Here is a 461,373-nt window from a genome sequence, read left to right as displayed (position 1 = left end):
TGGGGCAAGGATGATCCTGCCCGCGCTCACGCGCTGCTCGAATATTACGAGATCACCCAGACGGCGTTTGTCGACGACCTGAAAAAACAAGGTTACAGCAGCGCCGAAATCGGCCTGCACGCAGGATTGAGCGACGCCTCGCTGATGCTTGCCACCGCGCCGTCGATGGTACGCGTCGAGGCGATGTCTCACGGCCCGAAGCCCGGGGTGGCTGATGGCGTGCGCGGTGACGCCACGCGCGCCAGCGCTGAACTGGGGCGCCTGGGCGTTCAACGCCAGGTCGACGCCTCGGTAAGCGCGATCAAAACCATCCTTCACGAACGTCATCACTAAGCGGCCAGCCACGCTGGCGCTGCATCGTAAAGAGAGACTGCACTATATGAAAACTAGCAAGCATGTTATCGAGCCGGCACGCGCCGGGGCCCGCACCCAGCGCCTGGCTTTCGCCGGCCTGGGCATACTCACGTTGGCGGTTGTCGGCCTGTGCGGCCAGCAGGCCGGCGCCAAGGGGGCGGCTGCGGCCAGTGCTCCGGTCGCGGCGGGCGCCAATTCCCTCTTGGTCGGCATGCCGCCGTTGAGCGATCCCAGAAACGTCTACGGCGACACCGGGCCTGGCCGCATGAGCGCGACCGTCAAGGATCACCTGGCGCGGGTCTATGTGCCCAACCTGCGGTCGAACGATGTGTATGTCATCGATCCGGAGACGCTCAAGGTGGTCGACAAGTTCAAGGTGGGCATCGGCCCGCAGCACGTCGTACCCGCTTACGACCTGCGGACGCTCTGGGTGGCGAACAACGCCGAGCGCACCAAACTGGGCAGCCTGACGCCGATCGACCCGCTCAGCGGCAAGCCGGGAGCGTCGGTGCCGGTGGAAGATCCATACAATATGTACTTCACACCGGACGGCAAATCCGCCATCGTGGTCGCCGAGGCCGTGCATCGCCTCGACTTCCGCGATCCCAAGACCATGGCGCTGCAGTATTCGATCGAAGCGCCGTCTTGCGGCGGCATCAACCACGCCGATTTCTCCAACGACGGCCGTTACGCCATGTTCACCTGCGAATTCGACGGCACCATCGCCAGGATCGACCTGGAAGCGCGCAAGGTGGCCGGCTACCTGAAGCTCAAGATGCCGTCGTCGCGGTATTCCGAGGCGGCGTCCGCGGGGCCGCTGGCGGCTGAAATCTGCACCAGCACCAAGGGCATGCCGCAAGACATACGCATCTCGCCCGACGGCAGCAAGTTCTACATCGCCGACATGGAGGCCGATGGCCTGCATGTGGTCGATGCGGCCTCGTTCAAGGAAGTCGGCTTCATTCCGACGGGCGTGGGCGCGCATGGCATCTACCCCAGCCGGGATGGCAAGCGCCTGTATGTGGCCAACCGCGGCACCCACCGTATCCACGGCAAGCGCAAGGGCAAGGGCAGCGTGAGCGTCGTCGATTTCGCCACCGACAAAGTGGTCGCCAACTGGGCCGTCCCTGGTGGCGGCAGTCCCGACATGGGCAATGTCAGCGCCGACGGCAAATATCTCTGGCTGTCCGGCCGTTTCGATGACGTTGTGTATCGGTTCGACACCGCCAACGGCGATGTGCGCCAGGTCAAGGTCGGCCAGGAACCGCATGGCCTGACCGTGTGGCCACAACCAGGCAGGTACTCGCTGGGCCACACCGGCAACCTGCGTTAAGCGGCGTGGACGATCAGGCGGCCGCTTGTACGGCGCCTGCCAGCACGTAGCGGTTCTTGCCGTGCCGCTTGGCGTGATACAGCGCCTCGTCGGCACGCTTGTAGCTGACCGACAGGTCGCTGTCCCTGTCGAATTCGGCGATGCCGATGCTGACCGTGCGCGGCGGATGCGCCGCTGCCCGCACGCCGTCCAGCAGCGCGACGGCAAAGTCCAGCGCGTCTGCGGCTACGCCGTGGAACAGCACGCCGAATTCCTCGCCGCCCAGGCGGCCGCACAGGTGGCCCGTTCCCAGACTGGCGATCACCTCCGCCGTGTGGATCAGCACTTCATCGCCGGCGTCGTGGCCCAGCGTGTCGTTGATCTTCTTGAAGTCGTCGATGTCTATCATCAGGAAGAACAACGGCAGGTGCGACGGCCGCATCTGCGCGTGACGCACTTCCAGTGTGAACTTGCGGCGGTTGTTCAGGCCGGTGACGAGGTCTTTGTAGGCCATCTCCGCCAGTTCGCGCCGCGCGCGGTGGCTGCGCACCCGCAGGTTGAGGAAGTAGGCGTGCAGGTAGATCGCCATGGCGAAGCTGCTGCCCATGACCAGCAAGGACAGATTGAAGGCAAGCTGTCCCGGTTGTCCTGGGAAATTGCCCACGGTGAGTATCAGCCACACGGCAACGGCGGCGCCGATGTAGTTCAGCATGCCGCCGAAGATGGGCGCGGCCGACAGCGTCAGCACGGTGCCGACCGGCAGCACCCAGAATGTCGGGTCGGGGCAGTACGCCACCAGCAGGCGAAACGCGAACGCGGTGGCGGTGGTGCCGATGATGCCGGAGTAGACCAGCGCCTTGACGGATCGGGCGCGCAGCGAGATGCCCAGGCTGAGCAACATGCCGGGCACGCCGAACAGCAGGCTGGCCTGCAGCGTCTGGCCGCCGGAGAGGGCCAGTATCATGGCGGCCGTGATCCAGCTCAGCAACCCTACGCTCTGCGAGATGATGGCGACCGGGCGCAACTCGGAATAGAACAGCTGCTGTTCGTCGGTATCGCCGCCGTAATAGGAGTAGGGAAGGAGTGTACGCATGCGGTTTCAAGGGCCGGCCCATCGGGAGGGCCCTAAGTATACGTGTTCGTTTGCCCACATCCCAGCAAATTTCTGAAGTGTGGGCATATTTTTAAGATTTACATGCGCGGCTCGCCGGTGCGGGCGTTGACGGCGATGGTCGAGCCTGGCGCCACATTCATTTGCACGCGATGCTGCATGCCGCGATAGTTGTACGTCACGTCCCAGTATTCCGGCTGCGGATTGCTGACGTTTTCGCAGCGGCGCACGTCGCGCGCATAGCTCTGCGAGTTGCTGTTGTTGGCCATGTTGTTGCCGATGGCCGCGCCGGCGATCGCGCCGCCTGCCGTGGCCACGTCACGCCCGGTGCCGCCGCCCACCTGGTGGCCCAGGATGCCGCCGATCAGCGCGCCGGCGATGACGCCGCCGACGTTGTTGCCGCTGCGGGCCGGTTCGCTCACCTGCTGGCGTTCGACCCAGCAGCGCTGCTCCGGCGTGCCGACCACGGCGCGCACCGAGCTGATCGGCACGTCGACCACGCGTTCGCTGGGCCGGCGGCGGTACTCATAAGTCGGCTGCGGCAGCGGCGCCGGGGCTTCGTTGTCGTAGCGGGCACGGCGGCCCACCGGGCGCACCGATGAGATGCGGTCGTTCATGCCCATGCCGCTGAGCGATTCGTAGCTGCCGCGCCGCAGCACCATGCAGTGGCCGCCAAAGTTGGCGTCGTCGCACACTTCCCACTGGCCGCGGTCGACCACCGCCGAGGAGGCGCGGTCGTTGAAGCCTGTGCGCGAGAAGTCGTTGACGGGGCGGTTGGCGGTGAAGGTGCGCCCGCGCCAGCCGTCATGTTCGTAAAACGTGATTTGCGCCATGGCTTGCGAGGCCAGCGTCAGGGTGGCGAGCGCGATTGCGATCTGGATAGGCTTGTTCATATTGGTCCTCTTATAGTTATTCGAGCACCTGCACAATGCGCCGGTTGCGGCGCGCTATCTGTGCGGTTGACAACATAAGCGGATCAGGGCTCGACCGAGTGCGCCCGCTTCAGGCAGCGCAGCACGAAGGTGGAACGGCTGTGGCGCAGGCCGGGCAGCTTGTACAGTTTGCGCCGCAGGAATTCCTCGTAGCCCGCCGTGCCGGCCACCGCCACCTTGATCAGGTAGTCGTACTCGCCGGTCAGCAGATAGGCTTCCATCACTTCCGGCAGGTCGGCCAGGGCCTGGCCGAATTTTTCGAAGATGTCGTCGTCGTGGCGGTCCAGCGTGACCTCGATGATCACCGTGTCCGGGTAGCCCAGCGCCTTTTGGCTCAGCAGCGCCGTGTAGCCTTCGATCATGCCGCCTTCCTCCAGCGCCCGCACGCGGTTCCAGCACGGCGTGGTGGACAGGCCGACTTTTTCCGCCAGCTTGGTGTTGCTCAGGCGGCCGTCGCGGCGCAGTTCGCGCAAGATGCTGCGGTCGAGCTCGTCAATTTCCATGTTGTTTTTCCGTGAAAGATGATTATTCCTTGAATTTTATATCAAGCAGGATGATCTTCTTCAATCGGCTGATAATGAAGCAAAACAAGGAAGCCTATTTTGCGGCTTCCCGGATATTCTGGTTGCATGAATACCACACAAAAAAGCTACCGATTTTGCATCGAGCCGGACGACGCCATCGCCACGCTGGAGGCCGTGCTGGCGATTGTGCGCCGCCTGGGATTGGAGTTGCGCAGCCTGCGCACGACCACGCACCCGCAGGGTGTGGACGTGCAGATACGGCTGGCGGCGCAGGAAGAAGACCCGCTGACGCTGTGCCGCATGCGGCTCAACAATGTGGTTGGCATCCTGGCGGTGCGGGAGATGCCGGCACTGGTGGCATCCCCGGCGCGGATGGCGGCTAGCCGCTGATGTAGGCGTACTTGAACAGGAACAGCGCGGCGATCGCCCAGACCACGGGCTTGACCTGGCGTGCCTGGCCGGTCAGCAGTTTCAGACCGGCGTAGGTGATGAAGCCGAAGGCGATGCCGTGGGCGATGGAGTAGGTGAACGGGATCACCAGCGCGGTGATCGCGGCCGGCACGCTTTCGGTGGTGTCGCTCCAGTCCACGTCGACCAGGTCGCGCAGCATCAGGCAGGCGACGAACAGCAGCGCCGGCGCGGTGGCGTAGGCCGGCACCACGCCGGCGATCGGCGCGAAGAACAGCGCCGCCAGGAACAGCGCGGCCACCACCAGCGCCGTCAGGCCGGTGCGCCCGCCCGCCTGCACGCCGGCCGCGCTTTCCAGATAGGCTGTGGTGCTGGAGGTGCCCAGCATGGAGCCGGCCACGATGGCGCAGCTGTCGGCCAGCAGCGCCTTGTTCAGGCGTTTCATCTTGCCGTCGACCAGCAAGCCGCCGCGGCTCGCCACGCCCATCAGCGTGCCGGTGGCGTCGAACAGTTCAACCAGGAAGAACACCAGCACCACGTTGAACAATCCCAGCGAGGCCGCGCCTTTCAGGTCGAACTTGAACAGCGTCGGCGCCAGCGACGGCGGCAGCGACATGAAGCCGTGGAAGGTGTTCCCGCCGAAGAAAAAGCTCATCACCGTCACCACCACGATGCCGATCAACAGCGCGCCCGGCACCCGCAGGCGGTCCAGCGTGACGATCAGCAGAAAGCCGAAAACAGCCATGATGGTTTGCGGCTTGTGCATATCGCCCACGCGCACCAGCGTCTCGGGGCTGGCGACCACCAGGCCGGCGCTCTTCATCGCAATCAGCGCCAGGAACAGGCCCAGGCCCACGGTGATGGCCACCCGCAGCGAGTGCGGTATGCCGTTGACGATCAACTCGCGCACCTTGAACACGCTCACCAGGATGAACAGGCAGCCGGAGATGAACACCGCGCCCAGCGCCGATTGCCAGGGCACGCCCATGCCCAGCACCACGGCGTAGGCGAAATAGGCGTTCAGGCCCATGCCCGGCGCCATGCCGATCGGGTAGTTGGCGTACAGGCCCATGATGACGGTGCCCAGCGCCGCGGCCAGACAGGTGGCGACGAACACCGCGTCCTTGGGCACGCCGGCGTCGCCCAGGATGGCCGGGTTGACGAAGATGATGTAGGCCATGGTCAGGAAGGTGGTGATGCCCGCGACCACCTCGGTCCTGACGTTGCTGCCATGCTCGGTGAGCCTGAAAAATTTGTCGAGCGGCGACATGTGCGTTCTCCCTGATTGCGTCGAGGCCGAAGAATATCACGTACAGGCGATTCTCCTCGGAATTGCTTATTGCACTGAAAGATGTAAAAATGAAAAAACTCAGAACAAAATGCTATCTCCATCCGTACAGGGCGTCATTATGGAACTTCAGCCGCAGCAAGCCGGCAGCACCTTGGTGCTCAGCCCCGCCGGCCGCATCGATCATACCCATGCCGATGCCTTTAAACTCGCACTGGACCCGCACCTGAGCGACTGTACCAAGGATGGCGCGGTGCTGGTGCTTGATTTAAGCGGTGTCAGTTACATCAGCAGCATCGGCCTGCGCGCGCTGATGGTGGCGGTCAAGCAGGTCAAGGGGCAGGGCGGACGCATGGTGCTGGCCTCCCTGCAGCCGCTGGTGCTCGAGGTGTTCACCATCAGTCGGTTCGACATGCTGTTCGAGATATTCCCCGACCGCGTCGCCGCGCTGGCGGTAGTCGGCGGCGGCTCATGAAAGCGCGCATCTGGGGCGCGCGCGGTTCGCTGCCCGTGGCGCTGAACCACAAGCAGATCCGCGCCAAGCTGGTGACGGCGCTCGAAGGCGCCATCGGCCGCAACCTCGATACGCCGGCGAAGGTGGCCTCGTATATCGACAACGACCTGGGTTTCGATGTGCGCGGCACCTACGGCGGCAACTCCAGCTGTGTGGAGGTGGAGGTGTGGGACCCGGACGCCACCCACGAGCACATCATCCTCGACCTGGGCTCGGGCGTGCGCGCGCTGGCCGGCGCCAAGCTGGCGCGCTACGGGCCGGGCCAGCCGCAGACTTATCACGTGTTCATGTCCCATCTCCATTGGGACCACATCATGGGCTTCCCGTTCTTCACACCGGCCTACATACCGGGCAACCGCATCGTCATCTACGGCTGCCACCAGGAGCTGGAGACGGCCTTCCGCCGCCAGCAGGAGCCGATCAGCTTCCCGGTCGGCTTCCATCAGCTGGGCGCGACCATCGAGTTCGTGCAGATGGAGCCTGGCGTTCCGCTGCGGCTGCACGACCTGACAGTGACCGCCAAGCTGCAGCTGCATGCGGGCGACTCCTACGGCTACCGGCTGGAGCAGGGCGGCAAGGCCATGGTCTACAGCACCGATTCCGAACACAAGCTGGATAACGCCGCCGAGCGCCTGGCCTTCGTCGAGTTCTTCCGGGACGCCGACCTGGTGATTTTCGACGCCATGTATTCGCTGGCCGATTCGATTTCGGTGAAGGCCGATTGGGGCCACTCCAGCAACGTGGTGGGGGTCGAGTTGTGCCAGCTGGCCGGCGTCCACCAGCTTTGCCTGTTCCATCACGAACCGATTTACGACGACGCGCAGATCGCCCGCGTGCTGGCCGAGACTCGGCGCTATGCCGAGATCACCGGTGAGGCGCCGCTGGAAATCGTCTCCGCCTACGACGGCATGGAAATCGAACTGTAAGCCCGGCCATGCTGCTCCGCATGAGAACCAAAGCCCTGGGCGGCATCCGCGCCGGCCAGGGCCGGCCGCTGGCGCTGGTGCTGGCGTGCCTGCTGGCCGTGGCGCTGGCGGCGGGCGGCGACGGTCTTCTGCCGCAGCTGCGGCTTGCCTTGTTCAACGCCTATCAGGTCCACCTGCCGCGCCAGCGCGCATCCGGGCCGGTTCAAATTATCGCCATCGACGAAGCTGCGCTGAAGGAGTTCGGCCAGTGGCCTTGGCCGCGCACGCGCCTGACCGAGCTGATAGAGCACATCAACGCCCAGCAGCCGCTGGCCATCGGGCTCGATATCCTGATGCCGGAGCCGGACACCACCTCGCCCGAGGCGCTCGCTGGGCGCTTGCCGCCAGGCCCTCTGCGCGATAGCCTGGCGGTGCTGCCCGCGTATGACGATGTGCTGGCGGCCGCCATGCGGCGCGCGCCTGTCGTGCTGGGCGCGGCGGGATTCGCGCATCCCGAAGCCGGCACCAGCGACGCCCTGCGCGTGTGGCCGGTGCATGTCAACCGGCCGGCATCATCGCTGCGGGTGATGCGCTTCCCGCAGGCGATGTCCAGTTTGCCCTTGCTGCAAGCGGCCGCCAAGGGGCAGGGTCTGTTGTCGGTGGATCTGGAGCGTGGCCTCGTGCGCCGCGCACCCTTGGTCGGCGCGATCGGCGATACGCTGGTGCCGGCGTTTTCGATGGAACTGCTGCGCGTTGCCACAGGCAGTTCGGCGCTGGAGATCGAGGCGGGCGAGGACGGCATCCACAGCGTGTCCGTCGGCGACTTGCATGTGCCGGCCACGCCGGACGGCGTGGTGTGGGTGAATTTTTCCGCGCCGGCGATGGATCGCTACGTTTCGGCGCTGGACGTGATGCGCAACCGGCTCGCTCCGGGCGCGCTGCAAAACAAGATCGTCATCGTCGCCATGACGGGGTTGGGCCTGACGGACTACAAGACCAACGCCCGTGGCGATTTCATGCCCGGCGTGGACACGCACGCGCAAATGATCGAAAGCTTCTTCGACGGCGCTTTCCTGCGCCGGCCCGCCTGGATGCGCTGGGCGGAGGTGGCAATGTTTGGCGTATGCAGCCTGCTGCTGGTGTGGTGGCTGCCCAGACTGCGCCTGCTGGTGTCGGCGCCCTTGTGCGGCGTGCTGGCGCTGGGCTTGTTCGGCGGCGGCGCGCTGTTGTTCGCGCGCGCCGGCTTGCTGTTCGACGCGGCGGGCGTGGTGTGCGCAATCGGCGTGGTGGGATTGAGCCTGTTGGCCAGCATGCTGACGGCGGCCGTGCGCGGCCGCAAGCAAAGTGAGCGCGCCTTGCAGGTGGCCCGCGTCTCCGCTGCCAAGGTGGCCGGTGAACTGGGCGCGGCGCGCCGCATCCAGATGGCGACGCTGCCGCAAGCCGCGCAGGCATTCCCCGGCGAGCGGCGCTTTTCGCTGGACGCCTTGCTGGAGCCGGCGCGTGAAGTGGGCGGCGATCTGTACGACTTTTTCAAGCTGGACCGCGACCGCGTGTTCTTCATGGTCGGCGATGTGTCGGGCAAGGGTTTGCCCGCGAGCCTGTTCATGGTGGTGGCGAAGGCGCTGTCCAAGAGCATCGCGCTGCGCGGCCCGTGGGAGATGGCGGCCATCATGAACGGCGCCAACCGCGAGTTGACCCGCGAGAATCCCGAGATGCTGTTCGTGACCTGCGTGGCCGGCATACTGGACGCATCCAACGGCCAGGTCTTCCTGTGCAACGCCGGCCATGACGCGCCGCGCCGCCTGACCGTGGACCGCCGTGTCGATCACCTGCAGCCGGCGGACGGCCCGCCGTTGTGCGTGATGGAGGACTTCGAATATCCGGTGCAGCACTACCAGCTGCAAGCCGGCGAGTGTCTGTGCCTGACCACCGACGGCATCACCGAAGCGATGGACGAAGCGGGGAATTTATACGGCAACGCGCGGCTGGACCGCTTGCTGGGCGGGCTGTCCGCGACCATGCCGGCGGTGGTGGTGCAGGCAGTGCGCGATGACGTGCGCCTGCACGTGGGCCAGGCCGAACCCTCCGACGACCTGACTTTGCTGGTGCTGCGCTGGGACGGCGTGGACTGATCAGCGCACGCGGATTTCCACGCGGCGGTTGCGCGGCTCGTCGACGCCATCGGCGGTGGGGACCAGCAGTTCACGCTCGCCGCGTCCCTGCACGGCGATGCGCTCGGCATCGATCCCCACGTCCACCAGCATGCGTTTGACGGTGGCGGCGCGCCGCAGCGACAGCTCGTCGTTGTAGGCCTGCTTGGCGACGGTGTCGGTATGGCCGATGACGATGATCTCGGGCGCGGGGCGCGACGCCAGCTGCGCCTTGATGTCCACCAGCCGCGCTGCCGATTCCGGCACCAGCGTATCGGTATCGGTGACGAAGTACAGCGTGAACACGGCGGCCCGCTGCGGCATGGCGGTCAGCGTGCTGGCGTAGCGGTTGCCGATATCGGCGCCGTCGCCCGCGCTGACGGTGGCGCCCTTGCTATCGATGGCGGCGGTCTGGTAGGGTTTGTCTAGCACCGTATCGACACCTGCGGTGGTGATGACGACCGCGCTGGCCTTGCCGTCCTGGCTGGGCAGCAGGGTGATTTGTTCGGTCGGTGTGCGTTGCTGCGAGACGGCGGCCAACAGGCAGGCGATCCAGATCAGCATGCCCATGGCTTACTCCCCGTCTTTGACGTCGATGACGAATTCGGTGCCGCGCACGCCCAGGATGGAGGTCGGTGTCCGGAACTGCACCGCGCCGGGCGACTGCTTGGACAGCTTGCCGGAGATGACGCCGAGCGTCCCGCGCTTGACCGTGGCATTCAGCACGCCGTCGTGCGAGGTCGGATCGAAAGCGTATTTTTCAAGCCACACATTGCTGTTCGGCCCCACTGCCAGCAGTGTTTCGTCGCGCAGCGTGATGCCCACGCTGCCGTCGGCGCCCGTGACCACGCGGTCGCTGGCCATCAGCGCGGCGCCGGGGGCGGCCGGGGTCTGTTTGCCGGCGCGCTCTATGGCGGCGGCGCCCTTGGCGGTCTTGATCATGCCGGCCGGCTGCTCGGCGGCGCAGGAGCCGGCCATGGCCAGCATGGCCGCCGCAGTGGCTACGGCGGCAACGGCGACTTTTAAGTTTCGCATGTTTCTTCTCCTGAGATGAGCATTCCGATAATATGCTCGAATGGACAGAAAAGAAACCGGTATTGCGCACCTGTTGCGGTTTCCGGCGCGGCTGGATGCGGTCTCCGGCGCGATGTCGTTTGCTGCGATGGCGTTGCAACAGGCTGGCCTGGGGCCGGGCGTGGTCGCGCGCGCCGAACTGATTCTGGAGGAGCTGCTGCGCAACAGCATCCTGCACGGCCATGGCGGGGACAGCGCCCATTCGGTGTGGGTGGGCGTCGTCGGCGCGCGGCTGGTGTACGAAGACGAAGCGCCGGCCTTCAATCCGATCACGCAAGGCCCGCCGCCGTCCGATCCGGGACTGCCCATCGAGGCGCAGGCCGTGGGCGGCGTCGGGCTGCTGCTGATACGGCAGCTGGGAAGCGCGGTGGCCTATCAATATTCCGGGGGGCGCAATCGGATCGAGATCACCTTACAATAGAGGCTATCATCAACCAACAGGATTATGCATGAGCGAGTTTTCCAGCGATATCTACACCGAGCCATCCACTATCGACGTCAACACCCTGAACAACCTTGGCCCGCTGGCGCCGATGGCAGGCATCTGGAAGGGCGAGCGTGGCCTCGATATCAAGCCGAAGGCGGACGGTCCACGCAAGCAGGCCTATGTCGAGCGCATCGAGCTGCATCCGATCGATCCCGTCACCAATGGCCCGCAGCTGTTCTACGGCCTGCGCTACCTGATCATCATCAACAAGCCTGGTCAGGCCAAGACCTATCACGAGCAGGTAGGCTACTGGCTTTGGGAGCCGGCCACCAGCACCGTGATCCAGACGCTGGGCATTCCGCGCGGGCAGATCGCCATGGCGTCCGCGGTGGTGGCGCCGGATGCGAAGGAGTTCGAACTGGTGGCGCGGCTGGAATCCGATACCTACGGCATCCGTTCCAATCCCTTCCTGGAGTACGGCTTCAAGACCGTCGAGTACCGCATCAAGGTCACCATCAACGACGATGGCAGCTGGGGCTACGAGGAAGACACAGTGATGATGATACGCGGCCAGGATGAACCGTTCCACCACGTCGACCGCAATCTGCTGTTCAAGGTCGCCGAGCCGGTGGCCAATCCGATGGCGAGCGGCATTCCAGCCTAATCGGCCAGCGCGTAACCGTCGCGGCCATTGCGTTTGGCCGCGTACAGCGCACCGTCGGCGCGGGCCACCAGTTCGGCCGGCGTTTCAGCCTCGTGCCGCTGCAGCGCGATGCCGATGCTGGTGGTGATGCGCATCGTCCTGCCGGCGATGTGGAAGGGCCTGCGCACCGCTTCGATGATCTTGGCCGCGAGCCGTTCGGCTTCGCCGTGGCCGTTCACCTGTTCTAGCACGATCACGAACTCGTCGCCCGCCAGCCGCGCCACCGTGTCCGACGCGCGCACATTGCCCACCAGCCGCGAGGCGAACTCCTTCAGCACGACGTCGCCCGCTCCATGGCCCAGCGTGTCGTTGATGTTCTTGAAGTGGTCGACGTCCAGATAGGCCAATGCGAGCGACCTGCGATTGCGCTTGGCCCGCACCAGCGCCAGCTGCAGTATCTCTTCGAACATCAGGCGGTTGGCGATGCCGGTGAGCGTGTCCACGCGGGCCAGCTGCGTCAGGCGTTCCTCGATTTCCTTCATGCGCGTGGTGTCGTGCGTCAGCGAATAGATGCCGACCACGGTGCCGTCGGCGCCGATCTCCGGCACGAAGGTGGTCTCCAGCGTGTGCAGGCTGCCGTCGATTTGCGCCTTCAGTTCATAAGTGGCGTTCTCGCCGCGATAGGCTTGCTCCAGATGGATCTCGGCCAGCTCGTAGTGATCGCGGCCGATGCCATCGACCAGGTGCCGGCCTATCAGTTTGTCCGGCGCCACGCCGAACCACTGGAAGAAGGTGGCGTTGACGAACTGGAAGCGGCGCTTGTGGTCCAGATAGGAGATCAGCACCGGCAGGTTGTCGGTCAACAGCTTCAAACGCTTTTCGCTGGCGGCCTGGCGCAGCTCCGCGCTTTTGCGCTCGGTGATATCGACCGCCATCAGGTAGACCCCGGCGACGCTGCCGTCGGCGGCGAAGTCCGGTATCAGGTCGCCCATCACCTGCTGCGGCTCGCCGTTCTTGCGGCCTTCGCGCTCGTAGTGCACGCGCTCGCCGCGCAGCGCAGCTTCGTGATACGGCGCCAGCGACCCTGCGAAATCCTTGCCCAGCACTTCGTCCATGGTCCGGCCTATCATCGCCTGCGGATCGAGGCCCAGCATGGTGCGGAAGTATTCGTTGGTGAAGTGGTAGCGGTTGTCCCGGTCGATATAGGCGACGATGGCCGGGATGCTGTCGGCGATCATGCGCAGGCGCTTCTCGCTGTCGGCGATCTTCTGTTCGTACAGCACGCGCTCGGTGATGTCGTGCAGGAAGGCGGTCGCGTAGTACGCGCCGCCGTGGCGCAAGGCGCTGATCGACAGTTCAACCGGGACCTCGTGGCCGTCGCGGTGCAGCGCCGCGATGCGCACCCGCGAGTTGACCATCGGCCCGATGCCGCCGCCGGCGAAATGCGCCATGCCGGCGATGTGCGCGGCGCGCTGGCCGGGCGGAATAATCAGGTCGGCGATGTCGCGGCCTATGGCCTCTTCGCGGCTCCAGCCAAAGGTGCGTTCCGCGGCGGCGTTCCATTTGGTGATGATGCCGTTGTTCTCGCAGCTGACGAAGGCGTCCGGCGCTTGTTCGAGGATGTTGCTGATCAGGGACTCGCTCTCGCGTATGGCTTCCTGCGCCTGTTCGCGTTCAGCCATCAGCTCGTGGAAGGCGCCGCTCAATTCGCCGATTTCGTCGGCCCGGCGTCGCTGCAGCACGCCGATGCTGACGTCACCGTTGCGGATGTCGTTGACGTTGCGGCGCAGCCGTCCCAGTGGCTTGAGCAGGGCCTGGATCGCCAGCCACGCCATCAGGCCGGCCAGGGCGGCGAAGGCGCCCGCCGCCAGCATGGCATGGCGGCGCATCTCGATCATCGGCGCGAACGCTTCGTCCACCGGGAAGCGGGCGCCGATGATCCAGTTGGTGGTGGACAGGTGCTTGTACGAGTAGATGCCTTCGCTGCCGTCCTTGTTGGCCGCCTCGGTCCAGCCCTCGAATCCCTTCAGCGCCATCTCGGTGGCGCGGTTGTAGCCGGGGCGGGCGTTGATGTGCTCCAGCAGCCGCTTGGGATTCGGGTGGTGCAGCAGGATGCCCTGCGTGGTCATGATGAACATGTAGCCGGTCTTGCCCGGCTTTTGCGCCGCGATCTGCGCCAGGAAGTCGGAGTCGATCAAGTCGATGCTGCCGCCCAACAGCATCACCGCCTTGCCCTGGGCATTGAGCACCGGCTGGATGATCATGATCGCGGGCCGTCCGGACAGGATGCTCTTGAACGGCGGCGACACCACGGCGCGCCCTTGCGCCAGCACCTTCTGCATGAACGCGAGCGGACGCTCGTCCAGCGCCAGCACGGCCGCGCCTTCGCCTTCGGTGTGTATCAGCACGCCGTTCTGGTTGAAGATGTGCAGGTTGAGGAATTCCTTGCGCACGGCCGGATGGCGGGCCACGAAGGCGCTCATGCGCTGCGGGTCCTGGCCGGCGTCGGGCGGCACGGCGTCGGCCAGGCTGGCCAGCAGGGCCTTCTTCGCGGTGATCTGGGCGTCCACCTGGGCTGCGGCCGAGGAGAGCAGGGCGAACTGCTGGTTGCCGATCACACCCTTCATGTCGCGCTCCGCCAGCACCAGCGCGACCCAGGTGACGATCACGGTCGCAACCAGCACCAGCATGACCACGACGGCTGTCATGCGGAATTTGAGGCTGCGCGGCAGCAGTGCTAAAACGGCCATGTTGCTCTGTTTTAAGTATATTGGACGGAGTATTACATACCCGGTCTTGCAAGGCCAGCAGGTACAATGCCCGCTGCAACGATGCCACACTTTGCCAGCCAACCGGCGGTGGGCGCTTTACACGGGACAGGGACTATGCTGCGGGCGATTTTGTGGGATAACGATGGCGTGCTGGTGGACACCGAGCGCCTGTTTTACGAGGCGAACCGGGAGCTGTTTCGGCCGCTGGGGCTGGAACTGAGCGAACAGCACTTCTTCGACTGGTACCTGGCCGACAACTGCGGCGCGTGGCATCTGCTCGAACCCCGGCTAAGCGAGACCGAGATCGACGCATGGCGCGATGAACGCAACCGCCAGTACGCGGCCACGCTGGCTTCCGAAACCATCCCCGCCATCGACGGCGTGGGCGCGGTGCTGGCCAGCCTGTCGCCGCGTCTGCGCATGGGCGTGGTGACCAGCTCCAACCGCGACCACTTCGAGATCATCCACGACCGGCTGGACCTGCTGCCGCATTTCGAGTTCGTGCTGACACATGAAACCTACGCGCGCAGCAAGCCGTCGCCCGACCCCTACCTGCTGGGCCTTGAGCGGCTGGGCGTGCGCGCCGACGAATGCCTGGTGGTGGAGGACTCGCCGCGCGGACTGCAGGCCGCCACCGCCGCCGGCATCCGCTGCATCGTGCTGCGCAATGAGCTCACGCGCGGGCATGACTTCCCTGGCGCCTGGCGCGTGGTCGACAGCATGCCGCAGCTGCTGGCCGAGATCGAGCAGTTGATCGCGGCTTAACGGGCCGACGACGCGCGCCGCGCCGGCGGTGCGGCAAGCGCGGCGAATTGTTCGCCAGGCTGGCCGCCGCCATGGCGCGCCGATTTGATCGGTTTGACGCTGGCGTTCCTGCGCGCGCCCGCGTCCCCCACCAGCTTGAACACGCCGACCGCGCTTTGCAGATGCGCCGCCTGGTCGCGCAGCGTGGCCGCAGCCGCCGAGGCCTGTTCCACCAACGCCGCGTTCTGCTGCGTGCTCTGGTCCATTTCGGCGATGGCGCCGTTGATGTGCTCAATGCCGGACAGCTGCTCCTGGCTGGCGGCGGCGATGTCGCTCATGATGTCGGTGACGCGGCGCACGCTGGCGACGATCTCCGTCATCGTCACGCCGGCCTGGTCGACCAGTCTGGCGCCGGCATCGACCTGGCCGACCGAGTCGCCGATCAAGCCCTTGATTTCGCGCGCCGCCGACGCCGAGCGTTGCGCCAGGTTGCGCACCTCGTTGGCCACCACGGCGAATCCGCGTCCCTGTTCGCCGGCGCGGGCCGCTTCCACGGCGGCGTTGAGCGCCAGGATGTTGGTCTGGAAGGCGATGCCGTCGATGACGGCGATGATATCGACGATTTTGCGCGCCGAGGCGTTGATTGAGGCCATGGTGTCGACCACCTGCGCCACCACCGCGCCGCCCTGGCCGGCGACGGCAGAAGCGGACACCGCCAGCTGGTTGGCTTGCAGCGCGTTGGCCGCGTTCTGCTTGACGGTGGAGGTGAGCTCCTCCATCGACGACGCGGTCTCTTCCAGCGAACCGGCCTGGCGCTCGGTGCGCTCCGACAGGTCCATATTGCCGGCGGCGATTTCCGACGAGGCGGTGCCGATGGCTTCCGTGCCGCCGCGCACTTCGGAGACGATCCCGATCAGGCTGGCGTTCATGTCCTTGAGCGCGGCCGACAGCTGGCCGATCTCGTCGCGCGAGCGGATCTCGATGTTGGAGCTGAGGTCGCCGCCGGCCACGGTGCGCGCCACCCGCACCGCGTGCCGGATCGGGCTGACGATGCCGCGCGTGATGTACCACGCGGTGAAGAGGCTCAGCGCACCGCCGGCCACGCCGAGCGCGATCATCAGCGTGCTGTAGAAGGAGGCGATTTGCTGCGCATTGCCCGATGCGTGCTCGACGCTGGTGGCACGCAGGCCCGCCGTGCCCACCGCCACCACCACGGCGAGCATCAATGTTGTTAGTGAGAAGGCTATGGTCAGGCGCTGACCTATCTTGATGTCGGCAATCTTCATGTCTCGTCTTTTATTGTGTTTGTGAGAACCGGTATTTGCTCCGGGGAACAGAAAGTGTATCAGCGAACGGTCGTGCGGATCTATAACTTTTAGCAATATTTCGCAGCCGTGCGACGACAGTGTTGCGCTTTCGGTAGCATGGTCCGGGCAAACAGAGTAAGGAGGTCATCATGCCCAAAGGAGCGAGTCCCAAGCGCGAGCGCGAATACAAGGAGTTGGAGCATAAATTCGAGAAGGAAGGGCGCTATCCGGGCCGGGAGGAAGAGGTGGCGGCCCGCATCGTCAACAAGCAGCGCGCCGAGGCCGGGGAGACCAAGGACGCCAAGGCGCCCCGCGGCGGCACCGGACACCGGCGCGCCAACACCACGCGGGCTACGCGCCGCAGCAAGCCGTCCTGATGATGGCGAGGCGGCCGTTTTTTCACCTATTTGCGGCAAAACGATGTAAAATAGTAAGCAGTGTTATCGCATTTGAAATAAAAACTCAGCCTCTGGTAGGGCGGACGTTTGGAAGGGCTGGAACCGTCGCGGTTCCAGCCCTTTTTGTTTTTACGGCGTGATCCAGACCTGGCTGGCGCTCAGCACGGCCGTCAGCATCAGCAGCGCGCCCATGACGCGGGCGGCGACTGTGGCGGCTGCCGGATGGGCGGCAAACCAGCCGCTGGCGCCGCTCGCGGCGTAGGCCAGCGCGCCGTAGACCCCCAGCTGCGTCAGCGCGGTGATGCCGCCCAGCACGCCCGATTGCACCCACAGCGGTCCCTGGCCCGGCTTGAGGAACTGGGGAAAGATCGCCAGCATAAAGATATAGGCCTTGGGGTTGAGCAGGCTGGTGGTCAGCGCGCGGCGGAAGATGACGGCGTCCGCCATCGCCTCGGCGCCCGGCGTCGGGTGGAAGATGCTGTCGCTGCGCACCAGGCTGTAGCCCATCCAGGCGATGTAGGCCGCGCCGGCCAGCAGCATGATCCGGAACAGCGGCGGCCAGCATTGCAGCACCACCGCCACGCCCAGCGCGCCCATGCACAGGTGGCAGAAGCCGCCGGCGATGATGCCGCCCACCGCCGCCATCCCCGAGCGGCGCCCGCCCAGCATCGAACTGCCCATGACGAAGGCCATGTCCAGGCCGGGCAGGGCGACCACCCCGAATACGACGACGAAATACAGCCACAGATTGGCGGTTTGACTCATGTTTTGCTCCCAGCTTGTTGTGTTTTGGCTAGCCTAGCGATTAAACAGGACAGATTTGGCCCTATAAACCTGCTATCTTTGCGGCATGTACCATCCAACCACCCGCGTGCTGGCAGTGCTGGAGCTGCTGCAAACCCATGGCCGCATGAGCGGTGCCGAAATGGCCCGCCGGCTTGCCGTCGACGGCCGCACCTTGCGCCGCTACATCGTCATGCTGGAACAGATCGGCATTCCGATTACTGCCGAACGCGGCCGCTACGGCGGCTATGCGTTGATGCCCGGTTTTAAGTTGCCGCCGATGATGTTCACCGACGACGAGGCGCTGGCCTTGTCGCTGGGCTTGCTGGCGGCGCGCGGCCTGGGGCTGGCCGAGGCGGCGCCGGCGGTGGCGAGCGCGCAGGCCAAGCTGGGGCGCATCATGCCGGACGGCTTGCGCCAGCGCGTGGACGCCATCGACGCGACGGTGCGGCTGGATCTGCGCTCGATTGCTCAGCCGGCGGCCGGGCCGCAGGACAATGCCGCGTTGACGGCGCTCAGCCTGGCCGCCAAGTCGCGCCGGCGCGTGCATCTGCGCTACCGCTCCGGCGGCGCCGAGACCGAGCGCGTTATCGATACCTACGGCCTGGCTTATTACGGCGGTTACTGGTACGCGGTCGGCCACTGCTATCTGCGCGCCGATATCCGCACCTTCCGCCTGGACCGTGTGGTGCAGGTGGCGCCGGCGCCGGGCGGCTTCCAATTGCCGGCCGGCTTCGATGCGCTGGAGCATTTGCGGCTGTCGGTCGCTGCGCTGCCGCGCAGGTTTTCCGCCACCATCCTGCTGGAGACCGACCTGGCTTCCGCGCGCCGCGCCTTCATCGACACCATCGGCCTGTTCGAGCAGACGGCCGACGGCGTGCTGCTGCACAACCAGTCGGACGAGCTGGGCTGGCTGGCGCGCCAGCTGGCCGCCGTACCGTTCGCCTTCACGGTGCTGGCGCCGGACGCGCTGCGCGAAGAGTTGCGCACGGTTGCCGCGCGCTTGTTGCGGGCGGCCGAGCTCCGCTAGAATGCCGCCACGCTAAATTTACTCGAAGGAATTATGTTTCTGATTCAACGATCTGTCGCAGCGGCTGCGCTCGCTTGCGGCCTGCTGGGTGCCGGGCTGGCCTGGGCTGGCAACTGCCCGGCCCATTATGTCGACGGCCGCCTGCCTGAAATCCGCAATGCCAAGATGAGCGCCGCCACGACCGAGCTGTGCTACGGCGTGTTCGGCGTCATGCACTCGGGGATCACCCGTACGCCGCTTTGGTCGGCGGAGCATTTGACGGCCGATCATATCGAGGCGGCCAAGAATTTATCGCGCGAGAATACCTTCCATACCGAAACGCAACTGCCGGCCAGTGTGCGCGCCGAGCTGTCCGACTACGCCCGCAGCGGTTACGACCGCGGCCACATGGCGCCGAACGGCGACATGCCGGATCGCGAAACCCAGCATGAGAGCTTCACGCTGGCCAATATGGTGCCGCAGGATGCGGACAACAACCGCCACGTGTGGGCCGGCATCGAGGGCGCCGTGCGCAAGCTGGCGCAGAAGGAAGGCGATCTGTATGTGATCACCGGCCCGGCATTTATCGGCGGCAATCTGCAGAAGGCCGGCAACGTGCTGGTCCCCACCCATTTGTACAAGCTGGTGTACAGCCCGCGCCAGCGCGCCGGAGCCGCCTTCTTTATCGAAAACCGCGCCGACGCGGAATATGAAACACTGAGCGTGGCGCAACTGGAGGCGCGGGTAGGCATCAATCTGCTGCCGTCGCTGTCGGCCGATCAAAAGGAGGCGATGTTGCGTCTGCCGAAGGTCAAACCACGTAAATCCCGGAGCTAATCATGAGTAAATTCCTACCCTATGCCAACGAGTCGGACGTGCTGAACATCGGCAAGCTGTCGATAGAAAACCGCCTGGACCGCGTCACCCTCAGCGGCGATGTCGACCTGACCGCCGACCAGGCTGGCCTGGCCGATGCGCGCGTGCTGTATCAGTTGCTGGGAGAGGTGGTGGCGCGGCTGGAAGCGCAACAACTGCCCGCGCGACTGCCGCCGCCCGTGAACCAGACGGTGGCTAATCCATTCGACTAACGGAATTCTGATGTTACTATGACGCAATCAATGTGACCCGCCCTTGGCTTTATCATGACTTTTTTCACGACCGGTAACAATTCAATCGATGCGCTGGTGTATAGCAGCTGGGCCGGCAGGCCGCAGACTCCGGTGTCGCTGAGCTATAGTTTCATGGACAGCGCCCCCGGCGATGGCAGCGCGGACGATGTCCGCGGCTTTGCGCCGATGTCGGCGGCGCAGCAGCAAGCGGCGCGCGTTGCGCTGGCGACATGGTCGGCTGTGGCGAATATTACATTGACCGAGGTGTCGTCGAATGGCAATATCCAGCTCGGCACCAACGACCAGGGGTCACAAAGTAGCGGCTACGCCTATTTGCCCAACGGCACCGATGCTACCTATTTGTTTACCAATAATACCGATAGCTTCAACAGCGTTTTCACGCCTGGCACCTTCGGGCCGGCAGTGCTTATCCATGAATTGGGACACACGCTCGGCTTAAAACACCCCGGCAATTACAATTCGACCGGCGGCGACATTGATGGCCCCTTCCTGCCGTCGGCGACCGACAACATCGACTACAGCCAGATGTCCTACAACACGGGGGCGGGCTATGGCCTCACTCACCAGTATGGTATCACGCCCATGTTGTATGACATCCAGGCGATGCAGTATTTGTATGGCGCAAACATGTCGTACCATGCAGGCGGCGACCTGTATCGATTTGCGCAGGATGCGCCGCCGCAATGCATCTGGGACGCGGGCGGCAACGATACCTTCGATTTCAGCGCTTGCACCGCGCAAACGGTCATCAATCTCAACGCAGGAACATTCAGTTCGACTGCGCCTGGATATAACAATGTGTCGATCGCCTACAACGTCATGATCGAGGGCGCCATCGCCGGCAGCGGTGGCTCGACCATCTATGCCAACGGCGGCGGCAACACCATCACTGGTGGCAGCGGCAACGATACCGTGTATGAAGGCGCCGGCAATGACGTTATCACTGGCGGCGGCGGTAGCGATGTCGTGGTGTTTGGCAAACCCATTTCCAATTACACGTTTAGCGGCAGCGCCGATGCGCTCACCGTCAACGGCGATGGGGTGGACACGCTGATTGGTATCGGTGCATTGCAATTCAGCGATGTGACGCTACAACTGGCAAATACCACGCTGCACGCCGGCACCGCCGGACGTGACGTGCTGATTGGCGGCGCCGGCAAGGACTTGTTCATCGGCGGCGCCGGTGTGGATGTGCTGAAGTTGTCCGGTACGGCGGCCGATTACCAGCTGGCTGTCAACGGCCCAACCGTCACCGTGGCGAATTTGGCGAGTACTGGCGGCGCCGACGTGTTGCTCGGAGTTGAGCGTATCGAATTTTCCGGCGGCGGCGGCCTGGCGCTCGACACCAATGGGGCCGCCGGCCAGATCTATCGCCTGTTCGGGGCGATGTTCAACCGGGCGCCCGGCCTGTCCGGCATGGGTTTTTGGATGGACGGCCTGGACCGGGGTATCGATCTCGTGACGATTGCTTCCGGCTTCACCGGCAGCGCCGAGTTCACCCGGTTGTATGGGGTGGATGCCAGCGACGATACTTTCGTCATGGCGCTGTATCACAATGTGCTGCACCGCGATCCGCTCGCCACAGGTTTCAAGTTCTGGACCGATGCACTGCATAACGGCGTGTCGCGCGCGCAAGTGCTGGTCGGTTTCTCCGAATCGCCCGAATACATAGCCAACGTCAGCCACATCATTCCAGTCGGCATACCTTACACGCCTGTGGGCTGATCGTTTGGCAGGCTGATCCGGTTTCGGCCCATGTGCTTGGCGCGGTACAACGCCGAATCGGCTGTGGCCACCAGCTGGCTCGGGTCGCTGCCCGGCGCCGCCAGCGCAGTGGCCGCGCCTATGCTCACCGTCACCACGTGCTGGGCGCTGCCCAGATTGGGCAAGCGCAACTGTTCGACGCGGCAGCGGATGCGTTCGGCCACGATGGCCGCGCCTTTCAGCGACTGGTTGGGCAGGATCACGGCGAACTCCTCGCCGCCGTAGCGCGCCACCAGGTCGTTGGCGCGCATCTCGCTCGACACCGCGCAAGCTATCCTTTGCAGGCATTCGTCGCCGCCCAGGTGGCCGTAGGCGTCGTTGTATTGCTTGAAGTTGTCGACGTCGACCATCAGCAGCGACAGCGGCTGTTCATGGCGCAGTGCGCGCTGCCATTCGGCCAGCAGGGTATCGTCAAAGCAGCGGCGGTTGGCCAGGCCGGTCAGGCCGTCGCGGGTGGCCAGCTGTTCCAGCGCCACCTGGGCGCGTTTCTCGTCGGTGACGTCGCGCAGGGTTTCGGCCACCGCCACCAGCTTGCCGTCGGCGTCGAAGATGGGGCTGGCGTCGGCCGCCAGGTAGCGGCGCCGGCCCACGCGCGGCATGTCGCACCAGTTTTCCGCGCGCAGGCCGCTGTCGTTGTCGTTGCGCCGGACGTGCTGGTGATACAAGGCCTGGGCGTCGGCGTCGCGCCCCTGCATGACCAGGTCGGCCAGCGTCGGGCGCTGTTCGTGGTAGAAACTTTTCCAGTGGTCGGCCGTGCCCAGCACTTCCCAGGCATCGACCCCGGTCAGGCGCTCGCAGGCCCGGTTCCAGATGATGACCTTGCCATGGATATCGATCACGAAGGTCGGAATGACCAGCAACTCCATCAGTTTCAACGCGAAGCCGTGCTGCATATCGGCTTGCGAGAATTCCATCAGATGCTGGATTTTTTGAGTGGACATGGGTGGTCCCTGCTGTAAGTATGTTTATTGAATCGGGAAGGACATGGTCAGCGCGGTGCCGTGGCCGGGCTGGCTGGAAATGTCGAAACGCCCGCCGGCTTCGGCCACGCGCTGGGCGATGCCGCGCAGGCCGCAACCGCGCCGCGCCGGCGGGTCGGGCAGGCCGATGCCGTTGTCGCGCACGGTCAGGCTCAGACTGCCGGCCACGCTGCACAGGCCGATGCACACTTCGGATGCCTGCGCGTGCCGGGCGATGTTGCTCAGCGATTCTTGCAGGATGCGGAACACCACGGCGTCCATGCGCTCGTCGGTCGGGGCGCTGAAGGCCGCCACTTCCGCTTCCAGCCGGCACGGGATGCCGCTGAGGCGTGAGAATTGCTCCACTTGTTGCTGGACCGCTCCTTGCAGTCCGCTTTCCAGCTGCTCCGGTCGTAAATCGCGCACAATGGTGCGCAGGGAGCGGGTGGCGGCCTGCAGGCGCGCCTCCACCTGGGCCAGCGGCTGGGCCAGGGCTTCGTGCTGTTGCGCCAGCTTGGCGACGTCGAAGGTCATGGCCAGCAGGTGCTGGCCCATGTCGTCGTGCAAGTCGCGGGCGATGCGGCGGCGCTCGGCGTCGCGCAGCGATTGCTGGCTGGTGCTCAGGCGGCATACTTGCGCGCGGGTGTCGGCCAGCGCCTGGTCGGCCAGCTCGCGTCGGCTGCGTTCGCGGGCCAGTGCGGCGTCCATGGCCGCCAGCGCGGCCCGCAGCCGGCGTTGGCGCCACAGCAGCAATAGGGCTATGCCGGCAAGCAACACTGCACCGGCGACGATGACATCGATTTCCAGGAGCGGCTGAGCGTAGCGCATGATTTATCTTCCCCGAGTAGCGTCCACCAGACCAACATATCGTGGTTGCCGGGCAGTAGCATTGTGAAATGTCAACTTTCCTCGGCATTAGACTGGAAAGTGTGGCGTCGGATATAATTGAGGGTTGTCCTATCAGGAACTGCCGTGACTTACAGCATCAAAGAGATTTTTTACACGCTGCAAGGCGAGGGCGCCCACGCCGGGCGGCCCGCCGTGTTCTGCCGCTTTTCCGGCTGCAATCTGTGGACCGGACGTGAAAGCGACCGCGCCAGCGCCGTCTGCCAGTTTTGCGACACCGACTTTGTCGGCACCGACGGCGAAGGCGGCGGCAAGTTCACCACGCCCGAGGCGCTGGCCGCCACCATCAACGCGCTGTGGCCGGAAACGTACACCGCCAGCAAATATGTGGTGTTCACCGGCGGCGAGCCGCTGTTGCAACTGGATACCGCGCTGATCGACGCAATGCACGCGGTCGGCATTACGATCGCGATTGAAACCAATGGCACCTTGCCGGTACCCGAGGGCGTGGACTGGATCTGCGTCAGCCCGAAGATGGGTTCCAAGCTGGTGGTGACCAAGGGCAGCGAAATCAAGGTGGTGATCCCGCAGACCGGCCAGGATCTTTCGGCCTACGAACAACTGGACTTCGACCATTTCTTCGTGCAGGCGATGGATGGCCCGCTGGCCGAGTTCAACATCAAACTGGCGATCGAAACTTGCAAGCGCAATCCGAAATGGAAGCTGAGCTTGCAAACCCATAAACTTTTACAGATACCCTAATCATGCTGACCATAACCCGCAAGCTGGAATTCGACGCCGGCCACCGCATCCCCGACCACAAGAGCCAGTGCCGCAACCTGCATGGCCACCGCTACACGCTGGAAATCACGCTGACCGGCAACATCATCACGGCCGAGGGCAATTCCGACAACGGCATGATCATGGACTTTTCCGACATCAAGGCCTTGGCCAAGGAACACCTGGTCGATGTCTGGGACCACTCTTTCATCGTCTACGAGAAGGACGCCGCGGTGCGCGACTTCCTCGCCACGCTGCCGGGCCACAAGACGGTGGTGATCGACCGCATCCCGACCGTGGAAAACCTGGCCCACGTGGCCTTCGAGATATTAAAGGCCGCCTACAAGGATCGCTACGGCACCGGCCTGCACCTGCACAAGCTGGTCCTGCATGAGACCCCTAACTGCTGGGCAGAAATCACCGATGCCTGACGACGATTTTATGCGGCAGGCGCTCGAACAGGCCCGGCACGCGTGGGATCTGGGCGAGGTGCCGGTGGGCGCGGTCGTGGTCAAGGACGGCGTGGTGATCGCGCGCGGCTACAACCAGCCGATCGGCCGGCATGATCCGACCGCGCACGCGGAAATCGTCGCGCTGCGGGCGGCGGCCGAGGCGCTGGGCAACTACCGCCTGCCGGGCTGTGAACTGTACGTGACGCTGGAGCCGTGCGTGATGTGCTCGGGCGCGATGATGCATGCGCGCCTGGCCAAGGTGGTGTACGGCGCCACCGATCCCAAGACCGGGGCCTGCGGCTCGGTCGTGAACCTGTTCGAACAGGAGCAGCTCAATCACCACACCGCCATCGCCGGCGGCGTCATGGCCGACGAGTGCGGCGCGATGCTGAAATCCTTCTTTGCCGCCCGGCGCGCTGCGGCCGCTGCGGCCAAGCGCGGCACCTCAGAATAGCGGCGGTTTTCCCCGGTTCGGTAAAAATGGTATGCTCAAGCTACTGTTATCCGCACCGTCCTGGGGAGACCGCCTTGGCTACCGCACAAGCAAACGGCATCACGATCGCTTACGAGGCCAGCGGCAATCCGCTGGACCCGGCGGTATTGCTGATCATGGGCCTGGGCATGCAGCTGGTCGCCTGGCCGCAGGATCTGGTCGACGGCCTGGTGGAGCAGGGCTACTACGTGATCCGCTACGATAACCGCGACAGCGGCCTGTCCAGCAAGTTCGAACACTGCAAGCAACCCAATCTGATGCTGGCCTACCTGAAATCGCTGGTGGGCTGGAAGCAGGCGCCTGCCTACACGCTCAACGACATGGCCGACGACGCGCTTGGCCTGCTCGACGCGCTGGGCATCGCCGGCGCGCATCTGGTGGGCGTATCGATGGGCGGGATGATCGCGCAGATTTTTGCTGCGCGCTTTGCCAGGCGCACCTTGAGCCTGACCTCCATCATGTCCAGCAGCGGCCGGCGCGGCCTGCCTGGTCCGACTGCTGCCGCGCGCAACGCACTGATGCGCACACCGGCTGCTCCGCACAACCGGCGCGACGTGGTCGATCGCATGGTGCAGGTTTATCGCATCATCGGCAGCCCCTCGTTTCCGACGCCGGAGCGGCAGCTGCGCGAGAACATCGAACGCGCGCTGGACCGCAACATCTGCCCGGCCGGCATGGCGCGGCAGATGGTGGCCGTGGTCGCCTCGGGCGATCGCACGGCTTTGCTGCGCAAGATCGGCTGCCCGTCGATGGTGATCCACGGCGCCGCCGATCCGCTGGTGCCGCTCGCTTGCGGCGCCGACACGGCGGCCTCGATCGCCAACGCCAGGCTGCACGTGATCGAAGGGATGGGGCACGACCTGCCGCCGCAATTGATCGAACGGCTGCTTGCCTTGCTTGAGCAGCACCTGCGCGGCAGCGTGCTGCCGGACCTTCCTCCGCTGGCGCCGCACCGGGCGGGCAGCGGCACCCATCATTAAATCATCCCGCGCTGTGACGCTGACGGCGGCGGGCGGTAGCACCGATCAAGGCCAAGCCAGCCAGCAACATGGCGCCAGTCTCGGGCTCCGGAACCGGATTGACGGTAAATTGCATCCGCTCGTTCCAGGCGGTAAAGGAAGCCCGCTGAGCCCCATAGGTATCGAAGGCAAACACGCCTGCCGTTCCCGCGGATTCCGGTGCCGATAGCGAAATCTCCGCTTGGGTGAACTCCAGACTTGGGACAAATCGCTCATCATTGTTATAGTCGAAGTAGAGCGAGACTGCAGAATCTCGAGAAAAATTACCTTGCGTCCAAATTGCAACTTCATCCTCGGGATGGCCGAGGTCATAATTCCAATAGGGAGGAGCAACCGTGTGCATCAAAAACAAAGAGCCGTTAGTTGACGGCCCGTCGAACGAGTAGTTTTTGTCGTTGATGGTTATTCTCTCCGTAAACCATGGTCCGTTGCCGGATAACTCATGCGCAGCCGAGGTCAGGCCGGGGATGCGCTCCAGGCTTCGATAGGTGTTGGCAGACCACTTGTCGGGATTGATGCCGATGGTGTAGGTATTCGTGTAATGCAGTCCGGTCAGATCTTGACCGGGCGTGCCGAACACGCCGGTATAGTCATGACCTTCTGCTATGGTGCCGCTGGCGGTCACAATCCACAGTTGCGCGTGGCTTGACAGCGATGTGAATGCGAAAATAGTCGCGACGATTAGGGATTTGATAGACATGGGCCTTCCTTGCAAGATTAGTTATATGGGATTTGCGGCAATGGGAATGCGAATAAACTGTATCATAATTACTAAATTGAAATTATAAATATGATATTTTTATTTCGCTTGGCCCAACTTGCTAGAGCAACCCCTGCGCGGTAAGATGGCGATCGACACTTCTCCACTGGTGCCGCATCGGGCGGGCAGCGGCGCCATCACTGACAGAGACATTTTGAGTACATCCACTATCGGCATCGCGATTGCCGCCACGGGCGGTTACGCGCCCGACCATGCAGCACTGCAAAACGGTATCGAACGCCTGCGTCAGCAAGGCCATCTCGTTCACAACTATTACGACGACGATAAGAAATTCCAGCGTTTCGCCGGCACCGACGCCGGCCGGCTGGCGCAGCTGAACGCGGCGGCAGCCGATCCCGAGGTGCAGGTGGTGATCGCGCTGCGGGGCTCTTACGGCATGAGCCGCCTGCTGCCAATGATCGACTTTCATGCGATGGCCGACAGCGGCAAGCTGTTCGTCGGCTACAGCGACTTCACGGCGTTCCAGATGGCGCTGATGAAGCAGACCGGCCGCATCAGCTTTGCCGGCCCGATGATGTGCGACGATTTCATCCGCGAGACGCCGGTCGATTACACGATGCGGCAGTTCTGGGATTGCCTGCGTGGCCCGGTGCACACGGTGCGCGGGGCGGTGGCGGAGGGCGGCTCGGACAATCCGCTGGTCGACGTCAGCGGCAAGCTGTGGGGCGGCAATCTGGCGATGATGGTCAGCCTGCTGGGCACGCCGTATTTCGCGGCCCAGCCGAACGGCATCCTGTTCCTGGAGGATATCAGCGAGCATCCTTACCGGGTGGAGCGCATGGTGCTGCAGCTGCTGTACGCCGGCGCGCTGGAAGGCCAGCGCGCGCTGGTGCTGGGCGATTTCTCCGGTTACAAGCTCAGCGCCTTCGACAACGGTTACGATTTCGAGACCATGCTGGCCTATTTGCGCGAGCGGCTGCCGATTCCGGTGCTGACTGGCCTGCCATTCGGCCACATCAGAGAGCGCGCCACGCTGCCATACGGCGGCATGGCGCATCTGGTGTCGGGCGCGCGTGGATTCGATCTGCGGATCAGCGACTATCCCACCTTGTCGTCACGATGAGATTTCTGCTGGCGATCTTGGCCTTTACCTGCGGCGCGGCCCTGGCCGGCGCCGCCAAGCCGACCCGCGACCCGACCAAGGAGATGGTCGAACAGCGCGCCGCCATCGCCGAACTGCTGAAGCGCGGCGAAAAGCGGGAACGCGTATGCGCCATCGTCGCGGAACGTTTCTCGGTGCGCTGCGTCGTCAACGGCAATGACTTTATTTTAAGCCGCGGCGTGGGCACCAGCATCACCTACCTCGCCACGCTGCGCATGCCGTCCAAATAGCGGCGGCTCGACCGTTGCCCGGCAACGGTCCATCAATGGTAAAATGCCCGGTTATCCAGCATCACTGCTAAATTCAACGCTTTAAGGGCTTTATTCGTGCTATCTACAGCTAACATCACCATGCAATTCGGCGCCAAGCCGCTGTTCGAAAACATTTCCGTCAAATTCGGCGATGGCAACCGCTATGGCCTGATCGGCGCCAACGGTTGCGGCAAGTCCACCTTCATGAAAATCCTGGGCGGCGATCTGGAACCGTCGGGCGGCAACGTGATGCTGGATACGAACGAGCGCCTGGGTAAGCTGCGCCAGGATCAGTTCGCCTACGAAGAAATGCGCGTGCTGGACGTGGTGATGATGGGCCACACCGAGATGTGGGCGGCGATGCAGGAACGCGACGCGATCTACGCCAATCCCGAAGCCACCGACGACGACTACATGAAGGCTGCCGAGCTGGAAGGCAAAGTCTCCGAGTACGACGGCTACACCGCCGAGTCGCGCGCCGGCGAGCTGCTGCTGGGCGCCGGCGTCAGCATTGACCTGCACCAGGGACCGATGAGCAATGTGTCGCCGGGCTGGAAGCTGCGCGTGCTGCTGGCGCAGGCGCTGTTCTCGAATCCGGACATCCTGCTGCTCGACGAGCCGACCAACAACCTGGACATCAACACCATCCGCTGGCTGGAAGACGTGCTCAACGAGCGCAACTCCACCATGATCATCATTTCCCACGATCGCCACTTCCTGAACCAGGTCTGCACCCACGTGGCCGACATGGACTACGGCACGCTGAAGATCTACCCGGGCAACTACGACGAGTACATGTTCGCGTCGACCCAGGCCCGCAACCAGCAGCTGGCCAACAACGCCAAGGCCAAGGAAAAGGTCGCCGAGCTGCAGGACTTCGTGCGCCGTTTCGCCGCCAACAAGTCCAAGGCCCGCCAGGCGACTTCGCGCGCCAAGCAGATCGAGAAGATCAAGGTCGATGACATCAAGCCGTCGTCGCGCGCCTATCCGTTCGTGCGCTTCGACGGCGAGAAGAAGCTGCACCGCCTGGCCGTCGAGGTGGACAGCATCTCCAAGAAATACGACCGCCAGCTGTTCAATAACTTCAGCATCATGGTCGAAGCGGGCGAGCGCATCGCCATCATCGGCGCCAACGGTGCCGGCAAGACCACGCTGCTGCGCTGCATCGGCGGCGACGAGATCGCCGGCCTGCACGCCGACCACGGCATGGTCAAGTGGGCCGAGAACGCCAACGTCGGCTACATGCCGCAGGATCCGACCGAGGAGTTCGCGGCCGGCGAGACGCTGACCGACTGGATGGGCCACTGGACCAAGGAAGGCGACGACGACCAGGCCGTGCGCTCCATCCTGGGCCGCCTGCTGTTCGGCGGCGACGAGGTCAAGAAGTCGGTCAAGGTGCTGTCCGGCGGCGAGAAGGGCCGCATGATGTACGGTAAGCTGATGCTGGGCCGCCACAACGTGCTGCTGCTCGATGAACCGACCAACCACATGGACATGGAATCGATCGAGTCGCTCAACATCGCGCTGGAAAAATACGCCGGCACGCTGATCTTCGTTTCCCACGACCGCGAATTCGTGTCGTCGCTGGCGAACCGCATCATCGAGATCAAGGAAAATGAAGTGGTCGATTTCCGCGGCAATTATGAAGACTACCTGACCAGCCAGGGCATCGACTAAACATTGAACGCTTTCGTGTCCGGGGCCGGGCTCCGGCACGAATTTCCGCAATGTGCGATAGTGTAGTTTCTCGCATCACGTCACCGAACACCATGCAAACCATAGAGATCAAATCCGTCGAGTACGAGCATCCACAAGACGGAGCCAGCTGCACCGCCCACGCCTGGGCGCGTACGCCAGCGACACCGTCCCCCGAGCAACGCATCGCCCTCAAGGAGCGCATCAAGCGCCTGTTGAAGGAAAAGCAAGCAGTGCTCGTTTCCCACTACTACGTCGACGCCGACCTGCAAGACCTAGCCGAGGAAACCGGCGGCTGCGTGTCCGATTCGCTGGAGATGGCGCGCTTCGGCCGCGACCATCCGGCCAAGACGCTGGTGGTGGCCGGCGTGCGCTTCATGGGCGAGACCGCCAAGATACTCAGCCCGGAAAAACGCATCCTGATGCCGGACCTGGATGCGACCTGTTCGCTGGACCTGGGTTGCCCGGCCGATGAATTCACCGCCTTCTGCGACGCCCATCCCGACCGCACGGTGGTGGTGTACGCCAACACCAGCGCCGCCGTCAAGGCGCGCGCCGACTGGATGGTGACCTCGTCGATCGGCCTGGACATCGTCAAGCACCTGCACGAGCAGGGCAAGAAGATCCTGTGGGCGCCGGACAAGCACCTCGGCTCCTACATCCAGAAGCAGACCGGCGCCGACATGCTGCTGTGGCAAGGTTCCTGCCTGGTGCACGACGAGTTCAAGGGCATCGAACTCGATCTGTTGAAGGCCGAATATCCGAACGCCAAGGTGCTGGTGCATCCCGAATCGCCGGCCAATGTGGTGGCGCTGGCGGACGTGGTCGGCTCGACCACGCAGATCATCAACGCTGCCGTGGAGTCGGACGCTGATACCTTCATCGTCGCCACCGACAACGGCATCCTGCACAAGATGCGCGCCGCCGCGCCGGGCAAGCGTTTCATCGAGGCGCCGACCGCCGGCAACAGCGCCAGCTGCAAGAGCTGCGCGCACTGCCCGTGGATGGCGATGAACGGCCTGCAGAACCTGGCCGACGTGCTGGAGAATATGGATAACAGCAGCGCAAACGAGATCCACGTCGATCCGGCAATCGGCCAGCAGGCGGTGACGTCCATCAACCGCATGCTGGACTTCGCGGCCGCCAGGAAGGCCAAGGTCCAGCCCGGCGCTGACCTGGCAAAAGAAGCTAAACTGTTTTCGGGAATCGGGCCGGCATGAGTACCTTAATCAACACCTTTGCGCCTTTCGACGACGCGCTGAAGTCGGCCTTTGAAGGCAACCTGCTGGCGGCGCTGCTGGAGGACGTGGGCAGCGGCGACCTGACCGGCCTGCTGGTGCCGGACGGCGGCCGCGCCACCGCGCGCGTGATCGTGCGCGAGGACGCGGTGCTGTGCGGCGCGCCCTGGTTCGAAGGCATCATGAACTGCATGCAGGCCGGCATCGAGATCGACTGGCAGTATGCCGAGGGCGATCTGATGAAGGCCGACAGTCTGGTCTGCACGATCCAGGGGCCGGCGCGCGCGCTGCTGACGGCGGAACGCGCTGCGCTCAATTTCCTGCAATTGCTGTCGGGCGTGGCGAGCGCGACGCGCAAGTATGTCGATGTGATCGCCGGCACCCGCGCCGCCATCCTCGATACGCGCAAGACCATGCCTGGCCTGCGCCTGGCGCAGAAGTACGCGGTGCGCGTGGGCGGCGGACAGAATCAGCGGCTGGCGCTGTACGACGGCATCCTGATCAAGGAAAACCATATCGCGGCGGCCGGCGGCATCACCGCCGCGGTGCTGGCGGCCAAGCGTCTGGAAAAGGGCGTGACGATCCAGGTTGAGGTGGAAAGCATCGCCGAGCTGGAAGAGGCGCTGGCGGCCGACGCGGCGTCCATCCTGCTCGATAATTTCAGCCTCGACATGATGCGCGAGGCGGTGCGCCTCAACGCCGGCCGCGCCTTGCTGGAAGCGTCCGGCGGCATCAACTTCGACACCGTGCGCGCGATCGCCGAAACCGGTGTGGACCGCATCTCCATCGGCAGCCTTACCAAGGACGTGCGCGCAACGGATTATTCCTTGCGCATTGTCGGCTAGGGATTCCTGCGCCGGTTGCGACAGAAAAATTCATATAATTCCATTAAAATTATTAATTAGAAATGACTTAAATACAATATAATTCGCCTTGTAATTTTTACACCATTAACTACAGGAGCGAATTAGATGAAAGTGAAATTTTTGGCGGGTGTTGTAGCGATGTTGGGGCTCACCGGCCTGGCGCATGCGGATGGCTTCGTCAACGGCAATTTTGAAAGCGGCACCACCGCAGGCTGGACCACTGGTGGCGGCGATCGTTCCAATATCTATAACTCGAGTATATTGCCTTCGCAGTTCCTGCCAGGCGGCAGCCTGAATCAGGATGATGGCGTCCGTGGCGCCGTGATCGACACCCACTACGTCGATCCGCGCCTGGGTTCGCGCCTGGGTTCGACTGTGTACGACGGCAATTATTCGTATCGCGCAGAAGATACCGTCTTGGGCGGCCGGGCGACCGTCATCAGCCAGAAGGTCACCAACTATACCGACGAAAACATCTATTTTGCCTGGAAGGCCGTGCTGGAAAACGGCGGCCACGTGGAAAACGAATCGGCATTGATGCAGCTGACCCTGACCGACGACACCACGGGTGCTCTGTTGATCAGCCGTAGCTATAACGCGGGCGCCACCGGCGGCGGCGTCGATAGCCGTTTCGCGATCCAGGGCGACCTGTTCTACACCCCGGTCTGGCAAATTGAGAAGTTGACCATCGACCAGTCCTTGTCCGGCCACAGCTTCACGCTGTCGCTGCTGGCGGCTGACTGCCAACCTACCGGCCACGCCGGCTACGCCTACCTGGATGGTTTTGGTTCGGCAACCCTGCCTGTGCCAGAGCCGACCACCTACGGCATGATGCTGGCCGGCCTGGGCCTGCTGGGCTTTATGGCTCGCCGCAAGAAATCGGTTTAAGCTGCGTCTGGACGCCGGCGGCCGATGGCGGCCGGCGCTATGCGGCTAGGTTCTTGCGCATTTTTGCCAGCGGCACCTTGATCTCGCCGGGCAGTGTGATTTCAAACCGCTCCACCACCGTAAAGCCGCATGCCAGATACAAGGGCACGCCGGGCATGGTGGCGGCCAGTTCCAGCGTATGAAAGCCGCCGGCCGCCGCCGCATCGCTGCAGTGCGTCAGTAGCAGCCGGCCCAGTCCCTGGCGGGCCGCCGACGGATCGACGAAGAAGGCGCGGATGCGCGCCGCTTCCGTGGCCGGATCGAGCAGCGGATCGGCGCCTTGTTTGGCGCGGTCGGCGCCGAACAGCGTGCTGCGCTTGCTCCAGCCGCCGCAGGCCACCAGTTCTCCGTGCTTTTCAATCAGAAAATAAGTCTGGTCCGCGACCAGCTGGCTATCCACGCCGAACACGTGGCGGGTGACCGCCTCGGCCTGCGCCTTGGAATAGAAACCGTCGCTGAGCTCGATACCCGAGCGCGCGATCAGCGCCTCCATCGCGGGGATGTCGGCTGGCAGAGCGGCGCGCACGGTGATCAAGCGGACTCCTTATTTGCGGCGGGACGGCGTCAGGATGCTCGGCAGCGCTTTCGGCAGCGTCGCGGGATAGTCGCGGCTGAAGTGCAGGCCGCGGCTCTCGTGGCGCTGCAGGGCGCTGTTGACGATCAGGTTGGCCACATCGACCAGGTTGCGCAGCTCCAGCAGGTCGTGGGTGATGCGGAAGTTCTGGTAGTACTCGTCGATTTCTTCCTTTAGCAGCGCGATGCGGTGCTGGGCCCGCTCCAGCCGCTTGGTGGTGCGCACAATGCCGACGTAATTCCACATGAAGCGGCGCAGCTCGTCCCAGTTGTGGGCGATGACCACTTCCTCGTCGGCGTCGGTGACGCGGCTTTCGTCCCAGTCCGGCAGGTAGGGCACTTCGCCGGGGTCCTTGGACGCGATGTCGGTGGCGCAGGCGCGGCCGATGACCACGCATTCGAGCAGCGAGTTGCTGGCCAGCCGGTTGGCGCCGTGCAGGCCGGTGCAGGCGGTTTCGCCCACCGCGTACAGGCCGGGCAGGTCGGTACGCCCTTGCAGGTCGGTGACCACGCCGCCGCAGGTGTAGTGCGCGGCCGGCACGATGGGAATCGGCTGCTTGGTGATGTCGATGCCCAGCTCCAGGCAGCGCGCGTAGATGGTCGGGAAGTGCTCGATCAGGAATTCGGCCGGCTTGTGGCTGATGTCCAGGTGCACGTAGTCCAGGCCGCGTTTCTTGATCTCGAAGTCGATGGCGCGCGCCACCACGTCGCGTGGCGCCAGCTCGGCGCGCTCGTCGTGGGCCAGCATGAAGCGGGTGCCGGCGGCGGCGCCCGCTTCCGGCGGCAGCTTGAGCAGGCCGCCTTCGCCGCGGATCGCCTCGGTGATCAGGAAGGACTTGGCGTACGGATGGTACAGGCAGGTCGGGTGGAACTGGATGAATTCCATGTTCGACACGCGGCAGCCGGCGCGCCAGGCCATGGCGATGCCGTCGCCGCTGGCGGTGTCGGGATTGGTGGTGTACAGGTAGACCTTGCCGGCGCCGCCGGTGGCCATCACGGTGTGCTCGGCGGCGAAGGTCAGCACCTGGCCGGTCTTCTCGTCCTGCACGTAGAGGCCGTAGCACTTGGGCTGGGCGTTGCCTTTTTTGACAGGATGCAGCTTGTCGGAGGTGATCAGGTCGATCGCGCAATGGTGTTCGAACAGGCTGATGTTCGGATGGGCGCGGACTTTTTCCTCCAGCGTCACCTGCACGGCGTGGCCGGTGGCGTCGGCCGCGTGGATGATGCGGCGTTGGCTGTGGCCGCCTTCGCGGGTCAGGTGGAAGCCCAGTTCGGCCGTATCGTCGCGCGTGAAGGGCACGCCTTGTTCGATCAGCCATTCGATCGCCTCGCGGCCGTGCTCGACGATGAAGCGCGTCGCGCCCTCGTCGCACAGGCCGCCGCCGGCGACCAGGGTGTCGTCGATGTGCTGGGTGTGGCTGTCGCCGGAATCGAGCACGGCGGCGATGCCGCCCTGGGCCCAGTTGCTGGCGCCATCCTTCAGCGCACGCTTGGAAATGATCGCGACTGTGCGCGTTTCGGCCAGGTGGAGGGCGACCGACAGGCCGGCCAGTCCGCTGCCGACAATTGCAACATCAAATTTCATGATTACGTTTGGATGCAGTAAAGAACCATGACTATAGACCATTTGTCATGAACGCGTCATATCCGGCTGATTTTCTGCGATTCGAGGCCGGAACCGACGAGCCGATTGTGGCCGCTCAAGACGCAGCTGCCGGGTGTTGGCGATGATCGGAACTACACCGCCGTTTGGTGTCGGGGAGCGGATCGTGATCAGGATATTCCACCACTACGTGTCGAAGATGGGCTTCATGCTGTTGCTGCTGGAGCTGTTGGTGCTGTTGACGGCGGCCGTGGCCAGCGCGCCGTTGTGGCTCAAGGGCCGGCATGGCGGCGCCGACCAGCTGTACCTGCCGGCGCTGGCGTTCGCGCTGGTGATGGTGCTGAGCATGGGCACGCTGGGCATGTACCAGCATAATCAATCCAGGGAAGACATCAAGAGCACCTTGCTGCGCATCCTGCCGTCGTTCGTGCTGGGATTTGGCCTGATGAATTTGTTGTCGAATATGCTACCCGGCGCGCCTTTCGGCCACGTGGGCAGCGTGGTGTTCGTGCTGGGCGGGGCGGCGGTGCTGCTGGCGCGGCTGGTGGTGTTCACGTCGGCGCAGTCGAGCATGCTGGAGCAACGCTTGATCGTCATCGGCGACGGCGCCACCGCGCGCGAGTGCCTGGAGCTGGGCGCCAGCAGCGTCGGCTTCCACGCGTTCAAGGTGGTGGGCTTTGTGCCGGTGGCGGGCGAGGTCTCTTGCGTGCCGGCCACGATGCTGCTGCCGGCCGATTTGTCGCTGCTGGCGCTGGCGCGGCGCTACGCGGTCGACGAGATCGTCGTCTCGGTCGGCGACCGGCGCAATGGCGCGTTTCCCGTGCGCCAGCTTCTGGAATGCGCGCTCGGCGGCGTGCCGGTGACCGACGCGGCGACATTCTTCGAGCGGGAGGCGTGCCAGATCCGCGTCGATTCGCTGCAGCCGAGTTATTTGATCTTCGGCGGCGGCTTCGACCAGAGCCTGCTGCGCGCGGCCGTCAAGCGGGCGTTCGACCTGGTGGCCAGCGGGGCCATTTGCGTGGCGGCGTTGCCGGTGATGCTGTTGACGGCGCTGGCTATCCGCATCGAGGATGGCGGCCCGGTGTTTTATCAGCAGGAGCGGGTCGGGCGCGACAACCGCCGCTTCAAGGTGTTGAAGTTCCGCAGCATGCGGCGCGATGCCGAGCAGGACGGCAAGCCGAAGTGGGCCGCGCTGAACGACCCGCGCGTGACCGCGGTCGGCCACTGGATACGCAAGCTGCGCATCGATGAGTTGCCGCAGATGCTGAACGTGTTCAAGGGCGAGATGAGCTTTGTCGGCCCGCGCCCGGAGCGCGCCTATTTTGTCGACCAGCTGTGCGGCCAGATCGCCTATTACAACGTGCGGCACAGCATCAAGCCGGGCATCACCGGCCTGGCGCAAGTGCGCTACAGCTATGGGGCTTCGGTAGACGACGCCCAGCGCAAACTGCAATACGACTTGTACTACGTGAAGAACAACAGCCTGTTCCTCGATCTGCTGATCTTGATCGACACGGTGCAAGTGGTACTGTTTGGCAAAGGCGGGCGTTGATGGCCTGGACGCTGGTGGCCGGTATCAGCTACGGGCTGGCGGCGCTGGCGTATGCGGCGCTGGCGGCCCTGTTGCTGCGCGGCGGCTGGCGCGGGCGCGGACACGCGGGGGCGTTCGGGGCTGCATGTGTGGCGACAACCTTGTGGGCTGCGTTGGCCGCTGCGGGTTCGGCCTGGCGGCCCGGCCTGCTGATGGCCGTGGATGCGCTGGAGGCGTTGCGCACAGGCGCCTGGCTGGCGCTGCTGGTGGTGCTGGCCAGCGGCGGCGCGCGCCGCCTTGGCTGGCTGGTTGCTGCCGGCGGTCTGGCCTTGCTGAGCTGGTTGGCTGCGGCGGAACTGCGGCCGCCTGCGGCCATCGTTGTGCGGCTGGGGTTGTCGGTGCTGGGGATGCTGCTGGTCGAGCATCTGTACCGCGGTACGCCGCCGGCCTCCCGCTGGGGCATCAAGTTTGCCTGCCTGGGTATCGGCGCCTTGTTCGCCTATGACTTCTACCTGTACAGCGAAGCTTTGCTGTTTCGCCGCATCAACGAGGAAATCTGGGCCGCGCGCGGTGTCGTCAACGCGCTGAGCGTGCCCTTGTTGGCGCTGGCGGTGGCGCGCAACCCGGTGTGGACCGCCGGCCTGGCGCTGTCGCGGCAGATCATGTTTCGTTCGGCGGCGTTGCTGGGATCGGCCTCGTACCTGCTGGCGATGGCCGCCAGCGCCTGGTATCTGCGCTACATCGGCGGCGTGTGGGGGACGCTGATGCAGCTGGCCTGCCTGTTCGGCGCGGCGTTGTTGCTGTCGGGCGTGCTGTTTTCCGGCACCGCGCGCTCGCGGCTGAAAGTCTTCATCAGCAAGCATTTTTATCAGGGGCGCTACGACTACCGCCAGGAGTGGCAGCGCTTCACGCACGCGTTGGCCGAGGACGGCGCGACGCTGCCGCAGCGGGCGATACAGGCCTTGGCGGAGCTGGTGGAGAGCCCGGCCGGGCTGCTGTGGCTGCGCCGCGACGGCGCCGACTTTGAGGCGGTGGCACGCTGGAATATGCCGCTGAGCACAGAGATCGCAGCCGCCGACGGCGCGCTGTGCGCGTTCCTGACGCAGCGCGGGTGGGTGATCGATTTGCCGGAATGGCGCGCCGAGCCGCAGCGTTATGGGCGGCTGGAGCTGCCGGCATGGCTGGCCGCCGGCGAGGGTGTGCGGCTGGTGGTGCCGCTGATGTTGGAGCGCAGCCTGTTCGGCTTCATCTGCCTGGCGCCTCCGCGCGCCAAGCTGGTGCTGAACTGGGAGGTGCGCGACGTGCTCAAGATCGCGGGGCGGCAAGCCGCCAGCTATCTGGCACATCAGGAGTCCGCGCGTAGTCTGGCGGTGGCGCGGCAGTTCGAATCGTTCAACCGGATGTCGACGTTTGTCGTGCATGACCTGAAAAACTTGATCTCGCAGCTGTCGCTGCTGCTGGCGAACGCGGAACGGCACAAGGCCAACCCGGCCTTTCAGGACGACATGCTGGAGACGCTGAACCATACATTGGGGAAGATGAGGTCGTTGCTGCTCAAACTACGTCGCGACGAGGTGGCGGAACTGTCCGCGCCGCTGCAGCTGGAGCCCTTGCTGGCGCAGCTGGTCCAGGCGTGCGCGCAACTCGAACCCCGGCCGGTGCTGGAGGCTTGCGAGCCAGGGTTGGCGGTGCTGGCGAACCGCCAGCGGCTGGAACGGGTGATCGGCCATTTGATACAGAACGCGGTGGAGGCAACGCCGCGCAGCGGGCGGGTCACGATGCGTTTGTGGCGCCGCGATGCCGCCGCGGTGATCGAGCTGAGCGACACGGGCCATGGCATGAGTGAACAATTCATCCGTGAGCGCTTGTTTCAGCCGTTTGAATCGACCAAGAGCGCCGGCATGGGCATAGGCGTGTTCGAAAGCCGCGAGTATGCGCGGGAGATCGGCGGCCGGCTGGAGGTGAGCAGCGCCCCGTCGCGCGGGACTACGTTCCGGTTGATCTTGCCGTTGCACGCGGATGCGGCGGCGGCCTGAGCTCGGGAGGACAGCTATGGCAAAGAACAAACTGCTGGTGGTGGAGGACGATCAAGGCTTGCAAAAGCAGCTGCGCTGGAGCCTGGACGCCTACGAGGTGGTGGTGGCGGACGACCGCGAATCCGCGCTGGCGCAGTTGCGTCGTCATCAGCCGGCGGTGGCCACCATGGACCTGGGTCTGCCGCCCGATCCCGACGGCGCCAGCGAAGGGCTGGCTCTGCTTCAGCAGATACTGGCGGCGGCGCCGGACACCAAGGTCATCGTTTTATCCGGCAACCAGGCGCGCGAGCATGCGCTCAAGGCCATCGCGATGGGCGCCTACGATTTCCACCAAAAGCCGCTCGACGCCGACACGCTGGCGCTGGTGGTGGCGCGCGCCTTCTATCTGCACGCGATGCAGCAGGAAAACCGGCGTATGCTGCAAATCCAGTCGGATTCGCCGCTGGCCGGCATCATCAGCCGCGATCCCGGCATGCTGAAGCTATGCCGCAGCGTGGAACGGGTGGCGCCGTCGTCGGCGTCGGTGATGCTGCTGGGGGATTCGGGCAGTGGCAAGGAGCTGGTGGCGCGCGGCCTGCATCGCCTGAGTACGCGGCAGGACAAGCGCTTTGTCGCCGTCAATTGCGCGGCCATTCCCGAGCATCTGCTGGAGAGCGAACTGTTCGGCTACGAGAAGGGCGCGTTTACCGGCGCCCAGCGGCAGACGCTCGGCAAGCTGGAGTTGGCACATGGCGGCACCTTTTTTCTGGACGAGATCGGCGACATGGCGATGCCCTTGCAGGCCAAGCTGCTGCGCTTTCTGCAGGAACGGGTGATCGAACGGGTGGGCGGCCGCAGCGAGATCAGCATCGATGTGCGCATCGTCTGCGCGACGCATCAGAACCTGAGAGCCTTGTCCGAGAGTGGGCGCTTTCGTGAAGATCTGTTCTATCGCCTCAGTGAAATCGTGTTGACCATTCCGCCGTTGCGCGAGCGCGTGGGTGACTGCGCTTTGCTTGCCCATCATTTCAAGAATAAGTTTTGTGCCAGCGAGTCGCGCTCGGCGCTGCACTTCAGTCCCGAGGCGCTGGCGGCGATTGATGCCTATCCCTGGCCGGGCAATGTGCGTGAATTGGAAAACTGCATACGCCGGGCGGTCATCATGGCCGACGGTCCGCAGATCACGCCGCAGGATCTGGGCTTGCAGGACAGTTCAGCCATGGAACCCAGCGTCAACCTGCGCCAGGCGCGCGAGGCGGCCGAGTACAGAGTCATGGTGCAGGCCCTGGCGCGGGTCGACGGCAATATCGTCAAGGCGGCCGAACTGCTGGGCGTGAGCCGGCCGACGCTGTACGATCTGATGAACCACCACGGCTTGAAGTGAGCCCTGGTCCCTGCCGGGCCTAGTCTCCTTCGCGCCACTGGCCGGCGGCGGTCAGCTGGTTTTTCAGTCCCGGCAACGGGAAACCCAGGCCGTAAGCGGTGTGGGCGCTGGCGCGGGCCTGTTCGTAATCTTTACGCTTGAGGTAGAGCAGGCCGAGGTTGTAATGGGTGGTGGCGTTGCCCGGCTCAAGCCGGACTGCTTCCTTCAATTGTTCCAGCGCGGCGTCGGACTGGCCCAGGCCCAGCAGATAGCTGCCGAACAAGGCGTGGACGCGGGCGTCGTCCGGCCGGAAGCGCAGCGCGCGGTCGAAGTAGCAGTCGATCGAGTAGTGGGCGCCATAGGGCTTGCGATTCTTGTCGCGCAGCGCCAGTTTGATCATCGCGGCCAGGGCACGGTGGTGGTTGGGGAAATGTTCCAGCGTGTAGCCGATGTCGCTGCCCAGCGAGCCGGAGGAGCCGCGCACCAGACGTTCCACCTCGGGCGTGAAGTGGTACTGCTCGACCACGGTCAAGCCTTCGCGGTCGGCCGGGTTGGTGTAGTCGCCGCCGGGGTCGTGCCGGACGTAGGTGCCGCAATCTTCTCCGGTCGCCAGCGGCGGCGCCGCGACGGCGGCGCAGGAGGCGATCATCAATAACGCCGGATAGACCAGGCGGAGCTTGGGTGTCATGTGTTTTCCTTTTGGACAGCGCGGTCCAGCAGCTCGGCCAGTTGCTGGGTGCGGGCGGCGCGCGAGTGGCTGGCGATGATTTTTTGCGACGCCAGTGGTGCCTGCCAGGCGCGGCACAGATGCAGGAAGCGCAGCAAGGCCGCGGCGATGTCGGCTGGACTGTCGAGCTGGCCGATGGTGTCGATGCCGGCGGCGCGCAGGGCGGCTGCCGTGTCGCCGGCGGCATCGGTCAGTGCCAGCAACGGGCGGCGGGCGCGCAGGTACTCGTAGAGCTTGGCCGGAATCTGGCTGTTGCAGTTGGCGGCCTGGAGCAGCAACAAGCCGTCGGCGTTCAGCATCTCGGCCAGCGCCTGGCGGTGGGGAAGCGGCGGCGCCAATTCGATCACTTGCTCCACGCCGGGATGGCGGTGCATCAAGCTGCGCAGGTGGTTGTCGTGGGCGCTGGCGCGCAGCAGCAGCCGGAAATTTTTTTTGGCGATGCGCTGTTCGGAGAGCAGCTTGGACAGCGCGCCGAACAAGGGGGCCGGGTCGCGCTCCGACGGGTAGATGACGCCGCTGTGCAGCAGCGTGAATGGCCCGGGTGTGGACGCCCGCTCGGTGGACTCGGCGGCGGCGAACGCGGACTCGTCGTAGCCGTTGGGGATCAGCGTCAGGCGCCGGTCATCCGCCTGCGGGTGGCGTTGGCCCAAGCTGAGCAATGCGCCGGGCGTGGTGCAGACCACGGCGGCGGCGCGCCTGACGGACTGCCGCTCGATCCAGCCGTGGATGCGGCGACGGCGCGGATCCGGCGGATAGTCGGCATCGACCATGGGGTCGCGCTGGTCGGCGATCCAGGGAATGCCGGTGAGGCGGTGCAGGCTGAGTGCGATCAGGTGGGCGGTGGCGATCGGATAGCTGGACCAAATGGCGTCCGGCCGGTGCTTTCGGATCAGGCGCAAGCCTGCCGGAACGGCACCCAGCCACCAGGATATCCAGCGATCCGGCTGGGCCAGCACCTCGGGGTAGCGGCCGCGCAGCGCAAGATGGCGCGAACTGTCGAGCGCGAAACTGCGGTGGACCAGCGCATCGGAGCCGCTGTCGTCGGCTCCGATGTCTTCGTAGGCGCGCGGGTGAACCGTCAATATCAGTGGCTGCCAGCCGTGCTGGGGCAAGTGCCGCGCGAAAGCCAGCGTACGGTGTATGCCGCTGCCGCCGCTGAGTGGCGGGTAGTGATAGGCGATCATCAGGACGCGCTTCACCATGATGCGATCCAGGAGGTGCAGGCGGAGGCAACGTCGGCGCGCCAGGCCCGGCTGGAAAAAGTGTGGTTGGCCCGCGGAACGTGGACCAGTTGAAAGCGCGGGTCGTCCAGCAGCCGGCGCCAGTGCGCGTGGTGGGCGGGCAGGGCCGAGAATTCCCTTGCGCCCAGGTCGGCGCCGCCGAGCACGATCAGCGTGCGTCCGGGGAACTGGTGCAGGGCCCGGTAGAGGCGTTCGGGCAGGGACGGGCCGGCCGCTTCCGTGGCAGGCCTTCTCGCAGCGGAGGCCAGTGCGATGAAGGAGCGCAGGGTGCCGCCGACCTTGACGGCACCGCCGCCAAGTTTGCGCCAGAAGCCGCGCTCGAACAGGCGCTGCACATAATAGTGGCGCAACGTTGCATAGGCGTGACCTTGTTCCGTGCGCACCCAGGGATTGAGCATGACGAGACCGGCGACCCGCGGATCGCGCGCCGCCTGCCAGGCGGCGGCCGTGGCGCCGTCGCACAGGCCCCACAGCACCAGCTCCTTCATCGCCGGCAGAGCGTGGAAGAATTCGGTGATGGCGGCGTCCAGGTCGTCGTCGAGTTGCTCGAAGTTGCGCGCGGCGCCCTCGCTGTCGCCCATGCCCCGGTAATCGAAGCGCATGACCGGGTAGCCTGCGGCGGCCAGTTCCTGGGCCAGCAATACGAAGTGCCGATGGCTGCCGACGCGATACTGCGGCCCGCCGGTGACGATCAGCACGCCTCGCGCCTGCGGTAGCTCCGGCACGTTCAGGATGCCGATCAAGCGGCAGTCGCGGCAGGCGAAACACAGGGCGCGGCGTTGTCCGTTCATGATGGCCCCTGCGGCATGGCGGCCAGCGTGGCTGCGATCAGGGTGGGCACTTCGGCGATTTCGGATGTGGACCAAAAGGGTTCGCCTTCCAGCGGATAGGCGTCGACATGCGCGCCGGCGCGTTCCCAGCGTTCCAGCAGCAGGGCGGAAGCCGGCTGCAATGAAGCTGGCTGATGCGCGCCAGCCAACTCCAGCCACTGTACCGGGCAGTGGGGACGGCGGCCGGCTTCCGCACCCTTGATCGCCTCCACCAGCTCGGGCGCCAGCGCGTAGCCGCCCGCCTCGTTGTCGGCGGCCGCTTGTTCCGCGCCCAATATGCGGGCCGCCGATTGCAGCCGCATGAATTGGTGCAGATGGGGGCGTCCACTGATGACAGGCTGCCACAGTACCAAGCCGGTAGGCGCGGGCTGCGCTTGCTCGGCGAACTGCAAGGCCAGCAAGGCACCCAGGCGCAAGCCCCACAGGTAGGCTGGTCCCGGGGAGTGCTGGGCCAGCCACCTCCAGCCCAGCGCAAGGTCGGCCAGCCACAGATCCCAGCGGGCGTCGGCGAAATCGCCGCTGCTGTCGCCACAGCCGTAGAGGTCCAGCTGCAGCACGCCGTAGCCTGCGCCTGCGTAGGCGCGCGACTGGAGCGCGGCCATGCGGCGGCTCTTGTTGAGCTCTTCGGCGAACGGGTGCACATACAGGACAGAGCCCCGCGCCCGAACGCCGGGATGCGGCGGGTAGAACAGGCAGAACCGATCGCCGGCTTCGGCCGGCAGGAAGAACGGCAGCGCCTGGCTGCGTTGGACATAGCCGCTCATGCCAGTTTTCCTTGTACGAAGGAGGTCAGCGTAGCGACCGTGGCGAAATGGCTGGCGCTGATTTCGTCATCCTCTACAGTGATGGAGAACTGCTGCTCCAGGGCCATGATCAGGTTGACGACAGCCATAGAGTCGAGCTCGGGCACGCTGCCCAACAAGGCGGTTTCCGGCTTGAGTTGAAGCTTTCCCAGCCCGAGGGTGTTGCGCAGGGTCTGGCAGACTTGATCTAGTATGGGCATGGTGGCTCCTGGGGACCGAGGTCGGGTAAGGCGCTGGTGTCGAACGTTAGCTGCGGAAGGCTGGCGGGGTGGCGCGACAGATGAAAGTAGGGCGCCAGTGTGGCGCACATCCATTGCCAGCGGCCGCAGCGCAAGAAGATGGCGCTGCCCAGGACCACCGCGCCGATGCGTGAGTGGGCCCGCATCGATGCGGGATTAAAGGCCGAGATGCGGCTGCAGGTCCAGCGCACGCCGTGCAGGCGCAAGTGCTGCCGCGCGGCTTCCCATAACCTGGGAAAGACCCAGCCGAGGCGTTCGTCCGGCCTGACCCAGACGTCGAAATCCCATGAGGCGTGCGAGCTGGCCAGGCGATAGCGGACCCGCACTTCGTCTTCGAGATAGGTATCCGGTATCAGCCACAGAAAGCCGGCCAGCCGGTCCTTGCGCCAGGCCGTCAGGCTGGAGGCGCCTTGGACAAAGCGCTGCCTGACCACGCGTGCCGGGCGCGGATAGTCGTTCGGCATGGCGTCCGCAAGGGCTTGTTCGCGTATCTGGATGTCTTGTCCGCGCGCGTGGCACAACGGTGTGTCGCCGACATACTGGGCCACGAACTGGTAGCGGTACAGCGCCCACGCGCCGGCGCTGGCGGCCGCCAATAGGTGGCCGAGCCAATACAGGATGGCATTGAACCAACCCAGTTGCAGGTAGGTATGACGCAGGCCAGTGGTCATCGCGGCGGGCCAAGAGGTGAGCGGAACCCAAATTAGACGCCGTCCATGGCGGGCCGGGTTTGCGCCAGCACAAGCGGACACCATGCTTGAGGCACATCAAGAACGGGATGACGATTTATCTCAATCATAGAGGCAGCCTTTCTATGGGAATTCGCTATGACGCAGCTTGTCCACCAATTTATTTTTCAGTCCGCGCAGCGCGAGCCGCAGCGGCAGGCACTGTCATACCAGGGCGTCGGACTGAATTACGTTGCGTTGGCGCAGATGGTGCAATTGGCCGCTGCCGCCTGGGTGCATCACGGCCTGGGGCGCAGCGAACGGCTGGCGGTATTCATGGAGAAGCGGGAAGAAGCGGTGGTGGCCATGTTTGGCGCGGCCGCCGCGGGCGCGGTGTTTGTGCCGGTGAATCCGGTGCTGAAACCGGAACAGGTGGCGCACATCCTGGGCGACTGCGAAGTCCGAATACTGGTCACCACCCGCGAGCGATACAATCTGCTGTCGGCGGTGTTGCCGGGCTGCCCGGGGCTGCGCAAAGTGATCGTGGTCGGTTCCATGGAGGGCTTGCCGGCGCTGGATGGAATGCAATTGCTCTCGTGGCGCGAATGCATGCGTGATGCACCGCAAACCCCGCTTCATGCCTGCATCGATAGCGATATCGCCGCCATCCTGTACACCTCGGGCAGCACCGGCAGGCCCAAAGGTGTGGTGCTGTCCCACCGCAATCTGGTGGCGGGCGCGCTCAGCGTTTCCTCCTACCTTGGCAATACGCCCGAAGACCGCATCTTATGCGTGTTACCGTTGAGTTTCGACTATGGCCTCAGCCAGTTGACCACGGCGTTTGCCGTTGGCGCCTGCGCGGTGCTGCTCAATCATCTCCTGCAGCGGGACATCCTCGATGCCGTTCAGCGCGAACGCATCACCGGCCTGGCCGCGGTGCCGCCGCTGTGGATGCAGCTCGCGGACCTGGACTGGCGCCATGCGCAGCGGCTGCGCTACATCACCAATTCGGGCGGGGCCATGCAGCGCCACACCCTGGCGACCCTGCGCAAGGCCTTGCCGTACACGCAGATCTACCTGATGTATGGCCTGACCGAGGCGTTCCGCTCGACTTTCCTGGCGCCCGAGCAGCTGGACCGCAGGCCGGATTCAATCGGCAAGGCGATACCGAATGCGGAAATCCTGGTGCTGCGCGGCGACGGCTCCCCCTGCGGCCCCAACGAGCCGGGCGAGCTGGTGCATCGGGGAGCGCTGGTTGCCATGGGTTACTGGAACGATGCGCAACGCACTTCCGAACGTTTCCGTCCGCTGCCTGGCCGGGCGGGCGGGCTGCCGGTACCCGAGCTGGCCGTGTGGTCGGGCGATACCGTGCGTTGCGACGACGAGGGTTATCTGTACTTCATCGGCCGCAGCGACGATATGATCAAGACCTCCGGCTATCGCGTCAGTCCGACCGAAGTCGAGGAGGTTGTGTACGCCACCGGCCTGGTGGCCGAAGCCGCAGCCATAGGCGTGCCGCATGCGACGCTGGGGCAGTCCATTACGCTGGTCGCCGCCGCCGCTCCGCAGGGCGCCATTGACGCTGCGGCGCTGCTCGCGGCTTGCCGCGAAGCGTTGCCCGCGTATATGGTGCCTTCGGCACTTGATATCCGTGCCACGCCTTTGCCCCGCAACCCCAACGGCAAGATCGACCGCAAGCTGCTGGCCGATCAACTGGCTGCCCCACGGTGCGTATCGTGATGGCCGTGGTCGAGCTGCCGGGCCATGCTCAGCCTAATCAGTTTCCGGCGCTGGACGATGAGCTCCAGTTCGGTGGCATCAAGCTGACCCGCCTGGCGGAACGGATCGGGCGCACGCCGTTCTACGCCTACGAGCGCAGCCATATCGTCTCGCGCGTTGGGCAACTCCGGCAGGCGCTGCCGACGGGGGTGCATCTGCACTATGCGCTCAAGGCAAATCCGATGCCGGCGCTGGTGCAGATGATGGCGGGGCTGGTGGACGGCTTTGACGTGGCTTCGGGCGGCGAGATGAAGGTGGCCCTGGATGCGGGCATGGCGCCCGGCGCCATCAGCTTTGCCGGGCCCGGCAAGCGCGACGGGGAGCTGCGGTGCGCGGTGGCCGCCGGGGTGTTGCTGCACCTGGAATCCGAGCTGGAAATGGAGCGCGCCGCTCGCATCGGCGGCGAACTGGGCATGACGCCGCGCGTGGCGCTGCGGGTCAATCCCGATTTCGAACTGAAGCTGGCGGGAATGAAGATGGGGGGCGGCCCGCGCCCGTTCGGTGTCGATGCGGAGCGGGTGCCGGCGATGCTGCGGCGACTGCGGACGCTGGGTCTGGACTTTCATGGCTTTCACGTGTTCTGCGGTTCGCAGAATCTGTCTGCCCCGGCCATCTGCGAAGCCCAGCGGCTCAGCGTGGAACTGGGACTGCGCCTGGCCACCCATGCGCACATGCCGATGCGGATGTTGAATATCGGCGGCGGCTTCGGCGTGCCGTACTTTCCGGGCGAGCGCGCCTTGGATTTGCCGGCGGTAGCCGACGGGCTGGAGCGCTCGTTGCGCTTGCTGCGGCAGGGCTCGCCGGACACCGACCTGGTCCTGGAGCTGGGCCGCTATCTGGTGGCCGAAGGTGGGGTCTACGTTTGCCGCGTGTTGGAACGCAAGCGTTCGCACGGCCAAACCTTCCTGGTCACCGACGGCGGCCTGCATCACCACTTGGCCGCTTCCGGCAATTTTGGGCAGGTCATCCGCAAGAACTATCCTGTGGCCATCGGCAATCGCATGCACGCGGTCGCCCGCGAGACGGTTTCCGTGGTCGGGCCTTTGTGCACGCCGCTCGATCTGTTGGCCGACCGCATGGAATTGCCGCGCGCCGAAGCCGGCGACCTGGTGGTCGTATTCCAGTCCGGCGCCTACGGCCTGACGGCCAGTCCGACCGCCTTTCTTGGCCACCCCCGGCCCGTGGAGGTATTGGTATGAGCGGTCTGTGCGGCTATGTTGCCGATGAAGCGGCGGCCGACTGCGGCGGCGTGCGGCAACTGCTGGCCGGCATGGGGCGCACGCTGGCGCGCTTTGACGACAGTCCCGTTCGCATTGCCGCGGCGCGGAGGGGGGGCGTCGCGGTTGCCGCCGCCGCCGACAGCATCAGCTTCCATGGCGCGGACGGGGTGCTGGTCGCGGTATGGGGGCGGCCCTTGCTCGACGGCTGTGCCGAGAATCTGGCCGCGCGGTTTGCGGCATTGTGGTTGGTCAAAGGTGCTCAGGCGTGTTCAGCGCTGTCTGGACCGTTCGCGCTATGCCTCATGGCCGACGCAGGCGAACAACTTTTGCTGGCCATCGACCGCAGCGGCGTCCATACGATGCATTTTCAGCAGGTCAGGCAGGGGATGTTGTTTGGCTCATCGGCGGCGGCGGTGCAGGCACATCCGCATGCGCTGAGGGCCCTGGATCACCAAGCCATCTACAACTATCTGTATTTCCATACCGTGCCGGCGCCGCGCACCGTGTATCGCGGGCAACGCCGCCTGCAGCCCGGCGAATTTCTCCAGTACCGCCACGGCCATGTGGAGACTGGCAGCTATTGGAAGATCGAATACCAGGAACAGTCGGACACGCCGTTTGGCGAACTTAAACGACAGTTCCTGACTACGCTGGAGAGTTCGGTACGGCACTCGGCCGGAAGCGCCAATACCGGCGCCTTCCTGAGCGGCGGCACGGACAGTTCGACGCTGGCCGGGATGTTGGCCAGCGTCAGCGGCAGCGCGCCACGCACGTATTCGATAGGCTTCGACGTGCCCGGTTATGACGAGATGCGCTATGCCCGCATCGCGGCCCGTCATTTTGGCGCGGATCATCACGAGCTGTATGTGACGGCGGGCGATGTGGCAGCGGCCATACCGCGTATCGCGGCAGCGTCCGATCAGCCGTTCGGCAATTCATCTGCCGTTCCGGCTTACTATTGCGCCAACATGGCGCGCGCCGACGGCGTGACCCGGCTGCTTGGCGGCGACGGCGGCGATGAATTGTTCGGTGGGAACGAGCGCTATGCGCATCAGGCAGTCCTGTCCCGGTATGAGCAGTTGCCATCGGCGTTGCGCCAGGTGGCGCTGGAACCCTTGTTGTTTGGTTTGGCCGGCAATCTGAACCTGGGGATGCTGCGCAAGGCGCGCAGCTATATCGAACAGGCGGTAGTGCCCATGCCGGCCCGGATGGAAGCTTATAATCTGCTGGAACGCTACGGCCCATCGGAAGTGCTGCATGACAATTTCCTTGCGAGCGTGGACGAAAACGGCCCTATCGGGCTGCTCAACGACTGCTATTGGCAGGACAGCGGCTTGAGCCAGATCAATCGCATGCAGACGCTTGATCTGCGCTACACACTGGCCGACAATGACTTGCGCAAGGTGCGCCTGGCGTGCGAACTGAGCGGCGTGGACGTGGCGTTTCCCTTCCTGAGCGACGAAATGCTGGCGTTTTCAGCGCGGCTCCCGCCGAAGGACAAGCTGAACGGAACACGGCTGCGCTATTTCTTTAAGCGGGCGCTGCAAGGTTATCTGCCGAATGCGATCTTGCGCAAGAAGAAGCACGGTTTTGGTTTGCCGTTCGGCCACTGGTTGCAGCGGGATGCGGGCCTGCAGGGGCTGGCATTGGACAGTTTGAGCGACCTCAAGAAGCGGCAGATCGTGCGTGCCGACTTCATAGAGCGTCTGATGCGCACGCTGCTGGCCGAACATCCGGCCTATCATGGCACCATGGTGTGGGTGTTGATGATGTTGGAGCAATGGCTGGCGCGGTCAAACGCGCCGGCTCGCAAGTAGCCTGAGCAGAAAACGCGGGCGGTCTTGCTCCCAAGGCGTGTAGCGCGGCAACTGCAGCAGATCGCCGCCGCATCGCGCAGCCCCGGCCGCCGTGGTGACGGCCGCCTGGAATCCCAGCCGGCGCGCCATCTCGACGTGGCGCTGGTCGAAGTCGATGCCAGGCTTGCCGTTCGGATAGGCGAACAGGCGAACCGGGGCTTGCGTGATGTCCTCAAGAGCCGCCTTGCCGCGCTGCATGTCGGCGATGGCAGCGGCGTCCGCCAGGTTCGCGAGGATGGGGTGGGAGGCGGTGTGGGCACCGATGTCCATGCCCGCCGCTTGCAGCGCCCGCACGTGGTCGCTGCACATCATCAGGCCTCCGCGGTTTGTTGGCGCCAGACTGCGGGCTAGCGCCTGGCGCTTTGCTGCGGGTAGGTACTTGAGCGATTGAATTAGCTGTTCAATTGCTAGCCGCTGTTGGTCGACGGTGCGCAGCGGGAGCTTGCCGCAGCCTGGCGCATCCAACTGCAGCACGTCTTGCCGGGCATGCCGCACGCCCGCGATCACGTCGTCGTTCCACATCTGGCCGCCATTCAGGTAATCGCTGGCGATGAAAAAGGTTGCGCTCAAGCCGTGCCGTTGCAAGACCGGCAGCGCGCAGGTGGCGTTGTCGGCATAGCCGTCGTCGAAGGTGATGCTGGCGGCGCGCGCGGGCAGGGTGCCCTGGCCCAAATGTTCGACGGCGAGACTCAGTGGCAGCACGCGAAAGCAGCGCTTCAGCAATGCCATGTGGCGGTCGAATTGCCGGGTGTCCGGTAATTCCGGCTGCAACGGATCAGGCCGCTCCAGGACGCGGTGATAAACCAGTATCGACAGGCATTGGTTCATGGCTGGCCGATCGCTGTGCGGCCGTTGTCCAAGTCGGCTGCTACCACTTCCCTGACGGCGCCCTGATGTTCTGCGACCAGTGCACGGGTGGCGATAATGACGCCCATCAAATAATAAGGGACGTCGAAATACAACAGGCTCAGAAAGGCGCCGCCGACCGCGAAACCGACAAAGCTCGCCTGTATCATGGTGGCCAATTGCCGGGCCCATTCCAATTCGGGCCGGGCCACGCTGTGGCGCGCGATCCAGGATGCTGAACGCCAAGTCAGTCCAAGCAGCAGAAGGTAGAGCGCCAGGCCGACAAAACCATGCTCGCCCAGTGCCTGGAAATAGATGCTGTGCGCGGCATGGATATCGTGCGGATCAGGGGCGTAGAGGAAGAACGCGCGAGCTTCGGCGATCTCGAAGCCTCCACCGAAAAAGCGGTCGGTCGCTAAATTCCATGCCATGTGCCAGGCGTTGATGCGGCCCATCGCCGACTCGTCTTCCTGATAGGCGCCGATGCTGTCCATCCGTTCGCTCCAACGCTCCGGCATGAACAGCAGGGCCATGGGCACCAGCACTGCGATCAGGACGGCGCCGGCCATCTTGTGGCGGCTCTTCAACCACATCATGACGATCATGGCGCCTATCGCCAGCAGCGCACCGCGCGAATACGATCCGAGCGCCGCTAGTGCGCAGAGCAACATCGTGGCGCTCAAGCCGTGCCGCAGCCAGCGGTTGGCGCTACGCAATTGCAGATAGCGTAGCAGCGGGATGGTCATGATCAGGGCCAGTGCGATCTCGTTGTTGTCGCCGATAAAAGTACCTTCCGGTCCCCATACGCGGTCGACGCCGCCGCTGCGGATTGTGAACAGGCCGCCCTTGACGCCGTAGTAGCCCACCGACATGGTCAGCACCCACATCAGGCGATGCAGGTCGTGACGGGTGCGTATCACCATCATGGTGACCAGACTCATCAGCATGATTTTCATCACCTTGCTCCATTGCGCATAAGCAGGCTCGGGGAACATGGCGAACAAGGTGGTGACGTTCATCCACAGTATCAGGACGATCAGCACATACGTGATGGGGGACACCGGTAGCGTCTTGGGCAGGCGCGAGACGGCCAGGCTGAACAGCGTGGCTATGGCGACGATGAAAGCGAACGGAAAAGTCGTGGCAAAGCCCCATCCCTGCGTGTGTGGATTCATCACGCTGACCCACACCCACATCAGCACGCCATTGACGGGATTGCGCAGGATCAGGGGCAGGCTGCCGAAGATGATTAGGGTGATCAATATGTCGCGCATGGCCGGGGAAACTCGTTGATGCGGCTCAACGTTGTATCTGAGCCTGTCACTACACTGGATTGTCACGTTCCGCAATCATAGGATATGGGGGAGGCGCCCTTGTTGACCGTTCTCATGGCGACCTGCGATGGCGCGCAGACGCTGCCCAAGGTATTGGACGGCTATTGCCGCCTTCAAACGCCGCAGCAGGCCTGGCAGTTGATCATCGTCGAGAACGGCAGTCGCGACGGAACCGGTGCGCTGGTCGCCCGGTATCAGGACCGCTTGCCGCTGCACTTGCTGCGTAGTCCGCGCAAGGGCAAGAACGCGGCCCTGAATCTGGCACTGGAATGGGCACTACGCCACACCGCCGACGACGGCCTGTTCATTTTCACCGACGACGACGCGACACCGGCACCGGATTGGCTGCTGCAATGGGAACGCTGTGCCGGGGACCATGTGGATTACGCGGTGTTCGGCGGGGCGATAGAAGCGGACTGGGCAGAGCCCCCGCCCGAGTGGCTGCCCCGGCTGGTGCCGATCGGCCTGACGTTCGGCCTGACCGCTTCCAATTTGCCCGATGGCCCGGTATTCCCTGGCCTGGTGTGGGGGGCGAATATGGCGATACGGCGGTCGGTGTTTGCTAATGGCTATCGTTACGATGCATCCATCGGGCCCAATGGTCCAGCCTATGCCATGGGCAGCGAAACCGAACTGACCCTGCGGCTTGCACTGGCGGGCTATGGGGCGTGGTTTTGTCCCGGCGCGCGCGTCTTCCATTTCGTCCGCAAGCGGCAACTGACGCTGAACTACGTGCTGGATAAAGCCTGGCGTTTCGGACGTGGAAAGTACCGGCAAGACCTTCCCGGCACCTATCCCGAATGGCTGGGTGTGCCCCGCTGGATGCTGGCGCGGTTTGCGCGGGAGTGCGCCGGCTATCTGCGGGCCTGCCTGTCGCGCGATGCCGACGGCCGCTTCAGGCAGCGTTGGGAACTGGCCTATTTGCGCGGATATTTTTTCGAGGCGAGGCAAGGGCGCCGCCCCTTGGGCAAACGAGTGCTGATCACCAGCTATTCTGGCGAACTTGGCGGAATGGAAATGCGCATGGCGCAGGAAGTGCGGTATCTGCGCCAGGCCGGCGCAGATGGCAGTCTGGCTCTGCGTCGATTTGCCGGCATCGATGCCTGGGCAGGGCGACTGGCGCGTGAGCAAATAGTGGTGGCGGAATTCGATCCGCCGCGCTTTTTCGAACAATGGAGCTGGCGGCGCTGGAACCTGCTGCGGGCCAGGCTGTGGGCGGCACGGCGCCTGCATGCTTTCCGCGCGGATCTGGTGCATGTGGCTTGGTGTTGGAGTAATTACGGCGCTTCCGTGCTGTGGTTGGCTGGCCATTGCAGATTGCCCGCGGTGATCAGTGTGCACAACGCGTTCCCCCCGATGGAGATTAGCGCCTGGCACCAGCCTTTGCTGCGCCAGGCGTTTTCCGCGGTGCGCGGCGTGTATGCCGTATCGCGGTCGTCGATGGCGCATTTCATGGCCATCTACCAGCCATATTTGCCTGTTTCCACGCGGATGGCGGTCATTCCGAATTGCGTCGATACCGAGAGATTTCGGCCAGGCGCAGATTTACGCCTTGCTGCGCGCCGGGCCCTCCAGTTACCGGAAGATGCATTGGTGATCGGTGCGGCAGCGCGTATCTCCGAGCAAAAGCGGCCGGCGGTATTGCTGGATATGTTCATGTTGCTGCGCCGTCGATTTCCGCAGTTGTACCTGGTCATGATGGGGAGCGGGCCGCTGGAGCAGGCGCTGCGGGACCGGGTGCGGTCTGCGGGCCTGGGTTCGTGCGTGGTGTTCACCGGATTCGTCCCGGAAGTGGAGACCTTGCTGCCGGCGCTGGATATGCACATATTGATGAGCCGCAGCGAGGGTTTCGGTATCGCGACCATCGAAGCGATGGCATGCGGCATCCCGGTAGTGGCTACCGATGTGCCCGGTAGCGCGGATGTCCTGCGCGACAGCGGCGGGGGCGTGCTGGTCCCTTCGAATGATCTGGATGCGGCGGCGGCCATCGTATCCGGGCTGCTGGCCGATCCGGGCCGGCGCGAGGCCATGGGCAGGCAAGCACGCGCCGAAGCGGTCGAGCGGTATAGCCGTGCGGTGGTGGGCAAGCAGGTGCTTGCCTTTTACGACCAGCTGATCTGAGGCGTGCGCCATGCAGCCGCGCCTGTCCTTCCTGGTCTCCTTTGCCGAAAAATATATCCTGCTGTTGCTGAACACGGTGGGCACGATGGTGTTGGCGCGGCTGCTGACGCCAGCCGAGATCGGCGTCTATGCGGTGGGCGCTGTGCTGGCTGGGCTGGCGCAGGCAGTCAGGGACTTCGGCGTCGGGCCGTATGTGATCCAGGAAAAGCACTTGACCGAAGAAAAGCTGCGAGCCGCGCTGGGCACCAGCATACTGGTCGCCTGGGCGCTGGCGGCCGTGGTGCTGTTCAGCGGCGGAGTCGCGGCGCGCTTCTATCGCGATCCCCGTCTGAGCACAGTATTGCAACTGCTGTCGATCAACTTTCTGCTGATTCCCTTCAGTTCGCTGGCGCTGCCTTACTTGAGGCGCCAAATGCGTTTCTCCGCCATCTTCGCGATCAATACCTTCAGTACCGCCACGCAATTGCTGGTATCGGTGACGCTGGCCTGGTTGGGACATAGCTATCTGAGCCTGGTCTGGGGAGCGGTGTCCGGCACCGCCGCGGCGCTGCTGGCGAGTATCTGTTTCTGGCCGAAAGGCTTGCCCAGCGTGCCCGCGCGGCGCGGCATGTCAGCGATCCTGTCGTTTGGGGCGATTTCCACCGCAAGCAGCGTTATCGATGAATTAGGCGTTGCCGCCCCGGACCTGATCGTCGGGAAGATGATAGGGGTCGCGGAGGTCGGCATCTTCGGCAAGGCACAGGGTGTGCTGAATGTGTTCAACCAATTGGTGACCGGCGCCATCTCGCCGGTGGTGTTTCCGCTGTTCTCGGCGCAGGCGCGGGCCGGCGGCGATCTCCGGCAGGCATACCTGACCACCGCCAGTTATATGACCGTGCTGGCTTGGCCATTCTTCGGCTTCGTGGCCATCATGGCGCCTGCTCTGGTGCGTGTTCTGTACGGCGAACAGTGGGATGCATGCGTCCCATTGATACGCATCATATGCCTGTCGAGCGCGTTGTATAGCATCTTCAGCATGGCACGTTACCTGTTCGTGGCGATGGGCGCCGTACGCACGCAAGCCAAGCTGGACGCCTTGTCGGTGCCGGTGCGCGTGCTTGCCGTGCTGTTGGCGGCGCCGCTGGGATTGGATTGGGTTGCGTGGGGCGTTGTGCTTGGTGGAGTCTTCCGCAGCGTCTGGACATTCCGCTACCTGCGGCAATTGGCCGGCCTGGATCTGGTCGGCTTGCTGGGTGCGCTCAGGCGCAGCGGACTGGTGGCCCTGCTGAGTTTGAGCGGCCCGCTGTTGCTGTTTGCGTGGCGTCCCCAACTGCCTGGTCATGCGCTGTATCAGTTGTCGATCGCGGCTTTGCTTGCGTTGCCGTTGTGGCTGGTGGCGATATTGCTGTTTCGGCATGAGCTTGCTGCGGAGTGCACGCTGGCAGGGCGCAAAGTCAGGGCAAGATTTAGCAAATAGAGGTCACATTATGCGCATAGGAATCCTGTCTTATCCCATGTTGTTCCAGCGCGAAGGGGGCCTGCAGGTACAGGTGCGCTCGACCGTGCGCGCACTGCAGGAACAGTCGGCGCCGGGCCTGGAGGTCGTTCTGGTGGACGCCAACCGCCAGCGTCTGGACCAGTTCGATCTGATCCATGTGTTCTCGGCGATCAATGGCAATCATCGGCTGGTGGAATTGGCGGCCGATGCCGGTGTGCCTGTCGTACTGTCGCCGGTGCTGTCGCCGGGCTGGGGGCGGTTGGACGGCGTGCGCGCCAGACTGGCCGACCGCCTGACCGGCCGCTTGACGGGATGGAATGTACAGACCAGCTATGCGCAGACCAAGCGCGCCCTGCAACTGGCGCAATTGGTGATCGCCTTGGGGACGGCAGAGCGCGATGCCATCGTCAGCGCCTTTCAAATCCCGGACGGGAAAATACGCATGCTGCCGAATGGCATCAGTCCCCAGTTCTTTGGCGCGCGGCAGGAGGAGTTTCGCCGTTGCACGGGGCTGAACGGGCCGTTTGTCCTGATGGTGGGGGCCATCTCGCCCTACAAAAACCAGCTGGGCCTGATACAGGCGCTGGCGCAAACAGAGCTGCCGGTGGTGCTGATCGGACGCGCGCAACGCCAGCACCAACACTATCTGCAACAATTGCTGGCCTTGCCCCGAGTGCGCTGGCTGGGGCAACTTGAACATGACGACCCGTTGTTGGCGAGCGCCTATGCAAGCGCGTCGGTGTTGGCGCTGCCCAGTCATGGCGAAGTGTTTCCCTTGTCGGTGTTGGAAGCGCTGGCGGCCGGAACGCCCGTGGTAATGACGGATGAGAGCGCATTGAGCCTGCCCGACAGCAATTTCGCTCTGAGGCAGTTGCATTGGGACGACGCGTCAGGTTTGCGCCGGGCCATCGTGGAGTTAATTGCCAATCCACCGGAACGGGCGCTGGTGCGCGCCCTGGTTGAACGCTATAGCTGGCAGCGGGTCGCTGAGCAGATGGTGGCTTGCTACACCGAGCTCTTCCACCGGTCGCGCCGCACCTCAGAGGCTTGCCGTGCTGTTTAATTCGTTCGGCTTCCTGTTCATTTATCTGCCGATCGTCCTGGCTGGGTATTTTGTGCTCGCGAGGGTGAGGCCCAAGTGGGCGATCGGATGGTTGGCACTGGCTTCGCTGTGCTTTTACGGTTACTGGAACTGGCGCTACCTGCCGTTGTTGATGGCTTCGATCTGCGTCAATTACTGGTGCGCGGGACGGATGCTGGGGTCCGGCAACCGGCGCAAGCACTGGCTGCTGTTCGCATTGGCGGCAAACCTGGGTTTGCTTAGCTATTACAAGTACGCCAATTTTTTCATTGCCGGAGTCAACACCTTGACGGGGGCCCATTGGCACGCGTGGGAGATCGTGCTGCCGGTCGGTATCTCTTTTTTTACCTTTACGCAAATCGCCTTTCTGGTGGATTGCTATCGCGGTGTGGCGGGTGAATACCGTTTCGTCCATTACGCTTTGTTCGTCAGCTATTTTCCGCACCTGATCGCCGGGCCGGTGCTGCATCACAAGGAGATGATGCCGCAATTCGAACGCCCGCCCGGACTGATGGTTGCAGATGTTGCCGTGGGACTGTCCATCTTTGTCGTAGGGCTGGCCAAGAAAGTGCTCCTCGCTGATCCCTTGTCAACGCTGGTTGGGCCTGTGTTTGCCGTTGGGGCCCACCCGCAGCTGATCGAGGCATGGATCGGCGCACTGGCCTATACCTTTCAGCTCTACTTCGATTTCTCGGGCTATTCCGACATGGCGATCGGCCTGTCGCGCTTGTTCGGGGTGCAATTGCCGTTGAATTTCAATTCGCCATATCAGGCTGGGGACATCGCTGAATTCTGGCGGCGTTGGCACATGACGTTGTCGCGTTTCTTGCGCGACTATCTCTATGTGCCGCTCGGAGGGAAGCGCCACCACCGGTATCGCAACCTGATGCTGACTATGTTGCTCGGCGGCCTGTGGCACGGCGCCGGCTGGTCGTTTGTGGTGTGGGGCGGTTTGCATGGCGTCTACCTGGTGTTGCATCATGGTTGGCTTGCCTGGGTGGGGCAAGGGCGTCCGCGGTGGTGGGGACGGTGCTTGACCTTTCTGGCGGTGGTGGCCGCATGGGTGGTATTCAGGGCACCGGACCTGGCCACGGCAGCTGACATCTTGCGCGCGATGGCTGGCGGCAACGGTGTGGCCTTGCCGCACGGGTGGGTTGCTTACGCGCCACATTTTCGCGGGGCGGTGCAATTTTCAGGCATACGCTGGGTCGATTTCAGTGGCATCGCGCTACCGGTGCTGGCGCTGGCTGCGGCGCTTGCCTTTTATGCGCCGAATACGCACGACATCTTCCGCCAATACGGCCGTTGCAACGAGGCTTCGCGCCCAATGGGATGGGCTTGGCGGCCGCACAAGACGTGGAGTCTGGCATTCTCCCTGCTGTTTCTCGGGTGCCTGTTCAGCATGAATCGTGTCAGCGAATTTCTCTATTTTCAATTTTAACCATGAACCACGGTGATAACGCCGAATGGCGCAATTACGTCAGTATCTTTTGCGCTTGCAGCGCGCTGGTGATGGGCGCTGTGACGATGCTGAACTATCACGTCGATCCCTATTTGACGCATCAATGGCGAACGCCTCAAGTCGAGCGCCTGCGGCCGGGAAGGGAGAAGCTCAGCGCCTGGGGCAAGACTTACGCGCTGGCCAAATTCAAGCCGTCGGTGCTGTATGTCGGCAACTCACGCACGGAGTTGGGCTTGCCCACGGGCGCGCCAGCGTTTGCCGGACTGGACGTGTTTAATGGCGCGCTGTCCGGCGCTTCGCTGGCGGACGCGATGGCGATGGCGAGTCACGCCGCACAGTTCGGCAAGCTGAAGACGCTGGTATGGGGCATCGATGCGCCGTCATTCTCCATGGAACTCGGCAACACCGATTTCAGTCGCGAATTGGTGGCGGATGGTCCGCTTTATTTGTGGCGGCGAAGTTTGTTGGACGTCCAACGCGCTTTGGCCTTCGACATGACAGCCGATTCGATACGCCTGCTGCGAGGAACCATGGGGCGCGATTGCCATTCCAGCCTGGCCTTTAACGGACAGCGTGACGCGCTCTGCGTACAGGACCGCATCGAAAGCCTGGGGGGAACCGGGGCTGTAATTGTGCCCCGGGTGCGGGAGTATATCCGTGGCGCGGGACCCACGGCCGAAGCGATGGCGGCGCTGCATCAAGGTTTGAGCGGCTTGTGCCGCGCCGGCACCAGCATACGTTTGTATCTCAATCCAACCCACGCCATGACCGCCGATGCCTTGTATTGGGCGGGCAAGTGGCCCGCGTTGGAGGCCTGGCAACGTGCGCTGGCGGACATGGGGCACAGCTTTCGCACCGCAGGCTGCGATTTGCGTATCTTCGACTTTTCCGGCTTCAACAGTGTGACGACGGAGGCGATACCGCAAGTGAGCCACAGGTCCGCGATGGTGTATTACTGGGAGCCTTCCCATTACCGCAGCAACGTGGGAGCGATGATATTGGGCCGCATGTATGGATATGGCGATGTGCCGCAGGACTTCGGTGTCGAACTGCAGACGGAAAGCATGGATCGTCATCTGGCGGCGATGCGTCTTGCGCGCGAGCGCTATCACCGCGACCATCCCGAGGAGACTCGCATGGCGCGGGCGGTGGCGGCGGAGCGCTAGTCCTTGCGCAGCAGCGCGCAGCCCTTTTCACAGCCCTGCGAAAAATGCAATATCGTCGGAAAGTCCCGTCGCCAGCGTTGCAGGATGGCTTGCTCGTCGAGGCGCGCGGCGTCGTCAAGATACACGGCGGCGCCGGAATTCAAGCGGGGAAAGAGCAAGGGACCTGCCGGGTAGCGCGCCTGCAAGCGCGTCGCTTGCGGTGGACCGTCGATGACCAGCAAGTCGATGGTCAACAGCGCTGGCAATTGCGCCAAATCGTACCAGGGCCATGATTGGCCGTCGAGGTCGTATGGCGTCAAAGGCGCGTCGATGACGGTGGCCCAGTCCTGCAGGCCGTGGCGGAGCAATTGTTCCCGTGTCTGCTCGGCGAAATGGGCGTCGTGCTCCAGGCTGTAGACCTTTCCGCCGCCGTTCAGTTGCATGCAGCGTGCCAGGACCACGGTCGAGATGCCGCTGCTGCATTCCAGCACCGTCGCGTGCTTCAGGCTGCGCGCGTGGCGCGCCACTTCCAGCAAAAAGTCCGGCGAGGCCGCCCAGCCGCGCGTCGGTGGCAGGCTGCGTTTGAGATCCAGTTCGATGTAGAGTCCTTGCAAGGCTTCCAGTTGGCGGAATAGCCCGGCTTGATCGTTGTGTGCCTGGTCGCGGGCGTCGTACAGCAGGATATGCACGCGGCGCAATTTATGCAGCGTGTAGAAGGAAACCGCCAGCAGCAGGATGATCGTGGAGTAGGCGAAGATGGGCATGGCGGCTCCTGGTTTAGTTGCTTACTACCTTGCTGATGACGTAACGGTGTTTGCCGGAAGCTTCCGCCGGTATCTCCGCGACTTCCTCTATCACTATTTCCACCGACGCTCCGAGGCGCGCCCGAAACTGGCTGATGATGTCGATCCGCAATGCGGGCGCCAAGCCGCTGACGCTCACCAGTAGCACGCGCGTGACGTCCAGGCTTTCCTGGATGATCTTGAAAGCGCGGATTTGCGGCAGGTCGCGCAGCACGTATATCAGCGCCAGTCCATGCATGACCGTGCCGTCGCGCGCCACGACGAAATCGGTGACCCGGCCTTCCACACGTTTCAGCAGCGGTAGTCCGCGGCCGCAAGGGCATGGCCGGTTGTCGAGCGCGCCGACGTCGCCGGTGGCATAACGGATGAAGGGGAAGTCGCCGCTGGCGAGGTGGGTGACGACAATGGCGCCATTGTCCCCGGGCGCGACGGGCGCGCCTTGCGGATCGACGATCTCGATGATGACGTCCTCTGCGGTGATGTGCAGGCCGCCTTCCGGGCATTCGTGGGCGAGGAAGCCGGCATCCCGGCCGCCGTAGCCGTTGGCGACCGGGGCGGCAAAAGTCTGCTCCAGCAATGCCCGTTGTTCGTCATAGAGCCGTTCGGCGGTGACGAACACCACTTTGACGCCCAGTCCATCCAGCGCAATCTGCCTGCCTTGCGCGTGCCGCGCCAGCAAGCACATGGCGGAAGGGTAGCCGAACAACATGGCGGGACGCAGCCGTCGTAGTTTCCGCAGATAGTCGTCGAGCCGGGCAGCAGATAAGTCGAACGCCGGCAACAGCATGCTGCGCATCAAGCGGTCGCGCCGCATGCGCCAGCGGTCCTGCGCCTTGAGTTCGATCGGCGAGCCCCACATCAATGCTTCGGGATCGCCGATATCGACTCCCCACCAGCGCGTGGCGCGCCATTTGGCGGCGACATCGTGGCTGACGCGGTCCTTGCCCTGGAAGAAGATCAATGGTTCTCCGCTGGAGCCACCGGTGTTGAAGCGCTGGAGGGGGCCCGCGTTGTCGGCGATAAAGTCGTTGCGATGCCGATTGATCTCGGCCTTGTGCAGGATGGGAAGGCGGCGCAGGTCGCGCAGTTCCTGCATGCGGGCGGCATCGAAGTCGAGTCTGGCAAAGAGCTGGCGGTAATATGGCACATGCTCGGAAGCATGCAGCAATAGCGTGCGCAATCGCGTCAGTTGCAGCGTTTCCAGGCGCGCCGGTGGCCACCACTGTGACTGCTCCATGCGCCTCCGTAAAGCGAGGCTGCTATGTCTTTTGAGGAGCTCATGCAGCGGAAACAGTAGTCCGGAAACCAGGCCTGTGTAGCCTAACCTCGGCGGGCGCTTGAGTAGACGGCGGTATTGCGCCATCAGCAAGGGCGCCACCTGTGGCCAGGCATAGCGTTGGGCCTCGGTAACTCCCGCTTGGATCAGTGCCGCGGCCCGGGCCGGCGTCTGCAGCACGGCCAACATGGCTTGAGCCATTGCCTCCGGGTTGTGCGGAGGCACAAGCATGGCGTTGACGCCGTCGCGGACCAGGTGCGGTATCCCACCGACGTCCGTGCTGACTACCGGCACGCCGCTGGCCCATGCTTCCAGGATGGAGTTCGGCATATTGTCGGCCAGGCTGGAGTTGAGTGCGAGATCGCTCTGGTGGTATAGCGCGGGCATTGCTGCGTTATCCATTTTGCCGGTGAAGCGCAGGGAATCGCCCAGCTGCAGTGCCAGCGCCAGTTGCTGCAGCCGCGCCGATTCCGGGCCTTCGCCGCAGAGGGTCAGGCGGGCATGCGGCAGGCTGTGGCGGACTATGGCGAAGGCGCGCAAGGCGGTGGCCTGGTCGTATAGCGGCTCCAGGTGGCGCGCGACCAGGATGGATGCGTGGGGCGGCGCGGCAGCCGGCGGATGGAAGCGCTTCAGATCGACGATGTTGGGTACGATTTGCGCGCTCATGCCGTGCAAGGCGAAGACTTCGGCGAGGAAAGTGGATGGTACGATGAGTGCATGCGCCCGGCGCATGCTGCAACGGACCAGTGTCGCGCTGCGGTTGAGAAAGTCCATGGCTTCGCCGCCGCGATAGTTGACCAGCACGCCTCTTCCGCGCAAGCGGCCGATCCAGATCGCCGGCGTGGCGTGCAAATGCCATGACCAACCTGAATTGGCCATGATGTGCAGCACCTGCGCGCGGCCGGCGGCGCGCCACAAACGCCAAAGGTACGACGGCAGGCGTGTAGCGGCCCGAACCCCGCGCAGCGAGGCCACCCACGCCGGCCAGACCGGCGCGTTGACTTGCACCAGCTCGACCAGGGCGCCGGATTCGCGTAACAACTGCGCCAGTTGCGCGGTCTGATTGGCAATGCCGCCGGCGGGCGGGGGCTGGGGGCCCACCAAAGCAATGCGCAGCCCGGGGATATGCACCGGGCGCGCAGCCAGGGGGGGCGACTTCGGGCCGTTCATGGCGCCGGCGCAGCGAGGCGCTGGTAGATGGGAATGTAGCGGGCGACGCTGGCCCCCCAGTTGCGCTCACTTTCCACATAGGCGCGGGCTTGCCTGCGCAGGGCGGGCCAGGTGTCTGCATGGCGGATCAGGTGCAAGATTTGCTTGGCCAGAGCCTCGACGTCACCGGCATGGAAGAGCAGGCCGGTCTTGCCGTGCTCGATCAACTCGCGATGGCCGCCTACATCCGATGCCACCACCAGGCGTCCCTGCGCCATGGCTTCCAACGGCTTGAGTGGAGTGACCAGCTCGGTTAGACGCATCGGCAGACGCGGATATACCAGGATGTCGGTGAGCTGGTAGTAGTCGCCTATCAGATCGTGGTGGACGCGGCCGGCAAACTTGACGCTGGCGCCCAAGTCCATTTGGCTCACCAGTGCGCGCAACTCGCTTTCCTGGGGGCCACCGCCGACCAGCAGCAGTTGTATCGACGGTGCTGCGGCCAGCAGGCGCGGCATGGCGGCGATCAGCAGCTCCAGGCCTTCGTAGGCGTAGAAGGAACCGATGAAGCCGAGCACCAGGTTGCCCTTCAGCCCCAGGCTGAGGGCGAGTTTGTCGGTCGATGGCGTGGCCGACGGGAACTGCTTGCTGTTCACTGCGTTGGGGATGACGGTAATCTTGGCGGCGGGAATGCCGCGCGCGACGATATCGTTCCGCAAACCCTCGCAGATGGTGGTAATGGCGTCGGCCCGGCGCAAGACGTGGGTTTCCAGCGCCCGTGTCAACCGGTAGCGGAGGCCGCCGGAGCGACTGGTGCCGTGGTCGGCGGCGGCATCCTCCCAGAACGCGCGGATTTCGTAGACGACGGGTATGCCCAGCGACCGTCCCACGTGCAAGGCGGCGACGCCGTTCAGCGCGGGCGAGTGGGCGTGCAAGATGTGCGGGCGTATCTTGGACGCTATCGGCAGCAGGCGCCGGCGCAAGCCCACCACCACCGCCCACTGCCGCAGTAGCGGTAGCCGCGTCCACCAGCGCCGCAGCGGTGGCGTGCGGAAGAAGTGCCAGCCGTCGATTTCCTGCTGGTCGTTTCCGCCGCCTTGTTTGGCGCTGGTCAGGTGGAGGGTGTGCCAGCCCAGTTTGCGCTGCTGGCGCAGGATCTCCAGCGTGCGGAAGGTATATCCGCTGTGCAGTGGCAGCGAATGGTCGAGGATGTGGAGCACGCGCATGGTCAGGCCGCCTGCCGGACCAAGCCGCGTGGCGCCGCCGCCGGCAGCTGGCGCAGGAAGGATTCGAACATCAACAGCGACCACAATGGCGCGCTATGGTCGCTTCTGCCGGACAGGTGTTGCGCGAGCAGAGTTTGCACATGGTCCAGATTGAACATGCCGCAGTCGGCCAGGACTTGGCTGCTCAGACAGCTTTCAAGATGGGCGCGCAGCGGGCCGCGGAACCAGTCGGCCAGCGGGACTGAGAAACCCATCTTGTTGCGGTACAGTAGTTCGTTTGGCAGATGGCCTTCGAGCGCGCGTTTGAACAGGTATTTCCCCGTTCCGGCGCGTAATTTAAGCTCTGGCGGCAGGCTGGACATCCACTCGACCAGCTGGTGGTCGAGCAGCGGCACCCGCACCTCCAGGCCATGCGCCATGCTCGCGCGGTCGACCTTGGTGAGGATGTCGCCGGGCAGGTAGGTTTTCAGGTCCAGGTATTGGATGCGCGAGAGCGCATCCTCGGCCGGACAAGCAGCGGCGTGGCGCTGCAGCACCTCGCGCGCGTGATAACCGGACAGTTCGCGCTTGAGTCCTGGGCTGAACAAGGCGTCGCGCATCTTGTCGCCCATGATGCTGACGCTGTGGAAGTATGCCGTTACGGAATCGCGGGCCAGCGCTTCGAAAGTGGTCTTGGCGCGCAGCGGGCGCGGCGCCCAGTCTGCCTTGGGATAGAGCCGGCCCAGCGCGCCAAACAGCGGCCGGCGCAGGCCGAACGGTAACATGGTGCGCCAGCGCTCTTCGTGCAGATGCCAGCGGTAGCGCCGGTAACCGGCCAGATTTTCGTCGCCGCCATCGCCGGACAGGGCCACGGTCACGCGCTGGCGCGCCAGTTGGCAGACCCGGTAGGTTGGCAGGGCCGAGCTGTCGGCATACGGCTCGTCGTACAGGCCGGCCAGGCGGTCGACCAGACTGATGTCGTGCTGCTCGACACGCTGCGTCTGGTGGCGGGTGCGGTAGCGTTCGGATACCATGCGTGCATATGCCGACTCGTCGAATTGTGGATTGCCGAAGGAAATCGAGCAGGTGTTGACCGGGGCCGGCGACTCCTGCGCCATCATTGCCACCACGGCGCCGGAATCCACGCCGCCGGAAAGGAAGGCGCCCAGCGGCACTTCGGCCACCAGACGGATGCGTACCGCTTCGCGCAGGCGCGCCAACAGCTCATCGGCGGCCTGTGCCTCGCTGACGGGAGACTGGACGGCGAAGGGAATGTCCCAGTACTGGCGCGGCGGCGGCAGCGCCTGGCCTTTGCGCAGCAGCAGGGTGTGTCCCGGCGGTAGTTTGCGGACCTGGCGGAAGATGGTGCGCGGCTCGGGAATGTAGCCATAGGCGAAGTAGTCTTCGACGGCCAGCGGGTCCATCTCGCGCTTTAAGCCCTCATGCGACAGCAGCGCCTTCAGCTCGGAGGCGAACAACAGCTGGCCGTCGTCGAGCAGGGCGTAGTGCAGCGGTTTGACGCCCAGGCGGTCGCGCGCCAGCAGCAGCGACTGGTGGCGCCGGTCCCACAGCGCGAAGGCGAACATCCCGCGTAAGCGTTCGACGCAGCGCTCGCCCCATTGTTCCCATGCGTGGACGATGACTTCGGTATCGCAGTGGGTGCGGAAGGTGTGGCCGAATTGCTGCAATTCGCGCATCAGCGCCTGATAGTTGTAGATCTCGCCGTTGTAGACCACGACCACACTATGGTCTTCGTTGAACAAGGGTTGCTGCCCGCCGCCCAGGTCGATGATGGACAGGCGGCGGTGGCCCAGCGCCAGGCCCGATTCGAGATGGGTCCCACCCTGGTCGGGGCCGCGATGGCGTTGGCTGTCGGTCATGGCTTGCAACAGGCCGGCGTCGATGTCGACATGACGGTGAAGGTCGAAGATTCCTGCGATGGCGCACATGGCTATTCTTTCATCGATCGTGTTGCGGTGGGGCGGCGAGGGCGTCGTAGACGGCCAGATAGGCGTCGGCCATCGCGTGCAGGCTGTATTCGGTCAGTACGCGGCGGCGGCCGCGCTGGCCATGGCTGACGGCCAGCGCGGGCAAGCGGTAATAATCGTTGAGGGCGTCAGCCAGCATGGCCGGTGAACGTGCGGGGACGAGGGTGCCGGTCCAGCCGCTGTGGACCAGGTCGGGATTGCCTCCCACCGTAGTGGCCACGACCGGCAGGCCGGTGGCCATCGCTTCCAGTATGGTGTTGGACATGCCCTCGGCCAGTGACGGCTGAACAAACACGTCCATTGCGCGCATGAGCTGTGGGATGTCGTCGCGGTTGCCGGGCAGCCATGCCAGGTCTTCCATGCCGGCCTGGCGCAGCAGGTCCAGGCAGGCTTGGCGGCACGGTCCATCGCCGACGATCAGCAGGCGCAGGCGGTCGCGCGGCAACGCGTGTTCGGCAATCAGCAGGATGAACGCTTGGACCAGCGTAAGGTGATCCTTGACTTCGGCCATGCGTCCGACGCTGCCGACCACGAAAGCGTCTTCGCACAAAAAGCCTGCGGGGCCGATGGCGGCCGGCGGGCCGAGGCGCGGATGGAATTGCAGGCTGTCGACGCCGTTGCAGATGTGGGTGACGCGCTGCGGGCGCGCGCCGATGGTGCCGATCAGCCAGGCCTCCAGGTCTTTGCTGACGGCGATGAAATGGCCGATCAGCGGCCGCAGCAGCTTGCGCAACCAGCGGTATTTGCGGCTCAAGCCGTGCAAGTCATCCATGTCGCGGCCGTGTTCGCCATGGACGCGCAGGCGCACGCCGGCCACGGCCGCCAGCAGTTGGCCTTCGATGCCGGACAAATTGCGTGTATGGATCATGAGCGGGCGCAAGCGCTTGAGGGTTTGGAACAGCCGCAGGTAGTGGCCCCAATCCTTGCCCTCCCGTTTGTTGATGCTGATGATCTCGACGCCGGGGCGCTGGATGCGCAGGTGGTAGTCGCTGTAGTCGCGCAGGCAGACGATGGCGTGGCGATAACGATCGGGCGGCAAGTGGTTGATCAGGTTGATTAGTCCGTTTTCCAGACCGCCCACGTCGAGGCGATGGATCAGGTGCACGATCAACGGTGCGGCGACCAGTTCAGCGTCCGGCGACATGGGCAAGTCCTTGTTCAATGGCGGGCAACATGGCCGACAGCAGGCTTTGCATGGCCTCGGTGGCCTGTTCCGGCTGCTCGTCGTAGCGGGAGGCCAAGACGATCTCGGCGCCGCTGTCAGGCGTGCCCATTAGCTTGCTGCGCGCGAGCAGCAATTTGAGCAGCAGTGGATTGCTGGTGTCGTGGCCCGCCTGCCGGTACCAGCGCCATACCAGTAGTTTGATGTCGCCGGTCTGGACGATCGTCTGCTTAATCTCGATGCTGTGCTGCCCGAAGTGGATGTGCCGGCCGGAGTCGGTTGTCTCCTTCCATGTCTGGCCGGTGGAGGCTGGGCTCCATACCGGTGCGAGCAATTCGCTGCCTTTGGATTGGTGACGGTACCAGGTCAGTTGCAGCGAAACCTGGCGGTGGCCGTCGTGGTAGTTGGCTGCCCAGCGCCCGGCCTGGCCTGCGTGCCGTACCTGCCAGTCGCTGTCGAGCAGCTCGCTCGCATGCCACGGCCCGGGCGGCGGCGCCAGACGCAGAGCGGTCTCGGGGCGCGTATCGGTCGGCGGTGGACGCAGCACAAGATAGGCGAGCGAGGGCCAGATGGCGATCGTGATCAAGCCGGCCAGCGCAGCGCGCGTGAACACCGCGATGGACGCCGCCGGCGCGCCGGCAACAGGCAGGCTTTGTTTCGATGGGGGGGTGTCGCGCCATCGGCTGCCGATCCAGAACATCATGGTCGCTACCAGGCCGAAGAACAGCCAGCCGTAGATCAGATGGTCGATGCCGACCGCCAGGGTCATGTTGCTGTAGTGCCCAATCAGAACGATCATGAATGCGCGCAGACCGTTGGCGATGACGGGTAGGACCAGCGCGACGGCGATGAATGCCGTCTGGCGCATGCGACTGTGGTAGGTCAGATGTGCGTACAGCGTGCCCAAAGCGAATGAAGCGATCAAGTAGCGCAGGCCGCTGCATGCCTCCTCCACCGACCAGTTGCCGCTTGGTAGCGACAGGAAATTGCTGTCTCGAAATACAGGTATTCCGGCCAACTGTAAGGCGTCCACCGTGAAGCTCGATGTAAATTCGATCAAGGGCGAGATCAACACTTCGCCGAAGGGGACGGCAAGCAGCAGGTACGCCAGCGCGAACGCGTTGGCGCGCGCATACGGCCAGCCGAGTACCAGTGCGACCAACGCCCCCACCATCAAGACCAGGCTGTACTGCTGCAGCACGGTCACATTGGCGGCGGTAGCCAGCAGCCACGTAGCGCCCAACGCTGTCAGCGGCAGCAGAAGGAGAGGCGAAGGCTGGAGCGGACAGCGCATTAGTTGAGCGCGTCGCCGCCACACCAGCCAGAGGCAGACCGGCGGAACCACGAGGCCGTGCGCGAAGGTTTGCGAATGCCACCACAGATCGGCCATGTCCGCCACCGTTTTCCAGTGCAGCGCAAGCAGGCCGGCCAGCGCCATCAGCAGGCAGACGTATGGCCAGCGGCGCGACGGGGTGACTTGGGCGGCAGCCTCCTGCGGCGACACCGGCGGCAGGGGCGACAGCGCGGCGTTCATGGCGTGGGCTCCGGCTGAGGGCAGGTGGCCGGGCAGACGTAGAGCACGTCACCCAGCCGCTCCAGGTTACGCTCCCATTGATAGTCGCACAGGACGCGCTGGCGCGCCGCCGCGCCGAAATTCCCGGGTGCGCGCAGCTGTTCACTTATGGAGTGGATGAATTCCGTCGCGCTGGTGGCACAGAGCAAATCCCGGCCCGGCAGCGCGGAAAGTCCCTCGAGCGCCTGCGGTGTCGCCACCACGGTCTTTGCCATCGCCATGGCTTCCAGCACCTTGTTCTGGATGCCTCGCGCAATTTGCAACGGTGCCACCGTTAGTGCCGCGTGTTGCAGATAGGGACGGATGTCGGGTACCGTGCCGCTGACGTGGATGCCCGGCAGGCGCGCCAAGGCTTTCACTTCCGCGTTGGGGCGCGAGCCGACGACGTGAAACTGAAGTTCGGGAAACGCCAGCCGCAACGCCGGCATGATCCGCGCGGCCATCCAGGCGGCTGCTTCGATATTGGGTGGATAGTCCATGGCGCCGGTGAATACCAGCGCGCGGGCGCCGTGATAGGGATCCGGCATCCCGGGTTGCGGCGCAAAGTAGGCGGTGTCGACGCCGTTGCTGAAGTATCCGGTCTTGTGGCCGGATTCCGGCGCGCGCTGCCGGAACAGCGCGGCTTCGGCGCTGGACACCAGCTGCACCTGGTCGTAACTGCGGGCTGCGGCGCGCTCGAACTCCAGCAAGGTGCGGCCTTCGCGGCGGTACAGGGACGACAGCGGCCAACCGTGCTGGTCGGCGTAGTTCTGCCATTTTTCAGAATCGACATCGACCAGGTCCAGCACGCGGTGCAAGGGGCCGCGCTCGGTATGGGCCGGAAGATATTGCGCCATGGGGCCGGAAAAGGCCAGGGCGGTGTCGATGCGGTGTTGTGCCAGCGTGTGGCGCACCCAGCTGCGCATCGCGGCGTGGCGATAATAGGCGACGCTAAGCGCCTCGCCCCGCCACAGCGCGGGAATGCTGGCGAGCCGGGCCAGGCGCGGATGAAGGCGGACAAAACAGGTGCTGGCGCAGTCGCCAGCCAGGTGTGCCGCGTATTGTTGATCGCCCGGATCGTCGATGAAGCTGCCCAGGTGCACCCGGAAGTGGCGTTGCAAGTAGCGCAGCACGTTGTAGGCGCGTATTTTGTCGCCCTTATTCGGCGGGAAGGGGATGCGATGCGTCAAATACAGCAGCTCACGCATGGCGCTACCCCAGTTGCCGCACGATGTGCGGCCCGAGCGCGTTCGCCAGCGGCAGCGGCAGCAAGCGCCAGGCTCGTATCAGCAGCTGCAGGCGCGGGTTCAGCGGCTGCAAGTCCTTTAGCCGCTTGCCGCGGTGGAGCTGGTAGTCGTAGCGCAGCGGATACGGCTCGAAACCCCAGTTCTTTTTGAACGCGTATGCGCCCGTGCCATACTTGCTCCGTCCGAAGTCGAACAATTTGCGGCCGCGCTCGGCGGCGCGCCGCATCACTTCCCAGTACATGAAGTCGTTTCCGGCGTAGACGCGGGCGGCATCCCCTCCGCCGCCGTAGTATGGCAGGATCTCGTCGCGAAAATGGAAACTCATCACGGAGCAAATCGCCCGCTTGCCATGTTGCACGCTGAGGATTTCGCAATCGTCGCCGAAGGCTTGCTGCAGCGCGCGGAAGTAGCGCCGGCTGAAGACCGGCGTGCCCAGGCGGTGTACGCTGGTGGCGTAGTTGTCGAAGAGGCGCTCGCTATCGGCGTCGATCACACTATGCAGGCCGGCCGCCATCCCTTTGCGGATCATGGCGCGCTGCTTGCGAGGAATGGCCAACAGATTTTTTTCGTTGTCGGCGGAGATAGGCTTGCGGAAGGTGGCGTACAACTCCTTATGCAGCCAGTCCTGGTGCAGGGGCTGAAGGTGCCGATATTCGAGGTGATCGACCCGCAGGCGGACGGCGAGTTGTTGCGCGGCCCGATCAACGGCGGCCGCCGCGCCTTCTTCCTGTGCCGCGATGCCGCCGTAGACGCAGAATGGCAGCGAGCACAGAGTGTTGCCGAACAGTCGGCTGTTGACCTGGGCGAGCGGCAATACCGCCTGGATCTGGCCGGCCGCTTCGGCATACAGATACCAGGTGGGATGGCCAAAGACGTTTTCCATGATCTGCTGCCAGCCGGCACGGTGGAAAAACGTGGCGCCGGGGCAGCGCTGCACAAAAGCGTCCCAGCGCGCGTGCTGATGCGACCCCAGTTGTCCGACGCTCCACTGCATTATGCATTCCCAAGAAAGATGTGGTCGATCCGGCCCCATTCAAAATCGCGCAGCAGGCGAACGATGCGCCCCTCCGTCTTGTGCAGGTTGAGGTAGTGGCGAAACCTGGTCTTGAACGCCACGCCGCGTTGCCTGGGCTGGCCGGGATCGAGTTCCCATGGATGAAAATAGAATATGCCAGCTTGGCCATCGACCGAATTGATGCGCCGCAAGGCCCAGCGTGACGCGGCATACGGCAGCAGGCGGAAGTAGCCGCCACCGCCGGCCGGCCAGTTGCAGCCCCCGACGCGGACTGTGCTGATAGGGAGTTCCAGCACGCCGTTGTCGCCGCGTGGATGCCAGGCGAAGCGGGCGCCGTTGGGCATGCCGTAATGGTCGTGGTGGATGGGATAGATGCTGGAGCTGTAGCGGTAGCCGGCGGCCCTCAAGGTGTCCAGCGCCTGCAAATTATGGGCACCTATGGAGAAGCTGGGCGCCCGGTAACCGAGCACCATCTTCCCGCTGAGTTGCTCAAGCAGATGTTTGCTGCGCCGTATGTCGTCGCTGAATGCTTCGGGCGTCTGTTCGTTGACGCGTAAGTGGGCGTAGCCGTGGCTGGCTAGTTCGTGGCCGCTGTCGGCGATCCGGCGCACCAGCGCCGGGTAGCGCTCGGCGATCCAGCCCAGCGTGAAGAAGGTCGCTTGCGTGCGCTGCTGGTCCAGCAGGCCGAGGATCAGGTCGACGTTGCGTTCGACCCGGCAGGGCAGCGAGGTCCAGTGCGTGCGGTCGATATGGGGGGCGAAGGCGGAGACCTGGAAGTAGTCCTCGACGTCGATCGACAGGGCGTTGCGCATCAGCCGGGCTCCCCGCTGTTGCTCAGCCAGCGTCCGATGTGGCCGGCGATGCGTTCGGCGGCATGGCCGTCCCAGCAGGCGGGGATGCGTCCGGCTTTGCCGCCGTAGCGCAGGATGTCGCGGCTTAGCGCAAGGATGACTGAGGGATCGCGGCCGGCGATGGCGTTGCTGCCCTCGGTGACGGTGACGGGCCGCTCGGTGCTGTCGCGCAAAGTCAGGCAGGGGATGCCGAGCGCGGTGGTTTCTTCCTGCACGCCGCCGGAATCGGTCAGCACCAGGCTGGCTTGCTTCATCAGTCCCAGCATGTCGCGATAGGACTGCGGCGACAGGCAGGCGATGCGTGGCGTATCGAGCAATTTTCCCAGTTCGTAACGCTGCAACATCGCACGAGTGCGGGGATGGAGCGGGAACAGTACCGGTACGTCGTTGCTGAGCTTGACGATGGTTTCCATCAACAAGCGCAGCCGGCGCGGGTCATCGACGTTGGAGGGGCGGTGCAGCGTCAGCAGTGCGTAGCGGGTGTCGTGCTGCAGGAAGCCGGCGAGGTGGATGCGCCGCAACACGTCCAACACCGGCGTGGCCCGCGCCAGTTCGCGCTGCAGCGTGTCGATCATGACATTGCCGACGAAATGGATGCGCGCCGCCGGTATGCCTTCGCGCAGCAGGTTGTTCATGCCGCTGGCTTCGCTGGTGAACAGCAGTGTCGACAGTTGGTCGGTGAGCAGGCGGTTGATCTCTTCCGGCATTGTGCGGTCGTAGCTGCGCAGGCCGGCCTCGACGTGCAGTACCGGAATTTGCCTTTTGGCCGCTGTCAGCGCACAGGCGAGCGTGGAGTTGACGTCCCCGACCACCAGCACGGCGGCCGGCGCAGTGGACTCCAGCACCGGCTCGAAGCGCTGCATGACCAGTGCGGTCTGCGTCGCGTGGCTGCCGGAGCCGACCTGTAACTGGATGTCCGGCGCGCGCATTTCGAGGGCGGCGAAGAAATCGCCGTCCATGTCAGCGTCGTAGTGCTGGCCTGTGTGGACCAGCACCGATTCAAGCGGTGTGGCGGAGGCGGCCAGTGCGCGCAAGATGGGGGCCATCTTCATCAGGTTCGGGCGGGCGGCGACGACGCAGAGGATGCGATAGGCCATGGGCATGGGGGGCTCCGTTCAGAACGCGACCGTCAGGGCGGCGCCAACGCCGTTTTCGCGGTAATTGCCGCCCGCGTTGCTGGTATGGCGGACATGGCGCAGATCGACGCTGGCGCTGACCTTGGGTTGCAGTTGATGGGTCAAGGTCAGCGTTAGCACGCTGTTGCGGTCGCTACGGCCGGTGCTCAGCGATTCGGCCCGGCTGTGGCTGGCGCCAATGGTGACGTTGCTGCGCGGCGACATGCGCCAGTTCCACCCCGCCTGGGCCGCTGTCTGGCTGGTGCGGTCTTCCAGCGCCAGTTCGTCCGGTTTCAGCAGGGGGCTGTCGATGGCGCTGCTGGTTTGTGCGGTGCGCCGGCTGGTCGTCAAGCTGAGCGCAAGGGCGCTGCGGGGGCTGGTGTAGACGGTGGCCAGCTTCCAGTCCTTTTGCAGATAGTAGCGATGGCTGAAGAAGTTGACGTTGCCGTCCGGCCCCAGCATCTGCGAGACCAGCAGAAAGACCTTGATGGTTTGCAGGCGGGTCTGTGGGTCCGGGATGCGGGTGGCCCACAGCTGGTAGAGGAAATCGCTGAGGCCGGTTGGTGCAATGCGGAGGAACTCGCCGTGCGTGGTGGTGATGTCTTCGTTGTAATTGAGCGACCAGAACATGCTGCGCATCCTGTATTCGGCATCCAGGCTGTAGGTGTTGCCGAAGTAGCGCCGGCCCAGGCTGGCCGCGATCCTGGTGCGCGGCGACGGCGTCCAGTTGCCGCCGGCCGACCAGTAGCGGCCCTGCGGCTGCGCGCCGCTGGTGTGGTAATCGCTCTTTTCGTAACCACCGGTGGCTGAAAGCGACAGGCGGCTATTGAGTGGATAGCTCAGCGTTAGCGCGGTGTCGCTCATGGTGACGGGCGGCAGCGCGCTGTCGTCGATGTGCTTGCGGTCTGCGCGCATGTCCCAGTTCCAGCCTTGCCCGCCGTTGTCGCCGGTCAGGCGCAGATTGGTGTCGTCGCTGCGCACGCTAAGCAGTCCGGCGCTGCTGACGTGCTGGTAGTCGTAGCGCAGCTGCGCGGTGGCCAACCCATGGAAGTCGTGCTGCAGGTAAGGGCTGATGCTGGTCGCGCGCACGGTGCTGTTGTTACCCGTGACCTGGGCCGGTTCCAGCAACTGCGGGCCGAAGGCCGAGATGTTTTGTTGGCTGATGCTGGAACGGGCGTCCAGGTACAGCCAGTCGCGTTTCAAGTCGGCGTGACCGTTGGCGTCCAACTGCTGTGTGCTGCGATCCGCGCGGTGGGTGTAGCGGATCTTTTGCAGGGAATAGTCAAGCGCCAGCTTGAGGTGGGGGCTGTTGGTGTTGACGGCGATGCCAGGCGAGACTTCGGTGGTGAATTCGCTTTGGGCCTGGCCTGCCGGCGCCAGGTTCATATTGTCGGTATAGGATTCCCGCATGCGCAGCGAGGGCAGGACCGTCCATTCGGCCGGAATGGCGCAAGCGGGCAGCGACAGCAATACCAGTATGCTCAGCTGATAGGGGGCGCCGCGTGGTGCCAGGTTAATCATAATAACCATAGTATTCGCCGCCGGGAAAGGCCTTGCTTTTGTTGTAGATCAGGCTTACGTGCGGACACTGTTCGATGTGGCGCAGCGCCTCTTTGACGGCATGCTGGCTGGTCGTCTCCGACTCGACCACCATGACAATCTGGCCCATTTGCGCAGCCAGCACGCTGGCTTCCGTGGTCATCAGCAGGGGCGGCGAGTCGAAGATGACGATGCGGTCGGCGTAGCGCTCGGCGATCTCGGTCAGCAACCGGCTCATGCTGCGGCTGGCCAGCAGTTCGGTGGCATGCCGGTTAGCGCGGCCGGCAGGCAGGATGCTGAGGGTGGCGACATTGGTTTTGAGGATGACGTCGGACAGTTCGGTGCGTTCCCGCAGCAGGATGTCCATCAGGCCGGGTTCCGCCGGCAGGCCCAGTACCTTGAGCACCGACGGCCGTGCCACGTCGGCATCGACCAGCAGTACCGTGATATCCATTTCCATCGCGATGCTCATCGCCAAGTTGACGGCGCAAAAGGTCTTGCCTTCGCCGGGCAGGGCGCTGGTGACGACGATCAGGTTGCCGTGGCGAAGCGCGGCGACATCGTGATCGCCGCGCGCGTTACGCAACAGGGGGCGCTTGATGATGCGAAAGTCCTCGGCCACGGCGGTGCGGCCGCCGTCATGGGTCACCATGCCCAATTGGCTCAGCCGCTCAAGGTTGATCTCGATGTGGCGCGGGGCGCTGCCGGAGGGCGGCGCTTGCTCAGTGACTTGCTCCATGCGCAACTCCTAGTATCGAAAGGCCGTCATCGCCAGCACGGCGCCGTAGGCTACAAACAGACAGGACAGTGCTGTGCCAAAGGCGTAGCGGCCGCGCTTGCGTTTGATTTTCTGGCTGTCAGTCCAGTTCATCGATACCGTGCCCAACACTGGCAGGCCGGTGCGCTCGCGCAACTCGCTGGGGCTGAGGAAGGTGGGGCGCACCTGGCTGATCAGCAAGGCCGCAGCCAGTCCGGTGAGCAGGGCCCCGCCCAGCACCAGGCTGGCCAGCAGCTTGCGGTTGGGGCCCACCGGCGTCAGCGGAATTATCGGCGCGTCGATGATCTTGAAGGTCATCATGTCGGTGTTGGAACTGAGCTCGCCGGACAGCTTGGCCGCTTCGCGCCGGCCGATCAGCTTTTCGTAGTTGTCCTTGTTGATCAGGTAGTCCCGGTTCAACTGTGCCAGTTCGGATTCGATTTCCGGCACCGCGTTGGCCTGGGCCAGCAGGCGCTGATGGCGCGCGGCGTATTCCTGCACGCGGGCGCTGATGGCGGCCACCTTCGCATCGGCCTCGGTCTGCGCGACTTTGAGTTGTTGCAGCATCGGGCTGTAGTTCTTGCCGGGATCGCCAACCGACTTGAGTTTGCTTTCCTCCACCTTGCGCGCCTCCAACTGGGCAACCAGGCGCTTGGCGGCGATGATGTCGGGATGGAGTTCGGTGTACTGCATGCGCAATGCGTCGAGGTTCTTGTTCAGGGCGGCGATGCGGCCGTCGAGCTCCGGGCTGTCGATGCTGGACGGATTCAGGTCGGCGCCCAACACCGGTTCGTCGCCGCTGATCTGGCTGCGGATGGCGTTGCGCGCCTGTTCGGCTTCCACCAGTTCCAGGCGGGCAGTGTTGAGTGTGTCGGCCGACTGCGTCAACTGGCTGCTGTAGTCGACACCCTGGCGCGGCAACAGGCCATTGTTCTTGAGCTTGAACTCCTTGACGGCGTTTTCCGCGGCGATCAGCTTTTCTTCGTATGCCTTGATCTGGTCGTCGATGAATTGCACCGCCTTTTTGGTTTCGCCGTTCTTGCCCTTGAAACTACCTTCGACAAAGATGGTCAGCAGCGACTGCACGACGTCATGCACCAGCTTGGGATTGGGGTTGTTATAGGTGATGGTGTAGATGTCGTAGGTGCCTGTGCTGCCGATCTTGATTTTGCTCATCAGTTCTTCCAGCTGCTGCTCGTGGTCGCGCGGGGTCTTGGCATTCAGGTCCAGGTCCACCATGCGCATCACGCGCTCGACGTTCGGACGGCTCAGCAGCGTGCGGCTCATGATGGAGACCTGCTGTTCGACATTGGGTACGCTGGTCATCCCCGCCAGCAGCGGCTTCAGTATGCTTTGGGTATCGACAAAAACCCGCGCGGAGGTCTGATAGTCGTCGGGCAGCAGCGCCACCTTGGTCCAGCCCGCCAGTGCCACCAGCCACATGACCGCAATCGCATACCAACGGTATTTCCATATCCCCTGCAAACTGATTAACAGCTGGCTAATCATCTGCTCCATGGTGTGATTGCTCCGGTTGCCTGGGGAAGGTGAAGTTAAATTATATGGCCCGCAATTCTGCATATTTTTCTAACTGGGCGGTGATTGAGACAGATCAAGCGGCGGCGGGCGGCTTTTCTGAATCATGGAAGCTGGTCTATTCAAGCGAGATTCGTCATGCATCCACTATTGCGTATTGCTGCCACCGCCTGGATGGCGCTGCTGTTGCTGGCGGGTTGCGCGCACCGTGCCGTACTGCCGCAGGAAGAAACGGTCGCGCCGCAAGGAGACTATCTGATCGGCGCCGGCGACGTGGTCAACATCAACGTCTGGCGCAATCCCGAGGTGTCGGTCAGTGTGCCGGTCAGGCCGGACGGAAAAATCACCACGCCTCTGGTCGAAGACTTGCAGGCGGCCGGCAAAACGTCGACCCAGTTGGCGCGCGATATCGAGAAGGCATTGGAGAAATATATACAACAGCCGATGGCGACCGTGATTGTGACCAGTTTTGTCGGCCCGTATAACCAGCAGATACGGGTGATCGGCCAGGCGGCCAAGCCGCAGGCGCTCGCTTACCGCCAAGGCATGTCCCTGATGGATGTACTGATTGCGGTGGGCGGCATTACGGATTTTGCAGCCGGCAACAAGGCGAATATCATCCGCACGGTGAACGGCACACGGCAGAGCCTGCCAGTCCGCCTGCAGGACTTGTTGCGGGATGGGGATATTTCTGCCAATGTGGCGGTGCTTCCCGGCGACGTATTGGTGATTCCAGAGAGCTGGTTCTGAAACGTAAAAAAATATTTTGATAGTTGGGGAACTTTCCAACAAAAAGGCAGGTCTGAAGAGCATGAGCCCCAGTTTGTCCGATTTCGGCAACTGGCCGACAGACCTGACAGGATCCCCACCGTGCAATATGACGACGCGATAGTTTCATTTGAAGCCGGTCCAGGCCTGCGCGACCTCGTGGTCGGCGAAGGCACAGCCCACAAGGAATTGGACCATACAATAGATCAGCAGATATTCCATATCCGTATGGCAAACTCGCAGGGCCGCAGGGAAGCGGCCAGCTTGTTGCTCAAAAAAATGTACGGGTGGCGAGGTTATTCGGTCGATCCCAATGCGCCCCATGCGCTCAACAAAATCACGCTGTTTGCGGAGACGGGCGGCCAGACGGTAGGCACCATGTCGCTGTGCCTGGACAGCGATGAGATTGGCCTGCCTGCCGACGAAAATTTCCAGGACAAGCTCGACGAATTGCGCGCCCAGCACCGGCGCCTGTGTGAGCCGTCGAGGCTGGCGATCGACAAAGGTGTGTCCAAGCGGGTATTCGCCGCGCTGATCCACATTTCCTATATCTATGCGCGCAATATCCACGGCTATACCGATTACGTGATCGAGGTCAATCCGCGCCACGTCATGTTCTACAAGCGTATGCTGGGTTTCCGGGACTTCGGCGGAGAGCGGCCATGCACCAGGGTCGGCGCACCCGCCGTGTTGTTGCGGCTGGAGCTGGACTACATGGGCGAACAGATCCGGAAGTTCGGCGGCATGATGGAGCGACAGACCACCGAGCGGTCGTTTTACCCCTACTTCTTCCCGACTTGGGACGAACCGGGTATCACTGGTCGCCTGATTGCCGGCCGAAGTTAGCTATTTCTGCGGCGCTTCAAGATAACTGGTCGGTATCGCGTAGGCGATGCCGCTGGGCGTGCTGATTGCCGTTTCCTTGACGCCTTTGACGAACACCATGTTGACGACCCCGACCACTTCCCCGGTGTCGGGGTCGAACAGCGGACTGCCGCTGTTGCCCGGATAAGCTGTGCCGTCCAACTGGAACACCAGATAGGGGGGCTTTTGCAACTGGTTCAGCAGCTTGCCGTCGAGCCTGCTCGAACTGAGCGACGGCATCGCCACCGGGGTGATGGCCGATACGGTGCAGCGATGCGTAACGTGGCGCAAACCTAGGACCATGCCTAGGGGAAAACCCATGAAGGCCAGTGACTTCCCCTCCTGTACTTTGGTTGAATCACCCAGCTTGAGCGTGGGGATGGGGGCGCCCTGCACCCGCAGGCGGGCGAGGTCGTGTTCCCTGTCGATCATCGTTACCGCGGCCGCGCGAAATTGCGACGTTTCGCCCTGGCGTACCAGAATGCCCAACATATCGCCCTGGTCGGTTCGAAGTAGCTCATTGACCACATGGGCAGCAGTCACGACGGTCAGTCCATCGTCGATCGCAAAGCCCGAACCGATAAAGGACAAAGCGGGGCTGCGGGTTTTTTGGAAGCTGCCTATGCCCACCACCGAAGGTTTGACCAGTTCAATGGTATGGCTGAGCTCGTCAGCGGCGGCGGGCATCGCCAGGCCGAACGCGAACAACGCGCAGCGATAGAGGCGGTTCAGCATGTAGGACTCCCGGAAATTGGCGCGGACGGTATAGGCCTTAGAGCGGAGGCACACAGCAGCAGCATGAAAAGCAGCGTGATGCGTGGAACGTCGAACAAACTGTCGAACAGGCCCACCACTTGAAACGCGGCAAGAGCAGCAAGCAGGGCGAGTGGCAGCGCCTGATCGTCGTCGTCGAATGCACGGCGCAGCAATTCCGCGCTGGCGCTGCCGAGCAGTCCTGCGTAGGCCATCAGGCCGGGCCAGCCCATATCAAAATACAGGTTGAGGCCCAGGTTTTTGATATGCCAGGGAAGGTGGTAACGATCACTGCTAAAAAACCAGTAGTTGTTTGCCTCCGAAAATGAACCGTTGTGCACAAGCTCGTGTTGTTCGGGTTGGCTGCGCAGGCTGACATTGTCTATGTCCAGAGTGGCGCGTTCACCTTCGACGGCGATATCCAGTTGCACCCGCCGGCCAGAACGGCCAAGAACGCCCGACGACAGCGGAAATTGATACCGTTGCCAATTCGGCGCCTTAGAAATCTGACGTAATGGCAGGGCGATACAGCCTTGTGGATAGAGCAGCTGGCGCTCGCATAAATTCACGTGAAGAAAAGCCGGTGCGCCGCCGTTCCAGATGTCCAGCGCCAACAGATAGGGCGTCGCGGGTTGTACGTTTACCACTTGCAGCATATGCAGCATCTCGCCGTAGCCTGCCGGGTATTCGCCGGCGGTCAGACGCAGATAGCGGTTCCCACCCTGATCAAGGTAGTGATAGGTGGGCGGAATCTCGTGTTGTTGGTTGCGCCAAAAGTACAGCACCGGAAACTTCCCCAAACCCGTTCCCAATAGCGTGGTGCCCCAATCGTTATTCATCAGGTCGAGTGCCTGATTCCAGTGCCGCAGCCGTGCGGACAGATCGCTGCCCGTCGTGGAAAATCGTTCAGAGACGAAGTAGCTGTTATGTATGGGTATGACTGCTGCCAGCACCATCATGGCTGTCATCAGTGCGCTCAGGCTACGCCGGTTTGACCGCCACAGGGGACGCCGGCGCAGGAGCGTGAACGCAGGCGGCGTCAGGGCGATCAACACCAGGCCGGCACTTGGGCCCAAGGCTGAAGGCCCGGCATGATGATGGGCTATCCAGATCGTGTTGACCGATAGTCCCGCCAACGCCAGCACGGATAACGGCAACAGTCTGTCCGGGTGGCGGATGGTCCATCCGAAAGTCAATGAGGAGCAAAGGAAGAGCAGATATGGCGCTTTCAATAGGACTGGCGACGGCTGCCCCACCGGCAGCAGCCAAGCAAAAACGCCTGCAACAAGCAGGCCGCAGATCAGGCTGCTTATAGTGGCAAGCGGCTTCATGGACTGCGACGACAGCAGCAACGCCGCCGTTAGTAAGACCAATGCTGCGGCAAAGCCCCGGTAGCCGCTGCTTTCAAATACCGCGTCGAGTAGATAGACGAGTACGGTGACGGCGACCGCAATCATCAGTGCGGCACGCCAGCGCTGGCGTATCAGGTCCGCGTTCAGCATCTCCATCAAGGGAATGCCTGCGAGTATGAGTGCAGCCGCCGCATAGGCCAGGTATAAACCGCGTGAAAAAGTAGTCAGACCGGCATAGAGGGCCAGCGGCAATAGAAACAGCGCAATCCCTTGGCGTACCAGGGACTGCTTGCCGAACAACCATGCCGCCAACAGCGGACAGCTCATTGCCAGATAGCCGTCTAGCGCTGCGCCGCCGGTGTGCATGGCGGAAAAGGGCGCGGTAATCCTATAGTCACTGGAAAAATTGAGGAGTCCGGGAAACTGCCAGCGCTCAATTGTGGCCGCGCTGGCCGCCAAGCCCAATCCGATCAACATGCCAGGTAGGAGGAAACGGCGCAGTCCTGCGAGGTCGGGGCCGAGCGCCTGTTTCAATGGCGGCAGCAAGACTAAGCTCCAGAACCAGGCTTTGCCGATGCGTAGTGCGTTGTAGGGGCTGAGATAGCTGTTGAACGAATTGGCGTCAATGGGGGGAAGCGGTTGCAAGCCACGCCAGAGTGCTATGCCGCAGGCGCTGGCCAGGAGCAATAAACTGAGCCGGAACAGCGGTGGGAAAAACGGGCGTGGGTGGCGGGCATCGAGGTGCCAGTAACATAAGCCTGCCGTCAGCAATAAGAGCAGATCGATTTCCTCAACAAAGAACCACCCGGTGTGCGGCGCCAGATCCAGCACCGGCAGCAGCGCGGGCAAAGCCACTAGCCACAGCACGGGTCGCCACCACAGCAGTGCACCGTACGCCAGCAGGATCGCTGGGAGCCAGCTGTCGTAAAGCGGGTAAGCCGCGAACGCCAGCAGAAAGCCGCCGAAAAATGCCCACGAGAGCAGGCGAGCGCACCACATGAGATTCTCCCTGGCGAATGGTAGGGATAGAGTAGGAACTCTCGCCGCCTCCCCCCTTGATCGGCCGCAAACGTGCACGCCTTGCGGCGCATTCGGCGCTGGTTTGCGCCATCTCAACAGGGCACTGGTCGCGCTCCGTAGAATCGGCCCAGACGTGTGTTTAACGCTGTGACGCGAGGTGCGCTATGGAAGTGGTCGCCGTGGTGGGACTGGGTTATGTAGGCTTGTCGCTTGCGGTGGCGTTTGGGTCGCGCCGTCGCACCATCGGCGTCGACCTGTCCGCGCGCAAGGTCGCCAGTTACCGGCGCGGCGTCGATCCGGGGGGCGAAGTCACAGCCGAGCAATTTTCGGCGGCGCGCTGGTTGGAAATGGGGTGCGATCCCGCGGTCCTCAGCGAGGCGGACTATATCGTGGTCGCCGTGCCCACGCCGGTCGACAGCGCCCACAACCCCGACTTTTCAGCGTTGCTCGGCGCCAGCCAATCGGTAGGGCGCTACATGAAAGCGGGCGCGGTTGTTGTTTTCGAATCGACCGTCTACCCTGGTGCCACTGAGGAGATTTGCATTCCCGTCCTGGAACAATGTTCGGGCTTGAAATGGCAACGCGACTTCCATGTCGGCTTCTCACCGGAACGCATCAACCCTGGCGACAGCGAACACACGTTGGCTACCGTCCGCAAGATCGTTGCTGCGGACGACGACGTGACATTGCAGCGCGTGGCGGCCTTGTATGAAGAAGTAGTGGTCGCCGGCGTGCATCGCGCCTCCACCATCATGGTCGCCGAGGCCGCCAAAGTGATTGAAAATACCCAGCGCGATCTCAACATCGCCTTGATGAACGAACTGGCAATCATCTTCGACCGGCTCGACATCGACACGCTGGAAGTCCTGCAGGCGGCCGGCACCAAATGGAATTTCCTGCCTTTCCGTCCGGGACTGGTCGGCGGCCACTGCATCGGCGTCGATCCGTACTATCTCACGCACAAGGCCGAAATGCTGGGCTACCATCCACATGTGATCCTTGCCGGACGGCGCATCAACGACGGCATGGCCAAATTCGTTGCCGAGAAAACGGTGAAGGAAATGGTGCGCGCCGGTTTCAAGCTCAAGGGATGCCGGGTGAATGTGCTGGGCTTGACATTCAAGGAAAATTGTCCCGACCTGCGCAACTCCAAGGTGGCCGACCTGATCGGCGAGCTGGAGTCCTATGGCTTGCAGGTCCACGTTCATGACCCGGTGGCCGATCCGGACGAAGCCCATCTCGAGTACGGCGTGAAGCTGGAGTCCTGGGATGATCTGCCTTGTGCGGAAGCGCTGATCAGCGCGGTGGCCCATAGTGAACTGGCCGAACGTCCATTGCAGCAGATACGCGCCAAGATCGTGCAGGACGGCTGCTTTATCGACCTCAAGTCCCAGTTCGACGAACAGGCCCTGCGCCAAAGCGGGCTCAACGTATGGAGGCTGTAATGGCCGACTATGAAGATGGTACGCCTGCCACTACCAACTATCAGGATGTGCGTGAACATCTGTTGCAGCAGCAGTACCGGTGGGTCATTACGGGCGTGGCGGGGTTTATCGGTTCCAACCTGCTGCAATCCCTGTTGGAGTTGGGGCAGCGCGTCGTCGGCCTGGACAATTTCCTCACAGGCTATCGCCACAACCTGGAACAGGTCCGCGACATTGTGGGGCAGGATGCCTGGCGCCGATTCGAACTGATCGAGGGCGACATACGCGATGCGGCCACTTGCAACGGGGCCTGCCCGGGCGCCGACTTCATATTACATCAAGCCGCGCTGGGTTCCGTAACGCGCTCGTTTCGCGAGCCGCTCCTGTGTAATGACATCAATGTCGGCGGTTTTCTCAACGTGCTGGAGGCAGCTCGGCTGGCAGGTGTGCGGCGCGTGGTTTATGCGGCGTCCAGCGCCAGCTATGGCGACCATCCCTCACTACCCAAGCAGGAGGCCCTGGTCGGCAGGGCTTTGTCGCCGTATGCGCTGACCAAGTATGTGAACGAACTGTATGCGGATGTATACGCACGATGTTATGGTTCGGAAAGCATCGGCTTGCGTTATTTCAACGTATTCGGGCCGCGCCAAGACCCAACCGGCGCATACGCCGCTGTAATTCCGCTGTGGATCGGGGCAATGATAGGAAAGCGGCAGCTGGTGATTAATGGCGATGGGGAGAGCAGCCGGGATTTCTGTTATGTCGCCAACGCGGTGCAGGCGAACCTGCTTGCCGCATTGTGTGATCGCAAGGACGCAGTCAACCAGGTCTATAACGTCGCGCTCAACACACGCACCAGCTTGAATGAGTTGTATCTGATGCTGCATGACCTGTTGGTGGAGCGTTATCCCCACCTGCGCGACTACCAGCCTCAGTACGGTGAGTTCCGCGCCGGCGACATTCGCCATTCGCAGGCCGATATCTCCAAGGCGCGGGAGTTGCTGGGTTACGTGCCCACCCACGATTTGCGGCGTGGCCTCAAGCAGGCTTTGCGTTGGTATGTGCAGTACCTGGAGCGCTGATTGTCATCGCCCGTGGCACGCCGCGGAAATCTACGGTGTGCAAAGTGACAGGCTTGCGCCAGATACGCGCCACATAGTTAAGCACTTGTTCTGCGGCAGTCAGGTCCAGGCCGCGTCCATCGCTGGCGTGATCATGCCGCAAGACCAGAGAATGATCGTCCAGCACGCGTTCGGCAGCGATGCGGGGCGTCCCGTAATTGTATTTCGGCCCTAGAATCGCCTCGTGCACCGCTTGCAGATCGCGGCTGAGTATTCGGGTTTCGCCATCCTTGCGCATTTGATAGCTGAACAGGCCTAGTTCTGCGGCCAGGTCCGCGTCCAGATAGTTGCGGATAAATCCAAAGTCGTCTTCCTCGCTGCAAATACGGCGCGCCTCAGCGACGCCATCCCGCTCGATGATGCGCTCCCACATGCTATATCCCAGATGGTAGGGGTTGACTGCCAGCGCCAATTGGTGTTCGCCTGCGTAGGGCCGCACTACGTCGGAATGTGCCTTGGCCGCTTGCAAGTAGAGCGGCTGAGGCAGGAAGTCCGCCTCGCGCAGCAGGCGGGCGTGCCAGTAAGAGGCCCAGCCTTCGTTCATGATCTGGCAAGCATGCACCGGGTAAAAGTAGAACGATTCCTCGCGCACCGCGAGAAAAATATCGCGTTCCCACTCGTCCAGCTCCGGCGCGTGCCGGGCGATAAACCACAGCAGATCATATTCAGGATAGGGGGGAGTAGTGCCGCAGGCAGGGGGCGGTGGAGGAGGCGGCGTCTCGCCAGGCAGAGACTGGTAGCGCCGTTGAAACACTCCCGGTGCCCCGGCAGGCTGCGGCTTGCTGTCCGGGTAGGGAGCGCGGTACAGCTCCTTTTGGATATCGATATGCGGCTCCAGGGCCAGTGCGGCGTCCAGCACGGCTTCCACCTTCTGTTGGCCGTGGCGGTTCAATGCCAGATCCAGGCGGTGGGCGCGGGCTGCGCTTTGCTCCAGGATATGGCCGCCTGCCATTTTCAGGAAGCGTTCGAACAGCGCGTTACGCCGGATGAAATCCGCATGGCCGATCACATGGGCTGCCACCAGCGTGTTTTCTGCCAGACTATTTTGATTCATCATGTAGGCCCGGCATGGATCGCCGGGGAACATCACTTCGAAGATGCGCGAGTGGCCCATGTTCTGGTGCAAGAGCTGGTGGATGTAGCGCAGCCCGAACGACCAGTGATGCATGCGCACGGGCACGCCGTAGACGGCGATTTCCAGCATGAAGTTCTGCGGCACCAGTTCGAAGTCGACAGGGTAGTGCTCCATTCCCAACTCGTTGGCAAGCTGCTCGATACGGGCGGTGTAGTCCTCAAGCGTCGTCATGCGTTTTACTCCGCTGCGGCCTGCCGTACCAGGAATTGTTTCAACGCCCCGATGACGTCCTCGCTGTGGGTCAGCACCACGCTGGATAGCGGCAGGCCCTGTCGCTCCCGCTCTTTCCACAAGCGCCCCATTTCTGTCTCCAGCATGCGCGGCATGCCGGGCAGGGTTTCGATGTAGGCCAGATAATTCATGCGGCCGGCCAGTTGCCCCAGCAGCTTGCCGGCCGCCGTCCGATCCTCGGAGAAATTATCGCCGTCCGAGGCGTAGAAAAGATAGCTGTTGTAGCTGGCCGCGTTATAGCGTTTATCCAGCATCGATAGCACCAGTTGAAAGCCGGTGGAGGCCATGGTGCCGCCCATGCCGCTGACTTCGAAGAAGTCCCGTTCGTTGAACTCCCAGGCCCGGGCCGCGTGCGCGAGGAAACGCAGCTCCACTTGCCGGTAGCTGCGCCGCAAGCCTTGCAGTGCCAGGAAAAAAAAGGTTTTGGCCAGGCGCCGCTCGGCCTGCGTCATGCTGGTCGACACGTCAAGAACCAGGAACACTACCGCATTGCTGCTGGGGCGGGGCCGCTCCACCAATTGGCGGAAACGCAGATCGTCGTTGGTGAACGGTGCCGGTGAACTCTGCACAGCGCGCCGCTTGATGGCCTCTTTAATGGTGCGGCGGCGATCCAGCCTTGAACGGGCGCCGCGCTTATCCCAACCGCGATGCAGGACTTCAGGCTGTTCCAGCGTGGTGTTGCCGCGCGGCTGCAGTAGCGGCAGCTGAAATTCTTCCCAAAGCCAGTCCAGGATATCGTTCACCGCAAATTCCATCATCAGTGTGACTTTGCCCGGCGCATCGCCGGCGCCATCTTCATCGGCGCTGTCGTTGGGCGGCATCAGGAGATCTCCAGGTTGTCCCGGCCCTTGCCCCGCACCGGTGGTGCGGTTGTTTTCTGCAAGGCGGAAGCGCGCGTGTTCCAGCAGGTGCAGCGGTACATGCACGCTGCCCTGGCCGGATTCGCTGATCAGCTCGGATGATGAGATGATTTCCGGCAGATGGTCGCGCACCGCTTTGCGGACCTTGTCGTTATGCCGCAACCAGTCGCGCGCGCCGCGGGAGAATAACTCATACCAGTCACGTTCGCCTGTTTGCATGATTGGTCCTCACTCCTGCGCCAGTAGCGTGGTGACGTAGTTCAAGGCTTCGCGTGCGCAATGGCTGTCGTAGCCGTACTCGTCGACCAGGCGGCGCTCGACCGCGGATATCTTGGCGCGCACATCGTCATCGGGGCGCTTGCTGGAGCTGACCAGGCGCAGCACGTCGCGGCGCTGTTCGAACAAGTATTGCTGCAGGGCGTCGCGCAATTGCACGTGGCTGCCCAGACCGAATCGCTGGCCGCGCTTGTAGGCGCTCATCGCCTTGCGCACCACCTCCTGGCGGAACGATTGTTTGCCGGAGTCCGAGATGGAAATCTTCTCCTCCACCGCGCGCAGGAAACGTTCGTCGGGGCGCCGTTCTTCGCTGGTGATGGGATCCTTGACCTGACGGTTATCCAGCATGGCCTCGACTTCGTCCAGATATTTGCCCAACAATTCCTCGACCTCCTGTTCGAACGACACGAACAGCGCCTTGTGCACGTCTTCCTTGACCCAGCGGTTATAGAAATCCTTGCGCGTCAAGACCAGGTAGTCGACCCACTTGCGCTTGCGTGCCGGGTCGATGCGTGCATCGCTTTCGATGCCGTCCTTCAGCGCCAGCAACAGATCCATCGTGGTGAGGCTGCTTTTGGACGACTGGATGATAGCGTTCGACAGCGCATTGATCACGAAGCGCGGTGAAACGCCGGACAAGCCTTCGTCCGGCGCCTTGTCGCGATTGCGCAGCCGTTGCGCTTCCGCCGGATGGATGCCGTCGACGTCCTCGCCCGCATGGATGCGCACCTTCTTGGCGAGTTCACCGTCGCGTTCCTCGGCTTCGTGCAGCCGGGTCAGCACAGCAAACACGGCTGCAGCGTGCAGCACGTGCGGGTCCAGGTGCACGCTGCGGAAGGCCGCCGCGGCCGCCAGGATCAGCTTGTGATAAATGCGCGCCTCCTCACGATAGTTCAGTGTGTAAGGCACTTGCACGATCACCATGCGGTCGAGCAAGCCTTCGTTCTCGCTCTCCTGCAGGAATTTGCGGAATTCGGCCAGATTGGTATGGGCCAGAATGGTTTCATCGAGATATATCAAGGGAAAGCGCGCCACCTTGACATTTTTTTCCTGGGTGAGCGTCAGCAACAGATAAAGGAATTCCCGTTTGACCTTGAGGATTTCTATCATCTCCAGCATGCCGCGGCTGGCTGCATAGACCGCGCCGGACCACGACCAGGCGCGCGGATCGCCCTCGTCGCCGAATTCAGCCACCTTGGACAGGTCGACCGAACCCACCAGATCGGCAATGTCGGCCGTATTGGGATCGTGTGGCGCATAAGTGCCAATGCCGCTGCGCCCGGCTTCGGAGATGAAAATACGTTCGACTGGCATGCGCAGAAAGTCGCTGTTCAGTTCGTGCTCCAGCCGCGCCCGGCAATGCGGACATAGTTCGCCCGTCACCTCCACGCCGTATGTTTCCCGGAAGCCCGAACGCATGGTGTGCGGCACCAGGTGCAGCGGCGATTCGTGCACAGGGCAGCCGGCGATGCCGAACAGCGCGCCGGCGTCGGTATAGCTGTATTCCTCCAGGCCTCGTTTGAGCCGTATCACCATTGTGGACTTGCCGCCGGACGGCGGCCCGAGCAACAGTAACAGCCGTCGGCCCACCTCCGAGCCGGCGGCGGCGGCCTTGAAATAGTCGGCGACCCGCGCCAGCGCATCGTCGATGCCGAACAGTTCGTCGGCAAATAATTTACAGCGCAGCTTGCCGTTCTCGTCCTGCTGGCCGCTCCAGCCGAGCATGTCCCAGATGTATTGATGCGAACTGCGCGCGAACTGGCAAGGCGCCACCGGCAACACCTGTTCCATGAATTGCCCGAAGTTGCCGCTCCAATGCCCCGCCCGGTGCTGGCGGGTGAAAGCTTGCAATTGCTCCCGATATAGTTCGCGTTGATCCATCGTCGCATCCCCTCATGTGCGGTCAGCCCATTGAGTATCTGCGCTAGAGCCGCAGGCCATATGACCTGCGTCAAATGGATTCAGGGATTTATCTGGCTGAAAACTAGTCGACGCGGTCCCATGGCGGGGTGCCGGAAAATTGCTCGACCAGGAAGTCGATCATCACCCGCACTTTGGCGCTGAGGTGGCGACGGCTGGGATACACGGCGAGCACGTCGATGTCCGGCATGTGATAGTCGGGTAGCACACGTACCAGCTTGCCAGCGCGCAGATCTGCGCCGACCAGGAAGCTGGGTTGCCAGATCACGCCCAGGCCACCCAATGCCGCGCTGCGGGCGGTGTCGCCATTGTTGGTATGCATCGCGCACTGTACTTTGATCGTGTGCGTTTGTTGATTCGCATCCAGTATCTGCCATTCGTCCGCTGTGGCGGCATAGCTGTAGCCGATGCAGCTGTGTTGCAGCAACTCGGCGGGATGCAGCGGCATGCCGCGTTGCCTGATGTAGTCCGGCGAAGCGCACAGGATGTTGTGCGAAGTGGCCAATTTACGGGCCACATTGGAGGCCGAACCGGCCCGCGAAATGCGGATCGCCATGTCGTAGCCTTCCTCGACGATATCGACTACGCGGTCGATCAGCGCCACATCCAGCTGTACGTCGGGATATTTCTGCATGAACCTGGGCCATAGCGGCGCCAGGTGCAGCACGCCGAAGCTGAGGGGGGCGTTGATGCGCAACACACCGTGCGGCTGCAAGGTGGCGGAGGAGACGACCGCTTCCGCTTCCGCCACGTCGTCAAGGATGGACTTGGCGCGTTCGAATAGTGCTTCGCCGCTGGATGTGAGCGACATTTTGCGCGAGCTGCGGTTCAGCAAGCGAGTCTGCAGATGCGCTTCCAGGTCGCTGATGTAGCGGGTCACGTTGGCCGGAGATGTATCGAGCGCGTCCGCAGCGCGGGCAAAGCCTTCCCTGCGCACCACCTCCACAAACACCTCCAGCGCGCGCAATCTGTCCATATGCCACTCCCATGTACGTTTTGTTAAGTATAAACCGGCAAGCCAATAAAAAAGCCGCAGCACCCAGGGGCGTTGCGGCTCGATGGCAAGCGAAAAGGGCGGTCAGCGTGGGATGTAATTCACGTTGGCGGCTTCTTTAATGACGCGGCTGGCGGTGGTGGCCGAACTGCCTGCCGCGTTGGCACCCTGCATGGCTGCCGTGTTGCCGTGATACATGCCAACCAGTCCCTCCGCAGCCTGTGCGTCACCGGCATTGGCTGCGCGCTCGAACAGTTGCATGGCTTCGCGGCGCTTGGCGGGGTTGGACAAATAGCGCAACGCCAATTCGCGCTGGGCTACCGGCGATCCTTGATCGGCCCATTCCTGCAGGCGGCGTTCGCCGGCGGTTTGGCCTTGCGGTCCCAATTGCATCGCAGCAGCTTCAATCACGGTCGGCGAGGGGATCGCGTCTTCCTGCGCTTGACAGGCAATCAATGCGCCCACCAGCACCAGTACCGACGATACCAGTATGCCCGACTTGTTGAATAATTCCATATTTTAGTTACCCTTGGTTAAAGCAGTACCACTGTCGGTGAGGAAAGCCTTCCTACTATTCTGTCCAAGGCTAAAACCCGAGGCCGTCTGCTGCGGTCCTTCAAGTCCATCGAGTACCGTGCCACCGGCTCGACGCATTGCACCATTATACTTGCACTGAAACAAATTATCAATTGCGCAAGATGCCTTAGTGCAATATATTCAGCTTTCCATTCTACAAAACTATCAAAAAGCGCGGCGCACACTAGCTTTTGCCTTGCTAGCCCGGCATGTTTTGCGAATCTGGAGCGGATATTATCACGAAGCTTTTCAGCCTCTTGTACGCTAGCCTATATTCAGGGTAACAATTGTAACCATTCGTTAAGGGGGGCAGGAAAGCTGCCGGGCGAGGCTCTGGTTGCGATGCAGCATAAGTGAAAATTCACAATTACTGAACAATACACCTGCGATTATTTGATTTCAATGTCGCAATTACTGGTTATTATTGAGGCATTGAGGGGGTAAGCCCATCACTTTATCGCGCGTTGCGTTGCAGCCAACCTTCGGCCGACTGCAATACCAGCTTGTATTCGGATTCCAGGGCGGTGAACAGGGAAGGGATTTGATCCAGATGACGTTCCGCGATGGCCTGCTCCAGTTTGAGCGAGGAAGTGACGAGGCGTTTGGCGCCCAGCGTGCCGATCGAACCGCGCAGGCTATGCAGGGTTTTACCAGCTTCGGGATAACGCTGGTCGCGCAGTGCATCTGCGGTCTGCTGCATCGGCGCCATGCCGGGCGAGCAGGCATCACGCACTATCTTTGAGACAACGGCCAGCGCCTTATCGTCGTTGCCCATGTATTTGAGCAAGGTGTCGACCGAAAAGATATGTTCCTCGGATACCGGCGGTGTGGCATCGGACATGCAGCGCTCCGTGAGAGTTGAATTTATATTGCATCATACTCTCTCCCGATGGCCGAAGCCGACGGTTACTGTTGTCCGTCGTGAAACTGTTGCGTCAGCGTCTGCAGCGGGGTATTCGACACCGGCGGGGCGGCCACGCCGGCCGGCGGCATCACCCGTACCGGTTGGCTGCCGATCTGGGTTGAGTGCAACACGTTGCTGGTGGTTTCAGGCGCGGCGTTCCAGACCGGATTGTCCAGTCCTTCAAACACACGCTTCAACTGGTGGCCCCAGGTGTTGCGTATCATCTGAAAGTACTGGTTGCGCTCGTCGATGGTGACGAAGTGGGTCACCGCCAGCTTGTCGCTTTCATACACCAGCAGATCCAGCGGCAGCCCGACCGACACATTGGAGCGCAGCGTCGAATCCATGGAGATCAACGCGCATTTGGCGGCGTCGTCCAGGCTGGTGGCCGGCGTCACCACGCGGTCGATGATGGGCTTGCCGTATTTGGCCTCGCCGATCTGGAAATAGGTATTTTCGTCGTGCGACTCGATGAAATTGCCAGCCGAATAGATCTGGAACAGACGGCAGCGCTCGCCCTTGATCTGGCCGCCGAAGATGATGCTGACGTTGAACTCGATGCCGAACTCGGCCAGCGCCTTGGCTTCCCGCTCGTGTACCTGGCGCACGGCATCGCCCAGCAGGCGGGCGGCCTCGTGCATGCTGGTGGCGGTCCAGATGCTGTGGCCGTCGGCGTTCTGCTGTTCGGAGACCAGCTGGCGTATCGATTGCGAGATCGAGAGATTGCCGGCGGTCATCAGCACCATCATGCGGTCGCCGGGAACTTCAAACACGCTCATCTTGCGGAATGTGCCGACCTGGTCTACGCCAGCATTGGTACGCGAATCGGATAGAAACACCAGCCCGGCATTCAGGCGCATGCCCACACAGTAAGTCATCGTTGCAAGTTATTGATTAGAATAATTATTATTGTACACCCCGCACCGGTGCGGCTACTGAGGCACGATCTGCACATCCACGCTCATCGATTCGGTGCCGCCGCCGCGCCGCACGCCGCGCACAGGCGCCGCCGCGTCGTAATCGCGCCCGATGGCCAAGCGGCAATAGGCGTCCGTCATCAGCCGCGCATGGGTCACGTCGATGCTGACCCAGCCGGTGTAATCCTTGTCTTCGGCCCAGGCGTCGACCCAGGCGTGGCTGGCCGCGTGGTCGCTGGTTTCCGGGTCGATATATCCGGACACATAGCGGGCCGGTATCCCGTGCGCATGGCAGCAGGCCAGGAACAGGTGCGCATGGTCCTGGCACACGCCTTCGCCCAGGGCCAGCGCATCGCTGGCGGTGGTGGTGACGGCGGTCGCACCGCTTTGATACCGAACCGCACCAAAGATGTGCTCGGCCAGGCGTATCAAGTCCTTGGTCTGCGCCTTGCCATCCGGCAGGCAGGACGCCGCCAGTTCCAGGATGCCGGGCGTGGGCTCGGTCAGGCGCGTGGACACCGTATAGATCAAGGGCGACAGGCTGTCGCCGTTGGGAATGCGGCCCTGTTTCGGACAGGTGGTTTCCACCACGCCGCCCGCGACGATGCTCAGTCCCTGATGCGGCACGTCCATCGTCATCATGTGCGACCGGTTGCCGTAGGCGTCGGTGTAGGCGTGCACGTGGCCCGGCATCGCTATATTCCAGGACAACACGTGCTGCTGCGCCTCGGCGCGGGGCGTCAGGTGCAGCTGCTGGATGGTGTAGGCCAGCGGCGTGGTGTAGGTGTAGCGCGTTTCGTGACGTATCGTCAGTTGCATAGAGTGCCTCGTTTCAAGCCGCCAGCGGCACCAGGAAATCGCGGCTGACGCGGTTGCCCAGTTGGTAGATGTCGGCCAGGAAGCCGGTCAGGGTGTCGTGCAGGCCGGCGGCCAGGATGTCGTCGATCTTGCCGAATTGCAGTTCCGCATGCAGCTTGCCGGCGAAGCGCTCCGTGTCGGCGGACACGTCGTTGCGCACTTCGCGCAGGTTCTGGACCACTTCATCCATGCACGCCAGCAGGGAGCGCGGCATATCGCCACGCAACATCAGCAGTTCGGCGATGCGCGCCGGCGTGATGACGTCGCGGTACACCTTGCGGTAGATCTCGAAACCCGACACCGAACGCAACAGCGCGCCCCAGTAGTAGAAATCGCGCTGGGTCATGGTCTCGCCGGTGCTTTCCGCACCGCCGCCGTGGAACTTGACGTCCAGGATGCGCGCCGTGTTGTCGGCCCGCTCCAGGAAGGTGCCCAGGCGGATGAAATGCACGGCCTCGTCGCGCAACATGGTGCCCACGGTCACGCCGCGCGACAGGTGCGAGCGGAACTTGACCCACTCGAAGAACTTGCTGGGATCGTTTTCCAGCAGATCGCTGTCCAGCCGCTTCTGCATGTCCAGCCAGGTCTGGTTCTGGATTTCCCACACCTCCGTGGTCAGCGTGCCGCGCACGGCGCGGGCGTTTTCGCGCGCCTCGGTCAGGCAGGCCACGATCGAGGACGGATTGTCGGGATCGCGCACCATGAAGTCGATGACGGCGCGCGCCTCCAGCGAGTCGTATTTGCGGTCGAAGGCCGACTGCAGCTCTGAGATGCCGAGCATGGCGCGCCAGCCGTGCGCGTTTTCCTCGTCGGACTGCGGCAGCATCGATGTCTGCACGTTGACGTCGAGCATGCGGGCGGTGTTTTCTGCGCGCTCGGTGTAGCGCGCCATCCAGAACAGGTGGTCGGCGGTGCGGCTCAACATAGTGTCTCCTTATCGTTCCAGTATCCAGGTATCCTTGGTGCCGCCGCCCTGCGACGAGTTCACCACCAGCGAGCCTTCCTGCAGGGCCACGCGGGTCAGCCCGCCCGGCACCATGGAAATGGTCTTGCCCGACAGCACGAAGGGGCGCAGGTCGATGTGGCGCGGCGCGATGCCGTTTTCCACATAGGTGGGGCAGGCCGACAGCGCCAGCGTCGGCTGGGCGATGTAGCCGTCCGGCCTGGCCAGCAGGCGCTGGCGGAAGTCCTCGATCTGCTGTTTGGTCGAGGCCGGGCCCACCAGCATGCCGTAGCCGCCGGCGCCGTGCACTTCCTTGACCACCAGCTCAGGCAGCTTGGCCAGCGTGTACGCCAGGTCTTCCTTCTTGCGGCACTGGTAGGTCGGCACGTTGTTGAGCACCGGCTCCTCCGACAGGTAGAACTTGATCATGTCGGGAACAAAGGGATAGATCGACTTGTCGTCCGCCACGCCGGTACCGATGGCGTTGGCCAGCGTGACCCGCCCGGCGCGGTACACCGACAGCAGCCCCGGCACGCCGAGCGAGGAATCCGGGCGGAATGCCAGCGGATCGAGGAAATCGTCGTCGAGGCGACGGTAGATCACGTCCACCCGCTTGGGGCCGCGCGTGGTGCGCATGAATACGGTGTTATCGCTGACAAACAAGTCCTTGCCCTCGACCAGTTCCACACCCATTTGCTGGGCCAGGAAGGCGTGTTCGAAGTAGGCCGAGTTGTACATGCCCGGCGTCATCACCACCACCGTGGGATCGTTGATGCCCATCGGCGCGACGGAGCGCAGGTTGTCGAGCAGCAGGTCGGGATAGTGGTCGACCGGCGCGATTTTGTTGCGGGCGAACAGTTCGGGGAACAGCCGCATCATCATCTTGCGGTCTTCCAGCATGTAGGACACGCCGGACGGCACCCGCAAGTTATCCTCCAGCACATAGAACTCGCCCTGGCCGGCCCGCACGATATCGACGCCGGCGATGTGGGCGTAGATGTCCGAGGCCACCTTGATGCCCTGCATCTCCGGCCGGTACTGGGCGTTCTTGTAGATTTGCTCGGCGGGGATGATGCCTGCCTTGATGATGTTCTGGTCATGATAGATGTCATGGATGAACATATTGAGGGCCTGGACCCGCTGCACCAGCCCGGCCTGCAGTTGTTTCCATTCGCCCGCCGGGATGATGCGCGGAATGGTGTCGAAGGGGATCAGCCGCTCGGTGCCGGCGTCATCGCCATAGACGGCGAAGGTGATGCCGACCCGGCGGAAGGTCAGGTCGGCCTCGGCCCGCTTGCGCTCGATGGTTTCCGACGACTGGCGCTGCAGCCAGCCGCAGAACTCGCGGTAGTGTTCACGTACCTCGGCGCTGGCGTGATGGGCCAGCCCGTCGGCGGTCATTTCGTTAAAGAATTTAGCCATATCGAACATTCCCTGATGAGTACGTTTCTGATATATCAAGAAACGTGCCAGAGGAAATGCCCGGTTTTGGTGCGGCTACTCTTTCAGCGCCTGCTGGCGCAGCTGTTCGATCTGGCCGTTTTCGCGCATTTTTTTGATGACGGCCGCCAGGCGCAGAGCCAGCTTTTCATGCTTCTTGTTCAGATAGGCATGGATCGGCATGCGTTCCATCACGCCGGCCTGATGTATGCCTGCATGCATGAATTCCGGACTGGCCAGCATGGGGTCGATGACCTCGGCGGTGTCGATGTAGAGGTCGGTGCGCCCGACGGCCAGCTTGCGCAAGCCCAGTTCCGCGTTCAGCACGCCGTTAAAACTGCCTGGCGGCAGCACGGCCGCCAGCCGCTGCTGGACCACCGGGTAGCCGAAACGGAAATCCACACGGTAGTTGGTGCCGCGCAAGGAGTCCCAGCCGTTGGTCAGATGTATGTCGGGATTGCGGGTATAGGCCGCGTTGCTTGCCGAAAAGGGCGCTTCCGGCACCCGCATCAGGGCCGTCTGCAAGGCGGCGTAGTCATAGCCGCGCGCCAGCTCGCCATCGACGTTGCCGGCGATCGCCTCCGCACTGGCGCGGGCGGCGGGATAGCTGCGTATTTCCACTGCCACGCCCAGCTGCTGGAAAGCATCGGTGTAGATCAGCCTCAGCCACCGGCCGGCGAAGGTGCTTTGCTGCTCCAGCATGGTGGCCATGACGACGTGCCTGGCATCGTCGCCGGCATGGCCGGGCGCAGCAGCCAGGCCCAGCACTAACATCAAGGCAAGGACTGGCCTGCGCAGCATATGCGATCCCAAAGTTGTCAACCGATGGGACGAGTATAGCAACAACTTACTTGGCGAGGTCGATCTGCCAGAAGCCGCTGGTGGTGACGGTTTTGCGGGCCGCCATTGCCGGCGGCAGCGTCACCTCCAGTGCCGCCATGCGCGCCGGATCGACCATCACCGTCGGGGTTTCCTGGCGCAGGATGGGCAACACGTCCGGTTTGGTGTGGCGCTGCAGGATCTTGGCCGCCTGGTTGCCGGCCAGGCGGCCCACCTGGGTGAAATCGGCGCCCACGTACAGCGCCGCGCCAGGCACTCGCACCATCGCCAGCGTCACCACCGGCACCTTGTTCTCGATGCCGAAATCGCCCAGGTCGATGGCCGCTTCGTAGCGGTGCAAGCCGTAGTACGTGTCCAGCGGCACGGCGAACATCTGCACGCCGCGGCCGGCGGAGTACAGCTCCTTCAGCGACGGCGCGATATGGTCGGTCTTGTTCACCAGCCTGGAGCTGACGTCCAGGCCCAGCGGCTTGCCGCTGCGGGTGGCCGCGGCGACGTTGGCGACGCCGTTCTCGTCGTCGGTATAGACCATGCCGATCCGCCGCACGTTCGGGAACACGTCCTGCACCAGCTTCAGCGAGTCGGCCATGTCGGTGTACAGCGTCGAGCCGGTCGCGCCTTCGCCACCGTCCACCAGCGACACGCAGCCGGCGTCCTCGGGATTGGCGATCGCCGTGAACACCAGCGGGATATGGGCATCGGCCAGCATGCCGCGCGCATACTTGGTGGCCGGCGTGCCGATGGTCAGCACCAGGTCGGGCTTGGCCTCGACGATGCGGCCGGTCTCCTGGCGGATGCGCAGCAGCACCCCCAGCCGGCTCCAGAAGCCGCCTTTTTCGATGTCGAAGTCAATCGCCACGCGGTTGATGCTCAGGTTCTTGCCGGCCACCAGCCCGCTCGATTGCAGCGATTTGATGAAGCCGTTGTAGGCCTCCTGGTAGGGCTCGATATCGGTCACCTGCAAAACCTCCACCTTGAAGACGCGGGCGTCGTCCATGGTTTCCGGCGGCAGGGGCTCAAAGGCAAGGGCGGGGAGGTTGCCGGCGCACAGCGCCAGCGCGATGAGGGGAAGTGCGAGTGATTTTTGCATGGTTGGTCTAATTGCTGTCGATACAACAATTAGACCAGAGATGCCCGCCAGGCATGCCCGCTATCGCATGCCTTGACGAGCCAATGTGCGCGTTCTGTGGGCCAGCCGCTACAGCGAACCGCTGCTGCTGCCGGGTGTGCTCCGGCTGGCGCTGCCGGGCTGGTCGCTTTGCAGGCTGCCGGTGCTGCTGCCCATCACGCTGCCGCTGGCGGTGCGGGCGCCCGGCACGTTCTGCTGGGTGCCGTAGAAGTTGTGGATCTGGGTGCTGAACTCGGTGCTGGCCATGTCCGGCCAGTGATCCTTGTCAAAGCCCGGCGCATTCTTCAGGTGTTCCTTGGACACATCCAGCAGGAAACGCTTGTTGGCGCTGTCCAGTTGCAAAGCCTGCCAGGGGACGGCAAACAGCTTGTCGCCCATGCCCAGCCAGCCGCCGAACGACAGCACGGCATAGGCCACTTGGCCCTGGCGCATGTCCAGCATGATTTCCTTGATGTCGCCCAGGTCTTCGTCCTGGCGGTTGTAGACGTCTTCGCCGATCAGCGTATCGGCGCCCATCAGCCGAGGGCCGGGGCCGTCGGAGGTTTCGCTGTATATGCCATAGGTATCACGGTCGAGGTAGCTCATGGTGGTCTCCAGATAGTTGGTGCGGTCCCGCGTTAAATAACGCGGTGACAACACTCATCATGCTTGGAGCGCGACCGCACAGGTATAGGTGCGCGTGCAGTGTGGATGTAGGACGGGGATGAGTTCCTGGCGAACCCAATTAAGCGGACACGGGCGATTCAGACACCACCCGGTTGCGTCCGTCGCGCTTGGCCCGGTACAAGGCGCTGTCGCTGCGCTCTATCCACGCCTCGTGGCTGACATCCTCGGCATTGAACAGTGCGATGCCGACACTGACCGTGAAGTGGAAGGCGCCATGTTCGCTCGCCACCGGCATCGCCGCCACGCGCGTGCGCAGCCGTTCGGCGAACACATACGCCCCTTCGGCGTCGGCTTGCGGCAGCAGGATGACGAACTCCTCGCCGCCGTAGCGGCAGGCGCAGTCGATCTCGCGCGACAGGGCGCGGATCTCCGCCGCCAGGATGCGGATCGCTTCGTCGCCGACCGGGTGGCCGTGGCGGTCGTTGATCTGCTTGAAATGGTCGATATCGATCATCACCAGCGCAGCGCCCAGGCCCAGCCGCTGGGAACGCTGCCACTCGGCGGCGATGCGTTCGTCGGCGACGCGGCGGTTGTGCAGGCCGGTCAGGCTGTCGGTGCCGGCCAGCAAGTACAGCCGTTGGTTGGCGTGGCGCAGATCGGTGACCAGCTGATTGGTCAGCGTCTGCCAGTGGATGAACATGTGGTAACCGAAAACGGCGATGAACACCACGATCAGCGCGAACACCCAGTAGAACGCCCAGGTCGTATCGCGCGCCACTTCCAGCGCCCGCGCCAGCGCCGCGGGGATGCCGGCCGCCTGCACGCGGAGCAGATTGTCGGCCAACTGCAACGTCACGAAGCCGTAGACCAGCACGCCTATCGCCACGCAACCGAGCAGACGCAGCACCGAACCGCGCGGGTCCGTGCCGGCGTCCACCAGCAATTGTGGCCGGGCCTGCTGCCAGCGTTCGAGGTGCGGCCACAACACCGCCATCACCGGCGCGCATAAGAACACGCTTTGCAGGAAGGCGCCCAGCCACCAGCCCTGCCAGATCGGCAGCAGGGCGGTCGAATCGATCCGATTGGTGTAGCACCAGACCAGTGCGCCGCTGGAGCTGAATATGGCGGCCACAAACGATAGCTGCACATAAAACAGCATTGCGCCGAGACTGGTCAATTGCCGGCTGATGGCGATGGCTCGATAACCCAGCCCCATGACGGCGAAGCCGAGCGGGTTGGCGGCGCTGAACAGCAGCGCCCAGGACAGCGGCATGCCGCCGTAGAGGGCCAATGTCAAGGTGGCCAGATAGGCGGGAATGGCGCCCCACCACCAGCCGCAGGTCAGCGTCCACAACAGGCAGATCACCAGCGGCGGGTAGACGGTGATATACAACTCGACCCCGCCCAACTGCACCGGCAGGCCGGACCATTTGCCGATCACCACGGCCAGCCCCAGTCCTATGCTGGCGGCCAGCGACAACAGCCACAGAATCGAGATGAACAACCGTTCGCGCCGGCTGCCGTCGCGGAATAGCCGCCGCACGGACACGGCGCGTGCCATTTGGGGAAGGTCCGCGAACGGCTGGCTATGTCTCATGGAGTAATCCTAGTTGCATACAGGATTGTACCGCGAGCTGATGTCGATTTGCTATGCCGGCCTGGCGGCCCCGGCTTTTTGTCGCAAAATGGAGGGAAACGCCCGTTGCAGGCAATCGTTGCGCTCGCACACCTTGCAGCCGTTGCCGATCGGCGTGGCGACGTCGGGATTGGCCAGATCCAGGCCCTTGGCATACACCATGCGATGGGCCTGGCTGACATCGCAACCCAGCGCGACGGCAAACGAACGCCCAGGCGCCATGAAGCCGGCCGGGCCGCTGCTGACCTGGCGCGCGACCCACAGATGGGTACTGCCGTCCGGCATGCGCGCCACCTGCCGCAGCACCTGGCCGGGCAGGCTGAACGCCTCGTACACCACCCACAGCGGACAGGTTCCGCCGGCGCGGGAAAAGTGAAAGGCCGCCGCCGACTGCCGCTTGGAGATGTTGCCGGCCCGGTCCACGCGCACGAAAAACACGGGCAAGCCGGCGTAGCCCGGCCGCTGCAGAGTGCTGAGCCGGTGGCAAACCGCCTCGAAACCGACGCCGAACTGGCCCGCCAGCAGCTCGATATCGTAGGCGCAGGCCTCGGCCGCCTGCAGGAAGCGGCGATAGGGCAGGCGCAGCGCTCCGGCAAAATAGTTCGACAGGGCCAGGCGGGCGCCATCGCGCGTGGCATCGCTGGAAAAGCCGGCAGCCTGCACCAGAGACCCGATCACCTCCGCCTGTTCCAGCAAACCCAGCTGTGCAGCCATCTGGAAGGCGCGCTGGCCTTCGCTGATGGTGTCAGGCAGCCACAGCAACTTCTGCGCGGGATCGTAGCGGCGCCGTTCCATCGGCAGGCCGGGCATCTGCGAGGCCAGCACGGTCACGCCATGGCGCTCCGCCAACCGGCGCTGCAGCGAAGCCGCGCTGGCATCGCCGACCAGCTCGGCGGCCTGGTCCAGCTCGTCGATGTAGTTCTGGCGCAGGTTCAGGTAATCGCGCACCTCCTCGTCGACCGAGGGCGGGGCTATGCTGATGCCGCGGTTGCCGTCGTCGAACTGCGATTCCAGCGCCGCCGCGCGCCCGGCCGCCATGCGGTAGCGGCTCTGCATCTGCACGATGGCGCGCGCCACGCCGGGCATGTTCTCCACCAGCGTCTTCAATTCCGCCAGCGAGGTGTCGGCGTCCGGCAACTCGCTGAAGGCGTCGCGCAGGTCGGCCACCAGCCCGGCGCTGTCGTGTTCGGAAAAAATCTGCGGATCGACGCCCAGCACCGCGCCCACCCGCAGCAGGATGAACACGGTCAACGGCCGCTGGTTGCGCTCGATCTGGTTCAGATAGCTGGGCGAGATGTCCAGCATCTTGGCCAGCGCCGCCTGGGTCAGCTTTCGCTCCTCGCGCAGGCGCTGCAAACGCACGCCCATGAAAACTTTAGACATCTTCGCAACCTTCGCAATTTCGGGCTGATAACTTCGCAATTCCTCGCATTTTTACGTCTTTACGCACGTTTCGGATAAGCGAATAATGCAAACAATTAGCAAAAACCGCAAGCCTTTCGATACACCACCAGGAGACCGACGATGACCGCAGCTATTCCCACCGTACCCTTGCTGATCAATGGCGAATGGGTTGAATCCCGCACCACCGTCTGGCGCGACGTGGTCAACCCGGCCACGCAGGAAGTGCTGGCCCGCGTGCCGTTCGCCACGGCGGACGAGGTGGCGCAGGCGGTCTCCGCCGGCCTGCGCGCCTTCAAGACCTGGCGCAAGACGCCCATCGGCGCGCGCGCCCGCATCTTCCTCAAGTACCAGCAGCTGATCCGCGAAAACATGGCCGACCTGGCCGCCACGCTGACCGCCGAGCAAGGCAAGACCCTGCTCGACGCCGAAGGCGACGTGTTCCGCGGCCTGGAAGTGGTCGAGCACGCGGCCAACATCGGCACGCTGCAAATGGGCGAGTTCGCGCAGAACGTGGCCGGCGGCGTCGACACCTACAGCGTGCTGCAGCCACTGGGCGTGTGCGCCGGCATCACCCCGTTCAACTTCCCTGCCATGATTCCGCTGTGGATGTTCCCGATGGCCATCGGCTGCGGCAACACCTTCGTGCTCAAACCATCCGAGCAGGATCCGCTGGTCACCGTCAAGCTGGTCAGGCTGGCGCTGGAGGCCGGCGTTCCGGCGGGCGTGCTGAACGTGGTGCATGGCGGCGAGGAGGTGGTGAACGCATTGTGCGACCATCCCGACATCCGCGCCGTGTCCTTCGTCGGCTCCAGCCACGTCGGCAAGTACGTCTACCAGCGCGCCACGCTGGCCGGCAAGCGCGCCCAGTGCATGATGGGCGCCAAGAACCACGCGGTCGTGCTGCCGGACGCGAACAAGGAACAAACGCTGAACCAGCTGCTGGGCGCGGGCTTCGGCGCCGCCGGCCAGCGCTGCATGGCGGCCTCGGTCGCGGTGCTGGTGGGCGAGGCGCGCGAGTGGCTGCCCGAGTTGGTGCGGAAGGCCGCCGCGCTGACAGTCGGCGCAGGCAAGGACAATCCCGATCTCGGCCCGGTCATCTCCTGCGCCGCCAGGGAGCGCGTGCTGGCGCTGGTCGCCAAGGGCTTGGAGCAGGGCGCGCATCTGGCGCTGGACGGCCGCTTGGTCAAGGTCGACGGCTACCCGAACGGCAATTTCATCGCGCCGACCATCCTGTCCGGCGTCAAGCCCGGCATGGCCGTGTACGACCAGGAGATATTCGGGCCGGTGCTGATCGTCGTCGAGGCCGACACGCTGGACGACGCCATCGCCCTGGTCAACGCCAACCCGAACGGCAACGGCACGGCCCTGTTCACGCAGAGCGGCGCGGCCGCGCGCAAATTCCAGGAAGACATCGACGTCGGCCAGGTCGGCATCAACGTGCCGATTCCGGTGCCGGTGCCGCTGTTCAGCTTTACCGGCTCACGCGGTTCCAAGCTGGGCGACCTGGGTCCGTATGGCAAGCAGGTGGTGCTGTTCTACACGCAGACCCAGACCATCACCCAACGCTGGTTCGCAGATGCGGCCTCGGTCGGCCAGGTCAACACCACCATCAGCCTGAAGTAACGGTCATGGACTTCGCGCTCAACGAAGAGCAGCAGGCGTTCCAGCAGGCGGCGCGCGAATTTGCCGCAGGCGAGCTCACACCCAACGCCGCCCACTGGGACGCCGACAGCTACTTCAGCCGCGACGCCCTGGCCAAGGCCGGCGAGCTTGGGTTCTGCGGGATGTACACGCCGCAGCATCTGGGCGGGCTGGGCCTGTCGCGGCTGGACGCCGCCACCATCTTCGAGGAACTGGCCGCCGGCTGCACCTCCACCACCGCCTACCTGTCGATCCACAACATGGCGACCTGGATGGTGGCGCGCTGGGGCAGCCAGTCCGTGTGCCAGCAATGGGTGCCGCGCCTCGCCGGCGGCCAGGCGCTGGCCAGCTACTGCCTGACCGAAGCGCAGGCCGGCTCGGACGCGGCCTCGCTGCGCACCCGCGCCGTACGCCAGGGCGAGGCTTATCTGCTCAATGGCAGCAAAGCCTTCATCTCCGGCGCCGGCAGCACCGACCTGCTGGTGGTGATGGCCCGCACCGGCGACGACGGTGCGGCAGGCATCTCGGCCTTCGCGGTGCCGGCCGACACGCCCGGCATCAGCTTCGGCAAGAACGAAGAGAAGATGGGCTGGAAAAGCCAACCGACCTGCGCCATCCACTTCGACAACGTCGCCATCCCGGCCGCCAACATGCTGGGCGAACCGGGCCAGGGCTTCGCGATCGCCATGAAGGGGCTGGACGGAGGGCGCATCAACATCGCCGCCTGCTCGGTCGGCACGGCGCAGGCGGCGCTGGCGCGGGCCGGCGCCTATTTGAAGGAGCGCTTCCAGTTCGGCCGCGAGCTGGCGCAGTTCCAGGCGCTGCAATTCAAGCTGGCCGACATGGTGACGGAACTGGTCGCCGCCCGCCAGATGGTGCGGCTGGCCGCCTGGAAGCTGGACCAGGAGAGCCCTGACGCCAGCGTCTACTGCGCCATGGCCAAGCGCTTCGCCACCGATGCCGGCTTTACCGTCGCCAACGAGGCGCTGCAACTGCACGGCGGCTACGGCTACATCCGCGAGTATCCGCTGGAGCGCCATGTGCGCGACACGCGGGTGCATCAAATCCTTGAAGGTACCAACGAAATCATGCGCCTCATCGTCGGCAGGGCCATCCTGCGCGAGGGCGCCACGGAGACGATCAAATGAACAAAACCTACGCAAACCTGCAAGTGGAACGGCGCCAGCACACGGCCGTCATCACGCTCGACAACCCGCCGGCCCACACGTGGACGCTGGAGAGCCTGGCGGCGCTGGCCGAACTGGTGGCCGACCTGAACGCCGAGCGCGACATTTATGCGCTGGTCATTACCGGCGGCGGCGCCAAGTTCTTCTCGGCCGGCGCCGACCTGAAGCTGTTCGCCGACGGCGACAAGGCCGTGGCGCGCGCGATGGCGCAACGCTTCGGCCGGGCGTTCGAGGCGCTGTCCGGCTTCCGCGGCGTCAGCATCGCCGCCATCAACGGCTACGCGATGGGCGGCGGGCTGGAGTGCGCGCTGGCCTGCGACATCCGCATCGCCGAGGAACATGCGCAGATGGCCTTGCCGGAAGCGGCGGTCGGCCTGCTGCCTTGCGCGGGCGGCACGCAGCAGCTGTCGTGGCTGGTGGGCGAAGGCTGGGCCAAGCGCATGATCTTGTGCGGCGAGCGCATCGATGCGCAGCGCGCGCTGTCCATCGGCCTGGTGGAGGAAGTGGTCGCCACCGGCGCCGCGCTGGAGGCGGCGCTGGCGTTGGCGGAAAAATCCTGGCGCCAAAGTCCGAGCAGCATCACCGCCTGCAAATCGCTGATCCAGGGCGCGCGCAGCCTGCCGCCGCAACACATGCTGCCGCAGGAGCGCGAACGCTTCGTCGATCTGTTCGACACGCAGGATCAGAAAGAGGGCGTGCTGGCCTTCCTGGAAAAACGTGCCGCACGGTGGCGCAATGCGTGAGGCCGCCAACCTGGAGCAAGCTCCGGCCGTGCTGCTGGAAACCCGCGCGGCCAGCAACGGCAAGCGCATCGGCGTCGCCACGCTGAACGTCCCGTCGACGCTGCACGCGCTCACGCTGGACATGATACGTGCCCTCTACCTCGCCGTACAGGACTGGGCGCGGGACGACGGCGTCGCCTGCGTGGTGCTGCAATCGAGCACCGACAAAGCCTTCTGCGCCGGCGGCGACGTGCGCACGCTGCGCAGCGCGATCCTGGCCGAGCCCACCGCCATGCCGAACAGGCAGGCGGAAGCGTTCTTCAGCGAAGAGTACCGGCTCGACCATCTGCTGCACACCTATCCGAAGCCGCTGGTGGTGTGGGGCGGCGGCATCGTCATGGGCGGCGGACTGGGTTTGCTGGCGGGCGCCAGCCACCGCGTGCTGACGCCCACCACGCGCATCGCCATGCCGGAAATCACCATCGGCCTGTTCCCGGATGTGGGCGGCAGCTGGTTCCTGCCGCGCATGCCGGGCCGCAGCGGCCTGTTCCTCGGCCTGACCGGCGCCTCCATGAATGCGCATGATGGGCTGTTCACCGGCCTCGGCGACTACTTCCTGCCGCAGGAACAACGCGCCGCCGTCGTCGAAGCGCTGTGCGCCGCCGACTGGAGCGACGCCGATGGCGCCGTGGTGGTGGATCGACTGCTGCGTGCGCTGAGCCTGCCGCAGGATTCGCTGCCCGTATCGGAACTGCGGCAGAACTGGGATACCATCAACACCATGACCGCCAGCCGCGAGTTGGGCGAGGTCGTGGCCGCCATCACCGGCTACCACGGGGAATCGGCGTGGTTGCAGCGCGCAGCGGCGGCGTTGTCGAAAGGCGCGCCATCGTCGGTGGCGCTGGTGTGGGAACTGCAGCGTCGCAGCCGGCACCTCAGCCTGGCCGAAGTATTCCGGCTGGAGCTGATCGTCGCCCTGCAATGCTGTGCCCATCCCGACTTTGCAGAGGGCGTGCGCGCGTTGCTGGTCGAGAAAGACAACGCGCCGCAATGGTCGCCGTCCACGCTGGCTGCGGCACAAGCCAGCGTTGGCGAGTTCTTCCGGGCGCCGTGGCAGCGGCATCCGCTGGCGGATCTGAACTAATCAAAAACAGGAGACAACATGCATATCGCTTTTATCGGACTGGGTAACATGGGCGCGCCGATGGCGCACAACCTGCTGCGGGCGGGCCGCAAGGTGTCGGTATTCGACCTGTCGGCGGCGGCAGTGGAGGGCCTGCGCAATGCGGGCGCGCAGGCCGCCACGTCGGCGCTGGTGGCGGTGCGCGAGGCGGACGTGGTCATCACCATGCTGCCTGCGGATCGCCATGTGCGCGAGTTGTATCTGGGCGGGCAGGGTATCCTGGCGCACGCCATGCCCAATGCCTTGTTCATCGATTGCAGCACTATCGCCGCCGACGCCGCGCGTGAGGTGGCCGCAGCTGCCGCGGAGCGAGGGCTGGCGATGATCGACGCGCCGGTGTCGGGCGGCACCGCCGGCGCGGCGGCCGGCACGCTGACCTTCATCGTCGGTGGCGCATCGGCGGCGCTGGAGCGCGCCCGTCCCGTGCTGGAGCAGATGGGCAAGAACATCTTCCACGCAGGCGGTCCCGGCGCGGGCCAGGTCGCCAAGATATGCAACAACATGCTGCTCGGGATACTGATGGCGGGCACCTCGGAAGCGCTGAACCTGGGCGTCGCGCACGGTCTCGATCCGAAGGTGCTGTCCGATATCATGGCCAAGAGCTCCGGCCGCAACTGGGCGCTCGAAGTGTACAACCCCTGGCCCGGCGTGATGGACAACGTGCCGGCCTCGCGCGACTACGCCGGCGGCTTCGGCACCTCGCTGATGCTCAAGGACCTGGGCCTGGCGCAGCAGGCTGCGCAATCAGCCGAAGCGGCCACGCCATTGGGCAGCCTGGCGCGCCAGCTGTATCAACTGCATCAGCAGCAGGGGCATGGACAGCGGGACTTTTCCAGTATCCTGCGCCTGTTCCAGAAACAGTCCTGACCATCAACGACGCAGCGTCAACCCGTCCAGCGCGATGGGCGTCGCTGCGCCGCGCAGCATTTGCGCGAGCAGGCTCGCGGTGCCGCAGGCGAAGGTGAATCCCAGCGGCCCGTGGCCGACGTTCAGCCACAGATTGCTGTAGCGGGTGGCGCCGATGATGGGCGCGCTGTTGGGCGTGGCCGGACGCAGGCCAGCCCACGCCTCGGCCCGCGCGTAGTCGGCGGCGTCCGGCATGGCTTCCTTGGCCAGGCGCACCAGGCCCTGTATGCGGCGCTGATCGATGCGGTTGTCCGCGCCCACCATGTCCACCATGGCCGCCACGCGCAGCTGCGTGCCGATGCGTGCGTACAGCACCTTGCGCTCAAAGTCGGTCACGCTGATCTGCGGCGCCACGTCCGCCGCGCGGATGGGGGCGGACAGGCTGTAGCCTTTGAGCGGATACAGCGGCAGATAGATGCCAGCGCTGGCCGCCAGGTCGCGGCTGGCGATGCCGGCTGCCAGCACGAAATGGTCGGCGCGCAGCGGGCCGGACGCGGTGTCCAGTCGGGTCACTTCGCCATGGTCGGTTCGAATGGCGGTGACGTCGCGGTGCTGCACGCCGTTGAAGTTGGGATGCTCTCGCAAGCGCCGGGCCAACGCCAGGCAGAAGGCGTGACAGTCCGCCACCGCCTCGCCAGGATTGTAGATGCCGCCGGCCAGATCGCCTTGCAGCGCGGCCAGCGCCGGCTCGCGCATTGCAGTGGCGGCCGGGGTCAGCACCTCGGCATCGGCGGCGGCCACGCCGGCGGCGCGTTCGAACAGGCGCGGGCTGCGGTACACCACCAGCTTGCCGGCGTCGCGCCAGGCGAACTCAGACAGCGGCACGTGCAGCGACAATTCGCTCATCGCCTTGCGGCTCAACTCGCCCAATTGCAGCAGCGTCGCGGTGGTGCGGCGGTTGGATGCGGCGTTGCAGTTGCCGAGAAATTGCAGCAGCCAGCGCCATTGCCGCAGATCCGCCTCGGGCCGGAAGCGCAGCGGACCATCGGGCTGCAACAACCACTGCAAGGCCTTGAGCGGCACGCCGGCATCGGCCAGCGGCGCTACGTAGCGATAGCTCAGTTGTCCGCCGTTGCGATAGCTGGCCATGCTGCCGACTTCGGCCTCGCGCTCGACCAGCGTCACGCGATAGCCGGACTCGAGCAGCCACCAGGCCGAGCTCAAACCCACCACGCCGCCGCCGATGACGATCACCTCGCTCATCACGTCACCGTCCGAGTATCGCGTGGCGATACAGCGCGGTCAGGATGCGCTCTTCGCTGCGGGTCATCGCGGAATAGCGTCCTGGATTGGCTTCCGGGTCGGTGCCGGTGCCGCCGATCAGCGAAATCATGCCGTTGCCGCGCCGCAGATCAACCACGAAGGTCGAGATCAGGCCATATGCATCGCCCAGATGCCCGGCGCCGCCGAAGCCGCCGCCCTCGACCAGCCGCTTGTCTTCGAAGCGCTGGTTGCCCAGGCCCCAGCTGTGGTACAGGCCACGGTAGGTATCGCCGTTGCTGCCGTTGTGCTGCCACTGCTGGCTGAACATCAGCGCCACCGATTCCGGCTGCAGGATCTGCCGCTCCTGATAGCGCCCGTGCTGGATCAGCATCAGCATGACCTTGCCCATGTCGGCGGCCGAGATGCGCAGTCCGCCCGTCGGGCTGAACAAGGTGCCGTTGCTGCCGATGACGTAGGCCTCGATATGGGCCGGCGCCGCCGGCGGGCGTGCGCTGTAGTCGTCCACCTGCGCGATCCACGGGCCGTCGGGATTCCACAGCTCGGTATCGACGGTGCGCTTGCGGTACAGCGTCGCCACGTTGTCGATTTCCTCGGCGCCGAATTCGGCCGGATTGTAGCCGCCGCGCAGCCCCATCGGATCGAGCAGCAGGCGTTTCATCAGGCGGTCGAAGCGTTCGCCGCTGACTTTTTCCATGATGGTGCCGATCACGCCCCAGTTCAGGTTGGTGTACATGAAGTAGGCGCCGGGTGCGGCCTCGCTGGCCCACATGCCGGGCGCGCCGCTGGTCAGCTTGTCGCGGATGGCGACGTCGGCGCCCCAGAAGTAGCCCGCCTCGTCGCGCAGGGACGAGGTATGCGTCAGCAGCATGCGCAAGGTGATGGGCCGGTCGGGGAAGTGCGGGTTGCGCAGCGCGTAGCCGAGGTACTGGCCGACGTCCGCATCCAGCTCCAGCAGGTGCTGCTCGATCAGGCGCATCACGCCGAAGGTGGTCATCATCTTGGAGATGGAGGCGATGCGATACATGGTGTCCGCGTTGGCCGGCGCGGCCGCCGGGCCTATGCGCCGCTGACCGGTTTGGAATTGGTACTGCACCTTGCCGCCGCGAACGGCCAGCACAGACAGGCTGGCCAGCGGCATCGCCCGGTCGGCGGCCACGGCGGCCAGTTCCTGGTCCAGCGTGGCGGACAGGGCGCCGCCGCCGGCTCCTGCCATTAGCAACATGCCCATCAAGGCCTGCATTTCTCGTTTCATTGGGGGCCTGAAAATGTACTCGATGGTAGCGAGAATACTGTGAGCGGGTGCTGGTCGCCAATGAAAACCGGCTGTTGCCTCATAACTTTTCGGAATGCCTTCCCGGCAAGCTTTCATGGGCGTAGGCCGTTGTTCAAGATTACACTTTCTGCATGCTCAACACTGAACTCCCCAGTCAGCAACATGCGGGCCTGGACGAATATCCGGTCGCCAAGCTGGTCGGCACCCTGATCGCCGACCAGTTCCAGGCCGTCGCCGCCGTGCAGGCCGCGTCCGGCGCGATCGCCGATGCGGTCGAGGCCGCCGTGCCGCGCATCGCCGCCGGCGGACGGCTGGTCTACGTCGGCGCCGGCACCTCAGGGCGGCTGGGCGTGCTCGACAGCGTCGAGCTGCATCCGACGTTCTCGTGGCCGCACGAACGCGCGCTGTCGCTGCTGGCCGGCGGCAAGCGCGCCATGTTCGCGGCGGTGGAGGGCGCGGAGGACGACGCCAAGCAAGGCTTTCTGGACCTGGCCGCCTTGCTGCCGCAGCGCGACGACGTGGTGCTGTTGCTGGCCGCGTCCGGCAGCACGCCGTACGTGCTGGGCGCGCTGGACGCGGCGCGGACCTCCGGCGCGCTGACCATCGGCATCGCCAACAACGCGGACGCGCCGGTCGCCACGCGGGCCGAGCTGGGTATCACGCTCGACACCGGTCCCGAAGTCATCTCCGGCAGCACCCGCCTGAAGGCCGGCACCTCGCAGAAGATCGCGCTCAACACCATCTCCAGCGCCATCATGGTCAGGCTGAATAAAGTCTATGGCAACCTGATGGTCGACATGAAGGCCACCAACGCCAAGCTGCTGCGGCGCGCCGTGGCGCTGACCATGCACGCCACCGGCGCCGACGAAGCCAGCGCCCGCTTCGTACTGGAACAGTGCGACCACCATGTCAAGGTGGCCATCGTGGTGCTGCTGCGGCGGGTCCCGGTGGAGCGGGCGCGCCTGCTGTTGGCCCAGGCTCAGGGCAGCGTCCGCTCGGCACTCCTGCTACAGTAGCGCATCGTCATAGCGAAAGAGGAAGATGCGGCTGCGTCACATAGAAGTTTTTCACGCCATCATGCAGGTCGGCACCATCAGCGGCGCGGCGCAAGTGCTGCACATCTCGCAGCCGGCCGTGACCAAGGTGCTGCAGCATTGCGAACTGCAACTGGGCATGCCGCTGTTCGAGCGCGTGCGCGGCAAGCTCTACCCCAAGCCGGAGGCGCACCGCCTGTTCGCCGAAACCGAAAAACTGAACCGCGACCTGCAAGGCATACGCCGCCTGGCCGCCAGCCTCAAGGGCCGCGCGGTGGAGACCATCCGCTTGGTGGCGACGCCGACCCTGGCCGCCAGCGTGCTGCCGCAGGCGATGAGCAACTGGCGCCGCGCCTTCGCCGACACCCGCTGCGAACTGGCGACCCACCACACCAGCGAGATCGTCAACACGCTGCGCCTGGGCGAGGCCGATCTCGGCCTGTCGCTGCAGGACCCGCGCCATCCCGGCATCGTCGCCGAGCCGATCGCGCAGGGCGTGATGACGGTGATCGCGCCGCCTGGCCGCTGGTCCGCCGCGCAGCAGGCGCAGCCGTTCTCCGCGCCGGAGTTGGAAGGCGAACTGATAGGCTACGCCGACAACGATCCGCTCGGCGACCTGGTGCTGGCGGCCTGCGAGGCGCAAGGCATGCAGCCGCACTTCCACACCGTGGTGCAGACCTACCAGATCGCCCGTTCGCTGGTGGAGACCGGCGGCGGCATGGCGGTGGTCGATCCGTTCACCGCTGCGTCCGGCCGGGGCCGGCTGCAAAGCCGTCCATGGGCGCCGGAAATCCCGATCCAGCTGTATCTGCTGACGCCTGCCCACGCGCCGCTGTCGCACGGCGCCGGCCGGCTGGCGCGCAGCATCGCCGAGGCCGCCCGCGTCCTGTTAACTTCAGGAAATGTGGTTTAAAAGATACAAATACCTTTCCTGAAAGTTCCTCCCGCTGGCATGCTGCTGGGCAGAGAGCCACTACATGACTAAAAGTTATACCGACAAAAGCTATTTTCATTGGCTGGTCAATGTTGCAAGGCGCTAATCTGGAAAAATAAGTATTCAGATTCACCAAAGGGAGAGACCGTGAAGGTTAAAAAACTGGCGCATGCGATTGCGCTGATGGGTGTGTTCGTCCCGGCCGCGGGTCCGGTGTTGGCGCAGGAAGTCATGCAGCGGGTGGAAATCACCGGCAGCAGCATCAAGCGCCTGGCGAAAGAGGGCGCCTTGCCGGTGCAGGTGATCGGTTACGACACCATCGAAAAGTCAGGCATCACCAGCACCGAGCAGCTGGTCCGCAGCCTGTCGGCCAACGGCACGGGCGCCGACAACATGACTTCGGGGAACAACGTCTTCGGCGCCGATGCCGACCGCGTCAGCGGCGGCGCCTCGTATGCGTCGCTGCGCGGGCTGGGGCCCAACAGCACGCTGGTGCTGCTCAATGGACGCCGCATCGCCACCTTCGGCGCCAGCGGCAAGGCGGTCGACCTGAACGCGATCCCGCTGGGCGCGATCCAGCGCGTGGAGATCCTGAAGGACGGCGCCTCGGCCATCTACGGCACCGACGCCATCGGCGGCGTCATCAACTTCATCCTGCGCACCGACTACCACGGCGCGGAAGCCACGCTCAACGACAACTTCACCCAGCATGGCGGCGGCGCCAACCGCAGGCTGTCGCTGCTGGGCGGGGTAGGCTCCTTGCAGAAGGAAGGCTTTAACGTCATGGGCAGCATCACCTATGACAACAACGAAAAGCTCAGCTCGCGCGACCGCGCTTTCGCCAACGGCTTCCAGCCCGAGCGTGGCCTGTCGCCGGACACCACCGGCACGCCTTACGCCAACCAGCTGAGCGGCGCCGGCACTGCGCTGGGCGCGGGGTTCAAGCGGCCGGGCGACAACACCACCTATCTGCAGGCCAATCCGCTGAGCTTCCAGGGCAAGTGCGATTCCATTCCCGGCATGTCGCAGTACCAGACCGCGCTGTGGAAGGACGTCACCGCCCCAACGCGCAGCACCTATTCCTGCGCCTACGACTACGGTGCCGACTACATCATCAACTTCCCGGTCGAGCGTTTGAACGCGGTCTCGCGCGGCACGCTGCAGCTCAGCCCCGAGCACAAGCTGTTTGTCGAGGCGCTGTATGGCCACACCAAGGCCACGGCCGAGTTTACGCCGCTGCAGATCCAGACCTCGCTGGCCAACGGCAATGCCTACCCGGTCGGCGGCGCCTACTACCAGGATCTGTCGGCCTTCATTCCGACCTTCGACAAGACCAAGCCCATCATCTACAAGTGGCGCGCCAATCCGTGGGGTAACCGGAAACAGGAAAACGTGACAGACAACCTGCGCCTGCTGGTCGGCGCGGAAGGTGTGCTGTTCGGCAAATGGGACTACCGTACCGGCTTCTCGCACGGGGAGAGCACGACCAAGACCGCGCTGCTGGACGGCTATGGCTACACCAGCCAGATCTACGCGGCGCTGGGCGGCGGCAAGATCAACCCGTGGCTGATCGCCGGCCAGACCCAGACGCCGGAAGCGATGCAGCTGGTCGAATCGACCAAGTTCCGTGGCGCCTTCCAGCATGGCAAAACCACGTTGACGCAATTGGACGGCAACCTGTCCGGCGAAGTCTGGCAGCTGCCGGCCGGCCCGATGTCGATGGCGGTCGGCTTCGACCTGCGCCGCGAGGGCTACAACTTCGCGCAGGATGTGGACGCCACACAGATCCTGCTATCGCCGGGCAACGCCGCGCTAAACGAGGCCAGCCGCGACATCAAGGCCGTCTACACCGAGCTGATCGTGCCGATCACCAAGGAGCTGGAAACGCAGCTGGCCCTGCGCCGCGACCACTACAGCGTGTTCGGTTCGACCACCAATCCGAAGATCTCGTTCCGCTACCAGCCGAGCAGCATGCTGGTGTTCCGCGGCTCGGCCAACAAGGGCTTCCTGGCGCCGAGCTTCACGCAGCTGTATTCCGGCCGCTTGTCCCAGGAGCTGCCGAACGGGATTATCGATCCGGTCTACTGCCCGACCCATCCCGGCGATCCGGCTTTCTGCGCCATTCCGCGCCTGCCTTACTTCAGCGGCGGCAATCCCAAGCTGAAGCCGGAGACGTCGAAGCAGGGCAGTCTGGGCGTGGTGATCGAGCCGGCGCGCGGCTACTCGGCGTCGCTCGACTACTGGGCGATCAACTCGCAGGACCGCATCCTGAACCGCACGCCGCAGATCGTGCTGGCCAATGCGGCGCTGCTGTCCCAGAACATCGTCCGCAACCCGGACAACACCATCCAGTACGTGGATGCGGGCTGGATCAACGCGGCCGGCACCAAGACGCGCGGCGCCGACCTGAACCTGCGTGGCGAAGGCAAGCTCAACGCCTACAAGTGGTCCTTCAACCTGGACGGCACTTACACGCAGAGCTTCAAGTTCGCCGAGATCGAAGGCCAGCCGTACAAGGAATACGTCGGCAACTTCTACACGCGCGACCTGTACCTGCGCTGGAAGCACAACGCCAGCATCACGCTGTCGCGCGGCGACTGGAGCGGCATGCTGATCCAGAACTACTGCTCCGGCTACAAGGACCAGTTGCCGGACGGCGGCAAGGCGGCGCCGCCACCGGGCTTCAACCCGGACGTGAAGGCCTACACCAAGTACGACCTGTCGGCCACCTACACCGGCTTCAAGAACGTGACGGTCACGCTCGGCATCCAGAACCTGCTGGACACCGATCCGCCATTCACCGCCCACAATGTGGACGAAGTGGTGGGCGCAGGCTGGGATCCACGGGTGGCCGATCCGCGCGGACGCTCGGTCAGCGTACTGCTCAAGTACAAATTCCTGTAATGTCCGAATCAAACGGACGGCGGCGGTTCGGGCAGTTGCTGGCCGCCGCCGCGCTGGGGACGGGCGCCTTGCCGGCGTCCGCCGCGCCTGTCAGGAGGAGAGCGATGCGACTGATCAAACCAGCGCGCTTGCAGCCGGGCGATCTGGTGGGCCTGATCGCGCCGGGCGGCCACACCAACGATGCGGCGCTGGCCCAGGCCGTCAGCAATATCGAATCGCTGGGTTTGCGTGTGCGCTTGGGCGACAACATCCACTACGTCTACGGCAATTACGCCGGCACGGTCGAACAGCGGCTGGCGGATTTACACGCCATGTTCCTCGATCCCGAGATCAAGGCGGTGTGGGCGGTGCGTGGCGGCTCCGGCTGCATCTCGCTGCTGGAGCACATCGACTACCGGCTGATCCGCGCGCATCCCAAGGTGCTGATCGGATATTCCGACATCACCTGCCTGCACCTGGCCGTGCTCAAGCAGACCGGGCTGGTGACGTTTCACGGGCCGGTGGCCACTTCCACTTTTTCGGACTACTCCGTGGAGCAGATGCGCAATGTGCTGATGTCGCCGCAGGACAGCTACACGATTGCCATGTCGGCCGACAATCCACCGCCGCGCACCGTGCATGGCGGCGTGGCCACCGGACGGCTCATCGGCGGCAACCTGTCGCTGGTCAGCGCGCTGGCGGGTACGCCGTACGCGGCCGATTTCAAGGACGCCATACTCTACCTGGAAGAAGTCAACGAAGAACCCTACCGCATCGACCGCATGATGACGCAGCTTCAACTGAGCCAGGGCTACCGCAACGCGGCCGCCGTGGTGCTGGGCATCTTTGAAAACTGCGAAGGCTTGGACGGCGAGAGCGCGCTGTCGCTGGACGATACGGTCGACCAGCACCTGCTGCCGCTGACCCGGCCCGCCGTGGCCGGCTATTCCTTCGGCCACATCCGCCACCAGGTCACCATGCCTGTCGGCCTGCGCGCGCGGCTGGACACGGAGCAGCAAACCTTGACTTTACTGGAGCCGGCGGTCAGCTAGGCCGCCGCATTTGTTACACTGCGTCCTTTTCAAAGCTTCAAGGAACACCATGTCGAGCCCAACCGAGTTACGCGCCTACGCGCTGCATTGCCTGCTGGAGAACGATCCCGGCGCCAAGGTGGAGGCGGTCGCGGCGATGGCGGCGGCTTCGCGCGCGGGCGCCTGCGGGCTGGAGCCGGCCAGCGTCATCGTGCCGGCCGGCGCCATTCCAGGCCGCCCGGCCAAGCCCGACCTGGTGCCGCCGCTGACGGTGGGACGGCGCTCGATGGCCACGGTGGAGGGCAGGGCCATGCTGATCCACGCGCTGGCGCACATCGAATTCAACGCCGTCAACCTGGCGCTCGATGCGCTGTGGCGCTTCGCCGATTTGCCGCTGGAGTACTACATCGACTGGCTGCGCGTGGCCGCCGAGGAAGCCACCCATTTCGCGATGCTGGCCGCGCACCTGCGCACGCTGCGCTATCAATACGGCGACTTCCCGGCGCACGACAGCCTGTGGGAAATGGTCGGCAAGACCACCGAGGACGTGCTGGCCCGCATGGCGCTGGTGCCGCGCACGCTCGAAGCGCGCGGGCTGGACGCGATCCCGCCGCTGCGCGCCAAGCTGGCCCAGGCGGGCGACCGCGATGCGGCGGCCATCCTCGACATCATCCTGCGCGACGAGATCGGCCACGTGGAGATCGGCAACCGCTGGTACAACTACCTGTGCCAGCAACGCGGCCTGGAGCCGCGCGTCACGTATGCCGAGCTGGCGATGCGCTACAAGGCGCCGACGCCGCGCGGCCCGTTCAACATCCAGGCGCGCCAGCTAGCGGGCTTTACGGAAGCCGAGCTGCGTGCCTTGCAGGGTGAAATAATTTAACTTTTACAAGATTTTCCGACTATGTATTTGCTTATTGGTACAAGGTGCGCCCGCCGATGCTCGGTGTTTTCAGCCGAGAACCTGTTAGCCGTAGCGAAGCAAGTCCCTCCTGCACAATACGATGGACAAGTGCTAACGGTGCGGGATGCGGTCGATTTTGTTGCGCAACTGGACTTGCTAAAAGTGCCGCACACTCTACCGACAGAGAAAAAGCCGGATGAAGCTTGACGCAACACTTTCCATAGATCCGTTTGGAAAGGTATCAAACGCAAGTCGATTGGAGGTAGTATCAGCTTCAGAACTATTGATGCGCCGCAAATTAAAATAGTTCATCACCATCAATCGGGAGGCAGAAATGTTATCCAATTTGAAAATTGGTGTTCGGTTGGGGCTGGCGTTCTTTCTTTTGACTCTGCTCGCCGTAGCGCTGGGCTGGATCGCTGTTCATGAGACTTCGGCCATGAACGAGCAATGGAAGACCATCAAGGAAGACGCGCTGGCCAAGCGCAGTGCGATCAACAACGGCTCCAACGCCCTCGGCGCCGGCATCCACCACTTCAAGAACTACATCCTGCGCGGCGGCGACTACGACAAGAAATTCGAAGCCGACATGGCCGATGTCGACCGCACCATGAGCGATTACAAGGCTACCGGCTTCGTCACGCCGGACGAGGACAAGCTGCTGAGCCAATTGCGCGACGGCGCCACCGCCTACCGCAAGGACATGGCGATATTGGTCGCCATGCGCGCCAAGACCGACAATCCGAACGAACTCGACAAAGCCGTGGCCGGCGCCGACAAGCCGATCAACGCTGCCCTTGCCAGCCTGCGCGAGAAGACCGAGGCCACCCTCAAGCACGCCGATCAGGTGATGAGCGAGGTCAGCGCAGCCGCGCAGGTCAAGGTGATCGAGACGCTGGCGGTGATCGTGGTGCTGACCATCGCGGCCGGCATCTACATCACGTTGAGCATCACGCGGCCGATCAGCCAGGCGGTGGTGGTGGCCGAGACGCTGGCGCGCGGCGACCTGAACTTGAGCATCGAGGTTAGAGCGACCGACGAAACAGGCCAATTGCTGGCCGCAATGAAACACATGATCGCGAAACTGCGCGAGATGATCGACAGCCAGCGCGGCATGGTCGAGGCCGCGAATCGCGGCAATTTCGCCATGCGCATCAGCACCACGGAACTGCAAGGCTTCCAGAAGGAGATGGCCGACGGCCTGAACACGCTGATGCAAACCACCGGCGCCAGCATCGACGACGTGGTGCGGGTGATGGGCGCCATGTCCGAGGGCGACCTGTCGAAGAACATCGAGAAGCCCTACGAGGGCGCGTTCGGCGAGCTGAAAGATTATGCGAACCACATGATCGCCAAGCTCAAGCAGGTGATAGAAGGGCAGCGCCGCGTGGTCGAGGCCGCCAACCAGGGCGATTTCAACAACCGCATCGACCTGGCCGGGCTGCAGGGCTATCAGAAGGAAATGGGCGAGGGCTTGAACAACCTCGTCGTCACCACCGGCGCCAGCATCGACGACGTGGTGCGGGTGATGGGCGCCATGTCCGAGGGCGACCTGCGCGTGAGCATCGAGAAGAACTACGCGGGCTCGTTCGGCGAACTCAAGGAGTTCTGCAACAACACCGTCTACAAGCTGGCCCAGGTGGTTACCGAGGTCAACGGCAGCGCCGAGGCGCTGGCCAGCGCCTCCGAGCAAATCAGCGCGACGGCGCAGACGCTGTCGCAGGCCGCCAGCGAACAGGCCGCAGGCACCGAAGAAACCAGCGCCTCGATCGAGCAGATGACGGCGTCGATCTCGGCCAACACCGAGAACGCCAAGATCACCGACGGCATGGCCAGCCAGGCCGCCAAGGAAGCGGTCGAAGGCGGCGACGCCGTGCGCGCCACGGTGGCGGCGATGCAGCAGATCGCCAAGAAAATCCAGATCATCGACGACATCGCCTACCAGACCAATCTGCTGGCGCTGAACGCGGCCATCGAAGCGGCGCGCGCGGGCGACCATGGCAAGGGCTTCGCGGTGGTCGCGGCGGAAGTGCGCAAGCTGGCCGAGCGCAGCCAGTTGGCCGCGCAGGAGATCGAGCACGTCGCCACCAGCAGCGTCGACCTGGCGGAAAAGGCCGGCCGCCTGCTCGACCAGATGGTACCGAACATCCGCAAGACCTCGGATCTGGTGCAGGAGATCACCGCCGCATCGGAAGAACAATCGGCCGGCGTGGGACAGATCAACAGCGCGGTGGGCCAACTGAGCCAGACCACGCAGCAGAACGCCTCCAGTTCGGAAGAGCTGGCTGCCACGGCCGAGGAAATGAGCGGCCAGGCTGAGCAGCTGCAAACGGCGATGGCCTTCTTTAAGCTGGAAAACGCCGGCCGGACAGCCCCGCCCGCGAAAGGCAGGCCGGCCGCGCCGCGCGAGAGCCGCCGGCATGGCGGCGCACAGGGCTATAACCCGATGAACAGCGCCGTACGCGAGGTCGACGAAAGCCGCTTCACCAAGTTCTAGAACCGCCATCCTCCGTGCCGCATTGACGCCCTTTGCCGGGCGCAATGCGGCGCAGCCATTTTCGGGCCGCCTGAGTCCGCATGTCCCTTCGCCCAGCAGTGCCTTTCCAAAATACCCTTGCAAATCGAAATGATAGTCATTATCATTTGCAGCGATTGGTTTATTGTTAATTTTGTCTGCTTGACACCGGAGGAATGCCGGCGTCCAGTGGATCGGGAGCGGGCATGCGGCAAGAACGTCTTTACGAGGTGGTGGTCAACGCGGAGGGGCAATATTCGGTCTGGCCGGCGCAATGGGCTGTGCCGAACGGCTGGATGGCGGCGGGATGCCGCGATACGCGCGAGCAGTGTTTGAGGCATATCGATTCTGTCTGGTTGGATCAGCGGGAGTACAACCTGCGGTTGGCGCTGTCCGGCAAGGAGCCGCGGCATGGGTGACAAGCTGCCCGTCATCGATCTGGTATCGCCAGCCCAGCGCAGCTTGTGGTTCCTGAGCCAGTTGAGCCAGACCACGCAGCGCCTGCACATCAGCGTCGAGCTGCGGTGGCCCAAAGCCGTCGACCGCGCGCTGATCGCACATGGCCTGAGCGCCCTGCAAGCGCGCCATGCGATTCTTCGGACCACCTTTCGCCGCCTTGCCTGGGGCGATATCGAGCAGCGGCCGGCAAGCGCGCCGCCGCTGCAGCTGGAATGCGGAGACAGTTACGCCCTCTGGTCCAAGCGCCAGGACTTCGACCTGGAAAAACAGGCCGGCGTGAAGGCATGGCTGGATGGTTCGACGCTGACGCTGGCCGTCCACCGCATCGTGGCCGATGTGGGTTCGATCGAAATACTGATCGATGAACTGGTGCGCAGCATCGCGGGCGAAGTACTGCCGCCGGTGGAGCCGCGGGAGCGCTTGCGCGGCATTGCACTGGCTTCGGATTACGATTACTGGATGTCGAAGTTGGCCGGCGGATCGGCGTCGCTGGCGTTGCCCCCGGATCGTCCGCGCACTGCGGCACGCACCTATGCCGACGCACAAGTCGGCGCCGAACTCGATGCTTCCCTTTCTGCCGCGCTGGAGGCCTATTGCGGCGCGCACGGCGTGCAAGCGGCGCAGGTTCTGCGCGCGGCGTTTGCCATCCTGTTGTATCGCCATACCATGCAGGCAGAAATTCGCATGGCGACCTTTGACGATGGCCGCGCGGCCGCGAGGGACGGCGTTGTTGGTCCGTTTGAAAACATACTGGTCTCCTGCCTTGCGCTCGACGGCGGCATGAGCTTCGGTAATTTGCTCGACGCGGTGCGTGCGGAAGACGCGGCCAACCTGACGCACGCCGCGCTGCCGTTCGATAAAGTTTTGGAGCAGCTCAACGCCGACGGCTTCCAAAAACACGAGCTGCCGTTCCAGGTTGGATACGCGTGGCGCCGACAGCTCGATCAGATCGGGGAGGTCTCGATACAGTTGGACGAGGACCAGGCCCTGTGCCTGGACCTGCTGCTGCGCGTGAGCGAGCGCGCCGGCGGACATCTCGCGCTGTCGCTGTCGTACGCCGCTGCGTTGTTCGATGCGTCGACCGCAGAGGCTTTGATGGAACGGTTGCTGTCGCTGCTGAGGCAAGCACTGGCCGCACCACAGGCCCGGATTGACCGGCTGCAGCTGGTTGACCCGCTAACGCTGGCCCGGTTGAGCGCTCCCTGGCCCGCAGCCATTTATGCACCGGTGCCTGTCCATCAGCTGATGGAACAGCAGCTGGCCCGGAACGGACAGGTCGAGGCGCTGGTATGCGGCAGCGACTCGCTGAGCCATGCGGCCATGCACGCCGCAGCCAATCGTCTGGCGCACTACCTGATCTCGATAGGCGTTGGAGCGGAAACCCGCGTCGGCGTGGCCTTGGAGCGCGGCGTCGATATGATCGTCACCTTGCTTGCCGTGTTCAAGTCCGGCGGCGCTTTGGTTCCCATCGATCCAAGCTATCCGCAGGAGCGCATCGAATACATCCTTGACGATGCCGATGTCTTTTGCCTGCTGACGCAACGCTCTCTTCAGGAGCAGCTGCCGGCGCCTGCCATTGCTGTCGATGCGCTCGATCTGTCGCAATGGCCCGCCAGCGCGCCGGACCTTCATGTCTCGGCGATGCAGATGGCCTACATCATCTACACCTCCGGCTCCACCGGGCGGCCGAAAGGCGTGGCGGTGGCGCATGGGCCGTTGTCGCTGCATTGCCAGGCCACAGCGGAACTGTACGAGATGAACTCCGAATCGCGGGAACTGCACTTCCTGTCGATCAGTTTCGACGGCGCCCATGAACGCTGGATCGTGCCGCTGATCGCCGGCGGCTGTGTGGTATTGCGCGGCGCCGCGCTTTGGAGCGCCGCCGAAACCCATGCCGCGATGCGCGAGCACCGCGTCAACAACGCCGGCTTCCCGACCAGCTATGTGCAGCAACTGGCCGAATGGGCGGAAGGGCGCGAAGATGCAGCGTCCCTGCGCTTGTTGTCGTTCGGCGGCGAGGGCATGCCGCGCGCCACTTTCGAACGGCTTAATCGCGCATTGTCGCCGGAATGCCTGATCAACGGCTATGGTCCGACCGAAACGGTTATCTCGCCACTGGCGTGGAAGACTACGGCCGGCGCAAGCTTCGACGAGGCGTATGCGCCGATAGGCCGCGCGGTCGGCCCGCGCAGGGCGTATGTGCTCGATGCGGACCTCAATCCCGTGCCACCCGGTGTGGCGGGAGAACTGCATATCGGCGGCGCGTGCCTGGCTCGCGGCTACCACGGCCAGGCCGCCGCCACGGCCGACCGCTTCATACCAGATCCGTTCGCGGCGGACGGTGGCCGCATGTACCGCACGGGCGACCAAGTGCGCTGGCGCGCCGATGGCATTATCGAATACCTGGGCCGCCTCGATCAGCAGGTCAAGGTGCGCGGCTTCCGCATCGAACTGGGCGAGATTGAAGCGGCGTTGGGTAAGCTTGCTTCAGTGCGCGAAGCGGTGGTCGTGCTGCACCAGACGCCGCAAGGTGCCAAGCTGACTGGCTACGCGGTGGCCGACGCGGAGGCGAAAATCGACGGCGCCACGTTGCGCCACCAATTGGCGGCGCAACTGCCGGACTACATGGTGCCCGCCGCCATCGTCATGCTCGACAGCCTGCCGCTGACCCCAAACGGCAAGATAGACCGCAAGGCTTTACCGCTACCGACGCAGGAGCGGCGCGCGGTGGTGGCGCCGTCCTCGGACATCGAACGCCAGCTGGTGGCGATCTGGCAGGAGGTACTGCAGCTGCAGCAGATCGGCGCCACCGACAACTTCTTTGACCTGGGCGGCGACTCACTCAGCGCGCTGCGCGTGCTGACGATGCTGGACAATCTGCTGCCGGACCACGGCCTGGGCATCGTTGACCTGTTCAATTACCCGGACATCGGCAGTCTGGCCCGTGCGCTCGGCAACCGCGAACTGGCCGGCAGCGAGGTGGTTTGCCTCCAGCGGGGCGGCAGCAAGCCTATGCTGTACTGCTTTCCCGGCCTGCTGGTCAGCACACTGGAGTACACGGCGCTGGTGAAGCATCTCGGCCCGGACCAACCGGCCACCGGCTTTATCTGTCACTCGCTGTCCGGCGGGGATGGCGAGCCGCTGCCGGTGGCTGCGCTGGCCGCGCGCTACGCCGATCATATCCGCGGCCAAAGCGCCGGGCAGCCCGTGATCTTGCTGGGGTGGTCATGGGGCGGCATCCTGGCCTACGAAGCGGCGCGCCTGCTGGGCGACAGCGTCGACGTGCGCTTTGTCGGCATGCTGGATGTCTGCGCGCTCGATGCGGAGTTCGCGGTCGGCGGCGAGAAGCCGCTGGAGCCGGGGCTGCGCCAACGCCTGAAATGCGATATCGACACCTGGCTTGCAGCCAGCACCATGCGCGAACGGTGGCTGCAACTGCTGGGCCGCATGGACGCCACGGTCTACACCCAGTTCCTGCACTACGTGAACAATAGCCCGGACACGCTGCCGCTGGACGGCCCGGAAATCGGCAGCCGTGAGCACATCTTCTGGACGCTGATGGAAAACGCGCTGGTCTTCCGCGACTACGCGCTGGAGCCGCTCGATTGCCGCATCCACGCCTGGATCGCAGAAGACTCGCTGCTGCGCGGGATGAATGTGATCGACTGGCGCAAGCAATCGAGGCGGGTCGAGCGCGTCCACGCCATCCCCGGCAGCACGCACCTCAGCATCATCGCCGACCCGCAGTTCCACCTGAGCTTTGCGCAAAGCGTCAACGAATCATTCACACATTGAGAAAAAGGCTACACCTGATGCGACACCAGTTGAACAAGCAGGGCCTGAAACCATTGGCTCGCGCCGTCACCGGCGCCATGCTGCTGATGGGCGGCTATCACATGGGCGCAGCCGCGAGCGACGCCGCGCCGGCCGAGACAACCATGTCCACCGTGGTCGTGCAAGGCGAAGCTGAACGCATCGCAAAAAACAGCGGCGTAGGCAGCAAGGGCGACACGCCCATGGTCGAAGTTCCGCAATCGATTTCGGTATTGAACCGTGAGCGGCTGGATGCGCAAAAGGCTCCCGGCATTCCGCAGGCTTTGCGCTACACCGCCGGCATGCAGACGGAGAGCTTCGGCGTGGACCCGCGCTTCGATCAGTACATGATCCGTGGCTTCGAGGTGGGATCGAACGGCGTATTTCGCGACGGTCTGAATTTGCCGACGCGTGGTTTCACCGGCTTTACGATGGAACCGTATGGACTCGAAAGCATCGAAGTGCTGCGCGGCCCGAGCTCCGTGCTGTATGGACAGGCCGAGGTGGGCGGCATGGTCAACGCAGTCAGCAAGCGTCCCACCGCTTCCCGATTGCGTGAGGTGGAAGTCAGCTACGGCAGCTTCGACCGCAAGCAGGTCGCCGCCGATATCGGCGGGCCGCTGGACGAGCAGGGCGTGTGGCTGTATCGCGCGACCGTGATGGCGCGGGAAGCCAAGGGCGCCGTCGACCATACCAAGGACAATCGGCAGTACTTCGCACCATCGCTGACCTGGCGCCCCGACGCGGATACGTCTCTGACGCTGCTCGCCTATCTGCAAAACGATAACGTGCCGCCGAATTTCTACCTGCCGGCGACGGGCACCCAGAAGCCTGGATTGTTCGGACAGATTCCGGTCAACAGATTTGTCGGTGAGCCGGGGCTGGATCACTTCAAGACGGAGCAGCGCAGCATCGGCTATGTGTTCGAGAAGCGCTTCTCTCCGGCGTGGAAGGTGCGCCAGAACCTGCGCTATGCAACCGAAAAAGTCGACTATCACAGCCTGTACATGACCGGCTTGCACGACGATGAACGCACCATCGACCGCGCCAATTTCTCGTCACAGCAGAAGGCCCGCGTGTTTGCGGTGGACCAGAACGTGGAGTGGAACAGCCGTTTCGGCGGCATCGAGAACACCTTCGTGACGGGCATCGACTACAGCCGCGCCGTGCAGGAAGGCCAGAACTACTTGGGTGAAGCGCCGACGTTGGATGTGATCGCGCCGGTCTATGGCCAGCCAGTCGGCAAGGCGGCCATGTATGAGGACAAGCGTAGCACCCTGAGCCAGACCGGCATCTACGCGCAGAACCAGACGAAATTCGGCGGCCAGTATGTGCTGACAGCGGGACTGCGCCATGACCGCAGCCGCATCGATAACGATGACTACTTCAACGCCGCACAAAACAGCCAAAAGGACAACGCGACCACTGGACGCCTGGGCTTCACCTGGCTGGCACCCTACGGCGTATCGCCTTACCTGAGCTACGCGACCTCGTTCCGTCCCGTGATGGGGCAGACCTTCGACGGCCGCAACTTCGAGCCGGAGAAAGGCAAGCAGGTGGAGTTTGGCGTCAAGTGGGCGCCGCTGGAACGTCAGGCATTGCTGACGGCCGCGCTGTTCGATCTGCGCAAGAGCAATGTGTTGACGGCAGACCCGGACCATGTAGGTGTCGGCGCCCAGATCCAGCGCGGCGAGGTGCGCGTGCGCGGCCTGGAGCTGGAAGCCGAAGCAAAGCTGGACCGGAACTGGAAGGTCAACGGATCTTTGACTGGACTCGATGCCAAGATCACCCGCAACAACGACGGCAACGAAGGCAAGCGTCCCTCGCTGGTGCCGCGCGTGAACGTGGCCGCGTGGGCCGAACGCACCATCGGCGAAGGCTGGCGCGCGGGCGCAGGCGTGCGCCGAATCGGCAAGACCTTCGGCGACGATGCCAATACTTTTGAAAACCCTGGCGTAACGCTGGCCGACGCGATGCTCGGCTACCGCCACGGCCAGTGGGACTTTGCACTCAACGTCAGCAACCTGACCGACAAGATCTACCTGGGCAACTGCTCGACCGACGGCACCTGCAATTATGCGGCCCGCCGCCAGGCCCAACTCACAGCCCGCTACGTGTGGTAACACGGTGCCAGCCATTCCTCCTAACGGTAAATACGAAGGAAAAAGCATGAACGACACTGTAAAAGCCGCGCCATTTCGCAGCGCGATCCTGTCCGGCCACGCGCTGGAGGTAGTACACAACGGCGCCGCGTTGGGCGTCACCCGCAACGGGCAGCCGGTGCTGGAATTGAACATCGATGCGGGCAATGAATGCTGGTTGGCCCGCAAGCCGGGCGCGCCGCAACCACCGGCACTGCTGCAACTGGCCTTGCTGGCGGCGCTGGAATCGCTCAGCGCCAGCCGCGCCGACTTGAGCGCGGTGCGCCTGCATGCAGGTGAATGGCCAGAGATCAAGGCCGAACTGCTGCGCGCCGGCGTCGGCCGCGAAGCCGGGCCGTCGCTGACCGTTTCGCCGGCGATGTTTTGGCAGCTGCCGCAACTCTGGTTGCCGCAGGCGCCTGCCATCTATCCGCAAGATCATGTGCGCACCGGCGAGCGCTGGCACCCGCAACGTCCCGCAAAGCCGCAGGGCTATGTGTACGAGCGCTTCATACCGTGGCTGGGCCAGAGCATCGCATTCCGCGCCGCCAGCGTCGAGCAGGACCTGCACACCATGCACAAGTGGATGAACGATCCGCGCGTGGCGCAGTTCTTCCAGGAGGAGGGCGACCTCGATTACCAGCGCGCCTATCTGGAAGGCCGCCTGGCCGATCCGCACATGCTGCCGCTGATCGCGGAGTTCGACCGCGTGCCGTTCGGTTACATGGAAGTGTATTGGGCGCAGGAGAACCGTCTCGGGCCTTACTACGCCGCCGATGACTATGACCGCGGCTGGCATGTTCTGGTGGGCGAGGCCGCGTACTCTGGCGGACAGTTCATCAGCGCCTGGCTGCCGTCGCTGATGCACTACATGTTCCTGGACGAGCCGCGTACCCAGCGCATCGTCGGCGAGCCCGCGGCCAGCCACCAGCGGCAGGTGCGCAATCTGGAACGCTCGGGCTTTGCCGCCATCAAGGACTTCGACTTCCCGCACAAGCGCGCCACGCTGGTGATGCTGATGCGCGAGAAATTCTTCGGCAACCGTCTGTGGCATCCAAGCCCAAAAGCCTGAGGAGCGGATATGTACACTGAACCCAATACTTACGATATCGTTGGCGTGGGCTTCGGCCCGTCCAATCTGGCGCTGGCGATTGCGCTCGACGAGATCCTGCTGGAGCGCGGCCGGGAGCTGTCGCATTGCTTCATCGAGCGGCAGGCGCAGTTCACCTGGCACGGCGACATGCTCTTGCCCGGCACTGACATGCAGATATCCTTCCTCAAGGACCTGGTGTCGTTGCGCGATCCGACCAGCCCCTATTCGTTCGTGAACTACCTGCGCCAGCATAACCGACTCGAAGCGTTCATCAACCAGAAGACCTTCTTCCCGAGCCGGATCGAATTCAACGACTACCTGCGCTGGACCGCAGGCCACTTCGACGCCCATTGCCGCTATGGCGAAAGTGTTACCCGCGTGGTGCCCGAATACAAAGGCCGCGACGTAGTTGCGCTGAACGTGCACTCCGCCGATGCGGCGGGCCGCGAACGCCAGCGCCGTACCCGCAGCCTGGTGCTCGCGCCCGGCGGCAGGCCGTTTGTGCCGACATGCCTGGCGGAGCGGAACGATGAGCGCATCATTCACTCGTCGCGCTATCTGAGCGAGATTGAACGCATGCCGTTCGACACCGATGGCGAGTATGCGCTGGCGGTGCTAGGCGGAGGCCAGAGCGCGGCGGAGATTTTCCTCGACCTGGTGGCGCGCTATCCTAACGCCAAGGTGGACCTGATCCTGCGCGGCTCGACGCTCAAGCCGTCTGAGGATGGCCCGTCGATCAACCACATTTTCGATCCGGACTACACCGACTTCTTCTTCGGCCAGCCACAGAAAGTACGCCAGTCGCTGCTGGCGGAATTCCGTCACACGAACTACGCGGTGGTGGACGGCGATCTGATTGAACGCATCAGCGCGATGCTGTACGCCCAGCGCGTCGAGGGAAGGGAGCGGGTGAGGGTGCTCAGTTCCTGCGCCATCGAGCAGGTGCAATGCGACGAACGTGGCGTGAACCTGAGCCTTGTGCAAGCCGGCGCCGCGCAGCCGCTCCAGCAGCGCTACCGGCGCGTGATCAGCGCCACAGGCTATCTGCGCGATACCAGCCGTTCGTTGCTGGCCGAACTTGAGCATGAACTGGACGGCTTCAACATCGGCCGCCATTATCAGCTAGCCATGCCGGCACATGTGCAGGTGCCGGTCTTCGTGCAAGGTTCGTCCGAGACCACGCACGGCCTGGCGGATACGCTGCTGTCGGTGCTGGCGATACGCTCGCACGAAATCGCGCTGTCGCTGGTGAACAAGTTGACGTCCAAGCCGCAGCGGCCTGTCCACGTCAGCGACGTCGCGGCGGAGGCGGTTGAATGAGCTTCGTCAGCGCCGCCTTGCCGGACATGGAGTCCCCACACCTCAAGCGCCTGTTGTTCACGTTGGCGCTGCCGGCTGTGATCGGGTTGTCGGCGAACGCGATGCACCAGCTGGCGAACGCCTTCTTCGTCAGCCAGCTGGGCGTACACGCCATCGCCGCGATCAGCATCTGCTTCCCCTTGCTGATCGTGTTCGGCGCGATCGGCGAAGGTGCGGGCGTGGGCGTGGCCAGCTGCGTGGCGCGCATGCTGGGCGCGGGCGACGAACGGCAGGCCAACAGCACCGCCAGCACGGTGATGGTGTTGTTGGCCACTGCCGGATGCGTGCTGGCGGCGGTGCTGATCCCGCTGCTGCCCGCGCTGCTGGCCGCGATGGGCACCACGGCCGACGCGATGCCGGCATCGACCGTCTATGCCACCATTTTCTGCTACAGCGCGCCGTTGATACTGCTGCAGATGCTGTGCGACTTCATCGCCATCTCGGAGGGCAATACGCGCTTCAGCATGTGGACCTTGATCGGCTCCTTCGCGCTGAACGTGATTCTCGATCCCGTCCTGATCTTCCACTTCGGGATGGGCGTAGCCGGCGCTGCGTGGGCGACGCTGATTTCCGCTGCCGCTGCGTTGCTGGCGTACGCCGTCTACTTCTACAAACGAGTCGGCAAGGTACATGTCTCGCTGTGCCATGTGAAGGTCGATTGGCAGGGCTTGTGGCAGGTCGTGTCGGTAGGTGTGCCGGCCGCCCTGTCGACCGGGTTGGCGGCGGTGGCGTTTGCGCTGATCTACCGGAACGCCGCCACTTACGGCGACACTGCCGTCGCGGCGGTCGCCATCGGTTTGCGCATCTTGACCGGCGGCAGCCTGCCGCTGGTGGGCTTCTGCCTTGGCGCGCAAGCCTTGCTCGGGTTTAGCTGGGGCGGCGGACAACACCTCCGCTTCCTGCAAGCGACGCGCTTGATGCTCGCCATCTGCAGCGGATTCGCCATCGCATATTCGGCGCTGGTGATTGCGTTCGCGCCGTGGATCGTCAGCTGGTTCACCGACGATCCGGCCGTGCAGCAGTTGGCGGTGACGGCTTGCCGTGCATTCCACTTGGGCTTTTGCCTGTTCGGCTTCCATATGGTCGCGGTGGTGGCGTTGCAGGCGGCCGGGCGTAGCCGCAAGGCCGCCTGGCTGGTACTGGCGCCGCACGGCTACCTGTTGATACCGTTGTTGTTCCTGCTGCCGCCGGTATGGGGACTGGATGGGCTGATCGCCAGCCTGGCGATTTCGGCTAGCTTGAGCGCCGCGCTGGGCGCGACCATGCTGCTGGGCGAAATGGGGGCCTTGCGCCGCATGACCAGGCAGGATAACCCTCCCTTGATTGAACCTATACAGGCTACGAACTAATGCGTCGAATCGCCACATTGCTGCATCGCTGGGCCGGGCTGACAATCGCCGGTTTCCTCTTCATCAGCGGCATCACCGGCGCCGTGATCTCCTGGGACCACGAGCTGGATGAACTGCTTAATCCGCACCTGACCGATGCCGCCGGCACCGGTCCCACGCAGCCCGCGCTGCAGCTGGCGCGCGCGTTGGAGGCGCGTCATCCGCAGATGGAGGTGCTGTCGGTGCCGATGGCTGCGGAACCAGGCCACTCGCTGGCCTTCTACGTGGAGCCTCGCGTGAATCCGGCCACCGGCGGCCTGTATCCGGCGCCGTACAACCAGGTGTTTGTCGACCCCGTCACCGGTGCGGAGCTGGGCGTGCGCAAGTGGGGCGCCGCGTGGCCGATCACGCGCGAGACCTTCGTATCGTTCCTGTATCAGCTGCACTACACGCTGCATATTCCGCAGATGTGGGGCATCGATCAATGGGGCTTGTGGCTGATGGGCGGCATCGCGATGATCTGGACGGTGGACAGCTTTGTCGGCTTCTATCTCACGCTGCCAGCCCGGCGGCGCGCGGTGGTGGCGGTGGGGCCGCAATCCAGGAGCTGGTGGCAGCGCTGGCGGCCGGCGTGGCTGATCCGTTTTGGCGCCGGCAGCACCAAGCTCAATTTCGATCTGCATCGCGCGTTCAGTTTGTGGACTTGGCTGCTGCTCATCACCATCGCGTTCACGGCGTTTTCGCTGAACCTGTACCGGGAGGTGTTTTTCCCGGTGATGTCGCTGGTGTCGGACGTGACGCCGTCGCCATTCGATGTGCGCACGCCGGCCGCGCCGGACAAGCCGCTGACGCCCGTGCTGGCCTATGCCGATGTGCTGGCGAAGGCGGAACCGGAAGCGGCGCGGCGCGGCTGGCGCGAGCCGGTGGGTAGTCTGTCGTACTCGCGCGAGTACGGCATCTACTCCGTGGCCTTCTTCCAGCCGCAGGACGAGCAGGGCGCCGGCGGCGTGGGCCATCGCCAGCTTTACTACGACAGCCGCAGCGGAGCGCTGCTGGGCGACCGTCAGCCGTGGAAAGGCACGGCGGCCGACATCTTCGTGCAGGCCCAGTTCCCGCTGCATTCGGGCCGCATCCTCGGCATACCTGGGCGCGTGCTGATCTCGTTGATGGGGCTGGTCGTAGCCACGCTGTCCGTGACCGGCGTGCTGGTTTGGTGGCGCAAGCGCAGTGCGCGCGTCACGTCGGCCGCGAGGCTCCCAGGTCGCCTCGACCAGCGCTATCCACTGCGGAAGTAGCGGCCGGGAGACGCGCCGAAGTGGCGCTTGAACATGGCGATGAAGTTGCTTGTTGTCGCGTAGCCGAGCGCGTCGGACACCGCGTTCACCGCCTCGCCTTGCGCCAGCCGCTCCAGCGCGACCGACAGCAGGAATTGCTGGCGCCACTGTCCGAAGCTGCATCCGGTCTCGCTGCGGAACAGGCGGCTCATGCTGCGCGAGGATAGCCCGGCCCATGCCGCCCACTCGGCCAGGCTGCGGTCCTCTGCGGGCGCGGCGGCAAGCGCGGACGTGATGCGCAGCAGGCGGCGATCCTGCGGCATCGGCAGGTGCAGCGCGGCCTGCGGCTGCTGCAGCAATTCGTCCAGGAGCACCGACAGGATGCGCTCTTGCTGCGGCTTCAGCGCGGGCTGTTCCGCCCAGGTGGCCGCCTGCCGCACCAATGCGCGCATGATTTCTGTCACGCCGATGACGGTAGGATGGGGCGGCAACTGCCTACTGGCGTCGGGCGTGAGCAGCACGGTCCATCCACTCATCGCGCCGGTGATGCTGACCTTGTGCAGCTCGCCTGGCGGCAGCCAGCCCGCCCGCTGCGGCGGCAGCAGCCACGAGCCGGAAGCCGTCCGCACGTGCACCAAGCCGCTCTCCACGCAAAAAACCTGGCCGCGCTGGTGCCGGTGCCAGTCGTATTCCCGCGTCCCCAGCTGGAATTCGCGCTGCTGGCCGGCGTCGCCCCACAACACGATCAGGTCCGGGCCATCGAGCCGTTCGCTGTGATTTTCCGCCATGGCTCAAATTCATTATTTTTAGACTAGACAACGTTATCACTGCGTGCGGGAATTGTCCAATACTGTGGCTCTTCGCAACCGGAAAGGAACTTTCATGCAAGAGAACACATTTCAAGTCGCCATCATCGGCGCGGGTCTTGGCGGCTTGTGCCTGGCGCAGGCGCTGAAACAGCACGGCATCGCGTTCGCCGTGTTCGAGCGCGATGCGGCGCTGGACAGTCGCTCGCAAGGCTATCGTATCCGTATCAACGGCGATGGGCAGGCGGCGTTGCGGCGCTGTCTGCCGCCACAGCTGTTCGCCCTGTTTGAGGCCAGCTGTGCGGCCGAGCTCAACCCGCCTCAAGCGCTGGATGTGCAGCTGAACGGCGTGGCGAAGTGGAACGATGCCTGGCGTTCGGCCGAACCGGGGCCGGCGGACCTCAAGGCGAACCGCCATAGCTTGCGCGAGGTGCTGATGCGCGGCATTGCCGGCCACGTGCATTTCAACAAGGAATTGTGCGGCGTGGAGCGCCGCGGCGACCGCACCGTGTCGTTTGCCTTCGCCGACGGCACGGAGTATCGGGCCGATCTGCTGGTCGGCGCGGACGGCAGCAACTCCCGCGTTGCGGCGCAGTGCTTTCCCGCCATGCGGGGGCTGGACGCCGGCGTCGTCTGCATCTACGGCAAAGCCGTTGGTGCCGGCCAGTCGGTCGCGCCGGCGCTGCGTGCGGGAACCTCGGTGGTCTTCGATACGCAGCTGGCCATGGTCATCGACGCCATGCGGTTTTCCCCAAGCGCCGACGGCGTCCTCAGCCCGGTGGAGGACTACCTGTACTGGGCGCTCATCGGGCGCCGTCGGCGCCTGGGCTTAGTCGACGGCATGCAGTCGCGCGAGGCCGATGCGCGGCGCTGCATCGCCGAGGTCAGCGCGGGTTGGGCGCCGGGCTTGCGTGCCATCTTTGCCGCAACGCCGCCGGGCATGCTGACCATGCTGCCGGTGCGGCAGTCGCCGCCGCCGCAAGCCTGGCCTCAGGGCAGGGTGACGGTACTGGGCGATGCGGTGCATACCATGAGTCCGGCGAGCGGCCTGGGTTGCAATACGGCTTTCCAGGACGCGGCTTTGCTGGCCACGGGGCTGGCTGCGGCAGCCGCAGGCTCGACCACGTTGGACCAGGCCGTCGCCGCCTACGAGAACGAGATGCGGGAGCACGCCAGCGCCGCTTTGCAAGCATCGGAACGCGGCGGCGCTCAGCTGTACGGAGGCGACATCTGTTGATTTTGATCTGAATCAAGGATTTTGCTGCTTCACATCAATAGACTGAATCACGTCGCTTAACGACTTTTCGTTCAGCAACGCCGGATGCCAGGGGCATCGGTGTTTGCTGTCACATTCACTCTACCGGAGCATCAAATGTCATTCAATCATGTCGTAGCGTGGATCGACCACGTGCAAGCGCACGTTATTCATTTCAATGCCGAAGCGGCCGATCACGAGGTCATCAAGACGGTGTCGACGCATCCGCATCTGCACAGCAAGGCGGGCGTTGTCGGCGCGGGCCGGGCTGCGGAAAGCAAGCCGTATTTCGACGACGTCGCGCGCGCTTTGAGCGGCGCCACGGAAGTGCTGATCGTCGGCCCGGCCCAAGAAAAGCTGGAGCTGATGAAGCACCTGATCACGCATCATCCCGACGTGGCCAAGTGCGTGATGGCCGTCGAGAGCTCCGACCATCCGAGCGACGGTCAGCTGCTGAAGTATGCACGCAAGTATTTTCTGAAGGCCGATATGCTGCGTTGAGGACGGCAGGGCGCTGCGGCGCCCTGAGCATCCAACCCAGGTGAACACTATGAAAATACAATTCCTTGGAGCGACCGGCACTGTCACCGGCTCCAAATATCTCCTCACGTCGGGCGGTTCGCGCATGCTGCTCGACTGTGGCCTGTTCCAGGGCTACAAGCAACTGCGCTTGCGCAACTGGGCCGATCTGCCTGTGGCCCCTTCTGAAATCCAGGCCGTGGTGCTGACCCACGCCCACCTCGATCACAGCGGCTATCTGCCGTTGCTGGTCAAGAACGGCTTCCGCGGCAAGATCCTGTGCAGCGAGGCCACGTATGACCTGTGCAAGATCCTGCTGCCCGACAGCGGACGTCTGCTGGAAGAGGAGGCGAACCACGCGAACCGCCACAGCTACTCCAAGCACACGCCAGCGCTGCCTTTGTACACCGAGGACGATGCGGAGCGCGCGCTGAAATTGTTCTCGCCGGTCCCGTTCGGTAAGCCGTTCGATATCTGCGGCAAGCTGCGCGGCCAGCTTGCGCTGGGCGGCCATATTTTGGGCGCGGCCATCGTCACCATCAGCGACGGCAACCGCAACGTGACCTTCTCCGGCGACCTGGGCCGTCTGCACGACGCCATCATGGTCGAACCCAGCCACGTGGCCCGCACCGATTACCTGGTGCTGGAATCGACCTACGGCGACCGCCTGCATAATCCGGCCGATCCTGCCATCCTGCTGGGCCAGACCATCCGCGAGACCGCCGCGCGCGGCGGCGTGACGGTCATTCCGGCGTTTGCGGTGGGCCGCGCGCAGTCCATCCTGTACGCCATCCATCAGCTCAAACAACGGGGCGAGCTGCCGTCGGCGCTGCCGGTGTACCTGAACAGCCCGATGGCCACCGATGCCACCGCCCTGTACCAGAAGCACCGTCATCTGCACCGCCTGGACCACAAGCAGTGCGAGGCGATGTGCCACGCCGCGCACATCGTCAACAGCGTCGAGGAATCGATCGAGCTCAATCTGCGCCGCTTGCCGATGGTGATCATCGCCGCCAGTGGCATGGCGACCGGCGGCCGCGTGCTGCATCACCTGAAGGCCTTCGCCGGCGATCCGCGCAACACGATTTTGTTTGCGGGCTTCCAGGCCGGCGGCACGCGGGGCGCGGCTATGCTGGACGGAGCGCCCGAGATCAAGATCTACGGCGAGTATGTGCCGCTGCGGGCCAGCGTGGCGCAGATCGACAATCTGTCCGCGCACGCCGACGCCGGGGAAATCCTCAGCTGGCTTGGCCACTTCGAGCAGGCGCCCAAGCGCACCTTCATCACGCACGGCGAACCGGCTGCGGCCGATGCGCTGCGCCACCGCATCGAAGAACAGCTGCACTGGAACTGCTGCGTGCCCGACTACCTGGAACAGCAGGAGCTGGCATGAACCGCATGGCGACACCGGACGCCGGGCCGCTCTGCGCAGGCCCGGTGGCTGGCCTGAGCTTGCGCCGTTTGTATGTCGACACCTACCAGGAGCCGATCGCCTACCTGCGCAGCGATTGCCCGGTCTGCAAATCGGAAGGCTTCGAATCGCGCTCGCGCATTGAGATCTGGCGCGGCGAGCAGCACATCGTGGCCACGCTCAACGTGGTGCACGGCGACTGGATCGAGACCTGTGAACTCGGTTTGTCGGAAGTGGCCTGGCGGGCGCTGGGCGGCAACGATGGCGAGCCTTTGCGCGTGGCGCATGCGCAGCCGGTGGCGTCGATGTCGGCGGTGCGGGCCAAGATATACGGCCGGCCGATCGGCAGCGACGCCGCCAACGCCATCGTGCGCGATGTGGTGGATGGCCGCTACTCGGAGATCGAACTGGCGTCCCTGATCACTTCCTGTTCCGGCGACCGCATGGACGTGGCCGAAACCATCGCGCTGACCCGCGCCATGGTGGCGGTGGGCCAGCGGCTGCACTGGAGCAGCGAGATGGTGGTGGACAAGCATTGCGTCGGCGGCCTGCCGGGCAATCGCACCACCTTGCTGGTGGTGCCCATCGTGGCCGCGTGCGGCCTGACCATACCCAAGACCTCGTCGCGGGCGATCACGTCGCCGGCCGGCACCGCCGATACCATGGAGACGCTGGCCCCGGTGGCGCTGGATCTGCCGACCATGCGGCGCGTGGTGGAGCGCGAAGGCGGCTGCATCGCCTGGGGCGGGGCGGTTTCGCTCAGCCCTGCCGACGATGTGCTGATCCGCGTCGAGCGCCCGCTGGGGCTCGATAGCGACGGCTTGATGGTGGCGTCGGTGCTGTCGAAAAAAGTCGCGGCCGGCTCCACCCATGTGGTGATCGACGTGCCGGTCGGACGTACCGCCAAGGTGCGTTCGCAGCAGGCCGCGCATTCGCTGGCGCACCGGTTGGACGCGGTCGGCAAGGCGCTGGGCATCAGCGTCAGCGTGATGCTGAGCGACGGCAGCCAGCCGGTCGGCCGTGGCATCGGTCCCGCGCTGGAGGCATGGGATGTGCTGGCGGTCCTGCAGAACCAGGCGAACGCTCCGGCCGACCTGCGTCAGCGCGCCTTGCTTCTGGCAGGGCGGGTGCTGGAACTGGGCGGCAAGGCGGCGCCCGGCGAAGGCCTGGCGCTGGCGTGCGGTGTGCTCGACAGCGGTGCGGCGTGGGCCAAGCTGCAAGCGATCTGCGAGGCGCAGGGCGGCATGCGCACGCCGCCGCGCGCCGCGTACACACATGTACTCACGGCCTTGCATCAGGGCCGGCTGGTCGCCATCGACAACCGCCGTCTGGCGCGTCTGGCCAAGCTGGCCGGTGCGCCGAAGTCTCCGGCGGCGGGGCTGGAGCTGCACGCGCCGCTGGGCACCTTGCTCAGCGCGGGCCAGCCCTTGCTGACGCTGCATGCGGAATCGCCCGGTGAGCTGGCTTATGCGTTGGCCTACGCCGAGGCGGAGGACGATATCTTTTCGATTCAGGAGGCGTAATGAATGCGATGTTGATGGCGCTGCCCGGCGCCGAACAATTCGCCAGCCATCTGCGTGGACACCTGGGCTGCGAGGCGGGCGAACTGTTGCTGCATCAGTTCCCCGATGGCGAAACCTGTCCGCAGATGACGCCCGCCGTCGAGGGGCGCGACCTGATACTGGTCGGTGCGCTGGACAGGCCGGACCACAAGATCATGGCCTTATATCTGAGCGCCTGCGTGGCGCGCGAGCTCGGAGCGCTCAGCGTGGGCCTGGTGGCGCCGTATCTCCCGTATATGCGGCAGGACGCCACGTTCGCGCCGGGACAGGGCGTGACGGCGAGGCATTTCGCGCGGCTGTTGTCGGGCTGCTGCGATTGGATGGTGACGGTCGATCCGCATCTGCACCGGTTTCACAGCCTGTCCGAAATCTATACGATGCGCACCGAGGTGGTGCCGGCAGCGCCGGACATCGCCCGCTGGATCGCGGCCAATGTGGCGCGGCCCGTGCTCGTCGGTCCCGATGAGGAGAGCGAGCAGTGGGTGGCGCAGGTCGCTGCCGGCGTGGGTTGCCCATACACGGTGCTGCGCAAGGTGCGCACCGGCGATCGCGAGGTCGCCGTGTCGCTGCCGCCCGCCGCCGTGCTGGCCGACAGGACGCCGGTGTTGGTGGACGATATCGTCTCGACGGCGCATACCATGATCGCCGCTGTGCAGCAGTTGAAGGCGGCGGGCTGCCCGCCACCGGTCTGCATCGGCGTACACGCGCTGTTCGCGGGCGAGGCCTATGCCGAACTTAAGGCCGCCGGCGCGGGTGCCATCGTCACCTGCGATACGGTTTGCCATGTCAGCAACGATATCGGCATGAGCGCGACGCTGGCGGAAGCCGTCGCGCGCATGTTGGCTTAGCGCGGCTTAAAAGGCGACTGTCAGGCCAAGATCGAGCGACCGGCCGTAGCCGGGCAGCGCTTGCAGCGCGCCGCCGTTGGCCCGCAATCCCGACAGGTAGACGCCGCCGAGAGGATCGGCGTAGGCCTTGTTCAGCAGATTGCTCACGCCCGCCGTCAGCTGCACGTTCTTGCGGAACTGATAGCTGGTGCGGGCGTTGAGCAGCGCATAGCCTGCGGTGACAGGCTCCAGGCGCCGGTCATCGACCGTCTTCTTGCGGGCCACCAGCTTGGCCTCCGCCTGATTGGTCCACGCACCGCTGCTGTGTTCCAGCGTCAGCGTGGTGTTGGCAGGCATCATGTGGTACAAGTCGCCGCCGTCTGTGCGCTTGCCGCGCGTGTAGGCCGCGGTGCCGGTGAATTTGAGTGTGCCGGCCACCGGCATGCTCCATGACAGATTGGCGCCATACAGTTTTGCGTCGTGGTTGGCGAAGCGCAGCAAGGCAGCGCGCGTGCTCTTGTTGTACGGCTTGAACTGGCCCAGCACGTCGACGTCGATGTAATCCTGCACCCGGTTGAAATAGGGATTGAGCTCGACGAACCAGGCCGTCGCGCCGCTGCCGCCGTGCCAATGCGCGGTGAAGGCCAGGGTGTAGGCCGTCTCGGGCTTCAGGTCGATACTGCCGACATAACCGTTGCCGTCGCCGAACCAGTTGGTCATCGTCATCGCCATTGTGCCGCGTCCCCAGGTGTAGCGTTCGTACAGGTTGGGGGAGCGGGTCTTGCGGGCGGCCGCCAGCTCGTATGTGGTGGCGGCATTGCCGTCGAAGCGGGCCAGCGCCGTCAGGTCCAGGTTGCCGTCGCGCCGGCGATGTTCGCGGGCGTTGAAAGCGGCTGCCGCTGCGGCGTCCGCCGCGTTCATCATGTTGTTGGAATAGGGCTGGACGTCGCCGGCATCCATCCGCACCTGTTCCCAGCGGGCGCCGAGCAGCGTGGTCCATTGGGCGTTGTGTTCGGTCTCGGCTTCGGCGTAGAGGGCGACGCGGTCGCGCTGGCCGTCGTTGATGTTCACGTAGGTGTTTGGCCCCATCATCATCGAACGCGGCACGGCCGGCCAGAAGTCGTCCAGGCGGAAGGTGTGGTACTCGTGGCCCAGGCGTAGGCGGGTCGCCTCGCCGGTCGGCAGCGTCAGCTTGAGCGCGTAGCCGGCGTTGCGGCCTTGCGTGACCATCGGCATGTTGCCGGCTCGTTCGGGCGAGAAGAAGCCCATCTCGTGTTGCGTCCTTTGCCAGTAGGCGCTGGCGTCCAGATCGCCCCAGGCGAATTTGCTGACATAGCCGAGGTTGGCGAACTTGCCGTCGTTGTCGGTCATGTCCATGTACTGGTTGGGGAAGCCCTGATACGGGATGTGCTGTATGCCGGCGCGCAGCGTCAGCTGCTGTTGCTGGCCGCGGAAAGCCAGCATAGCCGACTGGTTGATGCTTTCGTACAGGCTGTCGAGCACGCGCTGGCCGTTGCCGTCCTCGTAGCTGTGGCTGCGCGCGTAGCTGGCGTTGTAGCCCAGGCTCATCTTGTCGTTGGCGATGTTGGCGGCGACGCCGCTGTTCACGGCGTCGCCGTTGCTGCGGCCGCTGAGCGTGAGCTTGCCGCTGGTGTGCAGGCCATCGGCCTGGTCGGCGAACACGGGCGGTGCGGACTTGACGGTGATGGTGCCGCCAATGCTGTCGCCGCCGGCGCTGACCGGCGTCACGCCGGCCAGCACGTCGATGCGGCCGATCTGCGAGGGCGCGATGTACGACAGGGGCGCGTTCATGTGGTTGGCGCAGGCCGAGGTGATTTCCATGCCGTCGATGCGGATCTTGAGGCGGTCGTCGCCCAGGCCGTTGAGGTAGGGCAGCGCGGAGACGCCGCCTGCCTGCGCCGCGCTGTAGCCCGGTATGGCGCTCAGCAGCAGCGCGGTGTCGCTGGCGCCGTTCGGGCGCGGGTGCAGACCCTCGCCGATGGCGGAGACGATCACCCTGTGGTCGGCATCGATGGTCTGGACGGCGGGCTCCGCGGCCCAGGCGGCGTGCAGCGCCAGCGACATGGTGGAGAACATCAAAACACGTGGGAAGTTAATTGCTTGCATAAGCTACTCTTTAAGTTGAATTTGTTTAGGCTGCGGGACGGCGCACCGCCCCCATCAGCGTGTCCAGCAGCAGGACGGCCAGCATCGACACGCCCAGCAAGGGGAAGCAGCAGCCCAGCGTGACTGCGATGAGCAACACGCCCTTGGCCAGGCGGTCGCCGGCTTTCAGGGGTGGCGCGGCCAGTCTTCCGGCGGGCCGGCGCTTCCACCACACGACGAAGCCGCTGATGCACAAGGCCATCAGTGCGAGGCAACCAGCGAGCATCACGAGCAGGTTTGGCGTGCCGTATTCCAGGCCCTGGTGGACCGCCACGCCCCATTCGGTGACGCGGCCGATGGCGCCAATGCGGTCGGCGCCGATGTCCATCAAGACCTTGCCGCTGTACTGGTCGAGGTGGATCACGCGTTGGGCCGCCGTTTGGCCCGGCATGTAGATCGCGCTGTAGACGCCGCGCGGGTCGCGTGGCAGCGCAAGGCGATAGCCGCGATCCAGGCCCATGGCCGTCAGTTGGCGGACGATGGCGTCCGGGCCGGCGATGGTTGAATTGTTCAGCAGCGGGTAGACGGCGCCCGGGCGAACTTGATGTGGCGCAGCTTTGTGCGCCGCATGCGGATCGTCGGATGCCGGTACGGCTTGCTGCTGCTGGATCCACGGCAGCTCGCCCAAGGCGCTGGCGGGCAGCGTGGATTTGGGCACGCCGCGCCACATGCCATCGGGTACGCCGAGGTCGTGCGCGCTCAGCCAGGCATTCACGTTCTTGCCCCAGAACACAGACCACGGCATGCCGGTCAACGCCAGGAACAATACGATGCCGCCGCCGAAAGCGCCGGTGACGGCGTGCAGGTCGCGCCACCAGATGCGGCCCTGCGCCTGGGGCCGTATCGAGAGCACGCCCACCCGCCGGCCGCGCGGCCACCACAGGTAGGCGCCGCTGGCCATCAGCATGATGATCCAGCCGGCCACGATTTCAATCACCGCCTTGCCGCCATCGCCGGCGATCGCCAGCGAATGGATGTGCTTGACGATGGTCATGAGCCGCTGCTCCTCGTCGATGGCGCCCGCCACGGCGCCGGTGGCGGGATCGACGAATACCTGCAGCGTCGCGCCGTCGGGACGGATGACGTCCAGCTGGGCGTTGTGGCGCTTGTCCGCAGGCAGAGTCAGGGCCTTGGGCTGGCCGGGATAGGCCCGCAGGGCACTGGCCATCAGCGTGGACGCTTGCATGGCCGGCGCATTGCTCGCCGGTGCCGGGCGCAGCAACTGCGGGGCATAGACCAGGTCGTCGATCTGGCGGTGGAACAGATACATGGCGCCGGTGGCGGCCAGTGAAAAAATGAATGGAACGCATACCAGGCCGGCAAAGAAGTGCCAGCGCCAGATGCGGCGATACAGGCCGGAAGTTCCGGCCGTGGGTGAGCCCGCGATCATGAAGACGCCTCGTAAGTTCGTGACAGGTCACCGCCGGCAAGGGCGGCGCGGTATCAGCGCACGGATGTGCGGCTGTGGGAACTCAGGCGAGGAAGGGCGGCGCGCGCGGGTTGGCCGCGGACCAGACGTGCAACGATTGCGGCGCGGTGTAGAACAGCGGTGGATAGGCGTCGCGGCCGGTGTCGAGCGCGAGCGGGACGCTCGGTGCGCCGGGCAGCGGATGGGCGTCGGCATGGATGGTGCAGAACGCGCAGTGCTGCATGGCGTGCTTTGCCGAGGCTGGCGCTTTGCCTTTGTCGCCGTTGGCAAGCTTGACCACCTTGTAGCCGTTCACGGTGCAGACTTCGACCGTATCGGCGGCGGCCAAGGCGTTGGAGACGGCGGGCGCGAAGGCAGCAAACAGGATGGCCAGCAGGGCTATCCAGATGTGCAATGTTTGTCGCTTCGCCATTTTTACCATGACGAAATTATAGCCGAAGATGCCGCTCAGGGATGGCTGGAATCGCCCAGATATTTTTGATAGATCGCGTTGAAGCGTCCGCTGTCCTTCAAGTTCTTGAGGCCGGCGTTGAAGTCGTCGCGGACTTTTTTATCGCGGAAGATCGCGCGGTAGTCCATGGGGTTGAACTTGACGAAGCTTTGCTCGACCACCGGTTTCGGCTGAAACGATTTATTCAGTTTCAGCTGCAGCGTGAAGTACCTGAAGATATTGCGGTCGCTGAGGACGACGTCGTAGCGGCCGCGATCCAGCGTCAGCACTTGCAGGGCCTGGTCGTTCTGTTCGTAGTAGTGGCCGGCTTTCCGGACGGCGTCTAGCCACTCGGGGTAGCGCTTGGCCGCGCCGGCAAATGAGATCACGGTCAGCCCGCGCAGGTCGTCCGGGGTCTTGATGACCAGGTGGCGCTCCTTGAGGCTGATGAAGACGTTGTCGTAGAAGACGGCGGGGTCACCGTAGAAAGCGCCCCATTTTTCCATGTCCTCGCCGAGGTCGGTCATCGCCGCGTCGACGTCGCCGGCCTTGAAGGCGATCGGGATGCGGGCGAAGGGATAGTAGTGCGACTTCATCACGTGTCCGCGATAGGCCAGCGCCTCGCGCAGGATTTCCACTTCGATCCCGGAATCGGTCTCGGGAAAACAGAAGGGCGGTATCTTTTCGCCGAACGCCATGGTGACGGTGTCCGCAACGGCCAGCGGGCTCCATGCGCACAGGGCGCCAAACAGCAGCGGAACGAGGCGGTGACGTGCAAGCATGGCGCGCTCCGCTCAGAATTGATGCCGCATGCCGGCTGCCACCAGGCGCCGCGTGCCGCCGGGCAGAGCCGCCTGGTAGCTTGCCGCGCTGCCGTTGCGCAGGTTGGAGCTGACCAGGTAGAGATTGGTCCGCTTGGACAGCGTGTAGTAGTAGCCGAGCGCGAGCTGGGTGGCGTTGGTGCGCGGCAGGAGGCGGTCGTTCTTGTGGACGACGTCGGCGGCCAGCAGGCTGCGCCCGAACGGGATGCTCACACCCAGCAGCATGTCCCGTGTGTCGAGGGTGGCGGCGTTGCGGCTGCGCGCCAGCACGAACCAGCCGCGCAGCGGGCCAAAATCATAGTTGCCGGCGACCAGGCTGCTGCGGGCGAGCCTGACTCCGGCCATGTCGTTGCTGTCGTGATAGGCCAGCTCGATGTTGAGCGGCCCCTTCGCGTAGCCGGCGTCTGCGCTGATCTGGCGGTTGGCCGCCGCGTTGCCGGCCTGTTCGCCGGCGCCGTAGGCCAGGTCGGCATAGAAGCCGTGCAGGTCGGGCAGGGAATATTTGACGGTGTTGTCCATGCGGACGCCGGAATCCTGGAACACCCGCGTCGATTCGCCGGGCCCTTTGGCGTCGAACGGATCGTTGGTGGCGATGGCGCCGAAGTAGGGCGTGAACATCCGTCCCAGCTTGACGCTGCCGAAGGCGCCGGAAAGTCCGACCCAGCTCTGGCTGCCGAAAGGGCGTCCCGCAAATGAAGGGTTGCCGGTGTCGGCTTCGATCTGGGATTCGACCACGAAGCTGGCGCGCAGGCCGCCGCCCAGGTCTTCGTTGCCCTTGATGCCGAGGCGGGAGGCCGTCTGTTGTCCGCTGTTGATCGCGGTGGTCGACTTGCCGGAGTCCCGATCCGAGACCACGGCCAGGTCGAGCACGCCGTACAAACTGACTCCGCTTTGTGCTGCGGCCTGCGCCATGACGCAGGCTAGCAACAACGGCACGACGCGCGATGGTTTCACGTTCAGTCTCCTGCTGGATGGCGGGGCGACTTTGGTGGCGATCGTCGCTCTGCGTTATGCACTCTTTACCTTTTACACCTGGTAGTGATTGCGATCAAGTATTCGTCAAAATATTTGACGGAACGATGACGTCAATCCAACGGTCGGTGCAATGCAGACATTGAGGAAAAAGCACAGTTGCGCGGAGTTGGCCCGGGTTGTTATGGACAGAGTGGCAGCATCGAACAGCCGCAGCGGCCAAAGTCCCAGCCGCCGGCGGCGTTCTTCTTGAAATAGGCCAGCGCCGCGCGGTGCCGTTGCACGCCGTGCGGCGGAATAGCGCCAGGGACGCCGGCCACCTGCGGCCAGTCGACATCGCGGCTGGCCACCCGCGCCGGCACCAGCCAGTAGTCGCCGGTGCGATAGTAGCCACCGACCTGGAACTGCACCTCGACGCCGCGCTCCAGCGCAAGCCAGACCGAGGTGTTGTGTTCCTCGACCACCAGCACGCCGGCCGTATTCACGCCGTCATGCTGGTCCCAGCGCTTGAGCAGCGTGCAATGCGCGTAATCTACGGTGGTTTTCTGCTGCAGCTGGATGGTCACGGTTAGCCGCGTGCGGTCTATCTCCGAAATCTGGCCCAGCGGCGGCGCCACCGGCGTGAATTCGAAGGCGTCGCCGCTCAGCTCGACCCATTGGCCTTCGCACAGGCCGGTGCGGTGGTCGTGGCCCAGGCTTTCCAGCCCGACCGAGACGGTGTTGCTCTGCGCGTCCAGCTTGGGCGTGCCGCGGATGGCAAACACCACCGAGGCGTTTTCCCGCGACCATTTGATGGTGGCGTGGCCGTCCGCCAGGCCGCCGTCGTGCACTTCGATGCGGTACAGCTGGTTCTCGCGGCTGCGGAAGGCGGCGTCGGCCGACAGCGAGCAGGGATCGTCCTCGCCGGCGTCGTGGACGGCGCGGGCACGCATCAGGGGCCGCGCGGCGTCGAGCGCGTCGAGCAGGTCGGCGCCGATGGCGCAGTCGGCGGCGGCGCCGGGAAAGTCCGTCAGCGTCCGGGTAAATGCGTCCTCGGTTGCCTGTACCTGGTCGATGGCGTGCTGGATGGGCGGCTGGTCGGCCGGCTTGGCGACGGCCAGTCGCAGACGGAGCGCGGCCAGCACCAGCGCCAGGTGCGCATCGACCCAGGGCTGGCTGGCGATGCGCACCTGCCAGACGATTTGCGCGCGCGAGGCGGTGTCGATGCCGCCCAGCGCGACTTCGCGCAGGCGGGGAAATTGCAGGGCATTGACGTGGCGTTCCCAGCATTCCAGGTAGGCGAGGCCGCCCGCGGCCGGCGGTTCGCGCTCGGCGTCCGGGAAGTAGGGCCAGGGCTGGGTGGAATAGCTGCACACGCCGAAGTTTTCGCACAGGATGCCGTCGACGTAGAAGTGGCCGCCGCTGATGGTGAAATCTGCCGTGCCGTGCGGATCGGCGGCCAGCGTGAAGCTGTCGCCGGCGCGCCAGTGGCGACCGATCAGGTCGACGATCAGCGAGCGCAGGAAGTGATGCTGGATCGCGCTCTGCTCGTTGAAATCGGCTTCCAGCAGGACACGGCCTTGCTGCAGCAGCACGCGGCTGAAGCGGGCGGCGGAATCGAAGGTGACGCGGGCGAAATCTCCATTCATGGCTGGGCCTCTTGGGTCGATGCGGATGGATAGTGGGCATACAAGGTGGCGGCGTCGAAGGTGCAGGGCACGTATTCGGCCAGCCGGGCGTTGAGCAGCGCCAGGCGCTGCGGCTCGAACAAGTCGTGATAGACGCCCATCTCGGCCCCATCGTGCGCGCCGGCGGCGATTTCGGTGGCGGTCGACGGATGCAGGCGCGCGTACAGCTCGCTGCCGTAGTGCAGCGATTCGAAGTGCGGACGCACCCGCAGCACGGCTTCGGCGGAGGCGATGGCTTTGCGCGCCGCGCGCTGGGCCGGCGTCAGCGAGGTGTCGGCATCGACCTTGGCCTGAGCGGCGGCGACGGCGTCTTCCGGCTGGCAGCGGTGGCGGCGCGGGGTGCGCGAGCCGGGCGGCACATAGCAGTAGCGCACGCAGCCGGTCTGCTTGCGCGCGACTTCGACCTTGCCGACGAACAGGCTGTCGTCGGCGCGCGCTATCGCGTGTATCGCCAGTTGGCCGATGATGGTGCTGCGTTCGATGGTCAGCAAGGCCAGCGCTGTCTCGCCCTGGGCGCCGGCGATGGCCGGTTGGCCGGCGTCGGTGGCGTCGACCACGCTGTCGCTGACGACGACGGATGCGGCTTCGTCGGCGCCGCCCACCTGCACCGGGCCGACGATGCTGTGATCGATACGCAGGCAGGCGCCGCTGCCGTCGAGCACGATGCTGGGCTGGCCGGGATGGGTGGGGCGGCAGTCGCACGACAGGCCCCAGCCGGGCACCAGGGTGCTGTGGCGTATCCACACCTGGCACAGGTCGCCGGAGTCGCCGCTGCCGTTGCCCTCGCCGTCGTCGGGCAGGCGCGGTGAAATATCGATGCCGTGGCCGGCCACCAGCAGGCCGTCCAGCGCCAGGCGGCTGCCCGCCGCGCCCTGCACCGAGATGCGGTCGGCCGCGCCGTCGCGCTCATCGGTCAACAGCAGGACCGGGCGCGTGCCCTGGGCGGCGACTATCCATACCGACTCTGCCTTGCCCAGCGTGATGTGGATGGCGCCGTGGTAGCTGCCGCTGTCGGCCAGTTCCACCACCAGGGCCGCTTCCGGCCGCGTTTCCGGCGGGCCGGCGCGGCCGGTTTGCCAATCGTCGATGGCCAGGCCGATGGTGCGGAAGGTGCCCGGGTCCGGCTTGCCGTGTTCGGCGGCCCTCACGCGCGCGCGCGTGACCCGCGCGGGCAGGGGCAGCGGCGGACGGTTGTATTCTCCTCCGCCCAGGTCCATCGCGTAGCCGTAGCCGTAGCTGACCAGCACGCCCTTTTGCGGCCGTTGCTTGTGGGGGAACATGATGCGTCCCAGTTGCGGATCGACCGCGACGTGGTTCTTCGGCACGTGATACGACCAGTTGGATAAATCGGCCGGGATGACGGCCGACGCCGGAACCTGGCCCTGGTCGCCTTTCTTCGGCCAGTCGGCGACGGTGATCGAGATGCTGCGTCCCTCCCCGAACAGCGCGGGATCGGCGCTGGCGGAGCTGGCGTCGGCCGCCGGCTGGTCTTCGAGCTCGCCGCGCAGTATGGGCAGCGGCAAGTGGCCGGGCGGTTCCGGTTTGCGGTACAGCGCGACGTCATTGCCCAGGATGGAAAAGGCGTAGCAGTGCTGGCCGGCCTCGCGCTCACAGCTGGCGTAGGTCTGCGTGACGCTGTAGCGGCGTTGACGGAATGCGAACAGGCCAACGCTGCCTGGGTTGTACCAGCCTGGCGATTGCGCGTTGCCGATGCGGCGTACGTCGGCGGTTCTGCACAGCGTATCGAAGAGGGAGCCTGTGTGTTGCAGCTGTGCGGCGTTGTGCAGGTCGGCGGTGGCCGGCCGCTCCGGATGGAGATGGTCCAGATGCTGGGCTTGCACCAGGCGGCGGTAGAATTCCACCGCCACCGCAGGCCAGCCCGCCACGTCGCGCGCCAGTTCTTCCAGCACCAGCAGGGTGCCTTTCCTGCGTTCGAAGGCGATGCTGTTGGCAACCTCGCGGCGCGGCGTCAGGAAGGCGTTGGCGGCGGTGCCTGGCTGGTAGCCCAGCAGTTCGGCGATGTAGGGCACCACCCACGGCTCGCAGGTCTCGATGAAGCAGTTGTCGTACATGCGCAGCAGGTCGCGGTCTATTATCTGCGCCTGCGTGCCGATGATGGCCATCAGCTGCTGCAAGGCGCCGCCGCTTTGCGCGTCGCGCTGGCGGATGTAGGCCGGCAGCAGCTGGAACAGGGCGTCCGGGGAGTTCAGCATGATTTGCCCTCAGTCGTGACCAGGTTGAACACCAGGGTGCCGGGGACGTCGGGCACCAGTATGGCCAGTTGCGCCGGCAGGAAGCGCGGCAGCTGGCCGTCGCGCTGGGCGATCTGGTCCTGGCGCGACTGGGGCGCGTCGGCTGCCGCCATGGCCGGCGCGCAAGCCACCAGGTCCGGCACGGCGCCGCCGCTGGCCTGGTCCGTCAGCAGCTTCACCGCTGCCGCCAGCGCCTCCTTGTCGCGCAGGGCCAGCTCGGAGATGCCGCCGAAGACGTCGACGTCCACCCAGGCCACGCCCGGTACCGACTGCATCGCCGCCACCGCCGCCGACAGGTAGACCGAGCGGCCCAGTTGCGCGCGTTCGAACGAGAACACGTCGAGCAGCCTGGCGCGCAGCGTGGGTTCGACCACGTTCCAGTCGGCGTCCGCGTCGATCGCAACCTTGGCCTGCAACACCAGTGCGATCAGCTCGCGCACGCCGAGCTGCACCAGCAGGGCGGGATCGCCGTAGGTGTGGAAGGCCAGGTACAGGCTTTCCAGCAGCGTTCCCTTGGGATCGAGCGGAATGTCGCCGACGCCGGCCAGCGTGACATAGACCACGCTGGCGCCGCCGTCGGCCAGCTTGGCGGCCTGTGCGTGGCCGATGGCGGCGAAGCGTTGGGCGAAGTAGGCGTGATCCTGCACCGACACCAGGCGCGAGCGGGGCGACAGCGCCAGCACCGCCTGCGGCAGGTTGCGGCGGATCTGCTCGATGCCGTCGCGGTCGGCGCCGCCGGCGGCGCGCAGCGGGTTGATCACGCCTTGCACGCCCAGCGGGCGGGTGGACAGCAGCGTGATCTGGCCCGGCTGGACGTTGCCGGCGCGGCCGATGCCGACCCGGAATTGTGCGCGCAGGTTGTCCTGTCCGGTAGGCAGGCGCGCGCCGTGCACGCCGTCGCCGAAGACGACGGTGGCGGCGCCGCCGGCGTCGGTGGACAGCTCGTAGGCGCGTTGTTCGGGGCCGGCGTCGAGCAGGGAGTCGGCCTCGCTCCAGCGCACGTCGTTGACGCGGACGATCTGCGTTCCGCGCACGCCGCTGGCCGTGGGGGCGGCCACGTAGGTGAGCGGCGCGCGCTTGAGCGCGTAGGCGGCCAGGCGCGCCCGCGCGTCGCCGGAGCCCATGACCTCGGACACGGTCTCGCCGTGCGAGGCCGGCGCCACGTTGCCGTACACGACGACGCTGGCGCGCCGGTAGGTGAAGGCCAGCTTGCTCCGCAGGTAGATCACGGTGTGGCGGCTGTCGGCCGGGGAGGCCGGATCGGCCACCTGCTTGACGGCGTCGATCATGGCCAGCTCGCCGTCGCGGATGCCGGGCAGCGCGGCGCCGTTCGCCGTGATGTCGGTGCGCTCGCCGGCCACGATGATCCACCGGCCCACGTCCAGGCCGTCGTACAGGCCGTTGAGGACCACGCTGTCGCCGCCGACATCGTCGGCAATCGGCTCTGAGGCCAGGGCCACCGGTTCGCTCTGGACGGCGTACACGGTGTTGCGCAGGTAGCCGAGCGAGGTCGCCAGATCGCCGAGATTTTCTTCGACGTCGTGCAGCACGTCGAGCATTTTTCCCGTCACGGGATCGACCAGCTCCAGCCGTGTGACTTTACTGTTGAGGCTGTAGTCGCCGCGGTTGGCGGTGCCGGCGCCGATCACGCGGGCGTAGCGCACCGTGTGGCTGCTGGCGTTCTGCACGCGCGGCGTCTGGATCAGCGCGTGGCTGCCCGGGTGCACCGCGTCGTTGACGCCGTCCAGGAAGGCGTAGCGGCGGTCGATTTGCGCCGTGGTCCAATCGACGTCATTGGAGCCGCGGACGATGGAAGCGAGCAGCGGCGCATTGGCGCCGTAGGGACTGTGCACGGAGCGGAGCAGGTACAGGTCCGGCGCGATGTCTGGCGTGGCGGCGTTGCCGGGCAGCTGGCTCCAGGCCGCGTACAGGTGCGCGCCCAGTCCGGGCGTGAGCGATTGCAACAGCGCGCCGCGCATGGCGCCGCTGGCCTCCAGCCCGGCCGACGCCTGGCGGTCGAGGTAGCGGGAAGCGCGCAGCTGCGCCTCGGGCGCAGTACCCAGCGCGGGCAGGCTGGCGTCGATGTCGGCGGCCTCGATGTGGATCGGCGTGCTGTGCGTCGGCGCCAGCAGCTCGGCGAGGATCTCGGCTGCCGGATCGTCGCCGGCGGCCTCGGGGGACTGCTCGCTGATGCTGGAAAACGCATCGACCGCGCTGGCGCCGAGCAGGTAGGACACCAGCATTTCAAGCAGCTCCACCATCGTCGGGTCGGCATGGTCGCCGTCATGCTCGACTTTTTTCGCCAGCTCGTCGGTCAACGCCAGTATCTTGCGGGCGATATCGGGTGTCAGGCCGGGGCGGGGCTTCAATGTCAGCACCACGGTGCCGCTCAGTACATCGTTGCGGGCGCCGGCGATTTCACGGCCCACCTGTTCTCCCTGCCGGTCGCCGAACCGGAACAGCAGGCGCTCGCCGGGCCGTACCAGCAGGCCGGCGTCGTTGAGCCGGAATTCGAGGCGGGTCAGCGCGTCCACACGGTTGACCGAGGGCACGCGGGTCAGGCGCGGCGTCATCGTGCTCCACTCGGCGCGCGCCTGCACGGCTTCGTCGGTTTCGAAGGTCTGCATCTGTTCGCCGGGCTGGGGCACGGTCTGTGTCTTGGCGCCGGCCGGGATTTCCACCGGCGCGGCGTTGGCGTCCAGCAGAAACGCCAGATGCACGGTGGCGGCCACGCCGGGACGCGGCTTGAAGCCGACCTGCGCCGCCAGTTCGCGCAGGGAGCGCTCGCTGCGCGCGGTGCGCAAATAGGTTTCGTTGGTGAGGCGCTCGCGGTAGAAGGTCAGCACGTCGGCGGCGACGGCCCAGGCGTCCAGCAGCGCGATGGCGGGGTCTGTCAGGTCGCGCGTGCCCAGGTCGCGCAGCGCCGGCGCGTCGGCGGAGCTGAGGCGGCGCAGCGCGTCGGCGAAAAAGTCGCCATGGTTGCCGATGCGCGCGCGCAGCAGGTCGCGGCCGGCGCGGTTGGCGGGCGGCGCCAGCGTGGCAGGGATGCCGCAGGCGGCGGCGCAATCGCAGTCGCATCCGGCGCTTGCGCAGGGATCGCAGTGTTGGTCGCAACTCATCGTCCACCTCTCATATGCAACACCAGCGCGCCGCGCTCGGGGAAATCGGGATTGCCGTCCAGCTGGGCGATTTCGTCGGCCGCGATGGGCAACAGGCCGTCCGCCAGGGTGCGCTGCGCGTCGGCCGGCGCGGCGTCGGCGCGGGCGAATTTCAGCAGCGTGACGTGGGCCACACCGTCGGTCTGCTGTGCCAATGCCACCAGCACCGAGGCCCGCACGTCCTGGCCGAATTGCAGGCGGTCCTCGTGGAACAGCCCAAGCTTGCCGTCCGTCAGCCGGCGATTCGACAGCGCATCGGACAGCGCCCGCTGCACCTCGGCGCGCACGTAGCCTGGCGCGACGCAGATCGCCATTTCGATCTGCAGCGGCACGCGGCGGGCGGGCAGCAGGCGCAGGTCGTGGCCGATGCGCCTGACGGCCTGCAGGCGTTCCAGCGTCTGCGCCTCCAGCAACGGGTCGTCGTCGGCCGAGGCGTAGCGGTCGAGGGCGACGTCGGCTTCGTACCAGCTGCCGGTCCACACCAGTTCCGCGTACGCACCCTGGATGCGCACATCGTTGGCGGCGATTTCGGCGTAGTCGGCGGCGGCGACGGCGCGCTCCAGCACGCGGCCGTAGGCGCGCGGCGCGTATTGCTTGACGTCGGCCACCGGCTCGGGTTCGCGGCCGCCGCAGGCCGCCATCGGGTTGCGCGGATGAAGCTCGATGCCGGACAGCAGTCCATTGCGCACGGCGACCCAGACGATGGTGTCGTGGCCGACATTGCCGGCGGCGCCGTTGCCGATCCGGTAGCGCGCCCGGAAGCGGCTGCCGGCTGACGGCACCAGACCGTCGTCGCCGGTGCCGAAGCGCAAGTGGGCGTAGCCTTCGTCGTCGACTTCGGCGACGAACACCCGGTCGTCGCGCTCGCTGGCGAGCAGGTCGGGCACGGGGCTCCAGCTGTAACGGTCTTCCCACACGATCTGGCTGGACTCGGGGGAAGCGGCCCAGCCCTGGTCCAGCCGCAGTTGCGGCAAGGCCAGGCGCGGGTCCTGTTTCAGCATGGCGCTGGCTGGCGCCGATCCGGCCGGCAGCGCGCCGGCCCAAGTCAGGCCGTCACGCGCCAGCGTCGGCGTGAAAGGCGCGGGCGTGCTCTCGAGGTCGGCCGCCGTTCCGTCGCAGGCGCAGCAGCCTTGGGTGCTTTGTTCGCCGACGACCCAGCTGTCGTCGATGCGCACGATGTCGATGCCGTGGTCGACCAGTACCACGTTGCCGCGCACGACCGCGCATTCGACCCAGCGGCAATCGGGAGCGGCCGTGCGCGCCGACAGGCACAGGGTCCACGGCAGCGCATCGCTGCGGTCCCATTCGATATCGAGCAACAGCGTGCCGTCCAGCGGGTCGTGCAGCTCGGTGACGCCGGTCAGGCGCACGGCGTGGCGGCGCGCGGGATCGGCGTCGGCGCCCGAACCGGTGACGCCGCTGCGGATTTCCTCGAAGATCAAAACGTCGCCGCGGGCCAGGTGCAGCTTGCGGTACAGCTCCACGTGGGGCGCTGCCAGGTCCGAGTCGCGCAGCGTGGCGTTGGTGGCGCCGGCCGGCAGGCAGCAGCCCTGGTTGTGCCAGGTGTAGAAGTGGATCTCGTTGTGGGCGGTGTTCAGGCGCAGCTTGCCGTCCCGGCCCAGGTCCATCGCCTGGTACAGCGTGGCCTGGTCGACGCGCTGCAGCTCCTGCCACGATTGCAGTCCCGGCACCACCACCTGCTGCCGGGGCGGCGGCGCGGCGAACACCAGGTCGGCCAAGGCCAGCGTGATGTCGGCCGAGGTGTCGATGGTGAGCCAGGCGCGCGCGTTGCAGCCTTCGTGCATGCGGTAGTCGAGCAGGCGCGCGTGGCGCCGCACCGAGATGCGCCGGCGCGCGGTGCCCAGATAGGCTTCGGTGGCCACCGCGTCCAGCGTGTAGCTGAATTTGTCGGCGACGTAGGCCAGCACTTCCACCACGGTCACGCCCAGGTCGGGCAGATGGCGCTCGTTCCAGTCCGGCATGACAGAGCTCATGCGGTCCAGCAGCAGGCGGCGGAAGCCGTTGAAATCGCGCACCAGGTAGTCGATGGCCGGCGCCGGGGCGGCCGCCGGCGCGGCGCACGGTGGCGTCAGGCAATCGAGGTCGGACGGGCAATCGATGCGGAACCAGAACGCGGCGCAGGCGTAGCGCGGATCTATGCCGTCCGGGACTTTACGCAGGCGCGGCACCTGCGCCGGCAATGGATCGTCGCTGCAATGGCTGGTGCGCCGTTCCGGCTCGACCAGGCACAGGCAGTAGCGGGAGAAGTCGCCGCTGCGGTCCACGCTGACGCGCAGGCAGACATCGCCGTCCTCATGCTCTTCGAATTCGGCGGCGGTCACCTGGATGCCGGTGATGCGCTCGCCGCCTTCGATGAGGACGTTTTCGCGCCCCAGGCCCGCGGGCAGCTGCCCGAAGAAGCGCACGCAAAGGGTGAGTCGATCCGGGTAGACTTCGACGTAATCGATGCCGCCCAGGTGGCCGCCGGACTTCAGCTCGGCGCGGCGGCGGTCGTCGCTGCACTGCGCGCCGGATTGCGATGTGCAGGGTAGGCTGTTCATGTCAGGCTCCGGCTGAAGTTTTCGGTGACGATTTCGCCCGTGGGGCGCAACATATACCGGACGGTGACGCGCAGCGTGGCTTCGTCGCTCAGCACCTCCACGCCGCGCAACTCGATCAGATCGCCCAGCCATTGAGTGAGCGCCGCCTGCACGGTCAGTTGCAGGGTCGCCGCCAGTTCCACGCTGTTGGGCGCGAAGATCGATTGCAGCAGGCCGCTGCCGAATTCCGGACGCATCACCCGCTCGCCCGGATTGGTGAACAACAGCATTTCCATCATGTCGCGCACATGGTCGGCGTCGGTGGCGGACAGGCTGCGGCCGTCGGCGCCGATCTGGTAGGGGAAGGCGATGTTCATGGTGGTCTCCGCTCAGATGGCCTTGACCCGCGCCTGGCCCGGCGCCAGGATCAGCGGGGTGGCGTTGGGCGCGCAGGTCGAGGTGGCCGGCACGATGGCCACCGGCAGGCCCATCGACTTGACGCGCGCCGCGCCCATGGTCAGCTTGCCGGTGACGCAAGGCGGCGCACCGGACGAGGCGGCGGGAAAGCCGCAGCCGGTGATGGTGTAGGTGTGCGCCAGCGTGACCACGGCCATGCCCATTACGCTCAGGCGGCTGGTCGGCGGCAGCGGCGTGGCCGGGCCGGCGTGGGTGCAGGTGACGACGGCGTTCACGGTGAGCAGTGGTCCGGGCATGGTCAGGTCACGTAGAGCGCTGCGGTGAGTGGATTGCCGTCCGGTGTGCCGTTGATCTGCACGCCGGGGGCGCCGAAGATGCGCACGCCGGTGGGCTCGACGGCGATGAACGAGGCGCCGCTCTTGAGCAGCACGCCGCCCTGCGGCAGCAGCGGCGGCAAGGGCGTGTCGCTGATCACCAGCGCGTGCTTGAGCAGCGATTCGATGGTCAGGATAGGCACGCCGGGCGCGCCGGTGGCCTGGGTCTTGGGCGTGAACGCGGTCGAACCCCACCAGAAGCCGGTCCAGATCGGGTAGTCCGGATGGCCGTGCAGGAATTCGACCCAGACGTTGGCGCCGACCGGCGGCACCACGTACATGCCCAGCGACAGCCCGCCGTATGGCAGGCAGGGCAGCGCCCAGGAGGACACGTTCGGTCCCCACACGTCCTCGACCGCGACCATCAGGCGGCCGCGCAGTTCGGGGTCGAGCGGCACGCGCACCACGCCGCGGTACTTGCCCCAGTAGCGCTTGGCGCCGCCGACGCTGTCCGGTGGGCCGTCGCCGCCGTCGTCGTCGGCGTTGAACTGGTCGGTGAAGCCCAGGTCCTTCATGGTGGGATGGTCGGCCATCTGTTGGTTCCTTCGGTCGGTTGTGCTAGCCCAGCAAGGGCAGGGTGGTGCCGCGCGTGTCGAGGCCGGGAATGGACAGCGGCACGAAGGCGTTGCGCGACAGGTTGAAGTTTTGCTTGAATTCGCCTGGCTTGATCTGGCTGGTCACGCTGCGCACGAAATACAGGCCGTCGTGCGGCAGGCCGGCGCCGCGCACCTCGACCAGGCGGCGCGGCTTGAGCACGCGGCCGTAGCGCACCACGTTGAGCGCGCCCGAACCGCTGATCACCTCGGCCGAGCGGGCCGCGTGCGCCAGTCCGACCATGATGGCCTGCGCCGGGTTGTAGTGGGCCACGCCGCTCAGCGGCTCCACCCGCAGCGGGATCGGCGCGCGCCGGCCCAGCGGCGGCGACAGCGGATTGACGTCCGGGATGGGAATCGGGATGGGCACCGGCAATTCCTCCGGGCGGATCAGCAGCAGGTGCAGCGTCTTGGCAAAGCCGTCGAAGCTGAAGGTGAGGCCGTCGACGTTGCTGGCGGCGTCGCTGTTGGCGATCAGCGCGGCCTGCGGCTTGCCGGTCTTGATCTCCGGCCCCCAGTAGGCGATGGACTGGCCCGGCTGCGGTCCCGGCTCGATGTAGAACACGTAGCCGACGCTCTTGGCCACGTGGTTCAGGTATTGCAGGTCGGTGCCGATGTGGCTGGGGATGCGCGAGGTCGGGATCGGGATGTCGATGTTCACGCTGGGGACGATCAGCGGGATCATGCCCAGCGGGATGTATTTGGCCAGGATCAGCGCGACACGGCCCTCGATCGGCATGGCGGGGTACTTGATCAGCCAGCTCAGATCGACGGTGTCGAGCATGCGCGACAGATCCTCGCCGGTGACGTTCAGGCGCGACTGGCCGGCGTCGTTGGAGACCGCCACTTCATGGCGGGTGATGACGCCGTCCATCAACACCTGCGGCACGCCGTTGATGGTGGCGTACAGCACTATGCGGCGCGGCGGATCGAAGAAGCCGTCCTCGAAGCGGCGCCGTATCGGCGAGCCTTTGCCGAAGGCAAAGCTGAGCGAGAAGCCGCTGCGCCCTTCGGTCACCTGGGTGACCTGGGCCGACAGCAGGCTCTGGGCCACGTCCAGCGGCACCAGCTCCGGATTGATCATGCCGGCCATCAGCGAGAACTGTATTCCCCGTAACATGCATCCTCCTGTCAGCGGCGCGGCGCCGGCGTGCCTTCGGCAAAGGTGATCAGCAGGCGCCGGCCGAGGCGCTGCGTGAGCTCGTCGGGCTGCAGCGCGCGGTTGGCGTCAGCGATGCGCCACCACAGCGTGGGCTCGCCGAACTGCACGGCGGCGATGTTGTCGAGCCGGTCCTGGTCGTTGACGGCGACCACGCCGGCGGCCGACAGCCTTTCCGGTCCCGGCACGAAGCGGCGGTCGACGTAGGTGTGCTCGACGCCGTCGTCGTCGGTCCAGGTGAGCAGCGGCAGCCCGCGGTAGCGGCTCAGTTCGTCGAACACTTCGGTGCGCAGGTCTTGCAGCGACGGCACCATGGTGCGCGGATCTATCATCACAGCCCCTTCACGCCGAGTTGATCGAGCGAGCCGGCCACCGCCCGCAGGGCCAGCGCTTCCTTGTTTTTCAGATAGCTCATGTACAGCGCCGCCCCCGGATGGTCGATGCCGAAATCGTTGACGGACAGCACGCGCAACGCCAGCGTGACGCGCGCGCGGGTGGGGTTCAGGCTGATGTCGAAGGCTTCCTCGGTGACGGAAAACTCGCTCACCCGCACCGGCACCACGCGCTGTGCGCTCCACACGAACAGCGCCAGCGGCGATTCCATCGGCGCGATCTCGATGGCGCCCTGGGTCATCATGGCGTCCGACGCGTCGACCTGGGCGCTGGTGGGCGTGACCAGCGCCTCCAGCGCGGCCAGTTGCGGGAAGATGCCGACCTCGACGGCGGTCTGGTTCGAGTCGGGGAACTCCAGCTGGTCGGTGGCGTCGATCTCCGCTTCCAGGCGGAAGGTTTCCACCGGCGGGCCCTTGAAGCGCAGCGGTTCGGTGCGGTCGCCGGTGTCGCCGGTGACCGATTGCACCTGCAGGGTGCGGCTCAGGTGGTCCGGCGTGTATTGCAGCACGATCACGCGGCCCGCGTGGCGGGTCAGCGGATTGATCATGACGATGCCGCATTTGAGCGTGTACGGGGTGCGCGGATAGGTGCTCATAGGAAGCCCTTGAAGGTGGCGCCGACGTTCTTGGGCAGGATGAAGGGACGCTTGCCGGGCGGCGCGATGTCCCAGCGGGCGTCGTTGCTGCCCTCCAGCTTGAAGGTGACGGCCTTGCGGGTGACGTTCTTGCCGTGTTCCTTGCTGGTTTCATTGGCGACGTTGCGTTCCTTGATGATGAATTTCAGCTTGAAGGTGTAGATGCCCTTGTCCTCGGCAAAGAAGGCCAGCGTCATCATCACGGACTCGCCGACGGTGGCCTTGTGCACGTCGAAGTTGCCGAAGTTGACGAACCAGAAGTCGCGGGCGGTGTTGGTTTCGTCGGTCGAGACGCGGTATTGGGTGACCTCGCCGCCCTTGCCGCCGGGCTGGCCCGTGCCTTTGCCGCCCGCGCCCTCGGTGCTTTTGCCGGACGTGCCGGGCTTGCCTTCGCCCTTGCCCTCGGCCTCGCTTTTGCCGCCGCCCTGGTCCGTGCCTTGCTGCTTGGGAGGAGTCTTGGGCTTTTTCGCCAGCGCCGCCAGCACGCTCTTGCGCAGCTCTTCCGGCGTGACCTTGGCCGGCTTCCAGTTGAGCGTTTTCAGGTAGGCGATGTCTTCCTCGCTGATGCCCTGGGTGGCGGTGAGCATTTTCTGTATCCAGGTGGAGGCCGGCACCGTGTACTGGCCGTCGGGAGAACTGTCGGCGATGGCGCGCAGCAGCGCTTGCTGCGCGGGGCTGGATTTGTCGATCAATTCGCGGATGAGGCGTGCCTGCTCCAGCGCGGCGTCCAGCTGGTCGTGGGTGATGGGCTTGCCTTTGAGGCCGAAGACCGCCATCTCCTTTTCGGTCAACAAATCGGAGCCCTTGGGCTGCGTGCCCTGGCCGCTGGCTCCGCCGGGCTGGCCGGTGGCGGTTCCCCCCTTGACGTCGCCCGGCTTGCCGCCGGTCTGGCCCGGGCCTTGGCCGCCGCCGGGGCCGCCGGCCTTGGGAGCGTTGCCCGGCCCGTCAGCCTTGGTGCCCGTGCCGCTGCCGGAACCGCTGCCGGTGCCCGCGCCGGACTTGTCGCCGGTCGCGCTGGTGCCGCCGGGCGCGCCGCTGGTGCCGGGCGCGCCGCTTGCCGTGCCGCTGCTGCCGCTCGCGGCTTTGCCTTCGGCCGAGCCACTGTCGGCGGGCGGCGTGGCCTGCTTGCCGCCGGCGGTTCCGCTGGCGTCCTCCACCTTGCCCGTGCCGGCCGTGCCGGTCGCGGTGATGTCGCTGTCCTTCACCGAGCCGGCGCCGGCCACGCCGGCAGCCTTGACGTCGGTGCCGGTGGAGGTGCCGGCGCCGGCCGCGCCGGCCGCTTTCGAGGTCGTATCGTTGCTGTAGCCGGCCCCGGCAGTGCCGGCGCCGGTGCTGGTGGTGTCGACCGAGGCGCCGGCGCCCACCGTGCCCACCGACTGCCCCGAACTGCTGACCGCGGCACCCGCCGATGCATTGCCGGCGCCGATGGAGCTTGACGCGATACTGACGCCGACCCCGGCATTCCCGGCGCCGAGGCCGGACGAATAGACCGACACGCCGATGCCGGCGCTGTATATGCTGGTGCTGGTGCTGCCGATCGAGATCCCGAAGCCCTTGTTGGTGGTCTTGGTGGCCTTGTCCTCTCCCTCTTTCGCGTCGCCGACGCAGCGGCATTTCCTCCTGAGCTCGTTGCTGAACGGTGGCGTGCAGAGATACATGTACAAGCCGTTGGCGGACGGCAGGACGCCCAGCCACTGCCGGCAGGTGATGGCCAGCGGATCGAGGAAGGGCAGCGGTGGCGGCGGCGCCAGCTTCATGCGGGTGATGGTCAGACCGGGATTGACGCCCAGATAGCGTTCTTTGAGGAAGTGCTCGTACAGCTGAAGCTTGGCTTCGCCCTCGATGAGACCTTCCGAGTTGAACGGTTTGATTTCGCCGAGGGCGAAACCGGTGGGCGTGGCCATGATCAGATCCGGCACCAGCTTCTTGAACACGCCCTTGGCCTTCTTCAGCGCCTTGCTCAGGCCCTTGAGTTTCTTGGGATCGAGCGCCAGGAAGGGCGCCTTTTTCTTCGGCTGGATGACGAAATTGGGCAGCAGGAAGCGGTACATGGCCTGCATCGCGGTCTGGATCTGGGCATGGGCATCGGTGCCGACCTGCCGCACATTGCCCCGGTAGCAAATGCCGCAACCGCCGGCCGCGTCGCCGTACGTCAGGGGCGCCTTGGCCACCCCGGTGGCCGACTGCCTGACCGGCACGTTCACCTTCCAGCCAAAGGACAGCGCCTCGGCCGCGGCATCGGCCTCGTCCTCGTCGGCCGCGTCATCGTGCATCGTGACGGCGCCGTCGGGAGAGCGCTGCAGCGGCCCCCTGGTGCCCCCTTGCTGGACCACGTGGGTCAATTCGTGCGCCAGCAGCATCTGGCCTTGCGGATCGTCGGGCTGGTAGCGGCCGCCGGCGAAGGCGACGTGGTTGCCGACCGTGTAGGCCGATGCGTGGATCGCGCTGGCGGAGGCGTTGGCCTCGCGGTCGGCGTGTATGCGCACGTGCGAAAAGTCGCGGCCGAAGCGCGATTCCATCAGGCCCTTGGTGGACGTGTCGAGGCGCTGGCCGGGGCTGTCCAGCACGCGGCCGACGCTGGATGGCATGCCGCCGGGCGCGGCCGCGTTGCTCGACGCGCGCGCCAGCTTGCCCGACGCATTGCAGCGTTCGCAGCTGCCGCCCTTGTCGGCGCACGAGCATTTGCGTTGCAGCAGCGCCGGCTGGGCGGGGCTGGCGGCGCTGCGGGATGCTTGCTGGGTGGCGAACATCAGCGACTCCTCGCTGCGCCGGGTGCGCCGCCGGGCGACAGAGCTGCGCCCAGCGACTGCCCCAGCGCCTGGCCGAGCGGCGCGGCGCTGCTTGGCAGCTCGATCCGCAGATGGTGCGTCGGCGATAGCCGCTGCATGCCGGCGGCGGCCGTCCCGGTCCAGCCGGCGCGCAAGGCGCTGGCCAGCTGCGCCTGCAGCACGCGTTCCAGTTGCAGGCGTTCGGCCGGGGACAGCGCCAGGCCGTGCAGCGTCACGCCGTCGATCACGCAGCGGATCTTCATGCCGGCACCTCCGCTGGCGCTTGGGCCGGGATGGCCGCGTGCGCCGGCGTCCAGGCAAATTCGCTCTCGGCCACGGGACGGCCGATCTTCAGCAATTCCCAGCGGATGGCGTCGAGGATGTGCGGCATGCCGATATTCGCGTGGGCGGCGGCCGCGTTGTGGGCCGCCGCCAGCGCCGCGTTGAAGATGGCGCCGCCGGTCAGCGCGAAGCGGGCCAGGCGGTCCAGGTCCAGTTGCGTGCTGTCGAGCCGGCTGCGGTCGGGGAATACCTTGGACCAGATCTCCTTGCGCTCGGCAACGCCGGGGAAGGGGAAGCCGATGATGAACCGCAGCCGCCGCACGAAGGCATGGTCGAGCGCGTGCTTCATATTGGTGGCCAGCAGCGTCACGCCGGGGAATTGCTCCATGCGCGTCAGCAGGTAGTTGATGTCGATGTTGGCGTAGCGGTCGTGGCTGTCCTTGACCTCGCTGCGCTTGCCGAACACCGCGTCGGCCTCGTCGAACAGCAGCACGGCGCCGCCGCCTTCGGCCGCGTCGAACACCCGGCGCAGGTTTTTCGAGGTCTCGCCGATGTACTTGCTGACCACCGCCGACAGGTCGACCCGGAACAGCGCCAGCGACAGCGCCTGCGCCACGGCCTCGGCGGCCATGGTCTTGCCGGTGCCGCTTTCGCCGTGCAGCAGGGCCGCCATGCCGACGCCGCGATTGGCGCGGGCGGCGAAACCGTAGTCGTTCAGCACCGCGAGACGCTGGCCGGCGTGGTCGACCAGCCGTTGCAGTTGCTGTTTTTCGTGGGGCGGCAACGCCACGTCGCCGAGGGTGGCGCGCACGGCGATCCGTTGCGCCAAGCCGTCCAGCGCACCGGCCGTGTGCTCGACACAGGCGTTCCAGGCGGCGCGCACGGGATGCTCCTGGCCGGCAGCCGGGACCACGCCCGCCGCCAGAGCGGCGACGCGCGAGGCAGACAGTTGGAATTCGTTGGCCAGCTTGGTCAGCGCCGCGTCGTCCGGGATGGCGATGCCGCGCGCCATCAACGCCTGATGCCATAAGGCGACTCGTTCGGACGCCAGCGGAGCTTCGACCGGGATGACGGCGGCGCTGTCCCAGGCGGCGTCGGCAAAGCGGGTGTCGACAAACACGGTGCCGGGCAGGCGTTGCAGAAGCCGCGTGGGGAGAGTGTGGGGCGCGGCGCCGTCGTCGTGGGCCGGGTGGCTGTCGGCGCCTTCGATCAGCAGCGTCAGCGGCAGCAACCTGGATTCCCGCTGCCAAAGGTGCAGGAAGCGCTCCAGGTCCTGCGGCTGGACCGGCAGGGCGGATACCGGCAACGCCATCAGTTCGCGGCCCGCCGCTGCCGCCGCGGTGGCCAGCACGTCGCGCTTGGAGCCGGCGTCCGTTCCAAGCAGTTGAACGATGCCGGCGCCGCCCCCCGGCGCCAGCCAGTACGACAGCTGCTGCGCCGCCTGTTGCTGATGCGGCGGCAGCTGGGCAGGCGCGGCGACTGGCGCCACCAGCGCTTCAATGCGCTCGTCCAGATAGTTGAGACCCTTGATGTAGGCGGCGATCCGTTCGTCGATGCGCAGTGGCGCCGCCAGCAGGGAGTCGGCGCCGGCCTGGTGGACTTCCAGCAGTTGCAGGGCGCGCAGCGGACGCTCGGGGGCCATCGCGTCCCAGCCGGCGCTGTGGAACAGGCTCATGCCGAGCGCGAAGGTGGGGGCGCGCTGGTAGGGATCGCCCTGGGCGGACGCGATCAAGGCCGGCATGTCCGGGTCCAGTTCCGGGGCGGCGGCCAGCAGCAGCATGTCGCGTTCGAAGTCATTCAGACCCATGCCGGCGGCCAGCGCGACCAGCGCGGGTTGGGGCTGTGCGGCGGCGGCGGCGTCGAAGGCCGCGCGCGCTTCGCCGACGTTGCCGGCCGCCTCCGCCGGGGCGGGCGCGGCGGCGGTGGGCAGCTCCCGCCGGGCTTGCGGTTGCCGCTGCCACGGCCAGCGAGGCTCCTGCTGCACCGCGACCGGCTTCTGCGCCAATGGCGGCAAGCCGGGCGCCAGGCGTTGGCCTTCTGCCACCAGGCAGGCCCGCAGCCATGCCAGGCCGGCCTGGATGTAGGCCTGGTTGTTGCGGGCGAAATCGGCGTCGACGGCTGGCATGGCGCTACCCCGGTACAGTGATGGCTTGCTGTGGATCGAAGCTGGGCGGCTGCGCGCCGAGGTCGCGCACCAGGATGCTGTCGACACCGTCCACGCGCAGCGCCACCGGCAACGGAGTTTCCGAAGGCGCGAGGCCGGTGAGCGTGACGGCAAGCTGGCCGGACTTGGCACCCACCGGCGCCGGCCTGAACGGCTGGCCGCCGACGAAGATATCGATCCGCTGGCCGGGCCAGATTTGCGGGAACAGCTGCAGTGTCAAGTCGAACGGCGCGGGCGGCGCGCTCAATGCGGGCGGCGCCGCCAGCCGTGGCGCCAGGCTGAAACCGATTTCGTTGGTGCGGCGGGTCGGCTTGCCCGCGCTTTCGATGCGCAACGCAAGCGTGTACTGTCCGGCCGGCCAATCGCTGTCGGCGCTGCCGCTGCCGGACGCGGGCAGCGCGACCAGCGCCTTCCGGGATGTGGAGCCGGCCGCCAGCGGCAGTTCCAGCGGTATCGGCAGCAGTGCGTGGTTGAATTCGGCGGTCACGGTGTCGCCGCCCAGTTGCGCGCCCGTCAACGCGAGGGTGTCGCCCAGTTCGGCGCTGAGGTGCAGGCCGTCGGCGCTCTCGACGGAGATCGCCGTCAGCAGGGGTATGCTGGAGGGCGGCACTTGCAGGTCGGGCTGGCTGTGCACGCCACGGTCGTCGGGGCCACGCTGCAGCACGGGCAGCGGTGAACGCACCGGGCGATTGTGCTGGATCAGGACGGTCGAGACCTGGTACACGACGGTCGGGCGGTAGCGCGCCTGCATCGCGGTCCACAAGCGCGACAGTTCCTCTGCGCTCAGGTAGTTCGGGGTGATCTTGACCAATTCCAGTTGATCGGCCAGATCGATGGCGGTGCGGCCGTCGGTGTCCGGCGGTATCAGGTTGACGTTGATCGGACTGTTCGGGCTGAGCGAGCGCCGGATGGCGGCGCGCGGCAGCACCGGCATGTCGTTCAGGATTTCCATCGCGTAGCCAAGCAGGATTTCCGCGTTGAGATCGCCGCTGCCGTAGGCGGTGAGCATGTAATGCAGATTGAGCGCCAGCGGGGCGTTGCTGAACCGCTCGCCGCCCGGCCCCTGCGACGGCAGGCCGACGTTGCGCCAACCCTGGTTCGGTGTGATCTGGTACAGGAACAAATTGAGGCGGTTCTCCTCGATTTCGCCGACCGGAATGCGGTCAGGCGGCAAGGCGGTCACGAGCAGAGAGCCGACTTGCGCCAGGTCGTTATCGATCAGACCGTTGTTGAGGATGTCCTTGAGGATGGCGGTCACGGCCGCCAGTGCCAGCGGGCTGCTCATGAGCGTGCTCCCCGCGCGCGGCGCGCCAGATAGGCGTTCAGCGCATCGCCGCCACGTTGCGCCGGGGCCGGCACCGCCGGTGGCGCCGGCGCTGCGCCGGCCGGAGCGCGCACGTCGATACGGCCGATATGGATATCGATCGTGATCTCGGGAGCGGCCTCGACCGATGGTCGGGCCGCAAGCGGGGCGTTGATCGGCGGGGCGCCACGTAAAGCGGGCTGCGCAGCCTTGGCGGCCGCTGGCTGCGCCGGGCCAGCGAACGGCGCGTCCGCCTTGCGCAGCGACGCGCTGCCAGCCTGCGGCGAAGGCTGGCGCGGCGTTGCTTGCTCGGAGCCATGATCGGCCAGCCTGGCCTTCATCGGCACGGTGGCGCTTGCAGTGGGCGGTGCTAACCCAAGCCGCTGGCCGGCAAGCGCCGATGGCGCCAGCCGGGCGGGATGGGCCGGAAGAGGTGGCTCGGATGCACGCGATCGGGGCATCGTAGGGCTGCGGACGTCCTTGTCCATTGGCGCAGGTTCGTGCTCCGGCGAAGGAAGCTCGCGTTCGCCCGCCGATCGTGGCGAGGCAAGGTGACGCTGTTCTTGTCGCAGCGCCGGCCGTTCGTGCTTCGGTGAAACGGATACTGGCACATCGGACCTGATGTGCACGGGCGCAGGCGCGGCGGCAACCCGCGGCGCTGGCGGATCGGTCATCGCCGGCATGGCAAGGCCAGCGGCGCTGTCGGCGGACACCGTCGTGGCGGAGGCGTCCGCCGGACTGGCCGGTAATCCGGCGGCGTGGGGCAGTTGTGGGCCGGCATCTGCGGTGGCGAACCGCATGGCCTCGAAAGGATAGGGCAGCCGTGGCCTGAGCGTGCCCTCGGACGCCAAGGCTGACCGGCTGTGTAGGGCGACGCGATCCAGCCAACCGGAGGGCGCCACGCCGCCAGCGGTTTCGGCCGTGGCGGGCGCGTGCACGCCGCCCTGTGCCGTGTCGGCCGCGCCACCCTTGCTGTGTTCGCCGCTTTGCATCATGTCTCCAGCCATTCGAGATAATGATTGCGCCGGGTGGCCGACATCGCCAGGATGTCGCTCTCGCGCCAGCCGAAAGCCTGCGCCAGCCGGCCAACTTCGCTCAGGACGCGGCGGGCGCACGCGCCGATCTCGGCCCACAACACGTCGATAACGTACAGATCGGCGCTCCAACCGTGCCCGCACGCCGGGCAGGTCATCGCAAACGCGATGTGGGCCAGCGGATCCGCTTGCTCGATGGCCCGCTCGATGGCCGTCAGCGTCGCCCCGTCCAGCTCGTCATGCGGCACTGCCATGCCGTCGCGTTCGGCGCCGTCGATGGTGCGCGCCGGCAAGCGGCCCGGCGTCGGCGCCTCCGCCTCCAGCAACAAGTCGTGCGTGCTGGGCAGGTGGAAGTGCAGCTCGCAACCGCCGTGGTGGAGGCGGTGCGCGGTGGGCGGCATCTCGTTCGTGTTCAGCAAGGCATCCATGGGCATATCGATTTCCACCACTTCGTCGCAGGCGGGGCAATCGGCCAGGCACACCAGGGCGTAGCCAAACAGCCGCTGGCGCAACGCGATCAATTGCCGGTTGATGTAGCCCAGCGGCCAGGATGCGACATCGTCGCGCTCGGGGTACGCGGCGGACAACAGCAACAAGGCCCGGCGCGCCGGCGACAGCGGCTGCCCCGCGTCCCAGATGTCCAGCAGCTCGGCCGTGCCTGGCGTGCGCATGGGCGCCTCGTCAGCCTGGTGGCTCCGTGAAGGTCGGCTCGGAAGGTTCCGGCACCTCGTAATCCCGCTCCCAGCCCTCGTTTTCCAGCTTCAGGTGCTGGATCAGCACGGCATTGGCGTTGGCGTCGAGATCCGAGGCGGCCAGGAATTCCGACACCCAGCAGCGATAGACCTTGTAGCGGATCGCCAGTTGCCCGGCCTCGTTGTAGACTTCGATCACCAGGTCTTTGCGGAAGTCCTTGAGCGATACTTCCTTGCCCAGGCCGGAGCCGTAGTTCCAGACCTTGTTGGCCCATTGTTCGAAGTCCTTGTCGTGCGTGACGCCGCGTTCGACCGTGATGGCGTCGAATTCGGTGCGCCCTGGCGATTTGCGGCTGGAACTGGGATCGCCGCCTTCGCGGTGCCGCACCACCTCGGTTGTGCGCTTGAGTCCGCTGATCTTGCTGACACCGGCGACAAAATCGGTCCCCCACTTGATGCGGAACTTGAAGTTCTGGTAGGGATCGAAGCGCAGCGGATTGACGGTAAATTGAGCCATGATCGCCCCCTCAGGTTTCGATTTGTCCGGCGATCTGCTGCAGCCGGATCACCACGAATTCCGCCGGTTTCAACGGCGCGAAGCCGACATTGACGTTGACGATGCCGAGATTGATGTCGTTCTGGGTGGTGGTGGACGCATCGCAGCGCACAAAATACGCGTCGCGTGCCGATGCGCCCTGGAACGCGCCCTGGCGGAACAAATTGTGCATGAAGGCGCCGACGTTGAGGCGGATCTGCCCCCACAAAGGCTCGTCGTTCGGCTCGAAGACCACCCATTTCAGCGCGCGGTACAGCGATTCCTCGATGAACAGGGCGGTGCGGCGCACGGCGATGTATTTGTACTCGTCGCCGAAGGCGTCCGCGCCGCGCATGGTGCGCGCGCCCCACACCACGCGGCCGAAGACCGGGAAGGTGCGCAGGCAGTTCAGCCCCTGGGGATTGAGCAGGCCGTTTTCTTCGTCGGTCATCGGCACCGACATCGAACTGACGCCCAGCATGGATGCGTCCAGCCCGGCCGGCGATTTCCACACGCCGCGCTGGCTGTCGATGCGGGCAAAGATGCCGGCGATGATGCCGCTCGGGCCGAACGTTTCGATCTGGTCGCCGCGCAAGGGATTGGGCATGTTCACGCGCGGGAAGAACACCGCGGCATTGCTGCTGGGCGCGGCATATTTGTTCGGGAAGCCGGTCTGCGCCAGATCGACCGTGGTCCATTCCGACGGCGAATCGAGCAGCAACATGGCGCGCCGCTTCTCGCAATACCCGGTGGCGACCGCCACCACGCTGTCGTCGATATTGCTGCTGGCGTTGTAGGGCGGGATGCACAGCATGTTGAACAGGCCGCTGCGGGTGAACAGTTGCTCCAGCGCGAACAGGCCGGTCTTTTGCGTCTGGCCATTGGGCTTGATGAAATCGGCTGAAGTCAGCGCGGCGCCGTCGTCGACGCTGTCCAGGGCGGCCTTCAGGGCGGCATCGTAGGCTGCCTTGGCTGCCTTCACCGCTGCGGACGAGGGGTCGGGATCGGCGGCGCGCGCCGCTTCCCAGGCCAGGAAGGCGGTGCCCACCGGGTCGCCTTTGACGTTGGCGAAATTCGGCAGCGCCGGCGGCACGCCGTTCAGGTCGGCGCCGGCCCAGACAATCAGCGAGGAGGCGTCCATGAGTATCCGGTCGACGCGGCGCGCGGTGTTCTTGACGGTCAGGTTCAGATAGGTCTCGGTGGTGCCGCCCGGCGCCGCGCTGGCCACCGTCAGATTGAACAGGTCGGCGACGGTGACGCCCAGCTGGGTGGCGGTGGCAACGGCTGCCGGCCCGCTGGCGGCGGACACCATCAGGCGCAGATAGCCGCCCCATTTGCCCGGGCTGGCGGCGCAGAAGCGCAAGGTGCCGGCTTCCAGCACGCGCGCTTCGGATGGCAGGTTCGCGATCAGGTCGCGGGCGGCCTGCGCCGCCGCGGCCACCGCGTTGGCGTCGGCCCCGTCTGCCAGGCCCGCGAATGCGGCGTTGGCCTGCTGTGCGGCGGCTTTTTGCGCCTGGGTGGCGTTGGCGTCGTCCGTGATGACTTTCAGCGCGGCGGCCGCCTTGTCCCTGGCGTCCTTGCCGTTGGCGCCGGCGGCGCCCGCGTTGGCCACTGCGGCGATGGCGTCGGCCTGCGCCGAATGGAACAGGCGCACGATCACGGCCTGGCTGCCGCCGTTGAGGAAGAAGTCGCGCACCGCGAAACTCATCGTACTGTCCAGCCAGAGCGCGCCGAACTTGCGTTCGAAGTCGGCATAGCTGGTGATGTCGACCGCCGTGTCCACCGGCCCTTTGCGTGCGCGCCCGATGAAGGCGGCGATCGAGGTGGCGACGCCGGTGATGGTACGCACGCCGCTCGGCACTTCCTCGACGTAGACCCCCGGATAACTCAATGCACTAGGCATGACCGTTCCTTTCGACATAGCGGCGCCTGGTCCGGACGAATGTGCGCGGGGCCAGTTGCTAATTGATTTAGGGACTTGCTAGGCGCAGACTAAAACAACGTCAGGGTGAGTCAGGCGTCGTCCGGCTTGCTTGGGGACGGTGTCTGCGAACCACCCCGAGAGGCCACCCAGTACCGGCTCCGCCGGAAAAAAACCAATTTCGTCTTTTGTCCGTAACGGAACCGTGGAAGGCATTTTGCGCTTAAATCTTTTTTTGAAGTCTCTTCAAATGTCACTGAATCCCCGGCTGTTGATCTGCATCTAAAACTGTTCAAATCCAGTTTTCACGGCGGGGACGACGGCGGCAACTGCGGCATCACGGCCGAAAGCCAGCACAGCACCTGCAACCCTTTTACCTCCAGCGTATTCTGGTTCAGCGTGGAATCGCGGATGTCGAAGAAACCCAGCGCCGTGGCCTGGCCCAGATTCTGCCGGTCTTCGTTGGACCAGTTGGCGGTGATCCTGAGATCGCGAATGACGATGAACGAGGTCGGCAGCAGGGGAAACATGCCGGGATTGTCGTTGCCGGACCCGTTGGAATATTCGCCAGCCCGGGTGCCGCACATATACCAGTTCCTCATCCTCAGCAGCGCGAGCTTGAACCAGCCGCGGTCGATGTTCACGCGGCAGTACTTGAACGAGATGCTGAAATTGTCGCTGCTGCCGGCTGGCTTGGTCGGCAGTTCCTCGTTGACCAGGTTGGTAAGGTGATAGCGGTTGAGCAGGTCGATGTGGCCCAGGTTGAGCTGCTTCTGGGTGAGGTCGAGCGCCTGAATCTGGTTGACGAGCTTGAAGCGGCTGTAGGAGTTCTGCGGCATGACCCTCTGGTTGAACAGCGCTTGCGCCTTCACGCTGGCCAGGTTGGCGGCAAACACGGGCGTCGCGGTGGCCGCCGGGTTGATGTGCAGGGTCCCGGCGAGATGCGCCGCGGTCGGCATGGCCTTGATCGCGGCCGAAGCCTGCAGATTGAGCGGCTTGTGGACGACGGTGAACGGCGCCGCGATCTTGGGGATATTGATCAACTGTGTTTTTGCGACCATCTGCTTTGCCTGCAGCTTGATCGAATCGGCCTTGACGTTGTCGAACGGCCGCAGCTTCCAGACCCCCTGCTTGACCAGCGAGGGCCCGCCGGCCCTGACGAACTGCGAGTCCGGCGCGGCGGGCTTGATGGCGCCGGATTGCATGTTCAGGGTGGGCCAGAATTGCGCGGCCGTTTCATCGTACCAGTTGGCGGGCGTCGCCAGGCAAGGGTAGTAGAACGAGTTGGGATCGCTCGAACTGCCGGTCCTGGCCTGAAGGAATTCGTACTGCGAATCGCCGAACAGCTTGAACATCGGATTGCTGCCCACATCGTCCGGATTGGCGCCGTTCGGAATGGCGCCGGTGACGAGGATTTCGTACAGGTCGTCCACCTCCAGCCCGGAATTCTGGAAGTAGGTTTTGCTGAGCGTCGGCGCGATGTTGGCGAGGTGGGAAAAGGTCTCCTTGGCCACCTGGGGATCGTACGGCCCGTTCGGCGCGGCCGCCGGTTTGAAGTCTTGCGGCGACAACGAAAAACCCGGCCACGCCATTTGCATGACGATGGACGGATTGGCGTCGCTAATGTTGAGCAGTTTGGACAATTCGTCGTACACCGCTCCGATGAAGTCGACGGTATTGGACATGGAGCCTCCCTGGCTCAAGACGTGGTGGATAGATGGCGGCCCCTTGCGGAGCCGCCGTTGCTGGTGTCAGGCCGGACGAGCCGTCAGGCCGGTGGAGAGTAGGGCACCACCTGGCTGATAAAGCCGATCACCTGCACCCCCGGCACGGTGATGGTGCCGGCCGCCATGGCCGAGGTGAACTTCTGATTCGAGCTCGAATGCGAGTAGCTGCCGGAGATCGAGAACGGCCCGATGCCGAAGCCGCCGCCGCCGCTGGTCTTGGAGGTCATCAAGTCCCAGTCCGCCTTGGCCCAGTTGGCCGAAATCTTCACCTTGCGCACGACCACAAAGGAAGTCGGCAACAGCGGCATCAGCTCGCCGTCCTGGCGCGCCTTGCTGCCGTTGGACAGCGTGCCTTTCTTGTACAGGTTGCCCAGGTCCCAGCCCTTGGTGGCGAGCAGGCTCGCTTCCATCCACGGACGCCTGATTGTCACCAGCGTGTATTCAAAGCTCACGCGCAGGCCGTTGGTTTCGGAGCTGACATGCTGGTGGGAGTCGGCATGGCCGGCCGAACCGCCGATGCTGAACAGGCCCAGGCTAAAGCCGGCCGAGCCGCCGTAGGAGGTGTAATCGGACGAAGCGCTGTTCGCCACGCTGCTCGACGCGGAGTCGAACGTGGTCCAGCCGCTGGATTTGCTGGTGCTGCTGTACCAGTCCGATGGCAGCAGCGAGACGCGGTAGACCTTGGGCGAGAGGCCGGTCCCGGTATCGTTGAGCACCGCGCCGTAACCCTCGAACAAATCCTGGGCGTGCTTCCATGCCAGTTGCAGCGCGTTCTGGACCGAGGTGGTCTTGATCGCCAGATTCTGCTCGACCTTGTTGGCGTCTTCAGCGCGCCAGCGGTCGTAGGAGGTCTTGACCGGGATCTGCAGGGTGGACGCCACCATCGGCCAGGTGTTCTTGCCGGTCGTGGTCTTCTGCGCTTCCAGGAAGGCGCCGATGTAGGCGATGCGCGCGTTGTTATAGGCCGCCTGATTGTCCAGGTAGTCGCGGTAGACCTGCGATTCGATCTTCTTCTGCGTCACCTCGCCGGTGTCGGGATCGGTCACCGAGACCATGCGGAACAGATAGTTCTCGGCATCCTGCAACTGTTTTTCCACCGCCGGGTTGGGCGGTTGCGCCGGGATGTGCACGCCGTCCAGCATTTGCTTGTACATCTCGCTGATCTTGCGCGTGCTGTCGGTATAGATCGCCGACATCTTCGGCGCCACGTCGACCAGCTCGGTGGTGTTGATGGCGGCGTCCTGGCTGCCGCCGCTGTTACCTGGGGTCCAGGGATTGCGGAAGTCGGCGGAATTGATCGCCAGTCCAGGCTTCATCAGCGACAGCACGGTGCTCGACGCCTGGAGTACCGGCTTGCCGCCAGGCTCGGCCTGCGTCACCGAGTTGAAGATATTGTCGAAGATATTTTGGATCAGGGCAGAGACTTCTGTTTGAGTCATGTTAGCGCTCCTTTTAGCATGCAACGGCCGGACTGTATGCGTCTGCCGCCGCCGCGCATTGATTGAAAGTAGCCCTGCTGCCGCAAGGCTTACTTTCATGCGTGACGGTGCAAACGATGTGTAAAGTGACGTGATGGTCTGAACAATATAGTCGGCCAAACTCAGCAAACATACGCGCTTTGTCACAACGAAAGAGTTTAATTGGAAGGGGAGCCGGCGCGAAGCTCCCTGCGCCGCATCAGCAGATACACGGCCGGCACGACGAACATCGACAGCAGCGGCGCGGTGATCATGCCGCCGACCATCGGCGCCGCGATACGCTGCATGACCTCGGAGCCGGTGCCGGCTCCTATCATGACCGGCACCAGGCCGGCGATAATCACGGCGACCGTCATCGCCTTCGGCCGGACGCGCAGCACGGCGCCCTCGCGTATCGCATCCAGCAGCTCGGCCTCGCCCGGCGCGCCTTGCGCCAGGCGGGCCACCCACGCGTGCTTCAGGTACAGCAGCATGATCACGCCGAATTCGGCCGACACGCCGGCCAGGGCAATGAAGCCGACCCCGCTCGCCACCGACAGGTTGTGTCCCAGCGCCCACAGCAGCCAGATGCCACCCGCCAGCGCGAACGGCAACGTCGCCATGATCAGCGCCGCCTCGTCGGCGCGCTTGAAGGTCAGGTACAACAACACGAAGATGATCAGCAAGGTCATGGGCACGACCACTTTCAACTTGGCGGTCGCGCGCTCCAGGTATTCGAACTGCCCCGACCAGGACACCGAGTAGCCCGCCGGCAGCACCACTTCCTTCGCCACCAGCTGCTGCATCTCGTGCACCGCGGAGCTGAGGTCCCGGCCCCGGATGTCGACATACACCCAGCCCGACAGGCGCGCGTTCTCGCTCTTGAGCATGGGCGGTCCATCGTCGATGCGGATCGTGGCCACGTCGCCCAGGCGTATCTGGGCGCCGCGCTCGGTCAGCACCGGCAGCGCGCGCAGTTTCTCGACCGAGTCGCGCAGCTCGCGCGGATAACGCACATTGATCGGAAAGCGCTGCAAGCCCTCGACCGTCTCGCCGATGTTGTCGCCGCCGATGGCGCTGGCCACGATGCTCTGCACGTCCGCGATGTTCAGGCCGTAGCGCGCCGCCGCGTCGCGGTCGATATGGATGTCGACGTAGCGTCCGCCGTTGAGGCGCTCGGCAAGCGCGGACGAGACGCCCGGCACGCGCTTGACCACCTGTTCGATCTGCGCGGTGATGCGGTCGATCTGCTGCAGGCTTGCGCCGGCCACTTTGACGCCGACCGGGCTCTTGATGCCGGTGGCCAGCATGTCGATGCGGTTGCGGATCGGCGGCACCCAGATGTTGGACAGGCCGGGTAGCTTGACGATGCGGTCGAGCTCTTCGACCAGTTTGTCGGTGGTCATGCCGGGGCGCCACTGGTCGCGCGGCTTGAACTGGATGGTGGTCTCGAACATTTCCAGCGGCGCCGGATCGGTGGCCGATTCGGCCCGGCCGGCCTTGCCGAACACGGTCTGCACTTCCGGCACGGTCTTGATCAAGCGGTCGGTCTGCTGCAGCAGCTGCGCCACCTTGCCGGCGCCGATGCCGGGCAGGGCGGAGGGCATGTACAGCAGGTCGCCCTCGTCCAACGGCGGCATGAATTCGCCGCCCAGGCGCGCCATCGGCCACGCCGTCGCCAGCGCAACCAGGGCGGCCGCGGCCAGCGTGCTTTTCGGATGGCGCAGCACGATCTCCAGCAACGGCCGGTAGAGCGCGATCAGCCAGCGGTTCAAGGGGTTTTGCCGTTCGTCGGGGATGCGTCCGCGTATCAGGTAGCCCATCAGCACGGGGATCAAGGTCACGGCCAGGCCGGCCGCCGCCGCCATGGCGTAGGTCTTGGTATAGGCCAGCGGCGCGAACAGGCGCCCCTCCTGCGCTTCCAGCGTGAACACCGGAATGAAGGACAGCACGATGATCAGCAGCGAGAAGAACAGCGCCGGGCCGACTTCGGCCGCCGCGTCGCCGATCACGGTCCATTGGGCGTCGCCGGCCAGCTTCTCGCCAGGATGGGCGTGATTCCATGCCTCGATGTGCTTGTGGGCGTTCTCGATCATCACGACTGCCGCGTCGACCATGGCGCCGATGGCGATCGCGATGCCACCCAACGACATGATGTTGGCGTTCACGCCCTGATAGGACATGACGATGTAGGCGATCAGGATGCCCAGCGGCAGGGAGACGATGGCCACCAGCGCCGAGCGAAGATGAAACAGGAAGATCGCGCAAACGATGGCGACGACGATGAATTCCTCGATCAGCTTGTGTTCGAGATTGTCGACCGCGCGCCCGATCAGCTTGGAGCGGTCGTAGACGGGAACGATTTCCACGCCGGCCGGCAAGCCCGCCTTGAGCTTGGCGAGTTTGGCCTTCACGGCGCGGATGGTTTCCAGCGCGTTCTTCCCGGAGCGCATGACAATCACGCCGCCTGCCACTTCGCCTTCGCCGTCGAGGTCGGCGATACCGCGCCGCATCTCCGGCCCCAGCTCCACGCGCGCCACATCGCCCAGGCGTACCGATACGCCGGCCTCCGTGGTGGTCAGCGGAATTTTCCGGAAGTCGTCGAGCGAGCGCAGGTAGCCGGACGCGCGCACCATGTACTCCGCCTCGCCCAGCTCCAGCACGGAGCCGCCGCTTTCCTGATTGGCCCGCTGCACCGCTTCGATCACTTTGCCATGCGGGATGGCGTAGGCGCGCAGCTGGTCCGGGTCCAGCACGATCTGGTATTGACGCACCATGCCACCCACGCTGGCCACCTCGGCGACGTTCGGCACGGTCTTCAGCTCGAACTTCAGGAACCAGTCCTGGTAGGCGCGCAGCTGCGATAAATCCAGCTTGCCGCTGCGGTCGACCAGCGCGTATTCGTAGATCCAGCCGACGCCGGTCGCGTCCGGGCCGAGCGCCGTCTTGGCCTGCGCCGGCAGGCGCGCCTGCACCTGGTTCAGGTATTCGAGCACGCGCGACCTGGCCCAATAGGGATCGGTGCCGTCTTCGAACAGGATGTAGACGAAGGAGTCGCCGAAGAAGGAATAGCCGCGGACGTTTTTCGCCCCGGGCACCGACAGCATGGTGGTGGTCAGCGGATAGGTCACCTGGTTTTCGACGATCTGCGGCGCCTGGCCCGGATAGCTCGTGCGGATGATCACCTGCACGTCCGACAGGTCGGGAATCGCGTCGAGCGGCGTGCGTGCCAGCGACCACACGCCCCAGGCTGCGACGAAGACAGCCGCCAGCAGGACCAGGAAACGGTTGGCGATCGACCAGCGTATCAGTTTGGCGATCATGGTTTATCTCCCGCCGGAGTCGCCGGCATGTTCGCCTCGCCCATGCGGGTTGCGGTGCCCTTCAGACTGGCCTCGGAATCGAGCAGGAACTGGCCCGAGAGGACAATCTTCTGGCCGGCGGACAGCCCCTTGCGGATCTCGGTCATGCCATTGCTTTCGGCACCCGGCTCCACGTCGACCGGTTGGAACCTGCCGCCATCCAGGGCCAGTATCACGACGCTGCGCGTGCCGGTCTGGATCACCGCTTCCGAAGGCACCAGCAGCGTGTCGGCGCCACGGCTGGAGGCGAAGCGGATGGTCGCGAACATGCCCGGCACCAGCTGGCCGCCGGTGTTGGTCAATTCGATCCGCGCTTTGAGCGTGCGCGTGGCCGCGCTCACCTCCGGCAGCAAGGCGCCGACCTTGCCTCTGAAGACACTGCCCGGCAGCGCCGGCGAACTGGCCTCGACGACATCGCCCGACCCCACCCTGGCCGCCAGGTTTTCGGGCACTTCCGCGTTCACCCAAACGGTGGACAGGCCGTTGATGCGGAACAGCTGCGCCCCCGGCGCCACAGTCATGCCTTCGCGCGCGCCAAGCTCGACGACCACGCCGCTGAGCGGCGCGACTAAGGTCATGCGCGGATGAACCTTGCCGCTCGCTTCGACCAGCCGGATCTGCGCGTCGCTCATGCCGGCCAGACGCATGCGCTGGCGGGCTCCATCGACCAGCGGCGCGGTGTCGTCTCCCCGCATGCGGCGGGCCGCCAGGTATTCTTCCTGCGCCGCGATCCAGTCGGGGACATACAGTTCGGCCAGCGCCTGCCCCTGCCTGACCGCGTCGAGCGGGGCGCGCACATACAGGCGCTCAATAAAGCCGTTGTTGCGGGCCTGCACCAGCGCCACGTCGCGTTCGTTGTACCCGACGCTGCCGACCGCGACGATGCCGGACGGCAGCCGCCCAGCGGCGACCAGCGCCGTCCGCACGCCCAGGTTTTGCTGGATGCGCGCATTGGCCGCGACGGCGCCGTCATCGCCGTCGGCGCCGGCGTAGACCGGCACCAGCGGCATGTCCATGAACGGCGACTTGCCGGGCTTATCGAACTTCTGGCCGGGCATCATCGGATCGTGCCAGTAGAGGGGTTTCCTGGCGCTCCCGGTGGAGGCGGGGACTGTTGCGCCGGTGTCGGCCGGCATGGCTTTCATGCCCTGGCGCAGGCCGAACTGGTAGGCCGCATAGCCGCCGGCGGCCAAGGTCAAGGCGAGGGCGCTCAGCAGCGCGGGTAATTTCATGTTCTTCATTGTGATTCCTGTTGTGGACTCATGGCGGCATGCGGGGTGCTTGCGCCGTCTGGATAGAGAAAGTTCAGCTGCGCCCAGAGCCGCGCGGTATCGAGCTCCAGCTGCAGCGCCTGCATGCGCGTTTCCGCCTCGTTGCGCCTTGCCGCCAGCACCTCGGCCAGCGTCGTCTTGCCGCCCCGGTAGGCGGCCAGCGTCGCCGTACTGCGTTGGTCGGCCAGCGGCAGCGTTTCGCGGCTGTAGTGGCGAACCCGCTCCTTTCCGCTCTGCCATTCGACCAGCAGGGCGCGCGTCTCGGCGATGTGCTCGCGCAGCTTTTCGTCACGCTCGGCCCTGGCCTGCTCGACCAGGGCGAGCCTGGCGGCCAGTTCGCGGTCCTGCCGGTTCTTCCTGTCCCACTGCAGCGGCACGGAGATCCCGATCGACACCATGTTCGCGTAGGCCGATCCGCGCTGTTGGAACGCGAACTCCACGCTCCAGTCGGTGCGCCGGTTGGCCTGGGCCAGATTGGCGTCCGCTTGCGCGATGTCTTCCTGCCGGTTCAGCACTGCAATCTGCGGATGGTGGACAAGGTCGCGCTCGAGCGAGCCGGCATCGAGGCGGACGCTGTCGATGTCGGGCGCGCCGGCCACGCCGGTCTCGCCGCCGGTCCACCGCGCCAGCATGGTCCTGGCGACACGCAGGCGTCGGTCCATATCGCTGCCGCGGTCGTCAAGTGCGAGCAAGGCGGCGCGGGCCGCGAGGAGGTCGATCTGGCTGCCGCGTCCGCCAAGATAGGCGGCCTCGGCGGCTTCGATTTCCTGGCGGGAGGTGGCGGCCTGTCTGGCAAGGACTGTGGCCATCTGCTCCGTGTAAAACACATCCAGCCAGGCAAGCGCGGTGTCGCGCTGGATGGCGGCCGTGGCAACCTCGCCTTCGGCATGGGCCTTGTCCGCTTCGCGTTCAAGGCGCGCGGAGCGCCAGTGGAGCTTGTCTGCGCTGGTCAATTCCTGCGACAGGCCGACACGCCGCATGGTCATGAAATCACCGCCCAGGCTGAGCCGGTCTGGCCCGCCGACAGGCAGATTGTCGATGCCGATTTTGAGCACGGGATCGGGCAGCTGGCCGGCCGCGACCGCCATCTCGCGTGCCGCCGTTGCGGCTAGATCCTGCGCGGACAGTTGGCGCGAGCGGGCGACTGCTCGTTGTTGGGCTTGGGTCAGCGTGAGCGGCTGGGACTGAGCCGGCACAGCGGCCAGCAGCGTGACGGTAAGACCGATCATCGACAAAACGCGAAGACGGCCGGCGTGCGCATGGCAATGCACGAAAAGCGGGGATGACATGGAACCTCCAGAATGCGATGGACAACATCGCGCTCGCCAGCTTCGGCGGCGCGACGACGAACTAGGCAATCCGGGGGATTAAATGCGGAAACAGCAGTTGCGGATGGCGACAGGGGGCGCGGTCGTGCGCGCCAGGGCGATCGGCCGGCAGGATGCGGCGTCGGCAATGAAGACAGCGTCGAAAGGCTGCAATTCCAACATCAGCGCGCTTGGCACGAACGGCGCCACGTTGGATGCCGTCGGGTTGTCGAGCGCTTGTTTGGCCGGTTCGCCATGCGCGTGCAGATCGCAAAGCTGGGGCTGGCCGGGATCCATGCCCTGGCAGTCTGGCATGCCGCTCATGTTGGACTGAGCCGTTACCGCGCTGGCCTGGCTCTCCGCCGGCACGCCCGGACACACGTACGATGCCACGGCAAGCTGCATGAACAGCATGCTGAGCAGCGCAACGATGGCCGTCAATAAGCGTGTGGAACGGGAGGTCTTCATGAGGGAAGCAAGGTCGATAGATAGCTTAGCGTAGGTTGGATCAGATGGGCTGTCAAGAACCTTGGCCTGCATATATTCTCAAGTTGTTATCTTCTGATAGATTTCAATCCAAGAAGAAGGGCACAATGCATTTGTAAAATTGATCTAGCAGTGCCTTTCTTGTGCGCGCAAGAGGGCGCCCGCGTGGTGACCTCAACGTCAAGGAGAACAGAATGATGCCTGCACTGGGCACCGCGCTCGCTGACGCGGAGTTGTTGTTGATCCATGCGATACGCGATGGCATGATCGTGCCGCCGGAAATTATCGACCATCTGGTGCAAACGCGTTCGTTGTTCGTCGAGGGCGGCATGAGCGACGCGCAGGAAGCGCAATTCTGGATAGCGTTCGGCGCCTTGTCCAAGCTGGTTTTCCCGGTCACAGTGTCCAGCCTGCGGGCGACCGTGGATGGCCGGGCGCCGGCAGCGCAGCCCACCAATGCCTTGTGGCGCTGGTTCGGCATCGGCGATGGCAACAGGTCGCTGGCGCGGCGCGCCGTGATGGCCTATACCATCATGACGATGGCGACCCTGCTGGTGCTGTTGACGGTGCAGATCTACTGGCTGTTCGGTGTCACGGTGACTGGCGACATCAAGGCAGTGACGGTGGCTGTGGCCGCCAATAGAGGCTTGATAGATAACGTCGCCATGCAGCGCGAACTGGCACATAGCCCCACCTGGAAGGGCCCCGGCGGCGCGGCACTGGATGCCCAATCCAAGGCTTTTTCCCAGGTCGAAGGCACCCTGGAGTTGCGCAGAGCGTCCAGCTACGACATGCTGGAGACCTGGAGCACGCCTTGGGAGTTTATCTGGGAGGTCAAAGCGAGTTGCCTGCGCAACGGCAACGGCGATCCCGGCAATGCACCGCTGTGCGAGCAAACATCCCGTCTGCAAGCCACCAAGGTGGTGCTGGATATCCTGCAGCGTTATGCGTTGCCGCTGTTGTATGGCTATCTCGGAGCGTGCGTATTCACGCTGCGGACGCTGGCGGGGCAGATACGTGCGCGCGCATATTCCGAATCCAGCAATATCGATTTCCGTATCCGCTTGTGCCTGGGTACATTGGGCGGGCTGGTGTCCGCGTGGTTCCTGATCCCTGGCAGCACTGAAGCGATCCCCAGCAATATCTCGCCGTTTGCCCTGGCGTTCATGGCTGGCTACAGCATCGAGTTGGTCTTCACGGCCATGGACCGCATCATTGCGGCGTTCACAAAGACAGGGTGAGAACGCTTCGACCGGCCGCGATGATTGCGCATATCATTTTTTATGGTTTTAATTGACAATAACTTTTCAACCCTTTTACACTGGGTTTTCGTGAACAATAAATTACGGCCAATCTTTGATCGATAGAAAGAACCGCGTACATGCCGCCCGCCGCTAGGCCGATACGCGAACTCCGCGGCGTCGCTCCGGACGGCTTGACGGACGCCATCCTGACGGCGACCGAGCCGCTCGTGCTGCGCGGCTTGGCGGCGGCGTGGCCGATGGTGCGCGCCGCGCAAACCTCGGCGCAGGCAGCCGACGCCTATCTGCGGCGCTTTTACCGCGACGCCAGCGTCAACGCGATGCACGGCGCGCCCGGGATAGGCGGGCGCTTCTTTTACAACGCCGATATGAGCGGCTTCAATTTCACCGCAGTGCGCGTCCGCTTCGACGCCGTGCTCGATGCGCTGCGCGAGCACCTGGATGACGACCAGCCACCAGCCTTCTATGTCGGCTCGACCACGATCGACGCCTGCTTGCCGGGTTTTCGCGCGGAAAACGATATCGACCTCGGCACGCGCGCCCCGCTGGCCAGCATCTGGGTGGGCAACCGCACGCGCATCCCGGCGCACTACGACCTGCCGGACAACCTGGCCTGCGTGGCTGCCGGACGGCGCCGCTTCACATTGTTCCCGCCGGACCAGCTGAGCAATCTGTATGTCGGCCCGCTGGACCTGACGCCGGCCGGCCAGGCGATCAGCCTGGTCGACTTCGCCGCGCCCGATTTCGCCGCCTTCCCCAAATTCGCCACCGCGCTCGAGCACGCGCAGGTGGCCGAGCTGAAGGCGGGCGACGCGCTGTTCATTCCCAGCATGTGGTGGCACCACATCGAGGCGCTGGACAGCTTCAATGTGCTGGTCAACTACTGGTGGCGGCAAACGCCCGACTATATGGACACGCCGGTCAACACGCTGCTGCTGGCCTTGATGACGCTGCGCGGGCTGCCGCCGGCGCAGCGACAGGCGTGGCAGGAAATCTTCCGCCATTACGTCTTCGACAGCGATGGCGGCGAAGCCGGCCATATTCCGCCGCATGCGCGCGGGGTGCTGGCGCCGTTCGATGACGACGCGGCCCGCAGGCTGCGCGCGCAGTTGTTGAATATGATGAGGCGTTAAACCTTGAGCTTGCCCGCGATCTTGGTCGACGGGCGAGTACGCGGGGCGGCGTCGGATTGGCGCCGTATCAGCTGATAGTCCATCACCACATGCTCCGGCGCTTCGTCCTCGCCATCGCGCTGGGCGTTGATCTGCCTGACCAGAAACTGCACCGCCGCCGCCGCCATGTCGGTGATGGGCTGGCGCACGGTGGTCAGTTCCGGCCAGATGGTGGTCGCCAGCGCGGTATCGTCGAAGCCGGCCACCGTCAGGTCGCCCGGCACATCCAGCCCCAGGCGATGGGCGATGGCCACCGTCGCCGCCGCCATGTCGTCGTTGCTGGCGAAGATGGCGGTGGGGCGCTGTTCCAGTCCCAATAAGGTTTCGGCGGCGTCCAGTCCCGAGCGGTAGGTGAACAGCCCTTGCACGATCAGCTCCGCCGCGCCTTGCGCGCGTTGTTCGGCGATGGCGGCCTGGAAGCCGGCCAGCCGGCGCGCGCTGGCGGTCTGGTTGGGATGGCCGATGATGAAGCCGATGCGCTGGTGGCCCAGCGAGATCAAATGGCTGGTCATTGCATGCGCCGCGTGGAAGTCGTCGATGCTGACGGCGCAGAGGCGGTCATCCGGGCTGCCGCAGGCCACCGTGACGGCCGGCGTGCCGGAGGCGGCAATGACATCGATCAGGTTCGGCGTGTCGCACAGCGGCGGCGGCAGGATGATGCCGTCGATGCCGTTGGCGATCATGCGGCGCGCCTGTTCGGCGCCTTGCTCGTCGGCCTCGCACTTTTCCACCAGCAGTTGTACATTGTTCGGACTGGCCTGGTTCAACAGGCCGACCAGCAATTCGCTCAGGTAGCCGGCGCTTGGGTTGCTGTACAAGAAGCCGACTCGGATGGGCGGCGCTCCTGCCAGGCGGCGCGCCGCCTGGTTGGGCACGTAGTTCAGCGCCGCCACTGCCTTGCCGACGCGGTTGCGGGTGACTTCGCGGACACGGGTGTCGCCGTTCATCACACGCGATACGGTCATCGGCGAAACGCCGGCCAGCTTGGCGACGTCGATCATCGTCGGCGCCCCCGACCGTGTACCCGCTGCGGACTTTGATTTCACCTTGATGCTTGTCATCGGCCTCTTGCTAACCTCGTGTTGTATGGTTGTCATGCTCTGCGGACTTTACCACAAGTGGATCACAGGCCACAGGCCTTGCCCTTAAAGAGCAGCAATCCAGACATGTTGACTTGGCAATCCCAATCCATCACACTGGGAAATGGTAGCGCTATTCATAGTGAGTTAATGGCGCCATATCATCTAACAAAAAACCAGGAGACAAGATGAGTAACGACAAGCGCAGGCAGTTCCTTAAATCGATGACCGGCCTGGCCGGCGCGGCGTCGCTGGCGCCCGCGATGGCGCTGGGCGCCGCCGCGCGCCTGCCTTACAAGGATGCGTCGCTGCCGCTCGCCGCGCGCGTCGACGATCTGCTGGGCCGCATGACGTTGGACGAGAAGATCGCGCAGATGCAATGCATCTGGCAGGACAAGAAGCTGATTCAGGACGCACAGAACGAATTCTCCGCCGAGAAGGCGACGCGGATGTACCCGCATGGCCTGGGCATGGTGGCTCGTCCGTCCGACCGCCAACTGGGCCAGGCGGCCGGCGCCGGCGACACCGGCGTGGTGGCCAACCGCAATGCGTTTGAAACCGCGACCTATGTGAACGCCATGCAGAAATGGGCGCTCGAACAAACCCGCCTCGGCATACCGTTGCTGATGCACGAGGAGTCGCTGCACGGCTACGTGGCCCGCGACGCGACCAGCTTCCCGCAGGCGATCGGACTGGCATCGTCGTTCGATCCCGGCATGGTGCGCGACGTCTTCAGCGTCGCCGCCCGCGAGATGCGCGCGCGCGGCGCCAACCTGGCGCTGGCGCCGGTGGTGGACGTGGCGCGCGAGCCGCGCTGGGGACGCATCGAGGAAACCTACGGCGAAGACCCGCACCTGTGCGGCGAGATGGGCAAGGCGGCCGTGCTGGGCTTCATGGGCGAATCGAGACAGCTGGGCAAGGACAAGGTCCACGCCACGCTAAAGCATATGACGGGCCACGGCCAGCCGGAGAGCGGCACCAATATCGGCCCGGCCGAGGTCAGCGAGCGCACGCTGCGCGAGGAGTTCTTTCCGCCGTTCGAGAAGCTGGTCAGGGAAACCCATATCAGCGCCGTCATGCCGTCGTATAACGAGATCGGCGGCGTCCCCTCGCACGCCAACCGCTGGCTGCTGACCAAGGTGCTGCGCGAGGAGTGGGGCTTCAAGGGCGTGACGGTGTCGGACTATTTCGGCATCAGTGAATTGATCAGCCGCCACAAGCTGGCCGCCACCCCGAAGGAGGCCGCGCTGGCCGCCTTCAAGGCCGGCGTGGATATCGAGACGCCGGACGGCCAGGCCTACAAGACGCTGGGCGAACTGGTACGCGAAAAGAAGATCGCCGAAAAAGACATCGACGCCGTCGTGCGCCGCATCCTTGAACTGAAATTCCTGGCCGGCCTGTTCGAGCAGCCCTACGTGGACGCCAGGGCCGCCGACAGCCTGACCGCGACGCCGGAGGCGGTCGCGCTGGCGCGCCGCGCCGCGACCCGCACGCCGGTGCTGCTGAAGAACGACAAGGGCTTGCTGCCGCTGGACGCGAAAAAGGTCGGCAAGGTGCTGCTGCTCGGCACCCACGCCAAGGACTGCCCGATCGGCGGCTATTCTGACGTGCCGCGCCAGGTGGTGTCGATCCACGACGGCCTGCTGGCCGAGAGCCGGGCGCAGGGTTTCGAACTGCGCTACGCGGAAGGCGTGCGCATCACCGAAGGCCACGTCTGGGGCGCGGACGAGATCAAGTTCACGGTGCCGGAAGTCAACGCCAGGCTGATCGCCGAGGCGGTGGAGGCGGCCAGGTCGGCCGACACCATCATCATGGTCCTCGGCGACAACGAGCAGACCAGCCGCGAGGCCTGGGCCGACAATCACCTGGGCGATCGCGACAGCCTGGATCTGATGGGCCAGCAGAACGACCTGGCGCGCGCCATTTTCGCGCTGGGCAAGCCGACCGTGGTGTTCCTGCTGAACGGACGCCCATTGTCGGTCAACCTGCTCGCGGAAAAGGCCGACGCGCTGATCGAAGGCTGGTACATGGGCCAGGAAACCGGCCATGCCGCCGCCGACCTGCTGTTCGGCCGCGCCAACCCCGGTGGCAAGCTGCCGGTGTCGATCGCGCGCAGCGTCGGCCAGCTGCCGGTCTTCTACAACCACAAGCCGTCAGCGCGCCGCGGCTACATCGACGGCTCGACCGCGCCGTTGTATCCCTTCGGCTTCGGCCTGAGCTACACCAGCTTCGACATCTCGGCGCCGCGCCTGGCCAAGGCGAGCATCCGCGCCGGCGAATCGACCAGGGTCGAGGTGGACGTGCGCAACACCGGCAAGCTGGCCGGCGACGAGGTGGTGCAGATCTATATCCGCGACGACATCAGCTCGGTCACCCGTCCGGTGCTGGAACTGAAGGCCTTCCAGCGCGTCACGCTGCAAGCGGGTGAACAGCGCACGCTGTCCTTCGACATCAAGCCGGCGGATCTGTGGTTCTATAACATGGACATGAAGCGGGTCGTCGAGCCGGGCAGTTTCACCATCCACGCCGGCCCGGACAGCGTCCGGCTGAAGTCCGTCAAATTGATGGTGTCGTAAGCAAAAAAGCCGCTCCCTTGATGGCGAGCGGCTAAGACCACGAGCGTGGCCGCGAGACGGCAATCTGCGTTTAGAACTTGTAGCGCGCGCCGATCATGTAACGCGGTCCGGCTTGCGTCACATTCAAGGTCGATGCGCTCGTGCGTCCATGCTGACGCTGAGTGGCATCGTTCAGGTTGATCGCCTCAAGCTGGAAGCTCAGGTTCTTGTTGAAGTTGTAGCCCACGCTGACGTCGAGCTGACCATAGGCGTCGGTGTACACCGGCGCCGCCCGGTTGCTGCCGTCGACCGTCGCGGCCAGGAACTCGTCGCGCCAGTTGTACGCCAGCCGCACAGACCATTCCTTGTTCTCGAAGATGCCCACCACGTTGGCCGAATTGCTCAGGCCGAGAATGGCGAACTGGTCGTTGACATCGGCGTTGTTGTACTTCAGCGGCGAGTGCACGTAGGTGTAGTTCGCCTGCACACCGAAACCGCTCTGGCCGAACATGTGCTGCACATTGACCTCGGCGCCGCTGACGTTGGCCGATTTCTGGTTGGCGTAGGTGGTGGTCTGGAAGACGAGCAGCGGGTCGCTCGACAGGCCGGTGATGGTACCGTCCAGCATGCCGTCGCCTTTGACCCCGGTCTTCTTCACGCCCGGCTGGCCGTCGAAATGGCCCAGGATGTAGTTGCGGATGCAGTTGGTATCGGCGGCGCCACAGCCATTGGACAAGGCCGCCTTGTAATAGGCGCCGCCGACCGGCGTGTGCAGGTCGTACAGCGTCTGCGAAACCAGGGTCTGTCCGGCGTAGTTATCCAATTGTTTGCGGAAAAAGGCCAGCGACACCAGGCTCTGTTTGTCGTAGTACCATTCCCACGAGAGATCCAGGTTCTTGGACTTGACCGGCTTCAGCGCCGGGTTGCCGACCGAGGCGCTGCCGCCGGTGAAGACGTTGGCGATGGTGCCCAGCGTCAGACCGCCTTGCAATTGATCGTAGCGTGCGCGGCCGATGGTGGCGCCGAGGCTGGCCCGCAGCTTCATGTCGCTGCGCAGATCGGCATCCAGATTGATGGCCGGCAGGACGTTGGTGTAGGACGCATCGGTGCTGCTGAATGCCTGGCCACCGAAGGTCAGCGGCAACTCGTTCTGCGCCACCCACACCACCGCAGAGGCTGGCAGCACCTGGGCCACCGAGCTGACCTGGGTGCGCTCCACCCGCACCCCGACCGATGAGTGGACCGGAATCCTGAGATCCCAGTCGCTGCTGAGGGACAGATAGGCCGATGTGGTTTTTTCCTGCAGCATGCGATCGGTGTCGGGAACGCCGAAGTTGGGCAGGTAGGCGGCCTGGTTGCCCACCGCGTTCGCGGTCACCTGGCGCACCTTGGCGAAGTCGAAGGTGTACAGCGTGGCGAACAGGTCGGGCGAGTTGGCGCCGCCCAGCTTGTTGAAGAAGGAGGGCAGGGAATTGGCCTGGTACAGGCTGGCCGGATAGTCCGACGCCTTGGTCGCGCCGCCCCAGGTGTTGTTCTGCACATTGGAGAAGGTCGAGCGGTTGGTGGTGTCGGTATAGCCGACGCCGAAGTTGAGCTCGGATGCCTCCAGCAACTGCAGGCTGCCTTTTGCCTGCGCCTGCTTGATGACCGATTTTTCGTAGCCGTTGTGGAACCACGAACCGGCAGCCTGGATCGGCGCGGCGGCCAGGTTGGCGGCCGGCATGCTCAGGATCGGCAGCTCGTGGGTGAAGTCGACCTTGGTCGTGCCACGGCTGAAGCTGGCGTTGGACAGCACGTTCTCGCTGCCGAACGGGCTGTCCGCGCCCGACTCGGCGGTGGAGTGGTGGGCGTCGAACTCCAGCTTCAGGCCTGGCCTGACTTTCCAGGCGGCGTTGAAGCCGATCGACTGGTTCTTGGTCTTGGTGGCGTAATCGCTGCCCACCACCGAGATATCCTGCGGTGTCGGGTAGACCTCGGAATAGGTCAGCGGGCTGACCACGTGACCGCTCGGCCAGCTGCTGGTCGAGGTCGGCGTCTGCGCGAACCATACGCTGAGTTCGCTACGCTTGGTCTGTATCTTGTTTTCCGAATAGGTGTAGTCGACCGTGGTGGTCAGGTCCTTGACCGGGCGGAACTGGAAAGTCAACTGGCCGTTGGTGCGCTGCCGCTGAACCGCGGCAACGTTGTAGTTCATATTCTGCGGAATCGAATACAGCGCGTCCTGCGCCGGACGGTTGGTGATGTTCTGCGAACCGGGCTGGCCGGGTTGCGGCAGGGTCTGTCCGTCGATGACCGCCGATCCCAGATAGGGGCCCTGGTAGCCGTTGAACAGGCCGGCGCGGTTGAAGCCGGAATCGCGCGACTGGAAGCTGGCGCTCAGCGACACGCCAAAGCGGCCATCGGCGCTGGTATTCGAGTAAATTCCGGACACCTCCGGCGTCACGCTATTGCCCTTCATGCTATCGGGCAAGTGGTCGTTGGAGGTGTCCTTGACCGCCTTGACGCCGATACTGGAATGCATGCCGGGATTGTCGAACGGACGCCCGGTGACCACGTTGATGGTGGCGCCGATGCCGCCGGTGGGGCTGTCGGCGCGGCCGGTTTTGTACACCTGCAGTTGCGAAATCGATTCCGACGCCAGGTTCGAAAAGTCGAACGAACGGCCGGACAGATCACTCAGGTCGGTGGTGGGCATCTGGCGGCCATTGAGCAACACCAGGTTGAAGTCCGGCCCCAGGCCGCGCACGGTGACTTTCTGCCCTTCGCCGTTGCTGCGGTCGATCGAGACGCCGGAAATCCGCTGCAGCGATTCGGCCAGGTTGGTATCGGGGAACTTGCCCATGTCTTCGGCAACGATGCCGTCGACAATGCCGTCCGAGTTGCGCTTCAGGTTCAGGGTCGACTGCATACTGGCACGGATACCCGTCACGATTACTTGCGGGCCCTCGGTGCCGGGGACTGGCGCCTGCTGGGCGTGGCCGGGCATGGCCAGCGCGCTGCACGCACTGGCAACCGCCAGGTACATCAAACGACGTTGAAAAGGTTTCTGCATAAAGTCTCCGTTTTTTTATATTGAGTTTCTTGTACGTGGTCTAACGGTTTGATGTCCGGTCGCTTGCCTCCTTGTGACGGTTGATGTTTAGCCGCTTCCTTGTCAACGTTCCAATGACACGGTGCGCTTCAAGAGCAAGGGCGCCTGCTGTCCCGGCACGCCCGTGCCGGGTTGTCCTGAGCCCACGCTCAGCTGGTACTGCCCTGGTGTCAGCCGGCGTTCGCCGTCGCGGGTAACAAAGCTCAGGTCGCGTGGCGCCAGGCGGAAACTGATCCGGCGGCTCTCGCCCGCTTTCAACGTGACGCGCTGGAAGCCGCGCAACGCCAGCCGCGGCGCGCCCTCGAAGGCTGGCGGCGTCAGGTACAGCTGCGCCACCTCGTCGCCGTCGCGGCTGCCAGTGTTGGTGACTTGGGTGGTAATCATCACGCCGTTTTCCGGCGCCCCATCCACCGGCGCCACTTGCAGCGGCGCGTAAGCGAAGCTTGTATAACTGAGGCCGGCGCCGAAGGCATAGACCGGCGTCCCGGTGTAATAGCGGTAGGTGCGGCCGCGCATGCTGTAGTCGTCGAACGGCGGCAGATCGGCCACGCTGCGGTAGAAGGTCAGCGGCAGGCGGCCGCCCGGATCGGCGCGGCCGGTCAGCACATCGGCAATCGCCAGGCCGCCCGACTGGCCGGGATACCAGGCTTCCAGGATGGCGGCGGCGTTCTCCTTGGCCCACGACAGGTCGAGCGCGCTGCCATTCATCAGCACGACCACCAGCGGCTTGCCCAGCGCCTTGGCGCGTTGCAGCAGTTGCCGCTGCTCGGCCGGCAGGTCCAGCGAGGTCTTATCGCCGCCCTCAAAGCCGTCCACCTTGATCGCCATTTCCTCGCCTTCCAGATCCGACGTCAGGCCGACCACGGCAACGATCACGTCGGCGTCCGCGGTGGCGCGGCGCAGATCGGCTTCGGCGTCGCTGGAAATGCGCTTCCAGAACAGGCCAGGTACGCCGCTGCCGCCGGACTCCGCCTCGAAGTGCAGCGGATAGCGCTGGCCTTGCTCCAGCCGTACCGTGTTCAATTGCAGCGGCTCGCCCCATTTTGAATACTCGCTGGCCTGGACCACCGCCTTGCCGCCTGCCTTCAGCGCGCCTTTGACGCCGCTGACGCCGATCCGGTACAAGCCGCTTTCCGGCACGCTCAGTTCGCCATCCCATACGACCTTGTGATGATCGGCGACCACCTTCGATTGCAGGCCATGCGCCTCGAGCCCCGGTTCGTTGAGGCTCAGCACCGGCAGGTTGTCGTACTGCTGACCGTTGCGGTTGTAGTACTCAACGCGCAAGCCCGGCCGGCCATCCGGCGCGCGCAAGGCGGACGCCGGCACCGGATCGCCGTCGGTGATCGAGGCGCCGGCGGGCGCCAGCGTGATCTGCGCATGCGGCAGCACGCGGCGCAAGCCTTCCAGCACCGATACCGGCGGCGCCGACTGGGTCGACGAGTAGTTGCCGCGCAGGACGCGCGTGGCGTCGGCAAGCGGGCCGATCATCGCCAGTTTCAGTCCCGGTTTGAGCGGCAGCACGCCATCGTTCTTCAGCAGCACCAGGCTGCGGGTGGCCGCTTGCAGCGCCAGTGTCTGGTGCGCGGGCGTGTTGATGGCGCTGACCGGCACCGCATGGACCTGGCGCTGCGGCAGGCCCGCCAGGTCGCCGTTGCGGTAGCGCGCCGAGAACAGGCGCACCAAAGCCTGGTCGATATCGGCCGTGCCGATCAGGCCGCGCTGCCAGGCTTCGCGATAGCGCTCCGCCAGTCCGGGCGTTTCGCCCAGGGTCTTGGTATTGCACTCGTTGTCGGTGCCGGCCTTCAGCGCCACCGCCACGGCGGCGGCCGGGTCGCTGGCGTATTTGTGCTGTTCCGAAATGTCAGTCACCGCATCGCAATCGGAGACCACATAGCCCTGGAAGCCCCAGGCGCCGCGCAAATGCTGCTTCATCAGCAGCTCGCTGCCGCAGGCCGGCTGACCGTTGATGCGGTTGTAGGCGCACATGATGGAGCCGGCCCGGGCATCGACAATGGCGGCGCGGAAGGCCGGCAGATACGTGTCCTCCAGATCGTGCGCGGAAACGAACACGTTCGCTGCATGGCGGGTCGATTCCGGCCCGCTGTGCACGGCGAAGTGCTTGGGCGTCGAGACCACGTCCGGCAAATCCGGGTTGCTGCCCTGGATGCCGCGGATGAAAGCGACGCCCAGCGACGCGGTAAGGTAGGGGTCCTCGCCGTAGGTTTCCTGGCCGCGCCCCCAGCGCGGGTCGCGGAAGATGTTGATGTTGGGCGACCAGGTATCCAGGCCGGTGCCGATGCGTCCCAGGTGCCCGGTCTCACGCCCCAGCGTGTGCAGGGCCCGCACTTCGGTGCTGATGGCTGCGGCCACCTGTTGCAGCAGCGGCGCGTCGAAGCTGGCGGCCAGGCCTATCGGTTCGGGGAAGTTGGTGGTGGGCAGCGGCCCCAGTGCGCCGTGCAGCGACTCGGTCCACCAGTTGTAGGCCGGGATGCCCAGGCGGGGCACGGCTGGCGCCACGTTCAGCAACTGATCGATTTTCTCGTCCAGCGTCAGTCGCGCCACCAGGCTGTGGGCGTATGCCAGCGCATCGGCGCGCACGTCTGCGCCGTGGACGGGGAGGGGCATGGCAGCAGCCAGCGCGAAGGCCTTTACGGCCAGGCACTTCCACCCGCGACACGTGTCTCCTGCCAGGCCCTGTTGGCGGGCCTTTTTATCTCGCATGTTAGTCTCCATGTTAGTGAAGCTAAAAATGTTTGCGATAACATTTTCTAACACAGCGAATGTAATCCTTGCATTATCAATTAACCAATCACTTTTTTTTTGCGATTGATATCGAAAATGATATCGCACAGAAAGTCCGGGGGCGATTCAGGATGGCTGATGACGATGAAGCAGGCTTGCTCGGTAGGCTGTAGTTTTTTGCTCTTTTCTTCACGATGAGATAATTGGAGAGATTTCCCTTCAGCGTTTAGCGTAGGATTGGCATGTTTAATTGACAACTCAATGTCAATTTCTGCAATTCCACTTTCGTACTTGCGCGGCGCTTCCGCCAGCGCTGCGCCAGGTATGTTGATGCCGCATTTACGTGCACGTCTGATGGAGGAGCGCATGTCCCTCGTAATGAAAGTCGTACTATCTGCGGATCGCACCAAAACCGGTAGTTTGAGTGTCGTCGATAGCAATACCGGATTGACCGTGTTTGGTCCTGTGTCCGTTCTCGGTCGTGCCGCGCGCAACGCAGCGGCCGCCGCAGGCAACCCCGACGCAAACCCGTTGAAAATAAATGGCGACACGCCCGAGGGGAGCTACAACGTGCTGAATATCGTACGTAACGGCGCCGGTACCAGCAGGCCAGCTAACCAGTACGGGGAAAACGGCTCTATCGTCCTCGATCCTACCGGCGGCGACGCTCTCGCCGCCAAACAAAATGGCCGCACCGGTCTTCTGATCCATGCAGGCCGGCATGCGAACGCGCCCATGATCTTGCCCAGCGCGCTCAAGCCCACCAACGGCTGTCTGCGCATGCTGGACTGGGACATGAAGTCGTTGATCGACGCCATCCGTGCCAATACCTTGGTGTTTCCCGGTACCGTGACAGTTGAGGTTTCCGGCCCCCCGGGGCCGCAGGGCGATATCGACGAGTCAGTGGACGACGGCGATCCGCCGCCGATGCTGGGCCCTGTCATCCTGCCTTAACTACCGTTTCTCGATACAACAAGCGCTTTCTCCGGAGGGCATATGCCCCGTTTTGTCTTGTGGGAAGCCAACCGCGCGGGTGCGCCGGGCGGCTATCAGGTGATGCTTATTCTCGACGCAGGCGTTGCCGCTGACGGCTTGCTCGCTCCCTTGGCACTGGTGCTGCATGTCGAGGGCAGTTACCTTGCTGACGGGGGGCAGATCCCAGTTCCCCCCAAGGACATTCAGCTTCAGATGCCGGGGACCACTGGAGCCCTGCACGATTTCCTCTTTGACCCAGCCAATGCCGGTGGTGAACGCCGCCTCAAATCCTGGGCCAGCATTCAGGCCGAGGTCGGGCAACGCGCCGCGGCCGAGCGCTTGAAACTGCTGACCGAAATCGAATTGTTCCGGCGCAGCTTCGCCTCCTTTACCGTCGCCACGAATCAGGCTGGTGCTGTCAACACCAGTTTCCTCGGTCTGACTGCGATCGGCGCCCAAGCGCTGACGCAATTTACAGCGGAGATCGAACTGCCAGGCTTGCTGCCAGAGACGGCCCGGCATAGCGAACGTCACTTGCTGCGCCTGTCGGTGCAGGGAAAGTTCAACGGGACCATCCTCGGCCAGACTCTGGCAGCGCAGACCGTCCTCAAGCTCGAAGTGGGATTGGACCGGGAACAGAAGCTGGCATGCAATTTCATCGCCGGCATCCAGCGCGCAGCCGGTTTGGATCCGGTCTTCGATTTTCCGCCGATACCATTGCCGGACTTGAGCTTGACCGGGCTGCAGGCATCGGCACTCCAATTCGGACAGAACCTGCTCAACAAATGCCGCCCGTTGGCCTTGCCGCTGCCGGACCTGGAGGGACTGGAGGTGGAATGGTCGTCCTCGCAAGGACTTGTTGCCGAACTTGCCGCGAACGGCACGCTAACGATCGGCACATCAGCGGCTGATGCCATTGTTCGGGTCAATGGCTGCGCTCTGTTTTCTGTGACCGATTGCCAGATCCAATTTGATAGCAACAGTGGATTCACGATTGCAGGCACCCTGTCCGCCTCTTTTAATGAAGACTTACTGGGCCATACTCTCGATCCCGCGCTGACCGGCCCGGTAACGATACGCCTGGCGGAAATGCATCTAAGGGTGAGCTACGCCGATCCGAATATCAAGCTGGTTCAAAACATCGGCCGCATCGAAATACGTGCCAAGGAAGACCCCGACCTGGTGCTGGCATTCAAAGCGACCCTGGTCACTACTCTTGCGCCCGGCGGACAGCCGCCTCATTATGAGTTGACCGAACTCGAACTGATAGACCCTTATCCAATCAAGCTGTTGGTGGCTGCTGCCCAGCTGTTGGGTCAAGCCGCAGCCGAACTACTCAGCTTCGTGCAGGAGATCCATTTCTCGCCACCAGGCTTGCCGGCGATGCCGACCACCGGCATCGCGGCCTTGCTTGATCGACTGCAGCGTTTTATTGCCGCCATCATGCAGTGGATCGGCCGCCAGGCAGGCGAGCTTGGCAAAGCTATCGCCGGGCTCGCGCGCAGCATCGCCGACCTGATCGCCAAATTGTTGTCCGGTCTGCACAGCGACAACGTCAACATGACAGGACTGTCGATCGAGATCCGCTTGGACCGCACCAGCTTTGCCCTGCGCCAGCTGATCGTCTCGCCGATTTACCAGGCTGGTGCTGGCGCGCTGAACCAGAGCTTCCGCACCGCAGGCTTGTGTTTTGAGCTCCAGGGTAATTTCATGCCAGCCCTGATCTACGACTTTCAACAGGGATGGGGCGCATTTGCGTTGATACCGTACGGCGTTGCCGGCAACCCGACCGCGAACGCCGGCAACGCGACCGTGAGCACCGATCTGTGGCTGGCGCGCGATGAGGGAACTGTTGAGCAGGGCAGCGTGTCGAACGGCCCCGGCAATGACGATCAGCCACTGATCAAGCTGGAGGCGAGTATCGCGGCCCCTGCCGCCGGCGCCGCCAGTCCGGCGCTGGTGCTAGCCGGCATCCGCGACGGCAGGCCGTTCTTCTTTAGCAAACTTGAATCCGAAGAGGGGGCGTTGCCAGATTTGGCCAAGGTGGTCGATTTCGCCAATGGGACGATGCCGCCGGGCATCCGCCTTGGGCTGGGCGGTTTCAAAAGTGCCGGCAGTTTGAGCGCCGGCGACTTTTCCATCACTCCATCCATCAACCACGACAAGGTGGAAAAGCTATTGCCCTTCCTCAGGAGAAGCGGAGATGCGCAGTCGGGCCTGGCACAGTACATCGAGGTGACGAACATCGATTCAAACGGTGTCGTAAACGGCCAACTGAATCTCGGACTCACGCTGAGGCTGCGCATCGCCGGTTTGGACAAGGTGGTCAAGGTCAACGTTTCGCTGGACTTGAATACCTTGCAGATCCGGCTGACCGACGCTAACACTGTCATCAGGGGCGACGGCCAGGAACACGACTTCCTCGGCATGAAGCTGCGGTTCGAAAAACGAGACGGCACAACGCCCGCGGAATTCGATCAGCTGGTGCTCGATTTCAGCTCCGGCGACATGCTGCTCAGCCTGCACAGCGACGTGGTCGCCATACTGAGCTACAAGAAAGTGAGTTCGCGCGGGCACGGCATCGTATTTCGTGCTGATACCTTCGATATCTCAAGGAATGGCCTCGACCTGACGGCCGCCATCAGCCAGTCCGAGCCGGTGATATTGGCCGGCGTGGACACGCCCTTCAGCTTTCACAGCGGCAGCCTGGAGATCAAGGGCAGTACCGTGCAGAATTTCACCCTGCTCGGCAAAGGCCAGCTGCCGCCGGCGCTGATCGGCGACGCCACGGCCAAGGTCAGCCTGTCGTTTGGCGCCGGCAAGGATGGACGGCTGACCGTGCTCGCTGCCGATGGCGACATCGACCGCCGCGCCGATCCGATCGAGGCATATGCGCTGCGCTTTCGCTTCACCCTGTCGCAGATCGGCTTTTCCTTCAAAGGGGAAGACAATCCGCACTTCTACTTCCTGTTGACCGGCTCGGCCGATTTTGTGCCGGGCGAGGGCGAATTCCAGAATGGCTTGCTGAAAAACCTGTCCAAAACGCGGATCAAGCTGGACCGCGTTCCGCTGACCTCCGATCCGCGCGTCCTGATGCGGCATATCGAATTCCTGGTGCCGATCGAGCCCCCGGTCAGCTGCACGTTGTTCAACCTGTTTGCGTTCGAATTGCGCGGCGTCGGCTTCCTGCCATCGTCGCCGGCCTTCGACGGCAACCCGGCCCTGGCGCTCTCCGGCAAGGTGGCCTTCATGGCCTTTGGCGATATTCCCACGGTGGAGATCGACATCGACAAGCTGCTGCTGAGTACGCCAAAACCCGGCCAGTCGCTGCCCCAGGTGCGCATGGACAATCTGTCGGTCGGCCTCAACCTCGGCATGGGCCGGATCAAGGCCACCGCCGTCGCCGTCGACGACCAGTTGCCGACGCTATACGTACCGGACACGCTGCCGTCGAGCGTGACGCCGAGAGGGTTCCTGGCCAGCGGCTCCATGTCCATTTCCGGCTTGCCCGACCTGTCGGCCGCCATGGGCTTCCTGGAACTGCGGGAGAAGGGTGCGGATGGCAATCTGTCAGCGCCGCGCCATGCCTTCTTCATGTATGCCCAGCTGAACAGGCTGGCGCAGCCGGTTCCCACGCCGTTTGGTGAAATCATCCTGCGGGAAGCGGGGTTCGGATTCGGCTTCCGCTTCACGCTGGAGGGCATCGCGCGCGCCGACCGGGTCACCACGCCGCAGCAGCTGATCCAGGTGCTGGACGAAGTCTCCAAGCATGCCAACGATCTGGCCGACCCGGCCGTGTGGTGGCCGGAAGCGTCCGGCGACCGCCTGACGCTGGCACTGCGTCTGTTATTTACCATGACCACCGCGTCCGCGCCCGGCACCTACGATGCCGCGCGGGAAAAACCGCCGGGTGACAAGCCTCAGCCGTCCAACCCGGTCATGTTCGACGCCGTGGCGGCGTTGCGCTCGGACGGCACCTTCCTGATGACGGTGCGGGCCTGGCTGTCGGTCAACTACGCCGACTGGCTTGATGACAGCAGCAAGAACTGGCGCAAGCGGCCTGTCATGCGCGGCTATTTGTACCTGTCGGTGCCGCGCAAGCAATTCCTGGCCCGTTTCGTGGGCGATCCGACCGGTTATATCGGTGACCATCCGGCACTGCCCGAGCCGATCAAGAAGGCCTTTTCCGCTGTCCGCTGGTCGTCCACGCTCTATATCGACGAGTCGGTGTTCCATTTCGAACTGGGCTGGCCGTACGAACTGGGCTATTCGCTGGGCAGCAGCGAAGAGGACTTCTACCTCAACTGCGAAGGTGGCCTGGTTATGCGCTTTGAGGACGGCGCCTATCTGCAGGGTCTGGCATTCCGCGCCACCGGCCTGGCCAGGTTCCAAGGCAGGGTGGGCGACGACTCGCTAGGCGCGGCCGTGACGGCGGTGGCAAATTTCGCGCTCGATGGCAAGCTCATTACCTACCTGTCCACCCGGCTTGCCGGCGACAGCATGTTGTATGGCTCGCTGCGGATCGACGTCACGGTCGACTTCGACGTCCACTTATGGGTTTCGTTCAAAGTATTCCGCCGCGAGATACGGCTTGAGGCCGCATTCGCGGTACAGCTTACGGTCGCGGTGGCCGCCGAGGTTGTGCTCGCTGCGCACGCGCCGGTGCTGGGCGCGCGCCTGATGGTGACGATCGGGGTCAGCGCGTTCGGGCGCTCGCTGCGGGTGGGGGTCGGTCTGTCCCTCAACGTCAACTTGCTCGACGATGCGCGAGCCAGGGTGCAGCGCTTCCTCACCCTGGGCCTGGCTGCACGCTACCCCGACCCGGCCGCGGGTGTACCGCCCGCCGCGGTGCCGGTCCAGCCATCGCGCATCGAACAGGTGAAAAAGGGCGACCAGGCCATCCAGTCCGAAGCGGAAGCCAAGTCCGATTTTGAGCGGCGCCCACCCGGACCGCTGCCGGCGGTGCCGGCCCCGGGCCAGCCGATTGGCCTGACTCGCTTCTGGGCCATTTTGTTCCCAACCCGGCGCGATAACACAGGTGGACAGTGGTACGTCATGCAGCTGGTGCCGCGGGACCTGACCGACAGCGACGATCTCACGGTATCCACCTTCTATGCCTCGCCAGCCGTTCCAGCCGACGGGATTCCCTGCATCTACAAGGCCGTCGTCGGCGGCGCTGGATTGGACTTGCTGCAATTCGACAGCCGGAACACGTCGCTGTCCCCGGTAGGCGGCAACATAGAGCCGTATTGGGAGAAACCGATCAAGACCAAGTCGGGACAGGACGTAACGCTGGCCGATGTGATTTCCGGCGCCTTCCTCCCGGCCGATCAAGCGAACAATAGTCACCTGCTCACCCAGCCGGACGGCAAGCTGATGCTGGTAAAGCGCCTGGATGGCAGCAGCCAGCTGGAAGGCGATCTGGATGAAGCTCTGGCGCACGCAAATCGCGACCGGATGACCATGAGTCCCGAGCGCGCGGCGGCGGCGGCGGTGGAAGAGGTCCGCTCCGGCTTCATCGGTGCCATCGGCGAAAGCGCGGCACGCCTGGCGGCACAGGGAGAATCCGGCGGGAGCTGGCGTGGCCGCGACGGCATCGACGCACGCGATTTTGGCTTGACCTTCCTGATCGAAGAGGCAGCGCTGACGGCATTGCGGCAAGCCGAGGAGCCCGGCGCCCCGGATCGCCTCGCCATCACCATCAACGCCTGGGATGCGGCCGCCGATTGGATCGTCCCCAATGTGCATCTGTTCAACCCACCCGAGAACATGTTCAACCGCCGTCCGCCACGGCTGAAACAGGCCAGTTGCAACTGTGCGGGAAAAATCACGCTGGACTGGGACCTGGAGCCAACCTGGGGCGATTCGGATTCGGTCTACAACGATCCCGAATACCATCTGAAGCACTATCGCATCTGCCGCACCATCACCGGCGCCCTGGCGGAGACAGCCGTATGGCGCACCACCTGCAAGGCCTCGATGCCGCTGGCAAGGGTCCGGGATGACAATGGGGAGTGGGTGTGGAAATTCCAGCGTCCGCCATATCAGTTCATCGACGACCTGGGCAGCCTGAGCCCGGCGATGCGCAACGCGCTGGTTGGAAAAGCCGCCAACGCCGGCGACTGGGAGAAAAAGCTGGCGGACTGGGATCGCAACTTTGACAAAGCGGTACAGCTCGTCTACACCATCATTGCGGTGGACAGCGCGGGCACCGAGTCGGACGCGATGATCATCGAACTGCCGTTTGACCGGCCACGGCTCCAAGAGGCGGCGCTGCGGCGCGCATCGCTGAAGTTTGCCTACCTGGGACTGCCTTCGTTTGCAGCGGGGGAAAATCTGATCCCCGCCGGCACCGCCCCTCAACTGGTCCTGGTCATGGAAGACCCGGTGCGCGACCAGTCGGGGGATGCCAAGCTTCCGTCCGGGCGGCGCGACCAGATCGAATTGCGGCTGACTCCGGAGCGCATCGTATCAGCCGGCCTGTTCGGCATAGACGCCTTGACCGACGCGCTACAGCGTCCGTTGGCGCCATCCAACAAGGCCCAGCTACGGCCAGGCGAAGTCCTGGTGACGTTGGCGGCAGGGCAGGGCAACGCCAGCATGCCATGCGCGGTGATCTGGCGCGTCGCCGACCCGACCGCGCGCGAAGGCTATGCCGATGCCCCAGCCATCCCTTATCGCATATCGAAACTGACGCTGCCCGACGGCTCCGTCGCGACCGGCGAAGCCGCGCTGGCGGGTGCCAAAGCGGCGTTTGGCTTCGACGACCGTCCGAACGTCAACGCCATGCGCGTCTATGCGCGGACGCTATCCACCAGCACCATGCAGTCGGCGCCGGCCGATCCGGCAGAACCAGCCGAGTGGACAGGCTGCGACCTGGTGCTGGAGGTAGACCACCCCGTCAAGGCGGATACACCGCCGGCGCCGCTGCCGCTTATTTCGTGCGCGGTGGAGGCGTTCGAACATCCGACCGACATCCAGTTCGCGCCGCTGGGCGCGGCCGACATCAGCGCCAGGACTGGGCGCTTGACGCTGATCCAGCCACAGCCCACGGCCTCTCTAAAGGAATTGCTTGAAAACGGGCCGGACGTATTGCGGCCCGGCGCGGATCCGCGGCGGCGCGTTGGCGTCAAGCTGAAATGGAACGCTCGGCCAACCAGCCTGGCCCTGGTCGGGGACAAGCGCGACAGCAGCGGCTTCGAGGCACTGATCGGTGGCTACGACATCTTCTCCATCGACCTGACCACGCTCACCACGGCGCCGGGAAGCGGAAGCGCCACGCCCGCACCCGAGCAGCAACAAGCCATGTATGCCGAGCATGCGCGCCATGTGGGACGGGTGCAGCTGCTGCCGCGCCGGCTGGCCGGGATGGAACCGGGTGAGACGGGTGACATGGCCAAGGTCGAAGCAATGTACCCCAGCGCCACCGTGCGCCAGCGTGGCCTCGACGGCAAATCCGTGCCGCCGGAAAGGGCGGGCCACCACAGCTATCTGTCATCGGCCGAGAGCGTGGTACTTTGGCCGAAGCGTCTGCTGCGCCGCCATTTGATGGCTGACCCGGGCCACGATACGGTGGATGCGTTGTTTGCCAAGGGCTTGCCGACGAAACTGATGTTTTTCTTCTCCCCCGCGCGGCAGCCCGCAGAGCAGGGGTTGGGCACCTGGCTCTCATCGATCAAGCTAAGTTGCGGCAGCGCTTACGATGTGCAGATGGATGTCAAGGATGGCAGGCGGTACTTCTGGATAGACTGTCCGCAGCCTGCGTTCCAGCCGGACCAGGTCCGCCGCCTGCTGGCGGACCTGGTGTGGACCGGCAATCCGGAACTTGAACGTTTGGACGATCTGGCCGGCTTGACGCTGCGTCTGCTAGCAGTGCCCGCCGGGGCCCAAGCCGAAGATCAGGGCTTGCCGGAAGTGAGTGTGGTCCTGGACTTGGTCGGTCAGCAGCACGCGGTGCTGGCCGACCTGATGGACGCGCTTCGTTACGACAGGAATGTCGGCCAGGGCAGCCCGCTGGTGCGGCGATACGAACCGGTGATCGATATGCCCGCGCCGAGCAAACAACAGTCGCTGCTGGGCTATTTCGACGAGCAGCCACCAGAGCGCGATCCATATGGCTGGGCCGCGCTGCGCGCGTTCGGCCTCGCGACAGCCTTCCGGCTGTACGATACCCAATCGCAACGCTACCTCGTTGGCAGCGAACTGGCGGAGTTGGTCAACGCGGCATTCGAAGCCACGCTGGCCGCCTACGCGGATGATCTGAACGACGAGCGTGGCGATGCCGTGTTTGGCGCGCCGTTTGTCGATTTGATCACGGCGCCGGAAGCCATCATGGACACGGTGGGCTTCGACGCCGGACTGGCTGCCAGCGCCAGTTCGCAATACGTGCTGGATCGCGCCAAAGGGCTGATACAGGTATCGCTGCGTCCGCTTGCAAGCGGCCTGCTGTTCGACAGGAATCCGGTGCCGGTTCGCTATTTCACCGTGGTGTACAACCGTCCGGCGGGCGCGGACACGCCGGCGCCGACGCAACTGGTGATCAGCGCGGACAACGCCGGCATCAGCGGCCAGTTGTTCTCGATCGATGTGATACAACTCGATGCCGCCGACGGCACCCACCAGACTGCCACCGTGTTACCGCCGCTCCTCGCCACCTTGCTTGGGGAGGCAGCCGTATCGAAGCTGTCGCTGCCGATTGCGGCGCCGAAGGATCAGGCCAGGCTTGCGCTGGTGCGGATAGTGGCCTATGGCGCCGCCGGCAGCGGGGCAGGGCCGGTATTCCCCTCCGCCGGGCAATTGCTGTCGATGTTCGAGCTCAACATCCAACTGAACACCGGCTCCGTCAATGTGGCCAGGCTTGAGCCGTATCTGGCCCCGCAGGTTCTGCAGCAATCCGGGCAGCAGGCAGAGGCATTCGAGCGCTTCCCGCCGATGAACGCGCCGCGTCTGGCTTTACTCGCCTACGGCAGCGGGGTGGCGCCTATGCTCGATGCATCCCCGACCTGCGGCCCCATCTTCACCGGCATTGCGGACTGGGGGCGTGCGTTCGCACCGCCCGACAAGCTCAATTTGCCCGCCAACCAGCAGAGCTTCCTGCAACGCATACAGGTGTGGACCCAGCGCTTCATCGAGCATGGGCCGGTGCGTGAGCACATTGTTCCGTCCAGCCCTCAGGGCATGCGGATCGGCTTTGCGCTGGCCACCATTGCCCGGCCGGATCCGTGGCGCATCGCGCCCGCGCCGGACGGCAGCATCGAGCTATTGCTGCCCCAGAAGGACCGCTTCGGCAAGATGCTGTGGTACCTGGTGCGTCCGTTTGGACGCTACGACAACTTCGCGGAAACGGTCATGCCGGAGCGCCACGAGCTGCCCGGATTGCACCGCGCCTTCCTCCCGCGCAGCGACCAGGCCGACCCATTTGATGTCTTCGCCCCTGCGATACTTCAACGCAGCGAACCGCTGGCCGCGCCCATCATCCTGTCAACCCGGCGCATCGCGCCGGCCCAGCAGTGGCAGCGTTCGACGGTGGAGGTGCTGATTGGACGCCATCCCGAGCAAGTGCTGGCCGACGCCAACATCCGGATAGCGGCGCAACTGGCCTTCCGAGAAATCGGCGTAGGTTTCTGGCGCGAGTTCATGGGAAGTTCCTGGCTCCTGAACCTGGAGCGCGGCGCACTGGGCGCGCCCACCGATGTCGGCGCCGAATTCGGCCCGCCGTCCGACGCGGGCGCACTGGTGCCGATGCTCAGGCCGCAACGCTCGCTGGCCGACATGCTATGCACGAAGAACGCCACGCTTGACGACGTGCTGCTCGAGCTGGATACCGCGCAGCCGGACTTGTGGCCTGGCGCGCGTGCGCTCTACGTCGGTGGGCTGCCCTACGGCTTCCGTACCCATGTCCTGGCCTATGCCAGCGCCGGCGTGGTTGTGTCGGAGCAGGCCGGCGCCAGTTTCGATTTCTCCGACTATGCGCTGATGCTGCCCTGGACGGAAGAGGCCGGTGTTCCGCAGCCGGGCGGCATCTTCCTGGGCCGCCGCGCCAGCGCCAAGCCGCACTGGACCGCAAGCTGCGCCGGCCTCGATGACCCGGTCGAGATGCATGTCGAACTGCCGCTGGTGCGGTTCATCGACAGCATGCCGGAATGGAACCGGCAGCAGTGGTTCGGCGGTGAGCTCGCGCCGGCACTGTATCGGGCCGTCGATCCCGCCGTCTCCTATCGTCTGGGGTTTGAGGCCGGCGGCGGGCAAGTGCTGGAGTATCAACTGGAACTGGTGCCGGCGCCGGTGCAGCTGGACCTTGACGACCCGCTGTATTCGATTACGCCGATCGCCTCGCACTTCGCCTTCACGGACAATCTGGCGGTGCACTCGGACCATGACGACGCCGGCAATACCGCTGCCCCCGGCGTGCCGCGGGTGGTGTTCCTGCCGGCCGGTGCAGGCAATGAAGGCTGCTTTGCATTGAAGCTGCCGCTGCGGCTGGCGGCCCGCGAACGTCCGACGCCGGCGGCCAGTCTCGAGCGGCAGACGCTGTTCACCGCTGCGGCGCTGGCCAGCATGGATCCGCTGTTCAGCACCTTGCAAGTGACTGCCCCGGAGGTGACGGCATGGTCCCGATTCGCACCCACGGCTACCTTGACTGTGGCCTGGTCCAGCCAAGCCATTCCGAGACCGCCGCTTGGCGCCATCCACAATTGCCAGGCGCTGAAGGCGGCAGCCTCGGCCTGGCATGGGCAATTGCTGCCGTATCTGGACTATCTCCCGGCTCCACTGATCGCGACGCTGGACAGCCTGATCGCCTTGCCCGACATCGCGCCAAACCAGCAAAGCGGCCAGTTGCAGGTGCCAGGCTGGATCGCCGGGTTGCCCATGGCGCCCGGCGCGCCCATTAGCGCCGTCGTCGACATCGCTACCGTGCGCTGGAATCCGCTGCAGCCGGCCGATTGCGTCCGCGCCAGCCGGAGCATATTCGAGCGCACCTGCTGGCAGTTGCAGGCGTCGCATCCGGACTTGTGGCAAGTGCTGGTGCCCCCCACGGTCGGCGCGATGGCGCAGACGGCACTGGCCGACTGGCGCTACCAAAAGGAACGCGGCTACGGTGGCATTCCCCGTCTGGCATTTCCGCTCAGCGGCACCGAGCCGTGGGCGCTGGCGCCGCAGCTGTCCAAGCTCGCGGCCCTGCCGGCGGCATCCATCTTGCAGATCCTGGTGCAAGCGCCGTTGACCGGCCAGGCGCTGGACGCCCCCGGTGGTCTGCGGCGCGCAGATTATGACGCGCTGCTGGCCGGCCTGGAAGGGGCCACAGCTTGCGGCTCGCTATTGCAGTCGCTACTGGCTATCGAGAGCAACGGCAACCCGCTGGCCCAGAAAATCGACACCGTTGTCGTGCTGCCGCTGCATCAGGAAGCTCAGCTGCGAACCATGCTAAGCGCGGTCTGGCCGGCGGGTTCTGGCGCCGGCCTTGGCACCGTGCGGCCGCATGCGCTGGTGCTGCACAAGCCGCCGTCAGAAACCGAGCTGGAATTGTTTGAGCAAGCGGCAACGACTACATTGGGCGCGGCTGCAGGCGGCAGCCTGGCGGCTCTGGTACGCCAGCTGTCGGAGGAACAACTGTTCGGCTCCGGACGGCGTATGCGCATCACCTGCCTCCATGGACGTGTGCCACCGGAACACGGCCTGATTTCGCGTCTGGAAGGATAAGACCATGACCACGCAAGTCCGCAACGTTATCCTGCAAGGCCCTCCGGACCAGAAAGGCCCGCTGTGGCAGGCCAGCCTGTCGGTCTCGCATAAGGGCCCCGGGACACGCTCGTATCCCGACCGCACTTACGGCGTGCGGGTACTGGCCCAGGAAGCCACCGCCAGCACCTTGCCGGCACAGCGGTCAATTTCAGGCGATGTGCAAACGCCCAAGATGGAATTCCATGCACCGCGGTTGGCCCGTCTGCTGGTCACCGGTGACGACCCCGGGATTCATTACGTGCGACTGCTGGGCGAACAGGCCGCCATTGCCCTGCCGGACGCCAAGGATGCGCCGGGCTTTTCCGAAGTGACCGCCAGCCCGCTGGCCGACGGCGCCAGTTGGCCGCATCCGCACGATGCGCCCTTGTCGCCTGAATTGCCTTCATTCAGGCTCAATGACAATCGGGTGCGCGTGCTGGTCCTGCCCGGCAGCAGCTGGTACCCCGAAGTCTCCGGTGGCAAGGCGCGACTGTTCGGCAGCATGCCGGCGCCGGTCCACGATGGCAAGCATTTGCGCATCGACCTGCTGGCGGATGCGGTGGAGTTCAGCGCCGAGCCGCCCAATCCGCTGTTCGGCTTTGGCTCCTACCAGAACGATACGGACAAGACCTTGACCGGTGCACGCCTGTCCTTCAAGCGTCTGGCGGATGGGCGTCTGGCATTGGAGTTGATCGGTTTCGACCAAGCTGATCAAGCCAGTAAATCACGCGCCGCCTTTGCGGCCCTGGCCGACTCTCTGGAACATCGCGGCAATGCCGCCGGCGCCCAGCCGACCCCGCTGCAGCTGCGCCCCGACACCACGCGGGCGGTGCCGCCATTGCGCTGGATCGTCAGGCAGAACGCCGCCAACGGCAGCTTTTCCATCGACGATCTCGGGGTGGTGGAAATCGATCCACTGGCGCTCGCACCGGGCCTGGACTTCCATCTGATCGACAAGCCCAGCGCAGCCACCTTTCAGGCCGCCAGTGCGACGCTGACGAATACCGGCGCGGCGCTGCGGCTGGAAATCAAGGCGGGCAAGGGGGTTCCCGCCGATCTGCCACGCGTCAATGTGGAGTGGACACCAACGGTCATGGCAACGCGGCTGCAGCCTCCCGCCGGGGAAAAAATGCGCTTCTCGCTGGACCGGCTGGGCATTCAGGAAGAACTGGGGACCCGCTACCGGGCGGCCGGGGTGCTGGGAGCGGAGGAGGGCCCCGCTCCCTATCTGTACCTGCCACTGCAGGACGGCGTGCTGCAGCTCGCGCTGCCGGTTAATCATCCGGACGACCAGCGGCCGCTGTCGCCGCCCAAGGCCAGCGCCGACATCCTGAACGGCACCTTGCTGCTGCGCGATGCCGGATCGGGCAGCGAACTGGCCATCGAGACCCTGCAGGGTTTGGACATCAAGGTGCGTTGGGCCGACCCGCCGCGACAGCTGAAGGAAATACAAATTTCCTGCGGCGGCCCCGGCGGCAGGCTGTCCGGCGTATTGTGGGGCCTGGATAGCAGCCCCAGCGCCGAGGAAATCCTGCCCACCTTGCGCGCCGGCCCGGTGGCCACCCGCGATCTGGCGCTGCGCTTTGGCGGCAGCGACGATAGCTTGCTGGCCCTGTTCAGCGAGCAGTGGGCCAGCGATGCCGAATTCCGGCTGCAAGTACGCCTACCGCATGATCCGGCACGTCCCTCGATATTATGGCGCGGACACCGGCGGCTGCCGTTGCTGTCCATTGCCGACATGACGTCCAGCCTGCCGTCCGCCCGGCGTCCGTCGATGCTGCGCGCTTGGTTCCCGCACCGCGCCATCCACGAGAACAAGCCGGGAATCGAAAACCTGGATTTGACTTGCCCCCGGCAGGATGGCGGCAATCCGTATGCCTTGCTCAACACCGAATGGCCGGTGTGGCGAGGCGACGCCGACGGCTGGCCATTCAGCACACACGACCTGAGCACACAGGAGACCGCCTGCGCGCAATGGCCCGCCGCCCCGGCGGTGGACATGTTTTTGCCGACCGTTCCGGACCTCATGTTCACGCTGGGCGTCGGCAAGGACGCGGCGCTCAGCCTCGATCGGCTGAGCACGGTGCTTTGTTTCGAACTGTGCGCGCTGCTCGGCTATTTCGCCGAGGTGACCTTGCCCGAGCCGGCGTCGCCGGCGGAAAGCGGCCCCAAGCCGCGGCCGCTGACCTCGTTGCAGGCGGCGCGCCTGCCGGCATTCTGGCGCCAGGTCGCACAGCGTACCGCACTGGCCCGAACACAATCGGCTTTCGTCACCGCCTGGACCGACGCCGGTTCCGCTGCGGGCGCGCCCAGCATAGTATCGGGCTTGTCCGTGCCGCATTTGTGGAAAGCGCAGTTCGCCTTCAGGCCGGCCGCCGATGCGCTGAACCCGCCTTTCGGACAGTACAGCCTGGAGGATGAAAGCGGCGCGCTGGTATTCAAGTCGGGCGCCGAAACCGTAGCCGGACTGCAGCGCGATATCCATATCGGTTCGGAAACGCTGCAAGTGCGAGGGTTTGCGGTAGCTGCAGTCAACAAAAAGCAACGGATGTACGACAGCCGCGGCGGTTGGATCGAAGCTGCCGCCAGGAACGCCTTGAATGCGCAAGGGACGCTGCGCATGCGCGCTGCTGGTGCCGAGGGCGGCAGTGCAGTGCAATTGACAACGCTCGCCCAAGTGTTGGACATCAGCGGCCCGGAAGGCGCCAGATTTGGTTTCGCGTGCACGGATTTGCCGATGTACGAACTGGCCAAGGACCGCTTCGTCTTTTCGGGCGTGAAGCGATCGGCCGTCGCGGACATGGTGGTTTGCGACTGCCTCGAAAGCGCGCCATCGGCGGACGCCGCAGGTTTCGATCCGCTCGCCCAACCGTCGGCGTCGATGCGCTGGCGTTTCTTCGATGCGCAGCCCCAGTCCGGCCTGCCACTTGAATTCGACGTGGGAATCGGCCCGCTGCGCTTCAAGCCCCTGCGGCTGGCATGGCTGGAAGTGGCCGGTGGGCCCGGCGCGCGCAGCGTCACCTCGGTTGAAATACTGGGACGGATGCGCCAGTCCCAGCTCGCCAGCTCCGACGGTGCGTTCGGTACCGATGGCGACTATGAAGCGGGTAACCTGATGCTCATGGTGTGCAAACCAGATCAATTCGGGCAACTCACAGTAAGCCGTTTGCGGCGCGTACGCGTGGCTGCCACGACGCCGCTGACGATCGAGGACAGCCCGGCGCCGCTGCGGTTCGCACTCGACCAGAACATATTTGCGCCGCTGGAAGCCCAGGCTGGAAATGGTGGAGTGTCGACGCTGGAACTGTTGATCGATCCGGACCAAGACCTGGCTGCGTCCAATGTGGCTATCATCGGTGCGGCGGCGATTTGCCTGCCGGGCCTCGGCCTGGAGCACGAGACTTTGCCTGGCGCCGTCATATCCAGATTGCCGGGCAGGCCCCATGCACTGCGCTTCAAGTGGGGCGCCCAGGCCGCTGCCGGCGAAGGACTGGGCCTGACCAACTTGTTCCTCGAATGGCCTGCAGAGCAAGGGGGCGGCGCCTTCGGCTGGACTGTGCAACTACGAACCGCTGCGCCGGCGCTTGCCGGGCTAAATGGCGCCCCGCTTGGATTGTCGGTACGCTATATCTGCTGCAAAGGCAGCGCCAGAATGCGGATCCAGGGTGCGTGGCTGGGTGCCAGGCTGCTCAAGACGGTCGGCGGCGCACACGGGCCGGAACTGCGGGCATTGCTCGACCCGGAGCGCTCCTGCCTGCAACTGACAGCCGTTTGCAAGCTTGCACAGGGCGAGCTGGTACAGGGACTCACCCTGGCAGGGCGCCCCGAATCGGCCGGCGTGATGGCGCTGGCCACACTGGGGACGCCCAAGGTACGGCCTCCGGCTGGCGACCTGGTCACCTGGCCGTTACTGGCCGTGCGCTGCGATGTCTTGAGTGAATGGAGCATCAAGGTGGGGAATGCCGAGGAACTGCATTCCTTCCGCCACCGGCTGGGCAAGAGTGGCGAGCGGTGGACTTCGCAGCTGGAGGTCTCCGGCATTCTGCATACTGGCAGCAGCATCGCCTGGCCCTGCGCGGTGGCCGCGGCGAGTTGGCCGAAGCAGGGCTACGATCCCGCCGATGGCGCGGGCTTTGTGCGCAACATCGATGGCGGTTCGCGCAGCATCAGCATCGGTAAGCAGGAGGTAAAGCGGCACACAATCACGCTGCGGCTGGTACGCCACGTCCTGCCGCTGGATCGCCTGCAGTATGCGGGAGACCAGGTTCGCATCGTACAACCCTGGACCGTATTGGCCACGGTCAGCCATTTGCTTGAAACCGGCAAGGAAGCGCAGCGACGCTCCCTCAGCTGGCAGTCGCTCGATGACGTCACGCTGGTCGATCTGCAGGCAGCGGTCGAACGTTGTGGTCAGGAGAGAAGCGCCCTGTCCAACATCGCTGGCATGAAGGACTTTGGATCCGGAGCCAGCCCGGCGGCCGACCTGCCCGTGACCTATGCGTTTGGTGCGCGCTTCAAGAGCGACACCATTGCCGATCCCGGCGCTCCGGTGCATGGCATGGTGCAGGCCGGCATCGGGGTGCGCGCCTATGTGAACGCGGGCTTCCCGGCATGGCGCATGGGCGACATGCTGGCCAAGCTGAAAGGCAGCGGAGGAGGGCTGTTAATCACCGGCGGCGGAGTGTGTCGCTTTGAGCTGCCCGGGCAAAACGCGCAGAAGCAGGCTGCGCTAGGGCAGGTGTGGCGGGACAGCACGCTGACGCTGGCGATGCCGTGGCTGGCGACTCCTGGCCTCCAATCCGGACAGCTGAGTTTTAACCAGGACGGCGGCGGCGTGGACTGGGAAGTGGCGGACGCCGATCTGGCCCCGGCTGTACCGGGCTCGGCGACGCTGGCCGCCGCCGCCATCACGCTGCGTCCCGACGACAGCGAAGCCGACATACACGCCGCGCTGCGGCCGGTGCTCGCGCCCGGGCGGTCCAGGGATGGCGGATGGCGCCGCGCGTCATTGACCAGCGTCGAGCAAGCGTTTGTCCGTGAAGTCGATACGAAGCAACCTCAACCTGCTGACGCGACGCCATTCTGGCTTCGCACCATGGTGGCGCTGGATACCCTGTGGGATCAATTGGCACCGCAGGCCAATCGGAAGCTTGCTTTGCGGCCGCGCGGCTTGATCCCATCTTCCAGCAGCCTCGGGCAAATCGCCCAGGTAGAGCTGAGCGCGTCGGAGCGGGGTGCCGGGCCGCCGGCGACCGAGACCCTGGCTGTAGTGCTGGCCAGCGGCCAGCAAATCCTGGATCTGCGCGCAGGCGCCCCGCAAGGCAAGCCGGTGGCGGTGGCGCTGAACACCGTCTACGAACACACCAACCAGCCACAGGCCGTGATGGCGGCCTTGACGCAAACTGGTGAATCAGCGCCGTTCTGCAATAACTGGATGATCGTGGATGTGGCCCGGGTCGATGATTTCGGCGCCGCCGCCAAGCCGCTACGTCAGTTCGACGACCTGGTCTACGCCAGCAGTGCGTTGGACTGGCCCAGCGCGGCGGCAGTGGGGGACCTGGCAGACATGGCGCTGGCATGCGGTGACGAGTCCATTTTGCAGGATGAGCGCGTAGCCATGTCTGGCCAACTGCAATCCTATGGGATCGCTGCGCATGCTCCCGGCACGCAGCAAGCGCGCTATTGGAGCTTCACCGAACGGCCGGTGTTCGAGCGGCCCCAGCTTCCGGTGCCGTCCATCGGCTCGTTGCTGGCGCCGTCGGCGTTGCACTTGGCGCCAGCACCGGCACGGCAACGCAGTCCGTCTTTCATGCAAACGCAGGCCAAACTTCGCGCCATGGCGGCGCTTCCGGCGGTGCCAATTTTTTCTGTGATGCCGCCCGAGCTTGCGCAACTGACACTGGGCCTGCGTCCGGGGGCGATTTACCAACGGCGCGCGGCCGGCATCATGCCGGTTTCGGATAAGGAACCGCCGGAGGCGATGTACGGTACCGCCGCTGCAAGCGGTCCCGCGCTGGTGCAGCAGGGACGCAGCCCGCGTTCCACGCTGCTACCAGACTCGAACAGTCCGGCGCGCAGGCGGCGCACCATCGTCGCCTGGGACGACTCCTGGAATGACGGCAAGGCAGACCGGCCGACGCCTTTCCGCTGGCTGCGCGGCTCTGCAGGCGTGGTGCGCACGCAAATCGCGGCAGAGCCCGTATCGTCCAAGCTTATGCCGACGGGCGAGGTCAGCTATTTGGTTCAGGTTGCCACTCCCGCCAATGGGCAACTGGACGCCGGATGGGATCGCAAGATCACGCTCAGCATATCCAGTCCGACGGACGCAACGCCCGCGTCGTTCTTCACTAACGCCGGCACCGAGCCGCCCCTGCTCATTATCGGCCCGACCGCGGCTCTCCTGAGCGGCGGCAGCATAACGCAGCAGACGAATAACTATGCCCTGATCACCTATGAAGTACAAAACAGGGATGCAGAAGCTTTCGCTGCCGCGCTGGCCAGCGCGGACGGCGATACACGGGCCATGGTGGTGCTGCGCTATCCAGGCGCTGAACCGCCAGCGGCAGCGCCGGCAGCCGGGCCGCTGGTCCTGCCGCCTCTGTGCCTGTCACTTGAACTGGCTTTGACCATCAAGCCCGGGGGCCGGCTGACTGCTGCATGCGGCCTGGCGACGCTGGTGTTCAGCGATCCATCGTACGACCGGATACTGCGCAGCGCCACCAAGTCGGACGGGCGCCGCGACAACAACGGAGATGTCTGGCTGCTGGCAGCAGACCGCCAGGTCTACAGCTGCGGCGCGTCGGTGGTATTTGCGTTCGGCAGGCTTAATACGGGCAATGGACAATTTGAGAGCGGTGGAGGGTACTATGAGCTTTCGCTTCTGTGGATACCAGCCCCACGATCCGGTATCCAGCCCGAGAAGCAGGCAGTGTTCATCAATCGGGAATCGGCGAGCAACACATGTTCCACCGGCACGCTGGATGCCGCTCATTCGATATCGCTGGCAACCCTGGTTGACGCGAACGGTACACCGTGCCAGCTGGCGCCGGACGACCTGCTGTCATTGAGCGTCACGTCGAACAACGTCAGCCGATCGATAGAGCTCCGTATCGTACGCGGAGACCTGATCCCGCCGGCACCTGCCATTTTTGCGCTGGTACGGGTGACCGCAACGAGCAAGGAAAAGCGGGCGGACGTACCGCTGTTCGCATGCGCGCCGCTGCCTCAGACCGTGTCGTACCCATCCATTCTGGCCGATCTGGCCCAGGGGATGGTGCGCAGGCGAGCACATTTCCAGTGGACCCACCCACAGATTATGGACAGCAGCAAGACGCTGGAAGCGGTGCTCGTCAAGATAGACCGCACTGGTGGTGCGCAGTTGCCCGAATCGACCAGCGACCTGCGCAAATTGGAAGGCGGGTGAACCGCACATTGCAGCAAGGCTCCGCTGGCAAACATTTAAAGATGTCGGCTGTTAAGTTTTTTTTCGTTGTTAAACTGGAGGGAAATCATGCCTGAAATGATCAGCTATACACTGAGGGCCACTTACACTGAGGTCCGCAGCTACAAGGTTATCGATATGATTTGTGATGGCGTCGTGGTATTCGACGGCTTCTTGGCCGAGGGCGAGACCGCCAGCGTCAGCTCATGCCTCGCTGGAGAGGGTTCGAACGGTCGCATTTCTTTTCAGCGGAGCGATGGGCCGTTGGTAATAAAAGATGTTTATGCCGACAGTGTAATCGATCTCGATTGAAAACATCCGAGATTCCAAGATAGGTAATGGCGAGACAGGCTCTTCTTATTTACCAGAACAATTGATTTGACATAATATAAATTATGCGAAATTAGATTGCGGCAGCTAAGTTGTTATGTCCGGTTCTAGCAAACCTAAAGTGTCCGGCCTCCTACGCGGTAACATCGCTTATCGCGCTTACGGAGACAAACTTGAGCAAACCTGGGACGATCACGATGGCAATGCGAGAACTCGATCGGCTGCAGATCATCGAAGCCGTCATTGATAAAGGCGTGAGTCGTTTAGTGTGATCGTAAGGAGTCGCGGGCTGTTTCCCAGCCTCGTACCGTCTCGGCCCACTCTGCAACGTCAGCGTTATGATCATCAATCTCGCGTGTGAGTTCTTTTATGCGCCTCGCCGCCGCGTTTGCCGCTACGCCATACCATAAGCCTGCCGCAAACAGCGCTGCCGCAGTTCCAAATGCGTACTGTACCAGTGCCGCAATCAGGAGCGTAGAAACGACGACTGACGTGTTGTTGAGCGTCGGCATTGGCCGGATAGTTGCATTAGGGCGATAGTAAACAATATTCGCGTCAAGCATTGCAATCGCTAGTTCACAAAACGTCTTACGGTCCTGCGTTTTTTCGATATGAGCTGCCAATTCAAGGAAGCCAAGCTGCTCCTGCTTTAATAGTTCGGCCGGTAGAACTTGCTCCGCAAATTCTCTGAATTTCTTTTGTCTAGCATCCAGGGCTACGAAGGTCTTATCCATGCCTCGTTCCATTTACTTTCCGGCGGTCGTTTTGCGCAACAGTGCCTCTACGTCGGAGTGAACTTCACTTTCCAGCTTTTTCAGATCCTTCACATAATCGCCCAGCTCGGTGAGCCTTCCATCCTGGTAGAGTTCATTCACAACACAAACGACTTGACGGAGAAATCTCAAGATGTCTTCAGCCTGGGCAATAGTGGTGTTCTCAAACAGCGCATTCTTGGAGTCGATAGTATTGAAGTCTTTATGCGCGAAGACTTTGTGGCGTATAGGCTCAAACGTCTTACGATACAATTCTCCGTAGCGATCAGCAGCTCCGATAAGTTTGTCGAAATCCGCTGCTACGGGTTCGTACACATCTACCAGGAAGCCGTCCAGCCAATCCGGCTGCGCCCCCCCGGCCCCCTTCACTCGGCGTTCTTCCAATGCCGTCTTGCTGAATTGCTTGATCTCTGTACGGCATCTCGCGATAAATCCTTGTGCAGTCAGGCTGCGGGTATCCTTGTCAAAAAGCCGTCCCAAGGCGACAAAGAACGTACTTTGAAGCGAATATCGAATCAGGTTCCAAGATAGTGCGTTTTGTTGAAGTGCCTGCTTAATCTGGACGTCCGTTGACGCAAGATTGTTGACCTGTCGCCACGCGTAAAAGCTCGTCGTCGCTATGTAAGTCTCATTCCGATATTCCTTGATCAATTCATTGACATCCGCCATCGTTTATCCCCAGTGGAACCCGCTCGAACAACAGAACGCATTACATTTTACTCTCTGGTATGCGTGCGTTCCGCTGTCGCGGCTACGTTTCGGCTGAACCCTGAAAAAACAAAAGCAGGAAAAACCGAACATTTCAACTTAGCCGGCAGGCGGACATTTCAAAATAGCCTTGACATGAAGACGGACAAAGCAGAACTGGCATGCTCGGTGACGCCCATCACCTCGGCTCGCTCGCCCACGCATCAAACCACCCGCGCCACGCGGGCCGCCTCGCACCCTCTTGACACTTCCCCAACTGCCGCGAAGCCCAATGCCCGCGCCCGATCGCCCAATCCGGTGGCGCATGATGCAAGCGTTTCCGGTGGTTTTTTCGCCACCATGGCGATTTTTAATCGTTGACGATTTTATATGTCATTGCGATACTCGCAGCACTGTCAGTGCCGCCCATCCGGCGCCGGCATGCCACCTCACCAAGCCAGCCTGATGCCAGCTTTTCAGGCCGGTTCGCGGCGCGGCGCAACACCTCTCTCGTTTGCCTTATCACTGCAGTGTCATTTGATGCCGCCGCCTCCAGCCGAAGCTCGCTTCGCTTGTCGCTGCGCCTATTACAACGCATCCCCACGGGATGTCCGACATGAGAAGGACAAGAAATGCGAGCTGCACAGATCCGTCGCCACCTCGGCGCTCCCTCCGCCCTCCTGCCCCGCACCGGCACCGAACAAGGCCTGCCGTCGACCACGCCACAGCTGCTGCGCGGCACGGTCGCGCCCGCGGCCGGCGCCAAGGCCGCCAAGACGCCGGCCCTGAACCTGGAATTTTCGCCGCGCGACTACATCACCTACCTGTTGTCGATCGACGCCGAGATCGAACATTGCCTCATGGTGCAATACCTGTACGCCGCCTATTCGCTGGGCGGCCCGCAGGTGCCCGAGGCGTTCCGCGACAGCGTGCGCACCTGGCAGGAGGTGATACTGGGCATCGCCAAGGAGGAGATGGGCCACCTGATCTCGGTGCAGAACTCGCTGCGCCTGATCGGCTCGCCGCTGCACATGGAGCGCGAGGACGAACCCTGGGATTCGCCCTTCTATCCATTCCCCTTCACGCTTGAACCGCTGACGCTGGACTCGCTGGCCAAGTACGTGTACGCCGAATCGCCGGTCGACTGGGACGGCGGCGCGCTGGGCGACGAAATCCGCCTGCGCGTGCACGCCCAGACCGACGATCCGCACCAGGTGGCGGCGCTGTTCAACACCCTGATTCCATTGGTGGCCGATCCCGACTACCTGCCCGACGCCGCCTTCGACGCCTCGACCCTGCCGGCCCAGGCCGACTTTGCCGAGTGGGGCCGCGGCTACCAGGGCGGCCATCGCGGGCGCCCCAGCGGCCAGCCGACGCAGACGCCGGACGTGCTGGTGGTGCCGCAGACCTGCCGCGACGACATGGTCGCCGCCCTGCACGCCATCGCCCAGCAGGGCGAGGCCACCAGCGGCACCACCGCCTCGCACTTCGTGCGCTTCCTGCGCATCTATGTCGAGATGCGGGAGCTGACCGAGCGCACGCCGCTGACGGCCGAGCACTGGAACGCCGCCCGGCCACCCGACTTCGCCGCGCCGCAATGGCAGGCGCTGCAACCAGAGAGCAAGTCCGTCCTGCTGGCCGCCGGTCCCGCAGGCCGCGCCGTCTGGGCGCCGGCGCGCCAGGTCGCCGTCAATCCCTACGTCTCGCTCGATCCCGATGACGAGGGCAGCGACGAAAACGCCACCGCCACCCGCATCACCCATCCCGAGTCGGCGCTGTGGGCCACGCTGCACAACATCCGCTACCGCATGCTGCTGAACTACCTGATCCACAGCTTCACGCTGTACGGCGGCTTGAACGCGGCCGGCGCGATCACCCCGCGTGGCGCCATCGTCAACGCCACCTTCGGCGAGATGTACAACCTGCGCGCCGTTTCCGAGATCCTGATGCAGTCGCCAGTCTCGGCCGACAACCCGGCCGCCGGCTACGCCGGGCCGCCGTTCCAGATGCCCTACACGCTCAACAGCCCGTTCGGCGAGGCCAACAAATGGCGCGGCCATCTCGACCTGCTGACGGCCTCGGCCAGCGTGGTCGAAGCGTTGCAGTTGGTGGCGCCCGAGTCCCGCCACAGCTATCTGGCGTCGCTGCGCGAAGCCGACCGCAATATGCGCGAACTGATCCTGCGGATTCTGTCGGGCAGCATCGACACCGCCCTGCTCTAGGAGACCATGATGCCGATACTGGAACTGAGAATTCTGCCCCCGCTGGCCGTGGCCCGCCTGGGCGGCGCGGCCGAGCCGCTCGAAGCCTTCGATCTGGAGACCGATCCGGACAGCCCGATGAACTACCGCCGCATCGTGCCGCGCGCGAGCTTCGAGGTCGATCCGGTGAGCGGCCGCATCGTGCGCGCCTACGTGCCGGACAACATCCGCTTCAAGGACGCCGACAAGCTGGTGCGGCCGGTCGCGCCCTTCCTCGAGGTGTACGCGCGCACCAGCGACGAGCCCGGGCAGCTGCAGCCGCTGACCCCGGCCCTGCTGGCCGAGCACGGCCTGACGCTGGCCAACCTGCACTGGGACGTCGAGCTGGGCAACATCAAGATCTACCGCCGTACCAACAACCGCAACGACAAGATCCACGCCAACCTGTTCGGCCTGAAGGACCACGCCCGCCACGCGCTGCAAGGCTGGTGCGAGAACTTCTTGGCCGGCAAAACGCTGCCGCTCGGCCACGTGCAGTTCATCGCGCCCACCGACGACTTCCCGGAAATCCGCTTGCGCTACACGCCGGCCGCCGGCAAGGTCTACGGCAGCCGCATGCAGCGCCTGGAACCGCAAGCCGACGGCGTGCCGCTGCTGGTGCCCGATCCGATCATCGACAACGAGGCGCTGGTGCTGTACGACGCGGCGCGCGGCGACTGGCTCAACTACACCGAGGGCACCGGCCCGACGCTGACCAATCCGGCCGGCATCTACGCCGGCTACGCCAACGCCCAGGGCCAGCAGGTCAGCTGGGGTTACCTGGACGACGAATGCGACGGCCAGGTGCGGGCGGTGCTGACGCTGGCCGACGGCAGCACGCTGGTGGCCCAGGCCACCATCGGCGCCGGCCCGCCGGCCTACGCGCCGGACACGCTGCCGATCCGTGTGGTCTCCGACGAGATGGAGCAGCTGCTGCACGGCCCCACGGTGCAGGAGGAGGAAGTGTCGCTGGAGCAGGCCACCGAGCTGGTGCTGCGCGCGCTGGAGACGGTGCGGCTGATGAACACGGCGATCATGAACGGCAACCCGGTCAACGGCCGCCTCAACGTGGCCAGCACCATGGTGCGGCAGAACAGCAGCGACTTCGAGCGCTACTACGAGCCGATCGCCGCCGCCGCGCTGGTCGACAACCTGGCGCTGCGCGCGCTGCACGAGCGGGTGTTCAGCGCCCTGTCGGCCGGCGGCGCGCCGTGGTTCGCGCAGACGCTGCGCCTGCCCGAGGAAATCGGCGACCTGTCGGCCATCGCGCTGCGCAAGATGCCGGCGCTGATGCGCGGCGCCGACGGCCGCAGCCTGACGCTGACGCGGCGCCACATCGACATGGTGGTCAAGGCCGCCCGCAACGCCATGTTCAGCCAACCCAACAACCCTGCAGGAGAACTGTGATGGCCGCCAAACAGCCCAGCCTGAGCGCCAACAATCTGACCGCGCAAATCCACCACCGCGGCGCCGGCAATCCCGCCTCGATCCTGCCGCGCAGCGCGATCTCCAACTGCTTCCCCGGCCTGGAATTCGACTTCCGCAACCTGTGGCGGCGCGCCTTCGAGGGCATCGTGCTGGTTGAGAACAACAACTACGTGGTCGACGCCGAGCCCGCCTTCCGCCATCTGGTCACGCGCCGCCTGCTGCGCTTTGCGGGCTTGGAGGTCGGCACCATGGTCAACACCACCGGGCCGGTCTACCCCGACGGCAGCTCGGGCACGCTGGCCTCGGTGGCCAACCCGAACGCGGTGTCCTTCATGGAATGGTCGAACTCGATCGCCCGCATCCTGCACCTGCAGGGCGAACTGGTCACCTGCGAGTTCACCGCCCAGACCGACGCCAGCACCGAGGTGCTGGCCGGCCCGCAGACCCCGGCCATCACCGTCGAGCTGCGCCTGCGCGCCTTCTTCGAGCCGGATACGGCGGCCTTCAATCCGGCGCTGCTGCAACCGGGCGAGCTGACCCAGGGCCTGTGCGCGCCGTGGCAGAACGACTACCGCGAGTGCGCCTGCTACTACTGGGCTGCCTCGCGGCCTGACTATGTCAACGTGGAACCGGGCGTCAACGGTCTGTCTAAGGGCGACATGTGGTTCGCTAAGAAGCGCACCGGCACCTACATCCCGGACAACCGGGTCGACACCCGGCTGTATTCCTATGACGACCTGTTCAAGTCCTGGCAGGAGGATCTGCGCTTCATCATCCGTGGCAAGGACGCCGATGAATCCTGACGCCATCGCCGACGCGCCGCCCGCCGCCAAGGCCGCGTCGCCGGACGGCGCCGCCATGGCGAAGGCGCTGAGCCGCCGCATCGTGGCGGCCTCGCGCCCGCGCCAGCGCCACGCCCATCTGGTCGACGACGCCCAGGGCGCGCAGCTGTTGATGGTCAACGGCACGCGCTTGTACCACCTGCCGCCAGGGCTGACCGAGCAGTTCCGCGCCGCGCTGGGCAGCGACGACCCGGCTCTGCTGCAGGGGCTGATCGACAGCTGCGGCCTGCACGCCGAGGCGCTGATCGACGACACCCCGCTGGCCGCGCCGCCGCTGCACGCGCTGTCGCTGGCGATCGCGCAGAAGTGCAACCTTGGCTGCACCTATTGCTACGCGCAGCAGGGCGAGTTCGGCGACAAGGCCAAGAGCATGGAGGAGCGGCAGGCGGTCAAGGCGGTCGACCTGCTGCTGTCGCAGGCGGCGCCCGGCGCCAAGGTGAACCTGGCCTTCATGGGCGGCGAGCCGTTGGCGAACCGCGCGGTGCTGCGCAGCGTGACTGAATATGCCAGCCGGCAGGCGGCGCTGCGCCAGGTCGACTGCCGTTTTTCGATCACCACCAACGGCACCTTGCTGCGGCCGGACGACGCCGACTTCTTCGAAGAACACGGCTTCGCCGTCACGGTCAGCCTGGACGGGGCGGCCGAGCAACACGACCGGCTGCGCCCCTTCAAGGGTGGCAAGGGGTCCTTCGAGCGCATCCTCGAACGCATCGCGCCGCTGCTGGCGATGCAGCGCCGGATGCAGGTGTCGGCCCGCGTCACCGTCACGCCGTTCAACCTGGACCTGCCGGGCACGCTGGACCTGTTCATCGGCATGGGCTTCCACAGCGTCGGCTTCTCGCCGCTGCTGCGCGCCGCCAACGGCCGCGCCGAGATGGGCGAGGCCGAGCTGGACGAGATGCTGGAGGCGATGATCGCGTGCGGCCTGGCGTTCGAGCAGAACGTGCTGCAGGGCCGCCGCTATCCGTTCATGAACATGCAGAACGCGCTGCGCGAACTGCAGCGCGGCACGCACCGGCCCTACCCCTGCGGCGCCGGCGCCGGCTACTTCGGCGTCTCGGCCGACGGCGAGCTGTCGGCCTGCCACCGCTTCGTCGGCGACGAGCAGGGAGCCATGGGCTCGCTGGACGCCGGCGTCGACCGCGCCCGCCAGGCGATCTGGCTGAGCGAACGCCATGTGCACCAGCAGCAGCCCTGCTCGAACTGCTGGGCGCGCTACATGTGCGGCGGCGGCTGCCACCACGAGGTGCTGGCGCGCGGGCGCAGCGCCTGCGACTACATACGCGGCTGGCTGCACTACACGATAGGCGCGCACCAACGCCTGAGCCAGCTGGCGCCGGACTGGTACGCCGCGCCGGCCGGCAAAGCGGACTGAGCCCGGTGCGCGGCGGCGACAGCCTGTACGACGCGCTGGTGATCGGCGCCGGCCCGGCCGGCGTCAGCGCCGCGCTGCGCCTGCAACAGCTGGGCTACCGCATCCTGCTGGCCGAGCGCAGCGCCGTCTGGCCGCGTGCGCAGGTGGGCGAGGCGCTCACGCCCGGCGTGCGCAACATCATCGAACTGCTCGACGCCAACGACGCGCTGGCGGCCGTGCCCCACGTTGCCAACGCGGGCAGCCGGGTGCTGTGGCGCAGCAGCACGCCCGACCTGCAGCAAGACACCGGCTCGGCCATCGTCGACCGCGGCAGCTTTGACGCGGCCTTGCTGGCGTTGGCGGTGCGCCGTGGCATCGAGCTCGAACAACCGGCACGCCTGCTGCATTTGGCCGGTGCTGCGGGCGATTGGCGGGTGAGTCTGTTGTGCGGCGAGGCGCGTACGCGCCAGCTGCGGGCCCGCTACATCCTGGACGCTGGCGGCCGCAGCGCCGCACCCCGCATCGATTGCGCGCCCCGGCTGGCGGCCTTGTGGGGCGAAGTCGACCAATCGGCGTTGGCGGAGCTGGACGGCGCAACGCAGGTCGAAGCGCTGGAAGACGGCTGGCTGTGGGCCGGCTGCCTGCCAGGCCGGCGCTATCGGCTGATGTTGGTCTCCGATCCGCATGCGGCCCGGCAGACAGCGCCGACCGGGCCGGAAGCCCGCCTGCGCGCCGCTTGCGCGTCCAGCCGCTTGTTGGGTGCGGCGGCCGCGCTGCCGCTGCTGGGCGCGGTGCAGATGTGCTCGGCCACGCCCTACCTGGCGCCGGACAGTTGGCAGGACGGCCGTCTGAAACTGGGTGACGCGGCCTTCGCGCTCGATCCGGTTTCTTCGTCAGGCGTGGAAAAGGCGATGCGCTTCTCGTTGCAGGCGGCCGTGGCCCTGCATACCGTGCTGGGCGACGACCGCCCTGAGCGCCATGCGCTGGGGCGCCGCTTCTTCGAGGGCCGGTTGGTGGAGGCCAGCGCGCGCCATGCGCACTGGACCGAAGCGTATTACGGACAGGCCTGGTGCGCGGATCAACCGTTCTGGCAAGCCCGCGCGCACTGCGAGGCCAGCGGCGATGGCGCGGGGAGGCCTGAACTGCTGGCCGCCCTGTCCGCGGAGCGCGCCAGGCTGGCCGGCTACCAGCCGCCGGAACTCAAACCCTTGGCCGCGTTGAATCCGGCACAGCCATTGCGCTTGCACGGCAGCGCGGCGATCGTCGAGCTGCCCTGCGTGGTCGACGATCGGGTGTGCCTGCACCAGGCGCTCGACCATCCCCATCTGGAGCGGCCGCTGGCCTTCCTGGAAAACGAGGCTTTGTTCCCGCATCTGGCCAGGCTGGCGCAGCCGCTGCCCTTGGCTCAGCTGCTGCACATGCTGGCCGCCAGCATGCCCGGCCACAAGGCGCAACGCATCGCCGCCTGGCTGTGGCAGCGCGGACTGCTGGAAAGCGTGGCCTGAACGGCCGGCCCGGCCGACGTGCTTTAGCTGGATGCGGCAGCGGTCTTGGCGCGCGCCACGTGCAGTTTCTTGTAGCTGTCGATCAGGCGCTGGTGCCGGTCCAGCCCTTCGAGCTTCATGCTGGTCGGCGTCAAGCCATGGAAACGCACGCTGCCGTCCACCGACCCGATCACCGCGTCCATCCGTGGATCGCCAAACATGCGGCGGAAATTGACCTCGTAGTCGTCCAGCTCCAGATCGTCGTCCAGGATCACTTCCAGCACCACGTTCAATGCCTGGTAAAACAATCCGCGCTCGACCGTGTTGTCGTTGTATTGCAGGAAGGCTTCCACCAACTCTTGCGCTTCTTCGAACTGCTGCAATGCGAGCTGAATCAGCAGCTTCAGTTCTAGTACCGTCAGTTGGCCCCAGACCGTGTTTTCGTCGAATTCGACGCCGATCAAGGTGGCGATGTCGGAGTACTCGTCCAGCTCGCTGTTTTCCAGGCGCTCAAGCAGCGCTTCCAGGGCGTCGTCGTCCAGCTTGTGCAGGTTGAGGATATCGGCGCGGAACAACAGCGCCTTGTTGGTGTTATCCCAGATCAGATCTTCAACCGGGTAGACCTCCGAGTAACCCGGCACCAGGATGCGGCACGCGGAGGCGCCCAGCTGATCGAAGACCGCCACATACACCTCCTTGCCCATGCCTTCGAGAATGCCGAACAAGGTCGCGGCTTCCTCGGCATTGGAGTTTTCGCCGTGGCCGGAGAAGTCCCATTCGACAAATTCGTAGTCGGCTTTGGCGCTGAAGAAGCGCCACGAGACGATGCCGCTGGAGTCGATGAAGTGCTCGACAAAGTTGTTTGGCTCGGTCACGGCGTTGCTGACGAAGGTAGGACGCGGCAAGTCGTTCAGGCCTTCAAAGCTGCGGCCCTGGAGCAATTCGGTCAGGCTGCGTTCCAGCGCCACTTCCAGGCTTGGGTGGGCGCCGAACGATGCGAACACGCCTCCGGTGCGCGGATTCATCAGGGTGACGCACATCACCGGGTACTGCCCGCCCAGGGACGCATCCTTCACCAGCACCGGGAAGCCCTGCTCCTCCAGGCCTTTGATGCCGGCCAGGATGCCTGGGTATTTCGCCAGCACTTCCTGCGGCACATCGGGCAAAGCAAGCTCGCCTTCCAGAATCTCGCGTTTGACCGCCCTTTCGAAAATCTCCGACAGGCATTGCACCTGGGCTTCGACCAGCGTGTTACCGGCGCTCATGCCATTGCTGACGAACAGGTTCTCGACCAGGTTGGTCGGGAAATACACGACCTCGCCGTCCGACTGCCGCACAAACGGCAGCGAACAGATGCCACGTTCGACATTGCCGGAGTTGGTGTCGTACAGATGCGAGCCGCGTAACTCGCCGTCGGGATTGTAGATTTCCAGGCAGTACTCATCCAGGATTTCGGCCGGCAGCGCGTCTTTGCGGCCGGGTTTAAACCAGCGCTCGTTCGGATAATGCACAAACGCCGCCGCGGCGATGTCCTCGCCCCAGAAGCTGCCGGCATAGAAGTGATTGCAGCTCAGCCGCTCGATGTACTCGCCCAAGGCCGAGGCCAGCGCGCTCTCCTTGGTCGCACCCTTGCCGTTGGTGAAGCACATCGGCGAATGCGCGTCGCGGATGTGCAGCGACCACACGTTGGGAACGATATTGCGCCACGAAGCGATCTCGATCTTGATGCCCAGGCCCGCCAGCAGCCCCGACATGTTGGCGATGGTCTGTTCTAACGGCAGGTCCTTGCCTGCGATATAGGTGTTCGCACCAGGGGCCGGATTCAGCGTCAGCAAGGCCTGCGCGTCGGCATCCAGATTCTCGACCTCTTCAATCACGAACTCGGGCCCCTCCTGGACCACTTTCTTCACGGTGCAGCGGTCGATGGAACGAAGAATGCCCTGACGGTCCTTTTCGGAGATATCGGCCGGCAATTCAACCTGGATCTTGAAAATCTGCTGGTAGCGGTTTTCCGGATCGACGATATTGTTCTGCGACAAGCGGATGTTTTCGGTAGGGATATTGCGTGTAGTGCAATACAACTTCACGAAATAAGCGGCGCACAAGGCCGACGAAGCCAGAAAATAGTCGAACGGACCCGGCGCCGAGCCATCGCCCTTGTAGCGGATGGGCTGGTCGGCCACTACCGTGAAGTCGTCGAACTTGGCTTCGAGACGTAGCTTGTCGAGAAAGTTGACTTTGATTTCCATGGGGCGAATTCCAGTTTTTGCTTAAAATAGTCGGCCATTATCCGTCCTTTTGGCCGAACCACAAAGGCTGTTAACCGGCAACACTGGCGTTGGAGCGCGGAAATTTAACGCTCCAACGGCTCGCTCCCTTTAGTTCGCTTCCTTGGCCACCACCTGCTCCAGCGTGTTGAAGAAGCGCTGCCAGCCATGCTTGGCGCCTTGGTAAGCCTGTTCCTGATCCGGCCGGAAGCCGGTCTGTTCCATGCGCAGATGGGTACCGGCGGCGGTCGCGCCCAGCGTCCAGGTGACCACGCTTTCCAGCCCCATGGCGTTCCAGGTGTAGGCGAGCGTACGCAGCGGTTCGACCTCCGTCACCTGGCAATCGACCGAGCCCCATTCGGCGCGGAAGTTAAAGTGATGGCCCGAGACGGGCTGGAAATCGTTCGTCATCAGCCAGGCTTCGATCAGATGCGGCTGGGTCAGTGCCCGCCAGAGTTTTTCCGGCGGATGTGGAAACTCCCGTTCGACAACGACGGTACGGATTTGTTCGGTGATAGTGCTCATTGGTCCATCCTTTTCAACAGGTCATCAAGATCGTCGAACCGGCTGTCCCAGAAGCGCGTCATCTGGTTGGTCCAGTCCAACAGCGGAGTCAGCGCCTTGAGTTGCGCGCTGTAATGGGTCTGGCGTCCTTCATGCCTATCGAGCACGAGCCCGGCCTGCTTCAACACGGCAAGGTGCTTGGACACGGCCGGTTGCGACACCCGCGCCTGCGCCGTCAGCCCCCCGACGGTTTGTTCGCCGCCAGTGCACAGCTTTTCGAAGATAGCCCGCCGGGTGGGGTCGGCCAGCGCCCGAAACAGTTCGTCGTGAGAAATAGTCATTTGAATCCATAGCCACAGAGTTATGGATTTAAATATAACCAAGCAGCTATGAATTCGTCAAGCGAAAAATGTGGAGTGTGCGGCGCCGGCGGACCAGGTCGCGCCGGCGCGCGGTTCAGAGCTTGAATGCCAGCAAGCGCTCGTGTGCTGCGGAGATATCGTCCAGCTTGGCGCCGGTGCTGCGATCGAGCATGTCTCCCACCGCCTTTTCGCGGGCGTCCCGATTGACGTTGAAGACGTCCGCCCGGTCGAGCAGATAGCAGGCGAACGATGTCAGCAACGCGGTCGTCGAGCCGACAATGGCGGCGGTCGCCGCATCGGCGATCAGGTTCACGCCGGGCACCAGACTCAGCTGCTTGCTGACCACTTCCTCCAGCGCGATGCCGCCAACCACGATGCCGGCCGTTACCACCAGCTTGGACGACTCGTGCACGGCCTGGCGGCGGCTCATGCCTTTCGGCGGGAACAACAGCATCTTGATCGCGCTCAGCAGCGACATCGCTCCCTGGCGCAGCATACGGACCAGACGCTGCCCGGTCGTGACGAAGGCATTGATCAGGGTCGTGACCAGGCTGGACAACAGGCCGGCGATAAAGCCATCCTTGAAGGCCGACAGCACCTTCTTCCATTTGCCGAGCACCCGCGTTTTCACCGCCTTGAAGCGCCGCGCGACTTCCTTCAGGATCGTGTCCTCGTGCTTGCCATTGCGGTACAGATCGGCTACTTCGTCGAAGATCGCCGCGAAGAATTCCACCAGCACCTCGCCCAAGGCTTGCTGCACGCCCGCCTTGGCGCCTTCCGCCGCGCCGGCCTTGGCCAGGTTGCCGGCGAACTTGGCGCTGGTGTAATAGCTGCGGTTGATTTCGGCGTCGATGGCGGCCCTCGCCTCGGCATCCTTGGCGGCGACCAGGTCGGCCTGCACCTTGTCCTGTGCCCGCAATTTCTTCAGCTTTTTCTGTTCCGGAATCGACAGTCCGCCGCCCTGCTGCTCCAGTTCGGCAATCTGCGCCCGGCGCAGGGACGCGTCCGCCTTCAATGCCGCAGTGAAGTCCTTGGCCTTGCGGGAATTCTTGGCGCTGTTGATGGTCTTGGCGGTAGGCGCCAGGTTTTCGGCCTTGTTCGACAATTTTGCCGCATCCAGCCCGGCCAGCACGCGCGCAGGATCGTCGTGCACCTCCAACGCGGAGACGACGTGGTCCAGGCTGGCCTTCAGCTGTTCATCCTTGACCATCGAAGTCTTGAACTTCTGGCCCGTGTACGCATCCGTCAGCTGACCCTGTTCGAAATCAGCCTGCATGGCGCGGTTGGCAGCGATATAGCCCGGGTGGCTGTGCGACGGCGTCGAATCATATTGGCCGCGCTGTTCGTAGCGCGCCTTCTCGGCGTCCGTGCCGAAGACGCCCTGGCGGACGTTGTGCACGGTGTCGACGGCGCCGCCGGTCTTGTCATAGGCCGACAGCACTTTGCCCAGGCCGAACGGGCCGGCCACGTTCTGCAATACCGATATTTTCAGACCGTCGAGCATGGTGTCGAAACGCTGAGCTTCGAACTTGGCGGCCAGCTCGCCCAGCATCCGCTGCGCGTCCCGGTCGGAAACACCGACTTTGAGTTCCAGGATAGACGCGTAGCCTGGTTCGTTGACGGACTCGATGTCGATCGGTTCGGCATCAAGTCGGGCTACCGCGGCGGCGGACGGCAGCAGGCGCAGTTTGGGCGCGGACGCCAACAGCTGCTGGCGTTGCTGGAAGCGGGCGAGTGCATCGTTCATCTGGATACCTCGCTTAGGCGGCGCGCATTTGCGCCCAGTCGGCCAGGCATTCCTGCCCTGCGGCATCGACTGCGCCCAGTGTGGCCAGGGTGGCGACCTGGTCGAACAGGGCCAGCGAATCCGGCGCCACCTTGTGCGCCCTGGCGTAGGCCGCTTTCAGCGTCGGCGGCTTGTTGCGTATCGCTTCAAGCCTGTCGTGCAGGCGCTGCGGCAACGCGCGGCCGGACAGGCCGACAATAAAATCGAGCAGGTTGCCAACTTCCGCAGCCGAGTCGCGACCGCTCCTGCTGGCGCACGCCATGCCCACGCGGAACAAGGCATCGACCAGGTCGTAGTACTGGGCAGCCTTGTTGAACTCCTCCGTCGCGATGGCGTATTGTTCCTTGATCGCTTGAACCTCCAGATCATACTGTGCCTTCGCCTGATTGCGGCCTCGGGCCTCGCCACGGCTCTCGGCCGCGCTCTCCGTATCATCGCCGTCGAACGCGTAGCGGACACCCGCCCCGACCGCCGCCCCGACCAACGCGCCGGCGGCCGTCACGCTACCGACCGCGCCAAAAACCGGCAAGGCAACGACGGTGCAAATGCCGCCGGCGACATAACCTGCAGTTTTCCAGATACCCATGAGGCCCTCCAAAAAATTCAGTCGAGAAATAAATTACCCACGGGAAATTCTAACCTGCCAATTGCTGCAAACGCAACAACTATTATTTCCAGAATTCAACTGATTAGCCGGCGGCTAGCACGACGGCCGATTCCCGTCGCGCAGGCGCGCTTCAATTGTGCGCAGGCGCACGCTTGACATGTCTGACAACCAAGGATATCGTCGCAACTATTGCCTCATTGAAAGTTTTCATGGCAGGCAAGTGTCACCTCTGCACCAAGCAATCCAAACCTTACCCCGATAGCCGCGCACGACGGACAATCAAAACCGAAGATGGAAGCGTTCCCACATCTTCGGATACCCGCCACCTCGAACCAGGAATGAAGGATGCATCATGACTAGACGTTGCAGAAATATACCGCTGCAGACTTGGCCCCTGCTCTTGCCCTTGCTGCTGGCCGCTTGTGGCGGCGGTGGCGACCAGGCTGCCGCGCCGCCTGCGCGCATGCTGGCGGGGATGAAGGTTCAGGGCGGAGCGTCGGCGCAGGCTGAGACGGCCCTGACGCCGGCCAGCGCCACGGCCAGCTCGTCCGAACGGGGCGATTTGTCGGCCGCGGCGGCCATCGACCACAACGACGCCAGCCGCTGGGGCAGCGCCTTCAGCGACGACCAGTATCTGACGCTGGATTTCGGCACGTCCCAGTCCATCACCCGCGTGCATATCGAGTGGGAAAACGCACACGCGGTCCAATACCTGCTGCAAGTGTCCGACGACAACGCGACCTGGACCACGATCAAGGCCGTCGACGACAGCCAGGGCGGCAGCGAGGACTGGAGCGGCCTGTCGGGCCAGGGCCGCTACCTCCGCATGAAAGGCGTCAAGCGCTCCACCCAGTACGGTTATTCGATCTTCGAGATACAAGCCTTCACCGGCACGCCGGTCACCACGCCGCCGGTGGATACGCCGCCGCCCGTGGTGGTCGATCCGACCAAGCCCGGCGTGGCCATCAAGCCGGTAGCGGCGACCTCGTCGGCGGTGGAGAACGGCGGCCTGTCGGCAGCCATGGCCATCGACGGCAAGCCTTCCACGCGCTGGGCCAGCACGGCCAAGGACGGCGCCTGGATACAGTTCGACTTCGGCGCCAAGACCCAGATCGGCTACATGAAGCTGCTTTGGGAGAACGCCTACGGCAAGCAATACGCGCTGCGCGTGTCCGACGATGGACAGAACTGGTCCCAAGTGCGCTACGTGAGCGCCGGCCAGGGCGGCACCGAAGAGTTCTACAACCTCGGCATCAACTCGCGCTATGTGCGCCTGCAGGGCGTGGCCCGCGCCACGCAGTACGGCTACTCGCTGTACGAGGTGGAATTCAAGACGCCGGGCAGCGACAACACGCTGAACGGCTCCGCCACCTCGGCCCTGAAGTATCCGGCCAGCGGCGCCGGCTGGACGCCCTTGCCCGCCGCCGCCCAGCCGCTGGAGACGCTGCAGTTCACGCTGGCCGACGGCACGCTGGTCACCCGCTTCGGTGCGCGTGGACTGGCGCGCCATGGCCGCGAGCGCGGCGAGGAGTGGAACGAAATCGGCTACGGCCCGAACGACACCGTCGATCCCGCCACCGGCCTGCCGCTCGATAAGGGGCCGGGCAACTATCTGACCTTTGTGTCGAACTACTTCAAGAACCGCACCTGGGGCGTCGAGATCATCGACAACAGCCGCGTACCCGGCGTGACCAAGCCCACGCTGACAGTCAACCAATACACGACGGTGGACTTCCTACCCGGTGGCATCGCCTTCTTCCGCGCCTACGACCGTCCTGGCGTGACGGGCTACGGCTGGATGGCGCCGGGCGAACTGGTGGACCGTAGCGTCGCGCTCTGTAAACCGGTGGCCTTCCCCGCCGCCGGCAAGCTGACCAGCGCCGACGGCATCAACGGCGCCTGCACGCTGCGCATCAAAGACTATCCGGGCCACGGCGGCCTCGATGCCAACGGCATGCCGAACGGCGAGGACGTGAAGGCGCGCGCGCTGGTGGCGGGCGACATCATCGAAGTCTCGCCGTCGATGTTCTCCACCACCGCGTCGATGACCGCTAACGGCGACACCGGCGGCATCCGCTACTACTCCTACGAGTGGGTGTATGTGGTTGGCGCTGGCCTCAAGCCCTGGTATGGCGTGCAGCCACGCCTGAATTCCGTGCCGCTGCCGGAGGAGACGCTGTCCGGCGGCCAGGGTTCGGTGTCGTACAACTATTCGGACAATGGCCTGTTCATGTTCCAGCAGCCGCACAACAACATCGGCATGCAGAATATGCAGCGCTTTGTCGAAGGCCGCCGCCTGGTGCACACCAACTTCACCACCGGCGACCACAATGAGCCGGGCAACGACCGTTACCTGCCGGCGGTGGGATTGCAGGGACAGCGCTACAACCAGTCGGCCTGCATCGCCTGCCACGTCAACAACGGCCGCAGCCCGGCGCCGACAGCCGTCAACCAGAAGCTGGACAACATGTCCATCCGCGTGGCGACGGCCAACGCGCAAGGCCAGCAACTGCCGCACGCTTTGTATGGAACGGCGATCCAGATGAACGCCGTCTCGGCGGGCGTCGTGCCGCAGAACTGGGGCAGCACCGTCAGCGTGGGCGCCTTCGAGTCCCGTACTGTGAAGCTGGCCGACGGCACCGCAGTGGAGCTGCGTAAGCCGACGCTCGCCTTCGAAGGGCCGGCGCCGGACATCTACTCTCTGCGCGCCGCCCAGCCGATGATCGGCACCGGCCTGCTGGAAGCCATACCGGAAGCGGACATCATCGCCCGCACCCGCACCGCGCCGGATGCCGACGGCGTAGTCGGCACGGCCAACTACGTCTACGAGCCGGAGACCGGCGCCGTGCGCCTGGGCCGCTTCGGCTGGAAGGCGGGCAAGGCGACCTTGCGCCACCAGGCCAGCGAGGCGCTGCTGCTGGACATGTCGGTCACCTCCCCGGTCTACCCGAACCGCGCCTGCGCCACCGGTCCCGCCGGATGCGCCGCCGGCGGCACGCAGAAAGGCATCTCGGAGGCCGACCTGCAATCGATCTCCCGCTACCTGTCGCTGGTGGCCGTGCCGGCGCAACGCAGCATTCCAAGCGGCTTCCCGAAAGGCGTGGCGCCGCTGGACGAACACCGCGTCGACGCGCAGCAAGTCGCCGCCGGCGCCAAACTGTTCCAGGGGATGCGTTGTGTGGCATGCCACACGGCGGAGATGAAGACCGGCTCCGGCCATCTGTTTGCGGAACTGCGCAACCAGACCATCCGTCCTTACTCCGACCTGCTGCTGCACGACATGGGAGCTGGCCTGGCCGACAAGTTCGTCGAAGGCCAGGCCAAGGGCGGCATGTGGCGCACGTCCCCGCTGTGGGGCATAGGCTACACGGACAAGGTGATGGGCAACAGCAGCAAAGTCGGCTACCTGCACGACGGCCGCGCGCGCAACCTGACCGAAGCGATCATGTGGCACGCGGGCGAAGCGGACAAGTCACGCCAGCGTTTCGAGAACCTGCCAAAGTCCGATCGCGACGCATTGCTGGCGTTCCTGAAGTCCCTGTAGCATCGACAGCCGCCGTCAAAGCGCCGTCGGCGGCTGTTGGGATGTCAGGATGGCGGCGGCCAGCACGGCGCCGAGCAGCAGCACCGTTTCAATCCGCAGCGCCAGCCGCACCGTCGCAACGCCTTTCAGCGAGCGCGATGCGGCCGGCAAACCGATAAATTTGTTGTAGCCGCCGATGCCCACGGCGCCCGCCACCAGCACCAACTTGAGCAGCAAGGTAAAGCCGTAAACGGTATTCATCAAATTCTCGGTGCTGCCGACGCGATGCCAGCCGCTGTACACGCCCGTGCCGGCGATGGCGATGACGGCCACCATCGCCGCGCGCGACATCAGATCCAGATAGCGGTTTGTCGCCGCCGGCGTTAGCCGCGCAGACAGCACGCAGCATCCGGACACCGCCACTACACCGGTCCATACCGCAATCGCAGACAGATGGATGAACTCCGCAGCCATGGGGAGAGTCCAGATGCCCTCTTCGCCCGCATGGCCCATCGACGCCCGCGTCACCGCGAACACGCCCAACGCCAGCAGGACAGCCAGCTCTCCGAACATCGGCAAGCGCGGGATGCAGCGCAGCCCGAACACAAGCACCAGCGCGGCGATGGCGAGGCAACCGGCATGTCCATACGCCGTGTCGCTGACCATCATCCAGAACATGACGCATGCTTCACGCAGGCTGCACCCGCCCATGACGGCGGTTGCAGCCAGCAGTGACATGCCGCCTGCGGCGATGGCGACGCCAGCCGCCAGCAAATCGAGCACGCGCAACCGCGCCTCCAATGCTGCCGACACCACGTCGCCGCGCGGCAGCCAGCGCCGCGCGCACCAGGAACCGGCCAGCCAGCAGAAGCCGCAAATCAGCGCGAACGCGGAGCCGACCTGCAGCAGCTGGACGGTATCGAATCCAGCGCCCACTATTTGACCGTGAACGTGAATTCGCCCTTGCGCCGATGGCCGTCCCGGCCTGCGGCGGCCCAGCCGACCGTGTAGGCGCCGGCCGGCAGCGGCGGCAAGACTAGCCGAAGAATCGCCGGATTGGCTTCATCGACCGTGGCTTTGACATTGTCGGCGGGCGCGCGCCCACCCGCATCGGTCACCGTAATGCTGCTGAACGCCGGCTCCACCTTTTCGTTGAACGTCAGCGCGATCTCTTTTGGCGCCACATCCAGCACGGCGTTGGCGGCCGGATTGGAACTCTTCAGGGTTGCATGCGCGGCGGCGAATGGCGATGCCAGTGCAGCCGTTGCGACGATTGCCGATGCCACCAGTGTATGTAATGTCTTCATTTGATTTCTCCTTAATGTCCGCTATGGCCGCTCGGCTTGCGCACGGTCAGCTCAACGTTTGGTTGGTTCAAAGCCGGCATGGACTGGCCGCCGGCGGTATATTTGCGGGTTGGTTCCGGCAAGGCGCCGGTCCACTCATAGGCCAGCGTGCCCGATGGGTGCTTGTACCAGCCGGGGTCCGTGTAGTCGCCGCGCTTCTGCTCCTTGCGCACTTTGACCACGGTGAACATGCCGCCCATGTCCACGCCGCCGAACGGGCCTTCGCCCGTCATCATCGGCAGCGTATTTTCCGGCAGGTCCATTTGCATGCCGCCCATGGAGCCGCCCTTGTCGCCCATGGTCATGTAGTCCGGAACGATCTTGTTGATCTTCTCGGCGATGCCGCTGTGGTCCACACCTATCATTGTCGGCAGGCTGTGGCCCATGGCGTTCATGGTGTGGTGCGATTTGTGGCAGTGGAAGGCCCAGTCGCCCGGTTCGGTGGCGACAAATTCAATCGCGCGCATCTGTCCGACGCCGATATCGGCCGTCACCTCCGGCCAGCGCGATGCGGGCGGCGTCCAGCCGCCGTCCGTGCCGGTGACGTAGAACTCGTGGCCGTGCATGTGCACCGGGTGGTTGGTCATCGTCAGGTTGCCGACGCGGATGCGCACCTTGTCGCCCTGCCGCACCGGCATTGAATCGATGCCGGGGAATACGCGGCTGTTGAAGGTCCACAGGTTAAAGTCCAACATGGTGTTGGTCTTGGGCGTGTAGCTTCCGGGGTCGATATCGTAGGCGTTCAGCAGGAAGACGAAGTCGCGGTCCACTGCGAACTGCGTGTGATCCTTAGGGTGCGTGACCCAGAAGCCCATCATGCCCATCGCCATCTGCGTCATTTCGTCGGCGTGCGGATGGTACATGAAGGTGCCGGGACGCCTGGCGACGAATTCGTACACAAAGGTTTTTCCGGGCGCGATACCAGGCTGCGTCAGGCCGGTCACGCCATCCATTCCGTTGGGCAGCCGCTGGCCGTGCCAGTGGACGCTGGTATGCTCGGGCAGTTTGTTGGTGACGAAGATGCGCACGCGGTCTCCCTCCACCACTTCGATGGTCGGGCCGGGCGACTGGCCGTTGTAGCCCCACAGGTTGGCCTTCATGCCGGGCGCCATTTCGCGCACCACCGGCTCCGCGATCAGGTGGAACTCCTTGACGCCGTTATTCATCCGCCAGGGCAGCGACCAGCCGTTCAGCGTCACCACCGGGTTGAAGGGACGGCCGTTGGACGGCAGCGGCGGCACATGGGTGTCGGCGTTGTCCATGGTCATAGCCTCGGGCAGCGTGGCCGCACCGGCCTTGCTGACGGCCGCCGCGCTGACCGCGACGGCGCCAGCGCCTTTGAAGAAGTCTCTACGTGAAATCATGGGTTCATCCTTGTTTCGTTGGCGCTGCCGCCGTTGACGGCCGCCTGCAATCGGGTTTCGGCGATCCAGAAATCGCGCTGTGTCTCGATGGCGGTGTTGACGCTGTTGAGCTGTTCGCGCGAATCGGCCAGCAGTTCAAACACGCTGGCCAGCATGCCGTTGTAGCGCAGCAGTACTTCGTCGGAGATCTTTTTACGCAGCGGTACGACTTCATCGCGGTAATGGCGGGCGATGTCGTAGGTGGTGCGATAGGACGAATAGGCCTCGCGTACTTCGGAGCGGGCGCGCACCGCGGTATCGGTGGCGCGGTGCACCGATTGCATGTACTGCGCCTGCGCCCGAGCCACTTTGGCGCTGCCCCAATCGAAGATGGGCAGTTCAAACGAGACCTGGTAGCCGTTCTCTCGCGGCAGGCCGCTGGTGCTCTTGTTGGCGTAGCCCGCATCGAACACGTTGATGAAACCCGTGGCTTTGGTCAGGCCAAGTGCGTCGGCGGTGGCTTCGGTGTCGCGGCGCGCGGCCAGCATGTCCAGCCGCTGAGAAAGCGCTTGCGCCTCGGCGTTGTTCATCTCTTTCGGTTGCTGCGGCAGGTCCGGCAGGCGCTCCGGCAACTTGAAGTTCTGCTGCTCGCCCGACAGGCCCAGAAGGCGTATCAGCTGCTCGCGCGAGGCGGTCGCTTCGTGGCGGCTGCGGGCCAGCTGCGTCGTCGCATCCTGGTAGAAGGCGCGTTCGCGGGCCTGATCCAGCTTGCTCCAATTGCCGGCCTTCGCCATCCTTTCCGCCAGTTCGGATGAGGCTTCGGCAGCGCCGCGCACCTGCTCCGCAAAGGCGGCCGATTGCGCCGCCGCCACTGCGGTGAAATAGGCGCGCCGGGTTTCGGTCGCCAGCTGGATGGCTTGAGCCGCCGCTTGCAGCTTGGCCTGTTCGAAGCGGCGCTGGCCAATACGCGAGCGCGCCGGCAGCGTCAGCAGACCGGCGATGTCGAACATCACGCTGCGATCGATCTCGGTCTCGCCGCCGCCACGGATGCGGCCAAAGCTGAAGCCAGGGTTGCGCATGCGGCCAGCCTGGACGTACTCCGCCTCCGACACCCCCAACTCGGCAAAGGAGGCTTTCAGCGCGGGGCTGTTGAGCAGTGCGATTTGCACCGCCGTCTCCGCGGTCAGCGGCTGCGCCAGCAGTGCGCGCACTTGCTGGTCGTTGTTGGCGTCGCGCGAGAAGCTGGCCGGCTGGCCGATGCGTTCCTGCGTCAGGCGTGAAACGTCGTTCAGTCCTGCGTCGTCGGAAAGGCTGGCGCAGCCCGCCAGCAGCGCCAGCGACAGTCCCGCCGCTGTGTTTAATATTCGCGCCATATCATTTCTCTTTCATGTGCGTGTGGCGACCCTTGTGCGGATCTGCGCCTGCGTAAGGCGCACAGGCGCCAGCCGGCATCAATATGCGGGTGTGATTCATAGGATTCCTAAAAAGTGACGGATACGCGGGACCAGCCCGCAGCTTCGGCATCTTCAGGACAGGCGGGGCGGACGTTCCAACGTGGCGGGGATGTAGACGGTCATCGCCGGTTCGGGCGCGACGAAGCCGGCCCCGGACAAGGAAGCCGGTAGTACCAGCACAGGCACGCTGGGCGGCGCCGAAGCGCCCACGCAGCTGGCGCAATGACTGCATTTTCCATGCGCCCCGGAGGCCAAGTCGGACTTGGCCGGCGCGCAGTGCTCCGCACCGGCCACCGGCTGGCTGGCCACCTGCGCTTGCGCCGCCGCGACGCACGGAATCAGGATGGCAGCGCCGCCTTGCAACGGCAGGGCTGCTATCAAAATCCAGAGCAGGAAACGGATGAATGGGCGCATAGTAGGGTAAATGGTACCGCAGTCTCTCGGAGACAGGCAACTGCGCACACCTTACACCTTCCCACTGCGGTAAGGTCAAGTAAAAGATGCGATAACGGCCAATATTGTTCGAATACCACCTCCGTGCTAGAGTCCACGGATGCGAATACTACCTCTGCTGCTGCTCTCCTTAAGCTCTGCGGGCTTCCCGCTCGCCCATGCCGATCCGGCCGCGCCGGCCGCCGGCGCGCGCCCCAAGGTGGCCGTGGTGCTGTCAGGCGGCGGCGCGCGCGGCGGCGCCCACATCGGCGTGCTGAAGGTGCTGGAAGAGATGCATGTGCCGGTCGATATGATCGTCGGCACCAGCGCCGGCGCCATCGTCGGCGCGGCCTATGCCAGCGGTATGCCGCTGGCCGACATCGAACGCGAGATGCAAACGCTCAGCACCGCCAACCTTTTCCACGACGTGGCCCGGCGCGATTTGTCCATCGCCCGCAAGACCGACGATGCCGGCAGCTATGTCGGGCCGGAGATCGGCATCGGGCCGGGCGGGCTGTCGCTGCCGAAAGGCGCGGTGTCCGGCGTGGCGCTGGAGGCGCTGCTGCGGCGCCTGACGGTGCGCCAGGCCGATCCCGACTTCAACCGCCTGCCTATCCCCTTCCGCGCCGTCGCCACGGACGTCAGCACCGGCGAGATGGTGGTGCTGGAACACGGCAACCTGGCGCAGGCGGTACGTGCCAGCATGGCCATCCCCGCCGTCATCAGCCCGGTGGAAATCGACGGCCAGCTGCTGGTCGACGGCGGTATCGCCCGCAATCTGCCGGTCGACGTGGCGCGGTCGATGGGGGCGAACGTCATCATCGCCATCAATATCGGCTCGCCGCTGCTCACGCGCGACCAGATCAAATCCGTGCTCTCGATGTCGGAGCAGATGACACGTATGCTCACCGCCAGCAATCTGCGTACTTCGCTGGCCGAATTGAATCCGCAGGTCGACGTGCTGATCACGCCGGACCTGGCCAACGTAGATGCCGCCAGTTTCGACCTGCTTAAGGAGGCCGAGGGCTACGGCCAGCAGGCCGGCCGCCAGGCCGCCGCCAAGTTGCAGAGATACTCGGTGTCGGCCAACGACTACGCGGTGTTGAGCGCGCGCCGGCATGGCGCCCGCGCGCCGCAGGGCGTGCTGCTGTCGGCGGTCCACATCGACGGCACGCAAAGGGTGCCGGAGGCGTCGCTGCGCGGCACCATGGAGACCCAGGCCGGCGACCTGTTCGACGCAGCCAAGGCGGAACGCGACATGCGCCGCCTGTTCGGACGCGGCGACTTTGAACACGTGAGCTACGCCCTGACGCCGCGCGCGGACGGCAGCCACGAGATGACAACCACCGTCAATGAAAAGTCGTGGGGGCCGCAATACCTGCGCCTGGGCCTGGGCGTATCGACCGACTTTGAAGGCGATTCCTTCTTCACGCTGCGCGCCATGCACCGCTGGACGTGGCTCAACGCGCTGGGCGCGGAGTGGCGCAACGATCTGGAGATCGGCCACACGGATCGTATCAGCACCGAATGGCTGCAACCGTTAACGCCCGCGCAGCGCCTGTTCGCCAGCGCCTACCTGTCCGGCGAGCGCACACCGTTGGACATATACTCCAAGGGGGACCGGCTGGCGCGCTACCGCAACGAATCGACCACGGTCGGACTCGATCTGGGCGCGCCGTTGGCGGAATGGGGCGAGGCGCGCATCGGTGTAACGCGCGGCCACGTCAACCTGCTGCTCGACACCAGCTTCCTTCCGCCTTCCGAACTGTTCCCGCGTGCGCGCACCGGCGGCGTGCAGGCGCGCCTGCGGGCCGACACGCTGGACAACCGTGCATTCCCGCGTTCAGGCGTCGAAGCGGACCTGCGCGTCTACGCATCCCGCACGGCGATGGGCGCGGATACCAACTACAACAAGCTGTCCTTCTCCGCGTCGACGGCGCTGGCTACCGGGCCGCATTCGCTTCAGGGGGCGGTGGAAGTCCAGCACAAGCTTGGAGGGAACGCCCTGCCCGACCATGAAATCGTGTCCTTCGGCGGCTTCCTTCGCATGTCCGGCTACCGCACCGGGGAACTGGTCGGCAACAGCCTGAATTTCGGACGGCTGGTGTACAACTACCGCCTGACGGCGCCGGGTTTGCTGGACGGCGCCTACATCGGCGCTTCGGCGGAGCTGGGGCGCGTCGGCAATACCATCGACTCGCAGGACGGCGAACAGACAGTGCGAAGCAATGCGCTGTACATCGCCGTCGATACGCCACTTGGGCCGCTGTACTTCGGCGCCGGCCGCGCTTCACGCAACCAGACCGCCCTCTATCTGCTGATCGGGAAGCCTTGACGGTATGATCTCGGCAATCATTTCTCCCCGTTCGTCGATACCGCATTCGCGGAAGCCAAAAGTGCGGTAGAACGCCTGCGCCACCGCGTTGCCCGGCTTATAGTAGATGATGATGCGCTCGACGTCTGGCTTGGCGTGCAGTTCCTCCAGCAGCAGCGCCATGGCCTTGCGGCCGATGCCTTTGCCTTGCTGCGGAAAGTCGACCATGAAACGGTAGATGCCGTACAGGCCTGGGATGTCTTCGGCCTTGCAGTCGTACAGCAGGAAGCCTGCCGGTTCGCCGTCGCAGTAAATCCCGCGTGTGAAGAAGTCGGGGTAGAACTTGGACTGGGCGATCGAATAGGCGTTGCTGTCCAAATAGTCGCGCTGGTGTTCCGGGAGCTCCATGTCCATGAAGCTCTCAAAATTGTCCTCGTCGATGTCTCGCAGTGTAACGTGTGCAGTCATTAAAATCTGATTCCCTTAAGCGATGATATTCAGGCCGCCGTCGACATACACGGTGCTGCCGGTCAGGCGGTGTGCATATTGCGAGGCCAGGTAGGCGCAGGTATTGCCGACATCGAGGATGTCGATCAGCTCACCCAATGGCGCGCGGGTGGCGGCATCGCGCAGCAGCAGTTCGAAGTCCTTCAAGCCGGAGGCGGCGCGCGTCTGCAATGGTCCCGGCGAAATGGCATGGACCCGGATGCCGCGATGGCCCAGCTCATACGCCAGATAGCGGCAGCAAGCTTCCAGCGCAGCCTTCACCGGCCCCATGACATTGTAGTTCGGGACGACCTTCTCCGCGCCATGGTAGCTCATGGCGAACATGCTGCCGCCTTCGGTCATCAGCGGGACCGCCAGCTTGGCCATGCGCACGAAGGAATGGCAGGATATATCCATCGCCTGCAGGAAGCCGTCGAGCGAGCAATCCAGCAGGCCGCCCTGCAGATCCGCCTTGGGCGCGAAGGCGATCGAATGGACCAGGATATCCAGCTTGCCCTGTTCTGCCAGCGTCGCGAACAGCGCTTCCATCTGGCCTGGTATCGTCACGTCTAGCGGCAGCAGCTGCGCGCCGATCTCCTGCGCCAACGGCGCCACGTGCGGCAAGGCCTTCTCGTTCAGGTAAGTGAGGACGACTTCCGCCCCCAACTTGCTGAACGCCAGCGCGCAACCCCAGGCGATTGAATGCTCGTTGGCGACGCCGACCACCAGCGCGCGCTTGCCGGATAAAATCGGATAAATCGTTTCGGCGTTATTCATGCATGCTCCAGTAAAGTCTGCGTGTGACGGGCAATCATCAGTTCCTCGTTGGCGGGCACCACCCACACGGCCACCTTGCTATCGGCGGCGCTGATGCGCGCCACGCCACGGGGATTGGCGTCGTTGGCGCCGGCGTCCAGCTTCACGCCCAGCCAGGCGGCATCTCGGCAGACGGCCGCACGCAGGGTCGTGCTGTTCTCGCCTATGCCGCCCGAGAAGACCAAGGCGTCCAACCCGCGCAGGGCTGCCGCCAGCGAACCCAGTTCGCGGCCGATGCGGTAGACCATCAACGCGATGGCGGCCTTGGCGCGCGGGTCGTCGCTTTGTTCCAGCGTGCGCATGTCGGACGAAATCCCCGAGACGCCAAGCAGGCCGGATTCCTGATACAGCAGTTTTTGCACCGCGCCCACGTCCATGCCAAGCTGGTCGATCAGGTACAGCACCACGCCGGGATCGAGCGCGCCGCAGCGGGTGCCCATCGGCAGGCCATCGACGGCTGTGAAGCCCATCGAACTGGCGACACTGCGGCCGGAGTCCATCGCGCACATGCTGGCGCCATTGCCCAGGTGCGCCGCGACCACCTTGGCGCCAGCCAGCGACGGATCGGCACCCGGCAGGCGGCTGGCGATATATTCATACGACAGTCCGTGGAAGCCGTAGCGCCGCACGCCCTGCTCCGTGATCCGCGCCGGCAGCGCGAACGCCTGCGCCTCCGCCGGCTGGCCAACGTGAAAGGCGGTGTCGAAGCAGCCCATCTGCGGCACGTCCGGCGCCATCGCCATCACGGCGCGCACCGGCGCCAGATTGTGCGGCAGATGCAGGGGCGCCAGCGGTATCAGTTTCTCCAGCGCGGCCAGCACGCCGGGATTCAGGCGCTGCGGCCCGCTGTAGGCCACGCCGCCGTGAACGATGCGATGGCCGACCGCCACCACGCGATAGCCTTCGAGATGGGATTGCGCGAAATCGATCAGGAAGCGCATGCCTGCTTCGTGGTTCAGCGGGGCGTCCGCCCAGCCGCGCTCTCCGATGGAATGGCCTTGCGCATCCTGTGCGCTGAAGCGAGTGACGCCGCTGTACAGGTTTTCGATCTTGCCCTTGAAGGTCAGCGCCAGCGCGGCGCCGCTGTACAGCGAGAACTTGATGCTCGACGAGCCGGCATTGATGACGACGATGCTATCGTTAGGCGCCATGCTCTCAGGCTCCCAGAACGCGGCCGGCGGCCAGCTTGCTGTGCGCAACCAGCACCGCCACCGCGCAGGACGCGAGGCGCGCCGTGACCGAATCGGCGCGGCTGGTCAGGATGATCGGCACGCGGGCGCCGAGCACGATGCCGGCCGCCGCTGCGCCGGCCATGAAGGTCAGGCTTTTGGCCAGCATATTGCCGGCTTCAAGATCGGGCGCCACCAGCACATTCGCCTTGCCGGCCACCGGCGAGACCAGGTGCTTGATCGCCGCAGCCTCGGGGTCGATCGCGTTGTCCATCGCCAGCGGGCCGTCGAGGATGGCGCCGGTGATCTGGCCGCGATCCGCCATTTTGCACAGCGCAGCGGCATCGATCGTGGATGGCATCTTGGCGCTGACCGTCTCCACGGCCGCCAGGATGGCCACTTTGACCGGATCGAACTTCAGCACGTGCGCCAGGTCGATGGCGTTCTGGATGATGTCGACCTTTTCGTCCAGCGTGGGATTGATATTGACGGCGGCATCGGTGATGATCAGTGGCTCGCTGCGGCCCGGCACGTCCATCACGAAGCAATGACTGAGGCGGCGGCCGGTGCGCAGGCCGGTCTCGCCGGCGACCACGGCGCCCATCAATTCGTCGGTATGCAGGCTGCCCTTCATCAGCACCGAAGCCTTGTCTTCCCGGACCAGCTCCACCGCGCGGGAGGCCGAAGCGTGGCTATGCTCCGTATCGACCAGCGGCAGCGCCGAGATGTCCAGGCCCGCTTCTTCGGCGGCCTTGCGGATGCGCGCCTCCGGCCCGACCAAAATGGGATTGATCAAGCCCATACGGGCAGCGTCCAACGCCGCTTCCAGCGCATGGCGGTCGCACGCATGCGCGACGGCGACCGTGGCCGGGCCGACTTTGCGCGCTGCAGCGATCAGGATTTCGTAATTCGGGTGTGGCGTACTCGGGGCATTCATCTGCTCTCCTTGGATGTAAGGCAGGGAAATGATATCAACAAATCTAGATAAAGCAATCGAATATTGCTGCGCCGCCGCATGGATTTTTTTCGCGCCGTTTAACCCCGTTTGTCCCGCCGCTCCGTTACATGTGGGACGCCGGGCTTTTCCGGCCAAGGAGATGTCATGTTGCGCCCACTGCTCGCAGTATTTTTATTGAGTTTGTCGTTGACGGCGAACGCCATCGCGCCGCTTCCGCCCATCGTGCCGCCGCGTCTGATCGTGCCGCGCGCGCAGACGCCCGTGCGCCTGCAAAGCCTGCGCATCGGCGCGGAGATCAGCGGCGGCCTGGCCCAGACCACTGTGGAGATGGTGTTCTACAATCCGAACGCGGTTCAGCTGGAAGGCGAACTGCAGTTCCCGCTGCTGCCCGCGCAGCATGTCACCGCTTTTGCGCTGGATATCGACGGAGCGCTGCGGCCCGCCGTGCCGGTGGAAAAAGCAAAGGGACGCAAGATATTCGAAGAAGTGGAACGGACCCGCGTCGATCCCGCCTTGTTGGAGACAACTCAGGGGAATAACTTCAAGCTGCGTGTCTATCCGATACCGCCACACGGCACCCGTACCGTGCAGCTGAAGTATGCTGAAGCACTGCCGCGCTACGAGGCCCAACGCCTGTATCGGCTGCCCCTGGCCTACGGCGAAGGAATAGGGGAATTTGATCTGGAACTAAATGTGCGCGGCGCGATAACGCCGCCGCAGGCGCATGGCGCCTTGGGTAGCGTGCAGTTCGAGCGCCAGCACGACGGCTATCGCGCCCGCATCGGCAAGACGAGCTTCCGTGCCGACGGCACATTGGAGCTGACGCTGGCCGCCGCAACGGAACCGCAGACCTTTGTGCAGGAATTCGATGGCGATACCTTCTTCCTCAGCGAGATCGCCGTCGCCGGCGACAGCAGCCAACCGGTACGTCCGCCGCCCGCCGTACTTGGGTTGTTGTGGGACAGTTCCGGTTCCGGCGCGCAGCGGCAGACCGAAGCCGAACTGGCTATGCTGGACCACTACTTCAAAACGGTGCGCAACGTGGAGGTTCGGTTGATCCGCCTGCGCGACCGGGCCGAGGCCAGCCAGCGATACCGTGTCGTCAACGGCAACTGGACCGGCTTGCGTGCCGCGCTGGCGAGTACCGCCTACGACGGCGCCAGCGCACTGGGTGCGTGGAAGCCCGAAGCAGACATCAACGAATACCTGCTGGTCAGCGACGGCCTGTCCAACTACGGCGATGCGCCCTTCCCTACGCTGGGCAAGGACCAGCGTTTGTTTGCGTTGAACTCGGCGCTGGTGTCGGACAGCGCGCGCCTGTCGGCACTGGCGGAACGCAACGGTGGACGTCTGGTGCAACTGCAGGCAGGCCTAGTGGCGCAGGCTGCGCAAGCGTTGCTGGCCGACGAGCTCCAACTGAGCTACGTCGCGGCCACCGGTGCCACGGATATTTCGGTTGAAGCACGCGAGCCGCAGGACGGCATATTGCGGATCGCCGGACGTCTGACACAACCGTCCGCAGAACTGACGCTCACGCTGACGCAGCAAGGCAAGAGCCGCACAATGACGGTGCCGCTCAGCGCCAAGGCGCCGTATCATCCGCTGGCTGCCGGCACGTGGGCCAGCTACCGCCTGCATGCATTGGAAGCGGACTACGATCTGAAACGTGCAGAAATCCGCCGTATCGGCCAGCGTTTCGGCATACCCACGCGCGAGACCTCGCTGCTGGTGCTGGACCGGCTGGAAGACTATCTGCGCTACGACATCGAACCGCCCGCAGCCTACAAGGAAGCCTACGCGAACCTCAAACAGAATCGCCTGACACAGCGCCACCGCAGCGCTGAGCAGCACAGCGACCAGATCGTGCGCGAGTTCGAGCAGAAGGTGGTGTGGTGGGAAAAGAGCTATCCGAAATCGGCGCCGCCCCGATATATCGACTTCAAGAAGACCGACGACGATGCGATGGAAGGCGCACCTCAGCTTGCGCTTGCCTCGCCGCCGCCACCGCGCCCCATGCCGCCTGCGGCATCGATGCCTTTGACGTATGGCCGCACCGATGCGCGCAACGTGGAGCGCGCCGCCAAAGCGCCCGCACATTCCGGCGGTGAGACGCCGAATACCGGCATCCAGCTCAAGAAATGGTCGCCCGACGAACCGTATCGGGCCCGCATGAAGGCCGCCAAACCCGGCGACCTGTACGCCATCTACCTCGACGAGAAGCCGAACTACACCAGCAGCAGCGCCTTTTTCCTCGACAGCGCCGACATGCTGTTCGAACAGGGGCAACGTGATCTGGCCTTGCGCGTGTTGTCCAATCTGGCGGAAATGAACCTGGAAAACCGCCAGGTGTTGCGGATACTGGGCTACCGCCTGCTGCAAGCTGGCGAGCCGGCGTTGGCTATCCCGGTATTCAAGCAGGTGTTGCTGCTGGCCGAAGAAGAACCGCAGTCATACCGCGACCTGGGCCTGGCATATGCCGCCGCCGGACAGGTACAGCCGGCGGTGGAGCAACTTGCGGAAGTGCTGAACCGTCCTTGGGATGCGCGCTTTGCGGAAATCGAATTGGTCACGCTGGCGGAATTGAACGCTATCGTCGCCAAGGCCTCCGTCAAGCCGGATACCAGCCGCGTAGACGGGCGGCTGCTGCGCAACCTGCCGCTGGCCTTGCGGGCGGTGCTGACCTGGGATGCCGATAACACCGACATCGATTTATGGGTCACCGATCCGAATGGAGAAAAATGCTTCTATGCCAACCGCTATACCTACCAGGGCGGACGCATGTCGCGCGACTTCACCGGCGGCTACGGGCCGGAAGAGTTCTCGCTGCGGGTGGCCAAGCCGGGCAAGTATCGTGTGGAGGTCAACTCATTTGGACATCGCCAGCAGATCGTCGCCGGTGCGACGACCGTGCAGCTGCGACTCAGCACGGGTTTCGGCACAGCGAAGCAGCGCGACCAGATGATCACGCTGCGCTTGCGCGATACCGGCAGCACTGTGCTGGTGGGCGAATTCGACGTTAATTGATCGCTTCGAGCTGCAGCTGGAGTTCAGGCGGCACCTCGGCATCCGGGTAGCGCATGCGGAACTTCAGCCATTCCGCATGCGCTTCTTTTGCTTCGCCGGCCTTAAGCATTTCTCCGATGCGGGCAAGCCACGCTGGCGCTGGCAGAGCTTCGGTTTGTGGGCTGCCAAAATAGGCCATCGGAGCGGGCTTGGATGCGGCGATAGCCATCACGGGCGCCTGCATGCGCGCCAACGGCGCGGGCGCCGCCATCGGAATGGCCGGGGCGGCGACATCGGCGTCTGCGGCTGTCACTGCGATGTCTGCGGCTGGCGCCGGCGGTGTCACAGAGCGCTTGAGCTGGATGCTCTTCGGCGCCGGCGGCGGTGGCGCCGGTTCGATGGCGCTGCGAGGCGCTTCCGCGACAGGAATCCTCGCCACAGCCGGCGACTCGGCCACGACGACCGGCTGCGCGACCATCGGCGCAGCGGGCTGCGGCGGCTCTGCCATCGGCGCAACGGCCTGCGGCATCAGGCTGCGCACCGCGAACAACGCAAACACCGCGCTGGCCGCCAGGCCAAGCGGAATGCGAGCGCGCCGCAGGTAGTGGCGAGCCGGCGGCGAGGCCGGAGCGGCATTGTGCACCGCGTCGTTCGCCGACACGGCTGCGCCACTGTGCAGGTCCGAAGCCGCCCGCGCCAGGATGGCCGCGGACAAAGCCTCCGGCGGCTGCGGCTGCGGCAGTCCTTGCAAGCTACGCGCCAAATCCCCCTCGCCTTTGAGGAAATCTTCGAACTCCGCGTCTTCGTTGTGATCGTTTGGATTCATGCTCTCACCTCTTCGGCAGCCGGCGCCAGTTCCTGCCGCAGCCTGCGCATCGCGTAACGCAGGCGGCTCTTCACCGTCTCCACCGGCGCCCCCACCAGTACCGCGATCTCCTCCAGGCTCATGCCGTTAAACTGCTGCAGCACCAGCGCCTCACGCTGTTCTACCGGCAGCAGACGTATCATCGCATGCAATCGGCTCGCCTGCTGCTTGCGTTCCAATTCACCGTCGGGCGCCTGACCATCATGCGCGTTATCCGCAACGTGGTCGAACCAGCCATCCTCGCCGCCGTCGCTGGCAAGCAGAATGTGCTCGTTCAAGCGTATCAGGTCGATCATGCGATTACGCGCGATCTGGAAAAGATAGGTGCGGAAGCTGGAGCCAGACTCGTAGCGCGCGCGGGCCTGGTGCAGGTTGGCCCAGCTGTCCTGCATGATGTCGTTGACCCACTCCCGGCGCGGCGAGCGCCACGCCAGAAACAGATACAGGCCCTGGCTGTGGCGCCGGTACAGTTCCGCGAACGCCTCCAGATCGCCATCGCGATAGCGGAGCATGAGCATTTCATCGGATCGTGGCGTGGACATGGCGTAATGATAACGCAGGCGGCACTGCGCGGAAATGGCGGCTTCTGACGCCGGTCAGTAGATTTCGCGGCGCAGGCGTTGCATCTGCAGTTCATGGCGCTCGACCCAGCGGCGGGCGTCATCGAGCTGGCGTTCCAGCCGTTGGATATACTCGTATAGCTCGCGGCGCTCTTGTTCGCGGCGGGCGTCCTGCTTCCTGGTGTCGTCGTTGACCACCCTGTCCTTGGCGTCCAGGTTCGACCGGATCTCGCGCTCCAACCTGGCCAGATGATGGCGGGCGTCGCTCAGGCGGCTCGCTATTTCATTGGCGTCGTCGACCGCTTGCCGATGTTTGGCGGCGGCGATCTCGTAATCCTGCCCGCTGACGTAGGCGTGCTTCAACTGGTTGCGCAGTTCGACGCGGCAGACGTCGACCATCATGCCGCTGTTGGTGCGTCCGCGTTCGAAGGCATTCTCCGGCTGGCAGTACTTGGCGTTCTGCTCTTCCCAGGCCGCCGTATATTGATCGCGCGTGGCGGCGGTCACGAAGACGCCATCGCGGCCTGCGTTGGCGATGCGTTCATCCAGCATGAAAGGTTTGCCGTAGCCGTCGTCGGCGCCGGCCTGGCGCCAGTACGCCGCCAGCCGGGCTTCCCAGGCCTGGCGATAATCGGATTCGAAAATCTTCAAGCCCTTGGCGCGCGCTTCCTTGCTGCGCTGGCCGAAGTCCTTGCCGCTGACGGCATCCTGCGTGCCCAGGTTACGCCAGTAGTTGACGATCTCCCCATTCCAGGCGGCGCGGTAAGCGTCTTCCTGCACCTGCACGCCGGCGCTGCGGGCCGCGGCGGCGCGGTCGCGGAAGGCGCTGTCCGGCGTGCCGTTGCGGGCGTCGGTGTAGCCGGCGTCCTGCCAGAAGGTGCGGTTGCCGATCTGCCAGCCGTCCGAGTATGCGGCTTCGTCGAAGCGCAACTGCATGCTCGCCGCCTTGGCGCGTGCCGCCTCCTTCTGCGCGGCCAGCGCTTGGCCGTCGGTCCCGGCACGCTTGCCCAGCCCTTTCCAATATTCGGAATTGCCGATGGCCCAGCCGGCATCGTAGGCCGGGCGGTTCAGCGGCGTTTTATGTTTGCGAACCTCGTCGCCGCCTGCATGTGCGTCGTATTGGGATTGGAGGCCTTTGCCGCCATCCTGCTGGCCAAGCTGCGACCACAGATCCCAGTTGCCCTGGGCCCAACCGGCCGTGTACTGCGCCTCCGCACCGCTGGCTGCGGACTGCTTGGCGTCTGCGTGGTCGTCGCAGAAGTCCTTGCGATCCACGTAATCGGCCGGTTCGCCCTGGACGCCATCCTTATGGCCGATGGCCCTCCAGTCGCCGACCTTGCAGTCTGCAATGCGCTGCATGGTGGATTGGCAGCCGGCCAACAGCAGCGGCACAGCGAGGATCAGCGGACGAAAGCGGGTCAGATAAGTCATGGCGGCGAATGAGAGTTTCAGCGGCCCGATTATATGGCAAATTTGACACGGTCAGGCCGCGTTTTGCGTAAAACTCACGCTCACCATCAAGCCCGGTCCATCGTCCCGATTCGCCAACTGGATGCGGCCCTGATTGCGCGCGGCGGCCCGCTCGGCGATGGCCAAGCCAAGGCCGCTGCCTGCCTGGTCCTGGTCCGGGAGCCGGAAGAAGCGCTCGAACACCTTGCGCTGCATTTCGGGCACGATGCCCGGCCCCTGGTCGGTAACCGACAAGACCATGCGGCCGCCCTCCTCCGCGATGGACACCGTCACCCGTCCGCCTTCGGGAGAATACTTGACGGCGTTGCTGACCAGGTTATCGATCAGCGACGCCATGCTTTCAAGATGCATCGGCAATACGCAGCGCTCCGGCGCCTGCAGCTCGATTTCGACGTGGCGCGTGGCGGCAATCTGGCCGGCCAACGCCAGGCGGTCGGCCACCAGTTCGACCAAGTCGCGCGGCACCAGGCTGGCGTGATCGCGGTCGCCACCGGAACGGGCCAGGGCAAGCAACTGGTGCACCGTATGCGTGGCGCGCTGCACGCCTGTGCGCAGACCCTGCCCCGCTTCTTCCACCCGCTGTGCCGTGCGGGCGGTGGTCAGAGTATCGGCATTGATCTGGATGATGGACAGCGGCGTTTTAAGCTCGTGGGCGGCATCGACCAGGAACTCCTGCTCGCGCTCCAGCCGCTCGGTCAAGCGCTCCATCAGACGGTTCACCGAGCCGACCAGCGGCGACAGCTCCAGATACGGCGAAGGCGCCAGCGGCGACAAGTCGGTGGCCGAGCGTTCCTCGATCTCGCCGACGATGGACCGCAACGGCCGCAATCCGACGCGGATGATCAGCCAGGCCGGCAGCAACAGGAAAGGTATGCTGAACAGCAGCGGCGCGAAATAGTAGCCGATGCTCGATACCTGCAGCATCCATTCCCCGATCACCTCCGTCGCCATGCGCACCGTGACGCCGGTGGCGGGATCGTCTTCGACCGAGACCACCCAGCCATCCTTGAGCGGCTGCCTGTATGGGCCGGCGGCGGCATCGGTGGGCGGCAGGCCGGCGTCCGGCGAGGCGTAGACCAGCTGCCCGTGCCTCCAGACCTGTGTTTGCAAAGCCGGTATGTACCAGCCCAGTTCCGTGTACAAAGCGTAGTGCAGCTGCTCCATCTTGCGCACCAGGGGCTTGACCTGCTCCGGCGGCCGTTCGCCGATCGTCTGCATCAGGACGACGATGCGCAAGGCGCTGGCGCGCAACTCGCGCTGCATGTCGCGGCGCTTGCTGGTGCGGGTCTCGTACACATCCAGCGCCAGGTTCGCGAGCCAGATCAGCATCATCACCGCGATGAAGCCGAACAGCAGGCGCTTGAACAACGAACGATTATGCATCGTCATTTGTCGACGACGTAGCCGACGCCGCGCACCGTGCGGATATAGCCCTCGCCGATTTTTTGCCGCAGGTGCGACATGTGCACGTCCAGCGCAGCGCCCTCGCTGTGCGGCAGCGCGCGCGATTCCAGTTCGCGCCTGGTCAGCACGCGATCCGGGTAGCGCATCAGCGCGTGCAGCAGCGCGAACTCGGTCTTGGACAGCACCACATTGACGCCTGCGCGGGTCAGCAGCATGCGCTTATCGTCCAACACCAGGTCCTTGACCTTCCATACCGGTTCGCCCGATTCGCTCCAGACGGTGGCGCGCCGCATCACCGCGCGCAAGCGCGCCAGCAGTTCCGTGACGACGAAGGGTTTGACCAGATAATCGTCGGCGCCGCGATCGAGGCCGTTCAGGCGGTCCTCCAGGCTGTCGCGCGCGGTGATGACCAGTATCGGCAATGTGTGGCCGGAGGCGCGCAGCTCGCGCAGCACGTCGATGCCGTTCCCGTCGGGCAGGCCCAGGTCCAGCAGCACCGCGTCGAACGGCTCGTTTTCCACCCAATGGCGCGCATCGCTGGCGCGGCGCACCCATACCACTTCCTGCCCCGCATCCTGCAAGGCCGCTTGCAGTGCCTTGCCCAATTCCAGGTCGTCCTCGACCAGGCATATCTTCATGTCTCGCTACCTCACTTGTGAAGCGCGTATCTACGCATCTTATTGAGCGCCTGTCAATCGTCTGCGCGCCACAACGTTAGGAAACCCTTAAGGTTCCTTTTGGATTGCGTTAAGGAAGACTAGGGAGAATCTCCCCACACTAAAACAATCGTCGGGAGAATAGATGGACAGCAAAGCAGGGATGAAGACGCCGCAAACCCCAATCGCATCGGCGGTGGCGTTAATGATCGCATGTGCGGCGGCGCCCGCAATGGCGCAGCAGACGGGCAGCGACAACGGCCAGCCGCTCGAACAGGTGGTGGTCACCGGTATCCGCGCCTCCCTGCAACAGGCGCTGACCCGCAAGCGCAATAGCGATTCGCTGTCCGAAGTGGTTTCGGCCGAGGACATCGGCAAAATGCCGGACAAGAACGTGGCCGACGCGATCCAGCGCGTACCGGGCGTGAACATCTCCTCCTCCGCCGGCGGCGAAGGCGGTTTCGCCGAGAACGACCGCGTGAGCATCCGGGGCACCAGTTCCAGCCTGACGCAGACCCAGGTCAACGGCCATGCCATCGGCACCGGCGACTGGTTCGTGCTGGACCAGTCGGGCGCCGTTGGGCGCAGCGTGAGCTACGCGCTGCTGCCGTCGGAAATCGTCAGCGCCGTCACGGTGCAGAAAAGCCAGCAGGCCGACATGGTGGAAGGCGGCGTGGCCGGCTCGGTCAACATCGAGACCCGCAAACCGCTGGACTTCAAGAAGCAGTTGACGCTGGAAGCCTCGGCGCAGGCCATCTACGCCGACCTGCCCAGCAAGACCGACCCGCAACTGAATGCGCTGATCGGCTGGAAGAACGACGCCAAGACCTTCGGCGTGCTGGTGCAGCTATTCTCGGAAAAGCGCCACGAGCGCCGGGACGGCCAGGAGTTCTACGGCTACACCGCCATCGCCGCCGACAGCAACGCGGCCAAGGCGCATCCCGAACTGGCGGGCATCCTGGCGCCGGGCGGCATCAGCGCCTCGCTATTCGAGCAGACCCGCAAACGCACCGGCGGCGCCTTCGACCTGCAATTCAAGCCGAACAAGGACCTGAGCTTCGACATCAACGGCTTCAGCTCCCAGCTGGACGCGGCCAACTACAACCGCAGCTTCTACAACAACATCGCCGCCAACATCAACGCCACCAATCCCGACACCGGCGCCCCGGTCGGCGTGATCCCGTCGGCCTACACCATCAAGAGCGGCACGCTGGTGTCGGCGACGATACCGGCTTCGCAGTACCCGGCCGTCAGCGCCACGCAGCCCTACAACTCGTCGCTGTACTCCGCCTTCGGCGACCAGATCTACCGCCCCGGCTCCTCGTCTTCCTCTGCCTACATCGATCTCGATGGCAGCTACAAAGTCAATCAGGACCTGCGCATCAGCGGCAGCGTAGGCTACACACGCGGCACCGGCAAGACCCCGGCCGATATCGGCTACGAGGCGGGGCTGACCGGCGCCGGTTCCAGCTACACGCTGAACGGCATGTCGCCGGCCACCATGTCCTTCCCCGGCGCGGACACGTCGAAGTTCACCAACTACGTCACCGCTTCCGCCTGGGGTTCGCACGTGATCACCAAGGACAACGAAAAGTACGCCCAGGCCGACGGCGAGCTGCGGCTGGACCGGGGCGTCATGGAGTCGGCCAAGTTCGGCGTGCGCTTTGCCGAGCACCATCGCAGCGTCAGCCAGCCCGAGAACCGCAGCTGCAAGGCCTGCGACGGCACCACCTCGGCGCCGCTGCCTGCGTGGAATGGCTCGACCTATCCGTCCAACTTCGGCAACGGCATCACCAGCAGCGCCGACTTCCTGCGCAACGTCTGGCAGATCAAACCCGGCGACATCGCCGCATGGGCGACCAAGTACGACCTGGCCGGCGGCCCGACCACCGAGAACTGGGCCGGCGAGATGGACGTGAAAGAAAAATCCAGCGCCGTCTACGCAATGGTCAACCTGGCCGGCGACGGCTGGCGCGGCAACGTGGGCGTGCGCTACGTGCACACCAACCAGGCAACGATCACCAACATCCCCGGCGGCGACCATCCCATCGGCCAGGACAACGTGAACGGTCCCTACACGCCGACGCTGAACCAGCGCGGCTACAACGACGTGCTGCCTAGCGCGAACTTCAAGATCGACCTGTCGCCCAACCTGGTGGCCCGCACCGCAGTCGCCAAGACGATGGCGCGGCCCGACTTCAGCGCGATGGTCGGCGCGGTGACGCTGAACGACACTATCCTGACCGGCAGCAGCGGCAATCCTAACCTGAAGCCGGTACGCTCGATCAACTATGACGTCGCGCTGGAATGGTACTTCGCGCCAAAAGCGCTGCTGTCGGCCGGCGTGTTCTACATGGACATGTCGTCCTACGTCACCTACGGCACGGCCAACCTCACCTACTTCAACAACTCGTTCAAGCGTTTCGACAGTTACGTCATCTCGTCGCCGACCAATATCGCCGCCAAGAACAAGGGCGTGGAGCTGGCGTACCAGCAGCACCTGTTCGGCGGTGTGGGCGTGGTGGCCAACTACACCTACACCGACGGCAAGGCGGACGACGGCTTGGCGGTGGTGGGCAATTCCAAAAACACCTACAACGCCGAGACCTACTACGAGGACGACAAGTTGAGCGCCCGCCTGGCCTACACCTACCGTTCCAGCTTCTCCGGCGGCTTGTACAACAGCTTCCCGCAGGTGATGGCGGGAACCGGCAACCTGGCGGCGTCGGTCAGCTACAAGATCAACGAGAACCTGTCGATCACCTTCGATGCGCTGAACCTGAACAATGCAGTGCTGCGCTACTACGGCTCCAACAAGGACCAGCCTATCGCCTCGTACTCGAACGGCCGTCAATACTACCTGGGACTGCGTGGCAAACTCTAAACCCACGCGGGTACTGGCGATCGACGCCTTCCGCGGCATCACCATCCTGGTCATGATCTTCGTGAACACGCTGGCGGGCGTGCGCGGCTTGCCGGCCTGGATGGAGCATGCCCAGGCGGACGCCGACGCCATGACCTTCCCGGACGTGGTGTTCCCGGCCTTCCTGTTCATCGTCGGCATGTCGATACCGTTCGCCATGGCGCAGCGGCAGGCGGCTGGCGATACGGCGGCCCTGCGCTGGCGGCACGTCCTTGCACGCGCCGCCGGGTTGCTGGTGTTCGGCGTCTTCATGGTCAACGCGGAGGATGGCTACAACGAGGCGGCGATGGGCATGTCTATCCATCTGTGGTCGCTGCTGTTCTATGGTTGTGCGATGCTGGTGTGGGCCAGTTTCAAGAACAGGGCGCCGGCGCTGGCCTGGCGGGTGGCCGGTGCGGCCGGACTGGTGGCGCTGGCGCTGACGTTTCGCGGCGGCGCCGATGGCAGCCTGCGGCTTGCGCCGCAATGGTGGGGCATACTGGGACTGATAGGCTGGGCGTACCTGTACAGTACCGTGGCATGGGCGCTGACACAGGCGCGCGTCCTGCCGCTCGTTGCGCTGGTGCTGGCCTGTACTGGCCTGTACAGCGCAAGCCACGGGGCGGTGGCACAATCGTCGGCGCTGTTGCAGATCCTGGGTACGCAAGCCGAAAACGCGGTCCACACATCGATCGCGCTGTGCGGGCTGGTGACGTCGCTGATCTTCTTCGGCCAAGCACGCGGCAAGCCTTTCCGCAATGCGCTGCTGCTCGCGCTGTTGCTCGCGTTGCTGGCTTACCTGCTGCGACCCTACTTCAAGATATCGAAGATCTATGCCACGCCGAGTTGGGCGCTGTACAGCGCCGCCATCTGCGTGCTGCTGTTCGCGGCACTGTACTGGTTGATCGACTTGCGGCGTATTAGCGGCTGGACCGCGCTGGTCCGGCCTGCGGCGTCCAATCCGCTGCTGGTTTACATCATTCCCTACATCGTCTACGCATCGATGCAGATCCTGCATCTGGCGTTGCCGGACGTGCTGGGCTCCGGTTGGCCCGGATTCCTTTGGGCCCTGGCCTACGCCATCATCGTCATGGCGCTGGCGGCGGTCCTCAACCGCATGCGGTTCAAACTGCAGCTTTAACTCGAAAACTATGCGCATCAATTCTATCGACGCGGTACGCGGCCTGACGGTGGCCGCCATGCTGCTGGTGAACGACGCCGGCGACTGGTCGCACGTCTACCCGTGGCTGGAACACGCCGAATGGCACGGCTGCACGCCGCCGGACTTCATCTTCCCCATCTTCATGCTGATCGTCGGCGTCTCGATCAACCTTGCGCTGGCGCCGCGCCTTGAAGCCGGGGCCGACGCGGCACCGCTGGCGCGCTCGGTGCTGCTGCGCGCCGCCCGCATCATCGTGCTGGGAATAGCGCTGCATGTGGTGGCGATGCTGCTGCTGAACGGACGCGGTTTCCGCCTGTTCGGCGTGCTGCAAAGGACCGGCATCTGCTTCGCCGCTGCGGGGCTGCTGGCCATCCATGTCCGCAGCGCCCGCACGCAATGGGCGCTGTTCGCGGCCATCCTGCTGGGCTACTGGGCCTTGCTGGCAGCCGGCGGATCGCTGGAGCCGGGCCTGAATCTTCCCGACCGCATCGACAGCGCGTTGCTGGGCCATCTGGCCTACCAGTACGACGCCGCCACCGGCATCGGCCACGATCCTGAAGGCATCCTGGGCACGCTGCCGTCGCTGGCCACGGTCATCCTCGGCCTGCGTGCCGGCGACTGGCTGCGGCGCGGGCAGACCCGCACGCTGGCACTGTCCGGCGCGGCGGCGATGCTGGCCGGCGGCCTGTGGTCGTTGGCGCTGCCGCTGAACAAACAGTTGTGGACCTCGTCTTTCGTGCTGTGGACCGGCGGCTTCGGCATGCTGGTCATCGCGCTGGCGCACCAGCTGATCGACGTGCGCGGCTGGCCGCCGCTGGGCCGCGCCATGGGCCTGAACGCCATCGCCGCCTACGCCGGTTCCTGGATTGCGACTTGCGTCATCGAAGGCGGCGGCATCATGGGGCCGCTTTACGCGACTGTTTTCAGCGGCCCGCTGACCCCGCTCGTTGGGCCCAGCGCGGCATCGCTGGCGTTCGCCGCCAGCTTCACCGCCCTATTCTGGCTGGCTATGGCCCGAGCCGAAAAATACGGCTGGCGCATCACGATTTAAGACGGGATCTTGCTCATATTTTGCGCGGTAGCGCTTCCATTGCTAACACAAGCGTTGCGATCGGCTCAACTTACTTTACAAATTAAAAATGTTCCTAATTTCATATTGTTCATTCATAATGCTTTTAGAGCAAGTTTGCTGAAGTTCACGTTTCGCACCGCTGGCGGCCGGCCGTCCGCCTCAAATACACCATCCGGAGTTTTTACATGCGCATTAAATCGATAATGTTGGCCCTGACCGCCGCTGCCGCCCTGAGCGCCGGCATCGCAAACGCCGCCGTTCCAGGCGAACTGATCGTCAATGGCGATTTCGAAACCGGCAGCTACGGCCAACTCGGCTATGCGGGCCAGGCCCAGGGCTGGACCAGCGTCGGCTACAACTTCCTGTTCAACGCCTCGAACGTGGACAACGGCGGCGTTGCCGGCCACTACGGCAACCTGCAACTGTGGGGCGCCGGTAACGGCTCCGCCAACGGCCTGGGCGCCAGCCCTGCCGGCGGCAACTTCATCGCGGCCGACGGCGCCTTCGAAATGGCCCCGATCAGCCAGACCGTCAACGGCCTGGTCGCCGGCCAGAAATACAGCGTGAGCTTCTACTGGGCTGGCGCGCAGCAATACACCTTCGACGGCGCCACCACCGAACAATGGCAGGTCTCGCTGGGCAACCAGAGCCAATCGACCGCAGTGAAGCAAAACGCCAGCCACGGCTTCACCGGCTGGCAGAAGGAAACCTTCACCTTCACCGCCAATGGCGCCAGCGAAGTGCTGAGCTTCCTGGCCGTGGGCACCCCGGCCGGCGTGCCGCCGTTCTCGCTGCTGGACGGCGTGTCGATGGTGGCCGTGCCTGAGCCGCAAACCTGGGGCATGATGGGTCTGGGCCTGGGTCTGGTCGCCTTCGCCGCGCGCCGCCGCAAAGCCAAGGCTGCCTAATTCGCCGCCAGCTTGAATCGATGCCGGACGTTCGCGTCCGGCATTTTTGTTTCCGCTATTATTTGCACCATGACTTCTATAAACGCCCTGCTCGCCGACCTGCCCACCTTTGCCGTCAACGTCGCGCGGCTGTGCGTTTGGCTGGCGCTGCTGTCGCTGGTGTTCGTGCCGCTGGAGCGCTGGCTCGCGGTGCGCAAGGCGCGCCTGCCGCGGCGCGCGCTGGCGGTCAATCTGGGACTGTATTTCCTCAACAGTCTGCTGCCGGCCGCCATCCTGAGCGCGCTGATGGCCGTGGTCGCCGTGGCGGCACAAGCGGTGCTGCCTGCCGCCGTGCCTGCCGCCGTGGGAGCGCTGCCGTTGGCGGTGAAGCTGCCGCTGTCGCTGCTGATCGCCGAGGTCGGTTTCTACTGGGGCCATCGGCTCAGCCACCAGTTGCCGTGGCTGTGGCATTTCCATTCGGTACACCACAAGCCCGAGCACCTGTACTTCCTGATCAACACCCATGCCCATCCGGTCGACATGATCGTCACCCGGCTGTTCGGCATGACGCCGCTGTACATCCTCGGTCTGGCCGGCGCCAGCGCGGGCGGCAGCGCCACGCCGGCGCTGGTGATCGTCATCGGCACGGTGTGGGGATTCTTCATCCACTCCAACCTGCGGGTGCGGCTCGGCCCGCTGGAGTCGATCATCGCCACGCCGGCCTTCCATCATTGGCATCACACCAGCGTGGCGCCGTTGGACCGCAACTTCTCGTCTACCCTGCCCTTCCTCGACCGCGTGTTCGGCACCTGGCATCTGCCGGCCGACTGGCCCGTGGCCTACGGCTTGGCTGCGCCCCCGCGCCGGGTCAATGACGACCGTTAGCCAGGGACGCTGATCAGGGCTTGTCGTCGCTGGCCTGATAGCGGGGACGGTAGTGCCGGAAGGCGTCCCGCACCAACTCGCGCAATTCCGGGTCCGACCAGGGCTTGGCGATGAATTTAAAGATTTCGCCGCGATTGACGCTTTCGGTCACCGTGGCCAAATCCGTATAGCCGGTCAAGATCAACCGCACAGTATCCGGGTACAAACCCTTCACGATGTGCAGGAATTCCGTTCCGGACATACCAGGCATGAGCTGGTCGGTAATGACCACCTGCACCGCGTTGAGCGCCAGCAGTTCCAGTGCCTCCTCCGCACGGCCGGCGGTCAGAATATGATAGCTATCCTGGCGCAAAAGCCGTTTCAGCGCGGCCAGGATATTGGGCTCGTCATCCACCAACAGGAGCGTGTCCACCCGGCTGCTGGTCTCCCGCTCCAGCGACAGGCGCAGGTCGCTCCTCAACATGTGCTCGAACTGTTCCGCCGGTACCGGCTGGCTGAAAAAATAGCCCTGGACTTCGTCGCACCGCAGCCGTCGCAAATACTTCAACTGCGCGGCGGTTTCCACCCCCTCGGCCACGACCCGCATATTGAGGCTGTGGGCCATCGCGATGACGGCGGTCGCAATGGCCGCGTCTTCCCTGCTGCGGGTGATTTCCGTGACGAACGCCCGGTCGATCTTCACGATGTCGAACTGAAAGCGCTTCAGATACGCCAGCGACGAGTAACCCGTGCCAAAATCGTCCAGCGCCAGCGCGCCGCCGATTTCCCGCAGCGCGCTCAGACCGGCCGCGGCCGCGTCCGGATCATCCATCAGTATCGACTCGGTCAGTTCAAACTCAAGATATTCCCGCTCCAGTCCCGTGCGCCGCAGCGCGTCCAGAATGGTAGAGACCGCCTGCCGCTCCTTAAACTGCATGGCCGACAAATTCACCGCCACCGGCACGATCTTGATTTGGCGCCGGCGCCAGTCCACCTGCTGCTCGCATACGGCGTTGATCACCCACGCGCCGATGGGCAGAATCAGCGCGGTTTCTTCCGCCAGCGGAATGAACTGGATGGGCGGGACCATGCCCTTTTCCGGGTGCTGCCACCGTATCAGCGCCTCGGCACTGACGATGCGCCCGCTGATCAGATCCACCCGCGGCTGGTAATACAGCAAGAACTGCCGCCCGCTGATGGCGTCGCGCAAATCGTGCTCCAGCTGCAGGCGCAGCGCAATTGAGGCATTCATCTGCGCCGAATAGTAGAGGTAGCGATCGTTGGATGATTTCGCTTTTCTCAGCGCGGATTCGGCATGCTTGAGCAAAGTCTCGGCGTCATGGCCGTCCTGCGGGAAAAGGGCGATGCCGGCGCGGATGCTCAAATGGACGGATTTGTTGAGGATGTTGAACGACTGATCCAGCACAGCGACCAGCTTCTGCTCTAACATTTCCACCACCTCCACGGCCTCCCGCACGTCGGGGATGAACAGGGCAAACGTATCGCTGCCGATCCGGGCCAAGCGGCCCGACTCGCTCGACGCTGCCTTGAACCGCTGGCTCACCTCGCGCAATATGGCATCCCCCGCGTGCCGGCCGTACACGTCGTTCAAATGCGAAAAGCGCACCAGGTCCACGACGATAATCCCGACGTTGCTGGCGCTGGCGTGGGCATCGCTGACGCACTGGGCAAGCCGCTCGTGGAACAACATCTTGTTCGGCAGGCCGGTCAGCAGATCAAAGTAGGCGATATAGTTGAGCTGCTCGGCCTTGGCGATAAAGTCCATGCCAAAGCCGATGTCGCCGGCCACTTCGTTGAGCAATTTCACCTCCTCCTGGTCGAACAGGCCCGCTTCGCCACCGAACAACACCAGCACGCCGGCCGCCCGCTGATCAAGCATCAGCGGCAAGGCCGCGACCGACAGCAAGCCGCGGCGCAGCAAGTCCGCCCGCAACGGCGCCAGTGACAATTCGCTACGGACGTCGTTGCAAATGACGGCGCGACGCTCTCTGAGCGCGACGCACGCCGGACGTTCGCTGTCGGGCGTGCCGGCGCGCGCCGTCAGCCGGATTTTATCGATGTAGCCTTCCGGCGCGCCGCGTGACGCCACCACCGTTCCATCCTGCGTGTCGGCATCGATCACGCCGATAAAAGCCATGCTGTAGGCGCCCTCGTCGACGGCGATGCGGCATACCTCGCCGAACAAGGCGTCGCGTTCGCGGATGCGCACGATCGCGGAATTCACGCTGGACAGCACCAGCGCGATGCGCCCCAGCCGCGCGATGCGGCGTTCCTGTTCGACATGCACCGTGATATCGTCGGCGATGCCGGCGATGCGAACGATCACCCCTGCGCTGTCGGCAATCGGGAATCCGCGCGAGCGTATCCAGCGCAACGCCCCATTTGGGCGCAGGATGCGGTAAGTGAGGTCGAACCGCCCGCTCGCGGCACGCTCGGGTGCATTTTCCTGCAATGCCGCCAGGTCGTCCGGGTGGACCGCTTCCATCCATGAACCCGGCCGGGCGTACAGGCTGTCGCAGCTGCGGCCCCAGATATCCTCGTAGGCATGGCTGACATAGAATACGCGGGACTCGCCGAGGTCGGTCAGAAAAAAGACCTGCTGGATATTCTCCGCCAGCTGGCGGAAGCGTAATTCGCTCTTTTGCAGGTCCTCCAGCATGCCCATGCGTTCAATGCCTTCACGCTGGATTTCCGCCAGCGCGGCCGACAAGGCGGCAGTGCGTTCGGCCACGCGCTGCTCCAGCGTGGCGTTGATGCGCCCGATCTCCTGATGGGCGATTGCCAGCTGCCGTTCTCCGGCATGCTTGTAAACCGCGACCTCGATGTTGAGCTGCAGTTCGCGGTCATCATACGGCTTCAGAAGAAAGGCATAGGGGGTGCTTTGGGCGGCGCGCCGCAAGGTCTGGTTATCGGAATGCGCGCTGATGTAAATAACCGGGATGTCGAGTTCGCGTTTCAGGACGCCGGCCGTCTCGATGCCATCCATTTCCCCTTGCAGCCAGATGTCCATCAGCGCCAGGTCCGGCTGATGGCGACGCGCCAGGTCGAGCGCCTCGTCGCCACTGGCGGCGATGCCGCACACCAGGTAGCCTTGTTGCGTCAGGCTGCCCTTGAGATTTTCCGCGATCACCGCCTCATCCTCAACAACCAGGATCGTGATCCGCCGTTCTTCCAACGTCGGGCGCGGTTCGTCCGCGTGTTTTCTGACCGCCATTTCAATATTGAATTGCAGTTCCTGATCATCGTAGGGCTTGACCAGGAAGGCGTAGGGCTGAGTCACCTTGACGCGCTGTAGCGTCAGCTCGTCCGAATACGCGCTCAGAAAAATCACCGGCACGTCCAGTTCGCGCCGCAGGATGTCGGCGGTCTCGACGCCATCCATCGTGCCCTGCAGCCGGATGTCCATCAATGCCAGCCCGGGGTGGTGGGTGCGCGCCAATTCCAGGGCTTCCTCACCCGAGGACGCGATCCCGCAAATGTGATAGCCACGGCGGGTGAGCTTGGCCTCCAGATCGGCGGCGATCACCGCCTGGTCCTCGACAATCAACAACGAAGTCAAAATCATGATGCGTTCCCCGCATGCCCCGCGTCAGCCGGAGTGGCAAGCATGGCGCACCGCTTGCCCGCCCGCTTGGCCGCGTACAAGGCCATGTCCGCGCGCGCCAACAGCCCGGCGCTGGAACCGGCCGTCTCCGGGTAGGCCGCCACACCAATGCTGGCCGACACCCTGACCACTTGCTGGGCCAGCTGATACGGCCGCGACAGCGCCGCCACCAGTTTGTCCGCGACCTGCCTGGCCTGTCCCATGTCCGACTGCACCAACATGACGACAAACTCGTCGCCCCCCAGCCGGGCGGCCAGATCGGCGCGGCGGATGTTGCCCTCCACCCTCAGCGCTACCGTACACAGCAGGGTATCGCCCGCCTGATGGCCATGCGTGTCGTTGATGCACTTGAAGCCATCGATGTCCAGGTAGAGCAAGGCAAGGCGCCCATTGTTGCGGTGGCAAATTTCCAGCTGGCGTTGCAGTTGTTCGACGAAGTGGGCCCGATTGGCCAGTCCGGTCAGCGTGTCGTAATACGCGTCGTGCTCGGCCTTTTTCAACCGGTCCAGCGTTAGCGCCAATTTGCTGGTGCGCTCCGCCATCTGCTGCGTCAGGTCGCTGTTGAGCCGGTGGATCTCCAGGTGGGCGTCTGTCAACTGGCGTTCGACCTGGCGCTTGTGCAGCGCTACCTCAACGTTGATCTGCAATTCCCGCTCGTCGAACGGTTTGACCAGGAAGCCATAGGGTGTCACCAGCTTGGCGCGCTGCATCGTCGCCTCGTCGGTGTGGGCAGACAGGAAGATCACCCCGGTATCGAGTTCGCTGCGCAGCTTTTCGGCTGTCTGGATGCCGTCCAGGCCCCCTTGCAGGCGAACATCCATCAACACCAGGTCTGGTCGATGACGTTGACTCAGCTCGATGGCCTCGGCGCCGGAGGCTGCCATGGCGCACACCTGAAAACCGCAGCGCGTCAGACTGGCTTCCAGGTCGGCCGCGACGACGGCCTGGTCTTCGACTATCAATAGGCGGGCGGGACGCATATCATGCCCGCTCAGAGCGTTCGCCGGCGCACGCCGGCAACGTCAAATAAAAGGTGGCGCCGGCACCGGCCTGGCTCTCCGCCCACAAGGCGCCGCCGTGGTGCTCGACAATGCGCTTGACGATCGACAAACCCACGCCCGTGCCGGGAAAATCGGCGGTGCTATGGTAGCGTTGAAAGGGTTCGAACAGTTTCTCCGCGCCGGCCACATCGAAGCCGACACCGTTGTCCCGCACAAAAAACGTGTGCATCGCCGCCGCTCCTTCCCCTTCCGTCCTGACGCCCACCGTGATGGCTGGCTGCGCCTGCCGGGACGTATATTTGATCGCATTGCCCAGCAAATTGACAAACACCTGCCGCAGCATGACGTCGTCGCCGTCTATCGTCGGCAGCGGTGCGCAGGTGAACTGCACCGGTTGCGCATCGGGCCGCGCGCTGAGGCCGCGGAAAACCTCCTTCACCAACGAATGCACATCCACTTTGACCAGCGCCAGTTGCTGGCCGCGGCTCAGGCCAAGAAAACGCAGATAGCCTTCTGTCATGCCGAGCATTTCACGCGCATTTTTCTGCACGTGGTCGAGGAAACGCTGGCCCGTTGAATCGAGATGCATGCGGTGCTGTTTGGAGAGCAGATAGGAAAAGCCGGCGATCGCGTTCAACGGCCCCCGCAGGTCGTGGCTGACCGCCGCAGCGAAGGCCTCCAATTCGGCGGTGGTCGTGGCGTTGCGCTCCTGGTCGGCCAACAGATTCTGGACCTGGTGCGCCAGCGCTTGCACCCGGCTTTGGGTGGCCAGGCGGTCGGTCGAATCGACCACCACCACCACCGCGCCCAATACTGTGCCGCTCTCATCGACGATGGGCGAAGCGCTGTCGTCCACAAAGCGTTCCTCGCCCGAGCGGGTCAGCAACAGCGTGTTGGGATCGATGCGGATGGTCAGTCCCTGGCGCAGCGCGCGCGTGGCGGGATCTTCCAGCGGGGCGCGGGTCGCGTGGTGCATCAGGCGCACCACCTCGGCAAACGGCTTGCCGGCGGCCTCGCCCTGGCTCCAACCGGTCAGCTTTTCCGCCGCCGGGTTGATCAGGATAATTTCGGCCTTGGTATTGGTGGCGATCACCGCATCGCCGATGCTGGTCAAGGTGGCGGTGAGCCAGTGCGCCACGCGCCGGGCCTTGCGCTCCATCTCGTGGCGCGCCGGCGCCAGGTCCAGGGCCACGCGCAACTGGGCGTCGTCGAAGGGCTTGACGATGTAGCCGGCGGGATCGGTCAGGCGGGCGCGCTGCAAGGTGGCGGCGTCGCTGTGCGCGGTCAGAAAGATGACGGGCAGGTCCAGCTGCTCCCGCAAATACTCGGCCACTCCGATGCCCTCCGACTTACCGTGCAACATAATGTCCATCAGCACGACGTCCGGCAGGGTCAGTATCGCCAACCGCTTCGCCTCGGCGGCGGTGTCGGCCGCGCCCGCGACTTCGTAGCCCATGCTCCGAAGGCGCTGCTGCAGGTCTTCCGAGACGACTATCTCGTCCTCCACCACCAGCACCCGGATCTTGTTGCGTGCAGAATCCATAGTTTACGACGGCGACCTGATCGCCGGCTCCTTGATGCGAAACTCGAAAGAAGTATGGCCGGGCACGGAGCGCATGGCGACATCGGCCCGCAACTGCTTGGCGAACATGCGGACCAGGCGCAAGCCCAAGGAGCCCACCAGTTCCAGCTGAAAATCCGCCGGCATGCCGATGCCGTCATCCTGTACCAGCAAGGACATATCGCCGTCAGCCAGCGAGCGCAGGCTCACCGTCAAACAGCCCAGCCGTCCGGCCGGGAAGGCGTACTTCAGCGCGTTGGTCACCAACTCATTGAGCATCAGCCCTAGCGGCACGGCGGTGTCGATCGTGACCATCGCCGGGTCCGTCCGGCATTCCAGCCGGACCTGGGCATTGGCTGAATAGGAGCGCATCAGGATGCCCGTCAACGAGCGCACGTAATCCGCCAGATCGACCGCGGCCAGCGTCTCCGACTGGTAGAGTTTTTCATGGATCAGGGCCATCGAACGGATGCGGCCCTGGCTATCCTGGAACTGCCGCAACGTTTGCGGGTCGCTGATATAGCCCGATTGCAGCGACAACAGGCTGGCGATAATCTGCAGATTGTTCTTCACCCGGTGGTGTATCTCCTGCAGCAGCGCCTCCTTCTCCTTCAACGAGGCGCGGATTTGGTGCTCGATCTCCTTGGTGCGGGTGACGTCGCGGATAGCTGCCGACACCAGAGCGCCTTCATCGGTTACCACTGGACTCAGCAGGATTTCAGTCGGAAACTCGCTGCCGTCCTTGCGCCGCCCGTACAGCTCCAGGTCGGCCCCCATCGGACGCACCCTTGGCTCAACGGTAAAGCGCGTCCGGTGCTGCGGATGCTTGCCTTTGAACCGTTCCGGGAGCAGCACCTCGATGGTCGATCCGAGCAGCTCCTGGCGCGCGTAGCCGAACAGGGATTCGGTCTGCGCGTTCACCAGCACGATCCGGCCCGCCTCGTCGACGATGACGATGGCGTCCGGCGCAGTCTCCAACAAGGAACGGAAGCGCTCCTCCAAATGCGTGCGCTCCTCCATTTCTCCTGCCAGATCATCGAGGATATTCAAGACGGCCTTTTGCATTTCCTCGAGGCGGATCTTTTCGACCCCGGAATCGTCCAGGATGTTGAGCACCGCCCTTTGGGTCAGTTCCAGCAACGTTCTTTCTTCGGCGGCATCCTCCAGGATGTTGAGCACCGCGCGCTGCGCGTCGTGCAGGCGCGCGCGCTCCTCGGCGGCGTCGTCCAGGATATTGATGACCGCCCTGGCATACTCCTCCTGGCTGAATCGCTGGTCGGGGTCGGGGCCGTATGCCTGAAGGTCTTGCATGCGCGTCACCTGCCCTCGGCGGTTCTTAACTGGCCGATCGCCCGCTTATGTTCCTCGATTTCCTTCTTCAGCTCGATCATCTTGAGCTCGCGTCCGACGGTCAGCCGTTGAAAACGTTCGAGCTCGGCCAGCCGTTCCAATTCCTTGGTGCGTTGCTCGGCCACTTCGGCCTCGGCCTTCTTCTGCGCCGTCACATCGCGCGCGGCGGCAAACACCCCCAGCACGTTGCCGCGCGTGTCCTTGTACACCGAAGCGTTGTACAGCACGTCGGTGAGCTTACTGTCGCGATGGCGTATGGTCAGCGGATAGTTCGACACCAGGCCCTTGTCGAACACCTGCTTGTAGCCTTCGCGGGCCTTTTCCGGCTCGGTGAAATAATCGGAAAAGTCGGTGCCGATCAGTTTTTCCCGCGGCAAACCGGTGATTTCGGCGGACGCCGCATTGACGTCGGTGATCTTGCCTTCGGCGCTGATGGTGACCAGCGGATCGAGTGAGGCCTCGATCAGACTGCGGGCATATTGCGATGCCTGCTTCTGCGCGGTGACGTCGCGCGCGGCGGCAAAAACGCCCAGCACGTTGCCACGCGCATCCTTGTACACGGACGCGTTATACAACACGTCTGTCAGGCTGCCGTCCTTGCCGCGAATGGTCAACGGATAGTCGGTGACATAGCCTTCGGCAAACACCTGCTCGTATCCCTCGCGGGCCCTGGCCGGTTCGGTGAAATAGTCGGAGAAGTCGGTGCCGATCAGCTTCCCGCGCGGCACGCCGGTGACCTTGATCGATCCTTCATTGACGTCGGTGATCTTGCCTTCCGGGCTGATGGTGACCAGCGGATCGAGCGACGCTTCGATCAGGCTGCGCGCATACTGCGAGGCCTGCTTTTGCGCCGTTACGTCGCGCGCGGCGGCAAACACCCCCAGCACATTGCCCTGCGCATCCTTGTACACGGAGGCGTTATACAGCACGTCGATAAGACGCCCGTCCTTATGCCGGATGGTCAGCGGATAGTCGGTGACCGCACCGCGGGAGAACACTTGCTGATAGCCTTCGCGCGCCTTGTCCGGCTCGGTGAAGTAATCGGAGAAGTCGGTGCCGATCAGCTTCTCGCGCGGCACGCCGGTGACCTTGATCGACCCCTCGTTGACGTCGGTGATCTTGCCCTCCGGGCTGATAGTAACCAGCGGATCGAGCGACGCTTCGATCAGGCTGCGCGCATAGAATTGCGTTGCCCTGAGCTCCTCGGTAAGGCGAATTTCGTCGGAGATGTCCTTGGAAATCAACAGATAGCCGATGGCCTTGCCTGCGCTGTCACGGCGCGGCGTGATGACCACCCGCGCCGTGAAATGGGAACCATTTTTCCGCACACGCGTCAATGTGCCTTCCCACTTGCCCTTCTCCATAGCCGCCGCCATGATCTGTTCGGGTCGGCCGGCGGCGATATCTTCCGGCGTGTGCAGCATCGCCGAATTGGCCTTGTCGATGACATCCTCCGGCTCGTAGCCATACAGCCTGCGCGCACCGGCGTTCCACAGCTGAATCTTGCCCCGCAAGTCCTTGCCGATGATGGAGTACTCAGTCGACGACTCCAATATGTTCTGCAAAAACTCGGATTGTTCGTTGGTGGTCGCCAAAGGACCGTCGCTGCCGGAAGCTGGGCCGCTGCGCGAGGACATATCTGTGCCTTCTCAAAAAAAAGTTGATGATACGGAGCCCGCTTTGCGACTAGATATTCACCCGAGCGCATGCCGTACAACGGCACGAAATAATCAAGTCAATATTCATACACAAGTCACTAGACCAGCCGGTATATGGTGCCGTTCTAAATGGCAGTGTACTCGCAGCAATTTGGATGGTCCATCAAATACTTGATATTTGTGCACAACTGCATCAGGCCGATGCGGCCTTACACGCCGCCATATTTGAAAACTTGATCTGGCGCAGAAATGACGGCGCTGGTAGGTCGAGGTCGTTAACGTCGTGCCGCCTGGTAGAGGAGCGTCACCTTGGGCATCAAGTTTCTTCAGCCGCGCCGCGATGCGCGACATCAGCATCAACTGCTGGCGCTGCATGCCGCGATCCTTCGCTATAATCCAACGTCCACAACATGACGAAGAAAGCTTCGGATGATCAAAAGTTTGCGTATTGCCGGCGCGGTGCTGCTGGCCAGCCTGTCCGGCGCGGCGGCGGCCGACACCTTCGAGACCATCGAATCGGCGCCGCTGAAGGAAGTGTGGCTGAACGGCGGCTTCTACTCCTACCATTTTCAGCGCGACAAGGGCCTGAACGACAGCAATCCCGGCCTGGGCGGCGAGTACCGCTTCTCGACGGTGGCGTCGGCCACGGCGGGCCGCTTCTACAACAGCGACCGCGCCTACTCGAACTACGTGGGCGTGTACTACCAGCCGTGGAAGATCGGCCCGGTGCGGCTGGGCGCGGTCGCGGGCGGCTTCAGCGGCTATCCGAAGATGCGCGACGGCGGCTGGTTCCTGGCGGCCATCCCCACCGCCAGCTTCGAATACAAGAGCGTGGGCGTCAATGTCGCCATCGTGCCGACCTATAAGGACCGGCTCTACGGCGCCATTTCCGTCCAGCTCAAGCTGAAGGTTTTCGACTGATCAGTGGCGCGCCTTGGACGAGACGGCGATCTGATCGAGGATGTGCTTGGGCACGGCCGCGTAGTGCTTGAACTCCATCGTGTACGTGGCCCGGCCCTGCGTCAGCGAGCGTAGCGTGGTGGAGTAGCCGAACATCTCGGCCAGCGGCACCAGCGCGCGGATGATCTTGCCGCCGCCGCCGGGGATCTCGTCCATCCCCTGCACCATGCCGCGCCGCGCCGTCAGGTCGCCCATGGCGTTGCCCATGAACTCTTCCGGCGTTTCCACCTCCACCTGCATCATCGGCTCCAGCAACACCGGGTCGGCGCGCCGCATGCCGTCCTTGAAGGCCATCGAGCCGGCCATGCGGAAGGCGTTCTCGTTCGAGTCGACATCGTGGTAGGAGCCGAAGGTCAGCGTGACCTTGACGTCCACCACCGGATAGCCGGCCAGTACGCCGCTGCGCAAGGTCTCCTGCACGCCCTTGTCGACCGCCGGGATGAACTCGCGCGGCACCACGCCGCCCTTGATGGCGTCGACGAACTCGTAACCCTTGCCCGGCTCCAAAGGCTCGAGCGTCAGCACCACGTGGCCGTACTGCCCGCGCCCGCCGGACTGCTTGACGAACTTGCCTTCGACGTCGCTGGCCGTGCGCTGGATGGTCTCGCGATACGCCACCTGGGGCTTGCCCACCGTCGCCTCGACGCCGAACTCGCGCCGCATGCGGTCCACCAGGATCTCCAAGTGCAGCTCGCCCATGCCGGACATGATGGTCTGGCCCGATTCCTCGTCCGTGTGCACGCGGAACGACGGGTCTTCCTGCGCCAGCCGGTTCAGGGCGATGCCCATCTTTTCCTGGTCGGCCTTGGTCTTGGGCTCGACCGCCTGCGAGATCACCGGCTCGGGGAAGATCATCTTTTCCAGCACGATCACGTGGTCCGGCGAGCTCAGGGTGTCGCCGGTGGTCACGCCCTTCAGGCCCACTGCCGCCGCGATGTCGCCGGCGTAGACTTCCTTGATCTCCTTGCGCTCGTTGGCGTGCATCTGCAGGATGCGGCCCAGCCGTTCCTTCTGGCTCTTGGTCGGGTTGTAGACCGTGTCGCCGGAATTGACCACGCCCGAATACACGCGGAAGAAGGTCAGCTGGCCGACGAACGGGTCGGTCATGATCTTGAACGCCAGCGCGGAGAACGGATCGCTGTCGTTCGGATGGCGCTCGATCGGATTGTCGTCCTCGTCGTGGCCGGCGATGGCGGGCACGTCCACCGGCGACGGCAGGTACTCGACCACCGCGTCCAGCATCGCCTGCACGCCCCGGTTCTTGAAGGCGCTGCCGGCCAGCATCGGCACGATCTCGTTGCGGATGGTGCGCGCGCGCAGGCCGGCCTTGATCTCGTCCTCGCTCAGCACGCCGCCGTCCAGGTATTTTTCCAGCAGCTCGGGCGAACCCTCGGCTGCGGCCTCGACCATCTTGTCGTGCCACTCCTGGGCCAGCGCCTGCAGGTGCGCAGGGATGTCCTCGTAGGTGAACTTGACGCCCAGGCTCTCGTCGTCCCAGTTAATCGCGCGCATCTTGACCAGGTCCACCACGCCGTGGAAGTTGTCCTCGGCGCCCAGCGGAATCTGGATCGGAATGGCGACGCCCTTCAGCCGCGTGGCGATCTGCTCGCGCACGCGGAAGAAGTCCGCGCCGACGCGGTCCATCTTGTTGATGAAGGCGATGCGCGGCACGGCGTACTTGTTCGCCTGGCGCCACACGGTTTCCGACTGCGGCTGCACGCCGCCGACCGCGTCATACACCATGACGGCGCCGTCCAGCACGCGCATGGAACGCTCGACCTCGATGGTGAAGTCGACGTGGCCGGGCGTGTCGATGATGTTGATGCGGTGCTCGGGGAAATTGCCCGCCATGCCTTTCCAGAAGGCGGTGGTGGCGGCCGAGGTGATGGTGATCCCGCGTTCCTGTTCCTGCTCCATCCAGTCCATCGTCGCGGCGCCGTTGTGCACCTCGCCGATCTTGTGGTTGACGCCGGTATAAAACAGGATGCGCTCCGTGGTCGTGGTCTTGCCAGCGTCGATGTGCGCGCTGATGCCAATATTGCGGTAACGCTCGATGGGGGTCTTGCGGGTCATCATTCTCTCCTTGGTGCAATGTGAATGCAGGAAGTCTCACGTGCGGCGATAACGGCGGATTTCAAGTGCGGCCGGGTTCCCATACGTGCGACATGACTAGCGGCAATTAATATAGTCTGTAGAATAAGTTGCAAGTTTAACTGAAAGACCCACATGACTGTACGCTATAAACACGCCCTGCTTCTTTCCTTTGGCCTGGCTCCGGCTCTGGCCTCGGCCCAATCCCCCACGCCGCCGGCGGCAACCGACCTGGAACTGCGCATCGAACGCTGCTCCGTGCTGGGCGACGCCAGCGCCCGCCTTGCCTGTTACGATGCCCTGGCCAAGACCGGCCCCGCGCTGCAAGGCGTGGGCTCGGCCGCGGTCGGCGTGCCCGATTCCGGCAAGATCAGCAAGCTGGCCACCGCGCTGACCCAGCCTTCGAGCACCCAGCCGGACGAACCGCCCGCCGCGCCGCTGCTGCCGCCCAAGGTGGCAGCCATCACCACCATTCCGCCGGAAGACACCGTCTCGCGCATGGTGCAGTGGTGGGAGCTGGACCGTTCGGCCAAGCGCGGCGTGTTCAATTTCCGGCCGCATCACGACACCTATCTGCTGCTGGCCAATTACAGCACCAGCTCCAATGATGCGCCTTTTGAGAATTTCACGCCGGCCGGCATCAAATCCCAGCACACGGAACTGACTTACCAGCTCAGCTTCAAGATGAAGATAATCGAGCAAGCGTTCAAGACGCCGGTCGACCTGTGGTTCGGCTACACCCAGAACAGCTTCTGGCAAGCCTACAACCGCGCCGCCTCCAGCCCCTTCCGCGAAACCAACTACCAGCCCGAGCTGATGCTGACCACGCCGCTGAACCTGGATCTGGGTAGCGCGCTCGACATCCGCTACCTGACCCTGGCCGTGATGCACCAGTCGAACGGGCAAACGTCGACGCTGTCGCGCAGCTGGAACCGGATGTATGCGGAAGTGGGCGCTGAGCACGGCAAGCTGGCGGCGCAATTGCGCATCTGGAAGCGCCTGGACAACGCCCGCTCGGACAACGACAACATCGACATCGTCGACTACCTGGGGCATGGCGACCTGAACCTGAGCTACCGCAGCGACGGCCACGAGTTCTCGCTGATGGCGCGCCACAACTTCAAGACCGGACGCGGCGCCCTGCAGGCCGGCTGGGCTTATCCGGTGGTGGCCAACCTGAAGGGCTACCTGCAGGTGTTCAGCGGCTATGGCCAAAGCCTGATCGATTACAACTACAAACAAAAGTCGGTGGGCGCCGGCTTCCTGGTCGACTTCTAAGAAAATCTGCATTGCCGTCGTCACCCATTGACAGGCGGCGTTTTTCGCGTTAATTTAACCACATGGTTAAATACGAACATCAACTGGACGCGGTCTTCACCGCCCTGGCCCATCCGGCGCGGCGCGCAATGCTGGCGCGCCTGGGCAGGGGCGAGGCCACGGTGACCGAATTGGCGCAGCCGTTCGATATGTCCATGCCAGCAATCACCAAGCACCTGAAAGTGCTGGAAAACGCCAACTTGATCAGCCGTGGCAGGAATGCGCAATGGCGGCCCTGCCGTCTGGAAAAGGCAAGTCTGGAAACGGCGTCAGGATGGATAGACGAGCAACGCAAGATCTGGGAGTCCCGCCTGGACCGCCTGGAAGACTATCTGCATACCCTGGAAAAACAGAAAGGAAACGACGATGACATCGAATGAAACCGAACGCGAACTGATACTGCAGCGCGAGCTGCCCTTTAGCCGGGAGCTGATCTGGAAGGCCATGACTGAGCCCGAGCACGTGAACCGGTGGTGGGGCCCGGACGGCTTCCGGAACGAAGGTGTCAGCATGGATTTCCGGGTCGGCGGCAGCTGGACCTTCGACATGGTGGCGCCCAACGGCACCCGCTACCCCAACCACTTGGTATTCAAGGAAATCACGCCGCCGTCCCGGCTGGTGTACGATCAAGGCTGTGGCAAACGGGTCTGGTTCGAAGCGAGCATCACGCTACAGGAAGCCGGCAGCGGCACCCTCCTTGTTCTGCGCCAGGTCTATCCCGACAAGGAATCGCGCGACGAGGTGATTGAGAAATTCGGCGCCGTCGAAGGCGGCAAGCAGCACATGGCCAAACTCGAAGCCTACATCAGGGAAAACCTGGCTTGATAGTGGCGCGAGCGACGCCGGCGGCGCCTGTCAGCGCCCCGGCGAGCCGCGCAGGATGCGCGCCGGCAGCATGACCACGGCGCGCAGCAGCTCGAACACGCCCTCGACACCGATGCCGATCAGGCGAAATGGCAAGGTGAGCAGCCAGAACAAGGGATAGAGCAGCAGCGCCAGCAAAGCCAGCGGCCAGCACAGAAACAGCAAAACCAGCCACAGCAAAAATCCGAACATGAGATGCTCCCGATGCAGTTGCGTTGTCAATGCGATCACTGTAGTGCGGCGCTGCCGTCCGGGCAATTGGCATGCGACCAAGCGCAGAAAACTGCGATCAATCGCGCAAAACGGGGGATGAACGGGATTACTGGCCGACGCAGATGATCTTGGTGACGTACTCGTGGGCGTTCGGCTTCTTCTTGGCGGCCCATTCGATCGCCTGGTTGGCTTGCTCGATGGTCAGCACCGAGGCCTTTTCCTTGGATTTGATGAAGGAAACGCCTTCAAACACGCCTTCCTTGCTGCGCATGACCTTGGCAAACACGGGCGGTTTCTGGTCGCCGTCGGCGATCTTGTTTTGTTGGATGAGGTAGCGTTGGTCGTTCTGTTCCATATATTTCTCTCTGCAAAAGACGAAATATACGCTTCAGAACGACCCGCGGGAAGGGCTTTTAGGCAAAGACCGGCACGTGGCTGGCCGGTTGCAGCGCCGCTTCGTACAGGATTTCCGCCCGCAGCGACGCCTGCAGCGACGGGATCGAACCGCCGGCGCGGTACTGGAAGCTCACCTGCAGCACATCGCCCTCGCGCGCCTTGACCGGGTTGGCCAGCGGCAGCGTCATGTAGTGGTTGAGCCAGTCGATGGTGGTCGAACGCTCAGACACCACGGCCAGGATGTTCTTGGTCACGAAGCGCATGGCGTTGATCTCGCCGCTGCGCTCGACCACGAACTTGCCCTGCCATGCGTAGGTCAGGTCGTTCGGCTGGTTGAAGTCGATGATGCTGTAGACCGCCGGCTGCGCCACTTCCACGGTGCCCGGATAGATCACGTTGGTTTCCTGGAACTGCACGATGGGTGCGTAGAAGCCTTCGAAGTCGTATTCCTGCTGCAGCGGCTGGACCGCCATGATGACGGCCTCGGGCAGGAACACCGGCAGCGGGCCGCCGAAGCGCTCGGTATAGCGGCGCTTGAACGATTCGATCACCTCCACCTGCTTCTCGCGCAGCATGCCGACATGGATCATCTCGCAGATGACGACGTCGACCGGCTCCGGCGGCAGATATTCAAAGGCGTCGGCATGGACCACTTCGACCTTTTCGCCGTTGGGGTTCAGGGCCAGCATCTTGCGGGCTTCCTTGACCATGTCGGGATTGAACTCCACGCAATACACCTTGTCCGCCTTGGCCGCCGCGAACCATGACAGCACCCCGGTGCCGCCGCCCAGCTCCAGCACCTTGGCGCCGGGCTTGACCGCGTAGTCGATGGCCGACTTGAAGCCGTGCATACGGTTTTGATCCATCAGCATGTTGTGATGGTAGTGGACTGGAATGAATTGCCCCAGATAGCAGCTTTCAATCTCGCGTTCGTTCAGCATGGATATCCTTGGTTAATGAGCATTGTGTCTGGAGGCAATGCACTGGAAGCATTATCGCCAACACACTCCCAAGCTGAAGCCGCGAACTACGCTCGAAAGACCGGTCAATTCCTGCCTTGTGTTTTTGCTACCTGCGCTGGGCGGCACACGGGCCGGTCAGCGCTTGGCCTTCTCGGCCAGGTGGGCTTCGATGGTTTTCGTGATCCAGGGCTTGTCGGCCTTGGTCGCGAACCCGGCGGCTGTCAGGTGGAAGCCGCCGTCCTTCAGGGTCGCGTCGGCGCCCTGCTCCAGCAATAATTCCACGACTTTTTCCTGGCCCTCGCGGGCGGCGATCATCAGCGGCGTCATGCCGGATGGGGATTCGGCGTCGATGTAGGCGTGGTGCTCCAGCAGGATGCCGACGATGTCGGTGCTGCCGGCGGCCGCCGCGTAATGCAAGGCGGTCCAGCCTTTCTGGTTCACCTGCGCGCCGCGCTTGATCATGTCCAGCACGGTGGCCTTGCTTTGACGGAAGGCCGCCATCATCAGCGCGGTGTTGCCGTTGGGCGCCTTGGCTTCCAGGTCAATGCCGGGCTGATCCATCAACAAGGTGGCGACCCGATAGGCTTCGTAGCGCATTGCGACGATCAGTGCGGTCTCGCCGCCCGGCTCGCGCAGATTGGGGCTCAGTCCGCGTTCCAACAGCTTTTTGACGCCGGAGACGTTGTCCAGTTGGACGGCGCGGAACAGATCGACTTCATCCTCGGTCTGCTCGGCGGCCAACAAAGGCATCGTCAAAGCAGCGGCCAGCGCGGCCAACAGCAAGCGGCGTTTGGATAGATTCAGCATCAGGAAATCACGCTACCACATTGAATAGTTTGAAGAAATTGGCAGTCGTCTGCTCGGCGACCTGCTCCACCGGGATGCCCTTGAGCTTGGCGATGTACTCGCCGACGTGGGCCACGAAGCCCGGCTCGTTCATCTTGCCGCGATGGGGCATCGGCGCCAAATACGGCGAATCGGTCTCGATCAGGATGCGTTCCAGCGGCACTTCCTGCGCCACCGCCTGCAGATCCTTGGCGCTCTTGAAGGTCACGATGCCGGAGAACGAGATGTAGAACCCCATCTCGATCGCCGCGCGCGCCACTTCCAGCGACTCGGTAAAGCAATGCATCACACCGGCCACGCCGCCCGCCTCCGTGCCGGCGCCTTCTTCGCGCATGATGCGTATCGTGTCTTCGCTGGCGTTGCGGGTGTGGATAATCAAGGGCTTGCGCGTGATTCTTGACGCTTTGATGTGGGTGCGGAAGCGCTCGCGCTGCCATTCCAGGTCGCCTTGCAGGCGGAAATAATCCAGCCCGGTCTCGCCGATGGCGATGATCTTCGGGTCGTTGGCCAGTTCCACCAGCTGTTCGACGGTCGGTTCGGGCGTGTCCTCATAATCCGGATGCACGCCAACCGAGGCGTAGATGTGCGGATACTCATGGGCCAGCGCCAGCACTTGTGGAAAATCCGGCAGGTCGACCGACACGCACAGCGCGTGGGTGACCTTGTTGTCGGCCATCTTGGCCAGGATTTCGGGCATGCGAGCAGCCAGCTCGGGGAAATTGATGTGGCAATGGGAATCGATAAACATGCCGTGATTGTAACCCAAGCGCGCCTGGCCTAGAATCGGCGTTCCCAATCAATTCAGGAGTCCGCCCGATGACCGTCCGCATTCCGCTTGCCCTCGCGCTTGCCCTGCCGCTGGCCGCTGCCGCCGAGCCGCCGCCCCAGCAATACGCCGATCTCGGCGACGTGCGCCTGGAAAGCGGCGCCGTCATCAAGGACTGCAAGCTCGGCTACCGCACCATCGGCACCCTGAACGCGGCCCGCTCCAACGCGGTCGTGTTCCTGCCCTGGCATACCGGCAAGAGCGCCGAAGCGGTCGCGCTGCTCGGGCCCAAGGGACTGTTCAATACCGACGGCCGCTACGTGATCGTGGTCGATGCGATCGGCAATGGCGTGGCCTGCTCGCCGTCCAACAGTGTGACGCAGCACGGCACGGCCTTCCCGGCCTTCACGGTGCGCGACATGGTGGAATCCGAATACCGCCTGCTGAACGAAAAGCTCGGCCTCAAGCATGTCCACGCGATCGTCGGCTACTCGATGGGCGCGAGCCAGACGTTCCAGTGGATGGTCAGCCATCCCGGCTACATGGACGTGGCCGTGCCGATTGCCGGCACAACGCGCCAGACCAGCTACGACCTGCTGTTCTGGCGCACCGAGGAGGCGGCGATGCTGGCCGATCCCGATTACGCCAACGGCGAGTACAAGCAAAACCCAAAACTGCCGCTGTACCACCAGATTTTTTCGCTGAATTTCGACACGCCGGCCTATCGCGCGGCCCAGACCAAGCCGGCCGACGTGGACAAATTCATCGCCGAGACGATCGCCGACGACCCGGACGCGGCCGACGCCAACGACATGCGCTGGCAAATGCGCGCCTTCCTGGCGCAGGACATCGGCGACGATGCCGCCGCAAAGGTCAAAGCGCGGGTCCACGTCATCAACCCGCGCCAGGACTTGATCGTCAATCCGGCGCCGGCGCTGGCCTTCGCGCGCAAGATCCACGCCACGGCCACGGTGTTGGAAGGCGATTGCGGCCACTCGGCGGTGGTCTGCGCGACCGGCCAGATCCGTGCAGCGGTCGACCGCGCGCTGAAGTAGCGCTTACGCGACGCGCTTGCCCACGATGATCAGGTCGCGCTCGATGCCGTCCAGATTGGCCACCCTGGGCAGGTTGGCCCAGGTCTCGAAGCCGAATTTGGCGAACAGGCCCAGGCTGGGCTTGTTGTGGCCGAAGATAAAGCCCAGCAAGGTGTGCACCTTGATGGTGGGCGCATGGGCGATGGCCTGGGCGATGCAGTAGCCGCCTATGCCCTTGCCGCGCCAGGCCTCGGCAATGTAGATCGAAATCTCCGACGTGCCCGAGTATGCGGGACGGCCATAAAAATTCGAGTACGACATCCAGCCCAGCACTTCCGGCTGGCTGGAAGCATCGTCGGCGCGCTCGATGATCCACAGCGGGCGCTTCTCCGGCGTATGCTCGTGGAACCAGGCCAGCCGCGACTCCACCGACACCGGCTCGGTATCGGCCGTGACTTCGCGCGAGGCGACGGTGCTGTTGTAGATGGCGACTATCGTGGGCAAATCATCAAGCGTGGCGAGGCGATGGCGGAAGGCAGTGGTCATATCGGAAGACGATGAGGGATTAAAGCGTATGCGTGGCGCGCGAGGAACGCAGCGCCGCGCCGAGGATTTCTTCGATGCGCAGACGGGCCCGCTGGCCGCTTTCGTCTTCCGGGAAGTGCACGCCTATGCCCTGCGCCTTGTTGTTGTGCGCGCCGGCCGGCGTGATCCAGGCAACCTTGCCGGCGATCGGGTATTTGTTGGTATCGTCCATCAGCGCCAGGATCAGGTAGATCTCGTCGCCGATCTTGTACGGCTTCTGGGTCGGCACGAACATGCCGCCGTTCTTCAGGAAAGGCATGTAGGCCGCATACAGCGCGGCCTTCTCCTTGATCGCCAGCGACAATACCGTCGGCCGCGCGAGAGGCACGGTGTTCGGATCGAGAGGGCTGGCAGCAGACATTGAATCCCTTTCAGGCGCAGCAGGCGGCGTATTCGAGCAACATATCCTCCAGGAACAGCTTGGGCGACAGGGGGTGATCGGCCGTCGCCCGCCGCTCGTTGGCGCCCTTGATCGCGGCCAGCAGGCGGCTGACGTGGATCTTGCCGGCCAGGCTGGCTAGTTCCTTCTGGTAACGAGGATAGTACCGGATGTTACCCGCCAGTTTGTAGGAAAACACATCATAAAGCCAGCGCTGCAACCAAGAAACCTGTGCACTCAGAGGCACTTTTTGCAGTTTGTCGGCAACTTTCAACGCCCCTTCGACGCTCGGATGGGCCAGCAGCTGCAGCAGCACTTCCAGATCGTCGCGGTTGCCCACTTCGGCCTGGGCCATGGCCGCCAGCGGCGCGCCACCCTGCTCGCGCAGCCAGCTGTCGGCGTCCGGCACGCCCTGCGACTTCAGCCAGGCCAGCGCCTCGGCGTGGCTGGGCATCGGCAGCGCGAACTTGCGGCAGCGCGACAGGATGGTCGGCAGCAGCCGGTCCAGGCTGTTGGAGGCCAGCAGGAACACCGTGCCCGGAGGCGGTTCCTCCAGCGTCTTCAGCAGCGCGTTGGAGGCCGGCATGTTCAGCGCCTCGGCCGGATACAGCACCACCACCCGCAGCCCCTGGCGGTGGGTGGAAATGTTCATGAAGTCCGCCAGGTTGCGGATCTGCTCGATCTTGATCTCTTTGGACGGCGCCTTGGCCGACTTGGCGGTCTTCTTGGCCTCGCCGTCGCCCTCCTCGCCTTCGCCGGTGGGCTCGTCTTCCAGCGCCTCCGGCCGCACGCGCCGGTAGTCCGGGTGGTTTTGCTGGGAGAACCAGCCGCAGGAGGCGCACTGGCCGCAGGCGTGGCCGTCCGGCAGCACCGCCTCGCACAGCAAGCCCTGGGCGAAGCGCTCGATGAAGTCGGACTTGCCTATCCCGGCGGCGCCATGGAACAGGATGGCGTGCGGCATGCGCTGGCGCAGCAGTTGCAGCTGCTGCCAGGACGCTTCCTGCCACGGATATATGGAATTGCTCATTATTGGTATTCTGTTTTAAAACAAGCGCTTATGCAATACTTTTAAAGTGCAAGCAATTGGTCGAGGATGGCCGCGATCTGGACCTGGATGTCTGCGATGGACTGGGTCGAGTCGATCACGCGGAAGCGGGCCGCGAATTGCGTGGCCCGGCGCAGGTACTCGTTGCGGGTGGAAGCGAAGAAGTCGGCCTTCTCCTGCTCGAACTTGTCCAGCGCACGGGTGGCGTCCAGCCGCGCGCGCGCCACTTCCAGCGGCACGTCGAACAGCAGCGTCAAATCCGGCTGCAGATGCGGATGCACCCAGTGCTCCAGCGCCTCCAGCTTGGCCAGGTCCATGCCGCGCCCGCCGCCCTGGTAGGCGAAGCTGGCGTCGGTGAAGCGGTCGGAGATGGCCCATGCGCCGCGATGCAGCGCCGGCTCGATCACCTGCGCGATGTGCTCGCGCCGGCTGGCGAACATCAGCAGCGCCTCGGTTTCCAGGTGCATTTTTTCGTGCAGCACCAGTTCGCGCAGCTTTTCGCCCAGCGGCGTGCCGCCCGGCTCGCGCGAGCTGACCAGGTCGACGCCGCGCGCCTTGAGATAGTCGCCGACAAAGGCGATGTGGGTCGATTTTCCGGCGCCGTCTATGCCTTCGAAGGTGATGAATTTACCGCGGTGTTGAGTCATGAATTGCCTAAAACTTATCTTTGGAACTTGTTCACCGCCCGGTTATGGTCGGTCAAATTATCTGAAAACTGGCTGGTGCCGTTGCCCTTGGAGACGAAATACAGGGCCGGCGTCTTGGCCGGCGCCAGCGCAGCCGACAGCGATTGCACGCCCGGCAAGGCGATCGGGGTCGGCGGCAGGCCGGTGCGCGTGTAGGTATTGTACGGGGTGTCGGTCTCCAGATCCGATTTGTGGATCTTGCCGTCGTATTTATTGCCCATGCCGTAGATGACGGTCGGATCGGTTTGCAGCAGCATGCCCAGCTTCAGGCGGTTGACGAACACGCCCGCTATCATGCCGCGCTCGGACTTCTGCCCGGTTTCCTTTTCCACAATGGAGGCCATGGTCAGCGCCTCGTACGGCGTCTTGTACGGCAGCGCCGGATCGCGCTTGTCCCAGGCCTCGCTCAGGCGGGTCAGCAGCATGGCGTGCGCCTGCTTGTAGATCTGCAGGTCGCTGGCGCCCTTGGCGAACAGATAGGTGTCCGGGAAGAACAGGCCTTCCGGCAGCTTGTACTCGGAGGCGATGGCCTTCATCACTTCCTTGTCCGACATGGCGACCGTATCGTGCTTCAGCCCCTTGTGGGCGGCGATGGCGGCCCGCATCTGGCGGAAGGTCCAGCCTTCGATGATGGTCAGCTGTTCCTGCGCGAACTCGCCGCGCACCAGCTGCTCGATCAGGCGCAGCGGCGTGGTGCCGGGCTTGAGCTCGTATGTGCCGGCCTTCAGCCTGGCGCTCTTGCCGGTCACGCGCGCGAGCAGGTTGAACAGCATCGGCTCGATGGGTACGCCCGCCTCGGCGATCTGCTGGCCGGCGGCGTGGGCGCCGCTGCCGGGCGCGATGTTGAATTCTATGGCTTCGATCTCATCGCCGATGATCGGATGCTGCGACCAGTACATGAAATAAGCGCCGCCGGCGAGCGCCAGCATGATGCACAAGGTGATGATTTTTTTAATAAAAGCCATTGTTAAAGCCATAGGGTTGGAACAAGTCGCACAGCTTGCCACTTCTTGGCACAGTCCGCCAGTGCCGCGTTTTGCGCGGCATCCGACGCGATCCGTCCGACATCACTATAATGAGCCCGTAATGATAATGCTTTAATCGTCAAATTATTGGAAATTATGTCTTCTTGGAATGAACTTTTAGCACAGCAAGCCCAGGCGCTGACCACCACCCAGCTGGCCGTGGGCTTTGTCGCCCCGCTCGGCGACCAGGGCCTGATCGCGCTGGACGGCGAGGAATCGGCCAGTTTCCTGCACAATCAGCTGACTAACGACGTCGAGCACCTGGGCGCGGGCGAAGTGCGCCTGGCCGGGTATTGCTCGCCCAAGGGCCGCCTGCTGGCCTCGTTCCTGATGTGGCGTAACGAGACCACCATCTTCCTGCAGCTGCCGCGCGAGATCCAGGCGCCGGTGCAGAAGCGGCTGGCGATGTTCGTGCTGCGCGCCAAGACGAAGCTCAGCGACGCGACCGAACTGCCGGCCAACCAGGTCATGCTCGGCCTGGGCGGCGGCATGGCCGAAGAGGCGCTGCAAAACTGGTTTGACCCGCTGCCGGCCAAGCCGTTCACCAAGCTCGACCATCCGCTGGGCACGCTGATCCGCGTGGCCGACGTGTTCGGCGCGCCGCGCTACCAGTGGCTGATGTCGGCCGAAGTGGCGCACACGGTGGTGCCGGAACTGGCCGCCAAGTTGTCGGTGGGCCGCACCGATGCCTGGCATCTGTCGGAAATCCACGCCGGCATTCCGCAGATCGCCAAGGCCACGCAGGAACAGTTCGTGCCGCAGATGGTCAACTTCGAGCTGCTGGGCGGCGTCAACTTCAAGAAGGGTTGCTACCCCGGGCAGGAAATCGTCGCGCGCAGCCAGTACCTGGGCAAGCTCAAGCGGCGCACCACGCTGGTCAGCATCGCCGACGCGGCAGCCGCGGCCGGCGTGGAAGTGTTCGCCACCGCCGATCCCGAGCAACCGTGCGGCATGATCGTCAACGCCGCGCCCAACGGCAAGGGCGGCATCGACGCGCTGGTGGAAATGAAGCTGGCCGCCATCGAAGCGGCCTCGGTTCGCCTCGGTTCGGCGGACGGCGTGCCGCTGACCTTCCTCGACATGCCCTACGTGCTGGACCCTCTCGACCTCTAGCATGGACCTCTACATTTACTATCAGGTCAAGGACGCCGACGCGGCGTCCTTGCTGGCGGCGGTCGTCCCGATGCAGGCCGCGCTGGGCGCGCGGCATGGCGTGGCGTGCCAGCTCAAGCGCCGCCCGGAAGGCAAGGACGGCAAGCAGACGTGGATGGAAGTCTACGCCGCCACGCCGGCCGGCTTCGGTGCCGCGCTGGACGCCGCCGTCGAACAAGCCGGTCTGGCCGTCTGGACCGCCGGACCGCGCCACACCGAAGTCTTTACGGATTTAGTCCCATGTGCCTGATCGTCTTTGCCTGGCGGGTGATCCCGGCCGTACCGCTGGTTGCCGCCGCCAACCGCGACGAGTTCTACCAGCGCGCCACCGCGCCGGCGGCCGCGTGGCCCGAGCATCCGCAGATCTTCGCCGGCCGCGACCTGCAGGCCGGCGGCAGCTGGATGGGCATCACCCGGCCGGCGGCGGACGGCAAGGCCTCGCGCTTCGCCGCCATCACCAACATCCGCGCGCCGTCCGAGCACCGCGACGACGCACCGTCGCGCGGGCGCCTGGTGGCCGACTTCCTGGCCGGGAGCATGACGCCGCAGGAATACGTCGACGCCATCCGCGCCGGCGCGCCCGCCTACAACGGCTTCAACCTGGTGCTGAGCGACGGCGACACGCTGATCTGGTTCTCCAACCGTGGCGACGGCGACCCGCGCAATGGCAAGCCGCTCGAACCGGGCGTGTACGGCCTGTCGAACGGACTGCTGGACGCGCCCTGGCCCAAGGTGCTCAAGACCAAGGCCCAGTTCGCCAGCCTGCTGTGCCTGGGCGCGCCGGACGACGCCTTCTTCGAAATGCTGGCCGACACCACCCCCGCGCCGGACCAGCGCCTGCCCGAAACCGGCGTGCCGCTGGACCTGGAGCGCACCTTGTCGGCGGTGCGCATCGAAAGCCCGAGCTACGGCACCCGCACCTCGACGGTGGTCAAGCTGTATGCGCAGGCGCCGGCGACCTTGCACGAGATGCTGATCCACTAGTTTCAGCATTTGTCGTAATCCTTGAAGTGCTCGTCCATGTAGTAATCCAGCCAGTACAAGCGGCGCCCCGACCACAATTCCGCCCGGCTAGTCAGCAGCGCACACATATCGGGGCGCGATGGCCTGTCCGTCTTCGCGCTCACCATGGCATGCACCGTCTCCCCGCTTGGCAGGCGCACGCTGACCGTGGACTGGTTACTCATGCCGGGGATAGGCGGGCCGCCCGTCGCCAGCAACCGTCCCACCAACAAGCTCTCGGTTTCGCACCTCAAATACACGGCGCAAGCCAACGCCAACAGCGGCAGCATCGCCAGCATGGCCCACGGCCGCCCGCCCGGCACCGCTGGAAATGCGGCGTTCCGATACAAGCCGGCCCACCAGAAGACCAGACCGCCGACTATTCCGGCGGCCACGCACCATGCCGCGTGCATGGGCGCATACAATTCCGCGCGCAGCACATTCCCTTGAATGTCCGCGAAAAATAGCAAGCCTGAGCAACACAAGCCGGCCAGCACGGCGCTCCACCAGTTTAAATAGCCCAAACGCCGGCACAACCAAAAGATCGGTCCTGCGATCAACGCCACCTCGATCAGGCAGAACGGCAGGACCAGGAAGGCGCCAGGGCCGAAAACCAGGCTGACCAGCACGCACGCAAGGAAATAAGCGGTGAAGGCGCGCCCCATTCTTATTGCGACCTCGTGTAGGTGGCCAGTTGATCGAACGCCTTGCCCCAGCCGTTCATGGCTGCGCTTCTTGAAAGGTGTACTGCATGTTGATGTGGGCGATACCGGCCTCGAAGAATTCGTCGCCGTCGATGGCGAAGCCGTGGCGCTCGTAGAACGGCGCCGCATGGGATTGCGAGCTCAGCACCACTTGCCGGTCGCCACGGGCGCGCGCCTGCACCATCAGGGTTTGCAGCAAGGCGCCGCCGACGCCGGTGCCGCGCGCGTAGCGGCGCACCGCCATGCGGCCGATGTGCCCGTCCGGCAGCAGGCGGCCGGTGCCGACCGGCGTGCCGCTGGCGTCGTAAGCCACCGCGTGCAGGCAGACCGCGTCCATGTGGTCCATCTCCAGCTCGGCCGGGACTTGCTGTTCCTCGACGAAGACTTCAAAGCGTATCAACTTGGCGTCGGCGTTGAGGGCGGTCCAGTCTCCGGTGCGGATGTCGTGTTTGGCGGTGAGGGTCATCGGCTTGCTTGGCTAGTTACGGAAGGCGTAATTGTCGCATGCGGCGACTTCGTGCGTATCTTCCATGCCTGGAAGATACGCTCCGCCTGCGCCTCCGCATCGGCACGTTGCCGGGTGCTGATTTCCTTGATCCAGCCGTCGAGCATCTCCTGCGGGAAGGCCCCATTGTCAGAATTGATGGCGCCAAGTATTTTGTTGGCCGCAAGGTGTTCCATATAAAGCTCCTGCGAGGTTACGGGGCTGCCCAATGCGATATGGCAGGAGGTGTTCAGCATCACGGCGTCGAGATAGCCTTGGGCGACGCTCTCGTCCAGCCTCTTCAGAGCATCGCGGCGCCATTCGATCACGGCTGGATCGTCCGGGCGCGCCCGCAGCGCGTCGCGGTCGCCGTGCGGACCAGCGAAGATGTAGGCCGCCAAAGCCATGGATGCGTGCCCCTCGACTGCGTACTCCAGCAGGTGGAAACGATCCAGCCTGGTCCTGCCGGTCAAGCCGGCGCATGCCAGGCGTAGCGCTTGCAGTGTTTTCTCGCCGGCCTTGTGATCGACGAACTGGATTTGTGTACCGCCGTCCTCCCTGGTGATTTTCATTTCCCTGTTGTCGACAATTTCCTTGTCGTTCTCCAGGGTCAGGCATTCTTCGATTTTCTGGAAGGCTGCAAGGGACTTCTCGGGATCACCCGCCGCGTCGCGCACCATTTCTTCGACCGTTGCTACGGCAGGCATGGAGGCCGCCGCCTGACCCGGTGGCGGCGGCGTAGCCTGCCGCAGAGCTGCGCCATGCGGCTGCGAGCCAGATGGCAAATGGAAAGGAGTGGCGGCTGCGACGGGAGGCTGGGTCAGCAAATCGACACCCCTCCAGATGAGCGCGGAAGCGACGATCACTGACAGTAAAAGATACAGTCTTCTAGTGCGAACCATGGCATGTGGGAGAATTGGCTTGGCATAAGATTAACATGCCCGCAAGATCAGCCCAACTTCATCTTCGCCCGCAACGCCTCGCGCACGTGCGGCGTGGCGGCGTACGGATCGCCGGGATTGCTGCCTGCGACGATGTGCTCCATGCGTTCCTGCACGCCGGCCAGCGCGCCCGGATGCGAATAGATGTAGAAGTCGCCGTCGGCGATGGCCTTGAACGTCATCTCCGCCACATCCTGCGCCGACACCTTGCCCGACGAAACCGCCTTGTCCGTCATGGCCTGCGCCGCCAGCTGACTGGCGGTCGGGCCCTGCGTCATGCGCACGTCCTCGGGCCGGTTGCGGTGCGACTGGCTGATCCCGGTCGGCACGAAATACGGGCACAGCACCGACGCCCCGATCGGCGCGCCGACCAGTTGCAAGTCCTGGTACAAGGTCTCCGACAACGCCACCACCGCATGCTTGGAGACGTTGTACACGCCCATCGCCGGCGCGTTCAGCAGACCAGCCATCGACGCCGTGTTGACGATGTGGCCTTCGAACGAAGCGTCATTCCTGGCCGATTCCAGCATCAGCCTGGTGAAGATGCGCACGCCGTGGATCACGCCCCACACGTTCACGCCCATCACCCACTCCCAATCGGCCTCGGTGTTTTCCCAGATCAGCCCGCCGGAACCGACGCCGGCGTTGTTGAACACCAGATGCACGGCGCCGAATTCGGCGACGGCGGCGTCGGCCAGCGCCTGCACCTGTTCGCCCTTGCGCACGTCGCACAGGCGCGCGATGACGCTGGCGCCTTGCGACCTGAGCGCGTCGGCCGCCCGTTCCAGCGCGTCGGCCTGTACGTCGGCCAGCACCAGCTTCATGCCTTCGCGCGCCGCCACGTTGGCGAATTCGCGCCCCAAACCGCTTGCGCCGCCGGTGATGACGACGACCTTGTCCCTGAATGTTTTCATTGGATGAGCTTGACCAGTTGTTTGCCGAAGTTATGCCCTTGCAGCAGGCCCATGAACGCTTGCGGCGCGGCCGCGAGGCCTTCCGCTACCGTTTCGCGGTATTTGATCTGATGATTGGCGACCAGCACGGCCAGCTCCTGCAAGCCCTGCTGCCAGAATTCCATGTGCTCGGTGACGATGAAGCCGCGCAGCGTCAGGCGGTTGATCAACAGCAGACGTGAGTTCTTGATCGGAAGTTCCTGGCCGCCGAAGCCGGCGATCAGGCCGCACAGCGCCACGCGGGCGTAGGCGTTGGTGCGCGCCAGCGCGGCGTCGAGGCAGGCCCCGCCGACGTTTTCAAAGATGGCGTCGACGCCGTCCGGCGTGGCCGCCGCCAAATCGGCCTCCAGATTGCCGGCCTTGTAGTCGACGCAGGCGTCGAAGCCCAACTGCTTGACGACATACTCGCATTTCTCCGGCCCGCCGGCGATGCCGACCACGTGGCAGCCGCGCAGCCTGGCCAGCTGCCCGACCACGCTGCCGACCGCGCCGCTGGCGGCCGACACCACCACCGTGTCGCCCGCGCCCGCCTCAAGGATCTGGTTGAAGCCATACCACGCCGCCATGCCCGGCATGCCGACCACGCCGAGGTAGGCCGACAGCGGAATGCGGGTGGTGTCGAGCTTGCGCAGCAGCACGCCATCGGACACGCCCATCTCGGCCCAGCCCAGCATGCCGCCGACGAATTCGCCGACCTGGAAGTAGTCGTTGCGCGAGGCCACCACCTGGCCGACGGTGCCGCCTATCATGGTGTGGTCCAGCTGCTGCGAGGTGGCGTAGCTCTTGGCCGCGCTCATGCGCCCGCGCATGTACGGGTCCAGCGACAGGTAGTGGTTGCGCACCAGGACCTCGCCGTCCTCCAGTGCGCGCACGTCCACCGTCTCCATCCGGAAGTTCTCGGCCGCCACAGGCCCGCGCGGACGCGAGGCCATCACGATGCGGCGGAAAGTCTTGGGTAGCTCCGTCATCGTCAGACCGCCGAGACGCCGCCGTCCACCGCCAGGATCTGGCCGGTGATGTGCTTGCCCGCGTCGGAGGCGAACAGCACCGCCGCGCCTTTCAAGTCCTCGTCGTCGCCCAGGCGGCCCAGCGGGGCGTCCTTGGACAGTTCGTCCGGTCCCAGTTTTTCCAGCAGGCCCTTGGTCATCTTCGACGGGAAGAAGCCCGGCGCGAGCGCGTTGACGGTGATGCCGTGGCGCCCCCACTCTCCCGCCAAGGTGCGCGTGAAGTTGACCAGCGCGCCCTTCGACGTGTTGTAGGCGATGGTCTGCATGGTGCCCGGCGGATTGCCGGCCAGGCCGGCGATCGAGGCGATGTTGATGATGCGGCCGTAACCGCGCGGGATCATCGAGCGCTTGCCCACCAGCTGCGACACCACGAAGATGCTGCGGATGTTCAGGTTCATCACCTTGTCCCAGGCTTCGACCGGGTGGTCCTCGGCCGGCGCACCCCAGCTGGCGCCGGCGTTGTTGATCAGGATGTCGATGTGGCCGAGGTGGGCCAGGGCTGCCGTCACCAGCGCGTCCGCGTGGGCGTCCTGCGACAGATCGGCGGCGATGGCGTGGGCCTTGACGCCGTGGCCGGTCAGGAAGGCCACCGCCTCGTCCAGGTCCGCCTGCTTGCGCGAGGAGATGACGACCTGGGCGCCCTGCTCGCCCAGCGCCAGCGCGATTTGCAGGCCCAGTCCGCGCGAGCCGCCGGTGATCAGCGCGGTCTTGCCGGCCAGGGAAAACAATTCTTGAGTTGTACGCATAGTCGGTGTCCTTAGATTTCGTAGTCCATGCACTGGCGCGCGTCGCGCACGGCGACGAAGAACGGCTTCATCGCCACATGGTCGGGATGGTTCTGGTATTCGTCCAGCGCTGCCTTGTCGGTGAACTCGGAGTACAACATCACGTCGTACGTCGCCTCCAGGCCGGGCTGGGCCACGACGGCTTCCAGCTTCAGCAGGCCCGGCACCAGGCCGACGCAGCCCTCCAGCAGCGCCTTCATCCTGGCCGCGTTGGCGGCGCGGTCGGCGCCCTCGGCATGGTCCTTCAGTTTCCACATTACGATGTGCTTGATCATCTTGTCTCGCTCGGTTAGAACCACGCGTCGCGCATGTCGAGCGTGGTGGTGTCTATGCTGGCCAGCAGTTCCAGCTGCTGTTCGACCTTCGGCAACTCCCAGCGGAAGAAATAGCGGCAGGCTTGCAGCTTGCCACGATAGAAGTCGGCGTCGCCGCCATTCAACGCGGCCGCGGCCAACAGGGCTTGCTGCAACCAGATCCAGGCGACCACCACGTGGCCGACCGCTTCCAGGTACAGGCTGGCGTTGGCCAGGGTTTTATTCATGTCGCCGGCAGCATACAGCTTTTGCGTGACGACTTCCACTGCCTGCCAGGCCGCGTCCAGCGCATCGGCGTGCGCCAGCAGCTGCTGGCCGATCTCCGCCAGCCCGGACGGGAACGCATCGGGCGCGCCGACGCTGCCGCGCACCTTACGCACCGTCTTGCGCAACTCGGCGCCGAAAGCCTTGAACAAGGCGCCGTCCTGCATGGTGGCCTTGCGGCCCAGCAGGTCCAGCCCGTGGATGCCGTGCGTGCCTTCGTGGATGGCGTTGAGCCGGTTGTCGCGATAAAACTGCTCGACGTTGTACTCGCGCGTGTAGCCGTAGCCGCCATGCACCTGGATCGCCAGGCTGTTGGCTTCCACGCACCATTGCGACGGCCACGATTTGGTGATCGGCGTCAGGAAGTCCAGCAGGCGGCCCGCGTGTTCGCGCGCTTCCGGCGTCTCGGCGCTGTTCTGCTCGTCGACCAGGCGGGCGCTGTACAGCACCAGGCCGAGGCCGCCCTCCACGTAGGCCTTCTGCGCCAGCAGCATGCGCCGCACATCGGTGTGTTCGATGATCGGTATTTGCGGCTGGGCCGGATCTTTCTGCGCCGGATGGCGGCCCTGGGGGCGGTTGCGCGCGTAGTCCAGCGCGTGCAGGTAGCCGGTGTAGCCCAGCACCGCCGCGCCCAGGCCGACCGCGATGCGCGCCTCGTTCATCATGTGGAACATATTGGCCAGGCCCTGGTGCGGCTGGCCGACCAGGTAGCCGATGGCGCCGCCCTTGCCCTGCGGTTGGAACTTCCCTTCGCCGAAGTTGAGCAGGCAGTTGCTGGTGCCGCGATTGCCCATCTTGTGATTCAGGCCGGCCAGCACGACGTCGTTGCGCTCGCCAAGGCTGCCGTCGTCGTTGACCAGGAACTTGGGCACGATGAACAGCGAGATGCCCTTCACGCCGGGGATCGGCTTGCCGTCCGGGCCGGGTATCTTGGCCAGCACCAGGTGGACGATGTTGTCCGACAGTTCGTGCTCGCCGGCCGAGATCCACATCTTGTTGCCGCTCAGGCGGAACTGGCGCTCGCCCTCCAGGCCGGGCTGCGGATCGGGCACGGCGCGGCTGCTGATGTCGGACAGGCTGGAACCGGCCTGCGGCTCCGACAGGCACATGGTGCCGAAGTAGCGGCCGGCGAACATCGGCCGGGCGTAGCGGCGCACCTGCTCCGGCGTGCCGCTCTTGAGCAGGGTATTGGCCCCGCTCATGGTCAAAAACGTGTAGGCGCTGGTGGCGACGTTGGCTGCCGTGAAGTAAGCGGCCAAGGTCTTCTGCACCACCACCGGCAGCTGCATGCCGCCGTGTTCGTAGTCCTGGCCGGCCGCCATCAGGCCGGCGGCGGAGTAGGCGTCGAGCGCCGTCTTCACCTCCGGGATCATCCGCACGCTGAGGCAGCGTTCGCCCTGCACGGCGTGCGGCTCCTCGCTGTCGCCCTTCTTGTTGTGCGGCGCGAACAGCTCGGTGGCGAGCTGCTCGGCCGTGTCGAGGGCGGCATCGAAGGTTTCGCGGTTGTGATCGCTGAAGCGGGCGCGCCGGGTCAGCGCCTCCGCATCCAGCCACTCGTACAGCATGAAGCCGAGGTCGCGGCGCGACAGCAGTAGCGAGCGCATCGCTTACACCACTTCGAACAGGCCCGCCGCTCCCTGGCCGCCACCGATGCACATGGTGACCACCACATATTTGACGCCACGGCGCTTGCCTTCCAACAGCGCGTGGCCGGTCAGGCGCGCGCCCGACACGCCGTACGGGTGGCCGACCGCGATCGCGCCGCCGTTGACGTTGAGGCGGTCCATCGGGATGCCAAGCTTGTCGGCGCAGTACAGTACCTGCACGGCGAAGGCTTCGTTCAGCTCCCACAGGCCGATGTCCTCGACCTTCAGCCCGGCCTTCTTCAGCAGCTTGGGTATGGCGAACACGGGGCCGATGCCCATCTCGTCCGGCTCGCAGCCGGCCACGGCGAAGCCACGGAAGATGCCCAGCGGCTGCAAGCCCTTGGCGGCTGCGGCCTGCGCGCTCATCACAATGGCGACCGAGGCGCCGTCCGAGAACTGGCTGGCGTTGCCGGCGCTGATCACGCCGCCCGGCATGGCGGTGCGGATCTTGGAGACGGCTTCGTAGGTGGTGTCGGCGCGGATGCCCTCGTCGGCCGAGATGGTCACTTCCCGGGTCAGCAGCATGCCGCTGGCCTTGTCGGCCACGCCCATGACGGTGGTCATCGGCACGATCTCGGCGTCGAACAGGCCGGCGGCCTGGGCGGCGGCGGCGCGCTGCTGGCTCTGCACGCCGTACTCGTCCTGGCGCTCGCGGCTGATGTTGTAGCGCTTGGCGACGGTTTCGGCCGTCTGCAGCATGGTCCAGTAGATTTCCGGCTTGTGCTGGTCCAGCCAGACGTCCTTATACATATGCAGGTTCATTTCCTGCTGCACGCAGGAGATCGACTCCACGCCGCCGGCCGCGTAGATGTCGCCCTCGCCGGCGATGATGCGCTGGGCCGCGCTGGCGATGGTCTGCAGGCCGGACGAGCAGAAACGGTTGACGGTCATGCCGCCGGTGGTCACCGGGCAGCCGGCGCGCAGCGCGATCTGGCGCGCGATGTTGCCGCCGGTGGCGCCCTCGGGATTGGCGCAGCCGATCAGCACGTCCTCAACCTCGCCGGCCTCGATGCCCGCGCGGCTGATGGCCGCCTGCAGCGCATGGCCGCCCAGCGTGGCGCCATGCGTCATGTTGAACGCGCCTTTCCACGACTTGGCCAAACCTGTGCGGGCGGTTGAAACAATGACGGCGTCGATCATGAAAGTCTCCTATGAGTGGGTGTTTTTAGTGAAACGAGAATAGCATATTTTAGTACGGTCGTTCGCAAATATTTCTGTAAGTTTCGTGTAAGTTTCAAGCAAGCTTGACGTAAGGTTCACAGGACACACTGGGCGCAAGCTGACAAAGGTGTAACTGTCTCAGCTGGGGAAATTCAAAAATTACAGGAGACAAGAAAATGGCATCAACACCAGGTAGTGCAACTCTGCCCGCAGGCGGAGGCATCACGCCGGAAGAACGCAAGGTGATCTTTGCGTCCTCGCTGGGCACGATTTTCGAATGGTACGATTTCTATCTTTACGGTTCGCTCGCGCCTATCATCGCCAAGCAGTTCTTCATCGGCGATCCGACCACCACCTTTATTTTCGCGCTGCTGGCCTTTGCCGCCGGCTTCATTGTGCGCCCATTCGGCGCGCTGGTGTTCGGCCGCCTCGGCGACATGATCGGCCGTAAGTACACCTTCCTGATCACCATCCTGATCATGGGCGCCTCGACCTTCATTGTCGGCCTGCTGCCCGGACACGAGGCGATCGGCATCGCCGCGCCCATCATCCTGGTCTCGCTGCGCATTCTGCAAGGCCTGGCGCTGGGCGGCGAGTACGGTGGCGCGGCCACCTACGTGGCCGAGCACGCGCCGCACGGCAAGCGCGGCTCGTTCACGTCGTGGATCCAGACCACCGCCACGCTGGGCTTGTTCCTGTCGCTGCTGGTGATCCTGGGCACCCGCACCGCCATCGGCGAGAAGGAATTCGCCGCGTGGGGCTGGCGCGTGCCGTTCCTGGTGTCGGTGCTGCTGCTGGGCGTATCGGTGTGGATCCGTTTGTCGATGAACGAGTCGCCCGCCTTCGCCAAGATGAAGGCCGAAGGCAAGACCTCGAAGGCCCCGCTGAGCGAAGCGTTCGGCCAATGGCGCAACCTGAAGGTGGTGATCCTGGCGCTGATCGGCCTGACCATGGGCCAGGCGGTGGTGTGGTACACCGGCCAGTTCTACGCGCTGTTCTTCATGACGCAAGTGCTGAAGATCGACGGCGCCACCGCCAACATCCTGACCGCGGTTTCGCTGGCGCTGGCGACCCCGTTCTTCATCTTCTTCGGCATGATGTCCGACAAGATCGGCCGCAAGTGGATCATCCTGGGCGGCTGCGTGCTGGCCGCGGCGACCTACTTCCCGCTGTTCGGCGCGATGACCCACTACGGCAATCCCGCGCTGGAAACCGCGCTGAAAAATTCGCCGGTGGTGGTGGTGGCCGATCCTGCGTCCTGCCACTTCCAGTTCAACCTGACTGGCCAGAAGAAGTTCCCTTCGTCGTGCGATATCGCGACCAGCATGCTGTCGCTGGCTTCGGTGAACTATACCACGCAGGAAGCGCCGGCCGGCAGCGTCGCCAAGATCAAGATCGGCGACAAGGAGATCACCTCCTTCAACGCCACCATGACGCCCGACGGCCTGAACTTCGACAAGGCCAGCAAGGATGCCGAGGCAGCGCTGAAGAAGGAAGTCGGCGCCGCCATCAAGGGCGCGGGCTATCCCGCCAAGGCTGACGACACGCAGATCAACAAGCCTATGATGGTGGCGGTGCTGTTCGTGCTGGTGCTGTACGTGACCATGGTGTACGGCCCGATCGCGGCGATGCTGGTGGAGATGTTCCCGACCCGCATCCGCTACACCTCGATGTCGCTGCCCTACCATATCGGCAACGGCTGGTTCGGCGGCCTGCTGCCGACCATTTCGTTCGCGCTGGTGGCGTTCAAGGGCGACATCTACTACGGCCTGTGGTATCCGATCGTCATCGCGCTGATCACTGCGGTGATCGGTGCACTGTTCGTCGGCGAGACCAAGGACAACGACATCTACGCCCACGACTAAGCCGGGCCATATAGCAGTAGAGAGCCGCCAGCGATGGCGGCTTTTTTTTTGATCATCGCCATCGGAAAATTTACCCCGTAAAAATTTAAATATTGATAAAATTAATTATTTAACACATCGAGGGGACGTTATGCCATATATCAGGGTGCAAGACGGCGTCATGCAGGAATACAATACCGACGGGCTCAATACGGGGCCAGTCGCCACCATCGGCTTAAACGCATACAACTACCTTGAGCGCCGACACTGGTCGGACACCGGCACGGGCGATACCGGGCCGTCCAATCCTGACTATCCGGAAGACTTCGATTTTCTTCAATCTAAAGGGGTCAAATACCTGCAGGTGATGATTACGCCGTTTGCCGCCAAGAACGCGTTCGGCTGGGATCACGTCATAGGCGTTCCCGACTTCAATGCCGATAATTCCGTCAAAGATCTTAAAATCTATGATTCCTACTGGCGAGCAGTCCAGGTTTTCCTCGATGCAGCCAAGGCGCACAACATCGGCATTATCGCTTGCCCCTTCTGGAACATCCTGGCCATTCCCGAGCTGGTTGGAGAAGACAAGAGCGCGCTTTTGACAAGTAGCTCCAAATCCAGAAACTACCTGCGGGCATTTGCAGCGGCGTTCACGGCCAAGTACAAAGACCACACCGGTATTGCAGCCTGGATGGCGGGTCAGGAAATCACGCTGAATACGGGCCTGGACTACACCACTGCGCCAGCCGTCCTGAAAGAGATAGCCGAAGCCATACGAGGACAGGATACGCTGCAGCGCATGATCTCTTCGGGGAATGCGGCGCTCCCGCATTACGATCCGCGAAAATATACGATCGATGAACATCTCGAAATTGTCCGCGCAATGAATCCCAGCCCGATCGACACCATTTGCGAAAACCTGTTCCCCAATAACGAGTATTTCAGCAGTTGCGTAGCACCGGTAGCGGGTCAGCCCACCGCCTTGCGGGCGGATTTCATTTCGTGCTCCTTGCCCTACCTGAAGATGATGCAGAAACTAGCCCATGACCTTGGCAAGCCATATTATGTCGGCAGCTTCGGCTTGCGGTACACCGAAGAAAAGGCGCTCCAGGACGACACCCAGCACAATCTGTCGACCCTGCTTCAGAATTTCTATCGCACTGGCGTTCAGCTCGCCTGCCATTGGGTGTGGAACAGCGGCAGCGTGCCGGGGGTGGAACCGTGGAAAGTGCTGGTGACCAAACAGGGAGGCGATACCAACGTCCGCGCAGATGTGTTCGAGGCCATTACCTCCGTGCTGGACCGCTCGCGCATGCCGCCGCCAGACAGCCTGATCGAGCGAAAATTGAATAACACGTTCTTCAAACAATGCGCGAAGTTCAGCAGTGCGCCGACCAAAGCGTGCTTCTTCACCATCAACCCAGCCGCATCGCTCTGCCGCTCATCAAATTTCTCCATCTCTTACACGATCAACCAGGATGCCGCGTCGGTGGCAAACGGAGGCGCGTTCATCCGGCGTAGTTCGGGTTCCGCCTACCTCGATGGGAGCGGCTGGGTCATTTACAAAAACGGGCTATCCCCCACTACCCCACCGGAAGACATCAATACCTATATGCAGCTATTTGCCGGTACAAAGATAGGCAACGACTCTGGCCATAAGGGCCGGACGGATGTGGCCGAGACTTGGACCCGGATCACATTCACTGTCGATGCCAGTTCGCGTATTGCCCTCTATGTGAATGACTTCCTGATGGCATACGCGCAAGCGACGGAGCCTTGGACCAATGTCGACGCTCTGGCGGCCATCCAGGTGGGGCGTACATCCTGGGCTGCGGCCGGGGTCAATCTCAATTGGAAGTTCTCCGACATCATCCTCTATGACCGTGTGTTGACCCCGCAGGAAGTCTTTGACTACGGGGTTTCGAATAAGGTTGTCGACGCCGTCGGCCGCTGGACGCTGGATGGCAATTTCAATGACTCGATTTCCAACAATCACGGAACGTACGATTCGAACGGCAACCAAATTACGTGGACCGCAGCCCTGTAACGGCCATTAAGCGGTGCCGGTCAACGCCAGGAAATGCGAGAAATTTTCTGGCGAAGAAAAGAAGAGTTCAATCGGCACCGGCTGGCCGCTGCGCACCAATGCGCTCAGATCCGTGGATGCGACCGCATCCTCGGGGGCGCCGTCGGGGATCGCCGCAGCGGGAGCCAGTTTGTCTTTCCGGATCGCTGGCAGCACGCAGGCTGCGGTTGCCAAGGTGAGCGCGGCGCCCCGCACCAGAAAGCGGCGGCGCTGTTGCAACAACGATGTTGAGTTTACTTTTTTCATGTCTGCTTCCTCGATGGATGTGAGAGAAACGAACGTAACACGGCAGTGTAATTATTGCAACCTTTCCACAGCCTGCCCTACATCTGCCGGAACAGGTCGACGTAGTTGCGGCTGACGACGAGTTGCTCGTCGCGGCCCTTGAGCTGCACCATCAGGCGGCCGCGGAAGTCGTGGCGAGTGCCGGCCACGTGGCGCGCGGCGACGATCACGCTGCGGTGGATCTGCCAGAACTGCTGCTCGTCGAGCTGCTCGCGCAGCTTGCTGATCGGCGTGCGTATCAGGCTCTCGCCGTCGGCCAGGAACACGCTGGTGTACTTGTCGTTGCTCTGGAAGTAGATCACCTCGTCGATGGCGATCAGGCGCGTCTGCTCGCCTTGCGACGCGCGTATCCACTGCAGCGACGGCGCCGGCGCCGGGGCCACAGGCGCCGCGCCGCCCAGCTGCTGCAACAGCGCCTGCAGCGTCGCAGCCGTGATGCCCGCCGCCGCAGCCGGTTCGCTGGGACGCAGCGCCGACTTCAGCTTGTGCACGGTCTTCTCCAGCCGCTCCAGGCTCGCCGGCTTCAGCAGATAATCGACTGCCGAATGCTCGAACGCCTCCACCGCGTACTGGTCGAAGGCCGTCACGAAAACGATGTGCGGCGGCCTGGCGCCCGCCACCAGCCGGGACGCCACGTCCAGGCCGGTCATGCCGGGCATGCGGATATCGAGGAACACCACATCCGGCGCCTCCTCGTCGATCAGGCGCAGCGCCTCCAGGCCATTGGCGGCCTTGGCCACCACCTTCAATTCCGGCCACGCGGTTTTCAGCTGGCCTTCCAGATAATCGCGCAGATGCTCTTCGTCATCTGCGATCAGGGCACGGAGTGTATCGATGTCGGACTCGCATTCAAAGGCAGCATGAGGCGCACCGTCATGCCGCAGGGTTGATTTTCCAATAATTCTACCCGAGCCGCGCTGCCATACAAACTGCGCAAGCGCTCCCGCAGGTTGCTCAGCCCAACGCCGCCGCCAGGCTTGGCAGACATGGTGCTGCCCAGGCCCACGCCGGTATCGCTGATTTGCAGGCACAGATGCTCGCCCATCTCGTTCGCGCTGAAGACGATCTCGCCGCCCTCCACCTTTGGCTCCAGGCCGTGCGAAATCGCGTTCTCCACCACCGGCTGCAGCAGCATCGGCGCGATGGCGAACTGGCGCAGGCGGTCGGGTACTTCGATGCGGTAGCGCAGCCGCCCGCCCATGCGCACCGCCAGCACGTCCAGGTAGGCCGCAATCAGCTTGGCCTCCGAACCCAGCGTTGCCTCCTCGCTGCGGCTGACCGCCAGACTGGCGCGCAGGTAGTCGATAAACCGTTCCAGCATGTGCTGGGCCTTGGCCGGCTGTGGACCGATCAGGCTCACCACGTTGGCCAGCGTGTTGTACAAAAAGTGAGGCTCGATCTGCGCCTGCAGGGCGCGCAGCCGCGCTTCGGCCAAGAGGCGGGCGCTGGATGCAATCAGCTCCTGCTGCTTCGCCTTCTCCATCGCCTGCGCCACCCTGCGTTCGGCGCTGCTGCGTACCAGGTACATCAACAGCGCGACGGCCGCCGCCAGCACCAGCGACTGGGTCAGCGCGTCACGGTTGCCCATCAACTGCATGATGCTCTTGCCGCTCCACAGCGCATTGCCCATGCCTAGCCCCAGCGGCACGCTGACCACCACCAGCGCAGTGCTGAACACCAGCCGTGGCAAGCCTCGCGCACGGCGCGGCCAGCCGCTGCTGACGGCGTTGGCCAGCAGATTGCCGAAGTGGATCAGAAAGCCGATCAGGTTCGTAATCAGCAGCATCTGCAGCCATTGTTTCAACACCGGCTGCCCGGAGTGCGACCAGTACAACTCGACCGCCGTCAGCACGGTGCCCAGGCCGAAATTCCAGATCAGCGTGTACAGCATGTTGCGCCGGTTCGATGCCGGCCAGCGCCGGAACAACGGTATCAAGTCCAGGGGATGGGCCAGCGGCGCGGCTTCGCAATTCGAAGGCGCCGTGGCGGTTGTGCTGCTGTGGTTCATTGCGTTATCCAAAATAGTCAGGCTGGCAGAGTGTGATCCACTCTAACCGGCGGATCGCCGGCCCGGAGGCCGGTGCGACGAAATGCGGGCGTCCGGCGCGAAGTGCAGCCGTGCGTCGCCAAGTGCCGGGCTTCAGCGGTGCCGCCCGGCCGGGATATGGCGCGAAATGGTGTCCAGCATCTGCTCGACGTCGATAGGCTTGGCGATGAAATCGTTCATGCCGGCGGCGATGCAGCGCTCCTGCTCCGACTGCATCACGCCCGCCGTCATGGCCAGGATGGGCAGGTCCAGCTTGAGCTCCTGCCTTATCACGCCGGTCGCGGCGAAACCGTCCATCACCGGCATCTGCACGTCCATCAGCACGATGTCGTAGTCGGCGGCATGCTCGCGGAGGCGATCGACCGCCAGTTGGCCGTTTTCCACCACGTCCACGCTGGCGCCGGCGTATTCCAGCATGCCGCGCGCCACCACCTGGTTCAGCGGATGGTCTTCGACCAGCAGCAGGCGCAGGCCCTTGAGCCGGTGGGTTGCCGGGTCGTCGTCCTCGTCCTCCGGCGCGGCGTGGGCTTCGGCGTGCGGCAGCAGGAAGGGCAGCGTGACGACAAACTCGCTGCCCTTCCCCGGCTCGCTGGTGACGGCGATAGCGCCCCCCATCAGCTCGGCCAGCCGGCGGCAGATCGCCAATCCCAGGCCGGTGCCGCCGAAGCGGCGCGTGGTCGAGGCGTCGGCCTGGTTGAAGGCTTCGAACAAGCGGCTCTGCTGCTCCAGGTCCATGCCGATGCCGGTGTCGCGCACGACGAAGCGCAGGCCGACCGCGTCGCCGGCGTAACCGGCCATGCCGTTGGCCGAGCGCTCCACGCGCAACAGCACCTGCCCCTGCTCGGTGAACTTGATGGCGTTGCCGACCAAATTGATCAGGATCTGCTGCAGGCGCATGGCGTCGCCCACCAGCGCGCGCGGCACGGCGGGGTCGGTGGCAATGGTCAGCTGCAGGCCGCTGGCGGTCACGTTGGTCATCATCACGGTGTTCACCGCTTCCAGCACTTCGTCCAGCTGGAAGGTGGACGGCGCCAGCTCCATGCGGCCGGCCTCGATCTTGGAGAAGTCCAGCACATCGTTCAGGATGCCCAGCAGGACGTTGCCGGACGACCGTATCATGTCCACGTATTCCTTCTGCTGCGCGTTCAGCTCCGTATTGCCCAGCAAATAGGCCACGCCCAGCACCGCGTTCATCGGCGTGCGGATCTCGTGGCTCATATTGGCCACGAACTCGCTCTTGGCGCGGCTGGCGGCGGCGGCGCGCTGCTCGCCGGCGGCCTGCATCAGCTCCGCGTTCTTGCGGTCGGTGATATCCATCGCCATCAGGTAGGTGCCCAGCACCTCGCCGTCGGCGGCGATGTCCGGCACCAGGTCGACCAGGAAGTGGATGATCTGGCCGCGCCGCTCGAAGGTGCGCTCGTAATGCAGGCGGCCGCCGTGCAGCGCCTGGTCCAGGTCGCCCAGCCAGCTGTCGGCGGCGGCGCCGAAGATCTCGGACACGGTCTTGCCCAACATGCTCTGCGGATCGACGCCGAACTGCACCCGGTAGTACTCGTTGGTGAACAGGTAGCGCTTGTCGCGGTCCAGGTAGGCGATCAGCAGCGGCAGGTTGTCGGCCAGGATGCGCGCCCGCTTTTCGCTCTCGAAGGTGCGCAGCTGCGCCGCCTCGCGCTCGGCCATCAAGCGGTAGAAGGCGCCGCTCAATTCGCCGATTTCATCCTTGCGGTCCAGCTGCAGCACCTGGATGCCGGCGCGGCTGTTTTTGATTTCGACGACGTTGCGCCGCAGCCGCTGCAAGGGCCGCAGCAAGCGCACGATGCCCAGCCACGACAGCAGGCCCGCCAGGCCGGCAAACACCGTCGCCGCGGCCGCCGCCTCGTAGCGCATCTCCCGCAGCGGCGCCAGCGCCTCGTCGCTGGGGAAGCGCGCGGCGACGATCCAGCGCGCGTGTTGCAGGCGGCGGTAGGAATAAATGCCTTTGACGTTGTCCTTGTTTTCCGCCTCGGTCCAGCCCTGGAAGCCGGCAAGCGCCATTTCCGTCGCGCGGTTGGTGCCGGGGCGCTCGTTGATGCTGTGCAGCAGCCGCGCCTTGTTCGGATGGCTGAGCAGAATGCCTTCCGAGGTCATGATGAAGGTGAAGCCGGTGCTGCCCGGCCTGAGCGCGCTGAGCGACTCGAACGGCGCATAGTGCAGCAGGTTGATGCCGCCGGCCAGCACCAGCGCCACGTGGCCGCCGCTGTCGAACACCGGCGCCGTGATCAGCACCGTCGGCGCGCCCGCCAGCTTGCTGGCGAACGGCGCAGACACCACGCCGCGCCCACGCCGCATCGTCAGGTCGAACCATTCCTGTCCGGCCGCGTGGAACGGTTGCGGCGGCATGGCCTCTTCCAGCGCGCCGGTCAGCAGGCCGTCGGCGTTGTAGATTTCCACAAACGAGAACTGGCCGCGCGCGGTCGGCCGCGCCCTCAGGTAGGCGCGCAGCGCCTCGGGATCGCGCAGCGTGGACGCCGGCAGCGATTCGGCCAGCGCCGCCAGCATCGCCTTCTTGCCTGCAAGGTGCTCGTCGATGTGGGTGGCCGCGCCGGACAGCAAGGCATACTGCTGGCTGCCGATCACTTCCTTCATGTCGCGCTCGGCCAGCATCAGCGCCACTACCGTCACGGTGACGGTGGCGGCCAGCACCAGCAGCACGACCAGGCCGCTGAGCCGGAATCTGAGGGTGGACGGCAGGTACTGTTTCAACGCCATGAGCAGCGCCACTCACTAGAAAGATGATATCAAAGTATTACATGCTGCCGGCCCGTTTGGCTACGCCCGTACGTCATAAACCCAACAAATATGCACGGGTCGCTGCCAGCACGATACCCGGCCATGCCCGGTTCGGGGTATAGTGATTGCCACCGAGACAACCGAATACACTGCCATGCGCGCAGGCTCCGCTCCGGTCGCACCGTCCAACGCCCCATCCAGCCCTGCGCCGCTAGCGTTGGTGCTGCTGACCGCCTGCTACTACCTGATCGCCAACGCCAGCCTGATGCTGGCCTTCGCCCACACCAACGCCACGCCCGTCTGGCCGCCGTCCGGCATCGCCTTCGCCGCCATCCTGCTGATGGGCCAGCGCGCCTGGCCGGCCATCCTGATCGGCGCGCTGGCCGCCAACCTGTCCACCTTCACCACCAATGGCATGCCGTTCACCGCCGGCCTGGTGACGGCCTCGCTGCTGATCGCCACCGGCAATACGCTGGAAGCGCTGGCCGGAGCCTGGCTGATGCGCCGCTACACCGACACCGCCCGGCCGCTCAGCCAACTGCAGGACGTCTACAAATTCGCCATCGTCGCGCTGCTGGTCTGCGTGATCAGCGCCGGCATCGGCAGCAGCACGCTGGTGCTGGGCGGCCTGGTGCCGGCCGCCGCCTATGGCACCGTGGCGCTGACCTGGTGGGTGGGCGACGTCGCCGGCATACTGCTGGTGGCGCCGGCCATCCTGGCGTGGCGCCGGCGCCGCTGGCGCTGGTCCGGGGCGCTGGAGGCGGCCCTGTCGCTGGCGCTGCTGGCGGCGCTGATCGCCTGGATCTTCGGCCGCCGCTACACCTCGGACGACGATCCCGGCTGGCTGCCGTACATCTTCATGGTGTGCGTGGCCTGGGCCTCCTACCGCTACGGCCTGCGCGGCGCCAGCCTCGCCTGCGTGGCGACGGCGGGCGGCGCGGTGTTGGGCACCGTGCGCGGCCTGGGGCCGTTCGCGGTCGGCACGCTGAACGACGCGCTGATCGCGCTCGACAGCTTTGTCGTGCTGTGCAGCCTGATCGGCATGGTGCTGTGCGCCGACGCCAGCGAACGCCGGCGCATGAGCGGCGCGGTGCGCGGACGCAGCGCCGCGCAATGGGCCACGCTGCTGGTCGGCCTGGGCCTGACGGTGGTGGTCTGGCATCTGGTGGCGCTCAGCACCGAGCGCCGCGCGCGCGAACAGTTCGACACCGAATGCAGCGACATCACTGAACGCATCAGCAGCCGCATGGCCCTGTACGAATCGGGGCTGCGCGGCGCCCGCGCGCTGTTCAATACGACAGCTGAACCGAGCCGCGCGCAATGGCGCGGTTACGTCGATGCGCTGAACCTGCAGCACAGTTTCCCGGGCGTGCTGGGGCTGGGCTACAGCCCGCTGGTCGCGGCCGCCCAGCGCGACGCGCTGGCGCAGCAGGTGCGCGCGCAGGGTTATCCGGACTTCCGCATCTGGTCGCGGCCGGGGGCGGGGCTGGGCGCGGAGTCCGCCGTGGTGCTCTACCTGGAACCGTTCCAGGGCCAGAACCTGCGCGCCTTCGGCTACGATATGATGTCCGAACCGATCCGCCGGGCGGCGCTGCTGGAAGCCGCCCGCACCGGCGAACCGGTGCTGTCGGCCAAGGTGACGCTGGTGCAGAACGAAACCGGCGAGGGCCGGCCGGGCTTCCTGATGTACTTCCCGATCTACCGCAAGCAGGACGCGCCGGCGGCCGCTCCCCTGTCCCAGGCGCGCCGCATCGAAACGCTGCAGGGCTACTCCTACAGCCCGATCCGCGCCGACGACATGATGGCCGGCCTGCTCGGCCCGTCCGACCACGTGGTGCAGCTGGAGATCTTCGACGGCCCGAACGCCGATCCCGCCGCCCGCCTGTACGCCAGCGGCGACCGCAGCAGCAACGACAACCTGCAATATCCGAATCCCTACCTGCGCACCGCGCCGCTGGTGCTGCTGCACCATCGCTGGACGCTGCGTTTCAACTCGTTGCCGGCGTTCGAGAATTCCATCGACCGCCAAAAATCGCACATCGTGCTGCTGGCCGGCGCCATCATCAGCCTGCTGTTCTTCGGCGTGGTGCGGGCCTTGACCGCGCGCCAGGCCTACGCCGCCGCGCTGGCCGAGGAAAAGACCGCGGCGCTGCGCGAATCGGAAAGCTCGCTGATCGTGGCGCGCGACCTGGCGGAGGCGGCCAGCCGCGCCAAGTCCGAATTCGTCGCCAACATGAGCCATGAGATCCGCACGCCGCTCAACGCCGTGCTGGGCATGACGCACCTGCTCAACAACACCGCGCTCTCGCCCGACCAGCAGAAGTACCTGGAGATGATACGCTCGTCCGGCAATTCGCTGCTCAGCATCCTGAACGACGTGCTGGACTTTTCCAAGATCGAGGCCGGACGCATGGAGCTGGCGCCGGCGCCGTTCCAGCTGAGCGCAGTGCTGGAAGCCATCGCCACCATCATGACGGTCAACTCCGGCGAGAAGGACCTGGAGCTGGCGATCGGCGTCGAGGCCGACGTGCCGCAGTCGCTGGTGGGTGACGGCCACCGCCTGCAACAGATCCTGATCAACCTGGTCGGCAACGCCATCAAGTTCACCGAAAAGGGATCGGTGACGGTGCTGGTGGAGCGTACCGGCGGCGCCGATCCCGGCCCGGTCACGCTGCGCTTCACGGTGCGCGACAGCGGCATCGGCATCCCGGCCGACCAGCTGGCGCTGTTGTTCGCGCCGTTCTCGCAGGCCGACGCCTCGATGACGCGGCGCTTCGGCGGCACCGGGCTGGGCCTGGCCATCTCGCGCCGCATCGCCGCGCTGATGGGCGGCGAGATCGCCGTGCAAAGCGACGCCGGCGTCGGCAGCGCCTTCGTGCTGACGGTGCCGCTGCAGCGCGGCGCCGACCTGCCGCAGGCCGGCGCCGCGCTGCCGGCCCAGCACCTGCTGGTGGTGGACGACGATGCCGTCAGCGCCGACTACCTCAGCCGCACCATCGACGCGCGCGGCTGGAGCAGCGAATGCGCCGGCTCCGGCGAGCAGGCGCTGTCCCGGCTGCGCGACACCGGCACGCGCTACGACGCCATCCTGGTCGACTGGGACATGGCCGGCATGAACGGCCTCGCCACCATGCAGGCGATCCGCGCCGCCATGCCGCAAGCCTGCCCGGCCGTCATCCTGATGGTCAGCGCCTTCGGCCAGGGCAAGCTGCTGCACACCGACGGCGCGGGGGCGGCCAACGCGGTGCTGCTCAAACCGGTGACCATGGCGCGCCTGAACGAGACCTTGCAGCAGGCGCTGGCCGGCACGCCGGCCGCCGTCAGCGCCGATCCCGGCGCGCCGGCCGGCCTGCGCATCGACGGCGTGCGCATCCTGCTGGTGGAGGACAATCCGATCAACCAGCTGGTGGCCAAGAGCATGCTGTCCTACGCCGGCGCCGACATCGAGGCGGTGGACAATGGCCGCGCCGCGCTCGAGCTGCTGCGCACCGAGGCCCACCGCTACGACCTGGTGCTGATGGACGTGCAGATGCCGGAGATGGACGGCTTCGAGGCCACCACCCGCATCCGCAACGAACTCAAACTGGAACTGCCGGTGCTGGCCATGACGGCCGGCGTGATGCTGTCCGAGCGCGAGCAATGCATCGCCTCCGGCATGAACGACTTCATCGCCAAGCCCATCGACGTGGAACAGATGCTGCGCGCGATCACCCGCAACCTGCCCGCCGCCCAGCGCGCTGCCGCCGGCCGTTAATATGGTATTATAAATACCTGTTTAAACGCAAAGCTCATCATGTCCCACCTGACACTGAACCCGGTATCGATCGCCACGCTGGTCCACGAATTTTATGGCGAGGTGCGGGCCGACCCGGTGCTGCAGCCGGTGTTCGACGGCGCCATCGGCGACCAGTGGGAGCCGCACCTGGAACGCATGGTCGAATTCTGGTGCACCGTCATGCTGGGCAGCCGCAGCTTCCAGGGCAACGTGTTCGGCAAGCACATGCAGCTGAACGGCGTCACCCCCGACCACTTCATGCGCTGGCTCACGCTGTTCGAAGCCAACGCCACCCGTTTGTTCAGCCCCGCCGACGCCGCCGAATTCAAGACCGTGGCGCGCCGCATCGCCGCCAGTCTCCAATACGGATTTTTCGGTGCAGTGAAAGTCGGCTCACCCGAGGAACCATCATGAAGTCCATGCCAGACGCCGTCGCCCACTACAAAAGCAGCCCTGTCTTCACGCAGGACACCGTGCCCGCCGCCCTGCAGCGCGCCCACACCACCGCAGCCGGCGTGTGGGGCCGCATCACGATACTGGAAGGCAGCCTGCTGTACCGCATCACCGATCCTGCCCAGCCGGCCGAGGAAGTGCTGCTTTCGCCGCAGCGTCACGGCGTGGTCGAGCCGCGCGTCGAGCACGAAGTCCAGGTGGTCGGGCCGGTGCGCTTCCAGGTCGAGTTCCACCGCTGAGCGCGGCCCCCGGAACGAGCCGCCGTTTTTCACCCAAGCACGGACCCGAATTGTGTCTTGGCCGTTCAGGACAGCGCCGGACGGCGGGCGCCCGAAAACCCCTTCCACATCAAGCGCGCCCTTTGGGCAAGCTTGCCGTTTGCATCACGTGATAACGCTTCCAATATGCTATTTGTTGCCGATGAACAACGGAAATGTGACAATTTGCCAAAAAAACACCCACGCCCCCTCCTTCGCAGTCCACACTCACCATGGCGCACAACACAACTTATAACGTCGCCATCAACCAACGGAGGGGTACACGATGAAACAACCCAAGCTTGCGATTACAACCTTAGCAGTCCTTAGTGCCCTGGCCGTCACTGCGCATGCGCAGGACAGTCTGCCGATCACCGTCAGCGGCTTCGGCACCGGCGCGCTGACCATGACCAATTCCGATCAGGCAGAATTCAACCGCGTCAACCAGGCCGCCGGCGTCGGCAAACACGCCCGCCCAGGCGTCGACTCCAACCTCGGCATCCAGGTCACGGCGAAGTGGAGCGAGACCGTCTCCTTCACCGCCCAGGGCCTGGTGCGCAAGTCCGGCAACAACGACCAGTTCGGCGCCGAGCTGGGATGGGCCTTCGCCAAGATCAAGCTCAACGACGACTTCTCGCTGCGCCTCGGCCGCGTCGGCCTGCCGGTCTACATGATTTCCGACGTGCGCAACGTCGGCTACGCCAACACCATGCTGCGCCCGCCCAATGAGGTCTACCGCCAGGTCACGGTCGACAACGCGGACGGCGGCGACGTGGTCTACCAGCACAGCTTTGGCGACACCACCGTCACCGCGCAGGCCGCGATCGGCCGCGCCAAGGTGCGCGCGCCCGGCAACTACTACGTGGACTTCAAGCCGGTGATCTCGACCCAGCTGGTGGTCGAGAACGGCCCGTTCACCTATCGCCTGGGCCGCTCGCAGGCCAACTTCGGCATCTACGACAACCCCAGCCTGAACGGCCTGGTCGCCACGCTGAACAAGGTCGGCCTGACCTCGGTGGCCAGCGAGACCAAGCTCACCGACATCAAGGGCACCTTCACGTCGGCCGGCATCGCGATGGACTACAACAACATCATCGGCCAGGCCGAGTACGCCAAGCGCAAGACCGAGTCGCGCCTGGTGCCGGACACCAGCTCGTGGTACATCATGGCCGGCTACCGCTACGGCAAGTTCGTGCCCTTCATCGTGCACGGCGACGTCAAGCAGGACAGCATCCGCGACTTCGCCTCGATGCCGACCGCCGGCCCGCTGGCTCCGCTGACCGCGGGCACCAATGCCGCCATCAAGTCCGGCCTGCAGTCGACCACCGGCATCGGCGTGCGCTGGGACTTCTACAAATCGGCCGCGTTCAAGGTGCAGGTGGACCGCATCAAGACGCGCGACGGCGCCGGTTACTTCCTCAATCCCCAGCCGGGCTTTGCGGGCAGCACCGTCAACGTGTACGCCGCCGCCATCGATTTCGTCTTCTGAGGAGAACCCACATGAAAACGATAATCGCAAAAGCAGTGCTGGCCGCTGGCGCATGGCTGGCCGTGTCCCCGGTCTTCGCGACGGAGATCGTGGTCATCGTCAGCCCGAAGAATCCGGCCACCCGCATGTTCAGCGAACAGGCGGCCCAGTTCTTCCTCGGGAAGTCGACCCTGTTCACGCCGATCGAGCACACCGACGGCCCGCTGCGCAACGAGTTCTATAAAAAAGTGCTGGACAAGGACTCCACCCAGGTCAAGGCCATCTGGTCCAAGCTGGTGTTCACCGGCAAGGCCAGCGCACCGAAGGAGCTCGGCTCCAGCGCCGAAGTAAAGAAGGCCGTGGCGGCCGATCCGCAAGCTATCGGCTATATCGAGAAGTCGCAGGTCGACGATACCGTCAAGGTGATCCTGACCGTGCAGTAAGCATGGTTGCTTGTCGAAGGCGCCGCAGGGCGCCTTTTTTACGGCCGCCTGGACTAGCCTTCGACCACGATGGCCGGCCGCAGCCGCTTGCGCGACGCCTTGGCGTGCGGCACCCACGCGTGGGTTTGCCAGCGGCGCCACATGATCAGGCCGCGTATCCACTCGTCGGCCGCGTAGGCGATCCACACGCCCGGCAAGCCCCAGCCCAACACCACGCCCAGCAGCCAGCTGCCGCCGGCCAGCACCAGCAGCATCGACAAGGCCCCCGCCATCACGGGAAAGCGCGCGTCGCCGGCGGCGCGCAACGCGTTGATCACCACCAGGTTGAAGGTGCGGCCGGGCTCCAGCGCCACGGTCAGCCACAGCAGCGTGGCGCCGGCCGCGATGATCTCCTGGTCCTGGGTGAACCAGCCCAGCAGCCAGCGCCCCAGCAGCGCGGCGCAGGCCGCGATCAGGACGCACACCACCAGCCCGCGCGCCAAGGCGCGCCGCACCACGCCGTGCGCCTCGCGCAGCCGGCCGGCGCCGATCAGGTAGCCCACCACGATCTCCACCGCCAGGCCGGTGGCGATGCTGAACATCATCACCCCGCCCATCAGCTGCAGCACGTAGGCCTGGGTGGCCAGCGCCCTGGCGCCCAGCTCGGCGGCGGTCGCCACGCTGACCATGAAGGCCAGCCGCCAGGCGATGTTCTCGGCCGCGCCGGGCAGGCCGATGTACAGCACCGCGCCCAGCTCGCGGCGCGGCAGGCGCCACCAGTCGGCGCGCGCCACGCGGATGTGCAGGTGCACGCGCCACATCAAGAGGTGCAGCGCCAGGCCGATGGCGCGGCTGACCGCCAGCGCCGCCGCGTAACCCGGCAGGCCCATGGCCGGCAGCGGTCCCCAGCCGTGCATCAGCGGGATCGCCAGCGCCAGGTGGCTCACGTGCATGATCACCAGCACCACCAGCGTGTCGCGGGTGCGCAGGTGGGCCCGCATCACGCTGGCCATCGAGGCGTTCCAGGCATCGAGCAGCATGGCCGGCGCCAGCGCCTGCAGGAAGGGCGCGGCCAGCGGCAGCACCTCGGCCGGCGCGTTGAGCAGGTGCAGCAGGCCGCGCGCGCCCAGCAGGGCCATCAGGCCGGTGACGGCGCCCAGCCAGCTGCTGGCGCCGACCACCGCGCAGGCGACGCGGTTGGCGGCCTCGCGCTGGCCGCCGCCGAGGTTTTGCGTGACCACCACGCTGACGCCGGCGCCGATGATGCGGAACAGGATGAACAAGGTGGCCGACACCTGGCTGGCGAGGGCGAACGCCCCGCCCGCCTCGTCCGAGATGCGCGACGCCAGCGCCGTGCCGATGACGCTGGAGGCGATCGCCAGCCCCAGCTCGACAAGCAACGGCCAGGCCAGATTGAACATGGGCGGGGTGCGGATCGGGGTTTTGGCGGCGGGCATGGAGGTCCGGAGGGTGAATGTTGCTAACAAGTCTTAGTTTACATCAACTGGAAGCGCTGTCACCGCACCCATTGAAACAATCTATGGCTGTAGAATCGTTAGCAAAGGATACACTTCCGCTGAATCAACCAGACACAACTATCATAGTGCGATTTACACTCTCCGCCGTTGTCCGTTTGTGCGCCTTGCTGCTGGGCTTACTCGGCGGGTGGGCCAACGCCCAGGCGCTGACGGTGTTGTATCCCGACATCGGCGAGCCCTACCGCACCGTGTTCATGGAAATCCTCCAGGGCATCGAGGAACAGTCCAGGAGCAGGCCGCGCGCGATCGCCTTGTCGGCCGGCAGCGACCTGGGCGAGCTGCGCAACACGCTCAAGAACGGCAAGGTGGTGATCGCGCTCGGCCGCCAGGGCTTGAAGGCGGCGGCCGCGCTGGACCCGGCGCAGGGCGTGGTGATCGGCGGCGTCGGCGCCGCGCCGGACGCCGAGCGCCTCAACGGCATCAGCCTGACGCCCGACCCCGCCCTGCTGTTCGGCCTGCTCAAGAGCCTGCTGCCTGGCATGCGCCGGGTGCTGGTGGTCTACAACCCGGCCAGCAACGAGGGCCAGATCCGGCTGGCGCGCGAGGCGGCCCGCAGCCTGGGGCTGGAACTGGTCGCGCTGGAGGCGTCCGACCTGGCCGGCGCCGCGCGCGCCTACGAAGCCCAGTTCGCCGCCGCGGACGGCCGCCGCGACGCGCTGTGGCTGCCGCAGGACGCCACCACCGTCGAGGAAACCACCATCCTGCCGCTGGTGCTGAAGGAATCGTGGAGCCGCAATCTGCCGGTGTTCTCCAGCAGCGTGCTGCACGTCAAGAAAGGCGTGTTGTTCGGCATGTATCCGAACAACGTGCAACTGGGGCGCGACCTGGCCGCGCTGGCGTTGGCGCTGCAAAACGGCGAGCCGCTGAAACGGGGCGTGACGCCGCTGCGCGCCGTGCGCAGCGCGCTCAACTCCCGCACCGCCAGCCACATCGGATTGAATCTTGTCTCCAGCCAACAACGGAGCTTCGACGCCGTCTTCCCCGAGCCCTAGCGACGTGTCCGCTTGCGGCGATTTTATTTCCGAATTGCAAAGTCTCGGCTTATACTATGAAAGCATCTTAAGCGGGCCCGTCCTGGCGCCGCGGTAGCCATGCAGCAAAGATAGTATGATGAAAAACACAATATTGAATCTGCGGCGACTGAGACACGCCGGCGCCCTGCTGCTGGCCAGCGTGACCGGCGCGACCCACGCGGCCGGCGGCGTGATGCCGGCGGGCATAGCCCTGGTCAGCGCCAGCGCCGCCCACGGCGGCATGCTGCTGGCGCCGGCCGACCCGCTGGCGCCGCCCACGCAGGCGCCCTGGCGCGCCGACGTGCGCCCCGTCACCCTGGCCCAGCTGGAAGACCAGCTGCGCCGCCCCGAATTGCAGGCGTCGATCGGCAAGGGCAGCATCGCGGTGGTCTATCCGAACGTGGAGGAACCGTTCCGCTCGGCCTTCATCGCCATGATCCAGGGCATCGAGGAACGCACCAAGCTCAAGGTGCGCAGCTACCCGGTCGATCCCAAGGTCGACACCGCCGAGCTGAACGCCATGCTCAAGCGCAACGGCACCAAGGTGGTGATCGCGCTGGGCCGCCAGGGCTTGAACGCCACCGCCGGCCTGGACCGCGAGATCGCCGTGCTTGCCGGCGGCGTGCTGCTGCTGTCGGACGCCGAGAACGTGATGGGCATCAGCATGACGCCCGACCCGGCCATGCTGTTCTCGCGCCTGCGCGCGCTGCTGCCCGAGCTCAAGCGGGTGATCGTGGTCTACAACCCGCAGAAGTCCGAATGGCTGGTCAAGCTGGCGCGCGAGGCGGCCAAGGCGCAGGGGCTGGAGCTGCAGGCCCACGTGGCCGGCGACATGGCCCGCGCCGCCCAGCTGTATCCGCAGCTGATCGCCGCCGCCGACGCCCGCCACGACGCCGTCTGGCTGCCGCACGACAGCACCACCGTCGAGGAAAGCACCATCCTGCCGCTGGTGCTGCGCGAATCGTGGAACAGCGGCGTGCCGCTGTTCTCCAGCAATGTGCTGCACGTGAAGAAAGGCGCGCTGTTCGCCATGGTGCCCGACAACGTCGAACTGGGCCGCACGCTGGCCGCCTCGGCGCTGGGCGTGATCGCCGGCGACGTGCGGCGCCGTCCGCTGGTGCCGCTGCGCGAGCTGCAGACCGCCATCAACCTCCGCACCGCCAGCCACATCGGCCTCAACCTGGGCGCCTTGCAACAGCGCAGTTTTGACTTTGTCTATCCGCAGCCCTGATGATCTCCATAGTCCGTAATTTCCTCCGCCGTACCGGTTTCCAGCGACAGTTGACCGTCATCGTTTCCGGCGCCATTCTTGGGCTGGCCGTGTTCTCCGCCCTGATGAACTCGTGGGAAGCGAACGCCCGCATGCGCGACTACTTCATCGGCCAGGGCCAGCGCATCGCCGACAATCTGGCGCGCCAGAGCACGCTGGCGCTGCTGTTTCATTCGGCCGAGAACGCCCGCGAGGTGGTCAACTCCACGCTGTCCTTCCCGGACGTGGCGGCGCTGCAGATCATGGACGCCAAACGCAAGGTGCTGCTGTCGAAGGTCGTGGCGGGCGCGACCCTCGACGTCGCCAACCTGAACCAGCCGGTGCCCGCGCACGCCGGCCTGGTCGGCGAGACCTCCGACGGCTGGCTGTTCGCCGCGCCGGTGTACGGCGGCCAGAGCGAAGCGTCGCCGTTCGAATTGCAGGAACACCAGCAGCAGCTGCTGGGCTATGTGCACGTGCAGATCGCCAAGCACACGCTCAAGCAGCTGACCTGGTCGCTGTTGGCGGGCAACCTGGCGCTGACCCTGTCGTTCGCCGTGGTGCTGCTGGTGCTGGGCCGGCTGCTGACGCGCCACATGATCAATCCGCTCAACGCGCTGTCGACCTTGATGCGCCGCGCCGAGTCGGGCGAATCGGGCATGCGCGCCGCGCCGGCCGGACCGCGCGACCTGATCGAGATGGCCCACGCCTTCAACCAGATGATGAACGTGCTGGAGCAGCGCGAGGCCGAACTGAAGGACTCGCGCGACGCCGCCGTCAACATGGCGCAGATGAAGGCGCAGTTCGCGGCCACCGTCAGCCACGAGGTGCGCACCCCGCTCAACGGCGTGGTCGGCATGCTCGACATGCTCAAGGAAACCCGCCTCACGCCGCGCCAGCAGGAGTTCGTCGACGTGGCGTGGAACTCGTCGCGCACGCTGATCGCGCTGATCAACAACATCCTCGACTTCTCCAAGATGGAGGCGGGCAAGCTCAAGCTGGAGGAGACCGAGTTCTGCCTCGGCACCCTGCTGTCCGAGGTGCTGGAGTTGGTGGCCCGTCCGGCCCAGCAGAAAGGCGTGGCGCTGAACTGGACCGTCGCGCCCGAGGTGCCGGCCCGCATCGCCGGCGATTCGCTGCGCCTGCGCCAGATCCTCATCAACCTGATCGGCAACGCCGTCAAGTTCACCGACCACGGCGAGGTGGCGGTCAATGTCGCGCTGGCGCCCGGCGCCGCGTTCGGCCTGCGCTTCGAAGTGCGCGACACCGGCATAGGCATGAGCGAGGAGGTGCGGCGCCACCTGTTCGAGGCCTACGTCCAGCCCGACCCCAGCACCACGCGCCGCTACGGCGGCACCGGCCTGGGCCTGGCCATCTGCAAGCAGCTGGTCGAACTGCTGGGCGGCCGGATCGACGTCGACAGCGTGACCGGCGCCGGCACCACCTTCCGCTTCACCATCCTGTGCCGCGCGGCGCAGCAACAGGTGGCGGCGCCGCCGCTGCCGATGCGCCCGCCCGTCGGCGCGCCGCTCGCACCGCTGCCCGCCCCCACGCTCACGCCGGTGCCGATGCCGGAGCGCCAGTTCCGCGTGCTGGTGGCCGAGGACAACCGCACCAACCAGATGGTGGCCGCCGGCATGCTGGCGATGAACGGCTGCGTCTGCGAGTTCGCGGCCGACGGCGTCGAGGCCGTGCGCGCCGCCCAGCGCGAGCGCTTCGACCTGATCCTGATGGATTGCAGCATGCCGGAGATGGACGGCTACGAAGCCACGGCCCACATCCGCCTGGCCGAGCTGGCCATGGGCCGGCGCACGCCGCTGGTGGCGATGACCGCCAACACCCAGGCCGGCGACGCCGAGAAATGCCTGGCCGCCGGCATGGACGATTACCTGGCCAAGCCGATCACGCTGGTCGAGCTGCGCCACAAGCTGGAAAAATGGCTGCCGCACGGCGGCCCGCTGCCCGCGCCCATGCAGCCGCCGGCGGCCGCCTACGCCGGCGCCGCGCGCGGCTACGGCGGCCCCTGCCCGGTCGACCCGGCCGTGTTCGACAAGCTGCGCGAAGTGCTGGGCGACACCCTGCCGCACGCCGTCACGCCCTACCTGGAAGACACGCCGGCCTGCCTGGAGGAGCTGGAACAAGCGGTGCAGCAAGGCGACATGGCCACCGCCCGCGCCCGCGCCCATGCGCTCAAGGGCTCGTCGGGCAACTTCGGCGCCGAGACGCTGGCGCAACTGGCGCAGCAAGCCGAGCACTTCGCGGCCGAGCGCCAGCCGGAACAGATCGAACCGCTGCTGGCGCCGCTGCGCGCCCACTACGAGGCGCTGGCCGCCTTCCTGCACGCCGAGATCAGCGACGCCGCCCCGCTGCTGCCGCAGGCGGCCGACGACCGCCCGCAAGTGCTGGTGGTGGACGACGACCGCAGCACCCGCAGCACCCTGCGCCACACCTTGCAGCGCGACGGCTTCCATGTCGAGGAGGCGGCCGACGGCGCCGCCGCGCTGGCGATGCTGGCGCGCTTCCAGCCCGACGTGATCCTGATGGACGCGATGATGCCGGTGATGGACGGCTTCACCGCCTGCGCCCGCATGCAGGAGCTGCCCAACGCCGGCGCCGTGCCGGTGCTGATGATCACCGCGCTGCAGGACAATTCCTCGGTCGAGCGCGCGTTCGCGGCCGGCGCCAGCGACTACATCCCCAAGCCCATCCACTACGCCGTGCTGTCGCAGCGGGTGCGCCGCATCATCGAGGCCAACCGCGCCGAGAAGCGCATCCGCCACCTGGCCTACAACGACGTGCTGACCAACCTGCCCAACCGCACCCTGTTCTTCGAGCTGCTGGCCGCCAGCATCGACCAGGCCCGCGTGGCCGGCGACGGCCGCCAGGTGGCGGTGCTGTTCATGGACCTGGACCGCTTCAAATACGTCAACGACAACCTTGGCCATGACGTCGGCGACCGCCTGCTGCAGGCCGTGGCCCAGCGCGTGCGCCAGACCGTGCGCGCCGACGACGCCGTGGCGCGCCTGGGCGGCGACGAGTTCACCGTCGTGCTCAACGAGCTCGACAACCCGGCCGCGGCCGCCACCGCCGCCCACAACATCGTGCGCGTGCTGTCGGCGCCCTTCCCGATCGACGGCCACGACATCTTCGTCACCGCCAGCGTCGGCATCGCCATGTACCCGCACGACGGCGGCGACGTCGCCACGCTGGTCAAGCACGCCGACAGCGCCATGTACCGCGCCAAGCGCACCAACACCGGCTTCCAGTTCTACGAGGCGTCGATGGAGCATTCGATCTCCGAGCATGTGCGGCTCGAGAGCGACCTGCGCCGCGCCATGGAGCAACAGCAGCAGCTGGAGGTGTACTACCAGCCGCAGGCCAGCCTGTGCAGCGGCAAGATCATCGGCATGGAGGCGCTGGTGCGCTGGCGCCATCCGACCCGCGGCATGATCGCGCCGGTCGAGTTCATCCCGCTGGCCGAGGAAACCGGCCTGATCAATCCACTGGGCGACTGGGTGCTGCGCACCGCCTGCGCCCAGCTGCAGCAGTTCCTGGCGTCCGGCCTGCCGCCGATGCGGGTGGCGGTCAACCTGTCGGTGCGCCAGTTGCTGCAGAAGGATTTCGCCGCCTCGGTGGAGGCGGTGCTGGCCGACACCGGCCTGCCGCCGCAGCTGCTGGAGCTGGAGATCACCGAGAGCACGCTGATGGAGAACGCCCAGGACACGCTGGCCGCGCTGCACCGCCTGCACTCGCTGGGCGTGCGGCTGTCGATCGACGACTTCGGCACCGGCTATTCCTCGCTGTCCTACCTCAAGCGCTTCCCGGTCGACATCATCAAGATCGACCGCTCCTTCGTGCGCGACGTGCCGCAGGACGCCGACGACGCCGCCATCATCAGCGCCATCATCGCGCTGGCCCACAGCCTGCGCCTGGAAGTGGTGGCCGAGGGCGTGGAGACCGCGGCCCAGCTGCAGTTCCTGCAGGGCCGCGAGTGCGATCTGATGCAGGGTTTCTACCTCAGTCCCGCCGTGCCGGCCGAGCAGTTTGCCGAGCTGGTACGACGACATGTAGACACGGCTACAACAGTTGCGGCCAAGATCTGCTAATTTTTACACATCGACAACAGCGGGCAGGCTAGAATCAAAAAAAAGTAACAGGAGATAGCATTTTGAAAGCGTTGAGCGCCCACCGGCTGTACAGGACTGCGGCACTCACCCTGCCGCTGCTAACCATCCACGGCATGGTGCACGCCGACCCCGTGAGCGAAGAGGACGAACTGGCGCTGGTCTATGGGGCCAGCGACAGCGTCAGCATCGCTACCGGCAATCTGCAGACGCTGCGCCGCGCGCCGGCCGTGGCCACCGTCATCACGGCGGCCGACATCGCCGCCATGGGCGCGACCGATCTCGACCAGGTGCTCGAGGGCGTGCCCGGCGTGCACGTCAACCGCACGCCCAACAGCAATTCGCCGCTGTATGTGGTGCGCGGCATCGTCAGCGCCTATACGCCGCAGATCCTGATGCTGCAAAACGGCGTGCCCATCACCACCGCCTACATCGGCAACAAGGGCAACATCTGGGCCGGCTATCCGGTCGAGCACATCGCCCGCATCGAAATCATCCGCGGACCCGGCTCGGCGCTGTATGGTTCCGACGCCTACTCCGGCGTGATCAACATCATCACCAAGGGGCCGGGCGAAGTGCCGGGCACCGAGGTCGGCGCCCGCGCCGGTACCTTCAACAGCTACGACGGCTGGGTGCAGCACGGCGGCAAGCTCGGCCCGGTCGAGGTGGCGGCCTATCTGCGCGCGGGCCAGACCGACGGCAGCGACCGCATCGTCGAGGCCGACGCGCAAAGCCGCAACGACAAGCTGTTCAAGACCCACGCCAGCCTGGCGCCCGGCCAGCTCAACAACCAGTACAAGGCCATCGACGGCAACCTGGACCTGATCTACGGCCAGTGGCGCGCCCGCCTCGGCTACAAGAAACGCTACGACATGGGCACCGGCGCCGGCATCGCCTCGGCGCTGGACCCGGTGGGCCGCCAGCAAAGCGAACGCATCACCAGCAACCTGGCCTGGGCCGATCCGCAGCTCACGCGCGACTGGGGCCTGGGCGCCAGCCTCAGCACCCAGCAATATTCGCAGGAAGTGAACGCCTGGTACCAGTTGCTGCCGCCCGGCGCGACTTTCCCGACCGGCACCTTCACGAACGGCATGATCGGCGTGCCGGAGACGTGGGAGCGCACCTACCGCCTGTCCGGCTACGCCGATTACAGCGGCTTCAACGATCACCACCTGCGCGTCGGCGCCGGCCACGACGACATCGACCTGTACCGCGTGCATGAATGGCGCAACTTCAACTACGCGGCCAACGGCACGCCGATCCCCTTGCCGGCGGTGATAGACACCACCCACACCACGCCCTTCCTGCGCCCCGAGCGGCGCAAGATCGACTACCTGTACTTCCAGGACGAATGGAACTTCGCCAAGGACTGGAACCTGACGGCCGGCATCCGCCACGACCACTACTCGGACTTCGGCGGCACCACCAATCCGCGCCTGGCGCTGGTGTGGGACGCCAGCTTCGACCTGACCGCCAAGCTGCTGTACGGCCGCGCCTTCCGCGCACCGGCCTTCCTGGAGAGCTACGGCATCAGCAATCCGGTCGCGCTGGGCAATCCGAACCTCAAGCCGGAGCGCAACGCCACCACCGAGATGTCCTTCAACTGGCAGGCCCGCACCGACGCCACCGTCAACCTGACCTTCTATCGCTACGATATGAAGAACATCATCCGCACCGTGGCCAATCCGGTGCCGGGCACCGGCGCCACCTACGCCAACACCGGCGACCAGCGCGGCCACGGCATCGAGCTGGAATCGAACTGGAACGTGACACGCGACCTGCACCTGTCGGGCAATTACGCGTGGCAGCGCTCGACCGACCAGACCACGCACACCGACGCCGGCTACGCGCCGCGGCATCACGCCTACGGCCGCGCCGACTGGGCCTACGCCAGCGGCTACCAGGCCGGCATGCAGCTGAACTGGGTGGCGGGCCGCGAGCGCGCCTTCGGCGACGCCCGTTCCGCGATCGCCGACTACACCACCGTGGACCTGACGCTGGCCACCCGCAACGGCCGCAATCAGTGGAACTTCGCGCTGGCGCTGCGCAACGCCTTCAACGCCGACGTGCGCGAGCCCAGCCCCGCGCCGGGCCTGACACTGCCGCACGACCTGCCGATGGCGCCGCGCACGATCTCGCTGCAGGCTTCGTACAAAATGTGATGGCTTACGGTTCGGCCAGCAGCTCGGCGTAACGGCGCGCGAAAGTGTGCACGTCACCCGGCCAGCGGGCCGACAGGTAGTTCCCGTCGCGCACCACCCAGGCGGCGCGGTCGTCGCCGGCGCGGTCGCGCACCAGGCCGCCCGTCTTGCGGAAGTAGTCCGGCGCACCGGGCGGCACGTCGATGAAGTCGGCCGGCGCGGCCAGCGCGCGCTTCACTTCCTGCTCCACGCTCCAATAGCCCGCAGGCTCGCCCTGGCTTTCGCCGTAGGTGCGGTAATAGCCGGGGTCCCAGAAGCGCGCCAGAAAGCGCGTCAGATCCCAGGCGCTGCGTTCCAGCTTCCAGGTCAGCGCCGTGGTCTTGCGGCCGTACAGCACCGAACGCTGCGTGCGCGGCGAGACCGAGCGCGCCGCCAGCAGCACGCCGTGGCACACCGCCGCCACCGGCTTGCCGCTGTCGAAGAAGTCCGCCACCACGGCCTGCAAGACCTTGTCCTCCAGGTAGGGCCGCATGCCTTTGGCGTGGCCGCCCGGCAGCAGCAGGGCGTCGTACTGCGCCGCGCTCACGTCCTGAAAGCGCCCAGGCTGCAGGAAGGCCGGGTCGTGCTCCAACGCGGCATAGGCCCGGCGGCCATGATGGTCGGCCCGCAGCATCAGGCCGAACAGGCGCAGCTTGCGCAGGCCGGGCAGCCAGCCCCAGGGATCGAGTCCTTCGCCGCTGAGCATGATCGGATCGGCATGGCCGCGCGTGCCATCGACGGTGGCGAACTCGATGCGGTGGCCGGCGTCGCGCAGGATACGCCAGCTCAGCGCGACTTCGGTCGGGTCGAAGTCCTGCAGCGGCAGCGGAATGAGGATGCGGCGGGAATGGGTCATGGTATGAACGCGTGGTCGGCACGCGTTCATTCTACAGCCGGTGAGCTACCGCAAATCGAAAAAACCAGGCCACCAGACGGCCCAAGCAGGTTTTGCCGCGTACCGATTTCTGCTATTGGGGCCTTCAAAAGAATCGTGCGACATTATTGTCGATCACCTTGGTGATGATCCCGATGCGCCCTTCCGCTCCATGGGGCGCCTGGTCATGCGGAGTCGGAGGCGTTGCTGGAGTTTGGCCTTGTTCTCCGCCGCCGCAACTTCCTGGGTGAGCTCCTCTTGCGCCACCGCGACCGGACGGTCCCGAAGACCCTGCGTAGCCGCCTTGTCCCACAGTGCCGGGATTGATCTCGAACGCCGCATAAGAAAGGGCCACCCACGCGTCCTGTGGCCCTACAAGCACTACGTCGGCGCCAGAAGCCGCGTTGCCGCCGCGCCCGCCGGCTCCACCTTGTCCGCCCAGGCCACCGGGCCCGCCATTACTGGCAGCATGTCTACAGCTTGGAATGAAGCCTCCGTCCATTTCCCCGTCTCCACCGTCTCCGCCGTCTCCGCCAGCGCCACCAGTGCCGCCATTGGCGCCGTTACTGCCAGAGTGGCCATTTGCGATCACGGACAATTTCAATGCGGCGGGGACGGGTTGGCTTTGCTTGTCAGCGACGCCGCCGCACACGATATACAGTTTCGGAGCGGCCGGCGCATCGTCACCATGGGCGCCGTCACTACCACGCGCGCCATTTGTCCCACGTGGGCCATCCTGGGTCACGCCCGCCTTATAGCCCTTCGCTGGAGCTGGTGGAGCCGGTGGTGGTTGATATATATTGGGCTGCCAATCAACGGTAAGCTTCAACGTTGCGTCCTTACTTGTGTCCACGAACTGCAATTGATCCGTCACTATGGCAACCCAAGGGTGGTCGTAGCCGTTGAGGATAAGCTTTGAATTTGGCTGAAATGTTACGACGCCGGCTTTCAGAACCTGTCCGCCGAACGCGCGTATGCCGTTCACCGAAAATAAGTCCCCTTGCGACGCGGCGGCGTTGATAGCATCCTGCACGTCCGTGGGGAACAAACCTGGCTTGATATCTAGTACTGTGATTTTGTCATCTGGCATGGCGCTCTCCTGATAAAGGCAACTGAAGAATTATTGTTTGATGGAAGTTGTCCGTTCGCGTCACACGCCTGGTTTGGCTGCGGCGGTATCGATGTCCATCGGTGTTGAGCGTAGAATCGAGAGAGCGTCACGTCATCATTCATCTGAATGAGTTGGCGTTGTTTATTTTGCGTGCGCCTTAGCGGCACATTGGGAATAGCTATGACTAGTCTTGCACGCCTCGCCAACAGCGCCATCGAACAATTTTATGAGGGAATCACCGCACCTGCGGCATGGCAAGACGCTTTAAACTCGCTACGTCTAATTGCCGGGAGTGCACACGTCGCCTTGACCACTTGGGACCGAGTAAGCGATATAACTGTACTACATGAAAGTATAGAATTGCCGCAAAAGTGCCGCCAGCAATTTTCCGATTATTACCATGCGCTTGACCCCACTCGCGATATTATCGACCGGATCGCGCTGGACGGCTGGTATATTGACCGCCAGCACTTGAATTCGCGGATGATTAGCCGTAGCCCTTTTTATCAGGAATTCATGCGTGACTATGGTCTTGATTCGATCATTGCCACACCACTCGTTCGCGACGGCACTGGCGATAGTTTTCTGGTGTTTCAGTTTGGCTTAAACGAGGCACATTCCTGGTGTGCGCCGTCGGAACTCTGCGAAGTGCTTCCTCATATCCGGCGCGCTTTACTTCTGCGTCGCCGTTTCAGTGCACTCGCCATCGAAAAATCGATATGTGCCGATGTGCTGGCGGGCTTGCAAACACCGCTGTTGGTTGTTGACGCTACCGCCCGTATTGTCCTGGCAAATAAAGCGGCGGAGACGGCCTTGCGACAGCATCGTTGTGTCAACGCTACAGCGGAACGTCTTGTCCTCACGGGTGTCGATGGCCCTCATCTCGCCCACTTGCTTGCGCACGCCTGCGGCTGCGAGCCACGGCGCGTGGCCGGTGCGATGCTTGCAGGCTGCGTTGATGGAGTCTCGCTTCAGATCCTGGTCGCGCCTTTACCAGAACACCACACGCCGTCGGGCGGCGGCCGCTCGCCGCTGGCGCTGGTGCTACTGCGTGATGTGCACACGCCATTCGACACGCCGGGGATATTGCTGCAGCAGCTCTACGGCATGACCGCATCGGAAGCGCGCATTGCGCTAGGCATCTTGCACGGCGGTACGCCAAGCTCTTTGGCCGCGAGCTTGGGCGTTTCCATGGCCACTGTGCGGACCCAGTTAAGCGCGGTGTTCCAGAAAACCGGAACCCGGCGCCAAGCCGAACTTGTCCAACTGCTAGGAACACTGTCGATGGTCGCCGTGGCCGGAACTACTCCAGCGATCGTATGCGCTTGAGCATATGTGTAGACGGGCGTTGGCCTGCTTGAATTCAATTGCGAACCGCGCGCGTGCGCTCAGGCTGCGCGGCGCAGCGGGGCCGCAGTTGGCGCGGGCAAAACGCTGCGCGGCGCGACCGGCGGCAGCTGGTGCACGCGCTGCCTGCCCCATCCCGCGCCGTCAACCTTGAACGAGCCCACCAGCTGCGCCAGTTCGCGCGCCTGGTCCTGCATCGCATCGGCCGCCGCTGCGGCTTCCTCCACCAGCGCAGCGTTCTGCTGCGTCACCTCGTCCATGTCGCTGATGGCGGCGTTGACCTGCTCGATGCCGTGTTCCTGCTCGGCGCTGGCGGCGCTGATGGCCAACATGATGCTGGTCACCTTCTCCACGCTCAGCACGATTTCCTCCATCGTCGCGCCGGCCGTCTGCGCCAGCTCGCTGCCGCTGGCGATGGGCTCGGCCGACTCGTTGATCAGCTGCTTGATCTCCTTGGCCGCGCTGGCCGAGCGCTGCGCCAGGTTGCGCACCTCGGACGCCACCACGGCGAAACCGCGTCCCTGCTCGCCGGCGCGGGCCGCCTCCACCGCCGCGTTCAATGCCAGGATGTTGGTCTGGAAGGCGATGCCGTCGATCACGCTGGTGATGTCGACGATCTTGTGCGCGTACTCGTTGATGCTGGCCATGGTCTGCACCACTTCCGAGACCACCTTGCCGCCCCTGCCCGCCACGTCCGACGCCGATTCGGCCAGGCGGTTGGCCTGGCGCGCATTGCCGCTGTTCTGCTTGACGGCCGACGTCAGCTCCACCATCGCCGACGCCGTTTCCTCCAGCGCGCCGGCCTGATGCTCGGTGCGGCGCGACAAATCCATATTGCCGTTGGCGATCTCGCGCGAGGCCGCGTCGATGGCCACCGCGCCGTCGCGCACGCGGCCGACGGTGTCGGCCAGGCGGCCGGTCATGTGGCTGAGCGCGTCGAACAGCTGGCCCATCTCGTCGCTGCGGCCGTGCTGGATGGCCACGTGCAGTTCGCCAGCCGCCACCTGCTCGGCCAGCGTCACCGCGCGCCGCAGCGGATGCACGATGCTGCGGGTCAGCGCCAGCGCCAACACCGCGCCCAGCGCCAGGGTCGCCAGGCCCATGCCGGCCAGCAGCACGCGGCTGCCGTGGAACTGGCTGGCCGATTGCCCGGCCAGCTCTTTCGCCTGCTGCGTCTGGTAGGCCAGCAGCTTGCCCAGCGCGCCCGTGTAAGCCTGGAACACCACTGCCATCTTGTTGTCCAGCAGATCGCCGACTTCCTGGGTGCGGCCGCCGTCCTTCAATTTGAACAGCTCCGCGCGCAGCGCCAGATAGGCGCCCTTGCGGGCGGCCACGGCGCGCAGCAGTTCTGCTTCGGCGCCGTGGGCGGGCAGCGCGGCCAGCCTGCCTTCCATCGTCGTGGCCAGCTTCTCGCCGGCGGTCAGCTGGGCCTGGAAGATGTCGCCCACTTCCAGGCTGTCGCTGCGGGCGATCGAGGTGGCGCGCAGGCCGTTCAACTCGGTGATGCCGAGCAGCTCGGAAGTGAGCTGCTGCTTGGCCAGTTTTTCATCGACCAGGTTGGAGGCGGTGTCGTTGGCCGTCTGCAAACGCCACAAGGCCACCGCCGACATGCACGCCATCAAAAACAACAATGCGGCAAACGAGGCCATCACGCGTACACCGGTATTCAGGCTTTGGATTTTCATAACTTTTCAATAAAAGAAGTGCGTTTCAATCAAGATGACCCCAGTATGCCCGGCAAATATGACGGCGTTATTACCGTACGGCAATTTATTCGCATATGTTTATTACGAAACAATAGGTATTTTTCAAGGGTAACTTTTCGAATGACTCGTATATACTGATTCCACACACTCGCCTCCTATGAAAATCGTGAGCACACACCCTATCGCCGACGCCGAACTGCTGCAATCCGAACAAGACGCCGTGCTCGCGCTGAGCAAGCTGTTGCACATCTGGTACAACGAGGCCGGCCTGCACGGCATGTTGCGCTCGCTCGACGCCACGCTGGCCCAATGCCACGCCATCCGCGAGGAATTCGCCGCCGAGGGCGAGCCGCAGCGCATCGACGCCGAACGCGACGCCATCAGCCAGCATCTGGGCTTCATGCTGGCGCTATGCGCAGACTGATAACATAGTTTTCTTTTGGTTAAGATGTAATAGCCCGGTAATAATTTCCCACTAGCATTACGGGCACTGAAGTCAACCAAAGGTTACAGCCCGTGGAGTTCAACGCCTCTCGTTTGCACCTGCCCCGTTTCCGCCTGTCCGTCGCCGCCGACCTGTGCGTGGAGAGCGTCTCGGTGCCGTCCGACACCAGCAACTTCAGCGTGCTGGAACTGTTCACCGAACGCCGCGACCTGATGAGCCTGCCGGTGATCGAAGGCGACCGCCCTATCGGCCTCATCAGTCGCAACATCTTCATGTCGCAGATGTCCAAGCCCTTCTACCACGAGCTGTACGGCAAGAAGAGCTGCATCGCCTTCATGGACAAGGAACCGCTGATCGTCGACGCCGCCATGAGCATCGAGGAACTGACCTTCCGCGCCGTCGAATCGGGCGAGAAGGCGCTGGCGGACGGCTTCATCGTCACCCGCGACGGCGGCCTAGCCGGCGTCGGCTTCGGCCTGCAGCTGATGAACGTGGTGGCCAATATGCAGGCCGAGAAGAACCGCCAGATCATGCACAGCATCGACTACGCCAGCGTGATCCAGCGCTCGCTGCTGCGCCCCTCCGACCTGGCGCTGGCCGAGGCCTTGAAGGACGCCCACCTGGAATGGCAGCCGCGCGACGTCGTCGGCGGCGACTTCTATCACTTCGCGCGCTACCCGGACGGCTGGTTCGCCGCCATCGCCGACTGCACCGGCCACGGCGTGCCGGGCGCCTTCATGACGCTGATCTCCTCGTCGACTTTGGCGCAAGCCCTGCAGCAACTGGGTCCGCGCGATCCGGCCGCGCTGATCGCCGAAGTCAATCGCGGCGTCAAGAGCATGCTGGGACAGGTCGACGAGCGCCACGGCCTGCACGGCGCGCCCGCCTCCAACGACGGCATGGACGCGGCCTTCCTGTGGTTCGACAACGCCAGCCGCCAGCTGCACTTCGCCGGCGCCAAGCTGCCGCTGTTCCAGCTCGATCCCGGCCAGCAGGCGGTGCAGACGGTGGACGGCGACCGCATGGGCGTGGGCTACGTCGACACGCCGCTCGATTACGCCTGGACCAACAAGACCATCACGGTCGCGGAACGCAGCCTGCTGTTCCTGACCACCGACGGCTTGATCGACCAGATCGGCGGCGCCAAGGACATCGCCTACGGCAAGCGCCGCATGCGCGACGTGCTGCTGGCCCAGCGCGGCGCCGGCGCGCGCGACGTCAGCGACGCCATGCTGGCCGACTACCAGGCCTGGCAAGGCGAACAACCGCGCCGCGACGACCTGACCTTTTTCTGTTTCCGCCCATAGGAGCGCCGATTTTGCTGTACGAAGAATTCAACGATTTCTGGGACGTGGCCCGCAAGCGCCACATCATCTTCTTCTACGTGGGCTATTTCTCGCAGCACGTGGTGGCCGCCATATCGGAGACCATCAAGGCGCGGCTGGACACGGCCGGCGCGGCGGGGCCGACGCGGCGGCGCATCTTCTCGTCCTTCGTCGAAATGTCGCAGAACATCATGCACTACTCGTCGGACACGCTCACGCCGCACGAACAAAGCGACAACCAGATGCGGCGCGGCTCCTTCTGCATCGGCATGAAGGACGACAGCTTCTTCCTGCTGTGCGCCAATCCGGTCGACAGCGCGAATGTGGAGCGCATCCGCAGCCGCCTGGAGCCGCTGCACACGATGACGATGGAGGAGATCAAGTCCGCCTACAAGAAGGCGCTGCGCGACGAGACGCCGGCCGACAGCAAGGGCGCGGGCCTGGGCTTCCTGACCATGGCGCGCGACGCCAGCGAACCGCTGGAGTTCGAGTTCGTGCAGGAAGCGCACAACCCGGACACCACGGTGTTCTGCATCAAAGCGATAATTTAAAAAGTACTGGAACAGTCATGGAACCACTCTACATCAGCGCCTCGCCCACCTCGCCGGAAATCGACTTCCGCTTCGACCAGGACACCTTGTCGATCAAGGGCGAGTCGTATCCGGAAAACGCCGCCGCCTTTTACGGCCCGGTGATCGCGCGCGTGCAGGCCTACCTGGACGCCTGCCACGACGCCAGCATCACGGTCAACGTCTCGCTGGCCTACTTCAACAGCTCCAGCACCAAGATGCTGTTCTCCTTCTTCGACGCGCTGAACAAGGCCGCCATGGACGGCAACCAGGTGCGCCTGAACTGGTACCACGACGAGGACGACGACACCATCCTCGAATTCGGCCAGGAGCTGCAGGACGATTTCGGCGCGCTGGACTTCCACGACCACCCAGTGAGCAACTGATGATGACCATCCCCGGCCGCGACGAGGCCGACCTGTTTGCGCTGGAAAGCGCGGCGCTGGCCAACGCCAGGGCGGCCCACGCCGATCCGCGCGCCGACGCCCGCGCCGCGCTGGCCGAGATGATCGTCCACTACGAGCGATTGATGCGCGAGAGCCGCCGCCTGATCCGCCGCAGCGACCGCGCCGAGCTGGATATGAACCAGATGAACCGCCAGCTGCACGAACTGGCACAGCAGCTGGAATACCGCGCCACCCATGATCCGCTGACCGGCGCGCTGAATCGGGCGGCCGTCATCGAGCAGGCCAGCGGCTGCCTGGAGCGCGGCGACATGGCGCTGATCGTGCTCGATATCGACCACTTCAAATGGGTCAACGACGATTTCGGCCACCCGGCCGGCGACGCCGTGATCCAGACCGTGGTGCGCTGCCTGCAGGAGCTGCTCGGTCCCGAGGTGGCGATAGGCCGGGTCGGCGGCGAGGAGTTCTCGGTGGTGTGGCCGACCAGTTCCATCGACGAGGCGCAGCAGGTGGCGGCCAGCATCTGCGACGCCATCGCCGACCAGGTGTTCGCCGCGCCGATCGACCGCCAGATCACGGCCAGCGTGGGCCTGAGCTGGAACCGCGCCGGCACCAGCTTCGAAACCGCCTACAGCCACGCCGACGAAGCGCTGTACGCCGCCAAGCGCGCCGGCCGCAACTGCGTCAAGGTGCACGCGCTGCTGCCGCCGCCGCATCCCGCCGCCACGCCGCCGGCGCCCGGAGACGTACCAGCTCCTTGCCATTGACCTTGCAAAAACAGATTGAACTTTTGTGCACGTTTTACGTTCTAAGAGTGGAAACGCTCAGTTCAATTCGCGGCAGGAGGAAGGCAAATGGCAAACACCATCAACTTGAACGTCGCTGACAGCAATCAGGTTCAGCTTCCCCAAAAGGTCTCGGTCCTGACGGCCGAACCCAATGTCTGGTTGTTCATCTATTCCGGTATCGCGGTGCAAAGGCAACGCGCCGAGGGGAGTTCCGGTTTCCTGGGTATCGGCAAGAGCACGTCAGAGACCGACGCCGTCGTTCAAGTAACGATCGACCGGATCTCCGGCGTTCTGTTGCAGGCGGCGACGAGCGCCAGTATGGCCAACATCGTCGAGGAGGATACCTGGGGCCAGTGGGTCATCTCGTCGACCGGCCTTTCCATTCACGACAACGGTGATCTCGTCCTCACGGTGAACACTTCGGTGACAGGCGAAGGCGATGCCGAGTTCTGGTCCTTCTACTACAACGTGAGCGCCAAGGTGGTCCTGGATGAAGCGAGCATCAGCGGCAGCATCCGGTGGCCCAAGAACCTGGCGGCGCCGCTCGGCACGACGCACTTTGCAATCAACGCAGATACCAAGGTGACGATCACCAATCCCGGCCAATTCCCATTCGACAAAGTCACCGTGGAGGCCGTCGGCCTCGAAGGCACCGTCAAGTCAGCCGACGCCGACTTCTATATCGTCCCGTACACAATCAAGGGCGCGCTGCTGGGCAAGACCTTAACCGTTGTCGCGTCGCCGATACCTGCTGCGTTCACCCCAGGTCCGGCGTTCGGGTTCGGCGAACTCGTGGCGGCCCAGATCAACGGCCCCAACCCGATCCAACTCACCCCGGCGAATCGCCACGTAACCGGCGTTGACTTCGAGATGCGATTCGCGCCCGCGCCGAAATAGCGAGGAGAGTCATGGCACGGGCGTCAACAGCGGCCGGCCGCCGAAGTGGGCCAGCAGGTTGTCGACCACCAGCTGGCCCATGGCGTGGCGGGTCTCCACGGTCAGGCTGCCCACGTGCGGGGTCAGCACCACGTTTTCCAGCTCGCGCAGCGCGGCCGGCACGTGCGGCTCGTTGTCGAACACGTCCAGCGCCGCCATGCCCAGCGTGCCGCCGCGCAGCGCCACGATCAGCGCCTCCTGGTCCACCAGCGACCCGCGCGATACATTGACCAGCGTGCCCTCCGCTCCCAGCGCCGCCAACACCTGCGCGTCGATGGCGTGCCGCGTGGCCGCGCCGCCGGGCGCGCACACCACCAGATAGTCGCTGGCCCGCGCCAGCTCCAGCAGCGAGTCGCAGCGGTCGACCGCCACGCCGTCGACCGCGCGCGGCTGGAAGTAGCGCGTGCGCATGCCGAAGGCCGCCGCCCGCGCCGCCACCGCCTGCCCGATGCGGCCGAAACCGAACACGCCGCACACCTTGCCGCGCAGGGCGCGCGTGGGCGCCAGCGGCACGCCACGCTCCCAGGCGCCGCTGCGTACATGGCGATCCAGTGCCGGCAGGCGGCGCACCGCCGACAGCAACAGCGTCAGTGCCAAATCGGCCACGTCGTCGGTCAGCACGCCGGGAGTGTTGGTAACAAAAATACCACGCGCGCGGGCCACATCGAGCGCCACCGCGTCCACGCCGATGCCGTTGACGGCGACGATCTCCAGCCGCGGCAACTGCTCCAGCAACGCCGGGCCGATGCCGATCGCGCCGGTCGTCAACACCCCGCGTATGCCTGCCGCCACGCCGGCCAGCCACTCGGGCTGCGCCTCGCAGGGCTGGCGCCACAGGTGATGGCAGTGAAACGATAGTTCCAGCTGCGCCATCACCGCCGCCGACGGACTCGCCGCCAGCACCAATATTTCAGGTTTCATATCGCCTTTCGTGTCCATGTGGCGATTGTACAAGGGGCGCCGGATTACGGCCGCTTTGCGTAGACTTTCTGTCGGCATTTCCGTATGCTGGAAGTACCTTCCTGGAGCGCGCCTCGATTTGAACGTCCACGCCCTCACTCAGCACCGCTGTCTCGCCGCGCGCCGCTGGCTGTGCGCCGCGCTGGCGACCTGCATGATGTTGTGCGGCGCCGCCGTCGCAGCCCCGGGTCGCTGGGACCAGCTGGCCACACCCCTGTTCGAGCACCTCGGCCTGGAGCAAGGCTTGCCCCATCCGGTCGGCATGGCGCTGGCGCAGGACGGCGACGGCTACATCTGGGTCGGCACCCAGAGCGGCCTGGCGCGCTGGGACGGCTATCATATGCGTAGCTTCCACCACGACGCCGCCAATCCGGCCTCGCTGCCCGGCGACTTTATCCAGGTGCTGCACGTCGATGTGCGCGGCCGGCTGTGGATCGGCACCGCCGCCGCGGGATTGAGCATGTTCGACCGCCACAACGAGCAATTCAGCCGCCCCAGCGACGAATTGGGCAAGGGGCCGATCAGCGCCATCGCCAGCGACGCCAAGGGCAATCTGTGGGTGGGCACGCCGGCCGGCCTCAAATACTACGACACCGTGCAGGGCTCGGTGCGGCTCTACAGCCACGAAGAATATCCCGGCCTGCCGGACAACCAGGTCCGCGCCCTGCTGGTGGACCGCGCCGGCACGCTGTGGATAGGCACAGCCACCGGCCTGTCGCGCCTGCGCGACGGCGGCGCCATCACCCCGGTCGCCGTCGGCGCCGAGGGCCACGGCGGCTGGAGCGACACCGTGATGTCGCTGGGCGAGAACAGCTTCGGCCAGATCGCCTTCGGCACGCTGAAGAGCGGCGTCGGCGTGGTCGATCCGGGCGCCGACCGCGGGCACCTGCTCAACCTCGCCGGCGTCAAAGAGTTCCAGGCCAATATGGTGCTGGCGGTGATCGAGGCCACGCCCGGCAACTGGTGGGCCAGCACCTACGGCGGCGGCGTGGTCGAGTTCCGCGGCGGCCATGGGCACCGCATCCTGCACCAGCCGGCGGTGGCCTTCAGCCTCAGTAACGACCGCACCGCCGCCCTGCTGCGCGACCGCAGCGGCATCCTCTGGGTGGCCACCGAGCGCGGGGTCGACGTGTTCGATCCCCACAACGAAAGCGTCGATTCGGTGTTCGGCGCCGAGGGCGCGCCGGAAGCGGCGGTCACCGCCCTGATGACCGACCGCCAGGGTCAGGTGTGGATCGCGCTGGCCGACCAGGGCATCGATATCGTGCACGCCGACGGCACGCGCCGCGCCGCGCTGCGCCCCGACCCCGCCCGCCCCGACAGCGCGCTGCCCAACCGGATGGTGCTGTCGCTGGCCGAAGCGGACAGCGGCGAGGCGTGGATCGGCACCCAGCTTGGCCTGTACCGCACCCGCGGCCAGGCGCGCCAGGTGCGACGCATCGCGCTGCCCGAATCGAATCCCTACCCGCGCATCGGCACTATCCTCAAGCACAAGGGCGAACTTTGGCTGGGCACCTTCGACGGCCTGCTGCGCTACGATCCGGCCGCCGGCACGGTCAGGCGCTATGTGCAGGGCGCGGCCGGAACCGGCGGCCTGACCGACAACCGCATCCACGCCGTGGTGGCCGACGCGGCCGGCGGTTTGTGGATCGCCACCCGCAACGGCTTGAACTGGCTGGACCCGGCCAGCGGCAAGGTGGAACAGATCCGCGCCAATCCGGCCCTGCCGACCGCGCTGTCGGAAGCGGTGGTCACCTCGCTGGTGCTGGACACGCGCGGCCGCCTGTGGGTGGGCACCTACGGCGGCGGCATCTGCGTGATGACCGGACGCGATGCGCAGGGCGCGCCCCTGTTCCGGCGGGTCGACACGCTGGCCGGGCTGGCGACCGGCACCATCATGTCGCTGCAGGCCGATCCCGTGGGCCGGGTGTGGGCCGCCACCTCCGACAGCATCGCCGTGATCGACGCCGCCACGCTCAAGGCGCGCGCGCTGACCCGCGCCGACGGCCTGGCGTTCCGCACCTTCTTCATCGGCGCCAGCACGGTCACGCCGGAACGCGACCTGGTGTTCGGCGCCACCGCCGGCATGGCGGTGGTCTATCCGGGGCGGCTGAACGACTGGAGCTATCGGCCGCCGCTGGTGATCAGCGCGGTGCGGCGCGACCAGCACGCACTCACGCCCGACCAACTGGCGAGCGACCAGGGGCCGACGCTCACGCTCAAGCCCGAGACCCAGGGCTTTGAAGTGGAGATGGCGGCGCTGGACTTCTCGTCCCCGCAGCGCAACCGCTACGCCTATCTGCTCGAAGGCTTCGACCAGCGCTGGGTGGAGGCCGACGCCAGCCGCCGCATCGCCTCCTACACCCATCTGCCGCCGGGCGCCTACCGCCTGCGCATGCGCGGCAGCAACCGCGAAGGCATGTGGAACACCGAGGAGCTGCAACTGCGCGTGCTGGTGCTGCCGGCCTGGCACCAGACCTGGTGGGCGTGGATCGGCTACTTCGCCGCCGCCTGCCTGCTGACCTGGGGCCTGGTGCGCTGGCGCGTGCGCCAGCTGCACCACAAGGGCGAACAGTTGCAGGCGCTGGTCTACTCGCGCACCCAGCATCTGGAAAAGCTCAACGCCATCGTCAAGTCGATCAACGAGCAGCTCGATTTCGACGCGCTGCTGCACACCATCCTGCACGAGTCGACCGTTATCGAAGGCGTCGACTCGGCGATCGCGCTGGTGCGCGAGGCCGGCACGGAGACGCTGTCGCTGCGCGCGGCCTGGGGCCGCATCGATGCCGCGGCGGATGCCTACAACATCGACCTGCGCCACGCCGAACTGCGCTACGCGCCGGCCGACTGCATGATCGCGCCCGACATCTTCGAGGTCCACCACGAACGGTCGCTGCCCGGCGACGTCTGCGCGCTGCTGGCGGTGCGGGTGGTGCTCGACGGCCAGGTCGAAGGCTACCTGGTGTTCAAGAACTATCAGTACCGCGCCGCCTTCGCCGCCAGCGACCTCGATCTGCTCAAGGCGCTGAAGGAGCCGTTCGTCTCGGCCTACCAGAAGGCGCGCGCGCTGCGGCTGCTGGAACAGGCGCGCGCCAACGCCGAAGCGGCCACCCGCGCCAAGAGCGACTTCCTGGCCAACATCAGCCACGAGATCCGCACGCCGATGAACGCCATCCTCGGCTTCGCCGGCCTGGGCACGCACCTGGACCTGCCGCCGCAGCCGCTGGACTACTTCCGCAAGATCGGCCGCGCCGGCCAGAGCCTGCTGGAGATCATCAACGACGTGCTGGATTTCTCCAAGATCGAATCGGGCAAGCTGGAACTGGAGGCCCTGCCCTTCGACCTGCCCGACACCCTGAGCCAGCTGGCCGACCTGTTCGCGTGGCGCGCCGCCGAGCGCGGGCTGGAGCTGGTGATCTGGGCCGCGCCGGACGTGCCGTCCAACCTGACGGGCGACCCGCTGCGACTGAGCCAGATCCTGGTCAACCTGGTCGGCAACGCGCTCAAATTCACGGCGCGCGGCCACATCGAGCTGCGCGTGGAACGCGACCACGGCGCGCCGGTGCCGGCCGAAGGCCACATCGCGCTGCGCTTCGTGGTCGAGGACAGCGGCCTGGGTATCAGCAGCGAGCAGCAGGCGCGCCTGTTCCAGGCCTTCGCCCAGGCCGACGCCAGCACCACGCGCCTGTACGGCGGCACCGGCCTGGGGCTGGCCATCTCGCAGCAGCTGGTGCGCAAGATGGGCGGCGTGATCCAGGTCGACAGCGAACCTGGCGTGGGCAGCTGCTTCAGCTTCACCGTGGCGCTGCAGCCGGCCGCCGACCAGACGCCGCGCCAGGCGCCGCTGCCGCCGTCGGTATTGGGCAAGCGCGTGCTGGTGGTGGACGACAGCGAGGCGGTGCGCCACATGCTCAAGATCCAGCTGGCCAGCATGGGACTGAAGCCGCGCGCCGTGGCCTCGGGCACGGCGGCGGTGGCGGCCATGCAGCTGGAGCACTACGACATCCTGATGATGGACGCCGACATGCCGGACCTGGACGGCATCGAAACCCTGCACCGCATCGCCGACGAGCCGCAGCTGGCGGCCGTGCCGGCGGTGCTGATGGTGACCGCCTACGCGCGCGAGCAGGATCGCGCGACCGCCGAGCAAAGCCGCCTGATGCCCTTCATCGACAAGCCGGCCAATCCCTACCTGCTGCGCGGCGCGCTGCTGGCGGCGCTGGGCATGGACAGCGGCCAACCGGCGATCAAGCTGGCGGCGCCGCCGTCGCTGGCGGTGCAGCGCATCCGCGGCGCGCACGTGCTGGTGGTGGACGACAACAGCATCAACCAGCAGGTGGCCAGCGAGATCCTGCAGCGCGCCGGCGTCAAGGTGGACCTGGCCTCCAGCGGCGAGGAGGCCGCGCGCATGACCGCCGCCGGCGCCTACGACGCGGTGCTGATGGACATCCAGATGCCGGACATGGACGGCTACCAGGCCACGGCCCTGATCCGCGCCGACGAGGTCCATGGCAAGCTGCCCATCATTGCCATGACCGCGCACGCGGTGGCCGGCTACCGCGAGCGCTGCCTGGAGATGGACATGAACGACTACGTCACCAAGCCGATCGACCCCGACACCCTGTACGCGGTGCTGGCGACCTGGGTCGAGCCGAGCCAGGCGCGGGTCGAAGCGGCCGACATGGCGCCGCTGCGCAGCGCCCAGGAGAGCGCCCCGTTCATCGCGGTGCGCGGCATCGACATGGAGGCGGCGATGGAGCGGCTGGGCGGCCAGAGCCGCCTGCTGTTGCGCCTGCTCGGCCTGTTCGCCAAGGATTTCGGTGCGAGTTTGCAACAGATTCAAGATGCAATCCACCGCGGCGAATTCCTGAAAGCGGCCGACCAGGTGCACAAGATACGCGGCGCCGCCGGTAACATCTCGGCAACAGAGTTGTTTGAAACGGCGACCTTGCTGGAAGACCGTTTGCGGGACGATCCCCCTGCGCTGACCGAATTGCTGAGGGCTTTCGCGCAAGCGTTCGACGTCGTGATGGAAAGCGCGCGCCAGAACATGGACGGGCCGCCCGCCCGCGTCGCCGACCTGGCGCAAACCGGCTAGCAAGTTGACAGTTGCGAATCCGCTTGAGATAGCGTCCGCTTTGGCCTACGATGATCTTGCGTTTCGACACGCGACATTTCCATACAACCACACGAAAGGTTTCGACATGGCCACGCATTCCCCGCAAGATCTCGATCTGCTGCTGTCCAAACTGTCCGGCGACGACGAGTTCCGCACCAGCTTCCTGAAAGATCCCCAACTGGCATTGGGCACCCTGGGCATCAAGCTCGACGCCGACAAGATTCCAGCCATGCGCTGCCTGCCCGCAAAGGAAGTGTTCATCGCCAGCCGCCACGCTATCAAGGGCAAGCTGGAAAACGCCGCCGGCGCGATTCCATTCTTCCTGTCCGGCCAGCGATAAGCCTATGGCTTGCGGTGGCGCCTACGGTTCGTAGCGCATTTCGACCGTATCCTGCGCCCCCGACGCCTGCCCGCAGCCGCACACGGCAATCACCATATCCTTCAACGGGTCGAGCCCAAATACCCGCTCGATATCGATCTCGTTCACCGCCGCCGTCACAAAGGCCGGCATTCCCGCCTCAGTGGCCAGCAGATAGAAAGTCTGCGACAGATGGCCCGCATCGAGCAGCAACGCGCGGTAGGCCTTGGCGTGATTGCGGTACTTCCAGAAATTGCGCTCCACCCGCGCCGCCAGCACCACCATCATCGGCGCATCGACAAACCAATCCTGATCGGCCACCATGCGCATCGCCAGTTCCGCCGTTTGCGTGGTGTCCATCGCCGTCAACGGCTCCAGGGCGTGACGCACTGGATGGTAGTGATACAGGCCCGGCGCGATGCCTTCGATGCGCTGCGCCAGCACGTAGGCTTCCACCGGGTGCAGGCCGCCGGCCGAGGGACTGAGTTTTTTCAACACAAAGGCGTCGGGCGCCATTTCGCGTTCGCCCTGCGAGCCGAAGGCGCGCTGCAGCAAGCGGGCGACGGTGGCCAGCGGCAGCACGGCGGCGGGATCGAAATTGCGGCCGGTGTAGCGCTGGAACAGCGTGTCGTCGAGGCGCGCGCGGTCGGGATACGGCAGCGCGATAGCCTCGCCCTCGGCGCAGCGTTCGATGACCGGGCCGGGCGGCGTGCCATATGCAAGCACCAGTTCCTCAAAGCTGGGAAACTGCATGCCTTTGTCGACCCGCATGTCGCCCCAGCGACTGAACATGTGCGCGGCGGCCGACAGCGGCCGCCAGTTCTGGGAGCGCAGCACTTCGTCGCGTTCGCGGAAGTGGGCGTCGTCGCCGATCAGCAGGCCGCATTCCAGCAGGCGGGCGACGACGGCGGCGCCGTACTGCTCGGCGCAATCGGCGCTTTCCTGCCAAAGCGTCAGGCCGATGCCGCCCAGCGCCGCAGCCTCCTCCAGCGACACTTCGACCTCCTCGCCCAGGTGCGGCGCCAGCGCGATCCAGCGGATGGACGCGCCCAGCGGTCCATCGCCGGCGAACAGCGCCGACCAGTCGATATCCAAATCCTCGCGGGGTTCCAGGAACAACACGGCGCAACGTCTGATCAGCATGATGGACTCACCTTGAAAGTTAGCCTTGCGGCCGGGTCGCCACCTCATCGTACCGCAGTGTGGGCCGCCGCGTACAGCGGCGCGGCTATCGGCGCGGCATATTCCGAGGCTTCCAAAAAACAAGCCAGCTTGACAAGTGCGATTACACCTGTAATCATCCTCAGCGATTACACTTGTAAACGAAGGGGCGCATGAAAGCCATCCCACAGATCAGCGAAGCCGAATCGGTTGTCATGGAAGCCTTGTGGGCGCATAGCCCGCGCAGCGCGGACGAAGTGGCCGCCGCGATCGGCGACGAACGCGCCTGGCAGGAATCCACCGTCAAGACCTTGTTGAACCGGCTGCTGCGCAAGAACGCCGTCAAGGTGCAGAAGGACGGCCGGCGCTACCTCTACTCGGCGGCGATCACGCGCGAACAATGGCTGCACAGCGAAAGCAAGGGTTTCCTGGACCGGCTGTTCGACGGCCGCGTGGCGCCGCTGGTAGCGCACTTCAGCCGCCACCGCAAGCTGAGCGCGGCCGACCTGCAGGAACTCAAGCGCCTGATCGGAGAACTCGATGCCGACAAGTGACATCGCCGCCCTGCTGCCCGCGCTGTTGCGCGCCACCGTTGCACTGAGCGTGGCCGTGATCGCGGTGTACGCGCTGCGGGTGCCGCTGCGGCGCTGCTTCGGTCCCGGCGTGGCGTACGCCGCCTGGCTGGCCGTGCCCATGTGCGCCTTGGCTGCGTTGCTGCCCGCCGCGCCGGAAGGCAGCGTGCTCGCGCTGCATGCCGCGCCATCCGCCCGGCCCTTCGCTGCGGCGATGCGCGAACTGGCGCCGGCATCTTCGTCGATGGGAGTGAGCGGCGCCATCGTTCTGGTGTGGCTGGTGGGCGCCTTGGGCATGGCGGCGCTCCAGATAAGCGGGCAACGGGCTTACCTGCGCGGCCTCGGCAAGCTTACCCGGCGCGGCGGCATCGCGTATGCGCACTCGCTGCGCGCCGGTCCCGCGCTGGTTGGCTTGTGGCGGCCCATCGTCGTCGTCCCGGCGGACTTCGACCACCGCTACACGCCACCGGAGCGTGAACTGATACTGTCGCACGAACGCACCCACGCCAGCCGCCGCGACCAGTGGGCCAACACCGCCGGCGCCGCCTTGCGCTGTCTGAACTGGTTCAATCCCCTGGTCCACATCGCAGAACGGCTGATGCGCGCGGACCAGGAGCTGGCCTGCGATGCGGTGGTCATGCAGCGGCACCCCAATGCGCGCCGCAGCTACGCCAACGCGATGCTGAAGACCCAGTTATCGGCACACGAAGCACCCCTCGCATGTCAATGGCAATCCACCCACCCACTGAAAGAGAGAATCATGAGCCTGAACCACACCACACCATATGCCTTGCGTATCACCGGCCGTCTGCTGTTAGCCACCGCCATGGCGGCAGGCAGTTGGGCCGCCTGGGCCGCGCAGGAAGCACCCAAGGGGCAGTTGTACGACGTGGCGGTGAAACTGAACGTGGACGGTACCACCAGCGCGCCGCGCCTGCATACGCACAGCGGCGAACCGGCAGGCTTCCGCAGCGGTGAAGGCGCGCAGCAGTGGCAGGCCCAGCTCACGCTCAAGCCGGCCGATCACGGCAAGATGTTTATCGGCGCCGTCGTCAAGCACGGCGGCAAAGTAGTCAGCAAGCCGGGCCTGCTGGTGGCGCTGGGCGAACCGGCCACCGTCAGGATCGACACGGACGACAAGTCGCACATGGAGATGGAGCTGACGGTCACGCAGCTCCGGAACTAAGCGCGCCGCTCTACTTGGCGGCCTGCTTGCGGCGGCGCTTGGCAAATGCGCCGAGCAAGGCTACGCCGCCCAGCATCATCGCCCACTGCTCGGGCTCCAGCACGGCGGCAACGCGGACGGTGAACATGCCGGAGTAGTCGGCGAGGCCGTTCGGCGTGCTGCCGAACACCCCAACCAGATCCGGATTGGCGTTCGGCACGGCCGGATTGCGGTAGTCGAACCAGGTGAAATTACTCAGCGTGACCGTGTTCTGGCCCGAAATGAAGGACAGGGAGTTCGCGCCCTGCACATCCTCGCCGTTGACGATGCCGAGGCCGCCGTGTCCATGCGCCGTCGGCGTCGTGTTCGCGCTGTTGATCGCGACAGAGGCCGAAATGCCCGGCACGCCGGCGCCGTTGAAGAACAGGTTCAAGCCTGCCGAAGGCGTAGGTATGCTCCTGTTCAATGTGACGAGATAGCCTGCAGCCAAAATCTTATCACAAAAACAGTGCAAATTTAGCAAAGCAAAAACAACCAAACAACGGGGGTCAAGTCTGACATTCGGACACGAACTCTGCCGTAGCCGCCCAGCTACGGCGGAGCTCGTGTCCGAATGTCAGACTTGACCCCATTTTATTTGACGCGCTGCTTTTCCAGCTTGCGCGCCAGGGTGCGGCGGTGCATGCCCAGCCGGCGGGCGGCTTCGGAGATGTTGAAGTCGGTCTCGGCCAGTACGGTGTGGATGTGCTCCCACTCCAGCGTCTTGACCGAGGTGGCGCGGTTGGTCAGCTCCAGCTCGGCCGCGCCGGCCACGTGCTCGAACGCCGCTTCGATGTCGTCGGTGTTGGAGGGCTTGGCCAGATATTGGCACGCCCCCAGCTTGATCGCTTCCACCGCCGTGTTGATGCTGGCGAAGCCGGTCAGCACGACGATCAACATTTCGGCGTCGTGCTGGTGCAGCATCTGCACGCAGGCCAGGCCCGATGAGTTCCCTTTCAGCTTGAGGTCCACCACCGCGTAGCCGGGCGAGTTGTCGACCAGCAGCGCGCTCGCTTCGTCCACGTTTTCGGCCAGCAGCACCTTGTAGCCGCGCCGCTCGAACGAACGCCCCAGCGTGCGGGCGAAGGCGGCGTCGTCCTCGACCAGCAACAGCACGCGTTCTTCTTCAGTAGTCATATTGATTCGTTTCCGGTTTGATTTCGATCTCGGACAGCGGCAGCGTCAACCGCACCAGCGCGCCGCCGTGCGGCAGGTTCGACGCGGTCACCGCGCCGCCCAGCGTGCGTGCGACGTTCACCACCAGGAACAGCCCCAGGCCTCCGCCCGGCCGTCCCTTGCTTGAATTGTAGGGCTTGCCCAGCTGCGCCAGGATGTCCGGCGCGAAGCCGGGGCCGGCATCGCTCACCTGCAGCACCAGCTGTTCGTCCTGCACGCTGGCCTCCATGCGCAGCCATTGCGGCGAGGCTTCCAGCGCGTTGTCGAGCACGTTGCAGATCATCTGTTTCAGCGTCGAGTCCGACACCACCGGGTGGTCGGGCGCGATGCGGTTGTCGTATTCGAAGTCCACCACCGGCCGCCCCACCCGCCATTCCGCCACCAGGTCGGCCAGGAAGGTGTTGACGGTGGTGGCCGCCGACGATTCGCCGCGCGTCTCCCCCGCCGACAGCAAAATCCCGCTGACGATGGATTTGCAGCGCATGAGCTGGGTCTGCATTTCGCCGATCTCTTCCAGCAGTTCGCCGTTGGCCTTGAATTCGGGCATGTGCTTCCAGTCGCCCAGGATCACCGCCAGCGTGGCCAGCGGCGTGCCCAGCTCGTGCGCGGCGCCCGAGGCCAGCAGGCCCATGCGGATGATGTGGTCTTCCTCGGCGGCGCGCTGGCGCAGGTCGGCCAGCTTGGTGGCCGTCACCCGCATGTTGCGCATGATGCGCGTGATGAAGATGACCAGCAGCGCCGCGTCCAGCACGAAACAGATCAGCATGCCCTGCACGTACAGGCTGAGGATGCCGCGCCCGTGGTCCAGCGGCAGCGACAGCGGCTCGGAGAACAGCGCCAGCCCGGCGATGCAGGTGCCGGTCACGCCGACGATGGTCCAGGTCGACCACGCCTCCAGCAGCACCGCGCCCAGGATCACGTGCAGCAGGTAGAGGAACACGAAGGGATTGGTGGCGCCGCCGCTCAGGTAGAGCTGCGCCGTCAGGCTGGCGATGTCCACCGTCAGCGCCAGCAGCAGCTCGCTGTTGGACACCACCTGGTTTTCCTGCCAGCGCAGGGTGCTGGCGATGTTGAAGGCGATCAGGCAGGCCAGCACATTGAGCATGGCCGGCAGCGGCAGGCGCACGTCGAACACCATGGTGGCGGCGAAGATGGTGGTGATCTGGCCGATTACCGCGATCCAGCGCAGCTGGATCAGCTGCTGCATGTTCTTGTGGCCGGCCGCGTGGGTGATGGTGTTGGCCGAGGCCTTCACCGCCGCCAGCGGCTCGATCACCGGCGCGTTGGGCCGGCCCCGGTCATACGGATTGTCGTTTTTCCTTGCCATTTATGCTTTGCTTGGTGTTTTGCGCCCCTCGCGGACGACCCATACTGCTCCGCCGACCATCATCAGCGCCAGCGCGTACCAGGTGACAGCATAAACCAAATGGTTGTTGACGAAGGAAACTACCGTCAGTCCGCCGAGCGGTTCGCCCTCCACCGGAGCGCCTGGGCCGGCGTCGGCATCGACGAAATACGGCGCCACGGCCGGCAAGCCGCGCGCGCGGGCGATGGCCTGCACGTCGCGCGTGTACCAGTAGTTGCGGGCCGGTTCGTTGGCGCGCAGGCGGCCGCCCGCCTCGCCCAGCCGCAGCAGGCCGGTGATGGTGACCGTGTCGCCGCCGCGCGCGCAGGCGTCGGCCGGCGCGGCCGGCGGCGCGGGCTGCGGCGCCCAGCCGCCGGAACCGGCGCGGATGAAGCCGCGGTTGACCATGACGATGGCGCCGTCCGGCGTGCACAACGGCGTCAACACCCAGTAGCCGATGCCCCGGTCCAGCGAGGCCAGCACCTGGGTGTCGGAGCCCTTCAGGTAACGGCCGGTGAGGCGCACACGGCGGTAGTCATCGGCCTCGGCGTTCAGCCCAGGCCACTGGCCCACGCCGGGCGCATCCACCGGCGCGGCGTGCACGCGCTGTTCGACGCGCTCGATCAGCGCCAGCTTCCATTGCAGGCGATATAACTGCCACGTCCCCAAAGCAAAAAACCCTGCAAACATCACCCCGGCCGCGATGGCCAGGATGATGCGCAGGGCGCTGGAACGTGGGCGCGTAGCCCCGTCCATCATTGCATGTCGCGCATGTTGTGCACGTCCGTACCCATGGACGGCATCATGTTGACGTTCATGTGGTACATGACCCAGATCGATCCGGCCAGCACGATGACCAGCAGCACCAGCGTGAACAGGGTCGCCAGCAGCGACCAGCCGCCTTCGACCTTGCCGTTCATGTGCAGGAAGTACACCATGTGCACCACCACCTGGACGGCGGCGAAGGCCAGGATCACCGCGGCGGTGGTGCTGGACTTGTCGAAGGCCTTGTGCATCACCAGCCAGAACGGAATCGCGGTCAGGATCACCGACAGCACGAAGCCGATCGCGTAGTCCTTCAGGCTGCCGTGCGGCACGTCGTCGTGGCCGTGGCCATGGTCGTCGTGGCCGTGGTGGTCGTGATTGTGTGCGCTCATGGCAGGACTCCCATCAGATAAACAAAGGTAAACACGCCGATCCAGATCACGTCCAGGAAGTGCCAGAACATCGACAGGCACATCAGGCGACGGTTGTTCTCCGGCGTCAGGCCGTGCTTGGCCAGCTGGAAGATCAGCGTGACCAGCCAGATCGAACCGAAGGTCACGTGCAGGCCGTGGGTGCCGACCAGCGCGAAGAACGAGGTCAGGAAGGCGCTGCGCTGCGGGCCGGCGCCTTCGTGGATCAGGTGGACGAATTCGTCCAGTTCCAGGTACAGGAAGGCCAGGCCGAACAGGCCGGTGATGGCCAGCCAGACGATGGTGGCCTTCACGCTCTTGCGCTGCGCGGCGATCATGGCGAAGCCGTAGGTGATCGACGACATCAGCAGGAAGCCGGTGTTGAGGGCCACGGTCGGCAGGTCGAACAGCTCGGCGCCGGTCGGGCCGCCCGCGTAGCTGCGGCCGAGCACGGCGTAGGCGGCGAACAGGCCGGCGAACAGCAGGCAGTCGCTCATCAGGTAGAGCCAGAAGCCCAGCAGCGTGCCGTTCTCCGGGTGGTGTTCGCGCACGTAGTAGCGTGCGCTTGGGTCGGCGCTCACGGCGCCGTTAGCGATAGTTTCAGACATGGCTTTCCAGCAGACGGGTATGCGCTTCTTCGGTGCGGACGACTTCTTCCGCAGGGATGTAGAAATCGCGCTTGTAGTTAAAGGTGTGCGTGATGATGGCTGCCATCATGGCGACGAACGCCAGGCCGGCCGGAATCCACATCTGCCAGACCATGGCGAAGCCCAGTGCGAAGGCCAGCGCCGAGATGATGAAGCCGGCGGCGGTGTTCTTCGGCATGTGGATGGCCACGAAGCCCTTGGTCGGACGCTGGTAGTTGTTGGCCTTCATGTCGGCCCAGCTGTCGCTCTCGTGCACCACTGGCGTGAAGGCGAAGTTGTAGTCCGGCGGTGGCGACGAGGTGGCCCACTCCAGCGTGCGGCCGCCCCATGGGTCGCCGGTCACGTCGCGCAGCGCTTCGCGGTTCTTCCAGCTGACGTAGAACTGCACCAGCATGGCGCCAATACCGGCGGCGATGATCAGCGCGCCGATGGCGGCGATCACGAACCATTTTTGCAGCGATGGATCCTCGAAGTGGTTCATGCGGCGGGTGACGCCCATGAAGCCCATCACGTACAGCGGCGTGAAGGCGACCCAGAAGCCGACCAGCCAGCACCAGAACGAGACCTTGCCCCAGAACTCGTCCAGTTTGAAGCCGAACGCTTTAGGGAACCAGTAGTTGATCGCGGCGAAGCAGCCGAACACCACGCCGCCGATGATGACGTTGTGGAAGTGGGCGATCAGGAACAGCGAGTTGTGCAGCACGAAGTCGGCCGGAGGCACGGCCAGCATCACGCCGGTCATGCCGCCGATGACGAAGGTCAGCATGAAGCCCACGGTCCACATCATCGGCACGTCGAAGCGCACGCGGCCCTTGTACATGGTGAACAGCCAGTTGAAGATCTTGGCGCCGGTCGGGATCGAGATGATCATCGTCGTGATGCCGAAGAACGAGTTCACCGACGCGCCCGAGCCCATCGTGAAGAAGTGGTGCAGCCAGACCAGGTAGGACAGGATGGTGATCACGACGGTGGCGTACACCATCGAGGTGTAGCCGAACAGCTTCTTGGCGCTGAAGGTCGAGACGATCTCCGAGAACACGCCGAACACCGGCAGCACCAGGATGTAGACCTCGGGGTGGCCCCAGATCCAGATCAGGTTGACGTACAACATCGGGTTGCCGCCGAGGTCGTTGGTGAAGAAGTTGGTGCCGACCATGCGGTCCAGCGACAGCATCGCCAGGGTGACGGTCAGGATCGGGAAGGTGGCGACGATCAGCGCGTTGGTGCACAGCGCGGTCCAGGTGAAGACCGGCATTTTCATCATGTTCATGCCTGGCGCGCGCATCTTGACGATGGTGGCGATCAGGTTGACGCCCGACAGCGTGGTCCCCACCCCGGCCACCTGCAGCGACCAGATGTAGTAGTCGACCCCGACGTCCGGCGAGGCGGCGATGCCCGACAGCGGCGGGAAGGCCAGCCAGCCGGTGCGGCCGAATTCGCCGACGAACAGCGAGACCATGGTCAGCATGGCGCCGAAGGTGGTCATCCAGAACGAGAAGTTGTTCAGGAACGGGAACGAGACGTCGCGCGCGCCGATCTGCAGCGGCACCACGTAGTTCATCAGGCCGGTCACCAGCGGCATCGCCACGAAGAAGATCATGATCGTGCCGTGGGCCGTGAAGATCTGGTCGTAGTGGTGCGGCGGCAGCATGCCGGCGTTGTCGCCGAAGGCGATCGCTTGTTGGGCGCGCATCATCAGCGCGTCGGCGAAGCCGCGCAGCAGCATGATGATCGCCAGCACCATGTACATGATGCCGATTTTCTTGTGGTCGATGGAGGTGATCCAGTCGCGCCACAGCGGGCCCCACAGGCGGAATTTGAACATCGCGGCCAGGAAGGCCAGGCCGCCGATCGCCACCATGGCGAAGGTGCCGATCAGGATGGGCTCGTGGTATGGAATTGCTTCCAGCGACAGCCGCCCAAAGATCAGTTTGGTCAGGTTGAGATCAGACATGGTCATTCTTTACGGAGTGGTTGGGCCGTGGCGGTGGCGACTTTGGGTTCGCACACGTCCTTCGGCAAGTCTTTCGCGGCGGCGGCGGCCTGCATGCGCATGGCGTCCTGCTCCATCTGCGCGTTGATGCAGGTCGAGCCCTCGGCCACGCAGCGGTTCAGCACCAGGTCGTACAGGCCTTTGTCGACGCTGCCGAAGTGCATGATCGGATGCTTGATGGTCGGCTTGTCGAGCTCGGCGTAGCCGGCGCGGGTCAGCGCGCCGCTGGCGCGGGTCTTGGCGACCCAGCTGTCGAAGTCGGCCTGGGTGACGCCGTGGTATTTGAACTTCATGTCCGAGAAGCCGGCGCCGCTGTAGTTCGACGAGAAGCCGTCATACACGCCGACCTTGTTCATCACCGCGTTCAGCTGCGTTTCCATGCCGGGCATGGTGTAGACCATGCCGGCCAGCGCAGGGATGTAGAACGCGTTCATCACGGTCGAGGCCGTCATGTGGAAGCGCACCGGCACGTCGACCGGGGTCACCAGCTCGTTGACGGTGGCGATGCCCTGTTCCGGGTAGATGAACATCCACTTCCAGTCCATCGCCACCACCTGCACTTCCAGCGGCTTGACGCCCAGCGCCACCGGACGGTTTTCGTCGATGCGGCTCAGCGGACGGTAAGGGTCCAGCAAGTGGGTGTAGATCCAGGTGATCAGGCCCAGCACGATGATGATCAGCAGCGGAGCGCCCCAGATCAGCAGTTCGAGCTTGGTCGAGTGGTCCCAGTCCGGCTTGTACTCGGCGGAAGTGTTGGACTTCCGGTAGCGCCAGGCGAACAGGCAAATTAAGAACATGACGGGTACGATAATCAACAGCATCAGCAGCGTTGACACAACGACAAGGTGTGCCTGCTGGGCTGCGATATCACCGGACGGGTTCAACACCACCGTGTTGCAGCCGGCTAGCCACAACAGCGGCGCGAGGAACAGTCCACGACGCGCGAGAGGAGGAATCATGAGGTAATCTACGTTACAGTATGTGGATGATGTGTTACTGTACCAATCACGGAATGTTCCTGCCATTGGACACTTTGTCCCAGGGGCCTGGGCATGATCGTGATAAAAATATCAACGAACAGAGACAAAGACTATGGCCACTACGACGACACCACATGGCGTGCAGGTTGGCGCCCAAGAACCATCCAAGGCCGGTAACGATGCACGCATCATCCATGCACGGGACGACGATCACATTTCACCCGGCGAAATAGCCGTCGGCGTGGTCATCGGCCGCGCTTCCGAGTATTTCGATTTCTTTGTCTATGCAATAGCATCCGTGCTGGTGTTCCCTTCGCTGCTGTTCCCGTTCGACGGGCGGCTGGAAGGCACTTTGTACGCGTTCACCATCTTCTCTTTTGCCTTTATTGCAAGGCCGATCGGCACCGTGATCTCGATGGCCATCCAGCGCCGCTACGGGCGCGAGGCCAAGCTGACCGGGGCGCTGCTGCTGCTCGGCTCCACCACCGCCGGCATCGCCTTCCTGCCCTCCTACGCCGACAACGGCTTCTATTCCATCCTGATCCTGTCGGTGCTGCGCATCGGCCAGGGCCTGGCGCTGGGCGGCTCGTGGGACGGCTTGCCGTCGCTGCTGGCGCTGAACGCGCCGGAGAACAAGCGCGGCTGGTACGCGATGCTGGGCCAGCTGGGCGCGCCGGTCGGCTTCTTCATCGCGGCCGGCCTGTTCTGGTACCTGATCGGCAACCTGAGCGACCTGGACTTCATGGACTGGGGCTGGCGCTATCCGTTCTATGTGGCCTTCGCCATCAACGTGGTGGCGCTGTTCGCCCGCCTGCGCCTGACCTCGACCAGCGAGTACGCCAAGCTGCTGGAGGAGCGTGAGCTGCAGCCGACCAGCGTGATCGAGATGGCCAGCTCGCAGGGCCGCAACCTGATCATCGGCGCCCTCGCCGCCCTGGCCAGCTATGCGCTGTTCCATCTGGTGACGGTGTTCCCGCTGTCGTGGATTACGATCTATTCGCCGCGCTCGGTCACCGGCTTCCTCGGCACGCAGATGGTGGGCGTGGTGCTGATGGCGGCGGGTGTGGTGGCGTCGGGCGTGATCGCCGACCGCATCGGCCGCCGCCGCACGCTCGGTACGCTGGCCATCCTGATCGCGGTGTTCAGCGGCTTCGTGCCGATGCTGCTCAACGGTGGCGAAGGCGCGCAGGATACCTTCATCATGCTGGGCTTCGCGCTGCTGGGTCTGTCTTATGGCCAGGCTGCGGGCGCGGTGACGGCCAACTTCCCGGCGCAGTACCGCTACACCGGCGCGGCTTTCACGTCCGACCTGGCGTGGCTGGTGGGCGCGGGCTTCGCGCCGCTGGTGGCGCTGGGCGTGTCGTCGCAGTTCGGGCTGGCGTATGTGGGCTTGTATCTGCTGTCGGGCGCGGTCTGCTCGCTGGCGGCGCTGAGCCTCAACCGCGCGCTCGATATCCGCAACTGACCGTTCGCCTTTGATTCGCACCCCGAACCGACGCGGGGTCTGCGGGTTGGCGCGGCGCACAGGGGGCGTGCACTTCTGCTAAGCTTTCATTCTTCACCACCTCACGGAGTTTCGAATGAAGGTATGCATAGTCGGTGCCGGCGCCATCGGCGGTTTTATCGGCGCGCGTCTGGCCGTGGCCCAGGCCTGCGAGCTGAGCGCCTACGCGCGCGGCGACACCCTCGCCGCGCTGCGCTTACATGGCTGGCGCCTGCAAGAAGGCGACGTCCTGTCCCAAGCGCCCGCCCGCGCCAGCGACCATGCGGCCGATCTGGGGCCGCAGGACGTGGTCGTCATCGCCGTCAAAGGCCAGGCGCTGGCCGCCGTGGCGCAGCAGATCGCCCCGCTGATCGGGCCTCATACCCTGATCCTGCCGGCCATGAACGGCGTCCCCTGGTGGTTTGGACAGGGCGTTCCCGCCATCGGCGACGCGCCGCTGGACAGCGTCGACCCCGGCGGCGTGATCGCGGCGGCCTTGCCTTATGGGCAGGTGCTGGGCTGTGTGGTCCACGCCAGCACGTCGGCGCCCTCGCCCGGCCTGGTCAGCCACAAGATGGGCAACGGCCTGATCATCGGCGAGCCGGCCGGCGGCGATTCAGAACGCGCGCAGCAACTGGGCGCCCTGCTGCGCCTGGCCGGCTTCGACGTCAAGGTGTCGGCCGATATCCGCTACGACATTTGGTATAAATTATGGGGGAATATGACCCTGAACCCGGTTTCGGCCATCACCGGCGCGACCGCGGATCGCATCCTGGACGATCAGCTGGTGGCGGAATTCTGCCGCGCCGCCATGCGCGAGGCGGCCGTCATCGGCCAGCGCATCGGCTGCCACATCGCTGAAACGCCCGAGCAGCGCCATCTGGTCACGCGCAAGCTGGGCGCGTTCAAGAGCTCCATGCTGCAGGACGCCGAGGCGGGCCGCACGCTGGAGCTGGACGCGCTGGTGGCGTCCGTGCGCGAGATCGGCCAGCGCCTGCGTCTGGCCACCCCGCACATCGACGCCCTGCTGGGCCTGACCCGCTTGTTCGGCCGTGTGCACGGCCTGTATCCGGCCCCGGTCACTCCCACGTAGGCGCGTCCGCCCGGCGCTTGCCGGGCAAGCGGACATGGCGAAAGCCTCCCCAAGGGTGGGGTGGCGCACTGGGCAGGGCACCAGCCAGGCCAGACGCCTAACGCTCGTCGCGGTTGCCCCGCTCATCGCGGCTGCCCGACTGGCGCTGGGCCGGATCGCTGTTCTCCTTGTTCTTCGTCGTGCGGCTGGTGTCCACGCTCTGCTGCTGGCTGCCGCCGCGTGTGCCGCTCTGTTGCGAGCCTGGCGTGCCCGACTGCTTGGCCTCGTCTGGTTTTTGGCGCTGGGTCATGATCGTCTCCTGTGGAAATGGCTAAAGGCCGGCGTAGCCGACTCCCCATCATCGTCCAGCCGGCCACAGCGCGGTATAGGCGCGCCGCTCAGGCCGATGTAAGACCAGACTGAGTTCCCAAGGAACATAGGGCGTTGCGCAAATGCCTCAATGTTGCAAACGCGGCCATTTCAGTTTCCCCGGCGCCCACGCCGCATGACTCGCGCAGCCATGCGTTTGGCTTCCAAAGCCACTGCAAAGTCGCCAGTCACTCCCCGGTTTCGCTCTAAGATCGGCTCATTGCAGTAATGACACCGTTTCTGAGAAACCGCTATGACACCAGCATTGAACGTACACGCAGCACTGTCGGGTAAGCGCGTACTGATTACCGGCAGCACCGGCTTCCTCGCCAAGGTGGTGCTGGAAAAACTGATACGCAGCGTGCCCGACATCGCGCGCATCGTGCTGGTGATACGCGGCGGCCGCGGCAAGACCAACGGCGACGCCCGCACCCGCTTCGAACGCGACATCGCCACCTCCTCCGTGTTCGACCGCCTGCGCGCCGAACGCCCGGCCTTCCTGGCCGAGTTCTTCGCCGAGCGCATCGAGTGCGTGACCGGCGAGGTGACCGCGCCCTGCTTCGGCCTGAAACTGACCGAGTTCAACGCGCTGGCGCGCCGCGTCGATCTGGTGATCAACGCCGCCGCCAGCGTCAACTTCCGCGAAGCGCTGGACGAGGCGCTGGCCATCAACGCCCTCAGCGTGCAGCACGTCGCCGAACTGGCGCGCGCCGCCAACGCGCCGCTGGTGCAGGTGTCGACCTGCTATGTCAACGGCTACAACCGCGGCGACATGCTGGAGCAGAACGTCACACCGGCCCGCGCCGCCATTCCGCGCCACAGCGACGGGCATTATGATTTATACGGTTTACTCCAACACCTGCAGCACCGCGTGGCCGCCGTCAAGGCCGAGACCAGCGATCCCGAACAACTGGCGCGCCGCCTGACGGAACTGGGCATCGCCGAAGCCAATTACCACGGCTGGAACGATACCTACACCTTCACCAAATGGATGGGCGAGCAGCTGGCGATGCAGGCCATGCGCGGCAGGACGCTGACCATCGTGCGCCCGTCTATCATCGAAAGCACCTTGCAGGAACCGGCGCCGGGCTGGATCGAAGGCGTCAAGGTGGCCGACGCCATCATCCTGGCCTACGCGCGCGGCAAGACCAGCTTCTTCCCCGCCAAGGCCAACGAGATCGTCGACATCGTGCCGGCCGACCTGGTCGCCAACAGCATCGTGCTGGCCGCCGCCGAGGCGCTGACCGAGCGCGGCGCCACGCGCATCTACCAGGCCTGCACCGGTTCCGCCAATCCGATCTCGGTCGGGCGCGTGATCGAACTGTTCCAGACCGAATCGCAGCGCAACTGGCGCAACTACGAACGGCTGTTCTACAACGAGCCCAAACACGGCTTCCGCGTCGTCAGCCGCCCGGTCTTCCTGTTGATGCTGCGGGCCATGAGCCTCGGCGCGACCGCCTGGAGCGGCGTGCGCCGCCTGCTGGGCGCGGGCGACTCGCCCAAGCTCGAAGCGCTGCGTACCACGCAGCTGCTGGCGCTGACGTTCTCGTTCTACACCGCGCCGCGCTACGTGTTCCATAACAAATCGCTGATGGCGCTGGCGCGGCGCTTCGGCAGCGAAGACCGGGCGCGCTACGCGGTCGATCCGGCCGTCATCGACTGGCCGGACTACCTGTGCCGCATCCACATGACGGGCCTGAACCGCTATGCGTTGCGGCCGCGCTCACCGAAGTCGGCGGAGGCGGCGGCAGCAGCGGCGGCGCCCGTGGCAGAGACAGAAGCAAGACCGGTAAAAATATAAGCGGATGCCGGCAAAGATCCGGCGCCGCATGAGGAGACAGCATCACATGAGCAAACCAACCGCAGCACCGGCGGCAATGACACGTCGCGACTATGCGTGGCACCGCATGGACACCGACAAGAACCTGATGGTCATCAACAGCATCCTGCTGTTCGAAGGCGCGGTCGACATGGAGCGGCTGATCTCGACCATCGGCCTGCGCCTGCCCAACTACCCGCGCTTCACGCAGAAGGTGGTGCGGCGCCACGGACGCCCGCACTGGGTCGAGGACGAGCAGTTCGACATCGCCCAGCACATCAAGCTGGAACGGATGGCGCGGGACGTCAGCCGCGAAGAGCTGCAGGGCCACATGACCCGCATCGCCCACCTGCCGCTGGAGCGCGACCGGCCGATGTGGCATATGACGGTGCTGGACCGCGTCAACGACTGGCACGCCATCGTGTTCCGCGTCCACCACTGCATCACCGACGGCCTGGGGCTGGTGCACGTGCTCAATCATCTGACCGACGACAACGGCGTGCATGGGCGCACACCCTCGCCGGTCGGCCATCCGCACCGCGCCACGGTGGCGCACAACGCTGTGTGCTCGGCGGTGGCGCGCGGCGTGTCGTGGCTGAAGATCGCCTTCCACGTGGCGCGGCTGTCGGTGCTGTGGCCCGACGCGCGCAGCCAGTTCAAGGCGCCGATGACGGGCGCCAAACAGCTGGTGTGGCTGCCGCCGCTGGAGATGGACCGTGTGCGCGCCATGTCCAAGCGCATGGGCGTGACCCTGAACGATGTGTGGGTGGCGGCCGTCTCCGGCGCGCTGCGCCAGTACCTGGGCGAGCGCGGACAGCGTCCCGACGGCCGCGCGCTGCGCGCTGCCGTCACCTTCAACCTGCGCGAGAAGGCCAACGCCTTCCAGCTCGGGAACGAGTTCGGCCTGGTGGCGGTGGACCTGCCGACCAATGTGGACGATCCCTGCATGCGCCTGCGCCAGTCCAGCGAACGCATGACCGCCATCAAGCGATCGCACCAGCCGCGCGCCACGATGGCCTTCCTGTCGATCGCAGGCTGCCTGCCGACCGCGCTGCAGCACTTCGCGCTGAACCTGTTCACGTCCAAGGGCTCGGTGGTGCTGACCAATATCGAAGGCCCGGGCAGCCGCCGTTACCTGGCCGGCTCGCGCATGACGGATTTGATTTGCTGGGTGCCGCAGGCGGGCAAGCTGGGCGTGGGCTTGGCGTTCATCTCGTACGCAGGACAAATCCAGCTGGCCCTGTTCGTCGACACCGACCTGGTGCCCGACCCGGAACGCCTGATGGCGCTGACCTACGACGCCTTCGAGGAACTGGAGCTGGCCACCCGCACGGCACCGGCAGAAACGCCCCAGGAAACCAGCGACGCCGGCATGGCGGGCGTCCCGGTAGCACACGCCCGCTAATCCGCTCCGGGAGACAAGGGGCAGGCCCCGGCCGTGCGCCCGCAGGAAAGCAGCGCCGCCGGCCCTTGCCCGTCAAATCATTGAATCAGGGGCCGCGCGGTGAAGGAAGCGCCCGTTACGGATATTCAATTTCGAACAAATTAAAACTAACCAATCGCAACCTTCAGAAGCCAATGTATAGTCCCTCGTTTAGCGAGAACTGTGATAATCAGGCAAGCAAGACTTAACCAGAAAAAGAAATGTTCAGCACCCACCCACCGCGAGCCGCTAGGACCAGATTTCCACCATGAAGGTCCCTGTGCGGATTGCCAAAATTCCTCAAAGGTTTTTGATTCAGTTACCGATGTCGCCACAACACCTCCGCACGCACCTGCGGCAATCATAAAGAATAAGCTCAGCCCTAGAAATAGCGGCGACCCGACTAGCGCCACAAGGAATTCACCACCTTTTTCGCTTGCCAGCGCCCCTATAACTGCAACTAAACCGCTCGCCGACGACAGGTAAATCCCAATATGAAATTTCGTGTAGTCGTAAAGGCGCTCAAGGCGCTTATCTTCCTATGTTTGCGCAGTAGCTAAGGATGTAGTTCGCGATTTCATTTTTTGATCTTTAACGACTAAATGGCTGTTATACATTCCACTACTTGAATGAAGAACTATACCGTGACTTCAAAATAAAATAGTCGCACATTGTAACTTTCGACACCATTGCTACAACTGTCGTCATACCTCCGTCATATTCGACAAGTACATTCAGCTACCACTTTCACACTGGAGCTGCATGGCATGAATACGGTCGTCCAACCGGCGCGCGTCAGTCCCGCCGACAGCAAGAACACTCCCGTCACCGCCCTGATCTTCGTCGTGCTGCTGGTGGCGGGCCTGCTGTTCAGCGCCTACAGCCTGCGCTCCGACGTCACCGAGGCCGGCCCGGTCGCCACCAGCTGGCTGCCCTACATGCTGCTCGGCCTGGCCCTGCTGATCGCCCTCGGCTTCGAATTCGTCAACGGCTTCCACGACACCGCCAACGCCGTCGCCACCGTCATCTACACCAACTCCATGCCGGCCAACGCCGCCGTGGTCTGGTCCGGCTGCTTCAACTTCCTCGGCGTGCTGACCTCCAGCGGCGCGGTCGCGTTCGGCATCATCTCGCTGCTGCCGGTGGAGCTGATACTGCAGGTCGGTTCGAGCTCCGGCTTCGCGATGGTGTTCGCGCTGCTGATCGCCGCCATCGTCTGGAACCTGGGCACCTGGGCGCTCGGCCTGCCGGCATCGTCCTCGCACACCATGATCGGCTCCATCCTCGGCGTCGGCATCGCCAACGCCATGATGCACGGGCGCGACGGCACCAGCGGCGTCGATTGGGCGCAGGCGGCCAAGGTCGGCTACTCGCTGCTGCTGTCGCCGCTGGTCGGTTTCGGCTGCGCCGCCATGCTGCTGCTGGCGCTGCGCGCCCTCGTCAAACGCCGCGAGCTGTACGAGGCGCCGGCCGGCAACACACCGCCGCCGTGGTACATCCGCGGCCTGCTGATCCTCACCTGCACCGGCGTGTCCTTCGCGCACGGCTCCAACGACGGCCAGAAGGGCATGGGCTTGATCATGCTGATCCTGGTCGGCACCGTGCCGATGGCTTATGCGCTGAACCGCGCGCTGCCGGCCGACCAGGTCACGCAGTTCGTGGCCGTGGCCCAGGTCACGCAGCAGTCGCTGCAAAAATACATGCCGGCCGGCGCGGCGCCGGTGGCCGATCCGCACCCTGCGCTGTCGGCCTACATCCGCAGCAAGGCGATGACGCCGGCCGTGGTGCCCGCGCTCGGCGCGCTGATCGGCGACATCGGCCAGGCCGTCAGGCAGCATGGCTCGCTGGCCAAGGTCCCGGCCGAGACCGTGAGCAACGTCCGCAACGATATGTACCTGGCGGCGGAAACCATGCGCGTGATGGACAAGACCCGCGCCCTGCCCTTCGACCCCGACACTGCCGCCAACCTGAAGGCGTTCAAGCAGCAGCTCGACGACGCCACCAAGTTCATTCCGCTGTGGGTCAAGGTGGCGGTGGCGATCGCGCTGGGCCTGGGCACCATGGTCGGCTGGAAGCGCATCGTCGTCACCGTCGGCGAGAAGATCGGCAAGTCGCACCTGACCTACGCGCAGGGCGCGTCGGCCGAACTGGTGGCGATGCTGACCATCGGCGCAGCCGACATGTACGGCATGCCGGTATCGACCACGCACGTGCTGTCTTCCGGCGTGGCCGGCACCATGGCGGCCAACCGCTCCGGCCTGCGATGGTCCACCGTCCGCAACCTGGCCATGGCCTGGGTGCTGACGCTGCCGGCCGCGATCCTGTTATCGGGTTCGCTGTTCTGGCTGTTCTCCCACATTTTCTGAACCAAGGACGCACCATGCGACTGAATGAAACCGATTTGATGGAGCGCGTGCAGCGCGAACTGACCGACAGCTACGACGAAGAGCTGGAGATGGAGTTGGAAGACCGCGAGATCGATCCGGTCACACGCGAAGTGCTGGTCTCCGAGCGCAGCGAAGCGGCCAAGGAAGCCCGCCGCCAGTATTTCCGCGAGCTGTTCCGCCTGCAGGCGGAGCTGGTCAAGCTGCAGGACTGGGTGGTCCACACCGGCCACAAGGTGGTGATACTGTTCGAGGGCCGCGACGCCGCCGGCAAGGGCGGCGTGATCAAGCGCATCGTGCAGCGCCTCAATCCGCGCGTGTGCCGCGTGGCCGCGCTGCCGGCGCCGAACAACCGCGAACGCACGCAGTGGTACTTCCAGCGCTACGTGTCGCACCTGCCGGCCGCCGGCGAGATCGTGCTGTTCGACCGAAGCTGGTACAACCGCGCCGGCGTCGAGCGCGTGATGGGCTTCTGCAGCGACGACCAGTACGAGGAGTTCTTCCAGACCGTGCCGGAATTCGAGCGCATGCTGGCCCGCTCGGGCATCCAGCTGATCAAGTACTGGTTCTCGATCTCCGACGAGGAACAGAACGCCCGCTTCCTGGGCCGCATCCACGATCCGCTCAAGCAGTGGAAACTGAGCCCGATGGACCTGGAATCGCGCCGCCGCTGGGAGGAGTACACCAAGGCCAAGGAGATCATGCTGGAGCGCACCCACATTCCGGAAGCGCCATGGTGGGTGGTGCAAGGCGTGGACAAGAAGAAGGCGCGCCTGAACTGCATCCACCACCTGCTGGAGCAGATGCCGTATGTGGAGGTGGAGCATCCGGCGATCCAGCTGCCGGAACGCGAGTACCACGACGACTACGTACGCCGCCCGGTGCCGGCCGAGATCATCGTGCCGGAAGTGTACTGAGCTGCGGCGCTGTGCTAAAGTTGGCCGATCGACTATGTTAGGAGATCGGCATGCGACTCGGCCACGTCACCCCCATCCTGAGAAGCTTCGACGAAGCGCAGTCGCGCGCGTTCTACGTCGACTTCCTCGGCTTCACTATCGACTGGGAACATCGCTTCGAACCGGGCTTGCCGCTGTACCTGCAAGTGTCCAGGGACGGCTGCGTCCTGCATCTGACCGGGCATTTCGGCGATTGCAGTCCGGGCGCCGCCGTCCGCATCGCCACCAGCGGCCTGGATGCCTACCACGCCCAGCTGATCGCCAAGCAGTACAAACATGCCCGCCCCGCCATCGAAGCCATGCCTTGGGGCAGCCGCGAAATGTCGATCAAAGACCCCTCCGGCAACCGGCTGACATTTGTCGGCACGGACAATGATGCGTAAAATCGCGCTCTTTAAGGACGGCCCATGGCCTGGCTCTTCATCAAATACCTGCTGACTTCAGCGGTGGTCGTGGCGGTCTCCGAGTTCGCCAAGCGCAGCGACCGCCTCGGCGGCCTGATCGCGTCGCTGCCGCTGGTGACGCTGCTCGCGCTGATCTGGCTGTATGTCGAAAAACAGCCCGAGCAGAAAATCGCCAATCACGCGTGGTACACCTTCTGGTACGTGGTGCCCACGCTGCCGATGTTCCTGGCCTTTCCGACGCTATTGCCACGGATCGGTTTCTGGCCGACCCTGCTGGCTTGCGTCGTCATCACGATCGTCTGCTTCGGGCTGTTCGCGCTGCTGGTGCGGCGCTTCGGCATCGAGTTGCTGTGATACCCGCCGTGATCAGAAGCGGTGGCGCAAGCCCACCGTGAGCTGGCGGTTGCCGATGCCCGGTTCCTCGCTGTTGCCTTCCGTGTAGCCCGCGCCGTTGTGGTTGCGGATCAGCGCGTACGAGGTGTAGACGTCGGTGCGCCGCGAGAACGCGTACATATAGGCCAGCGCGTACTGCTGCGCATCCTGCTTGCGCGCGCCGCGGTCGTTCTTGCGGATGTAAGTCGCCACCACCGTGCTGAAGCCGAACGGCGCCGACACGCCGAGCAGCATGTCGGTGCTGTCCGTAGACGCGACCGGCGCCGGCCCCTCGAAGTTTACCGCCGAACTATTGAGCGTCGCGCTATTCAAGCCCTTGTCGACGCCGTAGCCGAAAAAGGCTTTCGCCGGGCCGAAATCATAGTTCGCGCCCAGCAGCGTATTGCGTGCGGAAGTGGTGTTCTTCAACGTCGCTGTGTCGTTGTTCTTGTTGTGGTAGGCCAGGCGGATGGTGAACGGCCCGTTGACGTAGCCGAACGAGCCGCCCAAGGCGCGGCTGGCGCTCTGGTCGCCCGCCACCTCGCCCGCCACATACATGGCGTCGGCGCTGAAGCCGTTGACGGTCGGCGTGCGGTATAGCACCGAATTGCCAGCCCGGAAGCCGGTCGCCGCCATCAGGTTGTTGGAGCGCGCGATGCCGTTGCGCAGCGGGTCGACTATCGTGTTGAGCGTGGTGAACAGCGGCGTGTCCTGCAGGCCGATCGACACCGCGCCGTACCGGCCGCCCAGGCCGACGATGCTGGTGCGGCCGAACAGCGTGTTGTTCTGCGTCGAGCTGCCGGTGTCCGCGTGTATGCCGCCTTCGATGACGAAGAAGGCGTTCATGCCGCCGCCCAGGTCTTCGCTGCCGCGGAAGCCCCAGCGGCTCTGGGTCGCCATGCCGCTGGTGGCGCGGGTGGAGGTGCCGGCGATGCCGCCACGGTCCTGCGAAAGGCCCATGTCCATCACGCCGTAGAAGGTCACGTTGCTCTGCGCCAGCACGGCGCCGGAACAGGTGGTAAGGACGAGCGCACCCACCGCATAAATGCGTTTTTTCATTTTGATTGTCTCCGGAATTATTAGGTCGGCATCACGCCGGCTGGTTCAGGCCGCGCGGTTCGGGGTCGGGAATCGCTTCGATCTTGCCGAGGACGAAGACGAAGGAGACGATGCCGATCAACAGGATCACGCCGGCCACCATGAAGGCGTTGGTGAACGAGTTGGTGGCGCCGACGATCATGCCGGTGACGATGGGAGCCGCCGCGCCCATCAGGTTGTTGGCGAAGTTCATGATGCCGCCGATGGTGCCGGCGCCGCCCTTCGGCGCGATCAGCGACGGCAGCGACCAGCCCACCGGCGCCGCCGAAGCCAGGCCGCCCAGCGCGATCGAGATCCAGAAGATGGCCCACACCGGATCGGTGGTCTGCGTGGCGCCGAACACGGCCAGGCCCAGCACCATGCCGCACACCAGCACGCCCTTGCGCACCAGCGATTCGTTCTTGCCGCGCGAGATCAGGTGGTCGATCAGCCAGCCGCCCACGAACAGGTCGGCCACGGTTGCCACCGCCCACGGTATCGCGGCGAAGCCGGCCGATTTCAGTATGCTCATGTGCATGGTCTGCACCAGGTAGCCCGGCAGCCAGGTCAGGAACAGGTAGAAGGAGTAGCCGTAGGCCGCGAAGCCGATGGTCAGGCCCCATATCTTGGATTTGGTCAGCAGGTAGCCCAGCATGTTCAAGGCGCCCGCCTCGGACGGACCTTCCGGCGCGGCGCCGCCTTCCTGGATGTAGCGCAGTTCCTGCTTGCTCAGCCTTGGATCGGCGCTGGGATCGCGGTACAGCACATAGAAGGCGATGAAGTAGCTGAAGCTCAGGAGGACGGTCAAGCCGAAGCCCCAGCGCCAGCCGAAGGTGACGATGGTCAGCGCCAGCAGGGGCACGCCGATCACATTGGAGAACTTGGCGGCGGCGTCGAAGATCGCGGTGGCCATGCCGCGCTCGTTGCGCGGGAACCAGTAGCCGGTGGCCTTGGCGCTGACCGGGAAGGCCGGCGCCTCGGCGATGCCCAGCAGGATGCGCGCCGCGAAAATGCCCGCGAAGCCGCTGGAGAAGGCGGTGATGGTGGCGGCCAGGCCCCACAGGAAGGCGCCCCAGCGTCCGACCCTGGTGGGGCCGAAGCGGTCCATCACCATGCCGACCGGGATTTGCAGCAGCGAGTAGGACCAGGCGAAGGCGCTGAACAGCAGGCCCAGTTCGACCGGCGTCAGGTTGAACAATTCCTTGATCTGCGGCGCGGCCACGGACAGGCCGATGCGGTCGATGTAGTTGATGAGGACGCCGACGCCCAGCAAGGCGCCTATGCCCCAGCGCCGTTTCGGAATTTTTGTTGTAGTGCCTGTTTTCATGTTATCTCCAGTGAAATTATGGATTGCACGCTATTGCTGCGGCTAAGGGTGTTGCAAAATAAGGCTGACCAGCTGCTGTGGCGGCAAGGTCAGGTCCAGGCGCAGGCCGGCTTCGTCGGCCTGCAAAGGTTCAAGGTCGCGCAACTGGCTGTCGAGCAGGCTGGCGGGCATGTAGTGGCCGGCGCGCGCTTGCATGCGGCTTTCGATCAGGCCCCGCTCACCGCTGAGGTGAGCGAAGCGCAACTCCGGATCGCCCTCGCGCAGCAGGTCGCGATAGCGGCGCTTGAGGGACGAGCAGGACAACACCAGTCCCTCGCCCCGCTGCTTCGCTTCGCGGATCTTGCCCTGCAGCGTCAGCAGCCAGCCGGCGCGGTCGTCGTCGTTGAGCGGAATGCCGGACGACATCTTGGCGACGTTTTCCGGTGGATGAAAACTGTCGCCCTCCAGAAAGGCGTAGCCAAGCTCGGCGGCGAGGCGCGAACCGATCTCGCTCTTGCCGCAGCCACTGACGCCCATGACAACCCAACGATTAACTGCTTTCTTGTCCACACATGCCCCTGATTTGTTAGCGCTAACATGTGATGCAGTGTAGCGGCTGAGCGATTTTTGTAAAGAATTATTCATGCTGCGGCGCAGCAAGTGTGGCGATGCGGGGACGTTGGAGCGGAATTCAGCGACCTGGCCTCGGCCGGGCTTGAAAATTCCGATTGGTGATGATAGCGCTATCAACCGAAAAACAGGAGGGCCGGCTACCGGCCGACGGACTGGCCGGGATCGAACCGTTCAATACGCCGTCTGCGTGTAGGGCCGCGCGGCGGCGCCCTTGCCCCAGGCGGTATCGGGCTTGCTGGACATCGTGAAGACCAGCTCGCCGCCAGCGGTGATCTGCTCGTGGCGCAGGAAAGTCTGCGCCAGCGGCTTGCCGTTCAGGGTCACGCCGGCGACGTAGACATTCTCCGCGCTCAGGCCCACGCTGCGGATGGTGAAGACCTTACCGTTCGGCAGATTCAGCACGGCCTTGTCGAGGAAAGGACGGCCGATCACATACTCGTTGCTGCCCGGCGCCACCGGATAGAAACCCAGCGCCGTAAAGGCCAGCCACGCGGACATCTGCCCCAGGTCGTCGTTGCCGGACAGCCCGGCCGGCGTGGTGCTGTACTGCGACGCCACCACCTGCGTCAACCGCTGCTGCGTCTTCCACGGCGCGCCGGCGTAGTTGTACAGGTAGGCCACGTGATGCGACGGCTCGTTGCCATGCGCGTAGTGGCCGATCAGGCCGGAGATGTCCTCCATGTGCGCATACACCTTCTCGTCGACCTTAGCGTCGAACATCATGTCTATCTTGTTCTGCAAGGCCGCGTCGCCGCCCAGCATCTTGATCAGGCCCGCGTTATCGTGCGGCATATACCAGGAATACTGCCATGCGCTACCCTCCGTGTAGTCGCTGCCGAAGTTCGACAGCACCGGATCGAACGGTTCGCGGAAGGTGCCATCGGACTTCTTCGCGCGCAGGAAGCCGGTCTTGGTGTCGAAGGAATTGCGGTAGTTCTGCGCCCGCTTGTAGTAGCGCGCGGCGATATCCTTGCGCCCCATCTTCTCGGCCATGCGGGCGATGGTCCAGTCGTCGAAGGCGTATTCCACCGTCTTCGATGCCGCCTCCGGCTCCAGGTCGATGGGCACGTAGCCCAGCTTCATGTAGTGCTGAAGGCCGCCGTACGGGCCATATTCCGCGCTGCTGGTCATCGCCTTCAAGGCCTCGTCGGCGTCGAAGCCCTTCAAGCCCTTCATGTAGGCGTCCGCGATCACCGGCACCGCGTGGTAGCCGATCATGCACCACGTCTCCAGCCCGTGGAACTGCCACACCGGCAGGATGCCGTACGGGCTGGCCTTCTGCGATTCGATCAGCGAACGGACGAAGTCCACATTGCGCTGCTCCGGCTGGATCAGCGTCAGCAAGGGATGCAGCGCGCGGTAGGTGTCCCACAGCGAGAAGGTCGAGTGGAAGCGGAAGCCCTGCGCCTGGTGCACCTCGTTGTCCGGCCCACGATAGCGGCCGTCGCGGTCCATGAACAGGCTGGGAGCAAGCATGCTGTGGTACAGCGCCGTGTAGACCATCTTGCGCATATCGGGCGCCGCCTCGATCGCCACCGCGCCCAGCGCCTCGTTCCACGCGGCGGACGCCTTGGCGCGTTCGGCGTCGAAGTCCCAGCCGGGCATCTCGCCCAGGTTGGCGATCGCGCCCTCCTCGCTGACGGCCGATATCGCCACCTTCACTTCCAGCTGCCCGTCCGCCGGCACGCCGAAGTCCAGGGCGCCGACCAGCGCCTTGCCTTCGACCATGGCCTTGTCGCCAGGTCCGCTGCCCGGACCCGCGAAGCCCTTGTATTCGACGTCCGCCTCCATGTTGCGCAGCGCGCGCGACGTCAGCGGATGCGAGAACGCGACCGCGAAGTACAACTGCCGGCCAGCCGCCCAGCCGCGCGTCTCGCGCATGCCGGTGATCAGCGTGTTGTCGCGCACGCGCAGGCGCGACCACAGGTTCTTGGCCTTGTAGTCGTAGATGCTGCTGCGCAGGTCCAGGATCACCTTGGCCGCCGCGCCTCTGGCGTAGCGGTAGCGGTGCAGGCCAACGCGCTCGCTGGCGGTCAGTTCGACATCGACCTCGTTGTCCATCAGCTTGACCGCGTAGTATCCCGGCTCCGCATGTTCGTCCTGATGCCGGAAGCGCGAGCGGTAGCCGCTGAAGGGCCGCTCGGGATAGCCCGGTTCCAGCTTGGTCTCGCCGCTGTAGGGCATCAGCAGCAGGTCGCCGAGGTCCGAGTGGCCGGTGCCGGAGAAGTGCGTGTGCGAGAAGCCCAGGATGCTGTCGTCCTCGTAGCGGTAGCCGGCGGCCCAGGGGTAGCTCTGGCGGAACGGGCGCACCTGCGTGTCTGGACTCAGCTGGATCATGCCGAACGGCCGCGCCGCGCCGGGGAAGGTGTGGCCGTCGCCGCCGGTGCCGATGAAGACATCGACGGCGGCGGCGGGAGAAGCCGCTGGCGCCGCCGCTGCGGGAAGAGTCGAAACCAGCGCGAGCGCGCCGGCTGCCAGCAATTTAGTCGCGAACATACGGCTTCCAGTTGTGAGGTCGATCCGACGTTATAGCGCCGTACGCCGCACCGGTCAACCGGATGCCGCCTTGATAGCCGCTTGTTTAGCGCATCCGCTAAACAGCCAGCTTATTTATACCATGGCCGGGTGATTTGCAGCGGCCGCACATCGAGCCGCAGGTTGAGTATCGAATAGCCCTCCGTGGTGGCCGACGCGTAGCCGACGCTGTCCGCCAGGCGGCTGAACCTGAACTCGAAACCCAGCTCCTGGCGCGCCTCGCCCGGCTCGGCGGTGGCGATGCCGGTGGCCTCGGTCTGCGCATTGTCGATCAGCTTTTCCATCAGCACCAGCACGGCGTTGTGGCCCAGGATGTCGGTGGTGTAGACCGGCGTCCTCAATGCGGGCTTTTGCGGATCGACCCTGCCCTCGACCTTGTCGGCCGAAGGCGTGAACTGGCGGCTCACAAGGTTGTAGCGGTCGCCGCGATCCAGATAGCTGATGCGCACATTGGAGATGTTGAAATCCCTGGCGCCCGGATCGACAGCGGCCTGCGACAAGTCCAGCAGCAGCGCACCCTGGTAGCCGAGCACCTCGACCTCGCGCGCCGAGTTGATCACCATCGCCGTGTTTTCATCGACGCCCAGTCCCAGCTTGTAGCCCTTCTTCAGCATGGCCGGCAGCATGCGGGCAAAGCGCCCGCGCGCCAGCAGGTGCTGGTCGACGAAAACGTCGTTGCCGATGAAGCCCAGTCCCGGCGCCAGTTCGCGCCCGTCGTTGACGCCCTGGGCCAGCGTGCCGAACACGGTTTTGGCGTTGTAGTACATGGTGCTGCTCATGATCGCCGCCCCGGCGCTGCTGCCGGCGACGACGCCGCCGCGCCGGTACACATCCCATATCGCCTCCAGCACGGCGGTGCGGCTGCCGTCCGGACGCACCAGCGCTTGCGTGATCAATGCCTGGTCGCCACCGGCAAAATAGACGCCGGCGGATGCGCGGATGGAACGCGCCAGCTTCTCGTCTTCGGCATCGCGCCGGTAATCGCGGTCCGCCAACCGCACCGCCAGCGGCACCACAAACGCCGACGCGCCGTAGCGGTTCAGGCAAGCGGCCAGATTGGCGCCGGAGCGTTCGGGATAGGCGGCGGCCGACGGCATCACCGCGATGCGCGCTCCGGCGCCCCCGGCCAGTTGCACCACCCGCTGCCAGACCACCGCGTTATCCGCCCGCAGCGCCCCTCCGACTATAACCAGCGTGCCTTGCGGCGCAAGCTCCGCGGCGCCGGCGGGCGCGCCCCAGGCCAGGCAAATCATCAGAACAAACCAAAACCGCATCATCCTGCCTGCCAATCCCTTGCTGCCCATCCAACCCTCCCCTTTCCAAAGACCGTAAGCATACTTATATTTTTGACGAGTTTGACGTCCCATTTTCACACGAGTGGAAGTTACATGCAAAATCGACTACCATGATTAAAAACCAACCAGGGAACAGTCATGGTAACCAGCGTCACATCGGGCAGCGCGCGCAGAATGGAACTGGGCGTCAGCGCTCAGGACCAGATCAACATGCTCCTCAAGCAGATCAAAACGCTGCGCAAACGGGTGGCGCAACTGCAGAAGCAGATGATGAACGAACCAGATCCGGCAGTGCGCCTGCAGCTGTCCAAGGAAATCATCGACGTCGAGCGCACCATCCAATTGCTGGAACGGCAGATCGCGCAAATCGAAGAAGCCGAACGGCGCCGCGCCAAGGCAAGGGAACAGGCGCAGCATGCGATGGCGGCGGAAAGCCAGGCAGGCCCGAAGTAAAGACGCGATGGACACCTTGTTTGAGGTCCTGCTCAATCTGGAAACGGGCGGCGGCCGCGAGACCTCGAAGACGCTGTATCGCCAGCTCGAAGCGGCCATTCTCGACGGGCGCCTGGTCGCCGGCGCGCAGTTGCCGCCGACCCGGCGTTCGCAGGCCATCTTCCGCGTGTCGCGCAACACGGTCCTTGAGGTCTACGACAAGCTGCTGCAGAAAGGACTGGTCGTGGCGCGGCGCGGCTCGGGGACCTATGTAGCCGAGCGCACGATGATGCCTGCTCCCTTGGAACGGCAGGCGCTTGCCGGCACGCCGGATCCGCGCCTCAACCCACTCTGGCTGAGTCCGGACATCAAGCACGCCATGGGCTTCTGGCAAGACCAGCCGGCCGAGCCGCTTGCGCCGCCCGACGCCGGGCTGGTGGACTTCCGTCCGGCCCTGGTGGATTCCAGGCTGTTTCCGCATGAAGTGTTCCGCCGCATCAGCGCCAAACAATTGCGCGGGCTCGAACGGAAACCGGCCGTGTTGAAGAGCGCCCAGGGCAACCAGGGCAACTACCGCCTGCGCGAAGCCATCGTCAACCATATCGGGCTCACCCGCGCCGTCGTCAGCGGGCCCGACAGCGTCCTGGTCACCTCCGGCGCACAGCAGGCGTTCGACCTGCTGGCCAGGACGCTGGTGATTCCCAATCAAACCGTGGTTGCCATCGAAGACCCCGGCTATCCGCCGATGCGCGCGGCCTTCGCCGCGGCGGGCGCCCGGCTGGTGCCGGTCGGCGTGGACGAGGAAGGGCTGCTCACGGGCGCCATTCCCGCCGACGCGGGAGTGATCTGCGTGACCCCGTCCCACCAGTTCCCGCTGGGCGTGGCCATGTCCATGCGCCGCCGCGCCGCGCTGCTGGCGTTTGCCCGCCGCCACGGCGCCGTCATCGTCGAAGACGACTACGATGGCGAGTTCCGTTTCGGCGGCAGTCCGATGGAAGCGCTCAGGACGGCCGACGCCGCCGCCAGCGTGTTCTACGTCGGCACTTTTTCAAAATGCATGCTGCCGGCGCTGCGGCTGGGCTACATCATAGCCCCCGACTGGGCCATGTCGACGCTGACCGCCGCCAAGAATTGCCTCGACTGGCACTGCTCGACGCCGGTCCAGCTGGCCGTGGCCGGCTTCATCGGCGAAGGGCACCTGAGCCATCACGTGCGCAAGGTGCGCGATATCTACAAAAAGCGCCGGCGGCTGCTGCTCGAGCTGCTGCGCGCAGAACTCGCGCCATGGCTCGATCCCCTGCCCTCGTTTTACGGCATGCACATAGCAGTCTTTGCCAAGGTGCCCGTCGATCTCGAACGGGTGACACTGGCGCTGCGGGCGCACAACGTCAAGCTGCATACGCTGGACCGATACTATTGCGGCCCGCTCAAGCGGCCAGGCCTGGTGTTTGGCTACGGCGCGGTCGACCTGGCCCAGATACGGCACGGCATGGCGCTGCTGCGCCTTGCCCTGTCGGGCGCCGCCTGAGCAAGTGGCCCAGTATATTTTGCTCGAAGTGGCGCTTCCCGCCACCTTCGGCCGCTCCTATAGTGGGCTACCTAAACCACATAGAGGCAACCATGAAACTGATGCAACTGGGCCGCGTATTGGCATACACCGGTGTTCTGGCTTCGCTGTCCCTGCCGGCCCATGCCCAGGCCAGGCGCGACGGCGCCCATGATTTCGACTTTGCACGCGGCGTCTGGCACACGCACATTACCCGCGTGCTGAATCCCTTTGACGGCGGCAACAAGAGCGAAACCTCCGACGGCACCAAGACGGCGACAGCGCTGTGGGGCGGCAGCGGCTGGATCGAGGAACTCGACGTCAACGGCCCCGAAGGAAATTGGAAGGGCGCCACGCTGTTCCTGTACAACCGGAAGTCGGGCCAATGGAGCCAGTCCTACATCGACGCCGACAGTGCCGAAGTGGACGGGCCGGAGATCGGCGAGTTCAAGGACGGCCGCGGCGAATTCTACGCAACGGTGAAGCGCGACGGACGCACCATGCTCGCGCGTGGCGTCTGGTCGGACATCACCGCCAATTCGCACCGCTATGAAATCGCCTATTCGCGGGACGGCGGCAGCACCTGGGCTCCCGTGTTCAAAGCCTACCTGACGCGCTTGAGATAGACAAATGCATCTTGCCGCCCTCACCGATCAATAAAACCCGGCCGGCCCGGCGAAATTTGGTAACATAGGTGCTTGCTTTTTACATCACACTTATGCGTGAACACCTGCTTACCCCTTCGCTGTCCGCTTCCTCGCCGCCGGTCTCGCTATATTCGATCCGATCGAGCTTCTTCGTGGCGTTTCTCGGCGGCCCTGCCGCCGTCATCCTCTATTCGACGCTCAATTCGTGGCGGCTGCGCCGCATGCTCGATATTCCGGTTTACCTCGTAGCCATCGTGCTGCTCGCCCTGCTGGTCTACGGCGCGCGCGGCGATGTCGCTTATTTCGCCTGGCTGCGGCAGGCGCTTGGCAGCGATACGACCCGCTTCCTGTCGCGCGCACTCGCGCTGGCGCTGTGCGGGGTGTTCTACCTGCTGCATAAAAAGCAGCACCGCTCGGCCACGCTGTTCGACAGCAAAGCGCCGTCGCCGTGGATACCCGCCGTCGCCAGCATGGTGCTTGGCTATGCCGTCACCGTGGGCCTGGCCGCCCTGCTGATCCGGGACGCGTCATGAGCGATATGACCGTGCTCTCGCCCCGCGACTATGCGCTCCAGCTCAATGGCCTGATCGAGCGCCGGCGCCTCCAGCAGGCGCGCACCGTGCTGTCGGAAGCGCTGCAGCAATATCCGCAGGATAGCCAGCTGCTGTTCGCCTCCGCCCATCTCGACTACCTGAGCGACGACAAGCAAGCCGCCCGCCAGACGCTGCATGCCATCCTCGCGCGGGAACCGCTGCACTACGCCGCCCGCTCGCTGTTAATCAATGTGCTGGAAGACGGCGAAGAACTGGAACAGGCCGAGCTCCTCATCATCGAACTGCTGCGGGAATATCCCGAGGAGGCGTTCCAGTACGCGCGCTATGCGATGCTGATGTACCGCACGCTCCACATCGACAAGGCCAAGGAACTGGCACGCGAGGCGCTGCGGCTCGACCCGGAGGACGAACTCGCGCTGACCGCCTGCCTGATCGGCGACATCATCGACGGCCGCCGCGGCGCCGAAGCCGCGAGCCTGGCGAACCTGATGCGCGGCCACCCGGACAGCCAGACCACGGCGCGCATGCTGGTCAGCCACCTGGTCAGCCGCGGACGCTATCGCGCCGCCAAACGCATCGCCATCGAACTGCTGCAGCTCTATCCGCACTCCACCGAAATCCTGGAACTGGTGGTCAAGCTGGATGCGCTGAGCCACTGGAGCATGCTGCCCCTCTGGCCGTTGAACCGCTGGGGCTGGGGCGCTTCGGCCGCGTTCTATTTCATCACCCTGCTGGCGATGAACCTGATCCGCAAGGACGGGCCCACCCTGGCAGGCATCGCCACCTGGACCATCCTCGGATACTGCGCCTACTCGTGGGTCTATCCCCCCTTACTAACGCGCTGGCTGAAACGCCGCGCAGGACTTTAAAACAGCATGGCACTGAAACGCGAAGAACTCGAAACCGCCCTCGTCACCGATCCCTTCAACCTCGGGCATCGCCTCGCCTACGCCCACCTGCTGCTCGATGGCGACGATGCCCAGGCGGCGCTGACCCAGTTCGAGCTGGCCGAGCGCCAGCGCATCGACGCCGACACCCTCAGCGGCAAAGCCCAGGCGCTGCTGGCGCTCAAACGCGAAGGCGAAGCGCTGGTCGCCTATGTGGCCGCGCGCCAGCACACCGGCTTTGAACCGATCGAAGCGCTGGAGCACCTGGCCCAGCGCGCCCAACCCGCGTCGGCCCCGGCGCTGTCGCTGGTGCGGCCGGCGCAGAATGTCGCCGCGCTGCGGCCCCAGTCCGCGCAGCAGGTGCGCTTTGCCGACGTCGGCGGCATGGAGGATTTGAAGAAGACGCTGCGCCTGCACATCATCGAGCCGTTCCTGCGTCCCGGCCTGTTCGCCAAGTTTAAGAAGAGCGGCGGTGGCGGCATCCTGCTGTACGGCCCTCCCGGCTGCGGTAAGACCATGATCGCGCGCGCCATCGCCAGCGAATGCAGCGCCTCCTTCGTCTCGGTCGGCATCAGCGAAGTGCTCAACATGTGGATGGGCGAGAGCGAACGCAATCTGGCGCAGCTGTTCGAAAAGGCCCGCGCACAAAAACCTTGTGTGCTGTTTTTCGACGAGCTCGATGCGCTGGCCTTCTCGCGCTCCAAGGCGCAGAGCGAGCATAGTCGCACCATCGTCAACGAGTTCCTGTCGCAGCTGGACGGCTTCGAGCGCGACAACCGCGACGTGCTGTTCCTGGCCGCGACCAATATGCCGTGGGATGTCGACCAGGCGATGAAGCGCACCGGCCGCTTCGCCCGGCAGCTCTTCGTGCCGCCGCCCGACGAGGAAGCGCGCCGGCATATCATCGACATCAAACTGCGCGACATTCCCGTCGAAGGCATCGACGTGCCGGCGCTGGTGGCGGCGACCCCGCACTATTCGGGCGCCGACATCGATGGCCTGATCGACCTGGCCAAGGAAAGCACGCTGCATGACATCCTGGCCGGCAATCCGGAGCGCCCTATCGGCCCGGCGGACATCGCGTACGCGCTGGACCTGATGCAGCCGTCGACGGTGGAGTGGCTCAAGACCGCGCGCAATCTGGTGCGCTATTCCGGCAGCGACGACAGCTATCGGGATGTGGAAAAATATCTGAAGAAGACCAAGTTTCTTTAACAAGCACCGTCCGTTCGTCCATGCAGGCCCAAAGGAAGATTGCCATGACACGTACACACCTGAAAAAGCTGGCCTGCATACTGGCCTTGTCCGCATCCGCCAGCGCCTCCGGCATCGACTACTACAACAAGGGCAACGAGCCGGGACGCCCGTTCTCGCTGGCGGTGCGCGCCGGCGACTACGTCTTCGTCTCCGGCCAATTGGGCACCGGGCCGAATGGGCTGGTCAAGGGTTTCGAGGCCCAGTCGCGCCAGGCGATGGACAATATCGCCGTCATCCTCAAAGGCATCAACCTGGGCATGGACGACGTGGTCAAATGTACGATCATGATCGCCGACATGGCCAAGTGGGCGGACTTCAACAAGATCTACGCCAGCTACTTCAAGCCTGAACGCCTGCCGGCGCGCAGCGCGCTGGGCGCCAACGGCCTGGCGCTGGGCGGCGAGGTCGAAGTCGAATGCATGGCCTATGCGCCGCGCCGCTAGCAGAAATTGATGTAGCGCAGACGCGCTTTTGCATTAGAATCGTCGTCTTTGCTTACCACCTAGGGGATCCGATGGCAGATGGGAAGAACGAACTCAAACGCGGCCTGAAGAGCCGGCATATCCAGCTGATCGCGCTGGGCGGCGCCATCGGCACCGGCCTGTTCCTCGGTATCGCGCAGACCATCCAGATGGCCGGGCCGTCGGTGCTGCTCGGCTACGGCGTGGCCGGCCTGATCGCCTTCTTCATCATGCGCCAGTTGGGCGAGATGGTGGTCGACGAACCGGTCGCCGGCTCGTTCAGCTACTTCGCCGACAAATACTGCGGCCACCTGGCAGGCTTCATGTCGGGCTGGAACTACTGGGTCTTGTATGTGCTGGTCAGCATGGCCGAATTGTCGGCGGTGGGCATCTACGTCCAGTACTGGTGGCCGGCGATACCGACCTGGATGTCGGCGCTGGCCTTCTTCGTCGTCATCAACGCCATCAGCCTGGCCAACGTCAAGGCCTTCGGCGAGATGGAGTTCTGGTTCGCCATCATCAAGGTCGCGGCGATCGTCGGCATGATCGTGTTCGGCGCCTACCTGCTGATCTCCGGCGACGCCGGCCCGCAAGCCACCGTGGCCAACCTGTGGCAGCACGGCGGCTTCTTCCCGAACGGGATCGGCGGCCTGGTGATGGCCATGGCCGTGATCATGTTCTCCTTCGGCGGCCTGGAACTGATCGGCATCACCGCCGCCGAGGCGGACGACCCGTCGCGCACCATCCCCAAGGCCACCAACCAGGCCATCTACCGCATCCTGATTTTCTACATCGGCGCGCTGGGCATCCTGCTGTCACTGTACCCATGGGAGAAAGTCGTCACCGGCGGCAGCCCGTTCGTGCTGATCTTCCACGCATTGAACAGCAACCTGGTGGCGCACGCGCTGAACGCCGTGGTGCTGACGGCCGCGCTGTCGGTGTACAACAGCGGCGTGTATTCCAACACCCGCATGCTGTACGGCCTGGCCAAGCAAGGCAATGCGCCACGGCTGCTGCTGACGGTGAACCGGCGCGGCGTGCCGCTGGCGGCCTTGGGCGTCTCGGCGCTGGCCACCGGCATCTGCGTGGTGGTCAACTACTTCATGCCGGGTAAGGCCTTCGGCTTCCTGATGGGCCTCGTGGTGTCGGCGCTGATCATCAACTGGGGCATGATCAGCTGGATCCATCTGCGCTTCCGCGCGCAGAAGAAGGCCAGCGGCCAGACCACGGCGTTCCGCAGCCTGGGCTACCCGTTGACCAACTACCTGTGCCTGGCCTTCCTGGCCGGCATCCTGGTGGTGATGTACTTGACGCCGGACCTGCGGCTGTCGGTCTACCTGATCCCTGTCTGGCTGGCGGTGCTGGGCGCCGGTTATCAGATGCGGCAGAAAGCGGCAGTCATGGCCTGATGCCGCAAGCCGCTCGCGCAGGCGCCCGTTACGCCTGCGCGAGCACCTCAATCGCCCGCACCAGCCGGTCGAGCTGGCGCGGTTGGGTGAACAAGGCCGGCGTCACCCGCACGCAGCTGCCGCCCACGGGCCCGTTGCGCGACACCGTAAAAATCCCGTGTTCGTCCATCAGCCGCTTGGCCAGAAGCTGGTTGTCCTCTTTGCTGGTCCTGCCGTCGAAGCGGAATGAGGTGCTGGCGCCGTACATGGCGGGATCGTCCGGCGTCAGTATCTGCAAGCCCTTGACGCCGCGCACCCGCTCCACCCAATAGCTGCGCAGGTATTTGAGCCGCGCCGATTTGTTGGCCACGCCGATCTGCTCGTGAAAGCGGAACGCCGCAGGCACCGTCATCGTGTTGGCCGAGTTGACGGTGCCCGAGTGGACCCGCGAGCGGATGTCGGTGGCAGCATAATCCTGGTCCGACATGTGCACCGCGATATCCGGCAGCCGCGCCTTGCGGATGTACATAAAACCCACGCCCAGCGGAGCGCCCAGCCACTTGTGCAGGTTGAAGCCGATGAAGTCTGCCTTCAGATCGGCCACCATGAAATCCGTCTGCCCCCACGACTGGGCAGCGTCGGCGATGACGTCGATGCCGCGCCGGCGCGCCATGTCCACCAGTTCGGCGACCGGCAGTACCAATCCGGTGCGATGGCTGATGTGCGTCAGCAGCAGCAAGCGTGTGCGCGGATGGCGCTGCATCGCCTGCGCGTAGGCGTCCAGGATGGCCTGGCGGCTGGGCGGCTCGGGGATGCGCACCACCGCGACCTGCGCACCGCGCCGCAGCGCCAGCTCGTTCATCGCGTATTGGGTGGCGTCGTAATCCAGGTCGGCGTACATGACCGTATCGCCGGCCTGTACATGTTTGTAGTTGACGATCAGGTTTTGCAATGACTCGGTGGCGCCGCGCGTGATGGCGATCTCCGACACGTCGGCGCCGACGGCCGCCGCGATCTGCGCCCGTATCGCATCCATGCCCGCGCCGTCGAACTGCTGGCGCAGAAAGCGCGAACTATGCGCATTCAGGTAGTCGATATTGCGCTTGTAGTCTTCGGCCACCGGACGCGCCATCATGCCGAAGTAGCCCTGTTCCAGATTGATGAAATCCGGCGCCGGGTCATATTGCGCGGCCACCTTGGCCCAGTAGGCCTCGTTCCCCGGCTGCGCCTCGGCGCTGGGCGGCAGCCCGGCCAGCGCCGGCGGCACGATGAGCGATCCGCCGGCAACACCGGCTGCTGCATGAAAAAAACTGCGGCGTGTGAGCATGCGTACTCCTGTCGGTCTGTGGAAGCGTCCAATATATCACCGCCAGGAGCAGGCCTCAGATGGTATCGCTCTCGCGCACCGTCAGCGGACTTTCCAGCGCATAGCGGGCGATATCGTCCTTGCGCATGAAGGCCACACCCGCCTTGCTCCGGGCATAGGTCAGGAACTCGTCCCACACCCGCACCATCTGCGGCGTGCCGCTGATGCGGTCGTGCGCGCTGATCGACATCATGCGGCGGCGCGTTGCGGCTTCGTCGTAAAGCTGGTCGAACTCCCCTTTGATCTGCGCCAGGAAGGCCTGCGGCGAGTAGTTGCGGCCTTCGATCAGCAGAATATCGTTGTTCCGCAGCGTGTACGGCACGACGACAAAATCGCGGCCGTTCACCTGTTCGATAAACGGCTCGTCGCGGCTGACATCGTCGATGTGATAGATGAAGCCCAGTTCCTGCAGCAGCGACAAGGTATTCGGGCCGCGGCGCAGCCAGTTGCAGTTGTAGCCGACCGTCGTCTCGCCGGTCGCCTGCCGCACCATATCGCGGCCGGCGAGCAGGAAGGCCCGTTCGTCCTTGCGGCTCATCGCAAATTGCGAACTCCAGCGCGGGCCGTGGCCGGAAGCTTCATGCCCGCGCTTGACGATTTCCTGCGCCAGCGCCGGATGGCGGCGCACAGCCTCGCCTATCATGTGCGACGTGACTTTGACGCCGTGCTTGTCCCACAGATCCAGCATGCGAGGCACGCCTTCACGGTAACCGTAGGCAAACCAGGTATTGGCCGCCGCATCGGACGGCACACTGGCCGGGAAATCGACCTTGGGGAACGGGCTATCGGCGCCCTTGGCCGGTTGCCCTCCCGCTTCGAACTGCATGGATATCGAAATCACCAGCCGGGCGCCGTTCGGCCAAAAGGCCGCGGAGTTCGGGGATGCAGCCGACGCCGGTACCGCGTTCTGCGCCTGGGCGCCTTGCGCCATGCCGGCAGCCAGCAGTGCCGCGCCACCGGCGGCCTGCGTCAGGAACTGGCGGCGTTGCGGCGCCGGGGTTGTAGCGTTCTTCATCGTCAATCTCCTTATAACAAACCGCCGCCGTCGACATCGACGACCGTGCCGGTCATGAAACCGTTCTGCATCAGCATCAGATAGGCCTGCGCCAGATCGTCGCCCTGGCCAACGCGGCCCACGGGCAGTCCCGCACCGGCGCGCTCCGCCATCGCCTTGCGCTCCGCTTCGGACATCGGCCCCCACATCCCGGTCTCCACCATGCCCGGACTGACCACATTGACGCGAAGCGGCGCCAGCTCCTTCGCCAGCGTCTTGCCGATGGCCTCGACGGCAGCGTTCATGCCCGCCTTGACCACGCCGCCCGGCACCGCCTTGCGGGCCAGCAGGCCGGAAGTCAGGACAATGGAACCGCCCGGACGAATCAGGTGCGCCCCGTGCCGCGCCACACGCAGCTGGCCAAAGACCTTCACGTTGAAGGCCGCCTGCGCGCCGTCCACGTCCAGATCCGACAGGCGGCTGGAGGCGATCACCGGCCCGACCGTCGCCACCAGATGATCGAAGGCGCCGATATCGGCAAAGAAGCGCTGCACCGCCGCCTCGTCCCCGACATCCAGTTGCCTCGCCTCGATCCCGGACGGCCAGTCCGCCGCCACGGTGCGACGTCCCGCCGCGATCACGCGGGCGCCCGCCGCAGCTGCCCTGCGCGCCACCGCCAGCCCGATGCCGGACAGGCCCCCTATCACCACCACTGTTTGATTTTCCATACATGACTCCCGAAGAATGTGCGAACCATTCCATTCTCCCGCTGGAAGCCCGGCTTGATAATTGGCCCGGCCCTTGAATGACCTTCAATGCAGGATTGAAGATGCGCCGCAGCCGCGCGCCATACGCTAGAATGGCGCGCATGAATTCACCCAACAACACCTCGCTGTATTGCTATCCGTGGGATGTCGCGGATGTGGCCCGCTTTGTGGAACAGGCTCGCGGCCTGGGCATGAACGGCGCGACGCTCGCCGTCAGCTACCACGCCGGGAAATTCCTGCGGCCGCATGCGGCTAGCGGCCCGCGCGTGGTCTTCCCGGAGGACGGCGTGGTCTACTTCGAGCCCGATCCGGCGCGCTATGGAGAGATCAAGCCGCAAGCCCACTCCGATCCGGCGCTGCGCGAAGTGCTGCCCAAACTGGTGGACAACGGCGGCGTCGCCGTACATGCGTGGACTGTGCTGCTGCATAACAGCCGCCTCGGCGCCGCCCACCCACGGTACACAGCCCGCAACGCTTACGGCGACGGCTACCTGTACAGCCTTTGCCCGATGCAGCAACCGGTGTTCGACTACGCCGTCGCGCTGAGCGCCGACGTGGCCGCGCGCGGAGTCGCCAGCGTGGTGGTCGAAACGCCGGGCTGGCTGCCCTACGCCCACGGCTACCACCACGAATTCGCCCAGGTCCGCAGCAACCTCTGGCTCGATTCCATGCTCGGCCTGTGCTTCTGCGATGCCTGCATGGCCGCCGGCAAAGCGGCCGATATCGACATGGACGGCCTGCGCAACCGCATCCGCCAGAACATTGACAACTATCTCGACGCTCCCGTCGACGCCACGCCCAGCCAGGCCGCCGCTTGGCTGTCCGCCGATCTGCTGAAGGACGGCGACCTGTACGCCCTGAACCGCTTGCGGCAGCGGCGCGTTACGCAACTGGTCGGCGCCATCCGCGCAGCCATGCCGCCGCAGGTGCAGTTGTCGGTCGTGGCGACAGTGCAGCGGCCCACCGCGCAAAGCTGGCTCGAAGGCACGGACCTGCGCGCGCTGGCCGGCGTGGCGGACTGGCTGGAGATCCCGTTCTACGAAGCCGATGCCGCAGCAGTCCGCAGCGACGCCTGGGATTGCATTCGCCGCATCGGCGCGCCGGATCGCATACGCGCCATCCTGCGTCCCGGACCACCCGACCTGGCCGACGGCGCGCAACTGCCGCAGGCCCTGCAAGGCTTGCGGGAACTGGGCATCCGCCACGTCGGCTTTTACAATTACGGCATGCTGCGGCGCGACCGCCTGCAGGCGCTCGGCGCCGCCATCCAATCCATCGACCACAGGAGCCACACGTGACACGCACCGCCGCCCTTCAGGAACTGGAAAATCAACCGCTGCATCCCGGCGTCAAGGGCCTGCCCATCACCGAACCGCTGCGCCAGGGCGACATCGGCGCACGCCAGTGGAACGTGCTGCGTGCCGACACCAGCTTCCCGGTCGCGCTGCTGAAGGCATCCGCGCTGGAACACAACCAGCAATGGATGCGCGGCTTCTGCGAACAGTATGGTGTCCAACTGGCCCCGCACGGCAAAACCACCATGAGCCCTCAGCTGTTCGACGCCCAACTGGCAAACGGCGCCTGGGGCATGACGCTGGCGACGGCGGCCCAGGTGCAGATCGCCTACCGCTACGGCGTGCGCCGCGTGCTGCTGGCGAATCAGCTGGTGGCGCCGGCCGACATCCAGGCCATGCTGACGCTGATGCGCGAAGATCCTGCGTTTGAGTTTTTCGCCCTGGTCGATTCCAGCGCCGGCGTTGCGCGCTTGTCGCAAGCGGTGCAACAACATGGCATGGAACGGCGCTTGCCGCTGCTGGTCGAATTGGGACTGGCCGGCAAACGCGCCGGCTGCCGCAGCATGGAAGATGCGTTGGCGCTGGCTCGCGAAGTTGCGGCCGCGCCGGGGCTGGAGTTGGCCGGCATCGAAGGCTACGAGGGCCTGCTGGTCAGCCCCGACCGCGACAAGGATCACGAAGAGGTCCGCCATTTTGTGACGCGGCTCTCCGACCTGCTGCGCCAGGCCGACGCCGAGCGGCTGTTCAAGCGCGGCGAAATCCTGCTGTCGGCGGGCGGCTCCGCGTATTTCGACTTCGTCGCCAGCGGCTTCGCGCAGGTGAAGGAGTTGTCGCGTCCCGTGCTGCCGGTGCTGCGCAGCGGCTGCTACCTGACCAACGATCACGGCTTCTATCATGGGCTCATCGAACAACTAAACACACGCGAAGGCCTGGCGCCGGGCCAAGGGCTGCGGCCCGCGCTGGAGGTGTGGAGCATGGTCCTGTCGCGTCCCGAGCCAACGCTGGCCATACTTGGCATGGGCAAGCGCGACGCATCCTACGACATGGAACTGCCGCGCGCGCTGGTCTCGCACCGTCCCGGCGCCGGCTCGCCCTCCGCGCTGCCGGACGGATGCCGCATCGAGAAGATGAACGACCAGCACGCGTACCTGCGGCTGCCGCCGGATCATGCGCTCGGGCTGGAGGTCGGCGACCTGATAGGCTGCGGCATCTCGCATCCCTGCACCACGTTCGACAAATGGCCGCTGATGCTGGTGGTGGACGACGACTACCGCGTGCAGCGCGCCGTCAACACCTTCTTCTAGGCCGCGGCTGGACGCAGATGCTTCGCGATGGTGGCGAACATCTGCTCCACGTCCACCGGCTTGCCGATGAAATCGTCCATGCCGGCGGCGATGCACTGTTCGCGTTCGGATTCCATCACGCCGGCCGTCATCGCGATCACCGGCAGCTTCAGGCCCAGTTCATCGCGGATCGCGCGGGTCGCGGTGAAGCCATCCATCACCGGCATCTGCACGTCCATCAGCACCAGGTCGCACTGCAGGCCGCCGCGCAGCAGCACGAGTGCCTGCTCGCCGTTCTCCGCCACCGTCACCATGGCGTCCACCTGTTCCAGTATGCCTTTCGCCACCTGCTGGTTGATCGGATTGTCCTCCACCAGCAGTATGCGCGCGCCATGCAGCGCTTGCGGATCGTCGCCGTCCGGCTCGGTGGCGGCTTCGGCGCCGCCTTGCGCCAGCGCGGTCTGCACCGCATCGTACAGGCCCGACGCCGTGACAGGCTTGGTGAGGAATACCGGTGCGCTGCCCCCGGCCATGTCCTGTACCAGTTTGCTGCGGCCGTAGGCGTTGACCATGCAGATGACCGGCCTGCCGGTTTCCTCCCGCACCGCGCGCATGGCAGCCGGGCCGTCCATGCCAGGCATCCGCCAATCGACCAGCGCCGCATCGTAGACGCGGCCCGATCGTATCAGCGCCAGCGCTTCCGGCCCCGACGCCGCAACATCGCAAGTCCAGTTCCACGCCTGGATCGTCTTGGACAAGCAGGAGCGGCTGGTCGGGTTATCGTCCACCACCAGCAGATGCCTGCGGCCGGCGGGCCGCGCTGTGTCGCCGTCAGCGGACGGCTTCAACGGCAGCGTGAACGAAAAAGCGCTGCCCTCGCCGGCCGCGCTGCGCACTTCGATGGCGCCGCCCAGCAGCTCGATCAGGTCTTTGGAGATGGTCAGTCCCAGTCCGGTGCCGCCGAAACGGCGCGTGGTCGACAGGTCCGCCTGCGTGAACGGCGAGAACAGGCGCGCAAGGTGTTCCTCGCTCATGCCGATGCCGGTGTCGCGCACCGTAAAGCGCAGCGCCTCCTCGCCGGCGCGCTCCACCAGCAGCGACACTTCGCCATGTTCGGTGAACTTGATCGCGTTGCCGGTCAGGTTGACCAGGATCTGCTGGAGCCGCAGCGCGTCGCCGACCAGCGCGCGCGGCACGTCCGGCTCCACACCCACGCACAGCTCCAGATTGCGCTCGCCGACCGAGATGCTCATGATGCTGGCCACGGAATGCAGCACCTCGTCCAGCCGGAAGCGCACCGGATGCGCTTCAATCTTGCCGGCTCCCATCTTGGAAAAATCGAGAATGTCGTTCAGGATGCCGAGCAGCGTTTGTCCCGAGGCCCGTATCATCTCCAGATACCGGGCCTGTTCCGCAGACAGTCCCGTGGTGCTGAGCAGGTGCGCCATGCCCAGCACCGCGTTCATCGGCGTGCGCAGTTCGTGGCTCATGTTCGCCACAAAAACGTCCTTGGCCGCGCTGGCGACCTGAACCTGTTCCATCGCCAGCCGCAGCTCCTTCTCCGCCCGCTTGCGCTCCGTGACGTCGCGCACGATGCCGACAAACAGATGATGGCCGCCGATGAACAGCGCCCGTATCGACAGCTCCAGCACAAACGTAGTGCCGTCCTTGCGCAGCCCTTGCAGCTCGACGTTGTTCTTGCCCACCACGGTGGGCGCGCCGCCGGCCAGGTAGCGCGCCATGCCGGCCAGGTGGGCGCCGCGCATGGACTCGGGCATCATGGCCGTGATGTTGGCGCCTATCGCTTCCTCGGGCGTGTAGCCGAAGATGCCGCAGGCCGCATGGTTGAACGATTCGATGACGCCGTCCGCATTGATGGTGATGATCCCGTCGCCGACGTTGTCCATCACCGTGCGGGTGCGCAGTTCCTTGTCGATGGCCTCGCGCTGCGCCGACTGCAGCTGCATGGTGCGCTCTTCGATCGCGCTTTCGAGGCGATGGCGGTACTGCTGGAGTTCCGACTCCACCGACTGCAAGGTGCGGATGGCGTCGTCGGCTTCGCGGAACGCCGGCCGCACCCGCTCCAGTCCCAAGTCGGCGTTTTTGCCCAAGGCGCTGGCGGCGTACGCCAGGGCGCTGACCGAACCGTCGATGCGGCGCGCCAGGTACCACGCGGCCGCGACGCCCAGGCCGAGCAGCCCGGCCACGAACAGCACGATCCAGCGGATCGAGCCCACCATCTCCGACAGCACCGCGCTGCGCGGCACGCCGATCGACACCGCCCAGCCGGACACCCTGGAATGGCTGTACATCGAATACACCGGCGTGCCGTCCAGCGTGACCGACTCGATGGCCGCCTCGCCGCCGCCGGCCATGCTGGCCACCAGCAGCGGGGAGCCGGGCTGGCCGACAAATTTGTCCGAGTCGCGGGTGCGCGCCACGATCACGCCGCGCGAATCGAAAATGCCGGCCACGCGGCCGGCGGGAAGGCGCTGCTCCCTGAGGATCATGCCCAGCCGCTCCGGCACGAAGGCGACCGAGAGGCAGTAGATCACCTTGCCGTCCCTGACCACCGGCACGTGCACCGCCACCAGCGGGCGTTTCAGCACGCCGCCGATGAACACGTCGGAAATCACGGTCTGGCCGGTGTCGAACACCTTTCTGATACGGTCCAGGCTTGCGGGGTCCGGCGTGCGCGCGCCGAACGGACGCACCGTGTTGAGCAACTGGACCGCGTCGCGGTCGCTCAGGACGAAGTTAAAGCCGGGGAATTCGGGCCGCAGGGCCTTGCTGGCCTGGACGTGGAAGGCCGCCAGGTCGCCGCTGTCGAGGCTGGGCGAATTGGCCAGCGCCATGGCCATGGTGATGCCGGTGTTGAGGTCGCGGTCCACCGCCTGGATCAGCGCCCGGGCGGTGATCAGCGATTCCTGCTGGATCTGGGTGCGCTCGCGCGCATAGAAATGCTGGGCCAGCAAGGCGATGCCGACCACCGCCGGCAAAGCGCACGCCCAGACCAGCGTGTAGATTTGCGAGCGGAGCGATGGCAAGGAACTGTGGACTGCTGGCTTCATTCTCGACGCCGTTGACGGACACGAGAATGACTCTAGCACAGATGAGAGCAGGCAACTACAGGCGGGCGCCCAGGCTGAGGACGGCTGCGATATTGCGGGCGGCGCTGCGCACATTCTGCGCCGCCTCGGCCAGCGCCTGCTCGACCGTGCACGGCCGGCTGACCGCGCCGAACACGGCCTGTATGCCGTGGCGGTGCACCACGGCCGCCCCCGGCGCCAGGCTGCCGGCGATCGCGATCACCGGCTTGCCGTGCCGCTGCGCCACGCGGGCCACGCCGATCGGCGTCTTGCCGTGGATGGACTGGCTGTCGATGCGGCCTTCGCCGGTGATGACCAGGTCGGCGTCGGCCACGGCCGCGTCCAGCCCGACCGCCGCCGTCACGATCTCGCTGCCGGGCCGCAGGCGCCCGCTCAGGAACACCAGCATCGCCGCGCCGATGCCGCCGCCGGCGCCGGCGCCCGGCACGTCGGCCACCTGCTGCCCCAGCTCGCGGGCGATGACCTCGGCGTAATGGCGCAGGTTGGCGTCCAGCTGCTCGACCATGGCCGGGGTGGCGCCCTTTTGCGGGCCGAAAATGTGCGAGGCGCCCTGCGGCCCCACCAGCGGATTGCTGACGTCGCAGGCGATGTCGAACACGCTGTCGCGGATGCGCGCATCCAGGCCCGACAGGTCGATATGCCGCAGGCGGTCCAGCGCGCCGCCGCCGGCTGGCAAGTCGCGGCCGGCCTCGTCCAGCAAGCGCCCGCCCAGCGCCTGCACCATGCCGGCGCCGCCGTCGTTGGTGGCGCTGCCGCCCACGCCCAGCACGAAGCGGCGCGCGCCGGCGTCGAGCGCATCGCGGATCAGCTGGCCGGTGCCGTAGCTGCCGGTGCGCAGCGGATCGCGCTGCGCGGCCGGCACCAGCTCCAGGCCGCTGGCGGCCGCCATCTCGATCACCGCCGTGGCGCCGTCGCCCATCAGGCCGTAGAACGCGTCCACCGGCTCGCCCAGCGGGCCGGACACCCGCAACGCCACGCGGCGCCCGCCGCTGGCGTCGATCATGGCCTGCACCGTGCCCTCGCCGCCGTCGGCCACCGGCAGTTTGACGTACTGCGCGTCCGGGAAGAACTCGCGGAAGCCGGCCTCGATCTCGTTGGCCACCGCCATCGCGGTCAGGCTCTCTTTAAACGAATCGGGCGCAATGACTATTTTCATTGAAACACTCTATCAACGGTTGACCAGTTTGGCGGGGACGCGCAGCACCAGTATCGCACCAAGCAGCAGCACGCTGGACAAAATATACAGCGCCGTATCGGTGCTCTGGGTCGCATCCTTGATCCAGCCGACCAGGAAGGGACTGACGAAACCGGCGATCTGGCCCAGCGAGTTGATCAACGCCAGGCCGCCGGCCGCCGCCGCGCTGCCGAGGAAGGCGGACGGCAGCGACCAGAACATCGCCAGCGCGGCCAGCGCGCCCATGGTCGCCATGCTCAGGCCCACCATCACGATCAGCGGATTGCTGGAGAAGTTGGCCGCCATCATCAGGCCGGTCAGACCCATCAGCATCGGCAACGACACGTGCAGGCGGCGTTCGCGGCGCCGGTCGGCCGAGCGGCCGGCCCAGACCATGAAGAAGGCCGCGCACAGGTAGGGAATCGCGCTCAGCCAGCCGACCGTCACCGCGCTCTGGTAGCCCAGCGCCTTGATGATGGACGGCAGCCAGAAGTTGATCGCATACACGCCCATCTGGATGCAGAAATAGATCACGCCCAGCATCCACACATTGCCGTCGCGGACCACCGCCGAGAAGGTCTGGCCGACATCGCTGTTGGCCTGGCGCTGTTGCTCGTCGCCCGCCAGCGCCGCCTGCATGGCGGATTTTTCATCGGCGCTGAGCCACTTGGCCTGGGCAATGCCGTCGTTCAGGTAGAAATACACGCCCACGCCCAGGATCACGGTCGGCAGGCCTTGCAGCAGGAACAGCCACTGCCAGCCCGCCATGCCGGCCTGTCCGGCCGAGAAATGCTGCAGCATCCAGCCGGACAAGGGGCCGCCGACCAGGCCGGAGATCGGGATCGCCGACATGAACAGGGCCATCACCTGGCCGCGCTTCTGGGCCGGGAACCAGTGCGTGAAGTACAACACCATGCCGGGGAAGAAGCCGGCCTCGGCCACGCCGGTGAAGAAGCGCAGTACGTAGAACGAAGCCGGGTTGTGTACGAACAGCATGCAGGCCGACAGGCTGCCCCACGCCACCATCATGGTCGCGATCCAGCGGCGGGCGCCGATCTTGTGGAGTATCAGGTTGCTGGGCACGCCGCTGAGTACGTAGCCGATGAAGAAGATGCCGGCGCCTAAGCCGTACACAGTATTGCTCAAATGGAGGGCGTCCAGCATCTCCAGCTTGGCGAAGCCGACGTTGACGCGGTCCAGGTAATTGAAGAAGTAGCAGATGAAGATGAACGGGATCAGGTGCCAGCTGGCCTTCTTGTACGCGCCGTCCAGAACGGACGCCGCCGGCCACGGGGTGGCGGTGGTGGTGGTGTTCATGTGGGTCTCCTTGGTTTTTATAGGTGCTCTGTGCAGACGATTATCTGGAATCGCCGCCGGAAAAACATCGGCCAAACGCACCATTTTTCTACTCCAACCCAGCCATTTATTGGGCGGATGCACAATAAACTCCTCGGCGGCCGCGATATTTTCCCTGATTCTTTGTTATTTGGCACAATGACGGCAAGGAGAAGCCCCCATGTACATACTGAGCACCGAGCTGGCCCAGGACATCGTCAGCCGGACCATGAAGATCATCCCCTACAACGTCAACGTGATGGACGCCAACGGCACCATCCTCGCCAGCGGCAATCCGGCCCGCATCGGCGAGCTGCACGCCGGCGCCATGCTGGCCCTGGCCAAGCGGCTGACGGTGGAGATCGACAGCGCCAGCGCCCGCAACATGCACGGCGCCCAGCCCGGCATCAACCTGCCGCTGACCGTCAACGGCCAGGTCTGCGGCGCCGTGGGCCTGAGCGGCGTGCCGGCGCAGGTGCGCCAGTTCGGCGAACTGGTGCGGTTGACGGCGGAAATGATCCTCGAACAGGCCCATCTGGCCGGCGAGCTGCAGCGCGACTCGCGCTACCGCGAAGCCTTCGTGCTCAACCTGATCCGCTACGAGGCATCACGGGAGGCCGACCTGGCCGCCTGGGCGCGCCGGCTGGGCGTGAACTTCGAGCGCAGCCACCTGGTGTTCCTGCTGGAGCTGGACGACAAGGCCGCCGGCACCGACCAGGCCCTCAGCGAGCTGCAGCGCCTGCAACTGCGCATGCTGGCACGGCAACCGTCCGCATTGACCGCGTCCGCCAGCGCGCACCAGCTGGTGCTGCTGGACTTCTACGACGCCCCGTCCGCGCACGACGCCCATTGGCCGCAGCGCCAGCTGCAGGCGCTGTCCGCCATCCTGCGCGAAGAATGCCAGCAGCCGCACACGCTGACGATGGGCATCGCCCAGTCCGGCATGGCCGGCGTGGCGGTGTCCTACCAGAGCGCGCTGACGGCGGCCCGCATCGGCCGGGCACGCCATCTGCGGCGCTCGCGCTTCAGCTATTACGAGCAAACCCTGCCGGTGCTGCTGTCGGGCCTGGGAGCGGGCTGGGAGGCGGAGCAGCTGCGCCTGCCCATCGCCCGGCTGAAGGCGCAGGACAAAAACAAGGAACTGCTGCAGCGCACGCTCAATGTGTGGTTTGAACACGACGGTCATCCGGCAGCCACCGCCGAGGCCCTGCACATCCACCGCAACACGCTGGATTACCGGCTGCGCCGCGTCGGCGAGATCACCGGGCTGGACCTGGGCAAGTTGGAGGATAGGCTGCTGCTGTATATCTCTTCGTTATTAACTACTTAACTCTCTCGGCAGAGCCGGAAAGTTACTGTATTATTTGCCGTCGCCCGAGCGCCCACAAGGCACAGGCTCGGGTACGGAGATAACCACAATAAAACTGGAGCCATTTTGAGCCTTTTTCGCACTAAGAACCTGGACGATATGATCGCCAACAGCCGCAGACCCGGCGGCCTGGCGAAAGTACTCGGTCCCTTCGACCTCATCCTCATGGGCATCGGCGCCATTGTCGGCACCGGCATTTTCGTATTGACCGGCACCGGCGCCGTCACGGCCGGCCCGGCGCTGACGCTGTCCTTCGTGGTCGCCGCCATCGCCTGCGGCTTCGCCGCCCTCTGCTACGCCGAATTCGCCTCCACCGTGCCGGTGGCCGGCTCCATCTACACCTACACCTACGCCACCCTGGGCGAACTGGCCGCCTGGATGATAGGCTGGGACTTGCTGCTGGAATACGGCCTGGCCACCTCGGCCGTGTCGGTCGGCTGGTCCGGCTACTTCCAGTCGCTGATCGCCGGCTTCGGCATCCACCTGCCGGTCGCGCTAACGGCCGCGCCCGGCGCGATCCCCGGCGTGCACACGCTGATCAACCTGCCCGCGCTGTGCATCATGCTGGTGCTGACCGCGATGCTGAGCTGGGGCGTGCGTGAATCGGCCCGCCTGAACAACATCATGGTGGCCATCAAGGTCGGCGTGGTGCTGCTGTTCATCGTCGTCGGCGCGCGCCATGTCGAGCCGGCCAACTGGAAACCGTTTATGCCGTTTGGCTACAACGGCATGCTGAGCGCGGCCGCGCTGGTGTTCTTCGCCTTCATCGGTTTCGACGCGGTGACCTCGGCCGCCGAGGAAGTCAAGCGTCCCGAGCGCGACCTGCCAATCGGCATCATCGGCTCGCTGGCCGCCTGTACCGTGCTGTACGTGGTGGTGTCGGCCATCATGACCGGCATCGTGCCTTACCAGCAGTACCTGGGCATCGACCATCCGGTCTCGCTGGCCCTGAAGCACGCCGGTGAAAACTGGTTCGCCGGCTTCGTCGACCTGGGCGCGATCCTGGGCATGACCACCGTGATCCTGGTGATGGCCTACGGCCAGACCCGCATCATCTTCGCCATGTCGCGCGACGGCCTGCTGCCCAAGCGCCTGTCGAACGTGCATCCGCGCTTCCACACGCCGTTCTTCGCCACCTGGCTGGTGGGCATCGTGTTCGGCCTGATCGCCGCCGTGGTGCCGCTGAACGTGCTGACCGAGCTGATCAACATCGGCACGCTGGCCGCCTTCAGCCTGGTGTCGATCGCCGTGATCATCATGCGCAAGAAGCGTCCCGACCTGAAGCGCGCCTTCCGCTGCCCGGGCGTGCCGGTGATTCCCGCGCTGGCCGTGATCTTCTGCGTCATGCTGATGACCTACCTGAGCTGGTTCACCTGGGTCGCCTTCGCGATCTGGCTGGTGGTCGGCCTGGTCATCTACTTCGGCTACGCCCGTTCGCGCTCGCTGCTGAACTAACTCCGCAGTCTGCCCGGCGAGGCCGCGCGCCTCGCCGGCGCCATTTCCCGCCCTGCCGCTACGCGCAGGGTGCTCTAGCCCACAGACCGAAACACCAAACTCGCCTAGCATCTGACTCGTCACTGCGAAGGAGAGCGTGTGAACACCACCTTATGGTTCCTGCTCGTCGGCTGCCTGATGCTGGCGCGCGGACTGGCGGCCACCACGATCTCGAAGTCGCCCTTCACCTCGGCCATCGTCTACCTCGGCGCCGGCATCCTGCTGGGGCCGACCTTCCTGAATATCTTCGGCTTCGATCCCAAGCTGCAATCGGCCCTGCTGGAAGTGCTGACCGAAATTGCCCTGCTGATATCGCTGTTCTCCGCCGGCATCAAGATGCCCGTGCCATTCAAGCGCCAGCGCTGGGACGCGCCGCTACGGCTGGCCTGGCTGTCGATGTCGCTGACGGTGGGGCTGGTGGCGCTGTTCGGCTACTACGTGCTGCGGCTGCCGGCGGGCGCCGCGGTCCTGCTCGGCGGCATCCTGGCGCCCACCGACCCAGTACTGGCCACCGACGTCCAGGTGCGCCATGCGGGCGACAAGGACCAGCTGCGCTTCACCCTCACCTGCGAGGCGGGCATGAACGACGGCAGCGCCTTTCCCTTCATCATGCTCGGCCTCGGCATGCTGGGCGTGGTGGACACCGGCGCGCACCATGTGCGCTGGCTGCTGATTGACGTACTGTGGGCGACCGCAGGCGCGTTGCTGATCGGCGTGGCGGCCGGTGCGCTGGTGGCCCGCTTGAGCTGGCGTCTGCGCGGCAGCGATCCCAAGCACGAAATCATGGACGACCTGGTGGGACTGGGCATGATCGCCGTGGTGTACGCGCTGGCGACGCTGCTCAAGGCATCGGGCTTCCTGGCGGTATTCTTCGCCGCCGTCGCGCTACGGCAGTCCGAACTGGTGCTGGCGGGCGCGCCCAGGGACCGTCATGGACTGATGGAACCGGACACGGCAAAATCCGAGTCGGCCAGGACCAGCGAAACGCACGAGGCGCCGCTCACCGTCAGCACCGAATCGCTGGTCTTCAAGGAGCATCTGGAGCGGCTGTCCGAGCTGACGCTGGTGCTGCTGTTGGGCGGCATGATCTCGCTGAACAGCATGCAATGGGACGCCCTGTGGACGGCCTTGTTCCTGTTCGTGGTCGCCCGTCCGCTGAGCGTGTTCGCCGGCCTGGCCGGCAGCGACACCAGCCTGCGCATGCGCGCCATGACGGGCTGGTTCGGCGTGCGCGGCATCGGCTCGATCTACTACCTGATGTTCGCCATCGAAGCCGGCCTGGCGCCGGAACTTGCGGCCCGGCTCACGCGTATCGCGCTGTTTGTCGTGATGCTGTCGATATTGGTGCATGGCTTCAGCGTCAAGCCATTGATGGACACAGTGTGGCGCCGACGCCGCTGAGCGCACGCCGCTTGGACATGCATCAAGAAGGACGGGTGCAGGATGTGGGATCGTCGTGCGACCATGTCCAACGATACCTACCTCATTGAAGACGCCAGCTTCCGGCTCGGCGACCCCGCCCTGCTCCAGCGCTGGCGCGAACTGCTGGCCGAAAGCGAAAGCCACGGCCGCGTCTACCAAAGCCCCGAATTTTTCGATTACCTGCTCAGCACGGCGACCGAACACGCGCCGCCGCAGCTGTTCACGGTAACCGAGCGGGCAAGCCGTGCGGTGGTGGGCGTGGTGCCGCTGGTGCTGCGTCAGCATAGCTTTGATTTTGTCGCCGGCCGGCTGCGCCTCGGCTCGTTGCCGGTGCCCAGCATCACCCTGCTCGGCAGCGCACCGCTGATGCCTGCGCGGCCCGAACTGCTGGATTTGCTGTTTAAATTCCTGTTGGCGCAGTTCCCGCAATATCATGCGATCTCACTCAGCTCGCTGCCGTCAGATAGCGAGCTCTGGCGCAATATAGGAAGCGCCACCCGCATGGCCGGCGGCTATATCACGCACTTGTTGAACAACTGGCGAAGCTGCCACCAGATCCCCCTGCCCGCCAGCTTTGAAGCCTTCATGGCGCAGTTCAACTCCAAGCGGCGCTACAACCTCAAGCGCCAACAGCGGCAACTGCGCGAGCACGGTGGCGGGCGTTTGGCTTTGCACCGCATTGAACAGCCCGAGCAATTGCCATCGATGTTGGAAGCCATGTCCAAGCTCACCACGTGCGAACATCGTGCACAATTATGGACCCCGGAAGAAATGCGGGAGTTGGCACTGCACGGCATGCTGCTGTGCTACCAGATCGACTGCGGCGACCAACCCTGCGCACTGATACTCGGCTTGCGATCAAGCGATACGCTACACCTGTTCAACATCTTCCACGACAACGGGCTCGACCACCTGTCGGTGGGAACCACGATACTGCACATGGCCATTGAAGACCTGTGCAGTCATCGTTTTACCTGCATCGATCTCGGCTACGGCACACCTGCCCACAGCTACCAATCCAGCAACGTCACCGTACAACGCGGGCATGTACTGCTGATGCGGCTCAACGTCAGAAATCGACTGGTCTGCGCTGTGCATAGCGCCTTCGTTGCTGCCACCGTGATGGCCCGCCGCCTCATCAAATACCGCTCTGCGGGTTAAGCAACGCACGGCGTCACAGCAAAAAGGCAGCCTCGGCTGCCTTCCATATTGCGGGGCCAGTGCGCCCGCCGCTTGCACGATGGTGTCACGCCATCATTTTTTCCGGCTCATACTCAAAAATCGCCGGCTCGCCCATGGCGATAGCGAGCGTCAAATTACCAACCCACATATATTCCACCTCTGCGGTTTTCGCGTCGGCCTTTTTCGGCGCAACTCGCCGGGATGGTGCCTTCTCCAACTCCTGCTCGTGGATGCTCCGCCGTATGATGAAGCCCTCCAGCGGATAATAGCTGCGCCGCAGGATATAGCCGCCACCTTCGCGCCGGGTTGCTGTCTGCATTGTGATCACGCCACTGCGCATGTCGGCGGCATCGCTGTCGGTCATGATGGGAGGTTTGAGGCTGCGGAGCAAGCGGCCATTGCAATCGTTGAACGCTCTTCAGGTGAAGGTTTCAGAAAAAACGTCCACAGGATATGGCGCCTCCAAAGGCATAGTTGCAATCATGTTCCCCTCAGTTGGAAGAAGGGGTTTCGTTAGGGTTCCCAAGATGGCGAATTGGATACATTGGATTACGTGGACCAACAGGGCTAACTACGACACGAACCTCGTCATTAGGGAAAAAGTGCATGTAGATGCTGCCCGGCGCCTCGTATTTCTCAACTTCCACCACTTTTTCCTTGATGACATCTTGAGTGCCGATAGGCATATTCCAACGCACCAACACCTTCATACCGGGATACCACACGCGCGGGATGGAAGTACAGCAGATATTGGCGATGCCCGCTCCCCAACTTGCCATATTGCCTCCGCCGGCACCGTCAACCGAGGCAGAATAAATGTAATTGCCGGTGTGGTTAACAATACCGACCTGAGCAGTGGCTCTATCGCTCGCTTGCGCCTGCGACTGACGCAGTGCGCACCCAGAGATAGCTACGGCAATGGTTATGGCCAATAAATATCTAAATCGTTTCATCTTTTTACCTTGTTAATTTATTTATAGTTATATCAGTTGGAATCGCTAGGCGACTTCAGGAAGACGTCCACAGGATATGGTGCATCTAAAGGCGTCGCTACGATAATGCCCGCCTCAGTTTGAAGAAGGGGTTTCGTTAGGATTCCCGAGATGGCGAATTGGGTACGCAGGGCTCCACGGAACAACTCGGCTGACCACTACACGGACCTCGTCATTAGGGAAAAAATGCATATAGATGCTGCCCGGCGCCTCGTATTTTTCGACTTCTACTACCTTTTCCTTCACTATATGTTGGTGTCCCACAGGCATATCCCAACGCACTGATACCTTCATCCCTGGATGCCAGACACGTGGGATGGAGATGCAACAGATATTGGCGAGCCCCTCTCCCCAAGCGGACATATTGCCTCCGCCGGCACCGTCAACCGAGGCAAAATCAATGTAATTGCCAGTGTGGTTAACAATGCCGACCTGAGCATTGGCCCTATCGCTCACTTGCGATTGCGATTGAAGCAACGCACACCCCGAGACTGCTACCGCAATGGCTATGGTGAATAAGTATATAAATCGTTTCATATTTTTACGCAACAGCATCAACGCTCCGTCATTCGCCAGAACTCCTCAGGCAGCGCGGAGATTTCGTTGTGATATTCCGCTCCCTGCCGAGTTTTCCCCAGCAGATCGACCATGGCCGCATGCTGCGTAAAATCATCCGACAACAACAACGCCAGAGCGCTGAAGTGCTGCCGCGCTGGCGCCGCGTGAAGTCCGTTGGCGCTGGCCACTTGCAGGTGCCGCTCCACACGCGCATGGCACTGTGCCGGACTATCCATCCTGAACAAGGATGACTGGCTGTCATACAGATTGACCATCGCCGCGTCGGCCTCCGACTTATCCACCAACTTCGAGAAGACTTCGTCGCTGAGCGGCATCTGTTTGAAACCTGCCGGCGCCGGCGGAGTGGCCTCGCCCTGCCAGCTGCGCAAGGCTCCGTAGCGACCAGGCCACCACCAACGCACCATCGAGGTGAGCAACTCGCCACGTTCCGACTCGATCAGCGCTTCTAGCAACGCAGGCAACACGCGTATGTCCCCGTCATTGCTCAAGCCATAGCGCCGAATTCAGCGCCAGCTTCATACACCACGCGGTGGGACACGATCAGCCGATACAGCATCGCCCTCGGCAAAAGCCAGCGGCTCTTTCGCGTTACGCCACCATTTTGTCCGACTCAACAAACTCGGGAAGCAACTGATCTCCCATGGCGAGAGCGAGTGGCAAATTCTCGACCCAGATGTATTCCACCTCGGCGGTTTTCTCGTCGACCTTTTTCGGTTTGGCAGATTTGGATGGTTCGGTGTCGAGCTCCTTCTCGTGGATACTCTTCCGAATGACGAAGCCCTCCAGCGGATAATAGCTGCGCCGCAGGAGATAGCCGCCGCCTTCCCGCCGGGTGGCTGTTTGCGTCGTGATCACGGGGCTGCGCATGTCGGCGGCGTCGCTATCCGTCATGATGGGGAATGGCGTGTCGTACTTGGATTGCTCGAGCAGGTCTTTTTCTTCCTCGGTCAATGGTTCGTTCTTCTTTTCCTTGGCCTGCGCCGCCTCGATCTTCTGTCCGAGGGCGAAGACTTTGTCTTCGAATTTATTCCGTCGCCACTTGGTCTTGACGTCTGCCATTTGCTTGCGTTTGTCGAACTCGGTCACCGCACCGGCGAGATAAAAGCCCGCTAGCGAGTCGTGCACGTAATCGTCGAAGAAACGCATCACCTCCGCCGGCAGCGGCTCGGGTTTATCGAAAATTCCCATGGCCCAGCGTTCCCATGAATCTAACGGCAGATGTTGCTGGGCCCTGTAGTAGTGCCACTGGTTCATCCGGGCCAGATCTCTGGGACCGAAGGGTTCTGATTCGGTGTCAGACTTTATGGAGTCTTTGAAGGTGCTCCGAAGCCGCACGGCCTCTAAATCGCCAATTAGCATCTTGTTACTACTTCGCAGGTCCTCTTGCGCTTGGGGGCTTGAAGCCTTAAAGCTGGCCGTGCTTTCCAGCGTGGTCAAGCGAGCCGCGCGCCAACGGTAATACAACTCCATATGTTCCTTGATGAGATGGCCATTCCCTCCAAGTTCAGCGGTGTAAGCGTTCCAGGCGGAGGCGAGTTCGGCGTCTACCGGAAAGTCTTCTTGAATAGCCATCTCAAGTTCGCTGAATGGCTGCAATGGAACGCCCGCCTTACGGGCCTCTTTAAACATATGCGCCAACGGAATCTGCGACAGCATGGCCGATTGCGCGCCGCGTCCCTTGCCATATTCTCCGGGTGCGTAGCCGCCGCCGACATCGGAGTGCATGCCGGGGAAATAGACCTCAGCGAATTTGTTGCTTGTAGTTTGTAGTTGTGTGACCGGAAAATTCATGCGTTGTTCGTGCGCGGCGATATAGTGCCGACCTCCCTTCACGCAGTCAGGCAAGGGCAGGAGCAGCTTCTTGGCCCAGGCCCAATGGCCGTCGAAAAAGACACGCGGCACTACGGTCGTACGTCCGGCCGAGTCCGACATGCCGACCGTGGCCACGACATCGAACACGCCTAGAAAGTCGATAGTGGTGGGAATGCCAACCAGCTTACCGTCGCTCAGCAATTCCGAGAGAAAATGGCAGAAAGCGGTCGCCTCGGCCCCGCCGCGCGAGAAGCCGAAAACCGATACCGTGAGCGACGGAATGGACGGTTTAGGTTTGCTCGCGAGCTTTGCGCTCAATTTTTTAAGATGAGGTTCGAACCAGTCGCGGTGCGTTTTGCGATTGTGCTGTTTGTTCTCTGCGTCCCACTCTGTCTGTCCTACTTCATGCTCGTAAGCTCTGGCTAATTGTCCCACCTCTTTTGTCGGAAACAGAAATATATTGTCATGAGTCGTCCGGTGAAGCGAGTTGATTACTTGAAGCAAAGCCCATATTATTCGCGCCTGCCCGCCCTTCGCAAAGGCCTTGCCATCATCGGTCTCAGTTAATTCACCAATTTCCGGGAAGGGCGTCCCAACGCCGGCGATATAAGAACGGAAATATCCACTCTCTCGTTTGTCCGCTGGAAATGCTCGAAATAGCCTTGCCACGTTGCTGTGGCTAAATTCCTCAGGCTTTAGCTCTCTACTTAAAACCGGAGCTTGCTCTTCGGTCTTAGGATCAATAATTACCCCTGTGCGCTTCCCATATCTGTCTCGTTCTAGGTTGTTGTTCGTGCCGTCAAAAAACAAGCCGACACGAACAGGGATACTGCACGGGGCATCAGACGTCGTGGAACAAGCGGCTGTTGCGATCGTCGACTTTTCTTCAGTCGAAGACTTTAGAAAGCCGTCTACAGGATATGGTGCCTTGGCGGGAGTGGCTGCGGTCATGGCAGTATCAAATTTGAAGACGAATGTTCGTTCGGATTGCCAACGTGGCGAATCGGAAAGTCAGGTGCGCCGGGACCATTCACGCTGACGACAACACGCACTTGGTCATTCGGAAAAAAAACCATATAGATGTCACCAGGTCTCTCATATTTTTCGACTTCTACAACTTTTTCCTTCACGATGTGCTGGTGTCCTACAGGCATATCCCAACGCACTAACACCTTCATACCTGGATACCAGACATTTGGAATGGAGGTGCAGCAAATGTCAGGACCGCCTACTCCCCACCGCGCCATATTCCCTCCGCCGGCACCGTCAACCGAGGCCGAATCAATGTAATTACCAGTATGGTTAACAATACCAATCTGAGCAGGAGCCCTTTCGTTCGCTTGGGTTTTCGATTGACGCAGCGCGCACCCTGCGATGGCTACGGCAATGGAAATTGCGAATAAATATGTAAATCGTCTCATTTTTCGTACCTTTTTTAATTTGCTTATGATCGTATCAGTTGAATTCGCCGGGATTGCCAGCCAAGTGAGTCGGAAAGTCTGAGGCGCGGGGGCCATTCCGGCTGACGACAACACGCACGTCGCCATCCGTTAAAAAAACCATATAGATGTCACCAGGCCTCTCGTATTTTTCGACTTCCACAACTTTTTCCTTCACGATATGTTGGTGCCCCACAGGCATATCCCAGCGCACCAACACCTTCATACCGGGATACCACACGCGAGAAATGGAAGTGCAGCAAATATTGGCGATGCCCCCCCCCCAACTTTCCATATTCCCTCCGCCTGCACCGTCGACCGAAGCAGAATAAATGTAATTGCCAGTATGGTTAACAATGCCAACCTGGGCAGTGGCCCTATCGCTCACTTGGGCTTGCGTTTGACGCAACGCGCACCCCGAGACAGCCACTCCGATGGCTATGGTGAATAAGTATATAAATCGTTTCATATTTTTACGCAACAGCCTCAACGCTCCGTCATTCGCCAGAACTCCTCGGGCAGCGCGGAGATTTCGTTGTGATATTCCGCTCCCTGCCGGGTTCGCCGCAGCAGATCGGCCATGGCCACATGCTGCGTAAAATCATCCGACAACAACAAGGCCAACGCGCTGAAGTGCTGCCGCGCTGGCGCCGCGTGTAGCCCGTTGTCGCTGGCCACCTGCAGATGCCGCTCCACGCGTGCATGACATTGAGCCGGACTGTCCATCCTGAACAAGTCCGGCTGGCTGTCATACAGATTGGCCAGCACCGCGTCGGCCTCCGCCTTATCCACCAACTTCGCGAAGACCTCGTCGCTGAGCGGCATCTTGTCAAAATCTGCCGGCGTCGGCAGCATAGCCTCGCCATGCCAGCTGAGCAAGGCTCCATCGCGCCCCGGCCACCACCAACGCGCCATCGGCCCGAGCAACTGGCGACGTTCCGGCTCGGACAGCGCTTCTAGCAACGCCGGCAACACACGCGTGTCGCCCCAACGCACCGGCCATTCAACGGTATCGGACGTCATCGCGATCAAATAGGGACGCATATGTCGCACCATCTCATCGGTGTCCAGCACACTGGCCACGATGCTGAGCATCGGCCTGGCGCCGCAGTCGGCAAACAGCCGATTCAGCCACGCCAAGCGCGCTTCCTCGCCTTCGGGCGCGGTCAGCAGATACGGCGCCGCAGCACCAAGTCCCTGCAAGGCGGTGCCGTCATACAACGACCGCCTCGGGAATAGACGCGGCGAACGCATCCGGAAAAACTCCTCGTCGAAAGCGCCATCGACCAGCGCAAACAGCCGCAGCGCATCCGACGGCGACGCATCGCATAGCTGCTGGAATTCCTGTGCGATCTGCACAGGCAGCGTGGCAAGGGGAGGATTGGTGGCGAAATACATGATTCCTCCTCAACCCGCGCTCGGCGCCATGAAGGGACTGCCGGCGCGCAAGGCCGCCAGCAGGCATGCCTTGCACACGCTGGTCGGCAGCGCAGGCAAGGGGTAATCCAGTTTCTCCGGCCCGCTAAAGTTCTTCGTGCCGGCATGGACCGTTAGCTTGCCGGGACACTGTACCGTGATATTTCCACCGTCAATAGTGATGTTGGCCCCACCCGCCGTAGACAGCGTAATGCTCTTGGCAGCAGCCCAATCGACAAACGCATTGGCGCTGACGAGATTGACCTCGTCCCGCGCCTGCACCTTCAGCACATCCGCCTGCGCCTGGATATCAACCGCATCCTTGGCAGCGATCATCTGCACGCCCACATTGTTTTCGCCCGGCTTGACCACACCGCCCAGCACGCCGATGGCCTGCTTGCTATGCACGCGCAACTGCCCTCCGCTGACGAACTGCGCATCATCGCCGCTCATCAAGGCGATCGTCTCGCCGTTGGACATCTGCATTGCCTGCCCCGCCGTCACGCTCAAGCCAGCCTTGCCGCTGACGGCGATGATCGGCGAACTGGCATGCGGCAACTTGTCATCGCCGGGCGCGGTTTTCTTCTCGCCTGCATCGGCCGTGGCCGCATCCAGACTGGCATTGCCCACCATGCCCGACACCGCAGCCAGCATCGCCTTGAGCGGCGCCGATTTGTCGTCCAGCGCGCTCTGATCGGCCTTGGTGGCGCCGATGTGCGTGGCCAGCGCAACCGTCTCATGCGTCTTGGCCGCATCGCTGAACGTCTGCCCCAGCTGCACCGCCTGCTTCATCAGCGCGATGCCGGCCGTGTTATCGCCCATGGGCTCGCGCTCGCTGGCGCTGTGACTGATCGCATAGCTCGTCACCAACAAGCCGCCCGCCGCGCGCACCGCGCCATACGCATCGGTGCGCAGCTCGGCGCCCTGCCCGCGCAGACTGCCGCGATAGTTATCGGCGCTATGGATCAGATGCCCCAGGGTCAGCTCGCTGGCCGCATGTGTCGAGCGCAGTTGCACGCGCCCCTGCGCATCGGTGTCATCGAACAGCAACTGGTTGTAGCCGGCGCCGCCAAACTCCTTGCTGCGCACGCCCCACTGCGCCGCGGCGTTGCCGTGGCCGGCCGTGTCGGCGGAAGCCCCGTGCCACAAAGGACTGTTGCCCGCTGCCAGATTGCCCTGCGCCGACGGCGCATGATCGCTGGCCGGCTGGAACACCGACGCCTGGCTGTCGCCGGCAGCCTGTCCCGCCGGCGTCGGCGCCACGCCGCCCTCGCCCTGGCCGTTGTACAACGCGCCAAGGATGATGGGCCGGTCGATATCGCTCTCGATGAACTGCACCAGCACCTCCTGCCCAACGCGCGGCAGGAACTGGCTGCCCATGCCGCCGCCCGCCGAACGCTGCGCCACGCGCACCCAGCAAGTGGCGTCGCCGCTGTCCTGCCAGTGATAGCGGATGCGCACACGGCCCAGCACATCGCAATGCAGCTCGTCGGCGCCGGCCGGCTGATCCAGGCCGTCCGCACCGACGACGATCGCGCTCTGCGCGCCCGATGCCGTAGGCTTCGGATGATTGCGGCCATCGCTGTCCGGCAGCTGCGGACGCCAGGTCACATCGGCGGCCAGCGCCTCAAAGCTGTTGGCGTAGCCCGTCTTGCGCGCCTGGTCGATCACCAGCGCAAAGTCGGCGTCGCGTTGCGGCGTCAATTCCTCCAGCAGTTCCGGGATCGGCCCGAACAGCTCAGCCAACCCATGCTGGGCCGGCGACGGCAGGTTGTTGACGCCCACACTGGTCACGCGCAGCACCGTGTAGGCCGGCACGGCATCGCCCTCGGCGGAGGCCAACGGCCCTTGCGTGACTTTGACGCGCCGCCCGGCGGCCAGGGTGCGCACCGTCGAGCGGCCGCGCCACAGCTGGCTGCGCGCTTCCCGCGCCTGCATCTGCAACTCAGCGTAGTGCTGGGCCTGCGCGCTGCCGGCGTAGGCGTACTGGCCGGGCACGTCGAAACTCTCCAGCGGCGGCAACTTCTCATACCGCTGCTTGGCCGGCGCGCTGGCGCTGACGGCTTTCTTGGCCTTGTAATCGTAGCTGAGCAAGGTGGTCAGCGTGGCCGAGACGCTGCGTCGCGCCTGCAGGGCCTGGATGGTGTCCCGCTGCTCGCCGGCGCGCACGCCGTGGAAGCGGATGCCGCCGCCGGACTCGCTGCTGGCATCCTCGGGCACCGCGCTGAGCTGGCTGCTGTCGGCAAACAGCACCATGCACAGGCCGTCCTCGGCTTCCTCGAAGCGCCAGGCCAGTCCTTCCTCGGTCAGCAGGCGCAGCACGAAATCATAGTCCGATTCGCGATATTGACAGCAATAGCTGCGCGCCGGCACATCGGCCAGGAAGCCGTCGACCTCTTCGCTCCAGCGCCATTGCGCCAGCGGCTGGTAGCCCTCGAAGACCGCCTCGACGATCTCGACCACCGTCTTGTCCTGCCATACGCGGCTGTTGCGCACCTGGCTCAGGCGCCACAGCCACGGCGTCAACCGCAGGCGGAAGCGCGCCAGGCCGCCCTCGCTGCCCAGCATGGCCGCCTGCGTGATGTCGCCGCTGAAGCTGGTCCGGCTGCCATCGGCCAGGCTCACTTCCAGGCTGGCCGGCTTACCCAGCAGCGGCGCCAGCTCGATGTGCGCATTGGTCGACAGCACGATGATGTCGCGCGCGCCCGTGCCCTGCACCATGTCGTCGGCGGAAAAGGCTTCCACCAGCAAGCCGCCCGAACCGAGGTCGGCATCGTCATCGCCCAGCTTGAGCGCGTACAAGCGCGTCGCGCTGGAAAACTGGGCCAGCGCGGCGGTGATTTGTTCCAGTAACGCGACGCTCATGAGTTTGAAGCCGTCTTCGCGGCCGGTGCGGCCTTGCATTCCGGCTCTTTCTTGGCATCGGCCGCGCACAGGCGCGCGCGGCATTGCTCCTCGCCGGCGGCGTTGTACTGCTTGCAGGTCTTGAGCTGGTCGGCAGGCGTGCTGGTCTTCTTGACCGGCGGACGCGCCTGCAAATGCGCCATCAACGCGGTGATCAGCGTGACGTCGTTGTCCGGCTGCTTGGCCGGCGCCTTCTCCTTGTCCTTGGCCGGCGCCTTCTGCGCCAGCTTGGCGTTGTCCGGCTTGCGCTCCGGCTTGTGCTCGGCCTTGCGTTCGGCCTTATGCTCGGGCTTGTGCTCAGCCTTGGCCAGCTGCTGCGTCTTCGCCTGCGGCCGCTCCAACGCTTGTTTGAGCTCGTCTTGAGCGGATGCCGGCTTGGCTGGCGCGGTCAGCATCTCCTTCAGCGAGGGCAGCTTGCCTTCCGCCGGCGCACCGGGCGACGCCGCCTCTTCCAGAATCGCAGCGGTCGACACCTCGGACTCCGCCGACGCAAGCGGCGGCGCGGCCGGGGCGGCCGCCACCACGACCGGCAAGCTGTCCTCATCGGGCGTATTGCTCATCCAGACCAGGGCGCCGCCAACGATGGCCAGCACGCCTACGCCGGCCGCGCCCCAGATCATCAATCCGCCTGAGCGCTTGCCCTGGGGCTGGCGAGCGGCCTTGGCCGGCGCGGCCGCCTTCGGTTTGCTGTCGAGCGTGCTCAGTATGCGCTGGCGCTCCGCCTCCGCCTGCTGTTCCGAGGAAAGAAGACTGGGCCTGCCCCCCTTCGAAGGGCGATCGTCTTGACGTTGCAAAATGTACTCCTTGTTAATTTCGCATTACTTTACGCGATTCAAGAAAAACACGACGCATAGTACGAACTCAACCGTGCGCACCCCGAAAACACGTGGTTTCACTGGGTAATTTCAATCGTGCGCTGGATTGTCATAACTGTAAGATATACTCAAAGCAATGCTTTAAGGATACTAATGATGCAACGTTCTGCTGGAGAGATGCTGTCGTGCTGATAGTGGCAATCGCACTCTATTTCGTACTTGCCTGCCTGATCAGCTGGATGGTGCTGTTTCCGGCCGGGCGCGAATTCGTGCTCAACGCGCTGGCGGACGCCGGCCAGCGGCTGCAGCAGCGGGTGGGCCGCATCGCCCAGCGCCGCCAGCAGGACGCCAGCGCCCTGGGCCGCAGCGGACGGGCATCGGCCGGCGAAGTCGGCGCCTTTCTGCGCCAGCACTATGTGTTGTGCCTGGGCGGAGCCGCGCTGATCTGCATTCCGCCGCTGCTGGCGCTGCTGATGAGCACCAAAAACACGCTGAGCGGCTTCGAAACCTCGACCAGGGAGGTGAACACCCAGGTCGCCGATCTGCTGCAAGGCGAGCAGCTGGTGCCGCCGCCGCCATTGCCGCCGCTGGTGTTCGCGTCGGCCGAAGTGGCGCTGGAGCGGCCGATGCTGGTGTCGGCCAGCCGCGACTGGGCCCTGATGGACGCCACCTATGCGCAGCGGCTGCTGATGGCCTTCAAGATCATGAAGGAAAAGCACGGCTACGACATGGCGATCCTGGAAGGCTACCGCAGCCCGGAACGCCAGAACGCGCTGGCCGCGATGGGGCCCAACGTCACCAACGCGGTGGCGTTCCAGAGCTGGCACCAATACGGCCTGGCCGCCGACTGCGCGTTCCTGCGCGACGGCAAGCTGGTGATCTCGGAAAAGGACCCGTGGGCCATGCGCGGCTACCAGCTCTATGGCGAAGTGGCCGAGTCGCTGGGCCTGACCTGGGGCGGGCGCTGGAAGATGATGGATTTCGGGCATACGGAACTGCGCATGCCCGGTGTGATGAGACGATAAGGTACGGGCAAACATGGCGGCATGGCTTAAAAATTTGATGACAGTGATCTTGGCGTTCGGCGCCAGTTGGCTGGGCGCGGTCTGGTACTGGCGTGCGAACAACCGCGTGCCGGCCACCGACGACCTGATTCTGTACCTGCTGGCGCTGCCCCTGGCCTTGCTGGCCGTGTTCTGGCTGGGCCGGAAGATTTACCGCGGCATCGGCGCCCCCGCCGCCGCCGCGACGGGCAACGCCGCCGCGCAACCCGAGGCGCCTGCGACGCCACCGCGCGGCGCAACGCTGTCGCTGGTCGCCGCCGCCGTGCGCGCACCGCATGGCATGTCGCCCGCCGAACTGGGCGCCACGCTGGCCGACAACAAAGCCCGCCCCACGCTGGACTCGGAACTCAACGACGCCCACGGCTACCCTGTCATGAGCGCCCGCATCGCCGGCATCGACGCCGACGCAATGCGCGCCGAGATGTCGGACTGGCTGACGGCCAACGGCATGGAAGCGCATTTCAGCGACGAGCAATGGCGCGCACTCAGCTCCGGCAGCGAAGTAGTCAGCGAATTGAGCGCACACCTTGCCGGCCACGCGCTGCTGCACACGCACGCCGAGCAGATAGCGCGCCGCGAACCGTCGCCGCTGCCGATGCTGCAACTGCAGCCGGTCTGGCTGGCCGATTGGAAGGCGGAGCACCGCCACGCAGCGGCCCAGTGGTTCCGCCACCTGGCCGCCCAAACCGGCTGGCCGGATGACCGCATCGCCGTCGCCCCGGAACGCGGCGCCGCCGACACCGAAGCCGGCACCGCGCTGGCGCGGCTGCTATCGAACGAACCGCCGCCGCTGGCCATGATCGTCACCTGCGGCTCGCACCTCGGCGCCGACAGCGTCGATCGGCTGGACAGCGGCAGCGCCCTGTTCAGCGCCAACCACCCGCAAGGCCAGATCCCTGGCGAAGGCGCGGCCGGCCTGCTGCTGGCCGACGCCACCCAGGCCAGCCTGCTGGCCAACACCGCCACGCTGCCGCAGTTGCTGGCCGTGAGCAGCGGACGCCTGCCCCATTCCGCCGACGAATCCAAACGCAGCAACGCCGAGCTATTGCAGGAACTGAGCGCCAAGGCGCTGCAAGGCGCGGGCCGCGAAGCATCGGCCATCGCGCTGATCACCGCCGACACCGACCACCGCACCAGCCGCATCATGGAGCTGATGGGCGTCGTGTCGGAAGCGACTCCGCAACTCGATCCCGGCGTCGACGTCTTCAGCGTCGGCGCCAGCTGCGGCAACTGCGGCGCCGTCACCTGGCTTACCGCGCTGGCCGTGGCGCGGCAGGAGGCGCAAAGCCGCAACGCCGTCATCCTCTGCATCAGCAACCTGGACCCGTTCCGGCGCGACGTCGCCGTCATCGGACCCGCAGCCGCCATACCTGTTTGATTTTTCCGATTTTTTCTAGAGCCCCAATCATGATGCAAAAAACCTGGCAATTCCTGACGACCCGCAACAGCCTGATCGTGATCGGCTGGGTGGCCTTCGCCGCCTGTTTGCTGATCGCCGCCGCCATCTTCGAATGGCCGGCCAGCGTCGCCTGGACCGTACTGGCGATCGCGCTGCTGTTCGGCGCCGTCGTCTGGCTGTGGCGCCGCCAGCGCCGCCAGCGCGCCGCCGCCCAGCTGGGCGACATGCTGGAACAGCAGGTCAACAAAGCCCCCGCCAAGCCCGACCCGGCCCAGCGCCAGGAAACGGACGTGATCCGCAAACGCCTGCTGGACGCCATCGCCACCATCAAGGGCTCGAAGATCGGCCAGTTCTCCGGCAACGCCGCGCTGTATGAACTGCCGTGGTATATGGTCATCGGCAATCCGGCGGCCGGCAAGAGCACGGCGATCGCCAGCTCCGGCCTGCAGTTCCCGTTCGCCGACACCAAGATCGTGCAAGGCGTGGGCGGCACCCGCAACTGCGACTGGTTCTTCACCACCGACGGCATTCTGCTCGACACGGCCGGACGCTACTCGGTGGTCGACGAAGACCGTGGCGAGTGGTTCGGCTTCCTCGACCTGCTGAAAAAATACCGCAAGAAGGCGCCGATCAATGGCGTCATCATCGCCGTCAGCGTCGCCGAACTGACGCGCAACCGGCCCGAATTCGCCATCAACCTGGCCAAGAACCTGCGCCAGCGCGTGCAGGAGCTGACCGAGCGCCTCGAAGTCCACGCGCCGGTGTACGTGGTCTTCACCAAGGCCGACCTGATCACCGGCTTCAACGAATTCTTCCAGGACGCCGAACGCGGCGAGCGCGATAAAATCTGGGGCGCCACCCTGCCCTACAGCCAGTCCACCACCAGCGAGCAGATACTCGACCAGTTCGACGCCCGCTTCGATGAGCTGTACGACGGCCTGAAAGACCTCAGCCAGGCCAACATGGCGCTGCAATGGCGCGAGCGCATGCCGTCCGGCGTGTTCACCTTCCCGCTGGAATTCAGCTCGATCAAACCGTCGCTGCGCGCCTTCATCGCCACGCTGTTTGAGGAGAACCCGTTCCAGTTCAAGCCCGTGTTCCGCGGCTTTTACTTCACCAGCGCGCTGCAGGAAGGCGAATCCGTCTCCGCCTCGTCGCACCGCGTGGCGCAGCGCTTCGACCTGAAACTGCAACCGCAGGAACACGAGGAAGCCCACCAGCAGCAGGGCTACTTCCTGCTTAACCTGTTCCGCAAAGTGATCTTCGCGGACAAGGACCTGGTCGCGCAATACGCCAGCCCCGCCAAGACGCGCATGCGCTACGCCGCCTTCTTCGCCGCCACCGCCCTCGTCGGCCTGGCGCTGGCCGGCTGGAGCTGGTCGTACATGAACAACCGCCAGCTGGTCGCCAACGTGCAGGCGGACCTGGACCAGGCCATCAAAGTGCAGCAGAACCGCATGGACCTGCAATCGCGCTTCCAGGCGCTGGAGATCCTGCAGGACCGCATCGAACAGCTGGACAGCTATCGCGAACACCGCCCGCTGTCGCTGGGCCTGGGCCTGTACCAGGGCGACCTGCTGGACCGCAAGCTGCGCGAGGAATACTTCGCCGGCGTGCGCGAAGTAATGCTCAAGCCAGTCGGCCAGTCGCTGGAAGCCTTCCTTGGAGAAGTCAACAGCGGCGCGGCGCAGCTGCAGCCGATGGCCAAGCCGGTAACGGCGACGGCCACCGGCGCGGCGCCAGCCGACGCCACCGCCGCGGCACCGGTCAACAACGGCGCCACCCAGTTCAAGGACTCCTCGCCTGCCAACGCGGAAGACGCCTACAACGCGCTGAAGACCTACCTGATGTTGAGCGATAAATCGCGGGCCGAAGCCGGCCACCTGAACGACCAGTTGACCCGCTTCTGGCGCGTCTGGCTGGACGGGAACCGTGGCGCCATGCCGCGCGAGCAGATGATCCGCAGCGCCGAACGCATGATCTCCTTCTACCTGGCGCAGATCAACGACACCTCCTGGCCGCAGATCGACGGCAAACTGGCGCTGGTCGACCAGACCCGCGACAACCTGCGCCGCGTGGTGCGCGGCATGCCGGCGCGCGAGCGCGTCTACGCCGACGTCAAAGCCCGCGCCGCCACCCGCTTCCCGTCGATGACGGTCGCCCGCATCGTCGGCGAGCAGGATAAGGAGCTGGTCCTGGGCAGCTACGCCATTCCAGGCAGCTTCACGCGCCAGGCATGGGAAGGCTTTGTGCAGGAAGCCTTCCGCGACGCGGCCAACCGCGAAATGCAAAGCGCCGACTGGGTGCTGAAAACCTCCTCCAAGGACGACCTGACGCTGGAAGGAAGCCCGGAACAGATCCAGAAATCGCTGGTTGAGCTGTACAAGAACGACTACGCCAAGGAATGGGAGAAGTTTGTGCAGGGCGTGACCATTCGCGACCTGGAGACCTTCGAGAACGCCGCCGCCGCGATGAACCGCCTGGGCGACCCGCAAACCTCACCTCTCAACAAGCTGGTAACGACCGTCTACGAACAAACCTCGTGGGACAATCCGTCGCTGCTGGACGCCGGCCTGCAACGCGCGCAGCGCGGCGTGACCGGCTGGTTCCGCGAAACCATCCTGCGCCAGAAGCCGTCGCAGCTCAACATCAACGTCGCCAGCACCGGCAGCGCGTCGAACGCGCCGCTGCCGCTGGGCCCAGTGGGACGCGAGTTCTCCGGCGTGGCGCGCCTGGTGGTCGCCAAGGACAAGGATGCATCGCTGATGCGCGGCTACGTCGAGCAGATGTCCAAGCTGCGCACCCGCTTCAACCAGATCAAGAACCAGGGCGATCCCGGCCCCGGCGCCAAGCAGCTGATGCAGCAGACGCTCGACGGCACCGGCTCCGAACTGGCCGACGCCCTCAAATACGTCGACGAGCAGATGCTGATCGGGATGACCGACGCGCAGAAGCTGGCGATCCGTCCTATCCTCGTGCGTCCGCTGATGCAGACCTTTGCCGTCATCGTCAAGCCGACCGAGACCGAAATCAACAAGGTCTGGGCCGCGCAGGTGCTGCAGCCGTTCAGCAAAAACCTGGCGCTGAAATATCCATTCGCGACCGAATCGCGCGCGGAAGCGAGCAACGCAGAAATCGGCGAGATCTTCGGCCCGGACGGCGCCATCGCCAAGTTCTTCAACACCACCATCGGCCCGCTGGTCGTGCGCCGCGGCGATTCGCTCAGCGCCAAGACCTGGGCCGACATGGGCGTCAACCTGGCGCCGCCAGTGGTGGCGGCCTTCCCGAACTGGATCGCGCCGCTGTCGGCGGCCGGCGTCGCCAATACCGCGGCATCCAGCGGCGGCGAGGCGCAGACGATGTTCGACCTGCAGGCGCTCGGCTCCACCGGCGCCACCGAGTTCACCATCGAAATCGACGGCCAGTCGCTGCGCTGGCGCGGCCAGCCGCAGCCATGGGTGCACATGGCCTGGCCGAATCCGCAGGGCGTGCCCGGTTCGAAGATCACCGCCATCACACCGGAAGGCCGCAGCGTGGTGTTGCTCAACGAGCCTGGCCATTTCGGTCTGAAGAAGATGATCGACGCCGCCAAGCGCAAACGCAAAGACAACGGCGTCTTTGAACTGAGCTGGGACAACGCCGGCGTGGTCGTTACCGCCAACCTGAAGATCGTCGCCACCAACCAGGCGCCCGCACCGCAACCGGTGCAGGCCGCGCAAGGCTTCAAGCGCCTGCGCCTGCCGGAATCGATCATCGCCACAGCGCCTGCGCCTGCCCCCGCGCCGGCCGCGCCAAGCGCACCGGCCGCACCTGCTCCGGCGCCTGCGGGAACGGTCGCGCCGAAACCTGCGGCGCCGCCGACCCGCACCGCGGCAGCGGCCACCATGGGAGCCGCTCAATGAGCCGCGGCGCCACTCCGATCAGCGTCGGCTACTTCGGCAAGATTCCAAGCCGGGGCGATTTTGTCAAGGGCAGCGACAGCCCGGCCCTGATCAAGGTGCTGGACGACTGGCTGTCGCAGGCGATGGACCTGCTGAGCACAGACGCCCGCTGGAAGCTGAACTACGACGCCGCGGCGCCGCTGCATTTCGCCTTCGTCGGGCCGCGCCGCCGGCACGCCATCGCCGGCCACATCGTCGCCAGCAGCGACCAGTCCAGCCGCCGCTATCCCTTCCTGATGATGGGCGCGATGGAGGTCAGTGAACCGACCGCCTTCGTGGAAAACTCGCCGCTGGTGCTCACGCGCCTGTGGAACCGCCTCGAAGCGCTGACCGCCGGCGTACGCGAGGCCAGCGATCCGACGCAGCCGCTGCAAAGCGCCGCCAACCACATGATCGAACTCGATCTGCGTTCGGCCGCCTACGATGCGGCCTTCGAGGACTTCCTCGAACTGCAAACCGTGGGCGCACTCGATGCGATGCTGGCGCAGACCGGCTTCAAAGGCACGGCGCGACAGATCCTGCTGGCCTTGGGCATGCTGCTGCAACCGGTCATGGCCAGCAGCTCCAGCCGCCTGGAAAAGAGCCTGCTGCTGCCGCTGCCGACCGATCCGATGTACCGCAACCTGGTCGCCGCCTTCTGGATGCACCTGATTACGCCCTTCCTGGCGCGTGCCGACTTCGAACTGGCGCTGTTCGTCACCCGCATCGACCAGCGGCCGGCGATGATACTGGGCTTCAGCGGCGCCTCCGCGCAAACGCTGCGCGCCATCGTCGACCCGCAAGCGGGGTTTGACCACCACATCGACTTCGAACAATTGGACTGGGTGGAAGAGCAGATCGATTCCGACTACGGCATCAAGAAGCTGTCCACCTACCTGGCGCAAGCCAACCTGTCACTCAAGTCCGCGCTGGATTCCGTCGGCGCGGCGTTTATCGGAACCTGATCATGCGCCCTAAAAAATTGATAGCCAACGCCCTGCTGACCGCCATGTGCGCGCTCGGTGCAGCCGGAGCCGGCGCCCAGAACCCAGGCCTGGCGCCAGCCGCGCCGGAACCGGGCCAGGTGCTGGCCAGCGGCACCGTGCCGGACGAAGGCAGCAAGGCCGCCGTGCTGGCCAAGCTGCGCGAAGTCTACGGCGCCGACAAGGTGGTCGACCAGATCGCCATCGGCCCGGTCGCCATGCCGGCCAACTGGAACGGCTATGTCCAGAAGCTGATCACGCCGGACCTGAAGCAGATCAGCCGCGGCCAGCTCAAGATCGACGGCAGCAATGTCAGCCTGCGCGGCGAAGTCGCCAACGAAGCGCAGCGCCAGCGCATCGCCAGCAACGTCGCCACCAGCCTCAATCCGACCTACACCGTCAACAACGGCCTGCGCGTGTCGGCTGCGGATCAGAGCATCCTGGACTCCACGCTGGCCAACCGCACCGTCGAATTCGAGAGCGGCAAAGCCACGTTGACGCCGGCCGGCAAAGCCATTCTGGACGAAATGCTGGCGGCGCTGCTCAAGCTCAAAGGCCGCAAGGTCGAGATTATCGGCCACACCGACAGCGCCGGCCTGCGCGCCACCAACCTTGGCCTAAGCCAGGCGCGCGCGGAAACCGTCAAAACCTACTTCGCAAGCCACGGCCTGAATGGCGACCTGCTGACCGCCAGCGGCCAGGGTCCCGACCGGCCGATCGCCAGCAACGACAGTGCGGATGGACGCGCGCGCAACCGCCGCATCGAGTTCCGCATGGCCCAATAATCAAACAGAGGACATCATGTTTTCAGCAGAGCAGTTATTAATCCCCATCAGCGACAGCCGGCCATCCGGCGAGGACCTGTCCTTTTCGTCCGACCTGGACGCCATCGCGCAGGCACGCAAGTTCGACGACCCGTCGCTGGACCAGGGCGAATGGGTGACGGAGTTGAAGGAGGCCGATTGGGAATTCGTCGTCAAGCGCTGCGCCGCGCTGTTGACGGAGAAGAGCAAGGACCTGCGCCTTGCTGTCTGGCTGACAGAAGCCGCGGCCAAGCAGCATCACCTGCGCGGCCTGGCGGAAGGCTATCGCCTGCTGGCCGGCCTGTGCGAACAGTATTGGGATATGGGCCTGTATCCGGAAGCGGACGGCGGCGACAACGAACAACGCATCGGCAATCTGAGCTGGATCCTGGCGCGCACCAAGACGCTGATCCGCGAGATGCCGCTGACGGAAGGCCGCAACACGGCCTACTCCACCATCGACTTCGAATCCGCCCGCAAACGCGCCAATGGCGGAGGCGACGACCAATCCGGCGCGCCCAAGCTGGCAGACATGGAAGCGGCCAAGCGCTCCAACTCCGCACAGTTCTGCGCCGGCTTCACCGCCGATGCGCTGTACTGCATGGACGCCCTGCTGCAATTGGAAAAGATATCCGATGCGAAGCTGGGACAGGACAGCCCGGGCTTCTCCGCCGCGCGCGACGCCGTGCAATCCATGTTGCACGCTATGCCGACGGCGGGCAAATCAAGCGGCGCCGAGGCACACACCGACGATGCGGCCGACGAGATTCCATCGCACGCATCGAACGGCGCAGCGGCGCCACAACAGCGGGAAGGTGTCTCCGGCCCGATCCGCAACCGCACGCAGGCCATCGCCCAACTGCGCGCGGTAGCGAAGTTCTTCCGCGATACCGAGCCACACAGCCCGGTATCCTACTTCGCCGAAAAGGCCGCCAACGCCGGTGAACAGGATCTGCACACCTGGCTGCGCTCCGTCATCAAGGACGAGAGCTCGCTCTCCCACATCGAAGAGATGTTGGGAGTGCGGCCTCCCAACTAAGCCCTATTCAGCCTTATTCGCCGACCAGTTGGACGGCGTCTACCTGCTTGTAGCCGTGTTGGACGTTGTTGGCGAAGGTGAGCTTGACGCCTTTGACCTTATAGGCGGTCTTGTCGAAGGCGCGCACGAACCAGGTGCGGTTGCCGCGCCTGTCCTGCTTTACCTCGCTGATGCCGGACCAGATGGTGTTCCACTTGCCATCCGTGTCCTGCAGCTCCACCTTGTTCACCGCCTCCACGCCGTCGCCGCCGGGAATGATCACCCGCAGCTCGGTCGCGTTGACCGGGTTGGCGTAGCTCAGCTCCAGCCAATCAAAACCCTTGTCCTGGTTATTGTTACTCCAGCTGCGGTCATCCGACGGGCCGGCGGCGTTCTTGGCCAGATTGGACTCCGCCGGCTCACGGCCATTATCGTCGCCGAAGGTCGAACTGGCCTTGGCGGTCGCTGCCCACTGTCCCTTCGGATCGTTCAGATACTTGTCTTCCATCGTGCCGTAATCGAGCAAGGCCTGCTTCTTGGCCAGCTCCTGCTGGTCCGCCGTCTGCTCGGCGGCCGGCGCTGGCATGGCTGCCGCAGGCGCCGTCGCCGCCGGCTCGGCGACGGTCGGCACGTCCGCCGGCTTGTCCTTCTTGTGGCACGCGGCCAGGAGCAGCGTGGACATCAAAATCGCAATGGTGGCTTGGCGTTTCATGGTCATCATTCTCCTTACTTAACGATTATTTGACGGTGTATTTGAACTGGCCCTGCTTGTTGGCGCTGACTTTGATCTTGCTGATTGCGGCGCCTTCGGCCATCTTGGTCAGCACGGATTCGGCCACCTCCGGCAGCAGCGTGCCATTGAGGATGTTGTCGACATTGCGCGCGCCGGAGTCGACTTCCGTGCAGCGGGCCAGCACCGCTTCGACCAGCGCCTCGTCGTAGCTGAACTCCGCCTTGTGATTGGCGCTGATGCGCTTCTGGATCTTGCCCAGTTTTAGCTTGATGATCTCCACTAGCACATCGTCGGGAATCGGATAGTACGGAATCACCTTCAAACGCCCGAGGAAGGCAGGCTTGAACTGCTTCATCAGATGCGGGCGAATCAGCTCTTCCAGGGCCGCCGGCTCCGGCAGCTCCTCGCTGCTCTTGTTCAGGCAAGCCTGCATCATCGCGGCCGACGCCACGTTCGAAGTCAGAATGATGATGGTGTTCTTGAAGTCGATCTCGCGGCCTTCCGCGTCGTCCATCACACCCTTGTCGAATACCTGGAAGAACAGCTCCATCACATCAGGATGCGCCTTTTCCACTTCATCCAGCAGCACCACGCTGTAGGGATTGCGGCGCACGGCCTCGGTCAACACACCGCCCTCGCCATAGCCCACATAGCCCGGCGGCGAGCCTTTCAGGCCCGAGACGCTGTGGGCCTCTTGATACTCGCTCATGTTGATGGTGATGAGTTTGCGCTCGCCGCCATACAGCACATCGGCCAGCGCCAGTGCGGTCTCGGTCTTGCCGATGCCGGACGGGCCGACGAACAGGAACACGCCCTTCGGCTTGTTCGGATCGTCCAGGTTCGCGCGCGAGGTGCGCACGCGCTGCGCCACCGCCTCGATCGCATGCGGCTGGCCCAGCACGCGCTGCTCCAGCATGGCCTTCAGGTTCAACACCGTCTTGATCTCGTCCTTGACCATTTTCCCGAGCGGGATGCCGGTCCAGCCAGCAACGATCTCCGCCACCACATGGCCGTCCACCTGCACCGGCACCATCGGCGCCTCGCCCTGCAGCGACTTCAGCTCCGCTTGCAACGCCTGCAAATCCTTGCCCTGGCTGGCGTCGCCGCCGCCTTCCAACGCCACGCGGCCGGCCTTGATCTGCTCCGTCAGCGCCTTTTCCTTCTCCCAGCGCTCGGACAACTCGGCATGCTGCGCGGCGGCCGCCACGCGGGCAGCCTCCAGCTCCGCCAGACGAGCAACGTGCGCGCTGCCGCCGGTGCTCTGCTCGCGCTGCAGCGAGATCGATTCCGCCGCGATGCGTTCCAGCTTGCGCGCCAGGTTCTCGATCAACGCCGGCGTGGCGTTCTGCCCCAGCGCGACCTTGGCGCAGGCGGTATCGAGCACGCTGATCGCCTTGTCCGGCAGCTGGCGGCCCATGATGTAGCGATGCGACAGGCGTACCGCCTCGGTAATCGCCTCGTCGTACACGCGCACGCCGAAATGCTTCTCCATCAGCGGCGCCATGCCGCGCAACATGGCGCAGGCCAGTTCCTCGCTCGGCTCCTCGACCTTGACGACCTGGAAGCGGCGCGCCAATGCGGCGTCCTTTTCAAAATACTTCTTGTACTCGCCCCAGGTGGTGGCGGCGATGGTGCGCAGCTCGCCGCGCGCCAGCGCGGGCTTGAGCAGATTGGCCGCGTCGTTCTGGCCGGCCTGGCCGCCGGCGCCGATCATCGTGTGCGCCTCGTCGATGAACAGGATGATGGCGTGCGGGCTTTTCTTCACCTCGTCGATGACGGTCTTCAGGCGGTTCTCGAACTCGCCCTTGACGCTGGCACCGGCCTGCAGCAGGCCCATGTCCAGCGTGTGGATCTCCACGCCTTTCAGCACATCCGGCACGTCGTTGAGCGCGATGCGCAGCGCCAGGCCCTCCACCACGGCGGTCTTGCCGACGCCGGCCTCGCCGGTCAGGATGGGATTGTTCTGGCGCCGGCGCATCAGGATATCGATGGCCTGGCGGATCTCCATATCGCGGCCGATCACAGGATCGACCTTGCCGTCGCGGGCGCGCTGCGTCAGGTTGGTGGTGAACTGGTCCAGCGCCGGCGTCTTGGACGCGGCCTTGGCGGACAAGTCGCCGACCGGATCGCCGGCCAGCTCCTCACGCTCGCCGGCCGGCGCGGCAAGCACCGCCTCGTCCGAACCGACGGTCAGCTTGTCCAGGTTATGCTTGATCTGGTCGACCTCGAACTTGGCGAACAGCTTGGAACCGCGATACGCCAACTGCGCCAGCTCCGGCTCCGTCAACAACGCCTGCAGCAGATGGCCGCTGCGTATCTGCGCCTGCTGGCCCGCCTGCAGGTCCAGCGACGCGATCAGCCATGCGTGCTCGAACAGCTTGGGCAAGCGCTCCGAGAACACCGGCGTGCGGGAATTGCCGGTCTTCAGGCGCGCGATCTCGGCCTGCAGGTCCGCCTCCAGCATGCTCACGCTGATGCCGCTCTGGCGCGCGATGACGACGAAATCGCTCTTGGGCTGCTCCAGCAGCGCCAGGAACAGGTGTTCGATATCCACTTCGTACTGCCCCAGCGAGACGCACAGGCTGGCCGCGCGCGTGGCGGCCGTGCGGCTGGTGTCGTTCAGTTTTCCGATCAGTGTTTTCAGGTTGATGCTCATGATGGTTCCCTATTTTTTTATACTGTATGAATCTCATAGCGCACATCGGCGCGGTCCTGCGTCTGGGCGTCGGTGACCAGGAAACTGTCCCAACCCAGGCGCCCGCCCACGCGATCGTCCTCCAGCCGCGCCCCTTGCACGTCGGCCGCCCGCAGCACCAGCTGCACTTCGTATTCCAGCGACAGGCCGGTAAACATGGTCAACATGCTTTTCAGCGCCTTTGCCGCCTTACCGCCGGGCAGGAAGGATTCGTAGCCTTCCAGGTCCAGCGGGCCTACCACCAGCCGCAATCGCAGGTCGCGCTGCCACACGCGCGAGCCGGCCATCGCGCCTGCGCCCAGCATGGCGTTGCCCAGGCCGAGCACCGTCTGCTGCTCGACCGGCACGTCATACCAGCAGCCGATGAACTGCTCGGCCTTGATCGGCTGGTCGAAATACTCCGACAGCACCTTCGCGATCTGCACCGCCGACGCCGGACGCTGACGCATGGCGGTGGCGAAGTAGCCGATCGACTCATCGAGCACGCCGTCGCCGTCGTCGGCCAGTCGCCGCCGCAGCGACTCGCTGCCCATGCCGGCCAGCGACAGCAGCAGCGGCAGGAAGGTGTCCTTGCCGTCGACCTGATACTTCAGCTCCAGCCGGTACTTGCGCCAGGCCTCGTAGAACAAGGCCAGCGCGCGGTTGGAGAAGGTATCGAGGAAAGCGCGGGGGCCGTCGTCCTTTTCGTACAGCGCGTGCGCGGCGATGCGCTCCGTGTAGTGGGCCGGCAGCGTGCCGCTGCTGCCCAGGAAGCCCATGAAGGCCGGCGTGATGCGGATATACTTCAGCTGTGTCGATTGCAGCGCCTGCGCCAGTGCGCGGGCGTCGGTCGGCACCTCGCGCGGCTCCGGCTGCATCGCTTCCAGCTGGCTGGCCGGGAAGTTCAGCGACGTCGAATTCTGGAAGCGCAGGAAGTTGGCGACGGCGCCCTCGCCCGGCGCGCCATGGCGCTTGAGCCACAGCTCCAGCATGCGCACGGCCTGGAAGTATTCGAACCGGTACGGCTGCGCGAACAGCCGCTCGATTACAGCAGGCTCAAATCGCCGCTTCGTGGCGTGCATCGCAACAGCTCCTCTCCGGTTTTATTCGATACGATCACCAGCTGGGTGAAGCTGTTGGCGTGCACGTACAAGCCGAGGAAGCGCTCGACGATGTGGGCGAAGGCATGAATGCCGCTACCCACAAAGGCTTCCTCGTCGATGGTCAGCCGCACCTCGATGCCGCGCACCAGGCAGGCGAACGGATTCCCCGGCAGCCAGGTATTGGCCGCCTTGTGCGACACCGCCAGGATGCCGCCGATCTGCCGTTGCGACGACGGTGAACGCGGCAGGTCGTACAGCGTCAGCATCTCGCGGAAGGCATCCAGGCCGCCGTCGGCCAGCGACAGGTGGTTCAGCGACAGGTGGGAAATCAGCCGCCAGTGCGCGCCGCGCCCACGCTCGAAGCGGTGCGACGATGTCGGCTTGCGCAGGAAGCTGATCGCGCGCACGCTGGAGCCGCCCTCCAGGAACAGGTCGCCGCCACGCTGGCCGTAGCTCAACGAGGCTGGCAGGTCGCGGTTGGTGCAGCTCAGTTCCAGGCTCAGGGTGTCGGTCTCCACCTCGGCCGGATCGAAATCGATGTCGACGATGGAGATCTGCGTTTCGTAGCCGGGACTTTTCTCGGCGATGATATCGTCGCGCCGCATCACCCAGTAATGGCCGTTCTTTTCCGGCGTCTGGCCGTGGCGCAGCGAGTAAAACGGGCGGAATTCCAGCACCGATTCGCCCTGCGGCGTTTGCCGCACCAGCTTCACCGAGTCGATCGACTGGACTTCATACGCGAACGCGCGGCGGGCGTCGGCCAGCACCGGATAACTGGCGCTGGTGTGCGTCAGGCGAATCGGCTCGCCGCGCTGGCGGAACAGGTTGACCACCGGCGTGCAGCCCAGCAGCACGTTGTTGATGTTCAGCGTGCCGAGCATGCGGGCCGTGTTGGAATCGGTGCGCATGCCCGACAAGGCCAGATGCAGCGTGACCGACTTGCAGCCGGCAGGCAGCACGCCGGACAGCGCATGCAGGTCGATGTCGAAGAAGTTGAACTTCTCCGGGAAGCAGAAATACTCGGTCAGCAGCCGGTAGGCCGCGTGCGAACGGGCCGAGAAATCGATCAGCGATTCCTCCTCGTCGAAGCCGGCCGGGCTCACCGGGATTTTATGCAGCGGTATCCAGCGGCCATTGCCGTCGGCCTCCGCATAGGCGCACACGCCGCGCATGAACAGCGCATCGCGCAGCGCCGCGCAGAAGGACGGCTCGCCGTCGATGAACACGCGCAGCTTGGACAGCCCAAGCTGCGGCACCGCCACCTGCGCCGAGGTGCTGGAAATGGTCAGGCTGATGCTGGAGGTGGCGTTGGGCGGCGTGCGCGTCGCCTCCGGAGCGTCGATGATGGCGGCGAAGGCCGCATGCGTCAGCGCCAGCGGCGCGATCGTCACCGGATACGCGGTGCGGAAGGTGCACACGGCGCCGCGCACCGGGCGCGTGGTCAGCTGCGTGCCGCGCGCGATCTCGCTGGCGGTGGTCAGCTGCGCGGCGGCGCCGCTGAAGTCCATGCGCGCGATCGAGCACGAAGGAAACGGCCGCAGATAGTGCGGATAAAGCACCTCGAACAGTGCCTCGGTAAATTCTGGATAGTCGTCGTCGAGCCGTTTCGCGATGCGCGAATTGAGCAGCGCGAACGATTCGATCATGCGTTCGATGTGCGGGTCTTCGCACACCTCGCCGCCGATCAGCAGCCGACCGGCGATCTTGGGGTAGCGTTCGGAGAATTCGCGCGAATAGCGGCGCAGGAATCCCAGTTCCCTCTCGTAATACGGTAATAATTGGTCCAACTCAGGCTCCCGATTGCGCCACGCGGCGCGCCTTGCTTATGGTGTAGTGCAGGCTGGACGGCTGCAACACAGCGTCAAAATTGACCGGTTCATGGGCCGAACTCACCACCAGCAACGCCGTGATGGCGAAGTTCAGGCGGTTGATCGAGTCCGCGCGCAGCTCGAGCGAAGCCTGCACATTGCGCAGGCGCGGCTCATGGCGCGCGATGGCTTTTTCAAGACATCGGCAAATGAAAGCACGATCATCGGTGCTCGACAGCGACAAGCCGGCAAAGTCATTCAAGCCGTATGTCACGATCGAGCGCCCGCATTCGGGATACCGCTTCAGCAGCTCTTCCGGGATCACAGTGCGCGTGTTGAGGAGCGCTTCCAGATCGCGCGCGACCGAGTCCTTCAAGTCCTCGATCGACAGGCGCGATACCGTGCCGTTGGAGGCGCCGTTGACTGGCATATCCATCAGCCGGTCAAACAGTCCCGGCGTAAAACCCTTCATCGGTATCCCATTAAACAGTCAGTCGATTACGCAGTCTTGTTGGCCGACAGATCCCAGCCACCCGAGGTGTTACCGCCCGAACCGCCGCCGACCTTCTGTTGCGTGTACTTCCACTTCACTTTCGAATACTTGATCGCCACATCTTCCGTCAGGATGTTGCCTTGCTTGACGGTTGGAGCGACGCTGCTGATCAGCACATTTTCCAGTTCGATTTCGAAGTACTTGATACGCTCGCCATTGCCGTCGGCGCGCAGGAATTCCAGCTTTGCCTTGGGGATGGTTTTACCCGACGAGCAGGTTTGCAGCAGCAGAGGAGTAGCCAGGTCGGCCAGCTTCGAGACGACGATGTCTTTGTGCTCGGTGCGCTCGGCGGTGTGGCCGCCGCCGGTCGATGCGGTAGCCGATTTAGGCTGCAGCACTTCCCATTGAACGGTCGAGACCTCGATCCAGTCCTTGTGGGTAGCATCGGCGGATTCGCCTTTGATACCATCGATTTGCAGATAGACGTCGATTGCCATTGTTTTTCCTTTCGGTTGTTAAAGTAAGTACTACGGTTGCTTAGGTCTTGGTCGATGCAGGCAGCTCCGCGACCAAACGGAGTGAGACGGACAGCTCGTCGAGCTGGAAGTGCGGACGCAGGAACGACACGGCGCGGTACACGCCTGGACGGCCTGGCACTTCGGATACCTGGACGGACGCTTCGCGCAGCGGGAACTGGGCTTTCTGTTCCTGGCTGGCGTTATCGTCCAGCAGCACGTACTGGGTCAGCCAGCGGTTCAGGAAGTCTTCCACGTTCGAGGCGGCGGCGAAGCTGCCGATTTTGTCGCGCATCATCGCCTTCATGTAGTGGGCGATGCGCGAGACGGCGAAGATGTACTGCAGCTGCGCCGACAGCACGGCGTTGGCGTTGGCGGCGTCGCTGTTGTACTTGCGGGCCTTCTGCGCCGATTGCGCGCCGAAGAAGGCGGCGTAGTCGGTGTTCTTGCAGTGGACCAGCGAGATGAAACCGAGGTCGCTCAGCTCCTTTTCGCGGCGGTCGGTGATGGCGATCTCGGTCGGGCACTTGAGCGCCACTTCGCCTTCGTCGGTCTTGAAGGTGTGGGTCGGCAGGTCTTCCACCAGGCCGCCGCCTTCCACGCCGCGGATCGCCGCGCACCAGCCGTAGTCCTCGAAGGCCGCGGTCAGCTTGGTGCCGAAGGCGTAGGCCGCGTTACACCACAGGTATTTCTGGTGATCGGTGCCGTCGACGTCCTCGACGAAGTTGAAGCCCTCGGTGGTGGCGCCATCGGCCGGGTTGAACGGCAGGCGGCCCAGGAAGCGCGGCAGCGTCAAGCCGACGTAGCGCGAGTCTTCCGATTCGCGGAACGACTTCCACTTCGCGTATTCCACGGTGTCGAACACCTTGGACAGGTCGCGCGGCTTACCCAGGTCGCTGTAGCTCTCCAGGCCAAACAGCTCCGGCGACGCGGCCGAGATGAACGGCGCGTGCGCGGCTGCCGCCACGTGCGACATCTGCTCGATGAAGTACATGTCTTCCGGCTGGCGGGTGATCTCGTAGTCGCCCAGCAGCGCGCCGAACGGCGCACCGCCGAAGGTGCCGAATTCCTCTTCGTAGACCTTCTTGAACATCGTGCTCTGGTCGAATTCCAGCGCGGACTGGAAATCCTTGACCAATTCCTTCTTGGTCGCGTTGAGCATTTTGATCTTCAGGTTCTGGCCCGTGGCGGAATTGCGCACCAGGTAGTGCAGGCCGGTCCAGCTGCTTTCCAGCTTCTGGAATTCCGGCGCGTGCATCACGGCCGACAGCTGCGCCGAGATCATGCGGTCCAGTTCCGCCACGCGGGCGTCGATGGTGGCGGCCAGGTTGTCGGAGACGACCACGGTGCCGTCCATGACCTGGTTCACCAGTTCGGAAATCAGATCCTTGGCGCGCGCATGCTCGGCGCTGGACTTGGCGACCTTGCTCTGCTCGACGATCTGGTCCAGCAATGCGAATTCGGTGGTGGCGGCGGCCGCGCCGCCTGGAGTCAGTTGAGCGGACATGATCAGGCCTTCGTGGTTTGCTGGCCCAGTTCGGCCAATTTCTCGGTGCTGTTCAAGACGTCGTTGAGGATGTCTTCCAGCTTGTCGTTGCCGGCCAGTTTGTTGCGCAGGTCGGCCAGCTTGGTGCGCGCTTCGAGCAGCTTGCGCAGCGGTTCCACCTGCTGCACCACGGCTTCGGGACGGAAGTCTTCCATCGACTTGAATTTCAGGTCGACGGCGAACTGGCCGCCTTCGTCGCTCAGTTCATTGGCCACGCGGTAGGCCGCGCGCGGCTCCACGCCCTTGAGCACCTCGTCGAAGTTGTCGCGGTCGATGCCGACGAAGCTGCGGTCCTTCAGGCGCTTTTGCTCGACTTCCGAATTGCCGCCGAAATCGCCGACCACGCCCATCACAAAGGGCAGCTCCTTGTTTTCGATGGCGTCGCCGATTTCGACGTCGTAGGTCATCTGGACCCGCGGCGGGCGGATTTTCTGCAGTTTTTTCTGGACACTGGTATTTTTAGACATGGGATTCCCCTAACGTTTGGGTTGAATACAAAACGGTTACTTCAGCGCGTTGAACGGATCGGCGCTGGAATCTTCGGTGGCCTTCGCCTTGCCTTTTTTGCCCTTGGCGGCACTGGCATTGCGCGGCGGCGTAACGGCTTGCGCAGGCTGCGGCGGTACCAGCACGGTCTCGCCCAGACTCTCGCGCAGCAGCTTGGCCAGGTCCTGCGACTCGGTGCGCAGCGATCCGGACAGATTGTTCTGGCGGCTCAGGTCCGACAGCGCGCGCGTCGACAGGCGCAGGCCGCTGATGGCGATGATGCTGTTGGCCAGGCGGTCGTTAGGATCGCGCACCAGCACTTCCTGTGCGCTGACGATGGCGTCGCCGTACTGGCCAGCCTCATAACGGGTCTGCGCGATATTGGTCCACGGCGTCTTATCGGCCGGATAGGCGGCTGCCGCCTCCTTCCATAACGTGACGGCTTGCTCTTTCTGTCCGGAGCCGCTGGCCTGGCTGGCCTTGGCCAGCATGTCTTCCATGCTGGGTACTGCGGGCTTCTGGACAACCGGGGCGGTCATACAAGCGCTGAGCGATGCGGCGCAGACAGCGGCGCCAATGAAACGGCCGATGCGGCCAAGGGAGATTACGGTCTTCATGCTGTCCTCAAACTAAATATCAAAAAAGAATGCCTAACCACTAATTGTTGCCAACAGGCTGCACGTTATCAGAAATTTATTATTGACCGCGTTCAATTGAATTTTTGGTTGAAACAGGGAACTTTTTAGTGCCGCAGTGGTCTCAGTTGCCTATTTTTTAAGCTGCGCACGATAGAAACCAAACGAGCGCGGCAGTTGGACAAGAAATGTTATTGTTCTGCTACTTAACAAATGGCATCAATGCGCCACACTCTCAAGGACGCACGCATGAGCGGCAAAATTTTATGGGGCGAAGGCTTATTCCTGCGCCCGCAGCACTTCCAGCAGCAGGACCAGTACCACGAGCAGCGGCTGCATCACAGCATGCAGGCGTTGCACCCATACGCCTGGGGCGTGAACCAGCTCCAGATCGACCGCGACGCCCTGGCCAACAACACCCTGCGTGTGCTGGAACTGTCGCTGCGCTTCCAGGACGGCGAGCTCTACAGCGCTCCCGGCGAGGACGAACTGCCGGACACCGTGGACCTGAGCCAGATGCTGCAATCGCAGCAGAGCGTGACCTTCTACGCCGCCCTGCCCGCGTTCAAACCCTTCGGCGGCAATTTCGGCGACGGTTCAAACGGCGCCAACGCGGTGCGCTTCCTGCAGTCGAACCGCGACACGCCGGACCTGTACACGCAGGCAGCGACCGCGCAACTGAGCTATCTGAAAAAGACCGTGCGCCTGGTATCGGAGTTCGAACCGCGCGATTCCTACACCCACTTCCCGCTGCTGCGCCTGCGCCGCGCGGCCACCGGCGGCTTCGAACTGGATACATCGTTCGTCGCGCCCAGCCTGTCGATCCGCAGCTCGGCGCAGCTGTTCCTGCAATTGCGCCGCCTGATCGACGCGCTGCAGGCCAAAGTCAGCGCGCTGTACGGCCACCACCGCGAGCCTAGCAAGAACGTGATCGAATTCCGCTCCGGCGACATGTCGTCCTTCTGGCTGCTGCACACGGCCAGTTCGGCGTTCGCCTCGCTGTCGCACTACTTCCATCATCCGGCGCTGCACCCGGAACGCCTGTACGAACAGCTGCTGCAACTGGCCGGCGCCCTGATGACGTTCTCGAAAAGCTGGACCCTGGCCGACCTGCCGCCCTACCAGCACGCCGATCCCGGCCCCGGCTTCGCCACGCTGCACCAGATCATCCGCGAGCTGCTCGACACGGTGATCTCGTCGAAGTACTTCGCCATCGCGCTCAAGGAAGTCAAGCCTTCGTACCACCACGGCATGCTGGACTCGCAGAAGATCGACGACAAGACCACCTTCTATATCGCCGTCTCGGCCGACCTGCCGGCCAGCGAGATGGTGGACATCGTGCCGTTGCGCTTCAAGATCGGCGCGCCGGACGACGTCGAAAAATTCGTGCTGTCGGCCATGCCGGGCGTGCGCCTGACGCATGCGCCGCAAGTGCCGGCCGCCGTGCCGGTGCGTCCGGACGCCTGCTACTTCGCGCTGGAGGCGAAGGGCCAGATGTACGAGCGCATGCTGCAAGCCCAATCGATTTCCATATACGTCCCCGGCGGCATACATGACCTGAAGCTGGACCTGGTGGCCGTTACTTCCTGAACTGAGGACCAAAAATGAATACCGTTACCGCACCTTCCCTGATCGGCGCCGGCGCCCCGCCCAGCGCGGCCAGCGCGCCGCAAACCCTGCTCGACCTGATGTACGACGGCTTCTACGCCCTGTTCATGCTCAAGAACGGCAACGGCCCGCAGGACGACGGCGAGTTCGCCCGCAAGATGGCGGCCTTCCTGGACGATTTCGGCCGCGGCGCCAAGAAACAGAACGCCTCGCCCGACGACGTGGACAACGCCAAATACGCCTTCTGCGCGGCGGTCGACGAGATCATCCTGCGTTCCAACTTCAGCATCCGCGACGCGTGGGAGCGCCGCCCGCTGCAGCTGGTGCTGTTCGGCGACCAGCTGGCCGGCGAAAACTTCTACAACCGTCTGGAAAACCTGCGCGCGCGCGGCAGCGCACACCTGCAGGCGCTGGAGGTGTTCCATATGTGCCTGCTGCTGGGTTTCCAGGGCAAGTACATCCTCGAAGGCTCGGAAAAGTTGAACTACCTGACCTCGCGCCTGGGCGACGAAATCGCCCACATGAAGGGCAAGCGCGGCGGCTTCGCACCGCACGCCGAGCGCCCGGACCAGATCAAGCACAAACTGCGCAGCGATTTGCCGGTGTGGGTGCTGTGCTCCGTGTTCGGCCTGATCTGCGTGCTGGGCTACATCGGCCTGCGCACTTCGCTGAACCACAATGCCGAAAACCGCATGAATGCGTATAACGACGTAGTGAAAATGGCGCCGCGCGCCGCCAACCTGACGATCACTTTGCCCTGATGGATCTGCTGTCACAAATCCCTTCGGCGCTTGGCCTGTTCGGCACGGGCCTGAGCCAGCACGCGCGTCTGATCACACTGGCCAGCGCGCAGGACTCGGGCCTGCCCGAATCGCTGATGGCCGAACGTTTCAGCGGCCGCGAAGGCGTCAACGAACTGTATGCATTTGAAGTCGACGCATTGAGCCCATCGACCGACCTGGATCTGACGATCTTCATCGGCGAGGAGCTGACCGTCACGCTGCTGCAAGCGGACGGCAGCCGCCGCGCATGGCACGGCATCTGCACCGAAGCCGCTTGGCTGGGCGCGGATGGCGGCGTGGCGCGCTACCGCCTGATGCTGGAACCGGCGTTGTCGCTGCTGCGGCTGCGGCGCGACAGCTACATCTTCCAGGACAAGAACGCGCAGGACATCGTCACCGAACTGCTGGCCGACTATCCGCAGCTGCGCTTTGAATTCGACGTCACGCAGACGCTGGAACCGCGCGCCATCTGCACGCAGTACCGCGAAAGCGATCTGGAATTCTTCGTCCGCCTGCTGGCCTCCGAAGGCCTGAGCTGGCGCTTTGAACACGACCAGGCCGACGACGAAAGCAAGGACGGCCAGGCCAAGCACAAACTGGTGATCTTCGACAGCAAGGCGCGCGCGCCGGACACGCCGGGCGACGCCGAGATCCGCTTCCACGGCGTGCGCGCCACCGACACCGACGACGCCATCGACCACTTCACCGCGCGCCGCCGGGTGCAGGCCAACGCCATCAGCATCAGCAGTTGGGATCCGGCGCAGCTGCTGGCGCCATCGGCCGAACAAGCCTCCAGCCTCGATGCGGGCGAGCTGCCGGTGCTGGCCGTGTACGACGGCAGCGGCGAACGCATCGCCAGCGGCGCGGACAACGGCGCCGCCGCCGATCCGCACAGCCAGTTGATGCTGCAGGCGCTGGAGCTTGAAAACAAGGTCTTCGAAGGCAAAGGCGCGGTGCGCCGCCTGGCCGCGGGCCACGGCTTCCAGCTCACGCAGCACGAGCGCTACGCCGACGGCGACAACCGCTTCCTGGTGCTGTGGGTGCAGCACGAAGCGCGCAACAACTTCCAGCCGCAGATCAAGACGATCGCCTCGCTGATCGGCGGCGGCATCGAGAACGGCACCTACCGCAACAGCTTCGGCTGCGTGCGCGACAGCGTGGCCGTGGTGCCGCGCGCCACCGCCGCGCCGCACGCCAGCACCGCACTGGGTCCGCAGACGGCGGTCGTCGTCGGCCTGGCCAGCGCGGTCGCCACCACCGACCGCGATCACCAGGTCAAGATCCAGTTCAGCTGGCAGCGCGGACAAGGCGCCAACGCCGGCGGCATCGGCCACAACACCGACAGCAAGGGCAACGCGCCCGGCGACGAAACCTCGGGCACCTGGGTGCGCGTGGCGGAAGCGCTGGCGGGTCCGAACTGGGGCTCGCAGTTCACGCCGCGCATCGGCACCGAGGTGCTGGTCGACTTCATCGAAGGCGACATGGACCGGCCGATGGTGGTGGCGCAGCTCTACACCGGCGCCGACCTGCCGCCGTTTGCGGCGGGCGTGGATTCGGGCGCCAATCACGCGGGCACGCTGTCGGGCATCCACAGCCACAACTTCGACGGCGGCGGCTACAACCAGTGGCAACTGGACGACACGCCGGGCCAGGTGCGCACGCGGCTGGCCACCAGCAGCGCGGCCACACAGCTGAACCTGGGCTATCTGATCCAGCAGGCCCCTTCCTCCGCGCAGCGCGGCAGCTATCGCGGCAGCGGTTTCGAGTTGCGTACCGACGCCTGGGCCACCGTGCGCGGCGCCGAGGGCGTGCTGCTGACCACCAGCGCGCGCGCCGCCCAAGGCAGCAGCGTCAGCTCTACGCAGATGGATGCGGGCGAAGCGCTGGGTTCACTGAAATCGTCGAAAGAACTGGCGGAGCGGCTCAGCGAGGCGGCCAAGCAGCAGCAGGCCTTGTCCAGCAAGCCCGCCGCCGCAGCGCACGAAGACTTCATCGCGCAGCTCGATCCCCAGGAAAAAGGCAAGCATGCCGGCGCGGTCAACGGCCAGCAGGCCGCCAAGGCCAAGGACGGCGCGCGTGATCTGGACACGGCCAAGCCGGTTGAGAAATTCGGCGCGCCGCTGGTGCTGATGGATGCGCCGTCCAGCGTCAACTGGGCCACGCCGGCATCGACCGTGCTGTTCGCCGGCCGGCAGCTGCACTGGGTGACGCAGGGCGACGTGCACATGACAGCCGGCTACACGGTATCGTCGGTGGCAGCCAACGCCGTGAGCTACTTCTCGCACGCCGGCGGCATCCAGGCCATCGCCGGCAACGGGCCCTTATCGCTGCAGGCGCACACCGACCAGCTGGAGATTTTGGCCGACAAGTCGATCACCGTCATCTCGGTCAACGACCGCATCGAGATCAAGGCCAATCAAAAGATCGTGCTGCAGGCGGGCCAATCGTCGATCACGCTCGAAGGCGGCGACATCACCTTCGCCTGCCCTGGCAATTTCACCGTCAAGGGCGGGAAGCATGTGTTTGAAGGGGGCGGACGCAAGACCGCCAATACGCTTTCACTTCCCGACGCGCTAGCTAAGCAGACAAACTGGATCGCCTTGCACTATCTTGAGCCTGAGACCGCCCTGGGCATCGCTGGGGCCGAGTATGAAATTCATTTCAAAGATGGCCCCGTGGTCAACGGAAAGCTGGATGAGTATGGCAAAGCGCTTCACGACAATATCGAAAATAAGCCTGTGAAGAAAGTTATCTATAAACCGCGGGCGCCGAATAAAGAGAAACCGGCTTCCCCCCTTGAGGATTTGAGCAATGCCTGAGGCATATAAACAGAAGACGCTCCATGGCTGAGATCAATACTACCCAGATGCGGGATGCGTTGGCATGGATGACCAACGACCAGGAGAAAGCCAAAGAACCAAGCACGAATCCCTTCGAATGGTTTTGGGAAGCCATGCAAGGTGATTTCAACGAAGACCGCTCCACCGGCCAACTGACCATCGATGCCGCCATTTCGATGATCCCGTTGGTCGACCAGATCTGTGATGTACGCGACCTGATCGCTAACTGCAACAAGCTGCGCAAGGACCTTACGGATGGTTGGGCATGGGTGGCCTTGGGACTAACATTGATTGGGCTGTTCCCGTTTCTGGGTTCGCTAGTCAAGGGCGTGCTGAAGATCTTCTTCGCATTTGTACGTCGTATAGGCGGCGCGGCCACGATAAAGGCCGTCGATCTGGCGATGACCTGGGTTATCACCTTTTTACGCCGACACGACGTGCAAAAATACCTGCGGTTACATAAAGTAGATGATGTCTTCGTTTGGCTGGCCAAGGAAGTCAGGACCGTTCGCGACAAGGTCAATCTCAGTACCTTGCTGAGCTCATTCGATCGGGGCATCAATGTGATTGAAGGACTGGTCGCCAAAGTGAAATATGTGCCGGTAATCGGCGGCAAGGCACGCACCTGCCTGGAAGATATTCGCAAGATCCGCTTGGCAGCAAACACCTACTTGGCTAAGGAGCTGCAACCGATTGTGGACATACTCGACAAGGCCGCGCTACGGCTGGACCGTGCGTCGCTGGAGCACATGCCAGGCATTGTCAATGTTAATAACGTTCACTTTCGCGGCACCCTTCCCGAAGCTTCTGCGGTCACGCTGATGCGAAAGGCAGATCCACTGCCGGAGTGGCTCAGCGATGGGGCGAAAGGAAAATTTCCCGCGTTGGACTATGCTGACTACGAAGATATCGTTGCAGCGAAAGTCAAACAAAAATGGCCAAAATTAAAACCTCATAACGTAGAGTCCTTCGCGGACATGGTCGCAGATGAAATCAAGGGCCCGGCTCGACTGTATCGCATCCTTTCACCGAACAGTAGAGCGATGAGCGATTGCTGGGTCAGTGAAGAGGTATTTCAACGACTACAAAATGCAGCGGATCCTCGCGCAGCTTGGCGCAAGCATTTAGCTGTTTGGCCGAATTGGAATGTCAATGGCCAGTTTGTAACCTATGATATAAAGCCGGGAGAATCTCTAAAGGTGTGGCGCGGCCCGGCGTCTAGTCAAACGTTAAAGAAACTACCGGACAGACACTTGGAGGGAGGCTGGGAGCAAATCGTGTTTAATGTCGAGCGCGAAGATGTGCGCAACGACACCATGCGCTACTACACTCTAAATGGTGGCAAGCAAAGCAGACTGCAAAACGCTATCAGCCACGCCGAATACGAGAAGCTTAGCAAAGCAGAACAAGCGCGCTACATGTCCGTTCGTGAGGCAGTTAACCACCCCAATATCAGCGGGCCGTTTGATACAGGTTGGGGCTACTCGGATTTTGGCGGTGCGGGCCTCAGTGAACGCATAGGGCTTCCAGCACTACCAGGACAAACTACAAAATTAATGCCATAGACTAAACAATGAAAACTGCACCATTCCGATTGAGCGCTAAACAGAAGCGACAGGTCACCCTGCTTTATCATTTCGCTTCCTTAGATTATTTGAAGGGCTTACAAGACCGCGTAAATGCACTCCTCGTCGATATTGATCCAACCTTAGATCGGGCAAAGCTGGATCAACGTGATCAATTCCTGAATGTTCCGCGTTGGGGATCGCGCAACACGTCAGAAAACTGGTCGAATAATGCATGGCCTTTTTTGGCCGACTTCCAACGAGCAATAGCCGAAGATATAGCTAAGCGTGCATTGGAAGTGTATTCGGTTACTGACGCGAATAATTGTGCGCGTGGTTTTGCGGAACTGTCCACAGCTTGGATGAGTCCGGACGAAGAACGGGAGTTCGAAAGTTGCATGGACGCGATTGCGAAATATGCGATGAATATTGACTACACACTAGCCAAATCTCACAAGGCTGGTCGGTGGAGCGACTTCAGCCTCACACGTATGGAACTGAAGCACCAAAGCGCGTTTATTCAGGCGCCAGCCTTGCGTCTCCGCGCGGATGTCTGCGGAAAGAGCGGTGCAGTACCTCCTCGCACCGGCGTCTACTTGCCGATAGATGATCCGTATGGCACGCCACAATTTTGCTGGACCGGCAAACCTGCCGGTCCATTGCAAGAATGTCGCACATTCAATATGCTTGGAGAGGCAGCGCTCTCTGCAATAGGAATATCTGATCTTTGGACCAACGACGCCAGTATGCATGCGTTCGTCCAGGACCACCTGACAGATCCGATATTGACCAGCGATCCATTTTTCAGCGACAGCGTTCAAGACCCCGGACTCGCTGCCAGTTTGGTTTCGCGCCATGCGTTCACTTCGCACCCACGTGATTGGATTTTCGTAGAACAAATCCACGGTGACATCGAAGACTGGTCTGAAAGTCCAAACGGCCCCTCCGCCGACACGGACAGGCCACGTATCGAAGCCGGATCTCGCTGTGTCCAGGCCGGTTATTACTTTACCCCAGCAAAAATGAATTCACGCCGCCATTTCGGCAATGGTGAAATAATGCCGCGCATAGCGGGTGACTACGGCATAACGATTTGGCAATGGGACGCAGATCAGGATTGAGCATTCAGCGAGCACAATTCATCGTTGAAGGCGTTAGTACATCTTCATTTAGCTGCTAACATCCGAAGGCGTGAGCCGGCGGCCAAGCCGGTTGAAAAATTCGGCGCGGCGCTGGTGCTGATGGATGCGCCCACCAGCGTCAACTGGGCCACGCCGGCATCGACCGTGCTGTTCGCCGGCCAGCAGCTGCACTGGGGTAAGCGTCTAGCCAGCACCGTCTGTACGCCATGAATTTGTGTCCGCATGATTGAGGCTGGACCACAAATCAGTTGTGTCCACAAATTGGGCGCGTCGCCGAGAGGTCGCTGGCGTATTGGCTTGACGGGAAATGCGCGACCTGCCATGGCAGCGGCAACACGGTCGACCGCCGCATTTGCGTTCCCTGCGAGGGCACGGGCCGAGATGAAATTGGCGAGGGTGGGTTCGAGCGCGAGAAGTCGCTGGCCATGGCCAGTGAACTTGAAGGGTTGCTCAATGCTGTTGATCCTACTCACGACATTGAGTGGGGAATTGGAGTGATCGACGTGGTACTACTAGGCATTATTCGACGCTGGCACATTCGTGACCAGGTCCAATTGAGAGAGATCGCCAGGCGTTTGGGCATCTCCAGAAACACCGTCCGACGCCATCTGCGCTCAGAAACCATAGAGCCGGCCTACGCCGAACGGCGTTCCACCCGCGCCATCGACAAATACGCGTTTCAGCTTTCCGCGCTACTCAAGACTGAAGCAGCGCGGACACGCAAGCAACGGCGCACGCTAAAACAGATTCATGAGGACCTAAAGGAACTGGGGTTCGAGGGGTCTTACGATAGGGTCGCGGCGTTCGCGAGGGTATGGAGGGCGGGTCAATCTGACCGGGTCAATCCTGCCAGCAAACGAACATGGTTGGGAACAAGTCATTTTTAAAGTTGAACGCAAGGACACCCGGAACGATACGATGCGCTACTACACACTCAATGGCGGCCGTTCCTCACGTTTGCAGAACGCTATCAACGAAGACGCGTATAGCAAGTTAGGCGAGGAGGAACAGCGGCGCTATGTAGGCATACGCGAATCCATTAATCATCCTAATATTAGTGGGCCCTTCGATACCGGTTGGGGGTATTCCGACTTCGGAGGTGCCGGCCTAAGCGAACGTATCGGCCTTCCGATGCTACCGGGTCAAACAACCCAATTAACTAAATAACGAAACCATCATGCAACGAGCTCCGTTTCAACTAAGCACAACTCAAAAAATACAGGTTACTCTGCTCTATCACTTCGCGTCGCTTGACTATCTCAAGGGGTTGCAACAGCGCCTACACACACTAATGGCATCAGTCAATCCAGCACTCGACTTGGCCAAATTGCAGCAGCGGGACGCCATTTTGACCGACGCACGGTGGGGCAATCGGAATACCTCAGAAAACTGGGGCAACAATGCTTGGCCACTGCTGGCGGACTTTGAACTGTCTGTCGCCACCCATATCGCGAAGCGCGCCTACGAAAGCTATTCAATCACGGGCGCCAATCAATGCGCACGCGGCCTGGCAGAAATGTCACTAAACTGGATGACGCCGGACGAACAAAGCGATTTCGAAAACCAATTCGAAGATATTTCCCTATACGCAGGAAATATCGATGACACCATGAATCAGTCCGAATCCTCAGGCCGCTGGGATGATTGCAGTCTTATGTTAAAACGCCAAGAATTTCCAGCGGCACTGAAACGAGCCCCAGCATTGCGATTGCGTGCAGACATTACCGGACGGACCGGCATGGTTCCCGTGCGTACCGGCGTCTACCTTCCACTGGACGACCCACACGGCACCCCGCAATTCTGCTGGACGGGCCAGCCTGCTGGCGGGCTGTTGGCGTCCAATACCTTTAACAGCCTGGGGTTGGATGCACTGGCAGCTGTGGGAAGAAATAGTCTATGGATCGACGAAGACCGTATGCATGCATTTGTGCAGCATCATCTAAACGACCCGCGCTTGACCCAAGATCCGCTGTTCAGCCGTAGCACCAGCAAGGCCAAGCTGGCGCCGAGCCTAATTGGGCGGAACGCCTTTACTACCCGCCCGTGCACTTGGATTTATGTCGAGCAGATTCACGGAGAGCTTGAAGAATGGGCGGAAGACAACAATAAGCAGATACCTACAGTTGGCCTACGCATTGTGGCCGGTACAAGTTGCGATCAACCAGGATATTACTTCACTCCGGCAAAAGATAACTCACGTCGTTATTTTTCTAAAGGGGAAGTGATACCAGACCTTGGTGGAGATTACGGCGTGACTATCTGGCAATGGGATGAGAATCAAGAGTGAGGTGTTCGGCCACGTTTCCACAACAACACCTTGCGCGTGCTGGAACTGTCGCTGCGCTTCCAGGACGGTGAGCTCTACAGCGCCGCCGGCGAGGACGACCTGCCGGACACCGTGGACCTCCATCTTAGTTTCAGTAAGCAAGGCGTGCGACAAGATTTTGTGATCGCCTCGCCGCTTGGTGATAAAAAATCAATTTGTCCGAGGTATGTTCTTGATGTGGTCAAGGCGTCGGCCGCTCACGCGTTCGTACGGATGTCATGCCTGAAAACAGAGTACTCGCCGGGTCGTTATCACATGAGCATCGATTACTATTTGTATGACGCGGAGACAGCGATCATGCGTACTATTGGGGAGGCCGCAGTCAATGACAAAGACGCCCATCTTCCAGATGCAAAGCCTACGCTGTCGCTAAAGATCATTCCGAATGGCTACCGTTTTGATTGGTCGGGTGTGCAGCCATCAAACGATAAGCCGGCTGTCACGACTTTACGCAACAGCTACGTCCGGGGCCGCGAAACGACTGGCGCCAAAGTATTACTTTGCACGAATCTTAGTGCACCGAAAGGCCAAGGTGTTGAGGACGAAATATGTGAAGGAGGCATCTTGCCACTCTTTACCGAAAAATGGAATAAATAATATATACGAAAGCGTGGCGTGCCCACCGCGCACGCCATCGACACCGACAACGCGGCCGAACTCGCGTTCAGCCTCAATGCTGGCGAACTGCCGGTGCTGACCGTGTACGACAAAACCAGTGTATGCGGGCGTCCCCCACTCGTTCATCCATGAAACAATCCATACCCCAAAACCTCATCATGCTGCCATCTCAACTTGAGCGGCAGCAGATTTTTTTCTGGCTGCAAAGGGTCAGCTCTGTCACTGCGTGGCGCCGCATCCTCGAATTCTACAAAGCCTGGGCAACAGCTACAGAGCATAGCTTACGCGAAGCCGATGAGCATGGCTGGGCGGATGAGACATCCCTTCCTCACTCAGAATATGCCCTGATTTTGAAGTGTTTGGCGCACTGCGAAGAGGGCGTCAATCGACTATCCAAAGGCGATAAGCGAGTATTCAAATTCGATGCAAACGGCGAATTTGCGATGGCTCGCCGCATGCTTTCTCATTGGACTCAAATGCTTGAGCGTATAGAGTTGGGGGAGAACGCCATCAAAAAAAACACCCCGCTTTGGAAAGAATTTTGCGACGCGCTAATCTCGTTAGGTCAAGTTTGGGGTGAATGCGCGGTCGGGATTCTTGAACCACGGTACATTGAAGACCCGGCGCTTACACTATACGGAGAATGGCTTCAGAATGAATTGAAAAATATGCCGTTTCCAAATGGGCTAAAGCCCGTCCCTAACCCGTTGGACAATACGTTCGTGCGTACGAATGATTACACGCCGTATTCGGGAATATGGGAACCGGTGGACCTGCCCAAACCACCATTCCTGAGCCTATTCACTCGCGCCCCCAAGCCTCAACCGCCCTTCAAGATCGTCGGTGCCATGAACTACTTGCACGGTGGCTCAAAAGCACCAAGAATCACGGTAGAGACAGCGACCGACAACATTGACCTGGACACGACCTGGCGTTTGCTGTGGCGAGACGACCGCTATACTGATGGTACGATCCCTGAAGAAGAGGCGCATTATAGGTTCAACAAACCGGATGCAATTCTTTCCCCCGCTCCATTGATCTGGGTGCCGAAGGAAACCATTTGGGCAGACAGCGGAACTGCAGTTCCTGCTGCTGGAAAATGGTTGGCCGAATTTGACCTAAGCGCCAGCGTCATGCTGCAAAAAGGCGAGAAGCTTCCGCTGTACCAGGGCCGAGAGGTTCGCTGGGTGTTGGCTGACGATGGGCTGCAATCGGAATCGCCACATGTTCACAACCAGTGAGCGCAGATGGGAGGATGGAGGTGCTATTCGCCCTGCTTGCTATGACAACGGTTTTGTCGGCAGCTGCGTCGAGGAACGAGGACGTGACAAGCCAGGTCCAAATTGGCACGCAACGCGATATCCTGGCGGTGTGCAGCTCCCCTCGTGCGCCAGATCGAACCTCCCCCACCACGAACACGGACCAATCGCACACTAGCATCTCCGCTCAATTCCAATTGCTGCTCACGATATTCGCCGCCCTTGATAAGGAGTTGCTGCCAGAGTCGGATCCTGGTCTGGCCGTCCAGCTGAGCATTTCGCCGCCGCTGGAAACGGGATTGCCCGCCGGCGCGGCACCGTCGGAAATTCAAGACACAGACTTGAGGGCGGAATACGAAGCGGCGTTGGCTGCGAATCGGAAGCGGGCGGCGAATGCCATCCTTCAACAGCGGCTGCATGAAAGCGAGAGTAAAACGGAAAGCGCACTGGCAGCCTTGGTTGCCGAGGCTACTCCGCAACAACTGAAGCACATGGAATACAATCTCAAGCGCTCGCGGTTGAGCGACTGGCGCAAAGCCAGATTGGCAGCACTCCTGAAAAAACGAATTCAATGAAAATAAATTCATACTCGCGTATTACGCGCTCACCCTGGCGCTGGCGCCTGCCGCCCACGCCGATGTCTCCTCCAGCCAGCAGGGACTGCACCAATGGCCCGCCTTCAAAGGCAAGCTGGTGGTCGGTGGGCCAGAAGTCCTATGCCAATAGCAAGGACCTGACCGTCGAATCGGTACTGAAAAAAGAAGCGTCCGCTAAACCTGAAAGCCGTACCAACCGATGAAACCATTCCTCGCAGCCGTGGCCTTGCTCGCCGCATTTTCACTGAACGCGGCCCAGGCCGAGCCTTCCCGGCCAGCGCCGGCCAACTCCTGCTCAACGAAAAACAAATCCGCCCTGCGCGCACAACTGCTCAAGGCCCCCGCTCCCGACGATGCCTGGAACCTGGCCGAGCTGCTGTTGTGCGGCGCCAGAACGCCGGTCAACGCCGCCTATCTCCGCCGCCACATGCCGCCCAAAATCAAAGTCAGCAGCTTCGACGACAATGGCAAGCAGCTGCTCTCCACCGTCGCCGTGGACACCGCGCTGATCGACTCGCTGCTGGCCACCGGCGCAGCCACCGAAGCCGAACTGGACGTGTCCGACGACGAGATCATCCTGCGGTATCAACCCAACGAAGCTTGCATCAACAGCCGCACGCTGCGTTATGGCAAGGGGAGTTGGCGCCTGGCCGCCATCGGCGACGCCTGCGATTGAGACAGGCGGAACTGCCATCTTTTAATTGTTTGGATTCGCACCGGCCGCCTCGCACGCAACAAGCCGGAGTAGTCCTACAAGCAGGCCGCAGTCACGCTGATAGTTCGCAGGCTCAGGAATGGTTACGATAGGTTTCGACCCAACACCAAGGAGCACGCCATGAAGTCATTCCCCCTCGCCGGCAAGTTCGCCTGCGCGCTGATCGTGACTGCGGCGGCCATCAGCGGATGCAAGAACAAGGACGCCGATGTTCCGCATGACAATAGCGCACCACCAACACCGGCCGCGACTGCGCCCGCACCAGCCACACCGGCACCGGACGCCAGCCCGTCGGCACCAGCGCCGGCCCCTGAGCCTTCGACGCCGCCACCGCCAGCCCGCTAAGCTAGCGCAATGGCGGGCGGTGCGCTATGCGCCGCCCGCTATAGGCCGTATTGCCACCGCCGGGACACAAGGGCATGGCCCTCGCGTAGGATGCGCTCTCAACCTGGAGACTCCTATGGATAACGCCCAAACGTCCGCACCGCGCTTCAACGCCGAACAACTGGCGGTGCTGGAACCGATACAAAACTACTTCCAGGGCCACGCCCGGGATGACGCCGACTTCATGCGCCTGGCCTTCCTGCCGAGCGCCCACATCGAATCGATGCGCGACGGGGTGTTCACCTCGTGGCCGCTGGATGTGTATTGCGAACGCTTCAAGCGCATGCCGGCCGCCGACGAAGCGCAGCGCCGCCGCACGGCCGACTGGATCGAGGTGCACGGCAACGCCGCCTGCGCCCGCATCACGCTGGAGCACGGCGCCACGACCTTCGTCGACTACTTCGTGCTGCTCAAAACCGCGGAAGGCTGGAAGATCGCCAACAAAGCCTTCCACGGCCAGGCCGCCTGAAGCCCTTCAGTTGACGGCCGGCCCGGGTATCGGCATCGGCCACGCGATCTCGAACATCGCGCCGCCGGCATCGCCGCGCCGGTACGAGGCCACGCCGCCGTGCGCCTCGGCGATGGCGCGCACCACCGCCAGGCCCAGCCCGCTGCCGCCCACGGCACCGGCGCGCGCATGTGCGCCCCGGTGGAAGGCCAGGAACAGCTTGCCTTCCAGATCCTCGTCGATGCCGGGACCGGCATCCTCCACTTGCAGCAGATACTGCGCGCCCAGCGCCCGCGTGCGGATGCGGATGACGCCGGGGTCGGCGTAGCGCCCCGCGTTGTCGAGCAAGGCCAGCAGGATCTGCCGCATGCGCGCGCCGTCGCAGCAAACGCGCCCCTCCGCCAGGTCCAGCGCCAGCGTGTAGCCGGCCGCCTCCATCTGCGGCGCCAGCAGGTGCGCCACGTCGCGGATGGCGCCGGCCAGGTCGCAGTCGGCCAGCTCCAGCTTCAGGTGGCCGCTGTCGAACATGCTCAGCATGCGCAGGTCGTCGATCAGCCGCGACAGCCCTTCCACCTGGTGCAGCAGACCGCGGAATTGTTTTTCGTCCGGCTCGAACACGCCCTCGGCCAGGCCCTGCAGACGGCCACGCAAGATGGTCACCGGCGTGCGCAGCTCGTGGGCGATGGCGGCGTTCCACGTCACCATTTCGCGCTCCATGCGCTGCAGGCGCTCGGCCATGGCGTTGAAGTCGTCGACCAGCAAGGCGGTCTCGCCCAGCGACCGGTCGCCGGCCACGGCGCGCGCGGCCAGGTCGCCATGGGCGACGCGGCGCACGCTGTCGGCCACCGAGTTCAGCGGCGCCAGGATGCGCCGCGCCAGCCGCGCCGACGCCCAGATCGCAAACACCAGCGCGACCATCGTGACCGACGCCATCCAGATCCATTCGGTGCTGGTGGGGATCATGTCGGTCGGGCCGGACAGCAGGTCCGGCCGGTACTCGATCACCAGCGCGTAGAACACGTAGGAACCCAGCAGCACAACCAGCGTCATGCCCAGCGAGACCGCCAGCATGGCCAGCGTGATCTGCCGGTTCAGGCCGGGACCGCGCATCACTCGGCGTCCTCCAGCCGGTAGCCGACGCCGCGCAGGCTGGTCAGCACACCGGTCAGGCCGCTGTCCTCCAGCTTCTTGCGCAGCTTGCTGACGTGGCTGTCCACCGTGCGCTCCAGCGCATTGCCCTCGGGCAGACAGGCGACCAGCAATTCGCCGCGCGTAAACACCCGCTTGGGCGCGCGCGCCATGTGGGTCAGCAGACGGAACTCGGTCAGCGTCAGGTTCAGCGGCGCGCGCTGGCCGTTCACCTCCGCGCTGGCCTGATAGGTTTCCAGGTCGATCTCCAGCTGGCCGCAGCGCAGCACGCCGGCGGCCAGGCCGATGCTGCGCGCGGCGGCGCGGCGCAGCACGGCGCCCACGCGCGCGGCCACCTCGGCCGGATTGAAGGGCTTGACCACATAGTCGTCGGCGCCGATGCGCAGGCCCATCAACTTGTCGATGTCCTGGTCGTGCGCGGTCAGCATGATGACCGGCGTGTCGCCGCGCTGGCGCAGCTCGGCCAGCACCTTCCAGCCGTCCACGCGCGGCATCTGCACGTCCAGCAGCACCAAGTCCGGCTTCAGCGACAGGTGCAGGTCGAGCGCGATGCGGCCGTCCGCCGCGTGCACGGTGCGCAGGCCGTCGCGGACCAGATAGGCTTGCAGGATATGGGCGATTTCGGATTCATCCTCGGCGATGAGCACCAGCGGGCTTCCAGCAGAACTAGACATGAATAACTTGAAAATAAGTAACGATCTCCATCATATCTCCATATTTCCTCAATAGATAGGCCACGTTGGGTGGTTAAAGTCGCTAGTCCTGCATTCCCTCATGGAGGGAAAACACTTTGGACGACTAGCTATGCACATCAAGCACCTCAACCTCAAGGCCCTGCCGGCGCTGCTGTCCGGGCTCACCCTTCTGACCCTGGCCGCCTGCCACCAGGCGCCGCCAGACGAGGCGCCGCCGCCGGCCAAGGTGTCGGCGCTGACGGTCGCCGCCGGCCCGGTGGAACTGGCCGAAGACCTGCCCGGCCGCGTCACCGCCTTCCGCACGGCCGAGATCCGGCCGCAGGTGGGCGGCATCGTCCAGCGCCGCCTGTTCGAGCAAGGCGCCGAAGTGAAGGCCGGCGCGCCGCTGTTCCAGATCCACACCGCGCCCTTCCAGGCCGACGCCGACACGGCCGCCGCCGCGCTGCAACGCGCCGAGGCGGCGCTGGTGCGCGCCAAAATCCAGGCCGAACGCATCCGCCCGCTGGCGCAGGCCGACGCCGTCAGCCAGCAGACCTATGACGACGCCGTCTCCCAGCGCGACCAGGCCCAGGCCGAAGTGGCGCAGGCCAAGGCCACGCTGGCGCGCCGCCAGCTCGACCTGGGCTACGCGACGGTGACGGCGCCGATCTCCGGCCGCATCGGCGAGGAGCTGGTGACCGAGGGCGCGCTGGTGGCGCAGACCGACGCCACGCCGATGGCGCGGGTGCAGCAGATCGACCAGGTGTATGTGGACGTGCGCCAGCCCGCCTCGATGCTGCGCACGCTGCGCGGCAACGCCGCCCATCCGCCCAGGGCCAGCATCCTCGACGGCGGCGGCAACGACTACGGCCTGGAGGCGCGCATCCTGTTCTCCGGCATCAACGTCGACACCGGCACCGGCGACATGGTGCTGCGCATCCTGGTCCCCAACCCTGAGCGCCAGCTGCTGCCCGGCATGTTCGTGCGCGCCCGCATCGCCCGCATGGCCGACGCCGACGGCATCCTGGTGCCGCAGCAGGCCGTGCTGCACGCCGGCGCCACCCGCGTGTGGGTGCTCGGCGCCGGCAACAAGGCCGTGCTGCGCGACGTCAAGCTGGGCGGCCTGGTCGGCCACAACTACCTCGTCACCAAGGGCCTGAAGGCCGGCGAACGCATCGCCGTCGAGGGACTGGACCGCATCCAGCCCGACGCCAAACTGGACATCACGCCATGGAAGCGCGACAGCGCCCTGGCCAGCGCGGCGGCGCACCGCTAATACTGCAAGGACTACGTCATGCCACAATTTTTCATCGACCGCCCGGTCTTCGGCTGGGTGATCGCCATCTTCATCGTGTTGTTCGGACTGATCGCCATCCCGCAATTGCCGGTGGAGCGCTATCCGTCCGTGGCGCCGCCCAGCGTCAGCATCTCCGCCAGCTATCCGGGCGCCACGCCGCAGACCATGAACGACGCGGTGGTCAGCCAGATCGAACGCGAACTGTCCAGCGTAAAGAACCTGCTGTACTTCGAATCGTCGGCCGACACCTCCGGCTCGGCGCAGATCACCGCCACCTTCAAGCCCGGCACCAACCCCGAGCTGGCGCAGGTGGACGTGCAGAACCGCCTCAAGTCGGTCGAGCCGCGCCTGCCGCAGGCGGTGCGCCAGAACGGCCTGGCGGTCGAATCGGCCGGCTCCGGCTTCCTGATGATCGTCGGCCTGAGCGCCAGCAACGGCAAGTACGACGAGATCGACCTGGCCGACTACATGGCCCGCAACGTGGTCGAGGAACTGCGCCGCATTCCCGGCGTGGGCCGGGTGCAGCTGTTCGGCGCCGAGAAGGCCATGCGCATCTGGGTCGATCCGAACAAGCTGGTCTCGTACAAGCTGACCATGAGCGACCTGAGCGCGGCGGTGGCGCAGCAGAACGCGCAGATCGCGCCCGGCCGCGTCGGCGACACGCCGGCGCTGGCGGGCCAGCGCGTGTCGATCCCGCTGACCGTGCAGGGCCAGCTGCAGACGCCGGAGGAATTCGCCGCCATCGTCCTGCGCGCCAACCTGGACGGCTCCAAGGTCGTCATGGGCGACGTCGCGCGCGTCGAGCTGGGCGCCCAGAACTACGCCAGCGCCACCCGCGAGAACGGCCGCGCCGCCACCGGCGCCGCCGTGCAGCTGTCGCCGGGCGCCAACGCGGTCAAGACGGCGCAGGCCGTGCGCGAGCGCATGCATGAGCTGAGCAAGACGCTGCCGGCCGGCATCAGCTACTCGGTGCCGTTCGACACCGCGCCCTTCGTCAAGATCTCCATCGAAAAGGTGGTGCACACGCTGCTGGAGGCGATGGTGCTGGTGTTCCTGGTCATGTACCTGTTCCTGCAAAAGATACGCTACACGCTGATCCCGGCCATCGTCGCGCCGATCGCGCTGCTGGGCACCTTCGCCATCATGCTGCTGCTGGGCTTCTCGGTCAACGTGCTGACCATGTTCGGCATGGTGCTGGCGATCGGCATCATCGTCGACGACGCCATCGTGGTGGTCGAGAACGTCGAGCGGCTGATGGCCACCGAGGGCTTGTCGCCCAAGGCCGCCACGTCGAAGGCGATGCGCGAGATCACCGGCGCCGTGGTCGGCATCACGCTGGTGCTGACGGCGGTGTTCATTCCGATGGCGCTGGCCACCGGCTCGGTGGGCGCCATCTACCGCCAGTTCACACTGTCGATGGCGGTGTCCATCCTGTTCTCGGCCTTCCTGGCGCTGACGCTCACGCCGGCGCTGTGCGCCACGCTGCTCAAGCCGGTCGACCCGCTGCATCACGAGAAGACCGGCTTCTTCGGCTGGTTCAACCGCAAGTTCGAGCGCATGAACAGCCGCTATGAAAGCGGCGTGGCGCGCATCGTCAAGCGCTCCGGCCGCGTGATGTTGGTGTTCGCGGTACTGGTCGGCCTGCTGGCCTTCGCCTTCCGCGTGCTGCCGGCATCCTTCCTGCCGGAGGAAGACCAGGGCTATTTCATCACCTCGATCCAGCTGCCGTCCGACGCCAGCACCGAACGCACGCTCGACATGGTCAAGCAGTTCGAGGACCACCTGGTCACGCGCAACGGCATCGCCAACAACCAGTCGATTTTGGGCTGGAGCTTCACTGGCAGCGGCCCCAACGCGGCCATCGCCTTCACCATGCTCAAGGACTGGGACAAGCGCGACGGCGCCACCGCGCAACATGAGGTGGAACTGGCCCAGGCCGCCATGTCGCAGACCAACGAGGGCATGGTGATGAGCGTCATGCCGCCCGCCATCGACGACCTCGGCAACTCGTCGGGCTTCTCGCTGCGGCTGCAGGACCGCGCCAACCAGGGCGATGCCGCCCTCAAGGCCGCGCAGGGCAAGCTGCTGGAACTGGCCTCCAAAAGCAAGCTGGTCGCAGGCGTCTATCCGGAAGGACTGCCGGACGGCACCAGCATCCAGCTCGACATCGACCGCCAGAAGGCGGAGGCGCTGGGCGTGGCCTTCACCAGCATCAGCGAGACGCTGTCGGCCGCGATGGGTTCGCAGTACGTGAACGACTTTCCCAACCGCGGCCGCATGCAGCAGGTGATCATCCAGGCCGACGCCGGCGCCCGCATGCAGCTGGACGACGTGCTGCGCCTGCATGTGCGCAACGCCGCCGGCGGCATGGTGCGGCTGAGCGAAGTGGTCACGCCGGTGTGGCGCGACATGCCGTTGCAGATGGTGCGCTACCAGGGCTATCCGGCCGCGCGCATCAGCGGCAGCGCCGCGCCGGGCGCGTCCAGCGGCGAGGCCATGGCCGAGATGGAACGGCTGGCGCGCCAGCTGCCGCCCGGCTACGCGGTCGACTGGAGCGGCATCTCGCTGCAGGAAAAACAATCGTCGGCGCAGGCGCCGATGCTGATGGCGCTGTCGATGCTGGTGGTGTTCCTGGTGCTGGCGGCGCTGTACGAGAGCTGGGCCATCCCGCTGTCGGTCATGCTGGTGGTGCCGCTGGGCCTAATCGGCTGCGTGGCCGCCGTGCTGATGCGCGGCATGCCGAACGACGTCTTCTTCAAGGTCGGCATGATCACCGTGATCGGCCTGTCGGCCAAGAACGCGATCCTGATCATCGAGTTCGCCAAGCAGATGCACCAGGACGGCAAGGGCTTGATGGAGTCGGCCATCGAGGCGGCGCGCCTGCGCCTGCGGCCGATCCTGATGACTTCGCTGGCCTTCGCGCTGGGCGTGCTGCCGCTGATGCTGGCCGGCGGCGCCAGCTCGGAGACCCAGCACGCCATCGGCACCGGCGTGTTCGGCGGCATGGTCAGCGCCACCGTGCTGGCGATCTTCTTCGTGCCGGTGTTTTATGTGTTCGTGTTGGGTCTGGTTGAACGGTTCGGCGCCAGGCGCCAGCCGGCGGCCGACCTCGTAGTGGAGCAAGCATGATGAGCAATATCCGTATCCCTTCCGCGCTGGCGGTGGCGCTGCTGCTGGGCGCCTGTTCGCTGACCCCGGTGCTGCAGAAGCCGGCGGCGCCGCTGCCGGCCAGCTATGGCGAGACCGCGTCCACCAATGCCGCCGACCTGGGCTGGCAAACCATGTTCGGCGATCCACGCCTGCGCGCGCTGATCGACCTGGCGCTGAAGAACAACCGCGACCTGCGCCTGGCCCTGCTCAACGTGCAGTCGGTGCGCGCCCAGTTCGATATCCAGGACAGCAACCGCCTGCCCACGCTGACGGCCAACGCCGGCGTGATCAAGCAACGCAGCGCCGGCATGGTGGACAGCCAGAAGTCCGCCGGTTTGAGCGTCAGCACCTTCGAGCTGGACGTGTTCGGCCGCGTGGCCGCGCTGTCCGAGTCGGCCTTCGCGCGCTACCTGGCCAGCGACGAGAACCGCCGTGCGGTGCAGATCACCCTGGTCGGCGCGGTGGCCGACGCCTACTTCGCCCAACGCCTGGCCGAAGAGCAGCTGCAGCTGACCGACCGCACACTGGCCGACTGGCAGCGCTCGCTGGAGCTGGCGCGGCAACTGAAATCCGCGCGCCAGCGCAGCGGCCTGGACGTGGCCGAGGCGGAAGGCCAGGTCGCCACCGCCCAGGCCGACCGCGAGGCGCGCCTGCGCGCCGTGGCGCTGGCCGGCAACGCGCTGGACCTGCTGACCGGCGTGCGCGCAGCGGACGGCCTGCCGCCCGGCATGGCGCTGGACCAACAGCCGGTGCTGGTGCAGCTGCCCGCCGGCCTGCCCTCCGACCTGCTGACCCGCCGCCCCGACATCCGCCAGGCCGAGCAGGCGCTGGTGGCCGCCAACGCCGACATCGGCGCGGCGCGCGCGGCGTTCTTCCCGCAGATCTCGCTGACGGCCAGCCTGGGCTACGCCAGCCCGTCGCTGTCCGGCATGTTCGACAGCGGCAACCGCGTCTGGTCGTTCGCGCCGCAGATCACGCAGCCGCTGTTCAACCACGGCAGGCTGCGCTCCGAGCTGAGGCTGGCCGAGGTGCGCAAGTCGGTGGCCGTGGTCGAATACGAGAAAGCCGTGCAAACGGCCTTCCGCGAGGTGGCCGACGGCCTGGCGGGCCGGGCCACCTACGGCCGCCAGCTCGAGGCCCAGGCGCGGGTGGTGAGCAGCGCCGAGCGGCGTCTGGCGCTGTCCCGCCTGCGCTACGACGCCGGCCAGGACAGCCGCCTGGAGCTGCTGGACGCCCAACGCCTGCTGTACGCCGCCCAGCAAACCCAGCTGGAATTGCGGCGCAGCGAGTTCGGCAACGCCGTGGCGCTGTACAAGGCGCTGGGCGGCGGCCTGCGCAGCGAGTAGCCCCGGCCGGGGATTGGGCGCCGTTTGATCCAGATCATATATTTTACGGATGGCGTTTGTTAGCCTGAGTTTTTCAATTGACCTGGAGAACGCCATGTCCTACAAAACCATACTCGTCCACGTTGACAACTCGGCCCATGCCCCTGAGCGCATCGACGTGGCGGCGCGCCTGGCCCGCGATCAGGATGCCCACCTGATCGGCGCGGCCACCACCGGTATCTCGGGAGAGTTCTACCGCAACAGCGCCATGATGTATGCAGGCATGGTGCCGCAGGAGCAGCTTGACGAACTGACCCGCGACGCCGAACGCTCGCTGGAGCGTTACGAAACCCAGGCGCGCGCGGCCGACGTGCGCTACGAGCGCCGCATCAGCGACGACGAAGCCCAGAACGGCCTGGTGTTCCAGGCGCGCTATGCCGATCTGGTCGTGCTCAGCCAATGCGAGCCGGGCGAGGAAGGCCTGCTGATGGGTCCCGGTCTGGCGGCCTTTCAGACGCTAAACGGCGGCCGCCCGGTGCTGGTGGTGCCGTATGCCGGCACCTACCCGCACCTCGACCGCCATGCGCTGGTCGCCTGGGACGGCAGCCGCGCCGCCACCCGCGCCGTCACCGACGCGCTGCCGCTGCTGCGCCGCAGCGCCCGCGTGACGCTGGCGGTGTTCGATCCCGACCGTCAATACGGCGTGCACGGGGCCGAGCCGGGCGCCGATATCGCGCTGTTCCTGGCGCGCCACGGGGTCAAGGTCGAAGTCCTGCAACAACCCAAGCCGGAAGGCATGAATGTGGGCGAAGCCTTGCTGTCGCTGTCGGCCGACCTCGGCGCTGACCTGCTGGTGATGGGCGCCTACGGCCACCAACGCTGGCGCGAAACGGTGCTGGGCGGCGTCACGCGCACGATACTGGCTTCGATGACGCTGCCTGTGCTGATGTCGCATTAAGGAACGGCGATGAGCTATCAAACCATCGTCGTGCATTGCGACCAGTCGCAGCACGCGGCGGGCCGCTACGCGCTGGCGGCCCGGACGGCACTGGCCACCGGCGCCCATCTGACGGGCGTCGCGCTGACCGGCATTTCGCGCTATGCGGAATGGAACGACAGCCTGGGCGCCTGGCCGCTGCCGCCGCACGTGCTCGACCATCTGCGCCACCAGGCCGCCGCCGCCCTCGCCACGTTCGAGCGCGACGTGGCGGCGGCCGGGGTCGAACACTGGTCCAGCGACCTGTACGAGGACGATGCGGAAAGCGGCCTGCTGCTGCACGCCCGCTACGCCGACCTGCTGGTGCTGAGCCAGACCGATCCCGACGACATCCAGTTCGGCGTCAGCCGCCCGCTGCCGCCGGAATTGCTGCTGCAAGGCGGACGGCCGCTGCTGCTGGTGCCGAACGCGGACAGTCCGGCCACGTCGGGCGCCTTCCGCCATCCGCTGCTGGCCTGGGATGGCAGCGCGCAGGCGGCGCGCGCCTTCAGCGACGCGCTGCCCTTGCTCAAGCTGGCCGAGCGCATCACGCTGCTGGTGCTCAACGCCGACCGCGATCCGGCCCGCCACGGCGATGAGCCGGGCGCGGACATGGCCCTGTTCCTTTCCCGCCATGGCGTGCGGGTGGACGTCATGCGCGAGTTCAGTACCCTGGAAGCCGGCGCGGCCCTGCTGGGCGCGGCGGCCGAACGCGGCTGCGACTTGCTGGTGATGGGCGGCTACGGCCACCGCCGCCTGCATGAAACCCTGCTGGGCGGCGCCACCCGCAGCGTGCTGCGCGGGATGACGCTGCCGGTGCTGATCTCGCACTGAGACCAGCTTCCGCGCCTAGCGCTGCAGCACGAACTTGCCCGGCGCCGGACCCAGCACCCGGCCCAGGCCCATGGCCGGCGGCGCCACGCGGTGCCGGTCGGAATGGCGCACCAGCCACTGCTGCCAGTGCGGCCACCACGAACCATCCTTGCGATCGGCGCTGTCCAGCCATTCCTGCGAACTGCTGTAGCCGGCCCCGGCCACGTTGTCGGGGTGGCAGCGATAACTGCGGTTGGCATGGCCGGGCTCGGAGACGATGCCCGCGTTGTGTCCGCCGGAGGCCAGCACGAAATCGATCACCGCCCCGCTCAGCAAATGGATCTTGTACACCGACCGCCACGGCGAAACGTGGTCGCGCTCGGTGCCGACCACGAACATCGGCGTGCGGATGTCGGACAGCGCGATCGGCTTGCCCTGCGCCAGATAGCGCCCCTCGGCCAGGTCGTTGCGCAGGAACAGCCCGTGCAGGTACTCGCTGTGCATGCGGAACGGCAGGCGCGTGCTGTCGGCGTTCCACGCCATCAGGTCGTTGGGCGCGGTGCGCTCGCCCATCAGGTACTCGCGCATCAAGCGCGACCACACCAGGTCGCGCGCATGCAGCAGCTGGAACGAGGCCGCCATCTGGTCGCCGTCCAGGTAGCCCTGGTCCCACATCAGCGCGTCGAGGAAGGCCAGTTCGCTGTCGTCGATGAACAGGCCCAGTTCGCCCGGCTCGCTGAAATCGGTCTGCGCCGCCAGCAGCGACACCGAGGCCAGCCTGGCATGCTTGCCGTGCTCGCCCGAATCGATGGCCGCCGCGGCGATCGCCAGCAGCGTGCCGCCCAGGCAGTAGCCCACCGCGTGCAGCGGCGCGCCGCCGCCCAGCCGGTCGGCCTGCTCCAGCGCGGTCAGCACGCCCAGTTGCAGGTAATCGTCCATGCCCATGTCGCGGTCGTGCTGGTCGGGATTACGCCAGGACAGCATCAACACCGTATGCCCCTGCTGCACCAGGTAGCGCACCAGCGAGTTGTGCGGCGACAGGTCGAGGATGTAGTACTTCATGATCCACGACGGCACGATCAGCACCGGCTCCCGATACACCTGCTCGGTCTGCGGCGTGTACTGGATCAGTTCCATCAGCTCGTTGCTGAAAATGACCTCGCCCGGCGTCACCGCCACATCCTGGCCCGGCACATAACTGGCGCCGGCCGGTTCCGGCACCGCCATGTCCGGCGGCGCCATGCGGCGGCACAGGTCGCGGCGCCAGTTGAGCATGCCGTCGATCAGGCTGCGCCCGCCGCTGGCGCCGGCCGCCCGCAGCACCTCGGGATTGGTCCACAGGTAGTTCGACGGCGAATACATGTCCAGCAGCTGGCGGGCAGTGAAGGCCACCACCTCGGCATGGTGCGGCGCCACGCCCCGCACGCCGACCGTGGCCTGGTTCCAAAACTGCTCCGCCTGCTTGAAGTACTGCGCATACTGTACATATGGCCATTGCTTCCAAGCATCACTATCGAAACGGCTGTCGCCGCCGACTTCCGACTTGCCAGCCGCGGCCAGCGCCCCCAGGCATTGCGCGGCCAGCTCGGTGCGCTTGCCCGGCGAGAACGCCAGATGTTGCCACCAGTCCTGGAAGGCCAGCGACATCGCAATGGGCGACACTCCGCCCGTCAGCCGCGCCACCTGGCTTTGCAGGTACAGGTCCAGCGCGTTGGCGTGTTCTTCGTTCGCCGGTCGCGGCGGCGCGGCCGGAACTACTTTCAGCTGTGCAGTTTTCACTTGTCCTCCTGGATATAAGATGCACAGATTATGGTTGGGGCGCGTCCTGGAAGTATTTGATCTGGATCAAATACTTCCAGGAGGGCGCTCTCTAGACTCCCCTGCATCGTTAACCAAAACCCACAATCATGAACGCTTCCGACGACATCATCGAGAATATCACCTACGACGAGCTGCACGTAGGCCAGACCGCGCGCCTGTGCCGCACGCTGACCAAGGACGACATCGCCGCCTTCGCGGCCGTCTCCGGCGACGTGAATCCCGCCCACGTCGATCCCGAATACGCCGGCCACACCCTGTTCCATGGCGTGATCGCGCACGGCATGTGGGGCGCGGCGCTGATCTCGCGCCTGCTGGGCACGGTGCTGCCCGGTCCCGGCACGATCTACCTCGGGCAGACGCTGCAGTTCCTCAAGCCGGTGCGCATCGGCGACGAACTGCGCATCACCGCCACGGTGACGTCGATGGAACCGGCCAAGAAACATGTGCTGCTCGACTGCGAGATCAAGAACCAGACCGGCGCCGTGGTGCTGAACGGCGTCGCCACCGTGATCGCGCCCAGCGAGAAGGTGCGTCGGCCGCGCATCCACCTGCCATCGATCAGCCTGTCCCAGGTGCACGCCAATTATGCCAGCCTGATGGAGGCCGCGGCGCCGCTGACGCCGGTACGCTGCGGCGTGGTCCATCCCTGCGACGAAGCCTCGCTGCGCGGCGCGCTGGACGCCGCCACCCACCACCTGATCGTGCCGGTGCTGATCGGCCCGCAGGCGCGGTTGCGGGCGCTGGCCGAGGGCGCCGGCTTGTCGCTGGAGGGCGTGGAAGTGGTGGACGTGCCGCACAGCCACGCGGCCGCCGCGCGCGCCGCCGCCATGGCCGCCGCCGGCGAGGTGGAGATGCTGATGAAGGGCAGCCTGCACACCGACGAAATGATCTCCGCCGTGCTGGCCATGCCGGGACTGCGTACCGCGCGCCGCCTGTCGCACGTGTTCCGCATCGAGGTGCCGCTGTACGACAAGGTGCTGCTGATCTCGGACGGCGCGCTCAACATCCATCCCACGCTGGACGACAAGGTCGATATCGTGCAGAACGCCATCGAACTGGCGCACGCGCTGGGCACGGCGGAACCCAAGGTCGCCATCCTGTCGGCGGTGGAGACGGTCACGCCGAAGATCCCATCCACGCTGGACGCGGCCGCCCTGTGCAAGATGGCCGAACGCGGCCAGATCAGCGGCGCGCTGCTGGACGGCCCGCTGGCCTTCGACAACGCCATCTCGCCGATGGCCGCGCGCGCCAAGGGCATCGTCTCCGAGGTGGCCGGCCACGCCGACATCCTGATCGCGCCGGACCTCGAGGCCGGCAACCTGCTGGCCAAGCAGCTCGAATACCTGGCCGGCGCCGCCGTGTGCGGCGTGGTGCTGGGCGCGGCCGTGCCGATCGCCCTGACCAGCCGCGCCGACGCCGCCGCCGCCCGCACCGCCTCGGCCGCGCTGGCGCTGATGCTGGCCCACCGCTACCGCCAGCAGCGCCCTTAAGCTTCACCCGGACGGACGGCGCCCGCCGTCCGTTAGTTGAAATTTGATCTACATCAATTACACGGGCTTGACCGCCGCCGTACACTGCGTTCGCCGCTTGACTTTCGGCATCATCCTACAATCACCAGGAGTTTGACTATGTTCCAGCCTGCGCCGTTCGCCAGGCCACGCGCCGCCGTGAGCGCGGCCGCGCTGGCCGCCGCACTGCTGCTGCCAGGCTGCGGCTCGATGGCGCCGCAGTACGCCCGGCCGCCGCTGCCGGTCGCCGAGCACTACGACGCGCCCGCCGCCACCGCCCATACCGCCGCCACCGCCCTGCCCGAATGGCGCGCCTACTTCGCGCCGCCGGCGCTGCAGGCGCTGATCGTCGAAGCGCTGGCGCAGAACCGCGACCTGCGCATCGCCGCCCTGCGCGTCGAGCAGGCCCGCGCCGCCTACGGCATCGAACGCGCCAACCGCTTCCCGATCGTGGCCGCGCAAGCGAGCGGACAACGCCAGCAAGTACCGGCCGACCTCAGCCTGACCCGCCACGAAATGATCACCAGCCAGTACCAGGCCGGGCTGGGCGTGAGTGCCTGGGAGATCGACCTGTGGGGCCGCCTGGCCAGCCTGCGCGACGCCGCCCTGCAAGACTACCTGGCCAGCGACGCCGCGCGCCGCGCCATCACCATGTCGCTGATCACCCACGTGGCCGAAGGCTATTTCGACGTGCGCGAGATCGACCAGCGCATCGCCCTGGCGCGCCGCACGCTGTCCACCCGCCAGGAAAGCTACCGCATCTTCTCGCGCCGGGTCGCGGTGGGCGCCACCTCGCGCCTGAACCTGACCCAGGTCGAGACCCTGCTGCTGCAGGCGCAGGCGCTCACCAGCCAGCTGGAGCAGGAACGCGACCGCAAACGCCACGCGCTGCAACTGCTGGTCGGCAGCGCCAACGCGCTGGCGCCGCTGGATGCCGAAGCCGCCAACACGGCCGGCGGCCCCGGCGGCGGCTTGGCCGGCAAATCGTCCGCCAACACGGCGGGCGACCTGGCCGGCAATCTGGCCGACGCCCTGCCCCCGCTCGCGCCCGGCCTGCCGTCCGCATTGCTGGAACGCCGCGCCGACATCGTCGCCGCCGAGCACCAGCTGCGCGCCGCCAACGCCAACATCGGCGCCGCCCGCGCCACCTTCTTCCCGCAGGTCAGCCTGACGGCCGCGCTGGGCACCGCCAGCGCCGAGCTGGACGGCCTGTTCGCCGGCGGCAGCCGCTCGTGGACCTTCGCCCCCAGCATCACGCTGCCGCTGTTCGACGGCGACCGCCGCCGCCAGAACCTGACGCTGACCGAGGCGCGCCGCGACAGCGCCATCGCCAACTACGAGAAGACCATCCAGGGCGCCTTCCGCGACGTGGCCGACGCGCTCTCCGCCCAATCCTGGCTGACCGCGCAGGTGGGCATCGCCGAACGCACTCTGCAAGTGCAGCGCGAACGCGCCCGCCTGTCCCAGTTGCGCTACGACAGCGGCGCCGCGCCCTTCCTCGACGTGCTCGACGCCCAGCGCGACCTGCTCAGCGCCGAGCAACAGCTGATCCAGCTGCGCCGCGCCCTGCTGGGCGCCGGCATCGCCCTGTACAGCGCGCTCGGCGGCGACCCCGTGCTGGCCGCGCCGCCGCTGGCCGCTTCCCTTGACCTTCCCCTGAACCGCATATGACCCCAGACCTGACACGCAAACTCGCCGCGGCCGCCGTCGGCGCCGCCCTGCTGGCCGGCGCCGGCTACGCCTGGTACCGCATGCACCCTACCGGCCCCGGCCCCGAATTCATCAGCGGCAACGGCCGCATCGAAGCAACCGAGATCGACGTCGCCGCCAAGCTGCCCGGCCGCCTGCAGGACATCGCCGTCAACGAAGGCGATTTCGTCACCGCCGGCCAGGTGCTGGCCCACATGCAGGCCACCTCGCTGCAGGCCCAGCGCGACGAAGCGGCCGCCCGCCAGGCGCAGGCGCAGACCGCCGTCGCCAGCGCCGACGCCATGGTCGCCATGCGCCAGAGCGACTACCAGGCCGCGCAGGCGCTGGTGGTGCAGCGCGAAAGCGAACTCGATGCCGCCCAGCGCCGCCTCAAGCGCTCCGAAACGCTGGTGCTCGAAGGCGCCTCGTCCGAACAGGAACTGGACGACGACCGCGCCCGCGTGCGCGCCACCAGCGCCGTGATCCGCGCCGCCCGCGCGCAGGTGGCGGCGGCCGGCAGCGCCATCGAAGCCGCGCACACCCAGGTGGCCGGCGCCCGCGCCTCGGTCACCGCCGCCAAGGCCACGGTCGACCGCATCGACGTCGACCTGACCGACAGCGCCCTGACCGCGCCGCGCGCCGGCCGCGTGCAGTACCGCATCGCGCAGGCCGGAGAAGTGCTGGGCAGCGGCGGCAAGGTGCTCAACCTGGTCGACCTGGCCGACGTCTACATGACCTTCTTCGTGCCCGAGCAGGTCGCCGGCAAGCTGGCGCTGGGCGCGCCGGTGCGCGTGATCCTCGACGCCGCGCCGCAGTACGTGCTGCCGGCGCGCGTGTCCTTCGTCGCCAGCACCGCGCAGTTCACGCCGAAGACGGTGGAGACCAGCAGCGAACGCCAGAAGCTGATGTTCCGCGTCAAGGCGCAGATCGATCCGGCGCTGCTGCAAAAGCACATGAAGCTGGTCAAGACCGGCCTGCCCGGCGTGGCCTGGGTGCAGCTCGACGCCCGCACCCCATGGCCGGCCAACCTGGAAATCAAGGTGCCGCAATGAGCGACGCGAGCGCAGCCGGCGTGGCCGCGCTGCGTGGCGTAGCACTGCAATACGGCGACACCCGCGCCCTGCAAGCGATAGACCTGGACCTGCCGGCCGGCCGCATGATCGGCCTGATCGGCCCGGACGGCGTCGGCAAATCCAGCCTGCTGTCGCTGGTGGCCGGCGCGCGCGCCGTGCAGCAAGGCAGCGTGACGGTGCTCGGCGGCGACATGCGCAACAAACGCCATCGCGACGACGTCTGCCCGCGCATCGCCTACATGCCGCAGGGCCTCGGCCGCAACCTGTATCCGACGCTGTCGGTGGAGGAGAACCTGCAATTCTTCGGCCGCCTGTTCGGCCACGACGCCGCCAGCCGCCGGCGCCGCATCGACCAGCTGACCGCCAGCACCGGCCTGGCGCCCTTCCTGCAACGCCCGGCCGGCAAACTGTCCGGCGGCATGAAACAGAAGCTCGGCCTGTGCTGCGCGCTGATCCACGATCCCGACCTGCTGATCCTCGACGAACCGACCACCGGCGTCGATCCGCTATCGCGTGCGCAGTTCTGGGACTTGATCGCCCACATCCGCAGCCAGCGCCCCGGCATGAGCGTGGTGGTGGCCACCGCCTACATGGAGGAAGCCGACCGCTTCGACTGGCTGGTGGCGATGGATGGCGGCCAGGTGCTGGCCACCGGCACGCCGCAGGAGCTCCGCACGCGCACCGGCACCACCACCTTGGAGCAAGCCTTCATCGCGCTGCTGCCGGCCGAGAAGCGCGGCGACCACCACGCGGTGACGGTGCCGCCGTTCAAACCGTCCGAGGGCAACGACAGTATCGCCATCGAGGCCCAAGGCCTGACGATGCGCTTCGGCGATTTCGTCGCGGTCGACCATGTGGACTTCCGCATCCGCCGCGGCGAGATCTTCGGCTTCCTCGGCTCCAACGGCTGCGGCAAGTCGACCACCATGAAGATGCTCACCGGCCTGCTGCCCGCGACCGAAGGCAGCGCCCTGCTGTTCGGCCGCGAGGTCGACGCCGGCGACATGGCCACGCGTCGCCGGGTCGGCTACATGTCGCAGGCCTTCTCGTTGTACGGCGAGCTGACCGTGGCGCAGAACCTGGTGCTGCACGCCCGCATGTTCAGCGTGCCGGAAGCCGAGATCGAAGCCCGCGTGGCCGACATGGCGCGCCGCTTCGGCCTGGACGCCTCGCTCGACGCGCTGCCCGAGCAGCTGCCGCTGGGCGTGCGCCAGCGCCTGTCGCTGGCGGTGGCCATGGTGCACAAGCCGGAGTTGCTGATCCTGGACGAACCGACGTCAGGCGTCGATCCCGTGGCGCGCGACATGTTCTGGCGCCTGATGATAGACCTGGCCCGCAACGACCAGGTCACCATCTTCATCTCCACCCACTTCATGAACGAGGCCGAGCGCTGCGACCGCATCTCGCTGATGCACGCCGGCCGCGTGCTGGTGAGCGCCGCCCCGGCCGCGCTGCCGGCCATGCGCGGCGTCGACACGCTGGAACAGGCCTTCATCGCCTACCTGGAGGAAGCGGCCGGCGAAGCCGCGCCGCCCGCCGCCGCTCCGGCCGCCCCGGCCGCCGCCGACGCTGACGCACCTGCATCGCCATCATCGCCCGCATCCGCCGCCACGCCGCGCGCCCGTTGGCGGCGCGCCCTACAACGCGGCTTCAGCTACACGCTGCGCGAGACGCTGGAACTGCGGCGCGACCCGGTGCGCGCCACGCTCGCGCTGCTGGGCACGGCCATCCTGATGTTCATCATCGGCTACGGCATCAATATGGACGTGGAAAACCTGTCCTACGCCGTGCTGGACCGCGACCAAAGCGGCTTGAGCCAGAACTACGCGCTCAACCTGTCCGGCTCGCGCTACTTCATCGAACGCGCGCCGCTGGCCGACTACGACGACCTGGACCGCCGCATGCGCAGCGGCGAACTGGCGCTGGCGATCGAGATCCCGCCCGGCTTCGGCCGCGACCTGCAGCGCGGCGCGCCGGTGACGGTGGGCGCCTGGGTCGACGGCGCCATGCCGATGCGCGCCGAGACCACGCGCGGCTACGTGCAGGCCATGCACATGGGCTGGCTGGCCGACATGGCCCAGCACCGCCTGGGCATGAAGCTGGCCGGCTCCGGCACGCTGGAGACGCGCTACCGCTACAACCCCGACGTCAAGAGCCTGCCGGCCATGATCCCGGCCGTGATCCCGATGCTGCTGATGATGATCCCGGCCATGCTCAGCGCGCTGTCGGTGGTGCGCGAGAAGGAGCTCGGCTCCATCCTCAACCTGTACGTGACGCCGGTGACGCGGCTGGAATTCTTGCTCGGCAAGCAGATCCCCTACATCGCGCTGGGCATGCTGAACTTCGCGCTGCTGACCATCCTGGCCGCCACCGTGTTCGGCGTGCCGGTCAAGGGCAGCCTTCTGGCGCTGACCCTGGCCGCGCTGATCTACGTGATCTGCTCCACCGGCCTGGGCCTGCTGGTGTCGACCTTCACCCGCAGCCAGATCGCCGCGCTGTTCGTGACCATGATCGGCACCATCATCCCCTGCGTGCAGTTCGCCGGGCTGCTCAATCCGGTGTCCGGCCTGTCCGGCGCCGGCGCGCTGATCGGGCGCATCTATCCCGCCACCCATTTCCTCACCATCAGCCGGGGCGTGTTCAGCAAGGCGCTCGGATTGAATGAGCTGGGCGGCTCGTTCTGGCCGCTGCTGGTGGCCGTGCCGGTGATCCTCACGCTGTCGGCGCTGCTGCTGGACAAACAGGAGCGATGACCATGCGCGTACCATTGAACACCCGCCTGGCCCATATCTACCGGCTCGGCATCAAGGAGCTGTGGAGCCTGTTGCGCGATCCCGCCATGCTGGTGCTGATCGTCTACACCTTCACGGTGTCGATCTACGTGGCGGCGACCGCGATGCCGGAAAGCCTGCACAACGCCGCCATCGCCATCGTCGATCTGGACAGCTCGCCGTTGTCGGCGCGGATCACCGCCGGCTTCTACCCGCCGCACTTCCACACGCCGTCCGTGGTCAACGCCAGCCAGGCCGACGCCGGCCTGGACAACGGCGACTACACCTTCGTGCTGTCCATCCCGCCGGACTACCAGCGCGACACGCTGGCCGGCCGCGCGCCCACCATCCAGCTCAACATCGACGCCACCCGCATGAGCCAGGCCTTCACCGGCAACGGCTACATCCAGCAGATCGTCGGCGCCGAGGTGGGCGACTTCCTGCGCCGCCAGCAGCAGGCCGCCGCGCCGCCGGTCGATCTGGATTTGCGGATGCGCTTCAATCCCAACCTGGAGCAGTCGTGGTTTGGCTCGCTGATGGAGATCATCAACAACGTCACCATGCTGTCCATCATCCTGACCGGCGCCGCGCTGATACGCGAACGCGAACACGGCACCATCGAGCATTTGCTGGTGATGCCGGTCACGCCGATGGAAATCATGCTGGCCAAGGTGTGGTCGATGGGATCGGTGGTGGTGCTGGCCGCGCTGGCCTCGCTGCTGTTCATCGTGCAGGGCGCGCTGCACGTGCCGATCACCGGCTCGATCGCGCTGTTCGTGCTGGTGACGGCGCTGCACCTGTTCGCCACCACCTCGATGGGCATCTTCCTCGCCACGCTGGCGCGCAGCATGCCGCAGTTCGGCATGCTGCTGGTGCTGGTGCTGCTGCCGCTGCAGCTGCTGTCGGGCGGCTCGACGCCGCGCGAGAGCATGCCGGTGCTGGTGCAGGACATCATGCTGGCCGCACCGACCACGCACTTCGTCGCCGCCGCCCAGGCCATCCTGTACCGGGGCGCGGGCTTGTCCGTGATCTGGCCGCAGATGCTGGCGCTGGTGGCGATCGGCGCGGTGCTGTTCGCCACCTCGCTGCGGCGCTTCCGCAAGACCATCGGGCAGATGGCCTGAAGCGTATCAGTCGTGGAAGGCTTCGACCACCTTGCGCAGGCCGAGCATGAAGGCGTCGGCCACGTGGCGCAGCGGGGCCACGTCCACGTCCGAGCGGCCGGCGCGGACCAGCTCCGCGAAACGGCGGTACAGCGACGGGTACTCGGCCTCCTTGTCCAGCGGCTGCTCGACGCCGTGCACCCACAGGCGCGCGCCGCCGTCGCTCAGTTTCAGCTCGCCGGCGGCGGTCTGGACGACGATGTCCCAGCTTTGCTTGCCGGTCTGGCGCCAGTCGAAACTGGCGTGCACCGGCATGCCGCCGCCGTTCTGGAAATGCAGCTCGGCGGCGATGGGCGCGTCGCGGTTCTCGGGGAACTCCAGCGCCGCGTGGTTCAGGAAGATCGGCGACGGCAGGATCTCGGTGACGATGGACAGCGCATTGATGCCCGGATCGAACACGCCCAGGCCGCCGGCCTGCCAGATCCATTCCTGGTTCGGATGCCACTGGCGCACGTCTTCCTTCCAGTTCACCTGCATCCCGGTGGGCGGGTGCGCCGCCAGGTAGGCCTTGGCCGGCTGCACGCCGGGCGCGTAGCGCGAATGCCAGCTGGTGAACAGCGTCAGGCCGCGGGCGGCGGCCAGCGCTTCCAGGTCGGCCACTTCCGCCAGCGTGGCGCCTGGCGGCTTCTCCAGGAACACGTGCTTGCCGGCCAACAGCGCGGCGCGCGCGGCCTGGTAGCGGTACTGCGGCGGCATGCACAGCGACACGGCCTCGATCTCCGGCACGGCCGCCAGCATGGCCTCAATGGACGTGAAACCGGGCAGGCCTTCGACCGTGTTATGCCGGCTGGCCGAGGCCACCAGCTGGAAATCGGCGTTGGCCGCGATGGCGGGCAGGTGCTGGTCGTGGACGATCTTGCCTACGCCTACGATCGCAAGTTTAATTGCTGACATCATCTGACTTTCAAAGAGTGGGTGTTTGTGCGCCTCCATGCTACGACGAACGATGCCCGCTTATCCAATCATTTTTATCGTTGCATACATACCGAAATGGCATGTCCGACCCAAATAAGTGCGAAAATGCCGGGCTTTGCTACTTTTCGAAGATCCAGCATGACCCATCCCCTGCTTGCGCGCGATGCGCGCCGTATCGAACGCTACGCGGCCATGGCCGATGCCGCCCGCTTCCTGCACCCGGTCCAGCAAGCCTTGCTGCACCGGCGCGGCTGGCTACGGATGCTGGCCCCGCGCGCCGCAGGCGGCGCCGAGCTGCCCTTGCCGCAGGCGGTGCGTCTGGAGGAAGCGGTGGCCGCCGTCGATGGCAGCATGGGTTGGGTGCTGACCCTGTGCGCCGGCGCGGGATGGTTCGCCGGCTTCCTGCCGCCGCCACTGGCGCGCGACATCATCGGCGGCAAGCGCGTGTGCCTGGGCGGCAGCGGCGCGCCGACCGGCTACGCCGACGAAGATGGCGACGCCTACCGCATCACCGGCCGCTGGGACTACGCCAGCGGCGCGCCGATGGCCACCCATTTCACGCTGAACGCGGTGCTGCGCGCCGACGGCCAGCCGCTGCTGGACGAGCAAGGCGCGCCGCGCATCCGCGCCTTCCTGGTGCCGGCGGAGCTGGTGCAGATCGTGCCGTCGTGGGCCAGCATCGGCATGCGCGCCAGCGCCTCGCACAGCTACCGCATCGACGGCGCGCGGGTCGGCAAGGAATACGGCTTCACCATCAGCCCCGACGCCGCCACGGCGGATAGACCGTTGTACCGCTTCCCCTTCTATTCGCTGGCCTTCGTCACGCTGGCGGCCAACGTGGCGGGGATGGCGAGCCACTTCATGCAACTGGCGCGGCCTTGCATCAGCCGCCGCCGGCATGCCATCAAGGGCCTGCCGCTGCTGGACGTTCCCGAAGTCGCCGCGCTGGTGCGCGCCAAGGAACAGGTCCACGCCGCGGCCCGCGCGCACTTCTACCATGTGCTGGACCGCAGCTGGGCGCTGGTGGAAAACGGCACGACGCTGACGGCCGACGACCTGCATGCGCTGCAGGCCAGTTCACTGGCGCTGGTGGCCGCCTCGCGCGCGGCGGTCGATGAGCTCTACCCCTACTGCGGTCTGTACGCCGCCCACGAAGACAGCGCCATCAACCGTGTCTGGCGCGACTTCCACACCGCCAGCCAGCACTCGCTGCTGCTGCCTTAGGAGCGGCGTCAGACCAGCAGCACAAGCAGCACCGGCACCGCCATGCCGCCCGCCAGCGCAAAGCCGGCCGCCCGGCGGCTGCGCGGATTGCTGAAGGCGATATACAAGCCCGCCAGCGACGACAGGCACAAGCCCACAGCCAGCGCCACCACGAACAATTTCAACGGCATGTTGACGTGTTCCTCCGGCGCGGCTGCGCGGGGCGCCGCAGCCGGCGCAGGCGCAGCGGCGGGCGCCTTGGGCTTGGGTGGTTCGTATATCTCCTGATCCTTGTGCAGCGCAGCCATGGCCGCGATCCACGGATAGGTCGGCGGAGCGCCGCGGTGCGCGCCCTTGTGCAGGTCGAAGGTTTGCAGCGCCCCGGAAAAAGCGAAGAACACGATGGCCGGCGTGAAGAAAACGCCGAGGTAGCGGTGCAGTTGTCGTAATGTGGGCATATCCCTATCCTTGAAAAATCACGCCGCTGGCAAATACACGGTGACCACCAAGCCAACGCCGTCGTTACTGGTCAATTCAATTTCGGCGCCATGGCCCTCGGCCACGTTCTTGACGATGGACAGGCCCAGACCGCAACCCCACACCGCATTGCCGTCCGGCCGGTAGAAGCGGTCGAACAGCCGCCCGCGTTCCGCCTCCGGCACGCCGGGGCCGTTGTCGGCCACCCGCAAATACGCCTTGCCGCGCTCCATGCCGGCCGAGACATCGACCTGCCCGCCCGCCTGCGTGTAGCGCACCGCGTTGTCCACCAGGTTGCTGAGCATGACCGACAAGCCATCCGGGTGCGCCGGCACCGGCAGCGGCTCGCCGCCGCCCGTCACGCCCAAGTCTATGCCCCGGCTCTCAGCCAGAATGCTGTGGTCTGCCACCACCTGGCGGGCCAACGCCAGCAGGTCGGTCTGCACCGGCGCCGGCTGCGCGTGGTGCTGCTCGTGGCGCGCCAGCGTCAGTAGTTGATGCACCAGATGCGTGGAACGGTCCAGCCGCTCATGCAGGCGCTGGAACGACAGCTTGCGCTGCTCGTCGCTGCCGGCCCGCTCGGCCAGTTGCAGCTGCAACTTGAGCGCCGTCAGCGGCGAGCGCAGTTCGTGCGCGGCATCGGCGACGAAGCCGCGCTGCGCGGCCATCGCACCGTCGATCTTCCCCAGTAGGCCGTTGAGCGCGACGACGATCGGCATCAGCTCGGGCGGCATGCCCTCCGTCTCCAGCGGTTGCAGCGAACCGGGAGAGCGGCCATGCACGGCCTGCGCCACCTGTTCCAATGGCCGCAGCGCCCTGCCCACCACAATCCAGATCAGCGCCCCCAATGCCGGCAACAGCGCCAGCAACGGCGGTATGATGCGCAGCGCCATCTTGGCCGCGATACGCTCCCGCGTCGCGAACGGCTGGGAGACCTGCATGGTGTAGTCCGCGCGCTGCTCGCTGTACACGCGCCAGCGTTCGCCCCGATGGGTGATGTTGCGATACCCCGCCAGCGACTGCCGCGGCAAGGCCTGCGACGGCTCCGACACGTACGCCACGCGGCCCGCGCCATCCCACACCTGCACCAGCACTGCGTCGTCCAGGTCCTCGTCCTTGGGCACCTGGACACCGTCGCCCAGATGCGGAGGCAGGGCCCACGCCACCTCGCGCAGGCGCAGGTCGGACTGCTCGTCGGCCTCGTGATTGGCCCGCTGGAACAGCAGCAGGCCGGCGACCAGCGTGCAGCAAAGGGTGCCGAACAGCAGCCCGGCCAGCAAGCGCGCGCGGATCGACTTCATGCAACGCTGGCCAGTTTGTAGCCGACGCCTCGGACATTCTTGATAAAGTCGCTGCCCAGCTTCTTGCGCAGGTGGTGGATGTAGACGTCGATGGTATTGCTCTCGATCTCCTCGCCCCAGCCGTAGATCTTCTCCTCCAGCTGGGCCTTGGACACCACGCTGCCCGGCACGTCCAGCAATGCGCGCAGCAAGGCGAATTCGCGCGACGACAGGTGCAGCGCCACGCCCTTGAACGTGGCCTCATGCGCCGCCAGGTTGACACTCAAGGCGCCGTGCGTCACCAGCGAATGGTGATGGCCGCCGCGCCGCCGCAGCACGGCGCGGATGCGGGCCAGCAGCTCATCGAGATCGAAGGGCTTGACCAGATAATCGTCTGCGCCCGCATCCAGGCCTTCCACGCGGGAAGCGGTGGCGTCGCGGGCGGTGACGATCAGCACCGGCGTCTGGCCGCCCTGCGCGCGCAGGCGCCGCAGCACGTCCATGCCCTGCCGCTGCGGCAGGCCGAGGTCCAGTATCAGCAGGTCGTAGATATCCTGGCGCATCGACAACTCCGCCGCCACGCCGTCCCGCACCCAATCGACCGCATACCGTTCGCCGCGCAGGGCTTCGAGCATGCTCTCGCCGATCATCGGATCATCTTCTATCAACAGCAGGCGCATGGTCGTTCAGGGAGTGGCCACGATGACCGTGAAATGTTTATCGACCACGGTCGGCAGATACAGGGCGCCGCCGTCGTGGTCCATGGCCATGGTGCGCGCGCCCTTTTCGGTGCGCAGCGTGACGGCCTTCGCGTAATGGTCTGCGTCGTCCTGGTGGATCGCGCTCAGCGTGCCGTCGCCGTTGGAGGAAAACACCGTGGCGCTGGCGGCGTCGAACACCACCGCGTCGGAGCCCTTGCCGATGGCGGCGCGCGTCACGGCTTTGCCGCTGGCGGCGTCGGTCACCGCCAGCATGCCGTTCTGGCAGGCCGAGAACAGACGGCTGTGCGCGGCGTCCAGCGCCAATCCGGTAGGTTCCTCGCAGCCGGCCAGCGGCCAGCGCGCGACCTGGCGGTCGGTGGCGATGTCGATCACCGCGATTTCGCTCTTGTCCTCGATGTTCACGTAAATGCGCTTGCCGTCCGTGACCGCGAACTCCGGCTTGCCGCCGACGGCGATGGTGGCCTTGGGCGCCATGCTGGCGGCGTCGAACACCGAGACGTTGTTGGTCTTGCCGTTGAAGGTATAGAGTTTTCCGCTGCCTTCCTCGAACAGGATGGCGTCCGGATTGGCGCCCGAGACTTTGACTTCCTGGCGCGTTTTCAGCGTCGCCAGGTCGAACACGACGACGCTGTTGCCGCCGCCGCTGCTGGCGTAGCCCAGGTTCAGCTTCTGCGCGAACGCCACGCCATGCGCGTGCTGCAGGCCGCCGATCTCGCCGGCCACTTTGCCCGACGGCAGATCAAGCACCTGCACCCGGTCGCCGCGCGTCAGGAACAGGCGGTGGCGCACCGGATCGACTTCCAGATAGTCCCAGCGGCCGGCCTGGTCCAGCGTCCAGGTCTGGCGCACCGCGTAGTCGGCCGCCTGGGCCGCCGGTTGGGCCGCCAGCAGCAGACCAAGGGACAGCATCGTGCTCAATATCGTCGTTTTCATCGGATTTAGCCCAAGTGAGTGAGGACCGCAGTGTAAGCGGTCCTTCATTAAACGACTATTAACGTCGCCCGGCCCTCAGAACCAGATCCGGTGAAAGACCCGGTCCTTGTCGATCCACAGGTGTTTGAGGCCGCCCAGCACATGCAGCACGATCAGCGCCGTCATGATAACCGCCAACCCGGAGTGTATATCGAAGAACTGCTCGGCCACATCATGGTCCGGCGTAAACCATGCCGGGAACGCCGCCCCGAACAGCGCCACGCCACGCTTGGTGTGGGCCGCGCCGAGAAAGCCGAGCACCGGCATGGCGAACATGCAGGCATACAGCAGCCATTGAGCCAGGCTGGAGACCGTCCTTTGCCAGCCCGGCACGCTGGCGGGCAGCGGCGCCGGCTTGTGCGTGAGCCGCCAGCACAGCCGGACCAGCAGCAAGGCAAACAGCACCAGCCCGAACGACTTGTGCTGGTTGAAGTACCAGCCGCTGCCCGGCTGGTCTTCGATGGACATCATGTACCAGCCCACGCCCAGCAGGCCGACTATCAGCGCCGCGGACAGCCAGTGCAGCCAGACCGCCAGCCGCCCGTATCGCCACTCGTTCAGTCGATCATCCATACCATTTCCCCTTCCATTTGACGAACTCGAACCACGCCACGCTCAGCGCGGCAACCAGAACCGACAACGCCAGCGGCGCCATGCCGGGTATCGCGAAAGCAAACAGTCCCCGGATCGGCGCCACGCCCAGCACCAGCGCCAACAGCAGCAAGGTCGACAAGCCTATCCATGCGAACGAGCGGTTGGGCGCCGTGCGCTGCCCCCGCCCGTGCGGCGTCCAGCTGCGGTTGGCGTAGATCAGCCCCAGGTTGGCCAGCATCAGCGCGAGGAAGGTCGTGGTGCGGACGCTCGCCTCGGATTGGCCCGACCAGCTCGCTTGCAGATAATGGCCGACTAAAATGAGCAGCAAGCCGCCGCCCTGCAACAGCCCACGGAGCAGGATTTCACGGTCGAACAGATGCTGGGCCGGGCTTCTCGGCCTGGCGGCCATGGCGCCGGCCTCGATAGGCTCCGCTTCGAACACGATGGAACAGGCGGGATCGATCACCAGTTGCAGGAACAGGATGTGCACCGGCATCAGCAAGATCGGCCAGCCCAGCAGCACCGGCAGGATGGACAGCCCCACGATGGGCACGTGCACCGCGACGATGAACACGATGGCCTTGCGCAGATTGGCGAACAGGCGCCGGCCATGGCGCACCGCCAGCAGCAGCGACGAGAAATCGTCCTTGAGCAGCACCAGCGCCGCCGCCTCGCGCGCGACGTCGCTGCCGCGCGCGCCCATCGCCACGCCGATGCTGGCCGCCTTCAGCGCCGGCGCGTCGTTGACGCCGTCGCCGGTCATGGCGACGATCTCGCCCCGGCTGCGGAAAGCCTGCACCAGCCGCAGCTTCTGTTCCGGCGAGATCCGGCAGAACACGCCGGTGCCGGGCAAGCGCGCCAGCAGCGCCGCATCGTCCATCGCGCCCAGCTCCTCGCCGGACAGCAAACCGACGCCGTCCCCGGCGATGCCCGCCTGCCGCGCGATCGCCAGCGCCGTGGCGGGATGGTCGCCGGTGATCATCACCACGCGCATGCCGGCCGCATGGCATTGCGCCACCGCCTGCGGCACTTCCGGCCGCACCGGGTCTTCCAGCGCCACCAGGCCGAGGAACTCGAAATCGAAGTCGTGCTGGTTGTCCGGCAGGCGCAGCGCCGGGAAGGTGGCGCTGGCCACGCCGATCACGCGCAGCCCGCTGTCGGCCATCCGCGCCACCTGGGCCGCGATGGCGGCGGCACGCTCCGGCGCCATGTGGCACAGGTCGACGATGGCTTCCGGCGCGCCCTTGGCGGCGACCAGGTAGGCCGTGTGGTCCGGCGAACGCCACACCCGCGACATCGCCAGCATCTGGCGCGACAGCGGATAGTCGTCGATCAGCGTCCAGTCGGCATGCAGGTGCTCGGTATTGGCCAGCAGACGGGCGCCGGCCTCGCCGATGGCCGACTCCATCGGATCGAAGGCGCGCCGGTGGCTGGCCAGCACCGCATATTCGAGCAAGCCGTGCAGCTCCTCTTGCAGGGCGTCCGGGTTCGCCGGCCGGCAGGCGTAGCCGCCCTGCTCCGACCACAGCTGCGCGACCTGCATGCGGTTGACGGTCAGCGTGCCGGTCTTGTCGACGCACAGCACGCTGGTCGCGCCCAGCAGCTCGATGGCCGGGATGCTGCGCGCCAGCACCTGCTCGTGCCCCAGCCGCCGCGCGCCCAGGCCCAGGAACAGCGTCAGGATGACCGGCAATTCCTCCGGCAGGATCGCCATCGCCAGCGTCAGCCCGGCCAGCAGCCCTTGCAGCCAATCGCCGCGCAGCCGCCAGTAGGCGAAGGCCAGGCCGGCGGCCAGGCACAAGCCGGCCACGGCAACGGCCTTGACCACGCCCCGGGTCTCCAATTGGATCGGGGTCAGCTCGCCGCCCAGCGTCGCCAGCGAAGCGCCGATGCGCCCCAGGGCGCTGCGCGAGCCGGTCGCGACCACCACTCCGCTGGCCGTGCCTTGCGTGACCAGCGTGCCGGAATAGACCCGGCTTTCAGCCTTGCCCGCGCCCTCGCTTGGCGCATGCTTGGTGACCGGCACCGACTCGCCGGTCAGCATCGACTCGTCTACCGTCAGGTTGGAGGCGGCCGTCAGCTCCATGTCGGCCGGCACGCGGTCGCCTTCGGCCAGCAGCACCAGATCGCCCGCCACCAGCTCGCGGCCGGCGATGCGCTCCTGCCGGCCGTCCCGCACCACCAGCGCACGCGGACAGGACAGGTCGCGCAGCGCGTCGAGCGAACGTTCGGTGCGCCGCTGCTGGAAGAAGGTGATGCCGATGACCACCAGCACGAATCCCAGCAGCATGAGCGCTTCGCCGCGGTCGCCGATGGCGAGATACACACCGCCACAGGCCACCAGCAACAGAAACATGGGCTCGGACACCACATCGACCAGCAAGCGCCACGCCCCCAGCGGGCGCGATGCCGGCAGCTCGTTCGGGCCGTCGGTGCGCAGCCTGGCCGCCGCCTCGGCTGCGCTGAGTCCCTCGATATCCTGCTGCTCGTCCATGCAACCATCCTCGTTCGCGATGGACCGAGGGTAGCACACCGCCACCTGCGCCGGACGCAACGTGACATTTTGACTACACCCCGGCGCCGCCACGGCTGCGGACGGCGGCCCTTCCCTGCCCGCCGCGCTAGCATAGTTTTCCCGCAGAGACTTGATCCGCATCATAAAAATTCCTGCCGGTAATCACCATAATGGCGAAAAAGGGGACATTTTTCCACCCTTCATCACCAACCAGGAATTCCATGCACCGTATCCATACCGTTCGGAATATCTTGCTGTTCATCGTGGCGGCCCTGGTCCTGCCCGCCTTTCTGATCGGGCTGGTCTGGTCGCTGCAGGCGTTCGACGCCAGCCGCGCCCGCGGCGACGCCCAGACCTTGCAGACGGCGCGCGACTTGTTGCTCGATATGGACAGCGAATTCCGCGCGCTGGGCGCCTTGGCGGGCGCGCTGACGACCTCGCCGGCCTTGCTGAACGCCGACCTGGCGGCCTTCCAGCGCCAGGCCGAAGCGGCGCGGCGCTTCAGCAAGGCCAGCAATTTCGTGCTCACCGATCTCCACGGGCAGCAGCTGGTCAACACGCTCAAGCCGTTCGGCACGCCGCTGCCGCGCCATGGCAACCCGGCGCTGATCGCCAAGGTGGCGGCAAGCGGCCGCATGCAGGTGTCCGATCTGTACGTGGGCGCCGTCACGGGTGCCGGGGTGATGAGCATCTGCATCCCGGTGCAGGTCGCCGGCAAGCTCACCTACTTCCTCGACGTCGGCGTCGCCGCCGGCGAATTCATGCCCCTGCTGGCCAGCCGCAAGCTGCCGGCCGACTGGGTCGTGGCCATCATCGACGGCAGCGGCACCATCGTTGCGCGCAGCCACCTGGCGAACCAGTTCGTCGGCAAAAAGGTGCAGGCGGAACTGGGCCGGCACATCCAGGGCGCGCAACAAGGCCATGCGCGCAGCACCACGCTGGAAGGCATCCCGGTCTACACGACCTTCATCCGCTCGCCCGACAACGGCTGGGCGGTCGCCATCGGCATCCCCAGCGCCAGCGTCGACAGCGAACTGTGGCGCTCGCTGGCGTTCGACCTGGCCGCCAGCGCCTTGCTGCTGCTGGTCGGCCTCGTGCTGGCGGCGCTCGCGAGCGCCCACATCCGGCGCGCCCTGGCCCAGCTGGTCGAGATGTCGGCCGCGCTGGGCAGCGGCGCCGACTTGCCGCCGCACCGCATCAAACTGCGCGAGGCGCACCAGGTCGCCGCGACGCTGACCGAGACGGCGGCGCGGCTGCGGCGTAGCGAGCAAGCCCAGCTCGAGGCCCAGGCCAGGATCACGCTCAGCAATATCGAGCTGGAACAGCGGGTGCAGGAGCGCACCGAGGCCTTGCAGCAATCGCGCCACATGATGGCGTCCATCCTGGAGCACATGCCGGCCGCGATCTTCGTCAAGCGCGCCGGCGACCTGAGCTACGAGCTGGTCAACCTGGCCGGCGAACAGCTGTACGGCAAGCCGCGCAGCGCCTACATCGGCCACACCGACCAGCAGCTCTACCCCGAAGCCGAGGCCCGGGAACGCGCCGCATCCGACCGCCAGGTGATCGCCTCGCGCCAGATCCTGGACCTGGCCGCCGTGGCCGTGCTGGACGCGAACGGCAAGACCCGCCACCTGCACACCAAGAAAATGGTGCTGGTCGACAGCGCCGGCCAGCCCTCCCACCTGCTGGACATCTCGCTCGACATCACCGACAGCCTGCACGCGGCCGAGCAGTTGCACATCGCCGCAGTGGCCTTCGATTCGCAGGAGCCGATGATGATCACCGACGCCCAGAGCACCATCCTGCGCATCAATTCCGCCTTCACCGCCAGCACCGGCTACACGCAGGAGGAAATCCTGGGCCGCACGCCGCGCGTGCTCAAATCGGGCTGCCACGACCAGGCCTTCTACGCCGCCATGTGGGACAGCATCATCCACCGCGGCTCCTGGCAGGGCGAGTGCTGGGACCGCCGCAAGAACGGCGAAATCTACCCGACCTGGACCATCATCAGCGCCATCCGCGACCAGCAAGGCGTGATCCGCCACTACGTCTGCACCCAGAGCGACATCAGCGCCCGCAAGCAGGCCGAGGAGGAAATCCGCCAGCTGGCCTTCTACGATCCGCTGACCAGGCTGCCCAACCGCCGCCTGCTGGTCGACCGCCTGCGCCACGCCATCGACAGCTCCGCCCGCTCCAAGCTGATCGGCGCCCTGATGTTCATCGACCTGGACAACTTCAAGATGCTCAACGACACGCTGGGCCACGACCAGGGCGACGTGCTGCTGCGCCAGGTGGCGCAACGGCTGCCGGCCTGCGTGCGCAGCGTGGACACCGTGGCCCGGCTCGGCGGCGACGAGTTCGTCATCATGATCGAGGGTTTGAGCGAGGACATGGACCAGGCGGCTTGCAAGGCGCAGGTGATCGGCGACGCCGTGCTGGCCGCGCTCAACCGCCCGTACCAGCTGGCCGACCGCCCCTACCTGTGCACGCCCAGCATCGGCGTGACCCTGATCTCGGACCACAAGCTGACCATAGACGAAGCGCTGCGGCACGCCGACCTGGCCATGTACCAGGCCAAGGCGGCCGGCCGCAACACGCTGCGCTTCTTCGAGCCGCAGATGCAGCAGGCCGCCAACGCCCGCGCCGAGATCGAGCACGACCTGCAACAGGCGCTGGAGCGCGGCGAATTCGAGCTGTACTACCAGGCCCAGGTCGATGCGGCGGGACAGCTGATCGGCGCCGAGGCGCTGCTGCGCTGGCATCACCCGCGCAGCGGGCTGGTGCTGCCGGACCAGTTCATCGAGCTGGCCGAGAGCACCGGCATCATTCTGCCGCTGGGGCAATGGGTGCTGGAGAGCGCCTGCGCCCAGCTGGCCCTGTGGGCCGCCGATCCCGCCCTGAGCGCGCTGACGCTGGCCGTCAACGTCAGTCCGCGCCAGTTCCGCCAGCCGGCCTTTGTGGCCCAGGTCCAGAAAGCCCTGCGTGACGCGGGCGCCAATCCGCACCGGCTGAAACTGGAGCTGACCGAAAACCTGATGCTGGACGATTTTTCCAGCGTGGCCGACAAGATGCGCATCCTCAAGCGCATCGGCATCGGCTTCGCGCTGGACGACTTCGGCATCGGCTATTGCTCGCTGTCCTACCTCAAGCGCCTGCCGCTGGACCAGCTGAAGATAGACCGCAGCTTCGCGCGCGACGTGCTGACCGATCCCAACGACGCCGCCATCGCCCGCATCATCGTCGTGCTGGGGCACACGCTGGGGCTGACCATCGTCGCCGAGGGCGTGGAAACGGACGACCAGCACGCCTTCCTCGCGGCCACCAACTGCAACGCCTTCCAGGGTTTTCTGTTCAGCCACCCGCTGCCCGAAGCGGCCTTCAGGGCGATGGCCGCGCCGGCGCCGGCCTGCGGCGGGAGTTGATCGCCGCGGCCAGCGCGGCGACGCGGTTCGCGAGGTCGGGGGCCGCGCCGTCCAGCGGCAGCACGTGGCGCCGTTCGGCCGCCGTCAACGGCTGTCGTGTCGCGTATTGGTAGTCCAGCACCTCCGTCCCGGCATCGGACGCGTCGGGCTTGCCCAGCGCGCGCTGACGCAGCCGCTCACGCAGCAGCGCATCGTCCGCCGGCAGATCGACGATGACGAACGCCATGCCCAACTCCCGCGCCAGCGCCTGGAACGGCTGCCGCTGCCACCGTTGCAGATGGGCGGCGTCGACAATCACGTTCAGTCCGGCGGCGCCGATGGCGCGTGCTAGATGCAGCAAACGCGCATAGGTCGCCTCGTTGCCGGCGGTGTCGTAGATGCCCAGGCCGCCGGGCGCGCCCATGCGTTCGGCCGGCGCCAGGCCATGCAGGCGTTTGCGTTCGACGTCGGAACGGACGCAGATGGCGCCCAGCGCGGCGGCCAGCCGGGAGGCGCAGTACGATTTGCCGCTGCCGGAGCAGCCATGCATCAGCACCAGCGCGCCGCGCCGGGGCCGTGCCCGCGCCGCCTGAACTGCCAGCGCCAGATAGCGCCGCGCCGATTCCCGCGCCGACGCGGCGGCGTCCGGCTCGGCGGCGGCGGCCAGCAGCGACACCTTGCAGCGCACCAGCGCGCGCATCGATTGGTAGAAGGCCAGCAGCGCCAGTCCGGCATAGTCGTCGCTGGCGGCCAGATAGCCTTGCAGCAGGCGCGTGGCCAGGTCGTCGCGGCCGTGGAAGCGCAGGTCCATGACGAGGAAAGCGAGGTCGCTGATCACGTCTATCCAGCGCAGCTCGTCGTTGAACTCGACGCCGTCGAACACCTCCACCCGCCCTTCCCAGCTGAGGATATTGCCGCTGTGGAGATCGCCGTGGCATTCGCGGATAGCCCCTGCGGCGCGGCGCTGTTCGAAGCGCCGTGGCGCCGCCATCTGTTCCTTGTGCCAGCGCGCCAGCCGGGACAGTTGCGCGCGTCCGGCGCGGCCGGTGAGCAGGCTGGCCACCGTGGCCAGATCGCCGCGCCCCAGGTGCGCGATGGCGGCCGCGCTGCCCCAGGGCGCATCCGCCGCGACGGCCTCGGCGCCGGCGTGGAACTGCGCCAGTTGCAGCGCCAGCGCGTCGATCTCGGCCGGTTCCAGCAGGCCGGCGTCCAGGCGCACGCTCCACAACGCCTGCTGCGGAAAGGTGCGCATCCGCACGGCATACTCGAGCGCGGGACCGTCGCCATCCAGCGCCGGCTGTCCGGCGCTGCCGGTGATCGCGCTGACGCCGAGGTACAGGCTGGGCGCCAGACGCCGGTTCAGGCGCAGCTCTTCCTCGCAGCAATGCCGGCGCTCGGCCAGCGTGGAATAGTCCAGCACGTCGAAACGCAGCGCCTTCTTGAATTTGTAGGCCAGCCGGTCCAGCACGTAGACCCAGGAGATATGCGTCTCGAAACGCTGGAAGCGGCAGCCCTCGCGCCGCCACTGTTCTTCCAGCCCCCGCAGCAGCGCCAGTTGATGCGCCAGATCGGGCTCGGCGCCGGCCGCCAGGAATGACGAGGGGTGGCGCATGCGGCGAACCGTGTCAGCCCGGTTTGCCGTCGGCGCGCGCACTGGTCAGGTAAGGCGCGTAGACATAGACGTACAAGCCGAAAGCGGCCGTCCAGCACACGGCGCTGAGCACCAGCAGGACGGGCCCGCCATCCCAGCCCAAGGCCGACAGCACGCGCGACAAGGCGCTGAACTGGATCAGCCCGAACATCGCCGTCTCGAACTTGCTGGCGCGCAGAGGCCGGCCCGTGTGGCCCAGCGTGGTGCGCGTCATCATGCCGAGGATGAGGCCGGCCATCGAGCCGACCGTCAGTGCATGAAAGCCGGCGCTGGCGCTCACCATCTGCCAGCGCGACAGCACCAGCAGCACCAGCCCGGCCGCGATCCACGCATACGACAGGTGCATGATCCACAGCAGCGGCACGGCGCCGGTGCGCAGCGCCTGCCAGCGCCACAGGCGCAGCAGCACCAGCACGGCGGCGGCCACGCCGACCGGCGTGATCAGCCAGGCCGGAACATGGGCGACCCAGCCCAACGAGAACGCCACCACCAGACCGAGCGACCATTTGTCCAGCTTGGGCTGCACCTGGGGGTTGGTGCCGGGTGCGCCGTTGCGGGTGAACATGGGAATGATGCGGGTGCCGATGGCGGCCTCCATCAGCACGATCACCAGGATGGCGGCCTGCACCGGAGGAATCGGCGCGGCCGAGATCCAGCCCAGCGCGATGGCGTGGAACACGCCATTGGCCAGCGCCATCAGGCCCAGCAAGGCGACCAGGAAGTAGTTGCGGCGGTTGCCGGCCTTCTGCATCACGCGCCACAGCGGCCAGGCCGCCGCCGGCAGGAACAGCCAGTCCACCAGCGCGCCGGCCAGCGGCGGCGCCATCAGCATCGCCAGGCGGCCCAACAGCCACAAGGCCACCAGCGCCGCCAGCTTGCCGCGCACCGGCGTCCAGAAGCCGGTCCAGTTGAACGCGGCGGTGTACAGGAATCCGACCACCACCGCAGCGGCCATGCCGAACACCATCTCGTGCATATGCCAGGCGAAGCCGACATGCAGCCAGCCGCCGGCGTCGGCCGGCCACCAGCCCAGGTAGCGCAGCATCCACAAGGGAATGGCAAGCGCCGCGAACGCCGCGGCCGCCAGGTAGAACGGACGGAAGCCCAGCCGCCACATGGGATGGCTGTCCCACGTTGCCGCTTGGTTGACGGGTTCTTCGATGTGAAGCAGGCTCATGATCTATGTCCTAAAAGGGTACGCTGCCATTGTCTTCCCAGCTCCACGACGGGTGAAGGCTGGCGCCGGATTCGCATAATCTGGATCAAGGAATTCCAAATTGCCCGGCCATTTTGCGTCCATGCGCTCGACCGCCGCCGCCGTTTCGCTTAGGCTATCTCCATGGCTCCAATTCAACCTCAACTTCAAAGGAATGCTATGCAAACCGAACTTCTCATCGAAGGCATGGACGGCGAAGCTTGCGCCGACACCGTCACCAAACTGCTCAGCGAAACCGCCGGCGTGAGCGATGTGCGCGTCTCGCTGCTCGACCGCCGCGCCCGCGTCCAGATCGACGAATCGCTGACCTCGCCCCACCTGCTGACGCGCAAGCTGACGCAGGCGGGCTATCCGGCCGGCGCCGCAGCGGCCGCCGCGCCGGCGGCGGCCGGCGGTTGCTGCGGTGGCTGCTGCGGCGGTTAAGCGGCGGCTAAGCGACGCTCAAGCGTTGCCCTGCATCCTATGCTCGACCGCGTACACGGCAGCCTGCACCCGGCTGCTGAGCTTGAGTTTCTTCAGCACGTTCTGCACATGGATCTTGACCGTGCTTTCGGCCAGGTCCAGTGCGCGCGCGATGCCCTTGTTGCTTTCGCCGCGCGCCAGGCAGTCGAGGATTTCCCGTTCGCGCGGGGTCAGCTTGTCCAGCTCGGACGCCACCGGCGCCACCGCGCCCGCCGTCAGCTGCGCCACCAGCTTGGCCGTCATCGACTCGGCCAGCACGGTCTCGCCGGCCGCCGCGCGGCGGATCGCCCGGCTCAGGAACTCGGTATCGATATTCTTCAGCAGATAGCCGCTGGCGCCGGCCTTCAGCGCCACGCTCAGGTCGTCCGCGTCCTCCGACACGGTCAGCATGACCACCGCGCTGTCCGGGCAATCCTGGCGCAGCAGTTCCAGCGTTTCCAGGCCCGACATGCCGGGCATGTTCAAATCCAGCAGGATCACCTGCGGCTTGAGCTGCTGCGCCCGCTTGACGCCCTCGAAGCCGTCGGCCGCCTCGCCCACCACCACGAACTCGGGATTGCGTTGCAACAGAGAGCGTATGCCGCTGCGAAACAATGTGTGATCGTCAACCAGCAACACGCTGATCGTGCTTGTGTCCTTGTCCATCTGCTCCAGCCTTTCTTGAAAATGTTAGGCCGCGCGGCGCTGGGCGCGCGGCAGTCGCAGCAGCACTTCGGTGCCGGCGCCCGGCGCCGACTTCAAATGCAACTGCGCGTCGATGCGTTGTGCGCGTTCGCGCATGATATTGACGCCGACATGGGCCTCGCCCAGCGAGTCGAGCGCCGCCGTGTCGAAGCCGTGGCCGTTGTCGCGGATGCTGAGGGTGAAATCCTGGTTGTCCGTCAGCCGCAGCCACACCTGGCTGGCCGAGGCGTGCTTGCGCACGTTAGACAGCGCCTCCTGCACGATGAACAGCAGTTGCAGCTGATGCTCGCGCGGGAACGGCGCGCCGTCCGAGTCGGCCTCGAAATCGACCGCGATGCCGCTCTGGCGGCGGAACTTGTCCACCACCGTCTCCAGCGACGTCACCAGGTTGCCTTCCTGTAGGCGGGTGCGGAAGTTGTGCAGCAGTTCGCGCACGTCCTGGTAGCTCTCCTCCACGCCGGCGCGCAGGGCCGGCACGATGCTTTCCACCTCGTCCAGACGGTTCTGCCGCAACGATTGCTCCAGCATCTGCACCTGCAGGTTCAGGAAGTTCAAGCCCTGGGCGATGCTGTCGTGCAGGCCCTGCGCCACCAGGTTGCGCTCCTCGGAGACCGCCAGCTCGCGGTCGCGCCCCTGCAGGCGCTGGTTCTCGATGGCCGTGCCCAGCAGCTGGCCCAGCGTCTCCAGCAGCGCCGTCTGCGCCGGGGTGAACACGGTCGGCGCGCGGAAGTGCAGGTTGAAGAAGCCCAGATACTGGCTCTGCGCGAAGATATGGAAGATCGAAATCGTCGCGAAGCCCTCGCGGTGGCATTGCAGGTTATGGCCGCCGTCGCGCCGGCGCAGGTCGTGGATCACGGCCAGCTTGTTGACCACGGCCTCGCCGCACAGGCAATCGCCCACCTTCAGGCAGCGTTCGCTCTCGACCAGCTTTTCCGATATGCCCTGGTGCACCAGCATGTGCAGATTGCCGCGGTTCGGGTCCAGCACGCGCACCGAGCCGCCGTCGGCCTTGAAGTATTCGCTGATGCGTTGCAGGAAGCCGTCGCACATCGCCTCGGCCGGCTGCACCTGCTGCAGGAACGACGCGCTGTCGTACAGCAGCGCCAGTTCGCGGTTCTGGCGTTCCAGCTCGGCCGTCTTGAGCTGCACCCGCTGTTCCAGGTTGCCGTAGGAATCCTGCAGCTTGTCGGCCATCTGGTTGAAGCCATGGGCCAGCATGCCGAACTCGTCGTTGCTGTCCACCGGCAGCCGCACGCTGAAGTCCTGTTCGCGCATGCGCTCGATGCCGCCCTGCAATCGGGTCACCGGCGCGACGATCATGTCGAACAACAGGTAGATGATGCTGATCGTGCCGAGCAGGGCCAGCGCCAGCAACAGCAGCTGCGAGGCGCGCAGCCAGAAGGTGCGGGTTTCGCTGTCGCGCTCGATGCGGTGCACCAGCTGGTCGACGTGTTCGACAAAGCCCTCGGTGCGCCGCTGGATCAGGGTCTTCTGCGCGGCGTCGGGCAAGCCGGCCGCCAGCGCGTTGCGGATTTGCGAGGACAACTCCGTCCTCCACTGCTGCTGCACCTGGCCGAACGCGGTGCGGATGGCCGCCGTCGGCGGCAGGAACAGCGGCCGCTGCGGATCGCCGCGGCGCAGCAGGTCCAGCGTGCGGTCCATGCGGCCCAGCTGCTCGCTGACCAGCTGACGCCCGGCCGGGCCGTCCATCTGTGTGGTCAGCAGGGCCAGCCGGTAGCTATCCATGCGCAAGCTGCCGGCCACGTTGATGGCGGCCGCGCTGCCCTCGAGCTGCCAGGACAGCAGCAGCGTCGAGCCGATCACGGTCAGCGCGATCGCGAGAAAACTCAGCAACAGGCCGACGATGCGGGTCGACAGTTTTTGCCAGCTGGCGAACAAGCCCGGTTTCAGCATGGCGTGTGGCGCCGGCGGGCGGTGGCGGGGCTAGACATGGGGCTTCTCCGTTTATGTACAGCAATGAAAGGAGTATACACGCCCCTAGCCGCCCGTTTGCGACATGAAGCGCACGATCTTGGTCGGTTGCACGCCGAAGTCGTGCTGCTCCGGCTTGAGTTCGATGGCGTCGCGGATCGCCTGCTCCAGCTCGGCGTCGCTGGCGCCGCCGCGCAGCAAGGGCGCCAGCGGGTATTGCTGTTCCTGGCCCAGGCACAGGTAGAGCGTGCCATCCACCGCCAGCCGCACGCGGTTGCAGGTGGCGCAGAAATGCTGCGACAGCGGCGTGATGAAGCCTATGCTGGCGCTGCCGTCCGCCGTGGCCCAGTAACGCGCCGGCCCGCCGCCCAGCTCCAGCGCCTGCGGCACCAGCTTGAACTTCTCGGCCAGCCGCTGCTGCACCGGCGCCAGGTTCAGGTAGGCCGTGTTGCGGCCGGTCTCGCCCATGGGCATGACTTCGATCAGCCGCAGCACGAACTGCTCTTCGATGCAGAACGCCGCCATGGCGTCGATCTCGGCGTCGTTCACGCCGCGCATGGCCACCATGTTGATCTTGATGGGCGCCAGGCCGGCGGCCTTGGCGGCCTGCAGTCCGTCCAGCACCGACGGCAGGCAGTCGCGGCCGGTGATGCCGGCCATGCATTCGCGGTCCAGCGTGTCGAGGCTGACGTTGACGCGGGTGAGGCCGGAGGCGGCCAGCGCCTCGGCATGGCGCGCCAGGCGGGTGCCGTTGGTGGACAGCGACAGGTCGCGCACGCCATCCAGGCTGGACAGCCGGCTGGCCAGCTGCGGCAGGTTGCGGCGGGTCAGCGGCTCGCCGCCGGTGAGGCGGATGCGGGAGGTGCCCAGCCGGGCGAACGCGGCCACGACCCGTTCGATCTCGTCGAAGCTGAGCCAGTCGGGCGGGTCTTCGTAGCCCTTGAAGTCCTTGGGCATGCAGTAGGTGCAGCGCAGATCGCAACGATCGGTGACCGACACGCGCAGATAGTCGATCGATCGACCAAACCGGTCACTTAACATCGTCGCTCTCCTGTTATCAATGGTGTGAGTTCATTGTAGCGGCGGAGAGGCGCGCTGCCACTGCGCATGACGGCTTAGCGGGCCTAGTCCTAAGTAACTAGACCCTGTCAGGAAACTCCTACTGCACCAGCGGCGACTGCGCGCCTTCCAGCTCCACGCCGGCGATGTCGGCCCGGCCCACCAGGATGTGCAAATACTGGTGCAAGGCGCGCTGCCAGGACTGGCGGCGCAGCTCGTCGGCGATCTGGGCGTGGACGGCCGCGAACGGCACCACCGCCCCCTCGACCCGCCGCCGCGCCTGCACGATGTGCAGGCCGAAGCGAGTTTCCAGCAAACGTCCGGCCAGCTCGCCCGGTTGCAGCCTGAACAACAACTCGTCGAATTCCGGCACGCACTGGCCGCGCGCCAGCTGGCCCAGGCTGCCGCCGACCGCGCCCGACGGGCAGTTCGAGTACTGGCGCGCCAGTTCCTCGAAACGCTCGGGGCGGGCCCGCAGCTCGGCCAGGATCAGCTCGGCCGTCTGGCGCAACAGCTCCAGCGGCGCGGCCGGCGTCACCTGGAACAGGATGTGGCGCGCCTCGACCAGGTCGCCGCTGCGGAAGCGCTGCGGCTGGCTCAGGTAGTAGCGCAGGCAGCTGGCCTCGTCCGTTTCCGGCACCGTCACCTCGCGGGCGAACAGGGCCTCGATGCGCTGGTCGTCGTCCTCCCCTTCCACGCCCAGCCGCTGCGCTTCCTGCAGCAGCACGGTGCGCAGCACCACTTCGTGCACCGCCGCGCGCAGCGGGTTGTCCGCCTGCGCCTGGTGCGGCAGTTCCGCCTCGATGGCGCTGTCGTCGATGTCGACGCCGTTGACTGCGATACCCATGTCGATCTCCTTAGCGTGGACGCACCAGTTGATAGGCGCGGCTCAGGTAGGTGACGGCGCCGAAGCCGCTCCACACGTGCACCAGGCGGGTGAACGGGAAGATCGCGAACAGCGACATGCCCATGAACAGGTGCAGCTTGAACACCAGCGGCGCATCGACGATGAAGCCGGCGGCGTCGCCGCGCAGCGTGACCACGTGCTGGGCCCAGGTCATCAGCAGGACCATCATGTGGCCGTCCATGTGCGAGGCCGAGGCGAAGATAGACGTCAGGCCCAGCAGCAGGGTCGCGAGCAGCCAGAACAGCACCAGCTTGTCGCGGAAGGTGCTGCGGGCGCGCACCCGCTCGTTGCTCAGGCGGCGCGCCAGCAGCATCAGCAGGCCGACCAGGCACAGCGTACCCATCACGCCGCCGGCCACCATCGCCACCAGCTGCTTGGCGCCGTGGGTGACGCCCAGCGTGTCCCACACCCACACCGGGGTCAGCAGGCCGGCCATGTGGCCGAAGAACAGGCCCAGCACGCCGAGGTGGAACAGCGGGCTGCCCAGCCGCAGCATGCCGTTGTTGAGCGTCTGGCTGGACTCGGACTTCCAGCTGTACTGCTCGCGGTCGAAGCGGATCAGGCTGCCGACCAGGAAGATCGCCAGCGCGATGTAGGGATAGATGCCGAATAAAAATTGATGTACGTAGTTCATGGTGTGCTCCTCAATGACGCAGTGGCGCCGCCGCCTTCGGATAAAAATGGACCGGATGTGCGCCGCCGGCCAGCGTGGGCGCCAGCAGCGGTTCGATGCCGTCGGCGCCGGGGCCGAAGGTTTCCAGCGCCTCGTCCATGTCGCGCACCGGCGGCTCGCTCAGTTCCTCGGCCGCCACCGGCGACACGGTCTCCAGCAGCTCGAACAGGCCGGCGTACGGGCTGCCGTTGGCGCGCAGCTTGCGTCCGATGTAGGCCAGCACGTGGATGGCGTCGCCCAGCATGCGCTCGGCCTGTTCCTGCTCCAGCTGCGACAGGAACTCCAGGAACAGCGGCACGTAGTCCGGCAGGTCGTTGCCGACCATCTGCATGCCGTTCTTGCTGTACTCGGCCAGCAGGTCGACCATGGCCTGGCCGCGGTCGCGCGACTCGCCGTGGATGTGCTCGAACAAGTGCAGCGAATGCGACGGATTGCGGTCGAACGTCATCACATACTGCTGCTGCAGGTCGATCAGCGGGGTGCGCTGCAGATGCGACAGCAGGTCCGCCGCCGCCGCGTGCCACTGCGGCAGCCTGTCCCGCAGGCGCTGCTCCAGCTCGGGCAGCTCGGCCAGCAGCTCCGGCTCCGGGTACAACAGCAGGGCCGACAGCATGCTGTAGCCGAAGGCGCCGGTGTGGTCATGGTCAGACATCGAGGTTCTCCTTTTTCTTGCGCGATTTCGGCATCGACATGAAGATCTCCGAACCGTGCTTGCGTTTGCCGAACAAGCTGCTGTCGCTGACGCCGTCCGAGCAACCGTTGCCGAAGCTGAAGCCGCAGCTGCCCTTCTCGTTGAAGCTATCCTCGGCCATTTCCTTGTGGCTGCTTGGAATCACGAAGCGGTCCTCGTAGTTGGCGATGGCCATGATGTGGTACATGTCCTCGACCATCTCCGGCTCCAGCCCGACTTGTTTCAGCACTTCCAGGTCCGGGCCCGGCCCCACATGCTTGCTGCGCATATAGGCGCGCATCGCCAGCATGCGGTCCAGCGCGCGGATCACCGGCTGCTGGTCGCCCGCCGTCAGCAGGTTGGCCAGGTATTGCACCGGAATGCGCAAGCTGGCGGTGTCCGGCAGGATGCCGTTCTTGCCCATGCGGCCAGACTCGGCGGCGGCCTGGATCGGCGACAGCGGCGGGATGTACCACACCATCGGCAGCGTGCGGTATTCCGGATGCAGCGGGAACGCCACCTTCCACTCCACGGCCATCTTGTACACCGGCGAACGCTTGGCCGATTCCAGCCACGAGTCCGGGATGCCCTGGCGGCGCGCCTCCTCGATCACGGCGGGATCGTGCGGATCAAGGAACAGGCCCAGCTGCGACGGATACAGGTCGCGCGGATCGGCCACCGAAGCCGCCTGCTCGATCTTGTCGGCGTCGTACAGCAGCACGCCCAGGTAGCGGATGCGGCCGACGCAGGTTTCCGAGCACACGGTGGGCTGGCCCGCCTCGATGCGCGGGTAGCAGAAGGTGCACTTCTCGGCCTTGCCGGACGACCAGTTGTAGTAGATCTTCTTGTACGGGCAGCCGGAGATGCACATGCGCCAGCCGCGGCACTTGTCCTGGTCGATCAGCACGATGCCATCGTCCTCGCGCTTGTACACCGAGCCCGACGGGCACGACGCCACGCAGGTCGGATTGAGGCAATGCTCGCACAGGCGCGGCAGGTACATCATGAAGGTGTTCTCGAAGGTGCCGTACATTTCCTTCTGCATGTTGTTGAACAGCGCGTCCTGGCTGCGCTGGGCGAATTCGCCGCCCAGGTCGTCCTCCCAGTTCGGGCCCCACTCGATCTTGTCCATCTTCTTGCCGGTCAGGACGGAGATCGGACGGGCGGTCGGCGGCGTCTCCGACAGCGGCGCGTTCTGCAGGCGCTCGTAGTCGTAGGTGAACGGCTCGTAGTACTCGTCGATCTGCGGCAGGTTCGGGTTGGCGAAAATCTGCGCCAGGATTTTTAAGCGGCTACCCTGGCGCGGCTCGATCTTGCCGGCGTCGGTGCGGCGCCAGCCGCCGTTCCACTTGTCCTGGTTTTCCCACTGCTTCGGATAGCCGATGCCGGGCTTGGTCTCGACGTTGTTGAACCAGGCGTACTCGACACCGTCGCGGCTGGTCCACACGTTCTTGCACGTGACCGAGCAGGTGTGGCAGCCGATGCACTTGTCCAGGTTCAGCACCATGCCGATTTGTGCGCGAATTTTCATGCTTTGCTCCCTGTCTGTTCCTTCAACGGACCTTCCAGCCAGTCGACCTTGTTCATCTTGCGCACCAACACGAATTCATCG

General features: G+C 64.8%; 370 protein-coding genes and 1 pseudogene (2 of these 371 running past the window's edge). 168 read left to right on the top strand and 203 right to left on the bottom strand.

Going from position 1 to position 461,373, the window contains the following annotated elements; all coding sequences use genetic code 11:
- Both AC07WS_RS12900 and AC07WS_RS12895 read left to right on the top strand, forming a co-directional pair.
- A protein-coding gene (locus tag AC07WS_RS12900; protein ID WP_494729461.1) for a creatininase family protein crosses the window boundary here: on the top strand, positions 1 to 333 show its end. The gene continues 576 nt to the left of window position 1, outside the view; 333 of the gene's 909 nt are visible here — the last part of the coding sequence; the start codon falls outside the window, past its left edge; it ends in the stop codon at positions 331 to 333.
- 46 nt (positions 334 to 379) lie between these two features.
- A complete protein-coding gene (locus AC07WS_RS12895; RefSeq protein WP_494729460.1) occupies positions 380 to 1,687 on the top strand; it encodes a YncE family protein in 1,308 nt (435 codons plus the stop codon).
- Between the two features lie 13 nt (positions 1,688 to 1,700).
- On the opposite strand, the gene AC07WS_RS12890 is transcribed toward AC07WS_RS12895, so the two are convergent.
- The 3 genes from AC07WS_RS12890 to AC07WS_RS12880 all read right to left on the bottom strand — a co-directional run bounded on the left by AC07WS_RS12890 (position 1,701) and on the right by AC07WS_RS12880 (position 4,212).
- Positions 1,701 to 2,759 (bottom strand): GGDEF domain-containing protein, encoded by a 1,059-nt coding sequence (locus tag AC07WS_RS12890; protein WP_494729459.1) that lies wholly within the window; start codon positions 2,757 to 2,759, stop codon positions 1,701 to 1,703.
- Positions 2,760 to 2,857: 98 nt separating this feature from the next.
- A complete protein-coding gene (locus tag AC07WS_RS12885; protein WP_494729458.1) occupies positions 2,858 to 3,670 on the bottom strand; it encodes a beta/gamma crystallin-related protein in 813 nt (270 codons plus the stop codon).
- 83 nt (positions 3,671 to 3,753) lie between these two features.
- On the bottom strand, positions 3,754 to 4,212 hold the full coding sequence (locus tag AC07WS_RS12880) for an Lrp/AsnC family transcriptional regulator (RefSeq protein ID WP_117015064.1): 459 nt from the start codon (positions 4,210 to 4,212) through the stop codon (positions 3,754 to 3,756).
- A 126-nt stretch (positions 4,213 to 4,338) separates the two neighbouring features.
- On the opposite strand from AC07WS_RS12880, the gene AC07WS_RS12875 reads away from it, so the two are divergent.
- The gene (locus AC07WS_RS12875) at positions 4,339 to 4,623 is read left to right on the top strand and encodes a hypothetical protein (protein WP_494729457.1); all 285 of its coding nucleotides are present in this window, start codon (positions 4,339 to 4,341) and stop codon (positions 4,621 to 4,623) included.
- On the opposite strand, the gene AC07WS_RS12870 is transcribed toward AC07WS_RS12875, so the two are convergent.
- On the bottom strand, positions 4,613 to 5,911 hold the full coding sequence (locus AC07WS_RS12870) for an NCS2 family permease (RefSeq protein ID WP_494729456.1): 1,299 nt from the start codon (positions 5,909 to 5,911) through the stop codon (positions 4,613 to 4,615). The genes AC07WS_RS12875 and AC07WS_RS12870 overlap by 11 nt on opposite strands.
- Between AC07WS_RS12870 and AC07WS_RS12865 the strand changes: the two genes are divergently transcribed.
- Genes AC07WS_RS12865 through AC07WS_RS12855 form a run of 3 tightly spaced genes read left to right on the top strand, consistent with a single transcriptional unit; the run spans position 5,910 to position 9,480 of the window.
- Entirely contained in the window at positions 5,910 to 6,404 is a 495-nt protein-coding gene (locus AC07WS_RS12865) for an STAS domain-containing protein (RefSeq protein ID WP_494729455.1), read from the top strand. The genes AC07WS_RS12870 and AC07WS_RS12865 overlap by 2 nt on opposite strands.
- Positions 6,401 to 7,369, top strand: coding sequence for an MBL fold metallo-hydrolase (locus tag AC07WS_RS12860; protein ID WP_494729454.1), 969 nt, complete (start codon positions 6,401 to 6,403; stop codon positions 7,367 to 7,369). The genes AC07WS_RS12865 and AC07WS_RS12860 overlap by 4 nt, the downstream gene beginning before the upstream one ends.
- 20 nt (positions 7,370 to 7,389) lie before the next feature.
- Complete coding sequence (locus tag AC07WS_RS12855; RefSeq protein ID WP_494729453.1) at positions 7,390 to 9,480, top strand: CHASE2 domain-containing protein; 2,091 nt, start codon at positions 7,390 to 7,392, stop codon at positions 9,478 to 9,480.
- Here the strand turns inward: AC07WS_RS12855 and AC07WS_RS12850 are convergent, their stop codons facing one another.
- A complete protein-coding gene (locus AC07WS_RS12850) occupies positions 9,481 to 10,068 on the bottom strand; it encodes an OmpA family protein (protein WP_494729452.1) in 588 nt (195 codons plus the stop codon).
- 3 nt (positions 10,069 to 10,071) lie between these two features.
- Positions 10,072 to 10,533, bottom strand: coding sequence for a FecR family protein (locus AC07WS_RS12845; protein WP_494729451.1), 462 nt, complete (start codon positions 10,531 to 10,533; stop codon positions 10,072 to 10,074).
- Positions 10,534 to 10,573: 40 nt separating this feature from the next.
- Here AC07WS_RS12845 and AC07WS_RS12840 point away from each other — a divergent pair, with 40 nt between their 5' ends.
- Positions 10,574 to 10,993: an ATP-binding protein gene (locus AC07WS_RS12840; protein WP_494729450.1), complete on the top strand. Its 420-nt coding sequence runs from the start codon at positions 10,574 to 10,576 to the stop codon at positions 10,991 to 10,993.
- 28 nt (positions 10,994 to 11,021) lie between these two features.
- Positions 11,022 to 11,663, top strand: a complete 642-nt coding sequence (locus AC07WS_RS12835; RefSeq protein ID WP_494729449.1) for an FABP family protein — start codon at positions 11,022 to 11,024, stop codon at positions 11,661 to 11,663.
- Here AC07WS_RS12835 and AC07WS_RS12830 read toward each other — a convergent pair.
- Entirely contained in the window at positions 11,660 to 14,392 is a 2,733-nt protein-coding gene (locus AC07WS_RS12830; RefSeq protein WP_494729448.1) for a PAS domain S-box protein, read from the bottom strand. The two genes, AC07WS_RS12835 and AC07WS_RS12830, sit on opposite strands and share 4 nt — an antisense overlap.
- Before the next feature lie 135 nt (positions 14,393 to 14,527).
- Between AC07WS_RS12830 and AC07WS_RS12825 the strand changes: the two genes are divergently transcribed.
- Positions 14,528 to 15,178 (top strand): HAD family hydrolase, encoded by a 651-nt coding sequence (locus AC07WS_RS12825; RefSeq protein WP_494729447.1) that lies wholly within the window; start codon positions 14,528 to 14,530, stop codon positions 15,176 to 15,178.
- Here AC07WS_RS12825 and AC07WS_RS12820 read toward each other — a convergent pair.
- Positions 15,175 to 16,230: pseudogene (locus AC07WS_RS12820) on the bottom strand (methyl-accepting chemotaxis protein); the annotation flags it as partial. The gene AC07WS_RS12825 and the pseudogene AC07WS_RS12820 sit on opposite strands and share 4 nt — an antisense overlap.
- A 383-nt stretch (positions 16,231 to 16,613) precedes the next feature.
- Between AC07WS_RS12820 and AC07WS_RS12815 the strand changes: the two are divergent.
- Positions 16,614 to 16,841 carry a hypothetical protein gene (locus AC07WS_RS12815; RefSeq protein ID WP_494729446.1) on the top strand — a complete coding sequence of 76 codons (228 nt, stop codon included), beginning with the start codon at positions 16,614 to 16,616 and terminating at the stop codon, positions 16,839 to 16,841.
- A gap of 150 nt (positions 16,842 to 16,991) precedes the next feature.
- Here AC07WS_RS12815 and AC07WS_RS12810 read toward each other — a convergent pair whose 3' ends face one another.
- On the bottom strand, positions 16,992 to 17,627 hold the full coding sequence (locus AC07WS_RS12810; RefSeq protein ID WP_494729445.1) for a LysE family translocator: 636 nt from the start codon (positions 17,625 to 17,627) through the stop codon (positions 16,992 to 16,994).
- An 85-nt stretch (positions 17,628 to 17,712) separates the two neighbouring features.
- Between AC07WS_RS12810 and AC07WS_RS12805 the strand changes: the two genes are divergently transcribed.
- Genes AC07WS_RS12805 through AC07WS_RS12790 form a run of 4 tightly spaced genes read left to right on the top strand, consistent with a single transcriptional unit; the run spans position 17,713 to position 21,509 of the window.
- A complete protein-coding gene (locus AC07WS_RS12805; RefSeq protein ID WP_494729444.1) occupies positions 17,713 to 18,675 on the top strand; it encodes a helix-turn-helix transcriptional regulator in 963 nt (320 codons plus the stop codon).
- A 33-nt stretch (positions 18,676 to 18,708) separates the two neighbouring features.
- On the top strand, positions 18,709 to 19,491 hold the full coding sequence (locus tag AC07WS_RS12800) for a DNA/RNA non-specific endonuclease (RefSeq protein ID WP_494729443.1): 783 nt from the start codon (positions 18,709 to 18,711) through the stop codon (positions 19,489 to 19,491).
- Between the two features lie 2 nt (positions 19,492 to 19,493).
- Complete coding sequence (locus AC07WS_RS12795; protein ID WP_494729442.1) at positions 19,494 to 19,742, top strand: hypothetical protein; 249 nt, start codon at positions 19,494 to 19,496, stop codon at positions 19,740 to 19,742.
- Positions 19,743 to 19,796: 54 nt separating this feature from the next.
- A complete protein-coding gene (locus AC07WS_RS12790) occupies positions 19,797 to 21,509 on the top strand; it encodes a DUF4214 domain-containing protein (RefSeq protein ID WP_494729441.1) in 1,713 nt (570 codons plus the stop codon).
- Here AC07WS_RS12790 and AC07WS_RS12785 read toward each other — a convergent pair.
- Together AC07WS_RS12785 and AC07WS_RS12780 are read right to left on the bottom strand one after the other, a co-directional pair.
- Complete coding sequence (locus AC07WS_RS12785) at positions 21,491 to 22,489, bottom strand: sensor domain-containing diguanylate cyclase (RefSeq protein WP_494729440.1); 999 nt, start codon at positions 22,487 to 22,489, stop codon at positions 21,491 to 21,493. The two genes, AC07WS_RS12790 and AC07WS_RS12785, sit on opposite strands and share 19 nt — an antisense overlap.
- Before the next feature lie 24 nt (positions 22,490 to 22,513).
- Complete coding sequence (locus AC07WS_RS12780) at positions 22,514 to 23,335, bottom strand: sensor histidine kinase (protein ID WP_494729439.1); 822 nt, start codon at positions 23,333 to 23,335, stop codon at positions 22,514 to 22,516.
- Between the two features lie 144 nt (positions 23,336 to 23,479).
- On the opposite strand from AC07WS_RS12780, the gene queE reads away from it, so the two are divergent.
- From queE to AC07WS_RS12760, 4 genes are all read left to right on the top strand, one after another.
- On the top strand, positions 23,480 to 24,115 hold the full coding sequence (gene queE / locus AC07WS_RS12775; protein ID WP_494729438.1) for a 7-carboxy-7-deazaguanine synthase: 636 nt from the start codon (positions 23,480 to 23,482) through the stop codon (positions 24,113 to 24,115).
- Positions 24,116 to 24,117: 2 nt separating this feature from the next.
- Complete coding sequence (gene queD / locus AC07WS_RS12770; RefSeq protein ID WP_117015083.1) at positions 24,118 to 24,564, top strand: 6-carboxytetrahydropterin synthase QueD; 447 nt, start codon at positions 24,118 to 24,120, stop codon at positions 24,562 to 24,564.
- The gene (gene tadA / locus AC07WS_RS12765; protein ID WP_494729437.1) at positions 24,557 to 25,039 is read left to right on the top strand and encodes a tRNA adenosine(34) deaminase TadA; all 483 of its coding nucleotides are present in this window, start codon (positions 24,557 to 24,559) and stop codon (positions 25,037 to 25,039) included. The genes queD and tadA overlap by 8 nt, the downstream gene beginning before the upstream one ends.
- Before the next feature lie 74 nt (positions 25,040 to 25,113).
- Positions 25,114 to 26,058: an alpha/beta fold hydrolase gene (locus AC07WS_RS12760; protein WP_494729436.1), complete on the top strand. Its 945-nt coding sequence runs from the start codon at positions 25,114 to 25,116 to the stop codon at positions 26,056 to 26,058.
- 1 nt (position 26,059) lies between these two features.
- Here AC07WS_RS12760 and AC07WS_RS12755 read toward each other — a convergent pair whose 3' ends face one another.
- The gene (locus tag AC07WS_RS12755; protein ID WP_494729435.1) at positions 26,060 to 26,797 is read right to left on the bottom strand and encodes a PEP-CTERM sorting domain-containing protein; all 738 of its coding nucleotides are present in this window, start codon (positions 26,795 to 26,797) and stop codon (positions 26,060 to 26,062) included.
- Positions 26,798 to 27,011: 214 nt separating this feature from the next.
- Between AC07WS_RS12755 and ldcA the strand changes: the two genes are divergently transcribed.
- The 6 genes from ldcA to AC07WS_RS12725 all read left to right on the top strand — a co-directional run bounded on the left by ldcA (position 27,012) and on the right by AC07WS_RS12725 (position 32,918).
- Positions 27,012 to 27,941: a muramoyltetrapeptide carboxypeptidase gene (gene ldcA / locus AC07WS_RS12750; RefSeq protein ID WP_494729434.1), complete on the top strand. Its 930-nt coding sequence runs from the start codon at positions 27,012 to 27,014 to the stop codon at positions 27,939 to 27,941.
- Positions 27,938 to 28,210 carry a hypothetical protein gene (locus AC07WS_RS12745; protein WP_494729433.1) on the top strand — a complete coding sequence of 91 codons (273 nt, stop codon included), beginning with the start codon at positions 27,938 to 27,940 and terminating at the stop codon, positions 28,208 to 28,210. The genes ldcA and AC07WS_RS12745 overlap by 4 nt, the downstream gene beginning before the upstream one ends.
- A gap of 96 nt (positions 28,211 to 28,306) precedes the next feature.
- The gene (locus AC07WS_RS12740) at positions 28,307 to 29,908 is read left to right on the top strand and encodes an ABC-F family ATPase (protein ID WP_494729432.1); all 1,602 of its coding nucleotides are present in this window, start codon (positions 28,307 to 28,309) and stop codon (positions 29,906 to 29,908) included.
- Positions 29,909 to 30,000: 92 nt separating this feature from the next.
- A complete protein-coding gene (gene nadA, locus AC07WS_RS12735; RefSeq protein ID WP_494729431.1) occupies positions 30,001 to 31,146 on the top strand; it encodes a quinolinate synthase NadA in 1,146 nt (381 codons plus the stop codon).
- On the top strand, positions 31,143 to 32,009 hold the full coding sequence (nadC, locus tag AC07WS_RS12730; RefSeq protein ID WP_494729430.1) for a carboxylating nicotinate-nucleotide diphosphorylase: 867 nt from the start codon (positions 31,143 to 31,145) through the stop codon (positions 32,007 to 32,009). The genes nadA and nadC overlap by 4 nt, the downstream gene beginning before the upstream one ends.
- Positions 32,010 to 32,135: 126 nt before the next feature.
- Positions 32,136 to 32,918, top strand: coding sequence for a PEP-CTERM sorting domain-containing protein (locus AC07WS_RS12725; protein WP_494729429.1), 783 nt, complete (start codon positions 32,136 to 32,138; stop codon positions 32,916 to 32,918).
- Between the two features lie 37 nt (positions 32,919 to 32,955).
- Here AC07WS_RS12725 and AC07WS_RS12720 read toward each other — a convergent pair whose 3' ends face one another.
- Together AC07WS_RS12720 and nadB are read right to left on the bottom strand one after the other, a co-directional pair.
- Positions 32,956 to 33,492: a GNAT family N-acetyltransferase gene (locus AC07WS_RS12720; RefSeq protein WP_494729428.1), complete on the bottom strand. Its 537-nt coding sequence runs from the start codon at positions 33,490 to 33,492 to the stop codon at positions 32,956 to 32,958.
- A 9-nt stretch (positions 33,493 to 33,501) separates the two neighbouring features.
- Entirely contained in the window at positions 33,502 to 35,115 is a 1,614-nt protein-coding gene (gene nadB, locus AC07WS_RS12715; protein ID WP_494729427.1) for an L-aspartate oxidase, read from the bottom strand.
- A 184-nt stretch (positions 35,116 to 35,299) separates the two neighbouring features.
- Here nadB and AC07WS_RS12710 point away from each other — a divergent pair, with 184 nt between their 5' ends.
- The 3 genes from AC07WS_RS12710 to prsR are packed head-to-tail and all read left to right on the top strand — an operon-like array spanning position 35,300 to position 40,063.
- On the top strand, positions 35,300 to 36,685 hold the full coding sequence (locus AC07WS_RS12710; RefSeq protein WP_494729426.1) for a TIGR03013 family XrtA/PEP-CTERM system glycosyltransferase: 1,386 nt from the start codon (positions 35,300 to 35,302) through the stop codon (positions 36,683 to 36,685).
- Positions 36,685 to 38,700, top strand: coding sequence for an XrtA/PEP-CTERM system histidine kinase PrsK (prsK, locus tag AC07WS_RS12705; RefSeq protein ID WP_494729425.1), 2,016 nt, complete (start codon positions 36,685 to 36,687; stop codon positions 38,698 to 38,700). Before AC07WS_RS12710 ends, prsK begins: the two co-directional genes overlap by 1 nt.
- Positions 38,701 to 38,716: 16 nt before the next feature.
- On the top strand, positions 38,717 to 40,063 hold the full coding sequence (gene prsR, locus AC07WS_RS12700; RefSeq protein WP_494729424.1) for a PEP-CTERM-box response regulator transcription factor: 1,347 nt from the start codon (positions 38,717 to 38,719) through the stop codon (positions 40,061 to 40,063).
- Positions 40,064 to 40,082: 19 nt separating this feature from the next.
- Here prsR and AC07WS_RS12695 read toward each other — a convergent pair whose 3' ends face one another.
- Genes AC07WS_RS12695 through AC07WS_RS12670 form a run of 6 tightly spaced genes read right to left on the bottom strand, consistent with a single transcriptional unit; the run spans position 40,083 to position 44,553 of the window.
- The gene (locus tag AC07WS_RS12695) at positions 40,083 to 40,730 is read right to left on the bottom strand and encodes a tetratricopeptide repeat protein (protein WP_494729423.1); all 648 of its coding nucleotides are present in this window, start codon (positions 40,728 to 40,730) and stop codon (positions 40,083 to 40,085) included.
- On the bottom strand, positions 40,727 to 41,971 hold the full coding sequence (locus tag AC07WS_RS12690; RefSeq protein ID WP_494729422.1) for a glycosyltransferase: 1,245 nt from the start codon (positions 41,969 to 41,971) through the stop codon (positions 40,727 to 40,729). Before AC07WS_RS12690 ends, AC07WS_RS12695 begins: the two co-directional genes overlap by 4 nt.
- Positions 41,965 to 42,801, bottom strand: a complete 837-nt coding sequence (locus AC07WS_RS12685; protein WP_494729421.1) for a hydrolase 1, exosortase A system-associated — start codon at positions 42,799 to 42,801, stop codon at positions 41,965 to 41,967. The genes AC07WS_RS12690 and AC07WS_RS12685 overlap by 7 nt, the downstream gene beginning before the upstream one ends.
- The gene (locus tag AC07WS_RS12680; protein ID WP_494729420.1) at positions 42,798 to 43,604 is read right to left on the bottom strand and encodes a hydrolase 2, exosortase A system-associated; all 807 of its coding nucleotides are present in this window, start codon (positions 43,602 to 43,604) and stop codon (positions 42,798 to 42,800) included. The genes AC07WS_RS12685 and AC07WS_RS12680 overlap by 4 nt, the downstream gene beginning before the upstream one ends.
- A complete protein-coding gene (locus AC07WS_RS12675) occupies positions 43,601 to 43,843 on the bottom strand; it encodes an acyl carrier protein (protein WP_494729419.1) in 243 nt (80 codons plus the stop codon). Before AC07WS_RS12675 ends, AC07WS_RS12680 begins: the two co-directional genes overlap by 4 nt.
- Positions 43,831 to 44,553, bottom strand: coding sequence for a GNAT family N-acetyltransferase (locus AC07WS_RS12670; RefSeq protein ID WP_494729418.1), 723 nt, complete (start codon positions 44,551 to 44,553; stop codon positions 43,831 to 43,833). Before AC07WS_RS12670 ends, AC07WS_RS12675 begins: the two co-directional genes overlap by 13 nt.
- 156 nt (positions 44,554 to 44,709) lie before the next feature.
- Here AC07WS_RS12670 and AC07WS_RS12665 point away from each other — a divergent pair, with 156 nt between their 5' ends.
- From AC07WS_RS12665 to AC07WS_RS12655, 3 genes are read left to right on the top strand one after another with little or no spacing between them, the layout of a single operon-like run.
- Positions 44,710 to 46,290: an acyl-CoA ligase (AMP-forming), exosortase A system-associated gene (locus AC07WS_RS12665; RefSeq protein ID WP_494729417.1), complete on the top strand. Its 1,581-nt coding sequence runs from the start codon at positions 44,710 to 44,712 to the stop codon at positions 46,288 to 46,290.
- Positions 46,290 to 47,528 carry a pyridoxal-dependent decarboxylase, exosortase A system-associated gene (locus AC07WS_RS12660; RefSeq protein WP_494729519.1) on the top strand — a complete coding sequence of 413 codons (1,239 nt, stop codon included), beginning with the start codon at positions 46,290 to 46,292 and terminating at the stop codon, positions 47,526 to 47,528. The genes AC07WS_RS12665 and AC07WS_RS12660 overlap by 1 nt, the downstream gene beginning before the upstream one ends.
- Positions 47,525 to 49,366, top strand: a complete 1,842-nt coding sequence (locus tag AC07WS_RS12655; protein WP_494729416.1) for an asparagine synthetase B family protein — start codon at positions 47,525 to 47,527, stop codon at positions 49,364 to 49,366. Before AC07WS_RS12660 ends, AC07WS_RS12655 begins: the two co-directional genes overlap by 4 nt.
- Here AC07WS_RS12655 and AC07WS_RS12650 read toward each other — a convergent pair.
- Positions 49,343 to 50,233 (bottom strand): polysaccharide deacetylase family protein, encoded by an 891-nt coding sequence (locus AC07WS_RS12650; RefSeq protein WP_494729415.1) that lies wholly within the window; start codon positions 50,231 to 50,233, stop codon positions 49,343 to 49,345. The genes AC07WS_RS12655 and AC07WS_RS12650 overlap by 24 nt on opposite strands.
- The gene (locus tag AC07WS_RS12645; protein ID WP_494729414.1) at positions 50,230 to 51,525 is read right to left on the bottom strand and encodes a putative O-glycosylation ligase, exosortase A system-associated; all 1,296 of its coding nucleotides are present in this window, start codon (positions 51,523 to 51,525) and stop codon (positions 50,230 to 50,232) included. Before AC07WS_RS12645 ends, AC07WS_RS12650 begins: the two co-directional genes overlap by 4 nt.
- Positions 51,526 to 51,624: 99 nt before the next feature.
- Between AC07WS_RS12645 and AC07WS_RS12640 the strand changes: the two genes are divergently transcribed.
- Genes AC07WS_RS12640 through AC07WS_RS12620 form a run of 5 tightly spaced genes read left to right on the top strand, consistent with a single transcriptional unit; the run spans position 51,625 to position 58,892 of the window.
- Positions 51,625 to 53,706 carry a glycosyltransferase gene (locus AC07WS_RS12640; protein WP_494729413.1) on the top strand — a complete coding sequence of 694 codons (2,082 nt, stop codon included), beginning with the start codon at positions 51,625 to 51,627 and terminating at the stop codon, positions 53,704 to 53,706.
- 10 nt (positions 53,707 to 53,716) lie between these two features.
- Positions 53,717 to 55,162 (top strand): lipopolysaccharide biosynthesis protein, encoded by a 1,446-nt coding sequence (locus tag AC07WS_RS12635; RefSeq protein ID WP_494729412.1) that lies wholly within the window; start codon positions 53,717 to 53,719, stop codon positions 55,160 to 55,162.
- A 37-nt stretch (positions 55,163 to 55,199) separates the two neighbouring features.
- Positions 55,200 to 56,246 carry a glycosyltransferase family 4 protein gene (locus AC07WS_RS12630; RefSeq protein WP_494729411.1) on the top strand — a complete coding sequence of 349 codons (1,047 nt, stop codon included), beginning with the start codon at positions 55,200 to 55,202 and terminating at the stop codon, positions 56,244 to 56,246.
- Complete coding sequence (locus tag AC07WS_RS12625; protein WP_494729410.1) at positions 56,236 to 57,705, top strand: MBOAT family O-acyltransferase; 1,470 nt, start codon at positions 56,236 to 56,238, stop codon at positions 57,703 to 57,705. Before AC07WS_RS12630 ends, AC07WS_RS12625 begins: the two co-directional genes overlap by 11 nt.
- A 2-nt stretch (positions 57,706 to 57,707) precedes the next feature.
- On the top strand, positions 57,708 to 58,892 hold the full coding sequence (locus AC07WS_RS12620; protein WP_494729409.1) for a hypothetical protein: 1,185 nt from the start codon (positions 57,708 to 57,710) through the stop codon (positions 58,890 to 58,892).
- Here the strand turns inward: AC07WS_RS12620 and AC07WS_RS12615 are convergent.
- Genes AC07WS_RS12615 through AC07WS_RS12555 form a run of 13 tightly spaced genes read right to left on the bottom strand, consistent with a single transcriptional unit; the run spans position 58,889 to position 76,048 of the window.
- Complete coding sequence (locus tag AC07WS_RS12615; protein WP_494729408.1) at positions 58,889 to 59,635, bottom strand: class I SAM-dependent methyltransferase; 747 nt, start codon at positions 59,633 to 59,635, stop codon at positions 58,889 to 58,891. The two genes, AC07WS_RS12620 and AC07WS_RS12615, sit on opposite strands and share 4 nt — an antisense overlap.
- Positions 59,636 to 59,648: 13 nt before the next feature.
- The gene (locus AC07WS_RS12610; RefSeq protein WP_494729407.1) at positions 59,649 to 62,120 is read right to left on the bottom strand and encodes a glycosyltransferase; all 2,472 of its coding nucleotides are present in this window, start codon (positions 62,118 to 62,120) and stop codon (positions 59,649 to 59,651) included.
- Positions 62,117 to 63,325 carry a TIGR04063 family PEP-CTERM/XrtA system glycosyltransferase gene (locus tag AC07WS_RS12605; protein ID WP_494729406.1) on the bottom strand — a complete coding sequence of 403 codons (1,209 nt, stop codon included), beginning with the start codon at positions 63,323 to 63,325 and terminating at the stop codon, positions 62,117 to 62,119. Before AC07WS_RS12605 ends, AC07WS_RS12610 begins: the two co-directional genes overlap by 4 nt.
- 2 nt (positions 63,326 to 63,327) lie before the next feature.
- Positions 63,328 to 65,253, bottom strand: coding sequence for an XrtA/PEP-CTERM system amidotransferase (locus AC07WS_RS12600; protein ID WP_494729405.1), 1,926 nt, complete (start codon positions 65,251 to 65,253; stop codon positions 63,328 to 63,330).
- Between the two features lie 10 nt (positions 65,254 to 65,263).
- Positions 65,264 to 66,436, bottom strand: a complete 1,173-nt coding sequence (locus AC07WS_RS12595; protein ID WP_494729404.1) for a TIGR03088 family PEP-CTERM/XrtA system glycosyltransferase — start codon at positions 66,434 to 66,436, stop codon at positions 65,264 to 65,266.
- Complete coding sequence (gene xrtA, locus AC07WS_RS12590) at positions 66,420 to 67,988, bottom strand: exosortase A (protein WP_494729403.1); 1,569 nt, start codon at positions 67,986 to 67,988, stop codon at positions 66,420 to 66,422. The genes AC07WS_RS12595 and xrtA overlap by 17 nt, the downstream gene beginning before the upstream one ends.
- Positions 67,985 to 69,214, bottom strand: a complete 1,230-nt coding sequence (locus AC07WS_RS12585) for a TIGR03087 family PEP-CTERM/XrtA system glycosyltransferase (RefSeq protein WP_494729402.1) — start codon at positions 69,212 to 69,214, stop codon at positions 67,985 to 67,987. The genes xrtA and AC07WS_RS12585 overlap by 4 nt, the downstream gene beginning before the upstream one ends.
- Before the next feature lie 4 nt (positions 69,215 to 69,218).
- A complete protein-coding gene (locus AC07WS_RS12580; protein WP_494729401.1) occupies positions 69,219 to 70,247 on the bottom strand; it encodes a FemAB family XrtA/PEP-CTERM system-associated protein in 1,029 nt (342 codons plus the stop codon).
- On the bottom strand, positions 70,247 to 71,080 hold the full coding sequence (locus tag AC07WS_RS12575) for an XrtA system polysaccharide deacetylase (protein WP_494729400.1): 834 nt from the start codon (positions 71,078 to 71,080) through the stop codon (positions 70,247 to 70,249). Before AC07WS_RS12575 ends, AC07WS_RS12580 begins: the two co-directional genes overlap by 1 nt.
- Complete coding sequence (gene wecB / locus AC07WS_RS12570) at positions 71,080 to 72,222, bottom strand: non-hydrolyzing UDP-N-acetylglucosamine 2-epimerase (RefSeq protein WP_494729399.1); 1,143 nt, start codon at positions 72,220 to 72,222, stop codon at positions 71,080 to 71,082. The genes AC07WS_RS12575 and wecB overlap by 1 nt, the downstream gene beginning before the upstream one ends.
- Before the next feature lie 12 nt (positions 72,223 to 72,234).
- A complete protein-coding gene (locus tag AC07WS_RS12565; RefSeq protein WP_494729398.1) occupies positions 72,235 to 73,764 on the bottom strand; it encodes a TIGR03016 family PEP-CTERM system-associated outer membrane protein in 1,530 nt (509 codons plus the stop codon).
- Positions 73,748 to 74,512, bottom strand: coding sequence for an XrtA-associated tyrosine autokinase (locus AC07WS_RS12560; protein ID WP_494729397.1), 765 nt, complete (start codon positions 74,510 to 74,512; stop codon positions 73,748 to 73,750). The genes AC07WS_RS12565 and AC07WS_RS12560 overlap by 17 nt, the downstream gene beginning before the upstream one ends.
- 9 nt (positions 74,513 to 74,521) lie before the next feature.
- A complete protein-coding gene (locus AC07WS_RS12555) occupies positions 74,522 to 76,048 on the bottom strand; it encodes an XrtA system polysaccharide chain length determinant (RefSeq protein WP_494729396.1) in 1,527 nt (508 codons plus the stop codon).
- A 156-nt stretch (positions 76,049 to 76,204) separates the two neighbouring features.
- On the opposite strand from AC07WS_RS12555, the gene AC07WS_RS12550 reads away from it, so the two are divergent.
- Both AC07WS_RS12550 and AC07WS_RS12545 read left to right on the top strand, forming a co-directional pair.
- Positions 76,205 to 76,816: an XrtA/PEP-CTERM system exopolysaccharide export protein gene (locus AC07WS_RS12550; RefSeq protein WP_494729395.1), complete on the top strand. Its 612-nt coding sequence runs from the start codon at positions 76,205 to 76,207 to the stop codon at positions 76,814 to 76,816.
- A gap of 120 nt (positions 76,817 to 76,936) precedes the next feature.
- The gene (locus AC07WS_RS12545) at positions 76,937 to 77,680 is read left to right on the top strand and encodes an N-acyl amino acid synthase FeeM domain-containing protein (protein ID WP_494729394.1); all 744 of its coding nucleotides are present in this window, start codon (positions 76,937 to 76,939) and stop codon (positions 77,678 to 77,680) included.
- On the opposite strand, the gene AC07WS_RS12540 is transcribed toward AC07WS_RS12545, so the two are convergent.
- Complete coding sequence (locus AC07WS_RS12540) at positions 77,681 to 78,433, bottom strand: S1 family peptidase (RefSeq protein ID WP_494729393.1); 753 nt, start codon at positions 78,431 to 78,433, stop codon at positions 77,681 to 77,683.
- Entirely contained in the window at positions 78,427 to 80,802 is a 2,376-nt protein-coding gene (locus AC07WS_RS12535) for a hypothetical protein (protein ID WP_494729392.1), read from the bottom strand. Before AC07WS_RS12535 ends, AC07WS_RS12540 begins: the two co-directional genes overlap by 7 nt.
- A gap of 185 nt (positions 80,803 to 80,987) precedes the next feature.
- Between AC07WS_RS12535 and AC07WS_RS12530 the strand changes: the two genes are divergently transcribed.
- Positions 80,988 to 82,268 carry a nucleotide sugar dehydrogenase gene (locus AC07WS_RS12530; RefSeq protein WP_494729391.1) on the top strand — a complete coding sequence of 427 codons (1,281 nt, stop codon included), beginning with the start codon at positions 80,988 to 80,990 and terminating at the stop codon, positions 82,266 to 82,268.
- On the top strand, positions 82,268 to 83,329 hold the full coding sequence (locus tag AC07WS_RS12525; protein WP_494729390.1) for an SDR family oxidoreductase: 1,062 nt from the start codon (positions 82,268 to 82,270) through the stop codon (positions 83,327 to 83,329). Before AC07WS_RS12530 ends, AC07WS_RS12525 begins: the two co-directional genes overlap by 1 nt.
- Here the strand turns inward: AC07WS_RS12525 and AC07WS_RS12520 are convergent.
- The 15 genes from AC07WS_RS12520 to AC07WS_RS12450 all read right to left on the bottom strand — a co-directional run bounded on the left by AC07WS_RS12520 (position 83,286) and on the right by AC07WS_RS12450 (position 100,016).
- Positions 83,286 to 84,674 (bottom strand): SpoVR family protein, encoded by a 1,389-nt coding sequence (locus AC07WS_RS12520; protein ID WP_494729389.1) that lies wholly within the window; start codon positions 84,672 to 84,674, stop codon positions 83,286 to 83,288. The genes AC07WS_RS12525 and AC07WS_RS12520 overlap by 44 nt on opposite strands.
- Positions 84,675 to 84,679: 5 nt before the next feature.
- Positions 84,680 to 85,813, bottom strand: a complete 1,134-nt coding sequence (locus AC07WS_RS12515; RefSeq protein WP_494729388.1) for a DUF444 family protein — start codon at positions 85,811 to 85,813, stop codon at positions 84,680 to 84,682.
- A gap of 9 nt (positions 85,814 to 85,822) precedes the next feature.
- Entirely contained in the window at positions 85,823 to 87,751 is a 1,929-nt protein-coding gene (locus tag AC07WS_RS12510; protein ID WP_494729387.1) for a serine protein kinase, read from the bottom strand.
- A gap of 103 nt (positions 87,752 to 87,854) precedes the next feature.
- On the bottom strand, positions 87,855 to 88,766 hold the full coding sequence (locus AC07WS_RS12505) for a LysR family transcriptional regulator (RefSeq protein WP_494729386.1): 912 nt from the start codon (positions 88,764 to 88,766) through the stop codon (positions 87,855 to 87,857).
- Between the two features lie 102 nt (positions 88,767 to 88,868).
- Positions 88,869 to 89,300, bottom strand: a complete 432-nt coding sequence (locus AC07WS_RS12500; protein ID WP_494729385.1) for a hypothetical protein — start codon at positions 89,298 to 89,300, stop codon at positions 88,869 to 88,871.
- A gap of 514 nt (positions 89,301 to 89,814) precedes the next feature.
- Complete coding sequence (locus AC07WS_RS12495; protein ID WP_494729384.1) at positions 89,815 to 90,201, bottom strand: Hpt domain-containing protein; 387 nt, start codon at positions 90,199 to 90,201, stop codon at positions 89,815 to 89,817.
- A gap of 65 nt (positions 90,202 to 90,266) precedes the next feature.
- Entirely contained in the window at positions 90,267 to 91,142 is an 876-nt protein-coding gene (locus tag AC07WS_RS12490; protein WP_494729383.1) for a proteasome-type protease, read from the bottom strand.
- 54 nt (positions 91,143 to 91,196) lie between these two features.
- A complete protein-coding gene (locus AC07WS_RS12485; protein WP_494729382.1) occupies positions 91,197 to 92,000 on the bottom strand; it encodes a transglutaminase family protein in 804 nt (267 codons plus the stop codon).
- Positions 92,001 to 92,013: 13 nt separating this feature from the next.
- A complete protein-coding gene (locus AC07WS_RS12480; RefSeq protein ID WP_494729381.1) occupies positions 92,014 to 92,964 on the bottom strand; it encodes an alpha-E domain-containing protein in 951 nt (316 codons plus the stop codon).
- A gap of 9 nt (positions 92,965 to 92,973) precedes the next feature.
- The gene (locus tag AC07WS_RS12475) at positions 92,974 to 94,404 is read right to left on the bottom strand and encodes a circularly permuted type 2 ATP-grasp protein (RefSeq protein WP_494729380.1); all 1,431 of its coding nucleotides are present in this window, start codon (positions 94,402 to 94,404) and stop codon (positions 92,974 to 92,976) included.
- Positions 94,405 to 94,479: 75 nt separating this feature from the next.
- Complete coding sequence (locus tag AC07WS_RS12470; protein WP_494729379.1) at positions 94,480 to 95,199, bottom strand: hypothetical protein; 720 nt, start codon at positions 95,197 to 95,199, stop codon at positions 94,480 to 94,482.
- Between the two features lie 70 nt (positions 95,200 to 95,269).
- The gene (locus AC07WS_RS12465; protein ID WP_494729378.1) at positions 95,270 to 96,352 is read right to left on the bottom strand and encodes an ABC transporter substrate-binding protein; all 1,083 of its coding nucleotides are present in this window, start codon (positions 96,350 to 96,352) and stop codon (positions 95,270 to 95,272) included.
- 108 nt (positions 96,353 to 96,460) lie between these two features.
- On the bottom strand, positions 96,461 to 96,976 hold the full coding sequence (locus AC07WS_RS12460; protein WP_494729377.1) for a PRC-barrel domain-containing protein: 516 nt from the start codon (positions 96,974 to 96,976) through the stop codon (positions 96,461 to 96,463).
- A gap of 139 nt (positions 96,977 to 97,115) precedes the next feature.
- A complete protein-coding gene (locus tag AC07WS_RS12455; RefSeq protein WP_494729376.1) occupies positions 97,116 to 98,594 on the bottom strand; it encodes a GGDEF domain-containing protein in 1,479 nt (492 codons plus the stop codon).
- Between the two features lie 51 nt (positions 98,595 to 98,645).
- Positions 98,646 to 100,016 carry a short-chain fatty acyl-CoA regulator family protein gene (locus AC07WS_RS12450; RefSeq protein WP_494729375.1) on the bottom strand — a complete coding sequence of 457 codons (1,371 nt, stop codon included), beginning with the start codon at positions 100,014 to 100,016 and terminating at the stop codon, positions 98,646 to 98,648.
- 141 nt (positions 100,017 to 100,157) lie between these two features.
- Here AC07WS_RS12450 and AC07WS_RS12445 point away from each other — a divergent pair, with 141 nt between their 5' ends.
- The 5 genes from AC07WS_RS12445 to mmsB are packed head-to-tail and all read left to right on the top strand — an operon-like array spanning position 100,158 to position 105,637.
- Positions 100,158 to 101,660 (top strand): CoA-acylating methylmalonate-semialdehyde dehydrogenase, encoded by a 1,503-nt coding sequence (locus tag AC07WS_RS12445; RefSeq protein WP_494729374.1) that lies wholly within the window; start codon positions 100,158 to 100,160, stop codon positions 101,658 to 101,660.
- A 5-nt stretch (positions 101,661 to 101,665) separates the two neighbouring features.
- Positions 101,666 to 102,826 carry an acyl-CoA dehydrogenase family protein gene (locus AC07WS_RS12440; RefSeq protein WP_494729373.1) on the top strand — a complete coding sequence of 387 codons (1,161 nt, stop codon included), beginning with the start codon at positions 101,666 to 101,668 and terminating at the stop codon, positions 102,824 to 102,826.
- Positions 102,823 to 103,608, top strand: a complete 786-nt coding sequence (locus AC07WS_RS12435) for an enoyl-CoA hydratase (RefSeq protein WP_494729372.1) — start codon at positions 102,823 to 102,825, stop codon at positions 103,606 to 103,608. Before AC07WS_RS12440 ends, AC07WS_RS12435 begins: the two co-directional genes overlap by 4 nt.
- Positions 103,601 to 104,731, top strand: a complete 1,131-nt coding sequence (locus AC07WS_RS12430; RefSeq protein ID WP_494729371.1) for an enoyl-CoA hydratase/isomerase family protein — start codon at positions 103,601 to 103,603, stop codon at positions 104,729 to 104,731. The genes AC07WS_RS12435 and AC07WS_RS12430 overlap by 8 nt, the downstream gene beginning before the upstream one ends.
- An 18-nt stretch (positions 104,732 to 104,749) precedes the next feature.
- Positions 104,750 to 105,637 (top strand): 3-hydroxyisobutyrate dehydrogenase, encoded by an 888-nt coding sequence (mmsB, locus tag AC07WS_RS12425; RefSeq protein ID WP_494729370.1) that lies wholly within the window; start codon positions 104,750 to 104,752, stop codon positions 105,635 to 105,637.
- Positions 105,638 to 105,640: 3 nt separating this feature from the next.
- Here mmsB and AC07WS_RS12420 read toward each other — a convergent pair whose 3' ends face one another.
- Entirely contained in the window at positions 105,641 to 106,879 is a 1,239-nt protein-coding gene (locus AC07WS_RS12420) for a D-amino acid dehydrogenase (RefSeq protein WP_494729369.1), read from the bottom strand.
- Positions 106,880 to 106,883: 4 nt separating this feature from the next.
- Positions 106,884 to 108,140 (bottom strand): serine hydrolase domain-containing protein, encoded by a 1,257-nt coding sequence (locus AC07WS_RS12415; protein ID WP_494729368.1) that lies wholly within the window; start codon positions 108,138 to 108,140, stop codon positions 106,884 to 106,886.
- 164 nt (positions 108,141 to 108,304) lie between these two features.
- On the opposite strand from AC07WS_RS12415, the gene AC07WS_RS12410 reads away from it, so the two are divergent.
- The 13 genes from AC07WS_RS12410 to AC07WS_RS12350 all read left to right on the top strand — a co-directional run bounded on the left by AC07WS_RS12410 (position 108,305) and on the right by AC07WS_RS12350 (position 128,962).
- A complete protein-coding gene (locus AC07WS_RS12410; protein WP_494729367.1) occupies positions 108,305 to 109,189 on the top strand; it encodes an N-acetylmuramic acid 6-phosphate etherase in 885 nt (294 codons plus the stop codon).
- A 25-nt stretch (positions 109,190 to 109,214) separates the two neighbouring features.
- Positions 109,215 to 110,120, top strand: a complete 906-nt coding sequence (locus AC07WS_RS12405; RefSeq protein WP_494729366.1) for a LysR family transcriptional regulator — start codon at positions 109,215 to 109,217, stop codon at positions 110,118 to 110,120.
- A gap of 168 nt (positions 110,121 to 110,288) precedes the next feature.
- Complete coding sequence (locus tag AC07WS_RS12400) at positions 110,289 to 113,045, top strand: TonB-dependent receptor (protein WP_494729365.1); 2,757 nt, start codon at positions 110,289 to 110,291, stop codon at positions 113,043 to 113,045.
- Positions 113,046 to 113,149: 104 nt separating this feature from the next.
- Entirely contained in the window at positions 113,150 to 114,076 is a 927-nt protein-coding gene (locus tag AC07WS_RS12395) for a S66 peptidase family protein (RefSeq protein WP_494729364.1), read from the top strand.
- A gap of 49 nt (positions 114,077 to 114,125) precedes the next feature.
- The gene (locus AC07WS_RS12390) at positions 114,126 to 114,938 is read left to right on the top strand and encodes a ferritin-like domain-containing protein (RefSeq protein ID WP_494729363.1); all 813 of its coding nucleotides are present in this window, start codon (positions 114,126 to 114,128) and stop codon (positions 114,936 to 114,938) included.
- Between the two features lie 355 nt (positions 114,939 to 115,293).
- On the top strand, positions 115,294 to 117,456 hold the full coding sequence (locus AC07WS_RS12385) for a methyl-accepting chemotaxis protein (protein ID WP_494729362.1): 2,163 nt from the start codon (positions 115,294 to 115,296) through the stop codon (positions 117,454 to 117,456).
- A 224-nt stretch (positions 117,457 to 117,680) separates the two neighbouring features.
- Positions 117,681 to 117,893 (top strand): MbtH family NRPS accessory protein, encoded by a 213-nt coding sequence (locus AC07WS_RS12380; protein ID WP_494729361.1) that lies wholly within the window; start codon positions 117,681 to 117,683, stop codon positions 117,891 to 117,893.
- Positions 117,886 to 121,728, top strand: a complete 3,843-nt coding sequence (locus tag AC07WS_RS12375) for an amino acid adenylation domain-containing protein (protein ID WP_494729360.1) — start codon at positions 117,886 to 117,888, stop codon at positions 121,726 to 121,728. The genes AC07WS_RS12380 and AC07WS_RS12375 overlap by 8 nt, the downstream gene beginning before the upstream one ends.
- Positions 121,729 to 121,745: 17 nt before the next feature.
- Positions 121,746 to 123,869 carry a TonB-dependent siderophore receptor gene (locus AC07WS_RS12370; RefSeq protein ID WP_494729359.1) on the top strand — a complete coding sequence of 708 codons (2,124 nt, stop codon included), beginning with the start codon at positions 121,746 to 121,748 and terminating at the stop codon, positions 123,867 to 123,869.
- Between the two features lie 46 nt (positions 123,870 to 123,915).
- Positions 123,916 to 124,959 (top strand): GNAT family N-acetyltransferase, encoded by a 1,044-nt coding sequence (locus tag AC07WS_RS12365; RefSeq protein WP_494729358.1) that lies wholly within the window; start codon positions 123,916 to 123,918, stop codon positions 124,957 to 124,959.
- A 9-nt stretch (positions 124,960 to 124,968) separates the two neighbouring features.
- Complete coding sequence (locus tag AC07WS_RS12360) at positions 124,969 to 126,300, top strand: lysine N(6)-hydroxylase/L-ornithine N(5)-oxygenase family protein (RefSeq protein WP_494729357.1); 1,332 nt, start codon at positions 124,969 to 124,971, stop codon at positions 126,298 to 126,300.
- Positions 126,297 to 127,688, top strand: coding sequence for an MATE family efflux transporter (locus AC07WS_RS12355; protein WP_494729356.1), 1,392 nt, complete (start codon positions 126,297 to 126,299; stop codon positions 127,686 to 127,688). Before AC07WS_RS12360 ends, AC07WS_RS12355 begins: the two co-directional genes overlap by 4 nt.
- Entirely contained in the window at positions 127,688 to 128,962 is a 1,275-nt protein-coding gene (locus AC07WS_RS12350) for a PepSY-associated TM helix domain-containing protein (RefSeq protein WP_494729355.1), read from the top strand. The genes AC07WS_RS12355 and AC07WS_RS12350 overlap by 1 nt, the downstream gene beginning before the upstream one ends.
- Here AC07WS_RS12350 and AC07WS_RS12345 read toward each other — a convergent pair.
- Complete coding sequence (locus tag AC07WS_RS12345) at positions 128,944 to 129,729, bottom strand: AraC family transcriptional regulator (protein WP_494729354.1); 786 nt, start codon at positions 129,727 to 129,729, stop codon at positions 128,944 to 128,946. The genes AC07WS_RS12350 and AC07WS_RS12345 overlap by 19 nt on opposite strands.
- Before the next feature lie 94 nt (positions 129,730 to 129,823).
- On the opposite strand from AC07WS_RS12345, the gene AC07WS_RS12340 reads away from it, so the two are divergent.
- The 5 genes from AC07WS_RS12340 (at position 129,824) to AC07WS_RS12320 (ending at position 135,342) form a co-directional block, all read left to right on the top strand.
- A complete protein-coding gene (locus AC07WS_RS12340) occupies positions 129,824 to 130,984 on the top strand; it encodes an FAD-dependent oxidoreductase (RefSeq protein WP_494729353.1) in 1,161 nt (386 codons plus the stop codon).
- Positions 130,985 to 131,119: 135 nt separating this feature from the next.
- A complete protein-coding gene (locus tag AC07WS_RS12335; RefSeq protein ID WP_494729352.1) occupies positions 131,120 to 131,503 on the top strand; it encodes a translational machinery protein in 384 nt (127 codons plus the stop codon).
- 49 nt (positions 131,504 to 131,552) lie between these two features.
- Positions 131,553 to 132,914, top strand: a complete 1,362-nt coding sequence (locus AC07WS_RS12330) for an MBL fold metallo-hydrolase RNA specificity domain-containing protein (RefSeq protein ID WP_494729351.1) — start codon at positions 131,553 to 131,555, stop codon at positions 132,912 to 132,914.
- A gap of 5 nt (positions 132,915 to 132,919) precedes the next feature.
- Positions 132,920 to 134,455 carry a thymidine phosphorylase family protein gene (locus tag AC07WS_RS12325; protein ID WP_494729518.1) on the top strand — a complete coding sequence of 512 codons (1,536 nt, stop codon included), beginning with the start codon at positions 132,920 to 132,922 and terminating at the stop codon, positions 134,453 to 134,455.
- On the top strand, positions 134,455 to 135,342 hold the full coding sequence (locus tag AC07WS_RS12320; RefSeq protein ID WP_494729350.1) for a ribose-phosphate pyrophosphokinase: 888 nt from the start codon (positions 134,455 to 134,457) through the stop codon (positions 135,340 to 135,342). The genes AC07WS_RS12325 and AC07WS_RS12320 overlap by 1 nt, the downstream gene beginning before the upstream one ends.
- 6 nt (positions 135,343 to 135,348) lie before the next feature.
- Here the strand turns inward: AC07WS_RS12320 and AC07WS_RS12315 are convergent, their stop codons facing one another.
- From AC07WS_RS12315 to AC07WS_RS12175, 29 genes are all read right to left on the bottom strand, one after another.
- Complete coding sequence (locus AC07WS_RS12315) at positions 135,349 to 137,448, bottom strand: TonB-dependent receptor plug domain-containing protein (protein ID WP_494729349.1); 2,100 nt, start codon at positions 137,446 to 137,448, stop codon at positions 135,349 to 135,351.
- 25 nt (positions 137,449 to 137,473) lie between these two features.
- Positions 137,474 to 138,877: a PepSY-associated TM helix domain-containing protein gene (locus tag AC07WS_RS12310; RefSeq protein ID WP_494729348.1), complete on the bottom strand. Its 1,404-nt coding sequence runs from the start codon at positions 138,875 to 138,877 to the stop codon at positions 137,474 to 137,476.
- Between the two features lie 82 nt (positions 138,878 to 138,959).
- The gene (locus AC07WS_RS12305) at positions 138,960 to 139,328 is read right to left on the bottom strand and encodes a DUF2946 domain-containing protein (protein ID WP_494729347.1); all 369 of its coding nucleotides are present in this window, start codon (positions 139,326 to 139,328) and stop codon (positions 138,960 to 138,962) included.
- Positions 139,329 to 139,363: 35 nt separating this feature from the next.
- Positions 139,364 to 140,128, bottom strand: a complete 765-nt coding sequence (locus tag AC07WS_RS12300) for a substrate-binding periplasmic protein (RefSeq protein ID WP_494729346.1) — start codon at positions 140,126 to 140,128, stop codon at positions 139,364 to 139,366.
- Between the two features lie 12 nt (positions 140,129 to 140,140).
- Entirely contained in the window at positions 140,141 to 141,121 is a 981-nt protein-coding gene (locus AC07WS_RS12295; protein ID WP_494729345.1) for a porin, read from the bottom strand.
- A gap of 200 nt (positions 141,122 to 141,321) precedes the next feature.
- On the bottom strand, positions 141,322 to 142,767 hold the full coding sequence (locus AC07WS_RS12290; protein ID WP_494729344.1) for a DUF6519 domain-containing protein: 1,446 nt from the start codon (positions 142,765 to 142,767) through the stop codon (positions 141,322 to 141,324).
- Positions 142,764 to 145,019: a hypothetical protein gene (locus tag AC07WS_RS12285; RefSeq protein ID WP_494729343.1), complete on the bottom strand. Its 2,256-nt coding sequence runs from the start codon at positions 145,017 to 145,019 to the stop codon at positions 142,764 to 142,766. The genes AC07WS_RS12290 and AC07WS_RS12285 overlap by 4 nt, the downstream gene beginning before the upstream one ends.
- Positions 145,013 to 148,177 (bottom strand): putative baseplate assembly protein, encoded by a 3,165-nt coding sequence (locus AC07WS_RS12280; protein WP_494729342.1) that lies wholly within the window; start codon positions 148,175 to 148,177, stop codon positions 145,013 to 145,015. The genes AC07WS_RS12285 and AC07WS_RS12280 overlap by 7 nt, the downstream gene beginning before the upstream one ends.
- A complete protein-coding gene (locus AC07WS_RS12275; protein ID WP_494729341.1) occupies positions 148,174 to 150,777 on the bottom strand; it encodes a baseplate J/gp47 family protein in 2,604 nt (867 codons plus the stop codon). Before AC07WS_RS12275 ends, AC07WS_RS12280 begins: the two co-directional genes overlap by 4 nt.
- Complete coding sequence (locus AC07WS_RS12270) at positions 150,774 to 151,133, bottom strand: GPW/gp25 family protein (RefSeq protein WP_494729340.1); 360 nt, start codon at positions 151,131 to 151,133, stop codon at positions 150,774 to 150,776. Before AC07WS_RS12270 ends, AC07WS_RS12275 begins: the two co-directional genes overlap by 4 nt.
- Before the next feature lie 12 nt (positions 151,134 to 151,145).
- Positions 151,146 to 151,469 (bottom strand): hypothetical protein, encoded by a 324-nt coding sequence (locus AC07WS_RS12265; RefSeq protein WP_494729339.1) that lies wholly within the window; start codon positions 151,467 to 151,469, stop codon positions 151,146 to 151,148.
- A gap of 2 nt (positions 151,470 to 151,471) precedes the next feature.
- Positions 151,472 to 152,080 carry a phage baseplate assembly protein V gene (locus AC07WS_RS12260; protein ID WP_494729338.1) on the bottom strand — a complete coding sequence of 203 codons (609 nt, stop codon included), beginning with the start codon at positions 152,078 to 152,080 and terminating at the stop codon, positions 151,472 to 151,474.
- A 25-nt stretch (positions 152,081 to 152,105) separates the two neighbouring features.
- Entirely contained in the window at positions 152,106 to 153,260 is a 1,155-nt protein-coding gene (locus tag AC07WS_RS12255; RefSeq protein WP_494729337.1) for a hypothetical protein, read from the bottom strand.
- Positions 153,261 to 153,271: 11 nt separating this feature from the next.
- Positions 153,272 to 153,631: a LysM domain-containing protein gene (locus AC07WS_RS12250; RefSeq protein ID WP_494729336.1), complete on the bottom strand. Its 360-nt coding sequence runs from the start codon at positions 153,629 to 153,631 to the stop codon at positions 153,272 to 153,274.
- Positions 153,631 to 154,287 carry a hypothetical protein gene (locus AC07WS_RS12245; protein ID WP_494729335.1) on the bottom strand — a complete coding sequence of 219 codons (657 nt, stop codon included), beginning with the start codon at positions 154,285 to 154,287 and terminating at the stop codon, positions 153,631 to 153,633. The genes AC07WS_RS12250 and AC07WS_RS12245 overlap by 1 nt, the downstream gene beginning before the upstream one ends.
- The gene (locus AC07WS_RS12240; RefSeq protein WP_494729334.1) at positions 154,284 to 157,076 is read right to left on the bottom strand and encodes an eCIS core domain-containing protein; all 2,793 of its coding nucleotides are present in this window, start codon (positions 157,074 to 157,076) and stop codon (positions 154,284 to 154,286) included. Before AC07WS_RS12240 ends, AC07WS_RS12245 begins: the two co-directional genes overlap by 4 nt.
- Positions 157,076 to 157,357: a hypothetical protein gene (locus tag AC07WS_RS12235; protein WP_494729333.1), complete on the bottom strand. Its 282-nt coding sequence runs from the start codon at positions 157,355 to 157,357 to the stop codon at positions 157,076 to 157,078. Before AC07WS_RS12235 ends, AC07WS_RS12240 begins: the two co-directional genes overlap by 1 nt.
- Entirely contained in the window at positions 157,354 to 159,501 is a 2,148-nt protein-coding gene (locus AC07WS_RS12230) for an ATP-binding protein (RefSeq protein WP_494729332.1), read from the bottom strand. The genes AC07WS_RS12235 and AC07WS_RS12230 overlap by 4 nt, the downstream gene beginning before the upstream one ends.
- Before the next feature lie 4 nt (positions 159,502 to 159,505).
- Positions 159,506 to 160,825 carry a Pvc16 family protein gene (locus AC07WS_RS12225; protein WP_494729331.1) on the bottom strand — a complete coding sequence of 440 codons (1,320 nt, stop codon included), beginning with the start codon at positions 160,823 to 160,825 and terminating at the stop codon, positions 159,506 to 159,508.
- The gene (locus AC07WS_RS12220) at positions 160,822 to 161,304 is read right to left on the bottom strand and encodes a hypothetical protein (RefSeq protein ID WP_494729330.1); all 483 of its coding nucleotides are present in this window, start codon (positions 161,302 to 161,304) and stop codon (positions 160,822 to 160,824) included. Before AC07WS_RS12220 ends, AC07WS_RS12225 begins: the two co-directional genes overlap by 4 nt.
- A 530-nt stretch (positions 161,305 to 161,834) precedes the next feature.
- The gene (locus AC07WS_RS12215) at positions 161,835 to 162,548 is read right to left on the bottom strand and encodes a hypothetical protein (protein WP_494729329.1); all 714 of its coding nucleotides are present in this window, start codon (positions 162,546 to 162,548) and stop codon (positions 161,835 to 161,837) included.
- Between the two features lie 10 nt (positions 162,549 to 162,558).
- Positions 162,559 to 163,086, bottom strand: a complete 528-nt coding sequence (locus AC07WS_RS12210; protein ID WP_494729328.1) for a phage tail protein — start codon at positions 163,084 to 163,086, stop codon at positions 162,559 to 162,561.
- Positions 163,087 to 163,096: 10 nt separating this feature from the next.
- On the bottom strand, positions 163,097 to 165,007 hold the full coding sequence (locus AC07WS_RS12205; protein WP_494729327.1) for a phage tail sheath family protein: 1,911 nt from the start codon (positions 165,005 to 165,007) through the stop codon (positions 163,097 to 163,099).
- 323 nt (positions 165,008 to 165,330) lie between these two features.
- Entirely contained in the window at positions 165,331 to 166,710 is a 1,380-nt protein-coding gene (locus AC07WS_RS12200; RefSeq protein WP_494729326.1) for a hypothetical protein, read from the bottom strand.
- Between the two features lie 83 nt (positions 166,711 to 166,793).
- The gene (locus tag AC07WS_RS12195; RefSeq protein ID WP_494729325.1) at positions 166,794 to 168,191 is read right to left on the bottom strand and encodes a hypothetical protein; all 1,398 of its coding nucleotides are present in this window, start codon (positions 168,189 to 168,191) and stop codon (positions 166,794 to 166,796) included.
- Positions 168,192 to 168,388: 197 nt separating this feature from the next.
- Positions 168,389 to 171,532: an efflux RND transporter permease subunit gene (locus AC07WS_RS12190; protein WP_494729324.1), complete on the bottom strand. Its 3,144-nt coding sequence runs from the start codon at positions 171,530 to 171,532 to the stop codon at positions 168,389 to 168,391.
- On the bottom strand, positions 171,529 to 172,812 hold the full coding sequence (locus AC07WS_RS12185) for an efflux RND transporter periplasmic adaptor subunit (RefSeq protein ID WP_494729323.1): 1,284 nt from the start codon (positions 172,810 to 172,812) through the stop codon (positions 171,529 to 171,531). Before AC07WS_RS12185 ends, AC07WS_RS12190 begins: the two co-directional genes overlap by 4 nt.
- The gene (locus AC07WS_RS12180; RefSeq protein ID WP_494729322.1) at positions 172,809 to 174,131 is read right to left on the bottom strand and encodes a TolC family protein; all 1,323 of its coding nucleotides are present in this window, start codon (positions 174,129 to 174,131) and stop codon (positions 172,809 to 172,811) included. The genes AC07WS_RS12185 and AC07WS_RS12180 overlap by 4 nt, the downstream gene beginning before the upstream one ends.
- A 78-nt stretch (positions 174,132 to 174,209) precedes the next feature.
- Complete coding sequence (locus AC07WS_RS12175; RefSeq protein WP_494729321.1) at positions 174,210 to 174,689, bottom strand: hypothetical protein; 480 nt, start codon at positions 174,687 to 174,689, stop codon at positions 174,210 to 174,212.
- A gap of 140 nt (positions 174,690 to 174,829) precedes the next feature.
- On the opposite strand from AC07WS_RS12175, the gene AC07WS_RS12170 reads away from it, so the two are divergent.
- Both AC07WS_RS12170 and AC07WS_RS12165 read left to right on the top strand, forming a co-directional pair.
- Positions 174,830 to 175,876 carry a hypothetical protein gene (locus AC07WS_RS12170; protein WP_494729320.1) on the top strand — a complete coding sequence of 349 codons (1,047 nt, stop codon included), beginning with the start codon at positions 174,830 to 174,832 and terminating at the stop codon, positions 175,874 to 175,876.
- A gap of 140 nt (positions 175,877 to 176,016) precedes the next feature.
- On the top strand, positions 176,017 to 177,030 hold the full coding sequence (locus AC07WS_RS12165; RefSeq protein ID WP_494729319.1) for a cupin-like domain-containing protein: 1,014 nt from the start codon (positions 176,017 to 176,019) through the stop codon (positions 177,028 to 177,030).
- On the opposite strand, the gene AC07WS_RS12160 is transcribed toward AC07WS_RS12165, so the two are convergent.
- Positions 177,027 to 178,070, bottom strand: a complete 1,044-nt coding sequence (locus AC07WS_RS12160) for a LacI family DNA-binding transcriptional regulator (RefSeq protein ID WP_494729318.1) — start codon at positions 178,068 to 178,070, stop codon at positions 177,027 to 177,029. The two genes, AC07WS_RS12165 and AC07WS_RS12160, sit on opposite strands and share 4 nt — an antisense overlap.
- Positions 178,071 to 178,336: 266 nt before the next feature.
- Here AC07WS_RS12160 and AC07WS_RS12155 point away from each other — a divergent pair, with 266 nt between their 5' ends.
- Complete coding sequence (locus tag AC07WS_RS12155) at positions 178,337 to 180,724, top strand: glycoside hydrolase family 3 N-terminal domain-containing protein (protein ID WP_494729317.1); 2,388 nt, start codon at positions 178,337 to 178,339, stop codon at positions 180,722 to 180,724.
- 70 nt (positions 180,725 to 180,794) lie between these two features.
- Here AC07WS_RS12155 and AC07WS_RS12150 read toward each other — a convergent pair whose 3' ends face one another.
- The 3 genes from AC07WS_RS12150 to AC07WS_RS12140 all read right to left on the bottom strand — a co-directional run bounded on the left by AC07WS_RS12150 (position 180,795) and on the right by AC07WS_RS12140 (position 186,907).
- Positions 180,795 to 183,755: a TonB-dependent receptor gene (locus AC07WS_RS12150; RefSeq protein ID WP_494729316.1), complete on the bottom strand. Its 2,961-nt coding sequence runs from the start codon at positions 183,753 to 183,755 to the stop codon at positions 180,795 to 180,797.
- Positions 183,756 to 183,857: 102 nt separating this feature from the next.
- Entirely contained in the window at positions 183,858 to 186,422 is a 2,565-nt protein-coding gene (locus AC07WS_RS12145; RefSeq protein ID WP_494729315.1) for a glycoside hydrolase family 3 C-terminal domain-containing protein, read from the bottom strand.
- 176 nt (positions 186,423 to 186,598) lie between these two features.
- Positions 186,599 to 186,907, bottom strand: coding sequence for a hypothetical protein (locus AC07WS_RS12140; protein WP_494729314.1), 309 nt, complete (start codon positions 186,905 to 186,907; stop codon positions 186,599 to 186,601).
- Here AC07WS_RS12140 and AC07WS_RS12135 point away from each other — a divergent pair.
- The 4 genes from AC07WS_RS12135 (at position 186,906) to AC07WS_RS12120 (ending at position 206,988) form a co-directional block, all read left to right on the top strand.
- A complete protein-coding gene (locus AC07WS_RS12135; protein WP_494729313.1) occupies positions 186,906 to 187,493 on the top strand; it encodes a L,D-transpeptidase in 588 nt (195 codons plus the stop codon). The genes AC07WS_RS12140 and AC07WS_RS12135 overlap by 2 nt on opposite strands.
- A gap of 42 nt (positions 187,494 to 187,535) precedes the next feature.
- A complete protein-coding gene (locus tag AC07WS_RS12130; RefSeq protein WP_494729312.1) occupies positions 187,536 to 199,214 on the top strand; it encodes a hypothetical protein in 11,679 nt (3,892 codons plus the stop codon).
- Positions 199,215 to 199,218: 4 nt separating this feature from the next.
- Positions 199,219 to 206,658 carry a hypothetical protein gene (locus AC07WS_RS12125; protein ID WP_494729311.1) on the top strand — a complete coding sequence of 2,480 codons (7,440 nt, stop codon included), beginning with the start codon at positions 199,219 to 199,221 and terminating at the stop codon, positions 206,656 to 206,658.
- An 87-nt stretch (positions 206,659 to 206,745) separates the two neighbouring features.
- On the top strand, positions 206,746 to 206,988 hold the full coding sequence (locus AC07WS_RS12120; RefSeq protein ID WP_494729310.1) for a hypothetical protein: 243 nt from the start codon (positions 206,746 to 206,748) through the stop codon (positions 206,986 to 206,988).
- A gap of 281 nt (positions 206,989 to 207,269) precedes the next feature.
- On the opposite strand, the gene AC07WS_RS12115 is transcribed toward AC07WS_RS12120, so the two are convergent.
- Entirely contained in the window at positions 207,270 to 207,740 is a 471-nt protein-coding gene (locus tag AC07WS_RS12115; protein WP_494729309.1) for a hypothetical protein, read from the bottom strand.
- 12 nt (positions 207,741 to 207,752) lie between these two features.
- Positions 207,753 to 208,448, bottom strand: a complete 696-nt coding sequence (locus AC07WS_RS12110) for an AbiU2 domain-containing protein (protein WP_494729308.1) — start codon at positions 208,446 to 208,448, stop codon at positions 207,753 to 207,755.
- A 63-nt stretch (positions 208,449 to 208,511) separates the two neighbouring features.
- Here AC07WS_RS12110 and AC07WS_RS12105 point away from each other — a divergent pair, with 63 nt between their 5' ends.
- The 6 genes from AC07WS_RS12105 (at position 208,512) to qhpG (ending at position 215,835) form a co-directional block, all read left to right on the top strand.
- Complete coding sequence (locus tag AC07WS_RS12105) at positions 208,512 to 208,847, top strand: hypothetical protein (protein WP_494729307.1); 336 nt, start codon at positions 208,512 to 208,514, stop codon at positions 208,845 to 208,847.
- Positions 208,848 to 209,098: 251 nt separating this feature from the next.
- Positions 209,099 to 210,688, top strand: coding sequence for a ferritin-like domain-containing protein (locus AC07WS_RS12100; protein ID WP_494729306.1), 1,590 nt, complete (start codon positions 209,099 to 209,101; stop codon positions 210,686 to 210,688).
- Between the two features lie 6 nt (positions 210,689 to 210,694).
- Entirely contained in the window at positions 210,695 to 212,113 is a 1,419-nt protein-coding gene (locus AC07WS_RS12095) for a hypothetical protein (protein ID WP_494729305.1), read from the top strand.
- Positions 212,113 to 212,937, top strand: coding sequence for a hypothetical protein (locus AC07WS_RS12090; RefSeq protein WP_494729304.1), 825 nt, complete (start codon positions 212,113 to 212,115; stop codon positions 212,935 to 212,937). The genes AC07WS_RS12095 and AC07WS_RS12090 overlap by 1 nt, the downstream gene beginning before the upstream one ends.
- Positions 212,927 to 214,351 carry a radical SAM protein gene (locus AC07WS_RS12085; protein WP_494729303.1) on the top strand — a complete coding sequence of 475 codons (1,425 nt, stop codon included), beginning with the start codon at positions 212,927 to 212,929 and terminating at the stop codon, positions 214,349 to 214,351. The genes AC07WS_RS12090 and AC07WS_RS12085 overlap by 11 nt, the downstream gene beginning before the upstream one ends.
- A 5-nt stretch (positions 214,352 to 214,356) precedes the next feature.
- Positions 214,357 to 215,835: a flavin-dependent monooxygenase QhpG gene (qhpG, locus tag AC07WS_RS12080; RefSeq protein ID WP_494729302.1), complete on the top strand. Its 1,479-nt coding sequence runs from the start codon at positions 214,357 to 214,359 to the stop codon at positions 215,833 to 215,835.
- Between the two features lie 23 nt (positions 215,836 to 215,858).
- Here the strand turns inward: qhpG and AC07WS_RS12075 are convergent, their stop codons facing one another.
- From AC07WS_RS12075 to AC07WS_RS12055, 5 genes are all read right to left on the bottom strand, one after another.
- Positions 215,859 to 218,063: an OsmC domain/YcaO domain-containing protein gene (locus tag AC07WS_RS12075; protein ID WP_494729301.1), complete on the bottom strand. Its 2,205-nt coding sequence runs from the start codon at positions 218,061 to 218,063 to the stop codon at positions 215,859 to 215,861.
- 129 nt (positions 218,064 to 218,192) lie between these two features.
- A complete protein-coding gene (locus AC07WS_RS12070; RefSeq protein ID WP_494729300.1) occupies positions 218,193 to 218,606 on the bottom strand; it encodes an SRPBCC family protein in 414 nt (137 codons plus the stop codon).
- A complete protein-coding gene (locus AC07WS_RS12065; RefSeq protein WP_494729299.1) occupies positions 218,603 to 218,926 on the bottom strand; it encodes an ArsR/SmtB family transcription factor in 324 nt (107 codons plus the stop codon). Before AC07WS_RS12065 ends, AC07WS_RS12070 begins: the two co-directional genes overlap by 4 nt.
- 115 nt (positions 218,927 to 219,041) lie before the next feature.
- Positions 219,042 to 220,694: a hypothetical protein gene (locus AC07WS_RS12060; protein ID WP_494729298.1), complete on the bottom strand. Its 1,653-nt coding sequence runs from the start codon at positions 220,692 to 220,694 to the stop codon at positions 219,042 to 219,044.
- 13 nt (positions 220,695 to 220,707) lie between these two features.
- Positions 220,708 to 221,319 (bottom strand): hypothetical protein, encoded by a 612-nt coding sequence (locus AC07WS_RS12055; RefSeq protein ID WP_494729297.1) that lies wholly within the window; start codon positions 221,317 to 221,319, stop codon positions 220,708 to 220,710.
- 373 nt (positions 221,320 to 221,692) lie between these two features.
- Here AC07WS_RS12055 and AC07WS_RS12050 point away from each other — a divergent pair, with 373 nt between their 5' ends.
- Positions 221,693 to 224,884: a di-heme oxidoredictase family protein gene (locus AC07WS_RS12050; RefSeq protein WP_494729296.1), complete on the top strand. Its 3,192-nt coding sequence runs from the start codon at positions 221,693 to 221,695 to the stop codon at positions 224,882 to 224,884.
- A 15-nt stretch (positions 224,885 to 224,899) separates the two neighbouring features.
- Here AC07WS_RS12050 and AC07WS_RS12045 read toward each other — a convergent pair whose 3' ends face one another.
- The 5 genes from AC07WS_RS12045 to AC07WS_RS12025 form a co-directional block, all read right to left on the bottom strand.
- The gene (locus AC07WS_RS12045) at positions 224,900 to 225,799 is read right to left on the bottom strand and encodes a copper resistance D family protein (protein WP_494729295.1); all 900 of its coding nucleotides are present in this window, start codon (positions 225,797 to 225,799) and stop codon (positions 224,900 to 224,902) included.
- Entirely contained in the window at positions 225,799 to 226,170 is a 372-nt protein-coding gene (gene copC, locus AC07WS_RS12040) for a copper homeostasis periplasmic binding protein CopC (RefSeq protein ID WP_494729294.1), read from the bottom strand. Before copC ends, AC07WS_RS12045 begins: the two co-directional genes overlap by 1 nt.
- Positions 226,171 to 226,181: 11 nt before the next feature.
- Positions 226,182 to 227,573, bottom strand: a complete 1,392-nt coding sequence (locus AC07WS_RS12035) for a multicopper oxidase family protein (RefSeq protein WP_494729293.1) — start codon at positions 227,571 to 227,573, stop codon at positions 226,182 to 226,184.
- Positions 227,570 to 228,925, bottom strand: a complete 1,356-nt coding sequence (locus AC07WS_RS12030; RefSeq protein WP_494729292.1) for a TolC family protein — start codon at positions 228,923 to 228,925, stop codon at positions 227,570 to 227,572. The genes AC07WS_RS12035 and AC07WS_RS12030 overlap by 4 nt, the downstream gene beginning before the upstream one ends.
- Positions 228,926 to 229,078: 153 nt before the next feature.
- Positions 229,079 to 229,387: a hypothetical protein gene (locus tag AC07WS_RS12025; protein WP_494729291.1), complete on the bottom strand. Its 309-nt coding sequence runs from the start codon at positions 229,385 to 229,387 to the stop codon at positions 229,079 to 229,081.
- A gap of 172 nt (positions 229,388 to 229,559) precedes the next feature.
- Here AC07WS_RS12025 and AC07WS_RS12020 point away from each other — a divergent pair, with 172 nt between their 5' ends.
- A complete protein-coding gene (locus AC07WS_RS12020) occupies positions 229,560 to 231,773 on the top strand; it encodes a patatin-like phospholipase family protein (RefSeq protein WP_494729290.1) in 2,214 nt (737 codons plus the stop codon).
- Here AC07WS_RS12020 and AC07WS_RS12015 read toward each other — a convergent pair.
- From AC07WS_RS12015 to AC07WS_RS12000, 4 genes are all read right to left on the bottom strand, one after another.
- Positions 231,729 to 232,166, bottom strand: coding sequence for a GNAT family N-acetyltransferase (locus AC07WS_RS12015; RefSeq protein ID WP_494729289.1), 438 nt, complete (start codon positions 232,164 to 232,166; stop codon positions 231,729 to 231,731). The genes AC07WS_RS12020 and AC07WS_RS12015 overlap by 45 nt on opposite strands.
- Positions 232,167 to 232,235: 69 nt before the next feature.
- Positions 232,236 to 233,015, bottom strand: a complete 780-nt coding sequence (gene fabI / locus AC07WS_RS12010) for an enoyl-ACP reductase FabI (protein WP_494729288.1) — start codon at positions 233,013 to 233,015, stop codon at positions 232,236 to 232,238.
- A complete protein-coding gene (locus tag AC07WS_RS12005; protein WP_494729287.1) occupies positions 233,012 to 234,205 on the bottom strand; it encodes an acetate/propionate family kinase in 1,194 nt (397 codons plus the stop codon). Before AC07WS_RS12005 ends, fabI begins: the two co-directional genes overlap by 4 nt.
- A 4-nt stretch (positions 234,206 to 234,209) precedes the next feature.
- The gene (locus AC07WS_RS12000) at positions 234,210 to 235,160 is read right to left on the bottom strand and encodes a phosphate acetyltransferase (protein WP_494729286.1); all 951 of its coding nucleotides are present in this window, start codon (positions 235,158 to 235,160) and stop codon (positions 234,210 to 234,212) included.
- A 165-nt stretch (positions 235,161 to 235,325) separates the two neighbouring features.
- On the opposite strand from AC07WS_RS12000, the gene AC07WS_RS11995 reads away from it, so the two are divergent.
- Positions 235,326 to 238,205 (top strand): DUF2135 domain-containing protein, encoded by a 2,880-nt coding sequence (locus AC07WS_RS11995; protein WP_494729285.1) that lies wholly within the window; start codon positions 235,326 to 235,328, stop codon positions 238,203 to 238,205.
- On the opposite strand, the gene AC07WS_RS11990 is transcribed toward AC07WS_RS11995, so the two are convergent.
- The 5 genes from AC07WS_RS11990 to AC07WS_RS11970 all read right to left on the bottom strand — a co-directional run bounded on the left by AC07WS_RS11990 (position 238,198) and on the right by AC07WS_RS11970 (position 243,121).
- Positions 238,198 to 239,010 carry a hypothetical protein gene (locus AC07WS_RS11990; RefSeq protein WP_494729284.1) on the bottom strand — a complete coding sequence of 271 codons (813 nt, stop codon included), beginning with the start codon at positions 239,008 to 239,010 and terminating at the stop codon, positions 238,198 to 238,200. The two genes, AC07WS_RS11995 and AC07WS_RS11990, sit on opposite strands and share 8 nt — an antisense overlap.
- Positions 239,007 to 239,561 carry a sigma-70 family RNA polymerase sigma factor gene (locus tag AC07WS_RS11985; RefSeq protein WP_494729283.1) on the bottom strand — a complete coding sequence of 185 codons (555 nt, stop codon included), beginning with the start codon at positions 239,559 to 239,561 and terminating at the stop codon, positions 239,007 to 239,009. The genes AC07WS_RS11990 and AC07WS_RS11985 overlap by 4 nt, the downstream gene beginning before the upstream one ends.
- A gap of 84 nt (positions 239,562 to 239,645) precedes the next feature.
- A complete protein-coding gene (locus AC07WS_RS11980) occupies positions 239,646 to 241,040 on the bottom strand; it encodes a DUF2799 domain-containing protein (protein ID WP_494729282.1) in 1,395 nt (464 codons plus the stop codon).
- 51 nt (positions 241,041 to 241,091) lie between these two features.
- Entirely contained in the window at positions 241,092 to 242,462 is a 1,371-nt protein-coding gene (locus AC07WS_RS11975) for a sensor histidine kinase (protein ID WP_494729281.1), read from the bottom strand.
- 2 nt (positions 242,463 to 242,464) lie between these two features.
- Positions 242,465 to 243,121, bottom strand: coding sequence for a response regulator transcription factor (locus AC07WS_RS11970; protein WP_494729280.1), 657 nt, complete (start codon positions 243,119 to 243,121; stop codon positions 242,465 to 242,467).
- A 163-nt stretch (positions 243,122 to 243,284) separates the two neighbouring features.
- Here AC07WS_RS11970 and AC07WS_RS11965 point away from each other — a divergent pair, with 163 nt between their 5' ends.
- The 5 genes from AC07WS_RS11965 to AC07WS_RS11945 all read left to right on the top strand — a co-directional run bounded on the left by AC07WS_RS11965 (position 243,285) and on the right by AC07WS_RS11945 (position 250,047).
- A complete protein-coding gene (locus AC07WS_RS11965) occupies positions 243,285 to 246,023 on the top strand; it encodes a TonB-dependent receptor (RefSeq protein ID WP_494729279.1) in 2,739 nt (912 codons plus the stop codon).
- On the top strand, positions 246,010 to 247,182 hold the full coding sequence (locus tag AC07WS_RS11960; protein WP_494729278.1) for a DUF5009 domain-containing protein: 1,173 nt from the start codon (positions 246,010 to 246,012) through the stop codon (positions 247,180 to 247,182). Before AC07WS_RS11965 ends, AC07WS_RS11960 begins: the two co-directional genes overlap by 14 nt.
- Before the next feature lie 10 nt (positions 247,183 to 247,192).
- Positions 247,193 to 248,254 (top strand): acyltransferase family protein, encoded by a 1,062-nt coding sequence (locus AC07WS_RS11955; protein WP_494729277.1) that lies wholly within the window; start codon positions 247,193 to 247,195, stop codon positions 248,252 to 248,254.
- 224 nt (positions 248,255 to 248,478) lie between these two features.
- Complete coding sequence (locus tag AC07WS_RS11950; RefSeq protein WP_494729276.1) at positions 248,479 to 249,183, top strand: PEP-CTERM sorting domain-containing protein; 705 nt, start codon at positions 248,479 to 248,481, stop codon at positions 249,181 to 249,183.
- Between the two features lie 69 nt (positions 249,184 to 249,252).
- A complete protein-coding gene (locus tag AC07WS_RS11945; RefSeq protein WP_494729275.1) occupies positions 249,253 to 250,047 on the top strand; it encodes a sterol desaturase family protein in 795 nt (264 codons plus the stop codon).
- A gap of 13 nt (positions 250,048 to 250,060) precedes the next feature.
- On the opposite strand, the gene AC07WS_RS11940 is transcribed toward AC07WS_RS11945, so the two are convergent.
- Genes AC07WS_RS11940 through AC07WS_RS11920 form a run of 5 tightly spaced genes read right to left on the bottom strand, consistent with a single transcriptional unit; the run spans position 250,061 to position 259,200 of the window.
- Complete coding sequence (locus AC07WS_RS11940; RefSeq protein WP_494729274.1) at positions 250,061 to 253,612, bottom strand: EAL domain-containing protein; 3,552 nt, start codon at positions 253,610 to 253,612, stop codon at positions 250,061 to 250,063.
- Positions 253,609 to 254,631 (bottom strand): diguanylate cyclase domain-containing protein, encoded by a 1,023-nt coding sequence (locus AC07WS_RS11935; RefSeq protein ID WP_494729273.1) that lies wholly within the window; start codon positions 254,629 to 254,631, stop codon positions 253,609 to 253,611. Before AC07WS_RS11935 ends, AC07WS_RS11940 begins: the two co-directional genes overlap by 4 nt.
- A gap of 1 nt (position 254,632) precedes the next feature.
- Positions 254,633 to 256,195 carry a sensor histidine kinase gene (locus tag AC07WS_RS11930; RefSeq protein WP_494729272.1) on the bottom strand — a complete coding sequence of 521 codons (1,563 nt, stop codon included), beginning with the start codon at positions 256,193 to 256,195 and terminating at the stop codon, positions 254,633 to 254,635.
- Positions 256,196 to 256,198: 3 nt separating this feature from the next.
- Positions 256,199 to 257,524, bottom strand: a complete 1,326-nt coding sequence (locus tag AC07WS_RS11925; RefSeq protein ID WP_494729271.1) for a sensor histidine kinase — start codon at positions 257,522 to 257,524, stop codon at positions 256,199 to 256,201.
- Positions 257,525 to 257,529: 5 nt separating this feature from the next.
- Positions 257,530 to 259,200 (bottom strand): PAS domain-containing protein, encoded by a 1,671-nt coding sequence (locus tag AC07WS_RS11920; RefSeq protein ID WP_494729270.1) that lies wholly within the window; start codon positions 259,198 to 259,200, stop codon positions 257,530 to 257,532.
- Positions 259,201 to 259,650: 450 nt separating this feature from the next.
- On the opposite strand from AC07WS_RS11920, the gene AC07WS_RS11915 reads away from it, so the two are divergent.
- Positions 259,651 to 260,142 carry a hypothetical protein gene (locus tag AC07WS_RS11915; RefSeq protein ID WP_494729269.1) on the top strand — a complete coding sequence of 164 codons (492 nt, stop codon included), beginning with the start codon at positions 259,651 to 259,653 and terminating at the stop codon, positions 260,140 to 260,142.
- Here the strand turns inward: AC07WS_RS11915 and fusA are convergent, their stop codons facing one another.
- Entirely contained in the window at positions 260,143 to 262,254 is a 2,112-nt protein-coding gene (gene fusA / locus AC07WS_RS11910; RefSeq protein ID WP_494729268.1) for an elongation factor G, read from the bottom strand.
- A 153-nt stretch (positions 262,255 to 262,407) separates the two neighbouring features.
- On the opposite strand from fusA, the gene AC07WS_RS11905 reads away from it, so the two are divergent.
- From AC07WS_RS11905 to AC07WS_RS11895, 3 genes are all read left to right on the top strand, one after another.
- Complete coding sequence (locus tag AC07WS_RS11905; protein WP_494729267.1) at positions 262,408 to 263,550, top strand: phospholipase A; 1,143 nt, start codon at positions 262,408 to 262,410, stop codon at positions 263,548 to 263,550.
- A 62-nt stretch (positions 263,551 to 263,612) separates the two neighbouring features.
- Positions 263,613 to 263,969, top strand: coding sequence for an ArsR/SmtB family transcription factor (locus tag AC07WS_RS11900; RefSeq protein WP_494729266.1), 357 nt, complete (start codon positions 263,613 to 263,615; stop codon positions 263,967 to 263,969).
- Positions 263,956 to 264,414: an SRPBCC domain-containing protein gene (locus AC07WS_RS11895; RefSeq protein WP_494729265.1), complete on the top strand. Its 459-nt coding sequence runs from the start codon at positions 263,956 to 263,958 to the stop codon at positions 264,412 to 264,414. Before AC07WS_RS11900 ends, AC07WS_RS11895 begins: the two co-directional genes overlap by 14 nt.
- 30 nt (positions 264,415 to 264,444) lie before the next feature.
- On the opposite strand, the gene AC07WS_RS11890 is transcribed toward AC07WS_RS11895, so the two are convergent.
- The 5 genes from AC07WS_RS11890 to AC07WS_RS11870 all read right to left on the bottom strand — a co-directional run bounded on the left by AC07WS_RS11890 (position 264,445) and on the right by AC07WS_RS11870 (position 267,618).
- Positions 264,445 to 264,645: a hypothetical protein gene (locus tag AC07WS_RS11890; protein ID WP_494729264.1), complete on the bottom strand. Its 201-nt coding sequence runs from the start codon at positions 264,643 to 264,645 to the stop codon at positions 264,445 to 264,447.
- A 127-nt stretch (positions 264,646 to 264,772) separates the two neighbouring features.
- Entirely contained in the window at positions 264,773 to 265,021 is a 249-nt protein-coding gene (locus AC07WS_RS11885) for a hypothetical protein (protein ID WP_494729263.1), read from the bottom strand.
- Positions 265,022 to 265,079: 58 nt separating this feature from the next.
- Positions 265,080 to 266,003 (bottom strand): class I SAM-dependent methyltransferase, encoded by a 924-nt coding sequence (locus AC07WS_RS11880; RefSeq protein ID WP_494729262.1) that lies wholly within the window; start codon positions 266,001 to 266,003, stop codon positions 265,080 to 265,082.
- 156 nt (positions 266,004 to 266,159) lie between these two features.
- Entirely contained in the window at positions 266,160 to 266,831 is a 672-nt protein-coding gene (locus AC07WS_RS11875; protein ID WP_494729261.1) for an ankyrin repeat domain-containing protein, read from the bottom strand.
- 7 nt (positions 266,832 to 266,838) lie between these two features.
- A complete protein-coding gene (locus AC07WS_RS11870; RefSeq protein WP_494729260.1) occupies positions 266,839 to 267,618 on the bottom strand; it encodes a TatD family hydrolase in 780 nt (259 codons plus the stop codon).
- A gap of 68 nt (positions 267,619 to 267,686) precedes the next feature.
- Here AC07WS_RS11870 and AC07WS_RS11865 point away from each other — a divergent pair, with 68 nt between their 5' ends.
- The gene (locus tag AC07WS_RS11865; RefSeq protein ID WP_494729259.1) at positions 267,687 to 268,691 is read left to right on the top strand and encodes an alpha/beta fold hydrolase; all 1,005 of its coding nucleotides are present in this window, start codon (positions 267,687 to 267,689) and stop codon (positions 268,689 to 268,691) included.
- A 3-nt stretch (positions 268,692 to 268,694) separates the two neighbouring features.
- Here the strand turns inward: AC07WS_RS11865 and AC07WS_RS11860 are convergent, their stop codons facing one another.
- Genes AC07WS_RS11860 through mltG form a run of 5 tightly spaced genes read right to left on the bottom strand, consistent with a single transcriptional unit; the run spans position 268,695 to position 272,330 of the window.
- Positions 268,695 to 269,216: a GNAT family N-acetyltransferase gene (locus tag AC07WS_RS11860; RefSeq protein WP_494729258.1), complete on the bottom strand. Its 522-nt coding sequence runs from the start codon at positions 269,214 to 269,216 to the stop codon at positions 268,695 to 268,697.
- Between the two features lie 19 nt (positions 269,217 to 269,235).
- A complete protein-coding gene (locus AC07WS_RS11855) occupies positions 269,236 to 269,616 on the bottom strand; it encodes a PilZ domain-containing protein (protein ID WP_494729257.1) in 381 nt (126 codons plus the stop codon).
- 10 nt (positions 269,617 to 269,626) lie between these two features.
- The gene (locus AC07WS_RS11850; RefSeq protein WP_494729256.1) at positions 269,627 to 270,661 is read right to left on the bottom strand and encodes a DNA polymerase III subunit delta'; all 1,035 of its coding nucleotides are present in this window, start codon (positions 270,659 to 270,661) and stop codon (positions 269,627 to 269,629) included.
- Between the two features lie 41 nt (positions 270,662 to 270,702).
- A complete protein-coding gene (tmk, locus tag AC07WS_RS11845; protein ID WP_494729255.1) occupies positions 270,703 to 271,326 on the bottom strand; it encodes a dTMP kinase in 624 nt (207 codons plus the stop codon).
- A 14-nt stretch (positions 271,327 to 271,340) separates the two neighbouring features.
- Positions 271,341 to 272,330, bottom strand: a complete 990-nt coding sequence (gene mltG, locus AC07WS_RS11840) for an endolytic transglycosylase MltG (RefSeq protein ID WP_494729254.1) — start codon at positions 272,328 to 272,330, stop codon at positions 271,341 to 271,343.
- A gap of 156 nt (positions 272,331 to 272,486) precedes the next feature.
- Here mltG and ygfZ point away from each other — a divergent pair, with 156 nt between their 5' ends.
- The 3 genes from ygfZ to AC07WS_RS11825 are packed head-to-tail and all read left to right on the top strand — an operon-like array spanning position 272,487 to position 274,526.
- Complete coding sequence (gene ygfZ, locus AC07WS_RS11835; protein WP_494729253.1) at positions 272,487 to 273,503, top strand: CAF17-like 4Fe-4S cluster assembly/insertion protein YgfZ; 1,017 nt, start codon at positions 272,487 to 272,489, stop codon at positions 273,501 to 273,503.
- Between the two features lies 1 nt (position 273,504).
- The gene (locus AC07WS_RS11830; RefSeq protein ID WP_494729252.1) at positions 273,505 to 273,792 is read left to right on the top strand and encodes a DUF4936 family protein; all 288 of its coding nucleotides are present in this window, start codon (positions 273,505 to 273,507) and stop codon (positions 273,790 to 273,792) included.
- A complete protein-coding gene (locus tag AC07WS_RS11825) occupies positions 273,783 to 274,526 on the top strand; it encodes an NRDE family protein (RefSeq protein ID WP_494729251.1) in 744 nt (247 codons plus the stop codon). The genes AC07WS_RS11830 and AC07WS_RS11825 overlap by 10 nt, the downstream gene beginning before the upstream one ends.
- A gap of 2 nt (positions 274,527 to 274,528) precedes the next feature.
- Here the strand turns inward: AC07WS_RS11825 and AC07WS_RS11820 are convergent, their stop codons facing one another.
- From AC07WS_RS11820 to AC07WS_RS11780, 9 genes are all read right to left on the bottom strand, one after another.
- A complete protein-coding gene (locus tag AC07WS_RS11820; protein ID WP_494729250.1) occupies positions 274,529 to 275,209 on the bottom strand; it encodes a hypothetical protein in 681 nt (226 codons plus the stop codon).
- Between the two features lie 55 nt (positions 275,210 to 275,264).
- Positions 275,265 to 275,714, bottom strand: a complete 450-nt coding sequence (locus AC07WS_RS11815; protein ID WP_494729249.1) for a GNAT family N-acetyltransferase — start codon at positions 275,712 to 275,714, stop codon at positions 275,265 to 275,267.
- On the bottom strand, positions 275,711 to 276,439 hold the full coding sequence (locus AC07WS_RS11810) for a hypothetical protein (RefSeq protein WP_494729248.1): 729 nt from the start codon (positions 276,437 to 276,439) through the stop codon (positions 275,711 to 275,713). Before AC07WS_RS11810 ends, AC07WS_RS11815 begins: the two co-directional genes overlap by 4 nt.
- A 242-nt stretch (positions 276,440 to 276,681) precedes the next feature.
- Positions 276,682 to 277,587, bottom strand: coding sequence for an SDR family oxidoreductase (locus AC07WS_RS11805; protein WP_494729247.1), 906 nt, complete (start codon positions 277,585 to 277,587; stop codon positions 276,682 to 276,684).
- The gene (locus AC07WS_RS11800) at positions 277,584 to 278,594 is read right to left on the bottom strand and encodes an NADP-dependent oxidoreductase (protein ID WP_494729246.1); all 1,011 of its coding nucleotides are present in this window, start codon (positions 278,592 to 278,594) and stop codon (positions 277,584 to 277,586) included. Before AC07WS_RS11800 ends, AC07WS_RS11805 begins: the two co-directional genes overlap by 4 nt.
- 2 nt (positions 278,595 to 278,596) lie before the next feature.
- A complete protein-coding gene (locus AC07WS_RS11795; RefSeq protein ID WP_494729245.1) occupies positions 278,597 to 279,379 on the bottom strand; it encodes an SDR family oxidoreductase in 783 nt (260 codons plus the stop codon).
- 11 nt (positions 279,380 to 279,390) lie between these two features.
- Positions 279,391 to 279,693 carry a Dabb family protein gene (locus AC07WS_RS11790; protein WP_494729244.1) on the bottom strand — a complete coding sequence of 101 codons (303 nt, stop codon included), beginning with the start codon at positions 279,691 to 279,693 and terminating at the stop codon, positions 279,391 to 279,393.
- Between the two features lie 14 nt (positions 279,694 to 279,707).
- Positions 279,708 to 281,600 carry an acyl-CoA dehydrogenase gene (locus AC07WS_RS11785; RefSeq protein WP_494729243.1) on the bottom strand — a complete coding sequence of 631 codons (1,893 nt, stop codon included), beginning with the start codon at positions 281,598 to 281,600 and terminating at the stop codon, positions 279,708 to 279,710.
- 3 nt (positions 281,601 to 281,603) lie between these two features.
- Positions 281,604 to 282,782 (bottom strand): acetyl-CoA C-acyltransferase, encoded by a 1,179-nt coding sequence (locus AC07WS_RS11780; RefSeq protein ID WP_494729242.1) that lies wholly within the window; start codon positions 282,780 to 282,782, stop codon positions 281,604 to 281,606.
- A gap of 197 nt (positions 282,783 to 282,979) precedes the next feature.
- Here AC07WS_RS11780 and AC07WS_RS11775 point away from each other — a divergent pair, with 197 nt between their 5' ends.
- Complete coding sequence (locus tag AC07WS_RS11775; protein ID WP_494729241.1) at positions 282,980 to 284,668, top strand: MFS transporter; 1,689 nt, start codon at positions 282,980 to 282,982, stop codon at positions 284,666 to 284,668.
- A 160-nt stretch (positions 284,669 to 284,828) separates the two neighbouring features.
- Positions 284,829 to 286,694: a hypothetical protein gene (locus tag AC07WS_RS11770; protein ID WP_494729240.1), complete on the top strand. Its 1,866-nt coding sequence runs from the start codon at positions 284,829 to 284,831 to the stop codon at positions 286,692 to 286,694.
- A 6-nt stretch (positions 286,695 to 286,700) separates the two neighbouring features.
- On the opposite strand, the gene AC07WS_RS11765 is transcribed toward AC07WS_RS11770, so the two are convergent.
- The 4 genes from AC07WS_RS11765 to AC07WS_RS11750 form a co-directional block, all read right to left on the bottom strand.
- Positions 286,701 to 286,979 (bottom strand): hypothetical protein, encoded by a 279-nt coding sequence (locus AC07WS_RS11765; RefSeq protein WP_494729239.1) that lies wholly within the window; start codon positions 286,977 to 286,979, stop codon positions 286,701 to 286,703.
- A gap of 77 nt (positions 286,980 to 287,056) precedes the next feature.
- Entirely contained in the window at positions 287,057 to 287,812 is a 756-nt protein-coding gene (locus AC07WS_RS11760; protein WP_494729517.1) for a LytR/AlgR family response regulator transcription factor, read from the bottom strand.
- Positions 287,813 to 287,832: 20 nt separating this feature from the next.
- The gene (locus AC07WS_RS11755; protein ID WP_494729238.1) at positions 287,833 to 289,026 is read right to left on the bottom strand and encodes a sensor histidine kinase; all 1,194 of its coding nucleotides are present in this window, start codon (positions 289,024 to 289,026) and stop codon (positions 287,833 to 287,835) included.
- 132 nt (positions 289,027 to 289,158) lie between these two features.
- Positions 289,159 to 291,813, bottom strand: coding sequence for an ATP-binding protein (locus AC07WS_RS11750; protein WP_494729237.1), 2,655 nt, complete (start codon positions 291,811 to 291,813; stop codon positions 289,159 to 289,161).
- Between the two features lie 175 nt (positions 291,814 to 291,988).
- Here AC07WS_RS11750 and AC07WS_RS11745 point away from each other — a divergent pair, with 175 nt between their 5' ends.
- The 5 genes from AC07WS_RS11745 to AC07WS_RS11725 all read left to right on the top strand — a co-directional run bounded on the left by AC07WS_RS11745 (position 291,989) and on the right by AC07WS_RS11725 (position 298,230).
- A complete protein-coding gene (locus AC07WS_RS11745; RefSeq protein ID WP_494729236.1) occupies positions 291,989 to 295,588 on the top strand; it encodes a CHASE domain-containing protein in 3,600 nt (1,199 codons plus the stop codon).
- 39 nt (positions 295,589 to 295,627) lie between these two features.
- The gene (locus tag AC07WS_RS11740) at positions 295,628 to 296,023 is read left to right on the top strand and encodes a group III truncated hemoglobin (RefSeq protein WP_494729235.1); all 396 of its coding nucleotides are present in this window, start codon (positions 295,628 to 295,630) and stop codon (positions 296,021 to 296,023) included.
- A complete protein-coding gene (locus AC07WS_RS11735) occupies positions 296,020 to 296,301 on the top strand; it encodes a TehB family protein (RefSeq protein WP_494729234.1) in 282 nt (93 codons plus the stop codon). The genes AC07WS_RS11740 and AC07WS_RS11735 overlap by 4 nt, the downstream gene beginning before the upstream one ends.
- Before the next feature lie 304 nt (positions 296,302 to 296,605).
- Positions 296,606 to 297,808, top strand: coding sequence for a porin family protein (locus AC07WS_RS11730; RefSeq protein ID WP_494729233.1), 1,203 nt, complete (start codon positions 296,606 to 296,608; stop codon positions 297,806 to 297,808).
- An 11-nt stretch (positions 297,809 to 297,819) separates the two neighbouring features.
- Entirely contained in the window at positions 297,820 to 298,230 is a 411-nt protein-coding gene (locus AC07WS_RS11725) for a type 2 periplasmic-binding domain-containing protein (RefSeq protein ID WP_494729232.1), read from the top strand.
- 53 nt (positions 298,231 to 298,283) lie between these two features.
- On the opposite strand, the gene AC07WS_RS11720 is transcribed toward AC07WS_RS11725, so the two are convergent.
- Positions 298,284 to 299,666, bottom strand: a complete 1,383-nt coding sequence (locus tag AC07WS_RS11720; RefSeq protein ID WP_494729231.1) for an MATE family efflux transporter — start codon at positions 299,664 to 299,666, stop codon at positions 298,284 to 298,286.
- A gap of 185 nt (positions 299,667 to 299,851) precedes the next feature.
- Between AC07WS_RS11720 and AC07WS_RS11715 the strand changes: the two genes are divergently transcribed.
- The 4 genes from AC07WS_RS11715 to AC07WS_RS11700 all read left to right on the top strand — a co-directional run bounded on the left by AC07WS_RS11715 (position 299,852) and on the right by AC07WS_RS11700 (position 308,295).
- Positions 299,852 to 300,739: an ABC transporter substrate binding protein gene (locus tag AC07WS_RS11715; protein WP_494729230.1), complete on the top strand. Its 888-nt coding sequence runs from the start codon at positions 299,852 to 299,854 to the stop codon at positions 300,737 to 300,739.
- Between the two features lie 118 nt (positions 300,740 to 300,857).
- Positions 300,858 to 301,991 (top strand): ABC transporter substrate-binding protein, encoded by a 1,134-nt coding sequence (locus tag AC07WS_RS11710; RefSeq protein WP_494729229.1) that lies wholly within the window; start codon positions 300,858 to 300,860, stop codon positions 301,989 to 301,991.
- Entirely contained in the window at positions 301,991 to 306,115 is a 4,125-nt protein-coding gene (locus AC07WS_RS11705) for an EAL domain-containing protein (RefSeq protein WP_494729228.1), read from the top strand. The genes AC07WS_RS11710 and AC07WS_RS11705 overlap by 1 nt, the downstream gene beginning before the upstream one ends.
- A 62-nt stretch (positions 306,116 to 306,177) precedes the next feature.
- Entirely contained in the window at positions 306,178 to 308,295 is a 2,118-nt protein-coding gene (locus AC07WS_RS11700) for a TonB-dependent receptor plug domain-containing protein (RefSeq protein ID WP_494729227.1), read from the top strand.
- 4 nt (positions 308,296 to 308,299) lie between these two features.
- Here the strand turns inward: AC07WS_RS11700 and AC07WS_RS11695 are convergent, their stop codons facing one another.
- Positions 308,300 to 309,169, bottom strand: coding sequence for a type 1 glutamine amidotransferase domain-containing protein (locus AC07WS_RS11695; RefSeq protein ID WP_494729226.1), 870 nt, complete (start codon positions 309,167 to 309,169; stop codon positions 308,300 to 308,302).
- A 124-nt stretch (positions 309,170 to 309,293) separates the two neighbouring features.
- On the bottom strand, positions 309,294 to 310,277 hold the full coding sequence (locus AC07WS_RS11690; RefSeq protein ID WP_494729225.1) for a hypothetical protein: 984 nt from the start codon (positions 310,275 to 310,277) through the stop codon (positions 309,294 to 309,296).
- A 201-nt stretch (positions 310,278 to 310,478) separates the two neighbouring features.
- On the opposite strand from AC07WS_RS11690, the gene AC07WS_RS11685 reads away from it, so the two are divergent.
- Positions 310,479 to 311,627 carry a helix-turn-helix transcriptional regulator gene (locus AC07WS_RS11685; protein ID WP_494729224.1) on the top strand — a complete coding sequence of 383 codons (1,149 nt, stop codon included), beginning with the start codon at positions 310,479 to 310,481 and terminating at the stop codon, positions 311,625 to 311,627.
- A 59-nt stretch (positions 311,628 to 311,686) separates the two neighbouring features.
- On the opposite strand, the gene AC07WS_RS11680 is transcribed toward AC07WS_RS11685, so the two are convergent.
- The gene (locus AC07WS_RS11680; protein WP_494729223.1) at positions 311,687 to 313,330 is read right to left on the bottom strand and encodes a methyl-accepting chemotaxis protein; all 1,644 of its coding nucleotides are present in this window, start codon (positions 313,328 to 313,330) and stop codon (positions 311,687 to 311,689) included.
- 187 nt (positions 313,331 to 313,517) lie between these two features.
- Between AC07WS_RS11680 and AC07WS_RS11675 the strand changes: the two genes are divergently transcribed.
- The 6 genes from AC07WS_RS11675 (at position 313,518) to AC07WS_RS11650 (ending at position 317,779) form a co-directional block, all read left to right on the top strand.
- A complete protein-coding gene (locus AC07WS_RS11675) occupies positions 313,518 to 313,775 on the top strand; it encodes a hypothetical protein (RefSeq protein WP_494729222.1) in 258 nt (85 codons plus the stop codon).
- A 113-nt stretch (positions 313,776 to 313,888) separates the two neighbouring features.
- Positions 313,889 to 315,103: a SpoIIE family protein phosphatase gene (locus tag AC07WS_RS11670; RefSeq protein WP_494729221.1), complete on the top strand. Its 1,215-nt coding sequence runs from the start codon at positions 313,889 to 313,891 to the stop codon at positions 315,101 to 315,103.
- A gap of 11 nt (positions 315,104 to 315,114) precedes the next feature.
- Positions 315,115 to 315,672, top strand: coding sequence for a SiaB family protein kinase (locus tag AC07WS_RS11665; RefSeq protein ID WP_117010815.1), 558 nt, complete (start codon positions 315,115 to 315,117; stop codon positions 315,670 to 315,672).
- Between the two features lie 17 nt (positions 315,673 to 315,689).
- Positions 315,690 to 316,076, top strand: coding sequence for a DUF1987 domain-containing protein (locus tag AC07WS_RS11660; RefSeq protein ID WP_486065409.1), 387 nt, complete (start codon positions 315,690 to 315,692; stop codon positions 316,074 to 316,076).
- Entirely contained in the window at positions 316,076 to 316,861 is a 786-nt protein-coding gene (locus AC07WS_RS11655) for a GGDEF domain-containing protein (RefSeq protein ID WP_494729220.1), read from the top strand. Before AC07WS_RS11660 ends, AC07WS_RS11655 begins: the two co-directional genes overlap by 1 nt.
- An 87-nt stretch (positions 316,862 to 316,948) precedes the next feature.
- Positions 316,949 to 317,779: a hypothetical protein gene (locus tag AC07WS_RS11650; protein WP_494729219.1), complete on the top strand. Its 831-nt coding sequence runs from the start codon at positions 316,949 to 316,951 to the stop codon at positions 317,777 to 317,779.
- 9 nt (positions 317,780 to 317,788) lie between these two features.
- Here AC07WS_RS11650 and AC07WS_RS11645 read toward each other — a convergent pair whose 3' ends face one another.
- On the bottom strand, positions 317,789 to 318,739 hold the full coding sequence (locus AC07WS_RS11645; protein WP_494729218.1) for a 2-hydroxyacid dehydrogenase: 951 nt from the start codon (positions 318,737 to 318,739) through the stop codon (positions 317,789 to 317,791).
- 118 nt (positions 318,740 to 318,857) lie between these two features.
- Between AC07WS_RS11645 and AC07WS_RS11640 the strand changes: the two genes are divergently transcribed.
- Positions 318,858 to 323,876 carry a response regulator gene (locus tag AC07WS_RS11640; protein WP_494729217.1) on the top strand — a complete coding sequence of 1,673 codons (5,019 nt, stop codon included), beginning with the start codon at positions 318,858 to 318,860 and terminating at the stop codon, positions 323,874 to 323,876.
- 106 nt (positions 323,877 to 323,982) lie between these two features.
- On the top strand, positions 323,983 to 324,237 hold the full coding sequence (locus AC07WS_RS11635) for an NHLP-related RiPP peptide (RefSeq protein ID WP_494729216.1): 255 nt from the start codon (positions 323,983 to 323,985) through the stop codon (positions 324,235 to 324,237).
- A 21-nt stretch (positions 324,238 to 324,258) separates the two neighbouring features.
- On the opposite strand, the gene AC07WS_RS11630 is transcribed toward AC07WS_RS11635, so the two are convergent.
- Complete coding sequence (locus AC07WS_RS11630; RefSeq protein WP_494729215.1) at positions 324,259 to 325,398, bottom strand: putative peptide maturation dehydrogenase; 1,140 nt, start codon at positions 325,396 to 325,398, stop codon at positions 324,259 to 324,261.
- A 191-nt stretch (positions 325,399 to 325,589) separates the two neighbouring features.
- On the opposite strand from AC07WS_RS11630, the gene AC07WS_RS11625 reads away from it, so the two are divergent.
- Together AC07WS_RS11625 and AC07WS_RS11620 are read left to right on the top strand one after the other, a co-directional pair.
- Positions 325,590 to 325,970, top strand: a complete 381-nt coding sequence (locus tag AC07WS_RS11625; RefSeq protein WP_494729214.1) for a BlaI/MecI/CopY family transcriptional regulator — start codon at positions 325,590 to 325,592, stop codon at positions 325,968 to 325,970.
- Positions 325,957 to 327,174 carry a M56 family metallopeptidase gene (locus AC07WS_RS11620; RefSeq protein WP_494729213.1) on the top strand — a complete coding sequence of 406 codons (1,218 nt, stop codon included), beginning with the start codon at positions 325,957 to 325,959 and terminating at the stop codon, positions 327,172 to 327,174. The genes AC07WS_RS11625 and AC07WS_RS11620 overlap by 14 nt, the downstream gene beginning before the upstream one ends.
- A 10-nt stretch (positions 327,175 to 327,184) precedes the next feature.
- Here AC07WS_RS11620 and AC07WS_RS11615 read toward each other — a convergent pair whose 3' ends face one another.
- The 8 genes from AC07WS_RS11615 to cyoA form a co-directional block, all read right to left on the bottom strand.
- On the bottom strand, positions 327,185 to 327,586 hold the full coding sequence (locus tag AC07WS_RS11615; RefSeq protein ID WP_494729212.1) for a hypothetical protein: 402 nt from the start codon (positions 327,584 to 327,586) through the stop codon (positions 327,185 to 327,187).
- Positions 327,587 to 327,786: 200 nt separating this feature from the next.
- Positions 327,787 to 328,329 (bottom strand): response regulator transcription factor, encoded by a 543-nt coding sequence (locus tag AC07WS_RS11610; RefSeq protein WP_161096700.1) that lies wholly within the window; start codon positions 328,327 to 328,329, stop codon positions 327,787 to 327,789.
- On the bottom strand, positions 328,319 to 329,695 hold the full coding sequence (locus tag AC07WS_RS11605) for an ATP-binding protein (RefSeq protein ID WP_494729211.1): 1,377 nt from the start codon (positions 329,693 to 329,695) through the stop codon (positions 328,319 to 328,321). Before AC07WS_RS11605 ends, AC07WS_RS11610 begins: the two co-directional genes overlap by 11 nt.
- A complete protein-coding gene (locus AC07WS_RS11600) occupies positions 329,696 to 330,472 on the bottom strand; it encodes an SURF1 family protein (RefSeq protein ID WP_494729210.1) in 777 nt (258 codons plus the stop codon).
- Positions 330,469 to 330,870, bottom strand: a complete 402-nt coding sequence (gene cyoD, locus AC07WS_RS11595; RefSeq protein WP_494729209.1) for a cytochrome o ubiquinol oxidase subunit IV — start codon at positions 330,868 to 330,870, stop codon at positions 330,469 to 330,471. Before cyoD ends, AC07WS_RS11600 begins: the two co-directional genes overlap by 4 nt.
- Positions 330,867 to 331,496 (bottom strand): cytochrome o ubiquinol oxidase subunit III, encoded by a 630-nt coding sequence (gene cyoC, locus AC07WS_RS11590; RefSeq protein WP_494729208.1) that lies wholly within the window; start codon positions 331,494 to 331,496, stop codon positions 330,867 to 330,869. Before cyoC ends, cyoD begins: the two co-directional genes overlap by 4 nt.
- Positions 331,489 to 333,489, bottom strand: a complete 2,001-nt coding sequence (gene cyoB / locus AC07WS_RS11585; RefSeq protein WP_494729207.1) for a cytochrome o ubiquinol oxidase subunit I — start codon at positions 333,487 to 333,489, stop codon at positions 331,489 to 331,491. Before cyoB ends, cyoC begins: the two co-directional genes overlap by 8 nt.
- Before the next feature lie 2 nt (positions 333,490 to 333,491).
- The gene (cyoA, locus tag AC07WS_RS11580) at positions 333,492 to 334,487 is read right to left on the bottom strand and encodes a ubiquinol oxidase subunit II (protein WP_494729206.1); all 996 of its coding nucleotides are present in this window, start codon (positions 334,485 to 334,487) and stop codon (positions 333,492 to 333,494) included.
- 133 nt (positions 334,488 to 334,620) lie between these two features.
- Between cyoA and AC07WS_RS11575 the strand changes: the two genes are divergently transcribed.
- Positions 334,621 to 335,973, top strand: coding sequence for an MFS transporter (locus tag AC07WS_RS11575; protein ID WP_494729205.1), 1,353 nt, complete (start codon positions 334,621 to 334,623; stop codon positions 335,971 to 335,973).
- 115 nt (positions 335,974 to 336,088) lie between these two features.
- Entirely contained in the window at positions 336,089 to 337,084 is a 996-nt protein-coding gene (locus AC07WS_RS11570; protein ID WP_494729204.1) for a 2-dehydropantoate 2-reductase, read from the top strand.
- 97 nt (positions 337,085 to 337,181) lie between these two features.
- Here the strand turns inward: AC07WS_RS11570 and AC07WS_RS11565 are convergent, their stop codons facing one another.
- A complete protein-coding gene (locus AC07WS_RS11565; protein WP_494729203.1) occupies positions 337,182 to 337,373 on the bottom strand; it encodes a hypothetical protein in 192 nt (63 codons plus the stop codon).
- Positions 337,374 to 337,685: 312 nt separating this feature from the next.
- Here AC07WS_RS11565 and AC07WS_RS11560 point away from each other — a divergent pair, with 312 nt between their 5' ends.
- From AC07WS_RS11560 to AC07WS_RS11535, 6 genes are all read left to right on the top strand, one after another.
- Complete coding sequence (locus tag AC07WS_RS11560) at positions 337,686 to 339,233, top strand: SDR family oxidoreductase (RefSeq protein ID WP_494729202.1); 1,548 nt, start codon at positions 337,686 to 337,688, stop codon at positions 339,231 to 339,233.
- A gap of 46 nt (positions 339,234 to 339,279) precedes the next feature.
- The gene (locus AC07WS_RS11555) at positions 339,280 to 340,656 is read left to right on the top strand and encodes a wax ester/triacylglycerol synthase family O-acyltransferase (protein ID WP_494729201.1); all 1,377 of its coding nucleotides are present in this window, start codon (positions 339,280 to 339,282) and stop codon (positions 340,654 to 340,656) included.
- 785 nt (positions 340,657 to 341,441) lie between these two features.
- Entirely contained in the window at positions 341,442 to 343,040 is a 1,599-nt protein-coding gene (locus AC07WS_RS11550) for an inorganic phosphate transporter (RefSeq protein WP_494729200.1), read from the top strand.
- Positions 343,041 to 343,054: 14 nt separating this feature from the next.
- Complete coding sequence (gene ppk2, locus AC07WS_RS11545) at positions 343,055 to 343,975, top strand: polyphosphate kinase 2 (protein WP_494729199.1); 921 nt, start codon at positions 343,055 to 343,057, stop codon at positions 343,973 to 343,975.
- A gap of 50 nt (positions 343,976 to 344,025) precedes the next feature.
- On the top strand, positions 344,026 to 344,397 hold the full coding sequence (locus tag AC07WS_RS11540; RefSeq protein WP_494729198.1) for a glyoxalase superfamily protein: 372 nt from the start codon (positions 344,026 to 344,028) through the stop codon (positions 344,395 to 344,397).
- A 24-nt stretch (positions 344,398 to 344,421) separates the two neighbouring features.
- The gene (locus AC07WS_RS11535) at positions 344,422 to 344,772 is read left to right on the top strand and encodes a DUF3147 family protein (RefSeq protein ID WP_494729197.1); all 351 of its coding nucleotides are present in this window, start codon (positions 344,422 to 344,424) and stop codon (positions 344,770 to 344,772) included.
- Positions 344,773 to 344,784: 12 nt separating this feature from the next.
- Here the strand turns inward: AC07WS_RS11535 and AC07WS_RS11530 are convergent, their stop codons facing one another.
- The 5 genes from AC07WS_RS11530 to AC07WS_RS11510 all read right to left on the bottom strand — a co-directional run bounded on the left by AC07WS_RS11530 (position 344,785) and on the right by AC07WS_RS11510 (position 351,594).
- Positions 344,785 to 345,849, bottom strand: coding sequence for a porin (locus tag AC07WS_RS11530; RefSeq protein ID WP_494729196.1), 1,065 nt, complete (start codon positions 345,847 to 345,849; stop codon positions 344,785 to 344,787).
- A 31-nt stretch (positions 345,850 to 345,880) separates the two neighbouring features.
- On the bottom strand, positions 345,881 to 347,194 hold the full coding sequence (locus AC07WS_RS11525; RefSeq protein ID WP_494729195.1) for an MFS transporter: 1,314 nt from the start codon (positions 347,192 to 347,194) through the stop codon (positions 345,881 to 345,883).
- A gap of 42 nt (positions 347,195 to 347,236) precedes the next feature.
- Positions 347,237 to 347,710 carry a gluconokinase gene (locus AC07WS_RS11520; RefSeq protein WP_494729516.1) on the bottom strand — a complete coding sequence of 158 codons (474 nt, stop codon included), beginning with the start codon at positions 347,708 to 347,710 and terminating at the stop codon, positions 347,237 to 347,239.
- A gap of 267 nt (positions 347,711 to 347,977) precedes the next feature.
- The gene (locus AC07WS_RS11515; RefSeq protein WP_494729194.1) at positions 347,978 to 350,302 is read right to left on the bottom strand and encodes a GH92 family glycosyl hydrolase; all 2,325 of its coding nucleotides are present in this window, start codon (positions 350,300 to 350,302) and stop codon (positions 347,978 to 347,980) included.
- A gap of 110 nt (positions 350,303 to 350,412) precedes the next feature.
- Positions 350,413 to 351,594 carry a cyanophycinase gene (locus tag AC07WS_RS11510; RefSeq protein WP_494729193.1) on the bottom strand — a complete coding sequence of 394 codons (1,182 nt, stop codon included), beginning with the start codon at positions 351,592 to 351,594 and terminating at the stop codon, positions 350,413 to 350,415.
- A gap of 180 nt (positions 351,595 to 351,774) precedes the next feature.
- On the opposite strand from AC07WS_RS11510, the gene AC07WS_RS11505 reads away from it, so the two are divergent.
- The 8 genes from AC07WS_RS11505 to AC07WS_RS11470 all read left to right on the top strand — a co-directional run bounded on the left by AC07WS_RS11505 (position 351,775) and on the right by AC07WS_RS11470 (position 358,829).
- Positions 351,775 to 352,089: a hypothetical protein gene (locus AC07WS_RS11505; protein ID WP_494729192.1), complete on the top strand. Its 315-nt coding sequence runs from the start codon at positions 351,775 to 351,777 to the stop codon at positions 352,087 to 352,089.
- Positions 352,090 to 352,096: 7 nt separating this feature from the next.
- Positions 352,097 to 353,596, top strand: a complete 1,500-nt coding sequence (gene pdxR / locus AC07WS_RS11500; RefSeq protein WP_494729191.1) for a MocR-like pyridoxine biosynthesis transcription factor PdxR — start codon at positions 352,097 to 352,099, stop codon at positions 353,594 to 353,596.
- A gap of 92 nt (positions 353,597 to 353,688) precedes the next feature.
- On the top strand, positions 353,689 to 354,240 hold the full coding sequence (locus AC07WS_RS11495) for a hypothetical protein (protein WP_494729190.1): 552 nt from the start codon (positions 353,689 to 353,691) through the stop codon (positions 354,238 to 354,240).
- Between the two features lie 92 nt (positions 354,241 to 354,332).
- On the top strand, positions 354,333 to 354,794 hold the full coding sequence (locus AC07WS_RS11490; RefSeq protein WP_494729189.1) for a hypothetical protein: 462 nt from the start codon (positions 354,333 to 354,335) through the stop codon (positions 354,792 to 354,794).
- Entirely contained in the window at positions 354,791 to 355,684 is an 894-nt protein-coding gene (locus tag AC07WS_RS11485) for a tetratricopeptide repeat protein (RefSeq protein WP_494729188.1), read from the top strand. The genes AC07WS_RS11490 and AC07WS_RS11485 overlap by 4 nt, the downstream gene beginning before the upstream one ends.
- Positions 355,685 to 355,690: 6 nt before the next feature.
- Entirely contained in the window at positions 355,691 to 356,917 is a 1,227-nt protein-coding gene (locus tag AC07WS_RS11480; protein WP_494729187.1) for an AAA family ATPase, read from the top strand.
- Between the two features lie 44 nt (positions 356,918 to 356,961).
- Positions 356,962 to 357,402 (top strand): RidA family protein, encoded by a 441-nt coding sequence (locus tag AC07WS_RS11475; RefSeq protein WP_494729186.1) that lies wholly within the window; start codon positions 356,962 to 356,964, stop codon positions 357,400 to 357,402.
- A gap of 71 nt (positions 357,403 to 357,473) precedes the next feature.
- A complete protein-coding gene (locus AC07WS_RS11470) occupies positions 357,474 to 358,829 on the top strand; it encodes an amino acid permease (protein WP_494729185.1) in 1,356 nt (451 codons plus the stop codon).
- Between the two features lie 28 nt (positions 358,830 to 358,857).
- On the opposite strand, the gene AC07WS_RS11465 is transcribed toward AC07WS_RS11470, so the two are convergent.
- The 3 genes from AC07WS_RS11465 to AC07WS_RS11455 are packed head-to-tail and all read right to left on the bottom strand — an operon-like array spanning position 358,858 to position 361,896.
- Positions 358,858 to 360,135, bottom strand: a complete 1,278-nt coding sequence (locus tag AC07WS_RS11465; protein ID WP_494729184.1) for an aminotransferase class V-fold PLP-dependent enzyme — start codon at positions 360,133 to 360,135, stop codon at positions 358,858 to 358,860.
- 55 nt (positions 360,136 to 360,190) lie between these two features.
- Positions 360,191 to 361,189, bottom strand: a complete 999-nt coding sequence (locus tag AC07WS_RS11460) for a polysaccharide deacetylase family protein (RefSeq protein WP_494729183.1) — start codon at positions 361,187 to 361,189, stop codon at positions 360,191 to 360,193.
- An 11-nt stretch (positions 361,190 to 361,200) separates the two neighbouring features.
- Positions 361,201 to 361,896: an SDR family oxidoreductase gene (locus tag AC07WS_RS11455; protein WP_494729182.1), complete on the bottom strand. Its 696-nt coding sequence runs from the start codon at positions 361,894 to 361,896 to the stop codon at positions 361,201 to 361,203.
- A 140-nt stretch (positions 361,897 to 362,036) separates the two neighbouring features.
- Here AC07WS_RS11455 and AC07WS_RS11450 point away from each other — a divergent pair, with 140 nt between their 5' ends.
- Positions 362,037 to 363,233, top strand: coding sequence for a hypothetical protein (locus tag AC07WS_RS11450; protein WP_494729181.1), 1,197 nt, complete (start codon positions 362,037 to 362,039; stop codon positions 363,231 to 363,233).
- Positions 363,230 to 364,534: an amino acid deaminase gene (locus AC07WS_RS11445; protein ID WP_494729180.1), complete on the top strand. Its 1,305-nt coding sequence runs from the start codon at positions 363,230 to 363,232 to the stop codon at positions 364,532 to 364,534. The genes AC07WS_RS11450 and AC07WS_RS11445 overlap by 4 nt, the downstream gene beginning before the upstream one ends.
- Here AC07WS_RS11445 and AC07WS_RS11440 read toward each other — a convergent pair.
- The 3 genes from AC07WS_RS11440 to AC07WS_RS11430 are packed head-to-tail and all read right to left on the bottom strand — an operon-like array spanning position 364,531 to position 370,114.
- Positions 364,531 to 367,584, bottom strand: coding sequence for a response regulator (locus tag AC07WS_RS11440; protein ID WP_494729179.1), 3,054 nt, complete (start codon positions 367,582 to 367,584; stop codon positions 364,531 to 364,533). The two genes, AC07WS_RS11445 and AC07WS_RS11440, sit on opposite strands and share 4 nt — an antisense overlap.
- A 55-nt stretch (positions 367,585 to 367,639) precedes the next feature.
- Positions 367,640 to 368,779, bottom strand: a complete 1,140-nt coding sequence (locus AC07WS_RS11435; RefSeq protein ID WP_494729178.1) for a glycerate kinase — start codon at positions 368,777 to 368,779, stop codon at positions 367,640 to 367,642.
- 12 nt (positions 368,780 to 368,791) lie between these two features.
- Complete coding sequence (locus tag AC07WS_RS11430; protein ID WP_494729177.1) at positions 368,792 to 370,114, bottom strand: MFS transporter; 1,323 nt, start codon at positions 370,112 to 370,114, stop codon at positions 368,792 to 368,794.
- 199 nt (positions 370,115 to 370,313) lie between these two features.
- Here AC07WS_RS11430 and AC07WS_RS11425 point away from each other — a divergent pair, with 199 nt between their 5' ends.
- From AC07WS_RS11425 to AC07WS_RS11410, 4 genes are all read left to right on the top strand, one after another.
- On the top strand, positions 370,314 to 371,462 hold the full coding sequence (locus AC07WS_RS11425; protein WP_494729176.1) for a sugar diacid recognition domain-containing protein: 1,149 nt from the start codon (positions 370,314 to 370,316) through the stop codon (positions 371,460 to 371,462).
- A gap of 105 nt (positions 371,463 to 371,567) precedes the next feature.
- On the top strand, positions 371,568 to 372,956 hold the full coding sequence (gene bcaP, locus AC07WS_RS11420) for a branched-chain amino acid transporter BcaP (protein WP_494729175.1): 1,389 nt from the start codon (positions 371,568 to 371,570) through the stop codon (positions 372,954 to 372,956).
- 138 nt (positions 372,957 to 373,094) lie between these two features.
- Positions 373,095 to 374,396 carry a cation:proton antiporter gene (locus AC07WS_RS11415; protein WP_494729174.1) on the top strand — a complete coding sequence of 434 codons (1,302 nt, stop codon included), beginning with the start codon at positions 373,095 to 373,097 and terminating at the stop codon, positions 374,394 to 374,396.
- A gap of 63 nt (positions 374,397 to 374,459) precedes the next feature.
- The gene (locus AC07WS_RS11410; RefSeq protein WP_494729173.1) at positions 374,460 to 375,578 is read left to right on the top strand and encodes a GNAT family N-acetyltransferase; all 1,119 of its coding nucleotides are present in this window, start codon (positions 374,460 to 374,462) and stop codon (positions 375,576 to 375,578) included.
- A gap of 85 nt (positions 375,579 to 375,663) precedes the next feature.
- On the opposite strand, the gene AC07WS_RS11405 is transcribed toward AC07WS_RS11410, so the two are convergent.
- The 10 genes from AC07WS_RS11405 to AC07WS_RS11360 form a co-directional block, all read right to left on the bottom strand.
- Positions 375,664 to 375,963 carry a hypothetical protein gene (locus AC07WS_RS11405; RefSeq protein WP_494729172.1) on the bottom strand — a complete coding sequence of 100 codons (300 nt, stop codon included), beginning with the start codon at positions 375,961 to 375,963 and terminating at the stop codon, positions 375,664 to 375,666.
- Positions 375,964 to 376,090: 127 nt separating this feature from the next.
- The gene (locus AC07WS_RS11400; protein ID WP_494729171.1) at positions 376,091 to 376,552 is read right to left on the bottom strand and encodes a DUF3304 domain-containing protein; all 462 of its coding nucleotides are present in this window, start codon (positions 376,550 to 376,552) and stop codon (positions 376,091 to 376,093) included.
- A 114-nt stretch (positions 376,553 to 376,666) separates the two neighbouring features.
- Positions 376,667 to 377,146 carry a DUF3304 domain-containing protein gene (locus tag AC07WS_RS11395; RefSeq protein WP_494729170.1) on the bottom strand — a complete coding sequence of 160 codons (480 nt, stop codon included), beginning with the start codon at positions 377,144 to 377,146 and terminating at the stop codon, positions 376,667 to 376,669.
- Positions 377,146 to 377,658, bottom strand: a complete 513-nt coding sequence (locus tag AC07WS_RS11390) for a hypothetical protein (RefSeq protein WP_494729169.1) — start codon at positions 377,656 to 377,658, stop codon at positions 377,146 to 377,148. Before AC07WS_RS11390 ends, AC07WS_RS11395 begins: the two co-directional genes overlap by 1 nt.
- A gap of 100 nt (positions 377,659 to 377,758) precedes the next feature.
- The gene (locus AC07WS_RS11385) at positions 377,759 to 379,933 is read right to left on the bottom strand and encodes a T6SS phospholipase effector Tle1-like catalytic domain-containing protein (protein WP_494729168.1); all 2,175 of its coding nucleotides are present in this window, start codon (positions 379,931 to 379,933) and stop codon (positions 377,759 to 377,761) included.
- On the bottom strand, positions 379,930 to 380,403 hold the full coding sequence (locus AC07WS_RS11380) for a DUF3304 domain-containing protein (protein ID WP_494729167.1): 474 nt from the start codon (positions 380,401 to 380,403) through the stop codon (positions 379,930 to 379,932). The genes AC07WS_RS11385 and AC07WS_RS11380 overlap by 4 nt, the downstream gene beginning before the upstream one ends.
- 34 nt (positions 380,404 to 380,437) lie before the next feature.
- On the bottom strand, positions 380,438 to 380,890 hold the full coding sequence (locus AC07WS_RS11375; protein ID WP_494729166.1) for a DUF3304 domain-containing protein: 453 nt from the start codon (positions 380,888 to 380,890) through the stop codon (positions 380,438 to 380,440).
- Between the two features lie 17 nt (positions 380,891 to 380,907).
- On the bottom strand, positions 380,908 to 381,819 hold the full coding sequence (locus AC07WS_RS11370) for a DUF4123 domain-containing protein (protein WP_494729165.1): 912 nt from the start codon (positions 381,817 to 381,819) through the stop codon (positions 380,908 to 380,910).
- Between the two features lie 9 nt (positions 381,820 to 381,828).
- Positions 381,829 to 384,702 (bottom strand): type VI secretion system Vgr family protein, encoded by a 2,874-nt coding sequence (locus AC07WS_RS11365; RefSeq protein ID WP_494729515.1) that lies wholly within the window; start codon positions 384,700 to 384,702, stop codon positions 381,829 to 381,831.
- Entirely contained in the window at positions 384,699 to 385,535 is an 837-nt protein-coding gene (locus tag AC07WS_RS11360) for a hypothetical protein (RefSeq protein WP_494729164.1), read from the bottom strand. Before AC07WS_RS11360 ends, AC07WS_RS11365 begins: the two co-directional genes overlap by 4 nt.
- 206 nt (positions 385,536 to 385,741) lie before the next feature.
- Here AC07WS_RS11360 and AC07WS_RS11355 point away from each other — a divergent pair, with 206 nt between their 5' ends.
- From AC07WS_RS11355 to tssA, 6 genes are read left to right on the top strand one after another with little or no spacing between them, the layout of a single operon-like run.
- Positions 385,742 to 386,581: a M15 family metallopeptidase gene (locus AC07WS_RS11355; protein WP_494729163.1), complete on the top strand. Its 840-nt coding sequence runs from the start codon at positions 385,742 to 385,744 to the stop codon at positions 386,579 to 386,581.
- A gap of 37 nt (positions 386,582 to 386,618) precedes the next feature.
- Positions 386,619 to 387,998, top strand: coding sequence for a hypothetical protein (locus AC07WS_RS11350; protein WP_494729162.1), 1,380 nt, complete (start codon positions 386,619 to 386,621; stop codon positions 387,996 to 387,998).
- 32 nt (positions 387,999 to 388,030) lie between these two features.
- Positions 388,031 to 391,921 carry a type VI secretion system membrane subunit TssM gene (gene tssM, locus AC07WS_RS11345; protein ID WP_494729514.1) on the top strand — a complete coding sequence of 1,297 codons (3,891 nt, stop codon included), beginning with the start codon at positions 388,031 to 388,033 and terminating at the stop codon, positions 391,919 to 391,921.
- Positions 391,918 to 392,904, top strand: a complete 987-nt coding sequence (tagF, locus tag AC07WS_RS11340) for a type VI secretion system-associated protein TagF (RefSeq protein WP_494729161.1) — start codon at positions 391,918 to 391,920, stop codon at positions 392,902 to 392,904. Before tssM ends, tagF begins: the two co-directional genes overlap by 4 nt.
- A 2-nt stretch (positions 392,905 to 392,906) precedes the next feature.
- On the top strand, positions 392,907 to 393,707 hold the full coding sequence (locus tag AC07WS_RS11335; protein ID WP_494729160.1) for an OmpA family protein: 801 nt from the start codon (positions 392,907 to 392,909) through the stop codon (positions 393,705 to 393,707).
- Positions 393,708 to 393,723: 16 nt separating this feature from the next.
- A complete protein-coding gene (gene tssA, locus AC07WS_RS11330; protein WP_494729159.1) occupies positions 393,724 to 394,764 on the top strand; it encodes a type VI secretion system protein TssA in 1,041 nt (346 codons plus the stop codon).
- A gap of 13 nt (positions 394,765 to 394,777) precedes the next feature.
- Here the strand turns inward: tssA and AC07WS_RS11325 are convergent, their stop codons facing one another.
- Genes AC07WS_RS11325 through AC07WS_RS11285 form a run of 9 tightly spaced genes read right to left on the bottom strand, consistent with a single transcriptional unit; the run spans position 394,778 to position 404,718 of the window.
- Entirely contained in the window at positions 394,778 to 395,455 is a 678-nt protein-coding gene (locus tag AC07WS_RS11325; RefSeq protein ID WP_494729158.1) for a hypothetical protein, read from the bottom strand.
- Positions 395,456 to 395,480: 25 nt separating this feature from the next.
- Positions 395,481 to 398,132, bottom strand: a complete 2,652-nt coding sequence (gene tssH / locus AC07WS_RS11320) for a type VI secretion system ATPase TssH (RefSeq protein WP_494729157.1) — start codon at positions 398,130 to 398,132, stop codon at positions 395,481 to 395,483.
- 17 nt (positions 398,133 to 398,149) lie between these two features.
- Positions 398,150 to 399,232, bottom strand: coding sequence for a type VI secretion system baseplate subunit TssG (tssG, locus tag AC07WS_RS11315; protein ID WP_494729156.1), 1,083 nt, complete (start codon positions 399,230 to 399,232; stop codon positions 398,150 to 398,152).
- Complete coding sequence (gene tssF, locus AC07WS_RS11310; RefSeq protein ID WP_494729155.1) at positions 399,196 to 401,040, bottom strand: type VI secretion system baseplate subunit TssF; 1,845 nt, start codon at positions 401,038 to 401,040, stop codon at positions 399,196 to 399,198. Before tssF ends, tssG begins: the two co-directional genes overlap by 37 nt.
- Position 401,041: 1 nt before the next feature.
- Complete coding sequence (gene tssE / locus AC07WS_RS11305; RefSeq protein ID WP_161085691.1) at positions 401,042 to 401,533, bottom strand: type VI secretion system baseplate subunit TssE; 492 nt, start codon at positions 401,531 to 401,533, stop codon at positions 401,042 to 401,044.
- 26 nt (positions 401,534 to 401,559) lie between these two features.
- The gene (locus AC07WS_RS11300) at positions 401,560 to 402,051 is read right to left on the bottom strand and encodes an Hcp family type VI secretion system effector (RefSeq protein WP_008449053.1); all 492 of its coding nucleotides are present in this window, start codon (positions 402,049 to 402,051) and stop codon (positions 401,560 to 401,562) included.
- A 40-nt stretch (positions 402,052 to 402,091) separates the two neighbouring features.
- Positions 402,092 to 403,576, bottom strand: a complete 1,485-nt coding sequence (tssC, locus tag AC07WS_RS11295) for a type VI secretion system contractile sheath large subunit (RefSeq protein ID WP_494729154.1) — start codon at positions 403,574 to 403,576, stop codon at positions 402,092 to 402,094.
- Positions 403,577 to 403,578: 2 nt separating this feature from the next.
- Positions 403,579 to 404,082 carry a type VI secretion system contractile sheath small subunit gene (tssB, locus tag AC07WS_RS11290; RefSeq protein ID WP_494729153.1) on the bottom strand — a complete coding sequence of 168 codons (504 nt, stop codon included), beginning with the start codon at positions 404,080 to 404,082 and terminating at the stop codon, positions 403,579 to 403,581.
- A gap of 36 nt (positions 404,083 to 404,118) precedes the next feature.
- Positions 404,119 to 404,718: a tetratricopeptide repeat protein gene (locus AC07WS_RS11285; RefSeq protein WP_494729152.1), complete on the bottom strand. Its 600-nt coding sequence runs from the start codon at positions 404,716 to 404,718 to the stop codon at positions 404,119 to 404,121.
- A gap of 267 nt (positions 404,719 to 404,985) precedes the next feature.
- Here AC07WS_RS11285 and tssK point away from each other — a divergent pair, with 267 nt between their 5' ends.
- From tssK to AC07WS_RS11215, 14 genes are all read left to right on the top strand, one after another.
- The gene (tssK, locus tag AC07WS_RS11280) at positions 404,986 to 406,326 is read left to right on the top strand and encodes a type VI secretion system baseplate subunit TssK (protein WP_494729151.1); all 1,341 of its coding nucleotides are present in this window, start codon (positions 404,986 to 404,988) and stop codon (positions 406,324 to 406,326) included.
- Between the two features lie 14 nt (positions 406,327 to 406,340).
- Complete coding sequence (gene icmH / locus AC07WS_RS11275) at positions 406,341 to 407,105, top strand: type IVB secretion system protein IcmH/DotU (RefSeq protein WP_494729150.1); 765 nt, start codon at positions 406,341 to 406,343, stop codon at positions 407,103 to 407,105.
- Positions 407,105 to 409,945: a type VI secretion system Vgr family protein gene (locus AC07WS_RS11270; protein WP_494729149.1), complete on the top strand. Its 2,841-nt coding sequence runs from the start codon at positions 407,105 to 407,107 to the stop codon at positions 409,943 to 409,945. Before icmH ends, AC07WS_RS11270 begins: the two co-directional genes overlap by 1 nt.
- 23 nt (positions 409,946 to 409,968) lie before the next feature.
- Positions 409,969 to 411,531, top strand: coding sequence for a hypothetical protein (locus AC07WS_RS11265; RefSeq protein WP_494729148.1), 1,563 nt, complete (start codon positions 409,969 to 409,971; stop codon positions 411,529 to 411,531).
- Between the two features lie 8 nt (positions 411,532 to 411,539).
- Positions 411,540 to 412,652 carry a hypothetical protein gene (locus AC07WS_RS11260; RefSeq protein ID WP_494729147.1) on the top strand — a complete coding sequence of 371 codons (1,113 nt, stop codon included), beginning with the start codon at positions 411,540 to 411,542 and terminating at the stop codon, positions 412,650 to 412,652.
- A gap of 24 nt (positions 412,653 to 412,676) precedes the next feature.
- A complete protein-coding gene (locus tag AC07WS_RS11255) occupies positions 412,677 to 412,883 on the top strand; it encodes a hypothetical protein (protein WP_494729146.1) in 207 nt (68 codons plus the stop codon).
- A 215-nt stretch (positions 412,884 to 413,098) separates the two neighbouring features.
- Positions 413,099 to 413,560: a hypothetical protein gene (locus tag AC07WS_RS11250; protein WP_494729145.1), complete on the top strand. Its 462-nt coding sequence runs from the start codon at positions 413,099 to 413,101 to the stop codon at positions 413,558 to 413,560.
- Between the two features lie 290 nt (positions 413,561 to 413,850).
- Positions 413,851 to 414,960 (top strand): hypothetical protein, encoded by a 1,110-nt coding sequence (locus AC07WS_RS11245; RefSeq protein ID WP_494729144.1) that lies wholly within the window; start codon positions 413,851 to 413,853, stop codon positions 414,958 to 414,960.
- A 30-nt stretch (positions 414,961 to 414,990) separates the two neighbouring features.
- The gene (locus AC07WS_RS11240; protein WP_494729143.1) at positions 414,991 to 415,596 is read left to right on the top strand and encodes a hypothetical protein; all 606 of its coding nucleotides are present in this window, start codon (positions 414,991 to 414,993) and stop codon (positions 415,594 to 415,596) included.
- A gap of 149 nt (positions 415,597 to 415,745) precedes the next feature.
- Positions 415,746 to 416,858, top strand: a complete 1,113-nt coding sequence (locus AC07WS_RS11235) for an Imm71 family immunity protein (RefSeq protein ID WP_494729142.1) — start codon at positions 415,746 to 415,748, stop codon at positions 416,856 to 416,858.
- 215 nt (positions 416,859 to 417,073) lie between these two features.
- A complete protein-coding gene (locus AC07WS_RS11230) occupies positions 417,074 to 417,451 on the top strand; it encodes a hypothetical protein (RefSeq protein WP_494729141.1) in 378 nt (125 codons plus the stop codon).
- Between the two features lie 220 nt (positions 417,452 to 417,671).
- A complete protein-coding gene (locus AC07WS_RS11225) occupies positions 417,672 to 418,148 on the top strand; it encodes a hypothetical protein (RefSeq protein ID WP_494729140.1) in 477 nt (158 codons plus the stop codon).
- 159 nt (positions 418,149 to 418,307) lie between these two features.
- Complete coding sequence (locus tag AC07WS_RS11220) at positions 418,308 to 418,532, top strand: hypothetical protein (protein ID WP_494729139.1); 225 nt, start codon at positions 418,308 to 418,310, stop codon at positions 418,530 to 418,532.
- A 115-nt stretch (positions 418,533 to 418,647) separates the two neighbouring features.
- Complete coding sequence (locus tag AC07WS_RS11215; protein WP_494729138.1) at positions 418,648 to 419,040, top strand: nuclear transport factor 2 family protein; 393 nt, start codon at positions 418,648 to 418,650, stop codon at positions 419,038 to 419,040.
- Positions 419,041 to 419,046: 6 nt separating this feature from the next.
- Here the strand turns inward: AC07WS_RS11215 and AC07WS_RS11210 are convergent, their stop codons facing one another.
- The gene (locus tag AC07WS_RS11210) at positions 419,047 to 420,129 is read right to left on the bottom strand and encodes an ATP-binding protein (protein ID WP_494729513.1); all 1,083 of its coding nucleotides are present in this window, start codon (positions 420,127 to 420,129) and stop codon (positions 419,047 to 419,049) included.
- Positions 420,129 to 420,842, bottom strand: a complete 714-nt coding sequence (locus tag AC07WS_RS11205; protein WP_494729137.1) for a response regulator — start codon at positions 420,840 to 420,842, stop codon at positions 420,129 to 420,131. The genes AC07WS_RS11210 and AC07WS_RS11205 overlap by 1 nt, the downstream gene beginning before the upstream one ends.
- Before the next feature lie 130 nt (positions 420,843 to 420,972).
- Between AC07WS_RS11205 and AC07WS_RS11200 the strand changes: the two genes are divergently transcribed.
- The 5 genes from AC07WS_RS11200 to AC07WS_RS11180 all read left to right on the top strand — a co-directional run bounded on the left by AC07WS_RS11200 (position 420,973) and on the right by AC07WS_RS11180 (position 428,424).
- Positions 420,973 to 422,118: an efflux RND transporter periplasmic adaptor subunit gene (locus AC07WS_RS11200; RefSeq protein WP_494729136.1), complete on the top strand. Its 1,146-nt coding sequence runs from the start codon at positions 420,973 to 420,975 to the stop codon at positions 422,116 to 422,118.
- 18 nt (positions 422,119 to 422,136) lie between these two features.
- Complete coding sequence (locus tag AC07WS_RS11195) at positions 422,137 to 425,268, top strand: multidrug efflux RND transporter permease subunit (protein ID WP_494729135.1); 3,132 nt, start codon at positions 422,137 to 422,139, stop codon at positions 425,266 to 425,268.
- On the top strand, positions 425,265 to 426,635 hold the full coding sequence (locus tag AC07WS_RS11190; RefSeq protein ID WP_494729134.1) for an efflux transporter outer membrane subunit: 1,371 nt from the start codon (positions 425,265 to 425,267) through the stop codon (positions 426,633 to 426,635). Before AC07WS_RS11195 ends, AC07WS_RS11190 begins: the two co-directional genes overlap by 4 nt.
- Before the next feature lie 94 nt (positions 426,636 to 426,729).
- The gene (locus tag AC07WS_RS11185) at positions 426,730 to 427,572 is read left to right on the top strand and encodes a universal stress protein (RefSeq protein WP_494729133.1); all 843 of its coding nucleotides are present in this window, start codon (positions 426,730 to 426,732) and stop codon (positions 427,570 to 427,572) included.
- 9 nt (positions 427,573 to 427,581) lie between these two features.
- The gene (locus AC07WS_RS11180) at positions 427,582 to 428,424 is read left to right on the top strand and encodes a universal stress protein (RefSeq protein WP_494729132.1); all 843 of its coding nucleotides are present in this window, start codon (positions 427,582 to 427,584) and stop codon (positions 428,422 to 428,424) included.
- Positions 428,425 to 428,439: 15 nt separating this feature from the next.
- Here AC07WS_RS11180 and AC07WS_RS11175 read toward each other — a convergent pair whose 3' ends face one another.
- Positions 428,440 to 430,182: a PHA/PHB synthase family protein gene (locus tag AC07WS_RS11175; RefSeq protein ID WP_494729131.1), complete on the bottom strand. Its 1,743-nt coding sequence runs from the start codon at positions 430,180 to 430,182 to the stop codon at positions 428,440 to 428,442.
- A gap of 128 nt (positions 430,183 to 430,310) precedes the next feature.
- On the opposite strand from AC07WS_RS11175, the gene AC07WS_RS11170 reads away from it, so the two are divergent.
- From AC07WS_RS11170 to AC07WS_RS11150, 5 genes are all read left to right on the top strand, one after another.
- Entirely contained in the window at positions 430,311 to 431,714 is a 1,404-nt protein-coding gene (locus AC07WS_RS11170) for a bifunctional enoyl-CoA hydratase/phosphate acetyltransferase (protein ID WP_494729130.1), read from the top strand.
- 138 nt (positions 431,715 to 431,852) lie between these two features.
- Positions 431,853 to 433,403: a TolC family protein gene (locus AC07WS_RS11165; protein WP_494729129.1), complete on the top strand. Its 1,551-nt coding sequence runs from the start codon at positions 431,853 to 431,855 to the stop codon at positions 433,401 to 433,403.
- The gene (locus tag AC07WS_RS11160; RefSeq protein WP_494729128.1) at positions 433,400 to 434,473 is read left to right on the top strand and encodes an HlyD family secretion protein; all 1,074 of its coding nucleotides are present in this window, start codon (positions 433,400 to 433,402) and stop codon (positions 434,471 to 434,473) included. Before AC07WS_RS11165 ends, AC07WS_RS11160 begins: the two co-directional genes overlap by 4 nt.
- Entirely contained in the window at positions 434,470 to 437,247 is a 2,778-nt protein-coding gene (gene rbbA, locus AC07WS_RS11155) for a ribosome-associated ATPase/putative transporter RbbA (RefSeq protein ID WP_494729127.1), read from the top strand. The genes AC07WS_RS11160 and rbbA overlap by 4 nt, the downstream gene beginning before the upstream one ends.
- Positions 437,248 to 437,249: 2 nt before the next feature.
- Positions 437,250 to 438,389, top strand: a complete 1,140-nt coding sequence (locus AC07WS_RS11150) for an ABC transporter permease (protein WP_494729126.1) — start codon at positions 437,250 to 437,252, stop codon at positions 438,387 to 438,389.
- Between the two features lie 6 nt (positions 438,390 to 438,395).
- Here AC07WS_RS11150 and AC07WS_RS11145 read toward each other — a convergent pair whose 3' ends face one another.
- Entirely contained in the window at positions 438,396 to 439,325 is a 930-nt protein-coding gene (locus AC07WS_RS11145; protein ID WP_494729125.1) for a Gfo/Idh/MocA family protein, read from the bottom strand.
- 156 nt (positions 439,326 to 439,481) lie between these two features.
- Here AC07WS_RS11145 and AC07WS_RS11140 point away from each other — a divergent pair, with 156 nt between their 5' ends.
- Positions 439,482 to 440,567, top strand: coding sequence for an acyl-CoA dehydrogenase family protein (locus tag AC07WS_RS11140; RefSeq protein WP_494729124.1), 1,086 nt, complete (start codon positions 439,482 to 439,484; stop codon positions 440,565 to 440,567).
- Between the two features lie 8 nt (positions 440,568 to 440,575).
- On the opposite strand, the gene AC07WS_RS11135 is transcribed toward AC07WS_RS11140, so the two are convergent.
- The 6 genes from AC07WS_RS11135 to AC07WS_RS11110 all read right to left on the bottom strand — a co-directional run bounded on the left by AC07WS_RS11135 (position 440,576) and on the right by AC07WS_RS11110 (position 447,085).
- Positions 440,576 to 441,004, bottom strand: a complete 429-nt coding sequence (locus AC07WS_RS11135; RefSeq protein ID WP_494729123.1) for a hypothetical protein — start codon at positions 441,002 to 441,004, stop codon at positions 440,576 to 440,578.
- 18 nt (positions 441,005 to 441,022) lie between these two features.
- Positions 441,023 to 442,324, bottom strand: a complete 1,302-nt coding sequence (locus AC07WS_RS11130) for an ATP-binding protein (protein ID WP_494729122.1) — start codon at positions 442,322 to 442,324, stop codon at positions 441,023 to 441,025.
- The gene (locus tag AC07WS_RS11125; RefSeq protein WP_494729121.1) at positions 442,321 to 442,983 is read right to left on the bottom strand and encodes a response regulator; all 663 of its coding nucleotides are present in this window, start codon (positions 442,981 to 442,983) and stop codon (positions 442,321 to 442,323) included. The genes AC07WS_RS11130 and AC07WS_RS11125 overlap by 4 nt, the downstream gene beginning before the upstream one ends.
- Before the next feature lie 6 nt (positions 442,984 to 442,989).
- Complete coding sequence (locus tag AC07WS_RS11120) at positions 442,990 to 443,958, bottom strand: YncE family protein (protein ID WP_494729120.1); 969 nt, start codon at positions 443,956 to 443,958, stop codon at positions 442,990 to 442,992.
- A 75-nt stretch (positions 443,959 to 444,033) separates the two neighbouring features.
- A complete protein-coding gene (locus AC07WS_RS11115; protein WP_494729119.1) occupies positions 444,034 to 444,570 on the bottom strand; it encodes a cytochrome b in 537 nt (178 codons plus the stop codon).
- Positions 444,563 to 447,085, bottom strand: coding sequence for a cation-translocating P-type ATPase (locus tag AC07WS_RS11110; protein ID WP_494729118.1), 2,523 nt, complete (start codon positions 447,083 to 447,085; stop codon positions 444,563 to 444,565). The genes AC07WS_RS11115 and AC07WS_RS11110 overlap by 8 nt, the downstream gene beginning before the upstream one ends.
- 242 nt (positions 447,086 to 447,327) lie before the next feature.
- Here AC07WS_RS11110 and AC07WS_RS11105 point away from each other — a divergent pair, with 242 nt between their 5' ends.
- Positions 447,328 to 450,528 (top strand): bifunctional diguanylate cyclase/phosphodiesterase, encoded by a 3,201-nt coding sequence (locus AC07WS_RS11105; protein WP_494729117.1) that lies wholly within the window; start codon positions 447,328 to 447,330, stop codon positions 450,526 to 450,528.
- On the opposite strand, the gene AC07WS_RS11100 is transcribed toward AC07WS_RS11105, so the two are convergent.
- Together AC07WS_RS11100 and AC07WS_RS11095 are read right to left on the bottom strand one after the other, a co-directional pair.
- Positions 450,485 to 452,119, bottom strand: coding sequence for a bifunctional aminoglycoside phosphotransferase/ATP-binding protein (locus AC07WS_RS11100; RefSeq protein ID WP_494729116.1), 1,635 nt, complete (start codon positions 452,117 to 452,119; stop codon positions 450,485 to 450,487). The two genes, AC07WS_RS11105 and AC07WS_RS11100, sit on opposite strands and share 44 nt — an antisense overlap.
- 13 nt (positions 452,120 to 452,132) lie before the next feature.
- Complete coding sequence (locus AC07WS_RS11095) at positions 452,133 to 453,335, bottom strand: NnrS family protein (RefSeq protein WP_494729115.1); 1,203 nt, start codon at positions 453,333 to 453,335, stop codon at positions 452,133 to 452,135.
- A 198-nt stretch (positions 453,336 to 453,533) separates the two neighbouring features.
- Between AC07WS_RS11095 and AC07WS_RS11090 the strand changes: the two genes are divergently transcribed.
- Entirely contained in the window at positions 453,534 to 453,797 is a 264-nt protein-coding gene (locus tag AC07WS_RS11090; RefSeq protein ID WP_494729114.1) for a heavy-metal-associated domain-containing protein, read from the top strand.
- A gap of 18 nt (positions 453,798 to 453,815) precedes the next feature.
- Here the strand turns inward: AC07WS_RS11090 and AC07WS_RS11085 are convergent, their stop codons facing one another.
- The 8 genes from AC07WS_RS11085 to AC07WS_RS11050 form a co-directional block, all read right to left on the bottom strand.
- Positions 453,816 to 454,481 (bottom strand): response regulator, encoded by a 666-nt coding sequence (locus AC07WS_RS11085; RefSeq protein WP_494729113.1) that lies wholly within the window; start codon positions 454,479 to 454,481, stop codon positions 453,816 to 453,818.
- A 24-nt stretch (positions 454,482 to 454,505) separates the two neighbouring features.
- Positions 454,506 to 456,434: a type IV pili methyl-accepting chemotaxis transducer N-terminal domain-containing protein gene (locus AC07WS_RS11080; RefSeq protein ID WP_494729112.1), complete on the bottom strand. Its 1,929-nt coding sequence runs from the start codon at positions 456,432 to 456,434 to the stop codon at positions 454,506 to 454,508.
- Between the two features lie 84 nt (positions 456,435 to 456,518).
- The gene (moaA, locus tag AC07WS_RS11075; protein ID WP_494729111.1) at positions 456,519 to 457,493 is read right to left on the bottom strand and encodes a GTP 3',8-cyclase MoaA; all 975 of its coding nucleotides are present in this window, start codon (positions 457,491 to 457,493) and stop codon (positions 456,519 to 456,521) included.
- Between the two features lie 118 nt (positions 457,494 to 457,611).
- Complete coding sequence (locus tag AC07WS_RS11070; protein ID WP_494729110.1) at positions 457,612 to 458,358, bottom strand: peptidylprolyl isomerase; 747 nt, start codon at positions 458,356 to 458,358, stop codon at positions 457,612 to 457,614.
- Between the two features lie 10 nt (positions 458,359 to 458,368).
- Positions 458,369 to 459,052, bottom strand: coding sequence for a respiratory nitrate reductase subunit gamma (narI, locus tag AC07WS_RS11065; RefSeq protein WP_494729109.1), 684 nt, complete (start codon positions 459,050 to 459,052; stop codon positions 458,369 to 458,371).
- 10 nt (positions 459,053 to 459,062) lie between these two features.
- Entirely contained in the window at positions 459,063 to 459,743 is a 681-nt protein-coding gene (narJ, locus tag AC07WS_RS11060; RefSeq protein WP_494729108.1) for a nitrate reductase molybdenum cofactor assembly chaperone, read from the bottom strand.
- A complete protein-coding gene (gene narH / locus AC07WS_RS11055) occupies positions 459,736 to 461,292 on the bottom strand; it encodes a nitrate reductase subunit beta (RefSeq protein WP_494729107.1) in 1,557 nt (518 codons plus the stop codon). The genes narJ and narH overlap by 8 nt, the downstream gene beginning before the upstream one ends.
- On the bottom strand, positions 461,289 to 461,373 hold the 3' end of the coding sequence (locus tag AC07WS_RS11050; protein WP_494729106.1) for a nitrate reductase subunit alpha. It continues 3,623 nt past the right edge of the window; 85 of the gene's 3,708 nt are visible here — the last part of the coding sequence; its start codon lies off the right edge, out of view; it ends in the stop codon at positions 461,289 to 461,291. Before AC07WS_RS11050 ends, narH begins: the two co-directional genes overlap by 4 nt.

Source organism: Duganella sp. GW821-FHT01E12 (genome assembly GCF_059422325.1).
Note: the sequence above shows the minus strand (reverse complement) of the source record. Positions and strands in the feature narration are given on the sequence as shown.

Bases quoted from the DNA above. Each gene is read 5' to 3' on its own strand.
- AC07WS_RS11970 (WP_494729280.1), bottom strand. From the start codon at position 243,121: ATGAAGATATGCCTGGTCGAGGACGACCTGGAATTGGGCAAGGCACTG.
- AC07WS_RS11350 (WP_494729162.1), top strand. From the start codon at position 386,619: ATGACAGTGATCTTGGCGTTCGGCGCCAGTTGGCTGGGCGCGGTCTGG.
- AC07WS_RS11795 (WP_494729245.1), bottom strand. From the start codon at position 279,379: ATGCGTACAACTCAAGAATTGTTTTCCCTGGCCGGCAAGACCGCGCTG.
- AC07WS_RS11695 (WP_494729226.1), bottom strand. From the start codon at position 309,169: ATGACCCATTCCCGCCGCATCCTCATTCCGCTGCCGCTGCAGGACTTC.
- AC07WS_RS12630 (WP_494729411.1), top strand. From the start codon at position 55,200: ATGTTGTTCCAGCGCGAAGGGGGCCTGCAGGTACAGGTGCGCTCGACC.
- AC07WS_RS11150 (WP_494729126.1), top strand. From the start codon at position 437,250: ATGCGCGTACCATTGAACACCCGCCTGGCCCATATCTACCGGCTCGGC.
- AC07WS_RS12290 (WP_494729344.1), bottom strand. From the start codon at position 142,767: ATGAATGGAGATTTCGCCCGCGTCACCTTCGATTCCGCCGCCCGCTTC.
- AC07WS_RS11660 (WP_486065409.1), top strand. From the start codon at position 315,690: ATGGAACCACTCTACATCAGCGCCTCGCCCACCTCGCCGGAAATCGAC.
- AC07WS_RS11810 (WP_494729248.1), bottom strand. From the start codon at position 276,439: ATGCCTGCCGTAGCAACGGTCGAAGAAATGGTGCGCGACGCGGCGGGT.
- AC07WS_RS11655 (WP_494729220.1), top strand. From the start codon at position 316,076: ATGATGACCATCCCCGGCCGCGACGAGGCCGACCTGTTTGCGCTGGAA.
- AC07WS_RS11145 (WP_494729125.1), bottom strand. From the start codon at position 439,325: ATGATGTCAGCAATTAAACTTGCGATCGTAGGCGTAGGCAAGATCGTC.
- AC07WS_RS11890 (WP_494729264.1), bottom strand. From the start codon at position 264,645: ATGTTCGGATTTTTGCTGTGGCTGGTTTTGCTGTTTCTGTGCTGGCCG.
- AC07WS_RS12155 (WP_494729317.1), top strand. From the start codon at position 178,337: ATGAGTAACGACAAGCGCAGGCAGTTCCTTAAATCGATGACCGGCCTG.
- AC07WS_RS12870 (WP_494729456.1), bottom strand. From the start codon at position 5,911: ATGTCGCCGCTCGACAAATTTTTCAGGCTCACCGAGCATGGCAGCAAC.
- AC07WS_RS11465 (WP_494729184.1), bottom strand. From the start codon at position 360,135: ATGCTCACACGCCGCAGTTTTTTTCATGCAGCAGCCGGTGTTGCCGGC.
- AC07WS_RS11825 (WP_494729251.1), top strand. From the start codon at position 273,783: ATGTGCCTGATCGTCTTTGCCTGGCGGGTGATCCCGGCCGTACCGCTG.
- AC07WS_RS12110 (WP_494729308.1), bottom strand. From the start codon at position 208,448: ATGGCGGATGTCAATGAATTGATCAAGGAATATCGGAATGAGACTTAC.
- AC07WS_RS12635 (WP_494729412.1), top strand. From the start codon at position 53,717: ATGCAGCCGCGCCTGTCCTTCCTGGTCTCCTTTGCCGAAAAATATATC.
- AC07WS_RS11990 (WP_494729284.1), bottom strand. From the start codon at position 239,010: ATGAATCCAAACGATCACAACGAAGACGCGGAGTTCGAAGATTTCCTC.
- AC07WS_RS11635 (WP_494729216.1), top strand. From the start codon at position 323,983: ATGGCCACGCATTCCCCGCAAGATCTCGATCTGCTGCTGTCCAAACTG.
- AC07WS_RS12050 (WP_494729296.1), top strand. From the start codon at position 221,693: ATGACTAGACGTTGCAGAAATATACCGCTGCAGACTTGGCCCCTGCTC.
- AC07WS_RS11815 (WP_494729249.1), bottom strand. From the start codon at position 275,714: ATGACCCTCACCGCCAAACACGACATCCGCACCGGAGACTGGACCGCC.
- AC07WS_RS11365 (WP_494729515.1), bottom strand. From the start codon at position 384,702: ATGAGCGTCGCGTTACTGGAACAAATCACCGCCGCGCTGGCCCAGTTT.
- AC07WS_RS12550 (WP_494729395.1), top strand. From the start codon at position 76,205: ATGCATCCACTATTGCGTATTGCTGCCACCGCCTGGATGGCGCTGCTG.
- AC07WS_RS12620 (WP_494729409.1), top strand. From the start codon at position 57,708: ATGAACCACGGTGATAACGCCGAATGGCGCAATTACGTCAGTATCTTT.
- AC07WS_RS12390 (WP_494729363.1), top strand. From the start codon at position 114,126: ATGTCGAGCCCAACCGAGTTACGCGCCTACGCGCTGCATTGCCTGCTG.
- AC07WS_RS11470 (WP_494729185.1), top strand. From the start codon at position 357,474: ATGGCAGATGGGAAGAACGAACTCAAACGCGGCCTGAAGAGCCGGCAT.
- AC07WS_RS11490 (WP_494729189.1), top strand. From the start codon at position 354,333: ATGCGTGAACACCTGCTTACCCCTTCGCTGTCCGCTTCCTCGCCGCCG.
- AC07WS_RS11425 (WP_494729176.1), top strand. From the start codon at position 370,314: ATGTACATACTGAGCACCGAGCTGGCCCAGGACATCGTCAGCCGGACC.
- AC07WS_RS11750 (WP_494729237.1), bottom strand. From the start codon at position 291,813: ATGGCGTTGAAACAGTACCTGCCGTCCACCCTCAGATTCCGGCTCAGC.
- AC07WS_RS11735 (WP_494729234.1), top strand. From the start codon at position 296,020: ATGAAGTCCATGCCAGACGCCGTCGCCCACTACAAAAGCAGCCCTGTC.
- AC07WS_RS12375 (WP_494729360.1), top strand. From the start codon at position 117,886: ATGGGTGACAAGCTGCCCGTCATCGATCTGGTATCGCCAGCCCAGCGC.
- AC07WS_RS11995 (WP_494729285.1), top strand. From the start codon at position 235,326: ATGTTGCGCCCACTGCTCGCAGTATTTTTATTGAGTTTGTCGTTGACG.
- AC07WS_RS11385 (WP_494729168.1), bottom strand. From the start codon at position 379,933: ATGACCGCAGCCACTCCCGCCAAGGCACCATATCCTGTAGACGGCTTT.
- AC07WS_RS12755 (WP_494729435.1), bottom strand. From the start codon at position 26,797: ATGTCTATCAAATCCCTAATCGTCGCGACTATTTTCGCATTCACATCG.
- AC07WS_RS12685 (WP_494729421.1), bottom strand. From the start codon at position 42,801: ATGAACGGACAACGCCGCGCCCTGTGTTTCGCCTGCCGCGACTGCCGC.
- AC07WS_RS11135 (WP_494729123.1), bottom strand. From the start codon at position 441,004: ATGCCCACATTACGACAACTGCACCGCTACCTCGGCGTTTTCTTCACG.
- AC07WS_RS12435 (WP_494729372.1), top strand. From the start codon at position 102,823: ATGAACAAAACCTACGCAAACCTGCAAGTGGAACGGCGCCAGCACACG.
- AC07WS_RS12205 (WP_494729327.1), bottom strand. From the start codon at position 165,007: ATGCCTAGTGCATTGAGTTATCCGGGGGTCTACGTCGAGGAAGTGCCG.
- AC07WS_RS11725 (WP_494729232.1), top strand. From the start codon at position 297,820: ATGAAAACGATAATCGCAAAAGCAGTGCTGGCCGCTGGCGCATGGCTG.
- AC07WS_RS11410 (WP_494729173.1), top strand. From the start codon at position 374,460: ATGTCCAACGATACCTACCTCATTGAAGACGCCAGCTTCCGGCTCGGC.
- AC07WS_RS12065 (WP_494729299.1), bottom strand. From the start codon at position 218,926: ATGACTATTTCTCACGACGAACTGTTTCGGGCGCTGGCCGACCCCACC.
- AC07WS_RS12380 (WP_494729361.1), top strand. From the start codon at position 117,681: ATGCGGCAAGAACGTCTTTACGAGGTGGTGGTCAACGCGGAGGGGCAA.
- AC07WS_RS11720 (WP_494729231.1), bottom strand. From the start codon at position 299,666: ATGCCCGCCGCCAAAACCCCGATCCGCACCCCGCCCATGTTCAATCTG.
- nadB (WP_494729427.1), bottom strand. From the start codon at position 35,115: ATGAAATTTGATGTTGCAATTGTCGGCAGCGGACTGGCCGGCCTGTCG.
- AC07WS_RS12015 (WP_494729289.1), bottom strand. From the start codon at position 232,166: ATGGACATGGAGCTCCCGGAACACCAGCGCGACTATTTGGACAGCAAC.
- tssE (WP_161085691.1), bottom strand. From the start codon at position 401,533: ATGAAGGGTTTTACGCCGGGACTGTTTGACCGGCTGATGGATATGCCA.
- cyoD (WP_494729209.1), bottom strand. From the start codon at position 330,870: ATGAGCGCACACAATCACGACCACCACGGCCACGACGACCATGGCCAC.
- AC07WS_RS12305 (WP_494729347.1), bottom strand. From the start codon at position 139,328: ATGGCGAAGCGACAAACATTGCACATCTGGATAGCCCTGCTGGCCATC.
- AC07WS_RS12520 (WP_494729389.1), bottom strand. From the start codon at position 84,674: ATGACGACGCTTGAGGACTACACCGCCCGTATCGAGCAGCTTGCCAAC.
- AC07WS_RS12790 (WP_494729441.1), top strand. From the start codon at position 19,797: ATGACTTTTTTCACGACCGGTAACAATTCAATCGATGCGCTGGTGTAT.
- AC07WS_RS12430 (WP_494729371.1), top strand. From the start codon at position 103,601: ATGCGTGAGGCCGCCAACCTGGAGCAAGCTCCGGCCGTGCTGCTGGAA.
- AC07WS_RS11875 (WP_494729261.1), bottom strand. From the start codon at position 266,831: ATGCTGAATCTATCCAAACGCCGCTTGCTGTTGGCCGCGCTGGCCGCT.
- AC07WS_RS11165 (WP_494729129.1), top strand. From the start codon at position 431,853: ATGTTCCAGCCTGCGCCGTTCGCCAGGCCACGCGCCGCCGTGAGCGCG.
- AC07WS_RS12580 (WP_494729401.1), bottom strand. From the start codon at position 70,247: ATGCAGTGGAGCGTCGGACAACTGGGGTCGCATCAGCACGCGCGCTGG.
- AC07WS_RS11565 (WP_494729203.1), bottom strand. From the start codon at position 337,373: ATGACCCAGCGCCAAAAACCAGACGAGGCCAAGCAGTCGGGCACGCCA.
- AC07WS_RS12370 (WP_494729359.1), top strand. From the start codon at position 121,746: ATGCGACACCAGTTGAACAAGCAGGGCCTGAAACCATTGGCTCGCGCC.
- AC07WS_RS12140 (WP_494729314.1), bottom strand. From the start codon at position 186,907: ATGCGCTCCTCCATCAGACGTGCACGTAAATGCGGCATCAACATACCT.
- tssK (WP_494729151.1), top strand. From the start codon at position 404,986: ATGAGCGGCAAAATTTTATGGGGCGAAGGCTTATTCCTGCGCCCGCAG.
- AC07WS_RS12230 (WP_494729332.1), bottom strand. From the start codon at position 159,501: ATGCCAGCCGTCGACGCCGATTTCGCCCGCAACAACCAGGCCTACATC.
- AC07WS_RS12265 (WP_494729339.1), bottom strand. From the start codon at position 151,469: ATGCCCGGACCACTGCTCACCGTGAACGCCGTCGTCACCTGCACCCAC.
- AC07WS_RS12795 (WP_494729442.1), top strand. From the start codon at position 19,494: ATGAGTAAATTCCTACCCTATGCCAACGAGTCGGACGTGCTGAACATC.
- AC07WS_RS11115 (WP_494729119.1), bottom strand. From the start codon at position 444,570: ATGGATGATCGACTGAACGAGTGGCGATACGGGCGGCTGGCGGTCTGG.
- AC07WS_RS11195 (WP_494729135.1), top strand. From the start codon at position 422,137: ATGCCACAATTTTTCATCGACCGCCCGGTCTTCGGCTGGGTGATCGCC.
- AC07WS_RS12035 (WP_494729293.1), bottom strand. From the start codon at position 227,573: ATGATTTCACGTAGAGACTTCTTCAAAGGCGCTGGCGCCGTCGCGGTC.
- AC07WS_RS12060 (WP_494729298.1), bottom strand. From the start codon at position 220,694: ATGAACGATGCACTCGCCCGCTTCCAGCAACGCCAGCAGCTGTTGGCG.
- AC07WS_RS12180 (WP_494729322.1), bottom strand. From the start codon at position 174,131: ATGTCATCCCCGCTTTTCGTGCATTGCCATGCGCACGCCGGCCGTCTT.
- AC07WS_RS12840 (WP_494729450.1), top strand. From the start codon at position 10,574: ATGGACAGAAAAGAAACCGGTATTGCGCACCTGTTGCGGTTTCCGGCG.
- AC07WS_RS11265 (WP_494729148.1), top strand. From the start codon at position 409,969: ATGGCTGAGATCAATACTACCCAGATGCGGGATGCGTTGGCATGGATG.
- AC07WS_RS11905 (WP_494729267.1), top strand. From the start codon at position 262,408: ATGACTGTACGCTATAAACACGCCCTGCTTCTTTCCTTTGGCCTGGCT.
- AC07WS_RS11575 (WP_494729205.1), top strand. From the start codon at position 334,621: ATGGCCACTACGACGACACCACATGGCGTGCAGGTTGGCGCCCAAGAA.
- AC07WS_RS11120 (WP_494729120.1), bottom strand. From the start codon at position 443,958: ATGAAAACGACGATATTGAGCACGATGCTGTCCCTTGGTCTGCTGCTG.
- AC07WS_RS12285 (WP_494729343.1), bottom strand. From the start codon at position 145,019: ATGCTGAACTCCCCGGACGCCCTGTTCCAGCTGCTGCCGGCCTACATC.
- AC07WS_RS12415 (WP_494729368.1), bottom strand. From the start codon at position 108,140: ATGCAGGCCTTGATGGGCATGTTGCTAATGGCAGGAGCCGGCGGCGGC.
- ppk2 (WP_494729199.1), top strand. From the start codon at position 343,055: ATGCGACTGAATGAAACCGATTTGATGGAGCGCGTGCAGCGCGAACTG.
- AC07WS_RS12895 (WP_494729460.1), top strand. From the start codon at position 380: ATGAAAACTAGCAAGCATGTTATCGAGCCGGCACGCGCCGGGGCCCGC.
- AC07WS_RS12595 (WP_494729404.1), bottom strand. From the start codon at position 66,436: ATGTCGCCGGACGCTGAACTGGTCGCCGCACCGTTGATCGTGCACCTG.
- AC07WS_RS11605 (WP_494729211.1), bottom strand. From the start codon at position 329,695: ATGGCAAGGAAAAACGACAATCCGTATGACCGGGGCCGGCCCAACGCG.
- copC (WP_494729294.1), bottom strand. From the start codon at position 226,170: ATGAAGACATTACATACACTGGTGGCATCGGCAATCGTCGCAACGGCT.
- AC07WS_RS12500 (WP_494729385.1), bottom strand. From the start codon at position 89,300: ATGGAATTATTCAACAAGTCGGGCATACTGGTATCGTCGGTACTGGTG.
- AC07WS_RS11625 (WP_494729214.1), top strand. From the start codon at position 325,590: ATGAAAGCCATCCCACAGATCAGCGAAGCCGAATCGGTTGTCATGGAA.
- narJ (WP_494729108.1), bottom strand. From the start codon at position 459,743: ATGTCTGACCATGACCACACCGGCGCCTTCGGCTACAGCATGCTGTCG.
- AC07WS_RS11975 (WP_494729281.1), bottom strand. From the start codon at position 242,462: ATGCATAATCGTTCGTTGTTCAAGCGCCTGCTGTTCGGCTTCATCGCG.
- AC07WS_RS12490 (WP_494729383.1), bottom strand. From the start codon at position 91,142: ATGACTTACTGTGTGGGCATGCGCCTGAATGCCGGGCTGGTGTTTCTA.
- AC07WS_RS11430 (WP_494729177.1), bottom strand. From the start codon at position 370,114: ATGAACACCACCACCACCGCCACCCCGTGGCCGGCGGCGTCCGTTCTG.
- queD (WP_117015083.1), top strand. From the start codon at position 24,118: ATGCTGACCATAACCCGCAAGCTGGAATTCGACGCCGGCCACCGCATC.
- AC07WS_RS11940 (WP_494729274.1), bottom strand. From the start codon at position 253,612: ATGATTTTGACTTCGTTGTTGATTGTCGAGGACCAGGCGGTGATCGCC.
- AC07WS_RS11885 (WP_494729263.1), bottom strand. From the start codon at position 265,021: ATGGAACAGAACGACCAACGCTACCTCATCCAACAAAACAAGATCGCC.
- AC07WS_RS12675 (WP_494729419.1), bottom strand. From the start codon at position 43,843: ATGCCCATACTAGATCAAGTCTGCCAGACCCTGCGCAACACCCTCGGG.
- AC07WS_RS12085 (WP_494729303.1), top strand. From the start codon at position 212,927: ATGAATCCTGACGCCATCGCCGACGCGCCGCCCGCCGCCAAGGCCGCG.
- AC07WS_RS11400 (WP_494729171.1), bottom strand. From the start codon at position 376,552: ATGAAACGATTTAGATATTTATTGGCCATAACCATTGCCGTAGCTATC.
- AC07WS_RS12420 (WP_494729369.1), bottom strand. From the start codon at position 106,879: ATGAGCGAGGTGATCGTCATCGGCGGCGGCGTGGTGGGTTTGAGCTCG.
- AC07WS_RS11865 (WP_494729259.1), top strand. From the start codon at position 267,687: ATGACCGTCCGCATTCCGCTTGCCCTCGCGCTTGCCCTGCCGCTGGCC.
- tadA (WP_494729437.1), top strand. From the start codon at position 24,557: ATGCCTGACGACGATTTTATGCGGCAGGCGCTCGAACAGGCCCGGCAC.
- AC07WS_RS12460 (WP_494729377.1), bottom strand. From the start codon at position 96,976: ATGAGCTACCTCGACCGTGATACCTATGGCATATACAGCGAAACCTCC.
- AC07WS_RS11830 (WP_494729252.1), top strand. From the start codon at position 273,505: ATGGACCTCTACATTTACTATCAGGTCAAGGACGCCGACGCGGCGTCC.
- AC07WS_RS12535 (WP_494729392.1), bottom strand. From the start codon at position 80,802: ATGTGGTGCGCTCGCCTGCTCTCGTGGGCATTTTTCGGCGGCTTTCTG.
- AC07WS_RS11980 (WP_494729282.1), bottom strand. From the start codon at position 241,040: ATGACTTATCTGACCCGCTTTCGTCCGCTGATCCTCGCTGTGCCGCTG.
- AC07WS_RS11930 (WP_494729272.1), bottom strand. From the start codon at position 256,195: ATGGATTCTGCACGCAACAAGATCCGGGTGCTGGTGGTGGAGGACGAG.
- AC07WS_RS11925 (WP_494729271.1), bottom strand. From the start codon at position 257,524: ATGCAAGACCTTCAGGCATACGGCCCCGACCCCGACCAGCGATTCAGC.
- AC07WS_RS11685 (WP_494729224.1), top strand. From the start codon at position 310,479: ATGACTAGTCTTGCACGCCTCGCCAACAGCGCCATCGAACAATTTTAT.
- AC07WS_RS11620 (WP_494729213.1), top strand. From the start codon at position 325,957: ATGCCGACAAGTGACATCGCCGCCCTGCTGCCCGCGCTGTTGCGCGCC.
- AC07WS_RS11325 (WP_494729158.1), bottom strand. From the start codon at position 395,455: ATGAAACGCCAAGCCACCATTGCGATTTTGATGTCCACGCTGCTCCTG.
- AC07WS_RS12255 (WP_494729337.1), bottom strand. From the start codon at position 153,260: ATGTTACGGGGAATACAGTTCTCGCTGATGGCCGGCATGATCAATCCG.
- AC07WS_RS12585 (WP_494729402.1), bottom strand. From the start codon at position 69,214: ATGCGTGAGCTGCTGTATTTGACGCATCGCATCCCCTTCCCGCCGAAT.
- AC07WS_RS11900 (WP_494729266.1), top strand. From the start codon at position 263,613: ATGGTTAAATACGAACATCAACTGGACGCGGTCTTCACCGCCCTGGCC.
- AC07WS_RS12175 (WP_494729321.1), bottom strand. From the start codon at position 174,689: ATGCAGGCCAAGGTTCTTGACAGCCCATCTGATCCAACCTACGCTAAG.
- AC07WS_RS12890 (WP_494729459.1), bottom strand. From the start codon at position 2,759: ATGCGTACACTCCTTCCCTACTCCTATTACGGCGGCGATACCGACGAA.
- tagF (WP_494729161.1), top strand. From the start codon at position 391,918: ATGAGCCGCGGCGCCACTCCGATCAGCGTCGGCTACTTCGGCAAGATT.
- AC07WS_RS12440 (WP_494729373.1), top strand. From the start codon at position 101,666: ATGGACTTCGCGCTCAACGAAGAGCAGCAGGCGTTCCAGCAGGCGGCG.
- AC07WS_RS11380 (WP_494729167.1), bottom strand. From the start codon at position 380,403: ATGAGACGATTTACATATTTATTCGCAATTTCCATTGCCGTAGCCATC.
- AC07WS_RS11375 (WP_494729166.1), bottom strand. From the start codon at position 380,890: ATGAAACGATTTATATACTTATTCACCATAGCCATCGGAGTGGCTGTC.
- AC07WS_RS11895 (WP_494729265.1), top strand. From the start codon at position 263,956: ATGACATCGAATGAAACCGAACGCGAACTGATACTGCAGCGCGAGCTG.
- AC07WS_RS11985 (WP_494729283.1), bottom strand. From the start codon at position 239,561: ATGCTCCGCTATCGCGATGGCGATCTGGAGGCGTTCGCGGAACTGTAC.
- AC07WS_RS11790 (WP_494729244.1), bottom strand. From the start codon at position 279,693: ATGATCAAGCACATCGTAATGTGGAAACTGAAGGACCATGCCGAGGGC.
- AC07WS_RS11920 (WP_494729270.1), bottom strand. From the start codon at position 259,200: ATGTCCTCGCGCAGCGGCCCAGCTTCCGGCAGCGACGGTCCTTTGGCG.
- AC07WS_RS12410 (WP_494729367.1), top strand. From the start codon at position 108,305: ATGCTCAACACTGAACTCCCCAGTCAGCAACATGCGGGCCTGGACGAA.
- AC07WS_RS11200 (WP_494729136.1), top strand. From the start codon at position 420,973: ATGCACATCAAGCACCTCAACCTCAAGGCCCTGCCGGCGCTGCTGTCC.
- AC07WS_RS12090 (WP_494729304.1), top strand. From the start codon at position 212,113: ATGGCCGCCAAACAGCCCAGCCTGAGCGCCAACAATCTGACCGCGCAA.
- AC07WS_RS12125 (WP_494729311.1), top strand. From the start codon at position 199,219: ATGACCACGCAAGTCCGCAACGTTATCCTGCAAGGCCCTCCGGACCAG.
- AC07WS_RS12185 (WP_494729323.1), bottom strand. From the start codon at position 172,812: ATGAAGAACATGAAATTACCCGCGCTGCTGAGCGCCCTCGCCTTGACC.
- AC07WS_RS12600 (WP_494729405.1), bottom strand. From the start codon at position 65,253: ATGTGCGCCATCGCAGGAATCTTCGACCTTCACCGTCATGTCGACATC.
- AC07WS_RS11805 (WP_494729247.1), bottom strand. From the start codon at position 277,587: ATGAAAACATTCAGGGACAAGGTCGTCGTCATCACCGGCGGCGCAAGC.
- AC07WS_RS12880 (WP_117015064.1), bottom strand. From the start codon at position 4,212: ATGGAAATTGACGAGCTCGACCGCAGCATCTTGCGCGAACTGCGCCGC.
- narH (WP_494729107.1), bottom strand. From the start codon at position 461,292: ATGAAAATTCGCGCACAAATCGGCATGGTGCTGAACCTGGACAAGTGC.
- AC07WS_RS11170 (WP_494729130.1), top strand. From the start codon at position 430,311: ATGAACGCTTCCGACGACATCATCGAGAATATCACCTACGACGAGCTG.
- AC07WS_RS11645 (WP_494729218.1), bottom strand. From the start codon at position 318,739: ATGAAACCTGAAATATTGGTGCTGGCGGCGAGTCCGTCGGCGGCGGTG.
- AC07WS_RS12665 (WP_494729417.1), top strand. From the start codon at position 44,710: ATGACGCAGCTTGTCCACCAATTTATTTTTCAGTCCGCGCAGCGCGAG.
- AC07WS_RS11160 (WP_494729128.1), top strand. From the start codon at position 433,400: ATGACCCCAGACCTGACACGCAAACTCGCCGCGGCCGCCGTCGGCGCC.
- AC07WS_RS11520 (WP_494729516.1), bottom strand. From the start codon at position 347,710: ATGGGCGTCAGTGGCTGCGGCAAGAGCGAGATCGGTTCGCGCCTCGCC.
- cyoA (WP_494729206.1), bottom strand. From the start codon at position 334,487: ATGATTCCTCCTCTCGCGCGTCGTGGACTGTTCCTCGCGCCGCTGTTG.
- AC07WS_RS12785 (WP_494729440.1), bottom strand. From the start codon at position 22,489: ATGTCCACTCAAAAAATCCAGCATCTGATGGAATTCTCGCAAGCCGAT.
- AC07WS_RS11235 (WP_494729142.1), top strand. From the start codon at position 415,746: ATGAAACAATCCATACCCCAAAACCTCATCATGCTGCCATCTCAACTT.
- rbbA (WP_494729127.1), top strand. From the start codon at position 434,470: ATGAGCGACGCGAGCGCAGCCGGCGTGGCCGCGCTGCGTGGCGTAGCA.
- AC07WS_RS11535 (WP_494729197.1), top strand. From the start codon at position 344,422: ATGGCCTGGCTCTTCATCAAATACCTGCTGACTTCAGCGGTGGTCGTG.
- AC07WS_RS11205 (WP_494729137.1), bottom strand. From the start codon at position 420,842: ATGTCTAGTTCTGCTGGAAGCCCGCTGGTGCTCATCGCCGAGGATGAA.
- AC07WS_RS11405 (WP_494729172.1), bottom strand. From the start codon at position 375,963: ATGACCGACAGCGATGCCGCCGACATGCGCAGTGGCGTGATCACAATG.
- AC07WS_RS12310 (WP_494729348.1), bottom strand. From the start codon at position 138,877: ATGATCGCGGGCTCACCCACGGCCGGAACTTCCGGCCTGTATCGCCGC.
- AC07WS_RS12150 (WP_494729316.1), bottom strand. From the start codon at position 183,755: ATGCAGAAACCTTTTCAACGTCGTTTGATGTACCTGGCGGTTGCCAGT.
- AC07WS_RS11570 (WP_494729204.1), top strand. From the start codon at position 336,089: ATGAAGGTATGCATAGTCGGTGCCGGCGCCATCGGCGGTTTTATCGGC.
- AC07WS_RS11540 (WP_494729198.1), top strand. From the start codon at position 344,026: ATGCGACTCGGCCACGTCACCCCCATCCTGAGAAGCTTCGACGAAGCG.
- AC07WS_RS12135 (WP_494729313.1), top strand. From the start codon at position 186,906: ATGTCCCTCGTAATGAAAGTCGTACTATCTGCGGATCGCACCAAAACC.
- AC07WS_RS12805 (WP_494729444.1), top strand. From the start codon at position 17,713: ATGTACCATCCAACCACCCGCGTGCTGGCAGTGCTGGAGCTGCTGCAA.
- AC07WS_RS11395 (WP_494729170.1), bottom strand. From the start codon at position 377,146: ATGCTGTTGCGTAAAAATATGAAACGATTTATATACTTATTCACCATA.
- AC07WS_RS12160 (WP_494729318.1), bottom strand. From the start codon at position 178,070: ATGATCGACGTCGCCAAGCTGGCCGGCGTTTCGCCGATGACCGTATCG.
- AC07WS_RS11100 (WP_494729116.1), bottom strand. From the start codon at position 452,119: ATGCGCCACCCCTCGTCATTCCTGGCGGCCGGCGCCGAGCCCGATCTG.
- AC07WS_RS12560 (WP_494729397.1), bottom strand. From the start codon at position 74,512: ATGGAGCAAGTCACTGAGCAAGCGCCGCCCTCCGGCAGCGCCCCGCGC.
- AC07WS_RS11335 (WP_494729160.1), top strand. From the start codon at position 392,907: ATGCGCCCTAAAAAATTGATAGCCAACGCCCTGCTGACCGCCATGTGC.
- tssM (WP_494729514.1), top strand. From the start codon at position 388,031: ATGCAAAAAACCTGGCAATTCCTGACGACCCGCAACAGCCTGATCGTG.
- AC07WS_RS11650 (WP_494729219.1), top strand. From the start codon at position 316,949: ATGGCAAACACCATCAACTTGAACGTCGCTGACAGCAATCAGGTTCAG.
- narI (WP_494729109.1), bottom strand. From the start codon at position 459,052: ATGAACTACGTACATCAATTTTTATTCGGCATCTATCCCTACATCGCG.
- AC07WS_RS11755 (WP_494729238.1), bottom strand. From the start codon at position 289,026: ATGAACCACAGCAGCACAACCGCCACGGCGCCTTCGAATTGCGAAGCC.
- moaA (WP_494729111.1), bottom strand. From the start codon at position 457,493: ATGTTAAGTGACCGGTTTGGTCGATCGATCGACTATCTGCGCGTGTCG.
- pdxR (WP_494729191.1), top strand. From the start codon at position 352,097: ATGGACACCTTGTTTGAGGTCCTGCTCAATCTGGAAACGGGCGGCGGC.
- mltG (WP_494729254.1), bottom strand. From the start codon at position 272,330: ATGGCTTTTATTAAAAAAATCATCACCTTGTGCATCATGCTGGCGCTC.
- AC07WS_RS11510 (WP_494729193.1), bottom strand. From the start codon at position 351,594: ATGATTTGCCTGGCCTGGGGCGCGCCCGCCGGCGCCGCGGAGCTTGCG.
- AC07WS_RS12725 (WP_494729429.1), top strand. From the start codon at position 32,136: ATGAAAGTGAAATTTTTGGCGGGTGTTGTAGCGATGTTGGGGCTCACC.
- AC07WS_RS12000 (WP_494729286.1), bottom strand. From the start codon at position 235,160: ATGAATGCCCCGAGTACGCCACACCCGAATTACGAAATCCTGATCGCT.
- AC07WS_RS11190 (WP_494729134.1), top strand. From the start codon at position 425,265: ATGATGAGCAATATCCGTATCCCTTCCGCGCTGGCGGTGGCGCTGCTG.
- cyoB (WP_494729207.1), bottom strand. From the start codon at position 333,489: ATGTCTGATCTCAACCTGACCAAACTGATCTTTGGGCGGCTGTCGCTG.
- AC07WS_RS12655 (WP_494729416.1), top strand. From the start codon at position 47,525: ATGAGCGGTCTGTGCGGCTATGTTGCCGATGAAGCGGCGGCCGACTGC.
- AC07WS_RS11070 (WP_494729110.1), bottom strand. From the start codon at position 458,358: ATGGGTATCGCAGTCAACGGCGTCGACATCGACGACAGCGCCATCGAG.
- AC07WS_RS12195 (WP_494729325.1), bottom strand. From the start codon at position 168,191: ATGACTCAAACAGAAGTCTCTGCCCTGATCCAAAATATCTTCGACAAT.
- AC07WS_RS12555 (WP_494729396.1), bottom strand. From the start codon at position 76,048: ATGGAGCAGATGATTAGCCAGCTGTTAATCAGTTTGCAGGGGATATGG.
- AC07WS_RS11485 (WP_494729188.1), top strand. From the start codon at position 354,791: ATGAGCGATATGACCGTGCTCTCGCCCCGCGACTATGCGCTCCAGCTC.
- AC07WS_RS11950 (WP_494729276.1), top strand. From the start codon at position 248,479: ATGTTGGCCCTGACCGCCGCTGCCGCCCTGAGCGCCGGCATCGCAAAC.
- AC07WS_RS12515 (WP_494729388.1), bottom strand. From the start codon at position 85,813: ATGCAAACAGGCGAACGTGACTGGTATGAGTTATTCTCCCGCGGCGCG.
- AC07WS_RS12835 (WP_494729449.1), top strand. From the start codon at position 11,022: ATGAGCGAGTTTTCCAGCGATATCTACACCGAGCCATCCACTATCGAC.
- AC07WS_RS12865 (WP_494729455.1), top strand. From the start codon at position 5,910: ATGTGCGTTCTCCCTGATTGCGTCGAGGCCGAAGAATATCACGTACAG.
- AC07WS_RS12070 (WP_494729300.1), bottom strand. From the start codon at position 218,606: ATGAGCACTATCACCGAACAAATCCGTACCGTCGTTGTCGAACGGGAG.
- AC07WS_RS12885 (WP_494729458.1), bottom strand. From the start codon at position 3,670: ATGAACAAGCCTATCCAGATCGCAATCGCGCTCGCCACCCTGACGCTG.
- AC07WS_RS12120 (WP_494729310.1), top strand. From the start codon at position 206,746: ATGCCTGAAATGATCAGCTATACACTGAGGGCCACTTACACTGAGGTC.
- AC07WS_RS12355 (WP_494729356.1), top strand. From the start codon at position 126,297: ATGAGCTTCGTCAGCGCCGCCTTGCCGGACATGGAGTCCCCACACCTC.
- AC07WS_RS12540 (WP_494729393.1), bottom strand. From the start codon at position 78,433: ATGCTGAACCGCCTCTATCGCTGCGCGTTGTTCGCGTTCGGCCTGGCG.
- AC07WS_RS11680 (WP_494729223.1), bottom strand. From the start codon at position 313,330: ATGAAAATCCAAAGCCTGAATACCGGTGTACGCGTGATGGCCTCGTTT.
- AC07WS_RS11435 (WP_494729178.1), bottom strand. From the start codon at position 368,779: ATGAAAATAGTCATTGCGCCCGATTCGTTTAAAGAGAGCCTGACCGCG.
- cyoC (WP_494729208.1), bottom strand. From the start codon at position 331,496: ATGTCTGAAACTATCGCTAACGGCGCCGTGAGCGCCGACCCAAGCGCA.
- AC07WS_RS12245 (WP_494729335.1), bottom strand. From the start codon at position 154,287: ATGAGCACCTATCCGCGCACCCCGTACACGCTCAAATGCGGCATCGTC.
- AC07WS_RS11775 (WP_494729241.1), top strand. From the start codon at position 282,980: ATGGCATCAACACCAGGTAGTGCAACTCTGCCCGCAGGCGGAGGCATC.
- AC07WS_RS11090 (WP_494729114.1), top strand. From the start codon at position 453,534: ATGCAAACCGAACTTCTCATCGAAGGCATGGACGGCGAAGCTTGCGCC.
- AC07WS_RS12395 (WP_494729364.1), top strand. From the start codon at position 113,150: ATGCGACTGATCAAACCAGCGCGCTTGCAGCCGGGCGATCTGGTGGGC.
- tmk (WP_494729255.1), bottom strand. From the start codon at position 271,326: ATGACTCAACACCGCGGTAAATTCATCACCTTCGAAGGCATAGACGGC.
- AC07WS_RS12800 (WP_494729443.1), top strand. From the start codon at position 18,709: ATGTTTCTGATTCAACGATCTGTCGCAGCGGCTGCGCTCGCTTGCGGC.
- AC07WS_RS11945 (WP_494729275.1), top strand. From the start codon at position 249,253: ATGACTTCTATAAACGCCCTGCTCGCCGACCTGCCCACCTTTGCCGTC.
- AC07WS_RS11690 (WP_494729225.1), bottom strand. From the start codon at position 310,277: ATGCCAGATGACAAAATCACAGTACTAGATATCAAGCCAGGTTTGTTC.
- AC07WS_RS11530 (WP_494729196.1), bottom strand. From the start codon at position 345,849: ATGAAAAAACGCATTTATGCGGTGGGTGCGCTCGTCCTTACCACCTGT.
- nadC (WP_494729430.1), top strand. From the start codon at position 31,143: ATGAGTACCTTAATCAACACCTTTGCGCCTTTCGACGACGCGCTGAAG.
- AC07WS_RS12505 (WP_494729386.1), bottom strand. From the start codon at position 88,766: ATGGACAGATTGCGCGCGCTGGAGGTGTTTGTGGAGGTGGTGCGCAGG.
- AC07WS_RS12810 (WP_494729445.1), bottom strand. From the start codon at position 17,627: ATGAGTCAAACCGCCAATCTGTGGCTGTATTTCGTCGTCGTATTCGGG.
- AC07WS_RS12745 (WP_494729433.1), top strand. From the start codon at position 27,938: ATGAGATTTCTGCTGGCGATCTTGGCCTTTACCTGCGGCGCGGCCCTG.
- AC07WS_RS11480 (WP_494729187.1), top strand. From the start codon at position 355,691: ATGGCACTGAAACGCGAAGAACTCGAAACCGCCCTCGTCACCGATCCC.
- AC07WS_RS12830 (WP_494729448.1), bottom strand. From the start codon at position 14,392: ATGGCCGTTTTAGCACTGCTGCCGCGCAGCCTCAAATTCCGCATGACA.
- AC07WS_RS12220 (WP_494729330.1), bottom strand. From the start codon at position 161,304: ATGCCCCGATCGCGTGCATCCGAGCCACCTCTTCCGGCCCATCCCGCC.
- AC07WS_RS12345 (WP_494729354.1), bottom strand. From the start codon at position 129,729: ATGGCGGAAAATCACAGCGAACGGCTCGATGGCCCGGACCTGATCGTG.
- AC07WS_RS11610 (WP_161096700.1), bottom strand. From the start codon at position 328,329: ATGACTACTGAAGAAGAACGCGTGCTGTTGCTGGTCGAGGACGACGCC.
- AC07WS_RS11085 (WP_494729113.1), bottom strand. From the start codon at position 454,481: ATGGACAAGGACACAAGCACGATCAGCGTGTTGCTGGTTGACGATCAC.
- AC07WS_RS11250 (WP_494729145.1), top strand. From the start codon at position 413,099: ATGGCCAGTGAACTTGAAGGGTTGCTCAATGCTGTTGATCCTACTCAC.
- prsR (WP_494729424.1), top strand. From the start codon at position 38,717: ATGGCAAAGAACAAACTGCTGGTGGTGGAGGACGATCAAGGCTTGCAA.
- AC07WS_RS11515 (WP_494729194.1), bottom strand. From the start codon at position 350,302: ATGTTCGCGACTAAATTGCTGGCAGCCGGCGCGCTCGCGCTGGTTTCG.
- AC07WS_RS11110 (WP_494729118.1), bottom strand. From the start codon at position 447,085: ATGGACGAGCAGCAGGATATCGAGGGACTCAGCGCAGCCGAGGCGGCG.
- AC07WS_RS12475 (WP_494729380.1), bottom strand. From the start codon at position 94,404: ATGGCTAAATTCTTTAACGAAATGACCGCCGACGGGCTGGCCCATCAC.
- AC07WS_RS11870 (WP_494729260.1), bottom strand. From the start codon at position 267,618: ATGTTTATCGATTCCCATTGCCACATCAATTTCCCCGAGCTGGCTGCT.
- AC07WS_RS12170 (WP_494729320.1), top strand. From the start codon at position 174,830: ATGATGCCTGCACTGGGCACCGCGCTCGCTGACGCGGAGTTGTTGTTG.
- AC07WS_RS12300 (WP_494729346.1), bottom strand. From the start codon at position 140,128: ATGCTTGCACGTCACCGCCTCGTTCCGCTGCTGTTTGGCGCCCTGTGC.
- AC07WS_RS11740 (WP_494729235.1), top strand. From the start codon at position 295,628: ATGTCCCACCTGACACTGAACCCGGTATCGATCGCCACGCTGGTCCAC.
- AC07WS_RS11560 (WP_494729202.1), top strand. From the start codon at position 337,686: ATGACACCAGCATTGAACGTACACGCAGCACTGTCGGGTAAGCGCGTA.
- AC07WS_RS12615 (WP_494729408.1), bottom strand. From the start codon at position 59,635: ATGCCCATCTTCGCCTACTCCACGATCATCCTGCTGCTGGCGGTTTCC.
- AC07WS_RS11185 (WP_494729133.1), top strand. From the start codon at position 426,730: ATGTCCTACAAAACCATACTCGTCCACGTTGACAACTCGGCCCATGCC.
- AC07WS_RS12680 (WP_494729420.1), bottom strand. From the start codon at position 43,604: ATGAGCGGCTATGTCCAACGCAGCCAGGCGCTGCCGTTCTTCCTGCCG.
- AC07WS_RS12450 (WP_494729375.1), bottom strand. From the start codon at position 100,016: ATGTCTAAAGTTTTCATGGGCGTGCGTTTGCAGCGCCTGCGCGAGGAG.
- AC07WS_RS12190 (WP_494729324.1), bottom strand. From the start codon at position 171,532: ATGATCGCCAAACTGATACGCTGGTCGATCGCCAACCGTTTCCTGGTC.
- AC07WS_RS11785 (WP_494729243.1), bottom strand. From the start codon at position 281,600: ATGCGCTCGCTACTGCTGTCGCGCCGCGACCTCGGCTTCATGCTGTAC.
- AC07WS_RS12575 (WP_494729400.1), bottom strand. From the start codon at position 71,080: ATGCGCAACGCCCTGTCGATCGACGTCGAGGACTACTTCCAGGTCTCC.
- AC07WS_RS12525 (WP_494729390.1), top strand. From the start codon at position 82,268: ATGGCCGACTATGAAGATGGTACGCCTGCCACTACCAACTATCAGGAT.
- AC07WS_RS11180 (WP_494729132.1), top strand. From the start codon at position 427,582: ATGAGCTATCAAACCATCGTCGTGCATTGCGACCAGTCGCAGCACGCG.
- AC07WS_RS11915 (WP_494729269.1), top strand. From the start codon at position 259,651: ATGATCAAAAGTTTGCGTATTGCCGGCGCGGTGCTGCTGGCCAGCCTG.
- AC07WS_RS11220 (WP_494729139.1), top strand. From the start codon at position 418,308: ATGAAGTCATTCCCCCTCGCCGGCAAGTTCGCCTGCGCGCTGATCGTG.
- AC07WS_RS12005 (WP_494729287.1), bottom strand. From the start codon at position 234,205: ATGGCGCCTAACGATAGCATCGTCGTCATCAATGCCGGCTCGTCGAGC.
- fusA (WP_494729268.1), bottom strand. From the start codon at position 262,254: ATGACCCGCAAGACCCCCATCGAGCGTTACCGCAATATTGGCATCAGC.
- AC07WS_RS11105 (WP_494729117.1), top strand. From the start codon at position 447,328: ATGCACCGTATCCATACCGTTCGGAATATCTTGCTGTTCATCGTGGCG.
- AC07WS_RS12650 (WP_494729415.1), bottom strand. From the start codon at position 50,233: ATGAACCAATGCCTGTCGATACTGGTTTATCACCGCGTCCTGGAGCGG.
- AC07WS_RS12095 (WP_494729305.1), top strand. From the start codon at position 210,695: ATGATGCCGATACTGGAACTGAGAATTCTGCCCCCGCTGGCCGTGGCC.
- AC07WS_RS12480 (WP_494729381.1), bottom strand. From the start codon at position 92,964: ATGTTGAGCCGCACCGCCGACCACCTGTTCTGGATGGCGCGCTACACC.
- AC07WS_RS12875 (WP_494729457.1), top strand. From the start codon at position 4,339: ATGAATACCACACAAAAAAGCTACCGATTTTGCATCGAGCCGGACGAC.
- AC07WS_RS12100 (WP_494729306.1), top strand. From the start codon at position 209,099: ATGCGAGCTGCACAGATCCGTCGCCACCTCGGCGCTCCCTCCGCCCTC.
- tssH (WP_494729157.1), bottom strand. From the start codon at position 398,132: ATGAGCATCAACCTGAAAACACTGATCGGAAAACTGAACGACACCAGC.
- AC07WS_RS11080 (WP_494729112.1), bottom strand. From the start codon at position 456,434: ATGCTGAAACCGGGCTTGTTCGCCAGCTGGCAAAAACTGTCGACCCGC.
- AC07WS_RS12465 (WP_494729378.1), bottom strand. From the start codon at position 96,352: ATGCAAAAATCACTCGCACTTCCCCTCATCGCGCTGGCGCTGTGCGCC.
- AC07WS_RS12860 (WP_494729454.1), top strand. From the start codon at position 6,401: ATGAAAGCGCGCATCTGGGGCGCGCGCGGTTCGCTGCCCGTGGCGCTG.
- AC07WS_RS11880 (WP_494729262.1), bottom strand. From the start codon at position 266,003: ATGCTGAACGAACGCGAGATTGAAAGCTGCTATCTGGGGCAATTCATT.
- AC07WS_RS12850 (WP_494729452.1), bottom strand. From the start codon at position 10,068: ATGGGCATGCTGATCTGGATCGCCTGCCTGTTGGCCGCCGTCTCGCAG.
- AC07WS_RS11460 (WP_494729183.1), bottom strand. From the start codon at position 361,189: ATGAAGAACGCTACAACCCCGGCGCCGCAACGCCGCCAGTTCCTGACG.
- AC07WS_RS12855 (WP_494729453.1), top strand. From the start codon at position 7,390: ATGAGAACCAAAGCCCTGGGCGGCATCCGCGCCGGCCAGGGCCGGCCG.
- AC07WS_RS11125 (WP_494729121.1), bottom strand. From the start codon at position 442,983: ATGCGCCTGCTGTTGATAGAAGATGATCCGATGATCGGCGAGAGCATG.
- AC07WS_RS12445 (WP_494729374.1), top strand. From the start codon at position 100,158: ATGACCGCAGCTATTCCCACCGTACCCTTGCTGATCAATGGCGAATGG.
- icmH (WP_494729150.1), top strand. From the start codon at position 406,341: ATGAATACCGTTACCGCACCTTCCCTGATCGGCGCCGGCGCCCCGCCC.
- AC07WS_RS11300 (WP_008449053.1), bottom strand. From the start codon at position 402,051: ATGGCAATCGACGTCTATCTGCAAATCGATGGTATCAAAGGCGAATCC.
- AC07WS_RS12485 (WP_494729382.1), bottom strand. From the start codon at position 92,000: ATGCAACTGACGATACGTCACGAAACGCGCTACACCTACACCACGCCG.
- AC07WS_RS12660 (WP_494729519.1), top strand. From the start codon at position 46,290: ATGGCCGTGGTCGAGCTGCCGGGCCATGCTCAGCCTAATCAGTTTCCG.
- AC07WS_RS12250 (WP_494729336.1), bottom strand. From the start codon at position 153,631: ATGATAGATCCGCGCACCATGGTGCCGTCGCTGCAAGACCTGCGCACC.
- AC07WS_RS11600 (WP_494729210.1), bottom strand. From the start codon at position 330,472: ATGATGGACGGGGCTACGCGCCCACGTTCCAGCGCCCTGCGCATCATC.
- AC07WS_RS11550 (WP_494729200.1), top strand. From the start codon at position 341,442: ATGAATACGGTCGTCCAACCGGCGCGCGTCAGTCCCGCCGACAGCAAG.
- AC07WS_RS11800 (WP_494729246.1), bottom strand. From the start codon at position 278,594: ATGACGGAGCTACCCAAGACTTTCCGCCGCATCGTGATGGCCTCGCGT.
- AC07WS_RS11455 (WP_494729182.1), bottom strand. From the start codon at position 361,896: ATGGAAAATCAAACAGTGGTGGTGATAGGGGGCCTGTCCGGCATCGGG.
- AC07WS_RS12210 (WP_494729328.1), bottom strand. From the start codon at position 163,086: ATGGCTCAATTTACCGTCAATCCGCTGCGCTTCGATCCCTACCAGAAC.
- AC07WS_RS12280 (WP_494729342.1), bottom strand. From the start codon at position 148,177: ATGAGTTGCGACCAACACTGCGATCCCTGCGCAAGCGCCGGATGCGAC.
- AC07WS_RS12645 (WP_494729414.1), bottom strand. From the start codon at position 51,525: ATGCGCGACATATTGATCACCCTAATCATCTTCGGCAGCCTGCCCCTG.
- AC07WS_RS12030 (WP_494729292.1), bottom strand. From the start codon at position 228,925: ATGGCGCGAATATTAAACACAGCGGCGGGACTGTCGCTGGCGCTGCTG.
- AC07WS_RS12275 (WP_494729341.1), bottom strand. From the start codon at position 150,777: ATGAACAGCCTACCCTGCACATCGCAATCCGGCGCGCAGTGCAGCGAC.
- AC07WS_RS11630 (WP_494729215.1), bottom strand. From the start codon at position 325,398: ATGCTGATCAGACGTTGCGCCGTGTTGTTCCTGGAACCCCGCGAGGAT.
- AC07WS_RS12130 (WP_494729312.1), top strand. From the start codon at position 187,536: ATGCCCCGTTTTGTCTTGTGGGAAGCCAACCGCGCGGGTGCGCCGGGC.
- AC07WS_RS11450 (WP_494729181.1), top strand. From the start codon at position 362,037: ATGAATTCACCCAACAACACCTCGCTGTATTGCTATCCGTGGGATGTC.
- AC07WS_RS11820 (WP_494729250.1), bottom strand. From the start codon at position 275,209: ATGGGGCGCGCCTTCACCGCTTATTTCCTTGCGTGCGTGCTGGTCAGC.
- tssG (WP_494729156.1), bottom strand. From the start codon at position 399,232: ATGCACGCCACGAAGCGGCGATTTGAGCCTGCTGTAATCGAGCGGCTG.
- xrtA (WP_494729403.1), bottom strand. From the start codon at position 67,988: ATGAACGCCGCGCTGTCGCCCCTGCCGCCGGTGTCGCCGCAGGAGGCT.
- AC07WS_RS11495 (WP_494729190.1), top strand. From the start codon at position 353,689: ATGAAACTGATGCAACTGGGCCGCGTATTGGCATACACCGGTGTTCTG.
- AC07WS_RS11710 (WP_494729229.1), top strand. From the start codon at position 300,858: ATGAAAAACACAATATTGAATCTGCGGCGACTGAGACACGCCGGCGCC.
- AC07WS_RS12330 (WP_494729351.1), top strand. From the start codon at position 131,553: ATGAAAATACAATTCCTTGGAGCGACCGGCACTGTCACCGGCTCCAAA.
- AC07WS_RS12235 (WP_494729333.1), bottom strand. From the start codon at position 157,357: ATGAAGATCCGCTGCGTGATCGACGGCGTGACGCTGCACGGCCTGGCG.
- AC07WS_RS12610 (WP_494729407.1), bottom strand. From the start codon at position 62,120: ATGAACGGCCCGAAGTCGCCCCCCCTGGCTGCGCGCCCGGTGCATATC.
- AC07WS_RS12075 (WP_494729301.1), bottom strand. From the start codon at position 218,063: ATGGAAATCAAAGTCAACTTTCTCGACAAGCTACGTCTCGAAGCCAAG.
- AC07WS_RS12325 (WP_494729518.1), top strand. From the start codon at position 132,920: ATGGCGACACCGGACGCCGGGCCGCTCTGCGCAGGCCCGGTGGCTGGC.
- wecB (WP_494729399.1), bottom strand. From the start codon at position 72,222: ATGCCCATGGCCTATCGCATCCTCTGCGTCGTCGCCGCCCGCCCGAAC.
- AC07WS_RS12690 (WP_494729422.1), bottom strand. From the start codon at position 41,971: ATGGTGAAGCGCGTCCTGATGATCGCCTATCACTACCCGCCACTCAGC.
- AC07WS_RS12360 (WP_494729357.1), top strand. From the start codon at position 124,969: ATGTACACTGAACCCAATACTTACGATATCGTTGGCGTGGGCTTCGGC.
- AC07WS_RS11130 (WP_494729122.1), bottom strand. From the start codon at position 442,324: ATGAAGTCGATCCGCGCGCGCTTGCTGGCCGGGCTGCTGTTCGGCACC.
- AC07WS_RS12405 (WP_494729366.1), top strand. From the start codon at position 109,215: ATGCGGCTGCGTCACATAGAAGTTTTTCACGCCATCATGCAGGTCGGC.
- AC07WS_RS12365 (WP_494729358.1), top strand. From the start codon at position 123,916: ATGAACGACACTGTAAAAGCCGCGCCATTTCGCAGCGCGATCCTGTCC.
- AC07WS_RS12780 (WP_494729439.1), bottom strand. From the start codon at position 23,335: ATGCGCTACGCTCAGCCGCTCCTGGAAATCGATGTCATCGTCGCCGGT.
- AC07WS_RS12055 (WP_494729297.1), bottom strand. From the start codon at position 221,319: ATGGGTATCTGGAAAACTGCAGGTTATGTCGCCGGCGGCATTTGCACC.
- AC07WS_RS12260 (WP_494729338.1), bottom strand. From the start codon at position 152,080: ATGGCCGACCATCCCACCATGAAGGACCTGGGCTTCACCGACCAGTTC.
- AC07WS_RS11780 (WP_494729242.1), bottom strand. From the start codon at position 282,782: ATGATCGACGCCGTCATTGTTTCAACCGCCCGCACAGGTTTGGCCAAG.
- AC07WS_RS12670 (WP_494729418.1), bottom strand. From the start codon at position 44,553: ATGACCACTGGCCTGCGTCATACCTACCTGCAACTGGGTTGGTTCAAT.
- AC07WS_RS11850 (WP_494729256.1), bottom strand. From the start codon at position 270,661: ATGAGCAATTCCATATATCCGTGGCAGGAAGCGTCCTGGCAGCAGCTG.
- AC07WS_RS12455 (WP_494729376.1), bottom strand. From the start codon at position 98,594: ATGAGACATAGCCAGCCGTTCGCGGACCTTCCCCAAATGGCACGCGCC.
- AC07WS_RS11285 (WP_494729152.1), bottom strand. From the start codon at position 404,718: ATGAAGACCGTAATCTCCCTTGGCCGCATCGGCCGTTTCATTGGCGCC.
- AC07WS_RS12115 (WP_494729309.1), bottom strand. From the start codon at position 207,740: ATGGATAAGACCTTCGTAGCCCTGGATGCTAGACAAAAGAAATTCAGA.
- AC07WS_RS11225 (WP_494729140.1), top strand. From the start codon at position 417,672: ATGAAACCATTCCTCGCAGCCGTGGCCTTGCTCGCCGCATTTTCACTG.
- mmsB (WP_494729370.1), top strand. From the start codon at position 104,750: ATGCATATCGCTTTTATCGGACTGGGTAACATGGGCGCGCCGATGGCG.
- AC07WS_RS11965 (WP_494729279.1), top strand. From the start codon at position 243,285: ATGGACAGCAAAGCAGGGATGAAGACGCCGCAAACCCCAATCGCATCG.
- AC07WS_RS11555 (WP_494729201.1), top strand. From the start codon at position 339,280: ATGAGCAAACCAACCGCAGCACCGGCGGCAATGACACGTCGCGACTAT.
- AC07WS_RS11525 (WP_494729195.1), bottom strand. From the start codon at position 347,194: ATGAAAACAGGCACTACAACAAAAATTCCGAAACGGCGCTGGGGCATA.
- AC07WS_RS11855 (WP_494729257.1), bottom strand. From the start codon at position 269,616: ATGTCTGCTGCCAGCCCTCTCGATCCGAACACCGTGCCTCTCGCGCGG.
- AC07WS_RS12200 (WP_494729326.1), bottom strand. From the start codon at position 166,710: ATGTCCAATACCGTCGACTTCATCGGAGCGGTGTACGACGAATTGTCC.
- tssB (WP_494729153.1), bottom strand. From the start codon at position 404,082: ATGTCTAAAAATACCAGTGTCCAGAAAAAACTGCAGAAAATCCGCCCG.
- AC07WS_RS12530 (WP_494729391.1), top strand. From the start codon at position 80,988: ATGGAAGTGGTCGCCGTGGTGGGACTGGGTTATGTAGGCTTGTCGCTT.
- AC07WS_RS11705 (WP_494729228.1), top strand. From the start codon at position 301,991: ATGATCTCCATAGTCCGTAATTTCCTCCGCCGTACCGGTTTCCAGCGA.
- AC07WS_RS12215 (WP_494729329.1), bottom strand. From the start codon at position 162,548: ATGCGCACGCCAGGCACGGCCGAGCTGCTGGACATCTGGGACGCGGGG.
- AC07WS_RS12145 (WP_494729315.1), bottom strand. From the start codon at position 186,422: ATGCCCCTCCCCGTCCACGGCGCAGACGTGCGCGCCGATGCGCTGGCA.
- AC07WS_RS12495 (WP_494729384.1), bottom strand. From the start codon at position 90,201: ATGTCCGATGCCACACCGCCGGTATCCGAGGAACATATCTTTTCGGTC.
- AC07WS_RS12605 (WP_494729406.1), bottom strand. From the start codon at position 63,325: ATGCGCGTGCTCCACATCCTCGACCATTCGCTGCCACTGCACAGCGGA.
- AC07WS_RS11770 (WP_494729240.1), top strand. From the start codon at position 284,829: ATGCAGGAATACAATACCGACGGGCTCAATACGGGGCCAGTCGCCACC.
- prsK (WP_494729425.1), top strand. From the start codon at position 36,685: ATGGCCTGGACGCTGGTGGCCGGTATCAGCTACGGGCTGGCGGCGCTG.
- AC07WS_RS12845 (WP_494729451.1), bottom strand. From the start codon at position 10,533: ATGCGAAACTTAAAAGTCGCCGTTGCCGCCGTAGCCACTGCGGCGGCC.
- AC07WS_RS11210 (WP_494729513.1), bottom strand. From the start codon at position 420,129: ATGCGCGGTCCCGGCCTGAACCGGCAGATCACGCTGGCCATGCTGGCG.
- nadA (WP_494729431.1), top strand. From the start codon at position 30,001: ATGCAAACCATAGAGATCAAATCCGTCGAGTACGAGCATCCACAAGAC.
- AC07WS_RS12315 (WP_494729349.1), bottom strand. From the start codon at position 137,448: ATGCAAGCAATTAACTTCCCACGTGTTTTGATGTTCTCCACCATGTCG.
- AC07WS_RS11935 (WP_494729273.1), bottom strand. From the start codon at position 254,631: ATGCGTCCCGCCCGCCTATTGATAGTCGAAGACCAGGCCGTCGTCGCG.
- AC07WS_RS11245 (WP_494729144.1), top strand. From the start codon at position 413,851: ATGCAACGAGCTCCGTTTCAACTAAGCACAACTCAAAAAATACAGGTT.
- AC07WS_RS11440 (WP_494729179.1), bottom strand. From the start codon at position 367,584: ATGAAGCCAGCAGTCCACAGTTCCTTGCCATCGCTCCGCTCGCAAATC.
- tssA (WP_494729159.1), top strand. From the start codon at position 393,724: ATGTTTTCAGCAGAGCAGTTATTAATCCCCATCAGCGACAGCCGGCCA.
- AC07WS_RS12815 (WP_494729446.1), top strand. From the start codon at position 16,614: ATGCCCAAAGGAGCGAGTCCCAAGCGCGAGCGCGAATACAAGGAGTTG.
- AC07WS_RS11215 (WP_494729138.1), top strand. From the start codon at position 418,648: ATGGATAACGCCCAAACGTCCGCACCGCGCTTCAACGCCGAACAACTG.
- AC07WS_RS12225 (WP_494729331.1), bottom strand. From the start codon at position 160,825: ATGAGCAGCCCGCTGGCACTGGCGGCCGTGACCGCCATCCTCAAGGAC.
- AC07WS_RS11505 (WP_494729192.1), top strand. From the start codon at position 351,775: ATGGTAACCAGCGTCACATCGGGCAGCGCGCGCAGAATGGAACTGGGC.
- tssC (WP_494729154.1), bottom strand. From the start codon at position 403,576: ATGTCCGCTCAACTGACTCCAGGCGGCGCGGCCGCCGCCACCACCGAA.
- AC07WS_RS11095 (WP_494729115.1), bottom strand. From the start codon at position 453,335: ATGAGCCTGCTTCACATCGAAGAACCCGTCAACCAAGCGGCAACGTGG.
- AC07WS_RS12350 (WP_494729355.1), top strand. From the start codon at position 127,688: ATGCGTCGAATCGCCACATTGCTGCATCGCTGGGCCGGGCTGACAATC.
- AC07WS_RS11270 (WP_494729149.1), top strand. From the start codon at position 407,105: ATGGATCTGCTGTCACAAATCCCTTCGGCGCTTGGCCTGTTCGGCACG.
- AC07WS_RS11370 (WP_494729165.1), bottom strand. From the start codon at position 381,819: ATGTATTTCGCCACCAATCCTCCCCTTGCCACGCTGCCTGTGCAGATC.
- AC07WS_RS12240 (WP_494729334.1), bottom strand. From the start codon at position 157,076: ATGTTCGCCACCCAGCAAGCATCCCGCAGCGCCGCCAGCCCCGCCCAG.
- AC07WS_RS12510 (WP_494729387.1), bottom strand. From the start codon at position 87,751: ATGGATCAACGCGAACTATATCGGGAGCAATTGCAAGCTTTCACCCGC.
- AC07WS_RS12335 (WP_494729352.1), top strand. From the start codon at position 131,120: ATGTCATTCAATCATGTCGTAGCGTGGATCGACCACGTGCAAGCGCAC.
- AC07WS_RS12825 (WP_494729447.1), top strand. From the start codon at position 14,528: ATGCTGCGGGCGATTTTGTGGGATAACGATGGCGTGCTGGTGGACACC.
- AC07WS_RS11260 (WP_494729147.1), top strand. From the start codon at position 411,540: ATGAAAACTGCACCATTCCGATTGAGCGCTAAACAGAAGCGACAGGTC.
- AC07WS_RS12695 (WP_494729423.1), bottom strand. From the start codon at position 40,730: ATGACACCCAAGCTCCGCCTGGTCTATCCGGCGTTATTGATGATCGCC.
- AC07WS_RS12565 (WP_494729398.1), bottom strand. From the start codon at position 73,764: ATGGTTATTATGATTAACCTGGCACCACGCGGCGCCCCCTATCAGCTG.
- AC07WS_RS11955 (WP_494729277.1), top strand. From the start codon at position 247,193: ATGCGCATCAATTCTATCGACGCGGTACGCGGCCTGACGGTGGCCGCC.
- AC07WS_RS12385 (WP_494729362.1), top strand. From the start codon at position 115,294: ATGTTATCCAATTTGAAAATTGGTGTTCGGTTGGGGCTGGCGTTCTTT.
- fabI (WP_494729288.1), bottom strand. From the start codon at position 233,015: ATGAATAACGCCGAAACGATTTATCCGATTTTATCCGGCAAGCGCGCG.
- AC07WS_RS11140 (WP_494729124.1), top strand. From the start codon at position 439,482: ATGACCCATCCCCTGCTTGCGCGCGATGCGCGCCGTATCGAACGCTAC.
- AC07WS_RS12340 (WP_494729353.1), top strand. From the start codon at position 129,824: ATGCAAGAGAACACATTTCAAGTCGCCATCATCGGCGCGGGTCTTGGC.
- AC07WS_RS11730 (WP_494729233.1), top strand. From the start codon at position 296,606: ATGAAACAACCCAAGCTTGCGATTACAACCTTAGCAGTCCTTAGTGCC.
- AC07WS_RS12020 (WP_494729290.1), top strand. From the start codon at position 229,560: ATGCGAATACTACCTCTGCTGCTGCTCTCCTTAAGCTCTGCGGGCTTC.
- AC07WS_RS11765 (WP_494729239.1), bottom strand. From the start codon at position 286,979: ATGAAAAAAGTAAACTCAACATCGTTGTTGCAACAGCGCCGCCGCTTT.
- AC07WS_RS11745 (WP_494729236.1), top strand. From the start codon at position 291,989: ATGCGCGCAGGCTCCGCTCCGGTCGCACCGTCCAACGCCCCATCCAGC.
- AC07WS_RS12165 (WP_494729319.1), top strand. From the start codon at position 176,017: ATGCCGCCCGCCGCTAGGCCGATACGCGAACTCCGCGGCGTCGCTCCG.
- AC07WS_RS12270 (WP_494729340.1), bottom strand. From the start codon at position 151,133: ATGAACATCGCCTTCCCCTACCAGATCGGCGCCGACGGCCGCAGCCTG.
- ygfZ (WP_494729253.1), top strand. From the start codon at position 272,487: ATGTCTTCTTGGAATGAACTTTTAGCACAGCAAGCCCAGGCGCTGACC.
- AC07WS_RS11475 (WP_494729186.1), top strand. From the start codon at position 356,962: ATGACACGTACACACCTGAAAAAGCTGGCCTGCATACTGGCCTTGTCC.
- AC07WS_RS12320 (WP_494729350.1), top strand. From the start codon at position 134,455: ATGAATGCGATGTTGATGGCGCTGCCCGGCGCCGAACAATTCGCCAGC.
- AC07WS_RS11860 (WP_494729258.1), bottom strand. From the start codon at position 269,216: ATGACCACTGCCTTCCGCCATCGCCTCGCCACGCTTGATGATTTGCCC.